Below are 454,889 nucleotides of genomic sequence, written 5' to 3' on the forward strand. Positions count from 1 at the left end.
CGCGGACCGCGCCCTTGTCGGCGCTCGTGGCCATCGCGGCGTAGGCGCGGAGGGCGGCGGAGACCTTGCGTTCGCGGGACTTGGGGGCGTAGACGCCGCCCAGGGCCTCGCGGCGCGCGGCCAGTTCCTCGTCGCTGACCAGGAGTTCGATGCCGCGGTTCGGGATGTCGATGCGCACGCGGTCACCGTCCTGGACGAGCGCGATGGTGCCACCGGCGGCGGCCTCGGGCGAGGCGTGGCCGATGGACAGGCCCGACGTACCGCCGGAGAAGCGGCCGTCCGTGACGAGCGCGCAGGCCTTGCCGAGGCCGCGGCCCTTCAGGTACGAGGTCGGGTAGAGCATCTCCTGCATGCCGGGGCCGCCCTTGGGGCCCTCGTAGCGGATGACGACGACGTCGCCCTCCTTGACCTGCTTGAGGAGGATCTTCTCGACGGCCTCCTCCTGCGATTCGCAGACGACGGCCGGGCCCTCGAACGTCCAGATCGACTCGTCGACGCCGGCCGTCTTCACGACGCAGCCGTCCTCGGCGAGGTTGCCCTTGAGGACCGCGAGGCCGCCGTCCTTGGAGTACGCGTGGGCGACGTCGCGGATGCAGCCGTTCGCCGCGTCCGTGTCGAGGGTGTCCCAGCGCTCGGACTGCGAGAACGCCTCGGCGGAGCGCTTGCAGCCGGGGGCCGCGTGCCACAGCTCGTTCGCCTCGGCGGACGCCGAACCGCTGCGGATGTCCCAGGTGTCCAGCCACTCCTTCACGGACTTGGAGTGGACCGTGTGCACGTCCTCGTTGAGCAGACCGCCCCGGTACAGCTCGCCGAGCAGCGCGGGGATGCCGCCGGCCCGGTGCACGTCCTCCATGTAGTACGTGGTGGTGGGCGCGGCGTTCGGCGCGACCTTGGCCAGGCACGGGACGCGGCGCGAGACGGCGTCGATGTCGGCCAGGTCGTAGTCGACCTCGGCCTCACGGGCGGCGGCCAGCAGGTGCAGGATCGTGTTCGTGGAGCCGCCCATGGCGATGTCGAGCGCCATGGCGTTCTCGAACGCGGCGTGCGTCGCGATGTTGCGCGGCAGGACGGTCGCGTCGTCCTCGTCGTAGTACCGCTTGGCCAGCTCGACGACGGTGGCGCCCGCGCGCTCGTACAGCGCCTTGCGGGCGGTGTGCGTGGCGAGCACCGAACCGTTGCCCGGCAGGGAGAGGCCGATGGCCTCGGTCAGGCAGTTCATCGAGTTGGCGGTGAACATGCCGGAGCAGGAGCCGCAGGTCGGACAGGCGTTCTCCTCGATGCGGAGGATGTCCTCGTCCGACACGTTCTCGTTCACGGCGTCGCTGATCGCGTTGACCAGGTCGAGCTTGCGGACCGTGCCGTCGACGAGGGTCGCCTTGCCGGCCTCCATCGGGCCGCCGGAGACGAAGATCGTCGGGATGTTGAGGCGGAGCGCCGCCATCAGCATGCCGGGGGTGATCTTGTCGCAGTTCGAGATGCAGATCAGGGCGTCGGCGCAGTGCGCCTCGACCATGTACTCGACCGAGTCGGCGATCAGGTCGCGGGACGGCAGCGAGTACAGCATGCCGCCGTGGCCCATCGCGATGCCGTCGTCGACCGCGATCGTGTTGAACTCGCGGGCGATGCCGCCGGCCTCGGTGATCGCCTCGCTGACGATGCGGCCGACGGGCGCCAGGTGCGTGTGGCCGGGGACGAACTCGGTGAACGAGTTGGCGACCGCGATGATCGGCTTCCGGCCGATGTCCGCACCGGGTACACCGGAGGCGCGCATAAGGGCGCGGGCGCCCGCCATGTTGCGGCCGTGGGTGACTGTGCGGGACCTCAGCTCGGGCATCGTCGCTCGCTCCTTTGGGCGTACAAAGACTGTTTGTCGAGCCTACGCCGCCGATCCGCGCTCCGGACAGAGTGTCCGCATGACGGGACGGGCGTCTCACATGAGGTTCAGGGTCCGGTCAGGTGCAGCTGCACCACCGGGGCGATCCGGGCGATCACCCGCTCCGGGTCGGCGGAGGCCAGGGGCTCCACCTGCATCACGTAGCGGAGCATCGCCGTGCCCACCAGCTGGGCCGCCGCCAGCGTGACCCGCAGCTCGGCCTCGCCCTCGGGCAGGTCGACGCGCTGGGCGATCCGCGCCAGCATCCGGCTCGCGACGAGCCGGCGCAGGACGCTCGCGGCCACGTCGTTGTTCACGGCCGAGCGCAGGATCGCGAGGAGCGGGGCGCGGGTCGCGGGCGACTCCCACACGCCGAAGAAGAACCGGGTCATGCGCTCCCCCGCCTCCTCCAGCGGGCCCTCCTCCATGGCCGCGGGGGCCCGCAGCGCCGGGGCGAGCACCGTCTCGACCGACGCGGCGAACACCTGCTCCTTCGTACCGAAGTAGTGGTGGACCAGGGCCGAGTCCACGCCCGCGGACTTGGCGATGCCGCGCACCGACGCCTTGTCGTAGCCGCGGGCGGCGAACTCGTCGCGGGCCGCGTCGAGGATCTTGGCCCGGGTGTCGCCGCTCTCCGTACGGGAGGGACGGCCGCGGCGCCGCACCGGCTCGGTGGTCTCGCTCGTGTCGTTCATGAACGCGGCACCCGCGCCGCCGACGCCAGGTGCAGGCGAGCGAAGGCGAGGGCCTCGGCCAAGTCCGCCTCACGTTCGGCGCTGGACATGGCGCGGCGCGTGTTGACCTCGATGACGACGTGGCCGTCGAAACCGTTCACGGCGAGGCGGTCGAGGAGTTCGGCGCAGGGCTGGGTGCCGCGGCCTGGGACGAGGTGCTCGTCCTTGTTCGAGCCGTTGCCGTCGGCGAGGTGGACATGGCCGAGGCGGTCGCCCATGCGGTCGATCATCTGCATCGCGTCGGTGCGGGCGGTGGCGGTGTGGCTGAGGTCGACCGTGAAGTGCCGGTAGTCGTCCTTCGTCACGTCCCAGTCGGGGGCGTACGCGAGCATCTCGCGGTCCCGGTAGCGCCACGGGTACATGTTTTCGACGGCGAAGCGCACATCCGTCTCGTCGGCCATCCGCCAGACGCCCTGGACGAAGTCCCGGGCGTACTGGCGCTGCCAGCGGAACGGGGGGTGCACGACGACGGTCGACGCGCCGAGCTTCTCGGCGGCGGCCTTCGCGCGCTGGAGCTTCACCCACGGGTCCGTGGACCACACGCGCTGCGTGATCAGCAGACATGGCGCGTGGACGGCGAGGATCGGGATGCGGTGGTAGTCGGAGAGGCGGCGCAGGGCCTCTATGTCCTGGCTGACGGGGTCGGTCCAGACCATGACCTCAACGCCGTCGTAGCCCAGGCGCGCGGCGATCTCGAAGGCCGTCGCCGTCGACTCCGGGTAGACGGAGGCCGTCGACAGGGCGACCTTCGCATCCGGGATGCGCACCACTGGTTCTGCCACGGAGACAGGGTACGGCCCAGCCGTCCGCCGGGGGCGGCCCACCCTCGCGTCACGGGGCTCCGCATCCCCGCCCGCCCCGGCCGACCGACCGACCCGGTTCAGGGCGACGGGAGGTGGTCGAGGCGGCGGAGGATGACGCCCTCGCGGAGGGCCCAGGGGCAGATCTCCAGGGTTTCGACGCCGAAGAGGTCCATCGCGCCCTCCGCCACCAGCGCCCCGGCCAGGAGCTGGCCCGCGCGGCCCTCGGAGACGCCGGGGAGCTCGGAGCGTTCCTCCGTCGTCATCGCGGCGAGCTGCGGGACCCAGTCCTCGAGGGACTTGCGCTTCAACTCCCGCTGGACGTACAGCCCTTCCGCCGACCGCGCCGCTCCCGCGAGCCGTGCGAGCTGCTTGAAGGTCTTCGACGTGGCCACGACATGGTCCGGCGCCCCGAACCGGCTGAACTCGCCGACCGTGCGCGCGATCTGCGCCCGTACGTGCCGCCGCAGCGCCTTCACGTCGTCCGGATCCGCCGGGTCCCCGGGCAGCCACCCGGCCGTGAGCCGCCCCGCCCCGAGCGGCAGCGACACCGCCGCGTCGGGCTCCTCGTCGATGCCGTACGCGATCTCCAGGGAGCCGCCGCCGATGTCGAGGACGAGCAGCCGCCCCGCGGACCAGCCGAACCACCGCCGCGCCGCGAGGAACGTCAGCTTCGCCTCCTCCTCGCCGCTGAGCACGCGCAGTTCGACGCCCGTGGCCTCCTTCACGCGGGCGAGCACGTCGTCCGCGTTGCTGGCCTCGCGCACCGCCGACGTCGCGAACGGCAGCAGGTCCTCGACGCCCTTGTCCTCGGCCGCCTCCAGGGCCTCCGCGACCGTGCCGATCAGTCGGTCGACGCCGTCGGGGCCGATCGCCCCGTGCTCGTCGAGGAGTTGGGCGAGCCGCAGCTCCGCCTTGTGGGAGTGCGCGGGCAGCGGGCGGGCGCCGGGGTGCGCGTCCACCACGAGCAGATGGACCGTATTCGAACCCACGTCGAGGACACCGAGTCTCATATAAGGAACGCTACTGCTCCGGGCGGCGTGCCCGGCCCGGAAGGTCCTGTGGAAGACGTCACCGCCTTTACCCTGGAGCCGTGCCAAAGACGAAAAAGGCCAAGGCCGACAAGAGCGACAAGAAGAAGACGAAGTCGGCGAAGCCGGAGAAGGCGCTCCAGAAGCAGCGGAACGCGGCGGACGAGAAGCCCATCGACTTCCCGCGCGCATGGGTCGAGTTCCCTGACCCGGCGGACGACGAGCAGGTCTTCCGCTGCGATCTGACATGGCTCACCTCTCGTTGGAGCTGCATCTTCGGCAGCGGCTGCCAGGGCATCCAGGCGGGCCGCGCCGACGACGGCTGCTGCACGCTCGGCGCCCACTTCTCCGACGAGGACGACGAGAAGCGGGTGGCGGAGCACGTGGCCCGGCTCACGCCGGACATCTGGCAGCACCACGACGTGGGCGTCGAGACCGGCTGGGTGTCGACGGACGAGGACGGCGAGCGCCAGACCCGCCCGTACGAGGGCTCCTGCATCTTCCAGAACCGGCCGGGCTTCGCGGGCGGCGCGGGCTGCTCGCTGCACATCCTGGCGCTCAAGGAGGGCCGCGAGCCCCTGGAGACGAAGCCGGACGTCTGCTGGCAGCTGCCGATCCGCCGTACGTACGAGTGGATCGAGCGGCCCGACGACACCAAGGTGCTCCAGGTCTCGATCGGCGAGTACGACCGTCGCGGCTGGGGCCCCGGCGGCCACGACCTGCACTGGTGGTGCACGTCGGCGACCTCGGCGCACGGGGCGGGCGACCCGGTCTACGTCTCGTACGGTCCCGAGCTCACCGAGCTGATGGGCAAGGCCGGCTACGACAAGCTGGTCGAGCTGTGCGAGGAGCGGCTCGCGGCCGCCCCGAAGGGGCTGCCGCTGATCGCCCCGCACCCCGCCGACCCGGCGTAAGGAGGACATCGGGGGCCGGGGGCCTCAGGGCGTTCCCGAGGGGGAGCCCGAGCCCCCGGAGTCGGACGGCGAGGGCGAGTCGGACGGGGATCCCGAGTCGGTGGGCTCGGGGTCGCTCGGCGTCGGCGTGGGGCTCGGCGGCTCGCTCGTCGGGTCGGGCGAGGAGCGCGTCGGCGACGGCGTCGGCTGCGAGGGGGACGTCGGCACGGAGTGGGTGGGCGAGGGGCGGGTCGAACCGCCGCCGCCCGAGCCCGAACCCCCGTACCCGTCGAGGGAGATGACCGCGCCGGACGGGTCGATCCCGACGTGCGCCGTCCAGTGGCCGCGCGGCTCCCGGTAGTGGTCCACGTAGACGCTGATCGTGAGGGACTCGCCGGGCCGGAGCGTGCCGGACGACTGGCTCAGGTACAGCCAGGAGGCGTCCGTGGAGGCGGTCCAGTCGACGGGCGAGCGGCCGGACGCGGTCAGCGTGATCAGCGTCGCGTTGCCACTGGGCTGGGCCTCGACGGTGATGCGTCCCGGGCCGCGCCCCGCGTGCGCGGGCGGTGAGGTGACCTCCACGGAGACATCGGGCGAGCGGCTGCCCGCGGTGAAGCCGGGGTCGGGGCTCGTCCGCGCGTTCCCCGCGTTCTCGTACGCGCCTCCGGTGCGCTCGCCGTCGAGGTGGTCGGGGCCGCCGTCCTCGCTGGCGGTGACGGAGCGGCCGTCGGCGGCCTCGCCGGTCAGCGGTGCGCCACGGTAGGCCGCCCAGAGGGCGAGGACGGGGGCTGCGACCACGGTGGCGACGACCGTCGTCGTGACGGCGCGGGAGCGGAGCCGGTCGCGGCGGGCCGCCCGGTCCTTGGGGTCCATGGGGTAGCCGCGCCGGTCGAAGCGGGGGGCGCCGGGGTGCCGGCCGTGCATCGCGAAGTGCAGGGCGGGGCGCGGGGCCTCCACGAGGGGCAGCGCGGCGGGGGTGACGGAGGTGCCGGGCCAGGCGCGGGGCGCGGCGCGCTCGGCGGTGCGGCGGCAGCGCGGGCAGTCGTCGACGTGCCGGACCAGCTCGCGGCGCAGGGCGGCCGAGAGCAGCACCTGGTTGTCCCCGGTGAGGCGGGCGACGCTGGGGCAGTTGCCGGTCTCGACGACGGCGAGGGCGGCGCGGGTGCGCTCGACCTCGCAGGCCGCGGCGGCGAGCAGTTCGCGGGTGGCGGCGAGATCGCTGCCGAGGACGGCGGCGACCTCGCGCGGGGCCAGCTGGTGGCGCACGGCCAGCTCCAGGGCCTCGCGCTGCTCGGGGGTGGTGCCCGCGGCCTCGGGCCAGGCGAGCTGGGCGAGCTGCCGCCTGCGCTCCTCCTGGAGGAGGCCGTCCTGGGTCGTCCGGCCGCCGGGCTGCGTGTCCTGCCTGCGCCGATTGGCCTCGGCCAGTCGGCGCAGGCAGGACCAGCGGGCGAGCGCGTAGAGCCAGGCGCGGCGCTCGGCGGGAGAGTCGCCCGCGGGGGCGCGCGAGCCGCGGCGCTCGGCGAGCGCGAGGGCGTCGCCGAGTGCGGAGGTCGCCTCGTCGTGGTCGCAGAGGACGGAGAGGCAGTAGGTGAACAGGCCGTCCAGACAGGACTCGTAGCGGGCAGGCGGGCGCTGTGGGGCGTGCTGGCCCTGCCGCCGCGCTCCGGCGCGGTGCGCCCGGTGTGCGCCGGTGGTCTGTGTGGGAGTTTCCGGCCTGCTGCTCATCACCGTGCGACCGTAGGCTCAGCGCGCGGGGGCTTCCTCCCCCTTGAGCACATTTAATCCTTACGGGTGAAACGATCCCTCAAAAGAGGACAGGAAGCCGTCATTCCGTGGCCAGTACGGCTACGCGGGGCGACTTCGGGGGCCTCGGGACGGCTTCGGGGCGGCTTCGGAGAACGGCGGCACGGGCCGCGCCCGCCCACTGTCAGTCCTGCCCGCTACGGTTTCGTCCATGGCTGCCCGTACGAAGACCAAGGACCGTCCGTCCTACCGCTGCACCGAATGCGGCTGGCAGACGGCCAAGTGGCTGGGCCGCTGCCCGGAGTGCCAGGCCTGGGGGACGATCGACGAGTACGGCGCGCCCGCCGTGCGCACCACCACACCGGGCCGCGTCACGACGTCGGCGCTCCCCATCGGCCAGGTCGACGGCAAGCAGGCGACGGCCCGCTCCACCGGCGTGCCCGAGCTCGACCGGGTCCTCGGCGGCGGCCTGGTGCCCGGCGCCGTGGTGCTGGTCGCGGGCGAGCCCGGTGTCGGCAAGTCCACGCTGCTCCTGGACGTCGCGGCGAAGTCGGCGAGCGAGCAGCACAAGACGCTCTACGTCACGGGCGAGGAGTCGGCCTCCCAGGTGCGCCTGCGCGCGGACCGCATCCACGCCATCGACGACCATCTGTACCTGGCGGCCGAGACCGACCTCGGCACCGTGCTCGGCCATCTGGACGCGGTGAAGCCCTCGCTGCTGATCCTGGACTCCGTGCAGACCGTCGCGTCCGGCGAGATCGAGGGCGCGCCCGGCGGCATGGCCCAGGTCCGCGAGGTGGCGGGCGCCCTCATCCGCGCCTCCAAGGAGCGCGGCATGTCGACGCTCCTGGTCGGCCATGTCACCAAGGAGGGCGCCATCGCGGGCCCGCGCCTCCTGGAGCACCTGGTGGACGTGGTGCTGAACTTCGAGGGCGACCGGCACGCGCGCCTGCGCCTCGTACGCGGCGTCAAGAACCGGTACGGGACGACGGACGAGGTCGGCTGCTTCGAGCTGCACGACGAGGGCATCACGGGCCTCGCCGACCCCAGCGGCCTGTTCCTGACCCGGCGCGACGAGCCGGTGCCGGGCACCTGCCTGACCGTCACCCTGGAGGGCCGCCGCCCGCTGGTCGCCGAGGTCCAGGCGCTCACGGTGGACTCGCAGATCCCCTCGCCGCGGCGCACCACGTCCGGTCTGGAGACCTCCCGCGTCTCGATGATGCTGGCCGTGCTCGAACAGCGCGGGCGGATCAGCGCGTTGGGCAAGCGGGACATCTACTCCGCGACGGTGGGCGGCGTGAAGCTGTCCGAGCCCGCCGCCGACCTGGCCGTGGCGCTCGCCCTGGCCTCGGCGGCGAGCGACACCCCGCTGCCGAAGAACCTCGTGGCGATCGGCGAAGTGGGCCTCGCGGGCGAGGTCAGACGGGTCACGGGCGTGCAGCGGCGGCTCGCGGAGGCGCACCGGCTGGGCTTCACGCACGCCCTCGTACCGGCCGATCCGGGAAAGGTTCCGCCCGGTATGAAGGTCCTGGAAGTCGCCGATATGGGCGATGCTCTGCGGGTGCTGCCGAATAGCCGTCGCCGAGAGGCCCCACGGGAGCCGGAGCAGCGCCGGTAGACTTTGCCCTGGTCTCGCCCGTGCGTACGAAGCGCCGGTCGCAGGCCCCGAGCCCCAGGGCACCCCAAAGTCTGCGATCCGGAGGAGTGCAGTGGCAGCCAACGACCGGGCGGCAGCTCCCGGCAAGTCCGGCGGAAGCTCCGGCGCGGACAGTCTCATGCGCGCCGCACTGAGCGCCGTCGCGCCCGGAACCGGCCTGCGGGACGGCCTGGAGCGCATCCTCCGCGGCAACACCGGAGGCCTCATCGTCCTCGGCTCCGACAAGACGGTCGAGTCGATGTGCACGGGCGGCTTCATCCTCGACGTGGAGTTCACGGCCACCCGCCTGCGCGAGCTGTGCAAGCTCGACGGCGGCATCGTGGTCTCATCGAACCTGGACAAGATCCTGCGGGCCGGCGTCCAGCTGGTGCCGGACCCGACGATCCCCACCGAGGAGACCGGCACCCGGCACCGCACGGCTGACCGGGTCTCCAAGCAGGTCAACTACCCGGTCGTCTCGGTCTCCCAGTCGATGCGCCTGATCGCCCTGTACGTGGACGGTCAGCGCCGGGTCCTGGAGGACTCCGCGGCGATCCTGTCCCGGGCGAACCAGGCGCTGGCGACCCTCGAGCGCTACAAGCTGCGCCTCGACGAGGTGGCGGGCACGCTCTCCGCGCTGGAGATCGAGGATCTGGTCACGGTCCGGGACGTCTCGGCGGTCGCGCAGCGCCTGGAGATGGTGCGCCGCATCGCCACGGAAATCGCCGAGTACGTGGTGGAGTTGGGCACCGACGGACGCCTTCTGGCGCTTCAGCTCGACGAGTTGATCGCGGGCGTCGAGCCGGAGCGCGAGCTGGTCGCGCGGGACTACGTTCCCGAGCCCACGGCCAAGCGCTCCCGCACGGTCGCGGAGGCCCTCACCGAGCTCGACTCGCTCAGCCACGCGGAGCTGCTCGAACTGCCGACGGTGGCGCGGGCGCTCGGCTACACCGGCTCCCCCGAGGCGCTCGACTCGGCGGTCTCGCCGCGCGGGTTCCGGCTCCTCGCGAAGGTGCCGCGGCTGCCCGGGGCGATCATCGACCGCCTGGTGGAGCACTTCGGCGGCCTCCAGAAGCTGCTCGCCGCGAGCGTGGACGACCTGCAGACGGTCGACGGCGTGGGCGAGGCGCGGGCGCGGAGCGTCCGTGAGGGCCTGTCGCGGCTCGCGGAGTCGTCGATCCTCGAGCGGTACGTCTGACCCGGCCCGACCCGGCTCAGTCCTCCTTGAGGACGAACGACGTCTGCGCCTCCGGGAGTTGCGCCGCCTTCACCTCGACCAGGTAGGTGCCGGGACCGGCCGAGCCCGCCGACGGCGTGGCGCAGTGCGCGGCGCTCGGGCGCAGGTCCCACGTGAAGTCCCGCTGCACCGTGCCGCCCGCGGGGGCCCTCAGCACCATGCTGCCCGTGCCCGCGGGGCAGTCGTCGGACGCCCAGAACGGCTTGTCCGCCTCGGCCTTGGTGATCGTGACCACTGCGGTCTTCGGCCCGAGGTCGACCTTGCAGGACTTGTCCGCGGTGTTCTTGGCGACGAGCCGGAGCTTCGGCTTCTCGCCGGGCGCGTACGAGTTGTGGATGCTGCGCACCTTGAGGGTCACGGTGCCCGCCGTGCAGTCGGGGAGGCTGGAGCCCGCCGGGACCTGGTCGCCGGAGGACGTACCCGTGCTGTCCCCGCCACCGCCGCCGTCGCCGGAGTCGCCGCCCGCGGCGTCGTCCGAACCGCCGGACCCCGCGCCGGATCCCGACCCGGAGCCGGAGCCCGAGCCGTCACCACCGCCGCCCGACTCGTCGCGCCCGCCGGGGTGTTCGCTGATCGCGGGCCCCGTTCCGGAGGGTCCCGGCGTGATGGACTCGGTCGGCTTCTTGCCGCCGGAGCCGCCGGCGCCGTTGTTGCCGCCGCCCCCGCCCAGGTTGACGATCCATACGATCAGCAGCGCGAGCAGCGCCACGACGGACAGCAGAACAACCCTCCGTCGCCAATAGATGGAGGAGGGAAGCGGCCCGATCGGATTGCGCAGAGATCCCACGGCTCAAACCTTACGAGAGATCGGGCCGTTGTCCGGTCCCACCCGCCGCCTCGGGCATCAAGTTTTCCGGATCATCATCACGCTCGCCGCCCTGAAGTGACGGTCATGGGGTCATGCATACTGTCCGTCACCATGGGAACCATCGACTCCGACCTGTATCGCGGCATCCTCGACTTCGCCCACGACATGCCTTCGTGGGTCCAGCACCTCATGGAGGTCTGGACGGAACTCGGTCTGCTGCTGTTCGCCGTGCTCTTCGTCGTCGCCTGGTGGCGGGCCCGGCGCGGCGACCCGAGGGCGCTCGCCGTCGCGGTCCTGGCGCCGCTGGGCACCGCCGTGGCGTACGTGATCAGCGAGGTGGTCAAGTCGGGGATCGACGAGGAGCGGCCCTGCCGGGCCGTCTCCGGAGCGCTGGCCCCGCTGATCGACTGCCCGGCGTACGGCGACTGGTCGTTCCCGAGCAACCACGCGACGATCGCCGCCGCGGCGGCCGTGGGGCTCGCGCTGGCCTGGCCGAGGATCGGCTGGCTGACGGTTCCGATGGCGATCCTGATGGCGTTCTCGCGCGTCTTCGTGGGCGTGCACTACCCGCACGACGTCGCGGTGGGTCTGCTGCTCGGCACGGTTGTCGCCTTCCTCGTCGTACGACTCCTTGCACGGCCGGGGGCCCGGGTGGCGGAGGCGATGCGCGGGTCGGGGAACGGGCTGGTGCACTGGTTCGCGGGGCCCGGTCCCGCCGGGGCCGGGTACGGGGCGACGTCCGAGGGCCGTTCGCGGCGCGGCGCGCACCGGCGGTGACCGCCTCCGGGTGACAGGCCCGGCGGTGCCCACCGGAGCCCGCGGGCTCGCATGGCAGGATCGGAAGTGCCATGACTGCGCTCACTGAGAACCCCGAGAACACCGATCTCCACGCACCGGTCATCGACTGGTTCACCGAGCACGCCCGCGACCTGCCCTGGCGCCGCCCCGATGCCGGCCCCTGGGGCGTGATGGTCAGCGAGTTCATGCTCCAGCAGACTCCCGTGAGCCGGGTGCTGCCGGTGTACGAGCAGTGGCTCGCGCGCTGGCCGCGCCCCGCCGACCTCGCCGCCGAGGCGCCCGGCGAGGCGGTCCGCGCCTGGGGCAGGCTCGGCTACCCGCGCCGCGCGCTGCGGCTGCACGGCGCGGCCGTCGCCATAACGGAACGGCACGGCGGCGACGTCCCCACCCAGCACGCGCAGCTCCTCGCGCTGCCCGGCATCGGCGAGTACACGGCGGCGGCCGTGGCGTCGTTCGCGTACGGGCAGCGGCACGCGGTGCTCGACACGAACGTGCGGCGGGTCTTCGCGCGGGCCGTGGGCGGCGTGCAGTACCCGCCGAACGCGACGACCGCGGCCGAGCGGAAGCTGGCCAGGACGCTGCTGCCGGAGGAGGACGACACGGCCGCCAAGTGGGCCGCCGCCTCCATGGAGTTGGGCGCCCTGGTGTGCACCGCCAAGAACGAGGAGTGCCACCGCTGCCCCATCGCGGCGATGTGCGCGTGGCGGCTCGCGGGCAAGCCGGCGCACGAGGGCCCCGCGCGGCGCGGGCAGACGTACGCGGGCACCGACCGGCAGGTGCGCGGCAAGCTGCTCGCGGTGCTGCGGGAGGCCGACTCGCCGGTGCCGCAGGCGGCGCTCGACCGGGTGTGGGACGATCCGGTGCAGCGGGCGAGGGCCCTGGACGGTCTCGTCGACGACGGTCTGGTGGAGCCGCTCGCGGGTGGCCTCTACCGGCTGCCGATGGGCTGATCGCGGGCCGTTTTTAGGCCGCCCTTACTTTCGTTACACAACCGACGGACAGTCGTGCGTTCGCCGCCGTCCTGTGCGGACAGCGCCGTGACAACTCCTCCGTAACTTCTTCCTCGTAACCGCACAGGATCTGTGCGGACCACGGGGATGTGCGGGAAAGCGGGAGGCTGTTGATCATGGCGCACGGCGGTGAGGTGCTCGAGTTCGAGGAGTACGTGCGGACGCGGCAGGACGCTCTGCTGCGCAGCGCCCGGCGGCTGGTGCCCGACCCGGTCGACGCCCAGGACCTGCTGCAGACCGCGCTCGTGCGGACGTACGGGCGGTGGGACGGCATAGCGGACAAGCGCCTCGCCGACGCCTACCTGCGCCGCGTCATGATCAATACGCGGACCGAGTGGTGGCGCGCCCGCAAGCTGGAGGAAGTGCCCACCGAGCAGCTGCCGGAGTCCTCGATCGACGACTCGACGGAGCAGCACGCGGACCGCGCCCTGCTGATGGACGTCATGAAGGTGCTCGCTCCGAAGCAGCGCAGTGTCGTGGTGCTGCGACACTGGGAGCAGATGTCCACAGAGGAGACGGCCGCCGCTCTCGGAATGTCGGCCGGAACCGTGAAGAGCACGCTGCACCGGGCCCTTGCCCGGCTCCGTGAGGAGCTGGAGAAGCGGGACCGTGAGGAACTGGTGGCCCGCGCGCTCGAACGTGAGGAGCGGGAGCGTTGCGCGGCCTAGGCATACGTGCCGCCGGGATTCGTACGTCCCTGAGGCAGGGGCGTGCGTCCCTGTGTCGGGGGCGTGCGCTTCTGGTGCGGGGCATGAAGGCGGGGGGCGCGGTGATCGCCGGGCTCGCCGCCCTCGGGCTTTTCGCCGGGGCGCTCGCGGCGTGCTCCGCCGGGGGCACCGGCCCCCGCGACGAGGGCCCGGCGCGCTCGGACCCGGTCGGCTCCACGGCCGCCGCGAGCAGCGCGAGCCCCTCCCCCTCCGCCTCGCCGAGCGCCCCGAGTTCGGCCGCCGCGGTGCGGATGGTGAAGAAGGACCCGAAGGTCAGCGCCGACATCAAGCGCGACCTGAAGCCGTGCGTGGCCGACGAGTACCCGGTGGACGTGAGCTACGGGACGCTGACCGGCGGCTCCCGGAGCGACGTCGTGGTCAACGTGATGACCTGCGGAGACGCCGTCGGCATCGGCACGTACGTGTATCGCGACGAAGGCGGCACGTACAAGAATGTGTTCCGGGACGAGGAGCCCCCGGTGTACGCCGAGATCGACCGGGGTGATCTCGTGGTCACCAAGCAGGTGTACGAGAAGGGCGACTCGGTCGCGTCTCCGTCGGGCGAGGAGATCCTCACGTACCGGTGGAGCGGGAAGCACTTCGCCCAGCAGAGCCGCACGCACAACGACTACAGCAACGCGGTGGACGGAGAGAGCCCGGCGCCCTCGGACGGCGACGGCTGAGCCGCCCGGTGAGGGCCTACGTGGTGGAGGAGAGAACGGATGGGTGTCATGGGCGGTGAACGCAAGGGCGAGCCGACGCACGTCCTGTTCGTCGAGGACGACGACGTCATCCGCGAGGCCACCCAGCTCGCCCTGGAGCGCGACGGTTTCGCGGTGACCGCGATGCCGGACGGGCTCGCGGGCCTGGACGCGTTCCGCTCGAAGCGGCCGGACATCGCGCTGCTCGACGTGATGGTGCCGGGGCTCGACGGGGTCTCGCTGTGCCGCCGGATCCGCGACGAGTCGACGGTTCCGGTGATCATGCTGTCCGCGCGCGCCGACTCCATCGACGTGGTGCTCGGCCTGGAGGCGGGCGCCGACGACTATGTGACCAAGCCGTTCGACGGGGCGGTGCTCGTGGCCCGGATCCGTGCCGTGCTGCGTCGCTTCGGGCACGCGGGCGGCGCGGCGGCCCGGTCGGGCGCCGCCGACGAGGCCCCGGCGCCCGACCACGGGGCGCTGCGCTTCGGCGATCTGGAGATCGACACGGACGGCATGGAGGTCAGGAAGGCCGGGCAGCCGGTGGCCCTGACGCCCACCGAGATGCGCCTCCTCCTCGAGTTCTCCTCGGCGCCCGGCACGGTGCTCTCCCGCGACAAGCTCCTGGAGCGGGTCTGGGACTACGGCTGGGGCGGCGACACCCGCGTCGTCGACGTCCATGTGCAGCGGCTGCGCACGAAGATCGGCCAGGACCGCATCGAGACGGTCCGCGGCTTCGGCTACAAGCTCAAGGCCTGACCGGGCTGATGGGACAGCGCATATGAAGAGGGGGAAGGCTGCCCGCTCCTGGATCCCGCGCGGGCTGCGCACCGGTGTGCGCTGGAAGATCAGCGTCGCCATCGCCTTCGTGGGCGCCCTCGTCGCCGTGGCCCTCAGCCTCGTCGTGCACAACGCGGCCCGCGTCTCGATGCTGGACAACGCGCGGGACGTGCAGGACGAGCGGATCCAGTTCGTGCAGCGGCAGTACGAGGCGCGCGGTGGCAGCAATCTGCCCGTCGGCTTCAAGGTCGACGACCCGGCGCTCCCGCACGATCTGCGCCTGAAGGCCCGCGAGGGCCGGCGCGTCACCTACGTGTCGGAGTCGGCCAGCGGCGTCCCCGACATCTGGGCCGCGGTCCCGCTCAGCAACGGCGGGATCCTCTCCGTGCACACCCGGTTCGCCGACCGCAGCGCCACCGTGATGAAGGACCTCGACAAGGCGCTGCTCATCGGCTCGATCTCCGTCGTGCTCGGCGGCAGCGCGCTCGGCGTGCTCATCGGCGGCCAGCTCTCGCGGCGGCTCCGCAAGGCGGCGAGCGCGGCCCACGACGTCGCCGCGGGACAGAGCGACGTACAGGTGCGGCGGGCCATCGGCGGTGTCGTACGGGACGAGACGGACGATCTCGCGCAGGCCGTCGACGCGATGGCGGACGCGCTGAAGCAGCGGCTCGAGGCCGAGCGCCGGGTCACCGCGGACATCGCGCACGAGCTGCGCACCCCGGTCACCGGGCTGCTCACGGCCGCCGAGCTGCTGCCGCCCGGCCGGCCGAGCGAACTGGTCAAGGACCGTGCGCAGGCGATGCGGACGCTCGTCGAGGACGTACTGGAGGTGGCGCGGCTCGACAGCGCCGCCGAGCGGGCCGAGCTCCAGGACATCATGCTCGGCGAGTTCGTCGAGCGCCGCGTCGCGGCCCGCGCTGCCGAAGGGGTCACCGTGCGGGTGATACACGAGTCCGAGGTGACGACGGACCCGCGCCGCCTGGAGCGGATCCTGCTCAACCTGCTGGCCAACGCGGCGCGGCACGCCCGTCCGCCCATCGAGGTCAGCGTCGAGGGCCGGGTCCTTCGGGTCCGCGACCACGGGCCCGGCTTCCCGGAGGAGCTGCTCGAGGACGGGCCGAGCCGCTTCCGCACCGGCGCCGCGGACCGTGCGGGGCACGGGCACGGGCTCGGTCTGACGATCGCGGCGGGGCAGGCCCGGGTGCTCGGCGCACGCCTCACGTTCCGGAACATCCGCCCCCAGGGAGCGGACCACGGCGCCCCCGCCGAGGGCGCCGTGGCGGTGCTGTGGCTGCCGGAGCACGCTCCGACGAACACCGGGAGCTTTCCGATGGTGCGGCTGCCCGACTAGGCGGCGGGCTCGGCGGCGGCCACCTTGTCCGCGGGCTCCTCGTCCTTCGGGCCCGCGCCCCTCAGCATGACCTCCTTGACGAAGACCGCCGCAACGAGGGCGACAAGGGCGACGATCGAGCCGAGCAGGAACGCCGAGTGCGTGCCGGACGAGACGGCGTACTGGTACGCGTCCCTGGCCTGTGCCGGAAGCTTCGCGAGGCTCGCCGCGTCCAGCTGCGCCGACTGCTCGGTGATCTTCCCGCCGAGCGCCCCGGCCCGCTCCGCCATGACGTCCTGCACCCGGTTGTTGAACAGCGCGCCCATGATGGCGACGCCGAACGAGGAGCCGAGCGTACGGAACAGGGTCGTCGACGAGGACGCGACGCCCATGTCCTTCATCTCGACGCTGTTCTGCGCGACCAGCATCGTGATCTGCATCAGGCAGCCCATGCCCGCGCCGAGCACGGCCATGTAGAGCCCGGACGTGAACCGCGAGGTCCCGGTGTCCATCTGCGCGAGCAGGAAGAGCCCGACGATCATCAGCACGCTGCCGACCACGGGGAACACCTTGTACTTGCCGGTGTTGGTGGTGACCCGTCCCGCGATCAGCGAGACGACCATCATCGCGAGCAGCATCGGAAGGAGCAGCAGACCGGAGTTGGTCGCGGACGCGCCCTGCACGGACTGCTGGTACAGCGGGAGGAAGAGCACCGCGCCGAACATCACGAAGCCGGTGATGAAGCCGATGACGGACATCAGCGTGAAGTTCCGGCTGCGGAAGATGTGCAGCGGCACGATCGGCTCGGCGGCCTTGGTCTGCCAGAACACGAACCCGACGAGCGCGGCGACGCCGATCCCGATCAGCTCCATGATCACGGCGGAATCCCAGGCGTACTCGGTCCCGCCCCACGTGGTGACGAGCACGATCGAGGTGATGCCGACGGTCAGCAGCGCGGCGCCGAAGTAGTCGACGGAGTGCGAGGCCCGCTTCTTCGGCAGGTGCAGGACCGCGGTGATCGCCACGAGGGCGACGATGCCGAGCGGCACGTTGATGTAGAAGGCCCAGCGCCAGCCGAGGTGGTCGGTGAGGGTGCCGCCGACGAGCGGTCCGCCGATCATGGCGAGCGCCATCACGCCGGCCATCATGCCCTGGTACTTGCCGCGCTCACGGGGCGGGATCAGATCGCCGATGATGGCCATGACGCCGACCATCAGCCCGCCCGCGCCGAGGCCCTGCACGGCACGGAAGCCGATCAGCTGGCCCATGTCCTGGGCCATTCCGCTGAGCACGGAGCCGAGCAGGAAGATCACGATGGAGGTCAGGAAGGCGCCCTTCCTGCCGTACATGTCGCCGATCTTGCCCCAGATCGGGGTGGAGGCGGCGGTCGCGAGGGTGTACGCGGTGACGACCCACGACAGGTGTTCGAGCCCGCCCAGCTCGCCGACGATGGTGGGCATCGCGGTGCCCACGATCATGTTGTCGAGCATGGCGAGCAGCATGGCGAGCATCAGCGCGAGCAGCACGACCCGCACGCTGCGCGGCTGCTTCGCCGGTTTCTGCTCCACTGTGACGGGCTGCGCCGCTGCCTGTGTCATGGTCCCCACTCCCCCTGCGTCACCCGGGACTTACTTGTCGCCCGGCTAGTTACCTACAATGGGGAAAGTAGAGCGCCAACTAGCCGGGCGTCAAGTAAGTTTTTCTCAAAGGGCACGAAGGGCAGCAGCCGATGGTCACGGGCAGCAGCAAGCCGCAGCAGCGCCGCGGGGACACCCGCCAGCGGATCCAGGACGTGACCTTGGAACTCATCGCGGAGCAGGGCTACGAGAAGACGTCCCTGCGGGAGATCTCCGAGCGCCTCGGTGTGACCAAGGCCGCGCTCTACTACCACTTCAAGACCAAGGAAGACATCGTCGTCAGCCTCTTCACGGACCTGATGAAGCCGATCGACGACGTGATCACCTGGGCGGCCGAGCAGCCTCCGGAGCTGGAGGCCAAGCTGGAGATCCTCTCCCGCTACTCCAGCGCGCTGGCCGACGCCGCCCCGCTCTTCCGCTTCATGCAGGAGAACCAGGCGACGATGCGCGAGCTGAGCATCGGCGAGAACTTCAAGGAGCGGATGACGTCGCTGCTCGACCACCTGCTGCCCGAGGACGTCTCGCTGACCGACCGGGTCCGCTGCCTCAGCGCGCTGATCTCGATGCACGCCGGCATGTTCATCCTCAGGGACGTCGAAGGCGACCCCGAGGAGAAGCGCAAGGCCATCCTCGAGGTCGCCTCCGACCTGGTCACCCGGGCCCATCACGGCTGAGGGGCCCGCGGCACGCACCGTCAGACGTGCACGCCCTCCTTCTTCAGGAAGTTCACCGGGTTCACGGCCGAGCCGTAGTCCGGCGTCGTACGGATCTCGAAGTGCAGGTGCGGGCCGCTGGAGTTGCCGGTGTTGCCGGACTTCGCGATGTGGGAGCCCGTGCCGACCTTGTCGCCGACCTTCACGTCGATCCGGGACAGGTGGGCGTACTGCGAGTACGTGCCGTTGCTGTGCTTGATGACGATGGCGTTGCCGTAGGCGGGGCCGTCGCCCGCGCCGTTGCCGCCGGCCTTGACGACGGTGCCGCCGTGCACGGCGGAGACGTCGGTGCCGATCGGCACGGCGAAGTCCTGGCCGGAGTGGTGGCCGCTGGCCCACATGTGGCCGCCCTGCGAGAAGCCGGCGGACAGCTCGTAGTGCTCGACCGGGTCGATCCAGGACTTGGCCTTCTTCTCGGCGGCCGCCTTCTTCTTCGCCGCGGCCTCCTTCTCGGCCTTCTCGGCCTTCGCGGCCTTGTCGGCGGCCTTCGCCTGGGCGGTGGCCTGGGCCTTCACGGAGCTGGCTGCGATACCGGGGAGCGCCGCGGTGTCTGCCGAGTCGGCGACCGCGGCCCCGGTCCCGAGCAGCGCCGAGACACCGAATCCGGCGGCCACGACGGCAGCCCGCTTGCGGAGCATCGGCGTGCTGGAACGGTGGGACTGGGTGCGCTTCGACATGCGGGGGGACCTCTCGAAGGGGGACATGAGGGGACCCGGCGCACTGCCTCGTGCTGCCGGGTCGGCCATCCCTTGGTAACCCCGCCCCCCATCGCCGCCCAAAACCGTCATCTACGACATGTCCTCGTAGTCCACCCCGGACGATCACGCCGCACGGACCCTCGCGGAACCGGACCGAAGGTCGTCCGTTTTATGGCCTCATCCTGGGTTTAACCCCACTTCATCGCCGTACGCCCGGGCCGCGCACGCCCGCCGACGGCACCTTTCCAGCCAAACGGACAATTCACCGGAACCCATCGACTGTGTAACGAGAGGCGCGAACCGCCTCTCTCTCACTATTTCCGTTAGTACGTGACGCACGTCCTGTGCGACAAGTCACCGGAGGGCAAGATCCAACCCCTTCCGGATGTGACCGGGGCTACGCTCCCGAGGCATGGATCCCGCTGCCCTCGGCACCCGTCTGGCCGCGAGCGCCGTCGCCCCGGCGCTCAGGAAACTCCTCGTCCGGGAGGGCCCGGGCGCGGGCCTCACCGACAGGCCGGTCCGGATCTCGGGCCTGGTCTCCTTCCGCGGCGAGAAGCGCACCCTCACGGAGGCCGACCTCGAACGGCTCGCCCGCAAGCTGGTCGATGCGGCCGTCACCGGGCCCGGCGAGCCCCCGTTCCCGTACGAGGAGACGGAGCCGGTCGTCCTCGCCCTGGCCCGCACCCTGCACGCGCTGGGCGATCTGGCCATGGACGAGGTGCAGGCGGTGCGGCTCGGTCCGCGCGCCCTCGCGGACGCCCTGCGCCGCGCGGCCCCCGCACCGGAGCTCTCGGCCGACGCGACGTACTTCCTCGCCTCGCTCACCGAGTGGGCCTGCCTGCACATCCTGCACTTCTTCACGCAGCGCTCCACGTTCGTGGCGCGGACGCTGGTGGAGCAGAGCAGGGGCCAGGCCGAGCTCCTCGCGAGGACGGACGCCCTGATCGCCCGCACACCGCCCGCCGACGCGGCCGACACCGCCTTCGAGCGGCGCTACGCCCGGTACGTCGCCGACCGGCACCGGCATCTGACCATCTACGGCATCGACCTGCGCGACTCCCCCGAGCGCTGGCCCCTGGACGTGGCGTATCTGAGCCTGGAGGCGACCGCGGCGCGGACCGAGACCTTCGACGCGGCGCCCGACGAGAGCCCGGCGACCGTCCGGTTCCGCGCCGAGGACGCGTTCGCCGCGGGCGGCGGCGAGCGAGTGCTGCTGCGCGGCGAAGCCGGATCCGGCAAGACGACCTTGATCCAGTGGCTGGCGACCCGCGCCGCGGCGGAAGGCGACCGGGTTCCGTTCGTGCTGCCGCTGCGCACCCTGGCCGCCGGGCCGCTGCCCGCGCCCGACGCCTTCCTGACGGCGGTCTCCTGCCCGCTGGGCGCGCCCGCGGGATGGGCCGAGCGCGTACTGACCGCCTCCCGCGCCCTGATCCTCGTCGACGGCCTCGACGAGATCCCCACGGCCGAGCGGAACCGGGTGCGGGACTGGCTGCTCGCCCTCGTCGACGCGTATCCGGGCAACCGCTGGCTGCTGACCTCGCGCCCCACCGCCGTACGTCCCGCCTGGCTCGCCGACCACGACTTCCGCGAGGTGCAGCTGCCGCCGATGCGGCCCGCCGACGTCGCCACGTTCGTGCACCGCTGGCACACGGCCGCCGACGCACTCCCGTACGAGGCCGCGCTCCTCGACTCCCTGCGCACCAAGAGGGATTTGGCGCGCCTCGCCACCAACCCCCTGATGTGCGGCCTGATCTGCGCCCTGCACCGTGAGCGGCGCGGCTATCTGCCCACCGGGCGCAAGGAGTTGTACGACGCCGCGCTCACGATGCTGCTGCACCGGCGCGACCGGGAGCGCGGCATGGCCGTGCCCGAACTCGCCGAGGAGGCTCAGCTCGACCTCCTCCAGCACCTCGCGTACGCCCTGGTCCTCAGCGGCCGCACCGAGATGAGCCGCGAGCACGCGATCGGCGCGCTGGAGCGGCGGCTGCCCGCGGTGGCCGCCGCGGCGGCGCACGGCGACGCGGCGACCGTCCTGCACACCCTGCTGCTCCGCAGCGGCCTGCTGCGCGAACCCGCCCCCGACACGGTCGACTTCGGCCACCGCACCTTCCAGGACTACCTCGCCGCCCGCTACGCCGTGGAGGAGGGCCACGCCCTCCCGTTCGTGCAGCGCCTCGCCGATGACCCGCAGGGCGAGGACGCGATCCGGATGGCCGTCGCCCACGCCCGCCCCGGCGAACGCGCCCAGCTGCTGCGCGAGTTGCTGGCGCCCGACCGGCCGCGACTCACGCTCCTCGCCCTGGCCTCCCTGGAGCACGCGACGGCCCTCGACCCGGCGGTCCGCGCCGAGGTGGAGCACCGGGCCGCCGCCCTGATCCCGCCGCGCACCACCCAGGACGCGAAGAAGCTGGCCGAGGCGGGGCCGCTGGTCCTGGAGCTGCTGCCGCACCCGGACGGTCTCGACGACGACGCGGCCCACGGTGTCGCGGTGACCGCATCGCTCCTCGGGGGCCTGGAACCGGCGGGCGCGCTGGGTGTTCTGCGCCGACTGCGCGGTCACCCGTCGCTGAAGGTGCGGCGCCAGCTCGCGGGCACCTGGAGCCGGTTCCCCACCGAGGAGTACGCGGCCGAGGTCCTGGACCACCTGGTGCGCAGCGGCCTGCTCATCACCTGCGAGACCGCGGAGCAGCGCGCCGCCCTGGCCGGGATGCGGCCCTGGAAGCGCCTGGAGTTCCGCGGCCCGCACGCGCCGCGCGACGTGATCGACGCGGTTCCCGACCCAGGCGCCGTCCGGCTCGTCTACTTCCAGGACAACCCGCTGGCCGGGGATCTCGGCGCCCTGACCGCGTTCCCGGCCCTGTCCGGGCTGTGGGTGGCGGGCTGCCCTGCCGCCCACGGGCTCGGCTCGCTCGCCGGTCTGCCGCTGGTCGACCTCACGTACGGGCACAGTGACGTCACGGGCCTGTCCGCCCTGAACTCGCTGCGCCGACTGTCCCTCAACGGGGAGATCACGGTCGACTCGCTCGCTGACGCACTGCCGACCGGGGCCCCACTGGAGTACCTGTTCCTGGGCGGCGACGCCACCCGCGACGCCGGCCTGCGAGGCCTCGACGCCTGGCCCACGCTGACCACGCTGAGCCTCGGCCGGCTCACGGCCGCGCCGACCGCCGACGACTGGCGCCACGTCACCGGACTCCCCGCCCTGACACACCTCTACGTGAACCAGGTCCTCTTCACCGACCACCGCGATTCCATCGAGGCCCTGCCCGAACTCCCCGGCATCGAGACGCTGCGCCTCGCCGGTCTGCTCTGCACCGAGAACCTGGGCCCCCTCCCGCACCGCCTGCCCGGCCTACGCGAGGTGGTCCTCCAGACGGCGCCCGGCGCCACGCTCCCGTACGAGCGCTACGCCCGCCTCTTCCCGGACGCCGAGGTCACCGTCGACCAGCGCTGAACGCGAAAACGGGTGGGCCCGAGCCGTTCCCTCAGGAACGGCTCGGGCCCACCCGGATATCAGGCTCGCCCCGGAGGGGTTACGCCTCCTTGCTCAGGTTCGGGCCACCGCCGGCCGCGGCGTCCTCGATCGGCGGGACGTCGGGCAGCGCCGACTTCTCCTCGCCGCGGAAGGTGAAGGTCTTGTTCTCGCCCTCGCCCTCCGTGTCGACGACCACGATGTGGCCCGGCCGCAGCTCGCCGAAGAGGATCTTCTCCGACAGGCTGTCCTCGACCTCGCGCTGGATCGTGCGACGCAGCGGACGCGCGCCGAGCACGGGGTCGTAGCCCTTCTTCGACAGCAGCTCCTTGGCGGACTGCGAGAGCTCGATGCCCATGTCGCGGTCCTTCAGGCGCTCGTCCACCTTCGAGATCATCAGGTCGACGATCTCGAGGATGTCCTGCTGGCTGAGCTGCGGGAAGACGACGACGTCGTCCACACGGTTGAGGAACTCGGGGCGGAAGTGCTGCTTGAGCTCGTCCGACACCTTGTTCTTCATGCGCTCGTAGTTGGACTTCGTGTCGCCCTGGGCCGCGAAGCCGAGGTTGAAGCCCTTCGAGATGTCCCGCGTGCCCAGGTTGGTCGTCATGATGATGACCGTGTTCTTGAAGTCCACGACGCGGCCCTGGGAGTCGGTCAGTCGACCGTCCTCCAGGATCTGCAGCAGCGAGTTGAAGATGTCCGGGTGGGCCTTCTCCACCTCGTCGAAGAGGACGACGGAGAACGGCTTGCGGCGCACCTTCTCGGTCAGCTGACCGCCCTCTTCGTAGCCCACGTAGCCGGGGGGCGAACCGAAGAGTCGCGACACCGTGTGCTTCTCGCTGAACTCCGACATGTCGAGGGAGATCAGCGCCTCCTCGTCACCGAAGAGGAACTCGGCGAGCGCCTTGGACAGCTCGGTCTTACCGACACCGGACGGACCGGCGAAGATGAACGAACCACCCGGACGCTTCGGGTCCTTCAGACCGGCACGCGTACGGCGGATCGCCCGGGAGAGCGCCTTGACGGCGTCCTTCTGGCCGATGACCCGCTTGTGGAGCTCGTCCTCCATGCGCAGCAGACGCGAGGACTCCTCCTCGGTCAGCTTGAAGACCGGAATGCCGGTGGCGGTCGCGAGGACCTCGGCGATCAGCTCGCCGTCGACCTCGGCGACGACGTCCATGTCGCCGGCCTTCCATTCCTTCTCGCGCTTGGCCTTCGCGGCGAGCAGCTGCTTCTCCTTGTCGCGGAGAGAGGCCGCCTTCTCGAAGTCCTGGGAGTCGATGGCCGACTCCTTGTCGCGACGCACGCCCGCGATCTTCTCGTCGAACTCGCGGAGGTCCGGCGGCGCGGTCATCCGGCGGATGCGCATCCGGGAACCGGCCTCGTCGATCAGGTCGATCGCCTTGTCCGGCAGGAAGCGGTCCGAGATGTACCGGTCGGCCAGCGTCGCGGCCTGGACGAGGGCCTCGTCCGTGATCGAGACGCGGTGGTGGGCCTCGTAGCGGTCACGGAGACCCTTGAGGATCTCGATCGTGTGCGGCAGCGACGGCTCCGCGACCTGGATCGGCTGGAAGCGGCGCTCGAGGGCCGCGTCCTTCTCCAGGTGCTTGCGGTACTCGTCGAGCGTCGTCGCACCGATGGTCTGCAGCTCACCGCGGGCCAGCATCGGCTTCAGGATGGAAGCCGCGTCGATGGCGCCCTCGGCGGCACCCGCACCGACCAGCGTGTGCAGCTCGTCGATGAACAGGATGATGTCGCCGCGGGTGCGGATCTCCTTGAGCACCTTCTTGAGGCGCTCCTCGAAGTCACCGCGGTAGCGGGAACCGGCGACCAGCGCGCCCAGGTCGAGGGTGTAGAGGTGCTTGTCCTTGAGGGTCTCGGGCACCTCGCCCTTGACGATGGCCTGCGCGAGGCCCTCGACGACGGCGGTCTTGCCGACGCCGGGCTCACCGATCAGGACCGGGTTGTTCTTGGTCCGGCGCGACAGGACCTGCATGACGCGCTCGATCTCCTTCTCGCGCCCGATGACCGGGTCGAGCTTGGACTCGCGAGCGGCCTGCGTCAGGTTGCGGCCGAACTGGTCGAGCACCAGGGACGTGGAGGGCGTGCCCTCGGCAGGACCGCCGGCGGCGGCGGTCTCCTTGCCCTGGTAACCGGAGAGCAGCTGGATGACCTGCTGCCGCACCCGGTTGAGGTCTGCGCCCAGCTTGACCAGGACCTGGGCGGCGACGCCCTCGCCCTCACGGATCAGGCCGAGCAGGATGTGCTCCGTGCCGATGTAGTTGTGGCCCAGCTGAAGGGCCTCGCGGAGCGACAGCTCCAGGACCTTCTTGGCACGGGGGGTGAAGGGGATGTGGCCGGACGGGGCCTGCTGGCCCTGGCCGATGATCTCCTCCACCTGCTGGCGGACCGCCTCGAGCGAAATCCCGAGGCTCTCCAGGGCCTTAGCGGCGACACCCTCACCCTCGTGGATCAGGCCCAGGAGAATGTGCTCGGTGCCGATGTAGTTGTGGTTGAGCATCCGGGCTTCTTCCTGAGCCAGGACGACAACCCGCCGCGCGCGGTCGGTGAACCTCTCGAACATCGTTAATCGCTCCTCAGAGCGGTCAGGCAGTTAGGGGTCGGTCCCCTCCCTGTCCTTCCGCAGCTTAGTCCCGCAAGCGGGGACCGCTCATTCCATCTGCCGACACCCGTTCTTGGCCTCCTGCCCCGAACGCCGACAACTGCTCCAACCCGATGGTGCGAGACGATGTTCCCGCAGGCCAGGCAGATACCCCCACCATCAGTACGCCGATGGCGAACGCAGACTGCCCGTCCCGCACGTGTCGCCCCTCCCACTAGGGATGTCTTACCCGTACGGACTGACACTCCATGCGGCGCGCGCCGGTTCCCTCCGCTATGGGCGAACATCTTTGCGCCGCCCAATGCGCCAGTGCGCCTCTTTACCGAACACAGTACGCATGCGTCCGGCGACAGCGCGTAACCCGGAAGCGCCCCCGACTGTTGCTCCTGGCATGGTCACCACCTCCGGCACGACCGTCCCCGCTCCCCGTCTCCCGCTGCCCGACACCGGACGCGATCCGGTGCGGCGCTGGTACGAGGACGAGCTCGGCTGGGCGACGGCGCCCGGCCCCCGCGGCGCGCTGCTGCACACCGGGCGGCGCTTCGACGTCCTTGAGGTGCCGGCCGACGCCGGCTTCGCGATGCTGCGCAGACTCGATCCCCGGTCACCGGTGGCCGTGTGCGGGGAAACGATGCACCTGCTGGTCGCGGCGGGCAGCGCGGAGGAACTGCCGGGCCTGCTCGACTGGCTCGAATGGGGCGGTCTGCCCCTGGACCTCGTCGCCGTCGGGGCGGGCGGGCTCATGGCCGCGCCGACGCCTCCCGGCTGGCCCGGCTCGCAGGAGGCCGCTGTCTGGGTGCGGCCCCCCGAGCCCGGCTGCGAGGTGGAACCGGTGCTTCCGGCCCTGACGACGCTGTCGGCCGTCTCGACCTGGTCGGTCGTGGGGGGCGGTGGGGGCGCCCCCGATCTCGTACGCCTCGTGGACACGGCGGCGACCCACTGCCACCGGGCCCGACTGCGTCGCGCATGTGGTGCGGAGCCGACGCGTCAGCCGTTGGCCTTCTCGTAGGCCTCACGGATCGACTGGGGGACGCGGCCGCGGTCGTTGACCTCGTAGCCGTTCTCCTTGGCCCACGCGCGGATCTGCGCGGTGTCCTGGTTGCCACCCGACGACGTGGCGCGCGCCTTGCCCCGGCCGCTCGAGCGGCCACCGGTGCGACGACCGCCCTTGAGGTACGGCTCGAGGAGGCCGCGGAGCTTGTCCGCATTGGCGGTGGTGAGGTCGATCTCGTACGACTTCCCGTCGAGCGCGAACGTCACGGTCTCGTCCGCCTCGCCACCGTCGAGGTCATCGACAAGAAGGACCTGAACCTTCTGTGCCACCGGATTTCCTTTCATCGAAATCTGAAGGGCGGCCCCGCGACCACGGCCGCTGTTTCGCCGTCCCCTTGTTATATGCAGTACTGCAGTACGTCGGAAAGCAAACCGCTTTTGCCCGAAAAACACAAACCCCTGGCTGAGATCGGGGAGAGATCCCGGAGTTGAACACTGCCCACCGGGACCAAAAACATGCGCGATTCGGACATAGGGAACCGTTGCAAGCGCGCATGCCGGAATAGCGTCCGGCGGCGATCACAGATGCAGAAGCATCCGGCTGTTGCCCAAGGTGTTCGGTTTCACTCGTTCGAGACCGAGGAACTCCGCTACACCCTCGTCATAGGAACGCAGCAGCTCGCTGTAGACATCGGTGTCAACCGTATCGACGGGTGTCTCTCCGATCTCCACGAAGCCGTGCTTCGCGAAGAACTCGACTTCGAAGGTGAGGCAGAAAACGCGCCGAACACCGATCCAGCGCGCCGTCTGCAACAGCTTCTCGAGCAGGAGATGCCCCACGCCCGACCCCTTGACCTGGGGGTCCACCGCGAGGGTGCGGACTTCCGCGAGGTCTTCCCACATGACGTGCAGCGCGCCGCAGCCGACCACGGCCGCGTTGTCGTCGCGTTCGGCGACCCAGAACTCCTGGATGTCCTCGTAAAGCGTGACGGTGGCTTTGTCGAGCAGGATCCCCTGGCGGCTGTACGCGTCGAGCAGACGCCGCACCTCGGGGACATCGGCCGTCCTCGCCCTGCGTACGGTCACTGCTTTAGCGGTCGATTCGACGGTCGACCCGACTTCGGGGAGCTCTGCTGCCATGTCCGGACGCTATCGCCCGGCCTCGCCGCCCGCTTCCTCGGGGCCCGACGGCACTTCGGACGACACTTCGGAGGGGACTTCGGCCGGTACTTCGGCGGGGACTTCAGCCGGCAGTTCGGGCGATACGATCCGCATCGCGTCCCGCAGCGCCTCGCGCTGCTCGGCCGACATCATCCCGAAGAACGCGACGAGCGCGGCGGCGGGGTTGTCGCTCTGCCCCCACGCCTCGTTCATCAGCGCGGCCGAGTACGCGGCCCGCGTGGAGACCGCTTCATATCGATAGGCCCGGCCTTCCGCTTCACGGCGCACCCAGCCCTTCTGATGGAGATTGTCCAATACGGTCATGACGGTTGTGTAGGCGATGGACCGTTCCTGTTGGAGGTCCTCCAGGACTTCCCTGACCGTGACCGGGCGGTTCCACTTCCACACCCGCGTCATCACTGCGTCTTCGAGTTCTCCCAAGGGGCGCGGCACGAGAAGCACAATAGTGGGAGAAGTCGGCAATTCGGCGACGGACGTGGCGGCGACCGCCGACCAATGACAAAAGGGGCGCCCGACGGGCGCCCCTCAGTGCTGTTTCTCGCTGGTCGCGGCGGTGTCAGACGCCGGCGTCCGGCTGCGCGCCGCCGCCCTGGCGGGTGGCCTCGGCGCGCGCGATGGCGGCGTCGACGGCCGCGTCCTCCTTGGCCTTCTTGTCGCCGCCCTGCGACTTCACGATGGTCACGATGAGACCGATGAAGAACGCGGCCATCACGACCGGGGGCACGAGCGCGGAGACGTAGTCCATGCCTCCAGAGTAGCCACCCCGCGGCCGTTCCCCGCAGCTACCCCACCGCGAGCCGCCGCGAGGGGGCGGGCGGTTCGGCGGGGCGGCGCTTGGGCGGGAAGACCTCGGCCGGGGTGGGCACCGGGCGGGGCGGGGTGCCGGGAGCCGGGCGCGGCTGCTGGGGGCGGTCGGCGGCGGCGCGGCCGCCGGGGAGCGCGAGCAGGTGCGCGCGGGAGGCCGGCACGCGGGGGCGCCTGCGCGGGTCGTACGCGTCGCGCACGTCCGGGTCCGCCAGGTCGCGGCAGCGGGCCAGGAGGGCCACGGCGGCCGGATTGGCGGGCAGGGCGCGCAGCGCCGCGAGGTCCTCGGCGCCGGGCCTGTGGCCCGCCGCCAGGGCCTCCTTGAGCAGGCCCAGATAGCCGGGTGCGGAGCCGGGCAGGGCGGCCCGGTACCGGTCGAGGTCGGCGGCCAGGAAGGCGCGCAGACGGGCGCCTTCCCGGTTCGCCTCGTCGACCGACTCCGCGAGTCGGAGACAGGCCCGGACGTCCTCGTCCGAGGCGGGGCTGGGGTGGAGGGCGAGGGCGAGGGCGCGTCGGAGCACACGCAGCTCTTCTGCACCGAACGCCATGCCGCCGCGGTTTCCGTAGGGCGTGGGCATGAAATGACGGTACGGCCTAATTCGGACAAATCCGCTTAACCGGCAATTTCCGGGCGTGCCCCGCCCTCCGGTGACCTCAGAGCCGCGAGACGTTCCGCTCGTACACGAGACGCAGGCCGATCAGCGTCAGCCACGGCTCGTGCTCGTCGATCACGGTGGACTCGCCGAGCACCATCGGCGCGAGCCCGCCCGTCGCGATCACGGTCACGTCGTCCGGGTCGTCCGCGAGCTCCTTGGCCATCCGGTTCACGACGCCGTCGACCTGGCCCGCGAAGCCGTAGACGATGCCCGCCTGCATGGCCTCGACGGTGTTCTTGCCGATGACGCTGCGCGGCCTGGCCAGCTCGATCTTGCGGAGCTGGGCGCCGCGCATGCCGAGCGCCTCGACCGAGATCTCGATGCCGGGGGCGATCACGCCGCCCGCGTACTCGCCGCGCGCGGACACCGCGTCGAAGGTCGTGGCGGTGCCGAAGTCCACGACGATCGCGGGGCCGCCGAACATCTCGACGGCCGCGACCGCGTTGATGATCCGGTCGGCGCCGACCTCCTTGGGGTTGTCCATGAGGATCGGCACGCCGGTCTTGATGCCGGGCTCGACGAGGACGGCCGGGACGTCGCCGTAGTAGCGGCGGGTGACCTCGCGCAGCTCGTGCAGGACCGAGGGGACGGTCGAGCAGATGGCGATGCCGTCGATGCCGTCGCCGAGCTCGTCGCCGAGCAGCGGGTGCATGCCCATCAGGCCCTGGAGCAGCACGGCGAGCTCGTCGGCGGTTCTGCGCGCGTCCGTGGAGATGCGCCAGTGCTCGATGATCTCCTCGCCGTCGAACAGGCCGAGGACGGTGTGGGTGTTGCCGACGTCGATGGTGAGCAGCATCAGGCGTCCGCCTCGCGCAGGTCGAGGCCGATGTCGAGGATCGGCGAGGAGTGGGTGAGCGCGCCGACGGCGAGGAAGTCGACGCCGGTCTTCGCGTACGTGGCGGCGTTCTCCAGCGTGAGGCGGCCGGAGGACTCCAGGAGGGCGCGGCCGTCCGTGAGGGCGACGGCCTCCTCGGTCTCGCCCGGCGTGAAGTTGTCCAGGAGGATCAGGTCGGCGCCCGCGTCGAGGACCTCGCGCAGCTGGTGCAGGGTGTCGACCTCGACCTCGATCGGCAGTCCGGGGAAGCGCTCGCGCACGGCCTGGAAGGCCTGGGCGACGCCGCCGGCGGCGACCACGTGGTTGTCCTTGACCAGGGCCGCGTCCGAGAGGGACATGCGGTGGTTGACGCCGCCGCCCATGCGGACCGCGTACTTCTCCAGGGAGCGCAGGCCGGGCGTGGTCTTGCGGGTGTCGCGGACCTTCGCCTTGGTGCCCTCCAGAACGTCCGCCCACGCGCGCGTGGCCGTCGCGATGCCGGAGAGGCGGCACATGATGTTGAGCGCGGTGCGCTCGGCGGTGAGCAGGTCGCGGGTGCGGGTGGTGACGGAGAGCAGCTTCTGGCCCGCCTCGACCCGGTCGCCGTCCTCGGCGTGCCGCTCGACCTCGAACTCGTCCGTGGCCACGACGGAGATGACCGCCTCCGCGACCCGCAGGCCCGCCACGACGCCCGCCTCGCGGGCCGTGAAGTCGGCGGTGGCGACGGCGTCCTCGGGGATCGTGGCGACGGTCGTGACGTCCACGCCGCCGTCCAGGTCCTCGGTGATCGCCATGTGGGCGATGTCCTCGATCTCGACCGGGTGCAGGCCCGCGTCGAGCAGCAGCTGGGCGAGCGACGGGTCGAGGCCGCACTCCATGACGTCGTCGGAATCGCCCTGCGCACAGCCGCAGTTGTCGCCGCAGCCTGCGCTGCCGTCGTCTGCCAGGGGGAGGTCGGGGGTCGCGCTCACGTCGGTCACTGCTCCTGAGGGTTCTCTGCCGTTGCCGGGAAGTCTGCTGTGGGTGTGGTGCGGGTGGCCAGGGTCCGGTCCGGATTCAGGCGTACGACGATGTGGCGGCGCCAGTTGGTGTCGTCGCGCTCCGGGCGGTCCTCGCGCCAGTGGCAGCCGCGGGTCTCCTCGCGGCGGCGGGCGGCGGCGACCAGGACGCGGGCCACGCACAGGAGGTTGGTGGCCTCCCAGGTGTCGACGCCGGGCTCGGCCGTCTTGCCGTTCTCCGTGAGGGCGTTGACCGCGTCGGCGTGGATGCGGCCGAGCTGGGCCGCGGCCTCGGCGAGGGAGTCGGCGGAGCGCAGGACGCCCGCTCCCGCGGTCATCACGCGCTGGATGGCGAAGCGCGCCTCCGGGGGCAGCAGCGGGTGCGTCGGGGTGGTCGGGTGCTCGACCGGCGCGGGCACGCGCGCGTGGAGGGCGTTCTCCGCGTGCAGGCGCGTGATGTCGTCCGCGATGCGCTCCGCGTAGACGAGGCCTTCCAGGAGGGAGTTGGAGGCCAGTCGGTTCGCGCCGTGCACGCCCGTGCAGGCGACCTCTCCGCAGGCGTACAGGCCGGGCACCGTGGTGCGGCCCGCCAGGTCGGTGCGGACGCCTCCGGAGGCGTAGTGCGCGGCGGGCGCAACCGGGATGGGCTCGGTGACGGGGTCGATGCCGTGGGCGCGGCAGGCGGCGAGGATCGTGGGGAACCGGTTCTCCCACATGTCGGCGCCGAAGTGCCGCGCGTCCAGGTACATGTGCTCGGCGCCGAGCTCCTGCATGCGGCGCGTGATGCCCTTGGCGACGATGTCGCGGGGCGCGAGCTCGGCCAGCTCGTGCTGTCCCACCATGAAGCGCACGCCGTCGGCGTCCACCAGGTGGGCGCCCTCGCCGCGCACGGCCTCGGAGACGAGCGGCTGCTGGCCCTCGGCGTCCGCGCCCAGGAACAGGACGGTCGGGTGGAACTGGACGAACTCCAGGTCGCTGACCTCGGCGCCCGCGCGCAGGGCGAGCGCGACGCCGTCGCCGGTGGACACGTGCGGGTTCGTGGTCGCCGAGAAGACCTGGCCCATGCCGCCGGTCGCGAGGACCACGGCGGGCGCGAGGACGGCGCCGACGCCGTCGTGCTGGCCCTCCCCCATGACGTGCAGGGAGACGCCCGCGGTGCGGCCCTCGGCGTCCGTGAGCAGGTCCAGGACCAGCGCGTTCTCCACGGTCTCCACGCCACGCGCGCGTACCGCCTCGACGAGCGCGCGGGAGATCTCGGCGCCGGTCGCGTCGCCGCCCGCGTGCACGATGCGGCGGCGGTGGTGGCCGCCCTCGCGGGTCAGCTGGAGGTCGCCGTCCTCGGCCTCGTCGAAGTGCGCGCCGGTCGCGATGAGGCGGCGCACGGCGCCGGGGCCCTCGGTGACGAGCGTGCGAACGGCCGCCTCGTCGCACAGGCCGACGCCGGCGACCAGGGTGTCGTCCAGGTGCTGCTCGGGGGTGTCGCCCTCGCCGAGCGCCGCGGCGACGCCGCCCTGCGCCCAGCGCGTGGAGCCCTCGTCGAGGCTCGCCTTGGTGACGACGACGGTGCGCAGGCCCGCGGCCTCGCAGCGCAGCGCCGCGGTCAGGCCCGCGACACCGGAGCCGACGACCACGACGTCGGCCCGGACGGACCACCCCGGGGCGGGGGCGTGCAGCCGTATGCCTGTGCTGGTCACGAGCGGCCTCCGAAGGTCAGGGGCAGGTTGTCGATGAGGCGCGTGCTGCCCACACGCGCGGCTACCGCGAGCACGGCCTCGCCCTCGAAGCCGTCGGTCACGTCGGTGAAGTCGCGGGGGTCGACGAGCGCCACGTAGTCGAGCCGCACGGGCGGCTGGAGGCGCTTCGCCTCGTCGAGGACCTGGCGGGCCGCCGCGAGGACCGCCGAGGGGCGGCCCGGTGAGGCCGTGGCGACGGCGTGCGCGTCGGCGGCGGCCCGCGCCTCGCCGATCCTGCCGAGCGCCTTCGCCCGCGCGCGCGGGGTCGGGTTCTCTGCGGCACGCGCGCGAAGCGCCTCCTGCGCGGCGTGCCGGTCGCGGCCCGCGAACAGGGCCTGTGAAAGGGCCAGCGCGGTGCGGCGCTCGGCGGTCGACAGGTAGCGGTTGCGCGAGGAGAGCGCGAGGCCGTCGTCCTCGCGGACCGTCGGTACGGCGACGATCTCCACGTCGAAGTTCAGGTCGCGCACCATGCGGCGCACCAGGGCGAGTTGCTGCGCGTCCTTCTGTCCGAAGAGGGCCACGTCCGCGCGCGTGAGGTGCAGCAGCTTGGCGACGACGGTGAGCATGCCGTCGAAGTGGCCCGGCCGTGAGGCGCCTTCGAGGCGCTCCCCCATGGGGCCGGCCGTGATCCGGACCTCGGGCTGCCCGCCCGGGTAGACCTCGTCGACGGACGGCGCGAACACGGCGTCCGCGCCCGCCTGTTCGGCGATCTTGATGTCGGCGTCCAGGGTGCGCGGGTAGCGGTCGAGGTCCTCGCCCGCGCCGAACTGGAGGGGGTTCACGAAGACCGTCACGACCACTTCGCCGTCGGCACCCGCGCGCGTGCGGGCGGAGCGGATCAGGGTGGCGTGGCCCTCGTGCAGGGCGCCCATCGTCATGACGACGACGCGCCGGCCGGGGCGGGTGCGGGTGCGCATGTCGGCGCCCTTGTGGAGGAGCCGCGTGCGCGACGTCTCCGCGGCGGCGGTCTCTATGGAATCCGTGGCGTTCATCGGGTCTCCTCCGAACCGGTCGCGAGGACGCCCAGCAGGTCCTCGGCGAGCTCCGGCTTCAGCAGGCCGTGCGCGAGCGCGCGGTCGGCGGTCGCCCTGGCCATCGCCAGGTACCCCGCCACGGCCTGCGGGGCGTGCCTGCGCAGCTCCGCGACGTGCGCGGCGACGGTGCCCGCGTCGCCGCGCGCCACCGGGCCCGTGAGGGCCGCGTCACCGGACCGCAGCGCGTTGTCGAGCGCGGCGCCGAGCAGCGGGCCGAGCATCCGGTCGGGGGCGCCGACGCCCGCCTCACGGAGCAGCTCCATGGACTCGGCGACCAGCGTGACCAGGTGGTTCGCCCCCAGCGCGAGGGCCGCGTGGTAGAGCGCGCGGTTCTCCTCGGCGATCCACTCGGGCTCGCCGCCCATCTCGATGACCAGGGCCTCCGCGGCGAGCCGCAGCTCCTCGGGGGCGGTGACGCCGAACGAGCAGCCGGCCAGCCGCTGGACGTCGACGGGCGTACCGGTGAACGTCATCACGGGGTGCAGCGCGAGCGGCAGCCCGCCCGCGCGGAGCACCGGGTCGAGCACCTTGGTGCCGTACCGCCCCGAGGTGTGCACGATCAGCTGGCCGGGCCGTACGGCACCGGTCTCGGCGAAGCCCTCGACGAGGCCGGGCAGCACGTCGTCGGGGACGGTGAGGAGCACCAGGTCGGCGTGGGCGAGGACCTCGGCGGGCGGCACCAGCGGCACGTCGGGCAGCAGGGTCGCGGCGCGGCGCACGGAGGCGTCCGAGACGCCGGAGACGGCCACGGGGCGGTGCCCCGCCAGTTGCAGGGACGCGGCGAGCGCCGGTCCGACACGGCCCGCGCCGACGACGCCCACGGTGAGGCGGGCCGGCCGGTCCTTGGGGTCGGTGGAGTCGTTTCGCGGGTTCGGAGGGGGTGTTGTCACGAGGCGATGGCCTTCCGTTCCAGTCCGCTCGGGGTACCGGACGATTTCTCGTCATGTTAACGCTATCTGTCCGCACGGGTCCCGGCTGTCCACAGGCTGTGGGCAAGCGCACGCGGGTGCGCCATGATCGACGGATGGACGGAACCGCCGAGAACCCTGTCACGCCCGCGCAGGCGCCCGAGAAGACCCAGGCCGAACGGCTGATCACGGCGTTGCGCGGCGCCAAGCGAACGCTGGCCCGCCGGCCCAACGAGGCCACGCTGGGTGAGCGGTGGGAGGCCCTGTCCGCCGCGGCGGCGTCGGTGACCGACCTCTCCGGCGACGTCGACATCTACGGGGACGGCGTCGTGGCCGACCTGGAGACGCGGGTCGCCGTGCTGCTCGGCAAGGAGGCGGCGGCGTTCTTCCCCACCGGCACGATGGCCCAGCAGGTGGCGCTGCGCTGCTGGGCGGGCCGCACCGGGAATCCCACGGTGGCCCTGCACCCGCTGGCGCACCCCGAGGTGCACGAGCGGGAGGCGCTGACCACCGTGGCGGGGCTGCGCACCGTGCATCCCACGCACGCGGCGCGGCAGATCACCGCCGACGACGTGCACGGCATGGACGAGCCGTTCGGGACGCTGATGCTCGAACTGCCGCTCAGGGACGCCGGTTTCGTGCTGCCCGACTGGGAGGAGCTCGAGGAGGTCTGCGAGGCGGCACGCGCGCGGGACGCCGTGATCCACTTCGACGGCGCCCGGCTGTGGGAGGCCACGACGCACTTCGGGCGCCCGCTGGACGAGATCGCCGAGCTCGCGGACAGCGTGTACGTGTCGTTCTACAAGTCGCTCGGCGGCCTCAGCGGAGCGGTGCTCGCGGGCCCGGAGTCGTTCATCGGGGAGGCGCGGGCCTGGCGGCACCGCTACGGGGGCCAGGTCTTCCAGCAGTTCCCGCAGGCGATCGCGGCGCTGGTGGGCCTGGAGCGCGAGCTGCCGCGGCTGCCGGAGTACGTGGCGCACGCGCGCGTGGTCGCCGAGGCGCTCCGGGAGGGTTTCGCCGAGGCCGGGGTCGTCGGTGCACGGGTCTTCCCCGAGGTGCCGCACACGCACCAGTTCCGGGTGTGGCTGCCCTACGAGGCCGACGCGCTCACGGAGGCCGGGCTCGCGCAGGCGGAGGAGGCGGGCACGGCGCTGTTCGGCCGCTGGTGGGCCCAGGGCGCGGTGCCGGGGCTCGCGACCACGGAGGTCACGGTCGCGGAGGGCGGGCTCGAGTGGGGGCCCGACGACGTCCGCGCGGCCGTCGCGGACTTCGTGCGGCGCATCTCTTCGTAGGCGCGCTTTCCGTCGTATTCGTAGGCGCCCTTTCCGTCGCAAGCGCCCTTTCCGCGGGCGACCGGCGAGGTCGCCCGCCGGCTCAGCAACCGGCCGGGTGGCCGCGGTGCCCCGAGAAGCGGCGCCCTGAAAGGCGGCGCCCGGAGAGCCGCCGGGTCAGGGCCGCCCTGATCCGGCCGCGGGCCGGACGGCCCGCGACGACGGCCTTGAACCTGCGGTAGTCGCGCAGCTCCCGGTAGACGGTCATCTCGTGCAGGCCGGGCGCCGGAGGGGCCGGCTCACCGCGCCGGGAGGCGCGGTAGGCGTCGAGTGCGTACTGCTGGGTGATGCTCATGTCGAACACCTCGCTCATCATCGATTGTCCCGCTACGCCCCGTATTCAGCCTGTTTGCTGCCGTACGGGGCCGATGACCACGAGGCTGCGCCCGGCGCCGCCGCCCGGTCACGTGGATTGACGAGAGCCGTCAATCGACGGTCCGGCTGTCAGTGGCGGCGTGCACCATGGGTCCATGAGCGTGAGCATCGACATCGCGGGCCTGGCGCCCGAGCGAATCCATGTGGGTCCGTCACCGCTGGCCGAGCTCGGCATGGCGCTGCACGCCCTGTCGGAGCCCGCGCACCATCCGCGGCTTCGAGGGTGGACGACGAGCGTGTCGGCGTGCCTCGACCCGTGCCTGGCGGACCGGTTGTGCGAGGCGGACTTCCTGTGGCGGTCGACGTTCTCCGACGTGTTCGTGCCGTTCTCCGGGACGACTGGGCGGCGCACCCCGCCGGGTGCCACGCTCGCCGAGGAGCTCGACCTGCTCGACAAGCTGTCCGACGAGCAGTTCGTGGACGCCGCCCTGGAGTTCACCTGCCAGAACACCTACGCGACGCGGGACGCGGACCGGCTCTCCGACCGCCGCAACCGGGAGCGGGCGCTGGAGCTGGCGGCGACCCGTGGCCCCCACCAAGTGCGCTTCACGCAGCGCTTGTTGGACGACCCACCCGCGATCAGGGCCTGGTTCCGCGAGCTGCTCCAGGACTGCGACGAGGCGTTCTTCGCAGACGTCTGGGACCGCGTGCAGCCCCAACTGGCGGCGGACGCACGGCACAAGACGGAGCTGCTGCGGCACAAGGGGATGCGCGAAGCGCTCAAGGAGATGTCCGGCGCGGTCGCGCTCGACGAGCCGGGCGACACCATCGTCGTCGACAAGATCTCCGACGGCCGTACGTCGACGGAGGACGGCGGACTGATCCTGGCGCCGACGAGCCTGGGGTGGCCGCACCTGTTCGTGGTGCACCGGCACGGCTGGCAGCCGGTGATCCTCTACCCGGTCGCCTCGCCCGCCCCCGCCGACCCGCCCTCCGTGGAGCTGCTCACCCGCAGGATGGCGGCGCTGGCCCACCCCGTCCGGATGCGCCTGTGCCGGCACCTGGCGCGCGGCGCGTACACGACGAGCGAGCTGGTGGACGCGCACGGGATGACGGCGCCGGAGATATCCCGGCACCTGTCGGTGCTGAAGAAGGCGGGGCTGATCACGACGCGTCGGCAGGGCCGCTACGTGCAGCACCAGCTGGACCTGAGCGTGGTCTCGCGGCTCGGCGGCGACTTCATCGAGGGGGTGCTGCGCTGACCGCGGATGGCCGGGCTCAGGCGCCCGCGCCGCCCGCGCGGACGAGCCCCGTCTCGTAGGCGAGGACGACGACCTGGACGCGGTCGCGCAGGTCGAGCTTGGTCAGGATGCGGCCGACGTGGGTCTTCACGGTGGCCTCGGACAGGACCAGGCGCGCGGCGATCTCGCCGTTCGAGTGGCCCTGCGCGACCAGGACCATGACCTCGCGCTCGCGCTCGGTGAGCCGCTCCAGGCGCTCGTGCTGCGGCTGGTCGGGGCCGCTGGGCAGCATGGGGGCGAACCGGTCGAGGAGGCGCCTGGTCGTGGAAGGGGCGACCACCGCGTCGCCGCTGTGCACGGCGCGGATCGCGGTCAGCAGCTCGCCGGGCGGCACGTCCTTGAGCATGAACCCGGAGGCCCCGGCCCGCAGCCCCGAGAAGGCGTACTCGTCGAGGTCGAAGGTGGTCAGGATGAGCACCTTGGGCGAGTCGGGCTCGGAGCAGATCCGCCGCGTCGTCTCGACGCCGTCGAGCTTCGGCATGCGGACGTCCATGAGGACCACGTCCACGGCCGTCGAGCGCAGCACCTCCAGAGCCTCGACGCCGTCGCCCGCCTCGGCGACGACCTCCATGTCCGGCTGCGCGGCCAGCACCATGCGGAAGCCGGTGCGCAGCAGCACCTGGTCGTCGACGAGCATGACCTTGATCGACATCGGGCGGTCCTCACTTGTCCGTGGCGATGGACTGGTACGTGTCAATGGGCGGGCTTCAAAGGCAGCAGCACGCTGATGCGGAAGCCACCGCCGGGGCGCGGTCCCGCGTCCAGCGTGCCGCCGACCATACCGACGCGCTCGCGCATCCCGATGAGGCCGTGGCCGCGGCCGTCCGCGCCCCCGTCCTCGTACAGCTCGTGCGGGGCGCCCTTGCCGTCGTCCTCGACGAGCAGGCCGAGGCCGTCGTCGAAGTAGACGAGGCGGACGCTGGCGCCCGCGTTCGGGCCGCCGTGCTTGCGGGTGTTGGTGAGGGCTTCCTGGACGATCCGGTACGCGGTCAGCTCGACGCCGCTGGGCAGCGGACGCGGGGTGCCCTCGACCTTGAAGTCGACCGGAAGGCCCGCCGTGCGCACCTGCTCGACGAGCTCCTCTATCTGCTCGACGTCGGGCTGCGGGACGTACTCGCCCGCCTCCTCGTGCTCCCCGGTGCGCAGCACGCCGAGCAGCCTGCGCATCTCCGCGAGCGCCTGCCGACCGGTGCCCGAGATCGTCTCCAGAGCCTTCTTGGCCTGGTCGGGCGCCTGGTCGAGGACGTAGGCGGCACCGTCGGCCTGCACCACCATCACCGACACGTTGTGCGCGACGACGTCGTGCAACTCGCGTGCGATGCGCGCCCTTTCGGCCGCCACCGCGACCTTCGACTGCGCCTCGCGCTCCTTCTCCAGGCGGTTGGCGCGCTCCTCCAGCTGCTCCAGGTACGCGCGCCTGGTGCGCAGCGAGTCGCCGAGGACCCACGCCAGGGCGAACGGCACCATCTGGAAGACGGTGACGAGGACCTGGCCCGCGGTGCTGATGTCGCCGACCGTGGGCCAGCGCAGCTGCGAGAGCGGCGCCGCGAGCAGCCCGCCGACGAGGCCGAAGCGGGACGCCCAGCGCGGCCCGCTCACCGCGCACGTGTAGATGATGACCAGCATCGCGAAGTCCGACGGGTTGACCCGCGCGTCGAACACCAGCTGGCCGAGGCCCGCGACGACCGCGAGCAGCAGCATCTTGTCCGGCATCCGACGGCGCAGCGCGACCACCACGGACAGCAGCACGGAGCAGACGATCAGCGCCGCCTCGTTCCCCTGTCCGGAACCGCCGGCCCCGTTGGCCCCCACCACGGACATGCCGAGAAGAATCACGGCCCAGAAGCCGTCGACCCACGTCGGGTGTCTGCGGAGGAAGTCGTAGACGCGCTGCACGTAACCCAGCGTAGGTAAGCGTGCAGCGTGCAGGGGTCAACCGGAGGGCCGATCCGGACCCGGCGCGCGTACTCCTGAAGGTGGAGGCAGCGAGCGGCGCACGCGCCCGGCGCACATAGCCTTCAGGCGTGGAGAACGGACGAGAAGGAGCGCCGCGCGGGTGGCGCGCGGCCATGGAAGAGGCGCTGTACGGAGCGGCCGGCTTCTACCGCAGGCCCGAGGGCCCCGCCGGGCATTTCCGCACGTCCGTGCATGCGTCGCCGCTGTTTGCAGGGGCCGTGGCCGAGCTGCTGTGCCGGGTGGACAGGGCCCTCGGCGGGCCCGCGGAGCTCGCCTTCGTCGACATGGCCGCGGGGCGCGGCGAACTGGTTTCCGGTGTCCTGGCGGCACTGCCGGAAAAAGTGGCACTACGCGCGCGTGCCTACGCGGTCGAGAAGGCGGAGCGCCCGCCGGGGCTCGACCACCGCATCGAGTGGCGGTCCGAGCCGCCGACGGGCGTCACCGGTCTCCTCTTCGCGAACGAGTGGCTGGACAACGTGCCCCTCGAGGTCGTCGAGGCGGACGCGGACGGGGCGGCCCGGCTCGTCCTCGTACGGGAGGACGGCACGGAGTCGCTGAGCCCCGCGCCCCTGGACGAGGAGGCGGCGGACTGGCTGCGCCGGTGGTGGCCGCTGCCGCCCGAACCGGGCCTTCGCGCCGAGGTCGGTCGGCCCCGCGACGAGGCCTGGACGGCGGCCGTGGGCACCCTGGAGCGCGGTCTCGCGGTCGCGGTCGACTACGCGCACACGCGCGCGTCCCGGCCGCCCTTCGGCACGCTCACGGGCTTCCGCGAGGGCCGAGAGACGACGCCCGTGCCCGACGGCTCCCGCGACATCACGGCGCACGTGGCGCTCGACGCGTGCGCGGCGACCCCGGGGGCCCTGCTGGTGACCCAGCGGGCCGCTCTGGGCGCCCTGGGGGTGCGGGCGGGCCGCCCGCCGCTGGCGCTCGCCTCCCGGGACCCGGCGGCGTACGTACGGGCCCTCGCGGGCGCGGGCGAGGCCGCGGAGCTGACCGCGCGCGGCGGCCTCGGCGACTTCGGCTGGCTGGTCGATCCGGTGGGGCTCCCCGCGGACGGGCTACTTGTCGATGTCCCCGACCACGAAGAACAGTGATCCGAGGATCGCCACCATGTCGGCGACGAGCGTCCCGGGAAGCAGCTCGGTCAGCGCCTGGATGTTGTTGTACGACGCGGAGCGCAGCTTGAGCCGGTACGGCGTCTTCTCGCCCTTGGAGACGAGGTAGTAGCCGTTGATGCCCAGCGGGTTCTCCGTCCACGCGTACGTGTGGCCCTCGGGCGCCTTGAGGACCTTCGGGAGGCGCTGGTTGACCGGGCCCTGCGGCAGTTCGGCGAGCCGGTCCAGGCAGGCGTCGGCGAGGTCGAGCGCGTTGTGGGCCTGCTCCAGGAGGCACTCGAACCGGGCCAGGCAGTCGCCTTCTTGTCGCGTGACGACCTTCAGGGTGTCCTGAAGCTCTCCGTAGGCGAGGTACGGCTCGTCGCGGCGGAGGTCGAAGTCGACGCCGGAGGCGCGGGCGATCGGGCCGCTGACCCCGTAGGCGTGCGCGGCCTCGGCGGACAGCACGCCCACCCCGCGCGTACGGCCGCGGAAGATCTCGTTGCCGAGCACCAGGTTGTCGTAGACGTCCATCCGGGAGCGCACGCTCGCGACGGCCGCACGCGCGCGCGTGGTCCAGCCGAGCGGCAGGTCCTCCTTGAGGCCACCGACGCGGTTGAACATGTAGTGCATGCGCCCGCCGGAGACCTCCTCCATCACGTTCTGGAGCTCCTCGCGCTCACGGAAGGCGTGGAAGACGGGCGTGATTCCGCCCAGTTCGAGCGGGTACGAACCGAGGAACATCAGATGGTTGAGCACCCGGTTCAGCTCCGCGAGCAGCGTGCGCAGCCAGACGGCCCGCTCCGGAACCTCCATGCCCAGCATCCGCTCGACGGCGAGCACGACGCCCAGCTCGTTCGAGAACGCGGACAGCCAGTCGTGGCGGTTCGCCAGCATCACGATCTGCCGGTAGTCGCGCGCCTCGAAGAGCTTCTCCGCACCGCGGTGCATATAGCCGATGACCGGCTCCGCGTGCTGGATCCGCTCGCCGTCGAGCACGAGACGCAGGCGCAGCACACCATGGGTGGAAGGGTGCTGCGGACCGATGTTGAGCACCATGTCGGTGCTCTCCGCGGCACCGCCGATGCCGACCGTGGCCTGAGTCGTGGGCGTCATGGACACAGTCTCTCGTACGTAGGGTGAATCCATGGAGACAGGGGCGACAGGGGCCGCGAGCCCGACCGGGACGACGGCGCCCGACTGGACGGGGCTGCCGTCCGGGCTGCTGAGGCTGCGCCGTCTGCTGCTGGTCGGCTGGCTGGTGCCGCTGACGGTGGCCGTCGGCGCGCTGCTCGGCCTGTTCGTGGGCCCGGGGTGGGCGGCGTTCGCCGTGCTCCCCCTGGTGGTCCTGGTGTGGGGCTGGGTGATGCTGGGCCGCAACTGGCGCTCGTGGCGGTACGCGGAGCGGGCCGACGACCTGCTGATCAGCCGCGGTGTCCTGTGGCACGAGGAGACGATCGTGCCGTACGGCCGGATGCAGCTCGTCGAGGTCACGTCGGGGCCGCTGGAGCGGAAGTTCGGCCTGGCGAGCCTTCAGCTGCACACCGCCGCCGCGGCCACCGACGCGACGATCCCCGGCCTCGCGCCGGAGGAGGCCGAACGGCTGCGCGACCGCCTCACCGAACTCGGCGAGGCCCGATCGGCGGGCCTGTGACGGCCTCCCGCGTCCCCGAAGGCGTCCCGGCCCAGGAGACGGACGCGAGCGTGCGAGAGCGGCGCCTGCACCCCGTCACGCCGCTGCGCCGGGCGTGGGCGCCCATCGCGATCCTCCTCGGCTGGGCCGTGCACGACATGGACCAGGCGCAGCGCCAGCTCGCCCGCCTCACCGCCACCACCCTCCTCATCGGGCTCGCGGTGCTCGTCCCGGCCGCCGCCCTGTACGGGTTCCTCACCTGGTGGTTCACGCACTTCGCCGTGACGGACACCGAACTGCGCATCCGTACGGGCCTGTTGTTCCGCCGCACCGCCCACATCCGGCTCGACCGCCTTCAGGCGGTGGACGTCACACAGCCGCTCCTGGCCCGCTTCGTCGGCGTCGCGAAACTGAAACTCGACGTCGTAGGGGCCGACAAGAAGGACGAGCTCGCCTTCTTGGGTGAGCGCGAGGCACGCGCCCTGCGGGCCGAACTCCTCGCCCGGGCGGCCGGATTCGCGCCCGACGCGGCGCAGGACGTGGGCGAGGCGCCGGCGCGGCCGATCCTGCACACGCCCCCGCGAATGCTCGCCGTCGCGCTGCTCCTGACGGGCGCCCCCTGGGCGATGCTGCTCGCCGCCGTCGCCGTACCGACTCTCCTGTGGTTCGCCACCCACAACCTGTGGACGGTGATCGCGGTCGCGGTGCCGCTGATCGGCGGGGCCTTCACCAACAGCGCGGGCCGGTACGTCAAGGAGTACGACTGGACGGTCGGCGAGTCCCAGGACGGGCTGCGCATCGACCACGGGCTGCTCGACCGGGTGCACGAGACGGTGCCGCCGGGCCGGGTGCAGACCGTGCGGATCGTCGAACCGCTGCTGTGGCGGCGGCGCGGCTGGGTCCGCGTCGAGCTGCACGTCGCCGGGTCGTCGAACACCGTGCTCGTGCCGGTGGCGCCGCGCGAGGACGCAGAGGACGTCGTCGCGCGGATCCTGCCGGGCGTCGTGGTGCCGAAGCCGGCCGACTTCGCGGGGGCGCCGCGGCGCGGGCGCTGGTGCGTGCCGGTGTGGTGGCGCGGCTACGGGGTGGCGGTCACGGACACGGTGTTCGCCGCGCGCCAGGGGCTGTTGCGGCGGAGCGTCGCGCTCGTGCCGCACGCCAAGGTGCAGAGCGTGCGCCTGACGCAGGGGCCCTGGGAGCGATGCTGGCGGGTCGCCGGTCTGCACCTGGACACGGGGGCCAACAAGACGGTGACGGCCCGGCTGCGGGACGCGCAGGAGGCGGACGAGCTGCTGCGGGCGCAGGCCGACAGGTCCCGTACGGGGCGGCGGGACGCGCGGCCGGATCGGTGGATGGCGGGAGCGTGATCCCGGGGCCGGAAACGGCTGAGGGGCGAGTCGGCCGCCCGCCGACTCGCCCCTCGTCCGTTCGTCGCTATGCCTGAAGCGCCGACCGCAGCTCGCCCATGTCGATCTGCTCGGTCTCGTCGTGCTCGGTCAGGTCGATGACCTGCTGCTCACGCTCGTCGTTCTCGGAAACCTCGGAAGCACCGGACGCCTCGGAGGTCTCGACGGCCTCGGGAGACTCGGAGGTCTCCGCGGCCTCGGACGCAACCGCGGCCTCGGATGCCTCGACGGCCTCGGGCGCTGCGGCGACCTCGAGGCCATCGGTGGACTCCCGCGCCTCCATGGCCTCCGGAGCCCGCGCGTCGTCGACCTCGACCTCGGCGGCGACCTCCGCCGCCAGCTCCTCGCCCACGACGTCCGCGAGGTCCTCCTCGCGCCGCACGGAACGGCCGGCGCCGAAGAAGTCGAAGCCGCCCGTGGGAACCTTCCGCGCCGGGGCCGCCGGAGCGACCATCGCGGCGGCCGGCACGGTGAAGTGACCGGTCGCCGCCCCGGGCTTCCCCTGGGGATCGGCCTCCTTGGCGGCGGGCGCCTCGGGCTCGGGCCGCGCGAGGCGGTCGAGCGCCGCCGCGGCCCGCCGGTACATCTCCTGGGTCGGCCGCCCCGGCACCGCCGGGCGCACGGGCGGCAGCGCCTTCGCGGGGGCCGTGGCCTCTATCGCGAGGCGGCGCCGGCCCTCGAGGGCGCTGGCCCGCTCCGTCTCCGCGTTCGCGTACCGCCGCAGCAGCGCCGCGTGCTCGTTGCGCAGCGCGGCCAGCTCGGACCGCTTGGCCCGCAGCTTGCCCTCCAGGCGGGTGCGCAGCTCGCGCGACTCGTCGAGGTCGCCCTCCAGCTCCGCCACGGCCTCCTCGTGCCGCCACCGCTCGCTCGCGGCGCCGCGCGTCAGCTCGGCGACCCGCTTGCCGGCGAGCCGGTCCCAGCGGCGCATCACGACGGCGCCGACCACCGCGGCGGCGGCAGCGGCGGCGGCGATGCTCCGCAGCACGAGCGGATCGTCGGACAGCCAGGCGCCCCCCGCGCAGACGAGAGGCGCACCGGCGATCACCGTGGGAGGCAGCAGTCGGTGCAGGGGCGGAGAATGGCGGTGGCGTCCACGTGGCATGGCCAGAAACTTACCGCGCGTAGGCGAATCCCGAACCCCCGCCCGGCAAAATTCGGACACCCCTGTCACAGAAACCACCTAACCCCCGTACGAACAAGGTCACTCGGCGCGGGGTGCGCCACTCACGGCCGGGCGAGTTTCAAGATCATTTTCCGACGAGGTTCTTCGACTCCAGATACTCCTTCGCGACATCGGCCTCCTTCTGGCGCTCGGCGTCGACCTTCCGGTTCAGCTCGACGAGATCGTCGGTCGTGAGCGTGTCGGTCAACTTCCCGAGGGCGTCGGCGATCTTCTTGTCGCCCGCGTCCTTGGCGTTCACCACCGGAACGATGTTGTCCGCGTTCTGGAGCTTCTTGTCGTCCTGGAGAAGGACGAGCCCGAAGTTCTCCAGCGTCGCGTCGGTCGTGGTCGTCAGGACCAGCTGGTCCGTGCCGTTCTTCACCGCCTGCTTGGACTGCGTGGTCCCGACGCCCTTCGGGTCGATTCCCGTGACGTCGATCCCGTAGGTCTTCTTGAGGCCGGGCGCGCAGAAGGGCCGCGTCTCGCATTCGTCGCCCGCCGCGATCTTCACCTTCTCGCCGGACTTCCCGAGATCCGAAAGCGTCTTCAGCTTGTGCTTCTTCGCGAAGTCCTTGCTCACTGCGAACGCGTTCTGGTCGACGGCCTCCCCGGCGTCCAGAACCTTCAACTGCGGCTCGGCCAGCTTGCGCAGCGCGGCCACCGTGGCGTCGACATCGCTGGACGCCACCGGCTTCGCGTCCGAACCGTTCTTCTTCAGGTTGAGAAATTCCGCGAGCGTCGCCGCGTATTCGGGCACCACGTCGATCGCGCCCTTGGCGAGCTGCGGTTCGTAGATCTCCCGGTTCTCCACCGTCTTGACCGACGCGTCGTACCCGGCGTCGGCCAATATCTGCCGGTACAGCTCGCCGAGCACCTTGGCCTCGGTGAAGCGCGCGGCGCCGATGACGACCTTGCCCTTCCCACCGCCGCCCGAGCCGCCGGCGTCGTCCTTGCCCTCGAGGCTGTCGCCACCGCACGCGGTGAGCCCCGCGGTCAGCGCACCCACGGCCACGGCCGCCAGGGCCACTCGACGCGTTCTGCTGTTCATCGCTCTCCTCGTCGCACTGCCGGAACTGCCGGAACTGCCGGTCCTGCCAACAAACCTGGTCACGCCCGCCTCCTCATGGGGTCGAAGGCCCGCCCCACCGCGACGAACAGGCCCTCGACGACCAGCGCGAGCGCGGCCACGAGCACCGCCCCCGCGACCACCTGCGGAGTGTCCTGGAGGTTGAACCCGGCGGTGATGATCCGCCCGAGCCCGCCCTCCCCCGCCATCGCCGCGAGCGTCGCCGTCGCGATCACCTGCACCGTCGCCGAGCGGAGCCCGGTCATCACCAGCGGGTACGCGAGCGGCAGCTCGACCCGGGCGAACACCTGACGCCCGCTCATCCCCATGCCGCGCGCCGCCTCCACCACCGAACGGTCGACCTCGCGCATCCCCACGTACGCGTTCGTGAGCAGCGGCGGCACCGCGAACAGCACCAGCGCGATCAGCGTCGGCACGTCGCCGTGCCGGCCGAGCGGGGTGAGCGTGAGCAGCACGAGGACGGCCAGCGTCGGCACCGCGCGTCCCACGTTCGAGACGTTGATCGCGAGCGCGCCGCCCTTGCCCTTGTGCCCGAGCCACAGCGCGAGTGGCAGAGCGATCAGGCACGAGACCGCGAGGGCGACACCGCAGAAGTACAGATGCTCGGCGAGCCGGTGCCACACCCCCTTCTCGCCCTGCCAGTTGGCGCCCGTGGCCAGCCAGTCGTAGGCCCCCGATATCGCGTTCATGCCACCTTCTCCGGCTCGGCGCGCGGCACGTCCTCACGGCCGCGGAGCCCCGGTATTCGGAATCCTCCGCGCGCGGGGGCCGTCGCCCGCGTCCACGGCGTCAGCCACCGCTGGACGCCGAGCAGCAGCAGGTCCGCGGCGATCGCGAGCAGCACGCACAGCACCGACGCGGTGAGCACCTGTGCCTTGAAGTCGCTCTGGAGTCCGCCGACGATCAGCGTGCCGAGCCCGCCGTAGTCCACGATCGAGCCGACCGTCGTCAGCGCCACCGTGGAGACCGTGGCGATCCGCACGCCGGCCAGCATCGCCGGGAGCGCCAGCGGGAGTTCGACCTCCCACAGCAGCCGCAGCGGCCCGTACCCCATGCCGCGCGCGGCCTCCCTCGCCTCCTCCGGCACCGCCTGGAGCCCCGCCAGGACGTTCCGCACGAGGATCGTCAGGGAGTACAGCACCAGGCCCGTGATCACGAGCGAGACCGAGAGCCCGAACAGCGGCAGCAGCAGCGAGAACATCGCGAGCGAAGGGATCGAGTAGAGCACCGTGGTCACGCCGAGCACCGGTCCCGCGAGGACGCGGGAGCGCCGGGCGAGCAGCGCGAGCGGGAGCGATATGAGGACGCCGATCAGCACCGACGCCGCGGTGATGCCGAGGTGTTGGACGGTCGCGTCGACCAACTCCTGGCCGCGGGTGCGCACATACTCCCCGCACACCCAGTCATTGGCCACCAGGCAGTTCTGCTCGCTCACGCCGGCCACCTCCCCCGATTCCCCGAACGTATGTCAGCGCCCCGCACACCCGCACGCGCCTTTTCCGACTGCCGACGACCCTAGCCCCGCCCACTGACAACGGCCGAGGCCCCGGCGGCTCGTGCAACACGGCGTTCACAGGACTGCCTCGTCGGGGCATCCCCAACCGGGGCGTGGCCCGGCAGAATGGGGTCCCATGATCCGGTTCGAGCACGTCAGCAAGCGGTACGCGGACGGCACCACCGCCGTCGACGACCTGTCCTTCGAGGTGAACGAGGGCGAACTCGTCACGCTCGTCGGCCCGTCGGGCTGCGGCAAGACCACGACGATGAAGATGGTGAACCGGCTCATCGAACCCACCGCGGGCCGGATACTCCTCGACGGCGACGACATATCCGGGATCGACCCGGTCCAACTGCGGCGCCGCATCGGCTACGTCATCCAGCAGGTCGGCCTCTTCCCGCACAAGACGGTCCTCGACAACACCGCGACCGTGCCGCACCTGCTCGGCGTCAAGCGGGCGCAGGCGCGGGAGCGGGCCGCCGAACTGCTCGACCTGGTGGGCCTCGACCCGAAGACGTTCGGTGGCCGCTACCCCGAACAGCTCTCCGGTGGACAGCGGCAACGGGTCGGTGTGGCACGCGCGTTGGCCGCCGACCCGCCCGTGCTGCTCATGGACGAGCCGTTCGGCGCGGTCGACCCCGTCGTGCGCGAGCACCTCCAGACCGAGTTCCTGCGCCTCCAGCAGACGCTCGGCAAGACGGTCCTGTTCGTCACGCACGACATCGAGGAGGCCGTCCGTCTCGGTGACCGCATCGCCGTCTACGGGGCGGGCCGCATCGAGCAGTACGACACCCCGTCCGCGGTCCTCGGCACGCCCGCCACCGACTACGTGGCCGACTTCGTGGGCGCCGACCGCGGCCTCAAGCGGCTCTCCGTGACGCCCATCGAGGAGGGCGACCTGGAGCAGCCGCCGGTCGTGCACCTCGACGACCCGCTGCCCAAGGAGCTGGACGCCCGCTGGGCCGTCGTCCTCGACCACGACAACAACCTGCACGGCTGGATCTCCGCCGAGCACGCGCGCGTGGGCACCGGTTCCGTGCGGGAGCACGCGCGCCGCATGGAGGCCTGGCTACCCGTCGGCGCCCCGCTCAAGCAGGCGTTCGCGACGATGCTCCAGCACGACGCGGGCTGGATCGCCGTCATCGACGAGCGCGCCGAAGGACGCTTCCTCGGGGTGCTGACCCCGGCCCGGCTGCACGAGGCGCTGCGGCGCTCCACGGCGGCGGACGCGCGGGACATCACGCGCGCGGAGGTCGACCTGGAGACGGTCGAGCAGCTCGTCGACTGAGGCGCCCGCCGTCCCACGTGTGAGCGAACCCGCTCCCCGCGAGTGAACCGCCCCCGCTCCGGCTCCGTCCTAAAGGGCGCACGGCACGGATGCCCCATTCGGCACCGTACTTCGCGTTTCCAGCAGACCGATCCGGAAGGGGCACCGAGCCGTATGAACCGGACCCATGGCGGCCCCCACCTGATCGCCACCACCTGCCTCCTCGCCGGTGGGGTCGACATCGTCGGCGGGGTGCTGCCCCGGCTCCAGCGGGCCCGGTCCGGCGGGCTCGTCGAGGTGGCGGGCGGTGCCTGGGCGGCGGCGGGGGCGCTGGGGTGCGGGCTGCTGCTCGTGCTGCTCGCGCACGTGCTGCGGCGCCGCAAGCGGCGGGCCTGGTGGGCGGCCATGGGGCTGCTGCCGCTCGGCGCCTGCGCCCAGTTCGCGTACCGGGACTCCCCCGCGGGGCTCGTCGGCGTCGCCGTGAGCCTGGTGCCGCTGTGGCTCCTGGTGCGCGACCGGAAGCTGTTCGACGCGCCGCCCGACCCGCGCGGCCGCTGGCGCGCCCTGGCCAACTTCGTGCTGCTGGGTGCCGGTTCGCTGCTGATCGGCCTCGCCGTCGTCAGCGCGCACCCGCGGCGGCTGATCGGCGCCCCGAGCCTCGTGGACCGCCTGGAGCACGTCCTGTGCGGGCTGCTTGGCCTGGACGGGCCGCTCGTCTACGCGGGAGGCCCGGCGGGCGCGGAGCACACCGTCGCGCTCTCCCTCGCCGCGCTCGGCCTCGTCACCGCGGTCAGCACGCTGTACCTGGCATTCCGCCCCGAGGGCCCGCGCACACCCGCCAAGGGCATCGTGTTCTCGCCCAGCGGCAAGGCCGCGGTCCGCTACCGGGTCGTGTCCGGCGTCATGCTCGCCAAGGGTGACCCCGAGGGCGACGTGGAGGCGTGGCCCGGCGCCATGGAGCGCTTCATGGACGAGGCCCGCACCCACTCCTGGACGCCCGCCGTCGTGGACTGCTCCGAGACGGGATGCGCCGTCTGGACCCGCGAGACCGGCCTCTCGGCGCGGCCCCGCCAGGATTCCGGCGCCGCCCGCGCGGGCCGCCGAAGCCGCGAGGTCCCGCCCGTCCCGAAGGGCCTAGGCTTGAGGTCATGAGCACGTCGCAGGTCCGCCGGGGCCACGTAGCCAACCTCCCCGTTTGGGACCGCTGCGCGGTCATGGGGGTCGTCAATGTGACACCCGATTCGTTCTCGGACGGCGGCCGCTGGTTCGACACGACCGCTGCGATCAAGCACGGCCTCGACCTGGTCGCCCAGGGCGCCGACCTCGTCGACGTCGGCGGCGAGTCCACCCGCCCCGGCGCCACCCGGGTCGACGAGGACGAGGAGCTGCGCCGCGTCATCCCCGTCGTACGGGGACTCGCCTCCGAAGGCGTCACGATCTCGGTCGACACCATGCGGGCCTCCGTCGCCGAGCAGTCGCTCGCGGCGGGCGCGTCCCTGGTCAACGACGTGAGCGGGGGCCTCTCCGACCCGGCGATGGTCCCGGTCGTCGCCGCCACGGGCGCGCCCTTCGTGGTGATGCACTGGCGCGGCCTCCTGGAGGGCACGAACGTGCCGGGCACGTACGAGGACGTCGTCTCCGAGGTCGTGAACGAGCTGCACGCGCGCGTGGAGGCCGCCATCGAGGGCGGCATCTCCCCCGACCGCATCGTCCTCGACCCCGGCCTCGGCTTCTCCAAGAACGCCGAGCACGACCTCTCCCTGCTCGCCCACCTCGACCGGCTGCACGCGCTCGGACACCCGGTCCTCGTCGCGGCCTCCCGCAAGCGGTTCCTCGGCCATGTCCTGGCCGGCGAGCAGGGCGCCCCGCCGCCCGCCCGCGAGCGCGACGCCGCCACGGCCGCCGTCTCCGCCCTCGCCGCCCACGCGGGCGCCTGGGCCGTCCGCGTGCACGAGGTACGGGCCACCGCCGACGCCGTCCGCGTGGCGCGCGCGGTCGAAGGAGCGCAGTGACCGGCTCCGACGCCGAGGCCGTCGACACGGCGAACCGCACGTACTACGAAGCCATGGAACGCGGCGACTTCGAGGGGCTCACGTCCCTGTGGCTCGCCCCCGAGGACGTCGACTACGCCGAGGACACCGACCCGGACGAGGCCGAGGACACCTCGATCAGCTGCGTGCACCCCGGCTGGCCGGTGCTCACGGGCCGCGGCGAGGTGCTCCGCTCGTACGCGCTGATCATGGCGAACACGGAGTACATCCAGTTCTTCCTGACCGACGTGCACATCAGCGTCGTCGCCGACACCGCCCTGGTGACGTGCACGGAGAACATCCTCAGCGGCGGCCCCGCCCCCGAGGGCGGCGACGAACTCGGCCCGCTCGTCGGCCAGCGCGTCGTCGCCACCAATGTGTTCCGGCGCACACGGGACGGCTGGAAGCTCTGGTCGCACCACGCCTCGCCCGTGCTCGCGGAGGCGGACGACGAATCCGACGAAATGGGCGACACGGAAGACGGCGGCTCACCCGCCTGAGTGGGTAAGCGCCCCCAAAGGGCGCGAAATCCGGATGCGAGGTTGGGCTCTCGACCGCCTGGGTATGGGCGGCTACCAGCCGAGCACACGTGTGGGTCCGGTGTGCCGGGTGGGATCAGTCATAGCCCCCGCGGACCGGCGCTGTCGGTGCTCGCAGGTAGATTCGATCGAGGCCGGGACATCGACCGCACATCGCTGGAACCGGCCCTCACCGACGACTGCAGGAGTGATTCGCGTGGATCGTGTCGCGCTGCGCGGCCTCAAGGCCCGCGGGCACCATGGTGTCTTCCCCGAGGAACGCGAGGAAGGCCAGACCTTCGTGGTCGACCTGGTGCTCGGCCTGGACACCCGCCCGGCGGCTGCCGACGACGACCTGGCGAAGACCGTGCACTACGGCATCGTGGCGGAGGAGGTCGTGGCCGTCGTCTCGGGCGACCCCGTGGATCTCATCGAGACGCTAGCCGAGCGCATCGCCCAGACATGCCTGAAGCACGAGGAGGTGCAGGAGGTCGAGGTCTGCGTCCACAAGCCGGGCGCGCCGATCACCGTGCCCTTCGACGACGTGACCGTCACCATCACCCGGAGCCGAGTATGAACAAAACTCCGTTCGACCCGACCGTCCAGCCGGTGCCGACCTCCGTGGTGGAACAGGTCGATGCCGCCGACACCACGCTCTCGAACCCGAAGCGCGCCGTCATCTCCCTCGGCTCGAACCTGGGCAACCGCCTGGAGACGCTCCAGGGCGCCGTCGACGCCCTGGAGGACACCCCCGGCGTCCGCGTCAAGGCCGTCTCTCCCGTCTACGAGACGGAGCCCTGGGGCGTCGACCCGGACAGCCAGCCGTCGTACTTCAACGCCGTGGTGGTCCTGAAGACCACGCTGCCGCCCGCCTCGCTCCTGGAGCGCGCGCACGCCGTGGAGGAGGCCTTCCACCGGGTGCGCGACGAGCGCTGGGGCGCCCGCACGATCGACGTCGACATCGTCGCGTACGCCGACATGGTCTCGGACGACCCGTACCTCACGCTGCCCCACCCGCGGGCCCACGAGCGGGCCTTCGTGCTGGCTCCCTGGAACGACGTGGACCCCGAGGCGCAGCTCCCCGGCCGCGGCACGGTGGCCCAACTGCTCGACGCCGTGACCCGAGAGGGCGTCGCGGCACGCGCCGACCTGGAACTCCGGCTGCCCGAGTAATCGTTAGGGTCTACCGGGCGCGGTCGACCGAAGACGGCCGGCGGCGACAGGCAACAGGGCCAGGACGGACGAGGGGCGACCAACCGGGATGAAGCAACTGCGCATCAGGACACTGGTCGGCCTCTTCGCCGTCGCCGGGGTGCTGTCCTGGGCCGGCGCCCGCCTGTGGGCCTCGCTCGGCACCCTGCCGAAGGTCCCGCTCGCCGCGCCCATCGTGCTCGCCGTGATCGCCGTGGTGCTGCTCGCGACGGCCCTGTCCATCCGCTCCCGGCTGCGCGCCCAGCGCGAGCGCAGGCCCGAGGCCAAGGGCGTCGATCCGATGATGGCGGCGCGCGCCCTGGTCTTCGGCCAGGCCAGCGCCCTGGTCGCGGCGCTCGTGGCCGGCATGTACGGCGGCACCGGCGTCTTCCTCCTGGAGTCCCTCGAGGTTCCGGCCCGCCGCGACCAGGCGATCTACGCCGGGTTCTCGGTGCTCGCCGGCGTCGCCGTCGTCGCGGCGGCCATCTTCCTGGAGCGGATCTGCAAGCTCCCGGACGACGAGGACGGCGAAGAGGCGGAGCCGGCCGCCTAGGCCGCACCCCGCCCCTTTCGAGAAACCAGCGCCTCAGCGCCCGATGATCAGGCTCATCGCCTCGCTGCGCGTCGCCGGGTCCCGCAGCTGACCGCGCACGGCCGATGTGAGCGTCTTCGCGCCTGCCTTGCGGACCCCGCGCATCGACATGCACATGTGCTCGCACTCGACGACGACGATGACGCCGCGCGGCTCCAGGATCTCCATCAGGGAGTCCGCGATCTGCGTCGTGAGACGTTCCTGCACCTGCGGGCGGCGGGCGTAGACGTCGACGAGCCGGGCCAGCTTCGACAGGCCGGTGATCTTGCCGTCGGCGGACGGGATGTACCCGACGTGGGCGACGCCCACGAACGGCACCAGGTGGTGCTCACAGCTCGACTGGACCTCGATGTCCTTCACCAGGACCATCTCGTCGTGCCCCAGGTCGAACGTCGTCGTCAGGACGTCCTCGGGCTTCTGCCACAGGCCCGCGAATATCTCCTTGTACGCGCGGGCGACCCGCCCCGGCGTCTCCCGGAGGCCCTCGCGGTCCGGGTCCTCGCCGACCGCGATGAGCAGCTCGCGCACGGCGTTCTCGGCCCGCTTCTCGTCGAACTCACCGATCGAGCCCTCGCCGTCCAGCGTCACCGGGTCGGTCATCAGGTGCCTCTTTCTCTACTTACATCAGCGCGCGGCAGCGCAAAGGCCGCGTCCCCCACACCGTAAAGCGTGGGGGACGCGGCCTGCATTCCGGGTCTGGCCTGCCCAGAGGGGGCGCGGTCAGCTCTCGGGGCGCTCTTCCTTCACCGTGTCCACCGGGGTGGTGGACTCGATGGCGGACGCCGTTCCGTTCGCCCCGTTCGTCAGCGACAGCTCCTTGGGGGAGAGCACCGGCGGGCGGGTCGAGGGGGTGCGGCGGGCGGAGCCGGTCCACGCGGGGCGGGCCGGGCGCTTCACGACCGGAGCGAAGATCTCGGCGATCTGCTCCTTGTTCAGCGTCTCCTTCTCGAGCAGCGCGAGGACCAGGTTGTCCAGGACGTCGCGGTTCTCGACGAGGATCTCCCACGCCTCGTTGTGCGCGGTCTCGATGAGCTTCTTGACCTCTTCGTCGACGAGCGCGGCGACCTCTTCCGAGTAGTCGCGCTGGTGCGCCATCTCGCGGCCGAGGAACGGCTCGGAGTTGTCGCCGCCGAACTTGATCGCGCCGAGCCGCTCGGTCATGCCGTACTGCGTGACCATCGCGCGGGCCGTGGTGGTGGCCTTCTCGATGTCGTTCGCGGCACCCGTGGTCGGGTCGTGGAAGACGAGCTCCTCGGCCGCGCGGCCGCCCAGCATGTAGGCGAGCTGGTCGAGCATCTCGTTGCGCGTGGTCGAGTACTTGTCCTCGTCCGGGAGCACCATCGTGTACCCGAGCGCGCGGCCGCGGGACAGGATCGTGATCTTGTGGACCGGGTCGGAGTTCGGCGAGGCCGCCGCGACCAGGGCGTGACCGCCCTCGTGGTACGCGGTGATCTTCTTCTCCTTGTCCGACATGATCCGGGTCCGCTTCTGCGGGCCCGCGACCACACGGTCGATCGCCTCGTCGAGCATCTGGTTGTCGATCAGCTTCCGGTCCGAGCGGGCCGTCAGGAGCGCGGCCTCGTTCAGCACGTTGGAGAGATCGGCACCGGTGAAGCCCGGCGTGCGGCGGGCGACGGCCGACAGGTCGACGTCCGGGGCGACCGGCTTGCCCTTCTGGTGGACCTTGAGGATCTCCAGACGGCCCTGCATGTCCGGGCGGTCGACCGCGATCTGGCGGTCGAAGCGGCCCGGGCGCAGCAGCGCCGGGTCGAGGATGTCCGGCCGGTTCGTGGCGGCGATCAGGATGACGCCGCCCTTCACGTCGAAGCCGTCCATCTCGACGAGCAGCTGGTTGAGCGTCTGCTCGCGCTCGTCGTGACCGCCGCCGAGGCCCGCGCCGCGGTGGCGGCCGACCGCGTCGATCTCGTCGACGAAGACGATCGCCGGGGCGTTCGCCTTGGCCTGCTCGAAGAGGTCACGGACTCGGGAGGCACCGACACCGACGAACATCTCGACGAAGTCGGAACCGGAGATCGAGTAGAACGGGACGCCCGCCTCGCCCGCGACGGCGCGCGCGAGCAGCGTCTTGCCCGTACCGGGCGGGCCGTACAGCAGCACGCCCTTGGGGATCTTGGCGCCGACGGCCTGGAACTTGGCCGGCTCCTGGAGGAACTCCTTGATCTCGTGGAGCTCCTCGACGGCCTCGTCGCTGCCCGCGACGTCGGCGAACGTCGTCTTGGGGGTGTCCTTGGTGATGAGCTTGGCCTTGGACTTCCCGAAGTTCATGACTCGGGAGCCGCCGCCCTGCATCTGGTTCATCAGGAACAGGAACACGACGACGATGAGCACGAAGGGCAGCAGCGAGAGCAGGATGCCCACGAAGGGGTTCTGCTTCGACGGGGAGACGGTGTACCCGTCAGGGATCTGCTTGTCCTCGAACTTGGCCTGAAGACTCTTGGCCACGTCGACGCCCTGGTCGCCGATGTAGCTCGCCTGGATCTTGCTCGAGCCGTCGACCTTCTGGCCGTCCTTCAGCTCGACCTTGATGGTGTCTTCATCGCCGGTGGTCAGCTTGGCCGACGTCACCTTGTTGTCGTTGATGGCCTGAATTACCTGGCCGGTGTCCACCGTCTTGTAGCCGCCGGACGAACCGACGACCTGCATCAACACGACCACGGCAAGGACGGCCAGCACGATCCACATGACCGGCCCACGGAAGTATCGCTTCACGTCCATCCATACGGAGCGGTGCCGCCCCGTCCCTCCTGCCATAGTGAGTTTGATAAGGCTGTTTGAAGCTGTTGCTGCTGTTGGAGCTGTTTGAAGAACTGTTCTTCGGACGGTACCCCAGCATTGTCACCCGAAGCCGCAGGGGACGACCGAGAATCTGCCCTTCGCATGCTCCAACGGCGGGAAGCCCGCGAGGGTTCCCGCCCCCGCGGCGGGCCTGACGGCTCCTCAGCCGCCGTAGACGTGCGGCGCGAGGGTGCCGACGAACGGCAGGTTCCGGTACTTCTCCGCGTAGTCCAGGCCGTACCCGACCACGAACTCGTTCGGGATGTCGAAGCCGACCCACTTCACGTCGATGTCGACCTTGGCCGCCTCCGGCTTGCGCAGCAGCGTGCACACCTCGAGGGAGGCGGGCTCGCGCGAGCCGAGGTTGGTGAGCAGCCAGGACAGCGTCAGACCGGAGTCGATGATGTCCTCGACGATCAGGACGTGCTTGTCCTTGATGTCGGTGTCCAGGTCCTTGAGGATCCGCACCACGCCGGAGGACTGGGTGCCCGAGCCGTACGAGGACACCGCCATCCAGTCCATCGTGAGCGGGGTGGACAGGGCGCGCGCCAGGTCCGCCATGACCATCACGGCGCCCTTGAGGACCCCGACGATCAGCAGTTCCTTGCCCGCGTACTCCGCGTCGACCTTCGCGGCCAGCTCGGCCAGCTTCGCGTCGATCTCTTCCTTGGTGATGAGCACCGACTGAAGGTCGGTGCCCATGTCTTTCGCGTCCACCCGCATCACTTTCGGTCGTCCCACCGGCCGCCGCGACGTGAGCCGCGAACTCAGCCTTGCCGGATGACCAGTCTGCCACCCTGCCGCTGAGCGAGAACTTTGCCCGGCAGATTGATCTCTCCCTGGCCCCGCCAGCCCGTGATCAGGCGGTCGACCTCCTCGATGTGCCGGGCGAACAGGGCGCCGGCCGGGGCGCCCGCCTCGATGGCCGCCTTGCGCAGGATCCGGCGGCGCACGGCGGGCGGCAGCGCGTACAGCTTCGCGCATTCGAGGAGTCCGGCCGCGTCCCGCACGGATTCCGTGGCCTCGCGGGCCCAGGTGTCGAGCGCGTCGGCGTCGTCGCGCGACAACTGGGCCGTACGGGCGAGTGCCTCGACGACACCCTTGCCGAGCGCCTTCTCCAGGGCGGGCAGGCCCTCGTGGCGGAGCCTGGACCTGGTGTACGCCGGGTCGGTGTTGTGCGGGTCGTCCCAGACGGGCAGATGCTGGACCAGGCAGGCCTTGCGGGCGGTCTGCCGGTCGAGGGTCAGGAAGGGCCGTCGGTAGCGGCCGCGGGTGCCGGAGACGGCGGCCATCCCGGACAGGGAGCGGATGCCGGAGCCGCGGGCGAGGCCGAGCAGGACGGTCTCGGCCTGGTCGTCGCGGGTGTGGCCGAGCAGGACGGCGGCGGCGCCGAGGCGTTCCGCCGCGGCGTCGAGGGCGGCGTAGCGGGCGTCGCGGGCGGCGGCTTCCGGGCCACCGTCGCGGCCGACGTCGACGGCGGCGGACTCGACGGGGTCGAGGCCGAGGGCGGTCAGGCGCAGGACGACGTCCTCGGCGCGGCTGTCGGAGCCGGCCTGGAGGCCGTGGTCGACGGTGATGCCGCCGGCGCGGAGGCCGAGCTTGGGGGCCTCGAAGGCGAGGGCGGAGGCGAGGGCCATGGAGTCGGCCCCGCCGGAGCAGGCGACGAGCACCAGGGGCCGTTCGCCCGGGGAGAGCGGGGGGTGCTCGCTGAGGATGTCGTGGAGGACGCGGCGGACCGCCAGGCGTATCGCCGCGACCGCAGGATGGGGACCCATGTCCGGTTCCCTTCATTCCGTTGTCTGGGGGGTGGGCGCTGCTGGGACCAACTCGAACCGGACCAGCGCCGGCTGACCCGGCTCATTCGCTCAACGGTGACCCGGTGAGATCGGTCACGCAGAGTGTGTCGATGGTGACAGAGCCGAGCGGTTCCCCGAGCATTGCACGCCAGCCCACGGCCCACGGTCCCTCGGATGGGTGATCCTGGGCAATTATGGGCGTGCCCTACGGGGCTTCGTGAGCGCCGTCCGACCTGTTGTGCACCCGCGCGACCCAGTCCGCCGGTTTGGCGATCTCCGCCTTGGTCGGCAGCGTGTTGGGCGAGGTCCAGACGCGATTGAAGCCGTCCATGCCTACCTCGTCGACGACGGCCCGTACGAACTTCTCGCCGTCGCGGTACTGGCGCAGCTTGGCGTCGAGGCCGAGCAGCTTGCGCAGCGCAAGGTCGAGCCGGGAAGCGCCCTTCTGCCTGCGCTGCTGGAACTTCTCGCGGATCTCCTCGACCGACGGCACGACGGCGGGTCCCACGCCGTCCATCACGTAGTCCGCGTGCCCTTCGAGGAGGGACATGACGGCGGTCAGACGGCCCAGGATCTCGCGCTGCGCCGGGGTCTGCACCAGTTCGACGAGGGAGCGCCCGCCGTCGTCCTCCTCGCCCTCGGGGCGCCCGCCGGCCAGCGACTGGGCGGCCTCCCGCACCCGCTCGAGGAAGGTCGAGGGGTCGACCTCGGTCTCCTCCAGGAATGACTGGATCTCGCCCTCGAGGTGGTCGCGCAGCCAGGGCACGGCCGTGAACTGGGTGCGGTGCGTCTCCTCGTGGAGGCAGACCCAGAGCCTGAAGTCGTGGGGCTCGACGTCGAGTTCGCGCTCGACGTGGACGATGTTCGGCGCCACGAGGAGGAGCCTGCCGCCGCCGTTCGGCGCCGCGGGCAGCTCACGGGTGGCGGGGGCGAAGGTCTCGTACTGGCCGAGGACACGGGAGGACAGGAACGAGAGCAGCATGCCGAGCTCGACGCCGGTGACCTTGCCGCCGACCGCGCCGAGCACCGCGGGCCCGGGGCCCGAGCCGCGCCGGTCGTTCATCTTGTCGAGGAGCGGCCTGAGGACCTCGCGGAAGCCCGCGACATTGGCCTTCACCCAGCCGGGTCGGTCGACGACAAGGACCGGGGTGTCGTGCTCGGCCTCCGTCGCCATCCGCGTGTACGCCCGGACGTGCTCCTCGGAGGCCTTGGCGTGCCGGCGCAGCTCCGCGACCACGGCCCGCGCCTCGTCCCGACTGACCTCTGGACCTGGTCGTACGAGACGGGTCGCGGTCGCCACCGCGAGGTTCCAGTCGACCATTCCCGAAGATGCAGCACCGCCGAGGCTCGTCATGCGTCAACGGTACGTGACCCCTCGCCCACGGGGAGAGGGGTCGGCCCCGGAGCGCCGCCCCACTTCCGCCCCGGGAAACCCTTAAGGGTTCACCGGCAGCCGCAGTTCGCGACGGACGAGGCGAGGCGGTCGAGGCCGGACTGGGCGGCCTTGGGGTCGGTGGCGCCCTCCGTCATGAAGGCGAAGACGAGGAGGCGTCCGTCGGCGTCGACGACCGTCCCCGCCAGCGTGTTGACGCCGGTCAGGGTGCCGGTCTTGGCGCGGACCAGGCCGGTCCCGGAGGCGTCGGCCGCGTCCTCGTAGCGGCTCGCGAGGGTGCCGGTGAAGCCGGCGACCGGCAGGCCCGTGAGGACGGAGCGCAGCTCGGGGCGCGACGGGTCGGCGGCCTTGGCGAGCAGCCCGGTGAGCAGGTCGGCGGAGACCTTGTCGGCGCGGTCGAGGCCGCTGCCGTCGGCGAAGTGCGCGTCCTTGAGGGGGAGCCGGAGCTTTGCGAGCTGCTTCTTGACGGCCTTTCCGCCGCCTTCGAAGTCGTGGCTGCCGCCCGCCGCGACGGCGGTCTGCCGGGAGAGCGCCTCGGCAATGTCGTTGTCGCTGTGCGTGAGCATCCGCTCGACCAGGGCGGACAGCGGCGGCGAGGTCACCTTGGCGACCTTCTCGGCCTTCGCGGGTGCCTTGGCCGACTTGGGGTCGCCGCCCTTGGTGTCGATGCCGCGGTCCTTCAGGAGGTCGGCGAACTTCTTCGCCGCGGCGGCCGCCGGATCGGCCTCCCGGGTGGCCGGGCCGCTGGCCGAGTCGTCGGTGCGGGCCTCGTCGGCCATCAGGGGTGTGACCCGGGCGAGGTTCTCGTTGGGGCCGATGGGGTGGGTGTCGGGCCCGGAGTAGAGCGAGGTGTCGTACGCGAGCGTGACCTTGTCGATGTCGCGTCTCTTGAGGTCCTTGGCGGTGGCGTCGGCGAGAGTGCGCAGGCTGGCGGCACCGTAAGGATTCTTCTCGCGGGCCGTGAGGGTCGGATCGCCGCCGCCGATCAGGATCAGCTTCTTGGCGTCCTCGTCCAGGGCCGTCCGGGTGGCGATGCGGTGGTCGGGGCCCGCCGCGGAGAGCGCCGCCACGGCCGTGGCGAGCTTCGTCGTGGACGCCGGGGTGAGGGTGTCGCCGGGCGAGCGTCCGTAGAGCCTCTTTCCGGTGACGGCGTCGACGACGGCCGCGGTGCGGTGGCCGCCGAGCGCGGGGCTCTTCAGGAGCGGGTCGAGCACGTCGGCGAGGGCGCTCTCGGTGGGGCCGGGCGCGGCCGCTCCGGGGGCCGCGAGGACCGCGGGGGCGCTGGGCGCCGCGGCGGCCTCACGGCCGTGATCTGTACCACCCCGGGCCTCCGAGGAGGCGGCCCGGTCGGCCTCGGCCTTACGCTGACCGGAAGCGTCCCAGGGACCGGCCGCGACCGCCACGACGGCCGCGAGGGCGAGACCCACCGCCGTCGCGCCCACCGTGACGTGCTTGGTCTTGGATCCGGCAACAGTCTTCGCCGCACTCTTCACGAGCTGCGAAGCCTTCGGCTCCGGCACCGTGGACCAGCCCCTTTCGCGATCACACATCTGCGTAGGGGACACTTAACCACCAGACGTTTGTGTTGATCATGGAGGAGCCACCGGTGGAGTTCGACGTCACGATCGAGATTCCCAAGGGATCGCGGAACAAGTACGAGGTCGACCACGAGACCGGTCGCATCCGCCTCGACCGTCGTCTGTTCACGTCGACCGCCTACCCGACGGACTACGGCTTCGTCGAGGACACGCTGGGCGAGGACGGCGACCCGCTGGACGCCCTGGTCATCCTGGACGAGCCGACGTTCCCGGGCTGCCTCATCAAGTGCCGCGCGATCGGCATGTTCCGAATGACGGACGAGGCCGGCGGCGACGACAAGCTGCTGTGCGTCCCGGCGACGGACCCGCGGATGGAGCACCTGCGCGACATCCACCACGTCTCCGAGTTCGACCGCCTGGAGATCCAGCACTTCTTCGAGGTCTACAAGGACCTCGAGCCCGGCAAGTCCGTCGAGGGCGCCGACTGGGTCGGCCGCACCGAGGCCGAGGCCGAGATCGAGCGTTCCTACAAGCGCTTCCAGGACAACGGCGGCCACTGAGCCTCCCCGCGTTCACCAACGGGCCGCCCCCCTGGGGCGGCCCGTTCGCGTATCTGTGCGCATACTGAGGCGTACGTGCGGTACACGGATACGACGCGACGCGAAGGGCGAGGAACGACACAGGTGACGGAGCGGGAGTCCGAGGCCCCCGAGGACCGCAAGCCGCAGTCCGACGAGGCGCGCAGCGCGTTCACGCAGCCCATCGGGATCATCACGCCGCCCCCGGCGGCCGACGAGGATTCGTCGACCACCTCGGAGTTCGCGGTGCCCGACGGGCTGAGCGTGCAGGCACCGGAGCCGGTGGAGACCGAAGGGTCGGCGTTCACCCCGCCGCGGACGTACAGCGCCCGCGAGTCGCCGCCCGCGTTCACCCCGCCGCAGGGCATCCCGATGATCAGGCTCGCCAAGGAGGCGCCCTGGCAGGACCGGATGCGCACGATGCTGCGGCTTCCGGTCGCCGAGCGGCCCGCGCCCGAGCTGGTGCAGAAGCACGACGAGGAGTCGGGCCCCGCCGTCCCGCGCGTGCTCGACCTGACGCTGCGTATCGGTGAGCTGCTGCTCGCGGGCGGCGAGGGCGCCGAGGACGTGGAGGCGGCGATGTTCGCCGTGTGCCGGTCCTACGGGCTCGACCGCTGCGAGCCGACCGTGACGTTCACGCTGCTGTCGATCAGCTTCCAGCCGTCCCTGGTGGACGACCCGGTCACCGCCTCGCGCACCGTGCGCCGCCGCGGCACCGACTACACCCGCCTCGCGGCCGTGTACCGGCTCGTCGACGACATCAGCGACGAGGAGGTGGACGTCTCCCTGGAGGAGGCCTACCGGCGCCTCGCCGAGATCCGCAGGAACCGGCACCCGTACCCGGGCTGGGCGCTCACCGCGGCGAGCGGGCTGCTCGCCGGGTCCGCCTCCATCCTGGTCGGCGGTGATCTGCTGGTGTTCGTCGTCGCGGCGATCGGCGCGATGCTCGGCGACCGGCTCGCGTGGCTGTGCGCGGGGCGCGGGTTCCCGGAGTTCTACCAGTTCACGGTGGCCGCGATGCCGCCCGCCGCGATCGGTATCGCGCTGACCCTCGCGCACGACTACGTCGATGTGCGGGCGTCCGCGGTGATCACCGGTGGTCTGTTCGCGCTGCTGCCGGGGCGGGCCCTCGTGGCCGGTGTGCAGGACGGACTCACCGGCTTCTACATCACGGCCGCGGCCCGACTGCTGGAAGTCATGTACTTCTTCGTGGGCATCGTCATCGGCGTACTGATCATGCTCTACGTGGGGGTGCAGCTGGACGCCCAGCTGGACCCGGAGCAGGCGCTGGGGGCCGTCACCAAGCCGGTGTGGCAGATCGTGGCGTCGATGTCGCTGTCGCTCGCGTTCGCCGTGCTGCTCCAGCAGGAGCGGGCGACGGTGATCGCGGTGACGCTCAACGGCGGGGTGGCGGGCGCGATCTTCGGTGCGCTGCACTACCAGGGCGGGATCTCGCCGGTGGCCGCCACGGCCGCGGCGGCGGGGCTCGTCGGCCTGTTCGGGCAGCTCTTCTCGCGCTACCAGTTCGCTTCGGCGCTGCCGTACGTGACGGCCGCGATCGGCCCGCTGCTGCCCGGTTCGTCGACGTACTTCGGACTGCTGGCGATCGCGCACAGCGACGTGAACAACGGGCTCGTGTCGCTGTCCAAGGCGGCGGCCCTGGCCCTCGCCATCGCGATCGGCGTGAACCTCGGTGGCGAGATCTCCCGCCTGTTCCTGCAGGGCCCCGGCGCGGCGGGCCGCCGCGCTGCCAAGCGCACCAGGGGCTTCTAGGGCCTGTCGTCAAACTCCCGTCGTCGCCCGAAGGGCGGCGGCGCGGCGTCTGGTGCGTGCGATCGCAAGGCGCCGGAAGATCCTAGTAGCGGAGCTACTCGGGTCTTTCGGCAACGCAGCGAGCGTGCGTGCCAGGCGTCGCGCCGCAGACGGGAGTTTGACGACAGGCCCTAGGGCCTCAGCGCTTGGCGTGGCGGCGGCGTGTCGGCGCCGGCGGGACCTCTCCGGCCTGGGCCGACGCCGCGGCCTCCTTCTTGGACTTGCCGCGGGCGCGCAGGAACTCGATCACGATCGGCACCACCGAGACCAGGACGATCAGGATCAGGATCGCCTCGATGTTCTTGTGCACGAACTCGATGTTGCCGAGCCAGGAGCCGAGCAGCGTCACGCCCGCGCCCCACAGCACACCGCCGATCACGTTGAACGTGAGGAACGAGCGGTACCGCATGCCCGAGACGCCCGCGATGATCGGCGTGAACGTCCGGACGATGGGCACGAAGCGGGCCAGGACCAGGGACTTCGGGCCGTGCTTCTCGAAGAACTCGTGCGCCTTGGTGACGTTCTCCTGCTTGAAGAGCCGGGAGTCCGGGCGCTTGAAGAGGGACGGGCCCACCTTCTTGCCGAACATGTATCCCGCCTGGTCACCGAGGATCGCGGCGAGGCAGATCAGCCCGATGGCGCCCCACAGCGGGAAGTCCAGCTGCTTCGACGTGATCAGCAGACCGGTCGTGAACAGCAGCGAGTCGCCCGGCAGGAAGAAACCGATCAGCAGGCCCGACTCGGCGAACACGATGAGCAGCAGGCCCCAGATGCCGAACGTGTTCAGCAGATAGTCCGGGTCCAGCCAGCTTGGTCCTAGAGCAAGCGTCATCACGGGTCCGGACTCCTGAGGGGCTTGGGCGGCAGGTCAAGTGCAATGGCGGTGCAAAGTTATCAACGCCGGTTCTCGCTGCCAGGTTCCAGTGGCCCTCTCAGAATGCACTGTGCCGAAACTGTGGCACACCTGTCAGTCAGACATTTCGGACTGCGTTGGCGTGGATCGCGTCACGCAGGTGCTCCGCGACGCCCTCGCCCATGGCGTCGTAGTACGCCTTGAAGCGCGCGTCGTCGACGTACATGTCGCCGAAGCAGACGTGCATCTCGTACGAGACCTCGAAGAACCAGCGCGAGACGTGCGCGCGGTGCTCCTCCGCCAGATCCATGGCGCGCTCGCCGTCCGCGGGCTCGCCGGCCGCGACCAGGGCCGCGTAGCGCGCGTTCCAGTCCTCGTTCTCGGCCTGGAGGCGCTGCCAGTCCTCCTTCGTGTACGTCGCCGCCCTGCGCTGCGACTCGGCGTACGCGTCCGTGCCGCCCCAGCGCTCGCGGGTCTCCTCGTCGTACTGTCCGGGGTCGTCCTCCCCGAAGACCTCGAAGCGCTCCTCCGGAGTGAGCTGGATTCCCATCTTCTGTGCCTCCATGGCGTGTTCGACGGCCTCGGCCATCTTCTGAAGTCTCTCGATGCGGGCGGTCAGCAGGTGGTGCTGGCGCCGCAGGTGTTCGCGCGGGTCCGTGTCCGGGTCGTCGAGCAGCGTCTGGATCTCGTCGAGCGGGAAGCCGAGCTCCCGGTAGAAGAGGATCCGCTGGAGCCGGTCCAGGTCGCCGTCGCCGTACCGGCGGTGCCCCGCCGCGCTGCGCTCGCTCGGCGCGAGCAGCCCGATCTCGTCGTAGTGGTGCAGGGTCCGCACGGTGACCCCGGCGAACCGCGCGACCTGGCCCACGGAATGGCTCATCCGCCGCGCCTCCTTTCTCGTACGTGATTCAGCTTGGGTCCTCACGTGACGTGAGGTGCAAGTCGATTCGCCGAGAGACTTCTCGGGAGGCTTCCCGGCAGGCCTCTCGGGGTGTTATGCCCCTTATGTCCGCCTAAAGTGGCGCCGTGAGCACGCACACCGAGATCGAACCGACGCCCCCGCCCGCCGTCTCCGCTCGCACCCTGCTGCCGTTCGTCCTGCCCGCGCTCGTGGTGGGCGTCGGGTGCAGCGTGCTGTTCCTGGCGCTCGACTGGATCGCCGAGAAGCTGTCCCACCTGGTGTGGGAGGACCTTCCCGACGCCCTCGGCGTCGGGCACTACTCCTCGCTGTGGATCATCGTGATGCTCACCGCCACGGGCGTCCTCGTCGGGCTCGTGGTCTGGAAGGCGCCCGGCCACGCGGGCCCCGACCCGGCGACCATGGGGCTCGGCGGCGAGGACCCCCTGCCCCCTTACGTGCTCCCGGGGCTCGCGCTCGCCGCCGCCCTGATGCTGGCGGGCGGGCCGAGCCTCGGCCCCGAGAACCCGATCATCGCGGTGAACGTGGGCCTCGCGTTCTGGCTCGGAAAGAAGCTGGTGCCGAAGTCGCCCGCCACGATGTGGGTGAACCTGGCGACGGCGGCGACCGTCGGCGCCCTGTTCGGCACGCCGATCGCCGCCGCGCTGCTGGTCTCCGAGGGGCTGGCGGGGCGGCCGATGCCGATGAAGGGCTCGCTCTGGGACAACATGTTCGGCCCGCTGCTCGCCGCCGCCGCGGGCTCCATGACGACGTCGCTGCTCGCCTCGCCCTCCTTCGACCTGGGCCTGCCGCCGCTCAGCGATCCCGACTGGGTGGACCTCCTGTCGGCGATCGTGGTCGCGTGCGCCGCCGCCGTGTTCACGATGGCCGCCGTGTACGCCTTCCCGTACGCGCACCGTGCCTTCGGGAGGCTCGGCCACCCGATGCTCGCCCTGCCGGTCGGCGGGCTCGTCCTCGGCCTGCTCGGGGCGCTCGGCGGCGAGCTGACGCTGTTCAAGGGGCTGGCCGAGGTCAAGGAGATCGCCGGCTCGCCCGACGGCCGCTCCGCCGGGGAGTTCGCCCTCCTCACCGTGGTGAAGCTGGCGGCGCTCGTCATCGCGGCGACCTGCGGGTTCCGGGGCGGCCGGATCTTCCCCGCGGTCTTCGTGGGCGCCGCGTTCGGCCTGTTCGCGCACGCGCTGGTGGCCGACGTGAACCCCTCGGTCGGGATCGCGGCCGGGGTGCTCGGGGTGCTGCTCGCGGTCACCCGGCAGGGCTGGGTCAGCCTCTTCACCGCGGCCGTCCTGGTCGCCTCCCCCGCGATCATCGCCCTGATGTGCATCGCGTCGCTGCCCGCCTGGCTGCTGGTGACCGGGCGGCCGCAGATGCAACTGTCGGAGGACGGCGCGGCGATCCGCTGAGCGGTCACCGCACCCGCCCTCCTACGCAAAGGAGTTGAGCCCATGTCACCCCTGCACCAGAGCCCGGCCGACCGCTACGGGAAGCCCGACGAGCGCCCGGTCTCCGTCAACCCCTTCTACGGGGAGGCGAATCCGACGGCTGGGATGGCGGACGCCCCGCCCAAGTCCCGGCTCCCCGACCGGCCGCTCGCGCCCATGACGGCGTATCAGCTGGTGCACGACGAGCTGATGCTGGACGGCAACTCCCGGCTGAACCTCGCCACGTTCGTCACGACGTGGATGGAGCCGCAGGCGGGCGTCCTCATGGGCGAGTGCCGGGACAAGAACATGATCGACAAGGACGAGTACCCGCGGACGGCCGAGCTGGAGCGGCGGTGCGTCGCGATGCTCGCCGACCTGTGGAACGCACCCGACCCGGCCACCGCCGTGGGCTGTTCGACCACCGGGTCGAGCGAGGCGTGCATGCTCGCCGGGATGGCGCTCAAGCGGCGCTGGGCGCTGCGCAACGCCGACCGCTACCCCTCGCGCGAGGCCCGACCGAACCTCGTCATGGGCGTGAACGTGCAGGTCTGCTGGGAGAAGTTCTGCAACTTCTGGGAGGTGGAGGCGCGGCAGGTGCCGATGGAGGGCGACCGCTTCCACCTCGACCCGGCCGCCGCCGCGGAGCTGTGCGACGAGAACACCATCGGCGTCGTCGGCATCCTCGGCTCGACCTTCGACGGCTCGTACGAGCCGATCGCCGAGCTGTGCGCCGCGCTCGACCGGTTGCAGGAGAAGACCGGGATCGACGTCCCCGTGCACGTCGACGGGGCCTCCGGCGGCATGGTCGCGCCGTTCCTCGACCCGGACCTGGTGTGGGACTTCCGGCTGCCGCGGGTGGCGTCGATCAACACGTCGGGGCACAAGTACGGGCTCGTGTACCCGGGCGTCGGCTGGGCGCTGTGGCGGGACGCGGAGGCCCTGCCCGAGGAACTCGTGTTCCGGGTCAACTACCTGGGCGGCGACATGCCGACCTTCGCGCTCAACTTCTCGCGGCCCGGGGCGCAGGTCGTCGCGCAGTACTACACGTTCCTGCGGCTCGGCCGGGAGGGCTACCGGGCCGTGCAGCAGGCCACACGGGACGTGGCGCGCGGACTCGCGGAGCGGATCGAGGCGCTGGGCGACTTCCGGCTCCTGACGCGCGGCGACGAGCTTCCGGTGTTCGCGTTCACCACGGCGCCCGAGGTGACGGCGTACGACGTGTTCGACGTGTCGCGGCGGCTGCGGGAGCGGGGCTGGCTCGTCCCCGCGTACACGTTCCCCGCCCACCGGGAGGATCTGGCGGTGCTGCGGATCGTGTGCCGCAACGGCTTCTCGTCCGACCTGGCGGAGCTGCTCCTGGAGGACCTCGGCCGGCTCCTGCCCGAACTGCGTCGGCAGCCGCACCCCTTCACCCACGACAGGGCTGCGGCCACCGGCTTCCACCACTAGGGCCCGCTACTTGCTCAGGCCCGCGAACCTGCGGACCGCCAGCGGGAAGAACACCGCGACCATGCCCACCGGCCACGCCACCGCGAGCAGCACCTCGTCCGCACCGCCCGGGTTGCCGAACAGGTGGCGGACCGAGGAAGCGGTGGCCGACATCGGGTTCCACTCGACGACGGCGCCCAGCCAGTCGGGCATGGTCGACGGCACCGTGAAGGCGTTCGAGAGGAACCCGACCGGCCACACCAGGATCTGCACGGCCTGCACCAGCTCCGGCTTCCCCGCCACCATGGCCAGCCAGATGCCGAGCCACAGCATCGCGAAGCGCAGCAGGAGCAGCAGCCCGAACGCGCCGAGCACCGCGCCGAACGAGCCGTGCGCCCGCCAGCCGATGGCGAGCCCGACCCCGGCCATGACCAGGACCGACGCCGCCGACTGGAGCATGTCCGCCACCGAACGGCCCACGAGCACCGCCCCGTTCGTCATCGGCAGCGACCGGAACCGGTCGACGACCCCCTTGTCGAGGTCCCGGGTGATCGCCACCATCGTCGACTCGAGGCCGAACGCCATGGTCAGCGCGAGCATGCCCGGGACGAGGAAGTCGACGTAGTCCCCCTCGACGCCCTTGCCGCCCCCGATGAGGTAGCCGAACATCACGAGCAGCATCACGGGGAAGACCAGGTTCACGACGACCTGGACCGGCTGCCGCGCCCAGTGCGCGAGTTCGCGCCGGGTCATGGTCCAGGAGTCCGTGACCGCCCAGCCCATCGACGTACCCGAGCTCATGGCCGTACTCATGCGGGGACCTCCGTCAGACGCAGGAACACCTCGTCGAGCGTGGGGCGGCGCAGTGCCACGTCCTCCGCCTCGACGCCGGTCTCCTGAAGGGCTCGTACGACATCGGTGAGCGCGGTCATCCGGTCGGTCACGGGAGCGCTCACCAGGCGGCGGTCCGCGTCGACCGCCGCGTCGGCGGGCAGCAGGGCGGCCACCCTCGGCAGGTCCCCGGCGTCCCTGACCACGACGTCGATCCGGTCGCCTCCCAGCTTGGCCTTCAGCTCGTCCGGCGTGCCGTCCGCCACGACCCGCCCCCGGTCGACGACCGAGATCCGGTCGGCCAGCTGGTCCGCCTCCTCCAGGTACTGCGTGGTCAGCAGCACCGTCGTGCCGCCGCCGACCAGCGAGCGCACGGCGTCCCAGACCTCGGTGCGGCCGCGCGGGTCGAGCCCTGTCGTGGGCTCGTCGAGGAAGAGCACCTCCGGGTCCGTGATCAGCGAGGCGGCGAGGTCGAGGCGGCGCCGCATGCCACCGCTGTACGCCCTGACCTGCTTGCGGCCCGTGTCGGCGAGGCCGAAGCGGGCGAGCAGTTCGTCGGCCCGCGCTCCGGCGCGGCGGGCGCCCAGGTGGTGCAGCCTGCCGAACATCTCCAGGTTCTGCCGGCCGCTCAACTCCTCGTCGAGGGCGGCGTGCTGGCCGAGCAGTCCGATGTGGCGGCGGACCGCGTCGGGGTCGGCGCGCACGTCGTGGCCCGCCACCTCGACCCGGCCCGCGTCGGGCCGCAGCAGCGTCGTCATGATGCGCACGGCGGTGGTCTTGCCCGCCCCGTTCGGCCCCAGCACGCCGTGCACGGTGCCCCGGCCGACCGCCAGGTCGAGTCCGTCGAGCGCCGCCCTGTCCCCGTACCGCTTCCGCACGTCCTCCGCGAGGATCGCGTCCGTCATCCGGCTCCCTCCGCGGCCCATGACCCCATGAGCCCTAATCAAACTTGACTAGATGGGCGAAGGTAACCGAGGCGGATCCATTCGTCAAACTTGATTAGCGGTCGCCCTCCGCGGGCCGCTCCCCCGCCGCGAACGGGTTCTCCTGCCCCTCGGCGAGCACACCGACGAACGGCTCGCCCTCGCCCGCGAAGGTGTAGGCCCCACCCTCGATGCGGGCGATCAGACCCTTGGTCCACGTGGCGCCGGTGTCGGCCGAGTAGACCCAGTGGTTCATGATCTCGCCGATGTGGCCCAGCTGTTCGGGGCCCTCGTCGGGCGTGTAGTACTCGGTGACCGAGCGCCGCCACTCCTCCATGGCGCGCACCCGCTCCTTGAGCAGCGCCACGACCTCGTCGCGCGGCAGGTCGACCATGCAGCCGAGCCCCGCCGTGAGGATGTCGGGCCGCTGGTCGTACGAGGTGAGCGAGGCACGGACCAGCGAGAGGTACTCCTCCTGACCGCGCTCCGTCAGCTCGTACTCGGTGCGCGGCGGGCCGCCGGCCGTGGACGGGGCGATCTCGTGGGCGCGCAGCAGCCCCTGCTTCGCCATCTGCTTGAGCGCGTGGTAGATCGAGCCGGGCTTGGCGTTCGACCACTCGTGGGCGCCCCAGTACTCCAGGTCGTTGCGTACTTGGTACCCGTGCGCACGGCCGTGCTGCCGCACGGCTCCCAGCACCAGCAGACGGATCGCTGACATGGGCTCCAGCGTAGACGGCAGGGGTGCGGGGGCCGCCGGTCGGGCGCCGACAGGACGCGTAGGTGATTCCCTACGTTTGACGCGTAGGGAAAACCCTACGTATCGTCGACCTCATGAACATCACCCACGCCTCCTTCCTCACCCTCCCCGTCTCCGACCAGGACCGGGCGCTGCGCTTCTACGTCGACGTGCTCGGCTTCGAGGTCGTCGCCGACCGGCAGATGCCGCCGGGGCGGTGGCTCCAGGTGGCGCCCGCCGGGGCGCAGACCGTGCTCACGCTCGCGGGACCCGGCATGGGCGATTTCGTGCCCGGATCGGCGCGGGGGATCATGTTCGTGACGACCGATGTCGACGCCGACTGCGCACGCATCAGGGCCGCCGGCGTCGAGGTCGGCGGGCCCGACGAGCTGCCGTGGGGCCGGATGGCGAGCCTGTCCGACCCGGACGGCAACGGCCTGATGCTGATCACCGAGAACGAGACGGGAAGTTACTGACCCCATGACCTCCGCGAGCGCCGGCACCACCGCCCGAGGACAGGACCCGGACCGGGTCTTCGCCGCGCTCGCCAACGGCACCAGGCGCGAGGTCCTGCGCCTGCTGCGCGAGGAGGGGCCGCTGCCGGCGGGCGCCATAGCGAACCGCTTCGACATGGCCCGCCCCAGCCTCTCCGAGCACCTGAAGGTGCTGCGCGACGCGGGCCTCGTCTCCGAGGAGCGCGCGGGGCGGCAGCGGATCTACCGCCTGGAGGCCGCCCCGCTCGCCGACGTGCAGGACTGGCTGCATCCCTACGAGCGGTTCTGGCGGAAGAAGCTGAGTGACCTCAGCGACGTACTGGACGCCATGCCCGACGATGACGCGTCATGAGCATCGACGAGCCGGACCCCGCGCCCGACCCCACCACGATCACGGTCGACCAGTTCCTCCCGCATCCCCCCGCGAAGGTCTGGCGCGCGCTGACGGAACCGGAACTGATCCGGCGTTGGATGATGCCGGGTTCCGAACAATTCCGGCTGACCGTGGGTCACCGCTACACGATGACGGCGGTGCCGCGACCGAACACCAATTTCTCCGGAACGGTGGAGGCCGAGGTCCTCGCGTACGAGGACGGGCGGATGCTGCGGATGCGCTGGACGGATCGGGATCCGGCCAATTCCGTTGACTGGACCATCACATGGACGCTGCACGCCGAAGGCCGTGGGACGCGGCTTTTCCTGGTTCATGAAGGATTCGATCCGGACGACCCCGCGCAGGCGATGGCTCGAAAGATCATGGACGGTGGATGGCGCTCGCATGTAATGCGGGCCCTTGGGCAGGCGCTTTCCGAGCTGTAACTGCGAGAACACCCCGCGTGCACGTGCATCTGCCCATGCATGCGCATTTGAACGCAGCTATGATCCTGGACAGTTGGGGCAGTTGATCACTGCTGTCCCGGCATTCACATCGACAGCAGAAGCATTCACTGTTACAGCACTGACAGCACCACCGGGGAGCGAACCGTGCACCACGTGTACAACGGCATGGCGGCCACGGAGTTGCACGGAGTGGTCTGGCAGAAGAGCAGGCACAGCAACTCGCAGGGTTCCTGCGTGGAGTTCGCCAAGTTGCCCGGCGGAAGGGTCGCCGTGCGCAACTCGAACTTTCCGGAAGGGCCCGCACTCGTCTATACGCCCGCGGAGATAGAAGCGATGCTCCTGGGCGTGAAGGACGGGGAATTCGACCATCTGGTGGCGGGAGCCTGAGGCGGCGCCGAAGGGCGACGCGCGGGGCCCGGCTCAGAGCCTGAAGAGGGCCCAGACCACCTTGCCGCTCGGGGCGCCCGCCAGCGGGTGCCAGCCCCAGCCGTCGGCGAAGGAGTCGACGAGAAAGAGCCCGCGGCCGGACTCCGCCGAGAAATCGGCGTCGATGTCCACCTCTTGGGCCACCGGGCTCTCGTCACTGGGATCGCGGACCGCGCACACTACGCGCGAAGACCAGTGCATCAAATGCAGCCGCACGGGCGGGTCCTGGCCGTGCGGGGAGTTCGCAGGAAGGCCGTGCCGCAGGGCATTGGTGACGAGTTCGGATACCACCAGACAGATGTCGTCGAAGCGCTCCAACGCATCCCAGTCGCCGAGCGTTCTGCGGCTGAACTCCCGTGCGCAGCGCACCGCTTCGTACCGGGCCGGCAGGGCGCAGGACGCGGTGCTGGAGACGGCCGACGGGTCGACCGGGGGCAGGCTGTGTCCCCGTGCGTCTAAAGACTCAAGCATGGTCGATCCGTTCGTCCCCATGCGAGGCACTCCCCATTTTCGCAGTACGCAGCGAGCGGTGGTGGCGCCATCGTTCCGAATGCGTACAGCGGATGCAAGGGCAGATGCACGTGCACGCGCCCGACTTGAGCGAGCCCGTACCGCTTCTCGTGCATTTCTTCCTACGCCTTCTTGCGCATGTAGTTCGTGATCTTTCCGTTTCTGTAACCGAACGAGTACAGGCTGGAGCGTTTTGATGGCAGACTTCGGCCGTGGACCAATGGGGAGGATGAAGAGACGTGACCGCTGGGGAGGCATGGGGGTCGCCCCAGGCGCTGAACTCTGGTGGAGGCTCGGTGGTGCGACGCATCCTGCTGGGCTCACAGCTGAGGCGCCTGCGGGAGTCGCACGGGATCACCCGCGAGGCCGCCGGCTACTCGATTCGCGCCTCCGAATCGAAGATCAGCCGCATGGAGTTGGGACGGGTGAGCTTCAAGACGCGCGATGTCGCCGACCTGCTGACGCTGTACGGAGTGGATGACGAGGCCGAGCGCACCGCGCTGCTCTCGCTCGCGAAGGAGGCCAACGTCGCGGGCTGGTGGCACAGTTACAGCGACGTGCTGCCCGGCTGGTTCCCCACGTACCTCGGGCTCGAGGGCGCGGCCACGCAGATCCGCGGCTACGAGGCGCAGTTCGTGCACGGACTGCTCCAGACCGAGGGGTACGCCCACGCGGTCGTCGAGCAGGGCATGAAGGGTGCCTCCCACGAGGACATCGAGCGCCGCGTCGCACTGCGCATCGAGCGGCAGAAGCTGCTGGTCGCCGAGCGGGCGCCGGAGGTCCACATCGTGCTCGACGAGGCCACGGTGCGGCGCGTGCAGGGCGGGCGCGACGTGATGCGCGGACAGCTTGAGCATCTGATCGAGCTGGCCTCGCTGCCCCATCTGACGCTTCAGATCATGCCGTTCAGCCACGGCTGGCACGCGGGCGAGTCCGGCACGTTCACCATCCTCACGTTCCCCGAGTCCGAGCTCTCGGACGTCGTCTTCCTCGAACAGCTCACCAGCGCGCTGTACCTGGACAAGCGCGAGGACGTGGCGCAGTACGCGAAGGCGATGACGGATCTGTCGGCGCAGTGCCCCTCCCCCGAGGACAGTGTGCGACTGCTGCGTGACGCGCTGTCCGAATTGGCCTGAGAGTCAAGCGAGTTGAGCGAACCCTTGCCGCAACCGCCGTTACTCACCCGTACGATGACGTCACATCAGAGGTGCCCGGCGATGCAGCAAGGGATGGCATGTCCTACTTCACGGAACTGGACCGGCAGTACATCGACGGCACGTGGCGTCCCGGACGCGGGGCATGGGACATCATCGACTTCAATCCCTACAACGGTGACAAGCTCGCCTCGATAACCGTCGCCTCCGTCGAGGAGATCGACGAGGCGTACCGCGCGGCCGAGCGCGCGCAGAAGGACTGGGCGCGGACCAACGCGTACGAGCGCCGGGCGCTCTTCGAGCGCACCCTGCGCCTCCTGGAGGAGCGCGAGGCCGAGATCACCGAGGCGATCATCGACGAGCTCGGTGGTACGCGGGTCAAGGCCGGCTTCGAGCTGCACCTCGCCAAGGAGTTCCTGCGCGAGTCGATCCAGCTGGCGCTGCGCCCCGAGTACAGCGTCATCCCGTCGCCCGTCGACGGCAAGGAGAACCGGCTCTACCGGGTGCCGGTCGGTGTCGTCGGCGTCATCTCGCCGTTCAACTTCCCGTTCCTGCTGTCCCTCAAGTCAGTGGCACCCGCGCTCGCGCTCGGCAACGGCGTGGTCCTCAAGCCGCACCAGAACACCCCGGTCACCGGCGGCTCGCTGATCGCGAAGCTCTTCGAGGACGCGGGCCTGCCCGCCGGGCTGCTCAACGTCGTGATCACCGACATCGCCGAGATAGGCGACGCGTTCCTGACCCACCCGGTGCCCAAGGTCATCTCATTCACCGGCTCCGACCAGGTCGGCCGGCACGTCGCTACGGTGTGCGCCGCGCAGTTCAAGCAGTCGATCCTCGAACTCGGCGGCAACAGCGCGCTGACCGTCCTCGACGACGCCGACGTCGACTACGCGGTCGACGCCGCGGTCTTCAGCCGGTACGTGCACCAGGGCCAGGTCTGCATGGCCGCCAACCGGATCCTCGTGGACCGCAAGGTGGAGAAGGAGTTCACGGAGAAGTTCGTCGCGAAGGTCTCCTCCCTCAAGGCCGGCGACCCGCGCGACCCGGACACTGTGATCGGCCCGGTCATCAACTCCACGCAGGCGGACGCCATCGCGGGCACCGTCGCCACCGCCGTCGCCGAGGGCGCCACCGCCCTCGTACGCGGAGGGGTGGACGGAAACCTGGTCGAGCCGTCCGTGCTCACAGGCCTGCCCGCCGACTCGCCCGTCCTGCGGCAGGAGATCTTCGGCCCGGTCGCGCTGCTCGTCCCGTTCGACGGGGACGAGGAGGCGGTGCGGATCGTCAACGACACCCCGTACGGCCTGAGCGGCGCCGTGCACACGGCCGACGTGGAGCGCGGTGTGGCGTTCGCACAGCGGATCGACACCGGCATGTTCCACGTGAACGACGGAACCGTGCACGACGAGCCGCTCGTCGCCTTCGGTGGACAGAAGCAGTCCGGGATCGGCCGCCTCAACGGCGAGGCGACACTGGAGGCGTTCACCGCCCAGAAGTGGATCTCGGTGCAGCGGGGCCGCTCCCGGTTCCCGTTCTGAGGACGTACTGACGTTGGGGGAAGTTGTGCGCGTTGTGCGCGGCAGGACCGTACGAGGCGTCGTGGGCGCCGCGGCCGTGGTGGCGGCGCTCGCCGTGAGCGGGTGCAGCGGCGGTGGCGGTGACAGCGACGGCGGTGGCGGCAAGGAGACGTCGTCGTCCGCGGCGCCGGACGGCGGATCGTCGTCCGGCGCCGGCTCGGACTCGGGGTCCGGCTCCGACTCCGACTCCGACTCCGGGAACGAAGCCGGCGCCGGGACGGCGAAGGACGCCGAGGGCATCTGGAAGGCGTCCACCGACGGCAAGCCCGTCGTGCTCGTCGTCGGAGCCCGGCAGGCCGCCCTGACCACCGCCGACGGACACCTGTGCACCGGCACGCTGTCCGGCTCCGACCAGCCGAAGCTCAGCCTCAAGTGCGCCGACGGGGACACCGAGCGGACGGCGGGCGAGGTCGAGTCCAACGACGGCAGCACGATGCGGATCGCGTGGGACGCGGGCAAGAAGGACACCTTCAAGAAGTCGAAGGGCGACAAGCTCCCGACGGACCTGCCCAGCGGTCTCCCGACGAACTGAGTCAGCCCCGCTCGGACGGCTCGCGGGACTCCGTCGACTCCCTGGTCATCGGGGGCACGTCGGTGTCCAGGGCCTCGGACAGCTCCTCCAGCGTCTCGAGGAACAGCCCCGCGCCCCTGCGCACCACCCGGTCGGGCACGCCCTCGCCGTCCCAGGCGTCGAGGGCCTCGCGGACCGCCTTCCAGCGCGGGATGCGGCGCTCGCGGATGGCCTGGGCACCGTCGCGGGTCGCTGCGCGCAACGCCTCGGCGAGGGCGTCCGCCGCGGGCACCGGGGTCGCGCCGCGCTCCGGGAGGTGCGCCTCCATCAGCATCACGACGCGGCCGATGTGGTGCAGGGCGTGCGCGGCGTCGTCGGCGGCGGCGTTCGACAGGCCGCGGTGGCGCACGGGTTCGGTCTTGGCCCGGGTCGCGGCCTGCTCCCAGGCGATGTGCGCGTCACGGGCCTTCAGCAGGGCCTCGCGGACATCCGGGCAGCTCTTGCCCGCCGGGCTCGCGTAGTGGGCGACGACCGCGGCGGCGTACTCGCCGAGCGCGGCCAGCCAGTCGGCGAGGCGGGTGCGCAGGCGCGGGGTCTCCCAGGCCGGGTACAGGGCGTACGACGTCATGGCCAGGACCCCGCCGACGAGGGTCAGCACGACGCGCTCGGGGACCGTCTGGCTCCACTCCTGCCCGCCCATGCCCAGCAGGAACACGACGTACATGGCGATGCAGCCCTGCGCGGCGAGCTGGCCCGTGCGCATCAGCAGGTACATCAGCGCCGCGCAGACCACGGCGAGCACGGCCGAGAGATACGTTCCGGGGTGCGCGAGCTGGAGGATCGCGGTGGCCAGGGTGACGCCGACGAGGGTGCCGCCGAAGCGGGCGATCGCGCGGGAGTACGTCTGCGAGAAGTCGGGCCGCATCACCATCACGGCGGACATCGGGGCCCAGTACCCGTGCCCGTACGGCAGCACCTCGCCGATGAGATACCCCGCGACGGCCACGGCCGCCACCCGATTCGCATGCCGCAACACGGGCGACCCCGGCCGCGCCTCCCTCTTCATGGCCCGCACGGCGACGGGAAGCAGGGTGAAAATACTGGGCCGCCGCAGCGGCACGGGGGCCGAAGTGTCCGGTTGAGCGGGCACATCCAGCCCCGCCGGCGATTGAGGCGCGGGGTCCGGGGCGGAGCCCCGAGGCGTAGGGGCGGGTGGGGCGGCGGCGTCCGGCTGGGTGGGCAATTCAAGCCCCTGCGGCGATTGAGCAGCGGGGTCCGGGGCGGAGCCCCGAGGCGTGGGATCGGGTGGGGCGGAGCCGGACGTGCCGCCTGCCGTTTCCAGGACATCGCGGAGCAGCGAGCCGAGCCGGGCCGCCGCCCGCTGCGGCGGCCCGGAAAGAATCACCCCGGTGTCCGGCGACCGGAACGCCGCGATCGCATCCGGCGGAACCTTCACGCGCGACCCGTGCCGAATCGCCCGCGCCGCCGCATCGAGAATCGCCCCCGCCGCGGCGAGCAGCTCCCGCACCCGATCCCGCTCCGGCCCCTCCTCCGGCACCCCCACCGCCGGATCCGCCAACGACGCGAGCACCGGCCGGATCCGCTCCGCGACCCCCCGCGTCCCGTGCAACTGCGCGGGCCGCGTCCGCGCCTGCCGGGGCGTGAGCGCGGCGGCACTGCGCGCCAGCATCAACGGCTCGGGGTCGAACGGCGCCACCGGATCGTGCCGCAACCGCCGCGCGTAGTCCGCCTCCGCCGCGAGCGCGTCGGCGAGCGCGTCGCGGTGCGCGCCCCATCGTCGTACGGGAAAGAGCACCACGAGGGCCGCCTGGACGAGCCCGCCGAAGGCCATCATCGCCGCGTGCCCCGCCGCCTCCGCGACGGTCGTCGGCAGGGTGATGGTGACCAGCATCATCGCGACGTTCGACGACGCCATGATCCCGATGGTCGGCCCCGCCGCCCAGGCGAGCCCCGCGAGGTACGTCCACAGCGCGAGCAGCGGCAGGAAGAGGAAGAGGTGGGACCCGGTGAGGTAGCCGAGGAACGTGGAGACGCCGAGGCTGGCGCCGGACGCGAGCGCGAGCTCCGGCCGCGGCCGCCAGCTCCGCTGGAACGTGGCGATGGCCGCCTGGAACGCCCCGAACGCCGACCCCGCCGCCACCGCGGGCCCGAACAGCGTCAGGCTGACCGCGATCACGATCGCGAGCCCCGCGGCGCCGCGCAGCGCGATCAGCGGTTCGAGCCGCTTGCGCTCCACGGTCAGGCCCGAGCGCGTGGTCACCTTCAACGCCCGGAACCAGCTCATTTCGCCAGAATACGGGCATCGGCCGATCACGGATCGGCTCGGCTCACCCCACCCGCGGCGTCATCGGTCGAGCCGGGCCCGCCGCGCCGCCTCCGTGCCCTCGTGCCACCCCGCGCCGTCGGTGACGCCCCTCATCCGCGTGGTCACGGTCTCCGGGAACATCTCCTCCGCCCGCCCCGCGACCGCGACGTCCCGCGCGGCGAGCACCGGCAGCACCTCCCCCGCCCCGTCCGCCTCACCGGTCACCCGTTCGGCGACGGCGGCGAGCCGGTCGCCAATCCGGTGCGCGTACGCGGCGAGGAACGACTGCCGGAACGTCTTCGTGCGCTTGCGCCCACCGGCCCGCTGCTCGGCCTCCGCCCGCGTCATCGCGGCGGTGGCCTGCACGAGCAGCGACGTGTACAGCACCTCGACGACCTCCAGGTCGGGCTCGAAGCCGACCACGGTCGAGAACCCGAACGCCGAGTTCCACACGGCGCGGCAGCGGTTCGCCGTGGCCACCGCGTCGAGAAGCACCGCCTTCGCCGTCTCGTACGGGGCGTCGACACCGATCCGGCAGGCGGCGGGCGCGTCCTTGGCGTGCGTACGGGACGCGAGCAGCGCCTCGTCGACCGAGTGCCGGGCCATCAGCTCCTGCGCCTTCGCCGACAGCGCCTCCGCCTCCGGCGGGTACCCGGTCCGCTCCGCCTTGGCGAGCAGCGCCCTGATCCTGGCCAGGGCGCGCGGCTCGCCCGCGACGGGCACGGTGATCGACTCCCCCGGCACGGGCCCCACCGGCTCGATCGCGGGCAGCCGCCCGAGCAGCCGGTACAGCTCCAGGACGGTGGTGGCGTACGAGAAGCGGTCCGCGCGGTCGGGCTCGTCGGCCGGCAGAGCGGCGAGCTGGGCGGCCCAGCGCGGCGGCAGGGTCTCGTAGCGCCCGGTCTCGGCCCGGATCAGGCGCGCGGCGAGCCGCTCGTGCGCCGCGTCCAGGCCCTCGTCCCGTACGACCATGCGCTGCACGTCGGCCGGCTGCCAGCCGCGCGCCCACGCCCGCCGCACGAACTCCCGCCCACGCAGCTCGAGTTCGGCGTCGGCGGACGGGTCGGCCGCGAGCAGCGAGGCCCCGGTGTCGAGGTCGCCGCCGTCGTGGAGGGCGGCGGCGAAGGCCCGCTCGACCGTGCTGTCCCCGCTCGTACCGCTCATACGGCCATGATCTCAGCCCCGTCGGGCCAGCGATTCCACGATCAGCTCGGCGGCCCGCCTGACCAGCACGCTGTCGCCCTCCGTCTCCTGATCGGCGCCGTGGTCCGCCTTGGTCGACAGGACGGAGAGGATCACCGGCGCCCCGTCGGGCGTCCAGGCGATGCCGACGTCGTTCGCGGTGCCGTACCGGCCCGTGCCGGTCTTGTCGCCGAGCTCCCAGTCGGCGGGCAGGGCCGCGCGGAAGCGTTCGCCGCTGGTGGTGTTGGCGAGCAGCCACTTCGTCAGGCGGTCGCGGTCGGCGGGGGCGAGGGCGTCGCCGAGCACGAGACGCGCGTACGTCCTCCCGAGCGCGCGGGGCGTGCTGGTGTCGGTGACGCGGCCCGCCTCGGCCGAGTTCAGCTCGGGCTCCCAGCGGTCGAGGCGGGTCGTGCGGTCGCCGATGGAGCGGACGAAGCGGGTGACGGCGCCGGGGCCGCCGAGCGGCTCCATGAGGAGGTTGGCGGCGGTGTTGTCGCTGTACGAGATCGCGGCGCCGCACAGTTCGGCGACGGTCATGCCGTTCGCGAGGTTCTCCGGCTTCCCGGTGACCGGGGCGCCGCCCGCACGGTCGATGTCGGCCTGCGTGTAGTGGACGCGCCGCGCCAGGTACTCGCCGTCCCGGTCGAGGTCGCGCAGCACGGCGGCGACGGCCGGCGTCTTGAACGTCGAGCACATCGGGAACCGCTCGTCGGCCCGGTGCCGCACCGTGCGCCCGGTGCCGAGGTCGTGCGCGTACACGCCGAGGCGGGCGCCGTGCCGCCGTTCGAGGGCGGTGAAGCGCCCCGGGCCGGGGGCGGAGGCCGGGGCGGCGGAGCGGCCGGGCGCCGGGTCGGCCTGGGCGGTGGCCGATCCCGTGAGGGCCGTGACGCCCAGGGCGGTCGCGGTGGTCAGGATGGCGCGGCGGGTGGTGGACACGGTGGGGGGTGGTCCTTTCTGCGCGACGTCGATCTTTCGACCCGTACATGTACTCGACCGATATGTACTCGATCCGTCCGTGTACGAGGACGATCTTCCGGTACCGGGCGGTTGCGGCCCCACCGGGATCACCGCGATCACCGCGATCACCGGGATGCCGAGGGCCCGCGCCGCGTGCGAGGCTCGGGGGCATGAGAGTGGCACTGGCGCAGACGGACTGCGAGCTCGGCGACGTGGACGCCAACCTGGACACCGCCCGCGAGCAGATCGCGCAGGCCGGGGCCCAGGGAGCGGACCTCGTCGTCTTCCCCGAACTGAGCCTGCACGGCTATCACCTCGGCGCCCTGAAGTCGGACACGTCCATCGCCACGAACGACCCGCGGCTGCTCGGCCTCGCGGCACCGGACGGCCCGGACGTCATGGTGGGCCTGCACGAGCACACCAGCCTGCGGGCGTACAACACCTCCGCGTACTACTCCGGCGGCGCCCTGCTGCACGCCCACCGCAAGCTGTACCTGCCCAACTACCTGGCCTGGGAGGAGCGCAAGCACGTCAGCCCGGGCCAGCACGCCCGCGCGTACGACCTGCCGCGCGACCACGGCCGGGCGGCGACGCTGGTCTGCAACGACGCGTGGCAGCCGGTGCTGCCGTGGGTCGCGGTGCAGGACGGCGCGGAGGTCCTGTTCGTGCCCGCGAACAGCGCGGCGACGCTCGACCCCGAGGCCATGGACACGACCCTGTACTGGGACACGCTCCTGTCCTACACGGCGAAGATGCTCCAGTGCTGGGTCGTCTTCGTGAACCGCGTCGGCAACGAGAACGGGGCGTCCTTCTGGGGCGGCTCCCGCGTCGTCGACCCGCGCGGCACGGTGGTGGCGCAGGCGCCGCAGTGGGAGCCGGGGCTCGTGACGGTCGACATCGACGTGCACGAGGCGCGCCGCCGGCGCAGGGCTGTCCCCTTGGTGGCGGAGGCGCGCCTGGGCCTGATCGACCGTGAGGTCCGCCGCCTGATCGACGAGGGCGGCGACAGCTAGTCCCACCGTGCCGGGTGGCTCGTTCCACCGTGCCGGTGGTGCGGTTCCGGGGCGTTGTCAGTGCCGGGTGTGACACTCGGCAGCGTGACCGAACGCTGGGCTCTCGCCCCCACCGAGCACGGCGGCGCCGACCTGGTGCCGCTGGGCCCGGACGCGCTGCCCGCGGGGCCTGCCGTGCGGGAGCCGGACCTCGCGGAGGCGGTCCGCTCCCGGCCGGAGGTCACCCGGTGGGTCTGGCGTGACACCCACGCCGTGCACCCCAGGCTGCTCGCCGCGGGCGTCCGCGTGGAGCGCTGCTACGACATCGAGGCCGCCGAGAACCTGCTGCTCGCCCACGAGGGCCGGCACGGCGAACACCGCTCCGCCGCCGCGGCCCTCGCCCGCCTCAAGGGCGCCCCCGTACCGCCCGATCCCCCGCCCCGCGTCGCGGCCCCCGGCTCCCAGTCCTCCCTCTTCGAGCCGCGCCCACCCGTCGACGTACCGCTCGCGGATCTCGTCGAGGTGTACGCGGAGCAGCAGCGCCGCCACGACGCGACCGCCCACCCGGGCCGGATGCGGCTGCTCACCGCGTCGGAGTCGGCGGGCATGCTGGTGGCTGCCGAGATGCACGCGGCGGGCCTGCCGTGGCGGGCGGACGTGCACCGCGCGGTGCTCAGCGAACTCCTCGGCGAGCGCTACGGGGGCGGCGGCGAACCCCGCCGCCTCGCGGAACTGGCGGACGAGGTGTCGGCGGCCTTCGGCAGACCGGTGCGCCCAGACCTCCCGGCGGACGTGATCAAGGCTTTCGCCCAGGCCGGCATCAAACTGACCACGACCCGCCGGTGGGAGCTGGAGGGCGTCGACCACCCGGCCGTACCGCCGCTGATCGAGTACAAGAAGCTGTACCGGATCTACACGGCGCACGGCTGGTCCTGGCTCCAGGACTGGGTGCGCGACGGCCGCTTCAGACCCGAGTACCTGCCCGGCGGCACGGTGTCGGGCCGGTGGACGACGAACGGCGGCGGCGCACTCCAGATCCCCAAGGTCATCCGCCGCGCCGTGGTGGCCGACCCGGGGTGGCGGCTCGTCGTGGCCGACGCCGACCAGATGGAACCGCGCGTCCTCGCCGCGATCTCCCGCGACCCGGCGTTCATGGAGGTCTCGGGGCAGGCCGCCGACCTGTACCAGGCGGTGTCCGACCGGGCGTTCGCCGGTGACCGGGGCCAGGCCAAGCTGGCGGTGCTCGGCGCCATATACGGCCAGACGTCCGGCGACGGCCTGAAGAACCTCGCCCTGCTGCGCCGCCGCTTCCCGCAGGCGGTGGCGTACGTCGACGAGGCGGCGCGGGCCGGCGAGGAGGGCCGCCTGGTCCGCACCTGGCTGGGCCGCACCTGCCCACCCGCGGCGGGCGCCACCGACCCCGACGAGGCGGGCATCCCCCAGGACGAGCCCGAACAGCCGGCGGAGACGGGCGGAGCGACGTACGGCTACGCCTCCTCCAACTCCCGCGCCCGCGGCCGCTTCACCCGCAACTTCGTGGTGCAGGGCAGCGCCGCCGACTGGACCCTCGTCGTCCTGGCGGCCCTCCGCCGCGCCCTCGCGGACATGGCGGCGGAACTGGTCTTCTTCCAGCACGACGAGGTGATCGTGCACTGCCCCGAGGAGGAGGCCCCCCGGGTGACCGAGGCCATCACCGAATCCGCAGCCCTGGCCGCCCACATCACCTTCGGCGACACCCCGGTCCGCTTCCCCTTCACGGTGGCGGTGGTGGAGTGCTACGCGGACGCCAAGTGACCCGCACCCACGAGAAGAACGACAAAACCCCAGGCCGGAATGTGTTCCGACCTGGGGTCCGTGTCTGAGCCGCCTTCGGGATTCGAACCCGAGACCTACGCATTACGAGTGCGTTGCTCTGGCCATCTGAGCTAAGGCGGCGCCGCCGCTCGCACCGGAGTGCGTCAGCAACGTCGCCAATCCTACACGCTCCGCGGGGGTGCTCCGTACAGCCTTTATGACCAGGGGACACGCACTACGAACAGCGCTTTCCGTCGGTGGGCGGTGTGCCGGTCAGGAGGTAGTCGTCGATGGCGCCGTCCACGCAGGTGCTGCCGCGGCCGTACGCGGTGTGGCCGTCGCCCTCGTAGGTGAGGAGGTGGCCGGAGGAAAGCTGGGAGGCCAGGGACTTCGCCCAGCGGTACGGGGTCGCAGGGTCGCGGGTGGTACCGGCGACGACGATGGGCGCCGCGCCGTCGGCGGTGATGCGGTGGGCCTCGCCCGTCGCCTTCACCGGCCAGTAGCCGCAGTTCAGGGAGGCCCAGGCGAGGCCCTTGCCGAAGACCGGGGACGCCTTCTCGAAGTCCGGCACCTCCTTCTCGACCTCCTTGGGCGAGGTGAAGGCCGGCGGCTGGTCGAGGCAGTTCACGGCGGCGTTCGCGAACATCATGTTCGAGTACTTACCGTCGGGGTCGCGCTCGTAGTAGCTGTCGGAGAGGGCGAGCAGGCCCGCGCCGTCCTTGTGCTTGATGGCGGACGTGAGCGCCTCGCGCAGTTGTGGCCACGCCCCCTCGTCGTACATCGCGGCGATCACGCCGGTCGTGGCGAGCGCCTCGCCGAGCTTGCGGCCCTGCGGGTCGCCGGTGCCGATCGGCTTGCGGTCGAGCCGGTCGAAGAAGGCCTTGAGGCGCTCGCCCGCGCGGTCCGGGTCGCCGGAGCCGAGCGGGCAGTCGGAGCGCTTGGCACAGTCCTTCGCGAACGAGCGGAACGCGGTCTCGAAGCCCGCGGTCTGCTGCTTGTTCATCTCAAGCGCGGTCAGGGACGGGTCCATCGCGCCGTCGAGGACGACCCGGCCGACCCGCTCCGGGTACAGGCCCGCGTACGTCGCGCCGAGGAACGTCCCGTACGAGGCGCCCACGTAGTTCAGCTTCTCGTCGTCGAGGGCCGCGCGGACGAGGTCCATGTCTCGGGCCGCCTCGACCGTGGAGACGTGCGGCAGGACGCGGCCGGAGGTGCGGTTCGACGTCTCGCAGCCCGCGCCGAAGCCCTTGTACGCGGCGGTCAGGCGGTCCTGCTCGGCCTTGTCGTCCGGGGTGACGTCGGTCTGCGTGTACGCGTCCATCTTCTTGCCGTCGAGGCAGGTCACGGGCGCGCTGCGGGCGACGCCCCGCGGGTCGACGGCCACCATGTCGTAGCGGGCGCGGATCTTCTTCGGGTAGCCGATGCCCGCGTACGACTGCAGGTAGCCGATCGCCGAGCCGCCGGGGCCGCCCGGGTTGACCAGCAGCGAGCCGAGCTTCTTGCCGGGGCCCGTGGCCTTCTTCCGGGAGACGGCGAGGTCGATGTCGCCGCCGGACGGCTTGTCGTAGTCGAGCGGCGCCTTGAGGGTGGCGCACTCGAAGCCGGGCGCCCCGCACTTGTGCCACTTCGGGGCCTGGTCGTAGTACGGGGCGAGGTCGGCGGGCGTCGAGCGGGGCAGTGCGGCGAGCGAGGCGCCGGGAGCGCCCGAACTGCCGGACGCGCAGCCGGAGATGGCGGCGACGACGATTCCGGCGGCGACGGCGAGGACGGCGGGACGGCGGCGTGGGGTGAGGAGGTGGCGCCTGGAGTACATCCGGCGAGCGTAACGCTCCGCGTGTTATCGGTCACCTTGCGTACCCGAATGCTGGAGCCATAGCGCGATCAGGGTGGGGGTGCGGGTGGCCCGTCAGGTTCCGGGAGCCGTCCCCGCGCCACGGGGCTCCGCCCCGGACCCCGCGCCTCAATCGCCGGCGGGGCTTAGGTGGAAGCCTCGCGCCTCAATCGCCGAAGGCATCAAGCGCGCTACCCCGCCCGAAGCGCCACCGTCATCGCCTCCACCGCCAGAAGCGGTGCCACGTTGCCGTCCAGGGCGACCCTGCACGCCGCGATCGCCTCGATCCGCCGGAGCGTCGACTCGGGCGACGTGCTGCGGGCCAGGCGCTCCAGCGTGTCCTGGATCTCCGTGTTCGCCAGGTCCACGCGCGAGCCGAGCTGCATGGCGAGCACGTCCCGGTAGACGCCCGTCAGCTCCGTGAGGGCCAGGTCGAGGCTGTCGCGCTGCGAACGCGTGCGGCGCCGCTTCTGCATGTCCTCGAGGTCCTTCATGACGCCGGCCGTGCCGCGCGGCATCCGCCCGCCGTTCTGCGCGCCGAGCGCCGCCTTCAGCTCCTCGGTCTCCTTCGTGTCGACCTCTTCGGCGAGCTGCTTGGAGTCCTCCGCCGCGGCGTCCACCAGCTCCTGCGCCGCCTTGAGGCAGCCGCCGATCTCCTCGACGCGCAGCGGCACCTTCAGGACGGCCGCCCTGCGCTCCCGCGCGCGCGGGTCCGTCGCCAGGCGGCGCGCCCGGTCGATGTGGCCCTGCGTGGCGCGGGAGACGGCGGCGGCGACGTCGGGCTCGATGCCGTCGCGTCGTACGAGCATGTCGGCGACCGCGGAGACGGCGGGGGTGCTCAGGGTGAGGAGGCGGCAGCGGGAGCGGATCGTCGGCAGCACGTCCTCCACGGAGGGCGCGCAGAGCAGCCACACGGTGCGGGCCGCCGGTTCCTCCACGGCCTTCAGGACCGCGTTCGCCGACTTCTCGTTGAGCCGCTCGGCGTCCTCGACGAGGATCACCTGCCAGCGGCCGCCCGCCGGGGAGGTGTACGACTTGCGGACCGTGTCGCGCATGTCGTCGACGCGGATCTGGGTGCCGACTGCGGCGACCGTCGACACGTCGGCGTGGGTGCCGAGCAGCGCGGTGTGGCAGCCGTCGCAGAACCCGCAGCCGGGAGCCCCGCCGAGGGCGCGGTCGGGGCTGGTGCACTGGAGCGCGGCGGCGAACGCGCGGGCCGCGGTCTCACGGCCCGCGCCCGGCGGCCCGGTGAACAGCCACGCGTGCGTCATCTTCGAGGAGGCGGGCGGCGGGGCGTCGGCCGCGGCTGCCGTCACCAGGGCGTCGGCGTCCCGCGCGGCGGCGTCCAGCTCCGCGATCACCCGGTCCTGGCCGACCAGGTCGTCCCATACGGCCATGCGGCCACCGTCCCTTGCTCCTGCCGATCCCAGCGCCACCCATTGTGCCGGTCGCCACTGACATCACCGGAGGCCCCCGACCCCCGCGCCCCGAGCGGCGGCGCGCTCGGACTACCGGCGCCGCCTGCCCCGGCCGTCCTCCTCGTCGCGGCCGCCGAGCAGCTCGTCCGCGAGCGACGGCAGGTCGTCGAGCGGCGTCTCCTCCGCCCAGTCGGGCCGCGGCCGCTTCGGCCGGCCGTTCTCGTCGACCTGCGGAAGCTCGGCCGTGCGCTCGTTGGACCCGTCCGGGTCCGAACCGGGCCGCTCGTCGCGGAAGTACCCGCTCGGCACACGGTCCGCCGGATCGGACACCTGGGGAAGCACCGCCGTCTCGTCCGCCGCGCCGGGCGCGGGCGGCTGCGGCAGCTGCGTCGTCTCCTCGGCGTCCGCCGTGTCCCGGTACTGCGGCAGCACGGTCGTCTCGTCGGAGTCCCCGGCCTGCGGCAGCACCGTGGTCTCGTCGGCGTCCGGCGAGGACGCGGCAGGCTCCGGCGCCTTGGTGAAGTCGACGATCGGGGTCGGCACCGTCGTCTCGTTGTCCGGAACCCGGTCGTCGGGCGCCCGGTCGTCCGGCGCCTCGCTCGGCAGCTCGACCTTGCGCAGGTTCGTCGTCGGCGCGCCCGCGCTGCGCTGCGCCTGCTCGGCGGCCTGCGCCGCGAGACGGCGGGCCTCCTCCGCGCGCAGCAGGGCCTCCTCGGCCTTGCGCTGCTTCTCCAGGCGCCGCGCCTCGGCCTCGGCGCGCAGCCGCGCCTCCTCCTCGGCCTGCTTGCGCAGCCGCTCCTGCTCGGCGGCGCGCGCCTCTTCCTCGGCCTTCAGGCGGGCCCGCTCCTCCTCGGCCCTGCGGCGCTCCTCCTCGGCGCGCTGCCGGGCCTCCTCGGCCTGCCGCTCCGCCTCGAGGCGCTGCGCCTCCTCCAGCTCGCGGCGCTTGCGCTCCTCCTCTTCGGCGCGCAGCTTGGCGAGCTGCTCCTGGCGCTCGCGCTCCAGGCGCTCCTCCTCCGCCTTGCGGGCGGCCTCCTCCTCGGCCTTGCGGCGCGCCTCTTCCTCGGCGGCCTTGCGGGCCTCCTCCTGCGCCTTGATCTCGGCTTCGGAGAGCGGCAGCAGAACGTCGAGGCGGTGACGGATGACGGTCGTGACCGCCTCCGGCTCCTGGCCCGCGTCCACCACCAGGTAGCGGCCGGGGTCGCCCGCGGCCAGCGTCAGGAAACCGGAGCGCACGCGCGCGTGGAACTCCATCGGCTCCGACTCGAGCCGGTCGGGCGCCTCCGTGAACCGCTCGCGCGCGGCCTCCGGGTCGACGTCGAGCAGCACGGTCAGGTTCGGTACGAGGCCGCTGGTGGCCCAGCGGTTGATGCGGGCGACCTCGGTCGGCGACAGGTCGCGGCCCGCGCCCTGGTAGGCGACGGACGAGTCGATGTAGCGGTCGGAGATGACGACGGCGCCGCGTTCGAGCGCGGGGCGGACGACCGTGTCGACGTGCTCCGCGCGGTCGGCGGCGTAGAGCAGCGCCTCCGCGCGGTGCGAGAGACCGGCGGACGAGACGTCGAGCAGGATCGAGCGGAGCCGCTTGCCGACCGGCGTCGCGCCCGGCTCGCGGGTGACGACGACCTCGTGGCCCTTGCCGCGGATCCACTCCGCGAGCGCCTCGGCCTGCGTCGACTTCCCCGCGCCGTCGCCGCCTTCGAGGGCGATGAAGAATCCGGTCGCGGCCGGGGCCTGCGCCGGGTCGTGGCCGCCGCGCAGCGCCTCGAGGAGGTCGTGCCGGAGCGGCACCCCGCTGCGGTCGTCGGCCTTGGCGAGCACCAGCGCGGCGACGGGCAGCAGCAGCGCGCCGACCAGCATCAGCGTGAACGCGGCGCCGCCGTGCGCGAAGACGAACTTGCCGCTCTCCAGGTGGTGCGGCCCGATGAGCGCGGCCAGCACGGGCGCGAGCAGCGCGCCGAGCGCGACGCACACCCGTACGACGGCCTGGAGGTGCTCGGTGGTGCGGGCTCTGCGGTGCTCCTCGGTCTCCTGGTCGAGCAGCGTGTGCCCGGTGTTCGCGGCGATGCCCGCGGTGACCCCGGCGATGGTCAGGATGAGGATCACGCTCGTCACGTCGGGCACCAGGCCGGCCGCGAGCAGCGCGATGCCGGTGAGCGCGATGGCGAGCGCGAACAGCCGGCGCCTGGACAGCGCGGGCAGCACCTTGGGCGCCGAGCGGATGCCGACGACGGTGCCCCCGGTCAGGCCGAGCACGATCAGGCCGTACGTGACCGGGCCGCCGCCCAGGTCCTTGGCGTGCAGCACGGACACGGCGACGGCGGAGGCGATCGCCCCGGCGACGCAGGAGCAGGCCAGCACGAGGAGCCGGATCGCTCCGGTGCGGCCCTTGTCGACTCCGGTGCCGGTGCTGGGCCTGCGCAGCCCCTCGAGCGGCGACCGCGCGCGCGGGGTCTGGGTGTCCGGGAGTTCGAGGAAGAAGACGACCGACAGGGAGGCGGCGAAGAGCCCGGCCCCCACGTAGGACGAGAGCGCCACCTGGTGCGCGGCGAACCAGTCGACGCCCGCCCCGATCAGGTTCTGCACCAGGGTGACGAGGACGAGTGCGGCGGCGCCGAGCGGCACGGCGACGAACCCGGTGCGCAGGGAGAGCCTCCGCAGCGCGTCCGCGTGGTCGGGCAGCGGGCGCACCGCGGCGCCCTCGATCGGCGGCGGGGGCAGCAGCGCGGGCGCCGCGCTCTCCTTGGCGACGGTCCAGAACCGCTCGGCGACCCCGATGACGAAGGCCGTCACGAGGAGCATCGCCAGCGCGTTGTCCGGGACCCAGTCGGTCCACAGCGGGGCGACGATGAGGAGCGCGGCCCGCACGCCGTCGGCGCCGACCATGGTCCAGCGCCGGTCGAGCGGTCCGCCGGGCGTCGTCAGGGAGGTCAGCGGTCCGAGCAGGACGGCGCCGAACAGCAGCGTGGACAGGATCCGGGCGCCGAACACGGCGGCGACGGCGAAGGCCACGCCCCGGTACCCGCCGCCGAACGACTCCTCGGGGATCGCCGTCTGCACCGCGAGCACCACGAGCACGAGCAGCCCGATCACATCGCCGACTCCGCCGACGAGCTGCGCGGACCACAGTCGCTTCAACTGCGGTACGCGCAACAGGGCGCGCACGGCACGCTCTCGGGAGTCCGCTACCAGGGCGTCGTCTGGGGCCGTGTTGGGGTCCGTTGGCTGCTCGGCACGGGTCATTCGTCCAGCCTATCGGGCCCCACCGACACTCCGAAGGTGTGTTCCCGGTGTGACGCCTTCCCGTGGGCGCTGTGCGCGCACGACGAGGAGGCACTGGTTCCGCGGGCCGCGGAACCAGTGCCTCCTCGTCGTGCTGCTGAGCCGAACTACTCCGCCGAAGCCGCCTTCTTGGCGGGCGCCTTCTTCGCGGGCGCCTTCTTGGCGGTGGTCTTCTTGGCCGCCGTCTTCTTCGCCGTGGTCGTCTTCTTGGCCGCGGTCTTCTTGGCCGCGGTCTTCTTGGCCGGCGCCTTCTTGGCGGTCTTCTTCTTGGCGGGGCCCTTCGCCCGCTTCTCGGCGAGCAGCTCGAAGCCGCGCTCCGGCGTGATCTCCTCCACGGAGTCCGCAGAGCGCAGCGTCGCGTTGGTCTCGCCGTCGGTGACGTACGGGCCGAAGCGGCCGTCCTTCACCACGACGGGCTTCTCGCTGACCGGGTCGGTGCCGAGCTCCTTCAGCGGCGGCTTGGCGGCCGCGCGGCCACGCTGCTTCGGCTTGGAGTAGATCTCCAGGGCCTCTTCCAGCGTGATGTTGAAGATCTGGTCCTCGGTCTCCAGGGAGCGCGAGTCCGTGCCCTTCTTCAGGTACGGGCCGTACCGGCCGTTCTGCGCGGTGATGTCGACGCCCTCGGCGTCCTGGCCGACGACGCGCGGCAGCGACATCAGCTTCAGGGCGTCGTCGAGCGTCACCGTGTCGAGCGACATCGACTTGAAGAGCGAGGCGGTCCGCGGCTTCACCGCGTTCTTGCCGGTCTTCGGGGTGCCCTCGGGGAGCACCTCGGTGACGTACGGGCCGTAGCGGCCGTCCTTGGCGATGATCTGGCGGCCGGTCTGCGGGTCGGCGCCCAGCTCGAAGTCGCCGCTCGGCTTGGCGAGCAGCTCCTCCGCGTACTCGACGGACAGCTCGTCGGGCGCGAGGTCCTCGGGCACGTCGGCGCGCTGGTGGTTCTCGGAGTCGCGCTCGCCGCGCTCGATGTACGGGCCGTAGCGGCCGACGCGGAGCACGATGTCGTTGCCGACCGGGAACGAGGAGACCTCGCGGGCGTCGATCGCGCCCAGGTCGGTGACGAGCTCCTTGAGGCCGCCGAGGTGGTCCCCGTCGCCGTTCCCGGCGTCCGCGGCGCCGCCCTGGCCGTCGGAGCCCTCGCCGAAGTAGAAACGCTTCAGCCACGGCACGGCCTGCGCCTCGCCGCGCGCGATGCGGTCGAGGTCGTCCTCCATGGAGGCGGTGAAGCTGTAGTCGACGAGCCGGCCGAAGTGCTTCTCCAGCAGGTTGACGACGGCGAACGACAAGAAGGAGGGCACGAGTGCCGTCCCCTTCTTGAAGACGTATCCGCGATCCAGAATCGTCCCGATGATGGACGCGTACGTGGACGGACGGCCGATCTCGCGCTCTTCGAGCTCCTTGACGAGCGAGGCCTCGGTGTAGCGCGCGGGCGGCTTCGTGGCGTGGCCGTCGACCGAGATCTCCTCGGCGGACAGGCTGTCGCCCTCGGCGACCTGCGGGAGGCGGCGCTCGCGGTCGTCCAGCTCCGCGTTCGGGTCGTCGGCGCCCTCCACGTAGGCCTTCAGGAAGCCGTGGAAGGTGATCGTCTTGCCGGAGGCGCTGAACTCGGCGTCGCGGCCGTCGGCGGACGTGCCACCGATCTTCACGGTGACGCTGTTGCCGACCGCGTCCTTCATCTGGGAGGCGACGGTGCGCTTCCAGATCAGCTCGTACAGCTTGAACTGGTCGCCGGTCAGGCCGGTCTCGGCGGGCGTGCGGAAGCGGTCGCCGGAGGGGCGGATCGCCTCGTGCGCCTCCTGCGCGTTCTTGACCTTGCCGGCGTACGTGCGCGGCTTGTCCGGCAGGTAGTCGCTGCCGTAGAGCTGCGTGACCTGCGAACGGGCGGCCGCGACGGCCGTGTCCGACAGGGTCGTGGAGTCCGTACGCATATAGGTGATGAAGCCGTTCTCGTACAGCTTCTGGGCGACCTGCATGGTCGCCTTGGCGCCGAAGCCCAGCTTGCGCGAGGCCTCCTGCTGCATCGTCGTCGTACGGAACGGGGCGTACGGCGAGCGGCGGTACGGCTTGGACTCGACGGAGCGGACGGAGAACCGGGTGTCCTCCAGGGCGGCGGCGAGCGCCCGCGCGTTCGCCTCGTCCAGGTGCAGCGTGTTCGCCGAACCGGCCTTCAGCCGGCCAAGGGAGTCGAAGTCGCGGCCCTGCGCGATGCGCTTGCCGTCGACGGCGGAGAGCCGGGCGGTCAGCGACGACGGGTCGGACGGGTCACCGGCGCGGCCGGTGGCGAAGGTGCCGGTCAGGTCCCAGTACTCGGCGGAGCGGAAGGCGATGCGGTCGCGCTCGCGCTCGACGACGAGGCGGGTGGCGACGGACTGCACGCGGCCCGCCGACAGGCGCGGCATGACCTTCTTCCACAGGACGGGCGACACCTCGTAGCCGTACAGACGGTCGAGGATGCGGCGGGTCTCCTGGGCGTCGACCAGCTTCTTGTTCAGGTCGCGCGGGTTGCGCACGGCCTGCTGGATCGCGTCCTTGGTGATCTCGTGGAAGACCATCCGGTGGACCGGGATCTTCGGCTTCAGGACTTCCTGGAGGTGCCACGCGATGGCCTCGCCCTCGCGGTCCTCATCGGTGGCGAGGAAGAGTTCGTCGGACTCCTTCATCAGGTCCTTGAGCTTCTTGACCTGCGCCTTCTTGTCGCTGTTCACGACATAGATGGGCTGGAAGTCGTGCTCGACGTCGACGCCGAGACGGCGCACCTCGCCGGTGTACTTCTCGGGGACTTCGGCCGCGCCGTTGGGGAGGTCGCGGATGTGCCCGACGCTCGCTTCGACGACGTATCCGGGGCCGAGATAGCCCTTGATCGTCTTCGCCTTGGCGGGCGACTCGACGATGACGAGTCGGCGGCCGCCCTGTGCGGTCTCGCTGGTCGGGGACAACTTCGCTCTTCTCTCCGGTCGGCGGTTCGGGGCCGTTTCGATGGCTTTCTCCCGCGGGATCGTGCCGGTTCCGCGGCACTGCTGCGGAGTGTGACGGTACCTCCCGCCGGTGTGTCAAACGGGAAAAGCACGCAGCAGCCACTCGGAACGGTAACCCGACTCCTCGTGATCCTGCCCCCGGACCGGGGAGCGGACGCATCGGGTCCGGGTACGTGGGTACGTGCCTTCGCGGCGCTCCTGTGCCCTGTGGCAGCCGCGTTTGTCGGGCCCTGACAAGATGGCGAGTGGCTGGGGGAGCCCGCGGGGAGCCTCCGGCTCGTCCCCCCAGGCATCACCGATCCAGGAGCTTCCCCCATGTCCGACAGCAATCCGTACGGCCAGTCCCCCAAGGACCAGCCGGGCGGGAACCCGTACAACCAGCCCCCGGCCGGCCAGCCGGGCCAGCAGGGCGCGGGCCCGTACGGCTACCCGCAGCAGGGCTCGCAGCCCGGCTACGGCGCCCCCGGCCAGCCGCAGGGTCAGCCCGGCTACGGCACGCCTCCTCCCGGTCAGCCCGGCCAGCCGCAGGGCCAGCCGGGGCAGCCCGGTTACGGCTACCCCTACCCGGGTTCCGCCCCGGCCGGTGGCGCCTACCCGCCGCCGCCCGGCCCCGGCATGGGCGGCGCTCCCGGCATGGGCCCCGGCATGGGCATGCCCTACGACCCGATGGCGCCCTACGGCTACGACCCGTACGGCCGTCCGTACTCGGACAAGACGAAGCTCGCCGCGGGTCTCCTCGGCATCTTCCTGGGTGGATTCGGCGCGGGCCGCTTCTACACCGGCCACACCGGCATGGCGGTCACCATGCTCATCGTGTCCCTCGTGACCTGCGGAATCGGCAGCATCTGGGGCCTCATCGACGGCATCATGATGCTCGCGGGCAACAACGCCACGGACGCCCAGGGCCGCGTGCTCCGGGACTCCTGACCGTGCCGCACGCCGCGTCGTCCCCCGGGTCCCGCCTCAGAAGCGCGCTCCGCGCCCCCGCCGCGGCCCCGCTGGGGGTGCTCGCGGCGGGCGTCGCGGCCGCGCTGTACCTGTACGGCACGGACCCGCACGAGCCGGGCCATGCCCTCCCGGGCTGCCCGTTCCGCTTCGCCACGGGTCTGCTCTGCCCGGCGTGCGGCGGGACGCGGATGGTCTACGACCTGATGCACGGCCGGTACGTCGCGGCCTGGCACGACAACGCCGCGCTGCTGCTCGCCGCCCCCTTCGCCCTCGCCCTGCTGGGCCGCTGGGCGTACGAGGGGCTGCGCGGCCGCCGCTGGGACCCGCCGATCGGGGGCCGCGGCGCGACCGCGATCCTCGCCGGGGCGGCGCTCTGGGCGGTCGTGCGCAACGCGGTCTGAGCGCGCCCGACCGCCTTGAGGTCTACGCCTGCCCGAAGCACCACACGGCGAGTGCCAGGGACACGGCCCCGGTCGCCGCGGCGAGCACCACCGCCGTCGCCGGGCGCGCCCCGTATGCGACCGGCTCGCGGTGCGCGGCGCGCGCCCCGGTCCACGTCAACAGGCCCGCGCCGAACAGTCCGAACACCGCGCCCGCGAACAACGCCGGAACACTCTCCATCGTCTGCCTCCCCCACGTACGGACCGATTCCGGTACCCAGGCGGGCGACGCTGACACGGGTGGCGGAACCCCGGGTGAACTCCCGGGCGCCACAAGGCGAAGAGCGGCCGACCGTTCTCAGCCGACGCGTTTGAGTCGACGTGTTTCAGGCGACGCGTCTCAGGCGACGGGCGTGAACGGCTCCAGGAAGCCCTGCTCGACGAGCGTGCGGATCTGTGCGGGCGTCCGGTCGCGCAGCGACACCGCGTCCTCGCCCATGAGTTGGGCGATGGCGTCGAGGATCGTCCCGGCGCTCAGCGTCCCGTCGCAGACGCCCGCGAACCCGGCGCCGACCGTGTCCACCTTCGTCGCGCGGCGCATCCCGCGGCCCTGCCGCAGCACGACGTGCTCCGGGTCCTCGGCGCCCGGAAGCCCGACCTGCTCCTGCACGACCTCGCCGGCCAGCTTGAAGTGCGCGCCGAGCAGCGCCGCGTCGTCGTGCGAGCGCAGCCAGTCGACCCGCTCGAAGTGCCCGCGCACGGCCTCGCCGAGCGGCTGCTCGACGGGGTGCGGCCACTCCTCGACGACGATCGACGGCTCGTCCGCATCCGTCTTCCTGAGCGTGATCCAGCCGAACCCGACGGCCCGCACCTTGCGCGCCTCGAACTCGTCGAGCCACGCGTCGTACCGGGCCGCGTACTCCGCCGGATCGCCGCGGTGGTCACCGGCGTCCCGCAGCCACAACTCGGCGTACTGCGCGACGTCCTGCACCTCGCGCTGCACGATCCAGGCGTCACAGCCGCGCGGCACCCAGGAACGCAGCCGCTCGGTCCACTCCTCGCCGTCCACGTGCTCCCAGTTGGCCAGGAACTGCGCGTATCCCCCTTCGTTCAGGTGCTCCCCCGCCCCCTGAACGACCGAGCGGCACAGATCGTCCCCGCTCATGCCGCCGTCCCGGTACGTGAGCCGGGCGCCCGGCGAGATCACGAAGGGCGGGTTGGAGACGACGAGGTCGTACGTCGCGTCGCCCACGGGCTCGTACAGCGAACCCTCCCGCAGCTCGGCGGCCCGCACGCCCGACAGGGCGAGGGTCAGCGCCGTCATGTGCAGCGCGCGCGGGTTGAGGTCCGTCGCGGTCACCCGCGTGGCGTGCCGCGCCGCGTGCAGCGCCTGGATCCCGGAGCCGGTGCCGAGGTCGAGCGCCGATCCGACGGGCGTGCGCACGGTGATCCCGGCGAGCGTGGTGGACGCCCCGCCGACCCCGAGCACGACGCCCTCCTCGCGGCTGCCGATGCCCCCGGCGCCGCCGACCGCGCACCCGAGGTCGGACACGATGAACCAGTCCTCGCCCTCGGGTCCGCCGTACGGGCGTACGTCGACGCTCGCCGCGACCTCGTCGCCCCCGACGGCCACCAGCCAGCCGCTCTCCAGGCAGGCGTCGAGCGGCAGCACCTCGGCGGCCCGCTCGCGCGGCGCGGGCTGCTGCAACAGGAACAGCCGTACGAGCGTCTCCAGGGGCCGCTCCCCCCGGGTGGCCCGCAACGCCGGCACGGTCTCACTCCGCGCCAGCGCCGCGTACGCGGACGCCCCGAGCAGTTCGAGCAGCCCATCGGCGGTGAACTCGGCAGCGATCAGCGCGTCACGCAGCTCCTGAGCGACGTCGTTTCGGTCAACGGCGGGCAGCGATACAAAACCGGAAGAACTCACACCCCCATTGTCACCCGCCCACCGCTGTGGGCAGGTGTTCCGCCCCCGAACACGGCGTCGCCCCCGGCGCCGCGCAAAATTGCGCAACCCCGGGGGCGCGAAACGGAACCGGGACCTAGGACCCCGACGGCGTAGCGGAAGCGCTCTTGCAGCTCTCCTGCTTCGCCATCGCCTTCCCCACGTCCCCCTCCTCGAGCTTCTTCAGCGCGTCGCTGCCGTCCTGGCTCAGCGTGTCCAGCTGACCGGCGATGTCCTTCAGCCCGTCGGCGAACTTCGCCTGGTCGCCCGTGTCGAGCTTGTCGACCTTCTTCTTCAGGTCGGCGTACGACGTCGAGATCTTGTCGAGCTCCTTGACGGCGTTCTGCTGCTTCTTCTCACCGCCGTCGACCGGCGGGGCCCCGGCCTTGTCGACCGCGTCGCCGATCGCCTTGTACGCGTCGGACATGTCCTGGAACGCCTGCGAGTCCGTCTTCTGGACCTGCTTGGGTTCGCTGTTGTCCGAGGTCTGCTTCTGGATCGCGGAGTTCGCGGCCTCGATCTTCTTCGCCTGCGGCTGGACCTTGTCGCAGACCTGCTTGGCCCAGGAGTCCAGCTTCTCGTTGCTGTCGTCGCTGCAGCCCGACAACGCCAGTACCAGTACCGCACCGCCGGACAGTGCGGCAGCAAGCTTCTTGTTCACCGGATTGGTCCCTTCCATGGCTCTCGGCCCCGGAACTTACACGCCACGCACACGACAATCGCACGCCGGGTGTCCTATACGACCACTTTATTGGCCTTTAGCAGCCATTTGCACCAAGAGAGAGAAGGCTCACTGGAAACGGAACGAGCCGCACCGCAGACGTAGAGAAACTACGTCAGAACATGGCAGTGGGCGGACAGTCCGTCAAAACGCACTGTCCGCCCACCGGTTGTGGTACTGACGCCCACTCAGCGCCCGTACGTGGGGTGACCTACGTACGCGTCGTGGAGACCACGGCCGGATCCGCCTGGCCCGGCACCCGTCCAGTGCCGCCCGCGTCGCCGTCCTCGTCCCCGCCGACCGCGATGCCGCGCCGCTTGGACATGTAGACGGCTCCGACGATCACCACGAGCGCCACGACGGCCGCCGCGATCCGCACGCCCACGCTCGCGTCGTCGCCGTAGCTGAACTTGACGATCGCGGGCGCGATGAGCAGCGCCACCAGGTTCATCACCTTCAGGAGCGGGTTGATGGCCGGTCCGGCGGTGTCCTTGAACGGGTCGCCGACCGTGTCGCCGATGACCGTCGCCGCGTGCGCCTCGCTGCCCTTGCCGCCGTGGTTGCCGTCCTCGACGAGCTTCTTGGCGTTGTCCCACGCGCCGCCGGAGTTGGCGAGGAAGACGGCCATCAGCGTGCCGGTGCCGATGGCGCCCGCCAGATACGCGCCGAGCGCGCCGACGCCGAGCGTGAAGCCGACCGCGATCGGCGCCATGACGGCGAGCAGCCCGGGCGTGGCGAGCTCCCGCAGCGCGTCCTTCGTACAGATGTCGACCACACGCCCGTACTCCGGCTTCTCCGTGTAGTCCATGATCCCGGGGTGCTCGCGGAACTGCCTGCGCACCTCGTAGACCACCGAACCCGCCGACCTGGACACGGCGTTGATGGCAAGGCCGGAGAAGAGGAACACCACCGCGGCTCCGGCGACGAGCCCCACCAGGTTGTTGGGCTGCGAGATGTCCATCACGAGGTTCATCGGCCCGCCCTCGCCGACCTTCTCGCCGACGTCGCGCGCCGCCGTGACGATCGCGTCCCGGTACGAGCCGAACAGCGCGGCCGCCGCGAGCACGGCCGTCGCGATGGCGATGCCCTTGGTGATGGCCTTCGTCGTGTTGCCGACGGCGTCGAGGTCGGTGAGCACCTGCGCGCCCGCGCCCTCCACGTCGCCGGACATCTCGGCGATGCCCTGCGCGTTGTCGGAGACCGGCCCGAAGGTGTCCATGGCGACGATGACGCCGACCGTGGTCAGCAGCCCCGTACCGGCCAGCGCGACCGCGAACAGGGCCAGCATGATCGACGTACCGCCCAGCAGGAACGCCCCGTACACGCCGAGCCCGATGAGCACCGCCGTGTAGACGGCCGACTCCAGGCCGATGGAGATGCCGGCGAGCACCACGGTCGCGGGACCGGTCAGCGACGTCTTGCCGATGTCCCGCACCGGGCGGCGGGTCGTCTCGGTGAAGTAGCCGGTGAGCTGCTGGATGAGGGCCGCGAGCACGATGCCGATGGCCACGGCGACGACCGCGAGGATCCGCGGGTCGCCGTCCTTGCCGCTGATCGCGGAGTCCGTGACGCCTTCGAGGTCGCCGTACGAGCCCGGCAGATACGTGAAGACGGCGATGGCCACGAGCACGATCGAGATCACCGCGGAGATGAAGAAACCGCGGTTGATGGCGCTCATGCCGCTGCGGTCGGCGCGGCGCGGTGCGACGGCGAAGATGCCGATCATCGCCGTGACGACCCCGATCGCGGGCACGATCAGCGGGAACGCGAGCCCCGCGTCGCCGAAGGCCGCCTTGCCGAGGATCAGCGCGGCGACCAGCGTGACGGCGTACGACTCGAACAGGTCGGCGGCCATTCCGGCGCAGTCTCCGACGTTGTCGCCCACGTTGTCGGCGATGGTCGCGGCATTGCGCGGATCGTCCTCCGGAATGCCCTGCTCGACCTTGCCGACCAGGTCGGCGCCGACGTCGGCGGCCTTGGTGAAGATGCCGCCCCCGACACGCATGAACATGGCGATCAGCGCGGCGCCGAGCCCGAAGCCCTCCAGGACCTTGGGCGCGTCGGCCGCGTAGACGAGGACGACGCAGGAGGCACCGAGCAGGCCGAGTCCCACCGTGAACATGCCGACGACGCCACCCGTACGAAAAGCGATCTTCATCGCGTGGTGCGAGACGGAAGTGAGATCCTTTTCCGGCTCGCCCTCCGCCGGTGTCGCTTCCCTTGCGGCCGCCGCCACACGCACATTGCTGCGCACCGCGAGCCACATTCCGATATAGCCGGTGACGGCCGAGAACACCGCGCCGATCAAGAAGAAGATCGACCGGCCCGCGCGCTGATTCCAGTCGTCCGCCGGCAGCAGCATGAGCAGGAAGAACACGACGACGGCGAATACGCCGAGGGTGCGCAGTTGTCGTCCCAGATAGGCCTTCGCGCCTTCCTGGACCGCGCCCGCGATCTTCTTCATGGAATCCGTGCCCTCGCCGGCGGCGAGCACCTGGCGCACCAGGATCCCGGCGACGGCGAGCGCCGCGAGCGCCACGACGGCGATGACGACGACGATCAATCTGTTGCCGTCGGTCAGAACTGCGGCTGCGAACGTAGAGGGGGTAGAGGGCTCCGCCATTCGTCCTCCTTGACGCTTGGACTGAGCTCAAGATGTGGACGGATTGTAGGGAGCGGGACCTGATCAAAACAGGGCGCGGCAAACGGAATTGTTTCCTACCCAGCAAATGTTCGGTGAACCGCAAGCGCCGGGAAAGCGGGAATCGCTAATCCCCCGAGGGCATTACACTCTGCCCACCTCGGAAAACTCAGAAAACACCGAAGAAGCAGAGGGCGCAGAAGACACGGAAGACGCAGAAGACACGGAAGAGGCCCTGCGCACCGAAAGGTGCACAGGGCCTCGACAAAAGATCTCCGGCCGCGCGCGGAGCGCTACGGCAGGGTCGACGCGGGGAGCGTCGGCCAACTCATCCGAATGAGTCCGCCGTCCGCGTCCGCGGTGACCTCCACGTCGTCCACGAGACCGCTGATGACGGCGAGACCCATCTCGTCCTCGCCCTCGGCCTCCAGGTCGTCGGACGCGCCCTCGCCGCCCGCTGCGGCCGACGGTGGCGGCGTGCGGGGCGCCTCGTCCCCGACCTCGATGGAGAACTGCTTCTCCTCCTCGATCAGGGCCACTCGCACCGGCGCCGAGATGCCGCTGCTCTGGTGCAGCCCGACCGCGCGGCTGCACGCCTCGCCGACGGCGAGCCTGACCTCGTCGAGCACGGCCTCGTCCACGCCCGACCTGCGCGCCACGGCGGCCGCCACCAGACGGGCCGTCCTGACGTGCTCGGGCTGAGGGCTGAAGCGGAGTTCGACAGTGGCCATGCATCCCCCTCGGACAGACGGGCCCCACGGGTTACGAGCGTGCTCCCGGGGACCGGGACGGCCTCGGCCGCCCGCTCCCCTCGCCTGGGCCGGTGTCGCCACCGGCGTCACCGGGCTCAGTCGGTCGCCGCGACGGCTTCCTCGACCGAGGTGTGGATCGGGAACACCTTGGTCAGTCCGGTGATACGGAAGATCTTGAGAATGCGCTCCTGGTTGCACACCAGGCGCAACGAGCCCTCATGGGCGCGCACGCGCTTCAGACCGCCGACCAGCACGCCGAGCCCGGTGGAGTCGAGGAAGTCCACGCCCTCCATGTCGACGACAAGGTGGAAACTGCCGTCATTCACCAGCTCGACCAGCTGCTCGCGCAGCTTGGGCGCGGTATACACATCGATTTCGCCACCGACCTCGACGACCGTACGATCGCCGACGGTACGGGTCGACAGGGACAGGTCCACGGATCCTCCAGCACCTTGCTATCGAGCGGTCGCCCCTCGGGGACACCTCGGCTTGGTCCCCGAGACGGTTCGCCAGCCGCGATGGCATTCAATCACTTACCGGCAGGCGTGCACGACGCCTTCAGAGCATTGTCCGTCACGCCAGTGACACACTCGGTGCCGATGGCCACGAATCACCGATCCGAACGACCCTCGGCGTCCGCCGCTGACCGCCCCTCGCCCGGGGCCGTTCTCGAGCGTCTCGCCTCGGGTCCGAGTCGGGCTGCGCGCATCACCCATACGGAGCACTTGCCCCCTCGGCCAGGGCGTCATGCCGTCTGGCCGGACCGGATCCGCGCCGAGGTCATCGCGGCCGTGCAGAGCGCCGGAATCGCGCACCCCTGGGCCCACCAGGCACAAGTGGCGGAGCACGCCCTGGACGGCGACTCGGTGGTCGTCGCCACCGGAACGGCCTCAGGAAAGTCCCTCGCCTACCTGGTCCCGGTCCTGTCGACCCTCCTCGAAGGATCCGAGGCGCCGAACGGGCGTGGCGCCACCACGCTCTACCTCGCCCCGACGAAGGCGCTCGCGGCGGACCAGTGCCGATCCGTGAAGGAACTTTCACAACCGCTCGGTACGGCGATCCGCCCCGCGGTCTACGACGGCGACACCCCGTTCGAGGAACGGGAGTGGGTACGCCAGTACGGAAACTACGTCCTCACCAACCCGGACATGCTGCACCGCGGCATCCTGCCCTCCCACCCGCGCTGGTCCTCCTTCCTGCGTGCCCTCAAGTACGTCGTGATCGACGAGTGCCACACCTACCGCGGCGTCTTCGGCTCCCACGTGGCGCAGGTCCTTCGCCGGCTGCGCCGCATATGTGCCCGCTACGGATCCGAGCCCGTCTTCCTGCTGGCATCGGCCACCGCAGCCGATCCGGCCGCTTCCGCCGAACGGCTGACGGGGCTGCCCGTCGTGGAGGTCGCGGACGACGCGTCGCCGCGCGGCGAGCTGGTCTTCGCCCTGTGGGAGCCGCCGCTGACGGAGATGCGCGGCGAGAAGGGCGCGCCGGTGCGGCGCACGGCCACGGCCGAGACGGCGGACCTGCTGACCGACCTCGCGGTGCAGGGCGTCCGCTCGGTCGCCTTCGTACGCTCCCGGCGCGGCGCCGAGCTGATCTCCGTGATCGCCCAGGAGCGGCTCGCCGAGGTCGACCGCTCGCTGGCCCGGCGGGTCGCGGCCTACCGCGGCGGCTATCTCTCCGAGGAACGCCGCGCCCTCGAAGCGGCCCTGCACTCCGGCGAGCTCCTCGGCCTCGCCGCGACCACCGCCCTCGAACTCGGCATCGACGTCTCCGGCTTGGACGCCGTCCTCATCTCCGGCTACCCCGGCACGCGCGCCTCGCTGTGGCAGCAGGCGGGGCGGGCCGGGCGCTCCGGCGAGGGCGCGCTCGCCGTCATGGTCGCCCGCGACGACCCCTTGGACACGTATCTCGTCCACCACCCCGAGGCCGTCTTCGACCAGCCCGTGGAGTCGACGGTCCTCGACCCCGACAACCCGTACGTGCTGGCCCCGCACCTGTGTGCCGCTGCGGCGGAGATCCCGCTCACCGAACCGGACCTGAAGCTGTTCGGCCCGGCGACCGGGGAGCTGCTGCCGCAGCTGGAGGCGGCGAAGCTGCTGCGCCGGCGGTCCGCCACGAAGGCCTGGCACTGGACGCGCCGCGAGTCCGCGGCGGACCTCGCCGACATCCGCGGCGAGGGCGGCTCGCCCGTGCAGGTCGTCGAGGCGGGCACGGGGCGACTGCTCGGCACGGTCGACGCGGGCGCCGCGCACACGTCGGTGCACGACGGCGCGGTCCACCTCCACCAGGGGCGCACCTACGTGGTGAAGAAGCTGGACCTCGACGACAACGTCGCCCTGGTCGAGCCGGCGAACCCCACGTACTCGACGACCGCCCGCGACACCACGGCCATCTCCATCCTGGAGACCGACGTCGAAGTCCCTTGGGGCGACGGCCGGTTGTGCTACGGCTCCGTCGAGGTGACCAACCAGGTCGTCGGCTATCTGCGACGCCGCCTGATCACCGGCGAGGTCCTCGGCGAGACCAAGCTCGACCTCCCTCCTCGTACGCTGCGCACCCGCGCGGTGTGGTGGACCGTCACCGAGGACCAGCTCGACGCGGCCCGTGTGAACCCCGAGATCCTCGGCGGCGCCCTGCACGCCGCCGAGCACGCCTCCATCGGCCTCCTTCCGCTGTTCGCCACGTGCGACCGCTGGGACATCGGCGGCGTCTCGATCCCGCTCCATCCGGACACGCTCCTTCCCACGGTCTTCGTCTACGACGGTCATCCCGGCGGCGCCGGGTTTGCCGAGCGGGCCTTCCACACGGCCCGGGAGTGGCTCACCGCCACGCGTGAGGCGATCGCCTCCTGCGAGTGCGAGGCCGGGTGCCCCTCGTGCATCCAGTCGCCCAAGTGCGGCAACGGCAACGAGCCGTTGCACAAGCGGGGAGCCGTGCGGTTGCTCTCCGTTCTGTTGCGGGACGCGGAGGGGTAGGGCGGGTCCCTGGTGCGGTCGTCCGGGCCTACGTCGCGGGGCTCCGCCCCGGGCCCCGCTCCTCAATCGCCGGAGGGGCTGATTTGTCGGGGCCTCCGCTCCTGGAGCGGAGGAGAGCTTGAACGGCCTGTGGGGGGGCCTGCGGGACCCGCGCGGGCGCTGACGCTCGCCTGAAGTGGGGCGGAGCCCGATGTCGCGGTCACCATCGCGGTCTCGCCGTGCAGAGCGCAGCGGACCGCGACCGCTCCTTGCGCTCTCGCCACCCGCGTCGCCCACGCGCATGCCGGTTCGGGGCCCTCCGTCCAGTGGTCCGCCGCCGCCAGCGCCGCCAGGTCGGCCGCCGCGCCCGCCCGGTGCTTCGCCTCGACCGCCCGGGCCATCGCCAGTACCGAGCCGAACACCAACCCCACCGCCGCCAGCGCCATCGCGACCCACACCGTCGCCGAGCCGCGGTCGCCCCGGCGCCTCACGTCGTCTCCTCCGCCGCCGCCACGGCCTGCGCGCCCAGGCCCACCGCGAGCAGTCCGGGGCCCACGGACCGCGTCCGTACCGTCACCCGCACCAGGTCGCCCTCCCGGGCCACCGCGATGCGCGCCCCGTCCGGCGCGGCCTCCCGGGCCACCGCGAGCGCGGCCGCCCTGGGCTCCTGGCGGGCCACCGCCCTCGCCCCGGCCCGCGCCGCGTCCACGCATCTGATCTGCGCCGACGCCGCGAGCACCACCCAGACGAGCGCCATCGTGAACGTCACGAGCACCGGCAGCACCACGGCCGCCTCCGCCGTCACGAACCCCCGGTCGCGCCCGGGCTCAGAACGACCCATGGAGCGCCTTCGCCACCAAGGACTGCAGCGCCGACTGCACCACGTCGCTCGTCACCACCTGGAACAGGACTCCGGCGAAGCCCACCGCCGCGATCAGCCCCACCGCGTACTCGGCGCTCACCATTCCCGCGTCCCGCCGCCCGGACCGCACCGCCCGCGCCCAGCGTCGTACGCCTCCGCACAGCCGCCCGTACGTCCGCACCACTCGCATTCCGTTCATGCCAACTCCCTCGATACGCCCAGCTGTTGTTCATTCCGTCGAACTCCGTTCCGTCACCTCCCTCCGAACACCCCTCCTCCCAGGCCGATCACCACCGGCACCACCCCGACCACCAGGAACGCGGGCAGGAAGCACAGGCCCACCGGCGCCGTGATCGCCACGGCCGCCCTGCGTGCCGCCGCCGTCGACCTGCGGCCCCGCTCCGCCCGGCACTCCGCCGCGAACCGCGCCACCGGCACCGCCGCCGGAGCCCCGGAGTCGCCCGCCCGCTCCAGCAGCCGCACCAGGCCGTCCGCCCCGGGCAGCGCGCACAACTCCCGCCACGCCGCCCCCGGTTCACCGCCCAACCTGATCTGCGCGGCACCCCGCTCAAGGCCCCGGCCCACGGGCCCGCCCAGCGCCTCGCCAACCGCCCGCGCCGCCTCCACAGGCCCCGCTCCCGCCGCCAGACACGACGCCAAGAGGTCCGAGGCCAAGGGCAGTTGCCGCGCCGCTTCCTGGTGCGCCGAGAGGCCCTCGCCTGCCCCCGCTCTCGCCTCCCGCGCCCGCCACCACCGCCACGTCCCAGCCCCCGCGATCGCCCCGACCACCACCCCGGCCACCCCACCGACCAGCACGAACCCGGCGCACACCGCTCCCGCGACCGGCACCCACCGCCGCACCCCGGCCGGCAGTCCCGACCGCCGCTGCTTCCGCTCCTCCGCGGCCACCTCCAGGACCAGCCGCAGCCGCTTCCGCAGCGCCAGCTCCTCTCGGCGCGCCGAGATCGCTCGCGCGAGGAACAGCGCCGCCGCCGCGACACACAGCGTCACCCCCAGCCTGTGGACAACGTTCATCGCTCCTCCGCCCCCCGCACGATCCGCATGGCCCACCACAGACCCGCGGCCTCCAACGCCCCGCCGACCACCAGGCACCCGACCCCCGGCCACGTGTGCAGCAGCACCCGCAGTGGCCTCGCTCCCATGGCCGCACCGAGCAGCAGCCCGAACACCGGCAGGCCGGCGAGCATCCCCGCCGTCGACACGGGGCCCGCCAACTGGGCTCTGAAGTCGGCCCGTTGGTCCCGCTCCGCCCGCAGGGCGTCCGCGAGCCGTTCCAGGCCCGCCGCCAGCCCCGCACCCCGGTCCACCGCCACCCGCCAGCACGCCGCGAGCCCGCCGAGGCCCTCCGCCCCCGGCTCCCGCGCCGCCGCGCGCAACGCCCCGGGCACGTCCCCGCCGAACCGGGCCGCCGCCACCACCGCCGCACCCCGCGCGCCGGTCACCGCGCCCGAGTCCCGCACCGCGACCACCAGCCCCTCCCCCGGCTGCCGCCCGGCCCGCACCTCACCCGCCAGCAGCCCGCACAGCCGGATCACCGCTTCCCGGCGCCGCTCCGTCCCCCGCCGCGCCGCCCGCGCCCGGCGCAGCCGCCCCACTCCGGGCACCGCGCACACCCCGAGCACCACCGGCAGCACGGAGGCCCCGGCCGCCCCGATCACCGCACCCCCGACCACGCACCACCACTCGGGCCGCCCGCGCAGCCACGCCCACCACCTCTCCCCGACACTCGCCCGCCCCGGCCGGTCGACCCCCAACACCGCCCGAGCCCGCCGCACTTCCCTCCCCCGCACCCGCGCCTGGGCCACACCCCAGAGGGCGGCCACCACGCCCAACCCGCCGACACCGCTCACACCCCAGCTCACGTCCACACACCCCTCTCCACCCGCACGAACAGCCCCACCCGTGGCTCCATCCGAAAGCCCCTCGCCGACCCCGGCCTCACTCCAACCGCACCCCCAGCAACCGGCCGAGGCGCGCCCACCCCACCCCCTCCACGAACCCCCGCTCGCCCCACTCCAGCGCCGGCACCGCCCGCACCCAGCCGCCCTCGTCCCGCTCCAGCACCTGGACCTGGGACAGTCGGCGGCGCCCGTCCCTGCCCCGGACGAGGTGCAGCACCACGGAGACCGCCGCCGCGAGTTGGCTGTGCAGGGCCGCGCGGTCGAGTCCTGCCGCCGTGGCCAGGGCCTCGAGGCGGACCGGGACATCGCTCGCCGCGTTGGCGTGGACGGTCCCCGAACCCCCTTCGTGGCCGGTGTTCAGGGCCGCCAGGAGCGAGACCACCTCCGCGCCCCGCACCTCGCCCACCACCAGCCGGTCGGGCCGCATGCGCAGGGCCTGCCGTACGAGGTCGTCGAGGCCGACGGCGCCCGCTCCCTCCTGGTTGGCCGGGCGGGATTCGAGGCGGACGACGTGGGGGTGGTCGGGTCGCAGCTCGGCGGAGTCCTCGGCCAGGACGATCCGCTCCCGGGGCCCCACCAGGCCGAGCAGCGCGCTCAGCAGCGTCGTCTTCCCCGTGCCCGTACCGCCGCTGATCAGGAACGACAGGCGTGCGTCGAGCAGCGCCCGCAGCACCCGGTCACCGCCCGGCGGCACCGTCCCCGCCGCCGCCAGCTCCTCCAGGGTGAACGCCCGCGGTCTGACGACGCGCAGGGACAGGCAGGTGCAGCCGGCCGCGATCGGCGGCAGCACCGCGTGCAGCCGGGTCCCGTCGGGCAGCCGGGCGTCCACCCAGGGCCGCGCGTCGTCCAGGCGCCGCCCGACGACGGCCGCGAGCCGCTGCGCCAACCGCCGTACGTCCGCGGCGCTTTCGAAGCTCACGTCTGCCGCCTCCAGGCCGCTCCCCCGGTCGACCCACACCTTGTCGGGCGCCGACACCAGGACGTCCGTCACCGACGGGTCGGCGAGCAGCGGCTCCAGCGGCCCCGCACCCACCAGCTCCGACCGCAACCTGCCCGCCGCGCCCAGCACTTCGGCGTCGCCCAGGATCCGGCCCTGCGCCCGCAGCGCCTCGGTCACGCGCGCGGGGGTGGCCTCCGCCCCGGTCTCCGCGAGCCACTGCCGTACGCCGTCGAGCATCCGCGCGCCCACCACCTGGCTCATGCCGCGTCCCCCTCGACCGCCGCCACCGGCATCCGCTCCCAGAACGCCCCGCAGAACCGCCCGAGCGGGCCGCCGGCCACCACCCGGGTGTCCGCGGGGAGTTCGCCCGCGTACGGCAGCCCGACCAGGCGCGCCACCTCCTCCGGGGCGAGGCCGCCCGACCCGCGCGCGGGAGCCGTCACCACCCGCAGGTCCCGCAGCACCATCCCGGCCGCCCCGGCCATCCGCCGCGCCGCCGCCACGGCCCGCAGCTCCGGAGGCACCACGAGAAGCCCCAGGTCGAGCTGGGCCAGGGCCTCCACGGACCCGGCGTCGACCCGGCGCGGCAGGTCCACGACCACGACGCCGCCCCTGCGCCGCCCCGCCGCGAGCACCGCCCGCACCGCCTCGGGCGGCACCGCGGCGAGGTCACCGCGGTCCCAACTGAGCACCCGCAGATCGTGCAGCCGGGGCAGCGACTCCTCCAGGGCCGCGCTGCCGACCCGGCCGCGCGACTCGGCGAAGGCGGGCCAGCGCAGCCCGTCGGCCATCTCCCCGCCGAGCAGGACGTCGAGCCCGCCGCCGAGCGGGTCCGCGTCCACGAGGAGGGTGCGCCGCCCGGCCCGCGCGGCGGACACGGCCAGCGCGCAGGCGAGCGTGGAGGCCCCGGCGCCGCCGCGCCCGCCGAGCACCCCGACGGTCAGCGCGGGCCGCCCCACGCCCTCGGCGACGTCGGCGATCCGGTCCATCAGCCACTGCTCGCCGTCCGGCAGCACCAGGACGTGGTCCGCGCCGATCTCCACGGCCCGCCGCCACACCCCGGAATCGTCCTGATCACGACCAACCAAGATCACTCCAGGCCGTCGGGAGACCCCGCGCAGCCGCCGCGCCGCGTCGTCCCCAACGAGCACCAGGGGCGCCGATTCCCAGCCGCCCCGGCCCTCTCCGCCCGCCTCCGCTCCGTGCCCGACTTCGGGCCGCACGCCCGCCGCCGCGCACAGGCGCAGCAGATCATCGAGCAGTCCCACGTCCTCCGTCACGATCAGCGGGACGCTTCGCACGTCCCGCCCGTCGCAGTCGATGACTCCCGCCATGCTCCGGTCCCCCTGTCGCCGCGCTCGCCCGCCCCTGCGGACGATCCGATGCGCACGCGAAGCCGCCGTGCCGAAGGCGCCGAATACCGCCACTCGGGCACCGCTCGGGCATAACAAACCGGCCAAGAACACGAACCGAACTTCGCGTGCGGAATCACCGTGCAGCGATCCCGGAAATCGTGGGGATCTTGGTCAATAACTGTGGACGCGAGAAGGCTTGTGAATATCCCGGTCACTCATACCAGTGACACCTTGAACTCGGCATGGAACTGCCCACAGAGCAGCCCGACGGTCACGCAGCGTGAGTGGCCCGAGGCGCGCCGCACCGGCCGCGCGAGCCCGCGACGACCCGCGGGTGGACAAGAAAAAAGGACCCGAAAACGGGTCCGGACATGCGACGACCCCCGCCGGGGGGGAGAGCGGGGGTCGTCCCCACGGTCCGACTCGGGGGGGGAGGAGCCAGACCGGGTTAGCACGGTCGCGAACGATCCGTGACTTCCATGGTGTACCCGAGAGCCTTCTCAAGCAAACCCACGCGCCCCAGCTTACGCCGAATGGTTGGCGCCTATGCTCGGCCCCGTGGAAAACCACTCCTTGCCTCACTCGACACCTCGTACAGCCGCGTTCTTTGACCTGGACAAGACGGTCATCGCTAAGTCGAGCACTCTCACGTTCAGCAAGTCGTTCTACCAAGGCGGGCTGATCAACCGGAGGGCCGTACTGCGCACCGCCTACGCCCAGTTCGTCTTCCTCGCCGGCGGCGCCGACCACGACCAGATGGAGCGGATGCGCGAGTACCTCTCGGCGCTCTGCCGCGGCTGGAACGTGCGGCAGGTGAAGGAGATCGTCGCCGAGACCCTGCACGACCTCATCGACCCGATCATCTACGACGAGGCGGCGTCCCTCATCGAGGATCACCACACCGCAGGGCGCGATGTGGTGATCGTCTCCACATCGGGTGCCGAGGTCGTCGAGCCGATCGGCGAGCTGCTCGGCGCGGACCGGGTGGTCGCCACGCGCATGGTGGTGGGCGACGACGGCTGCTTCACGGGCGAGGTCGAGTACTACGCGTACGGACCGACCAAGGCGGAGGCCATCAAGGAGCTGGCCCGCACCGAGGGGTACGACCTGGCGCGCTGCTACGCGTACAGCGATTCGGCGACGGATCTGCCGATGCTCGGTTCGGTCGGGCATCCGCACGCCGTCAACCCCGACCGCGCGCTGCGCCGCGAGGCCCTCGCGCGCGAGTGGCCGATCCTCGACTTCCACAAGCCGGTCCGGCTCAAGCAGCGCCTGCCGCACCTGGCGACGCCCTCGCGGCCCGCGCTGCTCGCGGCGGCCGGGGTCGGGGCGGCGGCGGTCACGGCGGGTCTCGTCTGGTACGCGAGCCGCCGTCGGGCCACGTCAGGCGCCTCGTAACGCCGCCGGTTCGTCCTGTTTGAACCTAAAAGTAAAGAAGTGTGGCCAGGGCTTCCGCTTCCCCTTGGGGAGGAGTACAAAGGATTCACGGCCCGCGAGACCAAGGACATCCGAGAGGAACACCTTCAACCGCAAAAGGCCCCACGGACCGGATGCATGAACACCGGGCACCCACGCGACGTCGACCCGTCGATTACGGGCCAGCCGCACCAGGCCACGGGCAAAGAACCCGACCTGATGGGCAAATATTCGAGGACGCTTGGTAACCCGATGGACATGCCAGCGGCGGTACGAGCATTCGTACCGCCGCAACCCTTGTGTGGGGGCTAGGCCGCGCCCCGCTGAAGCGCCTCGCAGACGGCCGTGGACTCCCTGACGCCCAGCTCGACCGCCTTGCCGCAGTGGGTGATCCAGGCCGCCATCCCTTCCGGCGTACCGGAGACATAACCCTCGAGGGCCGCCGCGTAGGCCGCCCGGCCCAGTTCGGCGTGGCCCAGCTCAGCCGGGCAGATGGACTTCGGGTCGAGACCGCTGCCCACCAGGACGACGCGCTCGGCGGCGCGCGCGACCAGGCCGTTGTGCGAGCCGAAGGGCCGCAGGGCGAGCAGTTCGCCGTGCACGATGGCCGCGCTCACCAGGGCCGGCGCCGTGCTTCCGGCGATGACGAGCTGCGAGAGGCCCTCCAGGCGGCCAGCCACCTCATCGGCGTCCGGTACGGGAAGCTCGACGAGCGGCTCGTCGACCGGCTCGCCCGCGAGCCGCGGCCGGCCCACCGCGTCGCTCTTGTCGGCCGCCGCGACCAGGTGCAGGCGCGCGAGGACCCGCAGGGGCGACTGCCGCCAGATGGACAGGAGTTGACCGGCCTCCGCGGTCAGCCGCAGGGCCGCGCCGACCGTGGGCGCCTCCGGGTCGCCGTCGGCGCCGCTGAAGTCGGTGCGCCTGCGCACCTCTTCGAGTGGCCAGTCGGCGCCGGAGAGCGCCGCGCTGCCGCGCGCCCCGCGCAGCGCGGCCTCGGAGGTGACCTCGTTGCTGCGACGCCGCATGACCCGGTGCCCGTAGACCCGGTCCACGGCCTTGCGCACGGAGTCCACGGAATCGGCCACGCCCGGCAGGTCGGCCAGGGCGGCGAGGGGGTCGGCTGTCGTACTCATGAGTACGACCCTACGGGCCGTGCGCCGCCGCCCCACGAAGGAGTGGTCTTCTTCACGCGACCTCGACACGCACAGTGGCGGCACCGATACCCTTCGTGAACATGAAGATCGCTTTCGTGGGGAAGGGCGGCAGTGGCAAGACCACGCTGTCCTCGCTGTTCATCCGCCACCTCGCCGGCACCGGCTCCCCGGTCGTCGCCGTCGACGCCGACATCAATCAGCACCTCGGGGCCGCGCTCGGGCTCGACGAGGACGTCGCGGGCGAGCTGCCCGCGCTCGGGGCGCGACTGCCCCTGATCAAGGACTATCTGCGCGGTTCGAACCCGCGGATCGCCTCGGCCGACACGATGATCAAGACCACGCCACCCGGCGAGGGCTCCCGGCTGCTGCGGGTGCGCGAGAACAACCCGGTGTACGACGCGTGCGCCCGCTCCGTGGAACTCGACGGCGGTGCCGTGCGCCTGATGGTCACCGGGCCCTTCACCGAGGCCGACCTCGGTGTCGCCTGCTACCACTCCAAGACCGGAGCGGTGGAGCTGTGCCTGAACCACCTCGTGGACGGCCGCGACGAGTACGTGGTGGTCGACATGACCGCGGGCTCCGACTCCTTCGCGTCGGGCATGTTCACCCGCTTCGACATGACGTTCCTGGTGGCCGAGCCGACCCGCAAGGGCATCTCGGTCTACCGCCAGTACAAGGAGTACGCACGGGACTTCGGGGTCGCCCTGAAGGTCGTGGGCAACAAGGTGCGGGACGAGGACGACCTGGAGTTCCTGCGCGCCGAGGTCGGCGACGACCTGCTGGTCACGGTCGGGCACTCGGACTGGGTGCGCGCCATGGAGAAGGGGCGCCCGCCGCGCTTCGAGCTCCTGGAGGAGGCCAACAAGGCGTCCCTGCGGGCCCTTCAGGACGCGGTCGACGCCACGTACGAGACCCGCGACTGGGAGCGTTACACCCGGCAGATGGTCCACTTCCACCTGAAGAACGCCCAGAGTTGGGGCAACGAGAGGACGGGGGCCGACCTGGCCTCGCAGGTCGACCCCGGCTTCGTGCTGCGGGAGAGCGTCACGGCCCCCGCCTGAGCGAGGGCCGCGCGGTGGCTACGACGTGGCGGCCGGGGCCCCCGGGACCCCCTTCGGGGCCGGGGCGCCCTTGCCGCCGAGGTAGGACGCCCAGCCCTGCTTCGGGGCCTCGCCCACCCCGAGGCGGCCGAGCTTCTTCAGCGTCTTCGGGTCCTGCGCGTCGAGCCAGTCGGCAAGTTGACGGAACGACACACAGCGGACCTCGGGCTTCGTGCAGACCCGCTCGACCGTCTGCTCGACGGCGCGCATGTAGGTGCCGCCGTTCCAGGACTCGAAGTGGTTGCCGATGACGAGCGGCGCGCGGTTGCCCTTGTAGGCGCGGTCGAATCCGGCGAGGAGGCTGTCGCGCATCTGGTCGCCCCAGAACTCGCGCTTGGCGGGGTCGCCCTGGGTGGCCGTGCCGGACTGGTTGACCATGAAGTTGTAGTCCATGGTCAGCTGCTCGTAGGAGTGGCCCTTGAACGGGACGAGCTGCATGGACAGGTCCCACAGGCCGTTCTTCTTGGTGGGCCACACCTGGTTGTTGACGCCGCTGGTGTCGTAGCGGAAGCCCATCTGGCTCGCCGCGCGGGTGAAGTTCTCCTTGCCTTCGAGGCAGGGGGTCCGGGCGCCGATGAGCTCCTTGTCGTAGTCGAAGGGCAGCGGCGCGGAGCGGTTCAGGCCCGCGTTCGTCTTCCAGGACTTCACGAACGACTTGGCCTGCTGGATCTCGCTCTTCCACTCGGCGACGGACCACTCGCCGACTCCACCCCCCTTGCCGCAGAAGTGGCCGTTGAAGTGGGTGCCGATCTCGTTGCCCTCGAGCCAGGCGCCGCGCAGCTGCTCGACGGTGTCCTTGATTCCCTTGGTGTCGTTGAAGCCGATGTCCGAGCGGCCCGCCGTGTGCTGCGGGGCGTGGTACTCGGCCGCCTTGGACTGGGGCAGCAGGTACACGCCGCTGAGGAAGTACGTCATGGTCGCGTCGTTCTTCTGCGCGACCTTGCGGAAGTGCGAGAACAGCTTCTGGCTGTCCTCGCCCGCGCCGTCCCAGGAGAAGACCACGAACTGCGGCGGCTTCCGGCCGGGTCCGAGCCGCTCGACCCGCGGCAGATTCGGCTGCCGTCCGGTGTACGCGGTCGAGCCGTCGCCGATGAGCTTGACCGGGTTCTGCGGCTTGGCCTTCTTCGGACCGGGCGCGCCCTGGCGCGGCTTGGTCTTCTCGGGGCTGTGCGCCCCGGATTCGGCCTGCTTTCCTGTGGCGCAGCCTGCGAGCGCCGCGACACAGGCCGCGAGGGCGGTGATGCCCGCGGCGAGCCGCGTGACGGCGGTCCTGGGGGTGGCGGCCATCTTCCGCCCACCTTCTTCCTGGGGGTGAAAAGAGGGGAATGCCCGCTATGTACGGGCAGCGCCGCCACCGTGGCACGGAGGCCGAACGGAATTAATCCGACAAGCCGACGAGCTTCCTTATTCACTACTGAGCGTGAACAGCTGACCCATTTGCCCCTTTAGTCCGGACACAAGCTTTACTCTGCATTACGATTCATTTACCGAGTGTTGATTTCATCCCGCCGCTGCACGCCGTGAACCACGGCCGCGATCGACCCCACCCACCGCACAGGGGTCCCCCACATTCCGCGACCGCGCTGCACCCCGGAGGAGACGGGAACCATGTCAGCCTGCGTATCCACCCACACCAGTGACTCCGGCCGGACGGGCGAGCCCTCGGACGCCGCCCGCACCGCGCACAGTCCCCCACCCACGCCCCGCCGCTTCCGCATCGCGGGAGCCGACCTCTCCGCGTCCGTCGCGGTCTTCCTCATCGCCCTGCCGCTCTCCCTGGGCATTGCCCTCGCGACCGGCGCACCCCTCGAATCGGGCCTCGTCGCCGCCGCCGTCGGCGGCATCGTCGCCGGCTGTGTCGGCGGAGCCCCGCTCCAGGTCAGCGGGCCCGCCGCCGGCCTCACCGTCGTCACCGCCGAGCTGATCCAGCGCTACGGCTGGCGCACCACCTGCGCCGTCACCGTCCTCGCCGGAATCGCCCAACTCGGCCTCGGCTGCCTGCGGGTGGCCCGCACCGCCCTCGCCGTCAGCCCCGCCGTCGTGCACGGCATGCTGGCCGGCATCGGAGTCACCATCGCCGTCGCCCAGCTGCACATCGTGCTCGGCGGCAACCCCGACAGCTCCGTCCTCGCCAACGTGGCATCCCTGCCGGCCCAGTTGGCCGACGCCCAGCCCGCCGCCCTCGGCGTCAGCGCCCTCACGCTCACCGTGCTCCTCGCCTGGCCGCGCATCCCCGGCCGGATCGGCGGCTGGGCCCGCAAGGTGCCGGCCGCACTCATCGCCGTGACCGCCGCGAGCGTCACCGCCGCCCTGCTCGGGCTCAGCCTGCCCGAGGTCGACCTGCCCTCCTGGAGCAGCCACGCGCTCGCCGGGCTGCCGGAGGGGCCCGTGCTCGGCCTCGTCGCCGCCGTCCTCACCACCACGCTCGTGTGCAGCGTGCAGTCGCTGCTCGGCGCGGTCGCCGTGGACAAGATGACCGCCAAGCGCCACGACCTGCCGCCCTCGATGCGCCGCTCGAACCTGGACCGCGAGCTGCTCGCCCAGGGCGCGTCGAACATCGTCTCCGGATCGCTCGGCGGCCTGCCCGTCGCCGGTGTCGCGGTGCGCAGCACGGCGAACGTGAACGCGGGCGCCGTCAGCGGGAACTCCTCGGTGCTGCACGGCGTTTGGGTAGTGGCGGCCACGCTGCTTCTGGTCCCCGTCCTGGAGCTGATCCCGCTCGCCTCGCTCGCCGCCCTGGTGATGGCGGTCGGCATCCAGATGGTGTCGCTGAACAACATCCGCACGGTCACCCGCCACCGCGAGGTCCTCGTCTACGCCGTCACCACCCTCGGCGTCGTCGCCTTCGGCGTGCTCGAGGGCGTCGGGCTCGGGGTCGCGGTCGCCGTCGGCGTCGCGCTGCACCGCCTCGCGCGCACCCGCATCACGCACGAGGTGGATGCGCGCGGCGTCCACCACGTGCGCGTACGCGGGCAGTTGACGTTCCTCGCGGTGCCCCGGCTCAGCCGCGTCCTGCACCAGGTGCCGCACGGCGCGGGCTGCGTCGTGGAGCTCGACGGCTCCTTCATGGACCACGCCGCGTACGAGGCGCTCCAGGACTGGCAGAAGTCGCACACCACGCAGGGCGGCCGCGTCGAGGTCACCGGGCGGGGCGGCGGCCGGATCGCCGAACCCGCGCGCGCGAGCCACACGTGCTGCCGACCGTGGACGCCGTGGCGCAACCACCACTGCGACCGCCCCCAGCAGGACCACGCGCACGAGGGGCGGCCGCATCCGCTGGCCGGCGGGATCAGCGCGTTCCAGCGGGACACCGCGCCGCTGGTGCGCGACGAGCTGGCCCGGCTCGCCCGCGAGGGCCAGCAGCCCACCCAGCTGTTCCTCACCTGCGCCGACTCCCGGCTCGTCACATCGATGATCACGTCGAGCGGCCCCGGCGACCTGTTCGTCGTACGGAATGTGGGTAACCTCGTGCCGCTGCCCGGCGCCGAGAGCGCGGACGACTCGGTCGCGGCCGCCATCGAGTACGCCGTCGACGTGCTGAAGGTGCAGTCGATCACCGTGTGCGGGCACTCCGGATGCGGGGCGATGCAGGCGCTGTTGAGCACACCGCCCAGCGGGGGCGCGCAGACCCCGCTCAAGCGCTGGCTGCGGCACGGGATGCCGAGCCTCGCGCGGATGACCGACACGGACGTGCCGTGGGCGCGGCTCGCCGGGCGGGCGCCGGCCGACGCGGTCGAGCAGCTCTGCCTGACCAATGTCGTCCAGCAGTTGGAGCACCTGCGGGAGCACGAGTGCGTGGCGCGCGCCCTGGAGCGCGGGACGCTCCAACTGCACGGCATGTACTTCCATGTGGGAGAGGCGCAGGCGTATCTGCTCGCCGAGACCGACCCCGTCTTCGGACAGGTCGCGGCAGGCACCCTGGAGGACGGCCGCGAGGAGCGGGACGCCACGCGGGCCTGAACCAACCCTTTCCGCCGTCCGTGCAACAGATGAGACCGTAGGGCTCCCGACCTGGTCGGGAGCCCCGCGCATACAGGTCTAAACCATTTCGCGGACCCCCCTTGTCACCAGGGGTCGAGGTCTGATGAGCTGTGGCCTGGGACACAACGGTCGCCTCCGACACAAACACTGCATGGGAGAAGCGTCGTGAGCAACGAAAGCCTGGCCAACCTTCTTAAGGAGGAGCGACGCTTCGCGCCGCCCGCTGACCTGGCCGCGAACGCCAACGTCACGGCCGAGGCGTACGAACAGGCCAAGGCTGACCGGCTCGGCTTCTGGGCCGAGCAGGCCCGCCGCCTCAGCTGGGCCACCGAGCCGACCGAGACCCTCGACTGGACGAACCCGCCGTTCGCCAAGTGGTTCAAGGACGGCAAGCTCAACGTCGCGTACAACTGCGTCGACCGCCACGTCGAGGCCGGCAATGGCGACCGGGTCGCCATCCACTTCGAGGGCGAGCCCGGCGACAGCCGCGCGATCACCTACGCCGAGCTCAAGGACGAGGTCAGCCGCGCCGCGAACGCGCTGACCGAGCTGGGCGTGCAGGCAGGCGACCGGGTCGCCGTCTACCTGCCGATGATCCCCGAGGCCGTCATCTCGATGCTGGCCTGCGCCCGCATCGGCGCCGCGCACTCCGTCGTCTTCGGCGGCTTCTCCGCCGACGCCATCGCCAAGCGCATCGAGGACGCCGACGCCAAGGTCGTCATCACCTCCGACGGCGGCTACCGGCGCGGCAAGCCGTCCGCGCTCAAGCCGGCCGTCGACGAGGCGCTCACCCGCGTATCGGTGGACAACGTCCTCGTCGTCAAGCGCACCGAGCAGGACGTCGAGTGGACCGAGGGCCGCGACATCTGGTGGCACGACCTCGTCGGCCGCCAGTCCGCCGAGCACACGCCTCAGGCCTTCGACGCCGAGCAGCCGCTCTTCATCCTCTACACGTCGGGCACGACGGGTAAGCCGAAGGGCATCCTGCACACCTCCGGCGGCTACCTGACGCAGGCCAGCTACACGCACCACGCCGTCTTCGACCTCAAGCCGGAGACCGACGTCTACTGGTGCACCGCCGACATCGGCTGGGTCACGGGCCACTCGTACATCACGTACGGGCCGCTCTCGAACGGCGCGACGCAGGTCATCTACGAGGGCACCCCGGACACCCCGCACCAGGGCCGCTTCTGGGAGATCGTGCAGAAGTACGGCGTCTCGATCCTCTACACGGCGCCGACCGCGATCCGTACGTTCATGAAGTGGGGCGACGAGATCCCCGCCAAGTACGACCTCAGCAGCCTGCGCGTGCTCGGCTCCGTCGGCGAGCCGATCAACCCCGAGGCCTGGGTCTGGTACCGGAAGAACATCGGCGCCGACAAGTGCCCCGTCGTGGACACCTGGTGGCAGACCGAGACCGGCGCGATCATGATCTCGCCGCTGCCGGGCGTCACCGAGGCCAAGCCGGGCTCCGCCCAGCGCCCGCTGCCCGGCATCTCCGCGACGGTCCTCGACGACGAGGGCCACGAGGTGCCGAACGGCGGGGGCGGCTACCTCGCCCTCACCGAGCCGTGGCCGTCGATGCTGCGCACCATCTGGGGCGACGACCAGCGGTTCATCGACACGTACTGGTCCCGCTTCGAGGGCACGTACTTCGCCGGTGACGGCGCCAAGAAGGACGAGGACGGCGACATCTGGCTGCTCGGCCGGGTCGACGACGTGATGCTGGTCTCCGGCCACAACATCTCGACGACCGAGGTCGAGTCGGCGCTCGTCTCACACGAGGCCGTCGCCGAGGCCGCCGTGGTCGGCGCCGCCGACGAGACGACCGGCCAGGCCATCGTCGCCTTCGTCATCCTGCGCGGCAGCGCGAACGCCGAGGACGAGTCGCTCGTCGCGGACCTGCGCAACCACGTGGGCGCCACGCTCGGCCCGATCGCCAAGCCCAAGCGGATCCTGCCGGTGGCCGAGCTGCCCAAGACCCGCTCCGGCAAGATCATGCGCCGCCTGCTGCGCGACGTCGCGGAGAACCGGGCCGTGGGTGACGTCACCACGCTCGCCGACTCCTCGGTGATGGACCTGATCCAGGCCGAGCTGCCGTCGGCGTCGAGCGAGGACTGATCCTCGTACGGCCACGCGGTCGCAGGGACGGGCATCCGGCGAGCGCGCCGGGTGCCCGTTTCGCGCATAGGGTGACGATCACCACGCGATCTCCGTGATCGCCATGCAGGCCGGGACACCCTGTAGGGTAAAAGTCGCGTCAAGGACGCGACAGAGATCCATCAGGGTGCGCCGGGAAGTCTGGTCGGCAATGCAGTCAGCCGTACCCGACTGGAGGTCTCCCCCGTGAGCGCGCCCAAGAACAAGACCGGCCGCAAGGCATTCGGCCGGCTCTCCCTGCCCGAGCGCACCTTCGTCGCCGACGCGCTGCGCACGGAGACGGTCGGCGGAGTCCTGCTCCTCGTCGCCGCGGTCGCCGCACTCGTCTGGTCGAACATTCCGGCGCTGCACTCCAGCTACGAGGCCGTCAGCGACTTCCACATGGGCCCCGACGCGCTCGGCCTGAACCTCTCCATCGAGCACTGGGCCGCCGACGGACTGCTCGCGATCTTCTTCTTCGTCGCCGGCATCGAGCTCAAGCGCGAGCTCGTCGCGGGCGATCTGCGCGATCCGAAGGCCGCCGCGCTCCCGGTCGTCGCCGCGCTCTGCGGCATGGCGATGCCGGCCATCGTCGACGTCGTGGTCAGCAGCGCGGGCGGCGGATCGACGGCCGGCTGGGCGGTGCCGACCGCCACCGACATCGCGTTCGCGCTCGCCGTCCTCGCCGTCATCGGCACGTCGCTGCCGAGCGCCCTGCGCGCGTTCCTGCTGACCCTCGCGGTCGTCGACGACCTCTTCGCGATCCTGATCATCGCGATCTTCTTCACCGACCAGCTGAACTTCGCCGCGCTCGGCGGCGCGTTCGTCGGCCTCGTCGTCTTCTGGCTGCTCATCAGGAAGGGCGTGCGCGGCTGGTACATCTACGTGCCGCTGGCCGTGGTCATCTGGGGCCTGATGTACAACAGCGGCGTGCACGCCACCATCGCCGGTGTCGCCATGGGTCTGATGCTGCGCTGCCACCGCGAGGACGGCGAGGAGACGTCGCCGGGCGAGCACATCGAACACCTGGTGCGGCCGCTCTCCGCCGGGCTCGCGGTGCCGCTGTTCGCCCTGTTCAGCGCCGGGGTCGCGGTGTCCGGCGGGGCGCTCGGCGATGTGTTCACCACCCCGGAGACGCTCGGCGTGGTGCTCGGCCTCGTCGTCGGCAAGACGCTCGGCATCTTCGGCGGTACGTGGCTGACCGCCCGCTTCACGAAGGCCTCGCTCTCCGACGAGTTGGCCTGGCCCGACGTCTTCGCGGTCGCCTCGCTCGCCGGCATCGGCTTCACGGTCTCGCTGCTGATCGGCGAACTCTCCTTCACCGACGACCCCGTGCTCACCGACGAGATCAAGGCGTCCGTGCTGATGGGCTCGCTGATCGCGGCGGTCATCTCCACGGTGCTGCTCAAGGTCCGCAACGCCAAGTACCGGGCCCTGTGGGAGGCGGAGAACCGCGACGACGACCTCTCCGGTGTCCCCGACATCTACGAAGAGGACAATCCGGAGTACCACCTGCGGATGGCCGAGATCTACGAGAAGAAGGCCGCGGAACACCGCAGGCGTGCGCAAGTGGCGGCCGGGGCAGGCGGCCAGGACGACCGTCCGGCATGATCTGACGGAGAGTCCGCGCAGTACGCGCATCCGAAGCAGCCACAGAAGAACAGGGGAGTACGCGATGAGCGCACCCGACGACAGCCCGGTCGGCGCCGAACGCAGCATCGGCCAGCTGTTCGCATCGGCGACGGCCGAGATGTCCGCGCTGGTGCACGACGAGATCGCCCTGGCCAAGGCACAGCTGAAGCGGGATGTGAAGCGAGGCGCCGTCAGTGGCGGCGCGCTGGCGGCGGCCGGGGTGGTCCTCACCTTCTCGCTGCCCATGCTGAGCTTCGCGCTCGCGTACGGGATCAACGCGTGGACCGGCGGGCACAACGGCGAGGGCGGCTGGAACCTCGCCTGGTGCTTCCTGCTCTCGTTCGCAGCGAGCTGCCTCATCGCCGGTCTGCTCGGCCTCGTCGGCGTCGTCTTCGCGAAGAAGGCCGCGAAGGGCAAGGGACCGCAGAAGACGGCCGCCTCGTTCAAGGAGACGGCGGGCGTACTCCAGAACGCCAAGCCGCACCCCCGTGAGGTGACCGCGGACGGCCATGACACGAAGGCCATCGAGGCTGTGGCACGCTCGTCTTCATGACGGACCCCGCCACTCCTTCGGCCCAGCCGCCCGCATCCTCCGTACTGCTCGACGTCCCCGGTGAGCACAAGCTGCTCCACCGGGACGTCGCGGCGAACGGCGCGCGCTTCCACATCGCGGAGATGGGCGACGGGCCGCTGGTCCTGCTGCTGCACGGCTTCCCGCAGTTCTGGTGGACGTGGCGGCACCAGCTCGTCGCGCTCGCCGACGCGGGCTTCCGGGCCGTGGCGATGGACCTGCGCGGGGTGGGCGGCAGCGACCGTACGCCGCGGGGCTACGACCCGGCGAACCTCGCGCTCGACATCACCGGCGTGGTGCGCTCCCTCGGCGAGCCCGACGCCGCGCTCGTCGGGCACGACCTCGGCGGATATCTCGCCTGGACCGCCGCCGTGATGCGGCCGAAGCTGGTGCGCCGGCTCGCGGTCTCCTCGATGCCGCACCCGCGCCGCTGGCGCTCGGCGATGCTCGCGGACTACCGGCAGTCCCGCTCGGGCTCGTACGTCTGGGGCTTCCAGCGGCCGTGGCTGCCCGAGCGTCAGCTGCTCGCCAACGAGGGCGAACTCGTCGGCAAGCTGGTCAGGGACTGGTCGGGGCCCAACCAGCCGGACGACGACACTGTGCGGACGTACCGGCAGGCCATGTGCATCCCGTCGACCGCGCACTGCTCGATCGAGCCGTACCGGTGGATGGTGCGCTCCCTCGCGCGCCCCGACGGGATCCAGTTCAACCGGCGCATGAAGCGGCCCGTGCGCGTGCCCACGCTCCATCTGCACGGCTCGCTCGACCCGGTGATGCGCACCCGCAGCGCGGCGGGCTCCGGCGAGTACGTGGAGGCCCCCTACCGCTGGCGCCTCTTCGACGGCCTCGGCCACTTCCCGCACGAGGAGGACCCGGTCGCCTTCTCGAAGGAACTCGTCAACTGGCTGAAGGATCCCGAACCGGACCGGTGAGCCCTGTTCGGTGCGGGTACGACAGGGGGAACGCCTGTGCTTCGAACGGCCAATTGCCCGGCGCATAAGCCAATTTGGGAAGCGTGAGGGTGGTTACCGACCATGGGGCAGGGGCAGACGTCGGGGTATGGGCTGGACGCACGACTACAGTGACGCAGCACGCACTCGCCGCCCAGCGATGACGCTGGGCACACCCCAGAGGGGGGCGCCGGACGGCTTCGCGGCGCACGATCCCCGGCTGGGCATTCCTCGTATTCTGCGGCGCAGGGCCCGCTGGGTCTCCGCCCGCATCCGGCACGGCAGCCGGGGCTGACCGCCCCGCTCCCACCGGCTACAACGCACAGGCGTCCGTGTCGACCTGCTGGTTCGCCGTGCGACCGCGCGTGACGTCCGGGGCCACCTCGTCACCGGACAGCGCGTACCCCGTCTCCGAGTCGTCCAGGGACTTGGCGAACACCACGCCGTAGACCCGGCCGTCCGGGGTCAGCAGCGGTCCTCCGGAGTTGCCCTGACGGACCGTCGCGAACAGCGAGTACACATCGCGCCGCACCGTGCCCCGGTGGTAGATGTCCGGGCCGTTCGCCGTGATGCGCCCGCGCACGCGCGCGGGGCGGACGTCGTACGCGCCGTTCTCCGGGAAGCCCGCGACGATCGCGCCGCCGCCGCGCTGCGCGTCGGTGTCGGTGAACTGGAGCGGGGGCGCCTTGAGGGCCGGCACGTCCAGGACCGCGATGTCGCGCCGCCAGTCGTAGAGCACGACCTTCGCGTCGTACTTCACGCCCTCCCCGCCTATCTGGACGGTGGGCTCGTCGACGCCGCCGACCACATGCGCGTTCGTCATCACGCGGCGGTCCGAGAAGACGAAACCGGTGCCTTCGAGGACCTTGCCGCAACTGGGCGCCTGGCCGACGACCTTGACTATGGAACGCTTCGCCCTGAGCGCCACCTGACTGCTCGCCAGGGCCGGGTCCGGCGGCTTCACATCGGCGATCGGCTCGTTCGCGAACGGGCTGAAGACCTGCGGGAACCCGTTCTGCGCGAGGGTCGAGGAGAAGTCCGCGAACCACGTGTCGGCCTGCGCCGGAAGCGCCTGCGAGACGCCGAGCAGCACCTTCGAGCCGCGCACCTCCTTGCCGAGCGTGGGCAGCGCGGTGCCGGCCAGCGCGGAACCTATCAGCCACGCCACGAGGAGCATCGCCGCCACGTTGACCACCGCGCCGCCCGTCGCGTCGAGGGCGCGGGCCGGGGTCCATGTGATGTATCTGCGCAGCTTGTTGCCCAGATGCGTGGTGAAGGCCTGGCCCACGGACGCGCAGACGATGACGACGACCACGGCGACGACCGCGGCGGTCGTGGTGACCTCCGCGTCGCTGGTGATCGCGTCCCACAGCAGCGGCAGCGTGTAGACCGCGACCAGTCCCCCGCCGAGGAAGCCGATCACCGAGAGGATGCCGACAACGAAGCCCTGGCGGTACCCGACGACGGCGAACCACACGGCGGCGACGAGCAGCAGGATGTCCAGCACGTTCACCGATTCACGCCTCGCCTTGCATCTCGCCCCGCACCTGTCGGCCCCTGCTCCTCGTTCACGGCGACCACCCTGTCACGACCGCCAATCGAGTGGCACCGTCTTTGATCGGTCCCAGGGGCGCTCCCACCCCGCGTAGTGCAGCAGTCTGTCGATCACGCCCGCGGTGAACCCCCAGACCAGCGCCGATTCCACCAGGAAGGCCGGGCCCTTGTGGCCGCTCGGGTGGACCGTCGTCGCCCGGTTCTCCGGGTCCGTGAGATCCGCCACGGGGACCGTGAAGACGCGTGCCGTCTCCGCCGGGTCGACCGCCGCGACGGGTGAGGGCACCCGCCACCACCCCAGTACGGGCGTGACGACGAAGCCGCTCACCGGGATGTAGAGCTTCGGCAGCACGCCGAAGAGCTGGACGCCGCCCGGATCGAGCCCGGTCTCCTCCCACGCCTCCCGCAGGGCGGCGCGCAGCGGTCCCTCGGCGCCCGGGTCGCCGTCCTCCGGGTCGAGGGCGCCGCCGGGGAACGAGGGCTGGCCCGCATGCGAGCGGAGCGAGCCCGAGCGCTCCATGAGCAGCAGCTCGGGGCCGCGCTCCCCGTCGCCGAACAGGATCAGCACGGCCGACTGCCGGCCCGCCCCGCTCTCCGGCGGCAGGAAGCGGCTGAGCTGCTCCCCGCGGACCGTGGCGGCGGCGTGCGCCACGGGGTCGAGCCACTCGGGGAGGCCGTCGGTGCCGAGCGTGACGTCGAAGGGCGGCGGGCCGCCCGGCCCGTGCGCCGTCCCCTCCGCCCCGCCGATCCCGCCGATCTCGCTCACGTGCTTCATCGCCGCCCCCTCGCGGTGTGCTGGGCCCGGGCCGTGCCCCGGCTGCCCTTCGATGCGGTCCGTCATGCCTCCCGGCCGGCCAGGGGCGGCGCCGGGAGCCCGCCCGCGTCCAGGTAGGACTGCGGGGGCTTGAGGCGCTGGCCGGGGAAGCCGCCCTTCTCGTACTTCAGGAGCTTCTTCGCCTTCTCCGGGTCCGTCTCGCCCTCCCCGTACGCCGGGCAGAGCGGGGCGATCGGGCAGGCGCCGCAGGCCGGCTTGCGGGCGTGGCAAATGCGGCGGCCGTGGAAGATCACGTGGTGGCTGAGCTGCGTCCAGTCGCTCTTCGGGAAGAGCGCGCCGACGGCCGCCTCGACCTTGTCCGGGTCCGTCTCCTCGGTCCACTTCCAGCGGCGCACGAGGCGGCCGAAGTGTGTGTCGACGGTGATGCCGGGCCTCCCGAACGCGTTCCCCAGCACCACGAAGGCCGTCTTGCGGCCCACGCCGGGCAGCTTGACGAGGTCCTCGAGGCGGCCCGGGACCTCGCCGCCGAACTCCTCGCTCAGCGCCTTGGCCAGGCCCATGATCGAGCGGGTCTTGGCGCGGAAGAAGCCGGTCGGCCGGATCAGCTCCTCGACCTCCTCCGGGTTGGCCGCGGCCAGGTCCTCGGGGGTCGGGTATTTGGCGAACAGGGCCGGCGTCGTCTGATTGACCCGCAGGTCCGTGGTCTGGGCCGACATGACCGTGGCCACGAGGAGCTGGAAGGGGTTCTCGAAGTCCAGCTCGGGGTGGGCGTACGGGTAGACCTCCGCGAGCTCCCGGTTGATCTTCCGGGCGCGACGCACGAGCGCCGTGTGCGACTCGGCCTTCTTCGGCACGGCCGCCTTCTTCGCGACGGCCTTCGCGGCGGTCTTCTTCGCAGGCGCGGACATCGGCTAGGCGGCCTTCCCCTGGACGAACTCGGACGTGAGTACGGGCGTGGGCGAGGCATTCGATGCCTGTTCGCCCACAGCGGAATCACGGTCGCTCGACACCCTCACAGCCCCCTCCGCCTGCGCTCTCACCGGCATTTTGAACACTCGGCCAGCCTAAAGCCCGGCACTGACATCCGCCCCGAAGCCACCGGATCGCTCCACGATTGGCCCCCTCCCCCTCGGGTTGTGGCGCGGGTGCGGCAGACTTGTGTACGAGTGACTGATCACACTGTTTGGACCGTCCGGCAAAATGGGCAGTGGAAATGATCGACAACCGGGGCGATCCGGTCGAGTCGATCGGGTCCGGTCCCGATGCAGGCGACATAGGAGAGAAACTCGTGGACGACGTTCTGCGGCGCGCCCCGCTCTTCGCGGCGCTCGATGACGAGCAGGCCGCGGAGCTCCGCGCCTCCATGAGTGAGGTGACCCTCGCACGCGGCGACGCCCTGTTCCACGAGGGCGACCCCGGAGACCGCCTGTACGTGGTCACCGAGGGCAAGGTGAAGCTCCACCGCACTTCCCCCGACGGCCGCGAGAACATGCTGGCCGTCCTCGGCCCCGGCGAGCTGATCGGCGAGCTCTCGCTCTTCGACCCGGGACCGCGCACCGCCACCGCGAGCGCCCTCACCGAGGTCAAGCTCCTCGGCCTCGGCCACGGCGACCTCCAGCCCTGGCTGAGCGCCCGCCCCGAGGTGGCCACGGCCCTGCTGCGCGCCGTCGCCCGGCGCCTGCGCAAGACCAACGACCAGATGTCCGACCTCGTCTTCTCCGACGTGCCGGGCCGTGTGGCCCGCGCGCTCCTCGACCTGTCGCGCCGCTTCGGTGTGCAGTCCGAGGAGGGCATCCACGTCGTGCACGACCTGACGCAGGAAGAGCTGGCCCAGCTGGTCGGCGCCTCCCGCGAGACGGTCAACAAGGCGCTCGCCGACTTCGCGGGCCGCGGCTGGCTCCGCCTGGAGGCCCGCGCCGTGATCCTCCTCGACGTGGAGCGCCTCGCGAAGCGTTCGCGCTGACCGCGACACCACGCCTCCGTAGACGGGTCCCGCCACTCCTCGTGGCGGGACCCGTCTCCGTAGCAGTACGAACTGCAGTACGAGCGGTACCCACGACAGCGCACACAGGGGGAGCCACGTCATGACCCGGTCGGCCGAACTCGTCACCCGTTTCGAGGAAGAGCGCGGACGACTTCGCTCCGTGGCGTACCGGATGCTCGGATCGCTGAGCGAGGCGGAGGACGCCGTCCAGGAGGGCTGGCTGCGGCTCCAGCGCGCCGACACGGACGACGTGCGGAACCTGAGCGGCTGGCTGACCACCGTCGTCGGCCGGATCTGCCTGGACATGCTGCGGGCCCGCAGTGCGCGCCGCGAGGAGCCCCTGGAGGACGGCTCCGCCGAGACGCACGTGCCCGACCCGGTGGTCCGTCCCGCCGACCCCGTGCACGAGGCCGAGCTCGCGGACTCCGTCGGGCTCGCGCTGCTCGTCGTCCTGGACACCCTCGCCCCGGCCGAACGGCTCGCCTTCGTGCTGCACGACATGTTCGCCGTGCCGTTCGAGGAGCTCGCGCCCATCGTGGAGCGCACCCCCGCGGCGACCCGGCAGCTGGCCAGCAGGGCGCGCCGCCGCGTGCAGGGCGCGACCGTGCCGCCCGCGACGTCCGTGGCGCGCCAGCGCGAGGTCGTCGACGCCTGGCTGGCCGCCACGCGCGTAGGCGACTTCGAGGCGCTGCTCGAACTGCTCGACCCGGACGTCCTGTTGCGCGTCGACGCGGGCCCCGGCACCGCCACGGGGCTGCTCCGCGGCAGCCTCGCGGTGGCCAAGCAGGCCGCCTTCTACGGGAAGTTGGCGCAGGCCGCGTACCCGGCGTTCGTCAACGACGGCATGGGGATCGTGCAGGCGCCGCGCGGACAGGTCGTCGCCGTGCTGGCCTTCACGTTCCAGGACGGCAGGGTCGTCGGCGTCGACATCATCGCCGACCCGCCGCGCCTCGCCGCCCTCGACATCACGTGGGCGCCCAGCGGCGCCTAGATCAGCCCGTGGTCGCGCAGGTACTCGAGCTGGGCGCGGACGCTCAGCTCGGCCGCGGGCCACAGCGAGCGGTCCACGTCCGCGTACACGTGCGCCACGACGTCGGGCGCCGACACGTACCCGTTCTCGACGGCCGTCTCCACCTGGGCGAGCCGGCCCGCGCGGTGCGCGAGGTAGAACTCCACGGCGCCCTGCGCGTCCTCCAGGACGGGACCGTGCCCCGGCAGCACCGTGTGCACCCCGTCGTCGACCGTCAGGGACTGGAGCCGCCGCAGCGAGTCCAGATAGTCGCCCAGGCGGCCGTCCGGATGGGCCACCACGGTCGTGCCGCGCCCCAGGACGGTGTCCCCGGTCAACACGGCCCGATCGGCCGGGAGATGGAAGCACAGCGAGTCCGCGGTGTGCCCCGGCGTCGGTACGACGCGCAGCTCCATGCCGCCCGTCGTGATCACGTCACCGGCGGCCAGGCCCTCGTCGCCGAGCCGCAGCGCCGGGTCGAGCGCCCGCACCTTCGTCCCGGTCAACTCGGCGAACCGGCCCGCCCCTTCGGCGTGGTCCGGGTGCCCGTGCGTGAGGAGCGTGAGGGCGATCCGCTTGCCCGCCTTCTCGGCGACGCCCATGACGTTGCGCAGGTGTTCGTCGTCGAGCGGGCCCGGGTCGATCACGACGGCGAGGTCGCTGTCCGGTTCGGCGACGATCCAGGTGTTGGTGCCGTCGAGCGTCATGGCGGACGGGTTCGGCGCCAGTACGTTGATCGCGCGGGCGGTGGCGGGGCCGGTGAGGACCCCGCCGCGCGGCTGGCCGGGGAGGGCGGCTGCTTCGGTCATGCGGAGGTTCCCCCGTCGCTCTCGCTCTTCCCCGTGGGGATGTGCTTGGTGAATTCGTCGTGCCCCGGCCAGGACAGCACGAGCTCGTCCGCCTCCATGCGCGCCTCGGCCAGGACGGGCGTCAGATCGCGGCCCGTCGCGCCTCCGAGGGCGCCGCGCACGTCGTCGTACGCCTCCAGGGTGCGCAGCGTGGCGATCGTCGGCGGCATCATCGTCAGCTCGCCCCGGTCGTACGCCGCCGCGGCACGCCCCGGCGCGATCCACACCGTGCGGTCGGCCTCGGAGGAGTCGTCGCTGGTGCGCTGGCCCGCCGGGAGGGCGGCCACGAAGAACCATGTGTCGTAGCGGCGTGGCTCGAACTCCGGGGTGATCCAGCGGGCCCAGGCCCCCAGCAGGTCGGAGCGGAGCACCAGGCCCCGCTCGTCCAGGAACTCGGCGAAGGACAGCTCCCGGTCGATCAGCGCCTGCCGGTCGGCCTGCCACCGCTCCCCCGTGGTGTCGTCCACGACGGTGTCCGGGGTCGGCCCGGCGAGCAGCACGCCCGCCTCTTCGAAGGTCTCCCGCACGGCCGCGCAGACGATCGCCTGGGCCTCCAACTCCGGCACCCCGAGCCTTTCGGCCCACTCCGCGCGCGTGGGGCCCGCCCAGCGGACGAGCCGGTCGTCGTCGCGGGGGTCGACGCCGCCACCCGGATACGCGTAGGCACCGGCCGCGAACTTCATCGACGTACGGCGCCGGAGCATGTGCACCTCGACGCCTTCGACGGCGGTGTCCTGCCGCAGCAGCATCACCGTCGCGGCGCGGCGCGGCGTCGCGGGCGTGAGCGTGCCGGCGGCGAGCGCACGGATGCGTTCCGGCCACTCGGGGGGATACCACTGCCCATTTGCCATGGCCGGAGGCTAACCGCTGACGCCCGGATGTTCGAGGGGCCGCCCGAAACCAAGATCGGACGGCCCCTCGACCACGCACACGTACGTCAGCGGCTCACGCCTCGGTGAGCTCCACCTGGATCTCGACCTCGACCGGCGCGTCCAGGGGCAGCACGGCGACGCCGACGGCGCTGCGCGCGTGCACGCCCTTGTCGCCGAGGACCTCGCCGAGCAGCTCGCTCGCGCCGTTGATGACGCCGGGCTGGCCGGTGAAGTCGGTGGCGGAGGCGACGAAGCCGACGACCTTCACGACACGCGCGATGCGGTCCAGGTCACCGGCGACGGACTTCACGGCCGCCAGCGCGTTCAGCGCGCAGGTGCGGGCCAGGTCCTTGGCCTGCTCGTCGGTGACCTCGTCGCCGACCTTGCCGGTCAGCGGCAGCTTGCCGTCGACCATGGGCAGCTGGCCCGCCGTGTAGACGTACACGCCGGACTGCACGGCCGGCTGGTACGCGGCCACCGGAGGGACCACGGGCGGCAGCGTCAGGCCCAGCTCGGCGAGCCGGGCGTCGACGACCCCGCTCACGCTTCCTTCTCCCGCTTCAGGTACGCCACCAGCTGCTCGGGGTTGTTCGGCCCCGGCACGACCTGGACCAGCTCCCAGCCGTCCTCGCCCCAGGTGTCCAGGATCTGCTTCGTCGCGTGCACGAGGAGCGGCACGGTCGCGTATTCCCACTTCTTTGCCATGGGGCCGACTGTATCCGCCGCGCGTGGCCGAAGCGTTCCGGAGGCTGCTGCGTGGATGTCGTACCTTCTGGTTAGGCTCGAATACGTGAGCAGGCTCCAGGTCGTCAGCGGCAAGGGCGGGACCGGAAAGACCACGGTCGCCGCCGCGCTCGCGCTCGCCCTCGCGACCGAGGGAAAGCGCACTCTCCTCGTGGAGGTGGAGGGCAGACAGGGCATCGCACAGCTCTTCGAGACGGAGGCGCTCCCCTACGAGGAGCGGAAGATCGCCGTCGCGCCCGGTGGCGGAGAGGTGTTCGCGCTCGCCATCGATCCCGAACTGGCGCTGCTCGACTACCTCCAGATGTTCTACAAGCTGGGCGGCGCGGGCCGCGCCCTCAAGAAGCTGGGCGCGATCGACTTCGCGACCACCATCGCGCCGGGCCTGCGGGACGTCCTGCTGACCGGCAAGGCCTGCGAGGCCGTCCGCCGCAAGGACAAGCAGGGGCGGTACATCTACGACTACGTGGTGATGGACGCCCCGCCCACCGGCCGCATCACCCGCTTCCTGAACGTGAACGACGAGGTGGCGGGCCTCGCCAAGATGGGCCCGATACACAACCAGGCGCAGGCCGTGATGCGGGTCCTCAAGTCGCGCGAGACGGCCGTGCACCTGGTGACGCTCCTGGAGGAGATGCCGGTGCAGGAGACCCTCGACGGGGTCGCCGAGCTGCGCGCCGCGAAGCTCCCGGTGGGAAGGATCATGGTGAACATGGTGCGACCCGCGCTCCTCGGGGAACCCGCCCTCGCGCTGACCCGGGACGGCGAGGTCCGCCCCGCCGTCACCGAGGCCCTGACGGCGGCCGGCCTCGGCAGCGCCAAGCGGCTCGTCGGCCCGCTGCTCGCCCAGGCCGGCGAGTACGCCGAGCGCTACGCGCTGGAGCGCGCCCAGCGCGACCAGCTCGCCGCGGCGGGCCTCCCGCTGCACGAACTGCCCTTGCTCACCGAGGGCATGGACCTCTCCGGGCTCTACACGCTCGCCGAGGAACTGCGACAGCAAGGGATTTAGGGGACCGTTTCGATGACGCTGGATCCGCGCGCCTCGCTCGACGTCGACCCGCTGCTCGACGACCCGGAGACCCGCATCGTGGTGTGCTGCGGCAGCGGCGGGGTCGGCAAGACCACGACGGCCGCCGCCCTGGGGCTGCGCGCCGCCGAGCGCGGCCGCAAGGTCGTCGTCCTCACCATCGACCCGGCCCGCAGGCTCGCCCAGTCCATGGGCATCGACTCACTGGACAACACGCCGCGCCAGGTGAAGGACATCGACAACGGGTCGGGCGGCGAGCTGCACGCCATGATGCTCGACATGAAGCGCACCTTCGACGAGATCGTCGAGGCGCACGCGGACGCCGAGCGCGCGAGGGCGATCCTCTCCAACCCCTTCTACCAGTCGCTCTCGGCGGGCTTCGCGGGCACGCAGGAGTACATGGCGATGGAGAAGCTGGGCCAGCTGCGCTCGCGCGACGAGTGGGACCTGATCGTCGTCGACACCCCGCCCTCGCGCTCCGCGCTCGACTTCCTGGACGCGCCGACCCGGCTCGGCTCCTTCCTCGACGGGAAGCTGATCCGGCTCCTGATGGCGCCCGCGAAGGTCGGCGGGCGCGCGGGCATGAAGTTCCTGAACGTCGGGATGTCGATGATGACCGGCACCCTCGGCAAGCTGCTCGGCGGTCAACTGCTGCGGGACGTGCAGACGTTCGTCGCCGCGATGGACACGACGTTCGGCGGCTTCCGCACCCGCGCGGACGCCACGTACAAGCTGCTCCAGGCGCCCGGCACCGCGTTCCTCGTGGTCGCCGCGCCCGAGCGGGACGCGCTGCGCGAGGCCGCATACTTCGTGGAGCGGCTGGCCGCGGAGAAGATGCCGCTCGCCGGTCTCGTACTGAACCGGGTGCACGGCAGCGGTGCCTCCCGGCTCTCGGCCGAGCGGGCCCTCGCCGCCGCGGAAAATCTTGACGAGCGCCGCATTGTGGATCAGACGGGCGGGAAGGAAGAGGGTCGTGCCACTCCCGAGGCACTCCCCGAGGCTTCCCCCGAGCCGTCCGCAGAGCCTTCCGAGGCCGGCCCCACGGCCGAGCCCAGCATGGAACAACTGACCGCGGGACTCCTGCGGTTGCACGCCGAGCGCATGCAGGTGGTCGCGCGCGAACAGCGCACACGTGACCGCTTCACCGCGCTGCATCCCGAGGTCGCCGTGACCGAGGTCGCGGCCCTGCCCGGCGACGTGCACGACCTGGCAGGCCTCAGGGACATCGGAGAACGGCTCGCGGCCGGTGGCACTCCGGCCGGAGCAGCTTCATGAGCCGTACGTGGTCGATGTGACCGGTGCCGCGCGGCACCCCGTCCAGCGGCGCCCCGTCTAGCCGACGGCCGCGTACCGCTCGTACGTCTCGTCGTTCTCCAGCTCCACGGGCAGCAGGCCCGCGCCGCGCTCGTACTCCGTGCGCGCCGTCTCGAGCAACCTGCGCCACGAGGTGACCGTCGGCCGCCTGCGCAGCAACGCGCGGCGCTCCCGCTCCGTCATGCCACCCCACACGCCGAACTCGACGCGATTGTCCAGCGCGTCCGCCAGGCACTCGGTCCGCACGGGGCATCCCGTGCACACCGCCTTCGCCCGGTTCTGCGCTGCTCCTTGAACGAACAGTTCGTCCGGATCGGTAGTGCGGCAGGCCGCCTGCGCACTCCAGTCGACTACCCAGCCCATACCGGCGCCGTCCTCTCCCGAATCGAGGCTCCCCCACGGCGGCAGCGGCATATTCACCGCCGCCAGTTGAGGACGTTACGGAAGGTGGGCACAGCGCAACACCCCCTTCGGGCCCAATCTTGAATGGTCCGAACGGACTATGCGTAAGCGGCAGATCACCCGACGGAGTGACCGGGGGACATGCGTAATAACCCCGGCAAACCAGGACAGTTCACTTGAGTCACAACGGGCGTCGAGTGACACACGAGGCGGATTCGGACACCTCCCGAACCCCGCGCGGAGCGCCGCGGAAGGGTCCGGAAATGACTACAAGAGGCACGTCGTACGCGCCGGGAACGATTCGGGGTCGTCCCGCATCTTGATACGAGACCGCACTGCTGTGACAGTTGAGTGCAGCTTAGGCCAAGGCATATACGCCTGTCCGGAGAATCGACACGTAGGCTGCCCCGTATGGGAAAGAAGCGCTCGAGCGGTGGCGGCGGCCTTTCGCCGGCCCAACAGGCCGCCAAGTTCCTCGGAGTCAGCGTGCTCGCCGGAGCCGTCCTCGCCGGGATCGCCCTGCCCGCCGCAGGCGCGCTCGGTCTCGCCGCCAAGGGCTCGGTCGAGGGATTCGACGAGATCCCGGCGACGTTGAAGACCCCGCCCCTGAGCCAGCGCACCACGATCCTGGACAACCAGGGCGGAAAGATCGCGACCGTCTACTCGCGCGACCGCACGGTCGTGAAGCTCGACGACATCTCGCCGTACATGCAGAAGGCGATCGTCGCGATCGAGGACTCGCGGTTCTACGAGCACGGCGCCGTCGACGCCAAGGGCATCCTGCGCGCGATCAACGCCAACGCGCAGAACGGCGGCGTCTCCCAGGGCGCCTCCACCCTCACCCAGCAGTACGTGAAGAACGTCTTCATGGAAGAGGCGGGCGACGACCCGACCAAGCTGGCGCAGGCGACTCAGCAGACCATCGGCCGCAAGGTCAAGGAGCTGAAGTACGCGATCCAGGTGGAGAACGAGGTCGGCAAGAAGAAGATCCTCAACAACTACCTGAACATCACGTACTTCGGTCAGCAGGCGTACGGCGTCGAGGCCGCGGCCCAGCGCTACTTCTCCAAGCCGGCCAAGGACCTGAACGTGCAGGAGTCGGCGATGCTCGCCGGCATCGTGCAGTCCCCCAGCCGCTACGACCCGGTCAACGACGAGGCCGAGGCGAAGAAGCGGCGCAACGTCGTGCTCCAGCGGATGGCCGAGACGCACGACATCACGCAGACCGAGGCCGACAAGGCCAAGGAGACCCCGCTCGGCCTCAAGGTCAGCCGCCCGCAGAACGGCTGCATCACCGCATCCCGCGGCGCCGCCTTCTTCTGCAACTACGTCAAGAACGTCTTCCTCAACGACCCGACCTTCGGCAAGACCGCCGAGGAGCGCGCCAAGATCTGGAACCGCGGCGGCCTCACGGTGAAGACGACGCTCGACCCGCAGACGCAGGACTCCGTGGAGTCCTCGGTCAAGCAGCACGTCTACAAGACGGACAAGGTCGCCGCCGCGGGCGCCTTCGTCGAGCCCGGCACCGGCAAGGTCCTCGGCATGGGCCAGTCCAAGCCGTACGGCTCCGACAACAGCAAGAACGAGACGGAGATCAACTACTCCGTCAACCAGAAGTACGGCGGCTCGTACATGGGCTTCCCGACCGGTTCGACGTTCAAGCCGTTCGTGGCGGCCGCCGCCCTGGAGAAGGGCACGCCGGTCACGAAGCAGTACCCGGCGCCGTACCAGATGCCCTACCCGAGCCGCGTACAGACGTGCAGCGGCAAGCCGTGGGTCAACGACGGCGGGTACAAGCTGGAGAACGAGAACGAGTCGGAGGTCGGCCCCTATCGCCTCAAGGAGGCGATGGCCAAGTCCATCAACACGTACTTCGTGCAGATGATCGGCGACATGGGCATGTGCCCGGTCGTCAAGATGACCGACAAGCTCGGCGTGGTCCAGGGCAACGGCAAGAAGGTCGACGAGGTGCCCTCCTCGATGACCCTCGGCTCCACCGGCCTCTCGCCGCTCACGATGGCCTCCGCGTACGCGGCGTTCGCCAACCGCGGCACGTACTGCACGCCGGTCGCCATCGACTCGATCACGGACCCCAACGGCAAGGCGCTCGACGTGCCGAAGACGAAGTGCACGCGCGCGATGTCCGAGTCCACAGCCGACAAGATCAATACGCTGCTCAGCGGCGTGATCGACTCCGGTACCGGTAAGGCGGCCGGCCTCAGCGGCCGGGACAACGCGGGCAAGACCGGTACCACCGACGGCCGCAAGAACGCCTGGTTCGCCGGCTACACGCCGAACCTCTCCGGCGCCGTCTGGGTCGGCAGCGCCTCGCAGGCCGTCCAGATGACCAACATCACCATCGGCGGCCAGTACCACGACAAGGTCTTCGGCGCCGACACCCCGGGCCCGATCTGGCGCGACGCCATGACCGGCGCGCTCTCCGGCAAGGAGGCGCCCACCTTCAACAAGGTGGACATCCCGGACCCGGACAAGAAGAAGGACAAGGGCAAGGACAAGGGCGACAAGCCCGAGCCCGGCGACGACGGGGGCAACGGCGACACCGACCCGCTCCCCGACGTCTCCCTCCCGCCGGACCTGATCGGCGGCGGGAACGGGAACGGGCACGGGGGTGGCTGGGGCCGCCACTGACCCGCTGCCGCGGTACGAAGAGAGGGCGCACCCCGCACGGGGTGCGCCCTCTTTTACGTCGTCGGCGGTGCGGTCAGCCCAGAAGCCGCTTCACCGTGGAGGCGACCCGGCCGCCCTCCGCCCGGTCCGCCACCTTCGGCTTCACGATCTTCATGACCTGGCCCATCGCCTTCGGGCCCTCGGCGCCCGCGGCCTTCGCCTCCTCGACCGCCTGCGCGACGATCTGCTCCAGCTCGGCGTCGCTCAGCTGCTGCGGCAGGTACTCGGCGAGCACCTCGCCCTCCGCCTTCTCCCGGGTCGCCGACTCGGCGCGGCCCGCCTTCTCGAAGGCCTCGGCCGCCTCGCGGCGCTTCTTCGCCTCCTTGGCGATCACCTTCTGCACCTCGTCGTCGGTCAGCTCACGCTTCTCCGTGCCCGCGACTTCCTGGTTGGTGATCGCGGAGAGGGTCAGCCGGAGCGTCGAGGAGCGCAGCTCGTCACGCTCCCTGATCGCGGCGTTGAGGTCGTCCTGCAGCTTGGACTTGAGCGTGGTCATGACTTGATTGTCGCAGGTGCGCGGCGCCTGCCGCCCGCTGATTTCGGGGGCACCACCGGTCTGACACGATGTAACCATGCGCGCTCGATACGGGATTCCCCTGAAGGTGACGGCAGGCATCGCGGCGGCGGGCGCCGCTGGCCTGATCTACTCGGCGGGCTTCGAGGCCCGCTCCTTCCGCCTGCGAAGGGTCACGATCCCGGTCCTGCCTGCCGGAATGCGCCCGCTGCGGGTCCTCCAGGTCTCCGACATCCACATGGTCAGCGGCCAGCACAAGAAGCGCCGCTGGCTCCAGTCGCTGGCCGGACTCCGCCCCGACTTCGTGATCAACACGGGCGACAACCTGTCCGACACCGAGGGCGTCCCCGAGGTCCTCGACGCGCTCGGTCCGCTGATGGAGTTCCCCGGCGCGTACGTCTTCGGCTCCAACGACTACTACGGCCCCCGGCTCCTCAACCCGGCCCGCTACCTGAAGCAGAAGGCCTCCGGCAAGCACGGCCTGAACGGGAACGCGCCCATCACCGGTGCCATCCACAACCCGTGGGAGGACCTGCGCGACGGCTTCGACGAGGCGGGCTGGGTGAACCTCACCAACACCCGCGGCTCCCTGAAGGTGGCCGGCGTGGAGATCGGCCTCACCGGCCTCGACGACCCCCACATCAAGCGCGACCGCTACGCGGAGGTGGCCGGCGGCCCGCTCCCCGGCCCCGACTTCTCCATGGGCATCGTGCACGCCCCGTACCTGCGCACCCTGGACGCCTTCACCGCGGACGGCTACCCGCTGGTCCTCGCCGGGCACACCCACGGCGGCCAGCTCTGCATCCCCTTCTACGGCGCCCTCGTCACCAACTGCGACCTGGACACGGACCGCGTCAAGGGCCTGTCGACCCACGAGGCGGCCGGGAACACGTCCTACCTCCACGTCTCCGCGGGCTGCGGCACCAACCGCTACACCCCCGTCCGCTTCGCCTGCCCGCCCGAGGCGACCCTGCTGACCCTGGCCCCGCGAAACCGGATTTCGTCTCAGGCCGACAGTCCGCTAAAGTAAACGACGTCGCCGCGACCTGCAGGACAGGAAGCGGAACAACGACATCGGGGTGTGGCGCAGCTTGGCAGCGCGCTTCGTTCGGGACGAAGAGGTCGTGGGTTCAAATCCCGCCACCCCGACAGCCAAAACAGCAGGTGAGGCGCCTACCGGAGACGGTGGGCGCCTCGCCTGTTTGTGCGTGCGTCAGGACTGCGTGGGCTTGCCGTTCGCGTCGCACGGGAGTTGCGCCGCCCTGTCGTGCGCGTGGAAGTCGCGGATGGCCTGGGATTCGACGTCGCTGATCGCCGTCGGTCGTACGTCGACGATGCCGCCGAAGGGGCGGTCGACGTCGCGGATGATGCAGAGCGTCGCCGTCAGCAGGACCGTGACCAGGGTGAGGGCGGCCAGCTGGCCGCGGTTGTTCTTGCGGGGCAGGCAGATGCCGAGCGCGACCACCGTCACCGCGAGCACCGCCAGCAGGAACCAGAAGATCGCGGTCGGGATGCTGGCGGTCGCCTGGGTGAGCCGTTCGGAGCGCTCCTCGGAACGCTTGGTGTCGGCGCTGACCAGCATGCCGAAGGCCGGTTCGCCCTCCAGGGGGCGGAAATTGCGCCGCATGTCGGTGGACCACACGCTGGGCACCTTGGAGCCGTTCCCGTTCCCGTCGGCCATCTCGGGCCACTCCTTGACCCGTACGGCGCGGGCGTAGCAGGCGGCGTCGGCCTGGATGGCGGAGCGCTGCTTCGCGGGGGCGTACTCGGCGGTCTCCACGAGCTGGTCCAGGGCGCGCGCCTCGCCCCGCGCGGCGACCTCGGCCTTCCCGTACGAGCCGTTGGCCGTGACCAGGACGAAGGCGAGCAGCAGGACGGTCAGGGTGAGGAGGGGCCCCACGAGGTCTTTGACGGCCATGCCCGAGTCGTCGTCCTCGGTCAGCAGTCTCGGCCGCAGATAGCGGTTGGCCGCGAGCCCCGCGATCAGGGCGAGCGCGGCGACGACGATGGCGATGAGCACGGGTGAGTACCTCCGGAGACAGGAAAACGGTGCCTCGCGTCGTCGAGCACCGTTGATCTTGTCCTGACCGCTGTCGGGCCCCGGATACGGCCGGAACCGCCACTCACCCTCGATCGAGCGACAGTTTTGCGCCGGAAAGCGGGGAGCCGGCGCACGGAAAAACGGAAAACGGCGTCCGGGACGGCCGAGGCCGTTCCGGACGCCGTTCGTCAGAGCCGAGGGTCGATACCTCAGTCGTTGACGCAGGCGTTGCCACCCGCCGGGTTGAGACCGGCGATCACGTTGACCGTGTTGCCGCACAGGTTGATGGGCACGTCGATCGGCACCTGCACGACGTTGCCGGACAGGACGCCCGGGCTGTTCTGGGCCACGCCCGAGGCGCTGGCGCCGTCGGGGCCGTCCGTGGCGGAGGCCATGGCGGCAGAGCCCAGAACGGCGGTTCCGGCGAGCGCGGCCGCGGCCGCGAAGACGCGAAGACGCATCGTTGCTCCCTTGAGAGGTGAGGGAATATGACGTGCCCATCACACCGCCCTCGCGCGCGAATCGGGAGAATTCGGCCATCGGAGGGCGTGTCCGTCAGCTCGTCCAGAAATCCCACCATCGGGTCAGGATCATCATGCCGACGACGCCGAGGTGGACGGCGGCCGGCACCCAGGCGAAGTCCGTGAAGAAGGCCCGGGCGCCGCGGCCCGCGGGCAGGAAGCCGCTGCGGACGTTGAACGCGACGAGGTGCCAGAACATGGTGATGGTCGCAGCCCAGGCCAGGCAGCACCACAGGCACAGCGAGTTGATCCGGTACAGCGACTGGAACTGCAGCCAGGTCACGAAGCCGACGCCGAACAGCGTGCCCGCGTTGAAGGTCAGCCAGTACCAGCGGGGGAACCGCACCCCGGTCAGCAGGCTGACGCCGACGCCGACCACGAGTCCGTAGGCGACGAGGCCCAGCATCGGGTTGGGGAAGCCGAACGCGGCGGCCTGCTCGCTCTTCATGATGTTGCCGCAGGAGACCACCGGGTTCAGGCTGCACCCGGGCGTGAAGTTCGGGTCCTCGAGCAGCTTGAACTTGTCGAGGGTGATGACCCAGGACGCCAGCACCCCCGCGGCGCCCGTGACGACGAGGAGCCAGGCGAGGACCCGGTCGCCCCCGACGCTCACGCTCCCGGTGCTGCGGTGCCGGTTCCCCGACCGGTGCCCCGCCGGCGCGGACGTGGGCGCGGCGCCGCGGTCGACGGCTGCTTCGGCGCTCATCGCGGCCTCACGCGCGCACGCGCCGGATCGGCAGCAGGCAGTGCGCGGAGGCCAGCAGCGTCTCCTCGTCGCCGATGAACTCCTGGAGCTCCTTCTCGCCGACCGGGGCGCCGGGCGTCGCCGTGGGCCACACGCGCGTGGTGAAGATGAAGTACGCGCTCTTACGGGCCTCCGCCGCCGCCAGCCACTCGGGCGGCACGGCGCACTGGACGTTCAGGAGCGGCATCGTGACGACGGCCTGGCCCGCCTCGACCAGCAGCGACACGGGGAAGCTCGGCCGGCTCGCGGCGTCGTGGACGGTGGTGCCGACCGTCAGGCCGTTGGTCTCCAGGAGGCCGCGCACGGCCGTCTCCGCGGCCTCGGGACCGGCCGCCGAATCGCCCATGGAGTAGGCGAGGAGAAAGGGAATGTCGCCATTGCCGTCGCTGTGCTCGCCGCTCCAGGCGATGACCGCCAGAGTTCCCAGATCGGCTGCTCGAAATGCGGGGCCGTTGCTCACGCTCGAAGTCGTAGAAGTCACCGAAAAAGCCTAGCCAAACCCACTGGGGAAATTGGCCGCCGTTCACTCGAACGGAGGAGCACATTTCCGTCGGGGAAATGGCTGAGGCCGGTCCGGGACACCTGTTCCCGAACCGGCCTCAGGGCGGCGGCTACTGGCCGGCGGGCAGACCGCCCAGCAGGCCGGTGGCGCCGGAGCCGCTGCTGTTCAGCCCCTCGACGGCCTGGCCGACGGTGTTGACCGCGCCGCCCTCGTTCTTCGGGTCGAGAAGGTTGCTGTCCACCGGCGCGACGTCGAGCGTCGGCTGGCTGGTGATCGTGTTCACCGCGCCGTTCAGGCTCATCGGAGTGAGGTCCGAGGCAAATGCGGGAGCAGCGGCACCGACAATCGCCATCGATCCGGCAACAACGGCGGCGGTCTTCAGGACCTTCATTATTTCTGCCTTCCCTCGACAACTTGCGTCATCGGTTCGGAAAATTCGCTTCGTATTGCTCAACGAGCGTCCCGGCGAAGGGGTGTGCCGTATTCGCGCCAAATCCCGGGAAGGGGCCGCAACAGACCCCGTACAACGGAGCAGCCGCCCCTCGGGGAGGGGCGGCTGCGGAAGAGTCGGGCGAGACCCGTCAGTCGTTGGCGCAGGTGTTGCCGAACGCCGGGTTCAGCAGGCCGATGACGTCGACGGTGTTGCCGCAGGCGTTGACCGGGATGTGGACCGGGACCTGGACGGCGTTGCCCGAGATCACGCCGGGGGAGTTGGTGGCAGCGCCCTGCGCGCCGGAGTCGGCGGCTGCGACGCCGGCGGTGCCGGCCATGGCGGCGGCGGCCACAGCGGAAAAGACGACTGCCTTCGCGGTACGCGACATGAAGCATGCTCCTTGGGGATCGTTCTGTACGGCCAGCGCGGGGTGCCTGGCTCGTGGTGCAACGGGGAGTCACCCCGAGGGGTTGCGGCTCCGAACGGGTGACGGTTCGCGACGATGTCCGGTGCACCGCGTGTCACCAGGGCATCTGTGAAGGTCGGCGCCCCTTGCGGCACATGGGTTCCACGGACCCTTTGGGGTGACGTGGTGTGCGAACGGGTGAAGCGGTTCTCCCGGGGCGGCGGCCCGGTGTTCCACTGGGGGCCGTCATGAGATCGGCCGCGCCGCCTTCCTGCCAGCCGTCGGCTCCACGCCGTTCGGGAGGGCGGCCCCCGTGGCCTCCGGCGCCCCTCGACTCCTCCCGCTCGGCGCCCCATGACAGAGCTCGGGCCGCCGGCTGACGAGTCAGCCGGCGGCCCGAGCCGTGTGCGCCTACGACGGATCAGCCGTTGCCGACACCGTTGCCCGCGAGGACCGGGATGTCGCTCAGGATGTGCGAGAGCGGCTCGTCACCCTTGGCCTGGGTGGAGTTCTCGGTGCACTGCTGGTTCTGCGGCGCGGAGAGGATCGGGATGTCCTGGACGGCGACCGGGACGCCACCGACGAGGGAGCCGACGTTGCCCTTGACGGGCAGGCCGACGCAGGCCTTGTTCAGGGAGCCCTGGACGAGGCCGACCTGCGGGCTGAGGTCGCCCTCGGTGGCGGAGTTGCCGTAGGTCTGCGACGAGCCGTTGCCGCTGGTGGACGTCGTCCCCTGGTCGTCGCCGATGGCGAGGGCCTGCGGAGCGGCGGCGGCGGAGACACCGACGACGGACGCGGCGACCGCGGCGGCGGCCATGGCCTTCTTGAGCATGGTTCTTCCTTTTCTGACAGGCACCGGTAACTGCACAGGGGGCAACTGTGTGGCGCCGGAATAGTTCCGCATATCCACCCGATCGGAGACGCGCACGCGAACACCGCGGGCAGTTATTCATTTCATCGAACCTCTGCGGGAATCGGCCCCGAACAACGCCCCTTCCGAGTGAACGTGAGCAACCCATCACGCCGTAGGGAGTTGATACCAGTGCTCCCAGTCGGAAAAAGAAGGGGAATTTCCTCATGCTGAAGAAGGCTATGGCCGCCGCCGCTGCCACCGCTTCTCTCGTCGGTGTCGCGGCCGCCGCGGCCCCGCAGGCCCTGGCCGTCGGCAACGACACGGGGACCACGTCCGAGAGCGGCAACAACGCCTCGCAGACGTACGGCAACTCCGCCACGTACGGCAACATGAGCCCGCAGATGGCGCTGATCCAGGGCTCCCTGAACAAGCCCTGCATCGGCCTGCCGGCCAAGGTCAACGCCGGTTCGCTGGTCGGTGTCGTGCCGGTCTCGGTCCAGGACATCCCGATCCTGTCGGCGCCGCAGAACCAGCAGTGCACCGAGAACTCCACCCAGGCGAAGGGCGACGAGCCGCTGTCGCACGTCCTGGAGGACATCCCGGTTCTCGCCGGTAACGGCGTGGGCAACAACTGAGGTTCCGATTCAGGTAGCTGTACGAGCCTTTTGATCCGCTGCGACCGGATGTTCGGGAGGCCGCGCACAGTGACGAATCTCCTGCAATTGGCCCGTGCGGGAATGGTCCGAACGGGTTTCGGACCGCAACTGCTCGTCATGCCATGCAGTTGACCAACCGTAGCTCCGTGTCCGGAGCGCGCGTATCGAAAGGGAACACCCCCATGAAGAAGAAGCTCTTCGCAGCCGCCACGATCGCTGCTTCCGTCGCTGGCCTGTCGGCGGTCGCGGCCCCCCAGGCCCTCGCCATCGGCGACGACGGCGGCACGACGTCCACCAGTGGCAACGGTGCGTCGCAGACGTACGGCAACTCCGCCACGAAGGGCGACATGAGCCCGCAGCTCGGCCTGGTCCAGGGCTCCCTGAACAAGCCCTGCATCGGCCTGCCGGCCAAGGCCAACGTCGGCTCGCTCGTCGGTCTCGTGCCGGTCGCCGTCCAGGACATCCCGGTCCTGTCGGCGCCGCAGAACCAGCAGTGCACCGAGAACTCCACCCAGGCCAAGGGTGACGAGCCGCTGTCGCACGTGCTGAGCGACATCCCGGTCCTCACGGGGAACGGCACCGGCAACCACTGAGCCGGCTGAGGGGCGGTCGCGCGAGCGCGACCGCCCCTTTTTCATGCCCTGCACCCTGCGGCACGACAAAGGGGCGGTGGACCGGATCGGTCCACCGCCCCTTTGTCGTACGCGCGTTACTGGATCGCCGGGAGCAGGCCGGTGACCGGCGCGACGAGGTCGGTGGCCTGGTGCAGCTCGTTCAGCTTGTTGAGGTCGTTGAGGCCCTGGAGCTGCTCCGCGGTGCTGGGCAGCTGCTCCTTCTGGTCCTCGGGGAGCGCGATCGTCGACAGCGAGTCGATGGTGCCGGTGGGCGAGATGGGCTCCACGGCCTGGGCCGCGGGGGCGGTGGCCGCGGCGGCACCGACGGCGAGGAGGACAGCGCTGAGGGCACGTCGAGTTGAGATCATGCCCGGTTAACGGTGCGCGCGTACCGGCGGATACGGGTGCGGTGGGGCGCCCACCCGTCAGGGCCAATCGTTCGAGCTACCCACCGGACAGCAGGGCGCGCACCTCGGCCGCTCCCCGCAGGCCCGCCGGATACGGCAGGGAGCGGGCCAGGTCGGTGGCGCGGGTCAGGGCCCGCCGCGCCGCCTCCGGGGACGGCAGCACGGCGAGGGCGGCCGCATGGGCCAGGTGGGCCTCCACCTCGGCCAGGCGTTCGCCCGTGCGTTCGGCGCGGGCGGCCTCGGAGCGCGCGAGGCCGAGGGCGGCCTCCGGGCGGCCCGCGCGGAGCCGGGCCCAGGCGGTGAGGACCGGCGCGTCGCCCGGGAAGCCGGCGAGCGCGCGCAGGGCGGCCTCGGGGTGGCCGGTGCGCAGGGCGAGTTCGGCGCGCGCGGTGCCGACCTCGTAGCGCGCCTGGCGGTCGCCCCGATGTTCGGCGGCAGGGGCGGCCCGGTCGAGGAGCCGCGCAGCCGCCTCCGTGTCCCCCGTGCGCAGCCTGACCCGGGCGAGGGACGCGAGCGCGTACGGCAGGCACCAGGCGCCGTCGCTCTCGGCGAGCGCGACCGAGGCCTCGGCGAGCGCGTCGGCGGCGTCGAACTCCTCCAGGAGCAGCCGCAGTTCGGCCAGGTTGAGGCGCTCGAACGCGGCGGCCGTCGGATTGCCCGAGCGGTCGGCGAGCGCCAGGGCCCGTTCGCCGCTCTCGACGGCCTCGCGCAGCCGCCCGTGCCGCCGCGCGTTCTCCCTGCGGGTGGAGAGGACGGTGCCGAGCAGCGTCGGGTCGCCGTACGTCTCGGCGGGAGCGAGCGCCCGGTCGCCGGCCTCGCGGGCCTCGGCGAGGCGCCCCGAGAGGCCGAGGTTGGTGGCCTGGAGGGAGTACGAGCGGGCGAGCAGGCCCTGGCCGCGGATGCCTGCCACCCGGTGCGCGGCGTCGAGGGCGCTGCGGGCGGCCGCGTACCCGGCGTCGTAGCCGCCCCGGATGCCGTGCAGCACGGCGCGGGAGAGGTGGTGCGCGGCGACGGGCTCTGGGGCGGTGTCCGGACCCGGCGGGTGGGCGTGCAGCGCGTCGGCCGCGGCGGCGTGGGCGCCCGTGCGGACGAGGGACTCGGCGAGGCGGGCCGCCGTGAGCACCGCGTCGTCGTGGGCGCCGCGCCGGACGAACTCGGCGAGGGCCTGGCGGAGCGCGTCGGCCGCCGCGTCGAAGTGGCCCATGCGGAACAGGACCTGACTGTAGGCCAGGCGGGCGCGGGCGGCGTCGACGTCGAGGCGGGCGACGAGGTCGCGGTAGTAGCGGTCGGCCGTGTCGTTGGCGTAGAGGGCGGCGGCGCGTTCGGCGGCGCGGCGCAGGTACTCGGCGGCGCGCGGGTCGTCGGCGCGGGCGAAGTGCGAGGCGAGCGCGTCGACGGCGTCGGGGCGGCGGTCGAGCACGGCCTGTGCGAACGCGCCGTGCAGCTGCCTGCGGCGGACCGCGGTCAGCTGTTCGTAGCAGGTGAGGCGGACCAGCGGGTGCCGGAAGGCGAGGCCGGGTTCGGGCCGCCCCGCCACCACGACCTGCCGCTCCTCGACCAGCGCCGCCCCGATCGCCCGCTCCACGCCGTCGGCGGCCGCGGCCCCGGTGACGGGCGGGCGCAGTCCGCGCTCGGCGACGTCGAGGAGTTCGGTCAGGGCCGCCTCTCCCCCGGCCACGGACAGCGCCTCGACGAGTCGGCGGGCGTCCGGGTCGAGGCGTACGAGGCGGTCCGCGACCAGCTCCCTGACGCCTTCGGGCGTTCCCGTTCCCGGGGTGCCCGCGGCGAGGTCGCGGGCGAGTTCGAGGGCGAACAGCGGGTTGCCGAGGGCGAGTTCCCACACGCGCTCGGCCCGGCCCGCGCGCGGGCCCGCCGCGTCCCGCGCCACGGCGAGGCACGCCTCCCGGTCGAGGAGCCCCAACTCCTCTCGTACGGCGAGGCGTTGACGCACGAGGAAGCCGAGGATCGAGCGGCGCGCGTCGCCCTCGGGCAGCTCCTCCTCGCGGTACGTCACCAGGAACCGGAGCCGGATCCCGCGGTCCGCGGCCCGCCGCGCCAGATGGCTCATGAGCTGGTACGAGCCGGTGTCCGCCGCGTGCAGGTCGTCGAGCACGGCGAGCACGGGCCGGGCGGCGGCCAGGTCGCCGAGGAGCGCGGCGCCCGCCCGGAACAGCCGGTCGCGCTCCTCCTCGGGGCTGCGCCCGCCCGGCGCCCCGACCTGCCCCAACGACGGCAGGAACGCCGCCAGTTCGGGGTACTCGGCGCCGATCCTGGCGCGCTGCGCCGCGTCGTGCTCGGCGAGCCAGCCGTCGAGTGCCTCGGCGAACGCCCCGTACGGCGTGTGCCCCTCCGCGTCCTGGCCGCCACCCCACAGCACGGCCGTGCCCGCGTCCGCCGCCCGCCGCGCCGCCTCGCCCGCGAGCCGTGTCTTGCCGACGCCCGCCTCGCCGGTGAGCAGGGTGACCGGTGGCCCCGCCGGGTCGAGCAGCCGGTCGAGCACGGCGTCGCGGCCGTGCAGCGGGGTGGCGGGGGCGGCCCGCAGCCGTGTTGGCAACGTTGTCGTGATCGGTACGGAGGCGGGCGCCGCGGCGAGCGCGGCCCGGTGCAGGCGCTCCGTCTCGGGGCCCGGGCGGGCGCCGAGCTCCGTCTCCAGGGCCGCGCGGCAGGCGTGGTACTGATGCAGCGCGCGGCGTCGCAGGCCCTGGCGCAGGGAGGCGTCGATGAGGACGCGGTGGGCGAGTTCCTCCGCGGGGCTGGTGGCGAGGACCTGCTCGGCGGCGCTCGCGGCCGCCTCGGGGGCGTCGTCGGCGAGGTGCGCCTCGGCGAGGGCGAGCAGCAGCCGCTCCCGGAGCAGCGCGAGCCGTGCGCGGCGCTCGTCGGCCCAGTGCGCGTACCGATCCTCCGGGAGCAGTTCGCCGGTGAACCGGTCGAGCGCGGCAGCCAGTTCGTCCGCTCCCCCGCTCGCGAGCGCGGCCCGCGCCGCGTCCTCCGCGTCGTCGGCGTCGATCCACACGGTCGCCGGGTCGAGGAGGAGCATGCCGCCGTCGGAGATGAGGTACGAGGAGGCGGCGCGCGGGGCGAGTTCGGGTTCGAGGGCGTGCCGGGCGGCGTGCAGCGCGACGCGCAGGCTGCCCGCGGCGGAGGACGGGTCGGCGTCGGGCCAGCAGCTGTCCATGGCCTGTTCGCGGTGGAGGCGGTGTCCCGGGGCGACGGCGAGCAGCTTGACGAGGGCACGGGCGCCGGGGCGCGGCCAGCGTTCGGCGAGGGCGGGGCCGCCGTCGCGGGTCGCCCGGAACCCGCCGAAAAGGTGCAGTCGCAGCAGCGGGGCGCCGGGGTTTTCGGCGTGGTCCGTGCGTGCTGCGTCCATAGGGGCGTCAGCGTAGCCGAGCACGCCGACGACCCCCCGGGCGCGGGCCCGGGGGGGGGCGTGCTGCTGATCAGCGGGTCAGGACGGGGCGGGTCAGGACAGCTTGAACGTGGACATCTGGTGGATGCCGTTGTTCAGGGAGAGGACCCCGCCGCCGAGCTGCGCGGCCATCCTGTTGATGCCGAAGTCGTCGAACTGGAGCGAGACCATCTCGTCGGTGCCGTCGCCGTCGAGGTCGGCGGCGAGGTAGCTGCGGCCGCCCATCAGGGTCGCGCCGCCGATTCCGGACTGGAAGATCCCGCCGTTGGTCAGCTGCGACGGGTCGTACGCGGCGAGCCCGCTCTCGGTGCCGCCCGCGACCAGCCGCCTGCCGCCTGGGCCCTTGATGAACTGGACGGTGCGCAGCGGCGCGGCGACCGAGGCGTACGTGTCCTCCTTGCCCTCGCCCGGGTAGCCCTTCAGGGTGCCGAAGCTGAGCTGGTAGAGCACGCCGTTCTCGTCGTCGGTGAAGTAGTTGCCGTGCGACCAGGGGCTGCCGTTCACGATCTGGCGGATCAGCTTTCCGCTGCGGGCGTCCCGGATCTCGGTGACGACGCGTGGCGTGGCGGTGGAGACGTCGCCCTCCGTGGTCGGGTCGGCCTTGATGATCCACGTGTGGACGACCGCGTGCCCGTCGGCGTACGGGATCTTCGGCGAGGCGAACACGCCGTCGACCAGGACCGCGCCGTGCAGCTTGCCGTCGGCGGCCCGTGCGGGGGCCTTCGGGTCCGCGGTCCACAGGACGGTGCCCTTGCCGTCGAGGGCGACGCCGTTGGTGACGGCGTCCGACGACTGGAGGGCGTTCGGGCTCGTGTACTGGGTGTGGATCCGGCCGTCGGCGACGATCGTGTCGGAGAAGATCACGTCGCCCGCGCTCGACGGCGCGGCGTACGACCACCGTTGGGTGCCGCTCGCGTCGTAGACGCGCAGGGCGTCGGTCGGGACGAGGATCTCGGCCTTCCCGTCGTCGTCGATGTCGGCGACGGTGACCGTGCGGACGTAGGCGCCCTTGCCGTCGATGGTGGTGAGGGTCTTTCCGGTCCTCCCGTCCAGGACAGCGGTGGCGCTGTCGGCTGCCACGGCGACGTCGGGGGTGCCGTCGCCGTTCACGTCGCCGGTGGCGATGTTGTGCACCTCGCCGGGGACAGTGGCCTGCCACAGCTTCTTCGGCTCGCCCTTGACCAGCGACGTCCCGGAGTACGCCCACACGCCGTGCGAGGAGCCGCCGACGACGACGTCCTTCTTGCCGTCGCCGTCGAGGTCGGCCGCATCGCCATAGCTGAGGTCGCCCCGCATCGGGATGAGGCGCTTGCCCGCGCCGTTGCCGAGGCTGTACTCACGGATGTTCTGCTGCTGGTCGACGGTGCGGACATAGTCCCCGCCGTCCGCCGAGTACAGCTGCTGGTACATCGGCGAGGCGTGGTAGCCGTGTTGACGCCACTTGACCTTGCCGCCGCCGGTGAACGCGGTCAGCGATCCGTAGCGCAGGCCGCCGGGATTGAGCGCGGTGCCCTGGTCCTCGTCGTCCTGCGCGGCGGCGTACAGGGAGCCGCCCTTGACGGCGAGGTTCCAGGTGCTGGCGCCGTCCTCGGTGTTCCCGGGCGAACGCTTGGTCGTGTACGTCCACTTGGCCGTCGAGCCGTCCGAGCCGTCGAGGACCCGGATCGTGCTGGCGTTGACGTAGAACGACGACGTGTACGACGACTCGCTGACGGCGATCTCGTCGCCGCCGCCCGAGGCCGCGTCGCCGACGGTCAGGGCGGTGGGCAGCACGTTGACGCGGCTGTCGAGGGAGGTGCGCCGGCCGTCGGCCAGGTCGTACGCGGCGATCTCGTAGCGCACCTCGTCCGAGTTGTCCGCCTGCTCCAGGGCGACGATCCGCTTGCGGGAGGCGTCGAGGCGCAGTTGGCGGCCGTAGAGGGCGCTGTCGGTCTGCCACTCGACCGAGCCGTCGGCCGTGTCGAGGACGAGGGTGCGTCCGCGCGAGGCGTTCGTGCCGGTCTTGCGCAGGTCCCAGACGGCGGCGACCTTGCCGTCGCCCACGGCTTCCAGGGCGCCCCAGGAGGCGGCCGCGGTCGTCTTGGTGTCGTACGTCCACGTCGACGACGGGGTCAGCTTTCCTTCGGCGTAGGAGAAGCGGATGCCCGTGAGGGTGGCCGTCTCCGTCGCGGGCGCGCCGGAGTTCTCGCGCGGGGCGTTGGCGACGAGGAGCGTGCCGTCGACGACCTTGACGTTGGTGGCGAACGAGTACAGCTTCGACCAGACCGTCTTGCCCGTCCTGCCGTCGAGGACCGTCACGAAGGTGCCGGACCTCAGCGCCGAGTCGGGCGAGGTGAACGCGCGGGGGTCGAAGATGCCGACGGCCGCGGAGACGACGATGTCCTTCGTGCCGTCGCCGGTCAGGTCGGCCGTGTCGAAGCCCTGGTCCGAGTAGGGCGCGAAGGGGGCGACGGCGTTGTAGCCCATCACGATGTGCGCGGGGTACGGCTCGGTCCGCCAGGCCTGGAGGGGCTTGACCTGCCAGTCCGTGAAGAGCGACGCGTTGGTGCGGGCCCAGGCGGTGGAGCCGTCGGCCTTGTGCAGCTGGACGTTCCCCAGGCTGTGGACGGTGAAGTAGCTGCCGTCGGAGCCCGCGGGGACGGTCGCGGCGATCCCGCGCACGCCTTCGAGCGTGGACTTGTTCGTGAACGTGACCGGGGTGGACGTATCGGCCGCGGCGGAATCGTCCCCCTGCGCCCCGTCCGCGGTGTCGTCCTCGGCCGCGTACGCGTTGTCGTTCCCGTACACGTCGACGTTCATGTGGTCGGCGAGCTTCTTGGCCTCGTCGCTGGTCAGCGTCTGCGCCTGCGTCGAGCCGTCGGCGAGCGCGGGCGGCGCGCCCGTCAGCGTCAGGCCCGCGGCGACGAGGGCGGAGGCGAGCGTCAGAGCCCGCCGGGAGGTGTGGCTTCTCATCACTTGGCTCCCTGCGCGATGCGGATCGCCGAACCGTCCTTCAGGACGGCCTGGTCGTACGAGTACGGAAGGGCGTCGTCGCCCGCCTGGCTCTCGATGCCGACGGTGGCGGAGGCGCCGCCGCCCGGCACGGACCTGTACTGGAAGGTGATCGCGCCGTCGGCCTCGTCGAAGACGGCCTCGAAGGTGGCCCGGTCGCCGGTCCCGAACAGCGCGTTGTTCCAGACGACGGCGAACCTGCGGCTGCCGGCCGTGCCGGTGGTGGCCGTCTGCACGGTCGACTTCTTGTCGAGAGTCAGGTCGTCCCAGAGCGGGGCGACGATGCCGTTCGGCTGGGCCTTGGAGGGCAGTTCCTCGTTGGCGTAGTCGCCGATGCGGGGTGAAAGGAAGTTCACCAGGCCGTTGGTGGTGACGGCGGCGCTGGTGTACTTCACGCCGTAGAAGTCGACGGGGAACGGCAGTTGGACCGTCTTCGCGTCCTCGTCACCGGCCAGCGCGACCTTGGTGGCGCCGGGGATCCAGGAGTACGCGGCCGGGGCGCAGCTGTGACCCGCGGCGTCGGTGCGGGCGGGGAGCCGGACGGTGCGGTTCTCGTCGCCGGTGACCTTCAGCTCGGCGGTGTACGCGCCGTTGCACAGGGTCGGCGCCGCGGGCGTCACCTTCAGCGTGTACGTGCCCTCGGCGACCTTCGGCAGCGTGAACGCTCCGTCGGAGCCCGAGGCGACCTTGTCGACCGGGGCGCCGACGACCTCGACGGCCGCCTTCGCGAGCGGCTTTCCGGAGACGTCGAGGACGGTGCCGGTGACGGCGTGCTCCGGGACGGCGGTGAGCGCGACGTCCTGGGTCAGCGGCTCGCCCGCGGTCAGTTCGACTCCGGAGAGCGTACGGGTCGCGTAGCCGTAGCCGCTCACCGTGAAGTCGTACGTGCCCGGGGTCAACGCCAGCTTGTACGTGCCCTCGGGGCCGGTCGTCACGACGTGCGTGCCGTCGGCGCCCGTGGCCCTGACGGTGATGTTCCGCACCGGGGCGCCGCCCGCGCTCTCGGTGATCTTCCCGGTGACGTCGACGGCGTTGTGCGGCGCCTTGTCGACGGAGGCGAGGATGTCGAGCCTGCCCTCGCCCCACACGTTGTTGGCGTCGGCGGTGCCGCCGCAGTGCGTGTCGTCGACGTCGCGCGCGCCCTCGTCGAGGAGCCTGCGCGTCTCGGCGATGTTGCCGATCAGCGAGGGCGACGCCGACCACAGCAGCGCGACCGCGCCCGCGACGTGCGGCGTCGCCATCGACGTACCGCTGAGGGAGTTGTACGTGGAACCGGGCCACGTGGACTGGATGTCGTCGCCCGGCGCGGCGATGTTCGGCTTCATGGAGCCGTCGACGCGCGAGGGTCCGAAGCCGGAGAAGGAGGCGATCCTCCCGGCGGAGTCGTAGGCGCCGACGCCGTACGACGAGGACTGCGCGCCGGGCGGGTCGGTCGTCGAACAGGTCTGCCCGTCGCCCTCGTTGCCCGCGGCGAACGCCTCGAAGATGCCCGCCGAGTCCCAGGCGGCGAGGATGTCCTCGTAGAACGGGTCGGTGCCGCCCGTGTTGCCCCAGGAGTTGTTGACGATGTTCGGGGCGAGGTCGGGGCGCGGGTTCTGGCCGTTGTGGTCGGTCGGCGCGAGGATCCACTGGCCGGCCGCGAGCAGGTTCCCCGACGAACACCGGTCGGACTCACAGCCCTTGGCGGCGATCCACTTCGCGTGCGGCGCGACGCCGACGCCGTTCGCGCCGACCATCGTGCCCATGGTGTGGGTGCCGTGGCCGTTGTTGTCGCAGGGGGTGCCGTCGGCCGGGCAGTTCCCCGACGGGTCGTAGAAGTTGTAGTCGTGGGTGAAGCTGCCGTCGCCGTTGTTGCCGCGGTACTGCTTCACGAGGTCCGGGTGGTCGAACTGGACGCCGGTGTCGACGTTCGCGACGACGACGCCCTCGCCCCGGTCCCCGTACTGGGACCACACCTGGTCGGCCTTGATGTCGGCGACACCCCACTGCGGCGCGGCCTCGTCGCTCGCCGAGTCCGCGGTGACCCGGGCCCGTGACGTCTCGCTGTCGTCGAGCCGGAACGTCCGTTCCTTGACGACCGACGCGACGTCGGGGCGCTTCGCGATCGCGTTCACCAGGTCGTGGTCGCCGGTCACGCGCACGGTGTTGGCGATCCAGTAGCCCTTGTGCCCGGCCTTCTCCTTGTCCAGGAACGCGTCGAGGGACTTCTGGCTCGCGGCGGCGTGCGCCTTCAGTGCCTTGTACGCGGCTGTCGTGGCCTTGGCGTGCGTGCGCTGCTTCTTGGCGGCGGACAGGTCGGCCTTGTCCTTGAGGACGACGAAGAAGGTCGCGTCGCCGCCCTTGGAGACGGCCTCGGCGAGCGCGGAGTCGACCTTGGCCGTGGCCGCGGGCGCGGGGTCGGCGATGGCCGGTGTCGCGGTGACCAGCAGGACTGCGGCCGCGGACATCGAGGCCGCCGCCCGTGCGGCGCGTCTGCGCCGGGGCGGTCGGAGCTTGGGCATCGGGCACTCCTCGGGAGGGTACGGGGTGCCCGAAAGCTAGGAAGGGGCCGTTACTGCGCCATTACAGGCCCGGTGGCGCGGTCACAGATCGAGCCCCCGCGCCCGCAGCCACGGCAGCGGGTCGACGCCGGAGCCGAAGCGCGGTGTGATCCGCACCTCGAAGTGCAGATGGGGCCCGCTGACGTTGCCGGTCGCGCCGGAGAGGCCGAGCACCTCGCCCGCGTCGAGGCGCTCGCCGGCCGCGACGCCGATCCGCGACAGGTGTGCGTACTGCGTGTAATAGCCGTCGGGGTGCCGGACGACGACCTGGTTGCCGAAGCCGTCGCCACAGCCGGTGGAGACAACCGTGCCCGCGCCGACCGAACGCACCGGCGTCCCCGTCGGCACCGCGAAGTCCTGCCCGGTGTGCGTGTGCGACCACAGCCGGCCGTCCGAGCCGAAGCCCGCCGACAGCGGCGCGGGACTCACCGGCTTCACCCACGTCCGGCCCTTCGCCGCCCGCCCGGAGCCGCGCACCTCGCCGCGCGCGCAGTTCCCGCCGTTCGGGGGCGGCGGCCCGGCGGCCGCGAGGGACCTGGCCCTGGCCCGCCGCACCTCCGCCTCGGCCCTCGCCAGCTTCGCCTCGACGGCGGCGCGGGCGCTCGCGCGGCGCCGCTCCTGCGCCCTGAGCCCGTCGACGATCCGGCTCGCCTCCGCACGCCTCTCGGCGACCCGGTCCCTGGTCCGCTCGACGCGGTCGGTGAACTGGCGGGCCGCCCGGTCCCCGCGACCGGCGCGGACGGCGGCGTCGAGGGCGCGGCGCGGCGACGACGAGGTGAGCAGCGGCAGCATCGCGCCGAGCCCGGACGCGCCCTGGTACTCGCGGCGGGCCTGTCGGCCGATGGTCTCCCTGAGCGTGTCGAGGCGGCGCTGCTCGGCGGCCTGTCCGCGGGTGACGTCGGCGAGTCTGCGCTCGCCCGCGCGCACCGCGTGCCGCGCCTTCTCGTGCGCGGCGACCGCCTGCGACGCCTCCCGCATCAGCCGGTCGGCGCGGGCCGACAGGCGGCCGACGTCCGGGCCGTCGTGCGCGGCCGCGGGGCCGGTGCAGGGGACGAGGAGTGCGGCGACCACCGCGGCCACGCCGGCCGCCGTGCCGGTGCGCCGTGTTCCGATCCGTCGTGCACATCGCATCGACCGAATGTCGCAAAAGCGGCGGCCCGGGCGTACGTGCGGTGGTGTGACGCGCGCCCCGGATCCATCGGACGCACTACTCGGACGGCGACATGTACCCTTGACGTGCAAGCGAAGGGGAGTAGCCCCGCGAACCGGTCGTCGACACACTGGAGCCCCCGGGTTCCCGGTGGCCGGGCTCGGACCGCGATCGCGCGGACCGGGTGGGCGAGACCTTCGACCAGGCAGAAACCGCACACGTACGCGTCCGCATACGTGTGTCCGCTGCCGGGTCGAGTGGTCCTCCCTACGCAGCGGGGCGGGGTTCACAGGCCCGGCCCGCACAGAAAGCGTCCCCATGGATCTCGATCCCCTGGCGATCGTCACCGCCTTCGGGCTGATCTTCCTCGCCGAACTCCCGGACAAGACCATGTTCGCCTCCCTGGCCATGGGCACCCGGATGAAGCCCCTCTACGTGTGGTTCGGCACGGCGACCGCGTTCCTGGTGCACGTGGCGATCGCCGTCGGCGCGGGCTCGTTGCTGGGCCTGCTGCCCGGCTGGATCGTGAAGGTCGTCTCCGGCCTGATGTTCCTGTTCGGCGCGTTCATGCTCCTCAAGGGCGGCGACGACGAGGACGACGAGGACGCGGCGGGCCCCAAGACCGTCACCGGTTTCTGGCCGGTGTTCGGCACCGCGTTCATGGCCGTGTTCATCAGCGAGTGGGGCGACCTCACGCAGATCACCACCGCCAACCTCGCCGCCACGAACGGCACCTGGTCCACGGCGATCGGCTCGTGGGCGGCCCTGATGTCCGTCTCCGCCCTCGCGCTGGTCGCGGGCCGGTTCATCGCGAAGAAGGTGCCGCTCAAGACGGTTCAGCGGATCGGCGGCTTCTGCATGCTCGCGCTCGCCATCTGGTCGTTCGTCGAGGTGTTCACCGGCTGACGAACGGGCCCCGCACACCCCTTGTGGATACACGAACGTATCGAATACGTTCGCGTATCCAACCGGGGAGGCGAGGATGCCCGTCACCAAGCGGCGTGCGCGGACGCGGCAGCGGCTGCTCGACGCCGCGCTCGACGTGTTCGCCGAGGAGGGCTTCGGGCGCTCCACGGTCGAGCAGGTCTGTGAGCGCGCGGGCTTCACACGCGGCGCTTTCTACTCGAATTTCTCCTCGCTCGACGAGCTGTTTCTCGCCTTGTGGGAGGAGCGGTCCGCTCGCATGCTCGACGATGTGCGGGCCGCGCTCGCCGGCATCGACCCGGCCGACCCCGAGGCCGCGGTGCGGGCCGCGATCGACGCCACCCCCGTCGACGACGCCTGGTTCCGGATCACCGCGGAGTTCACCGCGCACGCGCTGCGCAATCCCGGCCTGCGCCGGGTGATGGCCGCCCGCGAGGAGGCCATCAGGGACGCGATCCTGCCGGTGTTCGTGACCGCGCTCGGCCGGCTCGGCCGCCGCGTGACCGACGAACGGGCCCTGGGCGACGCCCTGGTGGCCGTGCACGACGGGACCACCGTGCAGGTCCTGCTCCAGCCGGACGACGCGGCCGTACGGGCCCGTCGCGAGGCCCTCTTCATGAACGTACTGGACGCCTACAGCACACCGTTGGAGAGCGCATGAGTGACAGCACTGCCGATGTCGTCGTCGTGGGGGCCGGTCTCGCCGGGCTCGTCGCCACGTACGAACTGACCCGTGCGGGCAAGCGGGTCGTGCTGGTCGACCAGGAGAACGAGGCGAACCTCGGAGGGCAGGCGTACTGGTCGCTCGGCGGGCTCTTCCTCGTCGACAGCCCCGAGCAGCGGCGGATGGGCATCAAGGACTCCTACGAGCTCGCCCTCGCCGACTGGCTCGGCTCCGCCGGATTCGACCGCGAGGACGAGGACCACTGGCCGCGCAAGTGGGCCGAGGCGTACGTCCGGTTCGCCGCCGAGGAGAAGCGCGACTACCTGTACGGGCTCGGCCTCAAGGTCACCCCGAACGTCGGCTGGGCCGAGCGCGGCGCGGGAACCGCCACCGGGCACGGCAACTCGGTGCCCCGCTTCCACATCACATGGGGCACGGGCCCCGAGGTCGTCCGCGTCTTCCGGGAGCCGGTGCTCGCCGCCGCCGAGCGCGGGCTGGTCGACTTCAAGTACCGGCACCGCGTCGACGAGTTGATCGTCGAGGACGGCGCGGCGGTCGGCGTGCGCGGCTCGCTGCTCGAACCGTCCGCCGCCGCGCGCGGAGTCGCCTCGTCCCGCGAGACCGTCGGCGACTTCGAACTGCGCGCCCAGGCCGTGATCGTGACGTCCGGCGGGATCGGCGGCAACCACGAACTGGTCAGGAAGAACTGGCCCGTCGAGCGCATGGGCGCCGCCCCCGAGTCCATGGTCACCGGCGTCCCCGCGTACGTCGACGGACGCATGCTGGAGATCACGGAGGGCGCCGGCGCCTCCCTCGTGAACCGCGACCGCATGTGGCACTACACCGAGGGCCTCAAGAACTGGGACCCGATCTGGCCGGGCCACGGCATCCGCATCATCCCCGGCCCGTCCTCGCTGTGGCTGGACGCCGAGGGCAGGCGGCTGCCCGCACCGCTCTTCCCCGGCCACGACACGCTCGCCACGCTCAAGCACATCACCGGGACCGGGCACGACCACACGTGGTTCATCCTGACCCGCGCCATCGTGGAGAAGGAGTTCGCGCTCTCCGGCTCCGAACAGAATCCCGACATCACCGGCAAGGACCTCAAGCTGGTCCTGCAACGCGTGAAGAAGGGCGCGCCGGGCCCGATCCAGGCGTTCCTCGACAAGGGCGAGGACTTCGTCGTACGGCGCAACCTCAAGGACCTCGTCGCCGGGATGAACGAGCTGACGCCCGACACCCCCGTCTCGTACGAGCACGTGGAGCGCGAGATCGTCGCCCGCGACCGCGAGGTCGCCAACGGGTACTCCAAGGACCTCCAGATGATGGCGATCCGCAACGCCCGCTCGTACCTCTTCGACCGCCTCACCCGCGTCGCCAAGCCGCACCGCCTGCTCGACCCGGCGCAGGGCCCGCTGATCGCCGTCCGCCTGCACGTCCTGACGCGCAAGACGCTCGGCGGACTGGAGACCAACCTGGACTCGCAGGTCGTACGCCCCGACAAGTCCGTCTTCGAAGGGCTGTACGCGGCCGGGGAGGTCGCCGGGTTCGGCGGGGGCGGCGTGCACGGGTACAACGCGCTGGAGGGCACCTTCCTCGGCGGCTGCATCTTCTCCGGCCGCGCCGCCGGGCGCGCGATCGCCCGGAGCCTGTCGTGAGCACGCGGGGCAGGGCCCTCGTGACGGGAGCCTCCTCGGGCATCGGGGCGGCGGTCGCGGCGGCGCTCGTGCGGCGCGGCTACACCGTGTACGGCACCAGCCGGGACCCCCGCAAGGTCGTCTCGCCGGTGCCGGGCGTGGAGTACCTGCCGCTCGACCTCGCCGACGAGGAGAGCATCGAGGCGTGCGCGCGGGCCGTCGGCGAGGTCGACGTGCTCGTCAACAACGCCGGGGAGTCGCAGAGCGGCCCGTTCGAGGAGCTGCCCATGGACGCGGTGCGGCGGCTCTTCCAGCTCAACGTGTTCGGGGCGGTGCGGCTCTCGCAGCTGCTGCTGCCGGGGATGCGGGAGCGGCGGCGCGGCCGGGTCGTCATGGTCGGCTCGATGCTGGCCAGCTTCCCGCTCGCGTACCGCTCCTCGTACGTCGCGTCGAAGGCCGCGATCAAGGGCTTCGCGAGCGCGGCGCGGCGCGAGTACGCCCCGTACGGCGTCGGCATCACGACGGTCGAGCCGGGCTCCATCGCCACCGGCATCAGCGAGCGCCGCACCCAGTACGTCGCGGAGGACTCGCCCTTCCGGAAGGCCTACGACACGATGCTCACGGCCCTCAACGCCAACGAGGCGAGCGGTGTCCCGGCCGAGAAGGTCGCCGCGAAGATCGTCTCGGCGATCGAGGCGAACCGCCCGAAGCCGCTGTACGCGGTGGGCAGCAACGCCCCGCTCGTGTTCACGCTGCGCCGCCTGCTACCGCGCACGGCGGCGGAGCGGATGGTGGCGCGCAGGCACGGACTGACGTAGCGCGGACGCCGCACTGGACGTTTCGCGCCGAACCGACCCACGGTTCCGCGCGAGAGGTATTCCGGGCGGCGGCCCACCCGCGTACATTCGGCTCACCGTCGCAGCACGCACGGTCACGGATGAACTGCGTCGGTGCTGTTCATCCACGCTCGCGCGCAGCGGGAGACGGCATGCAGGCGCAGCACAGCGGGAGCACCTGCGAAGGCCGGCCCGGCCGCTCCCCTCGGAACGCACCGTTCCGGCCGGGCCGTGCCGCTCGCCCGCGGATTGTCGGTGCGGGCAGGCACACTGGGGGCCATGACTGAGAGCAACGGGGTCACGTCGCCTGCCACGGAGTCCATGCCCGACTGGGAGAAGCGGTTCCGGGCGCCGCGCGTCTCGCTGCCCGACTGGGCGGAGGACGCGCCGCACCGCTCCCTGTTCGTGTCGAACGCGACGGGGACGTACGAGCTGTACGCGTGGGACAGGAGCACGGGCGAGCAGCGCCGGGCGACGGACCGGGCGAACGGGACGACGGACGGCGTGCTGACGCCCGACGGCGCCTGGATCTGGTGGTTCGACGACACGGACGGGGACGAGTTCGGCACGTGGAAGCGCCAGCCCTTCGAGGGCGGCGCCGACACCGAGGCCGTGCCGGGCCTCGCCGCCTCGTACCCGGCGGGCCTCGCCCTCGGACGCGACGGGCACACGGCCGTGATCGGCCGCTCCACGGACGAGGACGGCACGACGATCCACGTGGTGCGCCCCGGCTCCGCCGAGCCCGTGGAGATCTACCGGCACCGCGAGTCCGCGGGCGTCGGCGACCTGTCGCACGACGGGACGCTGATCGCGATCGAGCACACCGAGCACGGCGACGCCATGCACGGCGCGCTGCGGGTGCTGCGCCTCGACGGCACGACGGTCGCCGAGCTCGACGACTCCAAGGGCGGCCAGGAGGAGCTCGGCCTCGAAGTGCTCGGCTTCGCGCCCGTGGCCGGCGACTCCCGGCTGCTCGTCGGGCACCAGCGGCGCGGCCGCTGGGAGCCCATGGTGTGGGACGTCGCCACCGGCGAGGAGACCGACCTGGCGCTCGACCTGCCGGGCGACGTGTCGGCCGAGTGGTACCCGGACGGGTCCGCGCTGCTCGTCGTGCACGAATTCGAGGCGCGCGGCGAGCTGTGGCGCTACGAGTTCGCGACGGGCGCGCTGACCAAGGTCGACACCCCGGTCGGCTCGGTGTCCGGCGCCACCGCGCGGCCCGACGGCAGCGTCGAGTACCTGTGGTCGTCGGCCGCCGAGCCGCCGGTCGTCCGCTCCACCACGGGCGAGGTCGTCCTCGACCCGCCCGGCATGAAGGCCCCGTCCTCCGTGCCCGTCGAGGACGTGTGGGTGGAGGGCCCCGGCGGCCGCGTCCACGCCCTCGTACAGAAGCCCGCGGACGCCCCCGCAGGGCCGCTGCCCACCGTCTTCGAGATCCACGGCGGGCCCACCTGGCACGACTCCGACGCGTTCGCGGCGGGCCCCGCGGCCTGGATCGACCACGGGTACGCGGTGGTCCGGGTCAACTACCGGGGCTCGACCGGGTACGGGCGTGAGTGGACGGACGCGCTCAAGCACCGCGTCGGCCTCATCGAGCTGGAGGACATCGCGGCCGTGCGCGAATGGGCCGTGGACTCCGGGCTCGCCGACCCCGAGCGGCTGGTCCTCGCGGGCGGCTCCTGGGGCGGCTATCTGACGCTGCTCGGCGTCGGCACGCAGCCCGGCGCGTGGGCCGTGGGGCTCGCGGCGGTGCCGGTCGCGGACTACGTGACGGCGTACGAGGACGAGATGGAGGCGCTCAAGGCGCTCGACCGCACGCTGTTCGGCGGTTCGCCCGAGGAGGTGCCCGAGCGGTACCGGGTGTCGTCGCCGCTCACGTACGTCGACGACGTCAAGGCGCCCGTCTACATCTCGGCGGGCGTCAACGACCCGCGCTGCCCGCTCCAGCAGATCGACAACTACGTGGACCGGCTCGCCGCCCGCGACGCGGTGCACGAGGTGTACCGGTACGACGCCGGGCACGGCTCGCTCGTCGTCGAGGAGCGCATCAAGCAGGTCGCGCTCGAACTGGACTTCGCGAGGCGCCACTTGCCGAAGTGACCCCGGCCGCGGGGTCGGGCGGGGGCCGGTGGACGGGTCTTTATTTCGGACCCCGTACCGTGGGGGTGTGTACCGGTTCCTCCTGACCCCGCGCTGGTGGGGGATCAACATCTTCGTCCTGCTCGCGATCCCCGTGTGCATCTTCATGGGCTCGTGGCAGCTCAGTCGTTTCGAGGACCGGGTGCAGGACCACAAGAACGCGTCCGAGCAGACCAGGGTCAACGAGAAGTCGGCCCCCGCGCCGCTCGCCTCCGTGCTCCCCGTCGACCAGGAGACCTCCGGGAAGCGGACCACCGCGACCGGGCGGTACGGCAAGCAGCTCCTGGTGCCGGACCGGACCCTCGACGACCGCGACGGCTTCTACGTCGTGACGCTGCTCAAGGTCGACGGGACGGGCAAGGCGCTGCCGGTGGTGCGGGGGTGGATGCCGGGGAAGGCGTCCGCGGCGAAGGCGCCGGCCGCGCCGAAGGGCGAGGTCACCGTCGTCGGGGCGCTCCAGGCGTCCGAGTCCGCGACGTCGAACGGGGTGTCGGCGAAGGGCGGACTGCCGGCCGGGCAGGTCGGAGTGATCAGCGCGGCGTCCCTCGTGAACCTGGTGCCGTACGACGTCTACGACGGGTGGGTCACGCTCGACAAGGCGGACTCCGGGATGACGGCGGTGCCGGCGACGGCGCCGGAGGGCAGCGGCCTCGACCTCAAGGCGTTCCAGAACCTCGGGTACACGGGCGAGTGGTTCGTGTTCGCCGGTTTCGTGGTGTTCATGTGGTTCCGCCTGGTCCGCCGCGAGGCGGAGGCGCTCCGCGACGCCGAACTGGGCCTGACGCCTCCGGCCCCCTCCGCGGAAACGGGCGCCTCCGTCTAACGGGCCGGCCCCCCGTTCCTCCGCCTCGGGGCTCCGCCCCGGCGGGCCCATCGCCCACCCGTTCCCACGCCTCGGGGCTCCGCCCCGGCCCCCGCTGCTCAATCGCCGCAGGGGCTTGAATTACCCACCCTCGCCGCCCCACCGGGCAGCCCGCTGCCCGGCCCTTGCCGCCGCTGCCGCCGCCCAATTCCACGGGCGTAGGCACCCCGGGGCACCGCAACGGCTGCGGTCGGCCGCACCGCGCCTCGGGCAAGCGGCCGCCGGGACGACCTCCCACCCATCGCCCGGTCGACCACAACCCGCCTCCGGCCAGCGACCTCCGGGACGGCCCACCCACCCTGCCGGGCAGTCGCCACCGCCTTTCGGCCAGCGACCTCTGGAACGACTCACCCACCCGCTGCGGCCAAACCGCACCCGCCTTGGGCAACGGGTCTCCCCCAGACCTCCGTTCGGGGCGGCGGGGGGGGCAAGGCGGCGCACGGTGCAGCCCACACCGGGGGCCGGAGCCGACTTCGGTGCCGGTCACGAGACCCGGTGCAGCGCGCCGAAACGGACGGGCCGAGAGCCGTCGGGGCGGGCCGCCCACGGGGGCCGAGCCCCCGGAGGGGGCGGGTGGGTGGGAGATAGGCGGGCAACGGGGCAGGCCGTGGAGCGGCACACGCGTCACGGCAGACACCGAGCCCGGTGCAGCCGGGGTCGCGGTGCCGCGCAACCGGACGACGGGCCCCGGCCCTCGCCGTGCCGCGCAACCAGCCGATAGGCCCCGGCCACGTGCGGGCGTGCGGGCCGCACCTTCGTCAGGCGCTGGCCACGGCGCGCAGGCCCCGGAGGGGGCGGGTGGGTGGGAGATGAGCGGGCAACCGGGCAAACCACGGTGCGGCACACGTGCCACGGCAGACGCCAACCCCGGTGCAGCCGGGAGCCACGGTGCCGCGCAACCGGACCACGGGCCCCGGCCACGTGCGGGCGTGCGGGCCGCGTCTTCGTGAGGCCCCGGGCCCACGGGGGCCGAGCCCCCGGAGGGGGCGGGAGGGCGGTGTGGCGCGCGTGCCGCGGGAGGTCAGGACGCCGGGAGGAGGCCCGTGCGGTAGAGGGTGCCCTGGCAGGCGTTGGAGATCGTGGTGGCCGCCGTGGGGGCGCCGGGCTCCGGCGTGTGGGAGACCGCCACGCTGCCCTCCTCCGTGCCGTCCGAGCCGAGCTGCGTCGTCGTGTCGGGGGCCGCGCCCGTGGTCGCCTCGCCGCCGCCACCGCTCGTGGAGCCGTCACCCGTCGGCGTAGGGGAAGGCGACGGATCGCCGCCGCCACCCGTCGCCGGACAGGACGCCGACGGAACCCACGCGAAGCGCACCTCGTACGCCTTGCCCGGCTCCAGCACCAGCTGGCTCGGCTCGGTCGACGGATCGGGCAGCCCGGACCCGTCGCCCGACGTGTGGTCGACGACGCTCACCCTGGCCGGATCGGCCGCACCCTGCGCGACCGTGACCACGGACCCGGGACTGTCGACGGTGCAGCTGGACCCCGACACGTTCGACACCCGGAACGTCCCGTACACCTTGCCGCTCGCGTCGGGCGCCCCGACGGACGCCTCGGGCCGCCCCAGCTCCCCCGCGTCGCAGGTCGGCGAGGTCGCGGCGGCCGTGGACGCCGGATCGGTGCCCGCGGTGGCGCCGCCGCCGGCCCGCCGCCCGTCGCCCTTCTTGTCCTTCTTGGCGTCCTTGCGCTTGTCCTTGGCGTGCGAGGGCTTGCCCGCCTCGCCCTGCCCGGGACCACCGGACGCCGTGCCCTCGGTCGCCCCGCCGTGCGTCGCCTCGCTGTGGCCCGCGATGGACGGCCGGTCGCCGGACGAGTCCGGGTTCGTCACGTGCAGCACGGCGGGCACCGCCATCGCCGCGAAGACGCCCACGGCGATCGCGCCGACGGCGGCCTGCCGCTTGCGCGCCCGCCGGGCGGGAACGGCCCGCTGCAACTCGTCGAGCGCCTTCTCGGACGGCTCCAGGTCGGCGACGGCCTGCTGCATCATCCGCCGCAGCGCGAGCTCGTCCGCCCCGCCCTCGGCAGGCTCCGCGGGCTCGGCGGATTCCGGAGGACGCGCGCCCGCCTCACGCACTTCGTCGGCCGCCCGGTCCTCCGGGCCGCCGTCGAGATGGTGGTTCATGCCGGCTCCTCCATGGCGACGCGCAGCGCCGCGATCCCACGCGATCCGTACGCTTTCACCGAGCCGAGCGATATCCCGAGCGCCTCGGCGACCTGCGCCTCCGTCATGTCCGCGAAGTATCGCAGGACCAGGACCTCGCGCTGCCGCCGCTGCAGTCCGCGCAGCGCCTTCTTCAGGGCGTCCCGCTCCAGCAGGTCGTACGCGCCCTCCTCCGCGCTCGCCATGTCCGGCATCGGCTTGGTGAGCAGCTTCAGGCCGAGGATGCGGCGGCGCAGCGTGGACCGCGACAGGTTCACGACGGTCTGCCGCAGATACGCGAGCGTCTTCTGCGGGTCCCGGACGCGTTTGCGCGCCGAGTGCACGCGGATGAACGCCTCCTGCACGACGTCCTCGCAGGAGGCGGTGTCGTCGAGAAGCAGCGCCGCGAGCCCCAGCAGGGAGCGGTAGTGGGCGCGATACGTCTCGGTGAGGTGGTCGACGGAGGTACCGGCCTGAGTCATCGACTCGTCAGCGCCCTCGGCCTGCGCGGGAATGCGCGCGGGGCGCGCCGCTGGCATGGGGGCGATCACCGGCATGCCGCCGGCAGCGCGGGCGCGCCGCGTTCCAAGGGGTGCGAGGGTCCCCAGGGGCGGTTGCAGGGCCGCGCCCGTCGCCCGTACCGCTGTGAAGTCCAGTACTTCTGCCACGCCTGTTGGACAAGCTTCCCCCCGTCAGGGTTGTACGCGTCCGGCGCCCCATTTACGACCGACCCCGTCATCCCCACCACTTCTTCCCCTGTGCCCCGGGCACCCGTTAGGAGGCGACACCTCAGTAGGGCGCCCGCAAAGACGCTCCCCGTCCTGCGCATGGTTGCAGGACGGGGAGAGAAATCCGCTCACACAAAATCCACACAGAATCTTACGAGTCCGAGCCCGGTTCTGAAACGGATGCGCCGCAGCTCACATCGCGGCGAGCTCGGCCGCGACCAGTTCGGCGATCTGCGCGGTGTTCAGAGCGGCGCCTTTGCGGAGATTGTCCCCGCACACGAAGAGTTCGAGCCCGGCCGGATCGTCGAGCGAGCGTCGGACGCGGCCCACCCACGTGGGGTCGGTGCCGACAGCGTCGGCCGGCGTGGGGAACTCGCCGGCGGCCGGGTTGTCGAAGAGCACGACGCCCGGAGCGGTCGCGAGGATCTCGCGGGCCCGGTCCACGGTGACCTCGCTCTGGAAGCGGGCGTGGACGGTGAGGGAGTGGGTGGTGACGACGGGCACCTGCACACAGGTGACCGCGACCTTCAGGTCCGGCAGGCCGAGGATCTTGCGGGACTCGTCCCGCACCTTCATCTCCTCCGTCGACCAGCCGTCCTCGCACAGGTCCCCCGACCACGGCACGACGTTGAGGGCGACGGGCTCGGGGAAGGGGCCCGTACGGTCGCCGACGGCGCGGCGCAGATCGCCGGGCGTGGTGCCGAGCTCCGAGCCGGCCACGAGGGAGAGCTGCGCACGCAGCGTCTCGACCCCGGCGCGCCCCGCCCCGCTCACCGCCTGGTAGCTGGACGCGACCAGCTCGCGCAGGCCGAACTCGGCGTGCAGCGCCCCGATCGCGACGATCATCGACAGGGTCGTGCAGTTGGGGTTGGCGATGATGCCGCGCGGCCGCACGCGCGCGGCGTGCGGATTCACCTCGGGGACGACGAGCGGCACGTCCGGGTCCATCCGGAAGGCCGGCGAGTTGTCGACGACCACGACGCCCTTGGACGCGGCGACGGGCGCCCAGCGGGCGGCCACCTCGTCGGGTACGTCGAACATCGCGACGTCGACCCCGTCGAAGACGGACTCCGTGAGCGCGACGACCTCGACCTCCTCACCGCGCACGGTGAGCTTGCGGCCCGCCGAGCGCTCGGAGGCCACGAGCCGGATCTCGCCCCAGATGTCCGCGTGCTGCGAGAGGATCTGCAGCAGAACGGCGCCGACGCTCCCGGTCGCTCCCACGACCGCGAGCGTCGGACGCCTGAGTCCCGACATCAGCGGCCGGTGCCTCCGTAGACCACGGCCTCGTCGGAGTCCGAGTCGAGACCGAAGGCGGAGTGCACGGCGCGCACCGCCTCGTTCACGTCGTCGGCACGCGTGACGACCGAGATGCGGATCTCGGAGGTCGAGATCAGCTCGATGTTCACGCCCGCGTCGGTGAGCGCCTCGAAGAAGCCGGCGGTCACGCCCGGGTTGGTCTTCATGCCGGCACCGACGAGGGAGATCTTGGCGATCTGGTCGTCGTAGCGCAGCGACTCGAAGCCGACCGTGGCCTTCTGCTTCTCCAGGGCGTCGATGGCCTTCCGGCCCTCGGTCTTGGGGAGCGTGAAGGAGATGTCGGTCAGGCCCGTGGACGCGGCCGACACGTTCTGCACGATCATGTCGAGGTTGATCTGGGCGTCCGCGACGGCCCGGAAGATCTTCGCGGCCTCGCCCGGCTTGTCCGGCACACCGACAACGGTGATCTTCGCCTCGGAGGTGTCGTGCGCGACACCCGAGATGATGGCCTGCTCCACGCCCTTTTCCCCTTGCTGATTCTTCTCGATCGGCTCGTTGCTGACCCACGTGCCCTTCAGCCCGCTGAAGCTGGAGCGGACGTGGATCGGGATGTTGTACCGACGGGCGTACTCCACGCAGCGGTGGAGCAGCACCTTCGACCCGGAGCTCGCGAGCTCCAGCATGTCCTCGAAGGAGATCCAGTCGATCTTCCGCGCCTTCTTCACGACACGCGGGTCGGCGGTGAACACGCCGTCGACGTCCGTGTAGATCTCGCAGACCTCGGCGTCGAGCGCGGCGGCGAGGGCGACGGCGGTGGTGTCGGACCCACCACGACCCAGGGTCGTGATGTTCTTGCCCTCCTGGCTGACGCCCTGGAACCCGGCGACGATGGCGATGTTGCCCTCGTCGATCGAGGTCCGGATGCGGCCCGGCGTGACGTCGATGATCCGTGCTTTGTTGTGGACCGAGTCGGTGATGACACCGGCCTGACTGCCCGTGAACGACTGGGCCTCGTGGCCCAGGTTTTTGATCGCCATCGCCAGCAAGGCCATGGAGATCCGCTCTCCGGCGGTCAGCAGCATGTCGAATTCGCGCCCGGCAGGGATCGGGGAAACCTGCCCGGCGAGATCGATCAACTCATCCGTCGTGTCGCCCATCGCGGACACCACGACAACCACCTGGTTGCCGTTCTTCTTGGCGTCGACGATTCGCTTGGCGACCCGCTTGATGCCCTCGGCATCTGCAACGGAGGAGCCTCCGTACTTCTGCACGACAAGGCCCACGTGCGCTCCTCGCTCAGTCCGTCTGTCACCGCACGTACGTATGCGTACTGCGGTCGGCTCAGTCTAACGAGCGGCCGAAATCCGCCCCGGCTATATCACATCGTGAGATGTCCCGCCCACGACTTGATCACCAGGTTTCCGTTTGCCGATCTCCGGCCGCTCCGTACGAGCGCATGCCCGGCACCTGCTCCGGTAACCGGGGAAGTGGGGCGGGTCACACTCTTGACACCGGCAACGGGGTTGCGGTTGCGCCCGCTACTTGACCGGGCGAAGGCCCAGAGGACCGGCGATCTCCTCCGCCATGACCTGGCCCGCCTCCTCCTCCAGCGTGTCCTCCGCCGTCGAGAGGTCCTCGTCGGTGTCGAGGCCGTCGAGGTCGTCGAGGGGCTGGTTGAGACGGACGTGCGCGACCAGGGACTGGAGGGCGCGCAGCGTCGCCGAGGCCGTCGACCCCCAGTTGGAGAAGTACGAGAACTGCCACCACCACAGCGCCTCGGTGATCCGGCCCGCGCGATAGTGCGCCATGCCGTGCCGCAGGTCGGAGATCACGTCCGCCAGGTCGTCCGAGATCCGCGCGGCGACCGGCGCCTTGCGCGGCTCGTACGGGTCGAAGACCTCCGAGTACACGTCGACCGGGTCGAGCATCGCGGCGAGCCGCTCCCGCAGGTCGTCCATGTCCGGCTCGGCGCCCAGGTCCGGCTCGTAGCGCTCGTCCGGGAGGATGTCCTCGTGCGCGCCCAACCGGCCGCCCGCGAGCAGCAGTTGGGAGACCTCCAGGAGCAGGAACGGCACCGCCGAGTCCGGCTCGTCACCCTTGGCGATCTCGGTCACGGCCACGATGAACGACTCGATCTGGTCCGAGATCTGAACCGCGAAGTCGTCCGGGTCCTGGTGCGTGGCGTGCAGCGCGACGGGATCGGGCGCGGCCTGCTCGGTCCGCGGCGCGGCCGTCTTCTGTGGCGTCTTAGACATCTAGGAGTCTTCTCCCCTCGAAGGCGCGGCCGAGGGTCACCTCGTCCGCGTACTCCAGGTCGCCCCCGACGGGGAGGCCGCTGGCCAGGCGGGTGACCTTCAGGCCCATGGGCTTGATCATGCGGGCGAGGTACGTCGCCGTGGCCTCGCCCTCGAGGTTCGGATCGGTGGCGAGGATCAGCTCGGTGACCGTGCCGTCGGCGAGGCGGGCGAGCAGCTCCCTTATCCGCAGGTCGTCCGGGCCCACGCCCTCGATCGGGCTGATCGCGCCACCGAGCACGTGATACCGCCCGCGGAACTCACGGGTGCGCTCGATCGCGACGACGTCCTTGGGCTCCTCCACGACACAGATCACGGAGCCGTCCCGCCGCTGGTCGCGGCAGATGTTGCAGAGCTCCTCCTGCGCGACGTTTCCGCACGTCGCGCAGAAGCGGACCTTCGCCTTGACCTCCATCAGCGCCTGCGCGAGCCGCCGTACGTCGGTGGGCTCCGCCTGCAGCACGTGGAAGGCGATCCGCTGCGCGCTCTTGGGACCGACGCCGGGCAGCCTGCCCAATTCGTCGATGAGGTCCTGGACCACGCCTTCGTACACGGATTGCCTTCCTGCTGCTTACGGTTGTCGCTTGGTACGTACGGTAGTTGGCGGCGGGGTCAGAAGGGGAGACCCGGAATGCCGCTGCCGCCGCCGAGGCCCTGGGCGAGCGGGCCGAGCTTCTGCTGCTGGAGGGTCTGCGCGTTCTCGTTCGCCGCCTGGACCGCCGCGACCACCAGGTCGGCGAGGGTCTCGGTGTCCTCCGGGTCGACCGCCTTCGGGTCGATCACGAGACCCCGCAGCTCGCCGCCGCCGGTCACCGTCGCCTTGACGAGGCCGCCGCCCGCCTGGCCCTCGACCTCCGTCTGCGCCAGCTCCTCCTGAGCCTTCGCGAGGTCCTGCTGCATCTTCTGGGCCTGCTGGAGCAGCTGCTGCATGTTGGGCTGGCCACCACCGGGGATCACGATCAGCTCCTGTTCCGGTCCGCTTCCGGTCCGTGCACGTCGTCGGGGCGGGGCGTATGTCTGCGGTTGTCCGCCGGTGCCCCTTGGTCCGAGCCTACGTGGTCGGGGAGCCGCCCGCCCCGGCGACCTGAAGCCTCGCAGGGGCGCGCGGCGGTCCGTCCGACCGGGTTTCCGGTCTGCACTCTTTCGAGTGAGATGGGTTGCTTTCTATACCTGATCAACGACCACTTCCGGGCGGAGATCCGGTGAAAACTGGGCTTCGACCACCCATTGGGCGGTAGGAAGATGACGCACGACAGGCCCTGGGGGCCGGATCCCTCCGACCACAGGGCGTGGCCCCAGCCATGATCAGTCGAGGGAGTTCCGGGTGAGTCAGCCGGATATGCAGCCCGAAGGTGCGTCCCACGAAGGGGCGGGCACGGGCGAGGACGGCGACCGGGGCGCCCGCGGCGGCAGAAGCCCTCGGCAGGGCGATCTCACCGGACGTACGTTCCCCCTCGGCGACTGGAACGAGCCGGCCGAGCGCCTCGACGAGCTGTACCGCTGGGTCGAGCAGGGCGCGCTGCGCACGGCGGACTGGTATCTCGCGGACCGGGTGTGGAAGCGGCGGGGGGCGCGGGCGCTGCGGGCGGGGACGGTCCTTGGGGCGGTCTGCGGGGGCGTGCTCCCGCTCCTCGACCTCACCGGTGTGCTGGGCGGCGCGGCTCCCTGGGGGTATCTGTCGCTGCTCGTCGCGGTGGCGTGCGTGGCGTGCGACCGCTACTTCGGGCTGACGTCCGGGTGGATACGGGACGTGGCCACGGCGCAGGCCGTGCAGCGGCGGTTGCAGGTGCTGCAGTTCGACTGGGCGTCGGAGAACGTACGGGAGGTCCTCGGGCCCACCGAGGGGACGGCCAGTGAGGCGGCGGAGCGGTGCCTCGGGGTGTTGCGGCGGTTCTCGGACGACGTGACGGAGTTGGTGCGGGCGGAGACGGCGGACTGGATGGTCGAGTTCCGCTCCGGCCCCGCGCCGCTGACCCTCCAGGCCTCGGTTCCCTCGCCCTCCCGCCCCACGGACCAGCCCACCAGCCGCTTTCCGCTTCCGCCGGGCACCCGTCCCAACATGCCGCGGCAACGTCCTCCGGAGCCCCGCTAGGGCGCTCCGCTTGTCTTGACCGGCCGCCCCCGGCTGGGCGCGAACCTTGCCGTGGTCGCCGCGTGACGTCCGGTTTCCCCGGCACCGGGGGCCTGGGTGTCGCCATGGTCGACGCCCGACGGTCCGGCTTCCACGGCACCGGGGTCCCGAACCTTGCCGTGGCCGACGCCCGACGTCGGGTTCCCGCGGCACCGGGCGCCTGTGCTCTGCCGGGGCACGTGGGCCGCACCGCGGTTTGCCCCGTTGCCCACCCATCTCCCACCCACCCGCCCCCTCCGGGGGCTCGGCCCCCGTGGGCCCGGGGCCTGCGCCGTGGCCAGCGCCTGACGAAGGCGCGGCCCGCACCGGGCGCCACCTTGCCCACACGTGACCGGGGCCCAACGTCCGATTACGCGGCACCACGCTCCCCGTAACCGGGCCCGGCCGTCCGCTTGCACGGCACCGCGACGACGGCTGCACCGGAGCCGACGCCCTACCTGCCGTGACGCGCGGGCCGCACCACGATCTGCCCCGTTGCCCGCCTATCTCCCACCCACCCGCCCCCTCCGGGGGCTCGGCCCCCGTGGGCGGCCCAACTCGACGGCTCGCGGCCTGCCCGTTTCGGCGCGCTGCACCGGGCCGCGTAGCCAGCACCGGGGGACCCCGGTGTGGCCTGACCCCTGCAGCCCTGGGTGCCCCGGGCGGGGGCTGGAGGAGGCAGATGCCCAAGCCGGGTGCGGCCGACCGCGGCGGGTGGGGCCGTCCTGGCGGCGGTTACCACGACGCCGGTGTGGCTGACCGCAACGGGTCGGCAAGCCGTTCCGGCGGTCGGTTGCCCGAGGCGCGGTGTAGTTCGCCCACCGGGTGGGGAGCCGTTCCGGAGGTCCTGACCGAAAGGCGGTGGCGACTGCCCGGCAGGGTGGGTGGGCCGTCCCGGAGGTCGCTTGACGGAGGCGGGTTGTGGTCGACCGGACGATGGGCGGGAGGTCGTCCCGGCGGCCTCTTGTCCGAGGCGCGGTGCAGCCACCGCAGCCGTTGCGGTGCCCCGGGGCGCCTACGCCCCCGGAGGGGGCGGGTGGGTGGGAGATTGGGCGGCGGCAGCGGCGGCAAGGGCCGGGCAGCGGGCTGCCTGGTAGGGGCGGGCGGTGCCGGTAGGTGTTTCGAGCCCCTGCGGCGATTGAGCAGCGGGGGCCGGGGCGGAGCCCCGAGGCGTAGGAACGGGTGGGCGATGGGCCCGCCGGGGCGGGTCCCCGAGGTGGAGGGGGTGGGTCAGCTGAAGATGAGCATGGAGGATTGGGCGAGGCTGCGGGTGGCCGCCTGGTGGAGGCCCAGCCACACATGACGTTCACGGGCGAACGGGCCGTCGTCGTGCACCGGAACCGTCGCCGCCGGCTCCTCCAGGGACGTAGGAGCAACCGGCGGCGCCGGCGCCTGCGGCGGGTTGGCCGGGTCGATGCCGATCGCGGGGCCCACGTACTCCAGCTCCCGCAGCAGACCGTGCGACGACCCCAACGGTCCCCCTCCGGCCAGGAGTTCGTCGTTGGACAGAGGCGCGGCGAAGTCCACGGGAACGTACGCCCCCGCGTGGTCGTAGTGCCACACCAGATGCGAACTCTGCGCCGTGGACTCGAACATCTCCAGCAACTGCTCGTAGTCCCCGCCCAGTTCGTCGACCGGCGTGACGGCGAGGCCGCAGATCTGGAGCAGGTACGCGCGGCGCAGGAAGTGCAGCGCGTCGTAGTCGAACCCCGCCACCGGCGCCACGTCCCCGGCGAGCCCCGGCATGTACGCGTGCACCGGCACCGGTGGCAGTCCTGCCTCGTTCAACGCCTTGTCGTAGAGCGCGAGTTCCTCGGCGAACGGATTGTCGGGGCTGTGGCACAGCACGTCGACCAGGGGGACAAGCCACAGGTCACAGGCCAAGGGGGCTCCTCAGTATCGGCGTCGTACTCAGCGTAGTGGGCTGCGCGGCAGTGTTGACCTGTCTTGCGCCTACCCGTTCAGAGTCTCGATCAACGACAGCGAGTCGTCGTTGTACGAGGCGATGAGCGCCTGCGCGGCGTCGGGGTCGCCGGCGACGAGCGCGTCGACGAGCGCGCAGTGCCCCGCCCACAGCCGGCCCCTGAGGTCGCCGGCGGCGCGCAGCAGCGGGACGGCGCACATCCAGGACTGGACGCGCAGCCGGTGGAAGAAGTCGGAGAGGTACGGGTTGCCGAAGAGGGCGGAGAGTTCGCGCCAGAAACGGAGGTCGTAGCCGATGAGGACGTTCAGGTCGCCTGCGGTCGCGGCGCGGGCGGCCTCCTCGCCGCGGCGGCGCACGCCCGCGAGGGCGTCGGCGGTCTGCGAAGCGCGGGACGGGTCGGCGGAGAGTCCGCGGAAGATGCCGTCGGCGACGAGGCTGCGGGCCTCGATCATGGCGCGGTAGTCCGTGAGGGAGTACTCGTGGACGCGGAATCCGCGGTGCTGCGCGGAGTCGAGGAGGCCCTGGGCGGAGAGGTCGACGAGGGCTTCGCGGACGGGGGTGGCGGACACGCCGTAGCCCTCGGCGATCTCCTTGACGGTGAATTCCTGGCCGGGGGTCAGGCGGCCCGCGAGGATCTCGTCGCGGAGGGCGTCGGCGATCTGCTGGCGCAGGGTGGAGCGGGTGACGGCGGGGCCGTCGGGTACGGGCACGGGTCGGGTCCCCCGGTTCGGCTGGCGGTCGGTGTGGCTGGCCAGGTTACGCCGGGTCTCCCGTTGCCCGGCACCGTGCGCCTCCCCGGGGCCGACGCCTCCCGCGGGCCCGGCCTGCACCGGGGGCTGCCCGTAGCCGTCGCGGCTCCCGGGGGTGCCGACGCCCCCGGAGGGGGCGGGTGGGCGGGAAATTGAGCGGCGGAGTCAAAGAGCGCGGGGCCCCGAAGCGTTAGCCTCGGGGCCCCGGCCTCCCGGACAACCCAACCTCCCGGGGCCCCGCCCTCCCGGACAACCCGACCTCCCGGGGGCCCGCCCTCCCGGACAACCCGGCCTCCCGGACAACCCGGCCTCCCGGGGCCCCGCCCTCCCGGACGACCCGGGGCCCGGACAACCCGGCCTCCCGGACAACCCGACCTCCCGGGGCCCCGCCCTCCCGGACGACCCGGGGCCCGGACAACCCGACCTCCCGGCCTCCCGGTCGGCCGGGTCCCCGGACAGGTCAGGCGACGTGCGCGTCCGCCGCCGTCAGTGCCGCGTCGAGGGACGTGAGGCCCTCCTTGAGTTCCGACTCCGTGATGTTCAGGGCCGGCACCACGTGCGTGCGGTTCATGTTGATGAAGGGCCACAGGCCGTTCGCCTTGGCGGCGGCGCCGAACGCCGCCATCGGGGCGTTCGCCTCGCCCGCCGCGTTGTACGGGACGAGCGGCTCGCGCGTGGCCCGGTCACGTACCAGCTCGAGCGCCCAGAACATGCCGACGCCGCGCACCTCGCCCACCGACGGGTGCCGCTCGGCCAGCTCGCGGAGGGCCGGCTCGACGACCTCCGCGCCCATGCGCGCCGCGTGCTCGACGATGCCCTCCTCCTCCATCACGTTGATGGTGGCGACGGCGGCCGCGCAGGCCAGCGGGTGGCCGGAGTAGGTCAGGCCACCGGGGTACGGGCGCTTCGCGAACGTTTCCGCGATGGCCCCGGAGATCGCGACGCCGCCCAGCGGCACGTACCCCGAGTTCACGCCCTTGGCGAAGGTCATGAGGTCCGGCGTGACGTCGTACAGGTCGGCCGCGAACCACTTGCCCGTACGCCCGAAGCCCGCCATGACCTCGTCGAGGACGAACACGATGCCGTAGCGGTCGCAGAGCTCGCGGACGCCGGCCAGGTAGCCCTTCGGCGGCAGCATGATGCCCGCCGTGCCCGGCACCGACTCCAGGATGATCGCTGCGATCGTGGACGGGCCCTCGAACTGGATCGTCGATTCGAGGTGCTCGAGGGCACGCTCGCACTCCTGCTCCTCCGTCTCCGCGTAGAAGCGGGAGCGGTAGAGGAACGGCGCCCAGAAGCGGGCCACACCCGCGCTGCCGGTGTCGCTCGCCCAGCGGCGCGGGTCCCCCGTGACGTTGATGGCCTGCTGCGTACCACCGTGGTACGAGCGGTACGCGGAGAGCACCTTGGGGCGGCCCGTGTGCAGGCGGGCCATCCGCAGGGCGTGCTCGACGGCGTCGGCGCCGCCGTTCGTGAAGAAGATCTTGTCGAGGTCTCCGGGGGTGCGCTCGGCGATGAGGCGTGCGGCCTCGGAGCGCGACTCGATGGCGAAGGCCGGGGCGAAGGTCGTCATCTTCGCGGCCTGCTCCTGGATCGCGGCCACGACCTTCGGGTGCTGGTACCCGATGTTCGTGTAGACGAGCCCGGAGGTGAAGTCGAGGTAGCGGTTCCCGTCGTAGTCCCAGAAGTAGGAGCCTTCGGCGCCGGCGACGGCCAGCGGGTCGATCAGCTCCTGTGCCGACCAGGAGTGGAACACGTGCTTGCGGTCCGCGGCCTTGACGGCGGCGCCGACCTGGGGATTCGGCTGAGGGGTCATGGGGCCGAGGGTAAATGCGGGATGCACCGGCACACCATCGGCGTCCTGTCTGTGGGACGCCGAGGAACCCGACAGACTGTCGCCCCGCCTCCCGGTGGGACGTTCCGGGGCTGCTTTTAGCGTGGCGTTAGGAAACCGTCGGGCAGGCTTGTCCGCATGACCGAGCCGAACGCGCGCCGCTGGCGCAACGTCGCCGTGACCGCGGCCTGGGTCGCCGTGGGCACGACGGCGGGGGCACTCGGCGCCTGGCAGCTCGCCGGTTCCGACGCGAGCGCGGGCACCGGCACGCACGGCCACCCGCTCGACGACGCCGCGGTGCACCGCGCCCTGGCGTCCGCGCAGGCGTCGACACCCCGCACCACCACCTCGTCCGCCGCCCCGGCCCCCGCCGACCAGCGCCGCACGCTCCGCTTCACGGGCGGCTCGGCGACGGTCGAGTGCGGGACGGACGGCAGCGTGTACCTGGTGTCGTGGAGCCCTGCCGACGGTTACGAGATCGATGACGACGTCGTACGCGGCCCGGGGCGGGTGGCCCGCCTTGAGGCGGAGCCGTCCGACGACGACAGCCCTGACCGGCATTACGAGATCCGGTGTCCGGCCGGTTCGGGCGCGCCCCGGGCCGTACTGGTCCCCGACGACGATGACGACGACTGACGTCGGCAGGACCCCGCAGGGGCCCGCGGGCGGCCCACACATACGGTGATCAAATGCCACACCTCCTGGTCGTCGAAGATGATCCCGCTCTGCGGAACGCCCTGGTCCGCGCCCTGCGCGACCGCGGTCACGCCGTCGCGACCGCCGCCACCGGCATGGCCGGTCTCGACGCCGCCGTCACCGACAGGCCCGACCTCGTCGTGCTCGATCTGGGCCTGCCCGACGTGGACGGCTCCCGCATACTCCGGATGCTGCGCGCGGTGAGCGACGTACCGGTGATCGTGGCGACGGCCCGCGACGAGGAGCCGGAGATGGTCGCGGTGCTGGGCGACGGCGCGGACGACTACATCGTGAAACCGTTCGGCGCGGCCCAGCTCGACGCCCGGATCAAGGCGGTGCTGCGCCGCCTCGGTCTGCCGGGCGACACCGAGGAGCCGCTCACGGTCGGCGGGCTCGTGCTGGCGCCCGCGTCCCGCGAGGTCACGCTCGACGGGCGGCCGCTCGATCTGACGCCGCGCGAGTTCGACCTGCTGGCCTACCTCGCCCACCGGCCGGGACAGGTCGTCTCGCGCCGCGAGCTCCTCGCCGAGGTGTGGCAGCAGCCGCTGGGCGGCGCCGACAAGACGGTCGACGTGCATCTGTCGTGGCTCCGAAGGAAGTTGGGCGAGACGGCCCAGGCGCCGCGCTATCTGCACACCGTACGCACGGTGGGTGTGAAGCTGATGGCGCCCGACGAGCAGGCGGAGGCGTAGTGCGCCGCACCCTGCTGCTGCTCACCGCGGCCACCACCGCCCTCGTCCTGACGGCGCTGCTGGTGCCGCTGACCCTGCTGACCCGCAGCCACGCCGCGGACCGTACGACCGCGGAGGCGACGGCCCGCGCCCAGTGGGTGGCCGCCGCGATGGGTCCCACGCTGCACAGCCCGGACGAGCGGGCCGGCGCCGAGCAGGCCGTCGAGAGCGTCAACTCCGGTGACCAGCCGGACACTTCGCTGATCTTCGCCGACGGGAAGGTGATCGGCGCCCCCGCGGCCGTCACCGACGCGGTGCGCCTCGCGCGCGCGGGACGTGCCTTCACGTACGAGCCGCCGGGCGGTGGACGCCAGGTCCTGGTGCCGGTGCAGGGTGCCGAGGGCGGCACGGCGGTCGTCCAGGTGAGCCTGACGAGCCGGCAGTTGTACGACGGGATGCTCTCGTCGTGGCTGACGCTGGCCGGCATCGGGCTCGGGCTCGTGCTGATCGGGCTGCTGCTCGCGGACCGGCTCGGGGCGCGGCTCGTCGGCGCGACGCGGGCGCTGGCCGGGACCGCGGACCGGCTCGCGGGCGGCGATCTCACGGCCCGCGCCGAGCCTCAGGGGCCGCCGGAGCTGCGGTCCGTCGCCGCCGAGCTGAACCATCTCGCGGCCCGCATCGACGAGCTGCTCACCGCCGAGCGGGAGAACGCGGCCGACCTCGCGCACCGGCTGCGCACGCCCGTCGCGGCGCTGCGGCTCGACGCGGAGGGGCTGCGGGACGCGGAGGAGGCCGAGCGGATCGCGGCGAGCGTCGCGGCGCTGGAGCGGGGCGTGGACGACGTCATCCGCAAGGCGCGCAAGCCGCTGCGCGGGGCTGCGGGCGCGGACCTCGCGGCGGTCGCCCGTGAACGCGCGGACTTCTGGGAGCCGCTCGCCTCGGACCAGGGGCGGGACTTGGAGGTGTCGGTGCCGGACGCGGTGGTGTCGGTGCCCGTGCCGGAGGACGAGCTGGAGGCGGCGCTCGACGCGCTGATCGGGAACGTGCTGGACCACACGCCGCAGGGGGTCGGTTTCCGGGTGTGCGTCCGGGTGGACGGGTCCGCCACCGAGCTGACCGTCTCCGACGAGGGGCCCGGCCTTCCGGCGGAGGCCGGGGCCCGCGGCGCCAGCGGGGGCGGTTCCACGGGCCTCGGCCTCTCGATCGTCCGCCGCACGGCCGAGGAGACCGGGGGGACGGTCTCCTTCGGCTCGGGCGGCCCCGGGGCGGTCGTCACGCTCCGGTGGGGGTGACGGTCAGGCCGCGGCGGATGCGATCCGGGGGAAGGCCTCACGGACCGCTCGCGACCACCGGTTCACGCCCAGTTCGGGCCGGAGCGCCGCGAAGCCGCCGCAGTACTTGGTGAACTCCGCCGCGCGGACGCCGAAGCGGTGGAGGACCCGGTCCGCCTCCGTGAGGTGGCCCCGCGTCTTCGTCTCGACGAGGACGAGACCCCCGTCCGCGCGGGCCGTCCGCCCGTCGGAGAGGTCCCGCACCGTGAGCCCCGCGTCGCACGTGATCCGCTGCCCGTCGGCGACGAACGTGGCGCGCTGGTAGTCCGTGACCAGCGACGGCGCGAGCCCGTCGGGGGCCTCGATGCCGTACGCCCCGCCGAGCACCCCGGCGAGGAAGCCCTGCTGCGCGGCGTCGAGCGGACGCTCCTCGCCGTCGAGGCGGCGGCGGTGCTTGACCGTCTCGCCCCGCCCGTTCTTGAGCTTGACCTCGAACTGCCGCTCCCCCGTGTCCTGGTAGAGCCGCTCGCGGATCTTGTAGCGGAGCCGCCGCCCCTGCCGGTGGTCGTGGTAGGTGCGCAGGTCGGCGGTGTCGTAGTAGGTCGATCTGTACGAGAACCAGCGCCGGCCGTTCACGGAGAGCGAGCGGAACGGGCCCTCGGGGCGGCGCGGGTCGGTCAGCAGCGCCGCGAAGTCCTCGAAGACCTCCACCGGCACCAGATAGCTGTTGTCGTAGCGGGCCAACAGCTCTGCCCTGTTGTTGAGTTCGTCGAGCGACAACGGCTTGGCGGCGAGGGCGGCGCGCCCGATGGCGCGTACGGCGGGGATCACACGGTCTCCTGGTGATAGGCGGCTGCGGTCTTCGTCGTACTGCGAGGCTCATGACGGTCATGAGCGCCACTGTGGGTACGAGTGGTACGTATGGGCGCCTCCGATCGTTCCCGCACGTCCGGCTGGCGGAATCGAACTTCCACGACCATGAGGTCGCGTACGTAGTCGATCTCCCGCACGGTCCAACCATGGGGCTGTCCCACGCGCCTCGCCAGTTCGCCGCGGAGTTCGTCCTCGTCGGCGTACACGGCGTCGAGGGTGACGACGGCCCTGCGGTCACGGGCGTACAGGCGCGGATGGTCGGCGACGTAGACGACCACGAGCAGCAGCGCGGCGAGCGCGGCGGTCACTCCGAGGCCGAGTGCGCGCAGCCCGCACAGCAGCCCGAGGACCAAGGTCACGAAGTAGTAGGCCACTTCCTGGTGCCGCAGCGCGTCGGAGCGCAGCCGCACGATGGACAGCACGCCGAACAGGCCGAACCCGAGGGCGAGACCGCCGCCCCTGCCGACTTCGCCGAGCGCGGCGACGACCGCGAACAGGGCGACGTTCAGGGCGAGATAGGCGGGCACCAGCTCACGGCTGCGGTGCCGCGGGTAGAAGATGCCGAAGGTCAGCAGGGCCACGGCCAGCAGGTCGAGGCCGAGATGGGCGCCGAGCCCGACCACGGGTGGGAGGTTGTCCATGGCCCTCACGCTAGGGACGGCCGGGTTAAGGCCGCCCCCAGGGACGGTTAACGATCCCCGGAACCGTTGCGCCCACGGGGCCCCTCTCTGTCGTAGGTCCGCACTATTCTCAGTTCGTTGCACACATACCGGGGGAGGGTGGCGCGACATGGAGGGAATGCAGAGCATCGGGGCGTATCGACTGCTCGGCCGGCTCGGGGCGGGCGGCATGGGCGAGGTGTATCTGGCGCGTTCGGAGCGGGGGCGCACGGTCGCCGTGAAGGTGGTGCGCGAGGAGCTCGCGGCGCAGGAGGAGTTCAGGAGCCGGTTCCGCCAGGAGGTGGCGGCGGCGCGCAGGGTCGGCGGCGCGTGGACGGCTCCGGTGCTCGACGCGGACACGGACGCGGACGTCCCGTGGGTGGCGACGGGGTACGTGGCGGGGCCCAGCCTCCAGCAGGTCGTCTCGCACGACTACGGCGCGCTGCCGGAGCGTTCGGTGCGGGTCCTCGCGGCCGGTCTCGCGCACGCGCTGAAGGACATCCACGCGGCGGGCATCGTGCACCGCGACCTCAAGCCGTCGAACGTGCTGATGACGATCGACGGGCCGCGGGTCATCGACTTCGGGATAGCGCGGGCGCTGGAGACGCTGGCCGACGGGGGTCTTACGCGCACGGGGGCGCTCGTCGGCTCGCCCGGTTTCATGGCACCGGAGCAGGTGCGCGGCGACCGGATCACTCCGGCGTGCGACGTGTTCTGCCTGGGCTCGGTGCTCGCGTACGCGGCGTCGGGACAGCTCCCGTTCCGTACGTCGAACAGCGGGGTGCACGCCCTGATGTACCGGATCGCGGAGGAGCCGCCGGACCTCGCGGGGCTTCCGGAGGGCCTCCAGGACCTCGTGCGTGACTGTCTGCGCAAGCGTCCGGAGGACCGGCCCTCGCTCGACGCGATCCTGGAGCTGACCGGGGCCGAGGGCACGCTGGGCGACGGCGGCCGCACCCGCGACCCGTGGCTGCCGGGCGCCCTCGTGGCACAACTCGCGCGGCACGCGGCGAAGTTGCTGGACACGGAGAACCCGGAGCGCACGGCCGCGGTGGCGCGGCCCGCGCCACCGCCCGACCCTCCGGAAACGCCGGAGCCCGCGACCCCGCCGCCACCCGGGCCACCGGCCCCCGCCGCGCCCGCTCCCCCGCCTCCCGGCACCCCCGGCTCCGCCCCGCTGAACCATCTGCCGACGGTGGTCTCGCACGGGACACCGCCGCCGCCCGCGCCCACCCCGCCGTACGGGCATCCGCAGGGCCCCTGGGGTCCGACGCCGGCCTACGGGCCGCCGCCGCCCGAGCCGCCGCCGCGCCGCAATCGCTCCACGCCCGCCCTGATCGCCGTCGCGCTGATCGTGGCCATCGGGGCGGGGGGCTCGGTGTACGCGCTGATGAACGGCGACGGCAAGCCCACGGGCCGCGCCGACGACAAGGTGTCCCCGTCCTCCGCCGCGCCCGCGGCCGACGACACGGCCGCCGACACCGACTCCGGGGAGCCGTCCTCCGCCTCGCCCCGGGAGGAGTCCCCGCGGTCCGCCGCCGCGGGCGACATCCCCGCCGGGTTCCTCGGCACGTGGGAGGGCGCGATCGACAACGCGTCGGGGCACCACCCGCGCAGCATCACGCTCCGGCAGGGCTCCGAGGGCGACCCGGTGTTCTCGCTGACGGCGGACGGCTACCAGAAGAACGGCGATCCGTACCACTGCGTGTTCGAGGGCCGCCTGGAGTCGGCGACGTCGTCCACGGTCCGGATAGGGCCCACGGACCCGACCACGGCGGAGCCCGCGGACGCCTGTCGGCCGGGCGAGTCCAGCACGATCACGCTCACCGGCGACGGCCGCCTGGAGCGCGTCATGTCGGGCGACGGAAAGCCGCTGACGTACGACAAGGCGAGCTGACGCGCCAAGAGAAGGGCGAGAAACGCGAACGCCCCGGCCCGCCGCAGCGGACCGGGGCGCCGAAGCCCGGGAGGGCCTACAGGAACGAGTTGACCTCGATCGTCTCGTCGCGGCCCGGGCCGACGCCGATCGCGGAGATCGGGGCGCCGGACATCTCCTCGAGCGCCTTGACGTAGGCCTGCGCGTTCTTCGGGAGGTCCGCGAAGGTCTTGGCCTTCGTGATGTCCTCCGACCAGCCCGGCAGGTACTCGTACACCGGCTTCGCGTGGTGGAAGTCGGTCTGCGAGTACGGCAGCTCCTCGACGCGCTTGCCGTCGATCTCGTACGCGACGCAGACCGGGATCTGCTCCCAGCCGGTGAGCACGTCGAGCTTCGTCAGGAAGAAGTCGGTGAGGCCGTTCACGCGGGTCGCGTAGCGGGCGATGACCGCGTCGAACCAGCCGCAGCGACGGTCACGGCCGGTGGTGACACCGCGCTCGCCGCCGATCCGGCGCAGGTCCTCGCCGTCCTGGTCGAACAGCTCGGTCGGGAACGGGCCGGCGCCGACACGGGTCGTGTACGCCTTGAGGATGCCGATGACGCGGCTGATCTTCGTCGGGCCGACGCCGGCGCCCGTGCAGGCGCCGCCCGCGGTCGGGTTCGACGAGGTGACGAAGGGGTACGTGCCGTGGTCGATGTCGAGCAGCGTGCCCTGGCCGCCCTCGAACAGCACGACCTTGTCGTCCTCGAGCGCGTTGTTGAGGATCAGGGTGGTGTCGGCGACGTAGCCCTTGATCTTGTCCGCGTAGCCGAGGAGCTCCTCCACCACCTGCTGCGCCTCGATGGCGCGGCGGTTGTAGAGCTTCGTGAGCAGCTGGTTCTTGACCTCGAGGGCCGCCTCGACCTTCTGGGTGAGGATCGACTCGTCGTAGAGGTCCTGGACGCGGATGCCGACGCGGTTGATCTTGTCCGCGTACGTCGGGCCGATGCCGCGGCCGGTGGTGCCGATCTTGCGCTTGCCGAGGAAGCGCTCGGTCACCTTGTCCACGGTGACGTTGTACGGCGTGATGATGTGAGCGTTGCCGCTGATCAGCAGCTTCGACGTGTCGACGCCGCGCTCGTTCAGACCGCTCAGCTCGGAGAGCAGGACCGACGGGTCGACGACGACACCGTTACCGATGACCGGCGTGCAGTCCGGGGAGAGGATCCCGGAAGGGAGGAGATGCAGCGCGTACTTCTGGTCGCCTACGACGACCGTGTGACCGGCGTTGTTGCCGCCCTGGTAGCGCACCACATAGTCCACGGATCCACCGAGCAGGTCGGTGGCCTTTCCCTTGCCTTCGTCACCCCACTGAGCACCGAGCAGCACAAGTGCGGGCACAGGCGTACACCCCTTCCGGGCGGGGCATGTCCAAGGTCAGGGGCCGTTGCCGCGGCGGTGCGGCGAGCCTTCGTAAGCCTTGGGGTGCCCCGGAATAGACGAAGCCCCTGGCGCAATAGCGCAAGGGGCTCTTGCACAAAGATGCTACCCGAGGAAGCGAGGCAAGGCCGAGGTGGCGGCTTTGGACCATCCATCTGACCGTACGGACGGCGCGAGCGAGGGGCTGTCGCGGCAGCTTCTGGTGATCGTCGATCCGCTCGCGATGCGCGCCGACGGGGAGTCCGTGCGCATCGCCAAGGACGTCCTGTGCGCGGGTTCGACGGCGAAGGTGTGTCTCCCGGACGGCCCGGCGGAATTCGCGAAGGCGCTGGCCAAGCGGGGTGCGCGGCGGCCCGTGGTGATCGGCGACGACCGGGCGCTGCTGCGGGCGGTGACGCTGCTGCACCGGGAGCGGGAGCTGGCGGGCGCGGTGTTCTCGATGGTGCCGGTGGGCGCCGCGGTGTCGCTGGCCCGCTCGCTCGGGGTGCCGGGCGGCCCGGTCGCGGGGGCGCGGGCCGCGCTCGACGGGACGGAGCGCCGGCTCGATCTGCTGGTGGACGACAGCGACGGGGTGGTGCTCGGCGGCCTGTCCATCCCGCCGGTCGCCGACGGCGCCGGCGCGCGGTCGGCGGGGCAGCCGTGGTGGCGGGCGTGCGGGGCGCTGGTGCGGGGGCTCGCGGCGCGCTCGCCGCGGGGCGGTGAGCCGGAGGACGCGGGTCCCGCGCGGCTGCGGATCGAGGCGGACGGCGCGACGCTCGTCGACCTGGACCAGCCGGTGCGCGGGGTGTCGGTGCGGCCGTCGGCGGGCGACGGGCTCGCGCGGGTGGAGGTGCGGCGGACGGCGGAGGAGCCGGTGTGCGTACGGGCCCGGACGGTCACGGTGACCGGCGCCGACTTCCGGTACCGGGCCGACCAGGTGACGATCGGGGGGCCGGTGCGCAGGCGGACGTGGTCGGTGCGGCGGGAGGCGTGGTCGCTGGCGCTGCCCTGACCGGGCGCGCCGAGGGGCTCAGCCGTCGAGGCCCAGCGTCTTGCGGTGTTCGCGCCAGCGTTCCATCAGGTCGGCCAGCTCCACCTGGACGAACTCGAAGAAGGCCAGCGTCTCGCCGATGCGTCGGCCCGCCGGGGTGTCGGCTCCGAGGCTGTCGACGCCCTCGCGCAGGGAGTCCTCCCAGCGCTTCAGCACGCTGTCGCGGTTGGTCAGCGCCTCGTACCACTGGTTGCTGTGCACCCGGAAGAGATCGCGCCGCGTGCCGGGCTCGCGCTCGCGCGAGACCATGTGCTGCTGGGTGAGGTAGCGCACCGCCCCGGAGATCGCGGCGGGGCTGACCTGGAGCCGTGTGCCCAGCTCGGCGGAGGTGAGGGCGCCGGAGTCGGAGGCGAGCAGGGCCGCGAAGACCCGTGCGGGCATCCGCGTCATGCCGGCCTCGACGAGCTGTGCGGCGAACCGCTCGACGAACCGGGACCTGGCCTCGTCGGCCGCCCGCTCGTCCGTCCCGTCGGCGCCCCGCGTACTCATGTCCCGATCATCTCCCCTGGCCCGGTCTGCGACGCCAGTTTATACGCTTCCTTAACTTCACAAATTTGTGAAGTCCGCGTAGCTTCAGAATCATGACGAAGGCAATCACGGTCTCCGGACTGCACAAGTCGTTCGGCAGGACCCACGCGCTCGACGGACTCGACCTGGACGTCGAGGCCGGCGAAGTGCACGGCTTCCTCGGTCCGAACGGGGCCGGGAAGTCCACCACCATCCGCGTCCTGCTCGGACTGCTGCGCGCCGACTCCGGCGCCGTCCAGCTGCTCGGCAGGGACCCGTGGACGGACGCGGTGGAGCTGCACCGCAAGGTCGCGTACGTGCCCGGCGACGTGACGCTGTGGCGCAACCTCAGCGGCGGCGAGGTCATCGACCTCTACGGGCGGCTGCGCGGCGGCCTCGACAAGAAGCGCAAGGCCGAGCTGATCGAGCGCTTCGAACTCGACCCGACGAAGAAGGGCCGCACCTACTCCAAGGGCAACCGGCAGAAGGTCGCCCTCGTCGCCGCCTTCGCCGCGACCGACATCGACGTACTGATCCTCGACGAACCCACCTCCGGGCTCGACCCGCTGATGGAGGACGTCTTCCAGTCCTACGTCGAGGAGGCCGCGCGCGAGCACGGGCGGACGGTGCTGCTGTCCTCGCACATCCTCAGCGAGGTGGAGGAGCTGTGCGACCGGGTCAGCATCATCCGCAAGGGCGTCACCGTGGAGAGCGGTTCCCTCGCCGACCTGCGACACCTGACCCGCACCAGCGTCACCGCCGAACTCGCCGGGCCGCCGAACGGGCTCGCCGACCTCCCCGGCGTCCACGACCTCGACGTGCAGGGCAGGCGGGTGCGGCTCCAGGTCGACACCGACAAGCTCGACGCCGTCCTGCGCTCCCTCACCGGGTCCGGCGTGCGCTCGCTGACCAGCACCCCGCCCACCCTGGAGGAGCTGTTCATGCGGCACTACCAGGACGACGTGCGCGCGCCCGAAGCGGCGGTGGCCCGATGACGACCCTCGCGAGCGGCAACCGCTACGTGTCACGGTCCGGCGGCGCGCGGCACCTCGCCGGCACCGGGACCCTGCTCCGGCTGGCCCTGCGGCGCGACCGCGTCATGATGCCCGTATGGATCGCCATCACCGCGGTGATGGTCGTGTCGATGCCGAACTCGCTCGACGCCGTGTGGCCCACGGCCGCCGAGCGGGCCGACATCGCGGCGTCCATGAACACCAACGGCTCGATGCGCGCCATGTACGGGCCGGTCTTCGGGGACTCGCTCGGCGCGCTCACGGCGTGGCGCGCGGGCACCTTCGCCGCCGTCTTCGCCGCGATCATGAGCCTGCTCGTCGTCGTGCGGCACACCCGTGACGAGGAGGAGAGCGGGCGGCAGGAACTCGTGTCGTCGGCGATGGTGGGGCGGCGCGCGCCGCTGACCGCCGCGCTGCTCGCGGCCCTCGTCGGCAACGCGGTGCTCGCGCTGCTCATCACCGGCGGGCTCGCCGCCCAGGGCGGCGCGGGGGCGCTCGCGCTCGGGCTCGCGATCGGCGGCTGCGGCATGGTGTTCGCGACGATGGCCGCGATCGTCGCCCAGTTCACGGAGAGCGCCCGGCTCGCCCGCGGCGCGACGTCCGCGGTGCTCGGTGTGGCCTTCGTGCTGCGGGCCGCGGGCGACTCCGGCACGAACGACGGCTCGTCGCCGCTGACCTGGATCTCGCCGATCGGCTGGGTCGAGAACGTGCGGGCCTTCGCGGACGAGCGGTGGTGGGTGCTCGGGCTGTTCGTCGCCGCCGTCCTGATCCAGGGCGCCATCGGCTACGAGCTGGCCGGGCGCCGCGACATCGGCATGAGCTTCCTGCCGACCCGGCCGGGACCCGCCGACGGCCGTCTCGGCACGGCGGGCGCGCTGGCCTGGCGCCTGCAGCGCGGCAGCGTCATCGGCTGGTCCCTCGGGTTCCTCGCCGCAGGCGTCGTCTTCGGCGGGATGACCGAGGGGGCGGCCGACCTGGTCGGCGACAGCGCGAACACCGTGGAGATCATCGAGCGGATGGGCGGCCACTCCGGGATCACCGACGCCTTCCTCGCCACGATGGTCGGCATGCTCGGGATGGTCGCCGCGCTCTACATCGTGCAGGCGGTGCTGCGGCTGAACGGCGAGGAGACCTCGCAGCGCGCCGAACCGATCCTCGCGAACGCGGTCGGCCGGATCTCCTGGGCGGCGGGCCACCTCGTGATCGCCTTCGCGGGCGCCGCGCTGATCATGCTGCTCGGCGGCCTCGGCCTCGCGCTCGGCTACGGCCAGGAGTTCGGCCCGATCGTCGCCGCCTGCCTGGTCCAGCTCGCCGCGATCTGGACGCTCGGCGGCGTGGCCGTGCTCCTGTACGGGCTGCTGCCGAGGGCCGCCGTCGCCGCGTGGGCCGCGGCGGGCGCGGCCCTCCTCATCGGCTGGATCGGCCCGGCCCTGAAGCTCCCGCAGGCGGTGATGGACGTGTCCCCGTTCGGCCACCTCCCGAAGCTCCCGGGCGGCGCCATGACCTGGCCCCCGGTCGTCGCGGAACTGGCCCTCGCGGCGGTCCTCGTGACGGCGGGCCTGATCGGCCTGCGCCGCCGCGACATGTCCAACTGACCCCGCCGCCCTCTCACAGTTCGACGCGCAGACCCTCCAGGCCCCGGATGACGAAGTTCGGTTTGCGTGGGGGCTCCGACGCGAGGCGCAGCGTCGGTGCCTGCGTCAGCAACGCCCGCATCGACGCCGCCAGTTCGATGCGGGCCAGCGGGGCGCCGATGCAGTAGTGGATGCCCGCCGAGAAGGAGATGTGCGGGTTGTCGGCGCGGGTCAGGTCCAGCCTGTCCGGGGCGGCGAAGACCGCCGGGTCGTGGTTGGCGGAGCCGAAGAGGAGGGCCACCTCCGAGCCGACCGGGAGCGTGGTGCCCGCGACCTCGATCTCGTCGAGCACCCACCGTTCGAAGAGCTGGAGCGGGGTGTCGTAGCGCATCAGCTCCTCGACGGCCGTGGGGACCAGGGAGTGATCGGCGCGCAGGGCGGCGAGCTGCTCGGGGTGGCGGAACAGGGCCCACCAGCCGTTCACGGTCGCGTTCACGGTGGCCTCGTGGCCCGCGTTGAGCAGCAGCACGCAGGTCGAGATCATCTCCTGCTCGGTGAGGCGCGTGCCGTCCTCGTCGTCGTGGGCCGCGATGAGCCCCGAGATCAGGTCGTCGGCGGGCCGGGCGCGGCGCTCGGCGATCAACTCCCGCAGGTATGCGGTGAATTCGAGCGACGCGGTGACCGCGGCCCGCGCCGTCTCCTCCGACGGGTTCAGCTCGTACATCCCGCAGATCGCCGCCGACCAGGGCCGCAGCGGCGCCCGGTCGCCCTCGGGGATGCCGAGCATCTCCGCGATGACCGCCACCGGCAGCGGTTCGGCGACGGCCGTCAGCAGATCGCCGCCCCCGTCGGCCACCAGGCCCGCGACCAGCTCCCCCGCCAGCTTCTCCACGTACGGCTGGAGCCGCCGCACCGTGCCTGGCGTGAACGCCTTCGACACCAAGCGGCGGATCCGCGTGTGGTCCGGCGGTTCGAGGTCGAGCATGCCGTGGTCGTTGAGGGTGTGGAACGGCTCGTGCGCGGCGGGCGGCGCCGTGCGCCCGAAGTCCTCGTGCGCGTACCGGTGCCGGTAGGTGCGCCCGAGCCGCCGGTCGCGCAGGAGCGCCGACACGTCGGCGTGGTGCGGGATCAGATACTGGTTCGACGGCGCGAACCAGTGCACACGCCCCGCCGCCCGCAGCTCCGCGTAGCCGGGATACGGGTCGGCGACGAACTCCGGTGACCAGGGGGCGAACTTCTCGGCGATCGCGTCCATGACCGGACGCTAGCCCCGCTCACCCGGGCGTGACCAGACGTGCCTCGTACGCGAACACCGCCGCCTGCGTCCGGTCCCGCAGGCCGAGCTTCACCAGGACGCGGCTGACGTGCGTCTTGATCGTCGACTCGGCGACCACGAGCCGCTCCGCGATCTCGATGTTCGACAGGCCCTGCGCGATCAGGACCAGCACCTCCGTCTCGCGCTCGGTCAGCTCCCCGTACGCGTCCTGCTGCCGTGCGGCCGGTCCCTTCGCGGACTCCGACAGCTTGGCGAACTCGGTGATCAGGCGGCGCGTCACGGTCGGCGCGAGCAGCGCGTCGCCGCCCGCCACCACCCGTACGCCGTCCGCGAGTTCGCGCGCCGACGCGTCCTTGAGGAGGAAGCCGGAGGCGCCCGCCCGCAGCGCCTGGTACACGTATTCGTCGAGGTCGAAGGTGGTCAGGACGAGGACCTTCGTGCCCGCGTCCGCCGCGACGATCTCCCGGGTCGCCTCGATGCCGTTCAGCTCCGGCATCCGGATGTCCATCAGGACGACGTCAGGGCGCAGCTCGCGGACCTTGGCGACGGCCTCCGCGCCGTTGACCGCCTCGCCGACCACCTCGATGTCCGGCATCGCGTTCAGGAGCACCGAGAAGCCCTCGCGGACCATCATCTGGTCGTCGGCGATCAGCACCCGGATCACGCCGCGTCCTCCGGCTCGCTCCTGCGCGCGTCGACCGGGACGAAGACGGTGACCTCGTACCCGCCGTCGTCCGTGCCGCCCGCCGTCATCTCCCCGCCGAGCATCGACACCCGCTCCCGCATGCCCGTGATGCCGTGCCCCGCGCCGGGCGACGGCTTGACCAGGCCCGTCGACGGACCGTTGACGATCCGCAGCCCCAGGCCCCCGAGCACGTACGACACCTCGACGGCGGCCTGCGAACCGGGCGCGTGCCGCAGCGCGTTGCTCAGCGCCTCCTGCACGATCCGGTACGCCGACAGCTCGACGCCCTGCGGGAGTTCACGGACCGCGCCCGTCACCGTCCTGGTCACGCTCAGGCCCGCGTCCCGCACGTTCTCCACGAGCCGGTCCAGATCGGCGAGCGTGGGCTGCGGGGCGTCCGGCGCCTCGTAGTCCTCCGCCCGTACGACACCGAGGACGCGGCGCAGTTCGGTGAGCGCCGCCACCGCGTTCTCCCGGATCGTGGCGAACGCCTGCTCCAGCTCGGCCGGCGGATTCTCCACCCGGTACGGCGCGGCCTCCGCCTGGATCGCCACGACCGACATGTGGTGCGCCACCACGTCGTGCAGCTCGCGCGCGATGTTCGTGCGCTCCTCCAGGAGCGTGCGCCGGTCCCGCTCGACGGCGGTGACCGTGCGCTCCTGGACGACCTCGCGGCGCGCGCTCCTGTTGACCTGCACGAGCGCGACGATCGCGACGCCGATGCCGGAGAGCACCGCCACGGGGATGGCGATGCCGCCGTCGAGGCCCCCGAAGACCGCAGCGGAGCCCAGCGCGTACAGCGTGGAAAGACCCCACATCCACGCCGCCGTACGCGGCCGGGTGCGCGCCGCGACCACCAGCATCACGACCGTGTGGCCCAGGATGCTGCCGCCCGACCACGGGTAGAGGCCGTCGCTCGTCGCCCACACCAGGACGGGCGCCACCGCGAGGGAGAGCCACCAGGCGAGGACCGGCCGCAGCAGGGTGAGCGCCACGGGGACCGAGACCATCAGACCGGCGACGAGCGCGAAGACGCTGTCGTCGAGGGCGCCGTAGCTCGCCATGCCCGTGATCAGGGTGAACGCGGCCAGGGTGAGGACGACGGCGTGCGGCAGCAGGCCCAGGTGCCGGCGCAGGCGCTCCGGGACCAGCTGGGCCCACGGTCCGTCCATCGCCGCCCTGGGCAGCGGCCGGTACGCCCGCACGTCCCGGAAGAGGTCCTCGCGCAGCCCCCGCAGCGCCGACTTGGCGAGACTGAACTCAGGGCTGTGCTCGCGCGGGCCCTGGATGATGGTCGTGTCGGTCATGGCATTCACGGTAGGCCGCGGGGGTGCGGGGCCGCGTCCGCACGGAGAAGGGTTCGCGGGCGTCCGCCTCAAGTACTACGGCCCGACCGCCGGGCGCTCACCACGCCAGCTGAGCCAGCTCCTCGGCGACCACGGCGCAGGCGTCCGCGGCCGGGTCGATCAGCGGGAAGTGGCCGACGTCCTCCAGGAACGTGACGCCCACGACCTCGCCGGCCTTCGCCGCCGCGTCCGCGTACGCCTCCGCGAGCGCGAACGGCACGGTGGTGTCCGTACGGCCCTGGACCACGGTCGTCGCGACGCCCGTCGGCAGCAGCTCAGCCGGGTCCGCGTACGGCCGCCGCTCGTCGAACAACTCCCGCATCCTGCCGAGCAGTTGCACGCACGCGCCGCCGCACACCCCCAGCTCCTCGGCGAGCGTGAAGCCGACCAGCGGGGCCAGGGCGACGACGCCGCGCAGCGCCGCCGAGTTCGGGGTGCGCCACGGGGCGCCCTCCGGCAGCACGTGCCGGGCGCCCGCCCACAGCGCGAGCTGGCCGCCCGCCGAGTGTCCCGTCACGACGGTGCGGCGCGGGTCGGCGGACGGCAGGTGCTCGGAGACGAGCTCCGGCATCGCGTCGAGCGCGGCGGCGACATCGTCGAACGTCTCCGGCCACCGCCCGGCAACAGGCCCCTCCGCCCCCTGGTGAGGCACGGAACTCCCCCTCCGATACTCCACATTGGCGACGGCGAAGCCGCGCCGGGCGAGGAAGTCGCAGAACGGCGTCATGTACTGCCGGTCGTACGGGGCCCGCCACGCGCCGCCGTGCAGCACCACGACCAGCGGGGCCGCGGTCGACGCGTCCCTCGGGGCGTAGAAGTCGACGATCTGATCCGGGTGATCGCCGTACGCGGCGCTGACGTCCGGCTCCACCGCGGGATGCGAGAAGGCCGACGCCTCCTCGGCCGCCTCGCGGGTGGCGCCGGACTGGTCGGGGTCTGGCATGCTCCAACCTCTCGACATCGTGCGGAACTTGTCGAAATACGAACGAACCGTCCGGGAGCCGGTCGGTTACGGGTATGCGGACGCTACCAGGCCCGTGACGTGCGTCAACACGTACAGTGACCGCGCAAACGGTTCGTTCGTGCCGTTACCCTGTCGGGCATGACCGGCAACCCGAGCCAGGCGCCCGAACCCGGCACGCTCCGTCCCGGCGGGCGGACCGCCCGTGTCCGCGCGGCGGTCCTCGAGGCGGCGGGCGACGTCCTGGCGGAACACGGCTTCGACCGCCTCGACCTGGCCGATGTCGCGCGGCGCGCGGACGTCGGCAAGACGACGGTGTACCGGCGGTGGGGCACGCCCACGGGTCTCGTCACCGACCTCCTCGACCACATGGCCCAGGAGTCCGTCCCGCGCACCGAGACGGGCACGCTCCACGGCGACCTGACCGCCAACGCCCACCTCGTCCACCGCACCCTCTCCGACCCCCGCCAGGGCCCCCTCTTCCGCGCGGTGATCGCGGCGGCCACCTGCGACCCGCGCACGGCGACGGCCCTCTCCCGCTTCTACGAGGTACGGGTGGCGGAGTGGGCGCCGTGCGTGGAGGCGGCGGTGACCCGCGCGGAACTCCCTCCGGGCACGGACCCGTCCAACGTCATCCGCGCGGTCTCGGCCCCCCTGTACTACCACCTCCTCACAACCGGCACGCCTCCCACGGAAGCGGACGCGGACCGCGCGGTGGCGGCGGCTGTGGCGGCGGGGGTGGCGGGGGTGTTCGTGGTGGGGTGAGGTGGGCTACGGGCAGCTCTGGCTTGGCCGGTTGAGGACGTGGCCGATCGCTGCCGCGACGTCGTCGGCGGATTCGGTGGGGCGGTAGGACGTCTCCGTCCATGCCCGCCCGTTCGACACCCACACGCTCGGCAGGCGAAGGGCGTGGGCGCCGCCGATGTCGGCGTGCGGCGAGTCTCCGACGACCCAGGCGCCGGAGAGCGTGACCCCGGCGATGTCTCCGGCCGCCCGGAAGATCTCGGGCTCCGGCTTCTTGTGCCCGACGCTCTCGGAGACGGCCCAGCCCTGCACGAGCCGGTCGAGCCCCGTGTTGACGATCTTCGCTTCCTGCTGCCTGGTGCCGCCGTTGGTGACGATCACGGGCGTCCAGCCGGATGCGCGCGCCCTGTTCAGGGCGTCACGTACGGAATCGTCGAGGACCACGTACCGGGCACCGCCGTCGTCGAGCAGTGCGTGGATGGCGGAGGCGGGGACCGTCTCCCGGTACCGGTCGATCAGAGCCGCGGCGACGTCGTGACGCGCGGCGTAACCGTGGGCGTCCAGCTCGATGACCCGGTCGAGGTCGGCGCACGGCAGGCCGTGGTCGGCCAGCAGCGCCCTGACCGAGGCACGGAACGCCGCGTCCCGGTCTACGAGGGTGTTGTCCAGGTCCAGCATCAGCAACGGCATACCCGAAGTAGACCAGGGGCTCCGCCCATCGGAGGGGTTCGGTTCCGGTACGGGTCCGGCGTGCGCCGCTTGGCCTTTACGGGGGCCAGTCACATCCCACCACCCGCCCTCCGGGGGGGCGTCGGACCCCCCACGGTGAACGGCAGAACCACCTGGGCAACGGCCCGCCCATCCAGGGGGCGCATCGGTCCGACGTGCACTGGCGCGCTCGACCATCGGCACAACGCCACATGTGGTGCGGCCAGACCACCCCCACCCGCGCGTCGGCCCGCACATGGGGATGGCCCACCCGGGCCACCAACGCCTGCGGGGCACGGCAGTCCTTCCGGCCCCCGCCTACATCCCATCACCCGCCCCCTCCTGGGGCATCGGCCTTACGGAGTGCCGCAACGGTCATGGTCCGCCGCGCGCGCATTGAGCGGCAGGGTGGGCAAGGCGCCGCGGAATGGAACGCCGCGTCAGGCCCCGCCACGGTAAGCGGCGAACCCCGTGGGCATCGGCCCACGTACGCGTACGGTCGGCCGAACACCAGACACCCCGACACGGCGCCGTACCAACGCCTTTACGAGGCACGGCAGTACCTCCGGCTCCCGCCCACTCGGGGTGCCGTCCTGGCGGCAGCTGCTCCACCGCCGGTAGAGGCCCCCGCTTTGGCCCGCGGTTCAACGCGCCTGCCAAGGCGGCAAGTTGGCGAGTCCGTTGCGCCCGGCACCGAGGTCGTGGCCGACCACAGTCGAGGTCCGCGGCCCGGAGCTGCGTGCGGGAAGCGGATGGCGGCAACACAGGAAAGCGCAGGCCACCGGCGCCGACTCCCGGGCGCCCCAGGCACGGGGGCCGAGCCCCCCGGGAGGGGGCGGGTGGGTGGGAGATGGGCGGGGACCGGGGACCGGCGGGCGGATGGCCACGCGGTGCGGGGGGGGCGGGGCCGGAACCCGGGGGTGTGGGACCGCGCAGGTCAGGGAGGCGCGGCATGAGTCGGACCCCGGAGATGCGCAACCGTGCGGGACGGCGTACTCGCGGTGCGGGCAGGCCAAGCGACGTCGCGCGCCGGGGGCAGGGTCCGGCCCCCGGTGGACGTGGCGGAGGGACGTCTGTGGAGGGCGTTCGCCGGCGAGGCCAGAGCACGGGCCTGGCCCCGGTGGGCTCCACCAGGTCGGACTCCCACCCGGCCCCACCCACGGGGGCCGAGCTCCCGGAGGGGGCGGGTGGGTGGGAGATGAGCGGGCACCGGGGCCCCGGACCCGGCAGGCGGGCGGGCATGCGGGACTGGAGGCGCGAGGCCAGGGCCCGGCGGGGCGTGAGCCCGATCAGGAGCAGTCCGGCTGGGAGCGCCTGCGAGGGGCGGTCCGGCGGGGCCCGGGCCCCGCCCCGGTGGACCCCAGCCGTGTAGGGGCCCACGGGGGCCGAGCCCCCGGAGGGGGCGGGTGGGTGGGAGAGGGGCGGGGGCCGGGGCCCCGGACCCGATGGGCGCGAGGGGGCGGCGGGGGCGGAGGCCGTACGCCTCCGGAGCCCACCACGGCGTCAAGGCACGGCCCCCGCCGGGACGGCCCCGGTCCTACGAGAGTTCCCGGCCCAGCACTCCCGCCGCCCGTTCCACATCCGCGAAGGACAGGTACAGGGGCGTGAAGCCGAAGCGGAGGATGTCGGGGGCGCGGAAGTCGCCGACGACGCCGGCCGCGATGAGGCGGGTCATGACCTCCCCCGCGTCGGCGCAACGGAGCGCCACCTGGCTCCCTCTCTCCCCTCGCTCGACCGGGGTCACGGTCTCGACCCTGCCCCCGGCAACGTACGCCTCGACGCACTCCAGGAAGAAGTCCGTCAGCGCGAGCGACTTCGCGCGCACCGCGTCGATCGAGACGTCGGGGCGCGACCAGACGTCGAGCGCCGCTTCGAGCGCCAGCATCGACAGGATGTCCGGCGTCCCGACCCGCCCCCGCACGACCCCGTCCGCCGCCTCGTACGTCGACCGCATGCCGAACGGCTCGGCGTGCGAGTTCCACCCCGGAAGCGGCGAGTCGAAGGCCGCCTGGTGTTCCCGTCGCACGTACAGGTACGCCGGTGAACCCGGCCCCCCGTTCAGGAACTTGTACGTGCAGCCGACCGCGAGGTCGACCCCGTGCGCGTCGAGTCCGACCGGCAGCGCGCCCGCGCTGTGGCACAGGTCCCACACCGATATCGCGCCCGCCGCACGGATCGCCGCCGTCAGCGACGGCAGGTCGTGCAGGCGTCCGGTGCGGTAGTCGACGTGGTTCAGGAGCACCGCCGCCGTCCGTGACGACAGCGCGCCCGGCACCTCGCCGGGTTCCACCGCCCGTACCGAACACCCCGTCATCCGGGCCGCGGAGGCGGCGATGTAGCCGTCCGTGGGGAACGTCGCCGCGTCGACCAGGATCTCGTCCCGCCCGGCCTCGGGACCGCCCGCGAGCCGCACCGCGCCCACAAGTGCCTTGAAGACGTTGACACTTGTGGAGTCGCCGACCACCACCTGCCCGTCGGCCGCGCCCACCAGCGGGGCGATCCGGTCGCCGATCCGCTCGGGCGCCGTCCACCACCCCGACTCCGTCCACGAACGGATCCGCAGCTCGCCCCACTGCCGCCGCACGACGTCCTCGACCCGGCCCGGCACGTTCGCGGGCAACGCGCCCAGGGAGTTTCCGTCGAGGTAGACGACACCCTCGTCGAGGACGAAGTCGCCGCGCACGGACGCCAGTTGGTCGGAAGCGTCCAGTTCCTTCGCCCGCTCGTACAGGTCAGACATGGGACCTCGCCGTCCACAGCTCGGGGAACACGTTCTTCTGCGCCCGCTTCTCCAGCCACGCCACCCCGGCGGAGCCACCGGTGCCCGCCTTGGCGCCCATGGCGCGCCTCGTGGCCACCAGATGGTCGTTGCGCCAGCGCCACACCAGCTCGGCGACGTCCGTCAACGCCTCGCCGAGCCGCGCGAGTTCGTCGTTCTCGTCGCCCGCGTACAGGCGCGTCCACACCGCCTCGACCTCCGGCGACGGCTCGTACTTCTTCGACACGTCACGGTCGAGGACCGCGCGCGGCACCGGATGCCCGCGCCGGGCGAGCAGCCGCAGCACCTCGTCGTACAGGCTCGGCTCGTGCAGTGCCTTCTCCAGCTCGGCGTGGACGCGGGGCGCGCCGCGGTGCGGCACCAGCATCGACGCCGACTTGTCGCCGAGCAGGAACTCCATCCGCCGGTACATCGCCGACTGGAAGCCGGAGCCCTCGCCGAGCGCGGAGCGGTACGAGTTGAACTGGGCGGGGGTGAGCTGTCCGAGCGGCCGCCACGAGGCGTTGAGCGCCTCCAGCTCCCTGACGGACCGTTTCAGCGCCGCGATCGCCGTCGGTACGTCGTCCGTGCCGAGCGCGCGGGCCGCCGTCTCCCACTCGTGCACGATGACCGTGAACCACAGCTCCATGACCTGGGTCGTGACCAGGAAGACCATCTCGCCGGGGTCGTCCGAGCGGAGGTGCTGGAGGTGGGTGAGGACGTCGGCCTGGACGTAGTCCTCGTAGGGCGTGGTGCCCGCGAAGTCGAGATGCGGGGTGGCGGGCGCCTCTGTGTCGCGCCCCGCCTCGTGATCCGCGTCGTGGGACATCGCTGTCTCCTGTTTTGTACTCCGGGTAGCGGTCCGCCCTGCCGTTACCGACACGGGGCCCCGGTCCCCACGTGCATCCTCCGCAATCGTCCCCGGAAACGGCAACCCGAAAGAAAGGCGCGTGGCGCTTCCTTGGAAGGGCGGTGGTGGGAGACGGGTGGGCCCGCCTGGTCACAATGGACCGGGCGGGCCTGAGACGGCGGAAAACGCTCAGGTCAGCGTCTGCGCGGCGGTCTCCGAGGAGTCCTTGAGGAACTGCGTGCAGCGCTCGTACTCCTCCTGCTCGCCGATGGCGCCCGCGGCCCGCGCGAGGGCGTGCAGGGCGCGCAGGAAGCCGCGGTTGGGCTCGTGCTCCCACGGCACCGGGCCGTGGCCCTTCCAGCCGCTGCGGCGCAGCGAGTCGAGGCCGCGGTGGTAGCCCGTGCGGGCGTAGGCGTACGACTCGACGACGCTGCCGCGCTCGAACGCGTCGTCGGCGAGCTGTGCCCAGGCGAGCGAGGAGGTGGGGTACTTCGCGGCGACGTCCGCGGGTGCCGTGCCGGCCGCGAGCAGCTCGCGGGGCTCCGGGTCGTCCGGGAGCTCGGTCGGGGGCGGACCGCCGAGGAGGTTCTCGTGAAGGTTCATGGGTTCCAGTGTGCCGCGCCCCGGTGGTGATCCGTCGAGCGGCCTGCCCACATGCCGCGGGCCCGGCCCCCACATGCCGCGGGCCCGGCCCCCACAGGGAGGACCGGGCCCGTGAACTGGAAGGACTACTTGATTCGCGTGCCCGTCGAGCGCAGGTTCTCGCAGGCCTGGACGACGCGGGCGGTCATGCTCGCCTCGGCCTTCTTGCCCCACACGCGCGGGTCGTACGTCTTCTTGTTGCCGACCTCGCCGTCGACCTTCAGGACGCCGTCGTAGTTCTCGAACATGTGACCGGCGATGGGCCGGGTGAAGGCGTACTGGGTGTCGGTGTCGAGGTTCATCTTCACGACGCCGTTCTCCAGCGCGGTGTGGATCTCCTCGATCGTCGAGCCGGAGCCGCCGTGGAAGACGAAGTCGAACGGCTTCGAGCCGGCCGGCTGACCGTACTTCGCGGCGACGCCCTCGTTCAGCTCCTTGAGCAGGTCGGGGCGGAGCACGACGTTGCCCGGCTTGTAGACGCCGTGCACGTTGCCGAAGGACGCGGCCAGCAGGTAGCGGCCCTTCTCGCCCAGGCCGAGGGCCTCGGCGGTGCGCAGCGCGTCGTCGACCGTGGTGTAGAGGTTGTCGTTGATCTCGTGCGAGACGCCGTCCTCCTCGCCACCGGTCGGCGTGATCTCGATCTCGAGGATGATGTTCGCGGCCTTGGCCTTGGCGAGCAGCTCCTGGGCGATCTCCAGGTTGTCGGTCAGCGTCTCGGCCGAGCCGTCCCACATGTGGGACTGGAAGAGCGGCAGGCCGCCGGCCTCGACGCGCTTCTGCGAGATCGCGAGCAGCGGGCGCACATAGCCGTCCAGCTTGCCCTTGGGGCAGTGGTCGGTGTGCAGCGCGATCTTGTTGCCGTAGCGGGCGGCCGCCACGTGCGCGAACTCGGCGAGCGCCTCGGCGCCCACGACCATGTCCTTCACGCCCTGGCCCGAGAGGTACTCGGCGCCACCGGTGGAGATCTGGATGATGCCGTCGGACTCGGCCTCGGCGAAGCCCTGAAGCGCGGCGTTCAGGGTCTGCGTCGACGAGACGTTGATGGCCGGGTAGGCGAACTTCCCCGCCTTGGCCCGGTCGAGCATCTCGTTGTACTGGTCCGGGGTTGCGATGGCCATCTGCCGTCTCCTCGTAAAGCGCGGGTTGCGGGGCTCGGGTTGTGGTTCTCGGTGACCCTCACCAAGCGTCAAGGGGTGACATCATCGTCGACCCCATCTTTCCAGACTTGTGCGAATGCTCCAGCCCGGCGAAGGTCCCGAAGGACGCGGGGCTCAGTCCAGGCCGAGCTCGTCCTTCGAGAAGGCGAAGAGGTACGGCACCCCGGCGCCCTCGGTGATCTTCTCGGCGGCGCCGGTGGCCCGGTCCACGATGGTCGCGACGGCGACGACCTCGGCCCCGGCCTCGCGCACCGCCTGCACGGCCTCCAGCGGGGAGCCGCCGGTGGTGGACGTGTCCTCGACGACGAGCACCCGGCGGCCCTTGATCTCCGGGCCCTCCACGCGCTTCTGCAGGCCGTGCGCCTTGGCGGCCTTGCGGACGACGAACGCGTCGAGGCGCTGACCGCGCGCGGCGGCGGCGTGCAGCATCGCCGTCGCGACCGGGTCGGCGCCCATGGTGAGGCCGCCGACCGCGTCGAAGTCGAGCTCGGCGGTCAGGTCGAGCAGCACCTGGCCGACCAGCGGGGCGGCCTCGCCGTCGAGGGTGACGCGGCGCAGGTCGACGTAGTAGTCGGCCTCGATGCCGGAGGACAGCGTCACCTTGCCGTGCACCACGGCCTTGTTCTTGATCTGCGTCAGCAGCGCGTCGCGCACGTCGTTCGTCGTCATGCCTACGAGCTTAAAGGGCGCGTTTTACAGGTGGCGCCAGGTCCAGGTGGTGCTCGCCTCCAGCGGCTCGACCGGGGTGACCAGGCGCGGCGCGGTGTTCAGGCCGTTCGGGGGCCCGGTCTGCGGTTCGACGCAGACGGCCGCGTCCTGCTCGTCGTAGACGACGACCCACTGCTCGGGGCTCTTCACCTCGACCTGGAGGGCGCCGGGCCAGGACAGCGTGACGTCGACGCCGTCGGGCATCCCGAAGCAGTCGTCCCAGGGGCCCCGGGTGGCCTCGATGCGGTTGCCGGTCGGCAGGTGGTCGGCGCCGCGCTCCTCCTGCCAGGCCGGGTCGAAGGCGATCTGCACGCTGGTGCCGCCGTCGGTGACGACCCGGTTGAACCAAGGGTGCCAGCCGAGCTGCGCCGGGAACGAGTCGCCGTACGTCTCGATGCCGAGCGACAGGGTCAGCGAGTCCTCGGCGAGCGAGACGAGCTGCGTGACGCGCCCGCTGTACGGCCAGGGCTCGGCGAGGTCGTACGTGAACGCGGCCTCGGTGCGGGTCTCGCGCGCGGTGGTCCACTCGGTGTTCCTGCCGAAGCCGTGGATGGCGTGCGGCGGCGAGTTCAGCGGCATCTGGTGGACCTCGCCGCCGTTGCGGAACCGTCCTTCCTTGATGCGGCCGCACCACGGCACCATCGGGAAGCAGCCGTACTTCTCGCCCTGTCGCAGCAGCTCGGTGCCGGCGATCTTCAGGCTGCTGATACGGCAGCCGTTGCCCGGCGCCACGGTCACTTCCGCGTCGCCCGCGGTCAGCGTCGTCTCCTGTGTCGTCACGGCTCCCGAGCCTATGCCGGGGACCGCTACCGGCGCCTGCGCAGGGCCCTCCCGACGACGATCGCGGAGGCGAGCGCGACGGCCGCGGCGGGCGCGGCCCAGCGCAGGGTGGCGCTCGTCGTGACGCCCTCGGGCGCGGGCACGGGGGCGTACCGGCCGCGCGGGGGCGCGTGGTCGACCTCCTCCGCGCTGCGGCCGATCATCGTGCGCCGGGCGTGCGCGGCGGCGGGCTCCGCCGGGAGGCCCTCGGGGTCGTCCGTCGCGGCGAGGTCGGTGTCCGGGTCGAGGGACGGGGGCGGGATCTCGGTGTCGAACACGGAGGAGTGGTCGGGGGTGACGTCCAGCGCGTCGTCGAGAGCGTCGTCCAGCGCGTCGTCGGGCGCGGGGCGCTCGATCGGGCTGGTTCCTGTGCCGCCGACCGTGTGGTCGGCGGGGCCTTCGCCGCGCTCCTCGCCGGCCTCGCCCTCGGCGTCCATGTCGGTGTCCGTGTCCGTGTCCGTGTCGGTGTCGGTGTCCGCGCGCATGTCCTCGTCGGGGTCCGAGCCCGGTTCCTGGCCCGTCGCGCCGAGGTTCTCCGCGAAACGGTTCAGCAGGCGGTGCGCCGCCGATGCCACGGCCTCGCGCGGCAGTTCGGCGACCCGGCCGTCGCCCGCGCCCGTACCGGAGAAGGAGACGGCGGAGCCGCCCGCCGCCGCAGCGACCCGGGCGGTCAGGGAGAACGTCACGGCTCCGGAGCCGCGGGCCTCGGTGCCGTCGCCCGACAGGGCGAAGGAGCCGTCCGCCGACTGCGTCACGCTGACGCTGCCGCGATACGTGATGGTGTGCCCGCCGATGCGGACCTTCAGGCGGCCTCCGCCACCGGAGGCGTCGCGCTGGAAGCCGGGCAGGGCCCGGTCGACGCGTTGGGGATCGCAGAGCACCGCCCGCAGTGACTCCGCCGGAACCGGAACGAACACCTCATGCTCCATGCTGCCGAGCCTAGCGACCCCGTCGCTCACGTGTACCCCCTTCCCGGCCGCGGGTCGTACTTTCCGGCCCGCCGGGGCCCGCCCCAGGGGCCCAGCCTGATCCGTCGGAAGGGCCCTAGTCCCCGAACCGCGGATGCACCAACGTCGACGGCGCGTGCCCCTCGCCCGGCCGCGGCACCCGCCCCGCGGCCGGTGCCTGCGGAAGGGTCCAGCCCGCCAGCACGTAGCCGACGCCCTTCTCGCCTTCGCCGCCCCGGTACGCCACCAGGTGCAGGCCCGCCGAGCGCACCGTCGCGGACGCCGTGTCCAGGGCCTGCCCGCCGCCCGCCACCCGCACCGCGAGGCGCCCCCGGTCCGTGAGGACCCTGCCCACCAGGCCGTAGAACTCCTGCGAGTACAGCTTCGTGCTCGCCGCGCTGCCGGGGTCGGGCAGATCGCACACCACCACGTCGTACGGCGCCGCCCGCGGGGCGCTCCGCAGCCACCCGAACACGTCCCCCGTCACCACCCGCACCCGCGGATCCGCCAGCGACCGCCCGTTCATCGCGGTGAGACCGGGATCCGTGCGCGCGAGCCGCACCACCTCCCGGTCGGGGTCCACGACGTCGACGCGGCGCACGCCCCGGTGCCGCAGCACCTCGCGGGCCGCGAGCCCGTCGCCGCCGCCCAGGATCAGCACCCGCGCCCGCGGCCCCCCGCTCATCGCCGGGTCGACGAGCCGCCGGTGGGGGCGGCCCCCGTCGCGCCCGTCCGCCCGCAGCCTGCCGTCGAGGAAGAGCGCGCCGGGCCGGTTCCCGCCGCCCGTGAGCACCACCTCCTGCACCCCGCTCTGCACGGCGACCCGGACGTCCGCCCCGAACAGCGCGTGCCGCGCCGCCCGCTCGAAGTCGTCGACCAGCACCCAGGACGTCGCCAGCACCCCGAGCACCGTCACGTTCGCGACGATCAGCAGCCAGCGGGCCCGCCGGCTCAGGTCCCGCCGGAACAGGCCGAGCACCAGCACCGCGCCCGCCAGCGCGTTGATCGCCCCCGTGAGCAGCGCCCCCGTCAACTGCCCGAGCAGCGGCAGCAGAAGAAAGGGGAAGGCGAGACCGCCGACCAGTGCCCCCACATAGTCCGCCGCGAACAGGTCCGCGACCGCGCCGCCCGCGTCCTGCCGCCTGATCCGCTGGATCAGCACCATGAGCAGCGGCACTTCCGCCCCGATCAGCACCCCGATCGCCAGCGAGAACGCGACGAGCAGCCAGCGCGGCCCCTCCGCCCAGGCCCCGCCCCAGTCCCCCGTCCACGCGAACACCGCGTACAGGGTCATCGCACTGCACCCGCCGACCAGCGCGAGCAGCGCCTCGATCATCCCGAAGCCCACCGCCGCCCGCAGCCGCAACCGCTTCGCGGCCAGCGAGCCGAGCCCCATCGCGAACACCATGACGGACAGCACGACGGACGCCTGGGTGACCGAGTCGCCCATCAAGTACGAGGCCAGCGCCACCAGTTCGAGCTCGTAGACGAGCCCGCACGCCGCGCACACGAAGACGCCCACGAGGACGAGGAAGCGGCCGGTGCCGGGCTTCACCGGAAGCGGGGACCGGACCGGGCCGCCCAAGGACCTGGGGCCTGAAGCAGGTGCGGGCGCGTGCGGTTCGATCACGCCTGGAACGCTACGTCACGGTTTGACTCCGTCCAGTCACCCACACGTGTGGAACCCGCGGACCGCAGGCATACCGTCACCTGCGACGCTCCCCACCTCGACCGCACGCGACCGTCCGCGACCGCACGCGACTAGAGCGCGGCGGCCACCGGCATCCGCGCCCCCACCCGGGTCCGGGTGGCGACGAGCTGGCCGTCCTGCGGATACGCGTGCCACGTACGCCAGTGCACCTGACCCTCGTACCGCTGCGCCAGCATCGCGGTGAACGCGTGCGGGCTGCCGGGGAAGACACCCGCGAGCCCGTTCGGATGGTCGGCGACGAGCGCGAGCAGCTCCTGCGCACGCCCCGCGAATTGACCCGCCGTCAAATGCTCGACACGGGCCGCGAACTCGTACTCCCAGTCGCCGAGCCGCTTGGCGACACCCAGCGGCAGCGGGGTGCTGCTGCCGGGGATGCACGCCACGGTCTCCGAACAGGTGCCGCGCTCCTCCTCCAGCAGGACCTGGTGGGAGGCGCCGAGCAGCCTCAACTGAAGCCTGGCGTCGTCGATGTCGAGGTCGAGCGTGGCCAGGGCGGGCAGGGGCTCCCGGCCGAGGGCCCAGGCCAGATCGGCGGCGCTCGTATCGGTGTAGGCGGTGTTCAGGGTCGTGAGCATGGGTCGGCTCCGCTAGCACGCAAAGGGAGGTGTGGCCGGCTGGATCAAAGGGGCCGGCTCGTGCCCACGCGAACGCGATAACTACGTAGAACGAGGGCTGCGTTGACGGTTAAAGGGAATCATGGGGGGATGCACCGCCACAGCGTTTTTACCCAACTTCGGAGGGTTTCCATCCCCCCGAGGGCAGCTCAGCTCAACTGTTCAACTTTCGCGAGCACCTTTCGCGCCCGGCGCACAACCTCCGGGGGCACACCCGGACAAACGTGCGGCCCACGCGGACCGACTGCCCCGTGTCAGTCGCCTCCGCGCGGGCCGGACACCCGAACCGATCCGAACCGTCAGCTGCCGCCCCCGCAGCCACCCCCGCCGCCGCACGACGAGCCGCCACCGCACGACGACCCACCGCACGAGTGGCCACCACCGCACGAATGACCGTGATGCCCACCGGAGTCCCCCGACGACGAGGACGAACAGCCGTACCCGCCACCCGTCGCGGCGCCACCACCGGCCCACCAGCTGCTCTTCGCGCGCCGGTCCTTCTTCCTGAGCGAGGTGCTGGGCGACCGCCCACTGCCACCCGCCTTCGCCGTACCGAGCACGATGGCGACGACCAGCACCACGAAGACCACGATGAAGAACACACCCATCACCGGCCCTCCCTTCTCTTCCCCCGTGTCCCCCGAGGGGCCGCCCCGTGCGGGCGTGACAGGGGAATGCCCCCGCCCACGGCGGGCCAAGCAGGAGTTGAGGAACTCCAGAGGTTCGGCGCACGATGACCCGCATGACCTCCAGCGCACGCCCCCTCCTCAACCGCCGCCTCGCCGAGTTCGGGACCACGATCTTCGCCGAGATGTCCGCGCTCGCCGTCAAGACCGGCGCCATCAACCTCGGCCAGGGCTTCCCCGACACCGACGGCCCCGAGCAGGTGCGCGAGGCCGCCGTACGGGCGCTGCGCGAAGGCCACGGCAACCAGTACCCGCCCGGCCCCGGCATCCCCGAGCTGCGCACCGCCGTCGCCGACCACCAGCGGCGCCGCTACGGCATGGAGTTCGACCCCGACCGCGAGGTCCTCGTCACCGCGGGCGCCACCGAGGCCATCGCCGCCTCCCTCCTCGCCCTCGTCGAACCCGGCGACGAGGTCATCGCCTTCGAGCCCTACTACGACTCGTACGCCGCGAGCATCGCCCTGGCCGGCGGCACCCGCGTCCCCGTCACCCTCCGCCCCCACGAAGGCTCGTTCCGCCTCGACCTCGACGAACTCCGCGACGCGATCACCCCCCGCACCCGCCTCCTCCTCATCAACACCCCCCACAACCCCACCGGCACCGTCCTCACCCGCGCCGAACTCACCACCATCGCCGAACTCGCCGTCGAACACGACCTCCTGGTCGTCACCGACGAGGTCTACGAACACCTCACCTACGGCGACGCCGAACACATCCCGCTCGCCACGCTCCCCGGCATGCGCGAGCGCACCGTCACCATCGGCTCCGCCGGGAAGACGTTCTCCTTCACCGGCTGGAAGGTCGGCTGGATCACCTCCACCCCCGAACTCGTCACGGCCGTCCGCTCCGCGAAGCAGTTCCTCACCTACGTCTCCGCCGGCCCCTTCCAGTACGCCGTCGCCGAGGCCCTCGCCCTCCCCGACACGTACTTCACCGACTTCCGCGCCACCATGACCGCCAAGCGCGAACTCCTCGCCACCGGCCTCGAGGACGCCGGCTTCACCGTCTTCCGCCCCCAGGGCACCTACTTCATCACCACCGACATCCGCCCCCTCGGCTTCGACGACGGCTTCGCCTTCTGCCGCGCCCTCCCCGAACGCTGCGGCGTCGTCGCCGTCCCCAACGCCGTCTTCTACGACGACCGCACCGCCGGCGCCCCCTTCGTCCGCTTCGCCTTCTGCAAGCAGGACACCGTCCTCAGCGAGGCGGCGGCCCGCCTCAAGGCCCTGTAACCGGCCCACGACGACGAGAGCCCGCCCCCTCGCAGGGGCGGGCTCTCGTACGTGATCGGCTCAGCGGCTCACTCGGAGTCGTCGCCGTCCTCCGGCTTCTCCGCGGAGTCGACCTCGGCCTCCAGGCCGAGCTGCTCCACGAGCCAGCGGTCGAACTCGATCGCGGCGCGCACCCAGCTGACCGTCGACGACACGAAGTGCTCCAGCGACACCCCGGTGCCGATCAGCATCTGCGCCTCGCCGATGAGGCGGACGGTGCCGTCGTCGTGGGTGTGGCTGTAGACCTTCGGCCACAGCGTGCGGCGGTTCCAGTCGTCGATCGACTCGAGCAGCTGCGGCTTGACCTCGATGCCGTGCGGCCGGTCGTAGAACGTCCGCACCGAGAAGACCTGCTGGTCGCCCTCGCCACGGAACATGAAGTACGTACGGAACTCCTCCCACGGCGCCGCGAGGTCACCCTCTTCGTCGACGACGTACTTGAGCTCCATCTGCTCCAGGAGCTGCTTGACCAGGTCCTGGTCGGGAACGACGGGACCGGCCGGTCCCGCCCCCTCCTGCGGCTCGGGCTGTCCCCCGAAGTTGGGAATCGAGGACGGGTCGATAGACAAGATTCCTGCTCCTGACACTGTGGTTTCGGCCCATCGTACGGACCGCCCCTTGCGGCCAAGGGTGCCCGGTGCGATGCCTTGGCAGGACCAGCCTTGCATCTTTGGGCCGATTCTGAAATGTGCGCCGGTTACGCGCCCCGCGGCCTCCGAAAAGGCCACAGTTCCGCTCCCAGCCCCCGCTCCACCCGGAGCCCCGCGAGGTACGTCCGCGCGGCCTCCTCGGGCTCTTCGGCTTCACGTACCACGTGGTGGTCCGGCAGATGCGCGAACAACTCCTGCCCCGTCCGCTGTCCGCGGACGAAATACGTGACGCCCGCTTCCCTGAGCAGCTCGGCGCGGCTCGTCCACGTGTCGAGGCCGCGCCACCGCTGCCCGTACGTCTCGCCACAGGATTCCTCGATCCAGCGCGGTCGGATCACCGGCTCGCTCTCCAGCGCGGCGAGGGTCCGCGAGGTGTCGTCCAGCTTCCTGGTCAGCGCCTCGACGGCGGCCGGGCTCTGCGCGGTCGCGACGGCGACGGCGAGGTTGTCGACGGCCTTTCGCAGTTCGGTGATCGTCGCCGAGCGGTCGCGTCCCGGCACGAGCGTGCGCTTCGTGATGTCCCGGTCGCCCAGGAGGCTCAGGAAGTGCTGCTCCACGCGTTCGTGCAATCCCGCCACCGACCAGGACGCCGGCAGCTCGCATCGGGGCCCCTCCGCGGTGGTCCGGCAGTTGTAGTACTCCAGCCGCGACGTACCACCACCCTTCAGCGCGTTGCGCTGTGTCCGTACGTGCATCGGAGCGCCGCAGAAGCAGCGGACGACACCCGCGAGGGGCGTCCTGGGAGCCTTCTTCGTTGCCACGGCTGCGGACATGACCACGCTGTGGCCCGTGTCGAGAGCCGTCTGAAGCGCGGCGAACTCCTCGGACGTGAGGATGGGATCGGTCCACCTCACGACGAGTCCGTCATCGCCGAGGACGGGCCGGGACCGATGCATCATGGCGCCTGTGAGCGCCTGCGACCGCAGCATGTTGCGCAGCGGCGTGACAGCCCAGTAACCGCCGGATTCGGCCTTGTGTTCGTGCTCCGGCCGCTCGGCATTCTGCACGCGGCGCTGGTGGTCACGGGCCGTCGGCACGCCCCGTTCGTTCCAGTCCTGCACGATGGCGTACACCGTGCAGGAACCGCTGACGAGGCGTGCGAAGGCCTCGCGCACCAGCGGCGCCGTCACCGGATCCGGAATGAGGCGTTTCCGGCGTTCTCCCTTGAAGTCGAAGGCCACGGCGCGATATCCGTACGGCCAGATCCCGCCGTTCCACAGCCTGTTGTCGCGGAAGTAGGCGGTGCGGTTCAGCTGCTTCTCCTGCACCACACGCCGGTACTTTGCGGCCTGGGCCGCCTTGATGCCCGCGACCATGCGGCCGTCCTCGGTGGTGATGTCGAAGGTGGGGTCGTCGAGCACGAGGACGCTCTTCCCGTTCTTCAGCACCCAGTCGACGAACTGCCACCAGTGCATGTCGTCGCGTGTGATGCGGTCCTGGCTCGTGACCATGAGCGCGTCCCACTCGTCGACCAGTGGGGCCCGCAACCACTTGCCGAGGCTGGCCCGCTGGTCCAGATTGACCGCTCCTGACACCGTCGAGTCGACAACTCTGCCCACTTCCTCGTACGCGCCCGCGCACAGGGCCACGCTGAGTTCCTCGTCCTGCCGGATCAGGGCGGACGACGACTCGGTGTCACGGCTGATGCGTTGAACTGCGAGAACACGGCGCACGGGTGGTCTCCCCCTTGAGGCACGACTGACCTCGTGACCATGCAGGACCGCGCATCGACGTGGAGTCGAACATCACGTCTTGCGCCCGTACGAGTGACAGCGATTCCCGGGCGGACGGCTACGCAGGCAGTTCGTTCTCAGCGTCCTTCGGCAGATTCGCCGTCGCGCGGTCCACCGCGATCTCGATGACCACCCGGTCCGGATTCGGCCGCGGCGTCTTGTAGCGCTCGGCGTACCTGCGCTCCGCCTCCGCGACCTCCGCCGGCTCCGTGCGCACCGTCGCCGCCCCCTCCAGCGTCGCCCACCACCGGCCGTCGACCTGGCAGACCGCGACCCGCCCCGAGCCCTCGACGACGTGCGCCGCCTTCCGGGTGCCCTTGCCGGTGATGACCCGTGCGATCCGCGCCTGCGCGTCGTACGTCACCCCGACCGGCACCACGTGCGGCGTGCCGTTCGCCCGCAGCGTCGTCAGCGTGCACAGGTGCCGCTCCCGCCAGAAGTCGAGAAACGCGGAACCGGGGGCGTCGAGGTCGATGCGCTTGGCCATGGGCGGGAACCTATCCCAGAGCCCGGGGAACCCGATCCCGAGGGCCGGGGCGCTGTCGCGATCCGCCTTGAGTGGAATAGACTCAACTTTGTGCACGTTGGAAGTGTCAGAGTGAGTTTCCCTAGTACGTGGAGGAGAACAGGCACGTGGACGCCGAGCTGACGAACCGGAGCCGCGACGCGATCAACGCGGCGAGCAGCCGGGCCGTGTCCGGGGGCAACCCGGATCTGACCCCGGCCCACCTGCTCCTCGCCCTGCTCGAGGGCCAGGACAACGAGAACATCACCGACCTCCTGGCGGCCGTCGACGCCGACCAGGCCCAGGTCAGGGCCGGCGCCGAGCGGGCCGTCGCCGCGCAGCCCAGCGTGACCGGGTCCACCGTCGCGCCGCCCCAGCCCAACCGCGAGCTGCTCGCCGTCATCGCCGACGCCTCCGAGCGGGCCAAGGACCTCGGCGACGAGTACCTCTCCACGGAACACCTACTCATCGGCATCGCCGCCAAGGGCGGCGCGGCGGCCGACGTGCTCACGCAGAACGGGGCCAGTGCCAAGAAGCTGGCCGAGGCATTCACCAAGAACAGGGGAGGGCGCCGGGTGACCACACCCGACCCCGAGGGGTCCTACAAGGCGCTGGAGAAGTTCGGCACGGACTTCACCGCGGCCGCCCGCGACGGCAAGCTCGACCCGGTCATCGGCCGTGACCAGGAGATCCGCCGCGTCGTCCAGGTGCTGTCACGGCGTACGAAGAACAACCCGGTGCTCATCGGCGAGCCCGGCGTCGGCAAGACCGCCGTCGTCGAGGGCCTCGCCCAGCGCATCGTCAAGGGCGACGTACCGGAGTCCCTGAAGGACAAGCGGCTCGTGTCGCTCGACCTCGGGGCGATGGTCGCGGGCGCCAAGTACCGCGGCGAGTTCGAGGAGCGCCTCAAGACCGTCCTCTCCGAGATCAAGGAGAGCGACGGCCAGATCATCACCTTCATCGACGAGCTGCACACGGTCGTCGGCGCGGGCGCGGGCGGCGACTCCGCCATGGACGCGGGCAACATGCTCAAGCCGATGCTCGCCCGCGGCGAACTCCGCATGGTCGGCGCGACCACGCTCGACGAGTACCGCGAGCGCATCGAGAAGGACCCGGCCCTGGAGCGCCGCTTCCAGCAGGTGCTGGTGGCCGAGCCGTCGGTGGAGGACTCCATCGCGATCCTCCGAGGCCTGAAGGGCCGCTACGAGGCCCACCACAAGGTCCAGATCAACGACAGCGCCCTCGTCGCCGCGGCCTCCCTCTCCGACCGGTACATCACCTCCCGCTTCCTCCCCGACAAGGCCATCGACCTCGTCGACGAGGCGGCGTCCCGGCTGCGCATGGAGATCGACTCGTCCCCCGTCGAGATCGACGAGCTCCAGCGCTCGGTCGACCGGTTGAAGATGGAGGAGATGGCCCTCGCCAAGGAGACCGACCCGGCCTCCCGCGACCGCCTCGAAAAGCTCCGCCGCGACCTCGCCGACAAGGAGGAGGAGCTGCGCGGACTCACCGCGCGCTGGGAGAAGGAGAAGCAGTCCCTCAACCGCGTCGGTGAGCTGAAGGAGAAGCTCGACGAACTCCGCGGCCAGGCCGAGCGGGCCCAGCGCGACGGCGACTTCGACACCGCGTCCAAGCTCCTCTACGGCGAGATCCCCACGCTCGAACGCGACCTGGAGGAAGCGTCCGAGGCCGAGGAGGAGGCCGCGAAGGACACCATGGTCAAGGAGGAGGTCGGCCCCGACGACATCGCCGACGTGGTCGCCTCCTGGACCGGCATCCCGGCGGGCCGCCTCCTGGAGGGCGAGACGCAGAAGCTGCTGCGCATGGAGGACGAACTCGGCAGGCGCCTGATCGGCCAGACCGAAGCGGTCCGCGCGGTCTCCGACGCGGTCCGCCGCACCCGCGCGGGCATCGCCGACCCGGACCGCCCCACCGGTTCCTTCCTCTTCCTGGGCCCGACGGGCGTGGGAAAGACCGAGCTCGCCAAGGCGCTCGCCGACTTCCTCTTCGACGACGAGCGGGCCATGATCCGCATCGACATGTCGGAGTACAGCGAGAAGCACAGCGTCGCCCGCCTGGTCGGCGCGCCTCCCGGCTACGTCGGCTACGAGGAGGGCGGCCAGCTCACCGAGTCCGTCCGCCGCCGCCCGTACTCCGTCGTGCTCCTGGACGAGGTCGAAAAGGCCCACCCCGAGGTCTTCGACATCCTCCTCCAGGTCCTCGACGACGGCCGCCTCACCGACGGCCAGGGCCGCACGGTCGACTTCCGCAACACGATCCTGATCCTCACGTCGAACCTGGGCAGCCAGTTCCTGATCGACCCGATCACGAGCGCGGAGACGAAGAAGGAACAGGTCCTCGAGGTGGTCCGGGCGAGCTTCAAGCCCGAATTCCTCAACCGCCTCGACGACCTCGTGGTCTTCTCCGCCCTGGAGAAGGACGAGCTGAAGCGCATCGCGCGCCTCCAGCTCGACCGCCTGGCCAAGCGCCTCGCCGACCGCCGCCTCACCCTCGACGTCTCCGACGAGGCCCTGTCCTGGCTCGCCGACGAGGGCAACGACCCGGCCTACGGCGCCCGACCCCTGCGCCGCCTGATCCAGACGGCCATCGGCGACCGCCTCGCGAAGGAAATCCTCGCGGGCGAGGTCAAAGACGGCGACACGGTCCGCGTCGACTCCTTCGACGAGGGCATCCTGGTGGGGCCTGCGACGGGCAAGACGCTCTGACGACCGCAGCGGCGCCACCGTGTCAGGTACACGGTGACGCCGCTGCAGGGGGGAAGCACCTGCGCGATCTACAACGACGGGGGCATCGCGTCAGGCACTGCGGGGGGTGGCCGATGGGCTTGGCTGGTGGGACTGCGAGGCGGTGTTCGCATGGGGGTCCGCCTCGCCGACCAGTTGATGGTCCCGCTGGTCGAGGTTGACGAAGATCATCCCGTACCGGACGACCGTCCGTACCGGCTGTGGGGCCCCGCGCGGGCGGCGCAGGCACCGGTACGCCCGGATGTCGTCGCCCTCGCGGACCACGATGATGGGTTCTCCGAACAGGGTGACCATGAGGGAGTCACCGGAGTTCGGAATCGCGCTCACGAGGTCGATCGTGTGCCAACCGGACCGGTAGGCGATCGCCATCTCGCGGCGTAATGACCGGTCGTCGGGCGGGGTGATCATTCGCCGCCGCCTCCGGTCACGGGAGCGACTCCCCACGCGACGTCGTCGGCGCCGGCCGCACTGTCGACGGTCGCCACGCTCTGCGTACCGACCTGATCAGAGCCCCAGGCCACATCGCCGGGCGTAGCGGCACCGGCGGTGCCGAGCGCCAGCGCAACAGCCGCGACCGCCGCGCCGAGCACTGAGCGAAGCATTCTCTTACTCATGTCGGCTTCGTCCTTACTTGATGGCTTCTTCTCCCCCGCACCACAGACGATGACTCATTCGGGCACATGGAAACCACAGCGGCGATGCATCATGTTCCTGCACGTTCAGGACCCTGGGGGGTGGAGATTTGCCTACGAGCAGCCCAAAAGCGACACATCCTCATCCAGTCACTGAGCTGTGCCCGGAGGGGGAGCGCCTTTACGCCACCGCACTGAGCGCGGGACGTGTCGCCCGCGCCGAGATCGAGTCAGCTCCCTGCCTGCTGGAATTCGCGCTTCTGCACCCGGATCCGGACGACGCGGACTGGCTGCGTCCGGTTCCCCCTTCGGTCGTACTCTCGCAGCGGTTGCAGCCCATTGAGCGGGAAATCCACGAACGGCGACAGCTCTCCGGAGAACTCACCGCCGTTTTCCAGCCGTTCATGGCGATCAGCGCACAGATGCCGGCGACCACCCACGCCATCACCGTGCTCGAGGGCGGCGGCCGGATCAAGGCGGCGCTCGACAAGGCGATCGCGGAGAGCCGCACGGAGGTACTGACCGTGCAGCCCGGCGGGGGCCGCAGCGAGCATCTGCTGAGCGAGGCACTCGAGCGCAGCCGGCCGCTCATCGAGCGCGGCATATCGATGCGCACCCTGTACCAGCACACGGTGCGATACAGCCAGAACACCTTCGCCTACATGGACAAGATGGCGGGTGCCAGGGTAGAGATCAGGACGCTCGAGGAACTCATCGAGCGGCTCATCATCTGCGATCACGACGTGGCGTTCATCCCGGCCGAGGCGGGCGACAGCATGGCGCTGGAGCTGCGCCATCCCGGTCTGGTGCAGTACCTGATCAACGTCTTCGACCACATGTGGCGCCGTGCCACCCCCTTGCAGGATGACGTCCCCTACGAGTCGACTCCCGAAGGAATCACCGGTGTTCAGCGCTCCATCGCCAAACTGCTCATCGAGGGGCACGTCGACGAGGCGATCGCCCGTCGGCTCGGCATGAACGTACGGACCTGCCGCGCCCACATAGCCAAGATCGCCGCGGCGCTCGGCAGCGGCAGCCGGGCCCAGCTCGGCTATCTCATCGCCCAGTCGGGGATGCTGGAGCAGGATTCGTGACGACCGAATCGCACACCCCGGCGCAGCAGGAGACCCACGCCCACGGCGCGGACGAGCTGTGCAGGGAGGGCTCCGAGCTGTACGCGAAGGCCCTGCGCGAGGGCCGCGTCCACAAGCGCGACGTGGAGCCGGCGCCGTGCCTGCTCCGGTTCGGTCTGCTGGTGTCGGCGGACGACGATCCGACGACGCTGCGGCCCGTGGCGCCCGCGGTGGCGCTGCCGCGACTGCTCGGCCAGTACGAGGAGGAGATCGAGCGGCAGCGGCGGCGCAGTTCGCGGCTCGCGGACCAGTTCGCGCCGCTGATCGCGCTGGAGACGCAGCGCGCGTCGATTCCCAGTACGCCGATGTTCCGGGTCCTGATGGGGTTCCAGCGGATCAACGAGGCGATCGACGAGGCGGCGGGCGAGGCCTCGCAGGAGCTCCTGACGATCCAGCCGGGCGGCAGGCGGCCGCCGCAGGGGCTCGCGGCGGCGCTCCCGCGCGAGCAGCAGCTCCTCAGCGGCGGCGGCCGGATGCGCACCCTGTACCAGCACACGGCCCGGCACTCGCCCGCCGTCACGGCGCACTACGAGCAACTTTGCGGCGATGTGCAGGTGCGCACGCTCGACGAGGTGACCGAGCGGCTCGTGATGCTGGACCGCACGGTCGCGTTCATCCCGGCGAACCCGGACCGCACGGTGGCCCTGGAGGTCCGGCATCCGGCGCTGATCAGCTATCTCGCCACGACGTTCGAGCGGTTGTGGCAGCTGGCGACGCCGATGTTCCCGCAGGCGGCCTCGGAGGAGCTGACGTCGGACGGGGTGACGACGCGGCAGCGCACCATCGCCCGGCTGCTCATCGAGGGGCACACGGACGCGGTGATCGCGGAGCGGCTCGGCATGAACATCCGGACGGTGCGGGTGCACATCGCGAAGCTGGCGGCGACGCTGGGCAGCGAGAGCCGGGCCCAACTGGGCTATCTGATCGGCCAGTCGGGCCTTCTGGAGGATCCCGGCTAGGGGCGCTGCGGGTCAGGTCACTTGAGGCCCGCCTCCGCGCACGCCTGGGCGTACTTGGACGTGCAGATCTGCGACACCTTGAAGATCTTGTCCTTGACGACGGTGCTCTTGATGTTGTCCTTGGTGAGCGCGACGACGCTGACGCTCGCCGTCCTGATCTGCTTGTCGGTCGGGCTGTCGGTGCGGTCCATGGCCAGCGCCTCGAACTCGATGTCGCGGCCCTGCGAGACCCGCACGGCCATCTCGGCGGCGGTCTGCGCCTCGTCGGGGTACGGCTTGTAGACGCTCATGTACTGCTCGCCGGTCAGGATCCGCTGCACGGCGGCGAGTTCGGCGTCCTGTCCGGTGATCGGCGGCATCTTGGTGACGCCGACCTCCTTGAGGGCCGCGATGACGCCGCCGGCCATGCCGTCGTTGGCGACGTACACGCCCGCGATGTTGTCGACGCCGAGCGCGTTGACGGCCTGTTCCATGTTGGCCTTGGCGTTGGACGGCTTCCAGCCCGCGGTGTCGTAGGACTTCGCGACGGTCACGGAGTTGCCCAGCTCCGCGCGGGCGGCCCGCTTGAACTGCGCGGCGTTGGGGTCGTCGGGCGAGCCGTTGATCATGACGATCTTGCTGCGCTTGGTGGCCTTGGAGCCGAGGGCGGAGACCAGCGCCTTGCCCTGGGTCTGGCCGACGAGCTCGTTGTCGAAGCCGACGTAGGCGTCGACGGGGCCCTCGGCGAGGCGGTCGTACGCGATGACGTGGATGCCCGCGTCCTTCGCCTTCCGCACGGCCGAGGCGATGTCCTTGGAGTCCACGGCGTCCACGACGATCGTGTCGACCTTGGCGGCGATCATCTCCTGCATCTGCTTGCGCTGGAGGGCGGCGTCCTGCTTGGCGTTGGCGTAGACCAGCTCGCCCTTGCCGCCCGTCAGCTTCGCCACCTGACGCTCGAACATCGGGTGGTCGAACTTCTCGTAGCGGGCGGTCTCCTTCTCCGGGAGAAGCAGACCGATCCTGACGTCGTCGCCCTTGGTGGTGGACGCGCTGGGCGCGCTGTCGTCGCCCGGCAGCACACCACCGCAGGCCGAGAGCGAGACCAGCAGGACGGATGCGGCGCCGGCCGTGGCGGCACAACGCATACGCGTGTTCATGTGCGGATACCTCCCTGACGTGGCCGCGACGATGCGGCCGAGGTGGCTCGAAGCCAACTCGTCCGCTCAAGGGCCGTCAAGAGATGAAGCCACACCGCAACGAAAACGGGTCCCTTACTTCTTCACATGAAGCCGAAGACAGCAAATACCGGACACCTTCGCAAGGTGCACAGGACTTTCACAGGCTGACGCTCGTCACACCCGTCATGCCCGCCATACCCGTCACGCCCGTCACGCCTGGAACTGCGTCAGATCGATCGCGTACACCCGCGGACCGTCGTCCTCCGAGCCGCCGTCGAGGCGCTCCATCCCCAGCTTGTGGAGGACCTTCGCCGACGACGCGTCGCCCGCGTCCGCGACGGCGACGACCCGGTCGACGCCGCGGTCCTGGAGCGCGAACTCCAGCGTCGCCTGCGCAGCCTCGGAGGCGTACCCCTGGCCCCAGAACTGCCGACCGAGCCGCCACTGGATCGCGACCTGCCCGGCGACCTCCGGCGGCGCCTCCGGCACGTACAGGCCGACGGCGCCCGCAAGCTCGCCCGAGCCGAGGAGCTCCACGGCGAAGACGCCGAAGCCCTCGTCGTCCCACTCGTCCTCCCAGCGCTCGATGTCCTCGGCGGTCCCGTCGAGGGAGCGCGGCGCGCCGTCGCCGATGCGGCGCATCACGGCCGGATCGGCCTGGATGTCGGCGAGCGGGGCGAGGTCGTCGTCCGGCTGCCAGCGGCGCAGCAGGAGGCGTGGGGTGCGGATCTCGGTCATGGGTCCATCCTCGGGCATGCGCAGGGGCCCGGAGGTCACGAAGACCTCCGGGCCCCTGCGGCAGCGTGCGGTGTCAGTCCTGCGGCCGCTTCGGGCGCCACACCACGAGCGCGCTCGTCTGCTGCGCCTCCTGGTACGGGACCAGGTCGCGGCGGTACGAGGCGTGCACCGCGGCCTCGCGCTGCTGGATCGCGGTGGCCGCGCTCTCCACCGCCGCGGAGAGCTCCGCGACGCGGGACTGGAGCGCGGCGACCTGGTTCTCCAGCTCGATGATGCGCTTGATGCCCGCCAGGTTGATGCCCTCGGCCTGCGACAGGTGCTGCACCGTGCGGAGCAGCTCGATGTCGCGCGCCGAGTAGCGCCGGCCGCGCCCGGCCGTGCGGTCGGGCGAGACCAGGCCGAGGCGGTCGTACTGGCGCAGGGTCTGCGGGTGCAGGCCGGACAGCTGTGCCGCCACCGAGATGACGTACACCGGCGTCTCGTCGGTCAGTTCGTACGGGTTGTTGCGCCGACGACCCGGCTGCCCGTCCATCACACTCACGCTCCCTTCGCGGCCTTGAACAGTTCTGCCCGCACGTCGGTGTCCTCAGTCGCCTTGCGGAACGACTCGAGGGCCGTACGGGCATCATCGGAAAGGTCCGTGGGGACGGCCACCTCGACCGTGACGAGGAGGTCCCCGCGGGTGCCGTCCTTGCGCACGGCGCCCTTGCCTCGGGCCCGCATCGTCCGCCCGTTCGGCGTGCCCGGGGGCAGCTTCAGGGTGACGCTGGGGCCGCCGAGCGTGGGCACCTTGACCTCGCCGCCGAGCGCCGCCTCCGTGTACGTCACCGGGACGGTGACGGTGAGGTTGTCGCCCTTGCGGCCGAAGACGGGGTGCGCGTCGACGTGCACGACGACGTACAGGTCGCCCGCGGGGCCGCCCCGCTCGCCCGGCGCACCCTTGCCACGCAGGCGGATGCGCTGGCCGTCGGAGACCCCGGCCGGGATCCTGACCTGCATGGTGCGGGAGGACTTGGCCCGCCCGCTGCCCTTGCAGGTGTCGCACGGGGTCTCGGCGATCAGGCCGCGGCCCTTGCAGTCCACGCACGGGTCGGTGAGGGAGAAGCCGCCACCGCCGCCCCGCGAGACCTGTCCGGTGCCGACGCAGGTCGGGCACACGCGCGGTGTGCCGTTCGCGTCGCCGGTGCCGGAGCACGCCTTGCAGGGGGCCTGCGACGACATCCGCAGCGGGACCGTGGCCCCGTCGACGGCCTCGGTGAAGCTGAGCGTCACCTCGGACTCGATGTCCTGGCCCCGGCGCGGCTGCGTGCGCGTGCCCGCGCCCGCTCCGCCCCGGTTGAACAGGCCACCGAACACGTCGCCTATGCCGCCGCCGAAGCCGCCCTGACCACCGCCCTGGGCGCCGCCTCCGAAGAGGTCGCCCAGGTCGAAGTTGAACGAGCCGCCCGCGCCCGCTCCGCCGGGTCCCGGACGGAACCCGCCGTTGCCGAACAGGGCGCGCGCCTCGTCGTACTCCTTGCGCTTCTTGGGGTCGCCGAGGACGTCGTTCGCCTCGGAGATCTCCTTGAAGCGCTCCTCCGCCTTGTCGTTGCCCTTGTTGGCGTCGGGGTGGTTCTCGCGGGCGAGCTTGCGGTACGCCTTCTTGATCTCGGCGTCGGTGGCGTCCTTGGGGACGCCGAGGACCTTGTAGTAGTCCTTCTCGATGAAGTCCTTGGTGCTCATCGGCCTCGACGTCCCTCCTTACCCGTGTGTGTGACGTCAGCCCTCGTCCGGGCCACCGTTCTCCTTCTCGGCATCCTTGCTCTCGGCTGCCTCGTCGGCCTTCGCGCCCGGCTGCGGCTCCGCGACCGCGACCCGCGCGGGGCGGATGGTGCGCTCGCCGATCCGGTAGCCCGGCTGCAGGATCGCCACGCAGGTCGTCTCCGTGACGTCCGGCGCGTAGCTGTGCATCAGGGCCTCGTGCACGGTCGGGTCGAAGGGCTCGCCCTCCTTGCCGAACTGCTGAAGGCCCATCTTGGCGGCGACCGTCTCCAGCGATTCCGCGACGGACTTGAAGCCGCCGACGAGCTCGCCGTGTTCACGGGCGCGGCCGATGTCGTCGAGGACGGGAAGCAGCTCGGTCAGGAGGTTCGCCACCGCGATCTCCTTGACCGTGACGCGGTCCCGCTCCACACGACGCCGGTAGTTCTGGTACTCGGCCTGCAGGCGCTGGAGGTCCGCCGTGCGCTCGTTGAGCGCCGTGCGCACCTGGTCCAGCTGCGCGGTCAGGGCTACATCCTGAGCTGCGGAAGCTGAGTCCCCGGCCGGGGCCGCCCCCTCCTTGTCGGAGGGAGCGGCCTGCGGCTCGGCGTCTTCGGGGGTGGCGCCGGAGGGGACGTCAGGCTTCTCGTTCTCCTCGAAGCCCGGGGTCTCCTCCGTCACGCGGCACCGTCCTTGCGGTCCTTGTCCTCGTCGACGATCTCGGCGTCCACGACGTCGTCGTCGGCCTTGGCGTCACCCTGCGGGGCGTCCGCACCGGGGGCCTCGGCGCCCGCTGCCTGGGCGTCGGCGTACATGGCCTGGCCCAGCTTCTGCGAGACGGCGGCGACCTTCTCGGTGGCGGTGCGGATCTCGGCCGAGTCGTCGCCCTTGAGCTTCTCCTTCAGCTCGGTGACGGCCTCCTCGACCTCGGTCTTCACCTCGGCGGGAACCTTCTCCTCGTTGTCCTTGAGGAACTTCTCCGTCTGGTAGACGAGCTGCTCGCCCTGGTTGCGGGACTCGGCGGCCTCGCGGCGGGCGTGGTCCTCGTCCGCGTACTTCTCGGCCTCCTGGCGCATCCGGTCGACCTCGTCCTTCGGCAGCGAGGAGCCGCCGGTGACGGTCATCTTCTGCTCCTTGCCCGTGCCCAGGTCCTTCGCGGTCACGTGCATGATGCCGTTGGCGTCGATGTCGAAGGAGACCTCGATCTGCGGGACGCCACGCGGGGCAGGCGGCAGACCGGTCAGCTCGAACATGCCGAGCTTCTTGTTGTACGCCGCGATCTCGCGCTCGCCCTGGTAGACCTGGATCTGCACCGACGGCTGGTTGTCCTCGGCCGTCGTGAAGATCTCGGACCGCTTGGTCGGGATCGTGGTGTTGCGCTCGATGAGCTTGGTCATGATGCCGCCCTTGGTCTCGATACCGAGGGACAGCGGGGTCACGTCGAGGAGCAGGACGTCCTTGACCTCACCCTTGAGGACACCGGCCTGGAGCGAGGCGCCGATGGCGACGACCTCGTCCGGGTTCACACCCTTGTTGGCCTCCTTGCCGCCGGTCAGCTCCTTGACGAGCTCGGCGACGGCCGGCATACGGGTCGAACCACCGACGAGAACGACGTGGTCGATCTCGGAGAGCTGGATGCCCGCGTCCTTGATGACGTTGTGGAACGGCGTCTTGCAGCGCTCCAGAAGGTCGGACGTGAGCTGCTGGAACTGGGCGCGCGTGAGCTTCTCGTCCAGGTGCAGCGGGCCCTCGGCGGACGCCGTGATGTACGGCAGGTTGATCGTGGTCTCCGTGGAGGAGGACAGCTCGATCTTCGCCTTCTCGGCGGCCTCGCGCAGACGCTGGAGCGCCATCTTGTCCTTGGACAGGTCCACGCCGTTGCCGTTGTTGAACTGCTTGACCAGGTAGTCGACGACGCGCTGGTCCCAGTCGTCACCACCGAGCTGGTTGTCGCCGTTCGTGGCCTTCACCTCGACGACGCCGTCGCCGATCTCCAGGAGCGAGACGTCGAAGGTGCCACCACCGAGGTCGAAGACCAGGATGGTCTGGTCGTCCTTGTCCAGGCCGTAGGCCAGGGCGGCGGACGTCGGCTCGTTGACGATGCGCAGGACGTTCATGCCCGCGATCTCGCCGGCTTCCTTCGTCGCCTGGCGCTCCGAGTCGTTGAAGTAGGCCGGGACGGTGATGACCGCGTCCGTGACCTTCTCGCCCAGGTAGGACTCCGCGTCGCGCTTCAGCTTCTGCAGGATGAACGCGGAGATCTGCTGCGGGTTGAAGTCCTTCCCGTCCAGGTCGATCTTCCAGTCGGTGCCCATGTGGCGCTTCACCGAGCGGATGGTCCGGTCCACGTTCGTGACCGCCTGGCGCTTGGCGACCTCGCCGACCAGCACCTCGCCGTTCTTCGCGAAAGCGACGACGGACGGCGTGGTCCTGGCGCCCTCGGCGTTCGCGATGACGGTGGGCTCACCGCCCTCCAGAACGCTGACGACGGAGTTAGTCGTGCCCAGGTCGATGCCGACCGCACGTGCCATTTCGATTCCTCCAGCTGACTACTTGAGTGGAACTGACTCAAGACTGCAACACCTCCCCCCTCCCCGTCAACAGACCTGAGTCAAGCGCACTCAAGTTTTATCGTGCCCTTATGTGCATGGCGAAGCGCAGGCCGGTCTGACCTGGTGTTTTACGGGTTGGGGCCGGAGGGCCCGGGAGAGGACCTACGGCCTCAGCGTTGCGTACACGCGTTCCGTGCGGTCCAGCCAGGTGGGTTCCCCGTAGTGCTTCGCGTACACGGTGCGGCAGTGTTCGCGCAGGGTCGGGAAGACCTTCGCCGCGACGTCGAGCGCGGCCGGGAGGTGGGCGTCGAGGGTGGTGACCGTGCCCGTGCCCTCCGACCGTACGGCGCGCGGCACCGCCGACTCCCCCGCCCCCTCGAAGGCCAGCACCGGCAGCCCCGCCGCGAGCGCCTCCGCGTACACGAGGGGAACCGCCCTGCGCGGCCCCCGCCCCGGCAGCACGATCCCCCGGTACCCCGGCAGCGCCCGCCTGAGCGCGCCACGGCCCGCGGCCCCGCGCATCCGCACCGACGCGGGCGCCGCCGCCCGGCAGCGCGCTTCCAGGGGCCCGGTCCCGACCACGTCGAGCCGCTCACCCGCGGGCCAGCGGCGCAGGAGTTCGAGCGTGCCGTCGTCCGGGGCGAGCCGCCCGACGCACACCCAGCCGCCGTCGGACGCGGTGTCGGGCGCGGCGACGGTGGGCACGAAGTCGGGCACCACGTCGAGGCGTTCGCGGGGCAGTCCGGCGCGGGCGCAGGCGTCCCGGCCGGCCTCGGAGAGGACCACGAGGCGGTCGGCGCGGCGCAGCAGCGGGTCCTGGCGCGGTCCGCCGCGCCCGGTGGCCCACGGGAGTTGGAGCGCGGCGAGCCGGGAGCCGCGGTGCGGCCCGTGCCGCAGGGTGGCGACGAGCGGTCCCGTCCAGTCGGCGACCCAGGCGCGCCCGTAGGCGGGGAAGAGGTTGTGGACGTGCACGACGTCCGGGCCGAAGGCGCGCAGCGCGGCGAGCGGCCCGCGGCCCCGGCCGTGCGCGGAGACGAGGCGGACCTCGTGGCCGGCGCGGGTGAGCGCGGCGACCTGGTCGAGCACGGCCTCGTCCTCGCCGCCGGGGGCGCCGAATCCGTGCACGACGGCGATCCTCATGGTCAGATCCTGGCCGCGCCGGTCGGTACGACGCCGTAGGCGCCGCCCGCCTCGACGAGGGCGGCGTCGGCGATGTCGAGGAGCCCGAGCCGGGCCCGCCATCCGGTGAGTTCGCGCAGCGGCGCGGTGTCGGGGACGGGTGCCCGCCCGCCCCCGTCCTCGTACGGGACGAAGCGGAGCGACGAAGGACTGCCGGAACGTTCCACCAGAACGCCGGCGAGGTCGGCGACGGCGGTCTCCTGCTCGCCTGCGACGTCGAGGAAACGCCCGACGGCGGCGGGCTCGGCGAGCAGCCGCAGCAGCGCGTCGACGGTGTCGGCGACGTGCGTGAGGCGCAGCCGCCCGGTGCCGTCGCCGTGGATCGTCAGGGTCAGCCCGGCGACGGCCTGTTCGGCGAGGCGCGGCAGGACGGCGCCGGACCGGGGCGACTGGCGGGGGCCGACGGTGTCGTGGAGACGGACGACGGTCGCCTCGGGGTCGTCGACCGGCCCGTCGGCGGCGACGAGCAGCCGGCTGCCGTGCCGGCGGGCGGCGTCGGCGACGGGGGTGGCGCCCTCGGTGGCCAGGTGGACCACGGTGGCGCAGCGGCCCGCGAGTTCGGTGACGAGCCGGGCGTCGAGGGCCGAGCCGCGCACGAAGCGCAGGCGTGGGTTCGGCCAGGCGGCGGCGAGGTTCGCGCGGTCGCCCGTGGACAGGTCGTCGAGGACGACGACGGTGTGTCCCTGAGCGAGCAGCGCGTCCGTGAGGTGCGAGCCGACGAAGCCCGCGCCTCCGGTGACCAGAAAGGGGGAGGGTGCGGTCGTCGTCGGTGCGCTCATCCCCATAAGTTATTCCGTTATGTCCAAATATGGGGTGAATAACACGATCCGCTTTGGCGCCCCGTCCGGCCCCGCACAGGGTTACCTGGGCGACACAGATCACCAGCCCGGCGACTACATTGCGACCGGGTAAGTGGGTAGTCTCAGACGGACAACCTAAGTTACCGCTTAGTAGCCAGTACCCAGGAGCCCCCAAATGCAACTCGCCGCGATCATCGTGTCGCTGGCCCTGATCGTGGTCGGCGTGGCTCTGTTCGTCCGAGCCATCGCGCAGATCTTCCGCTACGTGCGGCTCGGCCAGAACGTGCCGAAGGGCACGCGTACCGACGAACCCGTGCAGCGCACCGTCACCGTGGCCAAGGAGTTCCTCGGCCACACCCGTATGAACCGGTGGGGCATCGTGGGTGTCGCGCACTGGTTCGTGGCGGTGGGCTTCTTCTCGCTGCTGCTGACGATCGTCAACGCCATCGGCCAGCTGTTCAAGGCCGACTGGATCCTGCCGATCATCGGCGACTGGGCGCCGTACAACGTCTTCGTGGAGCTCATCGGCACGCTCACCGTGCTCGGCATCGCGGTGCTCATCGCGATCCGCCAGCTGAGCCACCCGCGCAAGCCGGGCCGCAAGTCCCGCTTCGCGGGCTCCAACTTCGGCCAGGCGTACTTCGTCGAGGCCGTCATCCTCATCGTCGGCGTCTGCATCTTCATGCTGCACGCCCTCGAAGGCGCCCAGCACCACGTCGACAGCTACGAGGCCTCGTTCTTCATCTCGTACCCGGTCGTCCACTGGCTCGCGGGCATGGACGTCTCCACGCTCCAGAACCTGACGTACTTCTTCGCCGGCGTGAAGATCGCGACGTCCTTCATCTGGATGATCACGGTCGCCCTGAAGACCGACATGGGTGTCGCCTGGCACCGCTTCCTGGCCTTCCCCAACATCTGGTTCAAGCGCGAGGCGGACGGCGACGTCGCGCTCGGCGCGCTCCAGCCGATGACCTCCAAGGGCGAGCCGATCGACTTCGAGGACCCGGGCGAGGACGACGTCTACGGCGTCTCCCAGGTCGAGCACTTCTCCTGGAAGGGCCTGCTCGACTTCTCCACCTGCACCGAGTGCGGCCGCTGCCAGTCGCAGTGCCCCGCCTGGAACACCGGCAAGCCGCTCTCCCCGAAGCTGCTCATCATGTCGCTGCGCGACCACGCGCACGCCAAGGCCCCCTACCTGCTCGCCGGCGGCGGCAAGTCCATGGAGGGCGAGGAGCAGGCCACCGAGGAGCAGCTCAAGGACGTGCCCGCGGCCGCCCTCGCCGAGGCCGAGCGCCCGCTGATCGGCACCGCCGAGGAGAACGGCGTCATCGACCCGGACGTCCTGTGGTCCTGCACCACCTGCGGCGCCTGCGTCGAGCAGTGCCCCGTCGACATCGAGCACGTCGACCACATCGTCGACATGCGCCGCTACCAGGTGATGATCGAGTCCGCGTTCCCGTCCGAGGCGGGCACGATGCTCAAGAACCTGGAGAAGAAGGGCAACCCCTGGGGCCTGGCCAAGAAGCAGCGCCTGGAGTGGCTCAAGGAGCTCGACTTCGAGGTCCCGGTCGTCGGCAAGGACATCGAGGACCTCACCGAGGTCGAGTACCTGTACTGGGTCGGCTGCGCCGGCGCCCTCGAGGACCGCGCCAAGAAGACCACCAAGGCCTTCGCCGAGCTGCTGCACATCGCGGGCGTCAAGTTCGCGATCATGGGCGGCGACGAGAAGTGCACCGGTGACTCCGCCCGCCGCCTCGGCAACGAGCCGCTCTTCCAGCAGCTCGGCCAGGAGAACGTCATGTCCCTCAACATGGCGTTCGGCGAGGAGTACGACGACGAGGGCAACGTCACGGCCGAGTCCAAGAAGCCGAAGACCGCCAAGAAGATCGTCGCGACCTGCCCGCACTGCCTCAACACGATCGGCAACGAGTACCCGCAGATCGGCGGCGACTACGAGGTCATCCACCACACCCAGCTGCTCCAGCACCTGGTCGACGAGGGCAAGCTGCTCCCCGTCACCCCGGTCGAGGGCATCATCACCTACCACGACCCGTGCTACCTGGGCCGCCACAACAAGATCTACACGCCGCCGCGCGAGATCATCGGCAAGGTGCCCGGCATCCGCAACGAGGAGATGCACCGCCACAAGGAGCGCGGCTTCTGCTGCGGCGCCGGTGGTGCCCGCATGTGGATGGAGGAGCGGATCGGCAAGCGCATCAACAACGAGCGCGTCGACGAAGCCCTCTCGCTCAACCCGGACATCGTCTCCACCGCCTGCCCGTTCTGCCTCGTCATGCTGACCGACTCGGTCAACGGCAAGAAGAACGACGGCAAGGCCAAGGAGTCCGTCCAGGTCGTCGACGTCGCGCAGCTCCTGCTCGACTCCGTCAAGACGCCGGTCGACCCGGCGGGCGAGGCCGAGACCGAGGACGCGCCCGAGCCCGAGCCGGTGAAGTAGCGCCGACTCCCCCAGCCGGGGCTGCCACGCCCCTGCCCCGAGGGCCCCGCCTTCCGTCCGCACGCGGAAGGCGGGGCCCTCTCGCATGCCCGCCCGGCACCGGCCTCCGCCACCGGCGCCCGGCACCCTCCCGTACAACCACCGCCGTACCTCGGCTGTCACACAGGTGAACGAACGCAACAAGCCGATCCCCCCAGGGAGTTGACCGTGCGCATCCGAAGACTCGCCGTCGCGGTGGGCATCGCCGCCCTCGCCGCCGGAGGCCTCACGCTGCCGCTCGCCGGCACCGCGTCCGCCGCGAGCACGCTCAAGGACGACTTCAACGGCGACGGCCACCGCGACCTCGCCATCGGAACCCCCGGCGCCAACGCGGTGACCGTGACGTTCGGCTCGTCCTCCGGCGTCGGCCCCGGCAAGGCCGTGACGATCACCCAGGAGACCGCGGGCGTCCCCGGCGTCACCGAACGCGAGGACGAGTTCGGCGAGAACGTCACCAGCGGCGACGTCGACGGCGACGGCTACGCCGACCTCATCGTCGGCGCCCCCGGCGAACAGGTCACCGACTGGGCGAGCGGCTCGCTCGACGTCGTCTGGGGCGGCGCGAACGGCTTCACGCGGGGCGCCACCGTCTACCACGCGCCCTCCGCCGACGACGAACGCTTCGGCGAGAGCGCCGTCCTCGTCGACCTCGACGGCGACGACCACGCGCAGCTCGCCGCCGTCAGCGCCAAGAAGTTCTGGTGGTACTCCGACTCCAACAAGCCCGAGGACGCCTACGCGCCGGAGGTCGAGTTCGTCCCGTCCGACGTCACCCTCGAAGGCCTCACCGCCGACCAGTTCCACGGCACCGGCGTCGGCAGGACCTACACGTACGTCCTCTACGGCAAGCACGCCGACGGCAGCCCCTACACCGGCTGGGTCGACGGCGGCCCCGGCGACATCGGCTACCGCTCCGGCCGGATCGACGGCCAGTACACGGGCTCCACCACCGAGACCGCCGCCACCGGCGACATCAACTGCGACGGCTACCCCGACCTCGTCACCGGTCAGGCCGCCGACAACTCCATCTGGGTGTTCTACGGCGGATCCACCATCTTCACCGACGAGATGGAGGGCATGGACAAGGTCACCCAGGACAGCGCCGGGGTGCCGGGAGCGAGCGAGGCCGGGGACCGGTTCGGCGCGTCCGTCTCCGTCGGCGACGTCGACGCGGACGGCTGCGCCGAGGTGGCGGTCGGCGCGCCCGGCGAGACCGTCGACGGCGTCAAGGGCACCGGCTCCGTCGTCGTCCTCAAGGGCGGCAAGGGCTACATCGACGAAGGCCGCGCCTACCACCAGGACACCGCAGGGGTGCCGGGCGTCGCCGAGCCCGGCGACCGCTTCGGGTCCACGGTCCGGCTCAAGGACATCGACGGCGGCGGCCGCGCGGACCTCTCCGTCGCCGCGTCCGGCGAGGACATCGGCACGAAGGCGGACGCGGGCGCCGTCACGGTGCTGCGCGGCGCGTCCCCGTACCCGACGACCACCGGCGTGACCTCGTTCAACGGCGCCGACTTCGGGCTGCCCGGCGCGGGCATCTCGTTCGGCACGTCCCTGCGCTGACGGCCCCGCGCGGGGTCCTGCCATCATGGGGAGGCTGTGAACTCATGGGACGGGCGGGGGCGTTGTTGATGCCGGATCACATACGAAGAGGGGTCGGCGGCGCCCTGTGCGCCGCGCTGCTCGCCGCCGCGCTCACCGGGTGCGGCGGCGACGACGCGGGCGACCGGCACCCCGTCGCCGTCGCCGGCAAGCAGCACCGGAGCGCGCCGCTGCCGGTCCCGCGCGGCAAGGGCAGCAGGACCCCGAGCGACTTCAACGGCGACGGCGCCCCCGACCTCGTCGTCGACGATCTCGCGCACGACGGGCTCGGCGACGACCCCGGCATCGGCATCGTCTACGGACGCAAGGGCCACGGACCCGACTTCGCCACCCGCCAGTTGCTCTCCCCCGCGACGTACGCGGCGTCGGCGTTCGCCTCCGAGGCCGCCTGCGACCTCGACCGGGACGGGTACACCGACCTCGTGGTCTCGACCGACCCGCCGTACGACGGGCAGGGCATGCCGCCCGTCCCGTTGCGCATCCTCTTCGGCTCGCCCACCGGGATCGCCGGCAAGGGCGCCACGCTGAAGATCCCGGCGCGGGCCAGGTTCGGCAACGAGTGGCCCGACCAGCCGGTGTGCGGCGACTTCGACGGCGACGGCCGCGACGACCTCGTGGTGCACGCGAGCGGGGGCCGGCTCAGCGTCCTGCCCGGGCCGTTCACCCGGGGCGGGGCGCCACGCGGCGACGTCGGGATCGCCCGGGTCGGCGGAAACGTTCCGACCGGCCCCGCGGCCGACATCGACGACGACGGCGTCGATGACGTCCTCCTCCGCGCCCACGCGGGCACGGCCCGCACCACGGTCGCCCTGGGCGGCCCGAACGGCTTCACGAAGGGCCCCACGTACGCCTCCGGCACGGCGGCGGTGGCGGGGCCCTTCGGGGTGGCGGTCCTCACCAAGAACGGCGTCCGCGTGGGCCCCCGTACGATCGACGTCACCGGCGACCACCTGCTGCCGTCCGGCGACGACGTACTCGTCTCCACCGCCGACACCACGCACCTCCTCCACGCGGGCAAGGCCCACCGCCTCCCCGCCAAGGGCCACGCGATCGCCGCGGCGGACTACGACGGCGACGGCCACATCGACACGGCCCTCCAGTCGACGACCCCGGACCGCATCACGATCGTCACCGGCACCCCGAAGAAGTCCCACCAACTCACCTTCCGAACCCGCGACTTCTCCGACTGACCGGCTGACCGGCTGGCTGGCTGGCTGACTGACTCGAGAAAACTCGTCCCCTTCCCCGTACAACCCTCCTGCCCCACAAACGGTCTCCTGTTCGCCGAACGCAGCGTCATGCCCAGGACAACCCCCGGCGAACGCCCCGCGAACGGCACCCCGTTGACGGGACGCCCGCCAGGCGTCCCCTTCCCGCAGGAGCCAACCGAATGGCCAAGCACAGACGCACCCCCGCCCCTTCCCGCACCCGGATCCGCCTCGCGACCGCCACCGCGACGGCCGCCGCGCTGACCGGCGGCCTGCTCGCCGTGTCCGCGGGAACCGCCGGGGCCGCTGACTCCGTGCACCACCCGCAGGCCGACTTCAACGGGGACGGCTACGGCGACGTGGCGGTCTCCGCAGGGGACGCCACCGTCTCCGGCAAGAAGGGCGCCGGCAACCTCGTCGCCCTGTACGGCTCCGCGAGCGGCACCACGTCCACCAAGCGCAGCACCATCAGCCAGAACACCACCGGCGTACCCGGCACCGCCGAGTCGTACGACGGCTTCGGCTGGGTCAGCGCGTACGGCGACTTCAACCACGACGGCTTCGACGACCTCGCCGTCGGCGCCCCGTGGGAGAAGGTCGGCACCGACGTCAACGGCGGCACCGTGGCCATCCTGTGGGGCTCGGCGAGCGGCCTGTCCGGCGGCACCACCATCACCGACCCGGCCGTCTCCTCCCACGACAAGTGGGGCGACTCCCTGGCCGCGGGCGACTTCGACGGCGACGGCAAGGACGACCTCGCCATCGGTTCGACCTCCGCCACGATCTACGTCTACAAGGGCAGCACCACGAAGTCCGCCTCGCTCGGCGGCCGCTACACCGTCCGCCCGGCCATCGTCAGCGGTGGCTCCGGAGGCCCGCTCAACCTGTTCGCCGGCGACATCAACGGCGACAACCGCTCCGACCTCGTCGTCAACGGCTACGAGACCGACAGCGACATGGGCTACAACACGAACTACTACGTGCCCGGTTCCGCCACCGGCCTCACCACCAGCGGCGCCGAGCAGCTCAAGCGCGGCATCATCACCGGGATCGGCGACGTCAACGGCGACGGCTTCGGCGACATCGTCACCGGCCAGGAGTGGGACCCGGACACCAAGAACCCCGACGGCAGCACCGTCACCGTCCCCGGCTCCGTCACCGGCGGCCAGATCCACATCACGTACGGATCGGCGACCGGCCCCGCCGCCGCCACGGACATCTCCCAGGACACCGGCAACGTGCCCGGCGGCTCCGAGCGCGGCGACTGGTTCGGCAGTGAGCTCTCCGTCGGCGACGTCAACGGCGACGGCTACACCGACGTCGCCGTCGGCGCCCCCGGCGAGAACCTGGACGGCGTCGTCAACGCCGGCTCCGTGACCGTCCTCTACGGTTCCGAGAACGGGCTGAACACCACATCCGGAACCCAGTTCTTCGCCCAGTCCACGGCCGGCGTCCCCGGCAGCGACGAGAAGAACGACTACTTCGGCGGCGAGGTGAAGCTCGCCGACACCAACAAGGACGGCAAGGCGGACCTGGTCGTCGCCGCCTACGGCGAGAACGGGGGCAACGGCGCCCTGACCTACCTGCCGTCCGACGGCACGAAGATCACCGCGACCGGTTCCCGCTCCATCTCCACGTCGGCCGCGGGTGTCAGCACGGACGGCGCCCCGCGCTTCGGCGCGAACGCCGCCAACTGACCCTCCGCACAAGCCCGTACGCCATTGGGGGCCGGGCCTTTCACGAGGTCCGGCCCCTATGGCGCCCCACCATCCGTTCCGCCCCGGACTGCCGGCCCCGCAGGAGCACCGCCTTGCGCACCAGAACCCTCAGCCTCACGGTCGGCGCCGCCCTCGCCGCCGGCCTCCTCGTCCCTCTCGCCTCGACGTCCGCGACCGCGGCGGCCGCCACGTACGCCGACGACTTCAACGGCGACGGCCACCGCGACTACGCGTACGCGAGCTACAGCTCCCACGGCGGCGGCAGCGTCGCCGTCGTGTACGGCACGGCGAACGGCCCCGGCACCACCACCGAGCGCATCAGCCAGGCGAGCACCGGAGTGCCCGGCGCCGACGAGGCCGACGACATGTTCGGCGAGGTCCGGGCCGCGGCGGACTTCGACGCAGACGGCTACGGCGACCTCGCCGTGGCCGCGACCGGCGAGAACGGCTCCGCGGGCGCCGACCAGGGCGCCGTCACGATCCTGTGGGGCTCGGCCACCGGCCTGTCGACCGGCACCACGCTGCAGAACAAGAACCCGGACTCGTACAACGCCATGGGCAAGGACCTGGCGACCGGCGACTTCAACGGGGACGGCAAGCAGGACCTGGCCCTCATCAACGGCGCCGTCACCTACGTCTACCGGGGCCCGCTCACCCGCTCCGGCACCACCGGCACCATCACCAAGCACGACAAGACGAGCTCCTTCTACTCCACCGCCCTCATCGCGGGGAAGATCAACGGGGACGCCAAGACCGACCTCGTGATCATCGGCGACGTCGTCACGTCCTCGTACATCGCCTCGGACGCCTGGTTCCTCAAGGGCACCAGCTCCTCGCCGACCTCAGGCGCGACCCTCCGCCTGGAGTCCGAGTCCGGCAACGGCGGCAGCGCCGACCGCGGCGGCGACGGCGTCATCGCCGACTTCGACAAGGACGGCTATGGCGACATCGCCGTCGGCACCGCCCTCTACTCGAAGCACAAGGGCCGCCTGAGCGTCTGGTACGGCTCGTCCGGCGGCCCGTCCGACAGCACCCGCATCACACAGTCGAGCAGCGGAATGGCCGGAACCCCGGAGAACTACGACGAGTTCGGCTCCTCGATCTCGGCGGGCGACGTCAACGGGGACGGCTACCAGGACCTCGCGATCGGCGTGCGCAACGAAGCGATCGACGGCAAGGAAAGCGCGGGCGGCGTCCACGTCCTCAAGGGCAGGTCGTCCGGACTGTCCGGCACCGGCTCGCAGTGGTTCGCCCGCAACAGCCCGGGGGTGCCCGGCGCACTGGAGTCGGACGACGGGTTCGGCGGGCTCGTCCGGCTGCGCGACACGAACCGTGACGGGTACGCCGACCTGTACATCTCGGCGGGCGTCGGCTCGCTGCGACTGCCCGGCTCCGCTGCCGGCAGCACGACGAAGGGGGTGACATCGGCCGACGAGTTCCCGATCGAAGCGTTCCTCCAGCCCTAGGGCCGCCCCAGGGCACTCCCTTAGGGGATGTCACAGGTCAGCCGCAATGCCGGGCCCTGGCCCCTGGCCCGGCATTCCGTTCATGGAAAACAGGTACGTTCGAGTACGTGGCTGGATTCAGGAACGGACGCGGCCGGGACAACCGCGAAGCGCCGCAGGGGCACCCCCCGTACGGCCCCCCGCAGCAGCAGTACGGATACGGGCAGCAGCAACCGCAGCACGCCCCGCAGCGGCAGCAGTGGCCGCAGGCGAACGGCGGGCACGGCGAGCCCGAGTACTTCGGCGAGCCGAACGCGCCGCGTGCCCACGACCCGTACGCCGCGAACAACCCCGGTCACACCCAGGCGTTCTCGGTGAACCCCGACGAGGACCCGTACGCCTACACCCAGGGCGCCACCTACCAGGCGGGGGCCACGGCCCCGGCAGGACCGATCGGCCCCCGCCTGCACTGGAAGCAACTGCTCAGCGGCGTCGTCCTGCGCCCCTCGCAGACGTACCTGCAGATGCGCGACTACGCGATGTGGGGACCGGCGCTCGTCGTCACCTTCCTCTACGGCCTGCTCGCCATCTTCGGCTTCGACGGCGCCCGCGAGGACGTCATCAACGCCACGATGTCCGCGGCGATCCCCTACGTCCTGTCGACCGGCATCGCCGTGACGCTCAGCTTCTTCGTCCTCGGCGTCGTCACCCACACCCTGGCCCGCCAGCTCGGCGGCGACGGTGCCTGGCAGCCCACGGTCGGCCTGTCCATGCTGATCGCGTCCCTCACCGACGCGCCGCGCCTCGTGTTCGGCATGTTCCTCGGCGGCGACGAGATGTTCGTCCAGGTCATCGGCTGGGCGACGTGGGTCGCGGCGGGCGCCCTGCTGACCACGATGGTCTCCAAGTCCCACGACCTCCCCTGGCCCAAGGCCCTCGCCGCCTCCGCCATCCAGCTGATCGCCCTCCTGTCGATCATCAAGCTGGGCACGTTCTAGACGTTCCGGAACCTTCCGGCACAGGACATGAGGGGCCCCGCGGGGCCCCTCATGTGCGTCGCATTCACTCGACCTGGGGTGGATCGACCGTTGCCCTGACTTGCCCGCATGACGTTGGTTACGTTGCTGTGCTCCGGGTCACTGCCAAACGGGGGGCACGATCAGCGTGGCGCGCAAAGTAGGGATCTACACCCGCATCTCGCGGGACGACGAGGGCGACGCGATGGGCGTGGCCCGTCAACGGCAGGACTGCGAGCATCTCGCCGACCTCCGGTCCTGGCAGGCTGTGAAGGTCTACGAGGACAACGACGTGTCGGCGTTCAAGCGCAACGTAGTGCGCGACGAGTTCGAGCTGATGTTGCAGGATCTCCGCTCCGGCCTCATCCAGGGCATCGTCGCGTACGACCTGGACCGCCTGGCCCGACAGCCCCGCGACTTGGAACGGCTGATCGAGATCTACGACGAGCGGCCGAGAGCCGAGTTCGCCACGGTCACCAACGACGTCAACCTGGCGGCACCGGACGGCCGGACCATGGCCCGCGTCATGGTCGCTTTCGCCAACAAGTCCTCCCACGACGCCTCCCGCCGGATCAAGCGGAAGCACCTGGAGCTGGCCCGGCAGGGCAGGGACAGCGGAGGCCCTGCGCCGTACGGATGGTGCAAGGACGACCGTACGAAGGTCGACCCCAAGGCGGCACAGGCCATTCGGACGGCTCAGCAGGAGATCTTGGCGGGGGTCCGCATCGGCACCATCCGCACGAGGTGGCAGGAGGAGGGGCTCGGCAACCCGCGCGCCGGTACGAAGCGCATGGCCCACCACCACGTCGAGCACATCCTGACCAGCCCCCGGCTGGTCGGTTACCGGACCTATCACGGCGAGATCCTGACCGGGGACGACGGCGAGCCCGTCATGGGCGAGTGGGAGCCGATCAACACGTTGGCCGAGTGGGAGGCGGTGTGCGCTGCGGTTGCCGAGCGGAAGCAGCAGCGGCCCGGACAGACGCTCGCCCGGAAGTACCTGCTCTCGGGCATCGCACGCTGCGGCCTGTGCAAGACCAAGATCCGGGGTCAGGTGAATCCGCGCTGGAAGCCCGGGTCGAAGGCGGCGAAGTACTCGTACCAGTGCTCGGTGGTCAACGGCGGCTGCGGAAAGGTCGGACGCACCGGCGAGCCCGTGGACAAGCTGATCGTGGAACTCGTGCTCGAGGACCAGCGGGACAAGGCCGCGGTGCAAGACGTACCGCCCGAGCAGCAGTGGCCCCGGCAAGGTGAGTTGGACGCGGTGCAGGCGGACATCGGTCGGCTCCTGGAGGCCGAGAAGTCCAGGCAGATCACCGTGTCCACGCTGCTTCAGCTCCTCCCCGACAAGGAGAGGGAGCGCGACGCGCTGAAGCTGGAACGGGCCCGCTTCTACAAGGACCAGAAACAGTCGCAGGCCCGGGCCGCGACAGGCGACCTGTCCCCGACCGAGTTCTTCGATCTCCCCATCGAACGGCAGCGGGAGACCGTCCTACGAAGCCTGTCAGCCGTGATCATCCACCCCGCCGGCCGCGGCCGCCGCACCTTCGACCCCACCCTGATCGACCCCGTCTGGCGGTAGCCCCCATCCGACATGCAGCCGACCCTGCTGCGCTCCGGCAAGGCGAAGGACCCGTTAAAGGGCTTCCTTGTTCGCCTTGGGTGCCTCACCGGACTTGTGTACCGGAGGCAAGACGCTCCACGGGAAATTGATCCAGTCGTCCGTGCGCTTCCACACGTACTCGCACTTCACGAGCGAGTGGGACTTCTCATAGACGACCGCGGAGCGGACCTCGGCGACCGTGTCGAGGCAGAAGTCGTGGACCAGCTTCAGGGTCTTGCCGGTGTCCGCGACGTCGTCCGTGATCAGGACCTTCTTCTCGCTGAAGTCGATCGCGTTCGGCACGGGGGCGAGCATGACCGGCATTTCCAGCGTGGTGCCGACGCCGGTGTAGAACTCCACGTTCACCAGGTGGATGTTCTTCACGTCCAGCGCGTACCCGAGGCCGCCGGCGACGAAGACGCCGCCGCGGGCGATGCTCAGGATGATGTCGGGCTGGTAGCCGTCGTCGGCGATGGTCTGCGCGAGCTCGCGCATGGCGACGCCGAACTTCTCGTACGTAAGGTTCTCGCGCACGTCACTCATGTTGCTGCTGCTCACACCTGGGTCCGATGGAAGTTGAGGAAGGAGCGGGAGGCGGTCGGGCCGCGCTGTCCCTGGTAACGCGAACCGTAGCGCTCGCTGCCGTACGGGAACTCGGCGGGGGACGACAGCCGGAACATGCACAGCTGGCCGATCTTCATGCCGGGCCACAGCTTGATGGGCAGCGTCGCGAGGTTCGACAGCTCGAGCGTCACGTGGCCGCTGAAGCCGGGGTCGATGAAGCCGGCCGTGGAGTGGGTCACGAGGCCGAGGCGGCCGAGCGAGCTCTTGCCCTCGAGGCGCGAGGCGAGGTCCTCGGGCAGGGAGATGACCTCGTACGTCGAGGCCAGCACGAACTCGCCGGGGTGCAGGATGAACGGCTCGTCGCCCTCCGGCACCACTTCCCGCGTCAGCTCCGACTGCTCGACGCTCGGGTCGATGTGCGGGTACTTGTGGTTCTCGAACACCCGGAAGTACCGGTCGAGACGCACATCAATACTCGACGGCTGAACCATCGACTCGTCGTAGGGATCGATGCGCACCCGTCCGGCGTCGATCTCGGCCCGGATGTCCTTGTCTGAGAGAAGCACGTAGCGAGGATACGCAGTGGGCGCGGGCCCGCCACAATCGGCGGGGCCCGCGCCCACTGTCGTCAGTACTGCTCTACCGCTCGTCCGGTCCCACGGGAACGGCGTGCCGAAGTCGCGCGCACCGCGGACACCGGATGAGCCGGGCCGGACCGAGGCGGTCGGCCTGCTGCATCGGGAACGAAGCGGTGCTGAACACGTGCCCTTCGGCACATCGGACGACGGTGCGGTCCATCGAGTCCATCAAGTCCCGGAGTCCCTTCCCCACGGAGCCATTGGGCCAATTCCTGGCCGACGACGAAAAGCAACATTACGGGATGAAAGGGACGCCGATCCAGGCGGCACCCCGTGGTGAATCGTCTTCGGCCGGAGCCCCCACCGTACGCTTCAACTCCCTTCACCCGCAGTCACTTCCACCCCCCACAACGCAGCCGGGCCCCGGGGCGTCAGCGCCCGGGGCCCGGCATGAGGTACAGTGTCGCCAGTACGGATCGCTCCAACGTCCGTACCGCGCGGGTGTAGTTTAATGGTAGAACATGAGCTTCCCAAGCTTAGAGCGCGAGTTCGATTCTCGTCACCCGCTCCACGCCAAAGGCCCAGGTCATCGACCCGGGCCTTTTTGCTTGCGCGGAAACAAGCGGTGGGGGTGGCTCTGGGGGGGTCCATGAAGCGTGTGCGCATGTGTGCGGTGATGGTTCTTGCGGGGGCGCTGCTCACCGCGTGTTCGGAGGCCGAGCCCGACCTCCACCCGACCAGGTCGCCCGCCGAGGGCGCCTGGTACGAGAGCAGCAGGGCGGACCGCCGCGAGTACTGCGAGGCCTATCGGGCGCACGACCCTCAGCGTCCCGTCATGATTCCGGCGTATCCGTCGGAGCAGACGAGGGACGAGTTCGCCGACGACTTCTATGAGGTGCTGAAGAAGAAGTGCTGAGGGGCGCCTCCGGGAGAAAGGCCGCGGCGCCGCCGACTTTCAGGAGAAGTCGGCGCCGCGGCAGCGGACGTCCGGCGTCCCAGTACGCTTCGCAAGGCTGTTGGTTGGTGGGCGAGGGGCTGGACGGAGCGGGGACAGGTGGTCAGTGACGGCATGGCCGATGTGCTGCGCTCCCTGCGGGTGTTCGACGAGCGCGGGGATCCCGGCGCGGACTGCGCGCGGGTCCTGGGGGTGCCGGGCGTGGCGGTGTCCTTACTGGTGAAGGCGGACCAGGGGCCCGAATCGGTGTGGTGCTTTCCCGAGCTGACCGGACGGTTCGAGGATCTTCAGTTCACGCTGGGCGAGGGCCCGGGGCCTGACGCGTTGCGCGACGGCGTGCCGGTCCTGGAGCCCGATCTGCGGCTGGTGCGGCCCGAGCGCTGGCCGGTCCTGCTGCCCGCGGCGCGGGAACTCGGCGTGCTGGGCGTGAACTGTTTTCCGCTGGGCATTGGTGCCGCACGAGTCGGGGTACTCACCGTTTTGTGCGACGGCAAACCCCTGTCGGACCAGCAGTACATCGACGCCACCGCGCTGGCCGCGGCGCTCACCTCCGCGGCGCTGCGCGGGGATCCGGTGGCAGGCCCCGGCGGGCTGCGGCGCGCCGCCGTGCATCAGGCGACGGGAATGATCAGCGTTCAGCTCGATGTGCCGGTCGCCCAGGCCATGTTGCGGCTGCGCGCCCACGCGTTCGCCTCCGGGCGGCCGCTCGGTGAGGTGGCCGCCGATGTGGTCGCCCGCAGGATCCGGTTCCACCACGAGGGGGAAGATCGTGACGACGACGCTGGAGGAGACATGAGCGGGCCTGACGCTCCCGGAGAGACCTCACCCGAGGACGGAAGGGGATGAGCGGCGTGGCTCGGGAGCGACGGGTCGCCGAGGTGTTCGTCGAGGTGACGGACTCCCTCATCGACGACTTCGATGTCATCGACATGCTGCAGCGGCTCACGGTGCGCTGCGTGGAGCTGCTCGGCGTCTCGGCGGCGGGTGTCATGCTCGCCGACGTGCAGGGCGAGTTGCAGGTCGTCGCGGCGTCCGACGAGCGGTCGAAGGTGCTCGAGCTCTTCGAGTTGCAGTACGACCAGGGGCCGTCGGTGGAGTCGCACCGGTCGGCTCGGGCGCGTACGAATGTCGATCTGACCGATCCCCGGGCCGCGGCGGAGTGGGGGCAGTTCACGCGCCAGGCCCGTTCGAGCGGCTATCTGGCGACGCACGCGGTGCTGCTGCGGCTGCGCGACCAGGTCGTGGGCGCGCTGAGCCTCTTCCAGACGTCGGCGGAGCCGTTGCGCGGGGACGACATCGCGCTCGCGCAGGCGCTGGCCGACGTCGCCACGATCATCGTTCTCCAGCAGCGCTCCCTGGAGCAGGTGCACCTGGAGAAGAGCCAGGTGGAGCGGGCGCTCAAGAGCCGCATCGTGATCGAGCAGGCGAAGGGCGTGCTGGCGGAGCGCTGGGGTGTGTCGGTGGACGACGCGTTCGACGCGCTGCGCCGGTACGCGCGCTCGCGGCAGCTGCGGCTCTCGGAGTTCGCCGTGTCGGTCGTCGACGGCTCCTTCGACACGCGGGTGATCCCGCCGCCGGGGTCCGGCCCCACCACTGACCGCCAGGCGTGAGCGGGAACGGCGGCGGCCCCGGACGATCGATCTCGTCCGGGGCCGCCGCCGTCGTCGTCACCGCGTACGGTCAGCCGCGGCTCCTGCGGGACATCGCGCGGACGGTGAGTCCGGCCGCGAGGGCGAGGACGGTGAGCAGCGCGCCCAGCATCGTCCAGTCCCGGAAGCCGGTGTCGGCGAGGTGCCCGCCGTCGTGGCCGCCGGTGCCGCCGGTGGAGCCGCCGTCGGAACCGCCGCTGTCCGGGAAGGTGTTGGTGACGTCGACGGAGGCCGATCCGTCCACCGTCACCGTTCCGTCGGTGCCGTCGTCGGACGCCTCGTACGTGACCGTGTCACCGGTCGGCACGTCCGTCTCGGTGACCGTGCAGGTGGCGCCCTCCGGGACGCTGATCGTGCGCCGTTCGCCGTCCTTCAGCTCGAAGGAGCTGTCGGTGTCGGAGAGCGCCACGTCGCCCTGGTCGGTGGTGCAGGCGAGCTTGAAGTCGTACGGGCCCGCCCCGCCGTTGACCACGTGCTTGGTGACGGTCAGCTCGGCCGCCGGGAAAGTGTTGGTCACCTTGATCGACGCCTGCTGTTCGGCGTCGTCGGCCGTGATGACCGCGGGGTTGTCGGCGGAGCCGTGGTCGACGGTCGCCTTGGCGGCGCCTCCGGTGTCCACCTCCTCGGCCCAGCAGCGGGTGTTGACGGGCAGCGGCTTCACCGTGACCGGCTTCCCCGCCTCGACCTCGTACTTCTTGTGCAGGATGCGGTCGCTCGGGGCGCCGGAGGCGTCGGGCAGGACGCAGGTCACCTCGACGCCGTAGGTGCGGCCGTCGTCGGCGTAGTGCGCGGCGTCCCCGTCGAGCGCCTTGGTGAGGCGGAGCGCGCCGTATTCGTAGGTGTTGGTGATGGCGGCGGGCTGGGGGACCTCCCGGCCGAAGCCGGGCTTGATGGTGACCTCGACCGGGTTGCTCTCGGTGTGGTCGGACTGGCCGCCGCGGGCGGAGGTCTCCCAGACCTTGCAGTCGGCGCCGGCGGGGATGCCGGTGATGGGTGTCGGCTTGTCCACGGACACCTCGTAGTCCTTGTCGAGGACCGTGCGGGGCAGGCGTCCCTGGGGGTGGATGGTGCAGGTGACGTGGAAGGGGTACGTGGCCCGCTGGAGTTCGTCGGTCATCGCGTCGGGGTGCTTGCCGAGCCGCTTGACGAGCCTCAACTCGCCGTAGGCGAGGGCCACTCCGACCTTGGTGGGCTCATTGGTCTGGAGCACGCGCGGGGAGCCGCCGCGGTCGGTGGTCTCGTTGTGGGCGAAGGAGTTCCAGGCGATGGTCGGGTCGCCGTTGTGCTCGACGTCGAGCGGGGTGTCCATGGCGTACGTGATGTCGACGGTGCCGCCCGGCGGGAGCTTGTCGGGGAAGGCGAGGTCCATCCTGGCGCCCGCGGCCTTCCCGCTGAACGCGTCGTCCCAGGTGTCGTCGGCGCACTGGTCGGCGCTCGATCCGGCGCCGCCCATGTCGAGGTCGTCGGTGCACAGCGGCTCGTCGTTCTCGTACGCGGTGTTCATCGTGCCGGGGCTCGCACCGTCCAGGGTGGGGCGGGTGGCGAGGGTCGGCCGGTGGTTCCAGGCGGTCTTGCGGTCCTGGTCGAGGATGACGCCCTTGTCGCCCTGGACGGGGAAGCGGTCGACGATCCGCATGTGGGTGGCGGACTCGGTGCCGGCGTTCTGGAGGCTCATCAAGTAGTGGTACCGGTCACCGGGGTTGACGAGAGCGATGCACTGTCCGGCCGTGTACTGGCGTCCGGTGGAGTCGGTGCGGACCGGGCAGGGGGCGTCGCCGACGCCGACGACCTTCTGGTTCCGGGTGTCGTACCAGCCGAGGTCGGGGTTGCCCGCGACCCACTTGCGGGCGCTGAACGCGGCGCCGGACTTGGCCGTCAGGTTCGCGTCGTCCACGCAGTACAGGCCGGAGCCGAACATCGTGCCGTCGCGCTGTGAGGTGTCCTCGCAGGCCAGGTCGGGGTCGGAGGAGGTGGCGCCCATGGTGTTGGTGACCGTGTCGTCGGCCCTGATGCCGGCTTCGAGGCGGACGTGGATCTCGATGGTGAAGCCGGCGCCGGGCGCGAGGTTCCACGGCTTGCCGTCGTCGTCCTTGGAGAAGTCCCAGGTGAGTCCGGAGACGCGGTCGCCGTCGTTGGTCTGGGTGAACTCCGGGGTCGGGATCGCGACGGTGCCGTCGGGCTGCTTCTTGTCGATGATCTTGTACGGCTGTCCGTTGTCGCCGTTGAAGTCGTCGACGAACTGGATGCCCTCGGGGAGGTCGTCCTTCACGACGAGGTTCGGGACGTTGGCGGTGCCGGTGTTGGTGACCTTCAGGTAGAAGGGGGCGTCCTCGCCGGGTGCCAGGACGGTGTTCGGGGTCTTGTCGACGTCGAGCACCGGGTCGCCCTTGACCAGGTTGAGCGTCGCGTTGTCGGGGTCGATGTCCCGCGGCTTGTCCTCGTCCTCGAGCTTGGTCGTGAACTGGCCGCTGACCGTGTCCTCCAGGTGGGAGGGGATCTTCTCGCCGGTGCTGCGGCTGGTCGGGCGGGGGCTGACGTCGAGGACCAGCTTGCCGGAGCAGCTGTCCTTGGCGCACGGGACGATGGTGTAGCCGTCGTTGGCGGTGCTCGTCGACAGGTACGTGACGCGGATCCCGGTGACGTCGGACGCCTGCACGCCGGACGGCAGGGCGGCCGACGAGGCGGGGGTGCCGTCGACCCACTTCCCGTTCACGTACGCGTCGATCTTCACGCGGTTGGCGCCGGAGGGCATCTTGTTCGACTTGATGGACACGAGGTCCACGGCGTCGAAGAAGTCCTCGTCCTGGTCGGTCATCTTCAGGTATTTGGCCGACATGTTGCCGGTGTTGCGGACCGTGAGGGTCATGTCGGCGTGCTGCCGGGGCAGTCCGGCGACGTACTCGGGCAGTTCGCCGGGCGAGATGGACTTGTTGAGGGAGGCGCCGTCGGCGGCGGGCCCGGTGTTCATCGCGGTGGAGCAGTTGGGGGTGGTGTCCGTGTAGTTGTCGGCGGTGACGGAGAAGCAGTTGGTGAACGTGATGTCGTTCTCCACGCCCTCGCGGCGCTCCCCGACGATGTTGATCGTGAAGCCGTCCTCGGGCTGGAGCGATCCGTCGTAGGAGCCGCGGACGCCGGTGGCGCGCTTCAGCAGGGCGGCGTCGGACGGGTCGTACGGCACCCAGGCGCCGTCGCCGCCGGCGGCGTCCGGGTCCCACAGTTCGAGGGTCACGGGGGCGCTCGACGGGCTGACCGAGACGGAGTCGATCTGCAGGTACTCGAAGGGGTTGTCCTCGGTCGACGGCTTGCCGTCGGGGCCCGCGGGCGGGTCGGTGAGCACGGGGTTCACGATCGCCTTGTTGCCGTTGTTCGTGAACTTCAGCTTCATCGTGATGGGCTGGCCCGGCGGCACGTCGGTCTGGCTGACGGTCTTGGAGCCGTTGCCGGAGGCGTTGGGCCGCTCCAGGACGAGGTCGGCGCAGGCGCCGCCGGACGCGGTGCCGCTGCCGTCGCGGCGGCCCGCGTCGCCCTTGGATCCCGCGCAGTTCCTGACCCCGTCGCTGACGTCCTCGGCGGTGACCTTGTCGGTCAGGGTGCCGTGCAGGTCGAGGCCCGCGGTGGCGCCCTCGTCGATGGTCGGGTTCCCTTCGGCGTCGGTGCCGGTGTACGTCACCTCGACCTTGGTGGCCTGCTTGCAGTCCTCGGGGATCTCGTAGGTGGTGTTCTCCGTGTACGTCTTCTCGACGGTGGAGCCGTCGGCGCAGGTGACGGTCAGCTTCGCCTCGGTGGCGCCCGCGGGGAAGCGCAGCCGCACCTTGTCGACGTCGAGCTTGTCGAACTCGCTGGTGGCGTCCGGGTCGGGCTCGGTGATCGTGATGCTCTTCACCTTGAACGGCGACTTGTTGGTGACGTCGACGCCGGTGCTGACCGGGGAGTCGTCGCCGTACACGGCGTGCTCGCTGGAGGTGTGCGAGAAGTCGCCGTTGGTGTCGGCGTAGTACGTCTTCGACGTGTCGAGCACGAGGAGGTCCGGGAGGATCTCGTACGTGTCGCAGGCCGCGGTCCCGTCGACGGAGCCCTGCGTCTTCTCCTCCACGGACGGGGTCGCACAGTTGTCGACCGTGATCTTGTCGGAGGGGCGCAGCGGCGAGCCGTCGGAGCGCTTGGTGTCGCGCAGCTTCATGCCGATGTCGACGCTGCCGCCGTTCTCGTCGTACGGCAGCGGTTCGCCCGCGCTGTTGGTGAAGACGACCTCGACGCCGACGACGTCTGCCGGGTCCACGCCTCTGGGCAGCGGGAGTTCACCGGGCTCGGTGATGGTGCCGCCCGTGTGCTGTCGCCCGTCGGCCGTGGTGACCACGATGTGTGCCTGGTCGGCGCCCTTGGGGAAGGCGGTCACGGTGGCCTTCGTGAAGTCGAAGTACTCGAACGTCTCCTTGGTGTCGTCGGACACCGACAGCTCGGTGACGTCGGCCGACGACGAGGAGTTGTTGCGCACGTTCAGCTTGATCGTGGATTCCTCGCCGGTCAGCGCGACCGCCGAGCCGTCCTCCCAGGTCTTGGTGGCCACCGGCTTCACCACGCGCGGGATGGAGACGGTGATGTCGGAGTCCGCGGTCTTGGCGTCCGCGTTGTCGGCGTCGACGGTCACCGTGTTGGTGACGGTGGCGCCGTCCTTCAGGTCCGTGTCGGTCGGCACCCGCATCCCGATCTCCACGGACAGGGCCTGGCCGGCGAGCAGTCCTGTCTTGCCCTCCGGGTTCTGCAGGTCCTGCTTGTAGACGATCGTCAGCTTGCGGGTGTCCGGGTCGTACGTGACGTCCCGTGTGCTGGTCGACTGCGGCAGGCTGGTGACCTCGAGCCCCTCGGGCAGGGTGTCGGTGACCGTGAAGTTCACACAGTCGACGACGAGCCCGGAGCACTGTGCGCTGAGGGTGTAGACGAACTCGTCACCCGGCTGCTGCGGCTCACCCCCGGTGTCGTTGGTCTTGGTGATGCCGACCTCACTCTTGGGGTCGTCGGCGACGGCGAGGGGCGCCGCGAGGGCCTGTGAGCCGAACAGCAGGCTGAGCACCGCCGCCATCACGACCCACAGGCGGGTGCGCGAGAGTCTTCCAACCGTGGACATGAGGGCGAAGGTAGGGCTTTGCCCGTATTCCGCCCGTTCTGGCACACCGAATGATTGACGGCCTATCAGACATTTCGCCCGCACGGCGGCACCGGGGCGGGCCACGGGGACGGGGCCGCTCAGCCCGAGAGCGCCTTCCCGTACGCCCCGGCGCTCTGCCGCACCCCGCTGCAATTTGTCGCCGCGTCGTCCGCCTCCGTGCCCTCGGTGCAGGCCACGTCGCGGAAGGTGGCCCAGGTCGAGAGCCAGGCGATGCCCTTCTCCTCGGCGAACGACCGCAGTTGCGCCGCGTCCGCGAGCGTGAAGGTCTCGCCGTCGATGTCGTTCGCGCCGAGCATCGGAGTGAGGGCCATGCCCTGCCAGGCCTTGGCGTCGGAGAGGCCGAAGACCTTCTTCAGCTGGGTGTGGGTGGCGCGGGCCGCGGTGCGGGCGTAGTCGCTCATGTCGCCCTGGTAGGACTCGCCGTAGTTCATGGTCATGATGTTGACGGTGGAGACATCGGCGGACGCGTCGTTGGCGGCTTCGAGGAGGTCCAGGGAGTCGTCGTCGAGGCCGGACGGCATCACGGGCAGCGTGAACGTGACGTCCAGGTCGCGTTTCTTCTGGAGCAGGGCGATGGCCTCGGCGCGCCGGCTGGTGGCGGCGGAGTCCTTGAGCGCGTCGCCCTCGATGTCGAAGTCGGCGTGGGTGGCCCCGCCCGCGGCGTCCAGGGCCGTGGCGTAGGCATCGGCGAGGTCGGTGGCGCTGTCGCACGTCGTGGCGAGTTCGTCGCCGGACGCGCCGCCGAAGGAGACGCGGAGCGTGCCGCCGGAGTCGGCGAGCTTCTTCAGGCGGGCGGCGACCCCGCTGTCGCCGATCTTCGTGTGTCCGCCCCAACTGGCCGTGCAGCTGCTGCCGTTGGCGACGACGAAGGCGAGGTTGTACGCGTCCGGGGAGCCGGCCGCGTCGGTGGCGTGGGCCGTCGACGCGCTGACGTACGGGGCGTAGCCGACGCGGTCGGCGTCGTCGGCGTCGTCGGTGGCGGACGTCGTGGGGGCGCAGCCCGCGCACACGAGCGCGGCCAGGCCCAGGAGTCCTGCGGCGGACTTCAGCGGAATCGGCATACGGGGAACCTCGCACCCCACCCTGTGCCGCCCGGCCTCGTCCGCCCAGGAATCGCACAGGCAAGACGGGGCAGAACCACCCATACTCCCCCGGCTGCCCAGGCGGCTGACAGCCTTCGCCGTATTTCACGGAGCACTGACAAGAAACGCTCAGCGACGGCCACAGAAGCCTTTCTACGCTCCGCGGAATGCGCTCCGATGCCCTTCTCGAATCCCCTTCCGCAGGCCGCGGCCGACGCCGCAAACCCCGACGCGGCGCCCCCGAAGGCCCCGTCTTCGTCGACTCGTCGGGCCGCAGGGCACGACTGCTGCGCCGCCTCGGGATCGCCGTGTGCGTGGGCTGCGCCGGGTACGTGGTGCTGCTGGTGCTCGCGTTCATGGGCGTCGGCATCCCGCTGACCTCGTCGGACCTGCTGCCCTTCGGTGACGCGGGCAACGGGGGCCGGGCCCCCGCCGGGCCACCGGCCGGGCAGCCGTCCGCCCCCGTCGGCGCCAACTGAGCGGGAGCGGAACCGGATCATGTCCACTCCCCAGCCCACCAAGCCTCCGGCCACCCCGCGCGGCGGACGCCACGCCACCCCCGGCCGCATCGCCCGCATGGGCCGCCGCGCCGCGACCCTGCAACGCCCGCGCACGCTCCTCGCGTTGATGCTGCTGCTCGCCCTGACCTGCGCGCTGCTCCTCGACGGTTACGTGCGCGGCGAGGTGTTCAACGACAAGCGGGTCCGCGACGGCGCCGCCTACGACAAGGTGTCGCAGTCCGTCCTCGACTCGGGCCCCATCTGGACGTCCCGCGACGGGAAGGCCGACGCCGAGTCGGTCCCCGACAAGACCATCGTGCTCACCTTCGACGACGGCCCGAACGCCACGTACACGTCGAAGGTCCTCGACATCCTCGACGAGAACGACGTGCCCGGCACGTTCTTCCTCGTCGGTTCGATGGCCGCGCGCTACCCCGACCTGGTGAAACAGACGGTCGACGAGGGCAACGAGGTCGGCATCCACTCCTTCTCGCACGTGGACCTCTCGTACCAGTCGTACGCGCGCCTCAAGCGGGAGCTGAAGCAGACGCAGCTGGCGATCGCCGGGGCGGCGGGCGTCACGACGACGCTGTTCCGGGCCCCGTACTCCTCCGAGACCGACGCCATCGACAACTACAGCCTCGGCGTCTACAAGAAGGTGGCGAAGCTCGGCTACACCAGCGTGTTCATCGACACCGACAGCGACGACTGGAAGCAGCCGGGCGTCGACAGCATCATCAGGACGGCCACGCCGAAGAACGGCAAGGGCGCGTCCGTGCTCTTCCACGACGCGGGCGGCGACCGCGACCAGACGCTGAAGGCGCTGCCGAAGTACATCAAGAAGATGAAGGCCAAGGGGTACACGTTCACGACGGTGAGCGGCGCCCAGGCCATGAACCGCGAGGCGCGGCAGCAGGCCGCGGGCGGCGTGCCCGGTGGCCCTGAACGGAACCTCGACCCCACCTCCACCGCCGTCGAGCAGTCCTCCATGCACCGGGCGACCGGATCCACGCTGTACGTCGGCAAGTCCCTCGTCGCGGCCACCGCGGTCGCCGAGTGGACGATGCCGGTGCTCTCCGTGTTCCTCGCCGTCGTCGGCGTCGCCGTCATGGCCAGGTTCCTGCTGATGCTCGTCGTGGCGCGGCGCCACCACCGGCAGCGCAACAGAGCGGACTTCTCGTGGGGGCCGCCGGTCACCCGCCCGGTGAGCGTGATCGTGCCCGCGTACAACGAGAAGGAGTGCATCGCGAACACGGTGAACTCGCTGATGGCAGGCTCGCATCCGATCGAGGTCATCGTCGTCGACGACGGCTCCTCCGACGGCACGGCGGACATCGTCGAATCGCTCGGCCACCCGAACGTACGGGTCGTGCGGCAGGAGAACGCGGGCAAGTCGGCGGCGCTCAACAACGGTGTGCGGCACGCCCGTCACGACATCGTCGTGATGATGGACGGCGACACGGTGTTCGAGCCGGACACGGTGGCCCGGCTCGTGCAGCCGTTCGCGGACCCCGAGGTCGGCGCGGTCTCCGGCAACGCCAAGGTCGGCAACCGCAGGACGCTCATCGGGGCGTGGCAGCACATCGAGTACGTGATGGGGTTCAACCTGGACCGCCGCATGTACGACACGCTGCGCTGCATGCCGACGATCCCCGGCGCCATCGGCGCGTTCCGCCGCGACGCGGTGCTCGCGGCGGGCGGCATGAGCGAGGACACGCTCGCCGAGGACACCGACATCACGATCGCCATGCACCGTGCGGGCTGGCGGGTCGTCTACGAGGAGCACGCGCGGGCGTGGACGGAGGCGCCCGGCTCGTTCAAGCAGCTCTGGTCGCAGCGCTACCGCTGGTCGTACGGGACGATGCAGGCGCTGTGGAAGCACCGGAAGTCCCTGACGGACAAGGGGCCTTCGGGCCGGTTCGGGCGGGTCGGCATGCCGCTCGTCGTCCTCTTCCAGATCGTCACGCCGGTCTTCGCGCCGCTCATCGACGTGTTCACCGTCTACTCGATGATCTTCGTGGACTTCAAGGCGTCGCTGCTGGCATGGCTTGCGGTGCTCGGCGTCCAACTCGCCTGCGCGGCCTACGCGTTCCGGCTCGACAAGGAGAAGTACCGCTACCTGCTGATGCTCCCGCTGCAACAGCTCGCGTACCGGCAGATGATGTACCTCGTCCTCATCCACTCCTGCGTCACCGCGCTCACGGGCGGCCGGCTGCGCTGGCAGAAGCTGAAGCGCACGGGTGAGGTCGGGACGCCGACGGCCGGGACGGGGGCGGGGGCGTGAGCGGTCGCAGGCGGCGCGGCTCCGCGCCGGTCGGGGTCGTCGAGCCGGGCCCCGCCCCCGCGTCCCCGCCCGCGCCCGCGCCCTCCGGGCGGGACCGGTACTTCGACGCGCTGCGGGCCGTCGCCCTGGTGCGTGTCGTCACGTACCACTGCTTCGGGTGGGCGTGGGCGGGGCTCGTGTTCCCGTCGATGGGCGTGATGTTCGCGCTCGCGGGATCCTTGATGGCCCGCTCGCTGCAACGCCCGGCTTTCTCGGTGATCCGCGGCCGGATGCGGCGGCTGCTCGTGCCGTTCTGGGTGTGGGGCGTGTTCGTCGTCCTGGCGATGCTGATCCACGGCTGGATGCCGGACTGGCGGATCGTCTACTGGGTCGTGCCGCTCGGTGACCCGCCGGGCAGCGCGTGGGGCGAGCAGGCGTGGGAGATCCTCTGGTACCTGCGCTGCTACCTGTGGTTCGTGCTGCTCTCGCCGGTGCTGCTGCGGGTGTTCCGGTGGACGCCGGTGCCGGTGCTGCTGCTCTCCCTTGCGCCGGTCCTGGTGGTGGGCGACGACGGGCCCCTCACCGACTTCTGCGTCTTCGCCTTCTGCTGGCTGCTCGGATTCGCCCACCGGGACGGGCTGTTGGAGCGGTGGCGGGCGGCGCCGGTCGTGGTGCTCTCGGTGGGGGCGCTCGCCTTCGGGTGCTGGTACGCGTTCGCGCACCAGGGGGTGTACGGGACATACGACCTGGACGACGTGCCGGTGGCCCAGGCGTTCTGGTCGGCCGGGTTCGTCACGCTGCTCTTCTCCGTGAAGGTGTGGGCGCGCGTCGACTTCGCCGGGCTGGCCCGGTACCGGCGGCTCGACCGGGTCGTGACCGTGTTCAACGCGCGGGCGGTCACGATCTACCTCTGGCACGAGATCGCGCTGATCCTGGCGGTGCCGCTGGTCGACACGTTCTGGAACGTTCCGGCGTTCGAACGGTGGCTGCCGCTGGAGAGCCAGTGGTTCCTGTACGGGGTGGGGTGGCTGCTCATCGCGGTGGCGGTGCCGATGTGGGGCTGGGTGGAGGACATCGCGGCGAAGCGCTCGCCGCGCGTGCTGCCGTGAGGGTTTCGGGGGGCCGGTGGGTGGCCGGCTCCCCGCTCCCACGCCTCGGGGCTCCGCCCCGGACTCCGCTCATCTCCCACCCACCCGCCCCCTCCGGGGGCGTAGGCCTCCCGGGGTTGCGCCCGCGCAGGTGGCGCTCGCCGAGGCGTGAGGGTCAGTCGGCGTGGGCGTCCGGGAGTTCGCGGACGACGAAGGTGCCGCGGGCGGGCACGGTGACCGTGAGGCCGCGGTCCCGCAGTATGGCCATCGCGCGGCGCACGGTCTGCGTCCCCGCGGCGTACTCCTCGGAGAGCGCCATGACGCCGGGGAGCCGCCTGCCCGGCTCGAACTCGCCGCTCCGGATGCGGCGTTCAAGGATGTCGGCCAGCTGCTCGTAGTGGTACTCGGCGGCCAGCGGGTCGATCTTTTCTGCCATACCCGTGAACATATCGAGCCCGACAGCGTTCGCGCATTATCGATTCCGGTCGGTAACGGTCGACCGAGGTTCACCATTACCGACCGTGGTTAACCTCACGGAAAAGCCCCCGCGACGCGGCAACGTCCGGGGGCACGGCCAACGCCCGACCGGAGCGCTGACGATGACCGACCTTATCCGCCACGCCCTCACGTGGCTGCTGCTTCTTCTACTTCCCGGCACCGGCCGCCATCGCGCCGGTGACCCGTTCCCCGCGGCAGCGGAACCGCGGCCCATCTCCCCGTACGCCGCCGAGGCTTACACCCCGCTCGACGGCGCGGCGAGCGCACTCGTGCGGCCGTACGTACTGAAGCGCAGGCGCCTCGCCCTCGTTCTCGCCGCCGATTACGGGATCGATCTCGACCAGCACGTACGAGGAGCAGCCGCATGAACGAACACGCTCACCGACCCATCCGCATGTGCGTGTGGTGCGAGGTGATCACGGACGAACCCGTGCTGGTCGCCGAGGTGCACCAGGGCACCGGCCCCGGGTTCAACGTGTACGCATGCCCGCCGTGCGCCGAGTGGACTCGGCCGCACGAAGTCGACCGTCCTCCAGGAACAGCACCCGGTCCGCGTACGGGGCCAGCGTCAGGTCGTGCGTGATCAGGATGGTCGTACGGTCCCGCATCAGGCGGCGGAGGGGTGCAACCACCCGGTGGGCCGACTCCGCGTCGAGGCCCGTGGTCGGCTCGTCGAGGACGAGGACCGGCGACGGGCGCAGCATGGCGCGGGCGATGGCGATGCGCTGGAGCTGGCCGCCGGAGAGCGCCGCCGTGCCGGGGGCGATCCGCGTGGCGTAGCCGTCGGGCAGCGCGGCGATGAACGCGTGCGCGTCGGCGTCGCGGGCGGCCCGTTCGACGTCCGCGTCGCTCGCGTCCGGGCGGCCCGCCGCGATGTTCTCGCGGATGGTGCCGTGGAGGACGTGGGTGCGCTGCGGGAGGAGGGTGATGCGCTCGCGGACGTCCGCGAGCGGCAGCTCGGACAGGGGGACGCCGTCGAGTCGGACGGTGCCGGAGGTCGGGTCGTAGAACCGGACCAGGAGCTGCGTGAGCGTGGACTTGCCGGCGCCACTGGGACCGGTGACGAGGACGAGTTCGCCGGGTTCGGCGGTGAGGCTCACGTCGCTCAGGGCGGGGCGGGCGGCGCCGGGGTAGTGGTGTGTGACGTTGTGGAGAGCGACGCGGGCCCGAACATCAAGCCCCGCCGGCGTTTGAGGCGCGGGGTCCGGGGCGGAGCCCCGTGGCGTGGAGACGGGGTCCGACACTGACGGTCGAGCGTCCAGGATCTCCGCCAAACGCCGGGCACCGGCGGTGGCGGCGGTGAGCGTCAGGCCGAGCTGACCGAGGTCACGCACCGGCGGGTACAGGTAGCCGATGAACGCCGCGAACGCCAGCAACTGGCCGAGCGTGAGGCGCTGCTGGGAGATCTCCCACGCGCCGAGGCCGATCACCGCGAGGACGCACACCGTCTCGACGACCTGGACCACCTGCTCGTACATCTCGGTGGCCCGCGCCCCGCGCACGGACGCGCGCATCCACGCGCGGGCCTCGGTGTCGAGGCGGCGCTGCTCGGCGCGGTGCCGGTTGTACGCCTGGGTGAGCTCGATGTTGCCGAGGGACTCCTCGACGACGGAGGTGATGGCGCCCTCGGCGGCGCGTTCCTCGCGGGCCGCGCGCCCGATGCGGCCGGCGAAGCGGCGCGCGGCGAGCAGGAAGAGCGGGGCGAGGACGAAGGTGGCGAGGGCGAGGTCCCAGCGCAGCCAGAGCGCGGCGGCGCCGTAGAAGAGGACGGAGAAGACGGCGGAGACGGTGCCGACGACGCCGGAGACGACCATCTGCTCGATGGCCTCGACGTCACCCGTGAGCCGGGACACGAGATCGCCGCGACGGTGTTTTCGAAAGAAATGCGGCGGCAATTCCTGAAGGTGCGCAAACGCCTTGGCACGCAGCCGCATGACGAATCTCTCGGCCGTCCATACGGCGAGTGAATTTCCGGCGTATCCGACGGCCGCGCCCACGAGTGCCGCGCCGAGCCAGGCGAGCGCGGAAGCCCAGAACGCGGAGAGCGACCCCGCGTCGAGGGCGTGGTCGGTGATCTCGGAGAACAGCAGGATGGAGGCGGTCTCGGCGAGCGCCGCCACGATCACGCAGCCGACGATGACGAAGAGCCGGCCGCGGTCGCCCCGGGTGAGCGGCCAGAACCGCCGGAAGGCGTCCGCGATGTCACGGGTACCACGCATGGGCAGGGTCGACTCCGGTGCGGGGGAACAGGGGAAAAGGCCGAGGCGGGGCCGCCGGAAGGGACGGCCCCGCCTCTCGGTGAGGGGATCGCGTCAGCGCTTGCCACCGACCGGACGACGCTTCGCGTGCGTCTTCGACGCGGCCTTCTTCGGCTGCGCACGACGCTTGGCCGGGGTGGCCGGGGTGGCGGCCTTCGGGTTGCGCTTGGCGACGGGGGCAATCTTGTGGAAGCTCATGGCGTTCTCCTAGAATTTCTGGGTCAATTCACTGGTTTTCTGTTCCGCCGATGTTGTTCGTCGGCGACATGGAAAACACTACGGGACGAAAAAGGCCGAGCGAACCAATTCCGTTTAGAGGTCGATTAATTGCAGCTGAGTCGGTTTTTCATAAGCGCGAGGGCAACATCAGGGCGCGACAGGCACCTGGGCGTCTACTGTGAAGACGGCGGAACGCGAACCGTGGAGGCGGCATGCCAACGAGCGCATACGAGGCATCGGAAGCCGACCTGCCCGAGACTCTGACATGGGAGGAACTCCAGGAGCTTCCGGACGACATCGCCGAGGGTATCGAGCTGTGGCAGAGCAGGGTCGTGTGGAACCGGCGCGGCCCGAGAGAACACCAGCGGGCCGCCAGGCGCCTGTGCAACGCGCTCGAAGCCCACGCCCGCAGCGCCATGCGGGAGACCGGCGACAACGGAAGACTCTGCTGGGAGGTCGAGGTGGAGACCAACGTCTTCTTCCAGCCCGACAAGTCCAGCTTCCTCACCCCCGACTTCCTGATCTACCGCTGCCTGCCCCGCGGGGCCGACATCTTCACCGACGACACCGTCCTGGTCGGCGAGGTGCTCTCCGGATCGGACACCCACAAGCGCAGGGAGTGGAAGAAGGAGCGGTACGCGGAGGCGGGTATCCCCTGGTACTGGGAGGTTGAACTCGACTCCGGCAGGACCTGGGACGTCACCGCGGTGCGGGCATACGAGCTGGCCACCGTCGACCGGGCCGGGCTTGCCGTCGAACCACTTCGCCCCACTGTGTACGTCCCCGTCGGCGAGTGGGAGCCCGCCGGCGTCGGGATCGAGTTCCCCGAGCCCTTCGCTCTCAGCATCGGCTGGGAGGACCTGGCGTTCTGAGCCGCCACCCCTTCCCCAGGATCTTCCGCTCTGCTTGACTCCGCCCGCGCGTGCCGATCGTTGGGCGAACGACGGAGGGACGGACGACCGATGGAGATCACCCGTAGACGCCTGCTGAGTGTCCTCGCCGCGAGCGGGGTGCTCGCCGCCGTGCCCACCCAGTGGGCGAGCGCGGCCCAACTCGCGGAAGGAGCGGCGAAGTTGCTCGCCAACGCGACCGAGATGTTCGCCGGGAACGCCGCCTCCAACGCCCGCGCGGAGACCGCCGGCAAGGTCGCCGCGATCGAGAAGGCCGCCCGGGCGAACCTCGCCGCCATGGACGCGGCCTCCGGTGACGGTGAGCTGTTCAAGGGCGTGCCGCTCGGCAGCAGCGATCCGAACCTCAGCACCACGTATCAGCGCGTCTACGAGATCGCGCTCGCGACCGCCACGCCCGGCGTCTCCGGTGAGCTGTACGGGAGTTCGGCCGTCCGCACCCGTGTCGTCGACGCCCTGACGTGGCTCCACGAGCGGTACTACGGCGACCAGTCCACCGGCTACTACGGCAACTGGTTCACCTGGGAGATCGGCATCTCCCAGTACGTCAGCCGGACGCTCGTGCTGCTCGGCGACGCCGCGCCCGCCGAGCTGACGGCCGCGTACATCGCCTCCATGGACGCGTACCTGCGCAACGGAAAGGACGGCGACGTCGACCTCGACTCCCGGTTCCACACCGGCGCCAACCTCGCCGACATCACCACCAACCGCATCCTCCAAGGCGCCCTCACCGGCGACGAGGCCCGCATCCGCAAGGCCCTCACCGACCAGCTCACCGTCTTCGCGACCGTCGACCCGTACCACCTCCAGCACGGGGTGACGGACGGCCACTACGCCGACGGATCGTTCATCCAGCACTCCTCCGTCGCATACACGGGCTCGTACGGAAAGGGCCTGCTCACGCGCGTCATCCAGACGTTGAAGCTGCTCGACGGGACCGGGTTCGCGTACGGCGACCAGCTGATCCCGACCGTGCGGCGGTGGGTGCGAGACGGGTTCGCTCCGCTGATCTTCGAGGGCTGGATGATGGAGGCCGTGAAGGGGCGGGCCGTGTCCCGCACGGGCAGCGGGTACGCCGACTCCGCGACCGTCGTCGAGGCCGTCGTCGACCTCGCCTCCCTGTCCGACGGCGACGCAGCGAGCGAACTCAAGGCGTACGTGAAGCACGTGCGCTCTACGTCGAGGGCGAGCCTCGACCCGACGACGTTCGTCTCCCCGCTGAGCATCGTCCGGTACGCCGACATCCTCGCCGACGACTCCGTGCGCCCCGCCGACCTCAACCCGCCCGCCCGCTCGGTCGCCTTCAACGCCATGGACCGCACGGTGCACCGCCGCCCCGGCTACGCCTTCACCCTCTCCCGCAGTTCGCGGCGCATCAGCAAGTACGAGTACATGAGCGGCGAGAACCTGATGCCCTGGTTCCAGGGCGACGGCGCGCACTACCTGTACCTGAGCGGGCAGGACCAGACGCAGTCCTTCGGCGTCGACTACTTCACCACCGTCTCCCCTTACGGCCTCGCGGGCGTCACGGCGCCCGTCGAACACCGCGGCACGGTACCGGAGTTGTACGGAGGCAAGCTCTTCTACGACAACCCGGGCCACCCGCTGAACTTCACGGCGTCGTCCGAGTCGCAAAACACGTACGTGTACTTCCCGACGGCCACCCAGGCGTACTCGGGCGGCGCCGTGCTCGACGGCACGTACGGGGCCGTCGGCTGGGTCGCGTCCGACGACGTGCCGTGGCGGGACAAGCGGGCGGGGCTGCTGCCCGACGACTTCGTGGCGTACCGGAGCGCGCGGGCGACGAAGTCGTGGTTCCTGCTCGACGACGAGATCGTGGTGCTCGCGGCCGGCGTCGGGGACGCCCCCGGCGGCGGGCGGGCCGTGACCACGACCCTCGACGCGCGCGTGGCGCCCGCGGGTGACGCGGTGACCGTGGCCGAGGGCGACGGCTGGGTGCGCTGGGCGGACGGGACGCGGGACGCGGCGGTCGGCTACGTACGGCTTGCGGGCCCGACCGCGAAGCCGCGCCTCGAAACGGTCACCCGCAGCCGCCGCGTCGTGCGCGTCACCAACCCCGACACGGCGGTCACGAAGCAGGTGTTCTCACTGACGGTCGAGCAGGCGGCCGGCTCGAAGCCGGTCTCCTTCGCGTACGCGCTGCTGCCGAACGCATCGGAGGCGGCGGTGCGCGCGTACGACGGCGTGCGCGTGCTCACGAACACCTCGCGGACGCAGGCCGTCCGCCACGAAGGGCTCGGCCTCACCGCCGCGAACACCTTCACCGACGGCGCGCACCGGGTGGCCGGACTCGACGTCGACGGGCCCGCGTCCGTCCTCGTCCGGCGGCGGGACGGCGGGGTCACCGTCGCGGTGTCGGACCCGACGACCGAACGCGACACCGTGACGGTGGTGGTGCACGGACGCGCTCTCCGCAAGGCCGACGGCGACGACGCGGTGCGCGTCACCGCCGTGCCGGGCGGCACCCGGCTCGACGTCGACACGCACCACGCGTACGGCCGGAGCTTCGGCGTGACGCTGAAGTAGCCCTTTTCGCGGGGAGGACTACTCGTCGGACTCCAGGTCGCCCTCCGTCTCCAGGTACACCTGGCGGAGGGCCTCCAGCGTCTGCGGGTCCGGCTTCTCCCACATGCCGCGCGACTCGGCCTCGAGCAGCCGCTCGGCGATGCCGTGCAGGGCCCACGGGTTGTTCTCGGAGAGGAACTGCCGGTTCGTCTCGTCGAGGACGTACGTCTCCGTGAGCTTGTCGTACATCCAGTCGGCGATGACGCCGGTCGTGGCGTCGTAGCCGAACAAGTAGTCCACCGTCGCGGCGAGTTCGAAGGCGCCCTTGTAGCCGTGGCGGCGCATCGCCTCGATCCACTTGGGGTTCACGACACGGGCCCGGAAGACGCGGGACGTCTCCTCGACGAGCGTGCGGGTCTTCACCGTCTCCGGGCGGGTCGAGTCACCGATGTACGCCTCCGGGGCCGAGCCCCGCAGGGCGCGCACGGTCGCGACCATGCCGCCGTGGTACTGGAAGTAGTCGTCCGAGTCCGCGATGTCGTGCTCGCGGGTGTCGGTGTTCTTCGCGGCGACGGCGATCCGCTTGTACGCGGTCTCCATCTCGGCGCGGGCGGCCCTGCCCTCCAGGCCGCGGCCGTACGCGTACCCGCCCCACACCGTGTAGACCTCGGCGAGGTCGGCGTCCGTGCGCCAGTCCTTGGAGTCGATGAGCTGGAGCAGTCCGGCGCCGTAGGTACCGGGGCGGGAGCCGAAGATACGGGTCGTGGCCCGGCGCTCGTCGCCGTGCTCGGCGAGGTCGGCCTGGGTGTGCGCCCGTACGTGGTTGATCTCCGCCGGCTCGTCGAGCGACGCGGCGAGGCGCACCGCGTCGTCGAGGAGGCCGATGGTGTGCGGGAACGCGTCGCGGAAGAAACCGGAGATGCGAAGGGTGACGTCGACGCGGGGCCGGTTCAGCTCCTCGTACGGGATCGGCTCCAGGCCGGTGACGCGGCGCGAGGCGTCGTCCCAGACGGGCCGGATGCCGAGGAGGGCGAAGGCCTCCGCGACGTCGTCGCCCGCGGTGCGCATGGCGCTCGTGCCCCACAGGGACAGGCCCACGGAGGTGGGGTAGTCGCCGTTGTCGTCCTTGTACCGGGTGAGGAGGCTGTCGGCGAGGGCCTGACCGGTCTCCCACGCGAGGCGGCTCGGGACGGCCTTCGGATCGACGGAGTAGAAGTTCCGGCCGGTCGGTAGGACGTTCACGAGTCCGCGCAGCGGCGACCCGGACGGCCCCGCGGGCACGAAGTTGCCGCTGAGGGCGCGGACGGCGTTGTCCAGCTCGTCGGTGGTCGCGCTCAGCCGCGGGATGACCTCGCGCGCGGCGAAGTCGAGGATTGCGGCAACGGGGTCGGGGCCCTCGTCATCGGCGCGCGGCACCGTGGGGACGGACGCGGCGAGTACGTCCGGCACCGCCGCCGGGTCCCAGTCCGCCGCCTCCATCGCCTCGACGAGAGCGCGGGCCACGGCCTCCGCCTCGTCGGCCGTCGTACGGGTCGCCGACGACTCGTCGAGGCCCAGCGCCTCCCGCAGACCCGGAAGCGCCTGGGACCCGCCCCAGATCTGGCGGGCCCGCAGGATGGCCAGGACCAGGTTGACCCGCGCCTCCCCGGAGGGGGCCGCGCCGAGGACGTGCAGACCGTCCCGGATCTGCGCGTCCTTGACCTCGCACAGCCACCCGTCGACGTGCAGCAGGAAGTCGTCGAACCCCTCGTCGTCCGGGCGGTCCGTCATGCCCAGGTCGTGGTCGAGCTTCGCGGCCTGGATGAGCGTCCAGATCTGGGCGCGGATCGCCGGCAGCTTCGCCGGGTCCATCGAGCTGATCTGGGCGTACTCGTCGAGGAGTTGTTCCAGGCGGGCGATGTCGCCGTACGAGTCCGCACGGGCCATCGGCGGCACCAGGTGGTCGATGAGCGTGGCGTGCACGCGCCGCTTGGCCTGCGTGCCCTCGCCCGGGTCGTTGACCAGGAAGGGGTAGATCAGGGGCAGATCGCCGAGTGCCGCGTCGGGGGCGCACGCCGCGGACAGGCCCGCGTTCTTGCCCGGCAGCCACTCCAGGTTGCCGTGCTTGCCGAGGTGGATCATCGCGTCCGCGCCGAAACCGCCGTCGGAGGCGGATGCCGCGATCCACCGGTACGCCGCCAAGTAGTGGTGGGACGGCGGCAGATCGGGGTCGTGGTAGATCGCGATCGGGTTCTCGCCGAAGCCGCGCGGCGGCTGGATGAGGATCAGCAGGTTCCCGCGCCGCAGCGCCGCGAGGACGATGTCGCCCTCCGGGTTGCGGGACCGGTCGACGAACATCTCGCCGGGCGGCGGCCCCCAGTGCTGCTCGACGCTCTCCCGCAGCTCCTGCGGCAGCGTCGCGTACCAGCGCTTGTAGTCGGCGGCCGGAATGCGGACCGGGTTCTTCGCGAGCTGCTCCTCGGTCAGCCACTCCTGGTCGTGGCCGCCCGCGTCGATGAGCGCGCGGATCAGCTCGTCGCCGTCGCCGGAGGCGAGGCCGGGGATCTCGGCCCGGTCCCCGAAGTCGTATCCCTCGTCGAGGAGTCGACGCAGCAGCGCGACCGCGGATGCGGGGGTGTCGAGGCCCACCGCGTTGCCGATCCGCGAGTGCTTCGTCGGGTACGCGGACAGGACGAGCGCGAGCTTCTTGTCCCGCGCGGGGATGTGCCGCAGACGGGCGTGGCGGACGGCGATCCCGGCGACGCGGGCGGCGCGCTCGGGGTCGGCGACGTACGCGGGCAGCCCGTCCTCGTCGAGCTCCTTGAAGGAGAACGGGACGGTGATCAGGCGGCCGTCGAACTCCGGCACCGCGATCTGGCTCGCGGCGTCGAGCGGCGACACGCCCTCGTCGTTCTCCTCCCAGTCCGCGCGGGACGAGGTCAGGCACAGCGCCTGGAGGATCGGCACGTCGAGCTGGGTGAGCGCGCCCGCGTCCCAGGACTCGTCGTCGCCGCCCGCGCTCGCCTCGGCGGGACGGGTGCCGCCGGCCGCGAGGACCGTGGTGACGATCGCGTCGGCGGGGCGCAGCGCGTCGACGAGCTCGGGCTCGGGGGCGCGCAGGGACGCCACGTAGAGCGGGAGCGGGCGGGCGCCCGCGCGCTCGATCTCGTCGCAGAGGGCGTGCACGAACGCCGTGTTGCCGCTCATGTGGTGGGCGCGGTAGTAGAGCACGGCGACCGTGGGGCCCTCGCCGGTGGCGGGCTCGCGGTCGAGCGGGCCCCAGGTGGGGGCGGCGGCCGGGGGCTCGAAGCCGTGGCCGGTGAGCAGCACGGTGTCGGAGAGGAAGCGGGCCAGGTGGTCCAGGTTCGCGGGGCCGCCGTGCGCCAGGTACTTGTGGGCCTCGGCGGCGATGCCGACCGGGACCGTGGACGTCGCCATCAGCTGGGCGTCGGGCGCCTGTTCACCGGTGAGGACGACCAGCGGGACGCCCGCGGCGAGCAGCCGGTCGATGCCGTCCTGCCAGGCGCGGACACCGCCGAGGAGACGTACGACGACCAGGTCCGCGCCGTCGAGGAGGTCCGGCAGGTCCGTCTCCACGTCGATGCGGGAGGGGTTCGCGAAGCGGTACGCGACCGGGGCGTCCGCGGCGTTGGCCGCGCGGGCGCTGAGCAGGTCGGTGTCCGACGTCGACAGGAGCAGGAGCTGCTGAGGCATGCGTCGTCTGGCCTTCCTCGGGGTGTCCGCGCCCCGGGTGGTCGTGTGGGAAGGGAGTTCCTGGCTCGCTCTCCGGCTGGAGAGTTCACAGTGGCGGGACCGCGCCGGAATCGCACCGGGCTTCCTCCCTGCCGCCGTCGCCGGCGGTGGCCGACCGGGTCCGGGCAGCCACCGAGCATCGTACGGTGCCGGGCGACGACCTGGTACGGGGTGGTCGAATCGGCCCCTATGTATGCTCCCCGGCATGTCCCCCTCCCCCATACCCAACCCACCCGTCGGCTCGGGCGACGCCTGCCCGGGTGCTTTGCGGTTGCATAGCGCGGACGACGGGTTCCTCGCGCGTGTGCGGATTCCCGGCGGGGTCCTCGATGTGGCACAGGCACGGGCGCTCGGCGAGGCGGCGGAGCGGCTCGGGGACGGGCGGCTGCATCTGACGTCGCGCGGGAATGTGCAGTTGCGGGGTTTGCGCGAGGGGTGCGGGGGTGAGCTCGCGGAGCGGCTCGGGGCGGCCGGGCTGCTGCCGTCGGCGGCGCACGAGCGGGTCCGGAACGTGGTGGCGTCGCCACTGTCGGGGCTCGACGGGGGCGGGTTCGTGGATGTGCGGGAGTGGTTGACCGGGCTGGACGCGGCGATCCGTGCGAGTTCCGTCACGCCCGGCTTGTCCGGGAGGTTCCTGTTCGCGCTGGATGACGGCCGCGGCGATGTCGCGGCGCTCGCGCCGGACGTGCTGGTGCGGGCGACCCCGTCCGGCGATGCGGACGTCTCCCTCGGCGAGGCGGTCGTACGGGTGCCGTTCGACCGGGCCGTGGAGGTCGCGGTGGCGGCGGCGGAGTCCTTCGTCGCGGCGGCGCGTGAGGCGGGTGGGCGTGTGTGGCGGGTCACCGAACTGGGCGCTTCCCGCGCGGAGTTGGAGGACCTCCTGTCCGGTCATGCCGACCCAGCCTTGGGCAATCTGCCGCCTTGGGCGGCAGGGTGGGCAAGGCGGCCCCCGGTGCAGCGCAACGAAGGCTCGTACGTCCAGGTGGGGGTGCCGTTCGGCGTGCTGCGGAGCGACCAGTGGGCGGCGCTGCTGCGGACCGCCGACGGAGAGCTGCGACTGACGCCGTGGCGCGGCGTCGTCGTACCGGGCGGGGACCGCGAAGAGCTCGACCGCGTCGGCCTCGTCACCGACCCCGCCTCCCCGTGGAACCGCGTAGCGGCCTGCATCGGACACCCCGGCTGCGCCAAGTCCCACGCCGACGTCCGCCGCGACGCCGCCGCCCGCATCGACGACGCCCACCCGACCCTCCCCACCTACTGGTCCGGCTGCGAACGCCGCTGCGGCCACCCCGTGGGCCCGTACGTCGACGTCGTGGCCCGCCCCGACGGCGGATACACCACAACCGTCCCCCACCACACCGAGAGCTGAGAGCAACCGTGTTCGACTACGAGAAGGACGGCGCGGCGATCTACCGCGAGTCCTTTGCCACGATCCGCGCGGAGGCCGCCGACGGACTCGCGGCGCTGCCCGCCGACGTCGCCCAGGTGGCGGTCCGCATGATCCACGCCTGCGGCCAGGTGGATCTCGTACAGGACATCGGCTGGTCCACCGGCGTCGTGGCGAACGCACGGGCCGCGCTGCGCGCGGGCGCGCCCATCCTGTGCGACGCCCACATGGTCGCCAGCGGCGTCACCCGCAAGCGGCTCCCCGCCGACAACGACGTGATCTGCACGCTCCGCGAGCCCGAAGTGCCGGACCTCGCCCGCGAGTTGGGCACCACCCGCAGCGCCGCCGCCCTCGAACTGTGGCGCGACCGCCTCGACGGCGCCGTCGTCGCCATCGGCAACGCCCCCACCGCGCTCTTCCACCTCCTGGAGATGATCGCAAAGGGCGCCCCGAAGCCCGCCGCCGTGCTGGGCATACCCGTCGGCTTCGTCGGCGCCGCCGAGTCCAAGGACGCCCTGGCCGCTAACGAACTCGGCCTGGAACACCTCGTCGTACGCGGCCGGCGTGGCGGCAGCGCCATGACCGCCGCCGCACTGAACGCCCTCGCGACCGAGGCGGAGATCATGGAGGACCGGGCATGACGGCCACCGGCAAGCTCTACGGCGTCGGGCTCGGCCCCGGCGATCCGAACCTGATGACGGTCGCGGCCGTGAAGGCGATCGCCTCCGCCGACGTCATCGCGTACCACTGCGCGCGCCACGGGCGTTCCATCGCCCGCTCGATCGCCGCGGAGCACATCCGCGAGACGCAGATCGAGGAGCGGCTGATGTACCCGCTCACGGTCGAGACGACCGACCACCCCGGCGGCTACCGGGGCGCGCTCGACGACTTCTACGCCGAGGCCGCCGCCACCCTCGCCGCGCACCTCGACGCCGGGCGCACGGTCGCGGTGCTCGCCGAGGGCGACCCGATGTTCTACGGCTCGTACCAGCACATGCACAAGCGGCTCGCCGACCGCTACGAGACGACCGTCATCCCCGGCGTCACGTCCATCAGCGCCGCCGCCGCGCGCCTCGGGCAGCCGCTGTGCGAGGACAAGGAGACGCTGACCGTCATCCCCGGCACGCTCCCCGAGGACGAGCTGACCGCGCGGATCGCCGCGGCGGACTCGGCGGTCGTGATGAAGCTGGGCCGTACGTTCACCAAGGTGCGGTCGGCGATCGAGAGTTCGGGCCGGCTCGACGACGCCCGGTACGTCGAGCGGGCCTTCATGGTCGGCGAGCGCACCGGCGCGCTCGCCGACATCGACCCGGCGTCCGTGCCGTACTTCTCCGTCGCCGTGCTGCCCTCCCGGATCGACGCGGAGCCGGTCACGGACCCCGACCCGGCGCGCGGCGAGGTCGCGGTCGTCGGCACGGGTCCCGCGGGCGCGCCCTGGCTGACGCCCGAGTCGCGCGGGGCGCTCGCGAACGCCGACGTCCTCGTCGGCTACACGACGTACCTCGCGCGCGTGCCGCAGCGGCCGGGGCAGGTGCGGCACGGTTCGGACAACAAGGTCGAGTCCGAGCGCGCCGAGTTCGCGCTCGACCTCGCGCGGCGCGGGCACCGGGTCGCGGTCGTCTCCGGCGGCGACCCCGGCGTTTTCGCGATGGCGACGGCGGTGCTCGAGGTCGCCTCGGAGGAGCGGTACGCGCAGATCCCGGTGCGGGTCCTGCCGGGCGTCACGGCGGCGAACGCTGCGGCGGCGAAGGCCGGCGCGCCCCTCGGCCACGACTACGCCACCATCTCCCTCTCCGACCGGCTCAAGCCGTGGGAGGTCATCGCGGAGCGGTTGCGGACCGCCGCCGCGGCGGATCTGGTGCTCGCCCTCTACAACCCCGGTTCGCGCAGTCGTACGTGGCAGGTGGGCAAGGCGCGCGAGCTGCTCCTCGAACTCCGGCTCCCGGACACCCCGGTGGTGCTCGCGAGGGACGTCGGCGGGCCGGAGGAGAGCGTACGAGTGGTGCGTCTCGCGGACCTCGACCCCGCGGTGGTCGACATGCGTACGTTGCTGATCGTCGGCTCGTCGCAGACGCAGGCGACGGTCCGCGCGGACGGCCGTACGGTGGCGTGGACCCCGCGCCGCTACCCGGAGGCCGACTGAGCCCGTTGGGCGTGGGCCCAGGTGACCGCGTCGTCGACGGTGGTCGCCACCGGGACCCCCTCGGGGACCGGGGGGCGGCGGACGACGACGACCGGGATGCCGGCCTCGCGCGCGGCGGCGAGCTTCGGGGCCGTCGCCGCGCCGCCGCTGTCCTTCGTCACCAGGACGTCGATGGCGTGGTCCGCGAGGACGGCGCGTTCGCCGTCCAACGTGAAGGGCCCCCGGTCGAGCAGCACCTCCATCCGCGGCGGGAACGGCGGCTCCGGCGCGTCCACGGACCGTACGAGGAAGTGCGCGTCGTCGACGTGGGCGAACGCCGCGAGCCCCATCCGCCCGGTCGTGAGGAAGACCCGCCCCGCGCCCCGTACCGCCTCCGCGGCCTCCACCAGGGAGCCGACCTCCCGCCAGTCGTCCCCCTCCCCCGGCACCCAGCCGGGCCGCCGCAGCGCGAGCAGGGGAACATGGGCGGTGGCGGCGGCCCGCGCCGCGTTGAAACTGATCGTCTCGGCGAAGGGATGCGTGGCATCGATGACCGCGCCCACAGCGTGCTCGCGGATCCACTCCGCCATGCCATCGGCCCCGCCGAACCCGCCGATCCGCACCTCGCCGGCCGGCAGCCGCGGCGCCGCCACCCGCCCCGCCAGCGAACTGGTCACCCGCACCCGCGGATGCAGGGCGTCGGCGAGCCGCCTGGCCTCGGTCGTCCCTCCCAGGATCAGCACGTGCGGCAGCATCGGGGAACTCCATGACTGAGGCGAAGGGTGGGCGCAGCGCCCAACTCAAGCACACCGGCCTGCGGCCCGGCTGGACGACCGGCGCCTGCGCGACGGCCGCGACCACCGCCGCGTACACGGCACTGCTGACCGGCGAGTTCCCCGACCCGGTCACGATCACGCTCCCGAAGGGGCAAACGCCGTCCTTCGCGCTCGCCGTCGAGTCCCTCGACGGGGAATCGGCGACGGCGGGTGTCGTCAAGGACGCGGGCGACGACCCGGACGTCACGCACGGGGCGCTCGTACGGTCCACGGTCCGTCGCCTCCCGGCCGGTTCGGGCGTGGTGTTCAGGGCGGGGGACGGGGTCGGCACGGTCACCCGGCCCGGGCTTCCGCTGCCCGTCGGGGAACCGGCCGTCAATCCGGTGCCGCGGGAGATGATGCGGGAGCACGTGGCGCGGGTGGCGGCGGAGCACGGGGGCGGCGGCGACGTGGAGATCACGCTGTCCATCGACCACGGCGAGGAGATCGCCCGTTCCACGTGGAACCCGCGGCTCGGCATCCTCGGCGGTCTGTCCGTCCTCGGCACGACGGGGATCGTCGTGCCCTACTCGTGCTCGGCGTGGATCGACTCCATCCGGCGGGGCGTGGACGTGGCGCGGGCGGCGGGCCGTACGCATGTGGCGGGCTGTACGGGGTCGACGTCGGAGAAGACGGTCGTCCGCGAGTACGGGCTGCCGGAGGACGCGCTCCTGGACATGGGGGACTTCGCCGGCGCCGTCCTCAAGTACATCCGCCGTCACCCGGTCGACCGGCTGACCATCTGCGGCGGTTTCGCGAAACTGTCGAAGCTGGCGGCGGGCCACCTGGACCTCCACTCGGCGCGCTCCCAGGTGGACAAGTCCTTCCTGGCGGAACTGGCGCGCGGGGCGGGCGCGTCCACTTCTCTTGTCGACGAGATCACCCACGCCAACACGGGCTTGGCAGCCCTCCACCTCGCCACGGCGGCGGGCATCCCCCTCGGCGACCTGGTCGCCTCCGCGGCCCGCGACGAATCCCTCACGGTCCTCCGCGGCGCGCCGGTAGCGGTGGACGTCCTCTGCATCGACCGCGCGGGCACGGTGGTCGGCCGCTCCTAGCCCCCGCGCCCCTTACGCGGCGCCCGGGGCCGCCTTGCCCACCCTGCCTGCGGCTGGGGGAGGCGGATTGCCCAAGTCGGCCACGGCGATCAGTCGAGCGTTGCGGCCACCCGGCCTGCCCGGGACAGCTACCGCCACCCAAGATCCCACCCACCCGCCCCCTCCGGGGGCGTAGGCACCACGGGGGAACCACAACGGCCATGGTCGACCGCGCCACGGCCTGGACAAGCCCCGCCGACACGGATCCCGGCCATTGCGGCCCCGGCCGCAACCCGCTTCGGCAAGCGACCGTCGGAACGGCCGAGCAGTCCGACGACGACTCGTCACCATGGCGATCCGCCCCGCCTACCCGGTTCGCTGCCGCCGCCCTCCAGGGGCGTAAGCACCACGGGGAACCACAACGGTCGTGGTCCACCGCGCCACGCCCCGGACAAGCCCCGAAGCGTTGCGGCCGACCGCAACCCACCCCCGACAAACGGCCGTCGGAACGGCCGACCAAGCCGGTGACGGCTCGTCGCCATGGCGGTCGCCCCCGCCCGCCCGGATCGCTTCCGCCACCCAAGATCCCACCCACCCGCCCCCTCCGGGGGCCTAGGCACCACGGGGCCCGCAACGGTGATGGACCACCACGCCACGTCCCGGACAAGCACCGCCGACACGGACCCCAGCCATTACGGCCAGCCGCAACCCACCTCCGGTAAGCGGCCGACCATGCCTGACGGCAGCCGTCACCGACTCCGGACAAACGGCCGCCGGTACGGCTCCCCCCCATAGGGACGGGCGACCGTAGTGGATTGCGGCACCCCGCGGGGCCTACGCCCCCGGAGGGGGCGGGGGGCGGGATATTGGGCGGCGGCAGCCGGACCGGCCACGGGACGCCCCGTAGGGACGGTGCAGGTGTGCGCATCCGGCCCCTGCGGCGATCGAGCAGCAGAGGCCGGGGCACAGCCCCGAGGCGCAGAAACGGAGGGCCAGCGCGCACGCGTGAGCCCTGCGACGGATGAGCAGCAGGGGTCGGCTGCCCGAGGCCGTGCGGCACCCCGCGGGGCCTACGCCCCCGGAGGGGGCGGGTGGGTGGGACATTGGGCGGCGGCAGCCGGGCCGGCCACGGGATGCCCCGAAGGGACGGTGCAGGTGTGCACATCCAGCCCCCTGCGGCGCTTGAGCAGCGGGGACCGGGGCAGAGCCCCGAGGCGTAGGAACAGGGGCGCCAGGGGGCATCGGGGCTCAAGGGCCGGCTGCCCGAGGCCGTGCCGCAACCCCGCGAGGCCTACGCCCCCGGAGGGGGCGGGGGGTGGGACATTGGGCGGCGGCAGCCGGACCGACCACGGGATGCCCCGTGAGGACGGTGCAGGTGTGCACATCCAGCCCCTGCGGCGCTTGAGCAGCGGGGACCGGGGCAGCGCCCCGAGGCGTAGGAACGGGTGGGCGCAGAGGGCGGCGGGGCTCAGGGGCGAGGGCGGGTCACGGAGTAGAGGTGGCTGTCGCGGAAGTGGGTCGCGGCCAACGTTCGGCCCACGATGATGACCGCCGTGCGCAGCACATCCGCCGATTTCACCTGGTCCGCGATGTCGCCGAGCGTCCCCCGCAGCACCACCTCGTTCTCCCGGCTCGCATACGCCACGACGGCCGCCGGACAGTCCGCCCCGTAGTGCGGCGTCAGCTCCGCCACGATCCGGTCGACGTACCGCGCCCCCAGGTGAAGAACCAGCAGCGCCCCGCTCGCCCCGAGCGTCGCCAGGTCCTCCCCCTCCGGCATCGGCGTCGCCTGCTGCGCGACCCGCGTGAGGATCACCGTCTGCCCGACCGTCGGCACGGTCAGCTCCCGCTTCAGCGCCGCTGCCGCCGCCGCGAACGCCGGAACCCCCGGCACGACCTCGTACGGAATCCCGAGCGCGTCGAGCCGCCGCATCTGTTCGGCGACGGCGGAGAACACCGACGGGTCGCCGGAGTGCAGCCGCGCCACATCGTGCCCCGCCTCGTGCGCGGCGACGAACTCCCGCTCGATGGCGTCGAGATCGAGGTTCGCGGTGTCGACGAGCCGCGCGTCGGCGGGGCACTCGGCGAGGAGTTCGGCGGGCACGAGCGACCCGGCGTACAGGCAGACCCCGCACGCCGCGAGCGTCCGCGCGCCGCGCACGGTGATCAGGTCGGCGGCGCCGGGGCCCGCCCCGATGAAGTAGACCGTCATGCCTGTCCCACCCTTGTCTTCGTTACGGACCATTGGGTGACCGGCATCGCCTGCCGCCACCCGGTGAACCCGCCGACGGGCACGGCGTGCGCGACGGAGAGTTTCACAAGTTCCCCGCCCTGCCGCCGGTACCGGTCCGCGAGCAGCGCCTCGGACTCGAGGGTCACCGTGTTGGCGACCAGCCGGCCGCCTTCGGGGAGCGCGTCCCAGCAGGCGTCGAGGAGTCCGGGCGCGGTGAGGCCGCCGCCGATGAACACGGCGTCGGGGCGCGGGAGTCCGGCGAGCGCGTCCGGCGCGGCGCCGGTCGTCACGGCGAGCCCGGGGACGCCGAGCCGTGCCGCGTTGCGGGCGATGCGGTCGGCGCGCTCGGCGTCGCGTTCGACGGCGTACGCGCGGCAGGACGGGTGCGTGCGCATCCATTCGATGCCGATGGATCCGGAGCCGCCGCCGATGTCCCAGAGGAGTTCGCCGGGCGCGGGCGCGAGCGCGGCGAGCGTCGCGGCCCGCACATGGCGCTTGGTGAGCTGCCCGTCGTGCTCGTACGCGGCGTCGGGGAGTCCGGGCGCGGCGCCGAGGCGCGGGGCGTCGGGGGCGCGGCGGCAGTCGACGGCGACGACGTTGAGCGGGTCGCCCGGCGCGTGCGTCCAGGCGTCGGCGACCCCGTCGTACGAGGTCTCCTCCTCGGCGCCGAGGCGTTCGAGGACGGTCATGCGGCTGGGCCCGAACCCGCGGTCGGTCAGCAGCTTCGCGACCTCGGCGGGGGTGTCGGCGCCCGCGGAGAGGACAAGCACGCGGCGGCCGTGGTGCAGGGCGGCGGCGAGCCGGTCGGCGGGGCGGCCGACGAGGGTGACGACGTCGGTGTCCTCGACGGGCCAGCCGATCCGGGCGCAGGCGTAGGACACGGACGACGGGTGCGGCAGTACGTGGAGCGCGTCGGCGCCGACGGTCTCGGTGAGGGTCCGGCCGATCCCGTAGAACATGGGGTCGCCGCTGGCGAGGACGGCGACGCGGCGGCCGGTGTGGCGGGCGAGGAGGCCGGGCACGGCAGGGCGCAGCGGGGAAGGCCAGGGGACGCGTTCGCCCGCGCACTCGGGCGGCAGCAGGTCGAGCTGGCGGGGGCCGCCGATCACGACGTCGGCGCCGCGCAGGGCCTCGCGTGACGTCTCGGCGAGCCCGGCCCATCCGTCGGCACCGATTCCGACGACGGTCACCGCGGGCACGGCGGGGTGGTCGGGGGGAGTCACGGCCGATTACCTCTGGTGGGGGCGTCAAGAACGTCAACGTCGCGCCGAACTCTATCGGGCGACATCGACGCCGCCTCCATCGCATCGATGCCGCGGCCCCGGGGATCCCGACGCGCCGCGAGCCTCCACGGTCCCCCTCCCCGGCACCGCCACCGTGTTACCTCAAGAACGATCGGCATCGGCAGAAGGCGGGACGGCATGGCGGGATACGGAGCGGCGCGGGCCTGGTTCGTGACCGCCGCGGTGGTCGGGGTCTCGGCCCTCCCCTGCGCCGGCCCGGAGGCCGCCGCCGCGGACGACGACCCGGCGCGGCCCGCCGTGGTGTGGCCGGTGACCGCGACTCCGCACATGACGGCGGCGGCGCTCGGCTCGGGGGCGAACGCCAAGCCGGTGTTCGACGACGACTCGCTGGCCGGTCTGTTCGCGCCCGGCGGCCGGCTCCGCGAGGTCGTGGAGGCGGGCAGGGACCGCGACGTCAGCTGGGTGCTCGACCCGGACGTGATGATCGCCGCGCAGGAGATGTCGACCGGCTACCGCGTCGCGAAGAACACGGATTCGTCGAGCCCGCAGGACACCACGGAGGGCACGGGCCAGGGCGCGGCCCGCGCCTGGCTGTCCGAGCTGCGGGAGGCCGTCGAGGGCCGCGAGGTGTGGCTGCTGCCGTACGCGGACACGGACCTCGCGTCGCTGGCCCACCATCCGGGCAGCGACACCGAGGACCTCACGGACGTGGTGGCGGGGCTCGCGGCGGAGACGCGGAAGCGGGTCGAGCGGATCCTCGGCACCGACACCCGCGCCGGGCTCGGCTGGCCCGTCGACGGGGCGCTGGACTCCTCCGTGACGGCGCTCGGCGCGAAGCTGGGCGTCACCCGGGTGCTCGCCTCCGGGCAGGGCCTGACGCCCGCCGACGGCGATCCGGTGACGCTGGGCAGTGGCGGCGACGCGATGACGGCGCTGCCCTACGAGGCCGATCTGACGACGGCGCTCGCCCGCCTGAAGGACCGGCAGCCGTCCGCCACCCCCACGCCGTCCGCATCCGGCTCCGGCAGCCCGTCGTCGCCCACGCCGAGCGACTCCGCGTCCGCGACGCCGGACACGGCGGACAAGTCGACCGTCGAGCACATCACCGCCCTCCTCAAGGCGAACGCCCGCCCCGTCGTCGTACCGCCCCGCGATCTGTCCGGCACGGCGGCCGACGCGCTGGGTTCCGCGATCGACGCGGGTACGAAGGACGGCTGGCTGGAGCCGGGCGACATCCGCTCGGCCGACGACGACCCGGTGGACGGGGAGGCCGGGGCCCCGGCCTCGTACCCCTCGCGGCTGCGCGCGGGCGAGCTCGGCGAGGAGCGGCTGACGGCCGCCGCCGGTGACCTGGACGAGCTGGCGACGCTGTCCAAGGTGCTCGCCGACCCGGACGCCACCACGGACTCGGTGCACGCGGCGATGGCCCGCGCCCTGGCGACGGCCTGGCGGGCGGAGGAGGACGCGGCGCAGCGCACGTTCCAGAAGCGCACGACGAACTTCCTGCGGACGTCGGTGAAGTCGCTGCGCCTGGTGCCGAAGACCACGGTCACCGTGACGTCGGGCGACGCCTCGATCCCGGTGACGGTCGACAACGCGCTGCAGCAGGAGGTCTCCGGGCTCGAACTGCGCGTCACGTCCAGCGACTCGGAGCGGCTGCGGGTCAACGACGACGAGGTCTCGGTGTCGGCGGAGGGTTCGGCGACCCACACCTCGCAGATCGAGGTGACGGCGAAGGCCAACGGCAAGGCGCGGCTGACGGCGCAGCTCTACACGACGAGCGACGGGAAGCCGTGGGGCGAGGAGATGACCTTCGAGGTCGATGTGACGTCGGTGTCGTCGGGGGCGATCGCCGTGGTGGCGGCGGGCCTCGGGCTCATCGCGCTCGCCGCCGTGTTCCGTATGCGCCGGGTGCGCAGGCGGAACGGCGACGGCGGCTGAACACCCCTTCCTCGGCTTCCGCTACTTCTTCGCGGCCTTCTCGACGGCCGCCTGCGCGTCGACGATGCCGAGGCCCAGCTTGGCGTCCTTCTTCGGGTTGCTGGCCGTGTCGCGGATCGTGGACATGATCGCGTCGGGTTTCAGGCCCTGGTGGTGCAGGAGCGCGGCGAGCGCGGAGACGTAGGGCGCCGCCATGGAGGTGCCGGACAGCTTCCCGTAGCCGGAGGTGTCCTTCAGGGTCTCCTTGGACTTGTACGTCGGCAGCGTCGACAGGATGTCCTCGCCGGGCGCGGACACGGCCTGCTCGGCGCCGAAGTTGGAGAAGTCCGCCGCCGTGCCCTTCCGGGTGCTGGCGCCGACGACGAGGACCGGGGTGCGCACCTTGTACGGCTGGGTGTCCGCGCCGTCGTTGCCGGCCGCGGCGACGACGACCGCGCCCTTGTCGTGGGCGTGCTGGATCGCCTGGTTGAGGATGCCGCCCTGGAGCAGCTTCGTCATCAGGACGCCCTCGCCGAGGGAGAGGTTGATGACGTCGGCGCCGTGGTCGGCGGCCCAGACGATGCCCTTGGTGATGTTGCCGTTGGATCCCGAGCCGTTGGCGCCGAGCACCCGCACCGGCATGATCTTGGCGCCGGGCGCGCCGCCGGCGACGCCGACGCCGTTGTCGGTGTGGGCGGCGGCGATGCCGGAGACGTGGGTGCCGTGGCCGTTGAGGTCCTTGGGGTCGTCGTCTCCGTCGACGAAGTCGTATCCGTCGACGAGCCTGCCCTTGAGGTCGGGGTGGTCGGTGGCGACCCCGGAGTCGACGACGGCGATCACCGTGTCGTCGCCCTTCGACGTGTCCCAGGCGTCCGGGAGTTTCATCGCGTCGAGGGCCCACTGGTCCTTCCGCATGGGGTCCGGCTTGCTGTCGTCCCCGCACGCGGTGGCGAGCAGCAGGGTGGCGATGGTGGCGGCGACGAGCGGTGTACGGATGCGCATGGTCCGAGCCTGCGGTCGACCGCCGCCTCACGCATGTGGTGGCCGCCCGTGTGGGCTACCGGGCGTGGTCAGCGGGCCCAGTCCGGGATCCAGAAGTCGCCGTCGCCGGGCTCCTCGTACCGGTCCGTCAGGTACGTCAGGAGCGCCGCGAGCCCCGGGTGCCGGTTGTCGGCCCGCCACAGCAGGGACAGCGGGTAGAGCGGGGTGGGGCGGCGTACGGGGACGAAGCGCAGCTCGATGTCGGAGGGTCGGGTGAGCGGGGTGCGGGTGCCCATGATGGTCGCCACGTCGTCCGCGGCCGCGACGGTGCGCAGCAGGTGGCCGCCGCCGAAGGTGGTGCCGCCCGCGTCGATGGTGAGGCCGTACGCGCGCGCCAACTCCTCGTAGTACGCGGCCCATTCGCTGCCCTTCGCCATGCCGGGCATCCAGATGCGGTGTCCGGCGAGTTCGGCGGGGGTGACATCGGAGCGGTCGGCGAGGGGGTGGGCGGCGCCGGTGACGAGGACGGCCGGCTCGTCGATGACGCGGGCGCTGCGCACCTCGCGCGGCAGCCGGTCGGCGGGTACGGCGCGGGTCCAGAACGCGGCGTCGACGCCGCCCTCCCGTACGGAGGCGAGCGCGGCGGGGCCGCCGTGGCCGAGGGCGACGACGTCGAGCGGGAGCTGCGGGTGGGCCTGGTGGAAGTCCTGCACGACCCCGTTGGTGATCACGTTGGCGCCGAGCACGTCGACGCGCAGGGGCCGGCCGCCGCCGCGTACGGAGTCGGCGGCGCGTGCGGCGACGGCGAGCAGTTCCCGCGCGTGCGGCAGGAACGTCTCGCCGTCGAGGGTGAGCCGGGCGCCGCGCGGGGTGCGGGTGAACAGGCGCGCCCCGAGCTCCCGTTCCAGGGCGGCGACGCGCTTGGAGGCGGCCTGCTGGGTGATGCCGAGTTCGGCGGCGGCGATCTGGATCTGGCCCTCGTCGGCGACGGCGACGAAGGTGCGTACGTTCTGGAGGTCCACGGGGTCCACCCGTCCATACAACCACTGGTTGTACGGATCGCGGTGTCGGTTGTTTGCCGCGGCGCGTCGCCGACCGCTTGTATCTCCTCGCCTGGTCACGGGAGGAGATGAGCTGATGCGGCTCGGGCGGGACTTCGGGTGGCTGTGGGCCGCCTTCGCGGTGAGCACCGCCGGATCGTGGCTCGCGCTCGACGCGTTCCAGCTGGTCGCCGTGCTCGCGCTGGACAGCGGGGCGGCGCGGGTGTCGTTCCTCGCGGCGGCCGGGCTCGCGGTCGGGGCGCTGCTCGCGGTGCCGCTCGGGCCGTGGGTCGAGTTCCGGCGCAAGCGGCCCGTGATGATCCTCGCCGACCTGGTGCGCTGCGCGGCCCTGCTGACGCTGCCGCTCGCGTACGTCCTCGACGCACTCACGTTCGCCCAACTCGTCGTGGTGTCCGTGGTGGTGGCCGCGGCCGACATCGTGTTCCGGGCGGCGAGCGGCGCCCACCTCAAGGCGCTCGTCCCGGCCGATGGACTCCTGCCGGCCAACGCCAGGTTCGAGGCCACGCAGTGGACCGCGACGGCGGTGGGGCCGCCGCTCGGCGGGGCGCTGATCGGCGCGTTCGGCCCGCTGACGACGGTCCTCCTGGACGCGGTGAGCTACGTCCTGTCGGCGCTCGGCGTCCGCGCAATCCGGGCCCCCGAGCCCCGTCCGGCGCGCTCCGCGCACGGCCGGTTCAGCGGCGCCGACATGGCCGAGGGCTGGCGGCACCTGTGGGAGCGGCCCGCGCTGCGCGCCCTCTTCCTCAACAACAGCCTGGTGAACGCCCTCATCATGGTGGGCTCCCCGCTCATGGCGGTGCTGCTCCTCGACGAACTGGGCCTGGCCCCCTGGCAGTACGGCCTCGTCTTCGGCGTCCCGTGCCTGGGCGGCCTCGTCGGCTCCCGGCTCGCCACCCCGCTGGTGAAGCGGTACGGGGAGCGGCGGGTGCTGCTCGTGAGCGGGGCCGCGCGGGCGTGCTGGCCGGTCGGGCTCGCGTTCGTGGGGCCCGGCGTCGCGGGGATGCTCGTGGTGGTCGGCGTGGAGTTCGGGCTGATCACCTGCTGCGCCGTCTTCGCCCCGGTGATGGCGGCCGAGCGGCTGCGGCTCACGGACGACGACCGGGTGGCGCGGGTGCTGTCCGCGTGGACCGTCACGCAGCGCGCGGTGACCGCGGCGCTGACCCTCGCGTGGGGCGGTTTCGCCGCGCTGATCGGGACGCGCGGGGCGCTCGCGCTCGCCGGTGTGCTGCTCCTCGCGACGCCGCTGCTGCTGCGGGGACTGCGCTCCCCGGCGTGTGCACCACGCCCCGCGGCGCCCACGCTGCCAGAGTGACCACGAACAACCGCCCCATATATGCCGGATGTCCAATGCAGTCCGGTTCAGGGAGTTTTCGTGGCACACGTACACGTGATCCTCAATCAGAAAGGCGGCGTGGGAAAGTCCACGCTCGCCGTGAACCTCGCGGCCGTCACCGCCGACGTGCTCGGCGCGGGCGCCCCCGACGCCGAGCGCCCGCCGGTCGTCGCCGTCTCCATCGACCCGCAGGGCTCCGCCGTCTGGTGGTCGGAGCGGGTCGGCGAGGGCCTCCCCTTCGACTTCGTGCAGGCGCACGACGACCTCGCGGGACTCGCGGCGCTCTCCCGCATCCCGTCCGCCGAGCACGTCTTCGTCGACACCCCGGGCTGGCTCGACCTCGCCGACGACGACGGGGCCGACCCCCTCGGCAAGGGCGCGGCCGCCGACGCCCTGCGCGCGGTGCTCTCCAACGCCACCGACGTCATCGTCCCCATCGAGCCCGAACCGCTCGGCTTCCAGCCCACGCAGCGCACCGTGGAACGCGTCGTGAAGCCGCGCGGCCTCCCCTTCCGCGTGGTCATCAACAACTGGGACCCGCGCGACGGCAAGGCCGATCTGGCGCAGACCCGCAAGTTCGTCGAGGCCCAGGACTGGCCGCTCGCCCGCACCGTCGTGCGCCACTACAAGCTGCACACGCGGGCCAGCGCCGACGGTCTCGTCGTCACGCAGTACGGCGCCAACCGGGTCGCCCTCCAGGCCCGCGAGGACTTCTTCCGCCTCGCCCTGGAGGTCGGCCTCGCCGCGATCCCGGCGCCGACCCGCGCCGCCAAGAAGTCCACCCGTACGAAGAAGACCGCGGCGAAGCCCGGCAAGGCAGGCAGGAAGGTGTCCGTCTGATGGGCCGTCGTACCGATCTCTCCTCGCTCCTGGCGGCCGAGAAGGAGCTCGCGCAGGAGCAGGCCGCGGCGCCCGCCCAGCGCAGACGCCCCGACACCGAGCCGCTGACCGTGCCGATCGGCGACCTCGCCGAGAACCCGGACAACCCGCGCCACGAGCTGCGCGACCTCGACGGGCTCGCCGAGACGGTCCGCGAGCGCGGCGTCCTCCAGGCCCTCGGCGTCGTCTCCGCCGCCGTGTTCCTGGCCGCCCGCCCGCACCACAAGGAGGCCGTCGGCAACGCCCCGTACGTGGTGCTGCACGGCCACCGGCGGCTCGCGGCGGCCAGGATGGCGGGCCTCGACGAGGTTCCGGTCCTGGTCAGGGACGACGCGACGCGCTCCGACGAGGACGCGCTGATCGAGAACGTGCAGCGCGACGACCTCACGGAACTGGAGCAGGCACAGGCCATCCAGGGCCTCATCACCTCCTACGGCTACTCGCAGCGCCAGGTCGCCGCCCGCATCGGCAAGACGCAGGGCTTCATCTCGCAGCGCCTGTCGCTGATGAAGCTGCGCGAGGACATCCAGGAGGCGCTCGCCGACGGCCGCGTCTCCATCGAGGACGCCCGCCGCATCGCCCGCCTCCCGAAGGACGAGCAGCTGCTCCCCGGCGAGGCCGACGCCGCCGCGACCGTCCCCGCCGCGCGCAAGGAGAAGCGGGCCCGCGATTACGGCGTAATCAAGATCGACAGCCGGGGGACCCCGGACGATGTCGTCGAGGCGCTGCGCCGGCATCTCGCCCCGGCCACCCTCGACCGGATCGTCGAACTGCTCGGCCGATAGCCGGCCGCGCCGTCGCCGCCTTCGCTTACCGTGGCCCCGTGCTCGAAGTACCGACCGTGCCGTCCGCGCCCGTGACCCCGCAGCCGCCCGCCGAGGCCGTTGCCCCGCTGATGCGCGGCCTCGACGTGCTGCGGCGCCTCACGGAGGCGGACGGCACGCTCGCGCTCGCCGACCTGGCGCGCGCCACCGGGCTCGCCCGCTCCACGGTCGACCGGATCTGCGCGACCCTCGCCCACCTGGGCTTCGTACGCCTCGACGGGCGCGACGCGGCGCTCGCCCCGCCCCTGATGGCCGTCGCCGACGCGTGCCTTGACGCGCTGCGGGTGCCGGGGCCGCTCGGCCCGCTCGCCGACCGGCTCGCGGACGAGCTCGACGAATCCGTCTCCCTCGCGGTGCCCGACGGCACCGACATCCGCTTCGTGCACCAGGTGCTGCGCAGGCGCGCGCTGTCCATCAGCTTCCGGGTGGGCGACGCGCTGCCGATGCACGGCTGCGCACCGGGTCTTGTGTTCCGGGACGGTCTTCCCCTGGCCGTGGACGACCAGCTGGTGGAACCGGGCCTGGTCGCGGTGGCGGTGCCGGTGCGGGGCCCGGACGGGTCGGTGGTGTGTGCGGTGAGCGTGGTCAGCCACACGAGCCGGCACGCCGCCGGGGAGCTGGCGGAGGCGGTGCGGGAGCCGCTGGAGGCGTGTGTGCGGTCGATGGAGTCCGTACTGGGCACGTACGCCTCGGGGCTCCGCCCCGGCCCCCGCGCCTCGATCGCCGACGGGGCCGACATCGGCCGCGTCCCCATCGTCTCGCTCGCCAGGGGCCTCCATGTCCTCACCGCCTTCGACGCCGCCCGCCCCGCCCTCACGCTCACCGAGATCGCCGAGGCCACCGGCCTCGCCCGCGCCACCGCCCGCCGCGCCCTCATCACGTACGAGCACCTCGGTTACGTCACCCGCGACGACCGCGCGTACCGGCTCACCCCCCGCGTCCTCGCGCTCGGCTGCGCGCCCCTGTCGCGCACCACGCTCCCCCGCATCGCCGGCCCGCACCTCGCGGCCCTGTCGGAGCGGCTCGGCGAATCCGTGGGCCTGTCCGTGCCGGACGGCGACCACGTGCGGTGCACCGCGCGGGTGACGCCGCGCCGCGTCATGAGCGTCGACATCGGCGTCGGCTCCCGGCTGCCCGCCGCCGACACGGCCGCCGGGCTGCTGCTGCGCGACGGCGGCGAGCGGGCCGCCGCCGACGGGCCGGAGGCGGGGCTCCGGTCGGTGGCGGTGCCGGTGCGGGACCGGGCGGGCCGCATGGTGTCCGCACTCGACGTCACGGCGCACCAGGGCCGCGGCGACGACGGGGCGTGGGCCGCCGCGCTCACCGAGAGCGCGCAGCGCATCGCCGCCGACCTGCACGTGACGTCGCGCTTCGTGAGCGTCCCCGCCCACTGAGACCCGGATCTCACCGCCGTACGGACCTTCGTCCCTACACCTCACGACGAATGCCCCGCATGCTCGAAGGTGATGACCCCTCATGGCTCCAGCGGCTTCCACTCGTCGATCCGTGGCGCGGCACCCTCGTCGGAACGCCCCACGGGCGGCTGGCGTGCCGTGGTGCTGCTCGTCGCGGTGCTCGCGCTGATCATCGTCACCCTCGACGTGGCGACGCCCGCCGACTTCCGGGCGCGCGCCCTGCTCGGCCTCGTGCCGATCGCCGTGGCGCTGCTCGCCCCCGTGACCGTCACCGCCGTCGTGACCGGGCTGCTGATCTGCGTCTACCTCGGCCTCCAGGCGGTGGCACCGCTGCCGACCGGCGGCAGCTGGGCCGTGCTCGGGCCGCTGATGATCGGCACCGGCGGACTGCTCGGCGTGCTGATCGCGCGCCGCAGGGAGGAGCAGCGCAGCCGGGTGCGGGCCCTCACCGACATCGCCGAGGCCACCCAGCGCGCCGTGATGCGCGGGCTGCCCGAGCGCTTCGAGGACCTGCGCATCGCCGACTACTACCAGCCCGCGGCCCGCGCGGCCCGCGTCGGCGGCGACTGGTACGACTTCCAGCCCTCGCCGTACGGGGTCCGCGCCGTGCTCGGCGACGTCAGCGGCAAGGGCCTGCCCGCCGTGTCGGCGTCGGCGTGGCTGCTCGGCGCGTTCCGTGAGGCGGCGTACCACGAGGAGCGGATCGAGGAGGTGGCGCGGCGTCTGGAGATCGCGATGCAGCGCTACAGCGCCTGGACCCGGATCACCGAGGGCGAGGGCCTCACGGACGCGTTCTCCACGGGCCTGCTGCTGCACTTCCCGCCGGAGTCGGCAGACCGCGTCGACGTCGTCAACTTCGGGCACGAGCCGCCGCTCGTCGTCACCGCCGAAGGCCGGGTGCACACGCCCGAGCTTCCGGCCGGGCTCCCGCTCGGCATGGGGACGCTGGGCGCGGCGGCGCCGCGCGTGGCCCGGCTGCCGTTCGGCGTCGGGGACACGCTGATCCTCTTCACCGACGGCGTGACCGAGTGCCGCGACGCGGGCGGCACCTTCTATCCCGTACGGGAGCGGCTGCCGCGCCTGGTGACGCCGCGCACCGCGCAGGAGCCGCCGGGCGTGCTGCTGCGGCGGCTCGCTGAGGATCTGCGGGAGCACCGGTACGGGCCGCCGAGCGACGACGCGGCGATCACCGTCATCCGCAGGACCGCGGAGCGCGCCCCGTACGTGGACGCGGCGGACGCGGAGCTGTACGGGCCGCGCACCGCTGACGGTCAGTACGCCACGGACATGCGCTTCCTGGAGTGCGCGTCGCGCTCCAGCTCGTCGACGAAGGCCAGCGCGTAGTCCTCCGCGCTGATCCGGCTCTCGCCGTCCGCGTCCTTCATCAGCCGGTCGCCGCCGATCCGGAACTCCTCGGTGCGCTCCCCCGGGCCGATCTCGGCCGCGGGCGAGATGTACGTCCAGTCGAGGTCGTCGACCGTGCGCAGGTACGCGAGCACGTCCCGGTGCGCGAGCGCCTCGCCCCGGTACGCGTCGGGGAAGCCCGGCTGGTCCATGAGCGCCTCGCCCGGCGCCACCTCCAGGCTGCCCGCGCCGCCGACCACCACGAGCCGCGCGACCCCGGAGGCGCGCACGCCTGCGACCAGCGACTGGTTCAGCGCGAGGAACGGCTTGACCGGGTCGGAGCCGTCGCGGGGCGGCGCGAGGGCGGAGGCCACCGCGTCGTGCCCGCCCGCGAGCTGCGCGAGCCGCTGCGTGTCGGCGACGTCCGCCGCCGCGGGGGTGACGCCGGCGACGGGGACGTCTCCGGAGCGGCTGACGGCGGTCACGCTGTGGCCGCGGCCGAGGGCCTCGGCGGCGATACGGCTGCCGACCATGCCGGTGGCGCCCAGGAGCAGGATGTTCATGGGCTCAGCGAAACACGGTGCGCGCGGGCCCGCATGTTGCGGACCGCGCCCCGTGAGAGGTCAATGGAAGGCGAGGCACGCGGAACTCGGGACACCCGAGGGGGCCCGGCGAGGCACCCGAGGGGGCCTGGCAGAAAGGAGCCCGTCATGGCTCAGCACGCGGCACCCGCACCCGGACGCGGCCACACCGGTGGCACGTCCGTCTCCCCCATGAGTCCTGGTCTCGTCGTCCCCGTCGTGACCGGCATCGCGTACGGATTCTGGGCGGCGAGCGTCGACCGCTTCGGCGGCGAGGTCACCGGGGGCAACATCGCGCTCGGCTTCGTCACCGGGATCGTCGTGGCGGCCCTGTGCTTCGGCATCCACCACTGGTCGAAGCAGCTGGCGGGCCGGCACTTCTTCGCGCGGGCCGCGGCCTGGGGCGCGTTCGCCGGGATCGCGGTCGGTTTCCTGCACAGCCTCGCGGACCGGGCGATCCTGTGGTCGATCGTGCTCGGCATGATCATCGGCGCGAGCGTGTTCGTGGGGACGTACTACCGGTACTACTCGGCCAGCGAGTACGCCCCCGCATAGAACGTACGTTCTATAGAGGTCGGCTGGGCTCCACCGGGAGCGGGCGGGGCCGGAACATGCACCCGTTCGGCCCAGTGCTCCACCGGAGCGCTCGCGCCCCGCCCGGCCGGGGCCTTGCCTGGCAAGGTGACCCGAAAAGCCCCCGCCACCGGCCGCTTCACCGCCGTCCTCTCCGCGGTGCTGCTCGTCGTCGCCTGTCTCCTCGTACCCCTCGGCACGCTCTCCACGTGGGCGAAGCACGAGATCGGCGACGGCGACCGGTACGCGGCCACGATGGCGCCGCTCGCCGCCGACCCGGACGTGCGGAACGCGGTCGCCGACGCGGTGACCTCCGGCGTCATGAAGAACGTCGACATGGGCGCCCTCGAAGGCGCCGTCGAGCAGTATCTGCACGACGCCGTCGTCTCGTTCACGGGCACCGCCGCCTTCCGCGACGCCTGGGACACCGCGAACCGGGCCGCCCACGACGCCGTGCAGCGGGCCCTCGACGACGGCGCCACCGGACCCGTCACGCTCGACCTCGCCCCCGTCACCGAGCAGGTCAAGGGCCAACTGGAGGCGAACGGCGTGCCGTTCGCCGAGCGCATCCCGGTCACCCACACCGAGGTCACCCTGCTGTCCGCGGGCGACCTGGCGGAACTGCGCACGGTCTTCCATCTGCTCCAGCGCGCGGGCCTGTGGCTGCCGCTCGCCGCCGTCGGATGCGCGGCCATCGGTCTCGCGCTCGCCGCGCACCGCCGCCGCGCCCTCGCCCTGACCGCCCTCGGCGCGGCCCTGGGCGCCGCCGCGCTGCTCGTCGCGCTGCCCATCGCCCGCGCCCTGACGCTCTCCGACATCTCCGGCGCCACGAACCGGGCGGCGACCGGAGCGGTGTACGACGCGCTGACCTCGCCGATGCGCACCGCGTCGTGGGTGATCGTGGCGGCGGGACTGCTGCTCGCGCTCGTGGTGTGGCTCGGCAGGCACCCGTTCGGCCGCGCACGGGATGCCGCCCGGCGGCTCCGGGGCGAGCCTGCGGGTGACACGAGGAGGCGCCCACATGAGTCACACACCGCCGGAAGCCGGGACGAACGACTGGTCAGAGGCTCACCGCAGGCCCGACCCTGACCCGACGCGGGGCCAGGGCCCCCGCAACGACTGGGCGGCGGGCGGCACCCTGTTCGCCGGCGTCCTGATGCTCGTCAGCGGCTGCCTCGGCGTCCTCAACGGGATCGCCGCCATCGCCAAGGACGACGTCTACGGCCGGATCGGCGACTACGTCTACGCCTTCAACCTCACCACGTGGGGCTGGATCCACCTGGTCATCGGCGTGCTCGTCGCGGTCACCGGCTGGGGCGTGCTCAAGGACAAGGACTGGGCGCGCGGCGCGGGCATCGCCTTCGGCGCGCTCTACGTCGTCGAGTACTTCCTGTTCCTGCCGTACGCGCCGGTGTGGTCGGTCATCTCCATCGGCATCGGTGTCTTCGTCATCTGGGCCCTCGCCTCCGACCGCGGCCACGCTCCGAACAGCACCGACCCCCGCACCACCAAACCGGCCTGACCCGGCTCGACCACGGCTAGCCTGGAGAAATCCGAGCGAACGGGTACGGGGGCGGGCCGTGGACCAGGGGCAGCACATCACGGACGCGGCGCCCGGCGCCGCGCGGTACGAGCCGCGGGGCGCCGGGCGCCGCCGCGTCAACAGGGCGGGCGCGTGGGCGGCGGCGCTGCTGCTGGCCGGGGTCGGCGTGGTCGTCGGCTGCCGGGCGGCGGGCCGCGACGCGGTCACCCCCGTGCCCCAACTCCTCGCGTTCCTGCCCTGGTTGATCGCGCCCACGGCCGCCGCCCTGCTGATCGCGCTGCTCGCCCGCTGGCGCACGGGACTCGTCTGCGGCGTCGTCGTGCTCGGCGCGCTCGCCTGGTACACGGAGCCGTACGGCAAGGACGGCGGCGAACCCGCCGGGCCGCCGGTCTCCGGGGTCCGGGTGCTCGCGTCCAACGTCCAGTTCAGCCGCGGCACGAACGCGCTGATCGACACCGTCGCCCGGCACCGCCCCGACCTCGTCTTCGTCGCGGAGTGCGGAAGCCCCTGCCGCGACGCCCTCGACCGCGAGTCGCTGCGCACCCGCTACCCGTACCGGCGCGCGGTGGCGGCCGACGGCTCGGAGGGTTCGACGATCCTCAGCAGATTCCCGCTGAAGGCCGCGCCGACGGTGGCCGGGACGATGGGCATGCCGGCGGCCGTCGCGGACGTGCGCGGGCACGCGGTGCGGCTCCAGCTCGCGCATCCCATGCCGCCGCTGCCCGACCAGGTCGGCGTGTGGCGGACCGAGCTGGGCCGGCTCGCGGACGCGGCGCGGGCCGCGCGCGGGCCGGCGATCATGGCGGGCGACTTCAACGCGACGCAGGACCACGCGGCGTTCCGCCGGATCCTCGACGCGGGCGCGCTGCGCGACGCGGCCCGCCTCACCGGCCGCGCCCGCACGCCGAGCTGGCCGTCGACCGCACCCGGACCGCTGGGCACGCAGATCGACCACGTCCTGGTCACCGACGACTTCTCCGCCGACGCATCCCGATTCGTACGCCTGTCGGACACCGACCACCGGGCGCTCCTGGTAGACCTCACGCTGCACGGCTGAGCCCCACGCGCTCCACCGGGCCACCGTCCATGGGGAGGCGGACGACGGCCCGGTGGGCTGTGGGGGGTGTGGTGCTCGGCGCTGTGCGCGCGGCTAGCGGAGCCGGGCCTCGGCCTTGTGCAGGGCCTTCGTGAAGCCGTTGGCCCACAGGGACTCGACCTGAGCCCGCTCATTGGCGTCCGGGTTGGCGTTGGTGCACGAGGGGCCGGGGCCGCCGCCGGACATCAGCTCGCTGCACGGGCCTTCGTAGTGGTCGGGCAGGCCGAGCACGTGGCCGGTCTCGTGCGTGGTGACGCGCGTCGAGTCGTACTCCTGGTTCTGCGCGTAGTCCAGGAAGACGTACCCGCGGCCGTGCCCGTCCGTCGACGCGTACGAGCCGCGCGAGTCGTTGCCCTCGCGGTACGAGAAGTCGCCGCCGCCGGACGAGGACTGGAGCTGCACGTTCGACACGGAGGAGTTCCAGATCGACGCGCTCTTCGATATCTGCTGCTGGAAGGTGGGCGCCGCCGATGCGTCGTACGTGACGGTGACGGACTCGGCGCCGGGGTTCGCGGCGCGCTTCTCGGCGACGGACTTCAGGACGGCCTCGAAGAACGCCTTGTTGGCCGCGGCCTCCTCGGCGGACCCGGCGTAGCGCGCGTGACCGCTCGTGGGGGAGGCGGTGGACGCGGCGGCGGGGGTCGCGGCGAGGGCGGTGACGGTGAGCCCGGCACCCAGGGCACACGCGAGGAGACGGATGACTGTGGGGGGTGGTGTCATGTCCATGCGTGAGATTCTGGGGCGGGCGGTACGCACGGGAAAGATGCCAATCGGCGATAACTCGGCGTTATCACGGCGCAGTTGCGTCTGGTGCGGCGCACGGGACGGTTCTACGCTCACCTTTCATGCAGCTGGAAGTGCGGCACCTGCGCGTCCTGTGCGCGATCGAGGACACCGGCAGCCTGCACAAGGCCGCCCGGCACCTCGGCATGACCCAGCCCGCGCTCAGCACCCAACTGCGCCGCATAGAGGACCACCTCGGCGGCCGCCTCTTCACCCGCGAGCGCACCGGCTGCCGTCCCACCCCGCTCGGCCGGACCCTGCTCACGCGGGCCAGACCGCTCGTCGACGAACTGCGCGCGCTCGTCGACGAGACCCGGGCGCGGGCCGCCGACGCGACCGGCGAGCGCCACCTGCGCATCGGGTCCACCGCCAGTCGCGCGCTGCCGGGCTGGCTGCGGCGGCTGCGCGCGGACTCGCCGGTCGAGCCGTCGCTGCGCATGGACGTCTCGGCGCACGCGCTCCTGCGGCTCGTCGCCGACGGCGAGCTCGACGTGGCGTTCGTCCACGAGGTGGAGGGCAGCCCGCTGCGCATCCCGCCGGGGCTGACCTGCGAGGTGCTGATCGACCGCGAACCCCAGTACGTCTCCCTGTCGGCGGACCATCCGGCGGCCCGGCACCCCGTCGTACGCCTCACCGATCTGGCGGACGACCGGTGGATGATCGACCCGACCGTGGACGGCGAATGGGACGGCCTGCTGCGGGCGTTCCGCGCGGCGGGGCTCAACCCCCGTGTGCTGCACGGCGATTACCTGACCGCGGCGAACCTCGTCGCGACGGGCGAGGTGGTGACGCTCTGCCAGCCCACGTCGCTGGCCCGCCCCGACATGGCGATCCGCCCACTCGAGGGAGACCCGGTTGCGGTACGCCTGCTGCTCGCGGCACGCTCGACGGCAGTCCTGAACGCCGTGTCCCCGGCCCTGCGAGAGGCATATGGGGAGGCGGCACACCAATCCCCGGCGTATCGGACCCGCCTCGGCCGCACCCTGCCCAAGATCACGGTCCGTGGCGGCTAACCTTACGTGTCCGCCCTGGCCAGGGGTTCCAGGGACGTCGGGGACAACTCATGCGGAAGGTTGCGCACATGGGCATTCTGGATCTGCTGCGGAACGCGTTCGGGCGGTCCCGCAAAAAGGACGAGACCGCTGCCGCTCCGGACCCAGCACCCACGACCACGGTCCCTTCCCCCTCCAGGGGCGAAGCCGACGACCTGGTCTCAGCGGCCTTCGACAACGTCTCGGTCCCCAAGCCGTCACCTCCGGTGGGCGAGGAACGGCTGACGGAACCTGAGCCTGCGACTCCGTCGCAGCCCACGGCCGAGGCCGAGCCGACTCCGTCCGAGCCGAAGCCGGTCGAGCCGGAGCCCGAAGCCACGGACCAGGTCGCCCCCGCTGTGGGCAATCGTCCCGCAGGGCGGGACGGGTGGGCACAGCCCCCGGCGCAGGCCGAAGAGAACGAGGGCGCCGAGCCCGGCACGGCCGACGAAACCCCGGCGCAGGCCGAAGAGAACAAGGACGCCGAACCCGTCACGGCCGACGAAACGCCGGCGCAGGCCGAGGAGAACGAGGGCGCCGAGCCCGTCGAGGCAGAGGAAACCCCGGCGCAGGCCGAAGAGACCAAGGACGCCGACCCCGTCACGGCGGAGGAAGCTCCCGCGCAGGCCGAAGAGACCAAGGACGCCGAACCCGTCGCAGCCGACGAAACCCCGGCGCAGGCCGAAGAGACCAAGGACGCCGAACCCGGCACCCCGAAGAAGCCCGCCCACACGCCCGCCAAGGTCAAGACGCGCGCCCCCGGCCTGGCCGCAGCGCACAAGGCCGCCGGCACGGCACTGAAGAAGCAGAACCTCACCGGCACCCGCGCCACGGTCTACCTCGTCCTGGACCGCTCCGGCTCCATGCGCCCGTACTACAAGAACGGCTCGACCGCCGCCCTCGCGGAGCAGACCGTCGCCCTCGCCGCCCACCTCGACGCCCGCGACACCCCCACCGTCCACACGGTGATCTTCTCGACGGACATCGACGCCTCCGGCGACCTCACCCTGGACGCGTACGAGGGCAAGGTCGACGAGTGGCACGCGGCAGCGGGCCGCATGGGCCGCACCAGCTACCACCGCGCGATCGAAGAGGTCGTCGCCCACCACGAGAAGTCGGACGACCCGACCGCCCCGGCCCTGGTGATCTTCCAGACGGACGGCCCCCCGGACGTCCAGCGCCCCGCGAACGAGGCCCTCGCGGCAGCGGCGAAGCACCCGCTCTTCTTCCAGTTCGTGACGTTCGGCGACCCCGAGTCGAAGAACTTCGACTACCTCCGCAAGCTGAAGGCCGAGAACACCGCGGTGTTCCACGCGGGCGAGACCCCGCTGGAGCTCACGGACGCCGAGCTCTACAAGGGCCTCCTCACCGCCTGGCGCCCGTAACCCCACCGGCCCCGACCGGCCCCCCGTACCCCACGGCCGTCCGCACGGTAAAACACCGCGCGGGCGGCCGCTCCATGTCGGCTACGATTTCTAGATTCCACCCACGTCACAACCCGGGAGCAGCCCCCGATGGCTCGACACCTCATCACCAGCGCCCTTCCGTACATCAACGGGATCAAGCACCTGGGCAACATGGTGGGGTCCATGCTCCCGGCCGACGTGTACTCCCGTTACCTGCGCCAGCGCGGCCACGACGTGCTGTACATCTGCGCGACGGACGAGCACGGCACCCCCGCCGAGCTGGCGGCCAAGGAGCAGGGCCTCCCGGTCGCCGAGTTCTGCGCGCAGGCGCACGACGCGCAGAAGGCGGTCTACGACGGGTTCGGTCTCGCCTTCGACCACTTCGGCCGCAGCTCCTCGGAGCAGAACGCGGAGATCACCCAGCACTTCGCCCGCAAGCTGAACGAGAACGGGTTCATCGAAGAGCGCGCCATCCGCCAGGTCTACAGCCCGGCCGACGAGCGCTTCCTCCCGGACCGCTACGTCGAGGGCACCTGCCCGCACTGCGGCTACGACAAGGCGCGCGGCGACCAGTGCGAGAACTGCACGCGCGTCCTGGACCCGACGGACCTGATCGAGCCGCGCTCCGCGATCTCCGGCTCCACGGACCTGGAGATCCGCGAGACCAAGCACCTCTTCCTGCTCCAGTCGAAGCTCCAGGGCGAGGTCGAGGCGTGGATCGACGAGGTCGCCGACGAGTGGCCGCACCTGGCGTCCTCCATCGCCCGCAAGTGGCTGACCGAGGGCCTCAACGACCGCTCGATCACCCGTGACCTGGACTGGGGCGTGCCGGTCCCGGCGGACACCTGGCCGGAGCTGGCGGCCGAGGGCAAGGTCTTCTACGTATGGTTCGACGCCCCGATCGAGTACATCGGCGCGACGAAGGAGTGGGCGGACCAGGCCCCCGACGGTGAGACCCGCGACTGGAAGTCGTGGTGGTACGAGCCGGCCGGCGCCTCCGACGTCCGGTACACGGAGTTCATGGCGAAGGACAACGTCCCGTTCCACTCCGTGATGTTCCCGGCCACGGAGATGGGCATCCGCGAGCCGTGGAAGAAGGTCGACTACCTGAAGGCCTTCAACTGGCTGACGTACTACGGCGGCAAGTTCTCCACGTCGCAGAAGCGCGGCGTCTTCACCGACCAGGCGCTCGAGATCCTGCCGGCCGACTACTGGCGCTACTTCCTGATCGCGAACGCCCCGGAGTCCGACGACTCGTCGTTCACCTGGGAGCACTTCACCGCGACGGTGAACAAGGACCTGGCCGACACCCTCGGCAACTTCGTCAACCGCGTGCTGTCCTTCTCCAAGAAGCGCTTCGGCGAGGAGGTCCCCGCGGGCGGCGAGCCCGGCGAGGCGGAGGCGAAGCTGGGCCAGGAGATCTCCACGCTCCTCGCCGAGTACGAGACCCAGATGGAGGCCCTCCAGTTCCGCAAGGCCGCCGCGGCGCTGCGCGCCCTGTGGTCGGCGGGCAACTCCTACCTGGAGGAGAAGGCCCCCTGGCTGGAGATCAAGACCGACAAGGACGCCGCGGCCCTCACGCTGCGCACGGCGATGAACCTGATCCGCCTGTACGCGGTGGTCTCCGAGCCCTTCATCCCGTCCTCGGCCGCCGCGATGCGCGCCGCGTTCGAACTGCCCGGCGACGACGCCCGCTGGGTCACCGCCGAGGAGGCCGCGTCCCTGACGACGGTCCCCGCCGGCACCCCCTTCACCGTTCCCCCCGTCCTCTTCGCCAAGATCACCGACGAGGACCTGGAGTCGTACAAGACCCGCTTCGGCGGCGAGCCGGAGGCGTAACGCAGAACGCACAACGCCGAAGGGCCCGGAACCGATCCTGGTTCCGGGCCCTTCGGCGTTGTCGCGGTGAGGTCGCTACTTCTTCTCGACCGGCTTGCGCAGCTGGATGTTGAGCTCGCGCAGACGCGACTCGTCCAGCTCGGTGGGCGCGCCCATCATCAGGTCCTGCGCGTTGCCGTTCAGCGGGAACGCGATGGTCTCCCGGATGTTCGGCTCGTCGGCGAGGAGCATGACGATGCGGTCGACGCCCGGGGCGATCCCGCCGTGCGGCGGGGCGCCGAAGCGGAACGCGCGGAGCATGCCCGCGAACTCGTGCTCGACGGTGTCGCGGTCGTAGCCCGCGATCTCGAAGGCCTTGAGCATGATCTCCGGCTCGTGGTTCCTGATCGCGCCGGAGGACAGCTCCACGCCGTTGCAGACGATGTCGTACTGCCAGGCCAGGATATCGAGCGGGTCCTTCTCCTCCAGGTCCTTCATGCCGCCCTGCGGCATGGAGAACGGGTTGTGGGAGAAGTCGATCTTCCCGGTCTCCTCGTCCTTCTCGTACATCGGGAAGTCGACGATCCAGCAGAAGCGGAAGACGCCCTCCTCGAAGTGGCCGGCGCGCTTGGCGGCCTCGACGCGGACCGCGCCCATGATCTTCGAGACCTCGTCGAACTCGCCCGCGCCGAAGAACACGGCGTGGCCCGCCTTGAGGCCGAGGCGCTCGGTGAGGACCTTGACGTTCTCCTCGGTGAGGAACTTGGCGATCGGGCCCGCGAACGTGCCGTCCTCGCCCACACGGATCCAGGCCAGGCCCTTGGCGCCCTGCTCGACCGCGTAGTCGCCGAGGCCGTCGAAGAACTTGCGGGACTGCGAGGCGGTGTCCGGGACGGGCAGCGCGCGCACGTGCTTGCCGGCGAACGCCTTGAACTCGGAGTCCGCGAACACGTCGGTGATGTCGACGAGTTCGAGCTTGGCGCGCAGGTCCGGCTTGTCGTTGCCGTACTTGAGCATCGACTCGCGGAACGGGATCCGCGGGAACGGGCTGGTGACCTCGCGGCCGCCGCCGAACTCCGTGAAGATGTCTGTCATGAGCTTCTCGATGGGGCGGAAGACGTCTTCCTGCTCCACGAAGCTCATCTCGATGTCGAGCTGGTAGAACTCGCCCGGCGAGCGGTCCGCGCGCGCGTCCTCGTCGCGGAAGCACGGCGCGATCTGGAAGTAGCGGTCGAAGCCCGAGATCATCAGCAGCTGCTTGAACTGCTGCGGCGCCTGCGGCAGGGCGTAGAACTTGCCCGGGTTCAGGCGGGACGGGACGACGAAGTCGCGGGCGCCCTCGGGGGAGGTCGCGGTGAGGATCGGCGTCGCCATCTCGTTGAAGCCGAGGTCGACCATCTTCGAGCGGATCGAGGCGATGACCGCGCTGCGCAGCATGATGTTCTTGTGCATGCGCTCGCGGCGCAGGTCCAGGAAGCGGTACTCGAGGCGGCGCTCCTCGCCGACCCCGTCGTCCTGGTTGATCTGGAACGGCAGCTGCTGGGCCGCGCCGAGCACCTCGACCGTGGAGGCCTCGATCTCGACCTCGCCGGTGGGCAGCTCCGGGTTCACGTTGTCGGCGCCGCGGGAGACGACCTTGCCGTCCACGCGGACGACGGTCTCCTTGGTGAGCTTGTCGAGGACCTCGGCGGCCTCCGTGCCCGGGCGGGCGACGAGCTGCGTGATGCCGTAGTGGTCGCGCAGATCGATGAAGAGGATGCCGCCCAGGTCTCGGCGATTGTGCAGCCAGCCGCTCAGCCGGACGTCGGAGCCGACGTCAGAGGCGCGGAGCTCGCCGCAGGTGTGGGACCTGTACCGATGCATCGTCGTTCATCCAGCCTTTGCGCTTGGGGTTCCCCGGGAGACAACCGGGATCTCCCCAAGGGTACCGGCCCCGCCCCGGGCCACGGCCCGGCCACCGCCCCGTCGCGGCCACCCCGCCCCCGGCAACCGGCGGAGTCTCTGGTGGCAGTGGGCGATCACCTCTTCCTAGAGTGGGGCAATGCGCACCGGTGAGCCCCTCCCGCCCGTGGAGGACGTTCTCGCCGCTCTCGCCACCGGGCTGTGGCGGTGGGACAACCGGGCGGGGCTCGTCACCTTCGATGCCGAGGCCGCCCGGCTGGTCGGCCTGCCCGCCGCCGACGGCGGGCCCGTCACGCTGACCGAGGCCGCCGCCCGCGCCCGTTTCCACCCGGTCGACTGGAACGAGATCTTCGGCATCGTGCAGCTCGCCGTCGCCGAGGGCACCCTCGCCGAGGCACGGCTGCGCGTCATGGACGAGGAGGGCCGCGTGCTGCGCACCGTACGCAGCCGCTCCAAGCCGGTCCCGCACGACGACGACCCCGACTCGTACGAGCTGATCGGCACGATCCAGGAGGTGTCGGAGCCGCCGCCGGAGGCCGCGTCGCGCACCCCGGTGACCGGGGACTGGCGGCGCTCCCGGGAGGCGTTCCTGCTGGACGCGGGCCGGGCGCTCGCGGAGGCCGGGTCCACGGAGGAGGTGCTGCGGGTCGCCGCCGGGCTCTCCATGCCGGGGTTCTCGCCCGACGGCCTCGCCGTGTTCGGTGTCGCGGGCGACCGGCTGACCGTCATCGGCCACCACGGCCAGGAGGAGGGCGACGAGTCCCCGTTCACCGACATGGACCTGCGCACGGACTACCCGGGCGCCGAGGTCGTCCGCACCGGCCGCGCCGTCTATCTGTCGTCCCCCGAGGAGTACCGCGCCCGCTACCCCGCGGCCTGGCCGCTGGCCGCCCGTTTCGAGCGCAAGTCGTGGGCGTTCCTGCCGCTGGTCGTCGCGGGCCGCACGATCGGCGCGTGGATGGCGGGCTTCGCGTACCCGGTGTCGTTCACGCCCGACGAGCGTTCGGTGCTCACCACGGTCGCCCGGATGCTGGCGCAGGCCCTGTCGCGGGCCGGGGTCGCCGAGTCGGAGCGGGAGCTGACCGACGGCCTCCAGAAGACGATGCTGCCCACGCTCGGCCCGGAGATCCCCGGCATGAGCATCGCCGCCCGTTACGTGCCGACCGGCGGCGGCCTCCAGGTCGGCGGCGACTGGTACGACATGATCCCGCTGCCCGGCGGCGGCATCGCCCTCGTCATCGGCGACGTACAGGGCCACGACGTGCGCGCGGCCGGCCTGATGGGGCAGCTCCGCGTCGCCCTGCGCGCGTACGCCTCCGAGGGGCACAGGCCGGACGCCGTGCTCTCCCGCGCCTCCCGCTTCCTGCACGGCATCGGCGACACCGACGAGCCGGGCGCCGACCCGCGCTTCGCGACCTGCCTGTACGTGCAGGCCGACCCGGCCACCGGCGTCCTCGAGCTCGCCCGCGCCGGGCACCCGGACCCCGCGATCCGGATGGCCGACGGCACCGTCCTCGTCCGCCCCACCGCGGGTGGCCTGCCCCTCGGCATCGACCCGGACGCCGACTATCCGACGACCCGGCTCGTCCTCGAACCCGGCGAGACGCTGCTGATCTGCACGGACGGCCTCATCGAGACGGGCGGCCACGATCTCGACAGCGGCTGGTCACGGGTGCGTACGGCCCTGGAGACCGGCCCCGCCGACCGCCTGGAGGAGCTGGCCGACGCCCTGGTGCAGGCCGTGCACGGGCCGTCCTCGCACCACACCACGGGGCCGCTCGCGGACCGCCGCGAGGACGACATCGCGCTGTTGCTGCTGCGCCGCACCGCCCAGACCACCCTGCCGAAGGTGGCCCGCCGGACCGCGATGACCATCGCGCAGGCCGAGCCGGAGCGGATCGCGGCCGCCCGCCAGCAGCTGCGGGAGCTGCTGCACGACTGGTCGGACACGGATCAGGTCGACTCGGCGGTGCTGCTGGTCTCCGAGATGGTCACGAACGTCCTGGTGCACACCGACGGCGACGCCCTCCTGGTCGCGGAGATGACCCGCCGCGGCACCGAGCCCCGCCGCCTGCGCGTGGAGGTCGCCGACGCCTCCGACGATCTGCCGCACAAGCGCCGACCCGGCGAGCTGGCGTCGTCGGGCCGCGGCCTGGTCCTCATGGAGCTGCTCGCCGACCGCTGGGGCGTGGACCCGCGGGGCGAGGGCAAGAGCATCTGGTTCGAGCTCTACGAGCCGTCCTCGGCCACCGAGGAGCCCGTTTCACGTGAAACGGGGTCCGAGGGCCCGTAGCGCCCGCGCAGTTCGCTGAGCACGCCGAACGCGGCGGCCGTCAACGGCACCGCGAGCAGCATCCCGAGGATCCCCGCGACGGAGGCGCCCGCCGTGATCGCGAGCAGCACCGCCGCCGGGTGCATCTGCACCGTGCGGGACTGGATCATCGGCTGCAGCACATGCCCTTCGAGCACCTGTACCGCGAGCACCACACCCAGCGCCCACAGGGCGATGACGAAGCCCCGGTCGGCCAGGGCGACGAGGATGGCGACCGCACCGGAGATGAAGGCGCCCAGGTAGGGGATGTAGGCGCCGACGAACACCAGCGCGGCGAGGCCGACCGCGCCGGGGACCTGAAGGATGAGCAGCCCGATGCCGATGCAGGTCGCGTCGATGAGGGCGATGAGGGTGGTACCGCGCATGAAGCCCGAGATCGCGGCGAAGGCCCGGCGCGCGATGGCCTCCAGGACCTCCCCGTTCCCACCGGGCGCGGCCTGCCGCAGCGCGAACCGGAAGCGCGGGGCATCGCGCAGGAAGAAGAAGCAGAGCAGCAGCGCGAGCACCGCCATCGCGGCGACCTCCCCGACCGCGCTGAGCCCGCTGAGCACCCCGGACGCGGCGTTGCTGCCGTACTTCTTGATCAGGTCCTGGGCGTTGTCGGCGAGGTGGTCGAGGTCGAGGGCGCCGGTGCCGAAGCGGTCGGAGAGGTCCTGCGCGGCCTGCTTGAGCGAGGTCACGATCTGGTCGCCGGTGTCGATGAGGGCCGCGACCACGATGTATCCGGCGCCGCCCACGACCACCAGGATCAGCGCGCAGGTGAGGCCCGATGCGAGGGAGCGCTGCACCTTGGCGCGGCGCAGGGCGAGGTAGACGGGCCGCAGCAGCGCGGTGCCGAGCAGCGCGAGCAGCACGGGCACGACGGCCGTCCTGAGCTGGACGCACAGCACGATCGCGAGCCAGACGACCCCGGAGACGAGCAGGGCCACCGCACACCAGGCGGCGAGGCGGCGGGCGGGGTCGGGGAGGAGTGGCTTACCGGTCTGCACCCCGCCAGACGATCATGCGGAGGAACGCCCCGCCTCCCGGCCGGGTCCGGCCGAGTGACGGGGCGTCACTTCACGTGCTCCGCCGCATCAGGTGTGCGGCAGGCGCTCCTTGCTGGGGATGACGCCCAGGCGTCCGGCCTGGAAGTCGTCGAAGGCCTGCTGGAGTTCGGCCTTGGTGTTCATCACGAACGGGCCGTAGTGCGCCATCGGCTCCCGGATCGGCTGACCGCCGAGGATGACCACTTCGAGGTCGGGGGTGTTGGCGTCCTGCGACTCGTCGGCGCGCACGGTGAGGGACGAGCCCGCGCCGAACACGGCGGTCTGTCCCGTGTGCACGGGACGCCGGTCGGCGCCGACGGTGCCCTTGCCCGCGAGCACGTACACGAGACCGTTGTAGTCCTCGCGCCAGGGCAGCGTCGCCTCGGCGCCGGGGCGGACGGTGGCGTGCACCATCGTGATCGGGGTGTGGGTGATGCCGGGCCCCTCGTTGCCGTCCAGCTCGCCGGCGATGACGCGGAGCAGCGCGCCGCCGTCGGCGGTCGTGAGCAGCTTGACCTGGCCGCCGCGGATGTCCTGGTACCGCGGGTTCTTCATCTTGTCCTTGGCGGGCAGGTTGACCCACAGCTGGAGGCCGTGGAACAGGCCGCCGGACATGACGAGGGACTCGGGCGGCGTCTCGATGTGCAGGAGGCCGGAGCCCGCCGTCATCCACTGGGTGTCGCCGTTGGTGATGGTGCCGCCACCGCCGTGCGAGTCCTGGTGGATGAAGGTGCCGTCGATGATGTACGTGACGGTCTCGAAGCCGCGGTGCGGGTGCCAGGGGGTGCCCTTGGGCTCCCCTGCCTCGTACTCCACCTCACCCATCTGGTCCATCATGATGAACGGGTCGAGGTACTTGTAGTTGATCCCGGCGAACGCGCGGCGCACCGGGAATCCCTCCCCTTCGAAACCGCTCGGCGCGGTCGTCACAGCGAGCACGGGGCGCGCCACGGCGTCCGCCGGCGCGGCCACGCGAGGCAGGGTCAGCGGGTTTTCGACGGTCACAGCGGGCATGGCGGCCTCCTCAAGGTCTGCCTCCAATTTAGTTGAACGGTGAACATCTCGCAAGCCGCGCGCTATTCCCGCCCGCCTCCGGGCCGCGCCGGACATGCGAAAGGCCCGGACGCGCGGCGTCCGGGCCCGTACCGAAGGGGGAGATGATCAGCCGTACATGCGGCGCATCGCGAAGTCGACCATCTCCTCGACCGCCTTCGCGTCGAAGACCATCCGGTGCTCGCCCTCCATGTCGAGGACGAAGCCGTACCCGGTGGGCAGCAGGTCGATCACCTCGGCGCCGGTGATCACGAAGTACTTGGACTCCTTGCCCGCGTACCGGCGCAGCTCCTTGAGCGTGCTGAACATCGGGATGACCGGCTGCTGCGTGTTGTGCAGCGCCAGGAAGCCCGGATTGTCGCCGCGCGGGCAGTAGACCTTCGACGTAGCGAAGATCTGCTGGAAGTCCTCGGCGGACATCGAACCGGTGGTGAAGGCGCGGACCGCGTCGGCGAGCGACGGCGGCGACGGCTCCGGGTACAGCGGAGCCTGCTGCCCGTACCCGCCCTGCGGCGGCGCGTACTGCTGCCCGGCGCCCGGGCTCTGGTCGTAGCCGTACATGAGGGCAAGACTACCGACGCGCCAGGGGGTGGCGGGACGAGAGCGGGCGGGCGCCTTGTTCGTCACAGATGCCCACTGGGGGTTGATTCTTATTACCGACGGGTAGCATCCTGTTGGTTACTAGTTGGTATGCGTACGAGGACACGGAGCCGTCGCCATGGGGCACTACAAGTCGAATCTCCGCGACATCGAGTTCAACCTCTTCGAGGTACTCGACCGCGACAAGCTGTACGGCACCGGCCCGTTCGCGGAGATGGACGTCGACACCGCCAGGAGCATCCTCGAAGAGGTCACCCGCCTCTCCGAGAACGACCTGGCCGAGTCCTTCGCGGACGCGGACCGCAACCCGCCGGTCTTCGACCCCGAGACGAACACCGCGCCCATCCCCGAGACGTTCAAGAAGTCCTACAAGGCCTTCATGGACTCCGAGTACTGGCGCCTCGGCCTGCCCGAGGAGATCGGCGGCACGACGGCCCCGCGCTCGCTCATCTGGGCCCACGCCGAGCTGATCCTGGGCGCCAACCCGGCGATCTGGATGTACTCCTCCGGCCCCGCCTTCGCCGGCATCCTCTTCGAGGAGGGCAACGAGGCGCAGAAGAAGATCGCCGAGATCGCCGTCGAGAAGCAGTGGGGCTCGACGATGGTGCTCACCGAGCCGGACGCCGGTTCGGACGTCGGCGCCGGCCGCACCAAGGCCACCGAGCAGCCCGACGGCTCCTGGCACATCGAGGGCGTGAAGCGCTTCATCACGTCCGGTGAGCACGACATGTCGGAGAACATCCTCCACTACGTCCTCGCCCGCCCCGAGGGCCACGGCCCCGGCACCAAGGGCCTCTCGCTCTTCCTCGTCCCGAAGTTCGAGTTCGACTGGGAGACCGGCGAGCTGGGCGAGCGCAACGGCGTGTACGCCACCAACGTCGAGCACAAGATGGGCCTCAAGGCCTCCAACACGTGCGAGATGACCTTCGGCGACCAGCACCCCGCCAAGGGCTGGCTGATCGGCGACAAGCACGACGGCATCCGCCAGATGTTCCGCATCATCGAGTTCGCCCGCATGATGGTCGGCACGAAGGCGATCTCCACGCTGTCGACGGGCTACCTCAACGCGCTCGAGTACGCCAAGGAGCGCGTCCAGGGCGCCGACCTCGCCAAGAGCACGGACAAGACCGCGCCCAAGGTCACCATCACGCACCACCCGGACGTGCGCCGCTCGCTCATGACGCAGAAGGCGTACGCCGAGGGCATGCGCACCCTCGTCCTCTACACGGCCTCCGTGCAGGACGCGATCCAGGTCAAGGAGGCGGCCGGCGAGGACGCCACCGCCGAGCACGCCCTGAACGACCTGCTGCTGCCCATCGTCAAGGGCTACGGCTCCGAGAAGGGCTACGAGCAGCTCGCCCAGTCCCTCCAGACGTTCGGCGGCTCCGGGTTCCTCCAGGAGTACCCGATCGAGCAGTACATCCGGGACTCGAAGATCGACACCCTCTACGAGGGCACGACCGCGATCCAGGGCCAGGACTTCTTCTTCCGGAAGATTGTCCGCAACCAGGGCGCCGCGCTCAACGCGCTCTCCGAGGAGATCAAGAAGTTCCTCGCCGTGGAGACCGGTGGCGAGGAGCTGGCCGCGGCCCGCGAGGCGCTCGGCAAGTCCGCGTCCGAGCTGGAGGCCATCGTCGGCCTCATGATCAACGACCTGGTCGCCACGGAGCAGGACGTGAAGTCCATCTACAAGGTGGGCCTCAACACGACCCGCCTCCTGATGGCCTCCGGTGACGTCGTCGTCGGCTACCTGCTCCTCAAGGGTGCGGCCGTCGCCGCCGAGAAGCTGGCCGCGGGTGCCTCCGGCAAGGACGTCGCGTTCTACCAGGGCAAGATCGCCGCCGCGCAGTTCTTCGCGGCGAACGTCCTGCCCGGCGTCACGGGTGCGCGCAAGCTGGCGCAGACCACGAGCGAGTCGGGTGTGGCGCTGATGGACCTCGACGAAGCGGCGTTCTGACGCTCCGCTGACCTGGTGTGATGCCTGGGCCCGTCGTCCCTCTTGCGGGGACGGCGGGCCTTTCTGCCTTTGGCCACAGGGGGCGGCGTCGTCCGCGGGGCGCGCCCACTGGTGGTTTCGCGCGCAGTTCCCCGCGCCCCTTCAGGGGCGCTGCGCAGACGCACGACGCAACCGGCAGCCGCAGGTCGAAAAGGGGCCGGACGACGCACCCGTGCGAGGGGCCGGATGGCGCACCCGTGCGAGGGGCCGCCGCAGGCAGGCCCCCAGGGCCGCGCACCCCCCGGAGGGGCCTGTCCTACGCTTGCCGCATGAACACCTCCTCCCGCCCCTTCGACCGCGGGCACACCGATGACCTGATGGCCTTCCTCGCGGCGAGCCCCACCCCGTACCACGCCGTGGCCAACGCGGCCGCACGCCTGGAGAAGGCCGGCTTCCAGCAGGTCGCGGAGGCCGACGCCTGGGACGGGACCAGCGGAGGCAAGTTCGTCACCCGCGGCGGCGCGATCATCGCCTGGTACGTCCCGGAGGGCGCGAGCGCCCACACCCCGTACCGCATCGTCGGCGCCCACACCGACTCGCCGAACCTGCGCGTGAAACCGCAGCCCGACATGGCGAGCAACGGCTGGCGCCAGGTCGCCGTCGAGATCTACGGCGGCCCGCTGCTCAACTCCTGGCTCGACCGCGACCTCGGCCTCGCGGGACGCGTCAGCCTCCGCGACGGCACCGAGCGCCTCGTGAACGTCGACCGCGCCCTGCTGCGCGTCCCGCAGCTCGCCATCCACCTCGACCGCTCCGTCAGCGCGGACGGCCTGAAGCTGGACAAGCAGCGCCACATGCAGCCCATCTGGGGCCTCGGCGGCGACGTCCACGAGGGCGACCTCATGGCGTTCCTCGAGGACGAGAACGGGCTCGGCCGCGGCGACATCACCGGCTGGGACCTCATGACGTACGCCATCGAGGCGCCGTCCTACCTCGGCCGCGACAAGGAGCTCGTCGCCGGGCCCCGCATGGACAACCTGCTGTCCGTGCACGCCTGCACCGCCGCCCTCGCCGAGGTCGCCAGGCGCGGCGACCTCCCGTACATCCCCGTGCTCGCCGCCTTCGACCACGAGGAGAACGGCTCGCAGTCCGACACCGGCGCCGACGGCCCGCTCCTCGGCACCGTCCTGGAGCGCTCCGTGTTCGCCCGCGGCGGCTCGTACGAGGACCGGGCGCGCGCCTTCGCCGGCACCGTCTGCCTCTCCTCCGACACCGGCCACGCCGTGCACCCCAACTACGGCGAGCGCCACGACCCCACGCACCACCCGCGCGCCAACGGCGGGCCGATCCTCAAGGTCAACGTCAACAACCGCTACGCCACGGACGGTTCGGGCCGCGCCGTGTTCGCCGCCGCGTGCGAGAAGGCCGGCGTCCCGTTCCAGACGTTCGTCTCGAACAACGCGATGCCGTGCGGCACCACCATCGGCCCGATCACCGCGGCCCGGCACGGCATCAAGACCGTCGACATCGGCGCCGCGATCCTCTCCATGCACAGCGTCCGCGAACTGTGCGGGGCCGACGACCCGTACCTCCTCGCGAACGCCCTCACCGCGTTCCTGGAGGGCTGAACTCCGGTGTGACGCGGAGGGGTTGCCGCGGGGTTCGGGGGTACTCGGGCCCCGCACGCTCATTCGCACACACCGCAGGAGGCGGACCTGATGAGTCTTGGGGGTTGCATCATCCTGGTCGCCGTCGGCGCGATCCTCGCGTTCGCGACCGACTGGCACATGGAGAGCGTCAACCTCGACCTGGTCGGCTGGATCTTCATGATCGTCGGCCTGATCGGGGTCTTCGTGTTCCGCAGCGTCGGACGGCGCAGGCGGTTCGTGCCGCCGAGCGGGACGACCGTCGTCGAGGACGAACACGACAAGCACTACTGATCAGTTGACACCGTCGTCCATCCCCGCCAGGACCAGCGGAAGACGCTCGGCCCCGCCCTCGACCACCCGCACCGGAACACCCCAGTCCTGCTGGTGGACGTGGCAGGCCGGGTACTCGTTCGCCGGATCGTCGTCGCAGGACGCGGCCATCGCCGAGACGTGCAACACGCCCTCGGTGACGTCCGGGTTCAGCGTCAGCTCGCGGGCCAGGTCCGTGCCCGCGCCGTCGCCCGCCGCCAGCAGCTCCGGCGGCGTCGACGAGACGAGCAGCCGGGTCGAGGGACCGTACCGGGTGTCGAGCTTCTGCCCGGCGGGCGCCTGGAACACCACGTCGAGGCGGAGGCTGCCGCCCGCGATGTCGGTCGCCGCGCGCTGCGTGCGGTGCGCGACCGACTCGACGCGCACGGCCTCCTCCGGCAGCCGCAGCCGCGTCAGCCGGTGCCGCGCGGACTCGACGACCACCACGTCGTCCCCGACGACCACGGCGTCGCTCGGCTCCCGCAGATCCGTGGCCAGCGTGCTCACCTGCCCGGTCGCCGGGTCGTAGCGCCGCAGGGCGTGGTTGTACGTGTCCGAGACCGCCACCGAGCCGTCCGGCAGCACCGTCACGCCCAACGGGTGCTGGAGCAGCGCCTGTTCGGCGTCCCCGTCCCGATGCCCGAAGTCGAAGAGCCCGGTGCCGACGGCCGTGTGCACGACACCGTCCACGTCCACGTACCGCAGCGCACTCGTCTCGGAGTCGGCGACCCACAGCCGGTCCTCGGTCGCCGCGAGCCCGGACGGCTGCGCGAACCACGCCTCGTCGCCCGGGCCGTCCACAAGACCCTCGTTCGTCGTCCCCGCCGCGACGGCGACCGTCCCCGCCTCCGGGTCGTACGTCCACAGCTGATGCACCCCCGCCATGGCGATCCACACCGTGCCCCCGAACACGGCGACGTCCCAGGGAGAGGAGAGGTCGACGTCCCGCGCGGGCCCACTGGTCGGCGCCCCCTGCCACCACTGCCTGCCCGTCCCGGCGAGCGTGCTGACGGCACCGGACGGGAGATCGACGGCCCGCAACGCGTGATTCACGGTGTCCGCGACGACGACGGTGCGGTCGTCGAGGAGCGCGAGCCCCTGCGGCTCGTTGAACGAGTCCGCCCCGAACCCCCGCTCCCCGCTCCCGATCCGCCGCACGACGGTCTCCCCGTCGCCCTCCAGCTCCACCAGCTGATGCCGCGTGGTGTCGCTGACCAGGAAGTTCCCCGACGGCAGCACGACCGCCTTGCCGGGGAAGCGCAGATCGGTCGCCACGGGTTCCGGCGCCACATAAGGCCCGTCCCCACGCCGCAACGTCCCCTTCGCCCCGTGCTCCTCCTCCAGCTCCTCGACCAGCCGCTCGATCGCATGCGCATGCCCCTCACCGGCGTGCTGCGCGACGACGTACCCCTCCGGATCGACCACGACGAGCGTCGGCCACGCCCTGACCGCGTACTGCTTCCACGTGGCGAGCTCCGGATCGTCCAGCACCGGATGCTCCACCCCGTACCGCTCGACGGCATCGACCACGGCCCCGTGCTCCGCCTCGTGCACGAACTTCGGCGAGTGCACCCCGACGATGACGACGGTGTCCCGATGCCTCTCCTCCAACTCCCGCAACTCGTCGAGGACATGCAGGCAGTTGATGCAGCAGAAGGTCCAGAAGTCGAGGATCACGATGCGTCCGCGCAGGTCGGCGAGGCTGTACTCGCTGCCTCCCGTGTTCAGCCAGCCACCCTTGCCGACCAGCTCGGGGGCGCGGACACGGGCTCGGCGGACGGTGCGTGCGGGCACGGAGTCGTTCATGCTTCAAGCGTGCCACGCGTGCCCCGTCGTCGAGTCGACGTGAGCGGGGACCGGGTCGTGGGCGTCGCCGGTGGTGGGGGTGCCGGTGGGTTCGAGGAGGAGGATGGCGGTGCCGGGGGTGGCCCGGGGTTTGTGCCAGGTGCCGCGGGGGACCGTGAAGACCGAGCCGCGGGGCAGGACCACGTCGGGCTTCCCGCGCAGGGAGATCGTGAGTTCGCCCTCGACGACCAGGAAGAACTCGTCGGTGTCCTCGTGCACGTGCCAGACGTGCTCGCCCTCGGCCTTCGCGAGACGGACGTCGTAGTCGTTGACGGTCGTGACGATGCGGGGGCTCCAGGTCGCGTCGAAGGTGGACAGGGCCTGGGCGAGCGATACGGGTTCCGTTTCCATGGCCCCATCCTGAGCGCGCCGGACGGTGCGGACGAGTGTTAGAAATCGCGTATGGCGCAAGGATCCTCGCATCGTCCCCGGCACGTCGTCGTCCTCGTGGACGAGGGCATCAATCCGTTCGAGGTCGGTGTCGCCACGGAGGTGTTCGGGCTGCCGCGGCCCGAGCTCGGTGACCTGGACCCGCTGTACACGCTCACGTTGTGCACACCGCGGCCCGGTGTACGGATGAACCACGGGTTCTTCACGATGGCGGGGGCCGCCGGGCTCGAGGCCGTCGACGCCGCCGACACCCTGATCGTGCCGGGCCGGCCCGACAACGTGGTGCCGCGCGACGAGGCCGTGCTCGAAGCCGTCCGGCGCGCCCACGCGCGCGGGGCGCGGATCGCCAGCTTCTGCACGGGGACGTTCGCGCTCGCCGAGGCGGGGCTGCTCGACGGGCGGCGGGCCACGACGCACTGGCGGTGGGCCGACGAGTTCCGGGCGCTGCATCCGAAGGTGCTGCTCGAGCCGGACGTGCTGTTCGTCGACGAGGGCGACGTCCTGACCGCCGCCGGGAGCGCGGCCGCGCTCGACCTGGGGCTGTACCTCGTGAGCCGTGACCACGGCGCCGAGGTGGCGGCCTCCGTGTCCCGGCGGCTCGTGTTCGCGGCGCACCGGGACGGCGGGCAGCGGCAGTTCATCGAGCGGCCGCTGCCCGTGGCGCGGGACACGTCGCTGGCGCCGGTCCTCACGTGGGCCCAGGAGCGGCTCGACGAACCGCTGACCGTCGCCGCGCTCGCGGCCCGCGCTGCCGTCAGCCCGGCCACCCTGCACCGCCGTTTCCGCGCCGAGCTGGGCACGACGCCGCTGGCCTGGCTGGTGGCTGAGCGCGTGGCCCTCGCCTGCCGGATCATCGAGCGCGGCGAGCGGAGCATTGACGTGGTGGCGGCCAGGAGCGGGTTCGGCAGCGCGGCGAATCTGCGGACTCAGTTGAAGCGGGCCACGGGGCTGAGTCCGTCGGCGTATCGGAAGAGGTTCGGGGGCGGGTGACCCCGGTGTGGCGGGCGGCGGTGGGGCGGGGTGTGGTCGACGCTGGCGGTCATGAGCGAGAGCAGTGGGCGTGTCGGGCGTACTGTCCAGTGGGTCGTGAGTGCTCAGGAGCGGTTTCCGTTCGTGAGCAGGGTGGCGCGGCAGATCGTGGCCGTGCGGCTGCTGGACTCGGCGACCCGGCTCGCGGCGCAGGCGTTCCTGACGGCGATTCCGGTGTTGTTCGTCGTCGCGGCGTTCGCGCCGGCGGTCGTGCGGGAGCAGTTGCTGGAGTCGTCGCGGACCGCGATGGGGCTGAGCGGCGCTTCGCTCGCGCAGGTCAAGGAGGTCTACGCGGCGAACGACGCGGGGACGCGGGAGACCTCGGGGTTCGTGGGCGTGGTCGTGACGCTGTTGTCGGCGACCGCGTGCAGCCGGGCTTTGCAGCGGGTGTGCGAGCGGTCGTGGGGGCTGCCGTCGGCCGGTGTGCGGCTGGTGGCGTGGCGGTGGCCGGCCTGGCTCGGGGTGTGGGTGGCGGCGATCCTGGCGCAGGGTGTGCTGCGCGACGGGTTCGGCGCGGGCGCGTGGCTGGGGCTCGCGCTGTCGTACGGGGCGAGTGTGCTGCTGTGGTGGTGGACGCAGCATCTGTTGCTGGGGAGCCGGGTGGCGTGGCTGCCGCTGTTGCCGGGGGCGCTGCTGACCGGGGCGGGCGTGGTCGCGCTGTCGTGGGCTTCGCGTCTGTACATGCCGCGGGTGCTGAACCGTTCGCTGGCCCAGTTCGGCCCGTTCGGCCTGGTGTTCACCCTGTTGTCGTGGCTGATCGTGCTGTTCACGGTGGTGTGCGTGGGGATCGCGGTGGGGTACGTGGTCGCGCGGGAGCGGCCGGTGGCGCGGCTGCTGCGGTGGGCCCCGGAGGCGTCGTGACCTCCGGGGCCCGGCGGCGGGTGGTTACCGCAGCGGGTTGCCGAAGAGGGCCTTGGTGGCGGGAGCGCCGAGGTCCTTCGGGTTGATGGCGACCGATCCGGTGGCGGTGATGCCGGTGGCGGTGCCGGGGAACGACCAGACGGCGCCGGACGACTCGTTCTCGGCGGTGGAGGAGACCGCGAGGTCGCGGTGTCCGTCGCCGTTGGTGTCGAGCAGCTGGCAGCCCGCCCCGAAGGCGTCGCCCGACTCGGCGACGCCCGGCACGCCCGCGGAGTCCTGGTTGAACACCTGGGAGCCCTCGCCGGTCACGCCGTCGGCGGAGCCGTGCAGCAGCGCGAAGGACCCGGCGTCGGTCTTGCCGCTGAAGTCCTCGCCCGCGATGCCGAGGGCGACCTCGGCGCGGCCGTCGCCGTCGACGTCGGCCACGGAGACGCAGGAGCCGAGCTTGTCGCCGTCCTCCTGGGCGCCGTAGAAGCCGGGCAGGCTCTGGTCGAAGCTCTGGATGGCATCGTTGTCGAGGCCGTCCTTGGTGCCGAACGCGACGGTGACCTTCTGGTCGGTCTCGCCGAGGTCGGACTCTGCGGGGTCGGAGCCGACGACCAGGTCGTCGATGCCGTCGCCGTTGACGTCACCGGCGGCCAGTTCCCCCTGGGTCGCCGGTGCCCAGCCGCGCTTGAAGCCCGAGCCGCTGCCGTAGAGCACGGTGTTGTTCCACATGCCGTCGCCGTTGTACGAGCGCAGGGCGAGGTCGTCGCGGCCGTCCCCGTTGAGGTCGCCGACGGCCTTGAAGACGACGGGTCCGGTGGTCGAGTCCGGTCCGTCCACGCAGCCGTACTGGTCGTCGACGCAGGTCTCGTCGTCCTTGCCGTAGCCCCACCACTCGGACCTGTCCATGAAGTCGAGGGTCTCGGCGGGGGCGCCGGTGCGGCTGATGGGGCCCTTCCAGAGGGCGGCGCCCTGGTGCTCGGGGTCGTCGCCGTAGCTGCCCATGTCGGCGAGGAGCGCGAGGTCGGGCTTGCCGTCGCCGTCGAAGTCGCCGATCTGCGGGGACCGCCCGTACGTGGCGATCTTCGTACCGCCGGTGAGTCCGGAGGCGGAGCCCCAGACGATGACGCTGCCGGCGTCCTTGCTCTTCGAGCCGATGACGAGGTCGCTGTAGCCGTCGCCGTCGAGGTCGCCCTTGGTGAGGTACTGGCCGAACGCCTCCTTGGCGGCGGCGGAGCCCGGGATGCCGGTGGTGGAGCGGGAGACGAGCTTCTTGTTCGCGGCGTTCAGGCCGTTCGCCGAGCCGTAGGTGACGGCGACGTACCCGGCCTGCGCCGCGCCGGAGATCGTGCCGCCGGGTGCGGCGGTGACGAGGTCGGCGTAGCCGTCGCCGTTGAAGTCGTCGGCGGCGTCGGCCTTGCCCGCCGCCTGGGTGGCGGCGGTGGTCGTGCTTCCGGTGGCAGGGGCCGCCTGGGCCGGGGTGAGCGAGACGGCGGTGAGGCCGCCCGCGACGAGGGTCGCGGCCACCAGGCCGAGCCGGTTACTGCGGACACCGTGGGGTCGTGCGCGCAACATGCGGTTCCTTTGGTCGTAAGGTCACGTCCATCTCATACGACCCATTACTCCCTCGAACGGTTGCAGGTACCACTGAACTCGCTTTCGACGTGCGGTTTTTCGAAGCGCTTCGGGCGGCGGAACCGGTGGCGGGTTCCGCCATCCGGCCCGAAAGGGCGTCACAAAGGGGATCCCTTACGCCGGTTCCGGGCACGGATCGACGTATGCGCTACGAAGTGAGAGAGCGGATCTTCGGGATCGGCGAGGACTACTGGATCGAGGACGAGCACGGCCGCAAGGCGTATCTCGTCGACGGCAAGGCGATGCGGCTGCGGGACACCTTCGAGATCAAGGGGCCCGACGGGCAGGTCCTGATCGACATCCACAAGAAGGTGTTCGCGCTGCGCGACACGATGGTGATCGAGCGCGGCGACGAGGAGCTGGCCCGGATCCGCCGCAAGCGCCTTTCGCTGCTGCGCAACCACTACCGGGTGGAGCTCGCGGACGGCGAGACCGAGCTGGACGTCAGCGGCAAGATCCTGGACCGGGAGTTCGCCGTCGAGTACGAGGGCGAGCTGCTGGCCGAGATCTCGCGGCGCTGGCTGCGGGTCCGGGACACGTACGGCGTGAACGTGGTGCGCGATGACGCGGACCCCGCGCTCCTCATCGCCATCGCGGTCTGCGTGATCCACCTGGCGGAGAAGGAGCGGGGGGTCGTGGACTGATCCTCTTACGAGAGGCGGCGGGCGGGCGTCGGAAGGCCGAGTTGGCGGTCCTTCAGGGCCGGGAACTGGTTCCGGGTGCGGTCGACCTTCGCCGGGTCGAACTCGACGCGCAGGACCTCCTCCCCGGCCCCCGCCTCCCCGAGCACCTCGCCCCACGGGTCGACGACGATGCTGTGCCCGGCCTGCGGGACCCCCGCGTGCGTACCCGCGCTTCCGCACGCGAGGACGAACGCCTGGTTCTCCACGGCCCGCGCCTGCGCCAGCAGCGTCCAGTGCGAGCGGCGCCGCTCGGGCCACCCGGCCGACACCAGCAGCGTCTGCGCGCCCCGGTCGACCAGTCCCCGGTACAGCTCGGGGAACCGCAGGTCGTAGCAGGTGGTCACGCCCGCGACCGTCTCCGGGAGGCGTACGGTCACGAGTTCCTCGCCCGCGCCCATGAGCACGGCCTCGCCCTTGTCGAAGCCGAAGCGGTGGATCTTCCGGTAGGCGGCGGCGAGTTCGCCGTCGGGGGAGAAGACGAGCGAGGTGTTGTAGAGGGGGCCCTCGGGGTCCCGCTCCGGGATCGATCCCGCGTGCAGCCAGACGCCCGCGTCCCGCGCCGCCTTCGCCATCGCCTCGTAGGTCGGGCCCTCGAGGGGTTCGGCCTCCGTGGAGAACAGCTCGTACGCGAAGGCGCCCGTGGTCCACAGCTCGGGGAGCACGACGAGGTCGGCGGCCCCCGCCTCTTCCCGCACCAGTGAACTCACGCGATCCCGACGGGCGTTGACCGTTTCGGCCGTCTTGTCGTCATTTACCGCGACCTGGATGAGCGAGGCGCGCACACTACCACCGTCCTGGCATTCGAGCCGCCGGCTCCGCGCCGACAACAGCCCTGCGTTCGTCAGACCAAAGCACTGCCGGGGTGCCTACGGGCAGCGTAACTTAGCCTCTCAAGACACCCACCGCCCGCGCCCGACGACCGTCTAAACGCCCGTGCACAACCGCTCGAGGGGTCCCTTTCCGTGAGTCTCCACCCCAGCCTTCAAACCTACGCCGACGCCTGGACCCACTCCGTGGAAGCGATATCCGAGCTGGTCACGCCGCTCGCGGAAGGTGAGTGGAACCGGGCCACACCGTGCCCCGGCTGGTCGGTGCGCGACCTCGTCTCGCATGTGATCGGCGTCGACTGCGAGATGCTCGGCGACCCGCGGCCCATCCACACCCTGCCGCGCGACCTCTACCACGTGCAGACCGAGTCGCAGCGCTACCAGGAGATCCAGGTCGACATCCGCCGGCACCACACGGCGCCCGAGATGGTCTCCGAGCTCGAGTACACGATCATCCGGCGCTCCCGGCACCTGCGGAACGACTCCCGCGACCCCTCGACCATCGTGCGCGGACCGCGCGGCATCGAGGAGACCCTCGAATTCGCCATGCGCAGGCGGGCGTTCGACATCTGGGCGCACGAGCAGGACCTGCGGTGGGCCCTCGGAAAGCCCGGCAACCTCGACTCCCCGGGCGCGTACGTTACCCGTGACCTGCTCGTCTCCGTGCTGCCGAAGATCGTCACGAAGGACGCGGGGGCGCCGCCGAACTCCGCGGTCGTCTTCGACGTGCACGGGCCCGTGGAGTTCCTGCGCACGGTACGGGTGGACGCCGACGGCAGGGGGACGGTGGACGGCTCGCCCTCGCTCGGCCCGGCGGTGACGCTCGCGCTGGACTGGGAGACGTACGTGCGCCTTTCCTGCGGCCGGGTCTCCGTGGACGCGGTGGGGGACCGGGTGAAGGTCGAGGGGGACGCGGACCTGGCCGCCGCGATCCTGGGCTCGCTGGCGGTCACGCCCTGACGTCGCGGTCCGGGGCGCCGCCCCGGACCCCCGCTCACACCGGGACGTGCACCGACGCCACCCGGGACGCCACCAGGCGCTCACGCTCGGCGCGGGCCGCGCGCCGCCGCAGCCGGAGGATCTGGCTCACGCCGAGCGCCTCCAGGACGAAGACCGCCGAGAACGCCACCCGGTAGTTCTCCCCGGTCGCGTCGAGCAGCACGCCGACCGCCAGCAGCGTCGTCATCGAGGCGATGAACCCGCCCATGTTGACGATCCCGGACGCCGTGCCCTGCCGCTCCGGCGGATTCGCGGGCCGCGCGAAATCGAAGCCGATCATCGACGCGGGCCCGCACGCACCGAGCACCACGCACATCAGGACGAGCAGCCACATGGGCGCCTGCCCCGGCCACACCACGGGCATCGCCCACATCACCGCGGTCGTCGCCACGGTCCCGAGCGCGAGCGGCAGCCGCGCCGCGTGGTGCCGCGCCACGATCTGCCCGTACACGAGTCCGATCACCATGTTGGACAGCACGACGAGCGTGAGCAGCTCCCCCGCCGTGCCCCGCGAGAGCCCCTGCGCCTCCACCAGGAACGGCAGCCCCCACAGCAGCAGGAACACCATCGCGGGGAACTGCGTGGAGAAGTGCACCCACAGGCCGAGCCGCGTCCCCGGCTCCCGCCAGGTCACCGCGATCTGCCGGCGCACGTACGCGGCGCCCTTGTGTGTCGTCGGCACCGGGGCGGGCTCGAAGCCCTCGGGGTGGTCCTTGAGGAACAGCAGCATCAGGACGAGCACCACGACACCGGCGAGGGCGCTGCCCGCGAACGCGGCCTCCCACCCGATGCCGTGCAGCAGCCGCGCGAGCACCAGCGTGGACACGAGATTGCCCGCCATGCCGACGAGCCCCGCGAGCTGCGCCACCAGCGGACCGCGCCGCGCCGGGAACCACCGCGTGCCGAGCCGCAGCACGCTGATGAACGTCATGGCGTCGCCGCAGCCGAGCAGCGCGCGCGACACCAGCGCCATCCCGTACGAGGAGGAGAACGCGAAGCCGAGCTGGCCGACGGTGAACAGGACCACGCCGAGCGTCAGCACCTTCTTGGTGCCGAGCCGGTCGACCATCAGGCCGACGGGTATCTGCATGCCCGCGTACACGAGCAGCTGGAGGATCGAGAACGTCGACAGGGCCGAGGCGTTGATGTGGAAGCGCTCGACGGCGTCGAGGCCCGCGACGCCCAGCGACGTACGGAAGATGACGGCGACGAAGTAGACGGCGACGCCGATGGACCAGACGGCGACGGCCCGCCGGCCGCCGGGCGGATCGCCGGGCAGCGTGTCCGAGGAGGACGTGGCCGAGCTCATCGTTCGTCCCCCCGCGCCAGTCCCTGGACCCAGCTCACGTGCCGGCGCACGACGGCGACGGCGGCCTCCTCGTCGCCCGCGCGCAGCGCGTCGAGGATCTCGCTGTGCTCGGTGAGCGTCTTCGCGATCCGGTCCGGGTGCGAGCGCATCACGGCGACGCCCATCCGCAGCTGCCGGTCGCGCAGCTGGTCGTAGAGGCGGGAGAGGATCTCGTTGCCGCCGCTGCGGACGATCTCCGCGTGGAAGCAGCGGTCGGTGGTGGCGGCCTCGGTGAACTGTCCGGCCTCGGCCTGCGCCCGCTGCTCCTCCAGGAGCTCCTCCAGGCGCTCGATCAGTCCCGGCTGGGCGGGGACGGCCTTGCGGACCGCGTGCTCCTCGACGAGCAGCCGGGTCTCGACGACGTCGGCGATCTCCTGCGCGGACACCGGCAGGACCAGGGCGCCCTTCTTGGGGTAGAGCTTGAGCAGCCCCTCGACCTCCAGCTTGAGCAGCGCCTCCCGCACGGGCGTGCGGGAGACGCCGACGGCCTCGGCGAGCTCGCCCTCGGTGAGCAGCGTGCCGCCCTCGTAGCGGCGCTCCAGGACGCCTCGCTTGACGTGGTCGTATACGCGTTCGGCGGCGGGTGGGCGCTTCTCGGTGACGGGCTTCTCGGCGGCGGTCGCAGGCATGCGCACATCATAGATACAACACGTACGCAAGCCGACCGGCGTCCATCATGCGGAATGCCACACCCCCCTCTCCGAGCGCAACCAGTCGAGCACTTCACGTGTCTCACACAGCGCGGCCCCGTCCCCAAGGGGCCCGTTTCCAGGGACATTTGGAGCATTCGTCTTGAAAACTCGCAGAGCGGGCACTGCCGTCGTCCTTGCCGGCGCCGTGATCACCAGCGGTGCCCTGACCACCACCGCTCAGGCCGCCACCGCACCGGCCAAGCCGAGCATCGCCGCGGCGGGTGGCTACGTCATGAACAACGGGACGGGTTCGAGCCTCTACACGAAGGCCGCGGACACCCGGAGGTCCACCGGCTCCACCACCAAGATCATGACCGCCAAGGTGGTGCTGGCCCAGAAGAACCTGAACCTGGACTCCAAGGTCACGATCCAGAAGGCGTACAGCGACTACATCGTCAAGAACACCGCGTCGTCCGCCCGCCTGATCGTCGGCGACAAGGTCACCGTCCGCCAGCTCCTCTACGGTCTTATGCTGCCGTCGGGCTGCGACGCGGCGTACGCGCTCGCGGACAAGTTCGGCTCGGGCTCGACCCGCTCGGCGCGCGTGAAGTCCTTCATCGGCAAGATGAACAAGGCCGCCACCGACATGGGCCTGAAGAACACCCACTTCGACTCGTTCGACGGCATCGGCAAGGGCTCGAACTACTCGACGCCGCGCGACCTCACGAAGATCGCGTCCTCGGCGATGAAGAACTCGACGTTCCGCTCGGTCGTGAAGACGAAGTCGACGAAGCAGAAGGTCACGACGAAGTCCGGCGGCTACCGGTACATGTCGTGGTCCAACACGAACGGCCTGCTCGGTACGTACTCGGGAGCCATCGGCGTCAAGACCGGCTCGGGGCCCGAGGCGAAGTACTGCCTGGTCTTCGCGGCGACGCGGAGCGGGAAGACCGTGATCGGGACGGTGCTGAAGTCGACGTCCGTGAGCGCGCGGACGTCCGACGCGAAGAAGCTCATGGACTACGGGTTCAAGAAGTAGGCGAGACCGGGTCCCTCCGGCGACAGGCGTCGCCGGAGGGGCCCACGTCCGATCAGGCCCAGGTGATGAGCCGCTTCGGGCGTTCCAGGATCGCCGCCACGTCGGCCAGGACCTTGGAGCCCAGCTCCCCGTCCACCAGGCGGTGGTCGAAGGAGAGGGCCAGGGTCGTCACCTGGCGCGGCTTGACCTTGCCCTTGTGGACCCACGGCTGGAGCTTGATCGCTCCGACGGCGAGGATCGCCGACTCACCGGGGTTCAGGATCGGCGTCCCGGTGTCGACGCCGAAGACCCCCACGTTGGTGATGGTGACGGTCCCGCCCTGCATGGCCGCGGGGGACGTCTTGCCCTCGCGCGCGGTGGACACCAACTCGCCGAGCGCGGACGCCAGTTCGGGCAGGGTCTTGGCGTGCGCGTCCTTGATGTTCGGCACGATCAGACCGCGCGGCGTGGCCGCGGCGATGCCCAGGTTCACGTAGTGCTTCTGGACGATCTCCTGGTTCGCCTCGTCCCACGCGGCGTTGACCTCGGGGTTCCGCTTGATCGCGACGAGCAGGGCCTTGGAGATGAGCAGCAGCGGGTTGACCCGAAGCCCCGCCATGTCCTTGTCGGCCTTGAGCTCCTCGACGAGCTTCATCGTGCGCGTGATGTCGATGGTCACGAACTCCGTGACGTGCGGAGCCGTGAACTTCGAGTTCACCATCGCCTGCGCGGTCGCCTTCCGGACGCCCTTGACCGGGATCCGGGTCTCGCGCACGGAGTCGTACGAGGCGGGGGCGGGGGCCGCCGCCGGTGCGGGGATCTCCTGCGCGGGCACCTCGGGCGCGGGGGCGGGCGCGACCGCGGCGTGCACGTCCTCACGCGTGATGATCCCGTCGGCCCCGGAGGGGATGACGGTGGCGAGGTCGACGCCGAGGTCCTTGGCGAGCTTGCGCACGGGGGGCTTGGCGAGCGGCCGGGTCAGCGTGGCCGTCGCCGTGCCGTTGGCCGCCGTGCCGTTCGTGGCCGGTGCCGCCGACTCGGCGCCCTTGCGGGCGCGGCGCTTCGTGGAGGACTCGGCGACGCCGTATCCGACGAGCACGGGCTGGCGGCCCTGCGGCGCCTCGGCCTCGGCCTCCGGCTCCGCCGCCGGTGCGGCGGGGGCTGCGGGCTCCTGCGCGGGCCCGTCGCCCGCCACGTCCACCGAAATGATCACCTGGCCGACGTCGACCGTCGTGCCCTCGGGGAACAGCAGCTCCTTGACCACCCCGTCGTACGGGATCGGCAGTTCGACGGCCGCCTTCGCGGTCTCGACCTCGCAGACGACCTGCCCGTCCGTGACGGAGTCGCCCGGCTGGACGTACCACTTGAGGATCTCGGCCTCGGTCAGGCCTTCGCCCACGTCGGGCATCTTGAACTCACGAGCCATGATTCAGCCCCCTCTCAGTACGCCAGCGAACGGTCGACCGCGTCGAGCACCCGGTCGAGCCCCGGCAGGTACTCCTCCTCCAGGCGCGCCGGCGGATACGGCGCGTGGTACCCGCCGACCCGCAGCACGGGCGCCTCCAGGTGGTAGAAGCACCGCTCGGTGATCCGGGCGGCGAGCTCGGCGCCGGAGCCGAGGAAGACGGGGGCCTCGTGCACGATGACGAGGCGGCGCGTCTTCTCCACCGACTTCTGCACCGCGTCGAAGTCCATCGGCGAGATGGAGCGCAGGTCGAGGACCTCCAGGGACTTGCCCTCCTCCGCGGCGGCGGCCGCGGCCTCCTGGCAGACCTTCACCATCGGCCCGTACGCGGCCAGCGTGAGGTCGCTGCCCTCGCGGGCCACGACGGCCTTGTGCAGGTCGCCGGGGACGGCGTCGGTGTCGACCTCGCCCTTGTCCCAGTAGCGCCGCTTCGGCTCGAAGAAGATGACCGGGTCGTCGCTCTGGATGGCCTGCTGGAGCATCCAGTACGCGTCGCTGGAGTTCGACGGCGAGACCACCTTGAGGCCCGGCACGTGCGCGAACAGCGCCTCGGGCGACTCGCTGTGGTGCTCGACCGCGCCGATGCCGCCGCCGTACGGGATGCGGATGACGACGGGCGTCTTGACCTTGCCGAGCGCGCGGGCGTGCATCTTCGCGAGCTGCGTGACGATCTGGTCGTACGCGGGGAACACGAAGCCGTCGAACTGGATCTCGACGACCGGCCGGTATCCGCGCAGGGCGAGGCCGATGGCCGTGCCGACGATGCCGGACTCGGCGAGCGGGGTGTCGATGACCCGGTCCTCGCCGAAGTCCTTCTGGAGGCCGTCCGTGACGCGGAAGACGCCGCCGAGCTTGCCGACGTCCTCGCCCATGACGAGGACCTTCGGGTCGTTCTCGAGCGCCGTGCGCAGCGACTCGTTGATCGCCTTGGCGATCGGAAGCTTCTGTACTGCCATGACCGTCAGGCCTCCCCGTCAGCGAACGACGCCTGGTAGGCGGCGAACTGCGCGCGCTCCTCGTCGACGAGCGCGTGCCCGTCCGCGTACACGTTCTCGAAGATCGCCATGAGGTCCGGGTCCGGCATGGCCCGTACGACATCGCGTACTCGCTTGCCCAACGTCTCGCTCTCGGCGTCGAGTTCCGCGAAGAATCCCTCATCCGTGTCGGTCTGGGACTCGAGGTACGTGCGCAGGCGCAGGATCGGGTCCTTCGCCTCCCACTCCGTGCGCTCCTCGTCGGCGCGGTAGCGCGACGGGTCGTCGGAGGTGGTGTGCGCGCCCATGCGGTACGTGAACGCCTCGACGAGCGTCGGGCCCTCGCCGGACCGCGCCCGCTCCAGGGCAGCCCGGGTCACGGCGAGGCAGGCCAGCACGTCGTTGCCGTCCACGCGCACGCCCGGGAAGCCGAAGCCCTGCGCGCGCTGGTAGAGCGGCACGCGAGTCTGCTTCTCGGTCGGCTCGGAGATCGCCCACTGGTTGTTCTGGCAGAAGAACACGACCGGCGCGTTGTAGACCGCCGAGAAGGTGAACGACTCGTTCACGTCGCCCTGGCTGGACGCGCCGTCGCCGAAGTACGCGATGACCGCGGAGTCCGCGCCGTCCTTGGCGACGCCCATCGCGTAGCCGGTGGCGTGCAGGGTCTGCGAGCCGATGACGATCGTGTACAGGTGGAAGTTGTTGCTGTTCGGGTCCCAGCCGCCGTGGTTCACGCCGCGGAACATGCCGAGCAGGTTGGTCGGGTCGACGCCGCGGCACCAGGCGACGCCGTGCTCGCGGTAGGTCGGGAAGACGTAGTCGTCCTCGCGGGTGGCCCGGCCCGAACCGATCTGGGCCGCCTCCTGGCCGAGCAGCGAGGCCCACAGGCCCAGCTCGCCCTGGCGCTGGAGCGCGGTGGCCTCGGCGTCGAAGCGACGTGTGAGGACCATGTCGCGGTACAGGCCGCGCAGCTCGTCGTCGGTGATGTCGGCGACGTACTGGTCGTACTCGGCGTTCTTGACCCGCTTGCCCTCAGGGGTCAGCAGCTGCACCAGGTCGCTCTGCGGCGCCGTGGGCGTGGCAGCGGTCTTGGCAGCGGTCCTGCCGGGGGATTTCTTCGCAGACTTCTTCGCAGCTGCCCGCCCCCGCGCCGGCTTCGCCTTCTGCGCGGCGGCAGTGCTGTCGGCACTGTCTACGGTCACGTGTGCTCCTCCGTCGGTCCGGCCCCGGGATTGCCGGATGGCCAGTCGGCTCGGCTCGCCTGATCCGTCCACGCACGGGGTGGGTGCGAGGTGCCGGCAACAGGCGTGACAAGTGCTCCGGCAAGCACCCTTCACCCAGCACGTTACCCAGTGGGTCACACATCTGCGAAACCCCATCTGACCTGCGATTTTGCTTGGATTTCCAAGTATTTGTTTGGTTGGATTTCCTAGTATCGCGAGGGAAGACGGAGCGTCGCAGGTCACAGCTGTGCGACGGGTCCTGGATCTCAGCCTGGCAGGGGGCCGGAACACCGGCACGTTATCCCGGTCACCCCACCCTCATCTAGGGCCCTTCTGACGGTTCTTGCTGGAGTCGCGGGCCCTGGCACGCACATCTGCGGCGTTGTCGTCGGTTGCCGACGCTCCGCGTCGACGCCCTCCTCCGCCTTGCAGCTGCACGCACCAGACCCCGCTCGCGGAGCTGAAGGGGCACGGCCTCCCGCATCCAGCCTGATCCGTCAGAAGGGCCCTAGGGCGCGGCAAAGGTTCTTGTGTGAGACTGAGGCCGTGCGCGATGACGGAAAAATCCAGGTATTTCTGCTCGACGACCACGAGGTGGTCCGCCGCGGCGTCCACGAGCTGCTGTCGGTCGAGGACGACATCGAGGTGGTCGGCGAGGCCGGTACGGCCGCGGACGCCCTCGTGCGCATCCCCGCGACCCGGCCGGACGTGGCGGTGCTCGACGTGCGCCTGCCGGACGGCAGCGGGGTCGAGGTGTGCCGGGAGATCCGCTCGCAGGACGAGTCGATCAAGTGCCTGATGCTGACGTCGTTCGCGGACGACGAGGCGCTCTTCGACGCGATCATGGCCGGCGCCTCCGGATACGTCCTGAAGGCGATCCGCGGCAACGAGCTGCTCAGCGCCGTACGGGACGTCGCCGGGGGCAAGTCGCTGCTCGACCCCGTCGCCACGGCCCGGGTCCTGGAGCGGCTGCGCGACGGCGGCCGCAAGGACGACGACAAGCTCTCCGGCCTGACCGACCAGGAGCGCAGGATCCTCGACCTGATCGGGGAGGGCCTGACGAACCGGGCCATCGGCGAGCGCCTGCACCTGGCCGAGAAGACGATCAAGAACTACGTCTCCAGCCTGCTGTCGAAGCTCGGCATGGAGCGCCGCTCCCAGGCGGCGGCCTACGTGGCCCGTATGCAGGCCGAGAGGCACTGAGAACCGCTGCCCGCCCTTCCGGAGCCACGGGACCTATGTCACGCGCTCTGAGGGCGGGCTGCTCTGTTTGCGGGCGCCTCCCGGGGCGCACGCTGGTCACATGCCCATCGACGCGCAGCAGGACCCGCAGGACACGGCCCGCGCCTTCGAGCTGCTCGCGAGCGTGTCCCACGGCCGCGTCGCGACCAGCATGCGCGCGCTGCCCTTCCTGGCCGCCGCCCGGCACGTCGTGGCCGACGGCCGGCTCCTGCTGCGCCTGCACCGGGGCTTCGGCTACCACGAGGCGTGCATCGGCGGCGTCGTCGCGTACGGCGCGGACAACCTGGACCGGCCGACGGGTCCCGGGGACGGGGTGCGGTGGTCCGTGCAGTGCGTCGGCATGTGCGAGCGGATCGAGCCGACACCGGCCGAGCTGGCCCTCTTCGGCCCCGCGCCGCGCACCGCGGACGGCGAGCCCTTCGACCCGGTGCACCTGCACGTCGCCCCGCAGTTCGTGACGGTGCACGAGCTGCGGGGCGGATAGATATTTCAAGCCCCTGCGGCGATTGAGCAGCGGGGTCCGGGGCGGAGCCCCGCGGCCGGCGGGTTACTCGCCGCCGGTCTCGCCGACGGTGCCACCGCCGACCGGGTCGGTCGGCTCCGAGCTGCCGCCGCTGCCGCCGCCGGGCGGCGTCGCCGTGTCGCTCTCCTCCGGCGGCTCGCTCGTGTCCTGCGTCTCCGACGGAGTCGGCTCCGTCGGCTCGTCCGTCGGCTGCTCGGACTGCGTCGGCGACGGGTTCGTCGTCGTGGGCTGCTGCGTCGGCGTGTAGCCGGTGTCGCCGCCCGTGCTGGTGCCCGGCTCCTCGGTGGCGCCCTGCGACGCGTCGTCGTCGGACGACTCGCTGGGCTCGGAGGACTTCTCGGACTTCGTGGCGCTCGGCGACTTCTTGTTGCCGGGGTCCTTGTCGCCGTCGCCACCGCTGCTGAGCGCCCAGGCGACGCCCACCGCGATGGCGATCACGGCGAGCACGGCGACGATCCACAGCTTGCCGCGGCCGCCGCCGGAGCCGTTCCCACCGCCCTCGAAGCCGCCGTCGTCGCCGCCCGGCGGGCGCAGCATCGGCTGCTGGGCCGTGCCGGTGTCGCCGGGGTGCTGGAGCGCCGTGGTGGCGGCGACGCCCATCGCGGGCGTGGAGCCGCCCTCGTGGCCGTCGACGGGGCCGGTGTTCCAGGTGCCGGTGTGGCCACCCTGCTCGTACAGCATCTGGAGCGCGTACTGGACGAGCCCGCGCATCTCCTCGGCCGTCTGGAACCGGTCGTCCGGGTCCTTGGCGAGGGAGCGCATGACCAGGCCGTTGAGCTCCGGCGGCACCTCGTCGAGGACCTCGGAGGGCAGCACGGGGGTGTCCTGGACGTGCTGGTAGACCACGGAGAGCGGGGTCTCGCCGGTGAACGGCGGGCGCAGCGCGAGGAGTTCGTAGAGCAGGCAGCCGACGGCGTACAGGTCGGAGCGGTGGTCGACGGCCTTGCCGAGGGCCTGCTCGGGCGAGAGGTACTGGGGGGTGCCCATGACCATGCCGGTCTGCGTCATGGTCGACTGGGCGCCGTGCAGGGCGCGCGCGATGCCGAAGTCCATCACCTTCACCGCGCCGGTGTTGGTGATGATCACGTTCGCGGGCTTGATGTCGCGGTGCACGATGCCGTGCTGGTGCGAGTACGCGAGCGCCTCGAGGACACCGGAGACGATGATCAGGGCCTGCTCGGGGCCCGGCGCCTCGGCGTTCAGGAGCAGGTCGCGGATGGTCCGCCCCTCGACGAGCTCCATGACGATGTACGGAACCGTGTTCCCGGCGACGACGTCCTCGCCGGAGTCGTAGACCGCGACGACGGCATGGTGGTTCAGGCCCGCGACCGACTGGGCCTCGCGCGTGAAGCGGGCCTTGGAGACCGGGTCCTCGGCGAGGTCGGAGCGGAGCAGCTTGACGGCGACCTGACGCCCGAGGCGCACGTCCTCGGCGGCGAACACCTCCGCCATGCCACCCCGGCCGAGTCTGTGGGTCAGGCGGTACCGCCCATCCCCCACGAGCCCGCCGTTACCCCACATCTCCGGCGCATCTGACATACCGCCGCCAGTCGCCTCGGGGTCGGACGGGCCCTGAGCGCGCTGCTGCTGTGCCATCAGTCCTCGCCGTCGTTTCTGTCCATGCTCATCTGGGCTGCCGGATCCATACATCGGAGTGAGCGCGGTTGCGAAATACCGACTCCGTCGGGCCACGCTACAGGCATCCGCCATGTCGCCGTTCCGAGATGGACCGGACATCCAACCCGTTGCCGTGCAGGCCTTGCAAATCGCGCGCGACATTTCTGCAGGCGACCCATGGCGATTTCGTGATCACTGGGGCGATCGCCCCGTCCGCGGCGGTGGCCAAGTTCACGCACACGAAAGGGGCCCGTCCACGGGACGGGCCCCTTGAATGCGTGCCTGTCGGCCGATACGTGCCGGTCGGCCGACGCGTGCTTGTCGGCTAGAGGTACGGGCCGCCGGAGCGGCCGCCCGCGCGCGGGTCCTCGCCCTCCTCGTCGCCGCCGCCGACGCCGGGCGGCAGCGCGCGGCGCATCTGCTCGAGCTGGGCGCGCGCCGCCATCTGCTGGGCGAACAGGGTCGTCTGGATCCCGTGGAAGAGACCCTCGAGCCAGCCGACGAGCTGGGCCTGCGCGATGCGCAGCTCGGCGTCGCTCGGGGTGGCCTCCTCCGTGAAGGGCAGGGAGAGCCGCTCCAGCTCCTCGACGAGCTCGGGCGCGAGGCCGTCCTCGAGCTCCTTGACCGAGCTGGCGTGGATCTCCTTGAGGCGCTGCCGGCTCGCCTCGTCGAGGGGAGCCGCGCGCACCTCTTCGAGCAGCTGCTTGATCATGCTGCCGATGCGCATCACCTTGGCGGGCTGTTCCACCATGTCGGTCACCGGGATCTCGCGGGACTCGTCGTCGCCACCGCCGCCGCCAAGCGCCATGCCGTCCTGGCCCACGACCAGGACCTGCGGGTTGTCCGGCGACTGTTGGTTCCTCGGCATCTCCATGCCGCCATTCTCTCGTACGTCGCTGTCACGTCTCGGTGGTGCCCCCGTTCAGGCCTGATCCACCGTGCCGGGCGGACCAAAAATCCGGCGTGCCCGATTTGTTCTGTTGTGTGAGGCTTGACGCAGGCATCGGGACGGACCGGGAGACCGGGAGCGGAAGGGGCTGGGGATGCGGTGGCTTCGGTGGGTGACCGGGCTTCTCGTCCCCGCGCTGCTGCTTCTCGCGGGCCCGGTGACGCTCTCCTACGCCGCGGGGTCCGTCTCGTACGGCTCCTACGCCGCGGGACCCGGCTCCTCCGGTTTCTACGCTGCCGAGCCCTCGCCGCACGGTTCGCTGGCCGGGAGCCGGGCCGGCGTGGGGAGGACCCCGCCGGGGCGCGAGCTGCCCTCTCCGGCCGCCACCGAAGCCGTACGGCCGCCCGCGGCCACCGAACCGCCGCGGACCGTGGCACCGCCCCCGACGCCGACCGCCGAGCGGCCCCGGCCCGAGCCGCAGGCCGTCGGCGAGCCGGGGACCGGGCCGGCCCTGGTGAACGTGCTGCCGCTCGGCGCGGGGCTGCTGCTCACCGGGCTCGGCCTCGGCTTCCTGGCGCTGCGGCTGCGCCGCTGAACCGCCCGCCGCCTACTGGTTGGTCAGCAGGACCTTGCCGATGTGGCCCGACTCCTCCAGGACCCGATGGCCCTGCGCGGCGTCGCTCATCGGCAGCTTGCGGTCCACGATCGGCCGGACGTGGCCGCCCTCGACCAGCGGCCACACGTGCTCGCGGACGGCCGCGACGACCGCCGCCTTCTCGGCCAGCGGGCGGGCCCGCAGCGTGGTCGCGGTGATGGCGCCGCGCTTGCCGAGCAGCGTGCCGATGTTCAGCTCGCCCTTCACACCGCCCTGCATGCCGATGATGGCGAGGCGGCCGCTGGTGGCGAGGGCGTCGACGTTGCGGTTCAGGTACTTGGCGCCCATGTTGTCGAGGATGACGTCGGCGCCCGCCCCGTCCGTGGCGTTCTTGATCTCCTCGACGAAGTCCTGCTCGCGGTAGTTGATCAGGATGTCCGCGCCGAGCTCCGCGCAGAAGTCGAGCTTCTCCTTGGTGCCCGCGGTGACAGCGACCTTCGCGCCGACGGCCTTCGCCAGCTGGATGGCCATGGTGCCGATGCCGCTGGAGCCGCCGTGCACGAGGAAGGTCTCGCCCGGCCGCAGGTGGGCGATCATGAAGACGTTGGACCAGACGGTGCAGGTCACCTCGGGCAGCGCGGCGGCCGTGACCAGGTCGAGGCCCTGCGGCACCGGGAGGAGCTGGCCCGCGGGGACGACGACCTTCTCCGCGTAGCCGCCGCCCACGAGCAGCGCGCACACCTCGTCGCCGACCGACCAGCCGGAGACACCGGCGCCGATCTCGGCGATCCGGCCCGCGCACTCAAGACCTGGATAGGGGGACGTGCCGGGCGGCGGGTTGTAGAAGCCCTGCCGCTGGAGCAGGTCGGCGCGGTTGACGGCGCTGGAGACCACCTCGACCAGGACCTCGCCCTCGCCGGGTACGGGGTCGGGGACCTCCGTCCAGACGAGCGCCTCGGGTCCGCCGGGTTCCGGGATCGTGATCGCATGCATGGCCGCGAGGCTACTCCCGTGGATCACTCGCGGGGAGACGGCCGGGAGCAGCGGGTCGCGGCGTGCGGTCAGTCGCGCGGTGACGGCTTCATGTCGGGCGCCAGCTGGGTCATCGGCGTGACGCGGGTGATCGTGATGAGCCGGTCGGTGAGCTGGAGCGAGCCGACGGCGGAGTCGTCGTAGCCGAGCACGCGGTGGCCGCGGACGACGCTGACGACCAGGTCCTCGGTCTCCTTCGGCTTCAGCCCGACCTCGGCCTTGGTGACCGGGCGCTCGACCAGATCGAGGCCCGAGCCCTTCTGGATGAGGTCCTCCATGACCATGCCCGCGTGCGGGCTGAGCACCGACAGGCCGAGCAGCCGGCCCGCCGCGCTGGCGCTGGTGATCACGGCGTCGGCGCCGGACTGGCGCAGCAGCGGCGCGTTCTCCTCCTCGCGGACCGCGGCGACGATCTTCGCTCCGCGGTTCAGCTGCCGCGCGGTGAGCGTCACCAGGACCGCCGTGTCGTCGCGCTGCGTGGCGATGATGATCTTCCGGGCCTTCTGCACCTCGGCCTGGAGCAGCACCGAACTGCGGGTGGCGTCGCCCGTCACGCCCGCGTAGCCGTGGGCGTTGGCGCTCTCGACGACCTTGGGGCTGGGGTCGACCACGACGACGCGCTCGGGCTTCAGACCGCTCGCGCAGACCGTCTCCACGGCGCTGCGGCCCTTGGTTCCGAAGCCGACGACGACAGTGTGGTCACGCAAGGTGGACCTCCAGCGTTTCAGGCGCCATTCCTCCCGCGTCCGCTCCGTGAGGACTTCGAGCGTGGTGCCGACCAGAATGATCAGGAAGAGCACGCGCAGCGGCGTGATGACGAAGATGTTGGTGAGCCGCGCCGCGTCACTGACCGGCGTGATGTCGCCGTATCCCGTGGTGGAGAGCGTGACGGTCGCGTAGTAGAACGCGTCGAGCAGATCGACGTGGCCATCGGAGTTGTCGTTGTAGCCGTCGTTGTCCATCCACACGATCAGCGCGGTGACGACGAGCACGGTGAGCGCTATCAGCACGCGCCGGGCCACTTGGAGGAGCGGACGCTCGACGACCTGCCGGGGCAGCTTCACCCGGTAGGTCGCGGTCCGCTCTTCCTCTTGGCGCGCGATGGCGTCATCGCCGGCCAGTTTCACGTGAAACACCCTTCGTTTCCCGCCGGGTTGAGGCCGGGCAGGCCGGGGTTCCACGACCACGGCAGGTCGAGGATCTCCACCTCCTGGCCCTCCTTGGCGCCGCCGGGCGGGATGACGGCGAGCCCGTCGGCGGCCGCGATGCCGCGCAGCATGGCCGGACCGTTGTAGTGCAGGGGCACCGCCCACTCGTGCCCGCTGGCGTCATCCTGCCGCAGCACGATGGGGATGAGGCGGGTGTCGTGGGGGTGTCCGGGGGCGGGGCTGTGCAGAGGTGCGGTGTACGCGTCCGGGCTCCGGCCGTCGTCCGCGCGGCCCGCCCCGCCCTGGCGCTGGGCCGAGCTGTGCGTCGGGTCCTGAGCGCGGCCCGACAGCACCCGGAGCAGCGGTTCGGCGAGCGTGAGCAGGCCGGAGACGGCGGCCAGCGGGTTGCCGGGGAGGCCGACAAGGTGCTGCCCCTCCTTGAGCCGGGCGAGCAACATCGGATGCCCCGGACGGACGGCGACCCCGTCGACGAGGAGTTCGGCGTCGAGGGCGCGCAGCGTCGGGTGCACGTGGTCGACGGGCCCGGACGCGGTGCCGCCGGTGGTGACGACCAGATCGGTGCGGGCCTCCCGTACGGCCGTGAGCAGCGCCTGCGCGTCGTCGCCGAGCCTGCGGACGGAGGTCACCTCCACTCCGAGCGCGCGCAGCCAGTGCGGGAGCATCGGGCCGAGCGCGTCCCGGATGAGGCCGTCGCGGGGGAGGCCCGAGGTGAGCAACTCGTCGCCGAGGATCAGGACTTCGACCGTCGGCCGGGGGACGACGGTGAGCGTGTCGTAGCCCGCGGCGGCGGCGAGGCCGAGGACGGCCGGGGTGACAAGGGCGCCGGCGGGCAGCAGGAGGTCTCCGCTGCGACACTCCTGGCCGCGCGGACGGATGTCCTGACCGTGGGCGACCTCGCGCAGCGGGTGCAGCTGGCCGCCCGCGTCGATGTGGCCGTGCTCGCTGCGGATGACGGCGGTGGCGTCCGGGGGCACGCGGGCCCCGGTCGCGATCTGCGCGGCCTCGCCGTCGGTCAGCGGGGCGGGCGGCTCGTGCCCGGCGAGCAGCCCTTCGGCACCCACGGCCCAGGGGCCCGGGCCGGCGACGACCCAGCCGTCCATCGCCGAGGTGTCGAAGGAGGGCAGGTCCGTCAGGGCCGTCAGCGGGGCGGCGAGGACCAGGCCGAGCGCCTGGTCGAGGGGGACGCCGAGCGCGCCGCGGGGGCCGCGCTCGGCCCGTGCGGCGGTGCGGCGTGCGGCGGACCAGGAGGTCGCGGAGTGGCGGTGCGACGGGGTCCTGGCGGACGTGCCGGGGGCGCCGGACGTGTCGCCGGTGTTCTGGGCCGGCCGGTCGCCGTGGCGCTGTTCGGCGCGGTGCCGGTCGCCGTGGTCCCGCCCCGCGTGCGGGCGGTTGTCGTTGGCGAGGGCGAGCGCCTCGTCCACGTCGACGTCCATCGGGTCGACGTCCGCGGGGGCGGCCTGCGGCGACCGCCCGTGGGGCGCGCTCATCCCGCGTCGTCCGGCTTGGCCTCGGCCTCCCGAGCCCAGCGGTTCGCGAGCTCGGCCGCCTTCGCCGCGGCCGATGCCACGGCCTCGGGGCCGCCTCCGGCCTGCGCCGCCGCGTATCCCACGAGGAACGTCGTCAGTGGCGCCGCGGGGCGCGCGACGCCGTGCGCGGCGTCACGGGCGAGGTCGAGCAGAACGCCCGTGTCGACGTCCAGGTCGATGCCCAGTTCGTTCTTGGCTGCGGTGATCCATTCGTCAAGCACTCGTCCATGCTCCCTGATACGTGACCGGGCGGCGGCGATGTCGTCCCAGGTGTCGCAGTCGAACGACGCCACGGGGTCGGTGATGCGGGTCAGGCTGAGGTTACGGGTGAGAAGACGCAACGGAAGGCCCGTGAGGTCACCGTGTTCGGCCTTGAGTTCGCCGAGTACCCGGCGCAGTGCCGTGTACCGGTAGGCGGCGACGAGCGGCTGGTCGCGGCCTTCGGCATCGGCGAGCAGTGCGCCGTCGGCCGCTTCGTTCGCGTCGGCCGCGTTGCCCGTCAGGGCCCGCAGCAGCGTCCCGACGGTCGGCTCGGCGAGGAACGGCAGGTCGGCGGAGAGCAGCAGGACGTTCTCGGGGGCCGGGGCGGGCGTCGCCTCGAGCCCCCGGAGGCCCGCCTCCAGCGCGGCGAGCGGACCGCCGCCCGGCGGCTCCTCGCGGGCCCAGACCACGGGGCGCGCGGTGCGGCGCGGCTCGGCGACCACCACGGTCGTGCGGGCCCCGGCGCACGCCTGGAGGACCCGGTCGAGCAGCGGGCGGCCGCCGACCCGCACGCCGGGCTTGTCGGCGCCGCCGAGGCGCCGGGCGGCGCCCCCGGCGAGGACGATGGCGTCGTACGCGTTCATCCCCCGAGTATGGGGTGACGGTCGATCAATGCCACCGGGCGGGCGGCCGGTCCTTGCCGCCCGCCGCGGCGGTCACAGCGTGCGCAGCAGCACCGCCGGGTTCTCCACGCAGTCCGCGACGTAGCGCAGGAAGCCGCCCGCCGTGCCGCCGTCGCACACCCGGTGGTCGAACGTGAGCGAGAGCTGGACGACCTGGCGGACCGCCAACTCGCCTTCGTGCACCCAAGGTTTGGCGGCGATCCGGCCGACGCCGAGCATGGCCGCCTCGGGGTGGTTGATGATCGGCGTCGAGCCGTCGACGCCGAACACGCCGTAGTTGTTCAGCGTGAAGGTGCCTCCGGTGAGCTGCGCGGGCGTCAGCGTGCCGGACCTGGCCGCCTCGGTGAGCCGGGCGAACTCGGCGCTCAGCGACTCGGCGTCGCGTGTGTGGGCGTCGCGGACGACGGGCACCACCAGGCCGCGCTCGGTCTGTGCGGCGAACCCGAGGTGCACCTCGTCGAGCCGGACGATCTCGCGCCGCTCGGTGTCCACCGTCGCGTTCAGCTCCGGGTAGCGCGCCAGAGCCGCGGTGCAGATGCGGGCGAGGAGCGCGAGCACGGAGACCTTGGGGCCCGCGGAGGGGCCGGTCGCGGAATTCATCGCCACGCGCGCGTGCATGAGTTCCGTGGCGTCGGCGTCCACCCAGCAGGTCGCGTCGGGTATCTCGCGCCGGCTCCGGGACAGCTTGTCGGCGACGGCACCGCGAATGCCGCGCAGGGGCGTGCGATGGCCCTGCGGGGTCGCCGGGGCCGGGGCCTCGGCCTGCGCGGGGGCGGCGGGGCCCGTGGGGGCGGCCTTCTCCACGTCCGCCCTGAGGATCAGCCCGTCGGGGCCCGAACCGGTCAGCGCTCTGAGGTCCACGCCGCGCTCGCGGGCGAGCCTGCGCACCAGCGGCGAGATCACGGGGACGGGGCCCTCCGCGCGCGGAGGGCTCTTCGGGGCGGCGGGCACGCCGTCCAGGGGCGCGGGCCGCACCCGCCTGCGCCGGGTCGGCGCGGTGGCGGTCCCGTAGCCCACCAGCACGTTCCCCGACCCCTCGGACTTCTTCTCCCGCGCGGGGGCCTCCTGGGCCTTCGAGGGGGCCTTCCGGGGCGCCTCGGCGGGCTCCTCGGCCACGGCCGACGGCGACGGCGCGGGCACGTCCGACAGCGGCACGTCCGACGCGGACCGCGCGCCGACGGCCACCGTCAACAGCGGCGCCCCCACCGGAAGTTCGCTTCCCTCGTCACCGAAGCGGGCCGTGACCACACCGCCGTACGGACACGGCACCTCGACCATCGCCTTGGCGGTCTCAACCTCGACGACGGGCTGGTCGACGGCGACGACGTCGCCGACCGCCACCAGCCACTGCACGATCTCCGCCTCGGTGAGCCCCTCCCCGAGGTCGGGCAGCTTGAACTCGAGCACCTGCGCCATTACCCCACCGTCCCTCACTGGTCCCATTGCAGCCGGGCCACCGCGTCCAGTACCCGGTCCACCCCGGGCAGATGGTGCCGCTCCAGCATGGGCGGCGGATACGGAATGTCGAAACCGGCCACCCGCAGCACCGGCGCCTCCAAATGGTGGAAGCAGCGCTCGGTCACGCGTGCGGCGATCTCCCCGCCGGGTCCGCCGAAGCCGCCCGACTCGTGCACGACGACCGCGCGTCCCGTGCGCCGTACGGACGCCGCGACCGTCGCGTCGTCGAACGGCACCAGCGAGCGCAGATCGACCACTTCGAGATCCCACCCCTCCGCTCGGGCCGCCTCCGCCGCTTCCAGGCAGACGGGGACGGACGGGCCGTACGTCAGCAGCGTGGCGCTGGTGCCGGGGCGCCGGACCACCGCCGTGCCCATCGGAAGAACGTCTTCCGGGGCCTCGGGGTTCCACGAATCCTTCGTCCAGTAAAGGCGCTTGGGCTCCAGGAAGACGACCGGGTCGTCCGACGCGATGGCCTCGCGCAGCAGCCCGTACGCGTCCGGGACGGTGGCCGGCGTGACGACGGTCAGGCCCGGCGTCGCCATGTAGTACGCCTCGGAGGAGTCGCTGTGGTGCTCCACGCCGCCGATCCCGCCGCCGTACGGCACCCGGACGGTGATGGGCAGCGGCATCGCGCCGCGCGTCCGGTTGCGCATCCGCGCGACGTGCGAGATCAGTTGCTCGAACGCGGGGTACGCGAACGCGTCGAACTGCATCTCCACGACGGGCCGCAGGCCGTACATCGCCATGCCCACGGCGGCGCCGAGGATGCCCGCCTCGGCGAGCGGCGTGTCCGTGCAGCGGTCCTCGCCGAACTCCTTGGCGAGCCCGTCGGTGATCCGGAAGACGCCGCCGAGGGTGCCCACGTCCTCGCCCATGACGTGCACGGACGGATCCTCCGCCATGGCGTCGCGCAGCGCGCGCCCGAGGGCCTGCGCCATGGTGGCGGGCTTCCTCTTCGGTGGCCGGGCCACGGTGGTCATGCCTGGTCCCCTTCCGCGTCTTCCGCCTCCGCGTCCAGCTCGGCCCGCAGCAGCGCCGCCTGCTCCCGCAGCTGGGGCGTCTGCTCGGCGTACACGTCGGTGAAGAGGTCCATCGGGTCGAGCGCCGGGTCCTGGTTCATGCGCTCGCGCAGCGCGGCCGCCCGCTCCTCCGCGTCGTCGCGCACCGCCTGGATGCCGGCCTCGTCGATGAGGCCCCGGCCGGTCAACTCCCGCTCCAGGAGCAGCACCGGGTCGTGCGCGCGCCACATCTCGACCTCGGAGTCGCTGCGGTAGCGGGTCGCGTCGTCGGCGTTCGTGTGCGCGTCCATCCGGTACGTGACGGCCTCGACGAGCGTCGGGCCACCGCCCCCGCGCGCGCGGGCCACGGCGTCGCCGAGCACCTCGTGCAGCGCCGCCGCGTCGTTCCCGTCGACCAGGCGGCCCGGCATCCCGTACCCGACGGCCTTGTGGGCCAGGGACGGTGCCGCGGTCTGCTTGGCGAGGGGCACGGAGATCGCGAAGCCGTTGTTCTGCACCAGGAAGACGACCGGGGCCTGCCACACGGCGGCGAAGTTCAGCGCCTCGTGGAAGTCGCCCTCGCTGGTGCCGCCGTCGCCGACCATGGCGAGCGCCACCACATCGTCGCCCTTCAGTTGCGCGGCATGTGCGAGGCCCACGGCGTGCGGCAGCTGCGTCGCGAGCGGGGTGCACAACGGCGCGATGCGGTGCTCGCGGGGGTCGTACCCGGTGTGCCAGTCACCGCGCAGCAGGGTCAGGGCCTGTACGGGGTCGAGGCCGCGGGCGACGGCGGCGAGCGTGTCGCGGTAGCTCGGGAAGAGCCAGTCCCGCTCGTCCAGGACCAGCGCGGCGGCCACTTCCGCGGCCTCCTGGCCGGTCGTCGAGGGGTACACGGCGAGCCGGCCCTGCTTGGTCAGCGCGGTCGCCTGCGCGTTGTAGCGGCGGCCCCTGACCACCTCGGCGTACAGGCGGCGCAGCAGCTCGGGGTCGACACGGGCGGCCGCGTCGGTGCCCAGGACCCGGTGCGGCTCCGCGTCGGGCAGCAGCGGCGCGGGGTCCGTGCGGGGCTGCCAGGCGGGCGGCGGGACGGGCCTGCCCTCGCGTGTGGCCCGCTGGTCCATGACCGTCATGACGGCACCTCCTCGTGGGAGCGGCTCGGACGGCGCGTCGGATGTGATGCGCCTCACCTACCGATTGTTCGGTCGACGGCACATTTTGGCTACAGGCACCTCCAGGCTGTGGACAATCGGTTCTCCACGGCCTGAGATGAACGCAGTACGTCCATGGTAAGGAGGCGGGGGCACATGGCATCTGAACAAATGGCCGAGGGCTCCGGGGAGCCGGTCCCCGACCCGGCGGCCCGCCCGCTGGACGCCATCGACCGCGACATCCTCCAACTGCTCCTGAAGGACGGGCGCGCGTCGATACGGTCGGTCGCCGAACAGGTCCACGTCTCCCGGGCGAACGCGTACGCGCGCATCAACCGCCTCATCGAGGACCGCGTCATCCGCGGTTTCGGCGCCCGGGTGAACCACGAGCGGGCCGGCCAGGGCGCGTCCGCGTACATCACGCTGAAGATCGTCCAGAACACCTGGCGGACCGTGCGCGAACAGCTGCGCAGGCTGCCGGAGGCCTCGCACATCGCGCTGGTCAGCGGCGACTTCGACGTACTGATCCTGGTCCACACGGAGGACAACAGGGCCCTGCGCGAGCTGGTCCTCACCAAGCTCCAGTCCATCCCCGAGGTGCTCAGCACCCGCACGCTCCTGGTCTTCGAGGAGGAGGACCTGGAAGCGAGCGCGCCGGACGCCTGAGCGCCCGCCCAGGGCGTCAGGCGGCCCTGCGCAGCCCCTGGAAGACCAGCTCGACCACGGCGTCCGCCACTTCCCGGTCGCCGAGCCCGCCGCCGTCGGGCCGGTACCACTCGACCAGCGAGTTGATCATGCCGAAGACGAGCCGGGTGGCGAGCCGCACCTCGATGTCGCCGCGCACGTCCCCGTCGGCCGCCGCCGCCTTGAGCAGCTGCGCGACCTGGTGGTCGAACTCCCTGCGCCGCTCCATGGCCCACCGCTCGGTGTCGGTGTTGCCGCGCACCCGCAACAGGAGCGTCACGTAGGGCAGTTCACCGGTGAGCACCTCGACCATGCGCCGGGTCACGTACTCCAGGCGCTCGATCGCGCGTCCTTCGCGCGCGGGTCGCTCGTCGAGGATCGCGAAGAGGCCGTCGAGCGCCCGGCTCACGGCGCGGCGCAGCAGCTCCTCCTTGCCCGTCACGTGGTGGTAGATCGACGACTTGGAGATGCCCGCCGCCTTGGAGAGGTGCTCCATGGACGTGCCGTCGTAGCCGCGCTCGTTGAAGACGGTGACGGCGACCGCGAGCAGGCTGTCGGGCGTGTAGGTGTCGCGGCGCGCGCCCGCGTCCCTTCGTGCGGTGGTCATGCGGACCCCTCCCACTTCTTGGGGGTGTACGAGTGCCTGAAGAGGGCCAGGGACGGCGCGTACCGCCCCGAGGGGTCGCGCTCGTGCAGCTCCTCGAGCAGTCCGCAGGCCCAGCCGCGGCCGAGCCTGCGGCTCCACTCCAGGGGCCCCAGCGGGTAGTTGACGCCCAGGCGCATCGCCGTGTCGATGTCCTCCTGTGTGGCCACCCCGCGCGCGAGGGCGTCGTGCGCGAGGTCGATGATCCGCGCCACGGTGCGGGCCACGATCATGCCGGGCACGTCGCCGATGACGCTGACCTTCTTGCCGAGCGCCTGGAAGAGTCCGACGGCCTCGGCGAGGGTGCGCGGGTTGCCCTCCTGGCAGGTGGCCAGGGCGATGCGGGTGGCCGTGCGGTAGTCGAGGGCGAGGTCGAAGTAGACGACGTCGCGGAACTCGACGGACGTCTGGCCGTCCGCCTGCACGAGCTGGCCGCCGCTGGGCAGCACGATGCGCGTGCCCTTGTCCTCGTCCTCCTGCACGACCTCGATGCCCGCCTCGCGCATCATCGGGATCAGCTCGCCCGCGGACTCCAGGTCGCCCTCGACGGTCACGCGCGCGGGCGGCTGTTCGGGCCCCGCGGTGTGCGGCTCAGGCCGCTCCTCGTCCTCCCCGTACGCGTACCAGCCCTGGCCCGACTTGCGGCCCAGGCGGCCGGCCTCCACGAGGCGGCGCTGGGACAGCGAGGGCCGGAACTTGGCGTCCTGGAAGAAGCCCTCCCACACGGAGCGCGTCACTGCCTCGTTGACGTCCTGGCCGATCAGGTCGGTGAGCTCGAAGGCGCCCATCCGGAAGCCGCCGCTCTCGCGCAGCACGGCGTCGATGGTCGCGGGGTCGGCGCCCTGCTCCTCGTGCACCGCGAACGCCTCGGCGTAGAAAGGCCGCGCCATCCGGTTGACCAGGAAGCCCGGGGTGTCCGCGCAGGCCACCGGGGTCTTGCCCCAGGCGCGGGCGGTCTCGTACGCGCGCGTGGCCGCGGTGACGTCGGTCGCGGCGCCGGAGACGACCTCGACCAGCGGCATGAGCGGCGCCGGGTTGAAGAAGTGCAGGCCCACGAACCGGCCCGGCCTGCGCAGGGCCCCGCCGATCGCCGTCACGGACAGGGACGAGGTGTTGGTGGCGAGCAGGCAGTCCTCCGCGACCACGTCCTCGAGCTTGCGGAACAGGTCCTGCTTGACGTCCAGTCGCTCCAGGACGGCCTCGACGACGAGCGTGGCAGGCGCCAGCTCGCCGAGAGTCCCCGCGGGTTCGAGCCGGTCGACCGCGGCCGCCCGCTCGTCGGCGCCCATGCGGCCCTTCTCGACAAGCCGGTCGAGGCGCGCGGCGATCGACTCCGCGGCGCTCCTCGCACGCCCGGGCACGGCGTCGTACAGCCGGACGGGGTGCCCGGCGACAACGGCGACCTGGGCGATGCCTTGGCCCATCGTGCCGGTGCCGACCACGCCGACGAGACGGTCATGTGCTGTCATGCACGTGATCCTCCCGCACCCGGTCGCGCCATGGGGTCAGGGGGCCGGTGCGGCCGAATTCCTCCTGGTTTTCCACAGCTTTTCCGCACCCCCTTGTCCCGACCGATCGTTCGGTTACTCTAACTCTGTCCGTCCGTTCCTGCCCAGTCCTGCCCAGTCCCGCCCAGCTCGCCGGCTCGACGAGGAGCCGCAGCCCAGGAGGAGTTGGTCCCCCATGGCCGCCGCCGAACTCACCGTGCACGACCTGATCGCCAAGCACCGGCCGACGCTCGACCAGGCGCTCGAGGCGATCCGCACCCGCGCGTACTGGTCCCCGCACCCGGAGCACCCCAAGGCGTACGGGGAGAACGGGAGCCTGAGCATGCCCGAGGGCAAGGCCGCCTTCGACGCCCTGCTCGGCACCCGCCTCGACCTCGGGCAGCCGGGCACGGACGACTTCGTGGGCGGCGAAGTGTCGCCGTACGGGATCGAGTTGGGCGTCACGTATCCGCACGCGGACGTCGACGTGCTGCTGCCTGCCATGCGCGCGGGCATGCGCGCGTGGCGCGAGGCGGGCGCCGAGGCGCGCGCGGTCACCTGCCTGGAGATCCTGGCCCGGATCAGCGCGCGGACGCACGAGTTCGCGCACGCGGTCATGCACACCAGCGGCCAGGCCTTCATGATGGCGTTCCAGGCCGGAGGACCGCACGCACAGGACCGCGGCATGGAGGCGGTGGCGTACGCGTACGTGGAGCAGTCGCGGACCCCGGACGCCGCGGGGTGGACCAAGCCGCAGGGCAAGCGCGACCCCCTGGTCCTGAACAAGGAGTTCACGCCGGTCGCGCGCGGCGTCTCGCTGCTGATCGGCTGCAACACGTTCCCGACGTGGAACGGGTATCCGGGCCTGTTCGCCTCCCTCGCCACCGGAAACCCGGTCCTGGTGAAGCCGCACCCGCGCGCGGTGCTGCCGCTCGCCCTGACGGTCCAGGTGGCCCGCGAGGTGCTCGCCGAGGCGGGCTTCGATCCGAACCTGGTGGCGCTCGCGGCCGAGCGGCCCGGCGAGGGCATCGCCAAGACGCTGGCCGTGCGCCCCGAGATCAAGATCATCGACTACACGGGCTCCACGGCCTTCGGCGACTGGCTGGAGACCCACGCACGGCAGGCGCAGGTCTACACGGAGAAGGCCGGTGTGAACACGGTCGTCATCGATTCCACCGACGACTACAAGGGCATGCTCGCGAACCTCGCGTTCTCGCTGTCCCTCTACAGCGGCCAGATGTGCACGACCCCGCAGAACCTCCTGGTGCCGCGCGAGGGCATCACCACGGACCAGGGCCCGAAGACGTACGACGAGGTGGTGGCCGACCTCGCCGCGTCGGTCGGCGGCCTGCTCGGCGACGACGCGCGGGCGAACGGGCTGCTCGGCGCGCTGGTCAACCCGGACGTGAAGGCCCGCCTGGAGGCGGCCCCCGGCATCGGCGAGGTCGCCCTGCCCTCCCGGGAGGTCGCCAACCCGGACTTCCCGGACGCCGTGGTGCGCACCCCGGTCATCGTGAAGCTGGACGGCGCGAAGCCCGACGCCGAGGCGGCCTACATGAGCGAGTGCTTCGGCCCGGTGTCCTTCGCGGTCTCCGTGGACTCGACCGGCGACGCGGTGGACCTCCTGCGCCGCACCGTGCGCGAGAAGGGCGCCATGACGGTCGGCGCGTACACCACCACCGAAGAGGTGGCCCAGGCCGTCGAGGACGTCTGCCTGGACGAGTGCGCCCAGCTCTCGCTCAACCTCACGGGCGGGGTGTACGTGAACCAGACGGCGGCGTTCTCCGACTTCCACGGCTCGGGCGGCAACCCGGCGGCGAACGCGGCACTGTGCGACGGCGCCTTCGTGGCGAACCGCTTCCGGGTGGTGGAGGTGCGCAGGGAAGCCGTCTGAGGCGCTACGGCGCGTGCGTGCTGTGCGCGCTCCAGTGGAACAGGGTCATGCCGACACTGGTGGCCAGGTTGTAGCTGGAGACCTGGGGCCGCATCGGCAGGGACACCAGCTGGTCGGCCCGCGCGCGCAGTGCGTCGCTCAGGCCGCTGCGCTCGGACCCGAAGGCGAGCAGGGCGTCGTCGGGCAGCTTCAGGCCGCGGATGTCGGCGCCCTCGGGGTCGAGCGCGTACAGCGGCCCCCTGGGCAGCTCGTCGACGTCGAGCCGCTCCACGGCGGTCGCGAAGTGCAGCCCGGCCCCGCCCCGTACGACGGTGGGGTGCCAGGGGTCGAGGCTGCCCGTGGTGACGACGCCGGTCGCGCCGTAGCCGGCGGCGAGGCGGATCACGGCGCCCGCGTTGCCGAGGTTGCGCGGGTTGTCGAGCACGACGACGGGCGTGGTGCGGGCGGGGCGCCCGAGCACGGCGAGGTTGTCGGCCCGCGCGGGACGCCCGGCGAGCGCGGCGACCCCGGTGGGATGCAGCCTCGGCACGAGCCCGCGCAGCACCTCCTCCGGCACCTCCACGAGGAGCCCGGCCAGCTCCCGTACGACATCGGGGGCGAGGTCGTCGGCCAGGGCTAGCGCGGCCGACCGGTCGACGGCGAGCGCGACCGGGACGTCGGCGCCGAAGCGCACGGCGTGCTTGAGGGCGTGGAACCCGTCGAGCAGCACCGAGGCGTCCGCTCCCCGCCGCCAGGCCCGCACGGCGTCCTCGGCGCTCCGTGGCGCCTGCGAAGGCCGCTCGTCCCGCATGCCGCCCGCGCCGTCCGCCGTGCTCGTCCCGTTCACGCCAGGAAGCCTACGTGCGCACCGCGGGCTGCTCCGACGGCACCGGGCCACCGCCGCCCCGCACGTCCTCCCGGTCGGGCGCGGCACCGTTCTTCGTAGGGCCGAAAACGCGACCACGCGCGCGTGCCGCCCAGCCGCCGACCCGCTTCAGGAAGGACGTCGGCAGGAACACCGCGTCCGCGGCGATCATCGCGAGCGAGAAGAACGGCAGCCCGAGCACGACGGCGATGACCGCGTGCTCCAGCATCATGAAGACCAGCAGGACGTTCTTGAGGCGCCGGTTGAAGACGGTGAACGGGAAGGCGACCTGCACGGCCACCGTCCCGTACGTCACGAGCAGCACCATCGGCCCGTACGCGGTCAGCAGGTCGCCGAGGGCCGGCCAGGGCGAGAAGTAGTCCAGGTGGAGCGGATAGTAGACCGCGGTGCCGTCCTGCCAGCGGCTGCCCTGGATCTTGTACCAGCCGGCCGTCGCGTAGATGAGGCAGGCCTCGACCATGACGACGAGCAGGGCGGCGTTGTGCATGAAGTTGGCGACGACGTCGCACAGGAGGCGGGGATCGCCCTGCCGATCGCGGCGGTTCACGGCCCACCACACCCCGTGGGCCGCCCACATCGCCCAGAAGAGCAGCAGCCAGCCGCCGCCGACCCGGCCGGTGAACGTGATCGCGGCGAGGACGAGCCCCATGACCCACCACAGCACGACGCCGAACCGGTCGTCGCCCCCGCGCCGCGCCCGCCGTGCGTCCAGCGACCAGACCTGCGCGCAGCGCGTGAAGACGAGGTAGATCGACATGAGGTGGATGACGTTGTCGCCGCCGTCCCCCATGAAGACGCTGCGGTTCTGCAGGGACAGCACGCCGACCATGAAGAGCACCGACATGGTGCGGGTGCGCCAGCCCAGCATCAGCAGCGCGGCCGAGAGCACGGCCACCGCGTAGACGAACTCGAACCAGCCCTGCCCGTCGGACCACATCAGCGCGCTGAACGCGTGGTTGTCCTCGGTGAGCTGCTGGGCCATGCCCCAGCTCCACGGCCCGTCGGGGCCGTACATCTCCTGCCGGTGCGGGAACTCGCGCAGCAGGAAGAGCAGCCAGGTCGCGGAGAACCCGATGCGGATCACGGCGCTCTGGTACGGCGCCAGCGCGGACCCGGTGATCCACTGGAGGCCGTCGCTCAGCCGCTCCCGAAGGCGGCTCAGGGCGGTGGTGCCGCTCATCGCTCACCGCCCGTGGAGGTCTTCGCCGGGGCCTGGCCCGCGGACTGCACGCTCGTGCCGCTGTCGAGCGGCACGTCGCTGGTGGTGACCGTCCACCAGGGCACCACCCGGTAGACCGGCTTCTGGTTCACCTTCTCGTCACTCCACTTCGGGGGCGCGACACTCGTCGTCTTCGAGCGGATCTGGACGCGCTCGACGGTCTCTCCCTCGCCCGCGGCGCCGAGCCGGTCGAGGCGCAGCACGAGGATGCGGCGCAGGTACTGCTCGGACAGGGTTCCGCGCAGCCCGTTGGGCCGGTTCTGCGCGTCGTGGGTGCTCGTGTAGACGTCCCAGGCGCGGCGCAGCTCGTTCTGCTGCGTGTGACTGGGCAGCAGGTTCCCGTCGATGGCGGCGCCGTCCTGCGCGGAGAGGCCGTACCAGCGGGTCGCACGGAGTTCGCCGTCGGGCGTACGGACCTCGGCGCGGGCCTGCACCGCGATGTTCTGCTGCAACGGGTTGGGCGCGAACAGTTTCCAGTTCTGCTCGAACTCGGGGTAGACCCAGGCGCTGACCAGCGCGCCGTGCCGCTTGGTGATCGTGTTCGACGGCGCGACGTGCAGGAACACCATGAGGATGTGCACGCCCGTGACGAGCGCGACGCCGATGAGGGCGAGGACGGCGGTCAGCTGATACCCGGGCGGGAGCGCGGCGATCCCGCGTCGGACGGGGGCGTCGGGCGCGGTGCCGGTCCGAGGCTCGGGCGCGGTGCCGGGGTCGGCGTCGGGACCCGGATCGGTGCCGGCGTCGGCCGGCGCGGCGGTCGCGGGTTTCTCGGGGCCGCGGGGGTGCGGCGGGGCCGAGGGCTCCGTCGCGAGCCGGGCGCCGTCGTCCGCGGCGCCTGCTTCTGTCTCCATCGGTACTCCCCGATCCCGATCCGGTTCTTCCGGTCCCCAGTCGATACCGCCGGTCGGCGCTCGGGCGCCGAACCGATTCCCCGTCGCCGCCCCGGCGGGACGACGCACCGGAACCGTACTGGGGGGCGCCTGCGCGGCACAGGCGTCCGAGGTTATCCACAGGCCGACTGCACAGGGTTGACACCTTACGGCGCCGAGACCCACCATTGAATCCGACGAACCGAACGATCGGTCGGGAGCCATCCGCCCCCGATCCGGAGTCGGACACCCAAGGTCGAGGGGGACCGGGCAATGGCGACAGCAACCCCGCACCACCGCGCAGCCGACGCACGGGCCGACGGCGGCGCCACGTTCGGCGACGCCGCGTACCAGGCCGTGTTCGACGCGGCGGTGGCGGCCGACGAGCGCATCGAGCCCCGCGACTGGATGCCCGACGCCTACCGCGCGACGCTCGTCCGCCAGATCGCCCAGCACGCCCACTCCGAGATCATCGGCATGCAGCCGGAGGCGAACTGGATCACGCGCGCCCCCTCCCTGCGCCGCAAGGCGATCCTCATGGCCAAGGTCCAGGACGAGGCGGGGCACGGCCTGTACCTCTACAGCGCGGCGGAGACCCTCGGCACCGGCCGTGACGAGCTCCTCGACAAGCTGCACAGCGGCCGCCAGAAGTACTCCTCGATCTTCAACTACCCGACGCTGACCTGGGCCGACGTCGGAGCGATCGGCTGGCTCGTGGACGGCGCTGCGATCACGAACCAGGTGCCGCTGTGCCGCTGCTCGTACGGGCCGTACGCGCGGGCGATGGTGCGCATCTGCAAGGAGGAGTCCTTCCACCAGCGGCAGGGGTACGAGCTGCTGCTCGCGCTCAGCCGCGGCACGGAGGCGCAGCACGCGATGGCCCAGGACGCCGTCGACCGCTGGTGGTGGCCCTCGCTGATGATGTTCGGCCCGCCCGACGACGAATCGGCACACTCGGCCCAGTCGATGGAATGGAAGATCAAGCGCCACTCGAACGACGAGCTGCGCCAGCGCTTCGTGGACATCTGCGTCCCGCAGGCCGAGTCCCTCGGCCTCACGCTCCCCGACCCGGAGCTGAAGTGGAACGAGGAGCGGGGACAGCACGACTTCGGGCCCATCGACTGGTCGGAGTTCAAGGCGGTCCTCAAGGGCAACGGGCCGTGCAACGAACAGCGCATCACCCAGCGCAGGCGCGCCCACGACGAGGGCGCGTGGGTGCGCGAGGCCGCCGCGGCCCACGCGGCCAAGCACTCCACGAAGGCCACGACGGACGAAGGCAGGGCGGCATGAGCGACACCCCCACCCCCGCGGCGCAGGGCGGCACGGACTGGCCCCTGTGGGAGGTCTTCGTGCGCTCCCGCCGCGGCCTCTCCCACACCCACGCCGGCAGCCTGCACGCCCCGGACGCCGAGCTGGCCCTGCGCAACGCGCGGGACCTCTACACCCGCCGCGGCGAGGGCGTCTCCCTGTGGGTCGTGCCGTCCGCCGCGATCACCGCGTCCTCGCCGGACGAGAAGGACCCGTTCTTCGAGCCGGCCGCCGACAAGCCCTACCGGCATCCGACGTTCTACGAGATCCCGGAAGGGGTGAAGCACCTGTGACGCAGTCTGCTCCGCACGAGACGACGGACACCGCCACCTCGTCCGGCACGGCCTCCGCCGCGCTGGCGCTCGGTGACGACGCCCTGGTGCTCTCGCACCGCCTGGGGGAGTGGGCGGGCCACGCGCCGGTCCTCGAGGAGGAGGTCGCCCTCGCGAACATCGCCCTCGACCTGCTCGGCCAGGCCCGCGTCCTGCTGAGCCTGGTGGGCGACGAGGACGAGCTGGCCTATCTGCGCGAGGAGCGCGCCTTCCGCAATCTTCAGCTGGTCGAGCAGCCGAACGGCGACTTCGCGCACACCATCGCCCGCCAGCTCTACTTCTCGACGTACCAGCAGCTGCTCCACACCGAACTGGCCGCAGGCGATTCGGAGTTCGCTCCCCTGGCCGCCAAGGCGGTCAAGGAGGTCGCCTACCACCAGGACCACGCCCGGCAGTGGACGCTGCGCCTCGGCGACGGCACGGACGAGAGCCACGCGCGGATGCAGCGCGCGGTCGACGCCCTGTGGCGCTACACAGGCGAGATGTTCCAGCCGGTGCCCGGCTTGGACGTCGACGCGGAGGCCCTGCGCGCGAGTTGGACCGCGAGCGTCACGGACACGCTCAGGACCGCGACGCTGACCGTGCCCGAGGGCCCTCAGCTCGGCGGCTGGAGCGCGGGGGCCGGGCGACAGGGGCTGCACACCGAGCCCTTCGGCCGGATGCTCGCCGAGATGCAGCACCTGCACCGCAGTCACCCGGGGGCGTCATGGTGACGACGGCGCGCGAGACCCCGCTCGAGGAGGAGCTGCGCAGGCTCGCCGGTTCCGTGCCCGACCCCGAGCTGCCGGTCCTGAACCTGGAGGAGCTGGGTGTGCTGCGGGCCGTGCACGCGCGCGGACCCGGCAGCGTGGAGGTCGAGCTGAGCCCCACGTACACCGGGTGCCCGGCGATCGAGACCATGTCGGCCGACATCGAGCGGGTGCTGCACGAGCACGGCGTCCCCGACGTCACGGTCCGCCCGGTGCTCACGCCGGCCTGGTCCACGGACGACATCACCCCCGAAGGCCGCCGCAAGCTGCGGGAGTTCGGCATAGCGCCGCCCCGTACGACGCGGGAGCCCGCGGGACCCGTGACCGTCGCCCTCGGCCCGACCCGGCACACGGCGTCCGACGGCCCGTCCCCGTCCCCGTCCCCCGCCGCACCGGAGCAGGAGCCCCTCGCCTGCCCGCACTGCGGGTCGACGGAGACGGAGCTGCTGAGCCGGTTCTCGTCCACCGCCTGCAAGGCCCTGCGCCGCTGCCTGGCCTGCCGCGAACCCTTCGACCACTTCAAGGAGTTGTGATGGCGCACGAAGGGGGACGGGCCCGCTTCCACCGGCTCCGCGTCACGGCGGTGGACCGGCTCACCGACGACTCCGTGGCACTGACCTTCGCCGTGCCGCCGGAGCTGCGCGAGGCGTACCGTTTCACGCCGGGCCAGCACCTCGCCCTGCGCCGCACGGCGGACGGGGCGGAGATCCGGCGCACGTACTCGATCTGCTCGCCCGCGCCTGTGGAAGGGGCCCCGAGCAGCCTCCGGGTCGGCGTGCGCCTGGTCGAGGAGGGCGCCTTCTCCACGTACGCGCACAAGGAGATCGCCGTCGGCGACGAGGTGGAGGTGATGACCCCGGCCGGCCGCTTCACCCTCGACCCGCACCCGGCCACCGAGCCCGCCCCGACGACCGGCCACTACGCGGCCGTGGTCGGCGGCAGCGGCATCACGCCCGTCCTCTCCATCGCCGCCACCCTCCTGGAGCGGGCGCCGCACGCGCGGTTCTGCCTGATACGCAGCGATCGCGGCACGGCGTCGACGATGTTCCTGGAGGAGGTCGCGGACCTGAAGGACCGGTACCCGGACCGGTTCCAGCTGGTCACCGTGCTCTCCCGGGAGGAGCAGCAGGCGGGCCTGACGTCCGGCCGGCTCGACGAGGAGCGGCTCACCTCCCTGCTGCCGGCGCTGCTGCCGGTGGAGCGGGTGGCGGGCTGGTACCTGTGCGGTCCCTACGGTCTCGTGCAGGGGGCCGAGCGGGCGCTGCACTCGCTGGGCGTCCGGCGCGAGCGGGTCCACGAGGAGATATTCCACGTCGACGACGGCCCGGCCAGGGACCGGAAGGCCGCGCCGACGCCCGCGCACAGCACGGTGACCGCGCAGCTCGACGGCCGGTCGGGGAGTTGGGCGGTGGAGGACGGCGAGTCGGTCCTGGAGACCGTGCTGCGCAACCGTCCGGACGCGCCGTACGCCTGCAAGGGCGGCGTGTGCGGGACCTGCCGCGCGTTCCTGGTCTCCGGCGAGGTCCGCATGGACCGGAACTTCGCGCTGGAGGCCGAGGAGACCGAGGCGGGTTACGTGCTGGCCTGCCAGTCCCATCCGACGACGGAGAAGGTGGAACTGGACTTCGACCGCTGACCACCGCGCCGCACACCGAGCCCCGCCCCGAACCCCGCGCTTCCCGCTCGCTGTTCCCTTCTCGTAGAACCTGTTCTATCTTGACGCACCGTCAGATCGCGTCGTCGGTTCGCGCCGTCAGGGCACGCCGTTGGGTCACGGACCAGATCACGGACGCGGTGCGGCGGATGGCAGGAACCGCGCCGAACGGGAGGCAGGGCCAGTGGACTTCACCTTCTCCGAGGAGCAGCAGGCGGCCGTCGAGGCGGCGAAGGCGGTGTTCGGGCCGGTCGCGCCCGACGGGGTGCCGAGCCCCTCGCTCACGTCGGGCGCGGTCGCGGAGGACTTCGACCGCGCGCTGTGGGCGAAGGCCGCGGACGCCGATCTGCTCAGCCTGCTGATCGGCACCGAGCACGGCGGGGCGGGGCTCGACGTCATCGCGCTCTGCCTGGTGCTGCGCGAGTCGGCGAAGGTGCTCGCCCGGATCCCGCTGCTCGAGCACAGCGCGGCCGCCACGGCCGTAGAGGCCTTCGGCACACCGGAGTTGCGGGAGGAGGTGCTCCCCCGTGCGGCGCGCGGCGAGCTGGTGCTGACGGTCGCCTCCGCGGGCCGCACCGGCCACGATCCGGCCGAACTCGCGGTGACCGCCCGCAAGGAGACCGCGGACGGCCGACGCGACGGTTACGTCTGGGTGCTGGACGGGGTGCAGACGGCCGTGCCCTGGGCGTTCGGGGCCGACCGGATCCTCGTCCCCGCGCACACCGGGGAGGGCGAGGCGGTGCTCGCGGTGCTGCCGGGACCGTTCGCGGAGCTGCCGGGGTGCACGCTCGCCGAGCAGATCTCGACGACGGGCGAGCGCCAGGCCGAGCTGCGTCTGGAGGGCGTCCGGGTCGAGGCGCGGCACGTCATCGAGGACGCCACGGCCTGGACCCGGCTGCACGAGCTGCTCGCCACCGGCACCTGCGCGCTCGCGCTCGGCCTAGGCGAGGGCGTGCTCGGGATGACCAGTGACTACGCGGGGAAGCGGGAGCAGTTCGGGTATCCCATCGCCACGTTCCAGGCGGTCGCCGTGCAGGCGGCCGACCGGTACATCGACCTGCGTGCCATGGAGGCCACGTTGTGGCAGGCCGCCTGGCGGATCAGCAGCGGGGCGAGCGGACCGCTGCCGGTCGCGGGGGACGTGGCGGTCGCCAAGACCTGGGCGTCGGACGGCGTACGACGCGTCGTGCAGACCGCGCAGCACCTGCACGGCGGGTTCGGCGCGGATACGGACTACCCGCTGCACCGCTACCACGCGTGGGCCAAGCACCTGGAGCTGTCGCTCGGCCCCGCAGCCGCGCACGAGGAGGCCCTCGGCGACCTCCTGGCCGCCCACCCTCTCGGCTGAGCGGGCGCCCGGGCCCAACCCTTCGGCTGGAGCGGGCTGCACCGACCGGCTCAGGCCCACCAGGCCCACTCAGCCCACTCGGGCCCGCTCGTCCGGCCCACTCGGGTACTCGGACCCGCTCAGCCGGCCCCACTCAGGCCCACCCGGGCCCGCTCAGGCCCGGGGAAGTCGTCAGGCCACCGCGCCCGGCTGGCCGTTGTCGTCCACGACGGGGCGGCCGGCCGCCTGCCAGGCCTGCATGCCGCCGTCGACGTTCACCGCGTCGACGCCCTGCTGGGACAGGTACATGGTGACCTGGGCGGAGCGGGCGCCGGAGCGGCAGATCACGTTGACCCGGCCGTCCTGCGGCGCGGCCTCCGTCAGCTCGCCGTAGCGGGCGACGAACTCGCTCATGGGGATGTGCAGCGCGCCCGCGGCGTGGCCCGCCTGCCACTCGTCGTCCTCACGGACGTCGAGGAGGAAGTCCTCCTCCTTGAGCTCGTCGACAGCGACCGTGGGCACACCAGAACCGAAAACCATGCCCCCGACGCTACCCCCTCGCGCCACGGGCCCCGGCACCACGGGCCTCAGGAAGCGGTCAGCCGCTCCAGCTCGGCCTCCTGCTCGGCGACCTGTGCGAGCAGCTTCTCGGCGATCTCGTCGAGCAGGGCGTCCGGGTCGTCGGGAGCCATCCGCAGCATCGAGCCGATCGCGCTCTCCTCCAGCTCCCGCGCCACCGCCGTGAGCAGCTCCTTGCGCTGCGCCAGCCACTCGAGGCGGGCGTACAGCTCGTCGCTCTCGGTCGGCTGCTGCTCGGCCGGCGCAGGACCCTTGTCCCACTCCTCGGCCAGCTCGCGCAGCAACGCCGCGTCACCCCGGCCGTACGCCGCGTTCACCCGGGAGATGAACTCGTCGCGCCGCTCCCGCTCCCGCTCGTCCTGCGCCAGGTCCGGGTGCGCCTTGCGGGCCAGCTCGCGGTAGAGCTTGCGGGCCTCCTCGCTGGGCCGCACCCGCTGCGGCGGCCGGACCGGCTGGTCGGTCAGCATGGCGCTGGCCTCGGGGAACAGCCCGTCCCCGTCCATCCAGCCGTGGAACAGCTCCTCGACGCCGGGCATCGGCATGACCCGCGCCCGCGCCTCGTCGGCCCTGCGGCGGTCCTCCGGGTCGCCGCTGCGGGCCGCCCGCGCCTCCGCGATCAGCGCCTCCAGCTCGTCGAGCCGCGTGTACATCGGCCCGAGCTTCTGGTGGTGCAGCCGCGAGAAGTTCTCCACCTCGACGCGGAAGGTCTCCACGGCGATCTCGAACTCGATCAGCGCCTGCTCGGCCGCGCGCACGGCCCGCTCGAGCCGCTCCTCCGGCCGCTCCGCAGCCCGCGGCGCCTCGGCCCGAGGCGCCTCGCCGCCCTCGGCAGAGCCCTCCGCGGCGCCCGCCTCACCACCCTCGGCAGAGTCCTGCGCGGACCGCGCCTCGGCCCGCTCGTTGAGGCGTTCCTTCAGGCGGTCCTTGAGGTGCTGCCGAGGCTGCTCCTCCGGCTGCTGCCCTGCCGCGTCGTCGGTCTCCGGGGTCGTCACCCGACCAGCGTAGGGCACGGGCTCCGCCGCCCCTGAACCGCTCAGACCCCCGCCTCCGCGGCCACCCTCCCCTCGCGCACGGCCCGCACCAGCGCACCGTGGTCGGCCTCGGTCCGGTTCGCGTAAGCGACGGCGAACGCGGCGATCGCCTCGTCCAGCTCCTCGTTCTTCCCGCAGTACCCGGCGACGAGCCGCGGGTCGGCGCTGTGCGCGTGGGCGCGGGCGAGCAGCGCGCCCGTCATCCGCGCGTAGTCGTCGATCTGGTCGGCGGCGAGGGCCGCCGGGTCGACGCTGCCCTTGCGGTTCCTGAACTGCCGGACCTGGAAGGGCCGTTCGTCGACCGTCGTCCAGCCGAGCAGGATGTCGCTCACGACCTGCATCCGCTTCTGCCCCAGGACCACCCGCCGGCCCTCGTGCCCGACGGCCTCCGCCGCGAACCCGGCCGTCTCCAGGTGCGGCAGCAGCGCCGAGGCCCGCGCCTCCTTCACCTGAAGCACGAGCGGCTCGCCCCTGTGGTCGAGGAGCAGCACCACGTAGGAGCGGGTGCCGACGCTGCCGGTGCCGACGACGCGGAAGGCCACGTCGTGGATCGCGTACCGCCCGAGCAGCGGCAGCCGGTCCGCGGACAGGGTGTCGAGGTAGGGGCCCAGCGCGCTCGCGACGGCCGCGGCCTCCGCGTCGGGCACGGACCGCAGCACCGGCGGCGCGTCCACGAACCGCCGGCCGCCGCCCTCGACCTCGACCGTGGACTTGGCGGCGAACCGCCCGCTGGTGTTCCTGCTGGCCTTCTCGGATACCCGCTCCAGGGTGCCGAGCAGGTCGTGGGCGTCGGTGTGGGAGACGAGCTCCTCGTCCGCGATCGCGTTCCACGCCTCCAGGGCCGGGAGCTTCGCGAGCAGCCGCATGGTCCGCCGGTAGGCCCCGACCGCGTCGTGTGCGGCCTCCTCGCAGGTGTCCTCGTCGGCCCCCGCCTCCCGGCCCGCGAGCACGAGCGAGGTGGCGAGCCGCTTGAGGTCCCACTCCCAGGGGCCGTGCACGGTCTCGTCGAAGTCGTTGAGGTCGATGACGAGGCCGCCCCGCGCGTCCGCGTAAAGCCCGAAGTTGGCCGCGTGGGCGTCGCCGCAGATCTGGGCGCCGATGCCGGTCACGGGCGTGCGCGCGAGGTCGTACGCCATGAGTCCCGCGGAGCCGCGCAGGAAGGCGAAGGGGGTGGCGGCCATGCGGCCCACGCGTATCGGCGTCAGCTCGGGGATCCGCCCCCGGTTGGACTCCTCGACGGCGGTCGGCCCGTCCGGCCGGTCCGGGTCCGCGGTGAACTCACGGTGCGCGGTCCGCGCCACCTTGTCGCGCAGCGCCTTGCCCGCCGCCTTGGGCGAGCCACCGGCGTCCGGCGTCGCCGCCGCGAACCCCGGGACCCTCGGCAGCCGCCGCGCCCCGGTCTCTCCGGCCTCCGCCGCCCCGCCCTGCCGCGGCACCGCCACGCGTTCCGATCCACCCATGACCGACCGCCTCCCCGTCCCGTACGAACATCGCGCACGGGGCCGTCCCCGCACGTCACGTGCGCTCGGAGACGACCGTACCGCCGGTCGGAAAGACGCGTCAGGGCCTGTGGAAAACCCTCAGCACGTGCACAACTCGCTCACTCGGCAGGCCCGTTGCTTCACTCCGCGGGCCCGTTACTTCCGGAACTCCTCCGGGCACGTCCCGCCCTCGGCCCCCAGGTACTTCTCGGCCCACTCGCCGAGCTCCTTCAGCGCGGGCTGGAGCGCGGCCCCCGCCGCGGAGAGCCGGTAGGAGACGCGCAGCGGCGGCCCCTCGTCGACCTGGCGCACGACGAGTCCCGCCGCGCCCAGCTCGGTCAGCCGGTCGGAGAGCATGCGCTCGCTGATCCCGGGGATGGCCCGGCGCAGGTCGGCGAAGTGCCGGGGGCCGCCCATCAGGACGGACACGATCAGCCCCGTCCACCGCTTGCCCAGCAGTCCGAAGACGCGCGTCATCCCGATGTCGACCGTCGAACACCTTGCCCCGCTGCCCACCATGCCCCCAGCGTACTGCTTTCCCGTACGGGGATGAAAAAAAGTAAGCCCCTGTGCTATTACTAGTTACATACTCAATTATCGCGCTCCGGGACCCAACGGGGCGCACGCACCCCCACGGGAGAGATCCATGGCCACCCTGCTCCACATCGACTCCTCCGTCTTCGACGGCCAGAACTCCGCCTCGCGCGCCGTCACCGACGCCTTCCGCAAGGCCTGGCAGGAGCAGCACCCCGAGGGCACGGTCGTCTACCGCGACCTGGCCGCGAACCCGGTGCCGCACATCACCGCCGCCTCCCACCTGGCCGGCTTCACCCCCGCCGACGCCCACTCGCCCGAGCAGGCCGCCGTCTTCGCCGAGCGCATCAAGCTCATCGAGGAGCTGGAGCAGGCGGACGCGATCCTGATCGGCGCCCCGATGTACAACTTCTCGATTCCGTCGACGCTGAAGGCGTGGCTCGACAATGTGATCCTCATGGGCCGCACCTCCGGCCCCGAGACCCAGTCCGCCAAGGGCACCCCGGTCACCGTCGTCGCCAGCCGCGGCGGCTCCTACGCGCCGGGCACCCCGCGCGAGGGCTTCGAGTACGTGCAGAACTTCCTGGGCGCGACCCTGCGCGACGCCCTCGGCCTCGACCTGGACTTCATCGTCCCGGAGCTGACCATGGCCCCGCAGAACCCGGCGATGGCCGAGCTTGTCCCGCTCTTCGAGGCCTCCCGTGACAAGGCTCTCGCCGACGCCCAGGAGAAGGGCAAGGCGGTCGCCGCCCGCGTCGCCGCCTGAGCAGCGCCGCACCTTCCTTAGAGACGTGACATAACCCACAGGGCCCCGCCCTGTGGGTTATGTGCGTCCCGCCGCCCCCCGGCAACGCAAAAGCCCCGCAGATCCGAAGATCTGCGGGGCTTTTCGCTGTGCGCGAGGGGGGAGTTGAACCCCCACGCCCTTGCGGGCACTGGAACCTGAATCCAGCGCGTCTGCCTATTCCGCCACCCGCGCATTGGGTGTGTCCTCCGGCTCCTTGCCCTTGTGGGCCCGGCGCCTTCCGACGAACAAAACATTAGCACGCTGCGGAGGGTGGATTCACATCCGTTCCCGGGGCCGCCGAGCGGGCACACGGAGAGGGGGCGGAGTCCGGATCGCCCACGGTCCACAGCCGCGTACGGGACACTGTTCGGGAGGCCACCTCTACGATCCCCACATAGGGGCCCGGACGAGGGCTGTGAGCGTCGACACTCATCGAGCAGGCGGACAGGGGGAACCAGCCGATTTCCCGACGCGTGGATACGATCAGTAAGCAGTACCAAGAAGGTAAGCAGTACCGAGAAGGCAGGACGGCTACGAAGGAGGAGGTGCCTCATGGGAGTCCTGAAGAAGTTTGAACAGCGCCTCGAGGGGCTGGTCAACGGCACCTTCGCCAAGGTCTTCAAGTCCGAGGTGCAGCCCGTCGAGATCGCGGGCGCGCTGCAGCGCGAGTGCGACAACAACGCGACGATCTGGAACCGCGACCGAACCGTCGTCCCCAATGACTTCATCGTGGAGCTCAGCGCGCCCGACTACGAGCGGCTGAGCCCCTACTCGGGCCAGCTCGGCGACGAGCTGTCCGGCATGGTGCGCGACTACGCGAAGCAGCAGCGGTACAGCTTCATGGGCCCGATCAAGGTGCACCTGGAGAAGGCGGACGACCTGGACACGGGTCTGTACCGGGTACGCAGCCGCACCCTCGCGTCCTCCACCAGCCAGGAGCGCCCGCAGCAGCGCCCCGCGCCGGCCGCCCGGCCGCACCAGGCACCCGGGGGCTACGGATACCCGCAGCCCGCCGCTGCCCCGCCGATGCCCTCGGCCCCTCCGGGCCGTCCGGCGCAGGCACCCCAGCCGGCTCACGCCGGGTCGGGACAGCAGGCCGACGCGGGCCCGCTGCCCGGCGCCCGCGTGCGCCACTGGATCGAGATCAATGGCACACGCCACCAGATCTCCCGCCCCACCCTCGTGCTCGGCCGGTCCACCGAGGCCGACGTGCGGATCGACGACCCCGGCGTATCGCGCCGGCACTGCGAGATCCGGACCGGAACGCCCTCGACGATCCAGGATCTCGGATCCACCAACGGCATCGTGGTGGACGGGCAGCACACCACCCGCGCTACGCTCCGCGACGGTTCGCGGATCGTCGTGGGCCAAACCACCATCGTTTACCGGCAAGCCGAAGGGTGAAGCGGGGGCAATGTCAGAGCTGACCCTGACGGTCATGCGGCTGGGTTTCCTGGCCGTTCTGTGGCTGTTCGTGATCGTGGCCGTCCAGGTCATCCGCAGCGACCTGTTCGGTACGCGCGTCACCCAGCGCGGTTCGCGCCGTGAGAGCGGGCGCCCGCAGCAGGCCGCGCGCCAGTCCGCGCCGCCGCAGCAGCGCCAGCAGGGCGGCGGTGGCCGGCAGCGGCGCGGCGCCCCCACCAAGCTGGTCGTCTCCGAAGGCACCCTCACCGGTACGACGGTGGCGCTGCAGGGGCAGACGATCACGCTCGGCCGCGCGCACGACAGCACGATCGTGCTCGACGACGACTACGCGTCGAGCCGGCATGCCAGGATCTACCCGGACCGGGACGGCCAGTGGATCGTCGAGGATCTCGGGTCCACCAACGGCACGTATCTCGACCGGACCCGCCTCACGACGCCCCAGCCCGTCCCGCTGGGCGCGCCGATCCGCATCGGCAAGACCGTCATCGAGCTGCGGAAGTAGTGCTACGTCATGAATGAGCGCGAGCGGAGCGAGCGGGCCGTCGCGGACGTCCCGGCCGATGCGGGCCCGGACACCGGCGCGCTCCCGACCGGAGGGTGGGCAGTGTGGTTCGACACGACCGGCTGTACCCGGAGTCTGAGCCAGCTGGGCAGGTGCGCATGAGTCTGTCACTGCGCTTCGCCGCCGGATCACACAAAGGCATGATCCGCGAGGGCAACGAGGACTCCGGTTACGCCGGTCCCCGGCTGCTCGCGATCGCCGACGGCATGGGCGGCCAGGCCGCCGGCGAGGTCGCCTCCTCCGAGGTGATCTCCACCATCGTCGCGCTCGACGACGACGTGCCGGGTTCGGACATCCTGACCTCGCTCGGCACCGCCGTGCAGCGGGCCAACGACCAGCTCCGCATGATGGTCGAGGAGGACCCCCAGCTCGAGGGCATGGGGACCACCCTGACCGCGCTGCTGTGGACGGGCCAGCGGCTCGGCCTCGTACACGTGGGCGACTCGCGTGCGTACCTGCTGCGCGACGGCGTGCTCACGCAGATCACGCAGGACCACACGTGGGTGCAGCGCCTCGTCGACGAGGGCCGCATCACGGAGGAAGAGGCCACCACCCACCCGCAGCGCTCGCTCCTGATGCGCGCGCTCGGCAGCGGCGACCACGTCGAGCCCGATCTCTCGATCCGCGAAGTGCGGGCCGGTGACCGGTACTTGATCTGCTCCGACGGCCTGTCGGGCGTCGTCTCCCACCAGACGATGGAGGAGACCCTCGCCAGCTACCAGGGCCCGCAGGAGACGGTCCAGGACCTGATCCAGCTGGCGCTGCGCGGCGGCGGCCCCGACAACATCACGGTGATCGTCGCGGACGTCCTCGACATCGACAGCGGGGACACCCTCGCCGGTCAGCTGTCGGACGCCCCGGTCGTCGTCGGCGCGGTCGCCGAGAACCAGCAGGCGCTGCACGAGGGCTCCGCCATGGAGACCCCCGCGGGCCGCGCCGCCGGACTCGGCCGCCAGGGCCACGGCCCGGTGCCCGGCGGAGGCGGCGAGTTCGGCCCGCCCGACAGCGGCGCCGTGGACCACTTCGCGTACTCCGACGAGGACTTCGTGAAGCCGCGGCCGCGCCGCAGGTGGCTGAAGAGATCCCTCTACACGGTGCTCGCCCTGGCCGTCATCGGCGGCGGCCTCTACGGCGGCTACCGGTGGACCCAGACCCAGTACTACGTCGGCACCAACGAGGAGCACGTGGCGCTGTACCGGGGCATCAGCCAGGACCTCGCCTGGGTGAGCCTGTCCAAGGTGGACAAGGACCACCCGGAGATCCAGCTCAAGTACCTCCCGCCGTACCAGCGCAAACAGGTCGAGGCGACCATCGCCGAAGGCGACCTGGCCGCCGCCCAGGACAAGATCCAGGAACTGTCCGCGCAGGCCACCGCATGCGAGAAGCAGGCCGCGCGGGACAAGGCCGAGAACGAGAAGAACGCGAAGACCGGCGAGGGCGAAGCGGGCGGAACCTCCACGGGAGGGACGGCGTCCAAGGCGTCGTACCGCACCGTCACACCCACGCCGAGCCCGTCGTCGTCCGGCAAGTCCAAGACCTCTCCCACGCCCACCCCTGGCCCCACTCTCTCCGAGGAAGAGCAGCAGCTGGCCAAGGCGTGCGCGCAGCAGTAGAAGCCGTTGGGGGCCTCAGCACGCCATGAGTAGTAACTCCACGACGCATACGTCGACCATTGGAGCGATCGGAGCACCCAGTCGGCGCAACACCGAGCTGGCGCTCCTGGTGTTCGCCGTCATCATCCCGGTGTTCGCGTACGCCAATGTGGGCCTCGCCATCGACGGCGAGGTCCCCGCGGGCCTGCTCGGCTACGGGCTCGGCCTCGGTCTGCTCGCGGGCGTCGCCCACCTCGTCGTACGGAAGTTCGCGGCGTACGCGGACCCGCTGATGCTGCCGCTGGCCACGCTGCTCAACGGCCTGGGCCTCGTCGTCATCTGGCGGCTCGACCAGTCGAAGCTGCTCCAGTCGATCGACCAGGCGGGCAGCGCGGCGCCGAAGCAGCTGATGTACACGGCGATGGGCATCGCGCTCTTCATCGTGGTGCTGTTCTTCCTGAAGGACCACCGCGTCCTGCAGCGGTACACCTACATCTCGATGCTCGGCGCGGTCGTCCTGCTGCTGCTCCCGCTCGTTCCGGGCCTCGGCCAGAACATCTACGGCGCCAAGATCTGGATCCACGTCGGCGGCTTCTCCATCCAGCCCGGTGAGTTCGCGAAGATCGTCCTCGCGATCTTCTTCGCCGGCTATCTGATGGTGAAGCGGGACGCCCTGGCGCTGGCCTCGCGCCGCTTCATGGGCCTGTACCTGCCGCGCGGCCGCGACCTCGGTCCGATCCTCGTCGTCTGGGCGATCTCGATCCTCATCCTGATCTTCGAGACCGACCTCGGTACGTCGCTGCTGTTCTTCGGAATGTTCGTCATCATGCTGTACGTCGCCACGGAGCGGACCAGCTGGATCGTCTTCGGTCTGCTGATGTCCGCGGTCGGCGCCGTCGGTGTGGCCACGTTCGAGCCGCACATCCAGCAGCGTGTGGACGCCTGGCTGGACCCGATGAAGGAGTACATGCTCAGCCGCCAGGGCGTGGCCGGGCACTCCGAGCAGGCCATGCAGGCGCTGTGGGCCTTCGGCTCCGGCGGCACCCTCGGCACCGGCTGGGGCCAGGGCCACTCCGAGCTGATCCGCTTCGCCGCGAACTCCGACTTCGTCCTCGCCACCTTCGGCGAGGAGCTCGGCCTCGCGGGCCTGATGGCGATCCTGCTGCTCTACGCACTCATCGTGGAGCGCGGCGTGCGCACGGCCCTCGCGGCCCGCGACCCCTTCGGCAAGCTGCTCGCCGTGGGCCTCTCCGGCGCCTTCGCGCTTCAGGTCTTCGTCGTCGCGGGCGGTGTGATGGGGCTCATCCCGCTGACCGGTATGACGATGCCCTTCCTCGCGTACGGCGGTTCCTCCGTCATCGCGAACTGGGCGCTCATCGGCATCCTGATCCGGATCAGCGACACGGCGCGGCGGCCCGCGCCCAGCCCGACGCCAAGCCCCGACGCCGAGATGACCCAGGTGGTCCGACCGTGAACAAGCCCCTGCGCCGTATCGCGATCTTCTGCGGCCTCCTGATCCTGGGCCTCCTGATCCGCGACAACTGGCTCCAGTACGTGAAGGCCGACTCGCTCGCCTCCAACAAGGAGAACCGTCGCGTCGCCATCGAGCGGTACTCCACGCCGCGCGGCGACATCATCGTCGACGGAAAGTCGATCACCGGCTCGAAGGCGACCACCGGCACCGACCTCAAGTACAAGCGCACCTGGAAGGACGGGCCCATGTGGTCGCCCGTCACCGGGTACGCCTCGCAGGTCGTCGGCGCCAGCCAGATCGAGAACCTCGAGGACGGCATCCTCAGCGGCAACGACGACCGGCTCTTCTTCCGCAACACCCTCGACATGATCACGGGCAAGCAGAAGGAGGGCGGCAACGTCGTCACGACGCTCAACGCGGACGCGCAGAAGGCCGCCTACGACGGTCTGAAGAACCGCGGCAAGGGCGCCGTCGCCGCCATCGAGCCGTCCACCGGCAAGATCCTCGCGCTCGCGTCCACCCCGTCGTACGACCCGTCGTCCTTCGCCGGGAACTCCACCGAGGACGGCAAGACGTTCCAGCGCCTCGACAAGGACAAGGACAAGCCGCTCCTGAACCGCGCGCTGCGCGAGACGTACCCGCCCGGCTCGACGTTCAAGCTGGTGACGGCCGCGGCCGCGCTGGAGAGCGGGAAGTACCAGCCGGACCAGAAGACCGACACCCCGCTGCCGTGGATCATGCCGGGCACGACGACCCCGCTGAAGAACGAGGGCAACATCCCGTGTGAGAACGCCACACTGCGGAACGCCCTGCGGGTCTCCTGCAACACCGTCTTCGGCAAGATCGGCTCGGACCTCGGCAACGAGTCGATGCTCGAGGAGGCGGAGAAGTTCGGCTTCAACAAGGAGCAGTTCATCCCCGTCCGCTCGAACAAGTCCGTGTTCTCCGACGACATGAACAAGTCGGAGACCGCGCTCTCCTCGATCGGCCAGTTCAACACCGCCGCAACCCCGCTCCAGATGGCCATGGTCGCCTCGGCGATCGCCAACGACGGCAAGCTCATGGAGCCGTACATGGTCGACGAGCTGAAGGCCCCGAACCTCGACACCATCGAGAAGACGGACCCGAAGGAGCTGAGCCGGCCGCTCTCCGAGGACAACGCGCAGAAGCTCCAGTCGATGATGGAGACCGTCATCAACGAGGGCACCGGCACCAACGCCAAGATCCCCGGCGTCACCGTCGGCGGCAAGACCGGTACCGCCCAGCACGGTGTCGACAACAGTGAGAAGCCTTACGCCTGGTTCGTCTCCTACGCCAAGACGTCCTCCGGTTCGCCGGTCGCCGTCGCCGTGGTGGTCGAGGACGGCAGCGCGAACCGCGACGACATCTCCGGTGGCGGTCTGGCCGCCCCGATCGCGCGGGACGTGATGAAGGCGGTCGTGGACAGCAAGAAGTGACGGAGCGAACCCCGGATTCACCACTCCTTGTGAGCCCGGTCACTCGTCGTTCACAGAGACGCACGTGGCGATACCGGTCCTGTCACGGGTCACGGTGGTGGCCAGGTCACGCTGAGCGAGCCGGGTACCGTATGGCCCGGACAGCACACCGCCCGACCCGAACGGGACGGTCGGGACCGACGGAGAGGGCTGGTAGGTAATGGAAGAGCCGCGTCGCCTCGGCGGCCGGTACGAGCTGGGCCAGGTGCTCGGCCGTGGTGGCATGGCGGAGGTCTATCTCGCCCATGACACCCGGCTCGGTCGCACCGTGGCGGTGAAGACGCTGCGGGTGGACCTCGCGCGCGACCCGTCGTTCCAGGCCCGGTTCCGCCGGGAGGCCCAGTCGGCCGCCTCGCTCAACCATCCCGCGATCGTGGCGGTGTACGACACGGGTGAGGACTACGTCGACCAGGTCTCCATCCCGTACATCGTGATGGAGTACGTCGACGGTTCCACGCTCAGAGAGCTGCTGCACTCCGGCCGCAAGCTGCTGCCCGAGCGCGCCATGGAGATGACCGTCGGCATCCTCCAGGCCCTCGAGTACTCGCACCGTGCCGGCATCGTCCACCGTGACATCAAGCCGGCGAACGTCATGCTGACCCGCACCGGCCAGGTGAAGGTCATGGACTTCGGCATCGCCCGCGCGATGGGCGACGCCGGCATGACGATGACGCAGACCGCCGCGGTCATCGGCACGGCGCAGTACCTCTCGCCCGAGCAGGCCAAGGGCGAGCAGGTCGACGCCCGCTCCGACCTGTACTCCACGGGCTGCCTGCTGTACGAGCTCCTGACCGTGCGGCCGCCGTTCGTCGGCGACTCCCCGGTCGCCGTCGCGTACCAGCACGTCCGGGAGGAGGCCCAGGCCCCGTCGGTCTTCGACCCCGAGATCACGCCCGAGATGGACGCGATCGTGCTGAAGGCCCTCACCAAGGACCCGGACTACCGCTACCAGTCGGCCGACGAGATGCGCGCCGACATCGAGGCCTGCCTCGACGGTCAGCCCGTCGCCGCCACGGCCGCCATGGGCGCGGTCGGCTACGGCGGGGGCCACCCCGACGACCAGCAGACCGCCATGCTGCGCCCGCAGAACGGCGCGGGCCAGACGTCGATGCTGCCGCCGACCAACCCGGACGACGGGGGCTTCGGCTACGACGACCGGCCGGACCGGCGCCGCTCGGGCAAGAACCGCACGTCGACGATCCTGCTGATCGCCGCGGGCATCCTCGTGCTCATCGGCGCCATCCTGATCGGCAAGTGGATCTTCAGCGGCGACAGCGCCGGAAGCCAGTCGTTCAAGGCGCCGAACTTCGTCGGGAAGACGGTGAGCGAGGCCAAGCAGATGGCCGAGAACCGTGACCTGACGCTGGACTCCAGCAAGTCGGGCCCCTGCGAGGACTACCCCAAGGGCCAGATCTGCTCGCAGAACCCGAAGTCCGGCACCGAGGTGAACAAGAACGACACGGTCACGGTGTCGGTCTCCACGGGCGCCCCGAAGGTCTCCATCCCCGACGTCAAGGGCCTCTCCTACGACGAGGCGCTCTCGGAGCTGAACGACAAGGGCTTCAAGAACGTCACCAAGACGGTCGAGGAGTCCGACCGGACGCCCGGCACGGTGATCAAGCAGAACCCGTCGAGCGGCAAGGTCGAGAAGGGCACCGAGATCACCCTGACCGTCGCGAAGAAGAAGGCGCTCGTCACCGTTCCGAACGTGGCCGGCGGCAACCTCTCCTGCGACGAGGCCACCCAGCAGCTCAAGGACAGCAAGCTGGAGGCGAGCTGCACCGAGGAGGAGAGCACCGCGGCCGAGCCCGGCAAGGTGTTCGCCCAGAGCCTCCCCGCGGACAGCCAGGCCGAGCCCGGCTCCACGGTCACGCTGAAGGTCGCCAAGGCGGGCGCCCAGACGCCGGTCCCGAACGTGGTCGGCCAGAAGGTGAAGGACGCCAAGAAGATCCTGAACGACGCCGGCTTCAAGAACGTCCAGTTCGCCGACGGCTCCGACCAGGGCGACGACGCCCGGGTCATCTCCCAGGACCCGGCGGCCAACACCCCGTCCGACCCGGAGAACACCACGGTCTCGCTGACCACCATCGGCGGGGGCGGAGGCAACGGGAACGGCGGGAACGACGGCGGCGGCATCTTCGGAGGCGCCCTCGGCGGCTGACGCCGCGCCCGCAGCAGCAAGCACCGCGCCCGCCGTACGGAGTCCGTACGGCGGGCGCGGTGCTGTGGTGTCGACCGACGGAAGCGGCTAGCGCAGTTCCTTCGGCGGCGTGCGGTCGGCGTCCACCTTGTCGACGCGCTCCAGCTCGCCCCACACCACGTACCGGTACGTGGACGTGTAGACGGGCGTGCAGGTCGTCAGGGTGATGTACTTCCCGGGCTTCTTCTTGCCGGACTCCTCGGGGACCTTGTCGAGGACGTCGACGTTGTACTTCGAGGTCTCCGGGAGGATGTCGTAGACCTTGTAGACGTACCAGTCGTCCTTGGTCTCGAAGACGATCGGGTCGCCCTTCTCGATCTTGTCGATGTTGTGGAACTTGGCGCCGTGCCCGTCCCGGTGCGCGGCCAGCGAGAAGTTGCCGTTCTTGCCGCTCGTCGGCAGCGTCGCCTTCACGGGGTCCGTGTAGTACCCGGCGACACCGTCGTTGAGGATCTTGGTGTCGGTGCCCTTCTCGACCAGGACGTCGCCCTTGCTCATCGCGGGGACGTGCAGGAAGCCGATGCCGTTCTTGGTGTCCAGGGCGCCGGGGCCGCCGTTGCCCTTCCACTGGTCGCGGACCTTGTCGCCCTGCCGGCCCGCCGCACGATCCGCGACGACGTTGGTCCACCACAGTGAATAGGCGACGAAGAGGCCGAGGATCACGCCCGCGGTGATGAGCAGTTCGCCGAAGACGCTGACGGCCGTCGCGATCGGGCCGCGCCGGGGCGAGGGCGGGCGTGGGGAGCCCTTCGCGTCGGACTCTTCCCCATGGTCGGTCGTCGCTGCCACTGCGTCATGCCCCGTCTCTGTACGCCGTACTGCCCGATGCCCGGTGTCCGGTAGTCCCCGGTTATTCGACGAGCGCGTCCGGCTTGCCCTTGCTCCGCGGACGCTCCTCGACCATCTTGCCCCAGACGATCATTCGATACGTACTGGTGAATTCCGGAGTGCACGTCGTCAGAGTGATGTACCGGCCCGGCTTGGTGAACCCGGAGCCCGCCGGGATCGGGTTCAGGACCGCGGTGTTCGACGGCGGCGTCTGCGGCAGGATGCTCGCCATCTTGTACACGTAGTACGTGTCCTGCGTCTCGACGACGATCGGGTCGCCCGGCTGCAGACGGTTGATGAACCGGAACGGCTCGCCGTGGGTGTTGCGGTGCCCCGCGACCGCGAAGTTCCCCTGCTTCGCGCTCGGCATCGCCGTCGGAATGCTGTCCTTGTCGTAGTGCCCGACCATGCCCTTGTCGAGGACCTGCGGCTTGCTGATGCCCTCCGCGATCGGCACGACGACGTCCAGCTTCGGGATGTAGAGGATCGCGAAGCCCTGCCCCGGCTCGAACGCGCCGGGCTTGCGCTTGCCGTTGGCCCAGTCGTCCTCGAGGCTGTGCCGGGCGCTGCCCGCGATGTCGTGTGCCCTTATGTTCGACCACCACAGCTGGTAGGTGACGAACAGCAGCATCAGCACGCCGATGCTGATGAAGATCTCGCCGACCGCGCGGCTCGCGATCACCCCGGCGCCCGGCTTGGCCGCGCGCGCGGCGGCCCGCGCCTCGACCCGGGTCAGCGGCTTTCCGTCCGCCTCGGTCGCGCCGTCGGTGTCCGCCGCTGCCGCAGAGTGCCGGCCGCCGCGTGCTCCGCCTTTCTTGGCGGCCTTCCTGCGGGCGGCCCGGCCGCCGACGGCAGGCGGGGTCTCGACTATTCGCCGGGTGTCGGCGGTGCGCAGGGCGACGGTCTCGTCGTCGAGCACGGGGCCGGGCTCCGGCTGCTCGTACGCGGGCTCGGGGGCGGGTTCCTGCACGGAGTCCCGTACAGGTTCTTGTACGGGTTCTCGTACGGGCGCGGGGGCCGGCGTGGGCGTGGGCGTCGGGGCCGTGTGCTGCTGGGCCGCCTGAAGCGGGTCCGTCTGCCGCTGTGCGTTCCCGTACCAGTCCTGGGCGTAGCCCTCCGGGTCGTACCACTCGGGCTCCGGCTCGACGCGGGGCTCCGGTACGGGGGCCGCCTGCTGCTGCTCCTGCGCCCCCGACGGCCGGAACCACGGCGACGGGTGCTGCCCCGGCAACGGGTCGTTCAGCGGGTCGTCGAGGCGGCGCACGGCATCCTCGAACCCGCCGGAACCGCCGTCATGCTCGGGGCGCAGTGCGGTCACGCCGAGGCCCTGCCCACGACCGGCGCGAGCCCGCCCGATCTGGCGACCGCGCCCGCGTCCCCGCACTCCACGAGCCAGTTCGCGAGCATCAGGTGGCCGTGCTCGGTGAGCACCGACTCGGGGTGGAACTGCACGCCCTCGACGGGCAGTTCGCGGTGGCGCATGCCCATGATGATGCCGTCCTCGGTGCGCGCCGTGACCTCGAGGTCCTCCGGTACGGTGCCGGGCTCGGCGGCCAGCGAGTGGTAGCGGGTCGCGGTGAACGGGTCGGGCAGGCCCGCGAAGACGCCCTTGCCCTCGTGGCGCACGAGCGAGGTCTTGCCGTGCAGCAGCTCGGGGGCGCGGTCCACGACGCCGCCGTACGCCACCTGCATCGACTGCATGCCGAGGCAGACGCCGAAGACCGGCACCCCGGTCGCCGCGCAGTGCCGCACCATCTCGATGCAGACACCGGCCTGTTCGGGGGCGCCCGGTCCCGGGCTGAGCAGCACGCCGTCGAAACCGTCCTGGGCGTGCGCGGTGGTCACCTCGTCGTTGCGCACGACCTCGCACTCGGCGCCCAGCTGGTACAGGTACTGGACGAGGTTGAAGACGAAGCTGTCGTAGTTGTCGACGACGAGGATGCGGGTCTTGCTCGTGCTCACTGGCCGTTCACCGTCACATCGTTGAAGGGCAGCAGCGGCTCGGCCCACGGGAAGACGTACTGGAAGAGGACGTACACGACCGCCAGGACGAGCAGGACCGAAATGCCTGCCCTCACCCAGGTGTTCCCCGGCAGATGCCGCCAGATCCAGCCGTACATGCCGGGCTCCCCTTCCACCGTTCTGCGATTACGGCACCAGACTAACGGCGCAGCGCTTCCGGTTTGCCTGCCTCCACAGGCTGAGTGGCATCAAGATGCGCCCAGACGATCAGGCGGTGGCTGTGGCCCCACTCCGGCTCACAGGTCGTCAGCGTCAGATAGCGCCCGGGCTCCTGGTAACCGGACTTCCGCGGCACCGGATCGATCACCCCGACATCACTGGGCAGCGTCTTGTACGGCTTGGTGTCGATGACGTACGTGAACCAGGTGGTGCCGTCGGTGAGCACGACCGGGTCACCCGGCCTGAGCTTGGGGAAGTCCTTGAACGGGTCGCCGTAGGTGCGCCGGTGGCCCGCGACCGCGAAGTTCCCCTTCTGCCCGAGCTGGGCCGTGCCGGCGTAGTGCCCGAGGCCCTTCTTGAGGGTGTCGACCTTCGTGTTCTCCAGCACGGGCTTGTTCCACGTGAAACCGAGCCGGGGGATGTACATCACACCGAAGGGCTTGCCGTCCGCGTACGGGCGTGGCTTGGGCGGCGCCGTGCTGGCCTGCCCCTGCCCGTCGGGGGTCGCGCTCGCCACCGGCCGCTTGGCCCACTGGTCCTGGAGCTGGTCGATCTGCCCGCCCATCGCGCTGTCGGCCTTCACACCGGTCCAGAACAGCACGTACGCCACGAAGAGGACGATCAAGGCGCCGACGGTGATGCACAGTTCGCTGAATGTCCTGATGGCGACACGTACCGACACAGGCCCCCCAGACGGCGGCTACTCCATGGCTAGCTCACGGGCTTCGCGTAGTGGAGATCCACTGTGCCCGAGTAACCGGGAAGAGTCACCGCCCCGTCGTCCTCGACTTTCCAGCCGAGCCCGTAGGCGTTGACGTACAGCATGTAGTTCTGGATCTCGGGCGAGGCCGCGACCGCCTGCTTCAACTTCTCCGGGTCACCGACCGCCGTGATCTTGTACGGGGGCGAGTAGACGCGGCCCTGGAGGATCAGGGTGTTGCCGACGCAGCGGACGGCCGACGTGGAGATCAGGCGCTGGTCCATGACCTTGATGCCCTTGGCGCCGCCGTGCCAGAGGGCGTTCACCACGGCCTGGAGGTCCTGCTGGTGGATGACCAGGTCGTTGGGCTGGGGGTCGGGGTAGCCGGGGAGCTTGGGGGCGGCGTTCGGCGGGGCGTCGTCGAGTGTGACGGAGATCGCCTCGCCCTTGAGCTTCTTCGTGCCGGAGGCCTTCTCCAGGGCGGTCAGCTTCTCGTCGTCGGCCTGGGTGGAGCCGTTGTCCCGCTCGGCGAGGCGCTCCACATCACCGCGGACCCCGCTGTTGACCGCTTCCAGGTCCTTGTTCTTGCGGCTGCGCTCCTGAATGAGGTCGGAGAGCTTCAGCAGGGACCCGTCCGTCCGGATATTGGTGCCCTTGGCCGTATTGAAACTGGTGAAGAAGATGAGGCCGGCGAGGGCGAAAACGCCAACGGTGAGCAGCCGCACGGGCCGCAGGCGCCCACGGGCGGAACTCTTGGCAGGGTCGGCGGAATTGCTCAACGTACCCTTATCTCCTTCGACGCCACGGAAGCACTACGCTAACGGACGCCCGGCGGAGCACTGGGAATCCCCACAACTTCCCCTTGTACGCTGCTCCGGAGCCAGCCCACGTACTCTGCGCGGCCACGCAGCGCATCGACAGGAGAGACCCTCGTGCCGAAGTCACGTATCCGCAAGAAGGCCGACTACACGCCGCCGCCGGCCTCCAAGCAGGCGACCAACGTCAAGCTGACCAACCGCGGCTGGGTCGCGCCGGTGATGCTGGCGCTTTTCCTCATCGGACTCGTCTGGATCGTCGTCTTCTACGTGGCGGACGGCACGCTGCCCATCAAGGCGCTCGGCAACTGGAACATCGTCGTGGGCTTCGGCTTCATCGCCGGTGGATTCGGCGTCTCCACGCAGTGGAAGTAGCGTCTCCGGCCCTGTGGGGATAGCTCTGCCCTGAGCTATCCCCTGAGTTATCCACAGACTTTCGGCGGCTTTCCACAGCCGTGGAAAAGGTCGCATGATCTGTGGATAACCCACTGAGTGTTGACGCCGGTGTGACCGGCTCGGTCCCACTCGACCACCTGTTCGCCCCTTGTCTCTGCTGGTCAAACCCAGGTTGACGACAGGGGGCACAGCTGTTCCCCACGGGATGCACAAGATCCACCACTCGCTGTGGACAACTTCGGTCGACATCCGTGGAGAACCGGGCTCAGGTGAGCTGAGCGGTCCTGACGACGACGGTGATCAACACGGCGAGCAGCACCAAGCCACAGGTCCCGTACTGCACGAGCGCGCGCCGCTCCCGCGGGGCGTGCACCATCGCGTAGCCGACGACCAGTCCACCGACGAGACCGCCGATGTGGGCCTGCCAGGCGATGTTGAAGGCCGGGTTGAACGTGAAGATCAGGTTGATCACGAGCAGCGCGATGACCGGCCGCAGATCGTAGTTGAGCCGCCGCATCAGGACCGCGGTCGCACCGAACAGTCCGAAGATCGCGCCGGAGGCGCCGAGCGACGGCTGGTTCTGCGCGGCGAGCAGGTAGGTCAGCGCGCTGCCGGCCAGCCCGGACACGAAGTAGAGCGCGAGGTAACGGGCGCGGCCGAGCGCCGCCTCCAGCGGTCCGCCGATCCACCACAGGCTGAGCATGTTGAAGGCGATATGGACGTACGAGCCGTGCAGGAACATCGCGGTGAGCAGCCGGTACCACTGCCCCTCCGCCACGCCCTCGAGCCCGCCGAGGTCGGGCACCCAGGCGAGGCCCAGCATCTCGAACCGCTCGTCGAACTGCCTGCCGACCACCTGCTGCACCACGAAGAAGGCCAGGCAGAGCCCGATCAACACCTTGGTGACCAGGCGCGGGTCGGACGTGATCGTGCCGCCCGCCATGGTCCGCGGCTGGTTCGCGTCCGGCGCGTGGCCGGTCCCCGAACCGCTGCGCACGCACTCCGGGCACTGGAATCCGACGGACGCGCTGACCATGCACTCCGGGCAGATCGGCCGCTCGCAGCGGGTGCAGCTGATGCCGGTCGGGCGGTCCGGGTGCCGGTAGCAGCCGGGCAGGCCCTGGGCGTCCTGCGGGTTCTGCGGACTGCCGGGCGCCTGGTCCATGGCGGTCGTCCCCTCGGGTCTCGGTTCGGGCGGTCGGATGTGTACGTGGGCGTCGCGCGACCGCGCAACGCACCGCCCCGCTCCCCGTGCCTACGAACAGGCGACGGACGAGCGGGGCGAAAAGGTTCCCTGCGGTACTACCGGGTCTCTACGGAGACGGTCTCGATGACGACGTCGTTGACCGGGCGGTCGGTGCGCGGATTGGTCTGCGTCCCCGCGATCGCGTCGACGACCTTCTGGCTCGCCTCGTCGACGACCTCGCCGAAGATGGTGTGCTTGCGGGTCAGCCAGGCGGTCGGCGAGACGGTGATGAAGAACTGCGAGCCGTTCGTGCCCGGCCCCGCGTTCGCCATCGCCAGCAGGTACGGCTTGGTGAAGGCCAGGTCGGGGTGGAACTCGTCCTCGAACTGGTAGCCGGGGCCGCCCGTGCCGTTGCCCAGCGGGTCGCCGCCCTGGATCATGAAGCCGCCGATGACGCGGTGGAAGATCGTGCCGTCGTAGAGGGGCGCCGTGGACTTCTCCCCGGTCTCCGGGTTGGTCCACTCACGCTCGCCCTTGGCGAGCTCCACGAAGTTCTTGACCGTCTTGGGCGTGTGGTTCGGCAGCAGCCGCACCTCGATGTTCCCCAGGTTGGTCTTGAGAGTGGCGTACAGCTGCTCGGCCACGATCTGCCTTCCGTTGAGTTCTGTGCACCACAGATCCTCGCACGGCGCGACCCCGGTGACCCCGGCCGGACTTGTCAGGGTTGTGCGGGGGTTTCAGCGGCAGAAAACCGGTCTACTCGGAGTCGAAGAGGCGCGCCCCGCCGCGATCCGTGGCATTGTCGTCGCCAAGTCCCTTTATCAAGCCGTACCAAGCCTTACCACCGCAATGACGCTCCCGGCAGGCATGATCCGCAAAAGGGTGGAAAGGTGAAAAACCTGTACGCCACCGAGGAGGAGGATCCCGTGACCCGCATCGACAGCGTGCGTGCCGCGACCGGCTCGGCGAAGGACAGCGTGCTGCATGCCGCGGAAGTGGTGGCGCCCTACGCCGAGTCGGCCAGGGACCGCGCCACGACGTACGCGCAGGAGGCGCGCGTCGCGCTCGGACCCAAGGTTTCGCAGGCCGCACACCAGGCGCGCGCCCAGTACGACGCGCACCTCGCACCGCGCCTCGAGCAGGCGCGGACGCATGTCCCCCCGAAGCTCGACCAGGCCGCGCACGACGCGGCGACCCGCACCCGCGAGGCCGCCCGGCAGGCCGCGGCGTACTCGAAGCCGCGCATCGAGCAGGCCGTCGCGGCCTCCGAGCCGGTCCGCAGGGAAGCGGCCGCCCGCGGCAGCGCCGCCTACTCAGGACTGCGTGGCGACGTCACGCCGAAGGAGATCCGCAAGCTGGTGCGCAAGCACGAGCGCCGGGCCCGCACCGGCCGCGTCGCCAAGCGCCTCGTCGTGCTCGGCGTCATCGCGGGCGGCGCCTTCGCCGCCTGGAAGTGGTGGGACAAGCAGGCGAACCCGGACTGGCTCGTGGAGCCGCCGGCCGCCACCGAGGTCCCCGACAGCGCGCCGCTGACCTCCGTCGACGGCAGCGGCCAGGACATTCTCGACCCCGAGGTCCAGGCGAAGCAGGCCGAGGCGGACACCTCCGTGGAGGACGAGCGCTGACACTCCGCCGGGCGCCGACGCCCGTACGGGCACCGATACGGCAAAAGCCCCTCCGGCCAGGAAGAACCTGGCCGGAGGGGCTTTCCGCTGTGGAGCCTAGGGGAGTCGAACCCCTGACATCTGCCATGCAAAGACAGCGCTCTACCAACTGAGCTAAGGCCCCGAGAACGATGCGTCCCACCGGAAGATTCCTGCTCCGGTGCGGCACCGGGGACCAGAGTACCGGGTCCTGCCCTGAATCCTGCAAAAAGATTGGGGGTCCCGGCGGGCGACCACGCTCCGTAAGATGCCCCACGTGCTTCGCGGCAGCGAAGGACCGTACTTGGGGAAGCGATGGGGAGACGCAATGGACGCCGCACAGCAGGAAGCCACCGCAAGAGCCCGGGAGCTCCAGCGGAACTGGTACGGGGAGCCGCTGGGGGCGCTCTTCCGTCGGCTGATCGAGGACCTGGGGCTCAACCAGGCCCGTCTGGCGGGGGTCCTCGGGCTCTCCGCCCCCATGCTGTCGCAGCTGATGAGCGGCCAGCGGGCGAAGATCGGCAACCCGGCCGTCGTCCAGCGCGTCCAGCTCCTCCAGTCGCTCGCAGGACAGGTCGCCGACGGGAGCGTGAGCGCCGCCGAGGCCACCGAGCGGATGGACGAGATCAAGAAGTCGCAGGGCGGCTCCGTGCTCACCAACACCAACCAGTCGTCGAACAGTTCGGGAGCGCCGACGGTGAAGCGCGTCGTGCGTGAGATCCAGTCGCTGCTGCGCTCGGTCTCGGCCGCGAGCGACATCATCGAGGCGGCGGACTCGCTCGCCCCCACCCATCCCGAACTGGCAGAGTTCCTCCGGGTGTACGGGGCGGGGCGCACCTCCGACGCGGTCGCCCACTACCAGTCGCACCAGAACTGACCCAGGCCGGGCGCGCCACCGCGTCCGGCTCCGGAAGGGGAGCGACGCACGACCATGGGTGAGGTCTTCGCCGGCCGGTACGAACTGGCCGACCCGATCGGCCGCGGGGGAGTGGGCGCCGTCTGGCGCGCCTGGGACCACCGGCGCCGCCGCTATGTGGCGGCGAAGGTGCTTCAGCAGTCCGACGCCCACACCCTGCTGCGCTTCGTGCGGGAGCAGGCGCTGCGCATCGACCATCCGCACGTCCTGGCCCCGGCGAGCTGGGCCGCGGACGACGACAAGGTCCTGTTCACCATGGATCTGGTCGCGGGCGGCTCGCTGGTCCACCTCGTCGCCGACTACGGGCCGCTGCCCCCGCAGTTCGTCTGCCTGCTGCTCGACCAGCTGCTCGCCGGGCTCGCCGCCGTGCACGACGAGGGCGTGGTGCACCGCGACATCAAGCCCGCCAACCTGCTCCTGGAGGCCACCGGCACCGGCCTGCCGCATCTGCGCGTGTCCGACTTCGGCATCTCGATGCGCAAGGGCGAGCCGCGGCTGACCGAGGCCGACTACGTCGTGGGCACGCCGGGGTACTTCGCGCCCGAGCAGGAGATGGGCGACGAACCCGACTTCCCCGCCGACCTGTTCGCCGCCGGGCTCGTCGGGCTCTATCTCCTCGAGGGCGCACGGCCCGACGCCAGGGCGCTGGTCGAACGCTTCGAGGAGCACGGCACCCCGCGGGCGCCGCAGGGCGTGCCCGGGCCGCTCTGGAGCGTCCTCGCGGGCCTTCTCCAGCCCGACCCCGAGGACCGGTTCCGCACCGCCACCGGCGCGCGCAAGGCGCTCCTCGCCGCCTCCGAACTCCTCCCGGAGCCCGGGCCCGACGACGAGCTGATCGAGGTGTTCGACCAACTCGGCCCGCTCCCGCCGGGGTTCGGACCCGGTGGCCCCGCCGTACGCGGTCGCCGCGCCCGCCCCCTGGACGGCGCGGGCACGCCCGTGCACGAGGCGCGGACGGTCGGGCGGGAGACCGAGGCCCCGGTGCCCGCGCCCGCTCTGGGCGTCGGCACGCCCGCGCGGCCCGCTTCCCCACCACCGGCGAACACTCCACCACCGGCCAACACCCCGCTTCCGCCCCAGCCGTTGGCACCACCCGCCCCAGCCGTGCCTCCGGCTCCCCTCGCCCCTCCGGCGCCCGAAGTGCCTCCGCCACCACCGGTCGCCCCGCCCCAGCCGGAACCGACGCCCACGCCTGCGCCCGAACCGGCCCGCGCGCCCGAGCCGTCCCACGCCTCCGAACCGGTCCACGCCCCCGAGCCGACCTACGCCCCCACGCCCGAACCGCCCCCGAGCCCGGCCGCCCCCGAGCCCTCGCCCCTCGCTCCACATCCCGCCGCCCCCTCCCCGCTCAGCCCTCCCCAGGCCCATCACTCTCTGTACGCATCCGATGACCGGGAAGTTCCCCAGCGGCGCCCGGAGCGGCCCGGACCACCCGTGAGGGTGACGGTCCCGGTGCTGCTCCTGGCCGTGGTCTGTTTCGCGGTGGGCATCTGGGCCCTGACCCAGGCCTGATCCGGCGCCCCGTCCGACGGTCTCAGCCCGTCAACCCCGCGCCCGCCGGAACCTCCGCACCGCCACCACCCGCCACAACCCCAGCCACAGCAGCAGCGCGCTCCCGGTCCCGATCCCGGCGACCCCCACCACCGTCATCGGCCCGTCCCCCGCCGACGTATCGCCCGAAGCCGCCGCGGCCGGCGCACCAGAGGAACGATCGGACTCCAACTCGGCGCCCGACCCGGCCTCCGACCGCGTACCCGAATCCGACCCGGTACCCGCCGCCGACGCCCACTCCGCGCCGCCCTCGCCCCGCTCCGCCGCCGCCAGGTCGTCGGACGTCACCTGGAACTCCCCCGGATCCCGCACGTAGTCGGGCGCCCGCTCCGCCTCCCCGTCGACAGCGACGCGTACCGTCACGTCGAAGCCCGTACCGTCCGTCCCACCGGCCTCCAGCGCGGGGTTCAGCGTCACCCGCAGCCAGTACCAGCCGGCGAGGCCCGTCGCCGCGTCGTCGTCGCCCGCCGACAGCCGGTTCCCGTACGAGACGGGCGGTAGCGGGTCGAACGCGGCCGACGTGGACTTCCCCGCGTACGTGGCGCCCTTCTGTGCCACCGGCGCCCGCGCGGGGTTGTAGAGCTCCATGTCGAGCGCCCCCGCCACCGTTCCGCGCCGACCGGCGTCGTCGGAGCCGGCCAACTCCGCGTCGAGCGAAAGCCGTTGCCCCCAGTCGACCGGAACCCGGTAGTAGTGGCTCTGCCCCGGCGCGAACCGGTCCTTCCAGACACCGGACGTCAGCGCCCGCGCGTCGTTGAACCCCGTTCCCCCGCTGCGCCGTTCCCCTGCCCCCGACGGCAGCGCCACGGGCTCCGACGGCCAGGACCGCGCCCCCTCGCTCGGCGTCGCGGACACCAGGCCCGGCTCGGTGGCCACCCGCAGTTCGAGCCCCCACGCCCGCGCGCTCGACCCGGCGGCCGCGGCGCGCTCCACGACCACGTAGTACGTCCCCGCCGACTGGCACCGCAGCCCACCGGCCCGTACGGCACGCTGGACGGTCGTCGCGAGCGGCCGCGGATACGCGCCCGAGCGGAAGGTCGCGCGCTCCGTGTCGCACGTGTTCCCCTGCCCGTCGCGCAGCGACACCGTGATGCCGTCCGACGCCGCGGCCTTCACGCCCGGGCCGAGCGGCGGCACGGCGACGACCGAGGCGTACGCCGTCGCGGCGCCGTCCAGTTCGACGCGGTAGTACGCGGTGGTGCCGTCCCCGGCCGCGAGCGAACTCCGGTACGTCTCACCGGTCTTGAGCTGCCCGGCCGACGCGCCGCCCGCCGCCCCCGCAACCGTCCGCGCACCCTCGGCGAAGACGTACGGATCGCCGCTGTCCGCCGCCGCTGCCGCCCCCGGCAGTGCCAGCACGAGGGTCGCGCACAGCCCGGCCCCCGCGGCGCTCCTACCGCGCCGCCCCTGCCTCAGCCGCCTCAGGAGTCTCCCCATGGACGGCCATCCTGCCGTCCTCCACAGCCCCCGTACAGCACGGAGCCCCGACCGCTACAGCGATCGGGGCTCCGTGAAGAGACTGTTGTCGATACTCACGAACCCGTGGGCACGGAGTCAGTCGCCTCCGTCCACAGATCCTGCTCGGCGCGATCCGCCTGGATCTGGCGGTACACGAGGAGCCCGCCGATGGCGGCCAGTGCGACCAGGAGAAGCTTCTTCACCGCGCGACCTCGTCTTTCGTTGACGTAGGGGACCTCTGGCGCCCGACTATACACACCGATCGATACCGATCGGTGACCTGCATCCCCTGCGTCCATACGAGTGGTGTTCATCTGAATATCGACGACGCGCGAGCGTCGGTCCCGCACTCGCGTCGCCCCATCCACATCATGAGGAAAGTACGCAAATCGCCCAACCTGAAAGTGAGGGGCCATGACCAAGCAGAAGGTCATGACGCTGTGGACCGTCATCATCTCCACGTTCATCGCGCTGTTCTCGGCGCTCGGACTCTCCTCCCCGGCCACCGCGGCCACTCCGGCGCAGCAGACGGAGAAGGCGCAGAAGACGCAGACCGCCGCCGAGGAGGCGACCGTCCCGGCTCCCGCCGCGGCCCGCCCCTACTGGTCGTTCAAGCGGTCCCTGCCACCGACGATGAAGCAGCGCATCAGCGCCGAGGCCCACGGCTCCTCCCCGAGCGTCCGCCACCGCCCGCCGGCCGACACGGAACAGCGCAACGCCGACAGCCACCTGGCCACGGAAGCCCTCACCTCGCAGCTGTAGGCCCCACCGAGCAGCAGACGTAGCGAAACACCAGCCGTAACAGCAGGACCAGTAAGACCAGTAAGACGAGCAAGACCAGCCGGACGAGTCGACACAGCAGGACGAGTCGTCACAGCGGTTGAGGCAGTAGCAGCAGTACGGACGGAACAACCGGGCGTACGACAACGCCCGGACGCGGCAGGGCCGCACAGTGGCACACAACTGAAGAGCAGGACTGTCGAACGAGGCCCCAGCCATCCCCTACGGCTGCGCGGGCCCATCGGCATGTCCGCCCACGGCCCCGCACCCCGAACAGCAGAAGACCCCCAAGCGTTTCCGCTTGAGGGTCCTCATCATGTGGGGCTAACAGGATTTGAACCTGTGGCCTCATCCTTATCAGGGATGCGCTCTAACCAACTGAGCTATAGCCCCGCCGCGCTCTGCGGTGTGTGTCCCGCGCGCTGACTCCTGAAGATTAGCGCACTGGGGGGCCAGTCCCAAAATCGATAGTCCCGGCCCGCCCACCAGCGGGTCTCTCAGGCCTTACGGAGCCCGGAAAACGGTCACTCGTCCTCGGCGAGCGTGAGCTCGACGCCGCCCACGAAACCGGCGGAGAGGTTGTAGATGAACGCGCCGAGCGTCGCCAGGGCCGTGGCCAGGACGACGTCGATGACGGCGATGACCGTCGTGAACATCAGGACGCGCGGCAGCGACAGGAACGACTGGAGGTCGAAGCCGTTGGACTCGTTCGAGCCCGTGGCCTCGGAGATCGTCCCGCCGACCGTGGAGAAGACCCCCATGGCGTCCATGACCATCCACAGCACGGCGGCCGCGACGATCGTGCAGATGCCCAGGGCGATGGAGAGCAGGAAGCTGACCTTCATCACCGACCACGGGTCCGCCTTGGCGACCCGCAGGCGGGCCTTGCGCGTACGCGGGGTGGTGCGCGCCCCGGTGCGCGGCCTGCGGACCGCGTCAGGGGCGTTCTGGTACGCCTGCGGCGGGTGGTACGGCTGAGCCGGCTGCTGCGGCCGCTCGCCCGGCAGGGCGCCGCTGCCGCCGCCCGCGTACTGCTGGGTCTGCGGACCTCGGGTGTCCGTCACAGTTCCCCCCTGGGATCCATGAGACTCGTTCGAGTCGGTCGAGTCGGTCGAGCCTTCGACGTCCTTGACGTCATGAGCGGAGCCACGGCCGCTCTCGGTTTCCGTACCGGTCGATGTCCCGGTAGAGCCTGCGCCCGTGGCTCCGCTCACGATGACTCACTCCTCGCGCTACTCGGCCGAGGACTGTCCGCCCTCGTCCGTTCCGACAGCCGTCTCGTCGGCGGTCGATTCGTCGTTCTCGGTGGCGTCCGCGTCCTGCGGGACGTCGCCGTCGACTTCCTCCGCCTCACGACCGGCCTCGGCATTACGTGCGATGCCGACGACGGCATCGCGCTTGCCCAGGTTGATCAGTTGGACGCCCATGGTGTCACGGCCCGTCTCCCTGACCTCGTTGACTCGCGTACGAATCACACCGCCGGACAGCGTGATGGCGAGGATCTCGTCCGTCTCCTCGACCACCAGGGCGCCGACGAGCTCGCCGCGGTCCTCCACGATCCTGGCGGCCTTGATTCCGAGGCCGCCGCGACCCTGGACGCGGTAGTCGTCGACGTCGGTCCGCTTCGCGTACCCACCATCGGTGGCGGTGAAGACGAACGTACCGGCACGGACGACATTCATCGAGAGCAGTTCGTCGCCCTCGCGGAAGCTCATGCCCTTCACACCGGACGTGGCACGCCCCATGGGACGCAGCGCGTCGTCCGTGGCGGTGAACCGGATCGACTGCGCCTTCTTACTGATGAGCAGCAGATCGTCCTCCGCGGAGACCAGCTCGGCGCCGATCAGCTCGTCGTCGGAACCGTCCGCGGCCTCGCGCAGGTTGATGGCGATGACGCCACCGGAACGCGGCGAGTCGTAGTCCTTCAGAGGCGTCTTCTTGACGAGGCCCGCCTTGGTGGCGAGCACCAGGTAGGGCGCCGCCTCGTAGTCGCGGATCGCGAGGATCTCGGCGATCGACTCGTCCGGCTGGAAGGCGAGCAGGTTCGCGACGTGCTGGCCGCGCGCGTCACGCCCGGCGTCCGGGAGTTCGTACGCCTTCGCGCGGTAGACGCGTCCCTTGTTGGTGAAGAAGAGCAGCCAGTGGTGCGTCGTCGACACGAAGAAGTGGTCGACGATGTCGTCTTCCTTGAGCTTCGTGCCGCGCACGCCCTTGCCGCCGCGCTTCTGCGAGCGGTAGTCGTCCGTCTTGGTGCGCTTGACGTAACCACCACGCGTGATGGTGACGACGATGTCCTCTTCAGCGATGAGGTCCTCGATGGACATGTCGCCCTCGAAGGGGACCAGCTTGGTGCGGCGGTCGTCGCCGAACTTGTCGACGATCTGCTGCAGTTCCGCGCTGACGATCTCGCGCTGACGCTGCGGCGAGGCCAGGATCGCGTTGTACTCGTTGATCTTCGCCTGGAGCTCGTCGTGCTCCTGCATGATCTTCTGGCGCTCCAGGGCGGCCAGTCGGCGCAGCTGCATCTCGAGGATGGCGTTCGCCTGGATCTCGTCGATCTCCAGAAGGCCCATGAGGCCCTCTCGAGCGACGTCCACGGTGTCGCTGCGCCGGATGAGGGCGATGACCTCGTCGATGGCGTCCAGGGCCTTCAGGAGGCCGCGCAGGATGTGTGCGCGCTCCTCGGCCTTGCGCAGCCGGAAGCGCGTCCGGCGGACGATGACCTCGATCTGGTGCGCCACCCAGTGACGGATGAACGCGTCCAGGGACAGCGTGCGCGGCACGCCGTCGACCAGCGCCAGCATGTTGGCGCCGAAGTTCGTCTGGAGGTCGGTGTGCTTGTACAGGTTGTTCAGGACGACCTTGGCGACCGCGTCCCGCTTGAGGACGATCACCAGGCGCTGGCCCGTACGGGACGACGTCTCGTCGCGGACGTCCGCGATGCCGCCGACCTTGCCGTCCTTCACGAGGTCGGCGATCTTCTGCGCGAGGTTGTCCGGGTTGACCTGGTAGGGCAGCTCGGTGACGACCAGGCACTGGCGGTTCTGGATCTCCTCGACCGCGACGACCGCGCGCATCGTGATGGAGCCGCGGCCGGTGCGGTACGCCTCCTCGATGCCCTTGCGGCCCACCACGAGGGCGCCGGTCGGGAAGTCGGGGCCCTTGATGCGCTCGATGAGCGCGTCCAGGAGCTCCTCGTGCGAGGCGTCGGGGTTCTCCAGGCACCACTGGGCGCCGGCGGCGACCTCGCGCAGGTTGTGCGGCGGGATGTTGGTCGCCATGCCGACCGCGATGCCCGCCGAGCCGTTGATCAGCAGGTTCGGGAAGCGGGCCGGCAGGACGGTCGGCTCCTGGGAGCGGCCGTCGTAGTTGTCCGTGAAGTCGACGGTCTCCTCGTCGATGTCGCGGACCATCTCCATGGACAGCGGCGCCATCTTGCACTCGGTGTACCGCATGGCGGCCGCGGGGTCGTTGCCCGGAGAGCCGAAGTTTCCGTTGGAGTCCACCAGCGGCATGCGCATCGACCACGGCTGGGCGAGGCGCACCAGGGCGTCGTAGATCGAGGAGTCGCCGTGGGGGTGGTAGTTGCCCATGACGTCGCCGACGACGCGGGCGCACTTGTAGAAGCCCTTCTCGGGCCGGTAGCCGCCGTCGTACATGGCGTACAGGACGCGGCGGTGGACGGGCTTGAGGCCGTCGCGTACGTCGGGCAGCGCGCGGGACACGATGACGGACATCGCGTAGTCCAGGTAGGAGCGCTGCATCTCCGTCTCGAGCCCGACGGGCTCGATGCGCATCGCGATGGCGCTGCCGTCCGCGTTCTCCTCGGGCGGCGGCGTGGGGGTGTTCTCGTCGGCCATTGCTGGTCAAGATCCTTTCTGCGCGGTCAGCTGAGACCGACTCAGATGTCGAGGAAGCGGACGTCCTTGGCGTTGCGCTGGATGAACGAGCGACGGGCCTCGACGTCCTCGCCCATGAGGACCGAGAACAGGTCGTCGGCCTGGGCGGCGTCGTCCAGGGTGACCTGGCCGAGCACGCGGTGCTCCTGGTCCATGGTCGTGACGCGCAGCTCCTCGGCGTTCATCTCACCGAGACCCTTGAAGCGCTGCACCGAGTCCTCGCGGATGCGCTTGCCCGCCTGCTTGCCCATCTCGATCAGGGCGTCGCGCTCGCGGTCCGAGTACGCGTACTCGAAGTCGTCGCGGCCCCACTTGATCTTGTAGAGCGGCGGACGCGACAGGAACACGTGTCCGGCCTCGACCAGCGGGCGCATGAAGCGGAACAGGAAGGTCAGCAGCAGGGTGTTGATGTGCTGGCCATCGACGTCGGCGTCCGCCATCAGGATGATCTTGTGATAGCGGAGCTTCTCGATGTCGAAGTCCTCGTGGACTCCGGTGCCGAAGGCCGAGATCAGCGCCTGGATCTCCTGGTTGTGCAGGATCTTGTCGACGCGCGCCTTCTCGACGTTCAGGATCTTGCCTCGGATCGGCAGGATCGCCTGGTACATCGGGTCACGGCCGGACTTGGCCGAGCCGCCGGCGGAGTCACCCTCGACGATGAAGATCTCGCACTTGGTGGGGTCGTTCGACTGGCAGTCGGAGAGCTTGCCCGGCAGCGAAGCGGTCTCCAGGAGGCCCTTGCGACGGGTCAGGTCGCGGGCCTTGCGGGCCGCCACGCGCGCGGTGGCCGCCTGGATGGCCTTGCGGATGATGTCCGTGGCCTCGTTCGGGTTCCGGTCGAGCCAGTCGTTGAGGTGCTCGTAGACGACCTTCTGGACGAAGGTCTTCGCCTCGGTGTTGCCCAGCTTGGTCTTCGTCTGGCCCTCGAACTGCGGCTCGCTCAGCTTGATCGAGATGATCGCGGTCAGACCCTCGCGGATGTCGTCACCCGTGAGGTTGTCGTCCTTCTCGCGGAGCAGCTTCTTCTCGCGCGCGTACTTGTTGATGAGCGAGGTCATCGCCGCGCGGAAGCCCTCTTCGTGGGTGCCACCCTCGTGCGTGTGGATCACGTTCGCGAAGGAGTAGACGCCCTCGCTGTAGCTCGAGTTCCACTGCATCGCGACCTCGACGGACAGGAGCTTGTCCTTGTCCTCGGCCTCGATGTCGATCACGGAGGGGTGGACGACCTCGCCCTTGCGGGAGTTGAGGTACTTCACGAAGTCGACGATGCCGCCTTCGTAGTGGTACGAGACCGAGCGCGGCTCGAAGGCGGTGTCGTCGCCCGCCTCGTTCGTGTCCGCGCCGGCCGTGGCCTTGGCCGACTCACGCTCGTCCGTGAGGTTGATCTTGAGGCCCTTGTTGAGGAAGGCCATCTCCTGGAAGCGCCGCGAGAGCGTCTCGAAGGAGTACTCGGTGGTCTCGAAGATGTCGCCGTCGGCCCAGAACGTGACCGAGGTGCCGGTCTCGTCGGTGGCCTCGTGCTTGGCCAGCGGGGCCGTCGGAACGCCCGCCTTGTACTCCTGCGTCCAGCGGTATCCCTCGGTCTTGATCTCGACCGAGACCTTCGTGGACAGCGCGTTGACGACGGAGACGCCCACGCCGTGCAGACCACCGGAGACGGCGTAGCCGCCGCCTCCGAACTTGCCGCCCGCGTGCAGGACGGTCAGCACGACCTCGACGGCGGGCTTGCCCTCGGACGGGATGATGCCCACGGGGATGCCACGGCCGTTGTCGACGACGCGGACGCCGCCGTCCGGCAGGATCGTGACGTCGATCGTGTCCGCGTGACCGGCGAGGGCCTCGTCGACGGAGTTGTCGACGACCTCCTGCACCATGTGGTGAAGGCCACGCTCACCGGTCGAGCCGATGTACATGCCGGGTCGCTTGCGGACCGCGTCCAGCCCTTCGAGGACGGTGATCGCACTGGCGTCGTACGAGGCCTCTGTGGCCTCGACGTGCTCTTCGGCGTCGGTGGACGGGATGTTCTCGTTGGGGTTGCCGGAATCGGCCACGAAGCGCCCTTTCTGGCACAGCACAAGCCAAGCTCCCGGTTGGTGGCCGGAGCGGCTGCGGCGTGTTTGTTCGGTAAGCCCTGATCAGCGTTGCTCGGTGCGTCCCACAAGTGGGGCGGGATTGTCTCCCAGTGTACCGGTAGCTCGGACATAGATGGGGGTTTGGCGGTGCCTGAGTCCTCATGTGCCGCCCTCAACCGGGATCGGCCGACTCCCCCTATGCGGAGCGGGGCTCCAAGAGGCTCACAGCGGCACTCAGCGCTTCGGGGTGTGAACCACCAGCTACGGCGGCTGACGGCCTCACCCGTAGGTGTCGCCGTGGCCCGTGCTTCCGGGGGCGCGCAGGGGGCCGTAGCGGCGCGGGCCACCACCGGGATTCTTGATGTCGATGCGCCGCACGGTGCCGTGCCCGAGGTCCTCGTTCAGGCGTCTGACCAGCTGCGGAGCCAGCATCCGGACCTGCGTCGCCCAGGCCGTCGAGTCGCACTGCACGACCAGGACGCGCTCGTCCTCGTCGTACTTCTGCGGCACACAGTGCTTGGCGAGGTCCTCGCCGACGATCTGCGGCCAGCGCCCCATGACGCCGCCCACCGCGGCCGGCGTCTCCCAGCCGCGCTCGGTGATCAGCCGGTTGATGGCCGAGCCGAGGCCCATCGGGTCCCGCCCGTCCGAGCGCGCTCCGGACCGCAGTCCGCCGCCGCGCCGCGCCTGCTTCTTCTGCTGGGCCGAGTCACCACGCGCGCGTGCGGCCTCTTTCGCCGCGCGGAGGGCGACGCGGGCGAGGTCGACACCTGAAGGTTCGGGACCGCCTTTTGGTTCCCCCGGGCCCTTCGCACCTTCGGGGGATTCTCCGGCGCTCACAGCCGCTCCACGGTTCCGTCCGACACCGCGTAGCGGGTACCGGCCAGCACATCCGGTACGTCGTCGTCGACAGCGGCCGTGACGAGGACCTGCTCGCCCGGTGCCACGAGCTCCGCAAGGCGCTCCCTGCGCCGCGCGTCCAGCTCGGCGAACACGTCGTCGAGGACGAGCACCGGCTCGTTCCCCTCGGCGCGCAGCAGGTCGTACGAGGCGAGGCGCAGCGCCAGCGCGTACGACCAGGACTCGCCGTGGGACGCGTACCCCTTGGCGGGCAGCTGGCCGAGCTTGAGGACCAGGTCGTCGCGGTGCGGGCCGACCAGCGTGACGCCCCGCTCGATCTCCTGCTTGCGCGCCCCTTCGAGCGCCGCGAGCAACTGCTCGTACAGCTCCTCGCGCGCGTGCCCGACGACCTCGGGGGACGAGGGCTTGTACTCCAGGGCGATCGGGCCGCCGCCGGGCGCCAGCTGCTCGTACGCCTTGTCGGCCAGTGGCTGCAGCGCGGCGATCAGGTCGAGCCGCTGCGCGAGCAGCTCCGCGCCCGCGCGCGCGATGTGCTGGTCCCACACATCGAGCGTCGACAGGTCCATGGCGCGCCCGCCGTGCCGCCGCGCGAGCGCCGCGGACTTCAGGAGCGTGTTGCGCTGCTTGAGGACGCGGTCGTAGTCGGAGCGCACGCCCGCCATCCGCGGCGAACGCGCGGTCACCAGGTCGTCGAGGAAGCGCCGACGCTCCCCGGGGTCGCCCTTGACCAGGGCGAGGTCCTCGGGCGCGAACAGCACGGTCCGTACGATGCCCAGCACGTCACGCGGTCTGACCTGCGAGGACCTGTTGATGCGGGCGCGATTGGCCTTGCCGGGGTTCAGCTCGAGCTCGACGAGCTGCTGGCGCTCGCCCTGCCGCACCTGCGCCCTGATCACGGCACGCTCGGCGCCCATCCGCACCAGCGGGGCGTCCGAGGAGACGCGGTGGCTGCCGAGCGTGGCCAGGTATCCGACGGCCTCGACGAGGTTCGTCTTGCCCTGGCCGTTCGGGCCCACGAACGCGGTGACGCCCGAGTCGAGTGCGACCTCGGCCCGGGCGTACGAGCGGAAGTCGGCCAGCGACAGGTGCGTGACGTGCATGGTCGTGGGCCGACCTCCCCCAGAGTTCTGAACAGCGGTTTTCTACAGGTGTTTCTACAGGTGTGGATTACTTCTTCTCGACGGCGTGGCCGCCGAACTGGTTGCGCAGAGCGGCGATCATCTTCATCTGCGGGGAGTCCTCCTGGCGGGAGGAGAAGCGGGCGAAGAGCGAGGCCGTGATCGCGGGCAGCGGCACCGCGTTGTCGATGGCCGCCTCGACGGTCCAGCGGCCCTCGCCGGAGTCCGCCGCGTAACCGCGCAGCTTGTCGAGGTGCTGGTCCTCGTCGAGCGCGTTGACGGCGAGGTCGAGCAGCCAGGAGCGGATGACCGTGCCCTCCTGCCAGGAGCGGAAGACCTCGCGGACGTTGTCCACGGAGTCGACCTTCTCCAGGAGCTCCCAGCCCTCGGCGTAGGCCTGCATCATGGCGTACTCGATGCCGTTGTGGACCATCTTCGCGAAGTGGCCCGCGCCCACCTTGCCGGCGTGCACGGAACCGAAGTCGCCCTCGGGCTTGAGGGCGTCGAAGACCGGCTGGACCTTCGCCACGTCGTCGGCGGAGCCGCCGTACATCAGCGCATAGCCGTTCTCGAGGCCCCAGACGCCGCCGGAGACACCGCAGTCGACGAAGCCGATGCCCTTGGCCGCCAGCTCCTCGGCGTGCTTCTCGTCGTCCGTCCAGCGCGAATTGCCGCCATCGACGACGACGTCGCCCTCGGAGAGCAGTTCCCCGAGTTCGTCGATCGTGGACTGGGTCGCGGCGCCGGCCGGAACCATCACCCACACCACGCGCGGGCCCTTGAGCTTGCCCACAAGCTCCTCGAGGCTGTGGACGTCCGCGAGGTCCGGGTTGCGGTCGTAGCCGTAGACGGTGTGGCCCGCGCGGCGGATGCGCTCGCGCATGTTGCCGCCCATCTTGCCGAGGCCGACGAGACCGAGCTCCATCAGTGGTTCCTTACGTTGCGACGAGGCATGAGGTGGTGCGAGGGCGGCACGGGAGCACGCGCGCGTGGCGTCCCGTACCTGGCTCCGAGCCTAAACCCGGACGGTCCCGCACACCTGTGGGCATAGCCGCTCGGGCGAACCCGAGCGGCTATGCCTCAGGGACCTCAGCCGGACAGCCGCACCGGCATGATCAGGTACTTGTACGCGTCGTCCGCCTCGGCATCCAGGGCCGGCTTGCCGGAGAGCAGCGCCGGCTTGGTGGACGTCGTGAACGACAGCTGAGCGACCGGGGAGTCGATGGCGCTCAGGCCGTCGAGCAGGAAGGTCGGGTTGAAGGCGATCGAGATGTCGTCGCCCTCCAGCTGCGCGTCGACGCGCTCCACAGCCTGTGCGTCGTCGCTGGAACCGGCCTCCAGGATGAGCACGCCCTGCTCGAAGCTGAGCCGCACCGGGGTGTTCCGCTCGGCGACGAGGGCCACACGCTTGACGGCCTCCACGAAGGGGGCGGTCTCGATGACGGCCACGGAGTTGAACTCCGTCGGGAACAGCGTGCGGTACTTCGGCAGGTCGCCTTCCAGGAGGCGGGTGGTGGTGCGGCGGCCCGCGCCCTCGAAGCCGATGAGGCCCTCGCCCGCGCCGGAGCCGGCGAGCGCCAGCGTGACCGTGTCGCCGCTCGTGAGCGCCTTGGCGGTGTCCAGGAGCGTCTTGGCGGGCACCAGGGCGACCGCGGAGGCCTCCGGGTCCTCCGGCTTCCACAGGAACTCGCGGACCGCGAAGCGGTAGCGGTCGGTGGACGCCAGCGTCACCGTGTCGCCCTCGATCTCGATGCGCACACCGGTGAGGACGGGCAGCGTGTCGTCGCGGCCGGCCGCGATGGCGACCTGGGAGGCGGCGGCGGCGAAGACCTCACCCGGGACGGTGCCCGTGGCGGTCGGCATCTGCGGCAGCGCCGGGTACTCCTCCACAGGAAGGGTGTGGAGTGTGAATCGCGAGGAGCCGCAGACCACGGTCGCTCGTACACCGTCTGTGGAGATCTCCACCGGACGGTTGGGCAGAGCGCGGCAGATGTCGGCGAGCAGGCGGCCGGAGACGAGCACCGTGCCCTCCTCGTCGACCTCCGCGTCCACCGATACGCGTGCCGAGACCTCGTAGTCGAAGCTCGACAGGCTGAGTGCGCCCTCCTCGGCCTTCAGCAGAAGGCCCGCGAGGACGGGCGCAGGCGGTCGTGCCGGAAGGCTGCGCGCCGCCCAGGCCACCGCCTCCGCGAGTACGTCGCGTTCCACCCGGATCTTCACTTAAGCCGCCTCCTGCTGTTGCTGGCTGCTCTCGCCCTGCTTGGTCTTCGGTCTGCCGTCTGCATCGGCAGACGTGGTGTCGCTCGGCCCACAGATGGGGAGAACACCGGGGAACAGTCTGACGCACGGCACTGACAGTCGTTGCCCGCCTCGGTCAAGTCGCGCAGAACCGAGGCCGAGGGTCCGAGACCGAGTTGTGCACAGCACCCTCTTCGAAACGAATTCCCAGCTCTAACTAGTTGGGGGTAGTAGTAGGGGCTGTGGAAAGCGTGGATAACCGCTTAAGCGCAGGTCAGAGGCGGTTTTTTGTCCACTGCGGCTGTGGGCCGAGGCGGTGGACAACCGGCGCTCACTGTGGACGGCCGAAAGTTCTGCACACCCGATGCACAGGCTGGGCCGACTTCTCCCCAGCGCCGTCCCCAGCTTTACCCCGGTTCTCCCCAGCCCAACCGACCACCTTGGTGTGACGCCTTTCACTCGCGGAGGTGAGCTGGCGCGTTGCGTTGCCGAACAGTGGACAGCTGTGTGGAGAAGCTCTTGATCACTGTGCACAACGGCCGCGAGCCTGTGGGTTGCCGGTGGACAACGTCATGCACAGCCTGTGGAAGAAAAATCGGTCCACAGTCTGTGGAGATCACTTTTCCACGAATCCACAGGCCGCTGACCTGGACTGATGCCCTGTTACCGGGGGTGGCTGTGGATCCAGTCTGGACAACTTTCCAGTCCCCAGGGTGTGGATCGCAAAAACCCGGCAGATCTGTGGAGAACGCCCGTAACTCGGCCGCGAATCGAACAGGGGCGGAGCGCCGGGCATCGCGCCGGCGGCGCGCGGGCAACAAGAAGGGCGCTCCGGGAGTCCTTCCCGAAGCGCCCTGAAGCGCTCAGCGGCCCGCAACGGGCCTGCTGTCAGCCGTTCTTGATGCGGTTGGTGAGCTCGGTGACCTGGTTGTAGATGGAGCGCCGCTCGGCCATCAGCGCGCGGATCTTGCGGTCCGCGTGCATCACGGTCGTGTGGTCGCGGCCGCCGAACTGCGCGCCGATCTTCGGCAGGGACAGGTCCGTGAGCTCACGGCACAGGTACATCGCGATCTGGCGGGCCGTCACGAGCACACGGCTGCGCGAGGATCCGCAGAGGTCCTCCACCGTGAGGCCGAAGTAGTCCGCGGTCGCCGCCATGATGGCCGACGCCGTGATCTCGGGCGCCGCGTCCTCGCCGCCGGGGATCAGGTCCTTGAGGACGATCTCCGTCAGACCCAGGTCCACAGGCTGTCGATTGAGCGACGCGAACGCCGTGACGCGGATCAACGCCCCTTCCAGCTCACGGATGTTGCGCGAGATGCGGGACGCGATGAACTCGAGCACCTCCGGAGGCGCATTGAGCTGCTCCTGCACTGCCTTCTTACGAAGGATGGCGATACGCGTCTCCAGCTCGGGCGGCTGGACGTCCGTGATCAGACCCCACTCGAACCGGTTCCGCAGCCGGTCCTCCAGGGTCACCAGCTGCTTGGGCGGCCGGTCGCTGGAGAGCACGATCTGCTTGTTCGCGTTGTGGAGCGTGTTGAAGGTGTGGAAGAACTCCTCCTGCGTCGACTCCTTGTCCGCGAGGAACTGGATGTCGTCGACCAGAAGGATGTCCATCTCGCGGTACCGCTTGCGGAAGGAGTCGCCCTTGCCGTCGCGGATCGAGTTGATGAACTCGTTGGTGAACTCCTCGGAGCTCACGTACCGCACGCGCGTGCCCGGGTAGAGACTGCGCGCGTAGTGCCCGATGGCGTGCAGCAGGTGCGTCTTGCCGAGGCCCGACTCCCCGTAGATGAACAGGGGGTTGTACGCCTTGGCGGGGGCCTCGGCGACGGCGACCGCGGCCGCGTGCGCGAAGCGGTTCGACGCGCCGATGACGAACGTGTCGAAGAGGTACTTGGGGTTCAGGCGAGCCGTCGGCTCACCGGGACCGGTCGCCGGCGCGGGCTGCGCGGCCAGCGGTCCGGGCGCGCCACTGGGCACACCACGATTGCCGGGGCCTCCGGGGCCGTGCGCGCCGTCCTGGGGCGGACGACCGCCCATCGCGGGCTTGCCGGGGCCGGGCTCGCGCCGCTGCGGCCGCTCGCGCGAGGGCTCGTAGGAACCGCGCTCCTCGTAGGACGACCGCTCCTCATAAGAAGAGCGGTCCTCGTACGAACGGTCTTCGTAGGGGCGCTCTTCATAAGAGGGGCGCTCTTCGTAGGAAGGACGCTCTTCATAAGAAGAGGACTCGTAAGAAGAGGAGCGGTCCTCGTAGGACGGGCGACCGTCCGGCTTCTGCTCGTACGGAGCGCGCTCCGGCTGCTGGTCGTAGCGGCCGCGCTCGGGCTCGTACGGCTGTTGCTGCTGCTCGTACGGGGGCCTCTCCTGCTGCCGGTAGTCGTGCTGCGGCTGCTGGGCGGGCGGGCCGTACGGATCGCGCTCCGGGAAGCCGAGCCGGGGCTGCTGCCAGTTGTAGTCGTCCTGCTGCGTGCGCGGCCAGGCGCCCGGCTCGGGGCGCTGGTAGTCCGGGTACGCGGGGCGCGCGGTCGGGAGCTGGTCGGGGCGGGGCGCCTGGGGCTGCTCGTACGCGTCCCGGTTGTCGTAGGACGTCTCGCGGTTCTCGTAGGGGGCCGCCTCACGGCTCTCGTACGGGGTCTCGCGGTTGTCGTACGGAGCCTCACGGTTCTCGTACGGGGTCTGCGCGGGCGCGGGCGCGGGCGCAGGGGCAGGTGCGGGGGCGGGCGGCTCGCCCACGGAGTCGTCGACGGTGATCGCGATCCGGATGGGGCGGCCGCACTCGCGGCTGAGGGTCTCGCTGACGACCGGGGCCAGGCGTCCCTCCAGTACGCCCTTGGCGAATTCGTTCGGCACGGCGAGCAGCGCGGTGTCGGCGACGAGCGCCAGCGGCTGGCATCGTCGGATCCAGTGCTCGTCCTTCGTCTCGACGCCCTGCCCGCGGCCTTCCCCGAGGAGTTGCTCCAGAACTCGTGGCCACACTGCGGCAAGATCGGCAGGTACGTCAGCCACAGGGCACGCTCTCTCGCTGGTCCCACGAACGTGTGATTCCTGGGACGGATCGGGAAGAAAATCGGGTGGGGCGGTGAGAAGGGAACGAATCGGAGTTCAGCCACGGTAGTCAGCGCGACCGCTGCGGTTCAAGTTGTTGTCCCCAGCCTGTGGACAGTGTCCCCCGCATGACGTCGGTTTGACCGGATGGCGTAGCCGCGCGTACCGTAACCAGGTCGAGTTGTCGATGGCTGCTGCCGCCTGCCTCCGATGGGCAAGGTCACGATCCACAGTTCTTGCGGGCCGTGTAGCGGTGCACTCGGGCGTATTCGCGAGCTACTCGTGGGCGCACGGTGACAGCCAGGCGATGTCCCGCCACCACACGTTTTTCAGGAGCCCCCGAGTGAGCAAGCGCACCTTCCAGCCGAACAACCGCCGTCGCGCCAAGACCCACGGCTTCCGCCTGCGCATGCGCACCCGCGCCGGCCGCGCGATTCTCGCGTCCCGCCGTGGCAAGGGTCGCGCCCGCCTGTCCGCCTGATCGCGGAACAGGTCATGACGTGCTGCCTACCGAGTATCGGCTGAGGCGGCGCGAAGACTTCGCGACCGCGGTACGCCGAGGACGCCGGGCCGGACGCCCGCTTCTCGTCGTCCATCTACGCAGCGGTTCAACGGACCCGCACGCGCCCAGGGAGACCCTCTCCCCGCCGCGTGCGGGTTTCGTCGTGAGCAAGGCCGTGGGTGGCGCCGTCGTACGGAACGCGGTGAAGCGCAGGCTTCGCCACCTCATGCGCGACCGGGTGACTCTGTTGCCCCCAGGTAGCCTGGTAGTCGTACGCGCGTTGCCCGGAGCGGGTGACGCGACCCACGCACAGCTGGCCCGAGACCTGGATGCCGCCCTTCAGCGGCTGCTGGGAGGGGGCGCGCGATGAAGTACCCACTGCTCGCCTTGATCAAGATCTACCAGTGGACCATCAGTCCGCTGCTCGGTCCGGTGTGCAAGTACTACCCGTCGTGTTCCCACTACGGCTTCACCGCCATCGACCGGCACGGGGCAATCAAGGGAACAGCACTCACCGCCTGGCGGATCCTTCGGTGCAATCCGTGGTCCCTGGGCGGCGTCGACCACGTTCCGCCACGCAAGCGTCCGCGCTGGCACGAGATGCTGCGCGAGGCATGGCGCGGGGACAAACACACGGCCCCCGCCGTTGAGGGCGACAGCCCCTCTGCACAGGACAATAAGTCCGGAGCGACTTCGCCCAACGCCCAAGGAGCCTGATCAGGGACATGATTTCCGATATCGTCAACGCGATTTCCGGCGTTTTCGCGTTCCTCACGACGCCTGTGTCGTGGGTCATCGTCCAGTTCCACAAGGTCTACGGGGCGATCTTCGGCCCTGATACCGGGTGGGCCTGGGGCCTGTCGATCGTGTCCCTGGTGGTCCTGATCCGGATCTGCCTGATCCCGCTCTTCGTGAAGCAGATCAAGGCGACCCGGAACATGCAGCTGCTCCAGCCTCAGATGAAGGCCATCCAGGAGCGCTACAAGAACGACAAGCAGCGCCAGTCCGAAGAGATGATGAAGCTGTACAAGGAGACGGGTACCAACCCGCTCTCCTCGTGCCTTCCGATTCTCGTCCAGTCGCCGTTCTTCTTCGCCCTGTACCACGTGCTCGCGGCCATCGCCGAGGGCGAGCCCAAGGGCGTCATCACCCAGTCGCTGCTGGACAGCGCCCAGAAGGCGCACATCTTCGGTGCCCCGCTCGCTGCCAAGTTCACGGACAGCGCCGCCGAGGTCCAGGCCATGGGCGCCTCGCTGACCGACGTCCGCGTGGTCACCGCGGTCATGATCATCATGATGTCGGCGTCGCAGTTCTACACGCAGCGCCAGCTGATGACGAAGAACGTCGACCTGACGGTGAAGACGCCGTTCATGCAGCAGCAGAAGATGCTGATGTACGTCTTCCCGCTGATCTTCCTCTTCATGGGCATCAACTTCCCCGTCGGTGTCCTCGTCTACTGGCTGACCACCAACGTGTGGACCATGGGCCAGCAGATGTACGTGATCAACCGGAACCCCACCCCGGGCTCCAAGGCCCAGGCCAAGATGCTCGAGGGGCTTCAGAAGCACGTCGTCGAGCACGGCGCCACCCGCAGCAAGCGCGAGAAGAACATCGTCAAGGCGATCGTCGCCAAGGGCCGCGACCGCAACGAGTACGAGCGCAAGTTCATCAACGGCCTGAGCAAGGCCGGTCTCGCCGCACAGGCCGACGGCACCGTGGCCAAGGGCACCTCCTCGGAGGAGCTCGACGAGGACGGTCTGCCGAAGAGCGCCCCGAAGCGCCAGCAGCCCAAGCGCCAGTCCAAGTCGCAGCGCCAGTCCGGCGGTGCGGCGGGCACGGCGAAGGCCGACTCCACCGCCTCCTCGGACTCGGGCAAGACGTCGCTGGAGAAGGAGGACGGGCCGCAGGACGCCAAGCCGAAGGGCCAGTCCAAGCAGTCCGGTGGCGCCAAGCCGGCGGGCAGCTCGCAGCAGCGCAGCAAGGCCAAGTCCGGACAGCGCAAGGGCGGGCCGCAGCGGCCGAAGTCCTCGTCCAAGAAGTAAGACCTCGACGTTAGACGTTGGCGCAAGCCTTGACGCAAGAAGGAGCCCATCCCGTGACGGAAGGCACCACCTCCGCCGCTGCCGAGGGTGGCGACACCCTGACCCGCCTCGAGCAGGAGGGTGAGATCGCCGCGGACTACCTCGAGGGTCTGCTGGACATCGCCGACCTCGACGGCGACATCGACATGGACGTCGAGGCCGACCGGGCCGCAGTCTCCATCGTCAGCGACGTGAGCAGTCGTGATCTGCAGAAGCTGGTCGGCCGCGACGGAGAGGTCCTCGAGGCGCTCCAGGAGCTGACCCGCCTCGCGGTGCACCGTGAGACCGGTGACCGCAGCCGCCTGATGCTGGACATCGCCGGCTACCGCGCCAAGAAGCGCGCCGAGCTCACCGAGCAGGGCGCCAAGGCCGCGGCCGAGGTGAAGAGCACCGGGGAACCGGTCAGGATGAACCCGATGACGCCCTTCGAGCGCAAGGTCGTGCACGACGCCATCAAGGCGGCCGGCCTGCGCAGTGAGTCCGAGGGCGAGGAGCCGCAGCGCTTCGTCGTCGTGCTTCCTGCCTGATCGGCAGCACGTCGCCTTCCGGCCCCGTCTGTTTCGCAGGCGGGGCCGATCTTTGTCAGCCTGTTAATCAGCCACTCACTGCGTAGCGCGGTATGGAAGGACGGTCCCCGTGACGGAGGCAGCAGAACTCCCCCCGGCCCCGGAGCAGGCCCGGGCGGTATTCGGCGAGCGCTTCCCGGACGCGGTCCGGTACGCGGAGCTTCTCGCCGACGCGGGAGTGCAGCGCGGCCTCATCGGGCCCCGCGAGGTGCCGCGTCTGTGGGAGCGGCACATCCTGAACTGCGCCGTGCTCTCCGAGGTGGTCCCCGAGGGCGTCACCGTGTGCGACGTCGGTTCGGGCGCGGGCCTGCCGGGCATTCCGCTCGCCCTGGTCCGCCCCGACCTCAAGATCACCCTGCTGGAGCCGCTGCTCCGCCGCACGACCTTCCTCACCGAGGTCGTCGAGCTGCTCGGGCTCGACCATGTGACCGTGGTGCGCGGCCGCGCCGAGGAGGTCCTCGGCAAGCTGACCCCCGTGCACGTCGTCACCGCTCGCGCCGTCGCCCCGCTGGACCGGCTGGCCGCGTGGGGCGTCCCGCTGCTGCGGCCGTACGGCGAGATGCTGGCGCTCAAGGGCGACACCGCCGAGGAGGAGCTGAAGAACGCCGCCACCGCCCTGAGCAAGCTCGGTGCCGTGGAGACCTCCGTGCTGCACGTGGGCGAGGGCGTCGTCGACCCCCTCTCCACCGTCGTACGCGTCGAGGTCGGGGAGAGCCCCGGCGGCGTGCGCTTCGCGGCGAAGCGCGCCAAGGCGGCCCGCACGGGGCGTGCGCGCCGCAGGCGTTGACGCTCAGCAGTACTCCACAAAAGCTGTCTGACGTACGTATCTCGGGGTGTCGCGCGGGACTGCATCGGGTCGCGGTGCATCGTGTTTCACGTGAAACGTCGCTCACTGCTGCAGGGCATCATCAGTCGCGGCCGCGCGGCGGCCGCTCCGCGCGACCGAAAACCCCTCGGGTCCCTCGATACGGGCACGGAGTTGTCCACAGAAGGGGATTCGCCCACAGAAGCACGGGCCTCGCTGGTTCTTGACCCCGAAGGCATGGGAGGCTCTGTTCATTGCGAGCCTGAAGTCGAGGAGAGTGAATCCTTGCGGTCCGACGCCAACATCGCGGGACCGATGACCGATCCGGTCCCCGGTCCCCGTACCGAGTCGGCGGGGGAGGATGTTTCACGTGAAACGCCGCCCCCGATGGACGACACACCCATCGGTCGCGCTGCCCAACTGGCAGTAGAAGCTCTCGGTCGCGCGGGCGAGGGCCTGCCACGCCCCGAGCAGACCCGCGTCATGGTGGTGGCCAACCAGAAGGGCGGGGTCGGCAAGACCACGACCACGGTCAACCTTGCCGCGTCGCTTGCGCTGCACGGCGCACGCGTCCTGGTGGTGGACCTGGACCCACAGGGCAACGCCTCCACGGCTCTGGGCGTCGATCACCACGCCGAAGTGCCCTCTGTCTACGACGTGTTGGTCGACAGCAGGCCGCTCTCCGAAGTCGTCCAGCCCGTCCCCGACGTCGAAGGCCTCTTCTGCGCCCCGGCCACCATCGATCTCGCCGGTGCGGAGATCGAGCTGGTCTCTCTGGTCGCACGCGAGAGCCGACTGCAGCGCGCCATCCAGGCGTACGAGCAGCCGCTGGACTACATCCTCATCGACTGCCCGCCGTCGCTCGGTCTTCTGACGATCAACGCTCTGGTCGCCGGCGCGGAAGTGCTGATCCCGATCCAGTGCGAGTACTACGCGCTGGAGGGCCTCGGCCAGCTGCTGCGCAACGTGGACCTCGTGCGCGGGCACCTCAACCCCTCCCTGCACGTCTCCACGATCCTCCTGACGATGTACGACGGACGGACCCGGCTGGCTTCCCAGGTCGCCGACGAAGTCCGCAACCACTTCGGCAATGAGGTTCTGCGGACGAGCATCCCGCGCTCGGTGCGTATCTCGGAGGCGCCGAGCTACGGGCAGACGGTGTTGACCTACGATCCAGGGTCGAGCGGCGCTCTCTCCTACCTCGAAGCGGCCCGAGAGATGGCGCTGCGGGGAGTCGGGATCCACTACGACGCCCAGAACGCCCACACGGGCACTCAACTTGACCAGCAAAGTACGTCGGAGGGGATTCAGTGAGCGAGCGACGGAGGGGACTTGGCCGAGGACTCGGCGCGCTGATCCCGGCTGCCCCCACACCAGAGAAGTCCGCCCCGGCGTCCCAGTCGGGAGGACCGTCGACGTCCCCCGCCTCGGTGCCGGTGCTGACGACCGAGCGCGGAGTGGCGGCCGCCAAGGTGGCCGCGCTCTCGCAGCCGCCTGTTTCACGGGAAACCGAGGAGCCGGCGAGCACGCCGACCGACGACTTCGAGCGTCCGGCGGGAGCGCACTTCGCGGAGCTGCCGCTCGACGCGATCACGCCCAACCCGCGTCAGCCCCGTGAGGTGTTCGACGAGGACGCCCTCGCCGAGCTGATCACGTCCATCAAGGAAGTCGGGCTTCTCCAGCCCGTCGTCGTGCGCCAGGTGGGCGCGGGCAACTTCGAGCTCATCATGGGCGAGCGGCGCTGGAGGGCCTGCCGGGAGGCGGGGCTCGAGCGCATCCCGGCCATTGTGCGGGCCACGGAAGACGAGAAGCTCCTTCTCGACGCCCTGCTGGAGAACCTGCACCGTGCGCAGCTGAACCCGCTGGAAGAGGCCGCGGCCTACGACCAGCTGCTCAAGGACTTCAACTGCACCCACGACCAGCTCGCCGACCGCATCGGCCGGTCCCGTCCGCAGGTGTCCAACACCCTGCGGCTGCTGAAGCTCTCCCCGGCCGTCCAGCGCCGGGTGGCCGCAGGGGTGCTGTCGGCGGGCCACGCGCGTGCGCTGCTCTCCGTCGAGGACTCGGAGGAGCAGGACCGGCTGGCCCACCGCATCGTCGCCGAAGGGCTCTCGGTGCGGGCCGTCGAGGAGATCGTGACCCTCATGGGTTCCGGTCCCAAGAGCAGCTCGCGGGCCAAGGGGCCGCGGGCCGGCGCCCGGGTCTCCCCGGCGCTGAGCGAACTGGCCACGCGGCTCTCCGACCGCTTCGAGACCCGGGTGAAGGTCGACCTGGGCCAGAAGAAGGGCAAGATTGTCGTCGAATTCGCCTCGATGGACGACCTGTCGCGCATCCTCGGCTCCCTCGCTCCCGGCGAGGGACCGGTGCTCCAGAACGGACTCCCGGACGAGACCGAGGGCGACGAGCAGGACTGATCACCGCCGCGCCGTGAGCAGAGCGGACCGTGTCCGGCATGTACCGGAACACGGTCCGCTCTTTGCTTTTCCACGGTATCGAGTGCATCGCATCGTGGTTACGATGCGACGGGAAGAGCGCATCCACCCGGCGGCACCTCATACAGGAGGCGGGTCATGCGATCGGTGAGTCGCACCGGACTGATGACCGCAGGTCTCGGCCTTGGCGCGGTCGGCGGATTCGTCGGCAGCCTGCTCAGGGAACGGAGCGCTCTGACGGCCGCCCGCGCAGCGGCGGGCGAAGGAAGCGAGGAACTGCCTTCATGGGGCGTCGGCTCGTACCGCTCACGCTGGACAACCTTCCGGACCTCCCCAAGCGCTGCCGTTCATGTGTCTTCTGGGAGCTGGACCCGGTCAGCGGCCAGGCCGCGGTAAAGGCGGGCACGTCCGAACTGGAGAAGGAGTCGTGGATCTCCGCCGTCCTGCTGGAGTGGGGCTCCTGCGGACGCGTCGTCTACGTGGATGACCTCCCGGTCGGCTACGTGCTCTACGCGCCTCCCGCGTATGTGCCGCGCTCCACCGCCTTTCCGACGAGCCCGGTGTCCCCCGACGCCGTTCAGCTCATGACGGCCTGGATCCTGCCCGAGTACCAGGGACAGGGACTGGGGCGGGTCATCGTGCAGACCGTGGCGAAGGATCTGCTGCGGCGGGGCTTCAAGGCGATCGAGGCCTTCGGGGACGCCCGGTGGAAGGGGCCCGCCTGTCTGCTGCCCGCGGACCATCTGCTGGCGGTCGGCTTCAAGACCGTGCGACCGCATCCCTCGTATCCGCGGATGCGTCTGGAACTGCGGACGACGCTGTCCTGGAAGGAAGACGTCGAGATGGCCCTGGACCGGCTTCTGGGGGCCGTACAGAAGGAACCGGCACTCCGTCCGCTGTGACGGGCCGACGGGCCCTCAAACGGAAGCGGGCCGATCCCCGGAGGGATCGGCCCGCTTCCATGTTTCACGTGAAACACGTGCCGTCGGTGAGACGGCGTCGCCTGATTACTCGGCGATGAAGTCCTCGAGGTCGCGCACGATGGCGGCCTTGGGCTTGGCACCGACGATGGTCTTGGCGACCTCGCCACCCTGGTACACGTTCAGGGTCGGGATCGACATGACGCCGTACTTGGCGGCCGTGCCCGGGTTCTCGTCGATGTTGAGCTTGACGACCTCGATCTTGTCACCGTGCTCGGCGGCGATGGCCTCGAGGGACGGGGCGATCTGACGGCACGGGCCGCACCAGGCAGCCCAGAAGTCGACCAGCACGGGCTTGTCGCTCTTCAGGACGTCCTCGTCGAAGCTGGCGTCCGTGACGTTCTTCAGGTTGCCGGCCACAGCAGGCTCCTTCTTTCTTGGGGGAAATGCGTGAGTGGGAGTTCGGGTCAGACGCTGGCGGTCTGGGTCTTCTCGGGCTCGGCGGCCTCGCCGTCGGAGAGCGCGGCCAGGAAGCGCTCGGCGTCGAGGGCTGCGGAGCAGCCGGTGCCGGCCGCGGTGATCGCCTGGCGGTAGGTGTGGTCCACGACGTCACCGGCGCCGAAGACACCGGTCAGGTTCGTGCGCGTCGACGGGGCCTCGACCTTCAGGTAGCCCTCGTCGTCCAGCTCGAGCTGGCCCTTGAAGAGCTCCGTGCGCGGGTCGTGGCCGATCGCGATGAACAGGCCGGTGACCGGAAGCTCGGACGTCTCGCCGGTCTTCAGGTTGCGCAGCGTCAGGCCCTCGAGCTTCGGGTCGCCCTTGATCTCGGCGACCTCGCTGTCCCAGACGAACTTGATCTTCGGGTCGGCGAAGGCGCGCTCCTGCATCGCCTTCGAGGCGCGCAGGGTGTCGCGGCGGTGCACGATCGTCACGGACTTGGCGAAGCGCGACAGGAAGGTGGCCTCCTCCATCGCGGTGTCACCGCCGCCGATCACGGCGATGTCCTGGTCCTTGAAGAAGAACCCGTCGCAGGTCGCGCACCAGGAGACGCCGCGTCCGGAGAGCGCATCCTCGTTCGGGAGGCCGAGCTTGCGGTGCTGGGAGCCGGTGGTGACGATGACGGTCCTCGCGCGGTGCACGGTGCCCGCGGTGTCCGTCACGGTCTTGATCTCGCCGGTCAGATCGACGGCCACGACGTCGTCCGGGACCAGCTCGGCACCGAAGCGCTCGGCCTGGCCGCGCATGTTGTCCATGAGCTCGGGGCCCATGATGCCGTCCTGGAAACCGGGGAAGTTCTCGACCTCGGTCGTGTTCATCAGCGCGCCACCAGCGGTGACGGCACCCTCGAACACGAGCGGCTTCAGCGACGCGCGCGCGGTGTAGAGCGCCGCCGTATAGCCGGCGGGCCCGGAGCCGATGATGATCACGTTACGGACGTCGCTCACGGCTTGATTCCTCGTCTCTGCGGGACTGCTGCGTACTGCCAGGGGGAGGCCATTCGGAGGACTCTCACCCCACCCAACGGATCCTACGGGGCATGCATTCCCGACGTGCCCGGCCACACCTGACGAGTGGCCCCGGGCGTGCCTCAGCCGCGGTCGTAGGAGTGCTGGTACAGCAGTTTCCCCGTGGAGGCGGGCTTGCCGACACAGGAGGCGTCCACCACGAAGGCCGTGACCTGGTGAGCGGCATCGGTCTTGTGGGGCAGCACGACGAGGTAGGCCTTCTTCCCCTCGTAGGTGCCGGTCTCCGAGGCGATGGGGTCCTCGTTCCGGTGGGTGCCGAGCTGGACGCACGGCGGGACCGCGGGGGCCCGCTTCTCCATCGGAGCATTGGTGCCCTGCGCGCTGGGGCCCTTGTCCCGGGTGCCGAACGTCGAGGAGCCGAGCAGCTTCGTGACCTTCGTCTCCAGCGTGTCCTCGGCGAAGGTCGACGCGGCGTGGCTCTTGGTCGCGGTCGGCGTGCCTTCGTCGTCGGGCTGGATGAGCAGCGCCCCCACACCGACCGCGGTGACCGTCAGAACGGCGCCGAGGACGGCACCGGTGCGGCGCCGGGAGCGTCGGGCCTTGCGCCCGGGGCCGGTGGAGCCGTGCGGATGCCCGCCGGGCCGGTCGGCCGTGGCTGCGGACCCTGTTTCACGTGAAACAGGACTCGCGTCGAAAACGGCGCCCGCCTCACGGTCGAATTCGGCGGCCAGGGCCGCGTCGATCCGGTTCGCGACGTCATCGGGCATCCGGGGCGGTTCCGAGACGGCCCCGAGCGTGCCCCGGATCTCCTCCAGGGACGCGAGGACGTCGGCGCAGAGGGCGCAGCCGTCCAGATGCCGCTGGATGTCGTGCGTACGGGAAGGAGGAAGCAGGCCCTCGGCGAGTTCGGAGATCTCGGTGATCTCCGGGTGCTCCGCCGTGTCTGTCGTGGATGTCACGCTCGCCCACCTCCGCCCTTCACCGCGGCCGAATCGCCAGGTCCTGTTCCGTCACGAGGCCCCGCTGCGGGTGGGACGGATGTCCCCTGCGCCCGGTTCCGTCCCGGGGGCGGGTTCTCGCCATCGCCCCCGCCTCCGTTGTCCGCGCGGAGGTGCGTCAGCAGGGGGAGCAGCTTGGCCCGACCGCGTGCGCAGCGGCTCTTGACGGTGCCGGTGGGCACGTCGAGGATCCGGGCGGCCTCAGCCACCGGATAGCCCTGCATGTCGACGAGGACCAGGGCCGCGCGCTGATCGCCGGGCAGCACCGAGAGCGCCTCCAGAAGCTGGCGGTGCAGATCGCCGCGCTCGACCGGGGCCTCCGCCGACTCGTGCGGCTCCAGGAGCTGGTCCAGGCGGTCGGCGTCGTCCACGGGCGCGGTCTTGCGGGAGGCCATCTTGCGGGCGCGGTCCAGGCACGCGTTCACGGTGATGCGGTGCAGCCAGGTCGTCACCGCGGACTGGCCGCGGAAGGTGTGAGCGGCGCGGTAGGCGGAGACCAGCGCGTCCTGCACGGCGTCCGCGGCTTCCTCCCGGTCCCCCAGGGTGCGCAGGGCCACCGCCCAGAGCCGGTCCCTGTGACGTCGGACAAGTTCACCAAAGGCGTCTTTGTCGCCCGCCACATGACGGGAGAGGAGGTCCTGATCGCTTGCTCCGCCGTAGGCGTCGTGCACTCCCGAACCCCCTCCCCGTGACGCTTCGTGCCCGCTAGCCGGTGAACTCCACGTCGGTGATGCCCTGCTTGTAGCCGGCGCTGCTGTAGCCATCCTGGCCCGCGTGGGGCAGCGCGGTCAGCCAGACGAGCAGATAGCGCGTCTTGACCGGGTCCTTGGCCGCGATCTTCGCGGAGGTGGTGCTCGAATCCGTCTTGGACCCGATCTGCTTCAGACCGGACACCGAGCCGGGGTCGAGGGACGGCGAGGCGTACAGCGAGACCGTGGTGTGGTCGCCGCCGTAGCGGAGCCCTATTGAGGCCGCCGACACGTTCTTGGCCGAGCCGAGGTCGTAGACGATGCCGACGCCGGGCTTGATGACCATCTTCGGACCGTCGACGAAGGACTTGGTCCGCCAGTACGTCGACTTGCTGTCGTCGTAGGTCTTGTCGACGTCGGCCGGAGCCTGTGCATCGCCCTCGGCGACGAACTCCTTGGCGCTCTCGATGGAGAGCGGCTTGGCGTCGGGCTTGGCGCCCTTGTCGTTGTCCTCCGAGGTGTCCGTGGAGCCGGAGCTGCCCGGGTTGCCGCGGTCCATGAGGGCGTCCGCGAGCTGCCAGCTGCCCAGGCCGAGGGCCGCGATGAGCAGCGCGGACACGGCCCACTTGAGGGCCTTGCCGGTACGGCTCTGCAGTGGGGGCGGCGGAGTGGAGACGGGCTGCGTGGCGGCGGGCGCCGGGCGGCCGTAGTTCCCCTGCTGGTACGTGGTCCGCTGGTACTCGGGCGGCGCCGTGAAGGCGGGCTCCGGCGGGCGGATCTTCGGCATCTCGCCGATGGCCTTCACCAGGTCCTCCGGCGTGGTGCACGCCGGCTCCTGGCGGGAGGCGGTCGCCCCGTCGTTGGCCAGCGCGCGCATGGAGAGCTCCGCGAGCCCGCGGTGGACGCCGGCGCGCACCTGGTCGGGGGCGATGAGCCCGACGCCCTTGGGCAGCCCCGACAGGCCGTAGGCGTCGTCCTCGTACGGCCAGCGCTGCGTCAGGCAGGCGTAGAGGAGGGCGCCGATGGACTCGGTGTCGGTGCGCTGCGGGGTGTCGCTGGTGATGCCGCGCAGCGCCGCGTTCACGGCGAGGCCGCGGATGCGCCACTGCCCGGTGGAGGTGCGCAGCACGGCGCTCGGCGTCAGGCGCAGATGCGCGAGGCCCTCGCGGTGGGCGGCGGCCATGGCGTGGGAGACCTGGCTGACCATCTGGTACGCGTCGTGCGCCTCGAGCGGGCCGAGGGCGAGCAGCGCCGTCAGCTCCGTCGCGTCGGGCAGCCACTCGTGGACGACGTAGACGAGGTCGTTCTCCTCGACCGCGTCGAGGACCTGGACGAAGCGGGGGTCGCCGAGGAGGGCGGAGGAGCGGGCGGCGGCGAGGACCGAGCGGCCCCGCGGGTGATCGGCGGGGAGGATGTGCACGCCGACGGCGCGGCGGAGCTTCTCGTCCACCGCACGCCAGCTGCTGAAACCGTCCAGACGGGTGACGCACTCCTCGAGCCGGTAGCGTCTGGCGAGCTTGTGGCCGCTGTGCAAATCGGGCGGTGAGGCGGGCCCGGGGCTCAGATGCGTCCCCGTCTCCGCGGTGTCCGCGGCCTCCTCGCGCGCCGGCGCGTCCTGCTCCCCGGTATCGGCCACCCCGTCGGCCGTGGCCTGCTCCGCCTTGTCCGCCTTGGCGGTCAGCGGTTCGTCACCGCTGTTGTCGGCCACGTCGACGGCAGCCGTGCTCCGTTCCGCCACCGTCGTTCCTGCCTCCCCATCCGTTGCGCTCACTCCGACGCCAAAGCCAATTGTGCCCACAGTCCGGTGCTATGCACGACACGCGGTGACCGTCGATGGTTGCACGCACTTCCGGCCGACTCAGCGGCCGAGACGACCTCGGACCATACCGACCAGCGAATTCAGTTCTTCGATCCTCATCTTGCGGGCCGCCACGTAGAAGACCCCGAGCAGTGCCGCACTGCCCACGACCAGCGCCGCGATCGAGCCGAGCACACCGTGGCCGAGGGCTCGGGTGACCGCGTACCCGATTCCGCCGCCGATGACCGTCGCCGGCAGCGACGCGAGGCAGAGCCGGGCGTAGGTGCGCACGACGTGCGCGCCGTCCAGGTCGCCTCCGAGCCGGTTGCGCAGGCGCCGCCAGGCGACACCGACGCCGATCGCGTAGGCGATGCCGTACGAGAGTGCCATGCCGACCACGGCCCACTGGGCGGGCAGGATCAGGTAGCAGATGCCCGATGCGGCGGCGTTGACCGCGGCGACGATGACCGTGTTGTAGAAGGGCGTGCGCGTGTCCTCGTACGCGTAGAAGCCGCGCAGCACCACGTACTGCACGGAGTACGGGATGAGGCCGAGGCCGAAGGCCATGAGGATGTAGCCCATGGACTGGGCGGACTCGACGCCGCTGGAGCCGAAGAGCAGGGTGCACATCGGGACGCCGAGCGCCACGAACATGAACGAGATCGGCACGATCGCCACGGCCGAGGTGCGCAGACCCGACGAGATGTCGTCGCGGACCGCGCCCGGATCGCCGTCGTGGGCGGAGCGCGAGATGCGCGGCAGCAGCGCGGCCATGACCGACACGGTGATGATCGCCTGCGGCATGCCCCAGATCAGCTGCGCGTTCGAGTAGCCCATGATGCCGGTGCCGTCGACCGGCGACGCCTCGCCCGCCGCGGTGGCGAGCTGCGTGACGACCAGGACGCCCGCCTGGTTGGCGAGGACGAACAGGACGGTCCACTTGGCGAGCTTCACGGCCTTGCCCAGGCCGTGGCCCTTCCAGTCGAAGCGCAGGCGGAACCGGAAGCCGGTCTCGCGCAGGTACGGGATCATCGCGAGCGACTGCACGACGAGGCCGAGCAGGGTGCCGATGCCGAGGAGCCGGATGCCCTCGTCCGGGATGGTCGTGACGCCCATCTGCGATTCGGCCGCGGTCCCGTAGACCCAGATGAACAGGCCGAACGTGAAGATCATGACGATGTTGTTGAGGACCGGGGTCCACATCATCGCGCCGAACTTCCCGCGCGCGTTCAGGATCTGGCCCATCACCACGTGGATGCCCATGAAGAAGATCGTGGGCAGGCAGTAGCGGGCGAAGGCGATGCCGACGCTGTTGGCGTTCTCGTCGCTTGCCACCGTGTTCGACATCAGGTGGATCAGCACCGGTGCCGCGAAGACGACGATCGCGGTGATGGCCGCGAGCGCCACCATGACGAGGGTGAGCAGGCGGTTGGCGAAGGCCTCGCCGCCGTCCTCGTCCTCCTTCATGGCGCGCACCAGCTGCGGCACGAACACCGAGTTCAGGCCGCCGCCGACGGTCAGGATGTAGATCATCGTCGGCAGCGTGTAGGCCACGGACCACGTGTCACCGAGCAGCCCCGCGCCCAGCGCCGCGGTGATCACCATGGTGCGGACGAAGCCGGTGAGGCGGGAGACGAGCGTGCCCGCCGCCATCACCGCGCTCGACTTCAGAAGGCTGGAGGCGCGCCCGCCCTTCTTCGGCGCGGGCGCCGCAGCGGGGGTGGCCGCGGGGGGCGGCGGGGGCTGCGGAGGACCGAGCTGGGTCGTCGGGTTGTCGACGGGCTCGGCCGCCGGGCGACCGCCGCCGTTGCCCGGCTGCTGGTCGCGGTACAGGTGCGCGAAGGCGTCCGGCTCGTGGCGCTCCTCGGCGGAGTGCGTCACCAGGTCGTCCACGCCCACGAACTGCGTCGTACGGGCGTCGTCGCCGTACGGAAGATGCTGGGTGGGGCCCGCGGGCTCCGGCGCGGGCGTGTGCGCCCACACCCGGGGGTCGGGCTGGTGCTGCTGAGCGGGCGGCGGCGCGTACAGCGGCTGCTGGTCCTCGTACGTGCCCGGGGGCGGCGGCGGGTGCGCGGCGCGGTCGTACAGCGCCTCGGTCACCGGGTCCTGGGCGGTCAGATCGTGCGCCCGGTACGGATCCTGCTCGTAGGCGTCCTGAAGGTACGCGTCCTGCGGATACGCGTCGGGGGCAGGCTGCGGCGGCGGCACCTGCCCCTCGGGCTGTGGTGAACCGGCGTACGGCCGGCCGTCGCCCGAGGCGGAGCCGCCCGAGCCGTGGCCACGCTCACCGTCGTACGGCGCGTTCATGGTTACCCCACCTCATCGTCCCCGGCCCAGCGGCCCCGACATCGCTCAACGGTCCACTCTCTCACCCGTGCCCGACGGGGCCGTGCTTTCGGGAGCGGTGTCAGCCGTCGGGTCACTCGGCTGCTGCGGAACATCTGCCCGCGGGTCGGCCTCCGAGTCCCCGTCCGGCCCGTCGTCCGGTGTGTCGTCCGCCTCGCCCTCCGCGGCGGCGGTTCCGCCGTCGTCGGGAGTGTCGTCTGCGGGCTGCGCGGCGGCGGCGCGCTTGCGCTGCTGGTACATCCGGTACCCGGCCAGGACGAGCAGCAGGACACCGCCCGCGATGACGAGCATCACGGTCGGGGTGACCTCGGTGACGTCGACCTTGAAGGCGAGCGGGTCGCCGTACGGTTCGCCGTCCTGCGTGTAGAGCTGTGCGTGCACCCAGATCGGGCCCGTCGCCTTGGCCGTCGTCGTGAACTTCACGGACTGGCTGTGGCCGCTGGCGATCTTCACTTCCTGGTCCTGGAAGGTGTCGTCGCCGATCTTGAGACGGGTGCCGTTGCCGGACGTGAGGCGGAGCGTCAGATGATCGACGTCCTGCCACAGGTTGTTCTGCACGGACACCGGGATGGTCGCGCTGCGCCCGGAGAGCTTCACCTCGGACTTGTCGATCAGCCGCACCTGCTTGGTGAGCCCCGACAGATAGGAGGAGACGCCGTTCCGGAAGTTCTCACCGGCACGCGATTCGGTCCGCCACGACGTGGACATCTCCCGGTCCATCGCCCGGCCGAACGGCGTCACCACGCGGGACTGGTCGGTGAGGACGACCTTGAAGTTCTCGAGCTCGCGCTGGGTCGCCTGGATCTGCTCGAAGGCCGACCGCGGCAGCTCCTGCTTGCGCAGCGACGACGGGTACGAGCGCGGGACGCGCGTGGTGGCCCCGGCGTCGGGCTTCGCCTGCACGGCGTCCGTCAGCGTCTGGGACTGCGACCAGGTGCCGTCCTGCAGCGCGTGCAGCGCCTTGGCCATGGCCTGGGCCTGACTCGCCGTGGGCATCCGCTGCGGGGCCACGACGACGCTGCGCTGCTTGTCCGTCTGCATGTTCAGCATCAGCGACTGCGCCAGGAACCGCTGCACGGCGAGCGTGGAGTTCTCGGCGCCCGTCATGTCGCCCTGGAACGCCGTCGACAGCCGTCCGTCGGCGACCACGGCCGTGGCGCCGCCGCCGATCGGCCGTGCGGCGGACGGCGTGTACGACAGGCCGCCGGTCTCCGGGAAGTGGTCGCTGCGGGCGATGATCTTGTCGGCTCCCGCGGACGTGGCGACCTTGACGATGTCGCCGTCCACGGCGCCCTCGGCGGGCCACGCGTACGAGGTGTCCGGCTTCGTGTGCAGGATCGTCTGCACGGCGAGGTTGGCGGCGTCCGTGGCGTCCTTGAGGTGGCCGAGGGAGCCGGTGACCTTCGTGCCCGTGTGCGCGAGCGAGGCGAGGTCCGGGTCCGCGAACGGGAGCGTGACGACCTTCTGGCCCTGCACGGCGTTCTCCAGGTCGCTGAGCCACTGCTTGGCCGCCGCCTGGTCCCTGCCGGCCCTGACCTTTCCGTCGGGCCCCTTGACCTTGTACGACTCCGTCATGGCGTCGACCGAGGCCAGCAGGTCGGGGTCGACCACCCAGGTCACGTCGAGCTCGCTGCCGAGCGCCAGCATCTGCTGGAGGCGGCCGCCGGGGCCGATCTGCTTCGCCAGGTCGTTGTCGTCGAAGACCGGCGTCTGCTGCTCGTTGGCGCCCGTCTCGGCGGTGAGGTGCGAGTCGGAGATCAGCGGCCACAGGGCCGTCGTCTTCGTGCTCGTGTCCGCGTTGCCCGGCTGCCAGGGCAGGAACGTCCGCTGGATGCCGAGCGTGTGCTGGTACGGCTGGGCCGCGGTCTGCCCCATGAGGGCGACGCTGAGCTGATAGACGCCGTCGGCGCCGAGGTGCAGCGCCTTGACCGGCACGGACAGCGTGAAGTCCTGTGCGACACCGGGCGCCAACTTGGCGAATTTCTTTCCGTACTTGGCGGATACCTCATTGCCGTCGACGGCGCCGCCGGTGCTGTGCTTCGCCGCGTTGTCGACCGCCGTCCGGCCGTTGTAGGACGTGCCGACCCGCAATCCGACGTGGGCGTCGGTGACGGTCTGCTTGCCCTTGTTCGTCACCGTGCCCGTGACGCGGACGGTGTCGCCGTCCGTCGGCGCGCTGGGCGTGAGGGAGTTCACCGCGACGTCGACCGTGCTGGTGCCGGTCGGGGCGGAGGCGGCGGTGGCCTTGGTGGCGGCGCCGGCCGGCGCGGCGGCGGGCAGCAGCGGCAGCGACGCAAGAAGCGGCGCGGCCGCGAGCAGGGCTCCGGTGCGCCGCAGCATGCGCCGGGCAGGTGAGGGACTCACCGTTGGGAAGTCTGCCGCCTCGGCCACGTGGTCGTCCGTCCCTCGTCGTCGTCGGTGGTCGCAGATGTGTCCACGCATGGTAACGAGGAGCACTGTGGCTCAGTGCCACGGTCTGCCCGGGCTGATCGTGGGGCAAGAGTAGGGGGCCGTCCCTGCGCTCCGGTCGCGGGCCCGGCAAACGGTTCGGTTCGGGCCGCCCGGGCCACGTACCCTGTCCTGTTGTGCCGAACGCCAATGAAGACACCCCCACCGCCCTGAGCCAGGTGCAGCACCGCGCGGTCAGCGAGCTGCTGCGGGTCGCGCCCGCCGCGGACGACCTCGCCCGTCGATTCCAGGAGGCCGGGTTCTCTCTCGCCCTGGTCGGCGGTTCGGTGCGGGACGCACTGCTCGGCCGGCTCGGCAACGACCTGGACTTCACCACCGACGCCCGCCCCGAGGACGTACTGAAGATCGTCCGCCCGTGGGCCGACGCGGTGTGGGAGGTCGGGATCGCGTTCGGCACGGTCGGCTGCCAGAAGGACGGCTACCAGATCGAGGTCACGACGTACCGGTCCGAGGCGTACGACCGCACGTCGCGCAAGCCCGAGGTGTCGTACGGCGACTCCATCGAGGAGGACCTGGTCCGCCGGGACTTCACCGTCAACGCGATGGCCGTGGCGCTCCCCGAGCAGGAGTTCATCGACCCGCACGACGGCACCAAGGACCTGGCCGAGCGGGTGCTGCGCACGCCCGGCACCCCGGAGGACTCCTTCTCCGACGACCCGCTGCGCATGATGCGGGCCGCCCGCTTCGCGGCGCAGCTCGACTTCGAGGTCGCCCCCGAGGTCGTCTCCGCCATGAAGGCCATGGCCGACCGCATCGAGATCGTCTCCGCCGAGCGGGTGCGTGACGAGCTCAACAAGCTGATCCTGTCCGCGCACCCGCGCAAGGGCCTGACGCTGCTCGTCGAGACCGGCCTCGCGGACCACGTGCTGCCCGAGCTGCCCGCCCTGCGCCTGGAGCGTGACGAGCACCACAGGCACAAGGACGTCTACGACCACACGCTGATCGTGCTCGAGCAGGCCATGGCGCTGGAGACCGAGGGCCCCGATCTGACGCTGCGGCTCGCCGCTCTGCTCCACGACATCGGGAAGCCGCGCACCCGCCGCTTCGAGAAGGACGGCCGCGTCTCGTTCCACCACCACGAGGTGGTCGGCGCGAAGATGACCAAGAAGCGCATGACCGCGCTCAAGTACTCCAACGAGCTGGTGAAGGACGTCTCCCGCCTCGTGGAGCTGCACCTGCGCTTCCACGGCTACGGCACCGGCGAGTGGACCGACTCCGCCGTGCGTCGTTATGTACGGGACGCTGGGCCGCTCCTCGACCGGCTGCACAAGCTGACCCGCTCCGACTGCACGACGCGCAACAAGCGGAAGGCCAATGCCCTCTCGCGCGCCTACGACGGCCTGGAGGAGCGCATCGCGCGGCTTCAGGAGCAGGAGGAGCTGGACTCCATCCGGCCCGACCTCGACGGCAACCAGATCATGGAGATCCTCGACGTCGGCCCGGGTCCGGTGATCGGGCAGGCGTACAAGTTCCTGCTGGAGCTGCGCCTGGAGAACGGACCGATGGAGCACGACGCGGCAGTGTCGGCGCTCAAGGAGTGGTGGGCCAACAGCGCGCAGGACTGAGAGAGACGTCATCCGTCGGGCTCTGTTTCACGTGAAACAGAGCCCGACGGCGTTTCCGCGGAGGGCATGTTTCACGTGAAACGGGGCCCCCGTCTCCGCAGCAGCACGGCGGTCGCCGCGTAGAGGAGCGCCACCAGCACTACGAGCGGGACCGAGCGGCCGTCCGGCGGCAGCATCAGCGCGGCCACTCCGGCCGCGCCGACGAAGGAGACGTTGAACAGCACGTCGTAGACGGAGAAGATCCGGCCGCGGAAGCCGTCGTCGACCGACGACTGCACGACCGTGTCGGTGGCGATCTTCGCGCCCTGGGTGGTCAGCCCCAGGACGAACGCGGCCACCACGATCGGCCCGGGCTCGAAGCTGAGGCCGAGCGCGAGCTCCAGCACGGCCGCGGCCCCGGCGCAGAGGACGATCCACCCCGACGCGCCCAGCCGCCCCACGGCGGCCGGCGTGACGGCGGCCGCGACGAAGAAGCCGGCGCCCGAGATGCCGAGGGCGAGGCCGAGCAGGGCGAGCCCCTCGGACTCCGTGGACGACCATGCGTACCGGCACAGCATGAGCACCATGACGAGCAGGGCGCCGTAGCAGAACCGCATCACCGTCATCGCGGCGAGCGTGCGCGCGGCGAGCGGACGCGAGGCGAGATGACGGACGCCGGAGGTGAGATCGCGGACGGTGCCGGCCAGTGCGGCGCCGAGCCGTGACCGGATCAACTCCGGTTCGGGCCCGAGGAGTTCCGCGTCCATGCGGAGGGAGGCCAGCGCCGCGCACAGGTAGAGCAGCGCCCCGATGAGGACGACCGCGGCGTCGGAGTCCGAGGCGATCAGCCGGACGCCGAAGGCGAGGCCACCGCCCAGCGTCGCCGCGAGGGTGCCTGCGGTCGGTGAGACGGAGTTCGCCATCACGAGGCGTTCCTCGTCGACGACGCGGGGCAGCGCGGCCGAGAGCCCGGAGAGGACGAAGCGGTTGACCGCGGTGACGCAGAGCGCGGAGGCGTAGAAGAGCCAGTCCGGCGCGTGGCTCAGCATGAGGGCGGCCGTCACGGAGCTGAGCAGGACCCGCAGCAGGTTGCCGTAGAGGAAGACCTGGCGGCGACGCCAGCGGTCGAGGAGCACGCCCGCGAACGGACCCACCAGCGAGTACGGGAGCAGCAGCACGGCCATCGCGGAGGCGATCGCGGCGGGCGAGGTCTGCTTCTCCGGCGAGAACACCACATAGGTGGCGAGGGCCACCTGATACACGCCGTCCGCGCCCTGGGAGAGCAGCCGCAGCGTCAGCAGACGCCGAAAGTCGTGCAGGCGCAGAAGTACGCGCAGGTCACGGACGACAGCCATGGTGCACAGCCTCACACATGAGGTGGGCCCCCGGCTCGCACGCATGGTGCGACCCGGGGGCCCAACAGCCTTCAGGCGGTGGCTGTTTCACGTGAAACAGCCGGACCGTCCTTCAGGGGAAGGTCAGCGCTCGACCTCGCCCTTGATGAACTTCTCGACGTTCTCGTAGGCCTCGTCGTCGAAGTACTGCACCGGCGGGGACTTCATGAAGTACGAGGACGCGGAGAGGATCGGGCCGCCGATGCCGCGGTCCTTGGCGATCTTCGCGGCGCGCAGGGCGTCGATGATGACACCCGCGGAGTTCGGAGAGTCCCAGACCTCGAGCTTGTACTCCAGGTTCAGCGGGACCTCGCCGAAGGCGCGACCCTCGAGGCGGACGTAGGCCCACTTGCGGTCGTCGAGCCACGCGACGTAGTCGGACGGGCCGATGTGGACGTTGTTCTCGCCCAGCTCGCGGTCGCGGATCTGCGAGGTGACGGCCTGCGTCTTCGAGATCTTCTTCGACTCGAGGCGGTCGCGCTCCAGCATGTTCTTGAAGTCCATGTTGCCGCCGACGTTGAGCTGCATCGTGCGCTCGAGGCGGACACCGCGGTCTTCGAAGAGCTTCGCCATCACGCGGTGCGTGATGGTCGCGCCAACCTGCGACTTGATGTCGTCACCGACGATCGGCACGCCGGCCTCGGTGAACTTGTCCGCCCACTCCTTGGTGCCGGCGATGAAGACCGGGAGGGCGTTGACGAAGGCGACCTTGGCGTCGATGGCGCACTGCGCGTAGTACTTCGCCGCGTCCTCGGAGCCGACGGGCAGGTAGCAGACGAGGACGTCGACCTGCTTGTCCTTGAGGACCTGGACGACGTCGACCGGGGCCTCGGAGGACTCCTCGATCGTCTCGCGGTAGTAGCGGCCGAGACCGTCGAGGGTGTGACCACGCTGGACCTGGACGCCCTTGTTCGGGACGTCGCAGATCTTGATGGTGTTGTTCTCGGAGGCGCCGATGGCGTCCGAGAGGTCCAGGCCGACCTTCTTCGCGTCGACGTCGAACGCGGCGACGAACTCGACGTCACCGACGTGGTAGTCGCCGAACTGTACGTGCATCAGGCCCGGGACCTTGGTCTCCGGGTCGGCGTCCTTGTAGAACTCGACGCCCTGCACCAGCGAGGCGGCGCAGTTGCCCACGCCGACGATGGCTACGCGAACCGAACCCATTCCGGTTGCTCCCTGTGTGTACTCGGTGAAGTCCTGACCGGACTTCACGTGGCGGTGTCGTCGGACGGATCCGGCCGGGTGCTGTCCCGGTGCCGGGGCAGGCCGCCCGTCTCTCCAGATGTGTCCTGCTGAGCCGCGTCCCCCGGGCCGGAGCCTCGTTGGTCACGGCCCGCGCGCTCGCTCTCGATGAGCTCGTTCAGCCAGCGCACTTCGCGCTCCACGGACTCCATGCCGTGTCGCTGAAGCTCGAGCGTGTAGTCGTCCAGGCGCTCGCGGGTGCGGGCGAAGGAGATGCGCATCTTCTCGAGGCGCTCCTCCAGCCGGCTGCGACGGCCCTCGAGGACGCGCATCCGCACGTCCCGCGACGTCTGCCCGAAGAAGGCGAAACGCGCGGCGAAGTGCTCGTCCTCGTATGCGTCGGGGCCGGTCTGCGAGAGCAGGTCCTCGAAGTGCTCCTTACCTTCCGCCGTCAACCGATAGACGATCTTGGCGCGACGCCCTGCGAGGGGTGCCGCGGCGGCGTCGGCGGTGCCGGAGCCCGATTCCTCGATCAACCAGCCGTTCGCGACCAGCGTCTTGAGGCAGGGGTACAGCGTCCCGTAGCTGAAGGCTCGGAAGACTCCGAGTGAAGTGTTGAGTCGCTTGCGCAGCTCGTAGCCGTGCATCGGGGACTCGCGGAGCAGGCCGAGAACGGCGAACTCGAGGATGCCGGAGCGTCGGCTCATGGTCGCCTCCTCTCTGCTGCGGTCCTTCGCATCGACTCTTTATGTCGAGCTGATGTATCGACTCGATACATCCAGACGATAGAACTGCTCTTCTGCTGCGGCAAGTGCGGTCACGGTGAACGGCGTCACATCACCGATTCGTAGGAATCGAGTTGCCTGATTTGGGGTGAAGTTCGGCCCTAGGAGGGTTTTGACGGTGCGTAGTCTGTCCGCCATGCAGACCACCGGGAACCAAGTGACGCCTGAGGGCGTCGTCGTCCCCGGTGTAGTGCGGGTGAGTGCCGAGAGGGGCGCATCCGTACTCCGGGGGGACCGGAAACCAGACGCCGTTTCCAGGCGCGCGACCTCGCGCCTGCCCGAGGAGTAGTCGTTCGATGAGCGAGCACCGTCGCAAACCGCCGCAGCCGCAAGGCGGTGGGCGCGCCGCGGCCCGTCGCGGAGCATTCGGAGCACCATCGGGCCGCCGCGCGGCGCCGCGTGGAGGCTCTGCCTCTCCCTCCGCTTCCTATGACGCCCCGAGTTCAACGGGTTCGTACGGGAATCAGGAGGAGGACCGTCCCTGGGGCGGTCGAGCCGAAGCCCGGAGGGCCGCCCAGCGGGGCGGCCGGCGTAGGTCATCCGGAGGCGCTGGGGCCGGCGGCGGAGGTCGCCGCGGCGGCCACGGCGGCGGAGCCGGAGGCGCGTACGGCGCGGGCGGCGGTGGCCCGGAGAAGAAGAAGTTCATCGACTACCCGCGTGCGTACAAGCACGGCTGGCGTCGCTGGGTGCCGTCCTGGCGGCTCGTGACCGGCATGTGCGTCGGCCTCTTCGGCAGCATGATGGTCGCGGCCGGTATCGCGTACGCGCTGGTGGGAGTCCCCGATCCGGCCAAGACGGCGACCGCGCAGAACAACGTGTACTACTGGGCCGACGGCTCCCAGATGGTCGCCACCGGTGGCGAGACCAACCGGCAGATCATCAAGTACGAGGACATCCCGAAGTCCATGCGCTACGCCGTGATGTCGGCGGAGAACAAGACGTTCGAGACGGACAAGGGCGTCGACCCGATGGGCATCGCCCGCGCCGTGTTCAACATGGCCAAGGGCGGCGAGACCCAGGGTGGCTCGACCATCACCCAGCAGTACGTCAAGAACGCGATGCTGGACGACCAGTCCCAGACGGTCACCCGAAAGCTCAAGGAGCTGTTCGTCTCCATAAAGGTCGGCCGGACCGTCAAGAAGGACGACGTCATGGCCGGCTATCTGAACTCGGCCTACTACGGCCGCGGCGCCTACGGCATCCAGGCCGCCGCCCGCGCGTACTTCAACAAGGACGCCACGAAGCTCAACCCCAGCCAGACCGCGTTCCTCGCGGCCGTGCTCAAGGGCTCGACGTACTACGACCCGGCGGGCTCGCCCGGCATCGACCCGGTCAACGCGACGCCGCAGAAGAACCGTGTGCGCGCCGAGAAGCGCTGGGCGTGGATCCTCGACGAGGAGACGAAGGACGGACGCCTGAGCCAGAGCGAGCGGGCGAAGTACAAGGACTTCCCCAAGCTCCAGAGCCCGCGCTCCAACGCGCAGCTCGGTGGCCAGATCGGCTATCTCGTCGACCTCGCCAAGGCGAACGCCGTCAAGAACAGCAACGGCCAGATCACCGAGGACGACCTGCAGAAGGGCGGCTACGAGATCCACACCACCTTCAAGAAGAAGAAGGTGCACGAGCTCGAGAACGCCGTGAAGAAGGTTCGCAAGGAGAACCTCAAGAAGAATCGCAAGGTCAACGGCAAGTACGTGGACCGGTACGTGCAGTTCGGCGGTGCCTCCGTGAGCCCCCAGACGGGTGCGATCGAGGCCATCTATGGCGGTGAGGACGCCACCAAGCACTTCACCAACAACGCCGACGTCACCGGCGCCCAGGTCGGTTCGACCTTCAAGCCCTTTGTCCTCGCGGCCGCCTTCCAGTACGGCGTCCGCGACCCGAACGGTCCCGCCGAGCAGGGCGAGGACATGCGGACGATCGCCTCTCCGAAGAGCCTCTACAGCGGCAAGAACGGGCTCAAGATCAAGGACTGGAAGGGCGACATCTGGACGAACGAGAAGGGCAAGCAGTGGAACCAGACGAACGACGGTAAGCAGTCGTACAACCGGCCCAGCTACCAGATCGATCTGCGCGAGGCGATGCGCGAGTCCGTGAACTCGGCCTATGTGCAGCTGGGCATGGACGTCGGTCTGGACAAGGTGCGCGCCGCCGCGAAGAAGGCCGGCATCCTGGACGCCAGCTTCGCCGACTCCAACTACCCCTCGTTCTCCCTCGGTACGTCCTCCCCGAGCGCGATCCGTATGGCGGGCGCGTACGGCACGTTCGCGACCAGTGGCCAGCAGAACGACCCGTACTCGGTCACGTCCGTCGACCACGAGGGCGAGAACGTCTTCCGGTACAAGTCCACGCCGAAGCGCGCGTTCGACACGAACGTCGCCGACAACGTGACCGACGTCCTCAAGACCGTCGTCGACAAGGGCACGGGTACGGCGGCGCGGCTGCCGGGCCGCGACGTGGCCGGCAAGACCGGTACCACCGACGGCAACAAGTCCGCCTGGTTCGTGGGCTACACCAAGCAGCTGTCCACCGCGATCACGATGTACCGGATGGACGACAACGAGAAGTCCCAGAACCGCAAGTTCCTGGAGATGTACGGCACGGGTGGTCAGGAGAAGATCCACGGTGCGTCGTTCCCGTCCGAGATCTGGCACGACTACATGGCGCAGGCTCTGAAGGGCCAGCCCAACCAGCCGTTCCCGGTTCCGGGTCCGATCGGCAAGGTCGTGGGTGCGACCCCGAGCCCGACGCCGACCCCGACCCAGTCGGCGACGCCGTCCGAGACCGCCTCGCCGTCCCCGTCGACCAGCGAGAGCTCGTCCCCGTCGCCGTCGCCCACGGAGTCCTGCAACAAGTGGGACTGGGCCTGCCAGAACGAGAACGGCGGCACCACCAGTGGCACGGACACCGGCGGCACGACCGACGGCGGAGCGTCCTCGACGCCGACCGACGGGAGTACCGACGACACCGGAGGCCCGGGCAACGGGAACGGAGGCGGCCTCTTCGGAGGCCCGGACAAGTAGCCGACTCGGCCTCAACGCAGCGTGTTTCACGTGAAACGCTGCGTGTTCCACGGCAGACGAGGGCCGTCACACCCCACCGGGTGTGGCGGCCCTCGCCCCGTTCTCAGCCTCGTACGGCAGGATGTGCCGCATGCCCAGTGCAGAGACGACGAGCACGAATCCGCAGCAGCCGGAGCCTGAGCAGGTACGGCCGACCAGAGAGGACGAGGTCGCGGCCGTCGGCGCCGAGTTCATCGGCGGGCCCATCGGGCGGCGGGCGCTGCTCGGGGTCTCGAAGTGGTCCCCCGCCCGAGTGATCGCGCTCGTCATGCTCGGCATGTTCGCGCTCGGCATGGTCCAGAAGTTCCCCTGCTACGACGGGGCCTGGTTCTACGGCGCCAGCTCCCAGTACACGCACGCCTGCTACTCGGACATCCCGCACCTCTACCAGGGCCGCGGCTTCGCCGATGGGCTCGTGCCGTACTTCGACAAGCTCTCCGGCGACATGGACTACCTCGAATACCCGGTGCTCACCGGCGTGTTCATGGAGGTCGCCGCGTGGCTGACGCCCGGCAGCGGCTCCATCCAGCACCAGGAGCAGGTGTACTGGATGGTCAACGCCGGGATGCTGATGATCTGTGCCGCGGTGATCGCCGTCTGCGTCGCCCGCACGCACCGCAGGCGCCCCTGGGACGCCCTGCTGGTCGCTCTGGCGCCCGCCTTCGCGCTGACCGCCACCATCAACTGGGACCTCTTCGCCGTGGCGCTCACGGCCGCCGCGATGCTGATGTGGTCGCGGGGCAGGACCTTCGCCTTCGGCGTGCTGCTCGGGCTCGCGACCGCCGCCAAGCTGTATCCGGTGCTGCTGCTCGGCCCGCTCTTCGTGCTGTGCTGGCGCGCCGGAAGGTGGCGGGAGTTCGGCAGGGCGGCCCTCGGCGCCGTCGTCTCGTGGCTGGCCGTGAACCTGCCGGTGATGATCCTCGCGCGGGAGGGCTGGTCGAAGTTCTACACGTTCAGCCAGGAGCGCGGCGTCGACTTCGGCTCGTTCTGGCTGATCATCTCCCAGAACCGGGACACGCCCCTCGACACCGACGTGGTCAACACCCTGGCCACCACGCTGATGCTGCTCGCCTGCCTGGGCGTCGCCGCGCTCACCCTCACCGCACCGCGCCGGCCGCGCTTCGCGCAGCTCGCGTTCCTGGTGGTGGCGGCCTTCATCCTCACCAACAAGGTCTACTCACCGCAGTACGTCCTGTGGCTGATCCCGCTCGCCGCGCTCGCCCGCCCCAAGTGGCGGGACTTCCTGATCTGGCAGGCGTGCGAGGTCGCGTACTTCCTCGGGATCTGGCTGTACCTCGCGTACACGACGAGCGGGGACAAGCACCAGGGACTGCCCGAGGACGGCTACCAACTGGTCGTGGCGCTGCACCTGTTGGGCACGCTCTACCTGTGCGCCGTCATCGTGCGGGACATCTGGATGCCGGAGCGGGACGTGGTGCGCCGCTCCGGTGAGGACGATCCGACAGGCGGCGTCCTGGACGGGGCCAAGGACGTCTTCGTGCTGGGGCAGGCGACCCGGCCGCGTCGGCACCGGCACGCCGCCCACGCCACGGAGGGCCCGGCCGAGGTCGCCTGGGGCCGGGCCCCGGGCAACCCCCTCTAGCGGGGGCGCCCGGAGGCGGTCAGCGGTCCACGAGGCGGTCGAACTGCGTCGTGGTGTGCCGCAGGTGGGCCACCAGCTCGTCGCCGACCTGCGGCTCGGCGGCGTCGGACGGCACGAACAGGATCGACACCTGCATGTGCGGCGGCTCGGCGAACCAGCGCTGCTTGCCCGCCCAGACGAACGGCGCCAGGTTCCGGTTCACCGTCGCCAGGCCGGCCCGTGCGACGCCCTTGGCGCGCGGCATGACACCGTGCACGGCCTTCGGGGCCTCCAGGCCCACACCGTGCGACGTACCGCCCGCCACGACCACCAGCCAGCCGTCGGAGGGGGCCTTCTGCTGGCGGTAGCCGAACCGGTCGCCCTTGGCGACGCGCGTGACGTCGAGGACGGCGCCGCGGTACTCGGTGGCCTCGTGGTCGCCCAGCCACAGCCGCGTACCGATGCGGGCGCGGAAGCGGGTCTGCGGGAACTGCTGCTGAAGCCGCGCCAGCTCGTCGGCCTTCAGGTGGCTGACGAACATGGTGTGCAGCGGAAGGCGGGCGGTGCGCAGCCGGTCCATCCAGCCGATGACCTCCTCGACGGCGTCCGAGCCGTCGGTGCGGTCCAGCGGCAGATGGATCGCGAAGCCCTCGAGACGCACGTCCTGTATGGCGTGCGCGAGCTGCGGCAGGTCCTGCTCGGTGACGCCGTGCCGCTTCATCGAGGACATGACCTCGATGACGACACGGGCGCCGACGAGGCCGTGCACACCGTCCACGGAGGACACCGAGCGGATGACCCGGTCGGGCAGCGGCACCGGCTCCTCGCCGCGCCGGAACGGCGTCAGGACGAGCAGGTCACCGCTGAACCAGTCCTTGATCCGGGCGGCCTCGTACGTGGTCCCGACGGCCAGGACGTCGGTGCCGAGGCGGGTGGCCTCCTCCGCCAGCCGTTCGTGGCCGAAGCCGTAGCCGTTGCCCTTGCAGACGGGCACGAGCCCCGGAAACTGCTCGAGCACGTGCTTGTGGTGTGCCCGCCAGCGCGCGGTGTCGACGTAGAGCGTGAGCGCCATGGCCGGTCCCGGAACCTTTCGTGGAGAGTACGGAGCTAGGTGAGATTGTGCCGGGCGCTCAGCGCCGCGACATGTAGATGTCGAGCGCCTTGTGCAGCAGCTTGTTGAGCGGGAAGTCCCACTCGCCCAGGTACTCGGCCGCCTGGCCGCCCGTGCCGACCTTGAACTGGATCAGGCCGAAGAGGTGGTCCGTCTCGTCCAGCGAGTCGGAGATGCCGCGCAGGTCGTAGACGGTGGCGCCGAGCGCGTACGCGTCGCGCAGCATCCGCCACTGCATGGCGTTGGAGGGGCGCACCTCGCGGCCGATGTTGTCGGAGGCGCCGTAGGAGTACCAGACGTGCCCGCCGACGACGAGCATCGTGGCCGCCGCGAGGTTCACGCCGTTGTGCCGCGCGAAGTAGAGGCGCATGCGGTTGGGGTCCTCGGTGTTGAGGGCCGTCCACATGCGCTGGAAGTACGACAGCGGGCGCGGGCGGAACTTGTCGCGCTCGGCCGTGATCTCGTACAGGCGCTGCCACTCGGCGAGGTCCTGGTAGCCGCCCTGGACGACCTCGACGCCGGCCTTCTCTGCCTTCTTGATGTTGCGGCGCCACAGCTGGTTGAAGTTCTTGTGCACCTCTTCCAACGAACGGTTCGCGAGCGGCACCTGGAAGACGTAGCGCGGCTGTACGTCACCGAAGCCGGCGCCGCCGTCCTCGCCCTGCTGCCAGCCCATGCGGCGGAGCTTGTCGGCGACCTCGAAGGCGCGCGGCTCGATGTGGTCCGCCTCGATGTCGCGCAGGCGCTTCACGTCCGCGTCCTGGATGCCCTTCTTGATGGAGGGCGCGTCCCAGCGGCGGATGACGACCGGCGGGCCCATCTTCACGGAGAAGGCGCCCTGCTGCTTCAGGTGCGCGAGCATCGGGCGCAGCCACTCTTCGAGGTTCGGCGCGAACCAGTTGATGACCGGGCCCTCGGGCAGGTACGCGAGGTAGCGCTTGATCTTGGGCAGCTGGCGGTAGAGGACCAGGCCCGCACCGACCATCTCGCCGGTGCGCTCGTCGAACCATCCGAGGTGCTCGGAGCGCCACTCCGCCTTCACATCTGCCCATGCGGGAACCTGCATGTGGCTCGCCGACGGCAGGCTCTGGATGTACGCCAGATGCTGCTCTCGGCTGATGGTCCTCAGGGTCAGGCTCATTCGGGGCGCTCCTCGGGCTGGTGTGTCCCCATGGGTACAGGGGCTCCGGCTCTCGCGCCGAAGCCTACTGCGCCCTGGGAGCGCCCCGACCGGCCGTATGGGACTCAGCCGATGACGCCGCCGAAGAGGCCGCCGTGGGCCATGCCGATGAAGAAGCCGATGGCCGACGCTCCCAGGCCCAGGATCAGGCCGAACCGCTCCCTGGTGGTCTCGGAGACGAACTGGCCGTATGCCCCGGACAGGATGCCGATGAGGCCTGCCCAGGAGCTGAGGAGGTGAAGCCCGGGCCAGATCGACGTGATGATCGCGATCGCTCCGAGCACCACGGTGATCCCGAGCAGGGAGTCCGGCAGCGGGTGGGGCTTGCCGTCCGTGGCGAAAAGAGAGGAGGAAGCGGTGCTGTTGGGACGCATTACTTGTGCCATGAGGCACCTCCTGCGGAAGCGGCGCATCGTAGCGCCGTACACACCCGATGTGTACAGATTGCGTCCCCGGGCTGCCGGATTTCAACCGGAAGCAGAGGTGCGGGTACTCTGTACCGTCTGCACCGGTGTCTGTTCACGCCCCCGACCAGGGGCTCACTCCACTGATCAGCGCGGATCCGCTCGGCGGGACCCGATTGTCAGTGGTGGCCGATACCGTTGCTCACGCATAACAACCCTCCTGCCACGGAACGACCGTGGCCGCTGAGTCCAAAGGAGGTGGGTTCCACATGCGTCACTACGAGGTGATGGTCATCCTCGACCCCGATCTGGAGGAGCGCGCTGTCGCCCCCCTGATCGAGAACTTCATGTCTGTTGTCCGTGAGGGCAACGGCAAGGTGGAGAAGGTCGACACCTGGGGCCGTCGTCGTCTCTCGTACGAGATCAAGAAGAAGCCCGAGGGCATCTACTCGGTCATCGACCTGCAGGCCGAGCCTGCGGTCGTCAAGGAGCTCGACCGCCAGATGAACCTGAACGAGTCGGTCCTCCGGACCAAGGTCCTCCGCCCCGAGACCCACTGAACTTCCTAGTTCAGCGGCACTCGGGACTCGAGTAGCAGCAAGCAGCCAAGCAGCAAACCCGCCGAGAGGTTCCCCCATGGCAGGCGAGACCGTTATCACCGTCGTCGGAAACCTGACCGACGACCCCGAGCTGCGCTTCACCCCGTCCGGCGCGGCCGTCGCGAACTTCACGATCGCGTCGACGCCCCGGACGTTCGACCGCCAGACCAATGAGTGGAAGGACGGCGACGCGCTGTTCCTCCGCGCTTCGATCTGGCGTCAGGCCGCGGAGAACGTCGCCGAGTCGCTGACGCGTGGCATGCGCGTCGTCGCTCAGGGACGTCTGCGGCAGCGTTCGTACGAGACCCAGCAGGGCGAGAAGCGGACGGTCGTGGAGCTCGAGGTCGACGAGATCGGCCCCTCGCTGCGCTACGCCACCGCCAAGGTCACCAAGACCCCCGGTCGTGGCGGCCAGGGTGGCGGCGGCGGCTTCGGCGGCGGCGGTCAGCAGCAGGGTGGCGGCGGCTGGGGCGGCGGCCCCGGCGGTCAGCAGGGCGGCCAGGGCGGTGCCCCGGCCAACGACCCCTGGGCGACCGGTGCGCCGGCCGGCGGCGGCCAGCAGGGCGGCGGGGGCGGCTGGGGCGGAAGCTCCGGCGGCTCCGGCGGCGGCTACTCGGACGAGCCCCCCTTCTAGGGAGCAGTCCCTCTCGGGGACCGGGCTCGTACCCCACATTCTTGATCACACAGGAGATACACCATGGCGAAGCCGCCTGTGCGCAAGCCGAAGAAGAAGGTCTGCGCTTTCTGCAAGGACAAGGTCACGTACGTGGACTACAAGGACACGAACATGCTGCGGAAGTTCATTTCCGACCGCGGCAAGATCCGTGCCCGCCGCGTGACCGGCAACTGCACGCAGCACCAGCGTGACGTCGCCACGGCCGTCAAGAACAGCCGTGAGATGGCGCTGCTGCCCTACACGTCCACCGCGCGATAAGGAAAGGGTGACCGACACATGAAGATCATCCTGACCCACGAGGTCTCCGGCCTCGGCACCGCCGGTGAGGTCGTCGACGTCAAGGACGGGTACGCCCGTAACTACCTGATCCCGCGGAAGTTCGCTATCCGCTGGACCAAGGGTGGCGAGAAGGACGTCGAGCAGATCCGTCGTGCTCGCAAGATCCACGAGATCGCGACCATCGAGCAGGCCAACGAGATCAAGGCCCAGCTCGAGGGCGTCAAGGTCCGTCTGGCTGTCCGCTCCGGCGAGGCCGGTCGTCTCTTCGGTTCCGTCACCCCGGCCGACATCGCTTCGGCGATCGAGGCTGCCGGTGGCCCGAAGGTCGACAAGCGTCGCGTCGAGCTGGGCTCGCCGATCAAGACGCTGGGCGCCCACGAGGTGTCCGTGCGTCTGCACCCCGAGGTTGCCGCCAAGGCCAACATCGAGGTTGTCTCCGCCTGAGTCCTGCTCTGAGCAGCGCTGAAGCGAATGTGGGGCCGCACCCTCCGGGGTGCGGCCCCACATGCTTGTGGTCCGTGCTTCTTGTGCTCGTGTTTCACGTGAAACGAGGCGTCCGAAGAGAGCGGCTGTTTCACGTGAAACGGCTCGCCGGCCCGTAGTGAGCCGCTCGCGTCAGCGGGTCGCGCCCGTCACGGCCCAGCGCCCCGAGCGGTAGCGGACCCAGAGCGTGATCATCCGGACCGTCATCATCAGCGCCATCGCCGCCCACACCGCGGTGAGGCCGCCGCCGAGGACGGGGACCAGGAGCGCCACGGGGGTGAAGACGGCGAGCGTGATGAGCATGGCCCAGGCCAGATACGGCCCGTCGCCCGCGCCCATCAGGACGCCGTCGAGTACGTAGACGATCCCGCAGATGGGCTGGGCCAGGGCCACGACGATGAGAGCGGGCAGAGCGGCGTCCTGCACGAGCTGATCGCCGCTGAACAGCGGGACGAACAGCGGCCTGGTCGCGACGATCAGCACGCCGAGAACGACGCCCGCGGCGATCCCCCACTCCACCATTCGACGGCAGACCGCACGCGCGCCCGGTGCGTCGTCCGCTCCGAGATAGCGGCCGATGATCGCCTGACCCGCGATGGCGATGGCGTCAAGGGCGAAGGCCGTCAGGCTCCACAGCGACAGGATGATCTGGTGCGCGGCGACATCGGCGTCGCCGAGCCGCGCCGCCACGGCCGTCGCGATCATCAGGATCGCGCGGAGCGAGATGGTGCGGACGAGAAGCGGCGCGCCCGCCTGGGCACAGGCCCGGATGCCGGCCGCGTCGGGCCGCAGGGACGCCCCGTGGCGGCGAGCTCCGCGGATCACGACGACGAGGTAGACGGCGGCCATGCCGACCTGGGCGATGACCGTGCCCCAGGCGGAGCCGGCGATGCCGAGACCCGCGCCGTAGACGAGCGCGGCGTTCAGTCCGGCGTTCGCGATGAAGCCGGCGACCGCGACGTAGAGCGGGGTCTTGGTGTTCTGGAGCCCGCGCAGCACGCCGGTCGCGGCGAGGACGATGAGCATCGGTGGGATGCCGAGCGAGGAGATGCGCAGATACGTGATCGCGTAGGGCGTCGCCGTGTCGGAGGCGCCGAAGAGTTCGACCAGCGCCGGGGCCGTGGGCAGCGCGACCGCGACGACCACGATGCCGAGGAGCAGGGCGAGCCAGATGCCGTCCATACCCTGCTGGATCGCGGACTTCAGGTCGCCGGATCCGACGCGACGGGCGACCGCGGCGGTGGTCGCGTAGGCGAGGAAGACGAAGACGCTGACCGCGGTCTGCAGGAGGGCCGACGCGACGGCGAGACCGGCGAGCTGCGAGGTGCCGAGATGACCCACGATGGCGCTGTCGGCCATGAGGAAGAGCGGCTCGGCGACGAGTGCGCCGAAGGCGGGAACGGCGAGGGCGACGATCTCTCGGTCGTGCCGGCGTCGGGCGGCCTTGGGTGTCGCGGGAGCCTGTGTCATGGACACCAATCTAATCTTCCACAGGTAAGAGATGCAAAGCGATAGAGCCCCTTACTTTTGGAGCTCTTCCGCGTGTCGCGCGGCGGGGCCACGGGCGATCTTGGTCCGACTGGGGAAGTTTTTCTCCTGCACAGCCGGTGGATGGAAAAACCGCAGGTCAGGCCCCATGTGTGGGATCGGCTGAGTGCTTGTTCACAGCCCTGTCCACCGTGTCGTGCACAGGTTTTCCCCGGTTCTCCACAGCGAGGGGGCCGTCATCCACACCGCTTGTGGATAACCAGATTGGCTGACGGTGCCCACGCGCCTACCGTAGTGCGGCGCCCACCATGTCCAGCGACCTCGGAAACCTCACAAAACCGACGCGTCGAAAGCGGAGTTGGGCCTCTGATTTGTCAGTGTCGTGCCGTAGGAATGAGGGGCACGGCGAGGTCCGCTCGGCGGACGGGAGGAGGCGGCCCGGTGAGTATCTCCGAGCCTTTGGACGACCCCTGGGCCGACGACGGTCCCAGTGATCGCCTCCCCCCTTCCCGATCGTTCCGGGGCGGTGGCCGAGGCCAGGGCGATCAGCACGAGCGGGGCCGCGAGGGCGGCGGCTGGGACGAGGGCCCGGCCACGTTCGAGCGCGTCCCTCCGCAGGACCTGGACGCGGAGCAGTCCGTGCTCGGCGGCATGCTGCTGTCGAAGGACGCGATCGCGGACGTCGTGGAGGTCATCAAGGGCGCCGACTTCTACAAGCCGGCCCACGAAACGATCTTCCAGGCGATCCTCGACGTCTACGCCAAGGGCGAGCCCGCCGACCCGATCACCATCGCCGCCGAGCTGACCAAGCGCGGCGAGATCAACAAGGTGGGTGGCGCATCGTATCTGCACACCCTCGTGCAGACGGTCCCCACGGCGGCAAACGCCGAGTACTACGCGGAGATCGTCCATGAGCGCGCCGTGCTGCGCCGTCTCGTCGAGGCGGGCACGCGGATCACGCAGATGGGATACGCGGGCGACGACGACGTCGACGAGATCGTCAACAAGGCGCAGGCCGAGGTCTACGCCGTCACCGAGCAGCGCACCAGCGAGGACTACCTCCCGCTCGGCGACATCATGGAGGGCGCGCTCGACGAGATCGAGGCGATCGGATCGCGCAGCGGCGAGATGACCGGTGTGCCGACCGGCTTCACCGACTTCGACTCGCTGACCAACGGTCTGCACCCGGGCCAGATGATCGTCATCGCGGCCCGCCCCGCCATGGGTAAGTCGACGCTGGCGCTGGACTTCGCGCGCGCGGCGTCGATCAAGAACAACCTGCCCAGCGTCATCTTCTCCCTCGAAATGGGGCGCAACGAGATCGCGATGCGCCTGCTGTCGGCCGAGGCGCGCGTGGCCCTGCACCACATGCGCTCCGGCACGATGACGGACGAGGACTGGACGCGGCTCGCCCGCCGCATGCCCGAGGTCTCGGCCGCGCCGCTCTACATCGACGACTCCCCGAACCTGTCGATGATGGAGATCCGCGCGAAGTGCCGCCGCCTCAAGCAGCGCAACGACATCAAGCTCGTGATCATCGACTATCTGCAGCTGATGCAGGCCGGTGGCTCGAAGCGCTCCGAGAGCCGTCAGCAGGAGGTCTCGGACATGTCCCGAAACCTGAAGCTGCTCGCCAAGGAGCTGGAGATCCCGGTGATCGCGCTCTCACAGCTGAACCGTGGTCCCGAGCAGCGCACGGACAAGAAGCCGATGGTGTCCGACCTGCGTGAGTCCGGCTCCATCGAGCAGGACGCGGACATGGTCATCCTGCTGCACCGCGAGGACGCCTACGAGAAGGAGTCCCCGCGCGCGGGAGAGGCGGACATCATCGTGGGCAAGCACCGTAACGGTCCGACGGCCACGATCACCGTCGCCTTCCAGGGCCACTACTCGCGCTTCGTGGACATGGCGCAGACCTGATCGGGCGGGCGGCGGACCTGATCCGCGCGGAGATCCGCCCCGGGTGAAATCCGCTCGACGCGCGTCGGCGCGCGGGATGGACTGGGCGCATGACGACATCCCCGGAAGAGTTGCTGCCCACCACGCGTCGCGCCCTGCTGCACCGGATCGCCGTGGCACAGCGCGAGGGCCGCGCGCCGTCGCTCGTGGCCGCCGTCGCGCGGGACGGCGAGCTGGTGTGGACCGGCTCGCGCACCTCGGTGGACGGACACGGCCCTGACGAGCAAGTGCAGTACCGGATCGGCTCGATCACCAAGACCTTCACGGCCGTGCTGGTGCTGCGGCTGCGGGACGAGGGGCTGCTCGACCTCGCGGACCCGCTGGACAAGCATCTGCCCGGCACGGGCGCCGGTGCGGTGACCATCGCCGAACTCCTCGCCCACACCGGCGGGTTGGCCGCGGAGCCCCCGGGGGAATGGTGGGAGCGCAGCTCCGCCGAACTCCGCCCGACCCTCGCCGACGTCCTCGGTGAGCAGCCCTTCCGGCACCCCACCGGTCGCCGCCACCACTACTCGAACCCCGGCTACACGATCCTCGGCTCCCTGGTCGAGGCGGTGCGCGGGGTGCCCTGGGAGGAGGCCCTGCGCCGGGAGATCCTCGAGCCGCTGGGGCTGACACGGACCAGCGCCCATCCGCAGCAGCCGCATGCCGGGGGCTGGGCGGTGCATCCGTACGCCGATGTGCTGCTTCCGGAGCCGAGCGAGGACCTGGGCCTCATGGCGCCCGCGGGCCAACTCTGGTCGACGACAAGGGACTTGGCGGTCTTTGCCTCCTTCCTCGCAGTCGGCGACGACCGGGTGCTGAGCGCAGATTCCGTCCGCGAGCTGCGGACGCCGGCCGCGCCGGTCGTGCCGGGCGACTGGGAGGCGTCGTACGGGCTCGGCATGCAGGTGGTGCGCGGCGGCGGCCTCACCCTGGCCGGGCACAGCGGTTCGCTGCCCGGGTTCGTGGCGGGCCTGTGGCTCTGCGAGGAGGAGGGGCTCGTGGCGGTAGCACTCGCCAACTGCACCTCGGGGGTGCCCGCGGCGACGCTCGCCGCCGAGCTGCTGGCGATCGTCGCTGAGGCGGAGCCGAGGCTGCCCGAGCCGTGGCGCCCGCTGCCCGAGGTGAATCCGTCGGTACTGGAGTTGGCCGGGCCGTGGTTCTGGGGGACGCAGGCCGTGGTGCTGCGCCTGGCGGCCGACGGCGGCGTGGAGATCGGCCCCGCGGCCGCGGGCGGTCGGCGCTCCCGTTTCCGGTCGAACGGCGACGGAACCTGGACCGGGCTCGACGGCTACTACGCGGGGGAGCCGCTCCGTGCCGTGCGGCGGGAGGACGGCTCGGTGAGCCACCTCGACCTCGGGTCCTTCGTCTTCACGCGTGAGCCGTACCCGGTGGACGGGCCGATCCCCGGCGGAGTGGATCCGGAGGGCTGGCGGGGGCTTCCTCGCTGAGGCGCCGAGGGCGTCGTTTCACGTGAAACGACGCCCTGTTCCACGCGGTCCCGGCTGAAGACCTCCCGGTCCCAGCCGAAGTTTTCTCCCGGTCACAGCTGAAGCTTGAAGCCCAGGTGCGAGCTCACGAAGCCGAGCCGCTCGTAGAAGCGGTGGGCGTCGGTGCGGGTGGCGTCCGAGGTGAGCTGCACCAACTGGCAGTCCTGGCGCCGGGACTCGTCGACGGCCCACTCGATGAGGCGGGTGCCGAGGCCGCTCCCGCGCTCGTCCGCGTGGACGCGGACGCCCTCGATGATCGAGCGGGTGGAGCCCTTGCGGGAGAGTCCCGGGATGATGCTGAGCTGAAGCGTCCCCACCACGCGGCCCTCGCGCACGGCGACCACGAGATGCTGATTCGGATCGGCATTCAGGCGCGCGTGCGCGGCGAGGTACGGCGTGAGGTCGTCCGGCGACTCCCGCTGAGCGCCCAGCGGGTCGTCGGCCAGCATGGCGACAATCTCCGGCACGTCGTCGACGGCGGCCGGCCTGATCTCAAGATCTCCCATGGCCCGCAGCCTATGCGGGGCGCTCCGCAGGCGGGGCCGCGGCCTAGGCGACGGCGTGCAGCCCCTCGACCGCCTTGACCAAGGGGGCGAGGTCCGGATTCTCGGCCGCGGCGTCGAGTGCCTCCCGAAGGGCCGCCGAGTTCGTCGGGCGGGCCTCTTCCAGGAGCTTGAAGCCCTCCTCGGAGACGTTCGTGTAGATGCCTCGGCGGTCGGTCGGGCACAGATAGCGGGAGAGCAGGCCACGCTCCTCGAGCCGGGTGACCAGTCGGGTGGTCGCGCTCTGGCTGAGGACGACGGCGTCGGCCACCTGCTTCATCTGCAGATGTCCGCCCTCTCCGTCGTGCTGTCGGCTCAGAACGTCGAGCAGCGAGTACTCGCGCACGCTCAACCCGTGCTGGGCCTGCAGCGCGCGCTCGATGTGGCTCTCGATCTTCCCGTGCAGCAGGGAGAGCGCGCACCAGCCCTGAGCAAGGGCGGTCAGTGCGGGGTCTGTGGCGGTCATGACTCGTGATTCCTCCGTCCCGGAGCGGCTCAGCCCAGGGTAGTCGATGTTCGCGGTTGCCCGCGCTTGCAATTAACCCGCGTACGCAATTATTGTGAGGTCTCGTAAAGCGCACCCGCAACAGTCTGGAAGGGACCCCTCCATGCCTCTCGCGCTTCTCGCCCTCGCGATCGGGGCCTTCGGGATCGGAACCACGGAATTCGTGATCATGGGATTGCTCCCAGAGGTCGCGGGTGACTTCGGCGTCTCCATCCCCACGGCCGGCTATCTGGTGACCGGCTACGCGCTCGGCGTGATGTTCGGCGCCCCGCTGATGACGGCCCTGGGCACGCGCATCCCGCGCAAGCGGATGCTGATGCGCCTGCTCGGCTTCTTCATCGTCGGCAACCTGCTCTCCGCCATCGCACCCGTCTTCGCCGTCATGCTGATCGGCCGCGTGGTCGCCTCGCTCGCCCACGGCGCGTTCTTCGGCATCGGCTCCGTCGTCGCCGCCGAGCTGGTGGCGCCGGAGAAGAAGGCCGGGGCGATCGCCATGATGTTCACCGGTCTGACCGTCGCCAACGTGGTCGGCGTCCCGCTCGGCACGTTCATCGGCCAGTCCGTCGGCTGGCGCGTGACCTTCACGGTCGTCGCCGCGCTCGGCGTCATCGGCCTCGCCGGCATCGCCAAGCTCGTCCCCGACCTGCCCAAGCCGGAGGGCGTGCGGCTCCGCCACGAGCTGGCCGCGTTCAAGAACGTGCAGGTCGTGCTCGCCATGGCGATGACCGTGCTCGGCTTCGGCGGTGTCTTCGCGGCCATCACCTACATCGCGCCGATGATGACGCACGTCGCCGGCTTCGCGGACGGCTCCGTCACCTGGCTCATGGTCCTCTTCGGCCTCGGCATGGTGGCGGGCAACCTCATCGGCGGAAAGTTCGCCGACCGTGCCCTGATGCCGATGCTGTACGTGTCGCTGGGCGCGCTCGCCCTGGTGCTCGCGCTGTTCACGTTCACCGCGCACAACGAGATCCTGTCCGCGATCTCCATCGTGCTGATCGGCGCGTTCGGCTTCGCCACCGTGCCGCCGCTCCAGAAGCGCGTCCTCGACCAGGCGTCCGGCGCCCCGACCCTGGCGTCCGCCGTCAACATCGGCGCCTTCAACCTCGGCAACGCGCTTTCCGCCTGGCTCGGCGGCATGGTCATCGCCGCAGGCTTCGGCTACACCTCCCCGAACTGGGTCGGCGCCCTGCTCGCCGCGGCCGCCCTCGTGCTCGCCGTGGTGTCCGCGACTCTCGAGCGCCGCTCGACCACCCCGAGCCGGATCGTCGCCGCCGCCGAGCAGCCGCACGCCGAGCCCGCCCACCACTGACCCGACCTCCGGCGAGCGGGGCCGACGCCGCCCCCGCTCCGCAGCCCCCCCTCAGCACCACCCCGCAAGGAGCACCACCTCATGAGCACCACCGCAGTCACCCCGCTCAGCACGCAGGACGCCGAGACCCTGGTCTCCGCCGCCCGCCTCGCCGCCGAAGCGGCCGGGATCACGGTCAGCGTCACCGTCCTCGACGCGGGCGGCCACCTCCTGGCCTTCCGCCGTGACGACCGCGCCGTCCTCATCTCCGGCGAGACCAGCACCCGCAAGGCGTACACCGCGCTCCAGCTGAACGCGCCCACCGCCGAGCTCGTCGACCTGGTCAAGCCCGAAGGACCCTTCCACAGTCTGCCCACCGCGCTCGACCGGCCGCTGCTGTTCATCGCCGGCGGACTGCCGATCCACCGCGACGGCCGCCTCATCGGCGCCATCGGCGTCGGCGGCGGCGCCCCCGAGCAGGACCACGGCTTCGCCACCGCGGCCGTGGAGGCCCTCGCGTAACGACGCGGGAGCGCCCCGGACTCGCCCCAAGTAACCGCGTCAGAGCGGTGCTTGGGGCGGACGTGCGTTCAGCCCGCGGCCACCGTCAGAGGAGCGAAGCGGCGGGTCCAGTCGCCGGGCAGGTCCGAAGCCCCGTGGTTCATCACCGCGTTGAGCGCGATGCCCTCGAGCCCGTGCTCCTTGAGCCAGCCGAGCAGTTCCTCGTGGCGTACGTCGATGTCGGTGCGCAGCGGCCGGTCGGTGCCCGCCGCGAGCGAGGCCACCAGGGCCTGCGCCGTCGCGGCGTCCCGGGCGACGAGCGGGCCGATGACGTGCGTGTCCTCGTTGGGCCAGGCGGCCGCGTAGCCGATGAGCGCACCATCGGGGCCGTCGTCCACCGCCACCCGCAACTGGTCGGCGAAGGCGGGGAGTCGGGTGAGGACATGCGTACGGTCGGGGCCGAACACCTCCGCGTCCAGGCGCAGAATCGCCTGAAGGTCCTCCGCCGTGGCCGCGCGGGTGGCGACGGCGGGCCGGTCGTCCCCGCCCGCGACGAACCGGCCGCGCACCATCTCGGCCCGCCCGGTGACCTTGAATCCCAACTCCTCGTAGAGCGGCCGCCCGTACGGCGTCGCGTGGAGGGTGAGCGGCGTGGTGCCCGCCCGCTCGACGACGTGGCGCATCAGACGCCTGCCGACGCCCTGGCGTGCATGGCGCTCGGCGACCAGCACCATGCCGATCGCGCGGAGTTCGGGCCGCTCCCGGGGGCCGTAATCGGTCACCACACAGGCGCTGACGAGTCCGCCGTCGGGGTCGTCGATGCCGTATCCGGTACCGGCGGAGAGCAGCAGCCGCCATTTGTGTTCCTCGCGGGGCCAGCCGCGGTTCTCGGAGAGGTCGGCGCAGGCGAGGACGTCGCGCGGGGTGAGCCGGCGGATGGGCAGGTCGGAGAGCGAAGGTGTCGACACGCAGGTCAGGCTGTCGGACTTCACCCGGTGGCGTCCACCGCTTTCTCCACAGTGCCCCGGTGCTTTCGCCCACGCGGGGAGTTTCACGTGAAACATGGCGCCGGGGGGCGGCTCTTGTCGGCATGCGAAGGCGCACGGCGTGCTAATTGGCGCCCCACAGCCGCTAATTGAGCAATTTACGAACCGGCCGAGGAACGCTTAATCCGCGCTTATGCCGGGAGGGGGTTGTCGCCCTCGGGGCGGCCGGTATGGTCGGATCCGGATCGCACCGGGTGGCCGCGGAAGGCCGAGGGGAAGCCCGTGATGCGCGCAGGCCAACGCAGCCTAACGGGATGGAGAGATCGAAGACCTGCACTTTCCGCTTTGCGTTCGAGGCAATGCCGCCGGGTGGCAGGCTGCGGTGAGGGGACTGCGGACAATGTCACACTCTTGGCTTACTTGTCAGTAGCCGTCCGGAATGCAGTGTTCAATGTGGACTGCATTGTCGTCGAGGCACGCCGGGGGAAAGCCCACAGATTCCGAGCGGGAGCAGCTCGGAAGTACGTTGACCGACCGAAATATGTTCGAGGCGAGGCACAGCATGGACGCTCCGACCACTACGCCGTCGGCCGGTTCCGGTCCGGACGGCGGAGACGGCTGGTTCACGCCGCGCAAGGCCCCGCAGCCGTCCACCACGGATTCCGGACAGGAAGCCGTGCCGGAGGAGCACCGAATACCGGAGCCCCGGCAGCGCCCGACCGCACAGCCGTCGCACCAGCCCGCCCCGCCCCGTGCCGCCGAGACGCCCGGCCCCCCGGCCGCCTCCGCGCGCACCGCTCCCTCGCACGCCTCGCCCGACGCGATCCTCGTCCGCCGCACGATGGAGGAGATCGGCCCCGTCGCCGACCGCGTCACCTCGTACTTCTACGCCCTGCTCTTCGTGCGCCACCCCGAGCTGCGCCCGCTCTTCCCCGCGGCGATGGACACCCAGCGCGACCGGATCCTCAAGGCGCTGCTGACCGCCGCCGAGCACATCGACGACAAGGTCGTCCTCGTCCCGTACCTGAAGAACCTGGGGCGCGGACACCGCAAGTACGGCACACAGGCCGAGCACTACCCGGCCGTCGGCGAGTGCCTGATCGCCGCGCTCACCCAGTACGCCACGACCACGTGGAGCGCGGAGACCGAGGCCGCGTGGGTGCGCACGTACACGACGATCTCCCAGGTCATGATCGACGCGGCGGCCGAGGACGAGCTGACCGCACCGGCCTGGTGGATGGCCGAGGTCGTCTCGCACGATCTGCGCACGCCGGACGTCGCCGTCGTGACGGTGCGGCCCGACCAGCCGTACCCGTTCCTCGCCGGGCAGTACACGACGCTGGAGACGCCGTGGTGGCCGCGGATCTGGCGGCACTACTCGTTCGCGTCCGCGCCCCGCTCGGACGGGCTGCTCTCGTTCCACGTGAAGGCGGTCCCGGCCGGCTGGGTCTCCAACGCCCTGGTGCACCGGGCACGCCCCGGCGACGTGCTGCGCCTCGGCCCGCCCGCCGGCTCCATGACCGTCGACCACACCACCGACAGCGGACTGCTCTGTCTGGGCGGCGGCACCGGCATCGCGCCCATCAAGGCGCTCGTCGAGGACGTGGCCGAGCACGGGCACCAGCGCTCGGTCGAGGTCTTCTACGGCGCCCGCACCCATCACGACCTGTACGACATCGACACGATGCTGCGCCTCCAGCAGAGCCACCCGTGGCTCTCGGTGCGCCCGATCATCGACCAGCAGGCCCATCTCCAGCTGCCGGACGCGGTGCGGGAGTACGGGCCCTGGAACGAGTACGACGCCTATCTCTCCGGCCCGCCCGGCATGATCCGCAGCAGCATCGACACCCTGCGGCGCATCGGCATCCCCGGCAGCCGCATCCGGCACGACTCGGTGGAGGACCTGGTCGCGGCGGACTGAGCCCCGCCGCAGGCCAACGGCCCCGGGTGGTCGGGTGTCAGCCCAGGTCGGGCGCGTGCATCGCCCGTACGCCCTCGATGTTGCCGTCCAGGTAGTGGCGCAGCGAGAGCGGCACGAGATGGACCGAGGCGATACCGACGCGGGTGAACGGCACCCGCACGATCTCGTAGCTGCCGCACGGGTCCTCGACCTCGGGGCCGTGCCGCTGGTCGGTGTCCATGGACTCCAGGCGGCAGACGAAGAAGTGCTGGACCTTCACGCCGGTCGCGCCGCCGTCCTCGCCGATGTGCTCGACGGTGTCCACGAAGCAGGGCACCACATCGACGATCTTGGCGCCGAGTTCCTCGTGCACCTCTCGATGGAGGGCATCGACGACGGTCGTGTCATCCGGCTCGACACCGCCACCGGGGGTCACCCAGTACGGATCGACGCCGGGCTTGGTCCGCTTGATCAGAATCAGGTCGTCGCCGTCCAGCAGGACGGCACGTGCGGTGCGCTTGACCACGGGTCGGACGGTCATGGGAGAAATGTGGCCCGGCTGGTTCCACGTGAAACATCCCGTACCGCGCACCGTCCCGCTCACGACCAGTCGACGGCAGCGCGCAGCAGCCACTCGTGCGCCCGCGCGATATGCGGCATGGCGAGTGTGCCGGTGCGCACCACCAAGAAGTACGTGCGCAGCGGGGGCACGGGCGGGTCGAGCAGGGCGACGATCTCCCCGCGCTCCAGGCTCCCCTCGCACAGATAGCGCGGCAGGACGGCGAGTCCCGCTCCCGCGATCACACAGGCGAGGACCGCACGCAGATCCGGCACCACGACCGTGCCGGATACGGCGGGCCGGCAGTCGAAGACCGCCGCCCAGTAGCGGGTGACCAGGGGCAGCGACTCGTGCACCTCGACCACCGGGAACTTCTCCAGGGACGGCGCAGCGCCGCGATGCAGCATGCCGGGGCCGACCCGGGCCGCGAGCCGAGGGGCGGCGACCAGCACATGCTCCTCGTCGCAGAGCGGAGTCGCGGTGAGCAGGGCGCCGCGTGGACGGGCCGTCGCGATGGCCAGATCGTGATGCCCCGCGGCGAGCCCTTCCAGGGTCTCCTCGGCCGTGCCGAAGCTCGCCCGTAACGCGATGCCCTGCCCGTCGTCGCGGTTCAGGGCCGTGAGCGCGGGCAGCGCGCGCTCGGCCGTGAACTCCGGCGGACCGGCCAGGTGCAGCGTGCGTAGGGCCGATTCCTCGTCGAGCCCCGTCTCGGCGATCTCCACGAGCGCGTCGAGATGCGGGGCCGCCTTGTGGGCCAGCTCGTCGCCGATCGTCGTGGGCGTCACCCCGCGGGCCTGGCGCAGGAAGAGCGGGCGGCCCAACTGCCGCTCGAGCGTGCGTATCTGGGAGGTGACCGCCGGCTGGGACAGGCCGAGCAGGGCGGCGGCACGGGTGAACGAACCGGCGCGGTGCACCGTCACAAAGGTGCGCAGCAACGCGAGATCCATCGCGGCACGCCTCCCTCCCCGGCCCCCGAACCGCGCCCAACTATAAATAAGTCGATAGGTCTCTGTCGCTACCGTGATTGGACACTGACACAGAGTCAACTAGCCTTGTTCGCGCGGTTCTTCGCGCGAAGAATCCGGGACGGTCCGAGCCACGAGGGGGGAGGCTCGGACCGTCCGTTCTGCGTAGCGCGGTACTAGCGGCGCGGCTCCATCAGCGTGCCCCGGCCTCGTCCAGCGCTCGCAGCACGTCCGCCACCAGGTCCTCCGTGTTCTCGGCGCCCGCGGAGAAGCGGATGAAGCCCTCGGCGACGGCGTCCCCGCCCCAGCGCCCGCGCCGCTCAGCGGTGGACCGCACGCCGCCGAAGCTCGTGGCGTCGTCCACCAGGGTCAGGGCGTCGAGGAACCGCTCGGCCTGCGCCCGCGAGGGCAGCTCGAAGGAGACCACACAGCCGAAGCGCCGCATCTGACGCGCGGCGACGGCGTGCGCCGGGTCGCCGGGCAGCCCGGGATGGCGCACCCCGAAGACGTCCGCTCGTTCGAGCAGGGCACGGGCGACGGCCAGCGCGTTGGCGCTCTGCCGCTCGGCGCGCAGTTCGAGCGTGGCGAGGGAGCGGTGCGCGAGCCAGGTCTCCATCGGCCCGGGGATCGCCCCGACGATCTTGCGCCAGCGGCGCACCCCGGCCAGCAGTTCGGCATCGGCGCACGCGACGTAGCCGAGCAGCAGGTCGCCGTGGCCCGTGAGTTGCTTGGTGGCGCTGGCCACGGAGAAGTCAGCGCCGAGTTCGATGGGCCGCTGCCCCAGCGGCGTCGCGAGCGTGTTGTCGACCGCGACCAGCGCCCCGCGCGCGTGGGCGGCCTCCGCGAGACGCCGGACGTCGCAGACGTCGAGGCCCGGGTTGGACGGCGTCTCCAGCCACAGCAGGCGCGCCCCGTCCAGCACGTCGAGCTGCGCGTCCGCACCGGTCGGCGCGGTGCGCACCTCGATGCCGTACGCCGTGAGCTGCTCGCGGACCAGCGGGAAGACCTGGTAGCCGTCGGACGGCAGGACCACCGCGTCGCCCGCGCGCAGCTGCGAGAAGAGGACCGCGGAGATCGCCGCCATCCCGGAGCCGAAGGCCAGCGCCGCCGCGTCGGAGCGCCCCGGAGCCTCGAGTTCGGCGACGGCCCGCTCCAGATGTGTCCACGTCGGGTTCTCGTCGCGGCCGTACGCGTAGGGCCCCGACACATCGCCGGGAAGGTGGAAGTGTGCGGCGAACACCGGTCCCGGCAGGGTCGGTTCGTTCTTGACCGGGTCGGGAAGACCGGCCCGTACCGCCCGCGTGCCGTCTCCCGGACCCTGTGTCGAGGGCTGCGTCATCGGTTCCGCTCCTCCACTGCCTCGCGTACGGACTCCAACAGGCCGTCGGCCGCCGCCTCGACGAGCTTCAGACAGGCCTCGAAGCCGCCCAGGTCGCCGTAGTACGGGTCGGGGACGTCCAGGTCCTCCGGGGCCGCCCCGGCGTCGTAGGAGCGCAGCAGGCGCACCTTGGCGGCGTCCTCGGGCGTCGGGGCCAGGCGGCGCAGGGTGTGCAGATGGCCGGCGTCGAGGGCGACCACCAGATCGAGGCGGGCGAACCAGTCGCGGTGGAAGCGGCGGGCCGTGTGCTCGGCGTCGTAGCCGCTCTCGGTGAGCACGTGGACGGTGCGCGGGTCGGCGCCCTCACCCTCGTGCCAGCCGTCCGTGCCCGCGCTGTCGACCTCGACGAGGCCGCCGAGCCCCGCGTCCTCGACGCGGGCGCGGAACACGTGCTCGGCCATGGGCGAGCGGCAGATGTTGCCGGTGCAGACGAAACAGACGCGGTAGGTCATCCGGAGGCTCTCAGTCCTTGCCGTCGGGCAGCACGACGTTCAGCGCCCAGGAGACGATCGAGACGATCAGGCCGCCGAGGATCGCGGTCCAGAAACCGTCGACGTGGAAGCTCAGGTCGACCTGGTCGGCGAGCCACGAGGTCAGCAGCAGCATCAGGGCGTTCACGATCAGCGTGATCAGGCCGAGCGTGAGAATGAACAGCGGGAAGGTCAGGAGTTTCACGATCGGCTTCACGATCACGTTGACCAGACCGAAGATGAGCGCGACGAGGATCAGCGTGCCGACCTTCTTGCCGGTGCTGTCGCCGGTCAGGGTGATCTTGTCGAGCACCCAGACCGCGACGGCCAGGGCCCCCGCGTTGGCGATCGTCTTGACGAGGAAATTCTTCATGTGTCTGATCGTGGCAGACGTTACTGGTGACAGGGGTGGACGAGGTCGATGAAGGCGTTCCGGCTGGATGAACTCGAGGCGGAGAGAGCCGCCAACGACGGGGCGTATCTGCAGTTTCTGCGGGAGCGCAACATGTCGGTGGGGCTGTACGCGCTCGACGCGGGCACCCAGGACCCGCAGCAGCCGCACGGACAGGACGAGGTCTACCTCGTGGTCAGCGGACGCGGTTCGATCACCGTGGGGATGGAGACCACACAGGTCGCCAGGGGCAGCGTGGTGTACGTGCCGGCCGGGGTCGCCCACAAGTTCCACCACATCAGCGAGGACCTGCGCGTTCTCGTCGTCTTCTCGCCCCCGGAGGGCTGACCGCGCCGCAGGGCCGAGGCCGAGCCTCCGGGTTCCCTAAGGGTCGGGTCAGGGGAGGACAAGGGATCGGAAGGGCCCGCGCGGCCCTTCGACGTGCCAGCATCGAAGCAGCAGCCTCGAAGAGACGTCGGACGTCTCGGAGAGACAGGGAAAGACACAACAAAGGAGCGATGGCAGTGCGAGAGATATTCGCGGACATGCCGTGGTGGGTGAAGTGGGTCGCGGTGCCGGTCATCGCCATCGTCGTGTTCGGCGGACTGATCGCGAGCGTCGTCGGCTTCGTGATCGGACTGCTGTTCAAGGTCCTGGTGTTCGCCGCACTGGTCGGTGGACTCATCTTCGTCGTACGGAAATTCATGACCGGCTCGTCGTCGCGGAGCCGCGACTGGTGATGTTCGGCGCACTCGTGTGCGGGTCCCGGTCGTTGCGGCGCGCGACCTTTCGCACGACCGGGGGAAGTTTCCCAGCGCGGCGGGCGACGATCGGTGGCCAAGGGTTAGAGTCCGGAATTCGATGGCTTTAGACCCCTGCGAGCCCCGAGGACGCGGGGGGTTCCCCACGCGCATCGGGAGTGAACCTTGGCCACGGTCGACACCGCACCCGCCGCCGCACGGCAGACGCTCATCGGGTCCGTCCAGCGGGCCATGCGGCTGCTCGAGGCGGTCGCCGCGCACGACGACGGGGCGCCGGCCAAGCAGCTCGCCAGGGAAGCCGGCCTCGCCCTTCCCACCGCGTACCACCTGCTCCGCACCCTGGCCCACGAGGGCTACCTCCGCCGGGAGAACGGCGTCTTCGTCTTCGGTGACGCCGCCGAGCGTCTGAGCAGCAGCGGAGCGCAGCAGAATCGTCGCAGCATGATCACCGACGCGCTGCGGCACTGGCGCGACACCATAGGGGTCCCGGTCTACTTCGCGGTCTACCGCGACGGCGAGATCGAGCTGATCGCCGTCGCCGACACTCCGGCCAATCCCGCCGTCGAGGAGTGGGCCGACTTCCGGGAGACCGGCCATGCCCACGCCATCGGCCAGTGCCTGCTCTCCCAGCTCGACGAGGCGGCCCGCAGGGATCACCTGGACCGCTACCCCGCGCAGTCGATCACCCCGTACTCGGTACGGGACGATCGCGCGCTGCTGCGGAAGCTGAGCCGGGTGGGGCGCATGGAGCCCGTGATCGAGCGTCAGGAGTACGCGCTGGGCACCGCCTGCGCCGCGTTTCCGCTGACCATCGGCTCGACCGCGGCGACGTTGGCCATTTCTCTCCCTTCCCATCAGGCGGAGAAACTGCTGCCCACGGCCCGCCGGTTGCAGCACGAGATCGGCAGGCTCGTAGGAACACTCGCCTTCTCTATCAGCATTTGAAAACTCACTCCTTGTAATCCTGTGTGTACGTTGAGCAAGATGCCAGCAGTGTCAGGGAGGTAATTCCTGGCCAATCGACGGCAAGTTGACGGGGTAGGCGATGCGCGAGTCGGTACAAGCAGTTCAGGCAGAGGTCATGATGAGCTTCCTCGTTTCCGAGGAGCTCTCGTTCCGCATTCCGGTGGAGCTCCGGTACGAGTCCACCGATCCGTACGCGGTGCGGCTGACCTTCCATCTCCCCGGAGACGCGCCCGTGACCTGGGCATTCGGCAGGGAACTCCTCGTCGACGGCGTCAACGGGGCAAGCGGTGAGGGAGACGTGCAGGTCACACCGGTGGAGCGGGTGGGCGGCGCGGTCGGCGAGATGCCGGGCGAGGTGCACATCAGGCTCCAGGTCGGCGCGGACCAGGCGCTGTTCCGTGCCGGGGTCGCACCGCTCGTCGCGTTCCTCGACCGGACGGACAAGCTCGTCCCGCTCGGTCAGGAGGAGGCGGGCGCGGACTTCGAGTCCGACCTCGACGAGGCCCTCGACCGGATCCTCGCCGAGGAACAGAGCGCGGGCTGACTCCCCTTCGGCCCGTACGACCCACGGCGGTTCGCACGAATCACGACGCGACGTAACGCTTCAGCAGCGCGGTGCGCCCGAGCAGTTCCGCGCCCTCAGCGTTTACGTCGCCGGCCTCGGCCTCCGCGTCCAGGAGCGGGAGCGGCCCCCTCGGGCCCCCGTGCGTCCGGCCGGTCGGCGGAGACCACGAGCGCCGCGAGCGCGGTGGTCACCGGCACCGAGGCGACCAGGCCGATCGAGCCGACCAGCGTGCGCACGATCTCCTCGGCGACCAGCTCGCTGTTGGCCACGTCGGCGACGCTGCTCTGCGCGATCGAGAAGAGCAGCAGCAGCGGCAGTGCGGCGCCCGCGTAGGCCAGGACGAGCGTGTTGACGACGGACGCGATGTGGTCGCGGCCGATGCGGATCGCGGCCCGGTACAGGGCGCGGCGGCCCATCGTCGGATTCGCCTCGTGCAGCTCCCACACGGCCGAGGTCTGCGTGACCGTCACGTCGTCGAGCACGCCGAGCGAGCCGATGATGACGCCGGCCAGCAGCAGACCGCTCATGTCGATGTCCGGGTACAGGCCGTGGATCAGGCCCGTGTTGTCGTCGGTGTTGCCCGTCAGGGCGGCCCAGCCGATGAACAGCGAGCCGAGCAGGCCGATCAGCAGCAGCGAGACGAGCGTGCCGAGCACGGCGACGGAGGTTCTGGCCGACAGGCCGTGGCACATGTAGAGCGCGATCAGCATGATGGCGCTGGCGCCGACCACCGCGACGATCAGGGGATTCGACCCCTGGAGAATCGCGGGCAGGATGAAGAAGGTCAGCACCAGGAAGCTGATCGCGAGCGCGATCAGCGCCATGACGCCCCGCATCCGGCCGACGACGACCACCGCCAGGGCGAAGATTCCGGCCAGCAGCACCATCGGGATCTTGCGGTTCACGTCGGTGACCGAGTACTGGAGATTCTTCGGCGCGTCCGGCGCGTAGGCCGCGATCACCTTCTGGCCCTCGTGCAGCTGCCGGGGCGAATCCGGCTGGACGACCTCGGTGAACGTACGGCCCTTGTCCTTGCCGGTGTCGATCCGGATCGTCGCGTTCTCGCAGGTGCCGCCGGACGGCTTCTCACCCGTGGTGCCCTGCTGCGTGGGATCACCGGGCGGGGTCTGGCTCTGGGCGTGCACGGAGGAGCAGTCGACCTTCTCGACGCGGGTTACCGTGGCCTGCTGCGTCTGCCGGTCGAAGCCGACGCCGCTGCGCTCGTGCGGGGGCGCGCCGCCCGGCCAGAGCACCGCGAGGCCCACGACGACCGCGACCGAGAACGGGATCAGCACGGCCGCGATCACCTTGCGCAGGTGCCGCGAGACGGGCGCCGCGGGTCCGTGGCCATGGCCGTGTCCGTGGCTGTGCGCGTGCGGCGGATGAGGCGGCGGAGGAGGGGGCTGCTGGGTGGTGGTCACCGCCCGATCATCGCAAGAACCGAGGGGGCCCTCTGTTCAACGCGGCGTACGGGACGTTAGCGTGGAGGCGCTTTTGCCATCGCGGGAGCTCGGAGCACCGGGCTGAGAGGGCGCTGACCTTCGTCCCAGCAGGGCGTTTCACGTGAAACAGCGTGGAACACCACGAAGCTGAGGACGGATACGGCTGCGTCGACCGCTGAACCTGTTACCGGGTAATGCCGGCGTAGGGAGTAGGTCTCATGACCACAACGGACGCACACACGCCTGCCTCCACCTCGACCGAGGGCTCGACCGAGGAGGCCGGCCAGTCCATCGGCTGGCACAAGGGGTACATCCGGGGCTCGCGCCCCGACCTCCAGGTGCCGGTCCGTCAAGTGCACCTCACCAATGGACAGTCGGTCACGCTGTACGACACCTCAGGCCCGTACACCGACCCGACCGTCGACACCGATGTCCGCCGCGGTCTCGCGCCGCTGCGGGAGAACTGGATCATCGCCCGCGGCGACACCGAGGAGTACGCGGGCCGCCCCGTCCGACCCGAGGACGACGGCATCAAGCACACGTCGCCGCGTGGGGGCCTGCGCAACCTCGACGCGGTCTTCCCCGGCCGCCCGCGCCAGCCGCGCCGCGGCCGGTCCGGCCAGGCCGTGACCCAACTCGCGTACGCGCGCCGGGGCGAGATCACCCCGGAGATGGAGTACGTGGCCCTCCGGGAGAACGTCGCGCCCGAGGTCGTCCGCGAGGAGATCGCGGCCGGCCGCGCCGTGCTGCCCGCGAACGTCAACCACCCGGAGATCGAGCCGATGATCATCGGCAAGCGGTTCCTGGTGAAGGTCAACGCCAACATCGGCAACTCGGCCGTGACGAGCTCCATCGAGGAGGAGGTGGAGAAGATGACGTGGGCGACCCGCTGGGGCGCCGACACCGTCATGGACCTCTCCACCGGCCGCAACATCCACACCACGCGCGAGTGGGTGCTGCGCAACTCCCCCGTGCCGATCGGCACCGTGCCGCTCTACCAGGCGCTCGAGAAGGTCGACGGCAAGGCCGAGGAACTGACCTGGGAGATCTACAAGGACACGGTCATCGAGCAGGCCGAGCAGGGCGTGGACTACATGACCGTCCACGCCGGTGTCCGCCTCCCGTACGTGCCGCTGACCGCCGACCGCAAGACCGGCATCGTCTCGCGCGGCGGGTCGATCATGGCCGCGTGGTGCCTCGCGCACCACAAGGAGAGCTTCCTCTACGAGAACTTCGAGGAGCTCTGCGAGATCCTCGCGGCGTACGACGTCACGTACTCACTCGGCGACGGGCTGCGGCCCGGCTCCATCGCGGACGCCAACGACGAGGCGCAGTTCGCGGAGCTGAGGACGCTCGGCGAGCTGAACTCCATCGCCAAGCGGCACAACGTGCAGACCATGATCGAGGGCCCGGGCCACGTCCCGATGCACAAGATCAAGGAGAACATCGACCTCCAGCAGGAGATCTGCGAGGAGGCGCCGTTCTACACGCTCGGCCCGCTGACCACCGACGTCGCCCCGGCGTACGACCACATCACGTCCGGGATCGGCGCCGCGATGATCGCCTGGTGGGGCACGGCGATGCTCTGCTACGTCACGCCGAAGGAGCACCTGGGCCTGCCCAACCGCGACGACGTGAAGACCGGTGTCATCACGTACAAGATCGCGGCGCACGCGGCGGACCTCGCCAAGGGGCACCCGGACGCGCAGGCCTGGGACGACGCGCTGTCCGACGCCCGCTTCGAGTTCCGGTGGGAGGACCAGTTCAACCTGGCCCTCGACCCGGACACGGCACGGGAGTTCCACGACGAGACGCTGCCGGCGGAGCCCGCGAAGACGGCGCACTTCTGCTCGATGTGCGGGCCGAAGTTCTGCTCGATGAAGATCTCGCAGGACATCCGGCGCGAGCACGGCACCACCGCTTCGGAGATCGAGGCGGGCATGGACCAGAAGTCCAAGGAGTTCGCGCAGGCGGGCAACCGCGTGTATCTGCCGATCGCCGACTGACGCGTCAGCGCACGACGGTGGGGCCCCTCGGGTGCGAGGGGCCTCCTCGTCGCCCCCGGCGCGGTGCGTGCGTGCCGGGGGATCAGTCCGGCTGGTGGTCAGGGCCGCCGAAGTCCGGACTTGAGAAGTCCGGGCTCGAATAGCCGGCGCGCTGGCCCGTGGCCGTGCCACCGCCGTCGGGACTGCTGAACCCCGGCCTGTTGTAGCCGAGATGGGGCATGCGCCCGACGCCGCCGCCGCGGCTCCCCAGGTGCGGTCCCGCACCCGCCGAGGGATCCGCCAGGGCGTCCCGCAGGAACGGCAGGATGCCCTTCTCCAGGAGCGCGGCGCGCCAGGCTTCCCTGGCCTGCTTCACTTCCTCGCTCGCCTCGCCGTGCGCGCTCGCCTGGAGCGACGTCGCGCCGTTGCGCAGCGCCGCGAGCAGCAGACAGACGGCCGCTACGAGCATGCTCGCCGCCGTGATCGCGCCGAAGACCCAACCGAACGTGAGCAGGGTGTCGGCGAAACCGGGCGCCGGGTTCAGCATGCTCAGGACGTAGCCCACGACCAGGAAGATCAGGGCGGCGGTCCCGGCGAGGACCGGGGCGAGCACGACGGCGACCGCGGCGACGCCCGGTCCCGTGCTCTCCCCGCTGCTGGTGTTGCCTCCTTCGCGTAGTGGACGCAGGAGCCGCGGCGTGGAGCGCAGCTCCTCGCGCACCGTGACGTAGCGCTGGTACTCCTCCGTGGCCGCCGTGTTGATCAGGGCCGCGGCGCCCAGCGCCATCGTGCGCAGTTGTTCGGGGTTGAGCCGCTGTCCCACCGCGGCGAGATCAGGGCGGTCCGGTGCGGTACGCAGCGCCTCATCGAGGAGCCGCTCGAACTCGGGGCGGTCCTCGTTCAGCAAATGCGGAGCGCTGTTCATGTGCATCCCCCGATGCTCCGTAGGGCTTGGTGGCCCGCATGGGTGCGAGCCGTCGGGCAGAAACGGAGGGGAGCCTGCTACGGATAAGGCGATGGTAGAGCTGTCACGGCGCGCGGTGACAGGGGGTTTCCGGAAATTGGCCCGGGGGCCGGGCGGATCCTCCGCTTTCGCGTGTTCCCCGCGAACTCTCAGGCATCCATGGGAAGTTGCTGGACGAGCAGTTTTCCGGCCATGGTCACGCCGCCGTCCATGGCGATGGCAAGGCCGTTCGCGTACACGTGCGGGCCTTCGACGGGGGGCCTGCTGTCCTCGCCCTCGCCGTCCTCGCCGCCGACCTCGCCGAGCAGGTACGGGATCGGGCTGTGGCCGTGCACGATGCGCGAGCCGCCGTAGGTGTCGAGGAGCTGCCGCACGGCGCCGGGCCCCGACTCCTCGTCCTTGAACGCGAACCGCTTGGTGAACTTGCGGAACAGGTCCCAGCACTCGTCCGCGTCGTTGCGCGTGAGGGTCTCACGGACCGTGTCGTTGACGGCCTCGATGGAGTCCCCGTAGTCGAGGTACGCGGTGGTGTCCGAGTGCGTGAGGAGGTGGTCGTCCTCGATCTCGATCGCGTCGAGCCGGGACATCCACTGGAGGTGCACGTCCTGGAGGCGGTCCATGTCGGCCTTCTGCCCGCCGTTGAGCAACCAGGCCGCCTGGAAGGTGGCGGTGCCCGCCCCGGAGTTGACGGGCGTGTCGCCGAACCGCTTCGCACCGAGCAGCAGCAGCTCGTGGTTGCCCATCAGCGCCTTGCAGTAGCCGCCCGCGGCCGCAGCCTCGGCGGACAGCCGCATCACGAGGTCGATGACGCCGATCCCGTCGGGCCCGCGGTCGGTGAAGTCGCCGAGGAACCACAGGCGCGCGGTTCCCGCCGCCCAGTTCCCCTCGCCGTCGATCAGGCCCTTCTCGCGGAGCGCGGCGAGCAGCTCGTCCAGATAGCCGTGCACGTCGCCGACGACGTACAGCGGGCCGAGCCCCTCGTCGCCCGTGGGCGCGGGCTGTGCGGCGTCGACCTGGATCTGGACGGTGTCGCCCCTGTTGATGACGGGGAGGTCGCGCTCGGTGGGCGTGTAGCCGTCGGGATACGCCTCGGGCGCCTCGGGTGCCTCGGCACCGGGGACGGGGTCGGTCGGCTGTACGTTCGCCGGTACGTCATGAACGTACGCGGGAACACGGAAGTCGCGCAGCGTCTCCGTGCGCGCTGCGGGTCCCAGACCGGCCCCCTGAGTCATCGACCCCTCCACCACCATTGCGCCGCCTGTGCACCGTATCGGACTGCCTGGTCGCAGCGGCCCGCGGTGTCGTGCGCCCATCATAGGAATGCGGCTCGCGCTGTGTGATGCACCAGGGGTGGTGAATCGGTGACGGGCGGCTGATCACCGTGCATTTCTCCCGAATTGGTGTGGACTTTTCTTCTCGGTGGCGGGCGGCGGGGGCGGTCAGCCCTTCCCCGGGGAGCGGGGCGGGCTGACCGTGGTGCGGTGCGGGCGGCGCTGGGACGAGGTCCGCACGATGAGTTCGGTCGGCATCACCTGCTCGACCGGCTGGTCGGACTCCACCCCTTCGATGGCGTCGATGAGGAGCTGGACGACGGAGGTCCCGATCCGCCGCGGCTTGAGCGACAGGGTGGTGATGGGCGGCTCCGTGTTCGCGTACACATTCGACTCGCTGCAGCACACCAGCAGCAGGTCGTCGGGGACCCGAAGCCCGTAGCGCCGCGCCGCGGCGAGCAGATCGGTCCCGTTGGGGTCGAACAGGCCGTAGACCGCGTCGGGGCGGTCGGGCCGGGCGAGCAGCCGGTCGGCGGCGACGGCGCCCGCGCAGGGGTCGTGCGCGGGGTACGACTCGTAGACCGGCTCCTGCCCGATCCGCTCGCACCAGCTCAGATACGCGGAGGTGGACAGGTGGGTGTACGTGTCGGTGGTGGTGCCGGTGAGCAGGCCGATGCGGCGGGCGCCGGACTCGGCGAGGTGGTCGAGGATGCCGAGGACGGCGGCCTCGTGGTCGTTGTCGACCCAGGCGGTCACGGGCAGGGTGCCCGCGGGACGTCCGTCCGAGACGACGGGCAGGCCCTGGCGGACCAGCTCGGTGACGACCGGGTCGTGGTCGGAGGGGTCGATGACGACGGTGCCGTCGAGCGCGACGTTCGACCACACGTCGTGGCGTGAGGTGGCGGGCAGGATGACGAGGGCGTACCCGCGGGCGAGCGCGGCGGAGGTGGCGGCTCGGGCCATCTCCGCGAAGTACGCGAATTCTGTGAAGGTGAAAGGTTCATCCCCGTACGTGGTCACGGTCAGGCCGATGAGGCCCGACTTGCCCGTACGGAGCGTGCGGGCGGCCGCGGAGGGGCGATAGCCCAACCGGTCGGCGACCTCGCGGACGTGGCGTCGGGTGGCGTCCGGGAGCCGGCCCTTGCCGTTGAGCGCGTCGGACACGGTCGTGATCGAGACCCCGGCGGCTGCGGCAACGTCTCTGATGCCCGCCCGGCCGGGCCGGGTGCCCCTGCGGGTCGTCTCTGCCCGGCTCACCTGGTGCTTCCCTGCTGCTGTCATGGCGAGCCGATAGTAGGGCTCATTCGGCTGCATGGTGGGGGTGCATATGCAGGCGTTGACAGGCACGTTTCTGCAAGGTGATGACCCCTCATCTCCCTTGGAATACAAGAGAGTTGCTGGTCGTCGCAGTGGTACATCACTTGTCGTCCGGTGCGGGCCTGCCAAGTCGGCGATGTTGCGAGTCGGTCTCAACTCACCTGCACGGGTGACGCGCGCCACGGCGCGAGCCACCGGCGCACGGCAGGACGAGGGGCGCTCCCCCCTCCCCGTACGCCTCGGGAGGTGCCTCGGACTCGGCCCATTGGGGTGCGCGGCGAATCCTCTTAAGGTGAGCAGTATTGGAACGGTGCCCCTGAGGAGGACTGCGGTGAGCGAGACCAACCCCAAGCTGCGCGCGGAGCTGGCGGGGATCCCCGCCTACAAGCCCGGCAAGCCGGCTGCTGCCGGGGGGCCGGTGGCGTACAAGCTGTCCTCCAACGAGAATCCGTATCCGCCGCTGCCCGGGGTGATGGAGCAGGCGGTCGCCGCGGCCGGGACCTTCAACCGGTACCCGGACATGGCGTGCACCGGCCTGATGAACGAGCTGTCCGACCGTTTCGGTGTGCCCGTCAGTCATCTGGCCACGGGCACGGGCTCGGTCGGCGTCGCGCAGCAGCTGCTCCAGGCGACCTCCGGGCCCGGTGACGAGGTCATCTACGCCTGGCGGTCCTTCGAGGCGTACCCGATCATCACGCAGATCAGCGGGGCGAAGTCGGTGCAGGTGCCGCTCACGCCGAGCGAGGACCACGACCTCGACGCGATGGCGGACGCCGTCACCGACCGGACCCGTCTGATCTTCGTCTGCAACCCCAACAATCCCACGGGCAACGCCATCCGCCGCCCCGAGCTCGAGCGCTTCCTCGACCGGGTGCCCTCGGACGTGCTGGTCGTGCTGGACGAGGCGTACCGGGAGTTCATCCGCGACCCCGAGGTGCCGGACGGCGTCGAGATCTACCGGGACCGGCCGAACGTGGCGGTGCTGCGCACCTTCTCCAAGGCGTACGGGCTCGCGGGGCTGCGGGTGGGCTTCGCCATCGCGCACGAGCCGGTCGCGGCGGCGCTGCGCAAGACGGCGGTCCCCTTCGGTGTGAGCCAGCTCGCACAGGACGCGGCGGTCGCCTCGCTGCGCGCGGAGGACGAGCTGCTCGGCCGGGTCGGCTCGCTGGTGGGCGAGCGCACCCGGGTCGTCGAGGGGCTGCGGGGGCAGGGCTGGACGGTGCCCGAGACGCAGGCGAACTTCGTGTGGCTGCGCCTGGGGGAGAAGACGATGGACTTCGCGGCGGCCTGTGAGCAGGCGGGTGTGGTCGTGCGGCCGTTCGCGGGCGAGGGCGTGCGGGCCACGATCGCGGAGACCGAGGCCAACGACATCTTCCTGCAGGTGGCCGAGGAGTTCCGCAAGGAGCTGTAGGGACGCCGCGCGTTGGCGCCCGCATCGTAGTGACAGGGGTCTCCCGGATTAACGGGGGACCCCCCTTCGTATGCCGACAACCAGTACGACATAATGCTTGTGAATGTGAACGCGTTCACAAGCGTGTCCCGGTTCCTCCCGGGATTTGTGGGATTAAAGGGGCAAACTGCCGCTGTGACCACGGCGATGTAAGGAGAAGACGCAGTGGACCCGACAACGGTCGCCCTCGCGCCGGAGACCCTGGCTCGATGGCAGTTCGGCATCACCACCGTCTACCACTTCCTGTTCGTGCCGCTGACGATCTCCCTGGCCGCGCTCACGGCGGGCCTGGAGACGGCGTGGGTGCGCACGGGCAAGGAGAAGTACTTCCACGCCACGAAGTTCTGGGGAAAGCTCTTCCTGATCAATATCGCGATCGGGGTGGCCACCGGGCTCGTGCAGGAGTTCCAGTTCGGCATGAACTGGTCGGACTACTCGAAGTTCGTCGGTGACGTCTTCGGCGCCCCGCTCGCCATGGAGGCGCTGATCGCCTTCTTCTTCGAGTCCACCTTCATCGGGCTGTGGATCTTCGGCTGGGACAAGCTGCCGAAGAAGCTGCACTGCGCCTGCATGTGGATGGTGTCGATCGGCACGCTGGCCTCGGCCTACTTCATCCTGGCGGCCAACTCGTGGATGCAGCACCCGGTCGGCTACGAGATCGACAAGCGGACCGGCGTGGCCCGGCTCAACGACATCGGGCACGTCCTCTTCCAGAACACCGCGGTCGTCCAGTTCGCGCACACCGTCGCCTCCGCCTTCCTGACCGGCGGGGCCTTCATGATCGGCATCGCCAGCTTCCTGCTCTGGAAGATCAAGAAGCAGAAGGACGCCGGCGAGCAGGTCGACCGCAAGCGGGTCATCACGCTGCGCAGCTCGCTCCGGCTCGGCCTGATCACCACTATGGTCGCGGGCATCCTGGTCGCCTTCTCCGGCGACTCCCTCGCCAAGGTGATGTTCAAGCAGCAGCCGATGAAGATGGCGGCGGCCGAGGCGCTGTGGGACACCGAATGCCCCGCACCCTTCTCGATCTTCGCGGTCGGCGATGTGACCAAGGGCCACAACTCCGTCGAGATAGAGCTTCCGGGCCTGCTGTCCTTCCTGGCCGACAGCAACTTCAGCAGCTGTGTCCCGGGCATCCAGGAGACGGCCAAGGCCGAGGCCGACAAGTACGGCGGCCAGCCCGAGGACTACATCCCCAACATCTTCGTCACCTTCTGGGGCTTCCGCCTCATGATCGGCATCGGGCTCACCGCGGCCGTCGCGGCCGGCGCCGGATTCTGGCTGACGCGGAAGCGGCGATGGCTGCTGCCCGAGCACAGAAGGGGTGAGGACGAGATCCCGAAGCTCATGCTCACCAACAAGCACGAGCTCGGCCCGACCGTCACCAAGTGGGGCTGGCGGGTCGGCATGGCCTCGCTGATCTTCCCCTTCATCGCCAACTCCATCGGCTGGATCTTCACCGAGATGGGCCGCCAGCCCTGGGCCGTCTTCGGACTCTTCAAGACCGCCGACTCGGTCTCCCCCGGCGTCAGCCAGGCCGAGATGGCGATCTCCCTGACCGCGCTGACCCTGCTGTACGCGGTGCTGTTCTGGATCAACGTCCGGCTGATGAAGAAGTACGCCCTCAAGGGCCCCGACACGGACGAGGAACCGCCGACCAAGGATCCGAAGCTGCGTGGTCCTTCGGGGGACGGCTCCGATGACGACGACGATGCCGACAAGCCACTGACCTTCGCGTACTGAGAGGAGAAAGCGCCATGGGCCTCAACGACTTCTGGTTCCTTCTGATCGCCGTTCTGTGGACCGGCTACTTCTTCCTCGAAGGCTTCGACTTCGGGGTCGGCATCCTGACCCGGCTGCTCGCCCGCGACCGCACCGAGCGGCGCGTGCTGATCAACATCATCGGTCCCGTGTGGGACGGCAACGAGGTCTGGCTGCTCACCGCCGCCGGAGCGATGTTCGCCGCGTTCCCCGTCTGGTACGCGACGTTCTTCAGCGCCTTCTACCTGCTCCTGGTGATCGCGCTGCTGCTGCTCATCGTGCGCGTGCTCTCCTTCGAGTACCGGCACAAGCGGCCGGAGGAGAGCTGGCAGCGCAACTGGGAGCTGGTGCTCTTCGTCAGCTCGCTGCTGCTGCCGTTCCTGTGGGGCGTGATGTTCGCCGACATGGTGCACGGGGTGCCGATCAACTCCCGGCAGGACTTCGCCGGTTCGCCCGCCGACCTGGTGACCTGGTGGGGCCTGCTCGGCGGGCTCGCGTTCACCGCGATCTGCACGCTGCACGGCGCGGTGTTCACCGCCCTGAAGACCGAGGGCGAGATCCGGGGCCGGGCGCGTGCGCTCGCGACCAAGGCCGGCGTGGCCACCATGCTGCTCGGCGGCGGGTTCCTCGCCTGGCTCCAGGTCGAGCGCGGGACGGTGGGGACAGCGGTGGCCTTCGCCGTGGCGGTCGTCGGCCTGCTCGGCACGCTGGCGTTCAACGCCAAGGGGCGCGAGGGCTGGGCGTTCACGTTCAACGGGATCGCGATCGCGGCCGTGGTGGCGGCGATCTTCCTGTCCCTGGCGCCGAACGTCATGCCGTCCTCGCTCAACGACGCGTGGAACCTGACGATCGACAACACGTCGTCGGGCGCGTACACGCTGAAGGTCATGACCTGGGTCGCCGGGATCATGACGCCGCTGGTCCTGCTCTACCAGGGCTGGACCTACTGGGTGTTCCGCAAGCGGCTCGGCACGAACCACATTCCGGCCGAGGCGCACTGAGCTCCCATCACGACGTGAGGGTGTGTTTCACGTGAAACCGATCGACCAGCGCCTGTTCCGGTACGGCCGGGCCTCCCGCTTCTTCCTGATCGCGGTGGTGGCCCTGGGCGCCGCCGGGGCGGGCCTGGTCATCGCTCAGGCGATGCTGATCGCCGAAATCGTGGTGGGCGCGTTCCAGCACGGATTGGACGCGGCGGAGCTGCGGGGGGCGCTGCTGCTGTTGGTGGCGGTCGCCGCCGGTCGTGGGCTCGTGGCCTGGCTGACCGAACTGGCCGCGCACCGGGCCAGCGCGGCGGTCAAGTCGGAGCTGCGCAGGCGCCTGTTGGAGCGGGCGGCACTGCTCGGCCCCGGCTGGCTGAGCGGGCAGCGCACCGGTTCGCTGGTGGCGCTCGCGACGCGTGGCGTGGACGCGCTCGACGACTACTTCTCCCGCTATCTGCCGCAGTTGGGGCTCGCGGTGGTGGTCCCGGTGGCGGTGCTCGCCCGCGTCGTCACCGAGGACTGGGTGTCGGCGGCGATCATCGTCGGCACGCTGCCCCTCATCCCGATCTTCATGATGCTCATCGGCTGGGCGACCCAGTCCCGGATGGACCGCCAGTGGCGGCTGCTCTCCCGGCTCTCGGGGCACTTCCTGGACGTGGTCGCGGGCCTTCCGACCCTGAAGGTGTTCGGCCGTGCCAAGGCGCAGGCCGAGTCCATCCGCAGGATCACCGGCGAGTACCGCAGGGCGACGATGCGCACGCTGCGGATCGCCTTCCTCTCATCGTTCGCGCTGGAACTGCTGGCCACGCTGTCGGTGGCGCTCGTCGCCGTCACCATCGGCATGCGGCTCGTGCACGGCGAGATGGACCTCTACATCGGGCTCGTCATCCTGGTGCTCGCGCCCGAGGCCTATCTGCCGCTGCGGCAGGTGGGCGCGCAGTTCCACGCGGCGGCCGAGGGCCTTGCCGCGGCGGAGGAGATCTTCGCGGTCCTGGAGACGCCGCTGCCGGAGTCCGGCACGCGGGAGGCTCCTTCGGCCGGCGGCATCGCGTTCGAGGACGTCTCGGTGCGCTACGAGGGACGGTCGACGCAGGCCCTGTCCCACGTCTCCTTCGAGGTCGCCGACGGCGAGACCGTGGCTCTCGTGGGGCCGAGCGGCGCTGGCAAGTCGACGGTGATCAGCGCGTTGTTGGGGTTCGTACGACCCAGTGGCGGGCGGATCTCGGCCGCCGGTGTCGACCTCGCCGAGGTGTCCCGCGAGGCCTGGCACGCGCGCGTGGCGTGGGTCCCGCAGCGGCCCCAGCTGTACGCCGGGTCGATCGCGGACAACGTACGGCTCGCGCGGCCGGGGGCCGACGACGCCGCGGTGCTCGCCGCGCTGCGCGAGGCCGGGGCCCTGGAGTACGTCGAGGCGCTGCCGGACGGGACGGCGACCGAACTCGGGGAGGACGGCGCAGGGCTCTCGGCGGGGCAGCGGCAGCGGCTCGCGCTCGCCCGCGCTTTCCTCGCGGACCGGCCTGTCGTGCTGCTCGACGAGCCGACGGCCGCGCTCGACGGTGCGACCGAGGCCGGCATCGTCGACGCGGTGCGCAGGCTCGCCGTGGGGCGGACCGTGCTGCTGGTGGTGCACCGGCCGGCGCTGCTCGCGGTGGCGGACCGGGTCGTACGGATCGAGGCGCCCGGGGCCGCCGTACCGGAGCAGACGCGGGAGACCGTGGCCGCCGCGAGCACGGCAGGGCAGATCGTTGCCGACGCCGTCGAGGCCACTCCTACCGAGCGGGCCGACGAGGCGCCGGACGGCCGGCGGCACGCGCTCACGCGGCTGCGCGCCGCCGCCCGGCCACGCCGCTCGCGCCTCGTCCTCGCCCTGCTGCTCGGCGCGCTCGCGCTCGGCAGCGCGGTCGGCCTGATGGCGACGTCCGGCTGGCTCATCTCGCGGGCCTCGCAGATGCCGCCGGTGCTGTACCTGATGGTCGCGGTGACGGCCACGCGCGCGTTCGGCATCGGGCGGGCGATCTTCCGGTACCTGGAGCGGCTCGTGTCGCACGACGCGGTGCTGCGGATGCTGGCCGACACCCGGGTCGCCGTGTACCGGCGCCTGGAGCGGCTCGCGCCCGCCGGGCTGCGCACGCGGCGGCGCGGCGATCTGCTCTCCCGGCTCGTCGCCGACGTGGACGCCCTCCAGGACTACTGGCTGCGCTGGCTGCTGCCCGCGTCGGTCGCCGCGCTCGTCGGCGCGGGCTCGGTGGCGTTCACCGCGTGGCTGCTGCCCGCCGCGGGCGCCGTGCTCGCCGTCGGACTGCTGCTCGCCGGTGTCGGGGTGCCGCTGCTGTCCGGCGCCGTGTCCCGGCGGGCCGAGCGGCGCCTCGCCCCCGCGCGCGGTGTGCTCGCCACGAAGGTCGCCGAACTGCTCACCGGCACCGCGGAACTGACGGTCGCGGGCGCCCTCGGGCGGCGCAGGAAGGAGGCCGACGACGCCGACTCCGCGCTCACGCGGATCGCGTCGCGCGGCGCCACCGCGACCGCGCTCGGCGACGGACTCACCGCCCTGTTCACCGGCCTGACCGTGGCCGCCGCCGCGCTCGTCGGCATCCAGGGCGTGCGCACCGGCCAGCTGCACGGGGTCTCGCTCGCGGTCGTCGTCCTCACGCCGCTCGCCGCGTTCGAGGCGGTGCTCGGCCTGCCGCTCGCCGTGCAGCACCGCCAGCGCGTCCACAAGAGCGCCGAGCGCGTCTACGAGGTGCTCGACGCGCCGGAACCCGTACGGGAGCCCGAGCGGCCCGCGCAGGCGCCGCGGGAGCCCTTCCCGCTCGTCGTGCGCGACCTCACCGCCCGCCACGAGGGCCAGGAACGGGACGCGCTCGCGGGCGTCGACCTGACGCTGGAGCGCGGCCGCCGCGTCGCCGTGGTCGGGCCTTCGGGCTCCGGCAAGACGACCCTCGCGCAGGTGCTGCTCCGCTTCCTGGACGCGGCGTCCGGCACGTACACGCTCGGCGGCGTCGAGGCGGCGGCGCTCGACTCCGACGCGGTCCGTCGCCTCGTGGGTCTGTGCGCCCAGGACGCCCATCTCTTCGACAGCAGCCTCCGCGAGAACCTGCTGCTCGCCAAGAAGGACGCCACCGAGGACGAGCTGTGGGCGGTGCTCGGCCGCGTACGCCTCCAGGAGTGGGCGCGCGGCCTCCCGGACGGGCTCGACACCCTGGCGGGCGAGCACGCCGCGCGGCTCTCGGGCGGTCAGCGGCAGCGGCTCGCGCTGGCCCGCGCGCTGCTCGCCGACTTCCCCGTCCTCGTCCTGGACGAGCCGGCCGAACACCTCGACCTGGAGACGGCGGACGCGCTCACCGCGGATCTCCTGGACGCCACGCGGGGACGGACGACGGTGTTGATCACGCACCGGCTCGCCGGCCTCGACGCCGTGGACGAGGTGCTCGTGCTCGACGGCGGGCGGGTCGCCCAGCGCGGCCCCTACGCCGAGCTGGCCGCGGCCGACGGGCCGCTTCAGGAGCTGCTGCGGCGGGAGGACGCGGCACAGGCGCTGACCGGAGCGCGGGGCTGACGGGGCCAGGGGGGAGCGAGGGAGCCCACGGCTCGCTGATCCCGACTTTCGCCGCCAAATGGGACTAATTAGGCTCGGGGCATGTCAGCACCCACGGACCCCGGCGCCCCTCCCCCCGCCGAGCCCGCAGCGGGCTCCCTGGAGGCGGCGACCCAGGCGACGCGCAGCCTGCACGGTCTGTCGGCCGAGCTGACGGCGCGACTGCCGCAGCTCCTCGAAGCGATGCGCTCCGTGGGCACCGATCTCGAACTGCACTCCACGCTGGACCGGATCTGTGAGACGGCCGCCGAGCTGACCCGTGCCAAGTACGCGGCCATCGGTGTCGTCGACGAGGACGGCGAGGGGCTCTCGGACTTCGTCTACTACGGGGTCGACGAGGAGACCGCCCGGCTCATCGGGCGGCTGCCCGACGGGCACAAGGGGCTGCTCGGCGCGCTCATCCACGACCCCGTCACCGTGCGGCTCGCGGACCTCGGGGACGACCCGCGCTCCTGCGGCTTTCCCGCGCACCACCCGCCGATGCACTCGTTCCTCGGCCTCCCCATCCGCGTACAGGGCGAGATCTTCGGAAACCTCTACCTCACGGAGAAGGAGGGCGGTGTCGAGTTCACCGACGACGACCTGAACATGGTCCGGGTGCTCGCCACCGAGGCCGGCATCGCGATCGGCAACGCGCGGCTCTACGGAGCGGCGAAACAGCGCGAGCGGTGGATCGACGGCTCCGTGGCGGTGACGACCGCGCTGCTCTCGGGCGGCGACGCCGACGACGCCCTCCAGGTCGTCGCCGAACAGGCCCGCCACCTCTCCGACTCGGCCGCCGGCATAGTGATGCTGCCCGCGGAGGAGGGCGGCATGGAGATCGTCGCCGTCGACTCGGACGAACCCTCCGGCGCGCTCGGCGTGATCGTGCCGCCGGAGAGCGAGATCATCGCCGAACTGCTCGACGGGAAGGCCGTGTTCGTCGAGGACGCCGCCACCGATCCGCGCATGCTGACCGACCTCGCGCACGAGTACGGGCCGTCCATGATGCTGCCCCTCCAGAGCGGCGGCCGGGTCCTCGGGACGCTGGTGATGACCCGGGCGAGCGGCGGGCGGCCCTTCACCGAGGCGGAGCGCACCCTGGCCACCCAGTTCGCCTCCCAGGCCGCGCTCGCCCTGGTGTCGGCCGAGGCGCAGCGCGACCGGGAGCGGCTCGCCGTCCTGGAGGACCGCGACCGGATCGCCCGCGATCTGCACGACCTCGTCATCCAGCGGCTCTTCGCCACCGGGATGATGCTGGAGACCGCCCAGCGCCGCTCCGTGGTGCCCGAGGTGCAGCAGGGCGTCGGCAAGGCGGTCGACGAGCTCGACACCACGATCCAGGAGATCCGCACGGCGATCTTCGCGCTCCAACAGGGGCCGGCGGAGGCGCCGTCGGGGCTGCGCACCAAGGTGCTGCGCGAGATCAACACGGCGGCGGTGCCGCTCGGCTTCAAGCCCTCGCACCGCTTCCTCGGGCCCGTCGACACGGTCGTCGGCGAACTCACGGGCAAGAACCTCATCGCGGCGCTGCGCGAGGCCCTCTCGAACGCGTTCCGGCACGCGGACGCGACCCGTATCGACGTCGTCGTCGACGCCACCGTGATCCTCCCCGACGGGCAGCAGGGCGTGCGCCTGACCGTCGCGGACGACGGCGTGGGCATCCAGGAGGGCGGGCGGCGCAGCGGCCTGAAGAACCTCCGCAGGCGCGCCGAGTCGCTGGGCGGCGCCAGTTGGTACGGGGCGGGGCTCGAGGGCGCCGGTACGACGGTGGTGTGGCAGGCGCCCTACTGACCCCGGTTCGGCGGTACCCGGCTGCGCCGTACGGGGCAGCCGTTCCCTCGCCCGTACCAGCTCCGCAGGAAGGTGGGCGCGGGGCGGTCGACGATCCGATGCATGTGTCCAGGACCCCGCCGTACCCGCACATCACTGGTCGTCACGGCGCTGCTGTGCGCCCTCGTGACCCTCGGCAGCCCGCCCACGGCATCCCAGGGCGCGGAGGGCCCCGGGGCGAGCGCGGAGGTCGCGCGGCTCTACGAGGAGGCGTCGAAGGCGACGCAGCGCTACGAAGCGGGGCGCAGGGACGCGACGGCGGAACGGGCGAAGGCCAGGGCGATGGAGCGGCTGCTCGTGCGGGAGCGGCGGGAGATCGCGGTGCGCCACGCCGACCTCGGCCGGATCGCCCGCGCCCAGTACCGCAACGGCGGCGACATCCCGCTCACCGCGCAGATGCTGCTCTCCGGGGACCCCGAGGAGCTGATGCACGGTCAACGTGCCGTGTGGCAGGCCGACCTGGCGCTCAACAACGCCGTCGACAAGAGCAGACGCGCCGAGCGCAGGCTCAGCGAAGGACAACGCAGGGCCGATGACGCGTGGCACGACCTCAAGGAGCGCAACGCGCGGCTGGCCACCCTGAAGAAGGGCATCGCGACCAAGCTGGAGGCGGCCCGCTGGAAGCTCCAGGGGCAGGCGGACCAGTCGGTCGCGGCGGGCAGGTGCCGGGGCGCGGTGCGCCTCAAGGAGCCGAAGAACACGACCACGCGCGCGTGGGTACCCCCGGTGAAGACGTACACGCTGTCGGCGGGCTTCGACAGCGCGGGCGAGCGCTGGTCGCACCGGCACACGGGACAGGACTTCGCGGTCGACATCGGCACACCGGTACGGGCGGTGGGCGCGGGCCGCGTGCAGAGCGTGTCCTGCGGCGGCGCCTTCGGCATCGAGGTCGTCGTGCGGCACCCCGGCGGCTACTACACGCAGTACGCGCACCTGGCCGCGGTCACCGTCGACCAGGGGCAGAAGCTGCGGGCCGGGCAGTGGCTCGGGCAGTCCGGCACCACCGGCAACTCGACGGGGCCGCACCTGCACTTCGAGGTACGGCTCACGCCGTATCTGGGCTCGGGCGTGGACCCGGTGAAGTGGTTCGCCGAGCGCCACGTGAAGCTGTAGCGCCGTGCGGCTACCGGGCGGGCGCGTGCGCGGCCAGGATGTCCTCGATGACGCGGGCCACGCCGTCCTCGTTGTTGGTCGCGGTGCGGCCGGTCGCCGCGGCCAGGACCTCGGGGTGCGCGTTGCCCATCGCGAAGGACGTGCCCGCCCAGGCGAGCATCTCCATGTCGTTCGGCATGTCCCCGAGGGCGACCACCTCGGTCGGAGCGATGCCGCGCTCGGCGCAGCACATGGCGAGGGTGGACGCCTTGGAGACGCCGGGGCCGCTGATCTCCAGGAGCGCGCTGGGGCTCGACCGGGTGATCGACGCCCGCTCGCCGACGCCCTCGCGGGCCAGCGCGAGGAACGCGTCGGGGTCGAGCTCGGGGTGGTGGGCGAGGAGCTTGAGCACCGGCTGGTCCGCGACGATCGAGCCGCCGGGGGCCGGCTCCAGGAGCTTCTCCGCCGACGCGACCGTCTCGCCCGGGTCCAGGTGAAGCGGCGGGTACGCGGGCTCGTGGTGCAGCCCGCCGGTGCGCTCCACGGCGAACGTGGTCCCGGGCGCCGTCTCGCGCAGGATGCGGACGACGTCGAGCGCGTCGGGGACCGTCAGCTCGCGGATCTTGACGAAGCGGTGGCCTCCCGCGTCGCCGTGCAGGTCCACGACGGCGGCGCCGTTGCCGCAGATCGCCAGGCCGTGGCCGTGCACATGGTCGCTGACGACGTCCATCCAGCGGGCCGGGCGGCCCGTCACGAAGAAGACCTCGATGCCGGCCTCCTCGGCGGCGGCGAGCGCGGCGACCGTACGAGGAGAAACGGTTTTGTCGTCGTGCAGCAGAGTGCCGTCGAGATCCGTGGCGATCAGCCGGGGCGAGGGGGCGGAGGGGGCCGGAGTCCGGGGCCCGGGAGTCGGTGAGGTCACCGAACCATGGTCGCGCATATGCGTGCACGGGCGTGCCATGGGGCGCACATATGAGTGCGCGACTGGCTCATGAGCCCCTCCCGGGCCCCGGTGTGACGGTGTCCGATTCAGCCGAGTTGGGCCGGGGCCTCCGTGGCGATCGCCTCGAAGATCTTCTGGTCGGCCGCGAAGTCGGTGCCGGGGATCGGCCAGTGCACGACGAGTTCGGTGAAGCCCAGCTCGCGGTGGTTGCCGGCGAAGTCGACGAAGGCGTCGACGGAGTCGAGGGGGCGGGCGCGGTCCGGGGTGAATCCGGTGAGCAGCACCTTGTCCAGCTCGGCCGCGTCACGGCCGATGGCCTCGCAGGCGGCGGTCAGCTTCGCGACCTGTCCGCGAATGGCCTGAATCGACTCCTCCGGGGTGCCCGATTCGTACAGCTTCGGGTCGCCGGTGGTCACCCACGCCTGCCCGTGCCGCGCGGCGAGCTTCAGCCCGCGGGGGCCCGTCGCGGCGACCGCGAAGGGCAACCGGGGGCGCTGCACGCAGCCGGGGATGTTCTGGGCGCCGACGTCGCCACCTGCCGAGTAGAACGTCCCGTCGTACGTGACGGTGTCCTCCGTGAGCAGCCGGTCGAGCAGCGGGACGAACTCCGCGAAACGGTCGGCCCGCTCGCGCGGTGTCCACGGCTGCTGCCCGCTGTGCGCGAGGGCGCTCGCGTCGAAGCCGGTGCCGCCCGCGCCGATGCCGAGCGTGATCCGGCCACCGGAGATGTCGTCGAGCGAGATCAGTTCCTTGGCGAGGGTGACGGGGTGCCGGAAGTTCGGCGAGGTCACGAGGGTGCCGAGGCGGATCCGCTCGGTGGCGGTGGCGGCGGCCGTCAGCGTCGGGACCGCCCCGAACCACGGCCCGTCCCGGAACGGCACGCGCCAGGACAGGTGGTCGTACGTGTACGCGGTGTGGAAACCGAGCTCTTCCGCCCGCAGCCAGGCCTCACGCCCGCCCTCGCGCCAGCGGCGATGGGGCAGGATCACGGTGCTCAGGCGCATCGGCGCCCCGGTGACGTTGTCGCTCATACCGGTGAGCGTATGCGCATCCAGCGCGCCCGCCGTCCATCGACCCGAGTGGACGGTTTCCCGGCCGGCCTCGTGAGCGACCCCGCGGACCTCGCGGAGTCTCCCGAGGACCTCCATCGTTCACGCGAATTTCTTTCGTGAATTTCGGGCGGCAGGTTTGATCCACAGCCAAGTCCAGTTATCCACAGGCCAGTTGGTGTTTCTGTGGACAACTCTCAAGTGGAATCGGGTATTTGGTCAACTTTGGCCATATTGCCCGGGTTTGAGGTCAAGGCGTCCAATGTCCTTGTCTGTACCTCTCGTTCGGCGGCCGCCGCGACGAACGCCGAGACGTGCTCCGCGCCAACGAGCCCGCTTACAGCGCGGATTGTTTCGGCGGGGAGGGGGACGTTTTGGGGCTCATGCGAGGCGTGGACCGCCGGGCCCTCGGAGAGGTGGTGGTGGAGGTGGCGCGTGGCGAACAGGCGCATGGCGCGCGCCAGTTCGGCGTCGACCGACTGTTGTGCGAGCGGTCGGAGGCGACGCACGAGCGAAGCCGCTTCGGCCGCTTCCGCGTCCGTCGGCGGCTCGGGACCGAGATAGCGCGCGAACACGTGCTCGGTCGTGAACTCCAGGAAACGCGCCGCTATATGTTCGACCTGGCCCCTCAACTCCCTTAGATGACCGGAAATTGCGGAGAGGGGGACGCCCGCCGCGTGCAACTCGACGGCTACAGCGAGCTCTTGAGGGCTCGGGACGAGGTACTCGTCGTCCCGCCCCGGGACCGGCTCCAGCACACCCAGCTCGAGCGCGTCCCGCACCGCCGCCTCGTCGGGCTCCCCGCCGAACCGCTCGTCGAGCTCCGCGCGCGTGATGCGCCCCGCCCGCTCGTCCGTCCACGGCCCGTCCACCTCCGCGACGAGACCGAGCACCCCGCCGAGGCCGCGCCCCGCGTCCCAGGCCTCGAGCAGCTCCTTGATGGACGCCAGCGTGTACCCCCGGTCCAGGAGGTCCGCGATCTGGCGCAGCCGGGACAGATGCGCGTCCGTGTAGACGTTCGCCCGCCCCCGCCGCTCGGGCCGCGGCAGCAGCCCGCGGTCCTGGTAGGCCCGGATCGTCCGGACCGTGGCGCCGCTGTGGTGCGCCAGGTCCTCGATCCGGTACTCCGCGTCGCCGGTGCTCACAGCGGTGGCTCCATGCGTGCGACCGCGCGCAGCGCCCGCGGCGTGAACCGGGACATGAGGTGGGCGCCGCGGGCCTCCGGGGTGACCGGCACGACCGCCTTGTCGCGCACGACGGCCTCCAGGACCGCGGCGGCGACCTTCTCCGGCGGATAGTTGCGCAGCCCGTACAGGCGCGAGGACTTCTTCTGCCGGCGCTTCTCCTCCTCGGCGTCGACCCCGGCGAAGTGGGCCGTCGCCGTGATGTTCGTGTTCACCAGGCCGGGGCATATCGCGGAGACCCCGATGCCCTGGCCGACCAGCTCGGCGCGCAGGCACTCGCTGAGCATGAGGACGGCGGCCTTGGAGGTCGAGTACGCGGGCAGCGCCTTCGACGGCTGGTACGCCGCCGCGGACGCGGTGTTCACGATGTGGCCGCCCTGCCCGCGCTCCGCCATCTGTTTGCCGAACAGCCGGCAGCCGTGGATGACGCCCCACAGGTTGACGTCGAGGACCTTCTTCCAGTCCTCCGTGGTGGTGTCGAAGAAGGAGCCGGACAGGCCGATCCCCGCGTTGTTCACCAGCACGTCGACCACGCCGTACTCGGCCGCGACCTTCTCGGCGAGCTTCTCCATGGCCTGCTCGTCGGTGACGTCGACGGTCTCGCCCCACGCCTCGGGCGCCCCGATGAGCTGGGCCAGCTCGGCGGTGCGCGCGGCGCTCTCGGCGTCCCGGTCGACCGCGACCACGCGCGCGCCGGCCTCCGCGAACGCGAACGCGGTGGCCCGCCCGATGCCGCTGCCCGCCCCCGTCACCAGGACCAGCTGACCGGCGAACCGGTCCGCGTGCTTCCCTTCGGCCGCCGGGCGCTGCGTCGGCACCCCGGCCGCCCGCCCCTCGTGCGTGGTGACGAACTCGGTGATCCAGGAGGCCAGTTGGTCGGGCCTGGTGCGCGGCACCCAGTGCTTGGCGGGCAGCACGCGGCGCGTCAACTGCGGCGCCCACAGCTCCAGCTGGTCGTACAGCTTCGGTGACAGGAAGGCGTCCCCGAGCGGCGTGATGAGCTGCACGGGCGCGTGCGCGTACGCGTCCTCGCGCGGGCGGCGCAGCCGCGCCCGTACGTTGTCCCGGTACAGCCACGCCCCGTGCGCCGCGTCGGAGGGCAGCGACGCCGTCGGGTAGTCGCCCGCGGGGACCCGCTCGACGCGCTCCAGGATCTTCGGCCAGCGCTTGCCGAGCGGCCCGCGCCAGGCCAGCTCGGGCAGCACCGGCGTGTGCAGCATGTAGACGTACCAGGACTTGGCGCCCTGGCCGAGCAGCTGGCCGACCTTGGCGGGCGTGGGCCGCTTCACGCGCTGCTTGATCCAGTGCCCGAAGTGGTCGAGGGAGGGGCCCGACATCGAGGTGAAGGACGCGATGCGGCCCTGGGTGCGCTCGACCGTGGCGAACTCCCACGACTGCACCGAGCCCCAGTCGTGCCCCACCAGGTGCACAGGACGGTCCGGGCTCACCGCGTCGACGACCGCCAGGAAGTCGTCGGTGAGCTTCTCCAGGGTGAAGCCGCCGCGCAGCGGCTGCGGCGCGGTCGACCGGCCGTGCCCACGGACGTCGTAGAGCACCACATGGAAGCGGTCGGCGAGCCGCGCGGCGACCTCCGTCCACACCTCCTTGGAGTCCGGATAGCCGTGCACGAGCACCACCGTCGGCCGCTCGGCGCCGCCCGGCCCGCCCAGCTCGACGACGCACAGCTCGATGCCGCCCGTGCGCACCCGGCGCTCACGCGCGCCCTCGATCGTCATCAGGTCCGTCATCAGATGCCCTCCGCCCAGCGCCGCACGTGCGGCAGATCGTCGTCCAGCCAAAAGGCGCTCTCCTGCGGGTCCTTGGAGTCGGTGACCACAAGAAGCTCCTCGAACTTCGCGCCCGTGCCCCGGAATCCGAGATGCGGCTCCACCGCCCACAGGCCCGGCTGCGGCGGGTGGTCGGAGAACCGGTACGGCGACCACAGCGGCGACCAGCCGTCCCTGTGCCCGTGCAGCGCGTCGCTCGCCAGGCCCTTCAGGGACTGGGTGCCGAAGCCGAACAGCGTGGGGTTGAACCGGCGTTCCCTGACCCGGTCGACCTTGTGCGCGATGACGCCGAAGGGGTACGCCCGATGCCGGTTCGCGTATCCCTGCCGGACCATCAGCCGCTCCACGTCCTCGTAGATCTCCCGCAGCGGGCGGCGCTCGCGGACCTCGCGCAGGATCAGCTCGCGGTGCGCCTCCAGGTCCGAAAGCAGTTTGTCGTGCACGGGGTTGAGGCCCAGGCAGCCCGAGTAGCCGATGTCCGCCGTGAACCCCTGGTGCACCGGGGCCATGTCGAGGATGAAGGGCATCCCCGCCTCGAGCCGCCGGTTCGTCGGGAAGAACTGCAGCGGGACCCGGAAGTTCACGAACGCCGTGCGGTCCCCGAACCAGGCGAAGGGCAGGTGGAACCAGTCCCGCACCCCGCGCTCGCGCAGCCAGTCGCGCTGCATCCGCGCCGCCTCGCGCTCGGTGACACCGGGCTTGAGCTGCGCCGCGACCGATTCCGCGCACGCGTACGCGAGCCGCTGGACTTCTCTGAATCCCCGCAGCTCCGCGGAGAGTTCACGTACCACTGCTGAGGCCATGCCACCGTCCGTCCGACCGTCGCTGTACGCGTTCGTAACTTGACACTGATGAATGTGACAATGCCTGGCGGCGGCGTCAAGAGGTCTGCACGACCTCCTCAGGGCGGACCCCTAGGGACCCGTAATACTCAGGTCTCATACGAGGTCGACCCCACGGTCTGACGAATTGGTGTGGCCTGCACCACTACGGTCGAACCGTGACTGTGATCGCGACCGAAAGCCTGAGCAAGCGGTTCCCCAGGGTGACCGCTCTTGACCGGCTGACCATGGACATCGGGCCCGGGGTGACCGGACTCGTCGGGGCCAATGGAGCCGGCAAGTCCACCATGATCAAGATCCTTCTTGGTCTGTCCCCCGCGTCGGAGGGCCGCGCCGAAGTGCTCGGACTCGACGTCGCGACGAAGGGCGCCGAGATCCGCGAGCGCGTGGGGTACATGCCGGAGCACGACTGCCTGCCGCCGGACGTCTCGGCGACCGAGTTCGTCGTCCACATGGCGCGCATGTCGGGCCTGCCCCCCACGGCCGCCCGCGAGCGCACCGCCGACACCCTGCGCCACGTCGGCCTCTACGAGGAGCGCTACCGCCCGATGGGCGGCTACTCGACGGGCATGAAGCAGCGCGTGAAGCTGGCCCAGGCCCTCGTGCACGACCCGCAGCTGGTCTTCCTCGACGAGCCGACGAACGGCCTGGACCCGGTCGGCCGCGACGACATGCTCGGCCTGATCCGGCGCGTGCACACCGACTTCGGCATCTCCGTCCTCGTCACCTCGCACCTGCTCGGCGAGCTGGAGCGCACCTGCGACCACGTCGTGATCATCGACGGCGGCAAGCTGCTCCGCTCCAGCTCCACCACGGACTTCACGCAGGCCACGGCGACGCTCGCGATCGAGGTCACCGACAGCGACGAGCACCCGGACGGCACCAGGGCACTGCGCGAGGCGTTCGCGCGGCGCGGCATCGAGACCACCACCGGCGGCGAACTGCCGGGCGCCGGACACACCGTGCTCCTCACGGCGCAGGGCGAGGAGACGTACGACATCGTGCGCGACGTCGTCGCGGACCTCGGCCTCGGCCTGGTCCGGATGGAACAGCGCAGGCACCAGATCGCGGAGGTGTTCCGCCCCGAGGCCGAGCAGCGGCAGGAGCAGGGCTCCGAGCGCGCCGCCGCCTGGGCGGCCACCGCCGCGGCCGAGCAGACGGGAGGCGCGGAGCGATGACCACGGAGCCCCTGCCCACGGACCGCGCGTCCACCCAGATCCACAACATCGGATACCGGCACTACGACGGACCGCGTCTCGGCCGCGCGTACGCCCGCCGCTCGCTCTTTTCGCAGAGCCTGCGCGGGGCGTACGGACTGGGCCGCTCGGCCAAGTCCAAGGTGCTGCCGATGCTGCTCTTCATCGTGATGTGCGTCCCGGCGCTGATCATGGTCGCGGTGGCCGTCGCCACGAAGGCGAACGACCTGCCGGTCGACTACACGCGCTACGCGGTCATCCTCCAGGCGGTGATCGGCCTCTACGTGGCGTCCGCCGCGCCGAACGCGGTCTCGCTCGACCTGCGCTTCAAGTCGATCCCGCTGTACTTCTCGCGCCCCATCGAGCGGGTCGACTACGTGGTGGCGAAGTTCGCCGCCCTGACCTCGGCCCTGTTCGTCCTCACGGCGGCGCCGCTGATCGTGCTTTACATCGGCTCTCTGCTCGCCAAGCTGGACTTCGCCGAGCAGACCAAGGGATTCGCCCAAGGACTGGTATCCGTGGCGCTGTTGTCACTGCTCTTCGCGGGGATCGGCCTCGTCGTCTCCGCGGTCACCCCGCGCCGCGGCTTCGGCATCGCCGCCGTCATCGCCGTCCTGACCATCTCCTACGGCGCCGTGTCCACGGTCCAGGCGATCGCCGACGCCCAGGACAACGGCGGGGCGGTGACCTGGCTGGGCCTCTTCTCCCCGATCACGCTCATCGACGGGGTGCAGACCGCCTTCCTCGGGGCGAGCTCCTCCTTCCCGGGGGCGCACGGCCCCTCGGCGGCCCAGGGCCTCGTCTATCTGCTCGTCGTCCTCGGGCTCATCGCCGGCTCCTACGGGCTGCTGATGCGCCGCTACCGGAAGGTCGGACTGTGACTGCCATCGAAATCGACCACGTCTCGCGCTGGTTCGGGAACGTCGTGGCGGTCAACGACGTCACGATGACCATCGGCCCCGGAGTGACGGGCCTGCTCGGTCCGAACGGCGCGGGGAAGTCCACGCTCATCAACATGATGGGCGGCTTCCTCGCCCCCTCGAACGGATCGGTGACCCTCGACGGACAGCCGATCTGGCGCAACGAACAGATCTACCGGCACATCGGCATCGTGCCCGAGCGCGAGGGCATGTACGACTTCCTCACGGGCCGCGAATTCGTCGTCGCCAACGCCGAGTTGCACGGCCTCGGAAAGAAACAGGCCGCGGAGGCGCTCGCCACGGTCGAGATGGAGTACGCGCAGGACCGCAAGATCTCGACGTACTCCAAGGGCATGCGGCAGCGCGTGAAGATGGCGTCCGCGCTCGTCCACAGCCCTTCGGTGCTGCTCCTCGACGAGCCGTTCAACGGCATGGACCCGCGCCAGCGCATGCAGCTCATGGACCTGCTGCGACGCATGGGGGACGACGGCCGCACCGTCCTGTTCTCCTCGCACATCCTCGAAGAGGTCGAGCAACTCGCCTCGCACATCGAGGTGATCGTCGCCGGCCGGCACGCGGCCAGTGGCGACTTCCGCAGGATCCGCCGCCTGATGACCGACCGCCCGCACCGCTATCTGATCCGCTCCAGCGACGACCGGACACTGGCCGCCGCGTTGATCGCGGACCCGTCGACGGCGGGCATCGAAGTCGACCTGAAGGAGGGCGCGCTGCACGTCCAGGCCGTCGACTTCGGCCGGTTCACGACGCTGCTGCCGCAGGTCGCGCGGGCGCACGGCATCCGGCTGCTCACGGTCTCGCCGTCCGACGAGTCCCTCGAGTCCGTCTTCTCGTACCTGGTCGCGGCGTAGGAGGCCCTGATGTACGACCCCACTGTCGCCCGGCTGACGTACCGGGCCCTGCTCGGCAGGCGCCGGGCCCTGATCCTCTTCGCGCTCCCGGTGCTGCTGGTCGTGATCTCCGCGCTGGTCCGCGGGCTCACGGGCGCTGACGACCAGACCGCGTCCGACCTGCTGGGCGGGTTCGCGCTCGCCACGATGGTGCCGCTGATCGGCGTCATCGCGGGCACGGGCGCGATCGGCCCGGAGATCGACGACGGCTCCGTCGTCTACCTCCTGTCGAAGCCGATCAAGCGGCCCACGATCATCTTCACCAAGCTCATCGTGGCCATCGGCGTGACCATGGTGTTCTCTGCGGTCCCTACGCTGATCGCGGGCTTCATCCTGAACGGGAACGGGCAGCAGATCGCGGTCGCGTACACGGTCGCCGCCCTGGTGGCCTCCATCGCGTACGCGGCGATCTTCCTGCTGCTCGGCACGGTCACGCGGCACGCCGTCGTCTTCGGCCTCGTCTACGCCCTTGTGTGGGAGGCACTCTTCGGGACCCTGGTCTCCGGGGCGCGCACCCTCAGCGTGCAGCAGTGGTCGCTCGCGGTCGCCCAGAAGGTGGCCGGTGGTGACCTCGTCACCTCGGACGTGGGCCTGCCGCTCGCGACGGTGCTGCTCGTCGTGGTGACGGCGCTGGCCACCTGGTACGCCGGGCAGAAGCTGCGCTCGCTGAAGCTGGCCGGCGAGGAGTAGCAGAGGCAGCGGGCCGGCTCTTGACGCCGCTTTCACCCTCCCGCCCGGACACTGGCGGGAGAGTGAGGAGGAACAGGACATGGCAGGCGAACCGAAGAACGACGACGCCTGGGACGGCGTGGTCCTGGACGCCGCGTTCATCCGCGCGGCCGAGGCGAGCGAGCCGTCCGCGCGGGCGCGGATGCTGACCGAGCGCTGGCGGCGCGAGGGCGGGGCGCCCGAGCCGCAGCCCTGGCGGTCCGACGAGCCGCCCGCCGGCTGGTTCTTCAGCAGGGTGCGGCGCCGCTGGTGGCGCCGCCGGTGACCGGCGATTAATTCGGTGGCGGCGCGCTCCCGGCTTCGGCACAGTGGTGGTGTCAGCACGCCGACCGTGGCGTCCGAGGACCGGGAGAGGAGCGCGGCGATGTCCTTCTGTGAACCGTCGAGCTCCCGGCAGGGTGGCCCGAGGCAGGCTCCGGAGTAGTCACTGCACTCCGTCGAGCCGCCGCCTCAGGTGTCGCCCGGGGCGGCCGCTTCGAGCGCGTGTCCCCTTCCGTGACACGCGGGCCGCCCACCCACGTATCAAGGCCCGGCCCCGGAACACCGGGGCCGGGCCTTGAACATGCGCGGACGCGACCGTCAGCCCAGCATCCGCTCCAGGACCGCCGCGATGCCGTCCTCCTCGTTGGACGACGTCACCTCGTCGGCCACCGACTTCAGCTCGTCGTGGGCGTTCGACATGGCCACCCCGTAGGACGCCCAGCCGAACATCGGAATGTCGTTGGGCATGTCGCCGAAGGCGATCGTGTCGGCGGCCTTCGCGCCCAGGCGCCGCGCCGCGAGCGAGAGCCCCGTGGCCTTCGAGAGCCCGAGCGGCAGCAGCTCGACGATCCCCTCGCCCGCCATCGTGACGCTCACCAGACCGCCTGCCGTCGTCCGCGCGACCTCCGCCAGCTCGTCGTCGGTGAGGCCGGGATGCTGGACGTACACCTTGTTGAGCGGCTGCGCCCACAGCTCGGCGAGCTCCGTGAACGGCACGACGGGGAGCGGACCGTCCTGCACCTGGTAGCCGGGCCCGACGATCACCTCGCCCTCGATGCCGTCGCGGCTCGCGGCGAGCGCGAGCGGGCCGATCTCGGCCTCGATCTTGGCGAGCGCGATTCCGGCCAGCTGCCGGTCGAGCGTCACCGAGGTGAGCAGCCGGTGCTCCCCCGCGTGATAGACCTGCGCGCCCTGACCGCACACCGCGAGCCCGTCGTAACCGAGGTCGTCGAGGATGTGCCGGGTCCAGGGCACCGCCCTGCCGGTCACGATGATGTGCGCGGCGCCCGCGGCGGTGGCCGCGGTGAGCGCCTCGCGCGTGCGCGTGGAGACCGTGTCGTCGGAGCGCAGCAGCGTTCCGTCGAGGTCGGTCGCCACGAGCTTGTACGGAAAGGCAGGGGCGAGGGGAGCGGGGTGGCTCACTTGGCGTTCGGCTCCAGGCTGCTTGCGGTTACTTGGGGTCCAGGGTGGCGCGTCCCCCAAGGTACGGCCGCAGCATCTCCGGAACCCGCACCGAGCCGTCCGCCTGCTGGTGATTCTCCAGAATGGCCACGATCGTGCGCGGGACGGCGCACAGCGTGCCGTTCAGCGTCGCCAGCGGCTGCAGCACCTTCTTGCCGTCACGGTTGTCGCGCATCCGGATCGACAGGCGGCGCGCCTGGAACCCGTCGCAGTTCGACGCGGAGGTCAGCTCGCGGTACTTGCCCTGGGTCGGGATCCACGCCTCGCAGTCGAACTTGCGGGAGGCCGAGGAGCCGAGGTCACCGGTGGCGACGTCGATCACCTGGAACGGCAGCTCCAGGCCGGTCAGCCACTGCTTCTCCCACTCCAGGAGGCGCCGGTGCTCGTTCTCCGCGTCCGCCGGGTCGACGTACGAGAACATCTCGACCTTGTCGAACTGGTGCACGCGGAAGATGCCGCGGGTGTCCTTGCCGTACGTGCCGGCCTCGCGGCGGAAGCAGGGCGAGAAGCCGGCGTACCGCAGCGGCAACTGCTCCGCGTCCACGATCTCGTCCATGTGGTACGCCGCGAGCGGGACCTCGGAGGTGCCGACCAGGTAGTAGTCGTCCTTCTCCAGGTGGTACACGTTCTCCGCGGCCTGGCCGAGGAAGCCGGTGCCCTCCATGGCGCGCGGGCGCACCAGGGCGGGCGTGAGCATCGGCGTGAAGCCGGCCTCGGTGGCCTGGGCGATCGCGGCGTTGACGAGCGCGAGCTCGAGGAGCGCGCCGACGCCCGTCAGGTAGTAGAAGCGCGAGCCGGAGACCTTCGCGCCGCGCTCGACGTCGATGGCGCCGAGCGCCTCGCCGAGCTCCAGGTGGTCCTTGGGCTCGAAGCCCTCGGCGCCGAAGTCGCGGATCGTGCCGTGCGTCTCGAGGACGACGAAGTCCTCCTCGCCGCCGCGCGGGACGTCGGCGTGCACGATGTTGCCCAGCTGGAGGGCCAGGCGCTGGGTCTCCTCCTCGGCCTCGCGCTGCTCGGCCTCCGCGGCCTTCACCGCGGCGGAGAGCTCGCCCGCCTTCTTGAGAAGCTCCTGCTTCTCCTCGGGAGAGGCCTTGGGGATCAGCTTGCCGAGCGACTTCTGCTCGGAGCGGAGTTCGTCGAAGCGGAGCCCGGACGACCTGCGCCGCTCATCGGCGGACAGGACGGAGTCGACGAGCGCGACGTCCTCTCCACGGGCGCGCTGGGAGGCGCGAACACGGTCGGGGTCCTCACGGAGCAGGCGAAGGTCAATCACCCCTCAAGGCTACCGTCGTGCGGTTCCGGCCCACGACCCGATATCCGTTGCACTCCCTTATGCCCTATTTGCCGGAATGTGAATTTAGGGTGGAGCGTGACCGGAAAAGATCCACACCGGTCGCGCGGGTGCACGTCAAGGAAAGCCGTCACTTTCCCTTGAAAGGGGCAGATGCGGCACATCGCCTTGACCCGATCCCCTTGCCGTGGGCGGGACTTGGGGCCTCGCTGTCCACAGTGATGCACAGGCCGGAAAAGTTATCCACAGGCTGTGAGAATGATCTGTGGATGCCGGAAGTGATCATTCCGAAAGCCGCATGCGTCACGAAGAATTCCCGTCTCAAACCGCGTTCAAGCTCACTTTCGGGTGGAAATGCTTCACTCCAAAGAGTTGATCAAGAGAAATGCATGGACGAAGGGTGACCTGCCGGGCTGTGGACGCATCTGGGGGCTGTGGGGCGATTTGTCGACCAACCAGCACCTTCCTGTCGACTTGTCCCCAGGTCGAGAAGGCGCCCTGTGGATAACTTCTGTGGATGAAGAAAATCCGCTGGTAGGACCGGGTGTCCAGGCAAAAAGGAGCCGGATCCGGCGGTGGACAACTCGGATCCGGCAGGGGTGCGCCGCCGATGGAGGCCGACTGGGACGGAGGCCCTAGAACCGGCCGTCCTGGCAGCGCGCCAGCCAGTCCGACGCGGAAACGAACTCGGCGTCCGACGTCCCCGAGCGCGGCGGCCGCACCTCCTCAGCGGCGACCCCGGCCCGCGGGTACGAGCCGAGGAACCGCACCTGCGGGCACGCCCGCTTCAGCCCCATCAGCGCCTCCGCCACCCGGCGGTCCGCGATGTGCCCCTCCGCGTCGATCGCGAAGCAGTAGTCGCCGATGCCCGTGCCGGTCGGCCGGGACTGGAGCAGCACCAGGTTGACTCCGCGGATCGCGAACTCCTGGAGCAGCTCCATCAGACCGCCGGGGTGGTCCTCGCGCTGCCAGATGACCACCGAGGTCTTGTCCGCGCCGGTGGGCGCCGCGGGCCGGGCCGGCTTGCCGACCAGGACGAAGCGGGTCTGTGCGTTCTCCGCGTCGTGGATCTCGGTGACCAGCGGCACCAGCCCGTACTTCTCGGCGGCGAACTCGCCGGCGAAGGCCGCGTCGTAGCGGCCCTCCTGCACGAGCCGCGCCCCGTCGGCGTTCGACGCGGCGGACTCCCAGATCACGTCGTCGGCCAGGTGGTCCTTCATCCAGTTGCGCACCTGCGGCTGGGCGGCCGGGTGCGCGGTGACCGTCTTGATGTCGGAGATCTGGGTGCCGGGACGCACCAGCAGGGCGAAGGTGATGTCGAGCAGCACCTCGCGGTAGATCATCAGCGGCTCGCCCGCCACCAGCTCGTCGAGGGTCGTGGTGATGCCGCCCTCGACGGAGTTCTCGATCGGCACGAACGCGGCCTCGGCCTCGCCGCTGCGGACGGCGTCGAGCGCCGCGGGCACGGACACGACGGGGACGAGTTCCCGGGTGGCCGTCTCCGGGAGCGTGCGCAGGGCGACTTCGGTGAAGGTGCCCTCGGGGCCGAGATACGCGTAGCTGGCTGGCATGGGCTCACCCTAATGCGCCGTACGGGACGGGGCTCACGGGTCCGCGCCCCCTCACCCCTCCAGCAGGGCCTGCCCCACGTAGCCGCCCTTCTCGGCGCCGCCCGGCACCGCGAAGAGGCCGCTCGCCTCGTGCCGGATGAACTTCGACAGGGCGTCGCCGCGGTCGAGCTTGCGCTGCACCGGCACGAAACCGCGCAGCGGGTCCGCCTGCCAGCAGATGAAGAGCAGCCCGGCGTCCGGGACCCCGTCCTCGTCGTAGCCGTCGTGGTACGAGAAGGGGCGGCGCAGCAGCGTGGAGCCGCCGTTCTGGTCGGGCCGGGTGATGCGGGCGTGCGCGTTGAGCGGGATGACGAGGTCGCCGCCCGCGTCCGTCTTCTCCAGGTCCGGCTCGGTGGTCTCCTCGCCGCCCGTCAGCGGGGCGCCGGTGGACTTCTTGCGGCCGATGACGTGCTCCTGCTCCGACGTCGACAGCCTCTCCCAGTCGTCGAGGAGCATCCGGATGCGGCGCACCACGACGTACGAGCCGTTCGCCATCCACGCGGGGGACTGCGCGGAGCCGGACGTCGGCACGAAGATCTTCTCGTTGAACTCCTTGTCGGAGGGCTTGGGGTTGCCCGTGCCGTCGACCTGGCCCATCAGATTGCGCACCGTCATCGGATGGGCGGTGGCGCCCGGCGAGCGGTTGAAGCCGTTCATCTGCCAGCGCAGCTTCGCCGCGCCGGCCGCGTCCTTCTGGATCGCGCGCAGGGCGTGGAAGGCGACGAGCGGGTCGTTGGCCCCGATCTGTACCCACAGATCGCCGTTGCTGCGCGCCTTGTCGAGGTGGTCGGAGTAGAAGTCCGGCAGCGGGTCGAGGGCGGCGGGGCGGTGCTTCTCGAGGCCCGTACGGGAGAAGAAGCTGTGGCCGAAGCCGAACGTGACCGTGAGCGAGGAGGGGCCCGCGTCCCGCGCCACATCGGTGTCGTCCGATCCCGCGGGCTCCCCCGCCATCAGCCGCTCTGCCGTCCCCGACCAGCGGCGCAGCAGGGCCGCGGCCTCCTTGCGCCCCGCCCCCGCCGCCAGGTCGAACGCGGCGAGATGGCCGCGGGACTGCATCGCGGTGGTGATGCCGGGCTGATGTTTCCCGTGAAACATCACCTCGTCCGCCCCGAGGGAGGTCAACGCCGTCTGCTGCTCGGGGGAGTTGGCGGACGCCACGGCGTACCCCGCGCCCGCGCCGACGGCCCCGAGGGCGACGCCGGTGGCCCCCGCCGTCCCGATCAGCCGTCGCCGGGAGATGCCCGCGGATCGCGGGGACCCCTCGGAGCGGCTCGTGGCATCCGTCGTGTCAGTCGTGTCAGCCATGGGGCGGTTCAGCCGATCTTCGCGTTCTTGGTGATGGTGATCTGGTCGATGTCCGACGTACGCACGGTCAGCGCGACCTTCCAGTCGCCGGCCACGGGGATCTGTACGCCGCTTGCCGTCCAGTGTCCCGTGGCGATGCGGTCGGGCACGACGGGCAGCGGGCCGATCTTCTTCGCCTCCTGGGTGAGGGCGATCTTCACCTCGGGGACGTCGAAGGCCTTGCCGTTGGGGCGCTCGATGTAGAGGTGCAGCTCGTTGTTGCCGGTGCGGCCGGGGTCCATCTCCAGGAGGGCGGTGCCCTTTCCGTCGGCGCCGCCCGTGTCGAACGGCACCTTCAGGGAGAGCGGACCGGACTGCGTCTGCGCGGCCGAGGTGGCGGACTTGGCCTCCTCCTCGGTGCGGCCCGGCTCGGTGGACGTGAGCACGGTGGTGACGGCGAGCAGGACGACCGCGATGCCGGCCTCGGCGAGCACCGAGCGGCGCAGCCCGAAGCGGTGCGGGTCGGCGTCGCGCACCCGCTTCTCGCGGGCGCTCGCCATCGCGGCGCGCTGCCGGGCGAGCTGGGCGGCGCGCTCGGGGTCCGCGTTCTTGGCACCGGCGGCCACGGAGACGGGCTCCTTCGCCTCCGATTCCTCCGACGCCGTCGCCTCGGAGGTCCGCTCCTCCGCCTCGGTCGCGCCGGTCGCGGTCTCCGTGAGCCGCCCGGTCCACTTCCGGGAGATCCAGGCGACGCCGACGAGCACGACGACGAGCCCGACCTTCACCATCAGCAGCTGCCCGTACGTCGTCCCGGTCAGCGCCGACCAGGAGCCGACCTGCCGCCACGACTGGTAGAGCCCGGTGGCGACGAGGACGAGCACGCTGCCGAACGCCACCCGCGAGAAGCGGCGCACGGCCGAGCCCTCGATCGTCGGCACCCGGTACAGGGCGACGAGCAGCGCGGTCAGACCGCCGAGCCAGGCGGCCACGGCCAGCAGGTGCAGCACGTCGACGGGCATCGCGAGGCCCGCCTGGATGCCGGTCGAGGCGTGCTCGGCCATGGCCCAGGTGGCGGCGAGCCCGGCCGCGACGACGGCGCCGCCGACGGAGAGCCCGAAGGTGAGGTCGTTGCGCTCCTTGGCCTCGGTGCCGTCCCCGGAGGCCCCGGCCTCACCGGGCTCCTCGGCCTTCTTCGCGTACGCCCCGAAGAGCACGGCGACGAAGAGGGCCGCCGCCGCGAGCAGCAGCAGCCGGGACGTGAGCGCGGCGCCGGTCTTGGTCTGGAGGACCTGCCCGAGCAGCGCCATGTCGAAGACGTCGCCGAACTTCCCCGACCCGGTGTACGAGCCGCGCATCAGCAGCATGGCCAGCGTGGCGGCGGTGAGCGCGGTCCAGGCGCCGACCACGAGCCGCTGCACCGGCCTGCTGCCCGCGCCGCGCCGCCAGCACCCGAGCACGAAGGCGGCGCCGCCCACGAGCAGCGCGAAGCCCGCGTACGAGACGTAGCGCGCGAAGCCGTAGAGCCCGCCGACGACGCCCCCGCCCGCGTTCTGGTCGGCGACCACGGCGGACGTCTTGGAAGGCGCCCCGATGGAGAAGGTGTAGGCGCCCGCGACGGGGTGGCTGTCGGCGGAGACGACCTGGTAGGCGACGGTGAACGTGCCGTCGGGCAGGCCCGAGTGCAGGCCCACGGCGTAGGTGGTCCCGCCGGGGTGCGTGACCTTGCCGTCGTCGACGCGCTTGCCCGCGGGGTCGAGGACGCGGACCGCGCCGTCGGAGATGGCGACGCTCTCGGAGAACGTGAGCGACACCTTCTTCGGCGCGGTGTCGACCACCGCTCCCTGCTTGGGGTCGCTCCCGGTCACGGCCGCGTGCGCGGAGGCGGGAGCGGCACCGGCCAGGAGCGCGCCGGTGACGGCGAGGAAGAGCAGCACCATCTGCCAGGTGCGGGGAGCGATGGTCTTCACGTACAGGTCAGCCCCTTCAGTGCGAAGCGTGCGACGGGTTGTAGGTGGCGACCTTCACCGGGAAGGAGACCGCGACGGTCCCGGACTTGGCGAAGTGCAGCTTCACCGACACCTTGTCGCCCTCGGCGGGCTTGCGCTTCAGGTTCTCGAACATGAGGTGATTGCCGCCGCGTTCGAAGTCGAGCTCGCCGTTGGCCGGCACGGCGAAGGACTTCTGCTCCTTCATCACGCCGCCCTTGGTGCTGTGCAGGGTGACCTGCCCGGCGATGTCGCTGCTCACGGACGTGAGCGTGTCGGCGGCGCCCTTGTTGTGCACGGTGAAGAACCCGGCGGCCATGTCGCCGGAGGCGGGCGCGGGGATGAACGCGCCCTCGACCTTCACGTCGGGCTTGTCGGCGGCGTCGTCGGAGCCCGATCCGCAGGCGGTCAGGGCGAGCCCCGCCGCGAGCGTCACGGCGCCGAGGGCGAGGGGCGTGCGCCTCACGGCTTCTCCCCCTTGACGATCTTGGGGAGGTCCTTGGTGTAGTCGTCGACCGTGGCGTCCTCGCCGTACAGCACGTAACCGGCGTCGTTCTTCGGGGAGAAGGCGATGACCTGCGTGCCGTGCATCGACACGAGCTTGCCCTTCTTGTCCTTCTGCGTCGGCTCGATGGAGATGCCGAGCGTGCGGGCGCTGCCCTGGATGGTGGCGAAGTCGCCGGTCAGGCCGATGAAGTCGGGGTCCTGCGCCTTGAGCCACTTGCCGAGCACGGACGGGGTGTCGCGGTCCGGGTCGGTGGTCACGAAGACGACCTGGAGCTTGTCCTGCTCGGACTTGGGCAGCGACTTCTTGGCGACGGCGATGTTGCTCATCGTCAGCGGGCAGACGTCGGGGCAGTGCGTGTAGCCGAAGTAGATCAGCGTCGGCTTGTTCTTGGTCTGCTCGCGCAGGTCGAACTTCTTGCCGTGGGTGTCGGTGAGGACCAGGTCCGGCTTCTTGAACGGCTTGTCGAGGACCGTCGCAGCCTTCTGCGAGCCGCCCGATTCGGAGGAGACCTCGGCGACGGGCTTGCCGTTGTCGTCGCCGCTGCCGCAGGCGGACAGCGCGAAGGTGGCGACGGTGACGAGCCCGACGGCGGCCAGCAGGCTCTTCCTGTTGAACTTCGTGTTCTTGCGAGGGTTGCGCATAGAGAAATGTCCCAGATGTGAGGTGGCCGGCGGGTGCCGGGGTCGCCCACCGCGACCCCGGCACCCCCCGAGGGTGGCTCAGCTGTTGGTACGCCGACGGCCCGCCATGACACCGAACGCCACACCGGCGGCGCCGACGACGATGCCGACGATGCCGA

General features: G+C 71.3%; 402 protein-coding genes, 6 tRNA genes, 2 pseudogenes and 1 riboswitch (2 of these 411 cut by a window edge). Of the genes and pseudogenes, 179 read left to right on the plus strand and 231 right to left on the minus strand.

Translation table 11 applies throughout. The features are described from left to right. The 4 genes from ilvD to ACTWJ8_RS18415 all read right to left on the minus strand — a co-directional run. Positions 1-1,834 carry the 5' portion of a dihydroxy-acid dehydratase gene (ilvD, locus tag ACTWJ8_RS18400; protein WP_356389657.1) on the minus strand. It extends 20 nt beyond the left edge of the window, so only the first 1,834 of its 1,854 coding nucleotides appear in the window; the start codon lies at positions 1,832-1,834; its stop codon lies off the left edge, out of view. 107 nt (positions 1,835-1,941) lie between these two features. After that, entirely contained in the window at positions 1,942-2,568 is a 627-nt protein-coding gene (locus ACTWJ8_RS18405; protein WP_356389659.1) for a TetR/AcrR family transcriptional regulator, read from the minus strand. Continuing rightward, positions 2,565-3,389: a sugar phosphate isomerase/epimerase family protein gene (locus tag ACTWJ8_RS18410; RefSeq protein WP_356389661.1), complete on the minus strand. Its 825-nt coding sequence runs from the start codon at positions 3,387-3,389 to the stop codon at positions 2,565-2,567. The genes ACTWJ8_RS18405 and ACTWJ8_RS18410 overlap by 4 nt, the downstream gene beginning before the upstream one ends. A gap of 98 nt (positions 3,390-3,487) precedes the next feature. Continuing rightward, entirely contained in the window at positions 3,488-4,420 is a 933-nt protein-coding gene (locus ACTWJ8_RS18415) for a Ppx/GppA phosphatase family protein (RefSeq protein ID WP_356389663.1), read from the minus strand. Between the two features lie 80 nt (positions 4,421-4,500). Between ACTWJ8_RS18415 and ACTWJ8_RS18420 the strand changes: the two genes are divergently transcribed. Next, complete coding sequence (locus ACTWJ8_RS18420; protein WP_443264551.1) at positions 4,501-5,352, plus strand: hypothetical protein; 852 nt, start codon at positions 4,501-4,503, stop codon at positions 5,350-5,352. Between the two features lie 24 nt (positions 5,353-5,376). Here ACTWJ8_RS18420 and ACTWJ8_RS18425 read toward each other — a convergent pair whose 3' ends face one another. Further along, a complete protein-coding gene (locus tag ACTWJ8_RS18425; protein WP_356389667.1) occupies positions 5,377-7,059 on the minus strand; it encodes a BACON domain-containing protein in 1,683 nt (560 codons plus the stop codon). Between the two features lie 226 nt (positions 7,060-7,285). On the opposite strand from ACTWJ8_RS18425, the gene radA reads away from it, so the two are divergent. Together radA and disA are read left to right on the plus strand one after the other, a co-directional pair. Then, positions 7,286-8,692, plus strand: a complete 1,407-nt coding sequence (gene radA, locus ACTWJ8_RS18430) for a DNA repair protein RadA (protein WP_443264553.1) — start codon at positions 7,286-7,288, stop codon at positions 8,690-8,692. A 91-nt stretch (positions 8,693-8,783) separates the two neighbouring features. Beyond that, a complete protein-coding gene (gene disA, locus ACTWJ8_RS18435; RefSeq protein WP_356389671.1) occupies positions 8,784-9,908 on the plus strand; it encodes a DNA integrity scanning diadenylate cyclase DisA in 1,125 nt (374 codons plus the stop codon). A 16-nt stretch (positions 9,909-9,924) separates the two neighbouring features. Here the strand turns inward: disA and ACTWJ8_RS18440 are convergent, their stop codons facing one another. Continuing rightward, a complete protein-coding gene (locus ACTWJ8_RS18440) occupies positions 9,925-10,734 on the minus strand; it encodes a hypothetical protein (protein WP_443264554.1) in 810 nt (269 codons plus the stop codon). A gap of 132 nt (positions 10,735-10,866) precedes the next feature. On the opposite strand from ACTWJ8_RS18440, the gene ACTWJ8_RS18445 reads away from it, so the two are divergent. The 6 genes from ACTWJ8_RS18445 to cseC all read left to right on the plus strand — a co-directional run bounded on the left by ACTWJ8_RS18445 (position 10,867) and on the right by cseC (position 16,102). Then, positions 10,867-11,532 (plus strand): phosphatase PAP2 family protein, encoded by a 666-nt coding sequence (locus tag ACTWJ8_RS18445; protein WP_356389675.1) that lies wholly within the window; start codon positions 10,867-10,869, stop codon positions 11,530-11,532. 71 nt (positions 11,533-11,603) lie between these two features. After that, positions 11,604-12,503, plus strand: a complete 900-nt coding sequence (locus ACTWJ8_RS18450; protein WP_356389677.1) for an A/G-specific adenine glycosylase — start codon at positions 11,604-11,606, stop codon at positions 12,501-12,503. Positions 12,504-12,679: 176 nt separating this feature from the next. Then, entirely contained in the window at positions 12,680-13,231 is a 552-nt protein-coding gene (locus ACTWJ8_RS18455) for a SigE family RNA polymerase sigma factor (protein ID WP_356389679.1), read from the plus strand. A gap of 83 nt (positions 13,232-13,314) precedes the next feature. Next, the gene (locus ACTWJ8_RS18460; RefSeq protein WP_356389681.1) at positions 13,315-13,953 is read left to right on the plus strand and encodes a hypothetical protein; all 639 of its coding nucleotides are present in this window, start codon (positions 13,315-13,317) and stop codon (positions 13,951-13,953) included. Positions 13,954-14,001: 48 nt separating this feature from the next. Next, on the plus strand, positions 14,002-14,730 hold the full coding sequence (gene cseB, locus ACTWJ8_RS18465) for a two-component system response regulator CseB (protein ID WP_356389683.1): 729 nt from the start codon (positions 14,002-14,004) through the stop codon (positions 14,728-14,730). A gap of 22 nt (positions 14,731-14,752) precedes the next feature. Then, a complete protein-coding gene (gene cseC / locus ACTWJ8_RS18470) occupies positions 14,753-16,102 on the plus strand; it encodes a two-component system sensor histidine kinase CseC (RefSeq protein WP_443264556.1) in 1,350 nt (449 codons plus the stop codon). Here cseC and ACTWJ8_RS18475 read toward each other — a convergent pair. Then, positions 16,099-17,679, minus strand: coding sequence for an MDR family MFS transporter (locus tag ACTWJ8_RS18475; protein ID WP_443264558.1), 1,581 nt, complete (start codon positions 17,677-17,679; stop codon positions 16,099-16,101). The genes cseC and ACTWJ8_RS18475 overlap by 4 nt on opposite strands. 131 nt (positions 17,680-17,810) lie before the next feature. On the opposite strand from ACTWJ8_RS18475, the gene ACTWJ8_RS18480 reads away from it, so the two are divergent. Beyond that, complete coding sequence (locus ACTWJ8_RS18480; protein ID WP_356389689.1) at positions 17,811-18,392, plus strand: TetR/AcrR family transcriptional regulator; 582 nt, start codon at positions 17,811-17,813, stop codon at positions 18,390-18,392. A gap of 20 nt (positions 18,393-18,412) precedes the next feature. Here ACTWJ8_RS18480 and ACTWJ8_RS18485 read toward each other — a convergent pair whose 3' ends face one another. Further along, complete coding sequence (locus ACTWJ8_RS18485; RefSeq protein ID WP_356389691.1) at positions 18,413-19,108, minus strand: M23 family metallopeptidase; 696 nt, start codon at positions 19,106-19,108, stop codon at positions 18,413-18,415. A 433-nt stretch (positions 19,109-19,541) separates the two neighbouring features. Between ACTWJ8_RS18485 and ACTWJ8_RS18490 the strand changes: the two genes are divergently transcribed. Then, positions 19,542-22,586, plus strand: a complete 3,045-nt coding sequence (locus ACTWJ8_RS18490; protein WP_443264559.1) for an NACHT domain-containing protein — start codon at positions 19,542-19,544, stop codon at positions 22,584-22,586. Positions 22,587-22,665: 79 nt separating this feature from the next. Here the strand turns inward: ACTWJ8_RS18490 and ACTWJ8_RS18495 are convergent, their stop codons facing one another. Beyond that, positions 22,666-25,191: an ATP-dependent Clp protease ATP-binding subunit gene (locus ACTWJ8_RS18495; protein WP_356389695.1), complete on the minus strand. Its 2,526-nt coding sequence runs from the start codon at positions 25,189-25,191 to the stop codon at positions 22,666-22,668. A 430-nt stretch (positions 25,192-25,621) separates the two neighbouring features. Between ACTWJ8_RS18495 and ACTWJ8_RS18500 the strand changes: the two genes are divergently transcribed. Further along, entirely contained in the window at positions 25,622-26,239 is a 618-nt protein-coding gene (locus ACTWJ8_RS18500) for an SCO3374 family protein (RefSeq protein ID WP_443264561.1), read from the plus strand. On the opposite strand, the gene ACTWJ8_RS18505 is transcribed toward ACTWJ8_RS18500, so the two are convergent. From ACTWJ8_RS18505 to ACTWJ8_RS18550, 10 genes are all read right to left on the minus strand, one after another. Continuing rightward, positions 26,218-26,553, minus strand: a complete 336-nt coding sequence (locus tag ACTWJ8_RS18505; protein WP_356389699.1) for a histone-like nucleoid-structuring protein Lsr2 — start codon at positions 26,551-26,553, stop codon at positions 26,218-26,220. The two genes, ACTWJ8_RS18500 and ACTWJ8_RS18505, sit on opposite strands and share 22 nt — an antisense overlap. Before the next feature lie 249 nt (positions 26,554-26,802). Next, complete coding sequence (locus tag ACTWJ8_RS18510; protein ID WP_356389701.1) at positions 26,803-27,363, minus strand: amino-acid N-acetyltransferase; 561 nt, start codon at positions 27,361-27,363, stop codon at positions 26,803-26,805. Positions 27,364-27,372: 9 nt separating this feature from the next. After that, positions 27,373-27,837, minus strand: coding sequence for a BlaI/MecI/CopY family transcriptional regulator (locus tag ACTWJ8_RS18515; RefSeq protein ID WP_443264563.1), 465 nt, complete (start codon positions 27,835-27,837; stop codon positions 27,373-27,375). A 124-nt stretch (positions 27,838-27,961) separates the two neighbouring features. Further along, a complete protein-coding gene (locus ACTWJ8_RS18520; RefSeq protein ID WP_356389705.1) occupies positions 27,962-28,150 on the minus strand; it encodes a hypothetical protein in 189 nt (62 codons plus the stop codon). A gap of 37 nt (positions 28,151-28,187) precedes the next feature. After that, on the minus strand, positions 28,188-28,787 hold the full coding sequence (locus tag ACTWJ8_RS18525) for a hypothetical protein (RefSeq protein ID WP_443264565.1): 600 nt from the start codon (positions 28,785-28,787) through the stop codon (positions 28,188-28,190). A 76-nt stretch (positions 28,788-28,863) separates the two neighbouring features. Then, positions 28,864-29,661, minus strand: a complete 798-nt coding sequence (locus tag ACTWJ8_RS18530) for a type III pantothenate kinase (RefSeq protein ID WP_356389708.1) — start codon at positions 29,659-29,661, stop codon at positions 28,864-28,866. Next, a complete protein-coding gene (nadC, locus tag ACTWJ8_RS18535) occupies positions 29,661-30,659 on the minus strand; it encodes a carboxylating nicotinate-nucleotide diphosphorylase (RefSeq protein WP_443264567.1) in 999 nt (332 codons plus the stop codon). The genes ACTWJ8_RS18530 and nadC overlap by 1 nt, the downstream gene beginning before the upstream one ends. Then, positions 30,656-32,371, minus strand: a complete 1,716-nt coding sequence (locus ACTWJ8_RS18540; RefSeq protein ID WP_356389712.1) for an L-aspartate oxidase — start codon at positions 32,369-32,371, stop codon at positions 30,656-30,658. Before ACTWJ8_RS18540 ends, nadC begins: the two co-directional genes overlap by 4 nt. Further along, positions 32,368-33,327 (minus strand): pantoate--beta-alanine ligase, encoded by a 960-nt coding sequence (panC, locus tag ACTWJ8_RS18545; protein WP_356389772.1) that lies wholly within the window; start codon positions 33,325-33,327, stop codon positions 32,368-32,370. The genes ACTWJ8_RS18540 and panC overlap by 4 nt, the downstream gene beginning before the upstream one ends. Positions 33,328-33,398: 71 nt before the next feature. Continuing rightward, positions 33,399-34,334 (minus strand): Rossmann-like and DUF2520 domain-containing protein, encoded by a 936-nt coding sequence (locus ACTWJ8_RS18550; RefSeq protein ID WP_356389714.1) that lies wholly within the window; start codon positions 34,332-34,334, stop codon positions 33,399-33,401. A gap of 134 nt (positions 34,335-34,468) precedes the next feature. Between ACTWJ8_RS18550 and ACTWJ8_RS18555 the strand changes: the two genes are divergently transcribed. Beyond that, positions 34,469-35,644: a threonine aldolase family protein gene (locus tag ACTWJ8_RS18555; RefSeq protein WP_443264569.1), complete on the plus strand. Its 1,176-nt coding sequence runs from the start codon at positions 34,469-34,471 to the stop codon at positions 35,642-35,644. A gap of 82 nt (positions 35,645-35,726) precedes the next feature. Here the strand turns inward: ACTWJ8_RS18555 and ACTWJ8_RS18560 are convergent, their stop codons facing one another. Next, complete coding sequence (locus ACTWJ8_RS18560; protein WP_443264570.1) at positions 35,727-35,978, minus strand: hypothetical protein; 252 nt, start codon at positions 35,976-35,978, stop codon at positions 35,727-35,729. 175 nt (positions 35,979-36,153) lie between these two features. On the opposite strand from ACTWJ8_RS18560, the gene ACTWJ8_RS18565 reads away from it, so the two are divergent. Beyond that, positions 36,154-37,260, plus strand: coding sequence for a DUF5937 family protein (locus tag ACTWJ8_RS18565; protein WP_356389720.1), 1,107 nt, complete (start codon positions 36,154-36,156; stop codon positions 37,258-37,260). Positions 37,261-37,276: 16 nt separating this feature from the next. On the opposite strand, the gene ACTWJ8_RS18570 is transcribed toward ACTWJ8_RS18565, so the two are convergent. Both ACTWJ8_RS18570 and ACTWJ8_RS18575 read right to left on the minus strand, forming a co-directional pair. Further along, positions 37,277-37,951 carry a response regulator transcription factor gene (locus ACTWJ8_RS18570; RefSeq protein ID WP_356389723.1) on the minus strand — a complete coding sequence of 225 codons (675 nt, stop codon included), beginning with the start codon at positions 37,949-37,951 and terminating at the stop codon, positions 37,277-37,279. Positions 37,952-37,992: 41 nt separating this feature from the next. After that, positions 37,993-39,195 carry a sensor histidine kinase gene (locus tag ACTWJ8_RS18575; protein ID WP_356389726.1) on the minus strand — a complete coding sequence of 401 codons (1,203 nt, stop codon included), beginning with the start codon at positions 39,193-39,195 and terminating at the stop codon, positions 37,993-37,995. Between the two features lie 128 nt (positions 39,196-39,323). Here ACTWJ8_RS18575 and ACTWJ8_RS18580 point away from each other — a divergent pair, with 128 nt between their 5' ends. Further along, a complete protein-coding gene (locus tag ACTWJ8_RS18580; RefSeq protein WP_443264572.1) occupies positions 39,324-40,349 on the plus strand; it encodes an SAM-dependent methyltransferase in 1,026 nt (341 codons plus the stop codon). On the opposite strand, the gene ACTWJ8_RS18585 is transcribed toward ACTWJ8_RS18580, so the two are convergent. Continuing rightward, the gene (locus tag ACTWJ8_RS18585; protein WP_356389728.1) at positions 40,314-41,465 is read right to left on the minus strand and encodes an NADH-quinone oxidoreductase subunit D; all 1,152 of its coding nucleotides are present in this window, start codon (positions 41,463-41,465) and stop codon (positions 40,314-40,316) included. The two genes, ACTWJ8_RS18580 and ACTWJ8_RS18585, sit on opposite strands and share 36 nt — an antisense overlap. Before the next feature lie 31 nt (positions 41,466-41,496). Between ACTWJ8_RS18585 and ACTWJ8_RS18590 the strand changes: the two genes are divergently transcribed. Together ACTWJ8_RS18590 and ACTWJ8_RS18595 are read left to right on the plus strand one after the other, a co-directional pair. Beyond that, on the plus strand, positions 41,497-42,003 hold the full coding sequence (locus ACTWJ8_RS18590; protein ID WP_356389732.1) for a PH domain-containing protein: 507 nt from the start codon (positions 41,497-41,499) through the stop codon (positions 42,001-42,003). A gap of 50 nt (positions 42,004-42,053) precedes the next feature. After that, positions 42,054-43,349 carry a PH domain-containing protein gene (locus ACTWJ8_RS18595; RefSeq protein ID WP_443264574.1) on the plus strand — a complete coding sequence of 432 codons (1,296 nt, stop codon included), beginning with the start codon at positions 42,054-42,056 and terminating at the stop codon, positions 43,347-43,349. Positions 43,350-43,416: 67 nt separating this feature from the next. Here the strand turns inward: ACTWJ8_RS18595 and ACTWJ8_RS18600 are convergent, their stop codons facing one another. The 4 genes from ACTWJ8_RS18600 to ACTWJ8_RS18615 form a co-directional block, all read right to left on the minus strand. Continuing rightward, positions 43,417-44,373, minus strand: a complete 957-nt coding sequence (locus tag ACTWJ8_RS18600; RefSeq protein ID WP_443264576.1) for a hypothetical protein — start codon at positions 44,371-44,373, stop codon at positions 43,417-43,419. 262 nt (positions 44,374-44,635) lie between these two features. After that, positions 44,636-45,598, minus strand: coding sequence for an ABC transporter substrate-binding protein (locus tag ACTWJ8_RS18605; RefSeq protein ID WP_443264577.1), 963 nt, complete (start codon positions 45,596-45,598; stop codon positions 44,636-44,638). A gap of 59 nt (positions 45,599-45,657) precedes the next feature. Further along, entirely contained in the window at positions 45,658-46,326 is a 669-nt protein-coding gene (locus tag ACTWJ8_RS18610) for an ABC transporter permease (protein ID WP_356389741.1), read from the minus strand. Further along, the gene (locus tag ACTWJ8_RS18615; RefSeq protein ID WP_356389744.1) at positions 46,323-47,072 is read right to left on the minus strand and encodes an ABC transporter permease; all 750 of its coding nucleotides are present in this window, start codon (positions 47,070-47,072) and stop codon (positions 46,323-46,325) included. The genes ACTWJ8_RS18610 and ACTWJ8_RS18615 overlap by 4 nt, the downstream gene beginning before the upstream one ends. A gap of 196 nt (positions 47,073-47,268) precedes the next feature. Between ACTWJ8_RS18615 and ACTWJ8_RS18620 the strand changes: the two genes are divergently transcribed. From ACTWJ8_RS18620 to ACTWJ8_RS18650, 7 genes and pseudogenes are all read left to right on the plus strand, one after another. Then, complete coding sequence (locus ACTWJ8_RS18620) at positions 47,269-48,423, plus strand: ABC transporter ATP-binding protein (protein WP_356389746.1); 1,155 nt, start codon at positions 47,269-47,271, stop codon at positions 48,421-48,423. 153 nt (positions 48,424-48,576) lie between these two features. Then, a pseudogene (locus ACTWJ8_RS18625) lies at positions 48,577-49,533 on the plus strand (phosphatidylglycerol lysyltransferase domain-containing protein); the annotation flags it as partial. 17 nt (positions 49,534-49,550) lie between these two features. Beyond that, on the plus strand, positions 49,551-50,414 hold the full coding sequence (folP, locus tag ACTWJ8_RS18630) for a dihydropteroate synthase (RefSeq protein WP_356389748.1): 864 nt from the start codon (positions 49,551-49,553) through the stop codon (positions 50,412-50,414). Continuing rightward, entirely contained in the window at positions 50,411-50,932 is a 522-nt protein-coding gene (locus tag ACTWJ8_RS18635; protein WP_356389750.1) for a nuclear transport factor 2 family protein, read from the plus strand. The genes folP and ACTWJ8_RS18635 overlap by 4 nt, the downstream gene beginning before the upstream one ends. Before the next feature lie 235 nt (positions 50,933-51,167). Continuing rightward, positions 51,168-51,527 (plus strand): dihydroneopterin aldolase, encoded by a 360-nt coding sequence (folB, locus tag ACTWJ8_RS18640; protein ID WP_356389752.1) that lies wholly within the window; start codon positions 51,168-51,170, stop codon positions 51,525-51,527. Further along, on the plus strand, positions 51,524-52,123 hold the full coding sequence (gene folK, locus ACTWJ8_RS18645; RefSeq protein WP_356389754.1) for a 2-amino-4-hydroxy-6-hydroxymethyldihydropteridine diphosphokinase: 600 nt from the start codon (positions 51,524-51,526) through the stop codon (positions 52,121-52,123). The genes folB and folK overlap by 4 nt, the downstream gene beginning before the upstream one ends. Before the next feature lie 88 nt (positions 52,124-52,211). Further along, entirely contained in the window at positions 52,212-52,694 is a 483-nt protein-coding gene (locus tag ACTWJ8_RS18650) for a DUF3180 domain-containing protein (RefSeq protein WP_356389756.1), read from the plus strand. A 33-nt stretch (positions 52,695-52,727) separates the two neighbouring features. Here ACTWJ8_RS18650 and folE read toward each other — a convergent pair whose 3' ends face one another. The 6 genes from folE to dacB form a co-directional block, all read right to left on the minus strand. Further along, entirely contained in the window at positions 52,728-53,333 is a 606-nt protein-coding gene (gene folE / locus ACTWJ8_RS18655; RefSeq protein WP_356389758.1) for a GTP cyclohydrolase I FolE, read from the minus strand. A 120-nt stretch (positions 53,334-53,453) separates the two neighbouring features. Further along, positions 53,454-55,469 carry an ATP-dependent zinc metalloprotease FtsH gene (ftsH, locus tag ACTWJ8_RS18660; protein WP_443264933.1) on the minus strand — a complete coding sequence of 672 codons (2,016 nt, stop codon included), beginning with the start codon at positions 55,467-55,469 and terminating at the stop codon, positions 53,454-53,456. Between the two features lie 222 nt (positions 55,470-55,691). Next, positions 55,692-56,252: a hypoxanthine phosphoribosyltransferase gene (gene hpt, locus ACTWJ8_RS18665; RefSeq protein WP_356389760.1), complete on the minus strand. Its 561-nt coding sequence runs from the start codon at positions 56,250-56,252 to the stop codon at positions 55,692-55,694. Positions 56,253-56,296: 44 nt separating this feature from the next. Further along, a complete protein-coding gene (gene tilS / locus ACTWJ8_RS18670; protein WP_356389763.1) occupies positions 56,297-57,304 on the minus strand; it encodes a tRNA lysidine(34) synthetase TilS in 1,008 nt (335 codons plus the stop codon). Positions 57,305-57,530: 226 nt separating this feature from the next. Next, positions 57,531-58,679, minus strand: a complete 1,149-nt coding sequence (locus ACTWJ8_RS18675) for a zinc-dependent metalloprotease (protein WP_356389765.1) — start codon at positions 58,677-58,679, stop codon at positions 57,531-57,533. 89 nt (positions 58,680-58,768) lie between these two features. Continuing rightward, positions 58,769-60,238: a D-alanyl-D-alanine carboxypeptidase/D-alanyl-D-alanine endopeptidase gene (gene dacB / locus ACTWJ8_RS18680; RefSeq protein WP_356389766.1), complete on the minus strand. Its 1,470-nt coding sequence runs from the start codon at positions 60,236-60,238 to the stop codon at positions 58,769-58,771. Positions 60,239-60,324: 86 nt separating this feature from the next. Between dacB and ACTWJ8_RS18685 the strand changes: the two genes are divergently transcribed. Next, positions 60,325-60,816: an inorganic diphosphatase gene (locus tag ACTWJ8_RS18685; protein ID WP_356389768.1), complete on the plus strand. Its 492-nt coding sequence runs from the start codon at positions 60,325-60,327 to the stop codon at positions 60,814-60,816. A 123-nt stretch (positions 60,817-60,939) separates the two neighbouring features. Next, the gene (locus ACTWJ8_RS18690) at positions 60,940-62,607 is read left to right on the plus strand and encodes a threonine/serine ThrE exporter family protein (protein WP_356389770.1); all 1,668 of its coding nucleotides are present in this window, start codon (positions 60,940-60,942) and stop codon (positions 62,605-62,607) included. Between the two features lie 178 nt (positions 62,608-62,785). Here ACTWJ8_RS18690 and ACTWJ8_RS18695 read toward each other — a convergent pair whose 3' ends face one another. Together ACTWJ8_RS18695 and ACTWJ8_RS18700 are read right to left on the minus strand one after the other, a co-directional pair. Further along, positions 62,786-63,478 (minus strand): DedA family protein, encoded by a 693-nt coding sequence (locus ACTWJ8_RS18695; protein WP_443264578.1) that lies wholly within the window; start codon positions 63,476-63,478, stop codon positions 62,786-62,788. A 139-nt stretch (positions 63,479-63,617) separates the two neighbouring features. Further along, positions 63,618-64,376, minus strand: a complete 759-nt coding sequence (locus ACTWJ8_RS18700; RefSeq protein ID WP_356387357.1) for a MerR family transcriptional regulator — start codon at positions 64,374-64,376, stop codon at positions 63,618-63,620. A gap of 146 nt (positions 64,377-64,522) precedes the next feature. Between ACTWJ8_RS18700 and ACTWJ8_RS18705 the strand changes: the two genes are divergently transcribed. Together ACTWJ8_RS18705 and ACTWJ8_RS18710 are read left to right on the plus strand one after the other, a co-directional pair. After that, the gene (locus ACTWJ8_RS18705; protein ID WP_356387354.1) at positions 64,523-65,815 is read left to right on the plus strand and encodes an ion channel protein; all 1,293 of its coding nucleotides are present in this window, start codon (positions 64,523-64,525) and stop codon (positions 65,813-65,815) included. A 42-nt stretch (positions 65,816-65,857) separates the two neighbouring features. Then, positions 65,858-67,285, plus strand: a complete 1,428-nt coding sequence (locus tag ACTWJ8_RS18710; protein WP_443264579.1) for a glutamate decarboxylase — start codon at positions 65,858-65,860, stop codon at positions 67,283-67,285. Positions 67,286-67,291: 6 nt separating this feature from the next. Here the strand turns inward: ACTWJ8_RS18710 and ACTWJ8_RS18715 are convergent, their stop codons facing one another. The 3 genes from ACTWJ8_RS18715 to ACTWJ8_RS18725 form a co-directional block, all read right to left on the minus strand. Further along, entirely contained in the window at positions 67,292-68,077 is a 786-nt protein-coding gene (locus ACTWJ8_RS18715; protein ID WP_443264581.1) for an ABC transporter permease, read from the minus strand. Next, positions 68,074-69,000 carry an ATP-binding cassette domain-containing protein gene (locus tag ACTWJ8_RS18720; RefSeq protein ID WP_443264582.1) on the minus strand — a complete coding sequence of 309 codons (927 nt, stop codon included), beginning with the start codon at positions 68,998-69,000 and terminating at the stop codon, positions 68,074-68,076. Before ACTWJ8_RS18720 ends, ACTWJ8_RS18715 begins: the two co-directional genes overlap by 4 nt. Positions 69,001-69,094: 94 nt before the next feature. Continuing rightward, entirely contained in the window at positions 69,095-69,736 is a 642-nt protein-coding gene (locus ACTWJ8_RS18725) for a PadR family transcriptional regulator (protein WP_356387342.1), read from the minus strand. Between the two features lie 113 nt (positions 69,737-69,849). On the opposite strand from ACTWJ8_RS18725, the gene ACTWJ8_RS18730 reads away from it, so the two are divergent. The 4 genes from ACTWJ8_RS18730 to ACTWJ8_RS18745 all read left to right on the plus strand — a co-directional run bounded on the left by ACTWJ8_RS18730 (position 69,850) and on the right by ACTWJ8_RS18745 (position 71,475). Further along, positions 69,850-70,230 carry a VOC family protein gene (locus ACTWJ8_RS18730; RefSeq protein ID WP_443264584.1) on the plus strand — a complete coding sequence of 127 codons (381 nt, stop codon included), beginning with the start codon at positions 69,850-69,852 and terminating at the stop codon, positions 70,228-70,230. A gap of 4 nt (positions 70,231-70,234) precedes the next feature. Further along, positions 70,235-70,600 carry a metalloregulator ArsR/SmtB family transcription factor gene (locus tag ACTWJ8_RS18735; protein ID WP_356387337.1) on the plus strand — a complete coding sequence of 122 codons (366 nt, stop codon included), beginning with the start codon at positions 70,235-70,237 and terminating at the stop codon, positions 70,598-70,600. After that, positions 70,597-71,067, plus strand: a complete 471-nt coding sequence (locus ACTWJ8_RS18740) for an SRPBCC family protein (protein ID WP_356387335.1) — start codon at positions 70,597-70,599, stop codon at positions 71,065-71,067. Before ACTWJ8_RS18735 ends, ACTWJ8_RS18740 begins: the two co-directional genes overlap by 4 nt. 165 nt (positions 71,068-71,232) lie before the next feature. Further along, positions 71,233-71,475 carry a DUF397 domain-containing protein gene (locus ACTWJ8_RS18745; protein WP_306318576.1) on the plus strand — a complete coding sequence of 81 codons (243 nt, stop codon included), beginning with the start codon at positions 71,233-71,235 and terminating at the stop codon, positions 71,473-71,475. A 33-nt stretch (positions 71,476-71,508) separates the two neighbouring features. Here the strand turns inward: ACTWJ8_RS18745 and ACTWJ8_RS18750 are convergent, their stop codons facing one another. Continuing rightward, positions 71,509-72,006: an ATP-binding protein gene (locus ACTWJ8_RS18750; RefSeq protein ID WP_356387332.1), complete on the minus strand. Its 498-nt coding sequence runs from the start codon at positions 72,004-72,006 to the stop codon at positions 71,509-71,511. 257 nt (positions 72,007-72,263) lie between these two features. Between ACTWJ8_RS18750 and ACTWJ8_RS18755 the strand changes: the two genes are divergently transcribed. From ACTWJ8_RS18755 to ACTWJ8_RS18765, 3 genes are all read left to right on the plus strand, one after another. After that, positions 72,264-73,160: a helix-turn-helix domain-containing protein gene (locus ACTWJ8_RS18755; protein WP_443264586.1), complete on the plus strand. Its 897-nt coding sequence runs from the start codon at positions 72,264-72,266 to the stop codon at positions 73,158-73,160. Between the two features lie 98 nt (positions 73,161-73,258). Next, positions 73,259-74,716: an aldehyde dehydrogenase family protein gene (locus tag ACTWJ8_RS18760; protein WP_443264588.1), complete on the plus strand. Its 1,458-nt coding sequence runs from the start codon at positions 73,259-73,261 to the stop codon at positions 74,714-74,716. 34 nt (positions 74,717-74,750) lie between these two features. Beyond that, positions 74,751-75,287, plus strand: a complete 537-nt coding sequence (locus ACTWJ8_RS18765) for a hypothetical protein (protein ID WP_443264590.1) — start codon at positions 74,751-74,753, stop codon at positions 75,285-75,287. Between the two features lies 1 nt (position 75,288). Here the strand turns inward: ACTWJ8_RS18765 and ACTWJ8_RS18770 are convergent, their stop codons facing one another. The 3 genes from ACTWJ8_RS18770 to bla are packed head-to-tail and all read right to left on the minus strand — an operon-like array spanning position 75,289 to position 79,710. Beyond that, positions 75,289-77,571 (minus strand): FUSC family protein, encoded by a 2,283-nt coding sequence (locus ACTWJ8_RS18770; protein ID WP_443264591.1) that lies wholly within the window; start codon positions 77,569-77,571, stop codon positions 75,289-75,291. A gap of 60 nt (positions 77,572-77,631) precedes the next feature. Then, positions 77,632-78,756, minus strand: a complete 1,125-nt coding sequence (locus ACTWJ8_RS18775; RefSeq protein ID WP_443264592.1) for a DUF2786 domain-containing protein — start codon at positions 78,754-78,756, stop codon at positions 77,632-77,634. A gap of 12 nt (positions 78,757-78,768) precedes the next feature. Continuing rightward, on the minus strand, positions 78,769-79,710 hold the full coding sequence (bla, locus tag ACTWJ8_RS18780) for a class A beta-lactamase (protein ID WP_356387320.1): 942 nt from the start codon (positions 79,708-79,710) through the stop codon (positions 78,769-78,771). Between the two features lie 191 nt (positions 79,711-79,901). Here bla and ACTWJ8_RS18785 point away from each other — a divergent pair, with 191 nt between their 5' ends. Both ACTWJ8_RS18785 and ACTWJ8_RS18790 read left to right on the plus strand, forming a co-directional pair. Next, positions 79,902-80,744: a nitrilase-related carbon-nitrogen hydrolase gene (locus ACTWJ8_RS18785; RefSeq protein ID WP_356387317.1), complete on the plus strand. Its 843-nt coding sequence runs from the start codon at positions 79,902-79,904 to the stop codon at positions 80,742-80,744. An 84-nt stretch (positions 80,745-80,828) separates the two neighbouring features. Next, positions 80,829-82,517, plus strand: coding sequence for a bifunctional 3'-5' exonuclease/DNA polymerase (locus ACTWJ8_RS18790; RefSeq protein WP_443264594.1), 1,689 nt, complete (start codon positions 80,829-80,831; stop codon positions 82,515-82,517). Between the two features lie 67 nt (positions 82,518-82,584). Here ACTWJ8_RS18790 and ACTWJ8_RS18795 read toward each other — a convergent pair. From ACTWJ8_RS18795 to topA, 5 genes are all read right to left on the minus strand, one after another. Continuing rightward, positions 82,585-82,658, minus strand: a tRNA-Thr gene (locus ACTWJ8_RS18795). Between the two features lie 94 nt (positions 82,659-82,752). Continuing rightward, positions 82,753-84,330 carry an alpha/beta hydrolase gene (locus ACTWJ8_RS18800; protein WP_443264596.1) on the minus strand — a complete coding sequence of 526 codons (1,578 nt, stop codon included), beginning with the start codon at positions 84,328-84,330 and terminating at the stop codon, positions 82,753-82,755. A 209-nt stretch (positions 84,331-84,539) separates the two neighbouring features. Continuing rightward, positions 84,540-85,745: a DNA polymerase III subunit delta' gene (locus tag ACTWJ8_RS18805; RefSeq protein WP_356387308.1), complete on the minus strand. Its 1,206-nt coding sequence runs from the start codon at positions 85,743-85,745 to the stop codon at positions 84,540-84,542. Between the two features lie 111 nt (positions 85,746-85,856). Further along, positions 85,857-89,006: a dTMP kinase gene (tmk, locus tag ACTWJ8_RS18810; protein WP_443264597.1), complete on the minus strand. Its 3,150-nt coding sequence runs from the start codon at positions 89,004-89,006 to the stop codon at positions 85,857-85,859. 146 nt (positions 89,007-89,152) lie between these two features. Continuing rightward, positions 89,153-91,981 (minus strand): type I DNA topoisomerase, encoded by a 2,829-nt coding sequence (gene topA, locus ACTWJ8_RS18815; protein WP_443264599.1) that lies wholly within the window; start codon positions 91,979-91,981, stop codon positions 89,153-89,155. Positions 91,982-92,335: 354 nt separating this feature from the next. Between topA and ACTWJ8_RS18820 the strand changes: the two genes are divergently transcribed. Both ACTWJ8_RS18820 and ACTWJ8_RS18825 read left to right on the plus strand, forming a co-directional pair. Continuing rightward, the gene (locus tag ACTWJ8_RS18820; protein ID WP_356387299.1) at positions 92,336-92,947 is read left to right on the plus strand and encodes a TM2 domain-containing protein; all 612 of its coding nucleotides are present in this window, start codon (positions 92,336-92,338) and stop codon (positions 92,945-92,947) included. A 2-nt stretch (positions 92,948-92,949) separates the two neighbouring features. After that, complete coding sequence (locus ACTWJ8_RS18825) at positions 92,950-93,369, plus strand: DUF2752 domain-containing protein (protein ID WP_443264600.1); 420 nt, start codon at positions 92,950-92,952, stop codon at positions 93,367-93,369. 22 nt (positions 93,370-93,391) lie between these two features. On the opposite strand, the gene ACTWJ8_RS18830 is transcribed toward ACTWJ8_RS18825, so the two are convergent. The 6 genes from ACTWJ8_RS18830 to bldG all read right to left on the minus strand — a co-directional run bounded on the left by ACTWJ8_RS18830 (position 93,392) and on the right by bldG (position 99,844). Continuing rightward, positions 93,392-93,589, minus strand: a complete 198-nt coding sequence (locus ACTWJ8_RS18830) for a hypothetical protein (RefSeq protein ID WP_356387294.1) — start codon at positions 93,587-93,589, stop codon at positions 93,392-93,394. 159 nt (positions 93,590-93,748) lie between these two features. After that, complete coding sequence (locus tag ACTWJ8_RS18835) at positions 93,749-95,275, minus strand: DUF7059 domain-containing protein (RefSeq protein WP_356387291.1); 1,527 nt, start codon at positions 95,273-95,275, stop codon at positions 93,749-93,751. 115 nt (positions 95,276-95,390) lie between these two features. After that, entirely contained in the window at positions 95,391-95,972 is a 582-nt protein-coding gene (locus tag ACTWJ8_RS18840; protein WP_356387288.1) for a small secreted protein, read from the minus strand. 253 nt (positions 95,973-96,225) lie between these two features. Further along, positions 96,226-98,637: a sodium-translocating pyrophosphatase gene (locus ACTWJ8_RS18845; RefSeq protein ID WP_443264602.1), complete on the minus strand. Its 2,412-nt coding sequence runs from the start codon at positions 98,635-98,637 to the stop codon at positions 96,226-96,228. A 311-nt stretch (positions 98,638-98,948) separates the two neighbouring features. Continuing rightward, on the minus strand, positions 98,949-99,386 hold the full coding sequence (locus ACTWJ8_RS18850) for an ATP-binding protein (protein WP_356387283.1): 438 nt from the start codon (positions 99,384-99,386) through the stop codon (positions 98,949-98,951). 116 nt (positions 99,387-99,502) lie between these two features. Next, the gene (gene bldG / locus ACTWJ8_RS18855; RefSeq protein WP_003975386.1) at positions 99,503-99,844 is read right to left on the minus strand and encodes an anti-sigma factor antagonist BldG; all 342 of its coding nucleotides are present in this window, start codon (positions 99,842-99,844) and stop codon (positions 99,503-99,505) included. An 81-nt stretch (positions 99,845-99,925) separates the two neighbouring features. Between bldG and ACTWJ8_RS18860 the strand changes: the two genes are divergently transcribed. Continuing rightward, positions 99,926-102,382, plus strand: coding sequence for a DEAD/DEAH box helicase (locus ACTWJ8_RS18860; RefSeq protein ID WP_356387281.1), 2,457 nt, complete (start codon positions 99,926-99,928; stop codon positions 102,380-102,382). Between the two features lie 62 nt (positions 102,383-102,444). On the opposite strand, the gene ACTWJ8_RS18865 is transcribed toward ACTWJ8_RS18860, so the two are convergent. From ACTWJ8_RS18865 to ssd, 7 genes are all read right to left on the minus strand, one after another. Next, on the minus strand, positions 102,445-102,852 hold the full coding sequence (locus ACTWJ8_RS18865; RefSeq protein WP_443264604.1) for an Rv3654c family TadE-like protein: 408 nt from the start codon (positions 102,850-102,852) through the stop codon (positions 102,445-102,447). After that, positions 102,849-103,202, minus strand: coding sequence for a TadE family type IV pilus minor pilin (locus ACTWJ8_RS18870; protein ID WP_443264605.1), 354 nt, complete (start codon positions 103,200-103,202; stop codon positions 102,849-102,851). Before ACTWJ8_RS18870 ends, ACTWJ8_RS18865 begins: the two co-directional genes overlap by 4 nt. Beyond that, complete coding sequence (locus tag ACTWJ8_RS18875; RefSeq protein WP_443264607.1) at positions 103,189-103,422, minus strand: DUF4244 domain-containing protein; 234 nt, start codon at positions 103,420-103,422, stop codon at positions 103,189-103,191. The genes ACTWJ8_RS18870 and ACTWJ8_RS18875 overlap by 14 nt, the downstream gene beginning before the upstream one ends. 53 nt (positions 103,423-103,475) lie before the next feature. Beyond that, positions 103,476-104,258 carry a type II secretion system F family protein gene (locus tag ACTWJ8_RS18880; RefSeq protein ID WP_443264609.1) on the minus strand — a complete coding sequence of 261 codons (783 nt, stop codon included), beginning with the start codon at positions 104,256-104,258 and terminating at the stop codon, positions 103,476-103,478. Further along, positions 104,255-105,106 carry a type II secretion system F family protein gene (locus ACTWJ8_RS18885; protein WP_443264610.1) on the minus strand — a complete coding sequence of 284 codons (852 nt, stop codon included), beginning with the start codon at positions 105,104-105,106 and terminating at the stop codon, positions 104,255-104,257. Before ACTWJ8_RS18885 ends, ACTWJ8_RS18880 begins: the two co-directional genes overlap by 4 nt. 76 nt (positions 105,107-105,182) lie before the next feature. After that, positions 105,183-106,346 (minus strand): TadA family conjugal transfer-associated ATPase, encoded by a 1,164-nt coding sequence (locus ACTWJ8_RS18890; RefSeq protein ID WP_443264612.1) that lies wholly within the window; start codon positions 106,344-106,346, stop codon positions 105,183-105,185. Beyond that, entirely contained in the window at positions 106,343-107,419 is a 1,077-nt protein-coding gene (gene ssd, locus ACTWJ8_RS18895; protein WP_356387238.1) for a septum site-determining protein Ssd, read from the minus strand. The genes ACTWJ8_RS18890 and ssd overlap by 4 nt, the downstream gene beginning before the upstream one ends. 567 nt (positions 107,420-107,986) lie before the next feature. Here ssd and ACTWJ8_RS18900 point away from each other — a divergent pair. Beyond that, positions 107,987-108,838, plus strand: a complete 852-nt coding sequence (locus tag ACTWJ8_RS18900) for an HAD family hydrolase (RefSeq protein WP_443264614.1) — start codon at positions 107,987-107,989, stop codon at positions 108,836-108,838. A gap of 326 nt (positions 108,839-109,164) precedes the next feature. On the opposite strand, the gene ACTWJ8_RS18905 is transcribed toward ACTWJ8_RS18900, so the two are convergent. Beyond that, the gene (locus tag ACTWJ8_RS18905) at positions 109,165-109,989 is read right to left on the minus strand and encodes an oxidoreductase (protein ID WP_443264616.1); all 825 of its coding nucleotides are present in this window, start codon (positions 109,987-109,989) and stop codon (positions 109,165-109,167) included. Positions 109,990-110,090: 101 nt separating this feature from the next. Here ACTWJ8_RS18905 and ACTWJ8_RS18910 point away from each other — a divergent pair, with 101 nt between their 5' ends. Further along, on the plus strand, positions 110,091-111,071 hold the full coding sequence (locus ACTWJ8_RS18910) for a nucleotide-binding protein (protein WP_443264617.1): 981 nt from the start codon (positions 110,091-110,093) through the stop codon (positions 111,069-111,071). A gap of 18 nt (positions 111,072-111,089) precedes the next feature. Here the strand turns inward: ACTWJ8_RS18910 and ACTWJ8_RS18915 are convergent, their stop codons facing one another. Next, on the minus strand, positions 111,090-112,397 hold the full coding sequence (locus ACTWJ8_RS18915) for a hypothetical protein (protein WP_443264619.1): 1,308 nt from the start codon (positions 112,395-112,397) through the stop codon (positions 111,090-111,092). A gap of 321 nt (positions 112,398-112,718) precedes the next feature. On the opposite strand from ACTWJ8_RS18915, the gene ACTWJ8_RS18920 reads away from it, so the two are divergent. From ACTWJ8_RS18920 to ACTWJ8_RS18945, 6 genes are all read left to right on the plus strand, one after another. Then, positions 112,719-115,070, plus strand: coding sequence for a bifunctional SulP family inorganic anion transporter/carbonic anhydrase (locus ACTWJ8_RS18920; RefSeq protein ID WP_443264620.1), 2,352 nt, complete (start codon positions 112,719-112,721; stop codon positions 115,068-115,070). Between the two features lie 186 nt (positions 115,071-115,256). Next, complete coding sequence (acs, locus tag ACTWJ8_RS18925; protein WP_356387220.1) at positions 115,257-117,212, plus strand: acetate--CoA ligase; 1,956 nt, start codon at positions 115,257-115,259, stop codon at positions 117,210-117,212. A gap of 225 nt (positions 117,213-117,437) precedes the next feature. After that, the gene (nhaA, locus tag ACTWJ8_RS18930) at positions 117,438-118,841 is read left to right on the plus strand and encodes a Na+/H+ antiporter NhaA (protein WP_443264622.1); all 1,404 of its coding nucleotides are present in this window, start codon (positions 117,438-117,440) and stop codon (positions 118,839-118,841) included. 64 nt (positions 118,842-118,905) lie between these two features. Then, positions 118,906-119,415: a phage holin family protein gene (locus ACTWJ8_RS18935; protein ID WP_356387214.1), complete on the plus strand. Its 510-nt coding sequence runs from the start codon at positions 118,906-118,908 to the stop codon at positions 119,413-119,415. Further along, positions 119,412-120,365, plus strand: coding sequence for an alpha/beta fold hydrolase (locus ACTWJ8_RS18940; RefSeq protein ID WP_356387212.1), 954 nt, complete (start codon positions 119,412-119,414; stop codon positions 120,363-120,365). The genes ACTWJ8_RS18935 and ACTWJ8_RS18940 overlap by 4 nt, the downstream gene beginning before the upstream one ends. A gap of 127 nt (positions 120,366-120,492) precedes the next feature. Further along, a complete protein-coding gene (locus ACTWJ8_RS18945) occupies positions 120,493-120,678 on the plus strand; it encodes a hypothetical protein (protein WP_356387209.1) in 186 nt (61 codons plus the stop codon). 18 nt (positions 120,679-120,696) lie between these two features. On the opposite strand, the gene ACTWJ8_RS18950 is transcribed toward ACTWJ8_RS18945, so the two are convergent. From ACTWJ8_RS18950 to nth, 3 genes are all read right to left on the minus strand, one after another. Beyond that, entirely contained in the window at positions 120,697-121,896 is a 1,200-nt protein-coding gene (locus tag ACTWJ8_RS18950; RefSeq protein ID WP_356387206.1) for a MarP family serine protease, read from the minus strand. A 72-nt stretch (positions 121,897-121,968) separates the two neighbouring features. Next, a complete protein-coding gene (locus ACTWJ8_RS18955; RefSeq protein ID WP_443264935.1) occupies positions 121,969-122,712 on the minus strand; it encodes an NUDIX hydrolase in 744 nt (247 codons plus the stop codon). A gap of 62 nt (positions 122,713-122,774) precedes the next feature. Then, on the minus strand, positions 122,775-123,620 hold the full coding sequence (gene nth, locus ACTWJ8_RS18960) for an endonuclease III (RefSeq protein ID WP_443264624.1): 846 nt from the start codon (positions 123,618-123,620) through the stop codon (positions 122,775-122,777). A 380-nt stretch (positions 123,621-124,000) separates the two neighbouring features. Here nth and ACTWJ8_RS18965 point away from each other — a divergent pair, with 380 nt between their 5' ends. Together ACTWJ8_RS18965 and ACTWJ8_RS18970 are read left to right on the plus strand one after the other, a co-directional pair. Next, a complete protein-coding gene (locus ACTWJ8_RS18965) occupies positions 124,001-124,675 on the plus strand; it encodes a Crp/Fnr family transcriptional regulator (protein WP_356387200.1) in 675 nt (224 codons plus the stop codon). A gap of 121 nt (positions 124,676-124,796) precedes the next feature. Beyond that, positions 124,797-125,687, plus strand: coding sequence for a sigma-70 family RNA polymerase sigma factor (locus ACTWJ8_RS18970; protein ID WP_356387197.1), 891 nt, complete (start codon positions 124,797-124,799; stop codon positions 125,685-125,687). Here ACTWJ8_RS18970 and ACTWJ8_RS18975 read toward each other — a convergent pair. The 4 genes from ACTWJ8_RS18975 to ACTWJ8_RS18990 all read right to left on the minus strand — a co-directional run bounded on the left by ACTWJ8_RS18975 (position 125,684) and on the right by ACTWJ8_RS18990 (position 128,130). Beyond that, a complete protein-coding gene (locus ACTWJ8_RS18975) occupies positions 125,684-126,514 on the minus strand; it encodes an MBL fold metallo-hydrolase (RefSeq protein WP_356387195.1) in 831 nt (276 codons plus the stop codon). The two genes, ACTWJ8_RS18970 and ACTWJ8_RS18975, sit on opposite strands and share 4 nt — an antisense overlap. Next, the gene (locus tag ACTWJ8_RS18980; RefSeq protein WP_356387192.1) at positions 126,511-127,404 is read right to left on the minus strand and encodes an NUDIX hydrolase; all 894 of its coding nucleotides are present in this window, start codon (positions 127,402-127,404) and stop codon (positions 126,511-126,513) included. Before ACTWJ8_RS18980 ends, ACTWJ8_RS18975 begins: the two co-directional genes overlap by 4 nt. Before the next feature lie 94 nt (positions 127,405-127,498). Then, positions 127,499-127,969, minus strand: coding sequence for a RidA family protein (locus ACTWJ8_RS18985; protein ID WP_356387189.1), 471 nt, complete (start codon positions 127,967-127,969; stop codon positions 127,499-127,501). Further along, entirely contained in the window at positions 127,966-128,130 is a 165-nt protein-coding gene (locus ACTWJ8_RS18990) for a DUF4177 domain-containing protein (RefSeq protein WP_356387187.1), read from the minus strand. The genes ACTWJ8_RS18985 and ACTWJ8_RS18990 overlap by 4 nt, the downstream gene beginning before the upstream one ends. A gap of 85 nt (positions 128,131-128,215) precedes the next feature. On the opposite strand from ACTWJ8_RS18990, the gene ACTWJ8_RS18995 reads away from it, so the two are divergent. Next, complete coding sequence (locus tag ACTWJ8_RS18995; RefSeq protein ID WP_356387184.1) at positions 128,216-129,175, plus strand: ArsA family ATPase; 960 nt, start codon at positions 128,216-128,218, stop codon at positions 129,173-129,175. Positions 129,176-129,187: 12 nt separating this feature from the next. Continuing rightward, on the plus strand, positions 129,188-130,468 hold the full coding sequence (locus tag ACTWJ8_RS19000; RefSeq protein WP_356387181.1) for an ArsA family ATPase: 1,281 nt from the start codon (positions 129,188-129,190) through the stop codon (positions 130,466-130,468). Between the two features lie 57 nt (positions 130,469-130,525). Here ACTWJ8_RS19000 and ACTWJ8_RS19005 read toward each other — a convergent pair whose 3' ends face one another. Beyond that, entirely contained in the window at positions 130,526-130,870 is a 345-nt protein-coding gene (locus ACTWJ8_RS19005; RefSeq protein WP_356387178.1) for a WhiB family transcriptional regulator, read from the minus strand. Positions 130,871-131,320: 450 nt separating this feature from the next. On the opposite strand from ACTWJ8_RS19005, the gene ACTWJ8_RS19010 reads away from it, so the two are divergent. After that, positions 131,321-133,558 (plus strand): transglycosylase domain-containing protein, encoded by a 2,238-nt coding sequence (locus ACTWJ8_RS19010; protein ID WP_443264626.1) that lies wholly within the window; start codon positions 131,321-131,323, stop codon positions 133,556-133,558. Between the two features lie 73 nt (positions 133,559-133,631). Here ACTWJ8_RS19010 and ACTWJ8_RS19015 read toward each other — a convergent pair whose 3' ends face one another. Further along, positions 133,632-134,093 carry a GatB/YqeY domain-containing protein gene (locus ACTWJ8_RS19015; protein WP_356387172.1) on the minus strand — a complete coding sequence of 154 codons (462 nt, stop codon included), beginning with the start codon at positions 134,091-134,093 and terminating at the stop codon, positions 133,632-133,634. Positions 134,094-134,169: 76 nt separating this feature from the next. Here ACTWJ8_RS19015 and ACTWJ8_RS19020 point away from each other — a divergent pair, with 76 nt between their 5' ends. Both ACTWJ8_RS19020 and ACTWJ8_RS19025 read left to right on the plus strand, forming a co-directional pair. After that, positions 134,170-135,141 (plus strand): metallophosphoesterase, encoded by a 972-nt coding sequence (locus ACTWJ8_RS19020; RefSeq protein ID WP_356387169.1) that lies wholly within the window; start codon positions 134,170-134,172, stop codon positions 135,139-135,141. 45 nt (positions 135,142-135,186) lie between these two features. Then, positions 135,187-135,260: transfer RNA gene (locus ACTWJ8_RS19025), tRNA-Pro, on the plus strand. Positions 135,261-135,324: 64 nt separating this feature from the next. Here ACTWJ8_RS19025 and ACTWJ8_RS19030 read toward each other — a convergent pair. The 7 genes from ACTWJ8_RS19030 to ACTWJ8_RS19060 all read right to left on the minus strand — a co-directional run bounded on the left by ACTWJ8_RS19030 (position 135,325) and on the right by ACTWJ8_RS19060 (position 139,591). After that, positions 135,325-136,131, minus strand: coding sequence for a bestrophin-like domain (locus ACTWJ8_RS19030; RefSeq protein WP_356387166.1), 807 nt, complete (start codon positions 136,129-136,131; stop codon positions 135,325-135,327). Positions 136,132-136,361: 230 nt separating this feature from the next. After that, a complete protein-coding gene (locus tag ACTWJ8_RS19035; protein WP_356387163.1) occupies positions 136,362-136,613 on the minus strand; it encodes a chaplin in 252 nt (83 codons plus the stop codon). Between the two features lie 94 nt (positions 136,614-136,707). Continuing rightward, complete coding sequence (locus ACTWJ8_RS19040) at positions 136,708-137,379, minus strand: vitamin K epoxide reductase family protein (protein ID WP_356387160.1); 672 nt, start codon at positions 137,377-137,379, stop codon at positions 136,708-136,710. Positions 137,380-137,386: 7 nt separating this feature from the next. Beyond that, complete coding sequence (locus ACTWJ8_RS19045) at positions 137,387-137,899, minus strand: DUF5949 family protein (RefSeq protein ID WP_356387157.1); 513 nt, start codon at positions 137,897-137,899, stop codon at positions 137,387-137,389. Between the two features lie 130 nt (positions 137,900-138,029). After that, entirely contained in the window at positions 138,030-138,311 is a 282-nt protein-coding gene (locus ACTWJ8_RS19050) for a hypothetical protein (RefSeq protein WP_356387154.1), read from the minus strand. Positions 138,312-138,501: 190 nt separating this feature from the next. Continuing rightward, complete coding sequence (locus ACTWJ8_RS19055; protein ID WP_356387151.1) at positions 138,502-138,741, minus strand: chaplin; 240 nt, start codon at positions 138,739-138,741, stop codon at positions 138,502-138,504. 439 nt (positions 138,742-139,180) lie between these two features. Beyond that, positions 139,181-139,591 (minus strand): rodlin, encoded by a 411-nt coding sequence (locus ACTWJ8_RS19060; RefSeq protein WP_356387148.1) that lies wholly within the window; start codon positions 139,589-139,591, stop codon positions 139,181-139,183. Positions 139,592-139,836: 245 nt separating this feature from the next. Between ACTWJ8_RS19060 and ACTWJ8_RS19065 the strand changes: the two genes are divergently transcribed. Further along, on the plus strand, positions 139,837-140,247 hold the full coding sequence (locus ACTWJ8_RS19065) for a rodlin (protein WP_443264627.1): 411 nt from the start codon (positions 139,837-139,839) through the stop codon (positions 140,245-140,247). 203 nt (positions 140,248-140,450) lie between these two features. Continuing rightward, positions 140,451-140,861 (plus strand): rodlin, encoded by a 411-nt coding sequence (locus ACTWJ8_RS19070; RefSeq protein ID WP_356387142.1) that lies wholly within the window; start codon positions 140,451-140,453, stop codon positions 140,859-140,861. A 116-nt stretch (positions 140,862-140,977) separates the two neighbouring features. On the opposite strand, the gene ACTWJ8_RS19075 is transcribed toward ACTWJ8_RS19070, so the two are convergent. The 5 genes from ACTWJ8_RS19075 to ACTWJ8_RS19095 form a co-directional block, all read right to left on the minus strand. Then, positions 140,978-141,250, minus strand: coding sequence for a hypothetical protein (locus tag ACTWJ8_RS19075; protein WP_443264629.1), 273 nt, complete (start codon positions 141,248-141,250; stop codon positions 140,978-140,980). A 76-nt stretch (positions 141,251-141,326) separates the two neighbouring features. Then, positions 141,327-144,656, minus strand: a complete 3,330-nt coding sequence (locus tag ACTWJ8_RS19080; RefSeq protein WP_443264631.1) for an ATP-binding protein — start codon at positions 144,654-144,656, stop codon at positions 141,327-141,329. A 93-nt stretch (positions 144,657-144,749) separates the two neighbouring features. Next, positions 144,750-147,647: an FG-GAP repeat domain-containing protein gene (locus ACTWJ8_RS19085; protein ID WP_443264633.1), complete on the minus strand. Its 2,898-nt coding sequence runs from the start codon at positions 147,645-147,647 to the stop codon at positions 144,750-144,752. Then, entirely contained in the window at positions 147,647-150,187 is a 2,541-nt protein-coding gene (locus ACTWJ8_RS19090) for a S8 family serine peptidase (protein ID WP_443264634.1), read from the minus strand. The genes ACTWJ8_RS19085 and ACTWJ8_RS19090 overlap by 1 nt, the downstream gene beginning before the upstream one ends. An 81-nt stretch (positions 150,188-150,268) precedes the next feature. Further along, positions 150,269-151,357 (minus strand): M23 family metallopeptidase, encoded by a 1,089-nt coding sequence (locus ACTWJ8_RS19095; protein WP_443264636.1) that lies wholly within the window; start codon positions 151,355-151,357, stop codon positions 150,269-150,271. 337 nt (positions 151,358-151,694) lie between these two features. On the opposite strand from ACTWJ8_RS19095, the gene ACTWJ8_RS19100 reads away from it, so the two are divergent. The 6 genes from ACTWJ8_RS19100 to ACTWJ8_RS19125 all read left to right on the plus strand — a co-directional run bounded on the left by ACTWJ8_RS19100 (position 151,695) and on the right by ACTWJ8_RS19125 (position 158,399). After that, on the plus strand, positions 151,695-152,282 hold the full coding sequence (locus ACTWJ8_RS19100; RefSeq protein WP_356387125.1) for a TMEM165/GDT1 family protein: 588 nt from the start codon (positions 151,695-151,697) through the stop codon (positions 152,280-152,282). 76 nt (positions 152,283-152,358) lie between these two features. Continuing rightward, positions 152,359-152,961 carry a TetR/AcrR family transcriptional regulator gene (locus tag ACTWJ8_RS19105; protein ID WP_356387122.1) on the plus strand — a complete coding sequence of 201 codons (603 nt, stop codon included), beginning with the start codon at positions 152,359-152,361 and terminating at the stop codon, positions 152,959-152,961. Continuing rightward, positions 152,958-154,622, plus strand: a complete 1,665-nt coding sequence (locus ACTWJ8_RS19110; protein WP_443264638.1) for an FAD-binding dehydrogenase — start codon at positions 152,958-152,960, stop codon at positions 154,620-154,622. The genes ACTWJ8_RS19105 and ACTWJ8_RS19110 overlap by 4 nt, the downstream gene beginning before the upstream one ends. After that, positions 154,619-155,419 carry an SDR family oxidoreductase gene (locus ACTWJ8_RS19115; protein ID WP_443264640.1) on the plus strand — a complete coding sequence of 267 codons (801 nt, stop codon included), beginning with the start codon at positions 154,619-154,621 and terminating at the stop codon, positions 155,417-155,419. The genes ACTWJ8_RS19110 and ACTWJ8_RS19115 overlap by 4 nt, the downstream gene beginning before the upstream one ends. Positions 155,420-155,716: 297 nt before the next feature. Beyond that, positions 155,717-157,537 (plus strand): prolyl oligopeptidase family serine peptidase, encoded by a 1,821-nt coding sequence (locus ACTWJ8_RS19120; RefSeq protein WP_443264642.1) that lies wholly within the window; start codon positions 155,717-155,719, stop codon positions 157,535-157,537. Positions 157,538-157,604: 67 nt separating this feature from the next. Next, on the plus strand, positions 157,605-158,399 hold the full coding sequence (locus ACTWJ8_RS19125; protein ID WP_443264644.1) for an SURF1 family protein: 795 nt from the start codon (positions 157,605-157,607) through the stop codon (positions 158,397-158,399). Between the two features lie 1,060 nt (positions 158,400-159,459). Here ACTWJ8_RS19125 and ACTWJ8_RS19130 read toward each other — a convergent pair. From ACTWJ8_RS19130 to ACTWJ8_RS19160, 7 genes are all read right to left on the minus strand, one after another. Then, positions 159,460-160,554 carry a hypothetical protein gene (locus tag ACTWJ8_RS19130; protein WP_356387107.1) on the minus strand — a complete coding sequence of 365 codons (1,095 nt, stop codon included), beginning with the start codon at positions 160,552-160,554 and terminating at the stop codon, positions 159,460-159,462. Continuing rightward, positions 160,551-161,240, minus strand: a complete 690-nt coding sequence (locus ACTWJ8_RS19135) for a SigE family RNA polymerase sigma factor (RefSeq protein WP_443264646.1) — start codon at positions 161,238-161,240, stop codon at positions 160,551-160,553. Before ACTWJ8_RS19135 ends, ACTWJ8_RS19130 begins: the two co-directional genes overlap by 4 nt. A gap of 252 nt (positions 161,241-161,492) precedes the next feature. Beyond that, positions 161,493-162,557: an aspartate-semialdehyde dehydrogenase gene (locus ACTWJ8_RS19140; protein WP_356387105.1), complete on the minus strand. Its 1,065-nt coding sequence runs from the start codon at positions 162,555-162,557 to the stop codon at positions 161,493-161,495. Beyond that, positions 162,557-163,843 carry an aspartate kinase gene (locus ACTWJ8_RS19145; RefSeq protein WP_356387102.1) on the minus strand — a complete coding sequence of 429 codons (1,287 nt, stop codon included), beginning with the start codon at positions 163,841-163,843 and terminating at the stop codon, positions 162,557-162,559. The genes ACTWJ8_RS19140 and ACTWJ8_RS19145 overlap by 1 nt, the downstream gene beginning before the upstream one ends. Before the next feature lie 255 nt (positions 163,844-164,098). Further along, a complete protein-coding gene (locus ACTWJ8_RS19150; protein WP_443264648.1) occupies positions 164,099-164,815 on the minus strand; it encodes a DUF5063 domain-containing protein in 717 nt (238 codons plus the stop codon). Then, positions 164,808-165,407, minus strand: a complete 600-nt coding sequence (recR, locus tag ACTWJ8_RS19155) for a recombination mediator RecR (protein ID WP_306318459.1) — start codon at positions 165,405-165,407, stop codon at positions 164,808-164,810. Before recR ends, ACTWJ8_RS19150 begins: the two co-directional genes overlap by 8 nt. Positions 165,408-165,466: 59 nt before the next feature. Further along, positions 165,467-165,811, minus strand: a complete 345-nt coding sequence (locus ACTWJ8_RS19160; RefSeq protein ID WP_443264649.1) for a YbaB/EbfC family nucleoid-associated protein — start codon at positions 165,809-165,811, stop codon at positions 165,467-165,469. 367 nt (positions 165,812-166,178) lie between these two features. Here ACTWJ8_RS19160 and ACTWJ8_RS19165 point away from each other — a divergent pair, with 367 nt between their 5' ends. Beyond that, positions 166,179-166,946, plus strand: a complete 768-nt coding sequence (locus ACTWJ8_RS19165; RefSeq protein WP_443264651.1) for an SLATT domain-containing protein — start codon at positions 166,179-166,181, stop codon at positions 166,944-166,946. Between the two features lie 1,248 nt (positions 166,947-168,194). On the opposite strand, the gene ACTWJ8_RS19170 is transcribed toward ACTWJ8_RS19165, so the two are convergent. From ACTWJ8_RS19170 to ACTWJ8_RS19180, 3 genes are all read right to left on the minus strand, one after another. Beyond that, positions 168,195-168,848 carry a hypothetical protein gene (locus tag ACTWJ8_RS19170; RefSeq protein WP_356387091.1) on the minus strand — a complete coding sequence of 218 codons (654 nt, stop codon included), beginning with the start codon at positions 168,846-168,848 and terminating at the stop codon, positions 168,195-168,197. Between the two features lie 69 nt (positions 168,849-168,917). Next, complete coding sequence (locus ACTWJ8_RS19175; RefSeq protein WP_443264653.1) at positions 168,918-169,598, minus strand: GntR family transcriptional regulator; 681 nt, start codon at positions 169,596-169,598, stop codon at positions 168,918-168,920. 499 nt (positions 169,599-170,097) lie between these two features. Then, positions 170,098-171,453, minus strand: a complete 1,356-nt coding sequence (locus tag ACTWJ8_RS19180) for an aspartate aminotransferase family protein (protein WP_356387085.1) — start codon at positions 171,451-171,453, stop codon at positions 170,098-170,100. Positions 171,454-171,609: 156 nt separating this feature from the next. Here ACTWJ8_RS19180 and ACTWJ8_RS19185 point away from each other — a divergent pair, with 156 nt between their 5' ends. From ACTWJ8_RS19185 to ACTWJ8_RS19195, 3 genes are read left to right on the plus strand one after another with little or no spacing between them, the layout of a single operon-like run. Continuing rightward, entirely contained in the window at positions 171,610-172,107 is a 498-nt protein-coding gene (locus ACTWJ8_RS19185) for a hypothetical protein (RefSeq protein ID WP_356387082.1), read from the plus strand. A 53-nt stretch (positions 172,108-172,160) separates the two neighbouring features. Further along, on the plus strand, positions 172,161-172,859 hold the full coding sequence (locus tag ACTWJ8_RS19190; RefSeq protein ID WP_356387079.1) for a response regulator transcription factor: 699 nt from the start codon (positions 172,161-172,163) through the stop codon (positions 172,857-172,859). Then, positions 172,859-174,130: a sensor histidine kinase gene (locus ACTWJ8_RS19195; RefSeq protein ID WP_443264654.1), complete on the plus strand. Its 1,272-nt coding sequence runs from the start codon at positions 172,859-172,861 to the stop codon at positions 174,128-174,130. The genes ACTWJ8_RS19190 and ACTWJ8_RS19195 overlap by 1 nt, the downstream gene beginning before the upstream one ends. 3 nt (positions 174,131-174,133) lie before the next feature. Here the strand turns inward: ACTWJ8_RS19195 and ACTWJ8_RS19200 are convergent, their stop codons facing one another. Beyond that, positions 174,134-174,940, minus strand: a complete 807-nt coding sequence (locus tag ACTWJ8_RS19200; RefSeq protein WP_443264655.1) for a polyphosphate polymerase domain-containing protein — start codon at positions 174,938-174,940, stop codon at positions 174,134-174,136. Beyond that, complete coding sequence (locus ACTWJ8_RS19205; RefSeq protein WP_356387071.1) at positions 174,937-175,623, minus strand: DUF4956 domain-containing protein; 687 nt, start codon at positions 175,621-175,623, stop codon at positions 174,937-174,939. Before ACTWJ8_RS19205 ends, ACTWJ8_RS19200 begins: the two co-directional genes overlap by 4 nt. 157 nt (positions 175,624-175,780) lie before the next feature. Here ACTWJ8_RS19205 and ACTWJ8_RS19210 point away from each other — a divergent pair, with 157 nt between their 5' ends. Then, on the plus strand, positions 175,781-177,538 hold the full coding sequence (locus tag ACTWJ8_RS19210; protein ID WP_443264937.1) for a serine/threonine-protein kinase: 1,758 nt from the start codon (positions 175,781-175,783) through the stop codon (positions 177,536-177,538). A gap of 76 nt (positions 177,539-177,614) precedes the next feature. On the opposite strand, the gene ACTWJ8_RS19215 is transcribed toward ACTWJ8_RS19210, so the two are convergent. Further along, positions 177,615-178,898: an adenylosuccinate synthase gene (locus ACTWJ8_RS19215; RefSeq protein WP_356387068.1), complete on the minus strand. Its 1,284-nt coding sequence runs from the start codon at positions 178,896-178,898 to the stop codon at positions 177,615-177,617. Positions 178,899-179,160: 262 nt separating this feature from the next. Between ACTWJ8_RS19215 and ACTWJ8_RS19220 the strand changes: the two genes are divergently transcribed. Continuing rightward, on the plus strand, positions 179,161-179,928 hold the full coding sequence (locus ACTWJ8_RS19220) for a diacylglycerol kinase (RefSeq protein WP_443264939.1): 768 nt from the start codon (positions 179,161-179,163) through the stop codon (positions 179,926-179,928). 18 nt (positions 179,929-179,946) lie between these two features. Here ACTWJ8_RS19220 and ACTWJ8_RS19225 read toward each other — a convergent pair whose 3' ends face one another. Continuing rightward, on the minus strand, positions 179,947-180,456 hold the full coding sequence (locus ACTWJ8_RS19225; RefSeq protein WP_443264656.1) for a GbsR/MarR family transcriptional regulator: 510 nt from the start codon (positions 180,454-180,456) through the stop codon (positions 179,947-179,949). Between the two features lie 92 nt (positions 180,457-180,548). Between ACTWJ8_RS19225 and ACTWJ8_RS19230 the strand changes: the two genes are divergently transcribed. Next, positions 180,549-181,469, plus strand: a complete 921-nt coding sequence (locus tag ACTWJ8_RS19230; protein ID WP_356387062.1) for an ABC transporter ATP-binding protein — start codon at positions 180,549-180,551, stop codon at positions 181,467-181,469. Continuing rightward, positions 181,466-183,082, plus strand: coding sequence for an ABC transporter permease (locus ACTWJ8_RS19235; RefSeq protein ID WP_443264658.1), 1,617 nt, complete (start codon positions 181,466-181,468; stop codon positions 183,080-183,082). The genes ACTWJ8_RS19230 and ACTWJ8_RS19235 overlap by 4 nt, the downstream gene beginning before the upstream one ends. Before the next feature lie 13 nt (positions 183,083-183,095). Here ACTWJ8_RS19235 and ACTWJ8_RS19240 read toward each other — a convergent pair whose 3' ends face one another. The 4 genes from ACTWJ8_RS19240 to ACTWJ8_RS19255 form a co-directional block, all read right to left on the minus strand. Next, positions 183,096-184,316, minus strand: a complete 1,221-nt coding sequence (locus ACTWJ8_RS19240; protein ID WP_356387057.1) for a cytochrome P450 — start codon at positions 184,314-184,316, stop codon at positions 183,096-183,098. Between the two features lie 19 nt (positions 184,317-184,335). Next, positions 184,336-185,001 carry a response regulator transcription factor gene (locus ACTWJ8_RS19245; protein WP_356387054.1) on the minus strand — a complete coding sequence of 222 codons (666 nt, stop codon included), beginning with the start codon at positions 184,999-185,001 and terminating at the stop codon, positions 184,336-184,338. After that, positions 184,998-186,329 carry a sensor histidine kinase gene (locus ACTWJ8_RS19250; RefSeq protein ID WP_443264660.1) on the minus strand — a complete coding sequence of 444 codons (1,332 nt, stop codon included), beginning with the start codon at positions 186,327-186,329 and terminating at the stop codon, positions 184,998-185,000. Before ACTWJ8_RS19250 ends, ACTWJ8_RS19245 begins: the two co-directional genes overlap by 4 nt. Positions 186,330-186,426: 97 nt before the next feature. Continuing rightward, positions 186,427-187,311, minus strand: a complete 885-nt coding sequence (locus ACTWJ8_RS19255; protein ID WP_443264661.1) for an alpha/beta hydrolase — start codon at positions 187,309-187,311, stop codon at positions 186,427-186,429. 159 nt (positions 187,312-187,470) lie between these two features. On the opposite strand from ACTWJ8_RS19255, the gene ACTWJ8_RS19260 reads away from it, so the two are divergent. After that, the gene (locus tag ACTWJ8_RS19260; RefSeq protein WP_443264663.1) at positions 187,471-188,094 is read left to right on the plus strand and encodes a TetR/AcrR family transcriptional regulator; all 624 of its coding nucleotides are present in this window, start codon (positions 187,471-187,473) and stop codon (positions 188,092-188,094) included. 6 nt (positions 188,095-188,100) lie between these two features. Here the strand turns inward: ACTWJ8_RS19260 and ACTWJ8_RS19265 are convergent, their stop codons facing one another. From ACTWJ8_RS19265 to ACTWJ8_RS19315, 11 genes are all read right to left on the minus strand, one after another. Further along, entirely contained in the window at positions 188,101-188,763 is a 663-nt protein-coding gene (locus tag ACTWJ8_RS19265) for an HAD family hydrolase (protein ID WP_356387042.1), read from the minus strand. A gap of 1,555 nt (positions 188,764-190,318) precedes the next feature. Further along, the gene (gene kynU, locus ACTWJ8_RS19270; protein ID WP_356387040.1) at positions 190,319-191,521 is read right to left on the minus strand and encodes a kynureninase; all 1,203 of its coding nucleotides are present in this window, start codon (positions 191,519-191,521) and stop codon (positions 190,319-190,321) included. Next, positions 191,514-192,368, minus strand: a complete 855-nt coding sequence (locus tag ACTWJ8_RS19275; RefSeq protein WP_356387037.1) for a tryptophan 2,3-dioxygenase family protein — start codon at positions 192,366-192,368, stop codon at positions 191,514-191,516. Before ACTWJ8_RS19275 ends, kynU begins: the two co-directional genes overlap by 8 nt. A gap of 210 nt (positions 192,369-192,578) precedes the next feature. After that, positions 192,579-192,992 (minus strand): DUF3151 domain-containing protein, encoded by a 414-nt coding sequence (locus tag ACTWJ8_RS19280; protein ID WP_356387034.1) that lies wholly within the window; start codon positions 192,990-192,992, stop codon positions 192,579-192,581. A gap of 125 nt (positions 192,993-193,117) precedes the next feature. Then, a complete protein-coding gene (gene fbaA / locus ACTWJ8_RS19285) occupies positions 193,118-194,149 on the minus strand; it encodes a class II fructose-bisphosphate aldolase (RefSeq protein ID WP_356387031.1) in 1,032 nt (343 codons plus the stop codon). A gap of 153 nt (positions 194,150-194,302) precedes the next feature. Continuing rightward, positions 194,303-194,857: an orotate phosphoribosyltransferase gene (gene pyrE / locus ACTWJ8_RS19290; RefSeq protein WP_356387028.1), complete on the minus strand. Its 555-nt coding sequence runs from the start codon at positions 194,855-194,857 to the stop codon at positions 194,303-194,305. 24 nt (positions 194,858-194,881) lie between these two features. After that, a complete protein-coding gene (locus ACTWJ8_RS19295; RefSeq protein WP_443264664.1) occupies positions 194,882-195,676 on the minus strand; it encodes an aldose epimerase family protein in 795 nt (264 codons plus the stop codon). A 26-nt stretch (positions 195,677-195,702) separates the two neighbouring features. Next, positions 195,703-196,644 (minus strand): SRPBCC domain-containing protein, encoded by a 942-nt coding sequence (locus ACTWJ8_RS19300; protein ID WP_443264666.1) that lies wholly within the window; start codon positions 196,642-196,644, stop codon positions 195,703-195,705. 115 nt (positions 196,645-196,759) lie between these two features. Further along, a complete protein-coding gene (locus ACTWJ8_RS19305) occupies positions 196,760-198,292 on the minus strand; it encodes a polyamine aminopropyltransferase (RefSeq protein ID WP_443264668.1) in 1,533 nt (510 codons plus the stop codon). 131 nt (positions 198,293-198,423) lie between these two features. Continuing rightward, positions 198,424-198,948 (minus strand): DUF2617 family protein, encoded by a 525-nt coding sequence (locus ACTWJ8_RS19310; RefSeq protein ID WP_356387016.1) that lies wholly within the window; start codon positions 198,946-198,948, stop codon positions 198,424-198,426. Between the two features lie 338 nt (positions 198,949-199,286). Continuing rightward, the gene (locus tag ACTWJ8_RS19315; protein ID WP_356387013.1) at positions 199,287-199,595 is read right to left on the minus strand and encodes a hypothetical protein; all 309 of its coding nucleotides are present in this window, start codon (positions 199,593-199,595) and stop codon (positions 199,287-199,289) included. A 125-nt stretch (positions 199,596-199,720) separates the two neighbouring features. Between ACTWJ8_RS19315 and ACTWJ8_RS19320 the strand changes: the two genes are divergently transcribed. Beyond that, positions 199,721-200,905, plus strand: coding sequence for a pyridoxal phosphate-dependent aminotransferase (locus tag ACTWJ8_RS19320; RefSeq protein ID WP_356387010.1), 1,185 nt, complete (start codon positions 199,721-199,723; stop codon positions 200,903-200,905). Between the two features lie 68 nt (positions 200,906-200,973). Here the strand turns inward: ACTWJ8_RS19320 and ACTWJ8_RS19325 are convergent, their stop codons facing one another. From ACTWJ8_RS19325 to ACTWJ8_RS19335, 3 genes are all read right to left on the minus strand, one after another. Next, a complete protein-coding gene (locus ACTWJ8_RS19325) occupies positions 200,974-201,513 on the minus strand; it encodes a YbjN domain-containing protein (RefSeq protein WP_356387007.1) in 540 nt (179 codons plus the stop codon). A 128-nt stretch (positions 201,514-201,641) separates the two neighbouring features. After that, on the minus strand, positions 201,642-203,267 hold the full coding sequence (locus ACTWJ8_RS19330; RefSeq protein ID WP_356387004.1) for a recombinase family protein: 1,626 nt from the start codon (positions 203,265-203,267) through the stop codon (positions 201,642-201,644). A 118-nt stretch (positions 203,268-203,385) separates the two neighbouring features. After that, positions 203,386-203,814, minus strand: coding sequence for a pyridoxamine 5'-phosphate oxidase family protein (locus ACTWJ8_RS19335; protein ID WP_356387001.1), 429 nt, complete (start codon positions 203,812-203,814; stop codon positions 203,386-203,388). Positions 203,815-203,960: 146 nt separating this feature from the next. Here ACTWJ8_RS19335 and clpB point away from each other — a divergent pair, with 146 nt between their 5' ends. After that, complete coding sequence (clpB, locus tag ACTWJ8_RS19340; protein ID WP_356386998.1) at positions 203,961-206,558, plus strand: ATP-dependent chaperone ClpB; 2,598 nt, start codon at positions 203,961-203,963, stop codon at positions 206,556-206,558. Between the two features lie 90 nt (positions 206,559-206,648). On the opposite strand, the gene ACTWJ8_RS19345 is transcribed toward clpB, so the two are convergent. Then, positions 206,649-207,005 (minus strand): hypothetical protein, encoded by a 357-nt coding sequence (locus tag ACTWJ8_RS19345; RefSeq protein WP_356386995.1) that lies wholly within the window; start codon positions 207,003-207,005, stop codon positions 206,649-206,651. After that, complete coding sequence (locus ACTWJ8_RS19350) at positions 207,002-207,211, minus strand: hypothetical protein (protein ID WP_356386992.1); 210 nt, start codon at positions 207,209-207,211, stop codon at positions 207,002-207,004. The genes ACTWJ8_RS19345 and ACTWJ8_RS19350 overlap by 4 nt, the downstream gene beginning before the upstream one ends. A gap of 128 nt (positions 207,212-207,339) precedes the next feature. Here ACTWJ8_RS19350 and ACTWJ8_RS19355 point away from each other — a divergent pair, with 128 nt between their 5' ends. Together ACTWJ8_RS19355 and ACTWJ8_RS19360 are read left to right on the plus strand one after the other, a co-directional pair. Next, entirely contained in the window at positions 207,340-208,323 is a 984-nt protein-coding gene (locus ACTWJ8_RS19355) for a helix-turn-helix transcriptional regulator (protein WP_356386989.1), read from the plus strand. Then, the gene (locus ACTWJ8_RS19360) at positions 208,320-209,321 is read left to right on the plus strand and encodes a LuxR C-terminal-related transcriptional regulator (RefSeq protein ID WP_443264670.1); all 1,002 of its coding nucleotides are present in this window, start codon (positions 208,320-208,322) and stop codon (positions 209,319-209,321) included. Before ACTWJ8_RS19355 ends, ACTWJ8_RS19360 begins: the two co-directional genes overlap by 4 nt. A 17-nt stretch (positions 209,322-209,338) precedes the next feature. Here ACTWJ8_RS19360 and ACTWJ8_RS19365 read toward each other — a convergent pair whose 3' ends face one another. From ACTWJ8_RS19365 to ACTWJ8_RS19400, 8 genes are all read right to left on the minus strand, one after another. Then, positions 209,339-210,460, minus strand: a complete 1,122-nt coding sequence (locus tag ACTWJ8_RS19365) for a sugar ABC transporter substrate-binding protein (protein ID WP_356386983.1) — start codon at positions 210,458-210,460, stop codon at positions 209,339-209,341. Positions 210,461-210,691: 231 nt separating this feature from the next. Then, positions 210,692-211,219: a GNAT family N-acetyltransferase gene (locus ACTWJ8_RS19370; RefSeq protein ID WP_356386980.1), complete on the minus strand. Its 528-nt coding sequence runs from the start codon at positions 211,217-211,219 to the stop codon at positions 210,692-210,694. Between the two features lie 73 nt (positions 211,220-211,292). Beyond that, entirely contained in the window at positions 211,293-211,751 is a 459-nt protein-coding gene (locus ACTWJ8_RS19375) for a heat shock protein transcriptional repressor HspR (protein ID WP_356386977.1), read from the minus strand. Between the two features lie 5 nt (positions 211,752-211,756). Beyond that, positions 211,757-212,941 (minus strand): molecular chaperone DnaJ, encoded by a 1,185-nt coding sequence (gene dnaJ, locus ACTWJ8_RS19380; protein WP_356386974.1) that lies wholly within the window; start codon positions 212,939-212,941, stop codon positions 211,757-211,759. 36 nt (positions 212,942-212,977) lie between these two features. After that, entirely contained in the window at positions 212,978-213,640 is a 663-nt protein-coding gene (gene grpE, locus ACTWJ8_RS19385; protein ID WP_356386971.1) for a nucleotide exchange factor GrpE, read from the minus strand. After that, complete coding sequence (gene dnaK / locus ACTWJ8_RS19390; RefSeq protein ID WP_356386968.1) at positions 213,637-215,490, minus strand: molecular chaperone DnaK; 1,854 nt, start codon at positions 215,488-215,490, stop codon at positions 213,637-213,639. Before dnaK ends, grpE begins: the two co-directional genes overlap by 4 nt. A gap of 183 nt (positions 215,491-215,673) precedes the next feature. Next, entirely contained in the window at positions 215,674-216,651 is a 978-nt protein-coding gene (locus tag ACTWJ8_RS19395; protein WP_356386965.1) for a glycosyltransferase, read from the minus strand. A 2-nt stretch (positions 216,652-216,653) separates the two neighbouring features. Continuing rightward, positions 216,654-217,469 (minus strand): NAD-dependent epimerase/dehydratase family protein, encoded by an 816-nt coding sequence (locus ACTWJ8_RS19400; protein ID WP_443264672.1) that lies wholly within the window; start codon positions 217,467-217,469, stop codon positions 216,654-216,656. Positions 217,470-217,665: 196 nt separating this feature from the next. On the opposite strand from ACTWJ8_RS19400, the gene ACTWJ8_RS19405 reads away from it, so the two are divergent. The 7 genes from ACTWJ8_RS19405 (at position 217,666) to ACTWJ8_RS19435 (ending at position 228,558) form a co-directional block, all read left to right on the plus strand. Beyond that, complete coding sequence (locus tag ACTWJ8_RS19405) at positions 217,666-219,948, plus strand: (Fe-S)-binding protein (protein ID WP_443264674.1); 2,283 nt, start codon at positions 217,666-217,668, stop codon at positions 219,946-219,948. A 207-nt stretch (positions 219,949-220,155) separates the two neighbouring features. Next, positions 220,156-221,550 (plus strand): FG-GAP repeat protein, encoded by a 1,395-nt coding sequence (locus tag ACTWJ8_RS19410; RefSeq protein WP_443264675.1) that lies wholly within the window; start codon positions 220,156-220,158, stop codon positions 221,548-221,550. 68 nt (positions 221,551-221,618) lie between these two features. Further along, complete coding sequence (locus ACTWJ8_RS19415) at positions 221,619-222,779, plus strand: FG-GAP repeat domain-containing protein (RefSeq protein WP_443264677.1); 1,161 nt, start codon at positions 221,619-221,621, stop codon at positions 222,777-222,779. Positions 222,780-222,979: 200 nt separating this feature from the next. After that, positions 222,980-224,494, plus strand: coding sequence for an FG-GAP repeat protein (locus ACTWJ8_RS19420; RefSeq protein WP_443264679.1), 1,515 nt, complete (start codon positions 222,980-222,982; stop codon positions 224,492-224,494). 113 nt (positions 224,495-224,607) lie between these two features. Next, the gene (locus ACTWJ8_RS19425; RefSeq protein WP_443264680.1) at positions 224,608-225,981 is read left to right on the plus strand and encodes an FG-GAP and VCBS repeat-containing protein; all 1,374 of its coding nucleotides are present in this window, start codon (positions 224,608-224,610) and stop codon (positions 225,979-225,981) included. A gap of 107 nt (positions 225,982-226,088) precedes the next feature. Continuing rightward, on the plus strand, positions 226,089-226,958 hold the full coding sequence (locus ACTWJ8_RS19430; protein WP_443264682.1) for a Yip1 family protein: 870 nt from the start codon (positions 226,089-226,091) through the stop codon (positions 226,956-226,958). A gap of 166 nt (positions 226,959-227,124) precedes the next feature. Next, the gene (locus tag ACTWJ8_RS19435; RefSeq protein WP_443264684.1) at positions 227,125-228,558 is read left to right on the plus strand and encodes a recombinase family protein; all 1,434 of its coding nucleotides are present in this window, start codon (positions 227,125-227,127) and stop codon (positions 228,556-228,558) included. A 54-nt stretch (positions 228,559-228,612) separates the two neighbouring features. Here the strand turns inward: ACTWJ8_RS19435 and ACTWJ8_RS19440 are convergent, their stop codons facing one another. Together ACTWJ8_RS19440 and dcd are read right to left on the minus strand one after the other, a co-directional pair. After that, a complete protein-coding gene (locus tag ACTWJ8_RS19440) occupies positions 228,613-229,122 on the minus strand; it encodes a phosphoribosyltransferase (RefSeq protein WP_443264686.1) in 510 nt (169 codons plus the stop codon). 11 nt (positions 229,123-229,133) lie between these two features. Beyond that, the gene (gene dcd / locus ACTWJ8_RS19445) at positions 229,134-229,709 is read right to left on the minus strand and encodes a dCTP deaminase (RefSeq protein ID WP_306318372.1); all 576 of its coding nucleotides are present in this window, start codon (positions 229,707-229,709) and stop codon (positions 229,134-229,136) included. A gap of 509 nt (positions 229,710-230,218) precedes the next feature. Between dcd and ACTWJ8_RS19450 the strand changes: the two genes are divergently transcribed. The 4 genes from ACTWJ8_RS19450 to ACTWJ8_RS19465 all read left to right on the plus strand — a co-directional run bounded on the left by ACTWJ8_RS19450 (position 230,219) and on the right by ACTWJ8_RS19465 (position 232,286). Then, positions 230,219-230,292: transfer RNA gene (locus tag ACTWJ8_RS19450), tRNA-Gly, on the plus strand. A 78-nt stretch (positions 230,293-230,370) separates the two neighbouring features. Continuing rightward, positions 230,371-230,637 carry a hypothetical protein gene (locus ACTWJ8_RS19455; RefSeq protein WP_443264688.1) on the plus strand — a complete coding sequence of 89 codons (267 nt, stop codon included), beginning with the start codon at positions 230,371-230,373 and terminating at the stop codon, positions 230,635-230,637. 153 nt (positions 230,638-230,790) lie between these two features. Further along, positions 230,791-231,522: an ANTAR domain-containing protein gene (locus ACTWJ8_RS19460; protein WP_443264690.1), complete on the plus strand. Its 732-nt coding sequence runs from the start codon at positions 230,791-230,793 to the stop codon at positions 231,520-231,522. After that, a complete protein-coding gene (locus ACTWJ8_RS19465; protein WP_443264691.1) occupies positions 231,519-232,286 on the plus strand; it encodes an ANTAR domain-containing protein in 768 nt (255 codons plus the stop codon). Before ACTWJ8_RS19460 ends, ACTWJ8_RS19465 begins: the two co-directional genes overlap by 4 nt. Before the next feature lie 70 nt (positions 232,287-232,356). On the opposite strand, the gene ACTWJ8_RS19470 is transcribed toward ACTWJ8_RS19465, so the two are convergent. Continuing rightward, on the minus strand, positions 232,357-237,450 hold the full coding sequence (locus tag ACTWJ8_RS19470) for a DUF5979 domain-containing protein (RefSeq protein ID WP_443264693.1): 5,094 nt from the start codon (positions 237,448-237,450) through the stop codon (positions 232,357-232,359). 119 nt (positions 237,451-237,569) lie between these two features. Further along, a complete protein-coding gene (locus ACTWJ8_RS19475) occupies positions 237,570-238,553 on the minus strand; it encodes a chitinase (protein WP_443264695.1) in 984 nt (327 codons plus the stop codon). A 188-nt stretch (positions 238,554-238,741) separates the two neighbouring features. Here ACTWJ8_RS19475 and ACTWJ8_RS19480 point away from each other — a divergent pair, with 188 nt between their 5' ends. The 3 genes from ACTWJ8_RS19480 to ACTWJ8_RS19490 are packed head-to-tail and all read left to right on the plus strand — an operon-like array spanning position 238,742 to position 242,446. Further along, positions 238,742-239,053 (plus strand): hypothetical protein, encoded by a 312-nt coding sequence (locus tag ACTWJ8_RS19480; RefSeq protein ID WP_356386933.1) that lies wholly within the window; start codon positions 238,742-238,744, stop codon positions 239,051-239,053. A 19-nt stretch (positions 239,054-239,072) separates the two neighbouring features. Then, complete coding sequence (locus ACTWJ8_RS19485; RefSeq protein WP_443264697.1) at positions 239,073-241,358, plus strand: bifunctional polysaccharide deacetylase/glycosyltransferase family 2 protein; 2,286 nt, start codon at positions 239,073-239,075, stop codon at positions 241,356-241,358. Continuing rightward, the gene (locus tag ACTWJ8_RS19490) at positions 241,355-242,446 is read left to right on the plus strand and encodes an acyltransferase family protein (RefSeq protein WP_443264698.1); all 1,092 of its coding nucleotides are present in this window, start codon (positions 241,355-241,357) and stop codon (positions 242,444-242,446) included. The genes ACTWJ8_RS19485 and ACTWJ8_RS19490 overlap by 4 nt, the downstream gene beginning before the upstream one ends. Positions 242,447-242,600: 154 nt before the next feature. Here the strand turns inward: ACTWJ8_RS19490 and ACTWJ8_RS19495 are convergent, their stop codons facing one another. Then, the gene (locus ACTWJ8_RS19495) at positions 242,601-242,861 is read right to left on the minus strand and encodes a winged helix-turn-helix domain-containing protein (RefSeq protein WP_356386924.1); all 261 of its coding nucleotides are present in this window, start codon (positions 242,859-242,861) and stop codon (positions 242,601-242,603) included. A 163-nt stretch (positions 242,862-243,024) separates the two neighbouring features. Here ACTWJ8_RS19495 and ACTWJ8_RS19500 point away from each other — a divergent pair, with 163 nt between their 5' ends. After that, the gene (locus ACTWJ8_RS19500) at positions 243,025-243,291 is read left to right on the plus strand and encodes a hypothetical protein (RefSeq protein ID WP_356386921.1); all 267 of its coding nucleotides are present in this window, start codon (positions 243,025-243,027) and stop codon (positions 243,289-243,291) included. Between the two features lie 102 nt (positions 243,292-243,393). On the opposite strand, the gene ACTWJ8_RS19505 is transcribed toward ACTWJ8_RS19500, so the two are convergent. Both ACTWJ8_RS19505 and ACTWJ8_RS19510 read right to left on the minus strand, forming a co-directional pair. Next, positions 243,394-245,142, minus strand: a complete 1,749-nt coding sequence (locus tag ACTWJ8_RS19505) for an ABC transporter ATP-binding protein (RefSeq protein ID WP_443264700.1) — start codon at positions 245,140-245,142, stop codon at positions 243,394-243,396. Between the two features lie 93 nt (positions 245,143-245,235). Next, positions 245,236-245,379, minus strand: coding sequence for a hypothetical protein (locus ACTWJ8_RS19510; RefSeq protein ID WP_356386915.1), 144 nt, complete (start codon positions 245,377-245,379; stop codon positions 245,236-245,238). 233 nt (positions 245,380-245,612) lie between these two features. Between ACTWJ8_RS19510 and ACTWJ8_RS19515 the strand changes: the two genes are divergently transcribed. Together ACTWJ8_RS19515 and ACTWJ8_RS19520 are read left to right on the plus strand one after the other, a co-directional pair. Further along, entirely contained in the window at positions 245,613-246,272 is a 660-nt protein-coding gene (locus ACTWJ8_RS19515; protein WP_356386912.1) for a Uma2 family endonuclease, read from the plus strand. A gap of 90 nt (positions 246,273-246,362) precedes the next feature. Next, on the plus strand, positions 246,363-248,855 hold the full coding sequence (locus tag ACTWJ8_RS19520; protein WP_443264702.1) for a polysaccharide lyase family 8 super-sandwich domain-containing protein: 2,493 nt from the start codon (positions 246,363-246,365) through the stop codon (positions 248,853-248,855). An 18-nt stretch (positions 248,856-248,873) separates the two neighbouring features. On the opposite strand, the gene cobN is transcribed toward ACTWJ8_RS19520, so the two are convergent. Beyond that, a complete protein-coding gene (cobN, locus tag ACTWJ8_RS19525) occupies positions 248,874-252,527 on the minus strand; it encodes a cobaltochelatase subunit CobN (protein ID WP_443264703.1) in 3,654 nt (1,217 codons plus the stop codon). A 54-nt stretch (positions 252,528-252,581) separates the two neighbouring features. After that, a riboswitch (cobalamin riboswitch) is annotated at positions 252,582-252,674 on the minus strand. Positions 252,675-252,771: 97 nt separating this feature from the next. Here cobN and cobG point away from each other — a divergent pair. Genes cobG through cobJ form a run of 3 tightly spaced genes read left to right on the plus strand, consistent with a single transcriptional unit; the run spans position 252,772 to position 256,096 of the window. After that, positions 252,772-253,935 carry a precorrin-3B synthase gene (cobG, locus tag ACTWJ8_RS19530; protein WP_443264705.1) on the plus strand — a complete coding sequence of 388 codons (1,164 nt, stop codon included), beginning with the start codon at positions 252,772-252,774 and terminating at the stop codon, positions 253,933-253,935. A gap of 8 nt (positions 253,936-253,943) precedes the next feature. Next, positions 253,944-254,594, plus strand: a complete 651-nt coding sequence (locus ACTWJ8_RS19535; RefSeq protein WP_356386899.1) for a precorrin-8X methylmutase — start codon at positions 253,944-253,946, stop codon at positions 254,592-254,594. Then, positions 254,591-256,096 (plus strand): precorrin-3B C(17)-methyltransferase, encoded by a 1,506-nt coding sequence (gene cobJ / locus ACTWJ8_RS19540; protein ID WP_443264707.1) that lies wholly within the window; start codon positions 254,591-254,593, stop codon positions 256,094-256,096. Before ACTWJ8_RS19535 ends, cobJ begins: the two co-directional genes overlap by 4 nt. On the opposite strand, the gene ACTWJ8_RS19545 is transcribed toward cobJ, so the two are convergent. Continuing rightward, the gene (locus tag ACTWJ8_RS19545) at positions 256,078-256,830 is read right to left on the minus strand and encodes a cobalt-precorrin-6A reductase (protein WP_443264709.1); all 753 of its coding nucleotides are present in this window, start codon (positions 256,828-256,830) and stop codon (positions 256,078-256,080) included. The genes cobJ and ACTWJ8_RS19545 overlap by 19 nt on opposite strands. Positions 256,831-256,841: 11 nt before the next feature. Here ACTWJ8_RS19545 and ACTWJ8_RS19550 point away from each other — a divergent pair, with 11 nt between their 5' ends. Then, the gene (locus ACTWJ8_RS19550) at positions 256,842-257,948 is read left to right on the plus strand and encodes a cobalt-precorrin-5B (C(1))-methyltransferase (protein WP_443264711.1); all 1,107 of its coding nucleotides are present in this window, start codon (positions 256,842-256,844) and stop codon (positions 257,946-257,948) included. 1,447 nt (positions 257,949-259,395) lie between these two features. Here ACTWJ8_RS19550 and cobM read toward each other — a convergent pair. Next, the gene (cobM, locus tag ACTWJ8_RS19555; RefSeq protein WP_443264713.1) at positions 259,396-260,139 is read right to left on the minus strand and encodes a precorrin-4 C(11)-methyltransferase; all 744 of its coding nucleotides are present in this window, start codon (positions 260,137-260,139) and stop codon (positions 259,396-259,398) included. After that, positions 260,136-261,383 carry a precorrin-6y C5,15-methyltransferase (decarboxylating) subunit CbiE gene (gene cbiE / locus ACTWJ8_RS19560; RefSeq protein WP_443264715.1) on the minus strand — a complete coding sequence of 416 codons (1,248 nt, stop codon included), beginning with the start codon at positions 261,381-261,383 and terminating at the stop codon, positions 260,136-260,138. Before cbiE ends, cobM begins: the two co-directional genes overlap by 4 nt. Before the next feature lie 198 nt (positions 261,384-261,581). Here cbiE and ACTWJ8_RS19565 point away from each other — a divergent pair, with 198 nt between their 5' ends. Continuing rightward, positions 261,582-263,345, plus strand: coding sequence for a DUF6049 family protein (locus tag ACTWJ8_RS19565; protein WP_443264717.1), 1,764 nt, complete (start codon positions 261,582-261,584; stop codon positions 263,343-263,345). 21 nt (positions 263,346-263,366) lie between these two features. On the opposite strand, the gene ACTWJ8_RS19570 is transcribed toward ACTWJ8_RS19565, so the two are convergent. After that, positions 263,367-264,326 carry a S8 family peptidase gene (locus ACTWJ8_RS19570; RefSeq protein WP_356386879.1) on the minus strand — a complete coding sequence of 320 codons (960 nt, stop codon included), beginning with the start codon at positions 264,324-264,326 and terminating at the stop codon, positions 263,367-263,369. A 68-nt stretch (positions 264,327-264,394) separates the two neighbouring features. Continuing rightward, positions 264,395-265,327, minus strand: coding sequence for a LysR family transcriptional regulator (locus ACTWJ8_RS19575; RefSeq protein ID WP_443264718.1), 933 nt, complete (start codon positions 265,325-265,327; stop codon positions 264,395-264,397). Between the two features lie 115 nt (positions 265,328-265,442). Between ACTWJ8_RS19575 and ACTWJ8_RS19580 the strand changes: the two genes are divergently transcribed. From ACTWJ8_RS19580 to ACTWJ8_RS19600, 5 genes are all read left to right on the plus strand, one after another. Then, complete coding sequence (locus ACTWJ8_RS19580) at positions 265,443-266,678, plus strand: MFS transporter (protein ID WP_443264720.1); 1,236 nt, start codon at positions 265,443-265,445, stop codon at positions 266,676-266,678. A 60-nt stretch (positions 266,679-266,738) separates the two neighbouring features. Beyond that, a complete protein-coding gene (locus ACTWJ8_RS19585; protein WP_443264722.1) occupies positions 266,739-267,539 on the plus strand; it encodes a nucleotide-binding protein in 801 nt (266 codons plus the stop codon). Next, positions 267,539-268,363, plus strand: coding sequence for a ParB/RepB/Spo0J family partition protein (locus ACTWJ8_RS19590; protein ID WP_356386867.1), 825 nt, complete (start codon positions 267,539-267,541; stop codon positions 268,361-268,363). Before ACTWJ8_RS19585 ends, ACTWJ8_RS19590 begins: the two co-directional genes overlap by 1 nt. Before the next feature lie 38 nt (positions 268,364-268,401). Then, the gene (locus ACTWJ8_RS19595) at positions 268,402-269,796 is read left to right on the plus strand and encodes an IclR family transcriptional regulator domain-containing protein (protein ID WP_443264724.1); all 1,395 of its coding nucleotides are present in this window, start codon (positions 268,402-268,404) and stop codon (positions 269,794-269,796) included. A gap of 72 nt (positions 269,797-269,868) precedes the next feature. Next, a complete protein-coding gene (locus ACTWJ8_RS19600; RefSeq protein WP_443264726.1) occupies positions 269,869-271,161 on the plus strand; it encodes a PP2C family protein-serine/threonine phosphatase in 1,293 nt (430 codons plus the stop codon). On the opposite strand, the gene ACTWJ8_RS19605 is transcribed toward ACTWJ8_RS19600, so the two are convergent. Then, on the minus strand, positions 271,089-271,724 hold the full coding sequence (locus ACTWJ8_RS19605) for an NAD(P)-dependent oxidoreductase (protein WP_356386859.1): 636 nt from the start codon (positions 271,722-271,724) through the stop codon (positions 271,089-271,091). The genes ACTWJ8_RS19600 and ACTWJ8_RS19605 overlap by 73 nt on opposite strands. 147 nt (positions 271,725-271,871) lie before the next feature. On the opposite strand from ACTWJ8_RS19605, the gene ACTWJ8_RS19610 reads away from it, so the two are divergent. The 4 genes from ACTWJ8_RS19610 (at position 271,872) to ACTWJ8_RS19625 (ending at position 274,915) form a co-directional block, all read left to right on the plus strand. After that, on the plus strand, positions 271,872-272,297 hold the full coding sequence (locus ACTWJ8_RS19610; RefSeq protein ID WP_356386856.1) for a hypothetical protein: 426 nt from the start codon (positions 271,872-271,874) through the stop codon (positions 272,295-272,297). 126 nt (positions 272,298-272,423) lie between these two features. Further along, positions 272,424-273,404, plus strand: a complete 981-nt coding sequence (locus ACTWJ8_RS19615) for a hypothetical protein (protein ID WP_356386853.1) — start codon at positions 272,424-272,426, stop codon at positions 273,402-273,404. Further along, positions 273,337-273,837, plus strand: coding sequence for a DUF7144 family membrane protein (locus tag ACTWJ8_RS19620; protein ID WP_356386850.1), 501 nt, complete (start codon positions 273,337-273,339; stop codon positions 273,835-273,837). Before ACTWJ8_RS19615 ends, ACTWJ8_RS19620 begins: the two co-directional genes overlap by 68 nt. A 58-nt stretch (positions 273,838-273,895) precedes the next feature. Beyond that, positions 273,896-274,915 carry an endonuclease/exonuclease/phosphatase family protein gene (locus ACTWJ8_RS19625; RefSeq protein WP_443264728.1) on the plus strand — a complete coding sequence of 340 codons (1,020 nt, stop codon included), beginning with the start codon at positions 273,896-273,898 and terminating at the stop codon, positions 274,913-274,915. Positions 274,916-275,008: 93 nt separating this feature from the next. On the opposite strand, the gene snpA is transcribed toward ACTWJ8_RS19625, so the two are convergent. Further along, a complete protein-coding gene (snpA, locus tag ACTWJ8_RS19630; protein ID WP_356387360.1) occupies positions 275,009-275,674 on the minus strand; it encodes a snapalysin in 666 nt (221 codons plus the stop codon). Between the two features lie 125 nt (positions 275,675-275,799). On the opposite strand from snpA, the gene ACTWJ8_RS19635 reads away from it, so the two are divergent. The 3 genes from ACTWJ8_RS19635 to metG all read left to right on the plus strand — a co-directional run bounded on the left by ACTWJ8_RS19635 (position 275,800) and on the right by metG (position 280,013). Further along, positions 275,800-276,750 (plus strand): LysR substrate-binding domain-containing protein, encoded by a 951-nt coding sequence (locus ACTWJ8_RS19635; RefSeq protein ID WP_443264730.1) that lies wholly within the window; start codon positions 275,800-275,802, stop codon positions 276,748-276,750. A gap of 68 nt (positions 276,751-276,818) precedes the next feature. After that, positions 276,819-278,153 carry a VWA domain-containing protein gene (locus ACTWJ8_RS19640; protein ID WP_443264732.1) on the plus strand — a complete coding sequence of 445 codons (1,335 nt, stop codon included), beginning with the start codon at positions 276,819-276,821 and terminating at the stop codon, positions 278,151-278,153. 129 nt (positions 278,154-278,282) lie between these two features. Then, positions 278,283-280,013 carry a methionine--tRNA ligase gene (gene metG, locus ACTWJ8_RS19645; RefSeq protein WP_443264734.1) on the plus strand — a complete coding sequence of 577 codons (1,731 nt, stop codon included), beginning with the start codon at positions 278,283-278,285 and terminating at the stop codon, positions 280,011-280,013. 75 nt (positions 280,014-280,088) lie between these two features. Here the strand turns inward: metG and aspS are convergent, their stop codons facing one another. Further along, the gene (aspS, locus tag ACTWJ8_RS19650; protein WP_356386835.1) at positions 280,089-281,855 is read right to left on the minus strand and encodes an aspartate--tRNA ligase; all 1,767 of its coding nucleotides are present in this window, start codon (positions 281,853-281,855) and stop codon (positions 280,089-280,091) included. Between the two features lie 178 nt (positions 281,856-282,033). Here aspS and ACTWJ8_RS19655 point away from each other — a divergent pair, with 178 nt between their 5' ends. Then, positions 282,034-284,187: an ATP-binding SpoIIE family protein phosphatase gene (locus ACTWJ8_RS19655; protein WP_356386832.1), complete on the plus strand. Its 2,154-nt coding sequence runs from the start codon at positions 282,034-282,036 to the stop codon at positions 284,185-284,187. On the opposite strand, the gene ACTWJ8_RS19660 is transcribed toward ACTWJ8_RS19655, so the two are convergent. The 3 genes from ACTWJ8_RS19660 to ACTWJ8_RS19670 all read right to left on the minus strand — a co-directional run bounded on the left by ACTWJ8_RS19660 (position 284,124) and on the right by ACTWJ8_RS19670 (position 286,868). Then, positions 284,124-285,215, minus strand: coding sequence for an AI-2E family transporter (locus tag ACTWJ8_RS19660; RefSeq protein WP_356386829.1), 1,092 nt, complete (start codon positions 285,213-285,215; stop codon positions 284,124-284,126). The genes ACTWJ8_RS19655 and ACTWJ8_RS19660 overlap by 64 nt on opposite strands. Positions 285,216-285,302: 87 nt before the next feature. Further along, on the minus strand, positions 285,303-286,268 hold the full coding sequence (locus tag ACTWJ8_RS19665) for a pirin family protein (protein WP_356386827.1): 966 nt from the start codon (positions 286,266-286,268) through the stop codon (positions 285,303-285,305). Positions 286,269-286,415: 147 nt separating this feature from the next. Then, positions 286,416-286,868 carry an SseB family protein gene (locus tag ACTWJ8_RS19670; RefSeq protein WP_356386824.1) on the minus strand — a complete coding sequence of 151 codons (453 nt, stop codon included), beginning with the start codon at positions 286,866-286,868 and terminating at the stop codon, positions 286,416-286,418. Positions 286,869-287,025: 157 nt separating this feature from the next. Between ACTWJ8_RS19670 and ACTWJ8_RS19675 the strand changes: the two genes are divergently transcribed. From ACTWJ8_RS19675 to ACTWJ8_RS19685, 3 genes are all read left to right on the plus strand, one after another. Continuing rightward, on the plus strand, positions 287,026-288,864 hold the full coding sequence (locus ACTWJ8_RS19675) for an acyl-CoA dehydrogenase (RefSeq protein WP_356386821.1): 1,839 nt from the start codon (positions 287,026-287,028) through the stop codon (positions 288,862-288,864). Between the two features lie 308 nt (positions 288,865-289,172). Continuing rightward, entirely contained in the window at positions 289,173-290,471 is a 1,299-nt protein-coding gene (locus ACTWJ8_RS19680) for a M18 family aminopeptidase (RefSeq protein ID WP_443264736.1), read from the plus strand. Between the two features lie 90 nt (positions 290,472-290,561). Further along, positions 290,562-290,783: a DUF6458 family protein gene (locus ACTWJ8_RS19685; protein ID WP_356386816.1), complete on the plus strand. Its 222-nt coding sequence runs from the start codon at positions 290,562-290,564 to the stop codon at positions 290,781-290,783. Here ACTWJ8_RS19685 and ACTWJ8_RS19690 read toward each other — a convergent pair whose 3' ends face one another. After that, positions 290,784-292,607: an NHL domain-containing thioredoxin family protein gene (locus ACTWJ8_RS19690; protein ID WP_443264738.1), complete on the minus strand. Its 1,824-nt coding sequence runs from the start codon at positions 292,605-292,607 to the stop codon at positions 290,784-290,786. A 3-nt stretch (positions 292,608-292,610) separates the two neighbouring features. After that, positions 292,611-292,997 (minus strand): cupin domain-containing protein, encoded by a 387-nt coding sequence (locus ACTWJ8_RS19695; protein WP_356386810.1) that lies wholly within the window; start codon positions 292,995-292,997, stop codon positions 292,611-292,613. A 51-nt stretch (positions 292,998-293,048) separates the two neighbouring features. Here ACTWJ8_RS19695 and ACTWJ8_RS19700 point away from each other — a divergent pair, with 51 nt between their 5' ends. Beyond that, positions 293,049-294,026 (plus strand): GlxA family transcriptional regulator, encoded by a 978-nt coding sequence (locus tag ACTWJ8_RS19700; protein WP_356386807.1) that lies wholly within the window; start codon positions 293,049-293,051, stop codon positions 294,024-294,026. Between the two features lie 123 nt (positions 294,027-294,149). Then, on the plus strand, positions 294,150-294,926 hold the full coding sequence (locus ACTWJ8_RS19705) for a YhjD/YihY/BrkB family envelope integrity protein (RefSeq protein ID WP_443264739.1): 777 nt from the start codon (positions 294,150-294,152) through the stop codon (positions 294,924-294,926). Positions 294,927-294,950: 24 nt separating this feature from the next. Here ACTWJ8_RS19705 and ACTWJ8_RS19710 read toward each other — a convergent pair whose 3' ends face one another. After that, complete coding sequence (locus tag ACTWJ8_RS19710) at positions 294,951-296,486, minus strand: FG-GAP repeat domain-containing protein (protein ID WP_443264741.1); 1,536 nt, start codon at positions 296,484-296,486, stop codon at positions 294,951-294,953. A 203-nt stretch (positions 296,487-296,689) separates the two neighbouring features. Here ACTWJ8_RS19710 and ACTWJ8_RS19715 point away from each other — a divergent pair, with 203 nt between their 5' ends. Further along, positions 296,690-297,190 (plus strand): LURP-one-related/scramblase family protein, encoded by a 501-nt coding sequence (locus ACTWJ8_RS19715; protein WP_356386798.1) that lies wholly within the window; start codon positions 296,690-296,692, stop codon positions 297,188-297,190. A gap of 5 nt (positions 297,191-297,195) precedes the next feature. Here ACTWJ8_RS19715 and ACTWJ8_RS19720 read toward each other — a convergent pair whose 3' ends face one another. After that, entirely contained in the window at positions 297,196-298,011 is an 816-nt protein-coding gene (locus tag ACTWJ8_RS19720; RefSeq protein WP_443264743.1) for a carbon-nitrogen family hydrolase, read from the minus strand. A gap of 180 nt (positions 298,012-298,191) precedes the next feature. Here ACTWJ8_RS19720 and ACTWJ8_RS19725 point away from each other — a divergent pair, with 180 nt between their 5' ends. Then, positions 298,192-299,016 (plus strand): maleylpyruvate isomerase family mycothiol-dependent enzyme, encoded by an 825-nt coding sequence (locus ACTWJ8_RS19725; protein ID WP_356386792.1) that lies wholly within the window; start codon positions 298,192-298,194, stop codon positions 299,014-299,016. Between the two features lie 34 nt (positions 299,017-299,050). Here ACTWJ8_RS19725 and ACTWJ8_RS19730 read toward each other — a convergent pair whose 3' ends face one another. Further along, positions 299,051-300,364: an MFS transporter gene (locus ACTWJ8_RS19730; protein ID WP_443264745.1), complete on the minus strand. Its 1,314-nt coding sequence runs from the start codon at positions 300,362-300,364 to the stop codon at positions 299,051-299,053. After that, positions 300,361-301,032, minus strand: a complete 672-nt coding sequence (locus ACTWJ8_RS19735; protein ID WP_356386786.1) for a GntR family transcriptional regulator — start codon at positions 301,030-301,032, stop codon at positions 300,361-300,363. The genes ACTWJ8_RS19730 and ACTWJ8_RS19735 overlap by 4 nt, the downstream gene beginning before the upstream one ends. Before the next feature lie 163 nt (positions 301,033-301,195). On the opposite strand from ACTWJ8_RS19735, the gene ACTWJ8_RS19740 reads away from it, so the two are divergent. After that, positions 301,196-302,074, plus strand: a complete 879-nt coding sequence (locus tag ACTWJ8_RS19740; protein WP_356386784.1) for a D-alanyl-D-alanine carboxypeptidase family protein — start codon at positions 301,196-301,198, stop codon at positions 302,072-302,074. A 52-nt stretch (positions 302,075-302,126) separates the two neighbouring features. Here the strand turns inward: ACTWJ8_RS19740 and ACTWJ8_RS19745 are convergent, their stop codons facing one another. Genes ACTWJ8_RS19745 through pdhA (ACTWJ8_RS19755) form a run of 3 tightly spaced genes read right to left on the minus strand, consistent with a single transcriptional unit; the run spans position 302,127 to position 305,694 of the window. Next, positions 302,127-303,479 carry a dihydrolipoamide acetyltransferase family protein gene (locus ACTWJ8_RS19745; RefSeq protein WP_443264747.1) on the minus strand — a complete coding sequence of 451 codons (1,353 nt, stop codon included), beginning with the start codon at positions 303,477-303,479 and terminating at the stop codon, positions 302,127-302,129. 14 nt (positions 303,480-303,493) lie between these two features. Then, positions 303,494-304,474: an alpha-ketoacid dehydrogenase subunit beta gene (locus ACTWJ8_RS19750; protein WP_356386779.1), complete on the minus strand. Its 981-nt coding sequence runs from the start codon at positions 304,472-304,474 to the stop codon at positions 303,494-303,496. 5 nt (positions 304,475-304,479) lie between these two features. Continuing rightward, entirely contained in the window at positions 304,480-305,694 is a 1,215-nt protein-coding gene (gene pdhA / locus ACTWJ8_RS19755; protein ID WP_443264749.1) for a pyruvate dehydrogenase (acetyl-transferring) E1 component subunit alpha, read from the minus strand. 567 nt (positions 305,695-306,261) lie between these two features. Between pdhA (ACTWJ8_RS19755) and ACTWJ8_RS19760 the strand changes: the two genes are divergently transcribed. Then, positions 306,262-306,918 carry a response regulator transcription factor gene (locus tag ACTWJ8_RS19760; protein WP_356386773.1) on the plus strand — a complete coding sequence of 219 codons (657 nt, stop codon included), beginning with the start codon at positions 306,262-306,264 and terminating at the stop codon, positions 306,916-306,918. Positions 306,919-307,018: 100 nt separating this feature from the next. After that, on the plus strand, positions 307,019-307,441 hold the full coding sequence (locus ACTWJ8_RS19765) for a pyridoxamine 5'-phosphate oxidase family protein (protein WP_356386770.1): 423 nt from the start codon (positions 307,019-307,021) through the stop codon (positions 307,439-307,441). A gap of 63 nt (positions 307,442-307,504) precedes the next feature. Here the strand turns inward: ACTWJ8_RS19765 and ACTWJ8_RS19770 are convergent, their stop codons facing one another. Both ACTWJ8_RS19770 and ACTWJ8_RS19775 read right to left on the minus strand, forming a co-directional pair. Continuing rightward, positions 307,505-309,076, minus strand: coding sequence for a protein kinase domain-containing protein (locus ACTWJ8_RS19770; RefSeq protein ID WP_356386721.1), 1,572 nt, complete (start codon positions 309,074-309,076; stop codon positions 307,505-307,507). A gap of 346 nt (positions 309,077-309,422) precedes the next feature. Continuing rightward, a complete protein-coding gene (locus ACTWJ8_RS19775; RefSeq protein ID WP_356386718.1) occupies positions 309,423-309,971 on the minus strand; it encodes a bacterial proteasome activator family protein in 549 nt (182 codons plus the stop codon). A gap of 169 nt (positions 309,972-310,140) precedes the next feature. On the opposite strand from ACTWJ8_RS19775, the gene ACTWJ8_RS19780 reads away from it, so the two are divergent. Next, entirely contained in the window at positions 310,141-310,581 is a 441-nt protein-coding gene (locus tag ACTWJ8_RS19780) for a hypothetical protein (RefSeq protein WP_443264751.1), read from the plus strand. A gap of 12 nt (positions 310,582-310,593) precedes the next feature. On the opposite strand, the gene ACTWJ8_RS19785 is transcribed toward ACTWJ8_RS19780, so the two are convergent. The 7 genes from ACTWJ8_RS19785 to pdhA (ACTWJ8_RS19815) all read right to left on the minus strand — a co-directional run bounded on the left by ACTWJ8_RS19785 (position 310,594) and on the right by pdhA (ACTWJ8_RS19815) (position 318,781). Further along, complete coding sequence (locus ACTWJ8_RS19785; RefSeq protein ID WP_356386713.1) at positions 310,594-311,574, minus strand: NAD(P)H-quinone oxidoreductase; 981 nt, start codon at positions 311,572-311,574, stop codon at positions 310,594-310,596. Between the two features lie 68 nt (positions 311,575-311,642). Beyond that, a complete protein-coding gene (locus tag ACTWJ8_RS19790; protein WP_356386710.1) occupies positions 311,643-312,740 on the minus strand; it encodes a potassium channel family protein in 1,098 nt (365 codons plus the stop codon). Continuing rightward, positions 312,737-314,269 (minus strand): molybdopterin molybdotransferase MoeA, encoded by a 1,533-nt coding sequence (locus ACTWJ8_RS19795; protein WP_443264753.1) that lies wholly within the window; start codon positions 314,267-314,269, stop codon positions 312,737-312,739. Before ACTWJ8_RS19795 ends, ACTWJ8_RS19790 begins: the two co-directional genes overlap by 4 nt. After that, on the minus strand, positions 314,266-315,153 hold the full coding sequence (locus ACTWJ8_RS19800) for a DUF6457 domain-containing protein (protein ID WP_443264754.1): 888 nt from the start codon (positions 315,151-315,153) through the stop codon (positions 314,266-314,268). The genes ACTWJ8_RS19795 and ACTWJ8_RS19800 overlap by 4 nt, the downstream gene beginning before the upstream one ends. 72 nt (positions 315,154-315,225) lie before the next feature. Continuing rightward, complete coding sequence (locus tag ACTWJ8_RS19805; protein WP_356386702.1) at positions 315,226-316,608, minus strand: dihydrolipoamide acetyltransferase family protein; 1,383 nt, start codon at positions 316,606-316,608, stop codon at positions 315,226-315,228. 14 nt (positions 316,609-316,622) lie between these two features. Continuing rightward, entirely contained in the window at positions 316,623-317,633 is a 1,011-nt protein-coding gene (locus tag ACTWJ8_RS19810; protein WP_443264756.1) for an alpha-ketoacid dehydrogenase subunit beta, read from the minus strand. Continuing rightward, complete coding sequence (pdhA, locus tag ACTWJ8_RS19815; protein ID WP_443264758.1) at positions 317,630-318,781, minus strand: pyruvate dehydrogenase (acetyl-transferring) E1 component subunit alpha; 1,152 nt, start codon at positions 318,779-318,781, stop codon at positions 317,630-317,632. The genes ACTWJ8_RS19810 and pdhA (ACTWJ8_RS19815) overlap by 4 nt, the downstream gene beginning before the upstream one ends. 174 nt (positions 318,782-318,955) lie before the next feature. Between pdhA (ACTWJ8_RS19815) and ACTWJ8_RS19820 the strand changes: the two genes are divergently transcribed. After that, on the plus strand, positions 318,956-319,465 hold the full coding sequence (locus ACTWJ8_RS19820; RefSeq protein ID WP_356386693.1) for an Lrp/AsnC family transcriptional regulator: 510 nt from the start codon (positions 318,956-318,958) through the stop codon (positions 319,463-319,465). A 16-nt stretch (positions 319,466-319,481) separates the two neighbouring features. On the opposite strand, the gene ACTWJ8_RS19825 is transcribed toward ACTWJ8_RS19820, so the two are convergent. Then, on the minus strand, positions 319,482-320,090 hold the full coding sequence (locus ACTWJ8_RS19825; RefSeq protein ID WP_356386690.1) for a TetR/AcrR family transcriptional regulator: 609 nt from the start codon (positions 320,088-320,090) through the stop codon (positions 319,482-319,484). Then, the gene (locus ACTWJ8_RS19830) at positions 320,087-321,595 is read right to left on the minus strand and encodes a 3-hydroxyacyl-CoA dehydrogenase (protein ID WP_443264759.1); all 1,509 of its coding nucleotides are present in this window, start codon (positions 321,593-321,595) and stop codon (positions 320,087-320,089) included. Before ACTWJ8_RS19830 ends, ACTWJ8_RS19825 begins: the two co-directional genes overlap by 4 nt. A 214-nt stretch (positions 321,596-321,809) precedes the next feature. Here ACTWJ8_RS19830 and paaN point away from each other — a divergent pair, with 214 nt between their 5' ends. After that, complete coding sequence (gene paaN, locus ACTWJ8_RS19835) at positions 321,810-323,507, plus strand: phenylacetic acid degradation protein PaaN (protein ID WP_443264761.1); 1,698 nt, start codon at positions 321,810-321,812, stop codon at positions 323,505-323,507. A 4-nt stretch (positions 323,508-323,511) separates the two neighbouring features. Here the strand turns inward: paaN and ACTWJ8_RS19840 are convergent, their stop codons facing one another. Genes ACTWJ8_RS19840 through ACTWJ8_RS19850 form a run of 3 tightly spaced genes read right to left on the minus strand, consistent with a single transcriptional unit; the run spans position 323,512 to position 326,445 of the window. Beyond that, positions 323,512-324,297: a TrmH family RNA methyltransferase gene (locus ACTWJ8_RS19840; RefSeq protein ID WP_443264941.1), complete on the minus strand. Its 786-nt coding sequence runs from the start codon at positions 324,295-324,297 to the stop codon at positions 323,512-323,514. Positions 324,298-324,343: 46 nt separating this feature from the next. Next, complete coding sequence (locus ACTWJ8_RS19845) at positions 324,344-325,552, minus strand: HTTM domain-containing protein (protein WP_443264762.1); 1,209 nt, start codon at positions 325,550-325,552, stop codon at positions 324,344-324,346. Next, entirely contained in the window at positions 325,549-326,445 is an 897-nt protein-coding gene (locus ACTWJ8_RS19850) for a DUF5819 family protein (RefSeq protein ID WP_443264764.1), read from the minus strand. Before ACTWJ8_RS19850 ends, ACTWJ8_RS19845 begins: the two co-directional genes overlap by 4 nt. 291 nt (positions 326,446-326,736) lie before the next feature. On the opposite strand from ACTWJ8_RS19850, the gene paaA reads away from it, so the two are divergent. The 6 genes from paaA to ACTWJ8_RS19880 all read left to right on the plus strand — a co-directional run bounded on the left by paaA (position 326,737) and on the right by ACTWJ8_RS19880 (position 331,854). Continuing rightward, positions 326,737-327,753, plus strand: coding sequence for a 1,2-phenylacetyl-CoA epoxidase subunit PaaA (gene paaA / locus ACTWJ8_RS19855; RefSeq protein WP_443264766.1), 1,017 nt, complete (start codon positions 326,737-326,739; stop codon positions 327,751-327,753). Beyond that, the gene (paaB, locus tag ACTWJ8_RS19860; RefSeq protein WP_356386674.1) at positions 327,750-328,064 is read left to right on the plus strand and encodes a 1,2-phenylacetyl-CoA epoxidase subunit PaaB; all 315 of its coding nucleotides are present in this window, start codon (positions 327,750-327,752) and stop codon (positions 328,062-328,064) included. Before paaA ends, paaB begins: the two co-directional genes overlap by 4 nt. Then, positions 328,061-328,816: a 1,2-phenylacetyl-CoA epoxidase subunit PaaC gene (gene paaC, locus ACTWJ8_RS19865; protein ID WP_443264768.1), complete on the plus strand. Its 756-nt coding sequence runs from the start codon at positions 328,061-328,063 to the stop codon at positions 328,814-328,816. Before paaB ends, paaC begins: the two co-directional genes overlap by 4 nt. Continuing rightward, positions 328,810-329,385 carry a 1,2-phenylacetyl-CoA epoxidase subunit PaaD gene (gene paaD, locus ACTWJ8_RS19870; RefSeq protein ID WP_443259917.1) on the plus strand — a complete coding sequence of 192 codons (576 nt, stop codon included), beginning with the start codon at positions 328,810-328,812 and terminating at the stop codon, positions 329,383-329,385. Before paaC ends, paaD begins: the two co-directional genes overlap by 7 nt. Further along, the gene (paaE, locus tag ACTWJ8_RS19875) at positions 329,385-330,488 is read left to right on the plus strand and encodes a 1,2-phenylacetyl-CoA epoxidase subunit PaaE (RefSeq protein ID WP_443259918.1); all 1,104 of its coding nucleotides are present in this window, start codon (positions 329,385-329,387) and stop codon (positions 330,486-330,488) included. Before paaD ends, paaE begins: the two co-directional genes overlap by 1 nt. Positions 330,489-330,690: 202 nt before the next feature. Next, the gene (locus ACTWJ8_RS19880) at positions 330,691-331,854 is read left to right on the plus strand and encodes an acyl-CoA dehydrogenase family protein (RefSeq protein WP_443259919.1); all 1,164 of its coding nucleotides are present in this window, start codon (positions 330,691-330,693) and stop codon (positions 331,852-331,854) included. Between the two features lie 171 nt (positions 331,855-332,025). Here the strand turns inward: ACTWJ8_RS19880 and ACTWJ8_RS19885 are convergent, their stop codons facing one another. The 4 genes from ACTWJ8_RS19885 to ACTWJ8_RS19900 all read right to left on the minus strand — a co-directional run bounded on the left by ACTWJ8_RS19885 (position 332,026) and on the right by ACTWJ8_RS19900 (position 335,443). Next, complete coding sequence (locus ACTWJ8_RS19885) at positions 332,026-332,373, minus strand: rhodanese-like domain-containing protein (protein ID WP_356386660.1); 348 nt, start codon at positions 332,371-332,373, stop codon at positions 332,026-332,028. 47 nt (positions 332,374-332,420) lie between these two features. Then, complete coding sequence (locus tag ACTWJ8_RS19890; protein WP_443259920.1) at positions 332,421-333,404, minus strand: hypothetical protein; 984 nt, start codon at positions 333,402-333,404, stop codon at positions 332,421-332,423. A 41-nt stretch (positions 333,405-333,445) separates the two neighbouring features. Beyond that, positions 333,446-334,903 (minus strand): DUF2252 domain-containing protein, encoded by a 1,458-nt coding sequence (locus ACTWJ8_RS19895; RefSeq protein ID WP_443259921.1) that lies wholly within the window; start codon positions 334,901-334,903, stop codon positions 333,446-333,448. Positions 334,904-335,080: 177 nt separating this feature from the next. Next, entirely contained in the window at positions 335,081-335,443 is a 363-nt protein-coding gene (locus ACTWJ8_RS19900) for a winged helix-turn-helix transcriptional regulator (protein ID WP_356386654.1), read from the minus strand. A 127-nt stretch (positions 335,444-335,570) separates the two neighbouring features. On the opposite strand from ACTWJ8_RS19900, the gene ACTWJ8_RS19905 reads away from it, so the two are divergent. Further along, entirely contained in the window at positions 335,571-336,224 is a 654-nt protein-coding gene (locus ACTWJ8_RS19905; RefSeq protein ID WP_356386651.1) for an FMN-dependent NADH-azoreductase, read from the plus strand. A 129-nt stretch (positions 336,225-336,353) separates the two neighbouring features. Here ACTWJ8_RS19905 and ACTWJ8_RS19910 read toward each other — a convergent pair. Further along, positions 336,354-336,437: transfer RNA gene (locus ACTWJ8_RS19910), tRNA-Leu, on the minus strand. Positions 336,438-336,797: 360 nt separating this feature from the next. Here ACTWJ8_RS19910 and ACTWJ8_RS19915 point away from each other — a divergent pair. The 6 genes from ACTWJ8_RS19915 (at position 336,798) to pknB (ending at position 344,955) form a co-directional block, all read left to right on the plus strand. Further along, positions 336,798-337,649: a DUF3662 and FHA domain-containing protein gene (locus ACTWJ8_RS19915; protein WP_356386648.1), complete on the plus strand. Its 852-nt coding sequence runs from the start codon at positions 336,798-336,800 to the stop codon at positions 337,647-337,649. Positions 337,650-337,659: 10 nt separating this feature from the next. Continuing rightward, complete coding sequence (locus ACTWJ8_RS19920; protein WP_356386645.1) at positions 337,660-338,172, plus strand: FHA domain-containing protein FhaB/FipA; 513 nt, start codon at positions 337,660-337,662, stop codon at positions 338,170-338,172. Between the two features lie 158 nt (positions 338,173-338,330). Beyond that, entirely contained in the window at positions 338,331-339,845 is a 1,515-nt protein-coding gene (locus tag ACTWJ8_RS19925; protein ID WP_356386643.1) for a Stp1/IreP family PP2C-type Ser/Thr phosphatase, read from the plus strand. Positions 339,846-339,870: 25 nt separating this feature from the next. Then, positions 339,871-341,298, plus strand: a complete 1,428-nt coding sequence (locus tag ACTWJ8_RS19930) for an FtsW/RodA/SpoVE family cell cycle protein (protein ID WP_356386640.1) — start codon at positions 339,871-339,873, stop codon at positions 341,296-341,298. Then, the gene (locus ACTWJ8_RS19935) at positions 341,295-342,755 is read left to right on the plus strand and encodes a peptidoglycan D,D-transpeptidase FtsI family protein (RefSeq protein WP_356386637.1); all 1,461 of its coding nucleotides are present in this window, start codon (positions 341,295-341,297) and stop codon (positions 342,753-342,755) included. The genes ACTWJ8_RS19930 and ACTWJ8_RS19935 overlap by 4 nt, the downstream gene beginning before the upstream one ends. 199 nt (positions 342,756-342,954) lie before the next feature. Then, on the plus strand, positions 342,955-344,955 hold the full coding sequence (gene pknB / locus ACTWJ8_RS19940) for a Stk1 family PASTA domain-containing Ser/Thr kinase (protein ID WP_443259922.1): 2,001 nt from the start codon (positions 342,955-342,957) through the stop codon (positions 344,953-344,955). Positions 344,956-345,042: 87 nt separating this feature from the next. On the opposite strand, the gene ACTWJ8_RS19945 is transcribed toward pknB, so the two are convergent. From ACTWJ8_RS19945 to ACTWJ8_RS19970, 6 genes are all read right to left on the minus strand, one after another. After that, positions 345,043-345,783: a class E sortase gene (locus ACTWJ8_RS19945; RefSeq protein WP_356386631.1), complete on the minus strand. Its 741-nt coding sequence runs from the start codon at positions 345,781-345,783 to the stop codon at positions 345,043-345,045. Between the two features lie 61 nt (positions 345,784-345,844). Next, on the minus strand, positions 345,845-347,140 hold the full coding sequence (locus tag ACTWJ8_RS19950) for a class E sortase (RefSeq protein WP_443259923.1): 1,296 nt from the start codon (positions 347,138-347,140) through the stop codon (positions 345,845-345,847). Next, entirely contained in the window at positions 347,137-347,784 is a 648-nt protein-coding gene (locus ACTWJ8_RS19955) for an aminodeoxychorismate/anthranilate synthase component II (protein WP_443259924.1), read from the minus strand. The genes ACTWJ8_RS19950 and ACTWJ8_RS19955 overlap by 4 nt, the downstream gene beginning before the upstream one ends. Beyond that, positions 347,781-347,942 carry a hypothetical protein gene (locus ACTWJ8_RS19960; protein ID WP_306322671.1) on the minus strand — a complete coding sequence of 54 codons (162 nt, stop codon included), beginning with the start codon at positions 347,940-347,942 and terminating at the stop codon, positions 347,781-347,783. Before ACTWJ8_RS19960 ends, ACTWJ8_RS19955 begins: the two co-directional genes overlap by 4 nt. Positions 347,943-347,983: 41 nt before the next feature. Further along, positions 347,984-348,685 carry a class E sortase gene (locus ACTWJ8_RS19965; RefSeq protein WP_356386623.1) on the minus strand — a complete coding sequence of 234 codons (702 nt, stop codon included), beginning with the start codon at positions 348,683-348,685 and terminating at the stop codon, positions 347,984-347,986. A gap of 29 nt (positions 348,686-348,714) precedes the next feature. Continuing rightward, positions 348,715-349,482 (minus strand): DUF881 domain-containing protein, encoded by a 768-nt coding sequence (locus ACTWJ8_RS19970; protein WP_356386620.1) that lies wholly within the window; start codon positions 349,480-349,482, stop codon positions 348,715-348,717. Between the two features lie 153 nt (positions 349,483-349,635). On the opposite strand from ACTWJ8_RS19970, the gene crgA reads away from it, so the two are divergent. Further along, positions 349,636-349,893 carry a cell division protein CrgA gene (gene crgA / locus ACTWJ8_RS19975; protein ID WP_356386617.1) on the plus strand — a complete coding sequence of 86 codons (258 nt, stop codon included), beginning with the start codon at positions 349,636-349,638 and terminating at the stop codon, positions 349,891-349,893. A gap of 286 nt (positions 349,894-350,179) precedes the next feature. On the opposite strand, the gene ACTWJ8_RS19980 is transcribed toward crgA, so the two are convergent. Continuing rightward, positions 350,180-351,079, minus strand: coding sequence for a rhomboid family intramembrane serine protease (locus ACTWJ8_RS19980; protein ID WP_443259925.1), 900 nt, complete (start codon positions 351,077-351,079; stop codon positions 350,180-350,182). Between the two features lie 137 nt (positions 351,080-351,216). Continuing rightward, complete coding sequence (locus ACTWJ8_RS19985) at positions 351,217-351,744, minus strand: peptidylprolyl isomerase (protein ID WP_356386611.1); 528 nt, start codon at positions 351,742-351,744, stop codon at positions 351,217-351,219. A 282-nt stretch (positions 351,745-352,026) separates the two neighbouring features. Between ACTWJ8_RS19985 and ACTWJ8_RS19990 the strand changes: the two genes are divergently transcribed. Continuing rightward, positions 352,027-352,725, plus strand: a complete 699-nt coding sequence (locus ACTWJ8_RS19990; RefSeq protein ID WP_356386608.1) for a DUF5324 family protein — start codon at positions 352,027-352,029, stop codon at positions 352,723-352,725. 90 nt (positions 352,726-352,815) lie between these two features. Here ACTWJ8_RS19990 and ACTWJ8_RS19995 read toward each other — a convergent pair. Next, positions 352,816-352,888, minus strand: a tRNA-Ala gene (locus tag ACTWJ8_RS19995). Between the two features lie 183 nt (positions 352,889-353,071). Between ACTWJ8_RS19995 and ACTWJ8_RS20000 the strand changes: the two genes are divergently transcribed. Both ACTWJ8_RS20000 and ACTWJ8_RS20005 read left to right on the plus strand, forming a co-directional pair. After that, positions 353,072-353,620: a helix-turn-helix domain-containing protein gene (locus ACTWJ8_RS20000; RefSeq protein ID WP_356386605.1), complete on the plus strand. Its 549-nt coding sequence runs from the start codon at positions 353,072-353,074 to the stop codon at positions 353,618-353,620. A 54-nt stretch (positions 353,621-353,674) separates the two neighbouring features. Continuing rightward, positions 353,675-355,171 carry a serine/threonine-protein kinase gene (locus ACTWJ8_RS20005; protein ID WP_443259926.1) on the plus strand — a complete coding sequence of 499 codons (1,497 nt, stop codon included), beginning with the start codon at positions 353,675-353,677 and terminating at the stop codon, positions 355,169-355,171. 30 nt (positions 355,172-355,201) lie between these two features. On the opposite strand, the gene ACTWJ8_RS20010 is transcribed toward ACTWJ8_RS20005, so the two are convergent. Next, positions 355,202-356,647, minus strand: a complete 1,446-nt coding sequence (locus ACTWJ8_RS20010; RefSeq protein ID WP_443259927.1) for a hypothetical protein — start codon at positions 356,645-356,647, stop codon at positions 355,202-355,204. Positions 356,648-356,742: 95 nt separating this feature from the next. Beyond that, positions 356,743-356,871 (minus strand): DLW-39 family protein, encoded by a 129-nt coding sequence (locus ACTWJ8_RS20015; protein WP_003999697.1) that lies wholly within the window; start codon positions 356,869-356,871, stop codon positions 356,743-356,745. Positions 356,872-357,082: 211 nt separating this feature from the next. Here ACTWJ8_RS20015 and ACTWJ8_RS20020 point away from each other — a divergent pair, with 211 nt between their 5' ends. Beyond that, positions 357,083-357,430, plus strand: a complete 348-nt coding sequence (locus ACTWJ8_RS20020; protein ID WP_443259928.1) for a DUF6344 domain-containing protein — start codon at positions 357,083-357,085, stop codon at positions 357,428-357,430. Positions 357,431-357,767: 337 nt separating this feature from the next. Here ACTWJ8_RS20020 and ACTWJ8_RS20025 read toward each other — a convergent pair. The 9 genes from ACTWJ8_RS20025 to dnaA form a co-directional block, all read right to left on the minus strand. Beyond that, positions 357,768-357,841: transfer RNA gene (locus ACTWJ8_RS20025), tRNA-Ile, on the minus strand. A 131-nt stretch (positions 357,842-357,972) separates the two neighbouring features. Then, positions 357,973-358,662 (minus strand): DUF3566 domain-containing protein, encoded by a 690-nt coding sequence (locus tag ACTWJ8_RS20030; protein ID WP_356386592.1) that lies wholly within the window; start codon positions 358,660-358,662, stop codon positions 357,973-357,975. Between the two features lie 18 nt (positions 358,663-358,680). After that, entirely contained in the window at positions 358,681-361,308 is a 2,628-nt protein-coding gene (gene gyrA, locus ACTWJ8_RS20035; RefSeq protein WP_356386589.1) for a DNA gyrase subunit A, read from the minus strand. 41 nt (positions 361,309-361,349) lie between these two features. Beyond that, positions 361,350-363,398, minus strand: a complete 2,049-nt coding sequence (gyrB, locus tag ACTWJ8_RS20040) for a DNA topoisomerase (ATP-hydrolyzing) subunit B (protein WP_356386587.1) — start codon at positions 363,396-363,398, stop codon at positions 361,350-361,352. 300 nt (positions 363,399-363,698) lie between these two features. Further along, positions 363,699-364,259, minus strand: coding sequence for a DUF721 domain-containing protein (locus ACTWJ8_RS20045; protein ID WP_443259929.1), 561 nt, complete (start codon positions 364,257-364,259; stop codon positions 363,699-363,701). Beyond that, positions 364,256-365,380 (minus strand): DNA replication/repair protein RecF, encoded by a 1,125-nt coding sequence (recF, locus tag ACTWJ8_RS20050; protein WP_443259930.1) that lies wholly within the window; start codon positions 365,378-365,380, stop codon positions 364,256-364,258. Before recF ends, ACTWJ8_RS20045 begins: the two co-directional genes overlap by 4 nt. Positions 365,381-365,447: 67 nt before the next feature. Beyond that, positions 365,448-366,323, minus strand: coding sequence for a phosphogluconate dehydrogenase (NAD(+)-dependent, decarboxylating) (gene gnd, locus ACTWJ8_RS20055; RefSeq protein WP_356386579.1), 876 nt, complete (start codon positions 366,321-366,323; stop codon positions 365,448-365,450). 164 nt (positions 366,324-366,487) lie between these two features. Beyond that, complete coding sequence (gene dnaN / locus ACTWJ8_RS20060) at positions 366,488-367,618, minus strand: DNA polymerase III subunit beta (RefSeq protein WP_356386576.1); 1,131 nt, start codon at positions 367,616-367,618, stop codon at positions 366,488-366,490. A gap of 906 nt (positions 367,619-368,524) precedes the next feature. After that, on the minus strand, positions 368,525-370,648 hold the full coding sequence (dnaA, locus tag ACTWJ8_RS20065; protein ID WP_443259931.1) for a chromosomal replication initiator protein DnaA: 2,124 nt from the start codon (positions 370,646-370,648) through the stop codon (positions 368,525-368,527). Positions 370,649-371,030: 382 nt separating this feature from the next. Here dnaA and rpmH point away from each other — a divergent pair, with 382 nt between their 5' ends. The 9 genes from rpmH (at position 371,031) to ACTWJ8_RS20110 (ending at position 377,975) form a co-directional block, all read left to right on the plus strand. Beyond that, entirely contained in the window at positions 371,031-371,168 is a 138-nt protein-coding gene (rpmH, locus tag ACTWJ8_RS20070; RefSeq protein WP_003949374.1) for a 50S ribosomal protein L34, read from the plus strand. Positions 371,169-371,187: 19 nt separating this feature from the next. Beyond that, positions 371,188-371,559 carry a ribonuclease P protein component gene (gene rnpA, locus ACTWJ8_RS20075; RefSeq protein ID WP_356386571.1) on the plus strand — a complete coding sequence of 124 codons (372 nt, stop codon included), beginning with the start codon at positions 371,188-371,190 and terminating at the stop codon, positions 371,557-371,559. Continuing rightward, positions 371,556-371,906 carry a membrane protein insertion efficiency factor YidD gene (gene yidD / locus ACTWJ8_RS20080; RefSeq protein WP_356386568.1) on the plus strand — a complete coding sequence of 117 codons (351 nt, stop codon included), beginning with the start codon at positions 371,556-371,558 and terminating at the stop codon, positions 371,904-371,906. Before rnpA ends, yidD begins: the two co-directional genes overlap by 4 nt. 8 nt (positions 371,907-371,914) lie before the next feature. Continuing rightward, on the plus strand, positions 371,915-373,231 hold the full coding sequence (gene yidC / locus ACTWJ8_RS20085) for a membrane protein insertase YidC (protein WP_356386566.1): 1,317 nt from the start codon (positions 371,915-371,917) through the stop codon (positions 373,229-373,231). A gap of 53 nt (positions 373,232-373,284) precedes the next feature. After that, positions 373,285-373,797: a Jag family protein gene (locus tag ACTWJ8_RS20090; RefSeq protein WP_356386563.1), complete on the plus strand. Its 513-nt coding sequence runs from the start codon at positions 373,285-373,287 to the stop codon at positions 373,795-373,797. Between the two features lie 109 nt (positions 373,798-373,906). Next, the gene (gene rsmG / locus ACTWJ8_RS20095; RefSeq protein ID WP_356386560.1) at positions 373,907-374,623 is read left to right on the plus strand and encodes a 16S rRNA (guanine(527)-N(7))-methyltransferase RsmG; all 717 of its coding nucleotides are present in this window, start codon (positions 373,907-373,909) and stop codon (positions 374,621-374,623) included. 255 nt (positions 374,624-374,878) lie between these two features. Further along, positions 374,879-375,955 carry a ParA family protein gene (locus ACTWJ8_RS20100; protein ID WP_356386754.1) on the plus strand — a complete coding sequence of 359 codons (1,077 nt, stop codon included), beginning with the start codon at positions 374,879-374,881 and terminating at the stop codon, positions 375,953-375,955. Continuing rightward, positions 375,952-377,055, plus strand: a complete 1,104-nt coding sequence (locus ACTWJ8_RS20105; protein ID WP_443259932.1) for a ParB/RepB/Spo0J family partition protein — start codon at positions 375,952-375,954, stop codon at positions 377,053-377,055. Before ACTWJ8_RS20100 ends, ACTWJ8_RS20105 begins: the two co-directional genes overlap by 4 nt. Before the next feature lie 302 nt (positions 377,056-377,357). After that, positions 377,358-377,975: a GNAT family N-acetyltransferase gene (locus ACTWJ8_RS20110; protein WP_443259933.1), complete on the plus strand. Its 618-nt coding sequence runs from the start codon at positions 377,358-377,360 to the stop codon at positions 377,973-377,975. Between the two features lie 105 nt (positions 377,976-378,080). Here the strand turns inward: ACTWJ8_RS20110 and trxA are convergent, their stop codons facing one another. The 7 genes from trxA to ACTWJ8_RS20145 form a co-directional block, all read right to left on the minus strand. Next, positions 378,081-378,413 (minus strand): thioredoxin, encoded by a 333-nt coding sequence (gene trxA / locus ACTWJ8_RS20115; protein ID WP_443259934.1) that lies wholly within the window; start codon positions 378,411-378,413, stop codon positions 378,081-378,083. A 47-nt stretch (positions 378,414-378,460) separates the two neighbouring features. Further along, the gene (gene trxB, locus ACTWJ8_RS20120) at positions 378,461-379,438 is read right to left on the minus strand and encodes a thioredoxin-disulfide reductase (RefSeq protein WP_443259935.1); all 978 of its coding nucleotides are present in this window, start codon (positions 379,436-379,438) and stop codon (positions 378,461-378,463) included. Between the two features lie 143 nt (positions 379,439-379,581). Next, positions 379,582-380,418 (minus strand): anti-sigma factor family protein, encoded by an 837-nt coding sequence (locus tag ACTWJ8_RS20125; protein ID WP_443259936.1) that lies wholly within the window; start codon positions 380,416-380,418, stop codon positions 379,582-379,584. Further along, entirely contained in the window at positions 380,415-381,128 is a 714-nt protein-coding gene (sigM, locus tag ACTWJ8_RS20130) for an RNA polymerase sigma factor SigM (protein ID WP_356386543.1), read from the minus strand. The genes ACTWJ8_RS20125 and sigM overlap by 4 nt, the downstream gene beginning before the upstream one ends. 34 nt (positions 381,129-381,162) lie before the next feature. Further along, complete coding sequence (locus tag ACTWJ8_RS20135) at positions 381,163-382,884, minus strand: serine/threonine protein kinase (protein WP_443259937.1); 1,722 nt, start codon at positions 382,882-382,884, stop codon at positions 381,163-381,165. Positions 382,885-383,004: 120 nt separating this feature from the next. After that, entirely contained in the window at positions 383,005-385,251 is a 2,247-nt protein-coding gene (gene murJ / locus ACTWJ8_RS20140) for a murein biosynthesis integral membrane protein MurJ (RefSeq protein ID WP_356386537.1), read from the minus strand. Between the two features lie 45 nt (positions 385,252-385,296). Beyond that, entirely contained in the window at positions 385,297-387,681 is a 2,385-nt protein-coding gene (locus tag ACTWJ8_RS20145; RefSeq protein ID WP_356386534.1) for a DUF6049 family protein, read from the minus strand. 194 nt (positions 387,682-387,875) lie between these two features. On the opposite strand from ACTWJ8_RS20145, the gene ACTWJ8_RS20150 reads away from it, so the two are divergent. Further along, positions 387,876-389,324 carry a CCA tRNA nucleotidyltransferase gene (locus ACTWJ8_RS20150; RefSeq protein ID WP_356386531.1) on the plus strand — a complete coding sequence of 483 codons (1,449 nt, stop codon included), beginning with the start codon at positions 387,876-387,878 and terminating at the stop codon, positions 389,322-389,324. A 71-nt stretch (positions 389,325-389,395) separates the two neighbouring features. On the opposite strand, the gene ACTWJ8_RS20155 is transcribed toward ACTWJ8_RS20150, so the two are convergent. From ACTWJ8_RS20155 to ACTWJ8_RS20165, 3 genes are all read right to left on the minus strand, one after another. Continuing rightward, positions 389,396-390,658: an MFS transporter gene (locus ACTWJ8_RS20155; protein ID WP_356386528.1), complete on the minus strand. Its 1,263-nt coding sequence runs from the start codon at positions 390,656-390,658 to the stop codon at positions 389,396-389,398. A gap of 123 nt (positions 390,659-390,781) precedes the next feature. After that, positions 390,782-391,864 carry an inositol-3-phosphate synthase gene (locus ACTWJ8_RS20160; protein ID WP_356386525.1) on the minus strand — a complete coding sequence of 361 codons (1,083 nt, stop codon included), beginning with the start codon at positions 391,862-391,864 and terminating at the stop codon, positions 390,782-390,784. Positions 391,865-391,908: 44 nt separating this feature from the next. Further along, positions 391,909-392,589 (minus strand): PadR family transcriptional regulator, encoded by a 681-nt coding sequence (locus ACTWJ8_RS20165; protein ID WP_356386522.1) that lies wholly within the window; start codon positions 392,587-392,589, stop codon positions 391,909-391,911. A 374-nt stretch (positions 392,590-392,963) separates the two neighbouring features. Between ACTWJ8_RS20165 and ACTWJ8_RS20170 the strand changes: the two genes are divergently transcribed. Together ACTWJ8_RS20170 and ACTWJ8_RS20175 are read left to right on the plus strand one after the other, a co-directional pair. Then, entirely contained in the window at positions 392,964-395,690 is a 2,727-nt protein-coding gene (locus tag ACTWJ8_RS20170; protein ID WP_356386520.1) for a transglycosylase domain-containing protein, read from the plus strand. 130 nt (positions 395,691-395,820) lie between these two features. Further along, positions 395,821-397,332 (plus strand): glycosyltransferase family 87 protein, encoded by a 1,512-nt coding sequence (locus tag ACTWJ8_RS20175; protein ID WP_443259938.1) that lies wholly within the window; start codon positions 395,821-395,823, stop codon positions 397,330-397,332. A 19-nt stretch (positions 397,333-397,351) separates the two neighbouring features. Here the strand turns inward: ACTWJ8_RS20175 and ACTWJ8_RS20180 are convergent, their stop codons facing one another. The 3 genes from ACTWJ8_RS20180 to ACTWJ8_RS20190 all read right to left on the minus strand — a co-directional run bounded on the left by ACTWJ8_RS20180 (position 397,352) and on the right by ACTWJ8_RS20190 (position 399,988). Next, a complete protein-coding gene (locus ACTWJ8_RS20180) occupies positions 397,352-398,383 on the minus strand; it encodes an alanine racemase (protein ID WP_443259939.1) in 1,032 nt (343 codons plus the stop codon). Between the two features lie 58 nt (positions 398,384-398,441). Continuing rightward, entirely contained in the window at positions 398,442-399,563 is a 1,122-nt protein-coding gene (femX, locus tag ACTWJ8_RS20185; RefSeq protein ID WP_356386512.1) for a peptidoglycan bridge formation glycyltransferase FemX, read from the minus strand. 104 nt (positions 399,564-399,667) lie between these two features. Next, positions 399,668-399,988 (minus strand): hypothetical protein, encoded by a 321-nt coding sequence (locus tag ACTWJ8_RS20190; protein ID WP_356386509.1) that lies wholly within the window; start codon positions 399,986-399,988, stop codon positions 399,668-399,670. A 287-nt stretch (positions 399,989-400,275) separates the two neighbouring features. Between ACTWJ8_RS20190 and rpsF the strand changes: the two genes are divergently transcribed. From rpsF to rplI, 4 genes are all read left to right on the plus strand, one after another. Next, positions 400,276-400,566 (plus strand): 30S ribosomal protein S6, encoded by a 291-nt coding sequence (gene rpsF, locus ACTWJ8_RS20195; RefSeq protein ID WP_164559357.1) that lies wholly within the window; start codon positions 400,276-400,278, stop codon positions 400,564-400,566. A 76-nt stretch (positions 400,567-400,642) separates the two neighbouring features. Continuing rightward, positions 400,643-401,239 (plus strand): single-stranded DNA-binding protein, encoded by a 597-nt coding sequence (locus ACTWJ8_RS20200; protein WP_356386506.1) that lies wholly within the window; start codon positions 400,643-400,645, stop codon positions 401,237-401,239. A gap of 63 nt (positions 401,240-401,302) precedes the next feature. Then, positions 401,303-401,539: a 30S ribosomal protein S18 gene (rpsR, locus tag ACTWJ8_RS20205; RefSeq protein ID WP_003949403.1), complete on the plus strand. Its 237-nt coding sequence runs from the start codon at positions 401,303-401,305 to the stop codon at positions 401,537-401,539. Positions 401,540-401,557: 18 nt separating this feature from the next. Next, positions 401,558-402,004 carry a 50S ribosomal protein L9 gene (rplI, locus tag ACTWJ8_RS20210; RefSeq protein ID WP_356386503.1) on the plus strand — a complete coding sequence of 149 codons (447 nt, stop codon included), beginning with the start codon at positions 401,558-401,560 and terminating at the stop codon, positions 402,002-402,004. A 171-nt stretch (positions 402,005-402,175) separates the two neighbouring features. Here the strand turns inward: rplI and ACTWJ8_RS20215 are convergent, their stop codons facing one another. Beyond that, positions 402,176-403,513, minus strand: a complete 1,338-nt coding sequence (locus ACTWJ8_RS20215; protein ID WP_356386500.1) for an MATE family efflux transporter — start codon at positions 403,511-403,513, stop codon at positions 402,176-402,178. A 459-nt stretch (positions 403,514-403,972) separates the two neighbouring features. Between ACTWJ8_RS20215 and dnaB the strand changes: the two genes are divergently transcribed. Beyond that, a complete protein-coding gene (gene dnaB / locus ACTWJ8_RS20220; protein ID WP_356386497.1) occupies positions 403,973-405,451 on the plus strand; it encodes a replicative DNA helicase in 1,479 nt (492 codons plus the stop codon). Positions 405,452-405,540: 89 nt separating this feature from the next. Then, positions 405,541-406,923, plus strand: a complete 1,383-nt coding sequence (locus ACTWJ8_RS20225) for a serine hydrolase domain-containing protein (protein WP_443259940.1) — start codon at positions 405,541-405,543, stop codon at positions 406,921-406,923. 92 nt (positions 406,924-407,015) lie between these two features. On the opposite strand, the gene ACTWJ8_RS20230 is transcribed toward ACTWJ8_RS20225, so the two are convergent. Continuing rightward, a complete protein-coding gene (locus ACTWJ8_RS20230) occupies positions 407,016-407,468 on the minus strand; it encodes a GNAT family N-acetyltransferase (protein ID WP_443259941.1) in 453 nt (150 codons plus the stop codon). A gap of 43 nt (positions 407,469-407,511) precedes the next feature. Then, the gene (locus ACTWJ8_RS20235; protein WP_356386489.1) at positions 407,512-407,970 is read right to left on the minus strand and encodes a MarR family winged helix-turn-helix transcriptional regulator; all 459 of its coding nucleotides are present in this window, start codon (positions 407,968-407,970) and stop codon (positions 407,512-407,514) included. A 142-nt stretch (positions 407,971-408,112) separates the two neighbouring features. On the opposite strand from ACTWJ8_RS20235, the gene ACTWJ8_RS20240 reads away from it, so the two are divergent. Both ACTWJ8_RS20240 and ACTWJ8_RS20245 read left to right on the plus strand, forming a co-directional pair. After that, positions 408,113-409,318 carry an MFS transporter gene (locus ACTWJ8_RS20240; RefSeq protein WP_443259942.1) on the plus strand — a complete coding sequence of 402 codons (1,206 nt, stop codon included), beginning with the start codon at positions 408,113-408,115 and terminating at the stop codon, positions 409,316-409,318. Between the two features lie 81 nt (positions 409,319-409,399). Then, on the plus strand, positions 409,400-409,819 hold the full coding sequence (locus ACTWJ8_RS20245; RefSeq protein ID WP_443259943.1) for a GlcG/HbpS family heme-binding protein: 420 nt from the start codon (positions 409,400-409,402) through the stop codon (positions 409,817-409,819). Positions 409,820-409,887: 68 nt separating this feature from the next. On the opposite strand, the gene ACTWJ8_RS20250 is transcribed toward ACTWJ8_RS20245, so the two are convergent. Further along, positions 409,888-410,766 carry a GNAT family N-acetyltransferase gene (locus ACTWJ8_RS20250; protein ID WP_356386481.1) on the minus strand — a complete coding sequence of 293 codons (879 nt, stop codon included), beginning with the start codon at positions 410,764-410,766 and terminating at the stop codon, positions 409,888-409,890. 580 nt (positions 410,767-411,346) lie between these two features. Here ACTWJ8_RS20250 and ACTWJ8_RS20255 point away from each other — a divergent pair. Then, positions 411,347-412,705 (plus strand): globin domain-containing protein, encoded by a 1,359-nt coding sequence (locus tag ACTWJ8_RS20255; protein WP_443259944.1) that lies wholly within the window; start codon positions 411,347-411,349, stop codon positions 412,703-412,705. Positions 412,706-412,742: 37 nt separating this feature from the next. On the opposite strand, the gene ACTWJ8_RS20260 is transcribed toward ACTWJ8_RS20255, so the two are convergent. From ACTWJ8_RS20260 to ACTWJ8_RS20280, 5 genes are all read right to left on the minus strand, one after another. Further along, positions 412,743-413,225, minus strand: coding sequence for an NUDIX hydrolase (locus tag ACTWJ8_RS20260; protein ID WP_356386475.1), 483 nt, complete (start codon positions 413,223-413,225; stop codon positions 412,743-412,745). Positions 413,226-413,284: 59 nt separating this feature from the next. After that, positions 413,285-414,190 carry a LysR family transcriptional regulator gene (locus ACTWJ8_RS20265; RefSeq protein ID WP_356386472.1) on the minus strand — a complete coding sequence of 302 codons (906 nt, stop codon included), beginning with the start codon at positions 414,188-414,190 and terminating at the stop codon, positions 413,285-413,287. 211 nt (positions 414,191-414,401) lie between these two features. Then, a complete protein-coding gene (locus ACTWJ8_RS20270) occupies positions 414,402-415,547 on the minus strand; it encodes a cystathionine gamma-lyase (protein ID WP_443259945.1) in 1,146 nt (381 codons plus the stop codon). Continuing rightward, positions 415,544-416,038, minus strand: coding sequence for a low molecular weight protein-tyrosine-phosphatase (locus ACTWJ8_RS20275; RefSeq protein WP_356386466.1), 495 nt, complete (start codon positions 416,036-416,038; stop codon positions 415,544-415,546). Before ACTWJ8_RS20275 ends, ACTWJ8_RS20270 begins: the two co-directional genes overlap by 4 nt. A 10-nt stretch (positions 416,039-416,048) precedes the next feature. After that, positions 416,049-416,429: a phage holin family protein gene (locus ACTWJ8_RS20280; RefSeq protein WP_356386463.1), complete on the minus strand. Its 381-nt coding sequence runs from the start codon at positions 416,427-416,429 to the stop codon at positions 416,049-416,051. Between the two features lie 48 nt (positions 416,430-416,477). Between ACTWJ8_RS20280 and ACTWJ8_RS20285 the strand changes: the two genes are divergently transcribed. From ACTWJ8_RS20285 to ACTWJ8_RS20300, 4 genes are all read left to right on the plus strand, one after another. Beyond that, on the plus strand, positions 416,478-416,795 hold the full coding sequence (locus ACTWJ8_RS20285) for a cupin domain-containing protein (protein WP_356386461.1): 318 nt from the start codon (positions 416,478-416,480) through the stop codon (positions 416,793-416,795). A 176-nt stretch (positions 416,796-416,971) separates the two neighbouring features. Further along, positions 416,972-417,187, plus strand: a complete 216-nt coding sequence (locus tag ACTWJ8_RS20290) for a DUF5326 family protein (protein ID WP_356386751.1) — start codon at positions 416,972-416,974, stop codon at positions 417,185-417,187. A gap of 186 nt (positions 417,188-417,373) precedes the next feature. Then, positions 417,374-418,153, plus strand: a complete 780-nt coding sequence (locus ACTWJ8_RS20295) for an IclR family transcriptional regulator (protein ID WP_443259946.1) — start codon at positions 417,374-417,376, stop codon at positions 418,151-418,153. 100 nt (positions 418,154-418,253) lie between these two features. Next, positions 418,254-418,718: an SsgA family sporulation/cell division regulator gene (locus ACTWJ8_RS20300; RefSeq protein ID WP_356386455.1), complete on the plus strand. Its 465-nt coding sequence runs from the start codon at positions 418,254-418,256 to the stop codon at positions 418,716-418,718. Positions 418,719-418,813: 95 nt separating this feature from the next. Here ACTWJ8_RS20300 and ACTWJ8_RS20305 read toward each other — a convergent pair whose 3' ends face one another. Then, on the minus strand, positions 418,814-420,160 hold the full coding sequence (locus ACTWJ8_RS20305; protein WP_356386452.1) for a YibE/F family protein: 1,347 nt from the start codon (positions 420,158-420,160) through the stop codon (positions 418,814-418,816). 239 nt (positions 420,161-420,399) lie between these two features. On the opposite strand from ACTWJ8_RS20305, the gene thiC reads away from it, so the two are divergent. Continuing rightward, positions 420,400-422,187: a phosphomethylpyrimidine synthase ThiC gene (gene thiC / locus ACTWJ8_RS20310; RefSeq protein WP_356386449.1), complete on the plus strand. Its 1,788-nt coding sequence runs from the start codon at positions 420,400-420,402 to the stop codon at positions 422,185-422,187. A gap of 82 nt (positions 422,188-422,269) precedes the next feature. On the opposite strand, the gene ACTWJ8_RS20315 is transcribed toward thiC, so the two are convergent. The 3 genes from ACTWJ8_RS20315 to ACTWJ8_RS20325 all read right to left on the minus strand — a co-directional run bounded on the left by ACTWJ8_RS20315 (position 422,270) and on the right by ACTWJ8_RS20325 (position 425,682). Further along, complete coding sequence (locus tag ACTWJ8_RS20315; protein WP_356386446.1) at positions 422,270-423,097, minus strand: hypothetical protein; 828 nt, start codon at positions 423,095-423,097, stop codon at positions 422,270-422,272. Positions 423,098-423,279: 182 nt separating this feature from the next. Then, complete coding sequence (locus ACTWJ8_RS20320) at positions 423,280-424,362, minus strand: metallophosphoesterase family protein (protein WP_443259947.1); 1,083 nt, start codon at positions 424,360-424,362, stop codon at positions 423,280-423,282. 207 nt (positions 424,363-424,569) lie between these two features. Next, entirely contained in the window at positions 424,570-425,682 is a 1,113-nt protein-coding gene (locus ACTWJ8_RS20325) for a LacI family DNA-binding transcriptional regulator (RefSeq protein ID WP_356386440.1), read from the minus strand. Between the two features lie 367 nt (positions 425,683-426,049). On the opposite strand from ACTWJ8_RS20325, the gene hisC reads away from it, so the two are divergent. The 6 genes from hisC to ACTWJ8_RS20355 all read left to right on the plus strand — a co-directional run bounded on the left by hisC (position 426,050) and on the right by ACTWJ8_RS20355 (position 436,432). Further along, complete coding sequence (hisC, locus tag ACTWJ8_RS20330) at positions 426,050-427,129, plus strand: histidinol-phosphate transaminase (RefSeq protein WP_356386437.1); 1,080 nt, start codon at positions 426,050-426,052, stop codon at positions 427,127-427,129. A 204-nt stretch (positions 427,130-427,333) separates the two neighbouring features. Then, complete coding sequence (locus ACTWJ8_RS20335; RefSeq protein WP_356386434.1) at positions 427,334-428,911, plus strand: cytochrome ubiquinol oxidase subunit I; 1,578 nt, start codon at positions 427,334-427,336, stop codon at positions 428,909-428,911. A gap of 14 nt (positions 428,912-428,925) precedes the next feature. Then, complete coding sequence (gene cydB, locus ACTWJ8_RS20340; RefSeq protein WP_443259948.1) at positions 428,926-429,930, plus strand: cytochrome d ubiquinol oxidase subunit II; 1,005 nt, start codon at positions 428,926-428,928, stop codon at positions 429,928-429,930. 31 nt (positions 429,931-429,961) lie between these two features. Then, positions 429,962-433,468: a thiol reductant ABC exporter subunit CydD gene (gene cydD / locus ACTWJ8_RS20345; RefSeq protein ID WP_443259950.1), complete on the plus strand. Its 3,507-nt coding sequence runs from the start codon at positions 429,962-429,964 to the stop codon at positions 433,466-433,468. A gap of 81 nt (positions 433,469-433,549) precedes the next feature. Continuing rightward, on the plus strand, positions 433,550-435,280 hold the full coding sequence (locus tag ACTWJ8_RS20350; RefSeq protein WP_443259951.1) for a sensor histidine kinase: 1,731 nt from the start codon (positions 433,550-433,552) through the stop codon (positions 435,278-435,280). 102 nt (positions 435,281-435,382) lie between these two features. Next, on the plus strand, positions 435,383-436,432 hold the full coding sequence (locus tag ACTWJ8_RS20355; RefSeq protein ID WP_356386423.1) for a M23 family metallopeptidase: 1,050 nt from the start codon (positions 435,383-435,385) through the stop codon (positions 436,430-436,432). Between the two features lie 10 nt (positions 436,433-436,442). Here ACTWJ8_RS20355 and ACTWJ8_RS20360 read toward each other — a convergent pair whose 3' ends face one another. From ACTWJ8_RS20360 to ACTWJ8_RS20380, 5 genes are all read right to left on the minus strand, one after another. Next, positions 436,443-437,333, minus strand: coding sequence for a Cof-type HAD-IIB family hydrolase (locus ACTWJ8_RS20360; RefSeq protein WP_443259952.1), 891 nt, complete (start codon positions 437,331-437,333; stop codon positions 436,443-436,445). A 107-nt stretch (positions 437,334-437,440) separates the two neighbouring features. Next, entirely contained in the window at positions 437,441-438,385 is a 945-nt protein-coding gene (locus tag ACTWJ8_RS20365) for an LLM class flavin-dependent oxidoreductase (RefSeq protein WP_356386417.1), read from the minus strand. A gap of 215 nt (positions 438,386-438,600) precedes the next feature. Continuing rightward, a complete protein-coding gene (locus ACTWJ8_RS20370) occupies positions 438,601-439,548 on the minus strand; it encodes a MerR family transcriptional regulator (RefSeq protein WP_443259953.1) in 948 nt (315 codons plus the stop codon). Next, a complete protein-coding gene (locus ACTWJ8_RS20375; RefSeq protein WP_443264943.1) occupies positions 439,545-441,323 on the minus strand; it encodes an SDR family oxidoreductase in 1,779 nt (592 codons plus the stop codon). Before ACTWJ8_RS20375 ends, ACTWJ8_RS20370 begins: the two co-directional genes overlap by 4 nt. 11 nt (positions 441,324-441,334) lie before the next feature. Then, complete coding sequence (locus ACTWJ8_RS20380) at positions 441,335-442,177, minus strand: M24 family metallopeptidase (protein WP_443259954.1); 843 nt, start codon at positions 442,175-442,177, stop codon at positions 441,335-441,337. A 203-nt stretch (positions 442,178-442,380) separates the two neighbouring features. Between ACTWJ8_RS20380 and ACTWJ8_RS20385 the strand changes: the two genes are divergently transcribed. The 5 genes and pseudogenes from ACTWJ8_RS20385 to ACTWJ8_RS20405 form a co-directional block, all read left to right on the plus strand. After that, positions 442,381-443,394, plus strand: a complete 1,014-nt coding sequence (locus tag ACTWJ8_RS20385; protein ID WP_443264944.1) for an ABC transporter ATP-binding protein — start codon at positions 442,381-442,383, stop codon at positions 443,392-443,394. Further along, a complete protein-coding gene (locus ACTWJ8_RS20390; RefSeq protein WP_356386405.1) occupies positions 443,391-444,293 on the plus strand; it encodes an ABC transporter permease in 903 nt (300 codons plus the stop codon). The genes ACTWJ8_RS20385 and ACTWJ8_RS20390 overlap by 4 nt, the downstream gene beginning before the upstream one ends. Beyond that, positions 444,290-445,201, plus strand: a complete 912-nt coding sequence (locus ACTWJ8_RS20395) for an ABC transporter ATP-binding protein (protein WP_356386402.1) — start codon at positions 444,290-444,292, stop codon at positions 445,199-445,201. The genes ACTWJ8_RS20390 and ACTWJ8_RS20395 overlap by 4 nt, the downstream gene beginning before the upstream one ends. Positions 445,202-445,210: 9 nt before the next feature. After that, positions 445,211-445,930, plus strand: a complete 720-nt coding sequence (locus tag ACTWJ8_RS20400; protein WP_356386399.1) for an ABC transporter permease — start codon at positions 445,211-445,213, stop codon at positions 445,928-445,930. Positions 445,931-446,006: 76 nt separating this feature from the next. Beyond that, positions 446,007-446,234 (plus strand): annotated as a pseudogene (locus ACTWJ8_RS20405) (SGM_3592 family protein); the annotation flags it as partial. A 314-nt stretch (positions 446,235-446,548) separates the two neighbouring features. On the opposite strand, the gene ACTWJ8_RS20410 reads toward ACTWJ8_RS20405, so the two are convergent. The 8 genes from ACTWJ8_RS20410 to ACTWJ8_RS20445 form a co-directional block, all read right to left on the minus strand. Further along, positions 446,549-447,373: an HAD family hydrolase gene (locus tag ACTWJ8_RS20410; protein WP_356386393.1), complete on the minus strand. Its 825-nt coding sequence runs from the start codon at positions 447,371-447,373 to the stop codon at positions 446,549-446,551. A 28-nt stretch (positions 447,374-447,401) separates the two neighbouring features. Then, a complete protein-coding gene (gene serS / locus ACTWJ8_RS20415; protein WP_356386390.1) occupies positions 447,402-448,685 on the minus strand; it encodes a serine--tRNA ligase in 1,284 nt (427 codons plus the stop codon). Positions 448,686-449,338: 653 nt separating this feature from the next. Then, positions 449,339-450,274: a prephenate dehydratase gene (pheA, locus tag ACTWJ8_RS20420; RefSeq protein WP_443259955.1), complete on the minus strand. Its 936-nt coding sequence runs from the start codon at positions 450,272-450,274 to the stop codon at positions 449,339-449,341. Positions 450,275-450,325: 51 nt separating this feature from the next. Next, positions 450,326-451,618, minus strand: a complete 1,293-nt coding sequence (gene efeB, locus ACTWJ8_RS20425) for an iron uptake transporter deferrochelatase/peroxidase subunit (RefSeq protein ID WP_356386385.1) — start codon at positions 451,616-451,618, stop codon at positions 450,326-450,328. 8 nt (positions 451,619-451,626) lie between these two features. Further along, on the minus strand, positions 451,627-453,534 hold the full coding sequence (locus ACTWJ8_RS20430) for a copper resistance CopC/CopD family protein (protein WP_356386745.1): 1,908 nt from the start codon (positions 453,532-453,534) through the stop codon (positions 451,627-451,629). A gap of 46 nt (positions 453,535-453,580) precedes the next feature. Continuing rightward, on the minus strand, positions 453,581-454,048 hold the full coding sequence (locus tag ACTWJ8_RS20435; protein ID WP_356386382.1) for a copper chaperone PCu(A)C: 468 nt from the start codon (positions 454,046-454,048) through the stop codon (positions 453,581-453,583). Next, entirely contained in the window at positions 454,045-454,731 is a 687-nt protein-coding gene (locus ACTWJ8_RS20440; RefSeq protein WP_356386379.1) for an SCO family protein, read from the minus strand. Before ACTWJ8_RS20440 ends, ACTWJ8_RS20435 begins: the two co-directional genes overlap by 4 nt. Positions 454,732-454,809: 78 nt before the next feature. Then, a protein-coding gene (locus ACTWJ8_RS20445) for a YcnI family copper-binding membrane protein (protein ID WP_356386376.1) crosses the window boundary here: on the minus strand, positions 454,810-454,889 show its end. It continues 658 nt past the right edge of the window; only the last 80 of its 738 coding nucleotides appear in the window; its start codon lies beyond the right edge, outside the window; it ends in the stop codon at positions 454,810-454,812.

It is taken from the genome of Streptomyces sp. SDT5-1 (genome assembly GCF_052245995.1).
GTDB lineage: Bacteria > Actinomycetota > Actinomycetes > Streptomycetales > Streptomycetaceae > Streptomyces.

Coding starts and splice junctions, on each gene's coding strand:
- ACTWJ8_RS18405 (WP_356389659.1), bottom strand. CDS start 2,568: ATGAACGACACGAGCGAGACCACCGAGCCGGTGCGGCGCCGCGGCCGT.
- ACTWJ8_RS18415 (WP_356389663.1), bottom strand. CDS start 4,420: ATGAGACTCGGTGTCCTCGACGTGGGTTCGAATACGGTCCATCTGCTC.
- radA (WP_443264553.1), top strand. CDS start 7,286: ATGGCTGCCCGTACGAAGACCAAGGACCGTCCGTCCTACCGCTGCACC.
- ACTWJ8_RS18445 (WP_356389675.1), top strand. CDS start 10,867: ATGGGAACCATCGACTCCGACCTGTATCGCGGCATCCTCGACTTCGCC.
- ACTWJ8_RS18450 (WP_356389677.1), top strand. CDS start 11,604: ATGACTGCGCTCACTGAGAACCCCGAGAACACCGATCTCCACGCACCG.
- ACTWJ8_RS18455 (WP_356389679.1), top strand. CDS start 12,680: ATGGCGCACGGCGGTGAGGTGCTCGAGTTCGAGGAGTACGTGCGGACG.
- ACTWJ8_RS18460 (WP_356389681.1), top strand. CDS start 13,315: ATGAAGGCGGGGGGCGCGGTGATCGCCGGGCTCGCCGCCCTCGGGCTT.
- cseB (WP_356389683.1), top strand. CDS start 14,002: ATGGGCGGTGAACGCAAGGGCGAGCCGACGCACGTCCTGTTCGTCGAG.
- cseC (WP_443264556.1), top strand. CDS start 14,753: ATGAAGAGGGGGAAGGCTGCCCGCTCCTGGATCCCGCGCGGGCTGCGC.
- ACTWJ8_RS18475 (WP_443264558.1), bottom strand. CDS start 17,679: ATGACACAGGCAGCGGCGCAGCCCGTCACAGTGGAGCAGAAACCGGCG.
- ACTWJ8_RS18480 (WP_356389689.1), top strand. CDS start 17,811: ATGGTCACGGGCAGCAGCAAGCCGCAGCAGCGCCGCGGGGACACCCGC.
- ACTWJ8_RS18485 (WP_356389691.1), bottom strand. CDS start 19,108: ATGTCGAAGCGCACCCAGTCCCACCGTTCCAGCACGCCGATGCTCCGC.
- ACTWJ8_RS18490 (WP_443264559.1), top strand. CDS start 19,542: ATGGATCCCGCTGCCCTCGGCACCCGTCTGGCCGCGAGCGCCGTCGCC.
- ACTWJ8_RS18495 (WP_356389695.1), bottom strand. CDS start 25,191: ATGTTCGAGAGGTTCACCGACCGCGCGCGGCGGGTTGTCGTCCTGGCT.
- ACTWJ8_RS18500 (WP_443264561.1), top strand. CDS start 25,622: ATGGTCACCACCTCCGGCACGACCGTCCCCGCTCCCCGTCTCCCGCTG.
- ACTWJ8_RS18510 (WP_356389701.1), bottom strand. CDS start 27,363: ATGGCAGCAGAGCTCCCCGAAGTCGGGTCGACCGTCGAATCGACCGCT.
- ACTWJ8_RS18520 (WP_356389705.1), bottom strand. CDS start 28,150: ATGGACTACGTCTCCGCGCTCGTGCCCCCGGTCGTGATGGCCGCGTTC.
- ACTWJ8_RS18525 (WP_443264565.1), bottom strand. CDS start 28,787: ATGCCCACGCCCTACGGAAACCGCGGCGGCATGGCGTTCGGTGCAGAA.
- ACTWJ8_RS18530 (WP_356389708.1), bottom strand. CDS start 29,661: ATGCTGCTCACCATCGACGTCGGCAACACCCACACCGTCCTCGGCCTG.
- panC (WP_356389772.1), bottom strand. CDS start 33,327: ATGCGCACCCGCACCCGCCCCGGCCGGCGCGTCGTCGTCATGACGATG.
- ACTWJ8_RS18555 (WP_443264569.1), top strand. CDS start 34,469: ATGGACGGAACCGCCGAGAACCCTGTCACGCCCGCGCAGGCGCCCGAG.
- ACTWJ8_RS18560 (WP_443264570.1), bottom strand. CDS start 35,978: ATGAGCATCACCCAGCAGTACGCACTCGACGCCTACCGCGCCTCCCGG.
- ACTWJ8_RS18565 (WP_356389720.1), top strand. CDS start 36,154: ATGAGCGTGAGCATCGACATCGCGGGCCTGGCGCCCGAGCGAATCCAT.
- ACTWJ8_RS18570 (WP_356389723.1), bottom strand. CDS start 37,951: ATGTCGATCAAGGTCATGCTCGTCGACGACCAGGTGCTGCTGCGCACC.
- ACTWJ8_RS18585 (WP_356389728.1), bottom strand. CDS start 41,465: ATGACGCCCACGACTCAGGCCACGGTCGGCATCGGCGGTGCCGCGGAG.
- ACTWJ8_RS18590 (WP_356389732.1), top strand. CDS start 41,497: ATGGAGACAGGGGCGACAGGGGCCGCGAGCCCGACCGGGACGACGGCG.
- ACTWJ8_RS18605 (WP_443264577.1), bottom strand. CDS start 45,598: ATGAACAGCAGAACGCGTCGAGTGGCCCTGGCGGCCGTGGCCGTGGGT.
- ACTWJ8_RS18610 (WP_356389741.1), bottom strand. CDS start 46,326: ATGAACGCGATATCGGGGGCCTACGACTGGCTGGCCACGGGCGCCAAC.
- ACTWJ8_RS18620 (WP_356389746.1), top strand. CDS start 47,269: ATGATCCGGTTCGAGCACGTCAGCAAGCGGTACGCGGACGGCACCACC.
- folP (WP_356389748.1), top strand. CDS start 49,551: ATGAGCACGTCGCAGGTCCGCCGGGGCCACGTAGCCAACCTCCCCGTT.
- folK (WP_356389754.1), top strand. CDS start 51,524: ATGAACAAAACTCCGTTCGACCCGACCGTCCAGCCGGTGCCGACCTCC.
- ACTWJ8_RS18650 (WP_356389756.1), top strand. CDS start 52,212: ATGAAGCAACTGCGCATCAGGACACTGGTCGGCCTCTTCGCCGTCGCC.
- folE (WP_356389758.1), bottom strand. CDS start 53,333: ATGACCGACCCGGTGACGCTGGACGGCGAGGGCTCGATCGGTGAGTTC.
- ftsH (WP_443264933.1), bottom strand. CDS start 55,469: ATGGACGTGAAGCGATACTTCCGTGGGCCGGTCATGTGGATCGTGCTG.
- hpt (WP_356389760.1), bottom strand. CDS start 56,252: ATGCGGGTGGACGCGAAAGACATGGGCACCGACCTTCAGTCGGTGCTC.
- tilS (WP_356389763.1), bottom strand. CDS start 57,304: ATGGGTCCCCATCCTGCGGTCGCGGCGATACGCCTGGCGGTCCGCCGC.
- ACTWJ8_RS18675 (WP_356389765.1), bottom strand. CDS start 58,679: ATGACGAGCCTCGGCGGTGCTGCATCTTCGGGAATGGTCGACTGGAAC.
- ACTWJ8_RS18695 (WP_443264578.1), bottom strand. CDS start 63,478: ATGACGCTTGCTCTAGGACCAAGCTGGCTGGACCCGGACTATCTGCTG.
- ACTWJ8_RS18700 (WP_356387357.1), bottom strand. CDS start 64,376: ATGAGCCATTCCGTGGGCCAGGTCGCGCGGTTCGCCGGGGTCACCGTG.
- ACTWJ8_RS18710 (WP_443264579.1), top strand. CDS start 65,858: ATGTCACCCCTGCACCAGAGCCCGGCCGACCGCTACGGGAAGCCCGAC.
- ACTWJ8_RS18715 (WP_443264581.1), bottom strand. CDS start 68,077: ATGAGTACGGCCATGAGCTCGGGTACGTCGATGGGCTGGGCGGTCACG.
- ACTWJ8_RS18720 (WP_443264582.1), bottom strand. CDS start 69,000: ATGACGGACGCGATCCTCGCGGAGGACGTGCGGAAGCGGTACGGGGAC.
- ACTWJ8_RS18725 (WP_356387342.1), bottom strand. CDS start 69,736: ATGTCAGCGATCCGTCTGCTGGTGCTGGGAGCCGTGCGGCAGCACGGC.
- ACTWJ8_RS18730 (WP_443264584.1), top strand. CDS start 69,850: ATGAACATCACCCACGCCTCCTTCCTCACCCTCCCCGTCTCCGACCAG.
- ACTWJ8_RS18735 (WP_356387337.1), top strand. CDS start 70,235: ATGACCTCCGCGAGCGCCGGCACCACCGCCCGAGGACAGGACCCGGAC.
- ACTWJ8_RS18740 (WP_356387335.1), top strand. CDS start 70,597: ATGAGCATCGACGAGCCGGACCCCGCGCCCGACCCCACCACGATCACG.
- ACTWJ8_RS18750 (WP_356387332.1), bottom strand. CDS start 72,006: ATGGGGACGAACGGATCGACCATGCTTGAGTCTTTAGACGCACGGGGA.
- ACTWJ8_RS18760 (WP_443264588.1), top strand. CDS start 73,259: ATGTCCTACTTCACGGAACTGGACCGGCAGTACATCGACGGCACGTGG.
- ACTWJ8_RS18770 (WP_443264591.1), bottom strand. CDS start 77,571: ATGAGCTGGTTCCGGGCGTTGAAGGTGACCACGCGCTCGGGCCTGACC.
- ACTWJ8_RS18775 (WP_443264592.1), bottom strand. CDS start 78,756: ATGAGCGGTACGAGCGGGGACAGCACGGTCGAGCGGGCCTTCGCCGCC.
- ACTWJ8_RS18785 (WP_356387317.1), top strand. CDS start 79,902: ATGAGAGTGGCACTGGCGCAGACGGACTGCGAGCTCGGCGACGTGGAC.
- ACTWJ8_RS18800 (WP_443264596.1), bottom strand. CDS start 84,330: ATGTACTCCAGGCGCCACCTCCTCACCCCACGCCGCCGTCCCGCCGTC.
- ACTWJ8_RS18805 (WP_356387308.1), bottom strand. CDS start 85,745: ATGGCCGTATGGGACGACCTGGTCGGCCAGGACCGGGTGATCGCGGAG.
- tmk (WP_443264597.1), bottom strand. CDS start 89,006: ATGACCCGTGCCGAGCAGCCAACGGACCCCAACACGGCCCCAGACGAC.
- ACTWJ8_RS18820 (WP_356387299.1), top strand. CDS start 92,336: ATGTCCGACAGCAATCCGTACGGCCAGTCCCCCAAGGACCAGCCGGGC.
- ACTWJ8_RS18830 (WP_356387294.1), bottom strand. CDS start 93,589: ATGGAGAGTGTTCCGGCGTTGTTCGCGGGCGCGGTGTTCGGACTGTTC.
- ACTWJ8_RS18840 (WP_356387288.1), bottom strand. CDS start 95,972: ATGGAAGGGACCAATCCGGTGAACAAGAAGCTTGCTGCCGCACTGTCC.
- ACTWJ8_RS18845 (WP_443264602.1), bottom strand. CDS start 98,637: ATGGCGGAGCCCTCTACCCCCTCTACGTTCGCAGCCGCAGTTCTGACC.
- ACTWJ8_RS18850 (WP_356387283.1), bottom strand. CDS start 99,386: ATGGCCACTGTCGAACTCCGCTTCAGCCCTCAGCCCGAGCACGTCAGG.
- ACTWJ8_RS18860 (WP_356387281.1), top strand. CDS start 99,926: ATGGCATTCAATCACTTACCGGCAGGCGTGCACGACGCCTTCAGAGCA.
- ACTWJ8_RS18870 (WP_443264605.1), bottom strand. CDS start 103,202: ATGGGTCGTTCTGAGCCCGGGCGCGACCGGGGGTTCGTGACGGCGGAG.
- ACTWJ8_RS18875 (WP_443264607.1), bottom strand. CDS start 103,422: ATGAACGGAATGCGAGTGGTGCGGACGTACGGGCGGCTGTGCGGAGGC.
- ACTWJ8_RS18880 (WP_443264609.1), bottom strand. CDS start 104,258: ATGAACGTTGTCCACAGGCTGGGGGTGACGCTGTGTGTCGCGGCGGCG.
- ACTWJ8_RS18890 (WP_443264612.1), bottom strand. CDS start 106,346: ATGAGCCAGGTGGTGGGCGCGCGGATGCTCGACGGCGTACGGCAGTGG.
- ssd (WP_356387238.1), bottom strand. CDS start 107,419: ATGGCGGGAGTCATCGACTGCGACGGGCGGGACGTGCGAAGCGTCCCG.
- ACTWJ8_RS18900 (WP_443264614.1), top strand. CDS start 107,987: ATGCTCGGCCCCGTGGAAAACCACTCCTTGCCTCACTCGACACCTCGT.
- ACTWJ8_RS18905 (WP_443264616.1), bottom strand. CDS start 109,989: ATGAGTACGACAGCCGACCCCCTCGCCGCCCTGGCCGACCTGCCGGGC.
- ACTWJ8_RS18910 (WP_443264617.1), top strand. CDS start 110,091: ATGAAGATCGCTTTCGTGGGGAAGGGCGGCAGTGGCAAGACCACGCTG.
- ACTWJ8_RS18915 (WP_443264619.1), bottom strand. CDS start 112,397: ATGGCCGCCACCCCCAGGACCGCCGTCACGCGGCTCGCCGCGGGCATC.
- ACTWJ8_RS18920 (WP_443264620.1), top strand. CDS start 112,719: ATGTCAGCCTGCGTATCCACCCACACCAGTGACTCCGGCCGGACGGGC.
- ACTWJ8_RS18935 (WP_356387214.1), top strand. CDS start 118,906: ATGAGCGCACCCGACGACAGCCCGGTCGGCGCCGAACGCAGCATCGGC.
- ACTWJ8_RS18940 (WP_356387212.1), top strand. CDS start 119,412: ATGACGGACCCCGCCACTCCTTCGGCCCAGCCGCCCGCATCCTCCGTA.
- ACTWJ8_RS18945 (WP_356387209.1), top strand. CDS start 120,493: ATGGGCTGGACGCACGACTACAGTGACGCAGCACGCACTCGCCGCCCA.
- ACTWJ8_RS18955 (WP_443264935.1), bottom strand. CDS start 122,712: ATGAAGCACGTGAGCGAGATCGGCGGGATCGGCGGGGCGGAGGGGACG.
- nth (WP_443264624.1), bottom strand. CDS start 123,620: ATGTCCGCGCCTGCGAAGAAGACCGCCGCGAAGGCCGTCGCGAAGAAG.
- ACTWJ8_RS18970 (WP_356387197.1), top strand. CDS start 124,797: ATGACCCGGTCGGCCGAACTCGTCACCCGTTTCGAGGAAGAGCGCGGA.
- ACTWJ8_RS18975 (WP_356387195.1), bottom strand. CDS start 126,514: ATGACCGAAGCAGCCGCCCTCCCCGGCCAGCCGCGCGGCGGGGTCCTC.
- ACTWJ8_RS18980 (WP_356387192.1), bottom strand. CDS start 127,404: ATGGCAAATGGGCAGTGGTATCCCCCCGAGTGGCCGGAACGCATCCGT.
- ACTWJ8_RS18990 (WP_356387187.1), bottom strand. CDS start 128,130: ATGGCAAAGAAGTGGGAATACGCGACCGTGCCGCTCCTCGTGCACGCG.
- ACTWJ8_RS19000 (WP_356387181.1), top strand. CDS start 129,188: ATGACGCTGGATCCGCGCGCCTCGCTCGACGTCGACCCGCTGCTCGAC.
- ACTWJ8_RS19005 (WP_356387178.1), bottom strand. CDS start 130,870: ATGGGCTGGGTAGTCGACTGGAGTGCGCAGGCGGCCTGCCGCACTACC.
- ACTWJ8_RS19010 (WP_443264626.1), top strand. CDS start 131,321: ATGGGAAAGAAGCGCTCGAGCGGTGGCGGCGGCCTTTCGCCGGCCCAA.
- ACTWJ8_RS19015 (WP_356387172.1), bottom strand. CDS start 134,093: ATGACCACGCTCAAGTCCAAGCTGCAGGACGACCTCAACGCCGCGATC.
- ACTWJ8_RS19020 (WP_356387169.1), top strand. CDS start 134,170: ATGCGCGCTCGATACGGGATTCCCCTGAAGGTGACGGCAGGCATCGCG.
- ACTWJ8_RS19035 (WP_356387163.1), bottom strand. CDS start 136,613: ATGCGTCTTCGCGTCTTCGCGGCCGCGGCCGCGCTCGCCGGAACCGCC.
- ACTWJ8_RS19040 (WP_356387160.1), bottom strand. CDS start 137,379: ATGAGCGCCGAAGCAGCCGTCGACCGCGGCGCCGCGCCCACGTCCGCG.
- ACTWJ8_RS19050 (WP_356387154.1), bottom strand. CDS start 138,311: ATGAAGGTCCTGAAGACCGCCGCCGTTGTTGCCGGATCGATGGCGATT.
- ACTWJ8_RS19055 (WP_356387151.1), bottom strand. CDS start 138,741: ATGTCGCGTACCGCGAAGGCAGTCGTCTTTTCCGCTGTGGCCGCCGCC.
- ACTWJ8_RS19060 (WP_356387148.1), bottom strand. CDS start 139,591: ATGCTCAAGAAGGCCATGGCCGCCGCCGCGGTCGCCGCGTCCGTCGTC.
- ACTWJ8_RS19065 (WP_443264627.1), top strand. CDS start 139,837: ATGCTGAAGAAGGCTATGGCCGCCGCCGCTGCCACCGCTTCTCTCGTC.
- ACTWJ8_RS19070 (WP_356387142.1), top strand. CDS start 140,451: ATGAAGAAGAAGCTCTTCGCAGCCGCCACGATCGCTGCTTCCGTCGCT.
- ACTWJ8_RS19075 (WP_443264629.1), bottom strand. CDS start 141,250: ATGATCTCAACTCGACGTGCCCTCAGCGCTGTCCTCCTCGCCGTCGGT.
- ACTWJ8_RS19080 (WP_443264631.1), bottom strand. CDS start 144,656: ATGGACGCAGCACGCACGGACCACGCCGAAAACCCCGGCGCCCCGCTG.
- ACTWJ8_RS19085 (WP_443264633.1), bottom strand. CDS start 147,647: ATGAGAAGCCACACCTCCCGGCGGGCTCTGACGCTCGCCTCCGCCCTC.
- ACTWJ8_RS19090 (WP_443264634.1), bottom strand. CDS start 150,187: ATGCCCAAGCTCCGACCGCCCCGGCGCAGACGCGCCGCACGGGCGGCG.
- ACTWJ8_RS19095 (WP_443264636.1), bottom strand. CDS start 151,357: ATGCGATGTGCACGACGGATCGGAACACGGCGCACCGGCACGGCGGCC.
- ACTWJ8_RS19100 (WP_356387125.1), top strand. CDS start 151,695: ATGGATCTCGATCCCCTGGCGATCGTCACCGCCTTCGGGCTGATCTTC.
- ACTWJ8_RS19105 (WP_356387122.1), top strand. CDS start 152,359: ATGCCCGTCACCAAGCGGCGTGCGCGGACGCGGCAGCGGCTGCTCGAC.
- ACTWJ8_RS19110 (WP_443264638.1), top strand. CDS start 152,958: ATGAGTGACAGCACTGCCGATGTCGTCGTCGTGGGGGCCGGTCTCGCC.
- ACTWJ8_RS19120 (WP_443264642.1), top strand. CDS start 155,717: ATGACTGAGAGCAACGGGGTCACGTCGCCTGCCACGGAGTCCATGCCC.
- ACTWJ8_RS19130 (WP_356387107.1), bottom strand. CDS start 160,554: ATGAACCACCATCTCGACGGCGGCCCGGAGGACCGGGCGGCCGACGAA.
- ACTWJ8_RS19140 (WP_356387105.1), bottom strand. CDS start 162,557: ATGTCGGGACTCAGGCGTCCGACGCTCGCGGTCGTGGGAGCGACCGGG.
- ACTWJ8_RS19150 (WP_443264648.1), bottom strand. CDS start 164,815: ATGTCTAAGACGCCACAGAAGACGGCCGCGCCGCGGACCGAGCAGGCC.
- ACTWJ8_RS19180 (WP_356387085.1), bottom strand. CDS start 171,453: ATGACCCCTCAGCCGAATCCCCAGGTCGGCGCCGCCGTCAAGGCCGCG.
- ACTWJ8_RS19185 (WP_356387082.1), top strand. CDS start 171,610: ATGACCGAGCCGAACGCGCGCCGCTGGCGCAACGTCGCCGTGACCGCG.
- ACTWJ8_RS19190 (WP_356387079.1), top strand. CDS start 172,161: ATGCCACACCTCCTGGTCGTCGAAGATGATCCCGCTCTGCGGAACGCC.
- ACTWJ8_RS19205 (WP_356387071.1), bottom strand. CDS start 175,623: ATGGACAACCTCCCACCCGTGGTCGGGCTCGGCGCCCATCTCGGCCTC.
- ACTWJ8_RS19210 (WP_443264937.1), top strand. CDS start 175,781: ATGCAGAGCATCGGGGCGTATCGACTGCTCGGCCGGCTCGGGGCGGGC.
- ACTWJ8_RS19220 (WP_443264939.1), top strand. CDS start 179,161: ATGCGCGCCGACGGGGAGTCCGTGCGCATCGCCAAGGACGTCCTGTGC.
- ACTWJ8_RS19225 (WP_443264656.1), bottom strand. CDS start 180,456: ATGAGTACGCGGGGCGCCGACGGGACGGACGAGCGGGCGGCCGACGAG.
- ACTWJ8_RS19230 (WP_356387062.1), top strand. CDS start 180,549: ATGACGAAGGCAATCACGGTCTCCGGACTGCACAAGTCGTTCGGCAGG.
- ACTWJ8_RS19235 (WP_443264658.1), top strand. CDS start 181,466: ATGACGACCCTCGCGAGCGGCAACCGCTACGTGTCACGGTCCGGCGGC.
- ACTWJ8_RS19240 (WP_356387057.1), bottom strand. CDS start 184,316: ATGGACGCGATCGCCGAGAAGTTCGCCCCCTGGTCACCGGAGTTCGTC.
- ACTWJ8_RS19250 (WP_443264660.1), bottom strand. CDS start 186,329: ATGACCGACACGACCATCATCCAGGGCCCGCGCGAGCACAGCCCTGAG.
- ACTWJ8_RS19255 (WP_443264661.1), bottom strand. CDS start 187,311: ATGCCAGACCCCGACCAGTCCGGCGCCACCCGCGAGGCGGCCGAGGAG.
- ACTWJ8_RS19260 (WP_443264663.1), top strand. CDS start 187,471: ATGACCGGCAACCCGAGCCAGGCGCCCGAACCCGGCACGCTCCGTCCC.
- ACTWJ8_RS19265 (WP_356387042.1), bottom strand. CDS start 188,763: ATGCCGTTGCTGATGCTGGACCTGGACAACACCCTCGTAGACCGGGAC.
- kynU (WP_356387040.1), bottom strand. CDS start 191,521: ATGTCTGACCTGTACGAGCGGGCGAAGGAACTGGACGCTTCCGACCAA.
- ACTWJ8_RS19275 (WP_356387037.1), bottom strand. CDS start 192,368: ATGTCCCACGACGCGGATCACGAGGCGGGGCGCGACACAGAGGCGCCC.
- ACTWJ8_RS19280 (WP_356387034.1), bottom strand. CDS start 192,992: ATGAACCTTCACGAGAACCTCCTCGGCGGTCCGCCCCCGACCGAGCTC.
- fbaA (WP_356387031.1), bottom strand. CDS start 194,149: ATGGCCATCGCAACCCCGGACCAGTACAACGAGATGCTCGACCGGGCC.
- pyrE (WP_356387028.1), bottom strand. CDS start 194,857: ATGACGACGAACGACGTGCGCGACGCGCTGCTGACGCAGATCAAGAAC.
- ACTWJ8_RS19300 (WP_443264666.1), bottom strand. CDS start 196,644: ATGGAGCATGAGGTGTTCGTTCCGGTTCCGGCGGAGTCACTGCGGGCG.
- ACTWJ8_RS19310 (WP_356387016.1), bottom strand. CDS start 198,948: ATGCTCACGACCCTGAACACCGCCTACACCGATACGAGCGCCGCCGAT.
- ACTWJ8_RS19315 (WP_356387013.1), bottom strand. CDS start 199,595: ATGGGTGTGTTCTTCATCGTGGTCTTCGTGGTGCTGGTCGTCGCCATC.
- ACTWJ8_RS19320 (WP_356387010.1), top strand. CDS start 199,721: ATGACCCGCATGACCTCCAGCGCACGCCCCCTCCTCAACCGCCGCCTC.
- ACTWJ8_RS19335 (WP_356387001.1), bottom strand. CDS start 203,814: ATGGCCAAGCGCATCGACCTCGACGCCCCCGGTTCCGCGTTTCTCGAC.
- ACTWJ8_RS19345 (WP_356386995.1), bottom strand. CDS start 207,005: ATGATCACCCCGCCCGACGACCGGTCATTACGCCGCGAGATGGCGATC.
- ACTWJ8_RS19350 (WP_356386992.1), bottom strand. CDS start 207,211: ATGAGTAAGAGAATGCTTCGCTCAGTGCTCGGCGCGGCGGTCGCGGCT.
- ACTWJ8_RS19365 (WP_356386983.1), bottom strand. CDS start 210,460: ATGAACACGCGTATGCGTTGTGCCGCCACGGCCGGCGCCGCATCCGTC.
- ACTWJ8_RS19370 (WP_356386980.1), bottom strand. CDS start 211,219: ATGACCGAGATCCGCACCCCACGCCTCCTGCTGCGCCGCTGGCAGCCG.
- ACTWJ8_RS19375 (WP_356386977.1), bottom strand. CDS start 211,751: ATGGACGGGCAGCCGGGTCGTCGGCGCAACAACCCGTACGAACTGACC.
- dnaJ (WP_356386974.1), bottom strand. CDS start 212,941: ATGAGCACCAAGGACTTCATCGAGAAGGACTACTACAAGGTCCTCGGC.
- dnaK (WP_356386968.1), bottom strand. CDS start 215,490: ATGGCACGTGCGGTCGGCATCGACCTGGGCACGACTAACTCCGTCGTC.
- ACTWJ8_RS19395 (WP_356386965.1), bottom strand. CDS start 216,651: ATGAGGATCGCCGTCGTGCACGGATTCGGCGCCCCCGGCGGCGAGGAC.
- ACTWJ8_RS19400 (WP_443264672.1), bottom strand. CDS start 217,469: ATGAGCGCACCGACGACGACCGCACCCTCCCCCTTTCTGGTCACCGGA.
- ACTWJ8_RS19405 (WP_443264674.1), top strand. CDS start 217,666: ATGCAACTCGCCGCGATCATCGTGTCGCTGGCCCTGATCGTGGTCGGC.
- ACTWJ8_RS19415 (WP_443264677.1), top strand. CDS start 221,619: ATGCCGGATCACATACGAAGAGGGGTCGGCGGCGCCCTGTGCGCCGCG.
- ACTWJ8_RS19420 (WP_443264679.1), top strand. CDS start 222,980: ATGGCCAAGCACAGACGCACCCCCGCCCCTTCCCGCACCCGGATCCGC.
- ACTWJ8_RS19440 (WP_443264686.1), bottom strand. CDS start 229,122: ATGAGTGACGTGCGCGAGAACCTTACGTACGAGAAGTTCGGCGTCGCC.
- ACTWJ8_RS19455 (WP_443264688.1), top strand. CDS start 230,371: ATGAAGCGTGTGCGCATGTGTGCGGTGATGGTTCTTGCGGGGGCGCTG.
- ACTWJ8_RS19460 (WP_443264690.1), top strand. CDS start 230,791: ATGGCCGATGTGCTGCGCTCCCTGCGGGTGTTCGACGAGCGCGGGGAT.
- ACTWJ8_RS19465 (WP_443264691.1), top strand. CDS start 231,519: ATGAGCGGCGTGGCTCGGGAGCGACGGGTCGCCGAGGTGTTCGTCGAG.
- ACTWJ8_RS19470 (WP_443264693.1), bottom strand. CDS start 237,450: ATGTCCACGGTTGGAAGACTCTCGCGCACCCGCCTGTGGGTCGTGATG.
- ACTWJ8_RS19475 (WP_443264695.1), bottom strand. CDS start 238,553: ATGCCGATTCCGCTGAAGTCCGCCGCAGGACTCCTGGGCCTGGCCGCG.
- ACTWJ8_RS19480 (WP_356386933.1), top strand. CDS start 238,742: ATGCGCTCCGATGCCCTTCTCGAATCCCCTTCCGCAGGCCGCGGCCGA.
- ACTWJ8_RS19485 (WP_443264697.1), top strand. CDS start 239,073: ATGTCCACTCCCCAGCCCACCAAGCCTCCGGCCACCCCGCGCGGCGGA.
- ACTWJ8_RS19495 (WP_356386924.1), bottom strand. CDS start 242,861: ATGGCAGAAAAGATCGACCCGCTGGCCGCCGAGTACCACTACGAGCAG.
- ACTWJ8_RS19500 (WP_356386921.1), top strand. CDS start 243,025: ATGACCGACCTTATCCGCCACGCCCTCACGTGGCTGCTGCTTCTTCTA.
- ACTWJ8_RS19505 (WP_443264700.1), bottom strand. CDS start 245,142: ATGCGTGGTACCCGTGACATCGCGGACGCCTTCCGGCGGTTCTGGCCG.
- ACTWJ8_RS19510 (WP_356386915.1), bottom strand. CDS start 245,379: ATGAGCTTCCACAAGATTGCCCCCGTCGCCAAGCGCAACCCGAAGGCC.
- ACTWJ8_RS19515 (WP_356386912.1), top strand. CDS start 245,613: ATGCCAACGAGCGCATACGAGGCATCGGAAGCCGACCTGCCCGAGACT.
- ACTWJ8_RS19520 (WP_443264702.1), top strand. CDS start 246,363: ATGGAGATCACCCGTAGACGCCTGCTGAGTGTCCTCGCCGCGAGCGGG.
- cobN (WP_443264703.1), bottom strand. CDS start 252,527: ATGCCTCAGCAGCTCCTGCTCCTGTCGACGTCGGACACCGACCTGCTC.
- cobG (WP_443264705.1), top strand. CDS start 252,772: ATGTCCCCCTCCCCCATACCCAACCCACCCGTCGGCTCGGGCGACGCC.
- cobJ (WP_443264707.1), top strand. CDS start 254,591: ATGACGGCCACCGGCAAGCTCTACGGCGTCGGGCTCGGCCCCGGCGAT.
- ACTWJ8_RS19545 (WP_443264709.1), bottom strand. CDS start 256,830: ATGCTGCCGCACGTGCTGATCCTGGGAGGGACGACCGAGGCCAGGCGG.
- ACTWJ8_RS19550 (WP_443264711.1), top strand. CDS start 256,842: ATGACTGAGGCGAAGGGTGGGCGCAGCGCCCAACTCAAGCACACCGGC.
- cobM (WP_443264713.1), bottom strand. CDS start 260,139: ATGACGGTCTACTTCATCGGGGCGGGCCCCGGCGCCGCCGACCTGATC.
- ACTWJ8_RS19565 (WP_443264717.1), top strand. CDS start 261,582: ATGGCGGGATACGGAGCGGCGCGGGCCTGGTTCGTGACCGCCGCGGTG.
- ACTWJ8_RS19570 (WP_356386879.1), bottom strand. CDS start 264,326: ATGCGCATCCGTACACCGCTCGTCGCCGCCACCATCGCCACCCTGCTG.
- ACTWJ8_RS19580 (WP_443264720.1), top strand. CDS start 265,443: ATGCGGCTCGGGCGGGACTTCGGGTGGCTGTGGGCCGCCTTCGCGGTG.
- ACTWJ8_RS19590 (WP_356386867.1), top strand. CDS start 267,539: ATGGGCCGTCGTACCGATCTCTCCTCGCTCCTGGCGGCCGAGAAGGAG.
- ACTWJ8_RS19600 (WP_443264726.1), top strand. CDS start 269,869: ATGACCCCTCATGGCTCCAGCGGCTTCCACTCGTCGATCCGTGGCGCG.
- ACTWJ8_RS19605 (WP_356386859.1), bottom strand. CDS start 271,724: ATGAACATCCTGCTCCTGGGCGCCACCGGCATGGTCGGCAGCCGTATC.
- ACTWJ8_RS19610 (WP_356386856.1), top strand. CDS start 271,872: ATGGCTCAGCACGCGGCACCCGCACCCGGACGCGGCCACACCGGTGGC.
- ACTWJ8_RS19620 (WP_356386850.1), top strand. CDS start 273,337: ATGAGTCACACACCGCCGGAAGCCGGGACGAACGACTGGTCAGAGGCT.
- snpA (WP_356387360.1), bottom strand. CDS start 275,674: ATGACACCACCCCCCACAGTCATCCGTCTCCTCGCGTGTGCCCTGGGT.
- ACTWJ8_RS19635 (WP_443264730.1), top strand. CDS start 275,800: ATGCAGCTGGAAGTGCGGCACCTGCGCGTCCTGTGCGCGATCGAGGAC.
- ACTWJ8_RS19640 (WP_443264732.1), top strand. CDS start 276,819: ATGGGCATTCTGGATCTGCTGCGGAACGCGTTCGGGCGGTCCCGCAAA.
- metG (WP_443264734.1), top strand. CDS start 278,283: ATGGCTCGACACCTCATCACCAGCGCCCTTCCGTACATCAACGGGATC.
- aspS (WP_356386835.1), bottom strand. CDS start 281,855: ATGCATCGGTACAGGTCCCACACCTGCGGCGAGCTCCGCGCCTCTGAC.
- ACTWJ8_RS19655 (WP_356386832.1), top strand. CDS start 282,034: ATGCGCACCGGTGAGCCCCTCCCGCCCGTGGAGGACGTTCTCGCCGCT.
- ACTWJ8_RS19665 (WP_356386827.1), bottom strand. CDS start 286,268: ATGCCCGCTGTGACCGTCGAAAACCCGCTGACCCTGCCTCGCGTGGCC.
- ACTWJ8_RS19670 (WP_356386824.1), bottom strand. CDS start 286,868: ATGTACGGCTACGACCAGAGCCCGGGCGCCGGGCAGCAGTACGCGCCG.
- ACTWJ8_RS19675 (WP_356386821.1), top strand. CDS start 287,026: ATGGGGCACTACAAGTCGAATCTCCGCGACATCGAGTTCAACCTCTTC.
- ACTWJ8_RS19680 (WP_443264736.1), top strand. CDS start 289,173: ATGAACACCTCCTCCCGCCCCTTCGACCGCGGGCACACCGATGACCTG.
- ACTWJ8_RS19685 (WP_356386816.1), top strand. CDS start 290,562: ATGAGTCTTGGGGGTTGCATCATCCTGGTCGCCGTCGGCGCGATCCTC.
- ACTWJ8_RS19690 (WP_443264738.1), bottom strand. CDS start 292,607: ATGAACGACTCCGTGCCCGCACGCACCGTCCGCCGAGCCCGTGTCCGC.
- ACTWJ8_RS19695 (WP_356386810.1), bottom strand. CDS start 292,997: ATGGAAACGGAACCCGTATCGCTCGCCCAGGCCCTGTCCACCTTCGAC.
- ACTWJ8_RS19700 (WP_356386807.1), top strand. CDS start 293,049: ATGGCGCAAGGATCCTCGCATCGTCCCCGGCACGTCGTCGTCCTCGTG.
- ACTWJ8_RS19710 (WP_443264741.1), bottom strand. CDS start 296,486: ATGTTGCGCGCACGACCCCACGGTGTCCGCAGTAACCGGCTCGGCCTG.
- ACTWJ8_RS19715 (WP_356386798.1), top strand. CDS start 296,690: ATGCGCTACGAAGTGAGAGAGCGGATCTTCGGGATCGGCGAGGACTAC.
- ACTWJ8_RS19730 (WP_443264745.1), bottom strand. CDS start 300,364: ATGAGCTCGGCCACGTCCTCCTCGGACACGCTGCCCGGCGATCCGCCC.
- ACTWJ8_RS19735 (WP_356386786.1), bottom strand. CDS start 301,032: ATGCCTGCGACCGCCGCCGAGAAGCCCGTCACCGAGAAGCGCCCACCC.
- ACTWJ8_RS19745 (WP_443264747.1), bottom strand. CDS start 303,479: ATGGCTCGTGAGTTCAAGATGCCCGACGTGGGCGAAGGCCTGACCGAG.
- ACTWJ8_RS19750 (WP_356386779.1), bottom strand. CDS start 304,474: ATGGCAGTACAGAAGCTTCCGATCGCCAAGGCGATCAACGAGTCGCTG.
- ACTWJ8_RS19765 (WP_356386770.1), top strand. CDS start 307,019: ATGCCCATCGACGCGCAGCAGGACCCGCAGGACACGGCCCGCGCCTTC.
- ACTWJ8_RS19770 (WP_356386721.1), bottom strand. CDS start 309,076: ATGGCACAGCAGCAGCGCGCTCAGGGCCCGTCCGACCCCGAGGCGACT.
- ACTWJ8_RS19775 (WP_356386718.1), bottom strand. CDS start 309,971: ATGGAGATGCCGAGGAACCAACAGTCGCCGGACAACCCGCAGGTCCTG.
- ACTWJ8_RS19780 (WP_443264751.1), top strand. CDS start 310,141: ATGCGGTGGCTTCGGTGGGTGACCGGGCTTCTCGTCCCCGCGCTGCTG.
- ACTWJ8_RS19785 (WP_356386713.1), bottom strand. CDS start 311,574: ATGCATGCGATCACGATCCCGGAACCCGGCGGACCCGAGGCGCTCGTC.
- ACTWJ8_RS19795 (WP_443264753.1), bottom strand. CDS start 314,269: ATGAGCGCGCCCCACGGGCGGTCGCCGCAGGCCGCCCCCGCGGACGTC.
- ACTWJ8_RS19800 (WP_443264754.1), bottom strand. CDS start 315,153: ATGAACGCGTACGACGCCATCGTCCTCGCCGGGGGCGCCGCCCGGCGC.
- ACTWJ8_RS19805 (WP_356386702.1), bottom strand. CDS start 316,608: ATGGCGCAGGTGCTCGAGTTCAAGCTGCCCGACCTCGGGGAGGGGCTC.
- ACTWJ8_RS19810 (WP_443264756.1), bottom strand. CDS start 317,633: ATGACCACCGTGGCCCGGCCACCGAAGAGGAAGCCCGCCACCATGGCG.
- pdhA (WP_443264758.1), bottom strand. CDS start 318,781: ATGACGGTCATGGACCAGCGGGCCACACGCGAGGGCAGGCCCGTCCCG.
- ACTWJ8_RS19820 (WP_356386693.1), top strand. CDS start 318,956: ATGGCATCTGAACAAATGGCCGAGGGCTCCGGGGAGCCGGTCCCCGAC.
- ACTWJ8_RS19825 (WP_356386690.1), bottom strand. CDS start 320,090: ATGACCACCGCACGAAGGGACGCGGGCGCGCGCCGCGACACCTACACG.
- ACTWJ8_RS19830 (WP_443264759.1), bottom strand. CDS start 321,595: ATGACAGCACATGACCGTCTCGTCGGCGTGGTCGGCACCGGCACGATG.
- paaN (WP_443264761.1), top strand. CDS start 321,810: ATGGCCGCCGCCGAACTCACCGTGCACGACCTGATCGCCAAGCACCGG.
- ACTWJ8_RS19840 (WP_443264941.1), bottom strand. CDS start 324,297: ATGCGGGACGAGCGGCCTTCGCAGGCGCCACGGAGCGCCGAGGACGCC.
- ACTWJ8_RS19845 (WP_443264762.1), bottom strand. CDS start 325,552: ATGAGCGGCACCACCGCCCTGAGCCGCCTTCGGGAGCGGCTGAGCGAC.
- ACTWJ8_RS19850 (WP_443264764.1), bottom strand. CDS start 326,445: ATGGAGACAGAAGCAGGCGCCGCGGACGACGGCGCCCGGCTCGCGACG.
- paaA (WP_443264766.1), top strand. CDS start 326,737: ATGGCGACAGCAACCCCGCACCACCGCGCAGCCGACGCACGGGCCGAC.
- paaB (WP_356386674.1), top strand. CDS start 327,750: ATGAGCGACACCCCCACCCCCGCGGCGCAGGGCGGCACGGACTGGCCC.
- paaD (WP_443259917.1), top strand. CDS start 328,810: ATGGTGACGACGGCGCGCGAGACCCCGCTCGAGGAGGAGCTGCGCAGG.
- paaE (WP_443259918.1), top strand. CDS start 329,385: ATGGCGCACGAAGGGGGACGGGCCCGCTTCCACCGGCTCCGCGTCACG.
- ACTWJ8_RS19885 (WP_356386660.1), bottom strand. CDS start 332,373: ATGGTTTTCGGTTCTGGTGTGCCCACGGTCGCTGTCGACGAGCTCAAG.
- ACTWJ8_RS19895 (WP_443259921.1), bottom strand. CDS start 334,903: ATGGGTGGATCGGAACGCGTGGCGGTGCCGCGGCAGGGCGGGGCGGCG.
- ACTWJ8_RS19900 (WP_356386654.1), bottom strand. CDS start 335,443: ATGGTGGGCAGCGGGGCAAGGTGTTCGACGGTCGACATCGGGATGACG.
- ACTWJ8_RS19905 (WP_356386651.1), top strand. CDS start 335,571: ATGGCCACCCTGCTCCACATCGACTCCTCCGTCTTCGACGGCCAGAAC.
- ACTWJ8_RS19915 (WP_356386648.1), top strand. CDS start 336,798: ATGGGAGTCCTGAAGAAGTTTGAACAGCGCCTCGAGGGGCTGGTCAAC.
- ACTWJ8_RS19920 (WP_356386645.1), top strand. CDS start 337,660: ATGTCAGAGCTGACCCTGACGGTCATGCGGCTGGGTTTCCTGGCCGTT.
- ACTWJ8_RS19925 (WP_356386643.1), top strand. CDS start 338,331: ATGAGTCTGTCACTGCGCTTCGCCGCCGGATCACACAAAGGCATGATC.
- ACTWJ8_RS19930 (WP_356386640.1), top strand. CDS start 339,871: ATGAGTAGTAACTCCACGACGCATACGTCGACCATTGGAGCGATCGGA.
- pknB (WP_443259922.1), top strand. CDS start 342,955: ATGGAAGAGCCGCGTCGCCTCGGCGGCCGGTACGAGCTGGGCCAGGTG.
- ACTWJ8_RS19960 (WP_306322671.1), bottom strand. CDS start 347,942: ATGTACGGCTGGATCTGGCGGCATCTGCCGGGGAACACCTGGGTGAGG.
- ACTWJ8_RS19980 (WP_443259925.1), bottom strand. CDS start 351,079: ATGGACCAGGCGCCCGGCAGTCCGCAGAACCCGCAGGACGCCCAGGGC.
- ACTWJ8_RS20000 (WP_356386605.1), top strand. CDS start 353,072: ATGGACGCCGCACAGCAGGAAGCCACCGCAAGAGCCCGGGAGCTCCAG.
- ACTWJ8_RS20005 (WP_443259926.1), top strand. CDS start 353,675: ATGGGTGAGGTCTTCGCCGGCCGGTACGAACTGGCCGACCCGATCGGC.
- ACTWJ8_RS20010 (WP_443259927.1), bottom strand. CDS start 356,647: ATGGGGAGACTCCTGAGGCGGCTGAGGCAGGGGCGGCGCGGTAGGAGC.
- ACTWJ8_RS20020 (WP_443259928.1), top strand. CDS start 357,083: ATGACCAAGCAGAAGGTCATGACGCTGTGGACCGTCATCATCTCCACG.
- gyrA (WP_356386589.1), bottom strand. CDS start 361,308: ATGGCCGACGAGAACACCCCCACGCCGCCGCCCGAGGAGAACGCGGAC.
- recF (WP_443259930.1), bottom strand. CDS start 365,380: ATGCACGTCACGCACCTGTCGCTGGCCGACTTCCGCTCGTACGCCCGG.
- gnd (WP_356386579.1), bottom strand. CDS start 366,323: ATGGAGCTCGGTCTCGTCGGCCTCGGCAAGATGGGCGGCAACATGCGC.
- yidD (WP_356386568.1), top strand. CDS start 371,556: ATGAAGTACCCACTGCTCGCCTTGATCAAGATCTACCAGTGGACCATC.
- yidC (WP_356386566.1), top strand. CDS start 371,915: ATGATTTCCGATATCGTCAACGCGATTTCCGGCGTTTTCGCGTTCCTC.
- ACTWJ8_RS20100 (WP_356386754.1), top strand. CDS start 374,879: ATGGGAGGCTCTGTTCATTGCGAGCCTGAAGTCGAGGAGAGTGAATCC.
- ACTWJ8_RS20110 (WP_443259933.1), top strand. CDS start 377,358: ATGGGGCGTCGGCTCGTACCGCTCACGCTGGACAACCTTCCGGACCTC.
- murJ (WP_356386537.1), bottom strand. CDS start 385,251: ATGAACGCGCCGTACGACGGTGAGCGTGGCCACGGCTCGGGCGGCTCC.
- ACTWJ8_RS20155 (WP_356386528.1), bottom strand. CDS start 390,658: ATGGCTGTCGTCCGTGACCTGCGCGTACTTCTGCGCCTGCACGACTTT.
- ACTWJ8_RS20160 (WP_356386525.1), bottom strand. CDS start 391,864: ATGGGTTCGGTTCGCGTAGCCATCGTCGGCGTGGGCAACTGCGCCGCC.
- ACTWJ8_RS20165 (WP_356386522.1), bottom strand. CDS start 392,589: ATGAGCCGACGCTCCGGCATCCTCGAGTTCGCCGTTCTCGGCCTGCTC.
- ACTWJ8_RS20170 (WP_356386520.1), top strand. CDS start 392,964: ATGAGCGAGCACCGTCGCAAACCGCCGCAGCCGCAAGGCGGTGGGCGC.
- ACTWJ8_RS20175 (WP_443259938.1), top strand. CDS start 395,821: ATGCCCAGTGCAGAGACGACGAGCACGAATCCGCAGCAGCCGGAGCCT.
- ACTWJ8_RS20180 (WP_443259939.1), bottom strand. CDS start 398,383: ATGGCGCTCACGCTCTACGTCGACACCGCGCGCTGGCGGGCACACCAC.
- femX (WP_356386512.1), bottom strand. CDS start 399,563: ATGAGCCTGACCCTGAGGACCATCAGCCGAGAGCAGCATCTGGCGTAC.
- ACTWJ8_RS20190 (WP_356386509.1), bottom strand. CDS start 399,988: ATGGCACAAGTAATGCGTCCCAACAGCACCGCTTCCTCCTCTCTTTTC.
- rpsF (WP_164559357.1), top strand. CDS start 400,276: ATGCGTCACTACGAGGTGATGGTCATCCTCGACCCCGATCTGGAGGAG.
- ACTWJ8_RS20200 (WP_356386506.1), top strand. CDS start 400,643: ATGGCAGGCGAGACCGTTATCACCGTCGTCGGAAACCTGACCGACGAC.
- rpsR (WP_003949403.1), top strand. CDS start 401,303: ATGGCGAAGCCGCCTGTGCGCAAGCCGAAGAAGAAGGTCTGCGCTTTC.
- rplI (WP_356386503.1), top strand. CDS start 401,558: ATGAAGATCATCCTGACCCACGAGGTCTCCGGCCTCGGCACCGCCGGT.
- ACTWJ8_RS20215 (WP_356386500.1), bottom strand. CDS start 403,513: ATGACACAGGCTCCCGCGACACCCAAGGCCGCCCGACGCCGGCACGAC.
- ACTWJ8_RS20225 (WP_443259940.1), top strand. CDS start 405,541: ATGACGACATCCCCGGAAGAGTTGCTGCCCACCACGCGTCGCGCCCTG.
- ACTWJ8_RS20230 (WP_443259941.1), bottom strand. CDS start 407,468: ATGGGAGATCTTGAGATCAGGCCGGCCGCCGTCGACGACGTGCCGGAG.
- ACTWJ8_RS20235 (WP_356386489.1), bottom strand. CDS start 407,970: ATGACCGCCACAGACCCCGCACTGACCGCCCTTGCTCAGGGCTGGTGC.
- ACTWJ8_RS20240 (WP_443259942.1), top strand. CDS start 408,113: ATGCCTCTCGCGCTTCTCGCCCTCGCGATCGGGGCCTTCGGGATCGGA.
- ACTWJ8_RS20245 (WP_443259943.1), top strand. CDS start 409,400: ATGAGCACCACCGCAGTCACCCCGCTCAGCACGCAGGACGCCGAGACC.
- ACTWJ8_RS20255 (WP_443259944.1), top strand. CDS start 411,347: ATGGACGCTCCGACCACTACGCCGTCGGCCGGTTCCGGTCCGGACGGC.
- ACTWJ8_RS20260 (WP_356386475.1), bottom strand. CDS start 413,225: ATGACCGTCCGACCCGTGGTCAAGCGCACCGCACGTGCCGTCCTGCTG.
- ACTWJ8_RS20265 (WP_356386472.1), bottom strand. CDS start 414,190: ATGGATCTCGCGTTGCTGCGCACCTTTGTGACGGTGCACCGCGCCGGT.
- ACTWJ8_RS20270 (WP_443259945.1), bottom strand. CDS start 415,547: ATGACGCAGCCCTCGACACAGGGTCCGGGAGACGGCACGCGGGCGGTA.
- ACTWJ8_RS20275 (WP_356386466.1), bottom strand. CDS start 416,038: ATGACCTACCGCGTCTGTTTCGTCTGCACCGGCAACATCTGCCGCTCG.
- ACTWJ8_RS20280 (WP_356386463.1), bottom strand. CDS start 416,429: ATGAAGAATTTCCTCGTCAAGACGATCGCCAACGCGGGGGCCCTGGCC.
- ACTWJ8_RS20285 (WP_356386461.1), top strand. CDS start 416,478: ATGAAGGCGTTCCGGCTGGATGAACTCGAGGCGGAGAGAGCCGCCAAC.
- ACTWJ8_RS20300 (WP_356386455.1), top strand. CDS start 418,254: ATGCGCGAGTCGGTACAAGCAGTTCAGGCAGAGGTCATGATGAGCTTC.
- thiC (WP_356386449.1), top strand. CDS start 420,400: ATGACCACAACGGACGCACACACGCCTGCCTCCACCTCGACCGAGGGC.
- ACTWJ8_RS20315 (WP_356386446.1), bottom strand. CDS start 423,097: ATGCACATGAACAGCGCTCCGCATTTGCTGAACGAGGACCGCCCCGAG.
- ACTWJ8_RS20320 (WP_443259947.1), bottom strand. CDS start 424,362: ATGACTCAGGGGGCCGGTCTGGGACCCGCAGCGCGCACGGAGACGCTG.
- ACTWJ8_RS20325 (WP_356386440.1), bottom strand. CDS start 425,682: ATGACAGCAGCAGGGAAGCACCAGGTGAGCCGGGCAGAGACGACCCGC.
- cydB (WP_443259948.1), top strand. CDS start 428,926: ATGGGCCTCAACGACTTCTGGTTCCTTCTGATCGCCGTTCTGTGGACC.
- ACTWJ8_RS20350 (WP_443259951.1), top strand. CDS start 433,550: ATGTCAGCACCCACGGACCCCGGCGCCCCTCCCCCCGCCGAGCCCGCA.
- ACTWJ8_RS20355 (WP_356386423.1), top strand. CDS start 435,383: ATGTGTCCAGGACCCCGCCGTACCCGCACATCACTGGTCGTCACGGCG.
- ACTWJ8_RS20365 (WP_356386417.1), bottom strand. CDS start 438,385: ATGAGCGACAACGTCACCGGGGCGCCGATGCGCCTGAGCACCGTGATC.
- ACTWJ8_RS20375 (WP_443264943.1), bottom strand. CDS start 441,323: ATGACGATCGAGGGCGCGCGTGAGCGCCGGGTGCGCACGGGCGGCATC.
- ACTWJ8_RS20380 (WP_443259954.1), bottom strand. CDS start 442,177: ATGGCCTCAGCAGTGGTACGTGAACTCTCCGCGGAGCTGCGGGGATTC.
- ACTWJ8_RS20390 (WP_356386405.1), top strand. CDS start 443,391: ATGACCACGGAGCCCCTGCCCACGGACCGCGCGTCCACCCAGATCCAC.
- ACTWJ8_RS20400 (WP_356386399.1), top strand. CDS start 445,211: ATGTACGACCCCACTGTCGCCCGGCTGACGTACCGGGCCCTGCTCGGC.
- pheA (WP_443259955.1), bottom strand. CDS start 450,274: ATGCCAGCCAGCTACGCGTATCTCGGCCCCGAGGGCACCTTCACCGAA.
- efeB (WP_356386385.1), bottom strand. CDS start 451,618: ATGGCTGACACGACTGACACGACGGATGCCACGAGCCGCTCCGAGGGG.
- ACTWJ8_RS20430 (WP_356386745.1), bottom strand. CDS start 453,534: ATGGTGCTGCTCTTCCTCGCCGTCACCGGCGCGCTCCTGGCCGGTGCC.
- ACTWJ8_RS20440 (WP_356386379.1), bottom strand. CDS start 454,731: ATGCGCAACCCTCGCAAGAACACGAAGTTCAACAGGAAGAGCCTGCTG.